This is a genomic window from Priestia abyssalis (assembly GCF_002019595.1).
Classification (GTDB): Bacteria; Bacillota; Bacilli; order Bacillales; family Bacillaceae_H; genus Bacillus_BA; species Bacillus_BA abyssalis.
This window is the reverse complement of sequence record NZ_KV917369.1, coordinates 2,225,272-2,686,644: the sequence shown is the minus strand read 5'-3', so window position 1 is coordinate 2,686,644 and position 461,373 is coordinate 2,225,272. Positions and strand designations below refer to the sequence as shown.

General features: G+C 39.7%; 469 protein-coding genes, 17 tRNA genes, 1 rRNA gene, 4 other RNA genes, 19 pseudogenes, 2 riboswitches and 3 other annotated features (1 of these 515 only partly in view). Of the genes and pseudogenes, 217 read left to right on the top strand and 293 right to left on the bottom strand.

Features of this window, described 5'->3' with window-relative positions:
• The first annotated feature begins 204 nt into the window (after positions 1-204).
• The gene (locus tag BK575_RS12730; protein ID WP_078410703.1) at positions 205-642 is read left to right on the top strand and encodes a VOC family protein; all 438 of its coding nucleotides are present in this window, start codon (positions 205-207) and stop codon (positions 640-642) included.
• 146 nt (positions 643-788) lie between these two features.
• Here the strand turns inward: BK575_RS12730 and BK575_RS28875 are convergent, their stop codons facing one another.
• Positions 789-1,088: a glycine zipper 2TM domain-containing protein gene (locus BK575_RS28875; RefSeq protein WP_078410702.1), complete on the bottom strand. Its 300-nt coding sequence runs from the start codon at positions 1,086-1,088 to the stop codon at positions 789-791.
• 1,002 nt (positions 1,089-2,090) lie between these two features.
• Between BK575_RS28875 and BK575_RS12715 the strand changes: the two genes are divergently transcribed.
• From BK575_RS12715 to BK575_RS12680, 9 genes and pseudogenes are all read left to right on the top strand, one after another.
• Entirely contained in the window at positions 2,091-3,074 is a 984-nt protein-coding gene (locus BK575_RS12715; protein WP_078410700.1) for an MraY family glycosyltransferase, read from the top strand.
• Between the two features lie 245 nt (positions 3,075-3,319).
• On the top strand, positions 3,320-4,537 hold the full coding sequence (locus tag BK575_RS12710) for a translocation protein TolB (protein ID WP_078410699.1): 1,218 nt from the start codon (positions 3,320-3,322) through the stop codon (positions 4,535-4,537).
• A 338-nt stretch (positions 4,538-4,875) separates the two neighbouring features.
• Positions 4,876-5,328, top strand: a complete 453-nt coding sequence (locus BK575_RS12705; protein ID WP_078410698.1) for a GNAT family N-acetyltransferase — start codon at positions 4,876-4,878, stop codon at positions 5,326-5,328.
• Positions 5,329-5,648: 320 nt separating this feature from the next.
• A pseudogene (locus tag BK575_RS12700) lies at positions 5,649-6,170 on the top strand (CbrC family protein).
• A 274-nt stretch (positions 6,171-6,444) separates the two neighbouring features.
• Positions 6,445-6,621, top strand: coding sequence for a hypothetical protein (locus BK575_RS28595; RefSeq protein WP_169907768.1), 177 nt, complete (start codon positions 6,445-6,447; stop codon positions 6,619-6,621).
• Positions 6,622-6,653: 32 nt separating this feature from the next.
• Complete coding sequence (locus tag BK575_RS12695) at positions 6,654-6,890, top strand: hypothetical protein (RefSeq protein WP_078410697.1); 237 nt, start codon at positions 6,654-6,656, stop codon at positions 6,888-6,890.
• 202 nt (positions 6,891-7,092) lie between these two features.
• Positions 7,093-7,884: a PhzF family phenazine biosynthesis protein gene (locus BK575_RS12690; protein WP_078410696.1), complete on the top strand. Its 792-nt coding sequence runs from the start codon at positions 7,093-7,095 to the stop codon at positions 7,882-7,884.
• Between the two features lie 341 nt (positions 7,885-8,225).
• Positions 8,226-8,432: a zinc ribbon domain-containing protein gene (locus BK575_RS12685; protein WP_078410695.1), complete on the top strand. Its 207-nt coding sequence runs from the start codon at positions 8,226-8,228 to the stop codon at positions 8,430-8,432.
• A 282-nt stretch (positions 8,433-8,714) separates the two neighbouring features.
• Positions 8,715-9,569: an alpha/beta hydrolase family protein gene (locus tag BK575_RS12680; RefSeq protein WP_078410694.1), complete on the top strand. Its 855-nt coding sequence runs from the start codon at positions 8,715-8,717 to the stop codon at positions 9,567-9,569.
• Here the strand turns inward: BK575_RS12680 and BK575_RS28590 are convergent, their stop codons facing one another.
• Positions 9,570-9,962 (bottom strand): hypothetical protein, encoded by a 393-nt coding sequence (locus tag BK575_RS28590; RefSeq protein WP_169907766.1) that lies wholly within the window; start codon positions 9,960-9,962, stop codon positions 9,570-9,572.
• A gap of 235 nt (positions 9,963-10,197) precedes the next feature.
• Here BK575_RS28590 and BK575_RS12670 point away from each other — a divergent pair, with 235 nt between their 5' ends.
• Positions 10,198-10,629 (top strand): VOC family protein, encoded by a 432-nt coding sequence (locus tag BK575_RS12670; protein ID WP_078410693.1) that lies wholly within the window; start codon positions 10,198-10,200, stop codon positions 10,627-10,629.
• A gap of 185 nt (positions 10,630-10,814) precedes the next feature.
• Here BK575_RS12670 and BK575_RS12665 read toward each other — a convergent pair whose 3' ends face one another.
• Complete coding sequence (locus BK575_RS12665) at positions 10,815-11,441, bottom strand: LysE family translocator (RefSeq protein ID WP_078410692.1); 627 nt, start codon at positions 11,439-11,441, stop codon at positions 10,815-10,817.
• Positions 11,442-11,654: 213 nt separating this feature from the next.
• Here BK575_RS12665 and BK575_RS12660 point away from each other — a divergent pair, with 213 nt between their 5' ends.
• The 5 genes from BK575_RS12660 to BK575_RS12640 all read left to right on the top strand — a co-directional run bounded on the left by BK575_RS12660 (position 11,655) and on the right by BK575_RS12640 (position 14,868).
• The gene (locus BK575_RS12660) at positions 11,655-11,984 is read left to right on the top strand and encodes a DoxX family protein (RefSeq protein WP_078410691.1); all 330 of its coding nucleotides are present in this window, start codon (positions 11,655-11,657) and stop codon (positions 11,982-11,984) included.
• A 406-nt stretch (positions 11,985-12,390) separates the two neighbouring features.
• Positions 12,391-12,990 carry a dienelactone hydrolase family protein gene (locus BK575_RS12655; RefSeq protein WP_078410690.1) on the top strand — a complete coding sequence of 200 codons (600 nt, stop codon included), beginning with the start codon at positions 12,391-12,393 and terminating at the stop codon, positions 12,988-12,990.
• A gap of 416 nt (positions 12,991-13,406) precedes the next feature.
• Positions 13,407-13,724 (top strand): hypothetical protein, encoded by a 318-nt coding sequence (locus BK575_RS12650; RefSeq protein WP_078410689.1) that lies wholly within the window; start codon positions 13,407-13,409, stop codon positions 13,722-13,724.
• A 19-nt stretch (positions 13,725-13,743) separates the two neighbouring features.
• Positions 13,744-14,088, top strand: a complete 345-nt coding sequence (locus tag BK575_RS12645) for a replication initiation and membrane attachment family protein (protein WP_078410688.1) — start codon at positions 13,744-13,746, stop codon at positions 14,086-14,088.
• 219 nt (positions 14,089-14,307) lie between these two features.
• The gene (locus BK575_RS12640; protein WP_078410687.1) at positions 14,308-14,868 is read left to right on the top strand and encodes an MOSC domain-containing protein; all 561 of its coding nucleotides are present in this window, start codon (positions 14,308-14,310) and stop codon (positions 14,866-14,868) included.
• 305 nt (positions 14,869-15,173) lie between these two features.
• Here BK575_RS12640 and BK575_RS12635 read toward each other — a convergent pair whose 3' ends face one another.
• Together BK575_RS12635 and BK575_RS12630 are read right to left on the bottom strand one after the other, a co-directional pair.
• On the bottom strand, positions 15,174-16,115 hold the full coding sequence (locus tag BK575_RS12635) for a sugar ABC transporter substrate-binding protein (protein ID WP_078410686.1): 942 nt from the start codon (positions 16,113-16,115) through the stop codon (positions 15,174-15,176).
• A gap of 698 nt (positions 16,116-16,813) precedes the next feature.
• Positions 16,814-18,061 carry an NADP-dependent malic enzyme gene (locus BK575_RS12630; protein WP_078410685.1) on the bottom strand — a complete coding sequence of 416 codons (1,248 nt, stop codon included), beginning with the start codon at positions 18,059-18,061 and terminating at the stop codon, positions 16,814-16,816.
• A gap of 1,240 nt (positions 18,062-19,301) precedes the next feature.
• Here BK575_RS12630 and BK575_RS12625 point away from each other — a divergent pair.
• Positions 19,302-20,258, top strand: coding sequence for an MBL fold metallo-hydrolase (locus BK575_RS12625; RefSeq protein ID WP_078410684.1), 957 nt, complete (start codon positions 19,302-19,304; stop codon positions 20,256-20,258).
• 247 nt (positions 20,259-20,505) lie between these two features.
• On the opposite strand, the gene BK575_RS12620 is transcribed toward BK575_RS12625, so the two are convergent.
• Positions 20,506-20,721 (bottom strand): hypothetical protein, encoded by a 216-nt coding sequence (locus tag BK575_RS12620; RefSeq protein WP_078410683.1) that lies wholly within the window; start codon positions 20,719-20,721, stop codon positions 20,506-20,508.
• Between the two features lie 322 nt (positions 20,722-21,043).
• Between BK575_RS12620 and BK575_RS12615 the strand changes: the two genes are divergently transcribed.
• On the top strand, positions 21,044-21,508 hold the full coding sequence (locus BK575_RS12615) for a RidA family protein (RefSeq protein WP_078410682.1): 465 nt from the start codon (positions 21,044-21,046) through the stop codon (positions 21,506-21,508).
• A gap of 1 nt (position 21,509) precedes the next feature.
• On the opposite strand, the gene BK575_RS12610 is transcribed toward BK575_RS12615, so the two are convergent.
• A complete protein-coding gene (locus BK575_RS12610) occupies positions 21,510-21,761 on the bottom strand; it encodes a hypothetical protein (protein ID WP_078410681.1) in 252 nt (83 codons plus the stop codon).
• Between the two features lie 136 nt (positions 21,762-21,897).
• On the opposite strand from BK575_RS12610, the gene BK575_RS12605 reads away from it, so the two are divergent.
• From BK575_RS12605 to BK575_RS12495, 21 genes are all read left to right on the top strand, one after another.
• Positions 21,898-22,260, top strand: coding sequence for a hypothetical protein (locus tag BK575_RS12605; protein WP_078410680.1), 363 nt, complete (start codon positions 21,898-21,900; stop codon positions 22,258-22,260).
• 198 nt (positions 22,261-22,458) lie between these two features.
• Positions 22,459-25,893, top strand: coding sequence for a DUF4132 domain-containing protein (locus tag BK575_RS12600; protein ID WP_078410679.1), 3,435 nt, complete (start codon positions 22,459-22,461; stop codon positions 25,891-25,893).
• A gap of 15 nt (positions 25,894-25,908) precedes the next feature.
• On the top strand, positions 25,909-27,015 hold the full coding sequence (locus BK575_RS12595) for an ATP-binding protein (protein ID WP_078410678.1): 1,107 nt from the start codon (positions 25,909-25,911) through the stop codon (positions 27,013-27,015).
• Entirely contained in the window at positions 26,976-29,279 is a 2,304-nt protein-coding gene (locus tag BK575_RS12590; protein ID WP_078410677.1) for a DUF5682 family protein, read from the top strand. The genes BK575_RS12595 and BK575_RS12590 overlap by 40 nt, the downstream gene beginning before the upstream one ends.
• Positions 29,269-30,375 (top strand): VWA domain-containing protein, encoded by a 1,107-nt coding sequence (locus BK575_RS12585; protein ID WP_078410676.1) that lies wholly within the window; start codon positions 29,269-29,271, stop codon positions 30,373-30,375. The genes BK575_RS12590 and BK575_RS12585 overlap by 11 nt, the downstream gene beginning before the upstream one ends.
• Complete coding sequence (locus BK575_RS12580) at positions 30,351-31,988, top strand: SWIM zinc finger family protein (RefSeq protein ID WP_078410675.1); 1,638 nt, start codon at positions 30,351-30,353, stop codon at positions 31,986-31,988. Before BK575_RS12585 ends, BK575_RS12580 begins: the two co-directional genes overlap by 25 nt.
• Positions 31,963-32,241 (top strand): hypothetical protein, encoded by a 279-nt coding sequence (locus BK575_RS12575; protein WP_078410674.1) that lies wholly within the window; start codon positions 31,963-31,965, stop codon positions 32,239-32,241. Before BK575_RS12580 ends, BK575_RS12575 begins: the two co-directional genes overlap by 26 nt.
• Positions 32,242-32,289: 48 nt before the next feature.
• On the top strand, positions 32,290-32,931 hold the full coding sequence (locus BK575_RS12570) for a DNA alkylation repair protein (protein WP_078414768.1): 642 nt from the start codon (positions 32,290-32,292) through the stop codon (positions 32,929-32,931).
• 248 nt (positions 32,932-33,179) lie between these two features.
• Positions 33,180-33,545, top strand: coding sequence for a VOC family protein (locus tag BK575_RS12565; RefSeq protein WP_078410673.1), 366 nt, complete (start codon positions 33,180-33,182; stop codon positions 33,543-33,545).
• Between the two features lie 517 nt (positions 33,546-34,062).
• A tRNA-Leu gene (locus tag BK575_RS12560) sits at positions 34,063-34,147 on the top strand.
• Positions 34,148-34,344: 197 nt separating this feature from the next.
• A tRNA-Arg gene (locus BK575_RS12555) sits at positions 34,345-34,418 on the top strand.
• 228 nt (positions 34,419-34,646) lie between these two features.
• An RNA gene (ffs, locus tag BK575_RS12545) (signal recognition particle sRNA large type) lies at positions 34,647-34,911 on the top strand.
• A gap of 28 nt (positions 34,912-34,939) precedes the next feature.
• Positions 34,940-35,013 (top strand) — tRNA-Met (locus BK575_RS12540).
• A 115-nt stretch (positions 35,014-35,128) separates the two neighbouring features.
• Positions 35,129-35,202: transfer RNA gene (locus tag BK575_RS12530), tRNA-Gly, on the top strand.
• A 174-nt stretch (positions 35,203-35,376) separates the two neighbouring features.
• Positions 35,377-35,467 (top strand) — tRNA-Ser (locus BK575_RS12525).
• A gap of 1 nt (position 35,468) precedes the next feature.
• Positions 35,469-35,540, top strand: a tRNA-Glu gene (locus tag BK575_RS12520).
• Between the two features lie 144 nt (positions 35,541-35,684).
• Positions 35,685-36,671 carry a DMT family transporter gene (locus BK575_RS12515; protein ID WP_078410672.1) on the top strand — a complete coding sequence of 329 codons (987 nt, stop codon included), beginning with the start codon at positions 35,685-35,687 and terminating at the stop codon, positions 36,669-36,671.
• 36 nt (positions 36,672-36,707) lie between these two features.
• The gene (locus tag BK575_RS12510; protein WP_139368026.1) at positions 36,708-36,974 is read left to right on the top strand and encodes a hypothetical protein; all 267 of its coding nucleotides are present in this window, start codon (positions 36,708-36,710) and stop codon (positions 36,972-36,974) included.
• Positions 36,975-37,097: 123 nt separating this feature from the next.
• Positions 37,098-37,385 (top strand): hypothetical protein, encoded by a 288-nt coding sequence (locus BK575_RS12505; protein WP_078410670.1) that lies wholly within the window; start codon positions 37,098-37,100, stop codon positions 37,383-37,385.
• Between the two features lie 138 nt (positions 37,386-37,523).
• Entirely contained in the window at positions 37,524-38,048 is a 525-nt protein-coding gene (locus BK575_RS12500) for a hypothetical protein (RefSeq protein ID WP_139368025.1), read from the top strand.
• A gap of 91 nt (positions 38,049-38,139) precedes the next feature.
• The gene (locus BK575_RS12495; RefSeq protein ID WP_078410669.1) at positions 38,140-38,568 is read left to right on the top strand and encodes a ferritin-like domain-containing protein; all 429 of its coding nucleotides are present in this window, start codon (positions 38,140-38,142) and stop codon (positions 38,566-38,568) included.
• Between the two features lie 101 nt (positions 38,569-38,669).
• Here BK575_RS12495 and BK575_RS12490 read toward each other — a convergent pair whose 3' ends face one another.
• The gene (locus BK575_RS12490; protein WP_078414766.1) at positions 38,670-40,769 is read right to left on the bottom strand and encodes a TerD family protein; all 2,100 of its coding nucleotides are present in this window, start codon (positions 40,767-40,769) and stop codon (positions 38,670-38,672) included.
• A gap of 628 nt (positions 40,770-41,397) precedes the next feature.
• On the opposite strand from BK575_RS12490, the gene BK575_RS12485 reads away from it, so the two are divergent.
• A complete protein-coding gene (locus tag BK575_RS12485; protein ID WP_078410668.1) occupies positions 41,398-41,673 on the top strand; it encodes a WGxxGxxG family protein in 276 nt (91 codons plus the stop codon).
• A gap of 130 nt (positions 41,674-41,803) precedes the next feature.
• Here the strand turns inward: BK575_RS12485 and BK575_RS12480 are convergent, their stop codons facing one another.
• From BK575_RS12480 to BK575_RS12470, 3 genes are all read right to left on the bottom strand, one after another.
• Positions 41,804-42,454 carry a TetR/AcrR family transcriptional regulator gene (locus BK575_RS12480; RefSeq protein WP_078410667.1) on the bottom strand — a complete coding sequence of 217 codons (651 nt, stop codon included), beginning with the start codon at positions 42,452-42,454 and terminating at the stop codon, positions 41,804-41,806.
• 89 nt (positions 42,455-42,543) lie between these two features.
• A complete protein-coding gene (locus BK575_RS12475) occupies positions 42,544-43,572 on the bottom strand; it encodes an ABC transporter permease (RefSeq protein ID WP_078414765.1) in 1,029 nt (342 codons plus the stop codon).
• Positions 43,572-44,300, bottom strand: coding sequence for an ABC transporter ATP-binding protein (locus BK575_RS12470; protein ID WP_078410666.1), 729 nt, complete (start codon positions 44,298-44,300; stop codon positions 43,572-43,574). Before BK575_RS12470 ends, BK575_RS12475 begins: the two co-directional genes overlap by 1 nt.
• Before the next feature lie 79 nt (positions 44,301-44,379).
• Here BK575_RS12470 and BK575_RS29595 point away from each other — a divergent pair.
• The 3 genes and pseudogenes from BK575_RS29595 to BK575_RS12455 form a co-directional block, all read left to right on the top strand.
• Positions 44,380-44,451, top strand: a pseudogene (locus tag BK575_RS29595) (DeoR family transcriptional regulator); the annotation flags it as partial.
• 54 nt (positions 44,452-44,505) lie between these two features.
• The gene (locus BK575_RS12460) at positions 44,506-45,069 is read left to right on the top strand and encodes a DeoR/GlpR family DNA-binding transcription regulator (protein WP_078410665.1); all 564 of its coding nucleotides are present in this window, start codon (positions 44,506-44,508) and stop codon (positions 45,067-45,069) included.
• Positions 45,053-45,316 carry a hypothetical protein gene (locus BK575_RS12455; RefSeq protein ID WP_139368024.1) on the top strand — a complete coding sequence of 88 codons (264 nt, stop codon included), beginning with the start codon at positions 45,053-45,055 and terminating at the stop codon, positions 45,314-45,316. Before BK575_RS12460 ends, BK575_RS12455 begins: the two co-directional genes overlap by 17 nt.
• Here BK575_RS12455 and BK575_RS12450 read toward each other — a convergent pair.
• Positions 45,311-45,751, bottom strand: a complete 441-nt coding sequence (locus BK575_RS12450; protein ID WP_078410663.1) for a hypothetical protein — start codon at positions 45,749-45,751, stop codon at positions 45,311-45,313. The genes BK575_RS12455 and BK575_RS12450 overlap by 6 nt on opposite strands.
• Positions 45,752-46,782: 1,031 nt before the next feature.
• Complete coding sequence (locus BK575_RS12445; RefSeq protein WP_204524862.1) at positions 46,783-47,613, bottom strand: MerR family transcriptional regulator; 831 nt, start codon at positions 47,611-47,613, stop codon at positions 46,783-46,785.
• A 125-nt stretch (positions 47,614-47,738) separates the two neighbouring features.
• Between BK575_RS12445 and BK575_RS12440 the strand changes: the two genes are divergently transcribed.
• From BK575_RS12440 to speB (BK575_RS12420), 5 genes are all read left to right on the top strand, one after another.
• The gene (locus tag BK575_RS12440; RefSeq protein ID WP_078410661.1) at positions 47,739-49,121 is read left to right on the top strand and encodes an APC family permease; all 1,383 of its coding nucleotides are present in this window, start codon (positions 47,739-47,741) and stop codon (positions 49,119-49,121) included.
• Positions 49,122-49,257: 136 nt separating this feature from the next.
• Positions 49,258-50,730 (top strand): aldehyde dehydrogenase family protein, encoded by a 1,473-nt coding sequence (locus tag BK575_RS12435; RefSeq protein ID WP_078410660.1) that lies wholly within the window; start codon positions 49,258-49,260, stop codon positions 50,728-50,730.
• A gap of 19 nt (positions 50,731-50,749) precedes the next feature.
• Positions 50,750-51,931, top strand: a complete 1,182-nt coding sequence (locus tag BK575_RS12430; protein ID WP_235867378.1) for an iron-containing alcohol dehydrogenase — start codon at positions 50,750-50,752, stop codon at positions 51,929-51,931.
• Positions 51,932-52,113: 182 nt separating this feature from the next.
• Positions 52,114-53,586 carry an aldehyde dehydrogenase family protein gene (locus BK575_RS12425; protein WP_078410658.1) on the top strand — a complete coding sequence of 491 codons (1,473 nt, stop codon included), beginning with the start codon at positions 52,114-52,116 and terminating at the stop codon, positions 53,584-53,586.
• A gap of 25 nt (positions 53,587-53,611) precedes the next feature.
• Positions 53,612-54,610 carry an agmatinase gene (gene speB / locus BK575_RS12420; protein WP_078410657.1) on the top strand — a complete coding sequence of 333 codons (999 nt, stop codon included), beginning with the start codon at positions 53,612-53,614 and terminating at the stop codon, positions 54,608-54,610.
• 346 nt (positions 54,611-54,956) lie between these two features.
• On the opposite strand, the gene BK575_RS12415 is transcribed toward speB (BK575_RS12420), so the two are convergent.
• The 4 genes from BK575_RS12415 to BK575_RS12400 form a co-directional block, all read right to left on the bottom strand.
• Positions 54,957-56,201 carry an NAD(P)/FAD-dependent oxidoreductase gene (locus BK575_RS12415; RefSeq protein ID WP_078410656.1) on the bottom strand — a complete coding sequence of 415 codons (1,245 nt, stop codon included), beginning with the start codon at positions 56,199-56,201 and terminating at the stop codon, positions 54,957-54,959.
• Positions 56,198-56,530 (bottom strand): (2Fe-2S)-binding protein, encoded by a 333-nt coding sequence (locus tag BK575_RS12410; protein WP_078410655.1) that lies wholly within the window; start codon positions 56,528-56,530, stop codon positions 56,198-56,200. The genes BK575_RS12415 and BK575_RS12410 overlap by 4 nt, the downstream gene beginning before the upstream one ends.
• Positions 56,527-56,799, bottom strand: coding sequence for a (2Fe-2S)-binding protein (locus BK575_RS12405; RefSeq protein WP_078410654.1), 273 nt, complete (start codon positions 56,797-56,799; stop codon positions 56,527-56,529). Before BK575_RS12405 ends, BK575_RS12410 begins: the two co-directional genes overlap by 4 nt.
• Before the next feature lie 231 nt (positions 56,800-57,030).
• Positions 57,031-58,704, bottom strand: a complete 1,674-nt coding sequence (locus BK575_RS12400) for a sigma-54 interaction domain-containing protein (protein WP_078410653.1) — start codon at positions 58,702-58,704, stop codon at positions 57,031-57,033.
• Between the two features lie 400 nt (positions 58,705-59,104).
• On the opposite strand from BK575_RS12400, the gene BK575_RS12395 reads away from it, so the two are divergent.
• From BK575_RS12395 to BK575_RS12310, 19 genes and pseudogenes are all read left to right on the top strand, one after another.
• A complete protein-coding gene (locus BK575_RS12395; protein ID WP_078414764.1) occupies positions 59,105-60,280 on the top strand; it encodes an NAD(P)/FAD-dependent oxidoreductase in 1,176 nt (391 codons plus the stop codon).
• Positions 60,277-61,314, top strand: a complete 1,038-nt coding sequence (locus tag BK575_RS12390) for a proline racemase family protein (RefSeq protein WP_078410652.1) — start codon at positions 60,277-60,279, stop codon at positions 61,312-61,314. The genes BK575_RS12395 and BK575_RS12390 overlap by 4 nt, the downstream gene beginning before the upstream one ends.
• On the top strand, positions 61,311-62,264 hold the full coding sequence (locus BK575_RS12385; RefSeq protein ID WP_078410651.1) for a proline racemase family protein: 954 nt from the start codon (positions 61,311-61,313) through the stop codon (positions 62,262-62,264). Before BK575_RS12390 ends, BK575_RS12385 begins: the two co-directional genes overlap by 4 nt.
• 124 nt (positions 62,265-62,388) lie before the next feature.
• The gene (gene dapA / locus BK575_RS12380; protein WP_078410650.1) at positions 62,389-63,282 is read left to right on the top strand and encodes a 4-hydroxy-tetrahydrodipicolinate synthase; all 894 of its coding nucleotides are present in this window, start codon (positions 62,389-62,391) and stop codon (positions 63,280-63,282) included.
• 20 nt (positions 63,283-63,302) lie between these two features.
• Positions 63,303-64,805: an aldehyde dehydrogenase family protein gene (locus BK575_RS12375; protein ID WP_078410649.1), complete on the top strand. Its 1,503-nt coding sequence runs from the start codon at positions 63,303-63,305 to the stop codon at positions 64,803-64,805.
• A gap of 83 nt (positions 64,806-64,888) precedes the next feature.
• Positions 64,889-64,987, top strand: a pseudogene (locus BK575_RS29590) (aldehyde dehydrogenase family protein); the annotation flags it as partial.
• 473 nt (positions 64,988-65,460) lie between these two features.
• Positions 65,461-66,936 (top strand): alanine/glycine:cation symporter family protein, encoded by a 1,476-nt coding sequence (locus tag BK575_RS12370; RefSeq protein ID WP_078410648.1) that lies wholly within the window; start codon positions 65,461-65,463, stop codon positions 66,934-66,936.
• A gap of 311 nt (positions 66,937-67,247) precedes the next feature.
• Positions 67,248-68,075 (top strand): polyamine aminopropyltransferase, encoded by an 828-nt coding sequence (gene speE / locus BK575_RS12365; protein WP_078410647.1) that lies wholly within the window; start codon positions 67,248-67,250, stop codon positions 68,073-68,075.
• Positions 68,076-68,335: 260 nt separating this feature from the next.
• Positions 68,336-68,438, top strand: a riboswitch (glycine riboswitch).
• 195 nt (positions 68,439-68,633) lie between these two features.
• On the top strand, positions 68,634-69,884 hold the full coding sequence (glyA, locus tag BK575_RS12360) for a serine hydroxymethyltransferase (RefSeq protein ID WP_078410646.1): 1,251 nt from the start codon (positions 68,634-68,636) through the stop codon (positions 69,882-69,884).
• 12 nt (positions 69,885-69,896) lie between these two features.
• A complete protein-coding gene (locus BK575_RS12355; protein ID WP_235867377.1) occupies positions 69,897-70,412 on the top strand; it encodes a serine dehydratase beta chain in 516 nt (171 codons plus the stop codon).
• Positions 70,412-71,293 carry an L-serine ammonia-lyase, iron-sulfur-dependent, subunit alpha gene (sdaAA, locus tag BK575_RS12350; protein ID WP_078410645.1) on the top strand — a complete coding sequence of 294 codons (882 nt, stop codon included), beginning with the start codon at positions 70,412-70,414 and terminating at the stop codon, positions 71,291-71,293. Before BK575_RS12355 ends, sdaAA begins: the two co-directional genes overlap by 1 nt.
• A gap of 14 nt (positions 71,294-71,307) precedes the next feature.
• On the top strand, positions 71,308-72,423 hold the full coding sequence (gcvT, locus tag BK575_RS12345) for a glycine cleavage system aminomethyltransferase GcvT (protein WP_078410644.1): 1,116 nt from the start codon (positions 71,308-71,310) through the stop codon (positions 72,421-72,423).
• Between the two features lie 155 nt (positions 72,424-72,578).
• Positions 72,579-72,974 carry a glycine cleavage system protein GcvH gene (gene gcvH / locus BK575_RS12340; RefSeq protein ID WP_078410643.1) on the top strand — a complete coding sequence of 132 codons (396 nt, stop codon included), beginning with the start codon at positions 72,579-72,581 and terminating at the stop codon, positions 72,972-72,974.
• Position 72,975: 1 nt separating this feature from the next.
• Complete coding sequence (gene gcvPA / locus BK575_RS12335) at positions 72,976-74,328, top strand: aminomethyl-transferring glycine dehydrogenase subunit GcvPA (protein WP_078410642.1); 1,353 nt, start codon at positions 72,976-72,978, stop codon at positions 74,326-74,328.
• Positions 74,321-75,817 (top strand): aminomethyl-transferring glycine dehydrogenase subunit GcvPB, encoded by a 1,497-nt coding sequence (gene gcvPB, locus BK575_RS12330; RefSeq protein WP_078410641.1) that lies wholly within the window; start codon positions 74,321-74,323, stop codon positions 75,815-75,817. Before gcvPA ends, gcvPB begins: the two co-directional genes overlap by 8 nt.
• Before the next feature lie 96 nt (positions 75,818-75,913).
• The gene (gene lipA, locus BK575_RS12325) at positions 75,914-76,792 is read left to right on the top strand and encodes a lipoyl synthase (RefSeq protein ID WP_078410640.1); all 879 of its coding nucleotides are present in this window, start codon (positions 75,914-75,916) and stop codon (positions 76,790-76,792) included.
• 39 nt (positions 76,793-76,831) lie between these two features.
• The gene (locus tag BK575_RS12320) at positions 76,832-77,137 is read left to right on the top strand and encodes a HesB/IscA family protein (protein WP_078410639.1); all 306 of its coding nucleotides are present in this window, start codon (positions 76,832-76,834) and stop codon (positions 77,135-77,137) included.
• Between the two features lie 149 nt (positions 77,138-77,286).
• Positions 77,287-78,156: a formyltetrahydrofolate deformylase gene (purU, locus tag BK575_RS12315; RefSeq protein ID WP_078410638.1), complete on the top strand. Its 870-nt coding sequence runs from the start codon at positions 77,287-77,289 to the stop codon at positions 78,154-78,156.
• Positions 78,157-78,250: 94 nt separating this feature from the next.
• On the top strand, positions 78,251-78,442 hold the full coding sequence (locus BK575_RS12310; protein WP_078410637.1) for a hypothetical protein: 192 nt from the start codon (positions 78,251-78,253) through the stop codon (positions 78,440-78,442).
• Between the two features lie 240 nt (positions 78,443-78,682).
• Here BK575_RS12310 and BK575_RS12305 read toward each other — a convergent pair.
• Positions 78,683-79,120: pseudogene (locus BK575_RS12305) on the bottom strand (GTP-binding protein); the annotation flags it as partial.
• A gap of 297 nt (positions 79,121-79,417) precedes the next feature.
• Between BK575_RS12305 and BK575_RS12300 the strand changes: the two are divergent.
• Entirely contained in the window at positions 79,418-80,182 is a 765-nt protein-coding gene (locus BK575_RS12300; protein ID WP_078410635.1) for a carbon-nitrogen hydrolase family protein, read from the top strand.
• A 37-nt stretch (positions 80,183-80,219) separates the two neighbouring features.
• Positions 80,220-80,717: a GNAT family N-acetyltransferase gene (locus BK575_RS12295; protein ID WP_078414762.1), complete on the top strand. Its 498-nt coding sequence runs from the start codon at positions 80,220-80,222 to the stop codon at positions 80,715-80,717.
• A gap of 138 nt (positions 80,718-80,855) precedes the next feature.
• On the opposite strand, the gene BK575_RS12290 is transcribed toward BK575_RS12295, so the two are convergent.
• Positions 80,856-81,479 carry an adaptor protein MecA gene (locus tag BK575_RS12290; protein WP_169907764.1) on the bottom strand — a complete coding sequence of 208 codons (624 nt, stop codon included), beginning with the start codon at positions 81,477-81,479 and terminating at the stop codon, positions 80,856-80,858.
• 383 nt (positions 81,480-81,862) lie between these two features.
• Here BK575_RS12290 and BK575_RS12285 point away from each other — a divergent pair, with 383 nt between their 5' ends.
• The 7 genes and pseudogenes from BK575_RS12285 to BK575_RS12250 form a co-directional block, all read left to right on the top strand.
• On the top strand, positions 81,863-83,608 hold the full coding sequence (locus BK575_RS12285; RefSeq protein WP_078410633.1) for a carbon starvation CstA family protein: 1,746 nt from the start codon (positions 81,863-81,865) through the stop codon (positions 83,606-83,608).
• A 77-nt stretch (positions 83,609-83,685) separates the two neighbouring features.
• Complete coding sequence (locus tag BK575_RS12280) at positions 83,686-83,949, top strand: cory-CC-star protein (RefSeq protein WP_078410632.1); 264 nt, start codon at positions 83,686-83,688, stop codon at positions 83,947-83,949.
• Between the two features lie 12 nt (positions 83,950-83,961).
• Positions 83,962-84,915: an ArsA family ATPase gene (locus BK575_RS12275; protein WP_078410631.1), complete on the top strand. Its 954-nt coding sequence runs from the start codon at positions 83,962-83,964 to the stop codon at positions 84,913-84,915.
• 14 nt (positions 84,916-84,929) lie between these two features.
• Complete coding sequence (locus tag BK575_RS12270; protein ID WP_078410630.1) at positions 84,930-85,481, top strand: CBO0543 family protein; 552 nt, start codon at positions 84,930-84,932, stop codon at positions 85,479-85,481.
• Between the two features lie 163 nt (positions 85,482-85,644).
• A complete protein-coding gene (locus BK575_RS29585) occupies positions 85,645-86,049 on the top strand; it encodes an ArsA-related P-loop ATPase (RefSeq protein ID WP_078410629.1) in 405 nt (134 codons plus the stop codon).
• Between the two features lie 307 nt (positions 86,050-86,356).
• The gene (locus tag BK575_RS12260) at positions 86,357-88,018 is read left to right on the top strand and encodes a catalase (RefSeq protein ID WP_407984379.1); all 1,662 of its coding nucleotides are present in this window, start codon (positions 86,357-86,359) and stop codon (positions 88,016-88,018) included.
• A 275-nt stretch (positions 88,019-88,293) separates the two neighbouring features.
• Positions 88,294-88,542, top strand: a pseudogene (locus tag BK575_RS12250) (methylated-DNA--[protein]-cysteine S-methyltransferase); the annotation flags it as partial.
• A gap of 695 nt (positions 88,543-89,237) precedes the next feature.
• On the opposite strand, the gene BK575_RS12240 reads toward BK575_RS12250, so the two are convergent.
• The gene (locus BK575_RS12240; RefSeq protein ID WP_078410625.1) at positions 89,238-89,996 is read right to left on the bottom strand and encodes an SDR family NAD(P)-dependent oxidoreductase; all 759 of its coding nucleotides are present in this window, start codon (positions 89,994-89,996) and stop codon (positions 89,238-89,240) included.
• Between the two features lie 116 nt (positions 89,997-90,112).
• Between BK575_RS12240 and BK575_RS12235 the strand changes: the two genes are divergently transcribed.
• The 15 genes and pseudogenes from BK575_RS12235 to BK575_RS12165 all read left to right on the top strand — a co-directional run bounded on the left by BK575_RS12235 (position 90,113) and on the right by BK575_RS12165 (position 102,602).
• Positions 90,113-90,514 (top strand): MerR family transcriptional regulator, encoded by a 402-nt coding sequence (locus tag BK575_RS12235; RefSeq protein ID WP_078410624.1) that lies wholly within the window; start codon positions 90,113-90,115, stop codon positions 90,512-90,514.
• Between the two features lie 638 nt (positions 90,515-91,152).
• Positions 91,153-91,605, top strand: coding sequence for a 2OG-Fe(II) oxygenase (locus tag BK575_RS12230; protein WP_235867375.1), 453 nt, complete (start codon positions 91,153-91,155; stop codon positions 91,603-91,605).
• A 164-nt stretch (positions 91,606-91,769) separates the two neighbouring features.
• Positions 91,770-92,390, top strand: a complete 621-nt coding sequence (locus BK575_RS12225) for a bifunctional transcriptional activator/DNA repair enzyme AdaA (protein WP_078410623.1) — start codon at positions 91,770-91,772, stop codon at positions 92,388-92,390.
• Between the two features lies 1 nt (position 92,391).
• Positions 92,392-92,925: a methylated-DNA--[protein]-cysteine S-methyltransferase gene (gene adaB, locus BK575_RS12220; protein ID WP_078410622.1), complete on the top strand. Its 534-nt coding sequence runs from the start codon at positions 92,392-92,394 to the stop codon at positions 92,923-92,925.
• Positions 92,926-93,211: 286 nt separating this feature from the next.
• Complete coding sequence (locus BK575_RS12215; protein WP_139368023.1) at positions 93,212-94,294, top strand: sensor histidine kinase; 1,083 nt, start codon at positions 93,212-93,214, stop codon at positions 94,292-94,294.
• Positions 94,291-94,866, top strand: a complete 576-nt coding sequence (locus BK575_RS12210) for an ANTAR domain-containing response regulator (protein WP_139368022.1) — start codon at positions 94,291-94,293, stop codon at positions 94,864-94,866. Before BK575_RS12215 ends, BK575_RS12210 begins: the two co-directional genes overlap by 4 nt.
• Before the next feature lie 94 nt (positions 94,867-94,960).
• Entirely contained in the window at positions 94,961-96,409 is a 1,449-nt protein-coding gene (locus BK575_RS12205) for an ethanolamine ammonia-lyase reactivating factor EutA (RefSeq protein WP_235867374.1), read from the top strand.
• Between the two features lie 18 nt (positions 96,410-96,427).
• Positions 96,428-97,798 (top strand): ethanolamine ammonia-lyase subunit EutB, encoded by a 1,371-nt coding sequence (locus tag BK575_RS12200; protein ID WP_078410619.1) that lies wholly within the window; start codon positions 96,428-96,430, stop codon positions 97,796-97,798.
• An 18-nt stretch (positions 97,799-97,816) separates the two neighbouring features.
• Positions 97,817-98,530: an ethanolamine ammonia-lyase subunit EutC gene (eutC, locus tag BK575_RS12195; protein WP_078410618.1), complete on the top strand. Its 714-nt coding sequence runs from the start codon at positions 97,817-97,819 to the stop codon at positions 98,528-98,530.
• Positions 98,531-98,544: 14 nt separating this feature from the next.
• Positions 98,545-99,954 carry an ethanolamine permease gene (gene eat, locus BK575_RS12190; RefSeq protein ID WP_078410617.1) on the top strand — a complete coding sequence of 470 codons (1,410 nt, stop codon included), beginning with the start codon at positions 98,545-98,547 and terminating at the stop codon, positions 99,952-99,954.
• Between the two features lie 886 nt (positions 99,955-100,840).
• Complete coding sequence (locus BK575_RS29355) at positions 100,841-100,963, top strand: hypothetical protein (RefSeq protein ID WP_268877722.1); 123 nt, start codon at positions 100,841-100,843, stop codon at positions 100,961-100,963.
• Between the two features lie 124 nt (positions 100,964-101,087).
• Positions 101,088-101,270 (top strand): annotated as a pseudogene (locus BK575_RS29045) (VOC family protein); the annotation flags it as partial.
• A 275-nt stretch (positions 101,271-101,545) separates the two neighbouring features.
• Positions 101,546-101,917, top strand: coding sequence for a DUF2089 domain-containing protein (locus BK575_RS12175; RefSeq protein ID WP_078410614.1), 372 nt, complete (start codon positions 101,546-101,548; stop codon positions 101,915-101,917).
• Between the two features lie 11 nt (positions 101,918-101,928).
• Positions 101,929-102,306 carry an SHOCT-like domain-containing protein gene (locus tag BK575_RS12170; protein WP_078410613.1) on the top strand — a complete coding sequence of 126 codons (378 nt, stop codon included), beginning with the start codon at positions 101,929-101,931 and terminating at the stop codon, positions 102,304-102,306.
• Positions 102,307-102,311: 5 nt separating this feature from the next.
• Entirely contained in the window at positions 102,312-102,602 is a 291-nt protein-coding gene (locus tag BK575_RS12165; RefSeq protein WP_078410612.1) for a hypothetical protein, read from the top strand.
• 75 nt (positions 102,603-102,677) lie between these two features.
• On the opposite strand, the gene BK575_RS12160 is transcribed toward BK575_RS12165, so the two are convergent.
• Entirely contained in the window at positions 102,678-103,487 is an 810-nt protein-coding gene (locus tag BK575_RS12160) for an HAD family hydrolase (protein WP_078410611.1), read from the bottom strand.
• A 175-nt stretch (positions 103,488-103,662) separates the two neighbouring features.
• Between BK575_RS12160 and BK575_RS12155 the strand changes: the two genes are divergently transcribed.
• The 8 genes and pseudogenes from BK575_RS12155 (at position 103,663) to BK575_RS12115 (ending at position 113,015) form a co-directional block, all read left to right on the top strand.
• Positions 103,663-105,336: a ribonuclease J gene (locus tag BK575_RS12155; RefSeq protein WP_078410610.1), complete on the top strand. Its 1,674-nt coding sequence runs from the start codon at positions 103,663-103,665 to the stop codon at positions 105,334-105,336.
• Positions 105,337-105,356: 20 nt separating this feature from the next.
• Entirely contained in the window at positions 105,357-105,893 is a 537-nt protein-coding gene (locus BK575_RS12150) for a D-glycero-alpha-D-manno-heptose-1,7-bisphosphate 7-phosphatase (RefSeq protein WP_078410609.1), read from the top strand.
• Between the two features lie 275 nt (positions 105,894-106,168).
• Complete coding sequence (locus BK575_RS12140; RefSeq protein WP_139368021.1) at positions 106,169-106,978, top strand: cytochrome c oxidase assembly protein; 810 nt, start codon at positions 106,169-106,171, stop codon at positions 106,976-106,978.
• A 156-nt stretch (positions 106,979-107,134) separates the two neighbouring features.
• Entirely contained in the window at positions 107,135-109,348 is a 2,214-nt protein-coding gene (locus tag BK575_RS12135; protein ID WP_078410607.1) for a heavy metal translocating P-type ATPase, read from the top strand.
• 321 nt (positions 109,349-109,669) lie between these two features.
• Positions 109,670-110,110: an RrF2 family transcriptional regulator gene (locus tag BK575_RS12130; RefSeq protein WP_078410606.1), complete on the top strand. Its 441-nt coding sequence runs from the start codon at positions 109,670-109,672 to the stop codon at positions 110,108-110,110.
• A gap of 102 nt (positions 110,111-110,212) precedes the next feature.
• Positions 110,213-110,920 (top strand): nitroreductase family protein, encoded by a 708-nt coding sequence (locus BK575_RS12125; protein ID WP_078410605.1) that lies wholly within the window; start codon positions 110,213-110,215, stop codon positions 110,918-110,920.
• 332 nt (positions 110,921-111,252) lie between these two features.
• Positions 111,253-111,534 (top strand): annotated as a pseudogene (locus BK575_RS29040) (anti-sigma factor); the annotation flags it as partial.
• Between the two features lie 131 nt (positions 111,535-111,665).
• Positions 111,666-113,015: an FAD-binding oxidoreductase gene (locus tag BK575_RS12115; protein WP_078410603.1), complete on the top strand. Its 1,350-nt coding sequence runs from the start codon at positions 111,666-111,668 to the stop codon at positions 113,013-113,015.
• Positions 113,016-113,149: 134 nt separating this feature from the next.
• Here BK575_RS12115 and BK575_RS12110 read toward each other — a convergent pair whose 3' ends face one another.
• A complete protein-coding gene (locus BK575_RS12110; protein ID WP_078410602.1) occupies positions 113,150-114,571 on the bottom strand; it encodes a DHA2 family efflux MFS transporter permease subunit in 1,422 nt (473 codons plus the stop codon).
• A 299-nt stretch (positions 114,572-114,870) separates the two neighbouring features.
• Between BK575_RS12110 and BK575_RS12105 the strand changes: the two genes are divergently transcribed.
• The 5 genes from BK575_RS12105 (at position 114,871) to BK575_RS12085 (ending at position 119,171) form a co-directional block, all read left to right on the top strand.
• Positions 114,871-116,235: a PepSY-associated TM helix domain-containing protein gene (locus BK575_RS12105; protein ID WP_078410601.1), complete on the top strand. Its 1,365-nt coding sequence runs from the start codon at positions 114,871-114,873 to the stop codon at positions 116,233-116,235.
• Between the two features lie 27 nt (positions 116,236-116,262).
• The gene (locus BK575_RS12100; RefSeq protein WP_078410600.1) at positions 116,263-116,733 is read left to right on the top strand and encodes a FixH family protein; all 471 of its coding nucleotides are present in this window, start codon (positions 116,263-116,265) and stop codon (positions 116,731-116,733) included.
• Between the two features lie 195 nt (positions 116,734-116,928).
• Positions 116,929-117,984, top strand: coding sequence for an LLM class flavin-dependent oxidoreductase (locus tag BK575_RS12095; protein ID WP_078410599.1), 1,056 nt, complete (start codon positions 116,929-116,931; stop codon positions 117,982-117,984).
• Positions 117,985-118,050: 66 nt separating this feature from the next.
• On the top strand, positions 118,051-118,788 hold the full coding sequence (locus BK575_RS12090; protein ID WP_078410598.1) for an NAD-dependent deacylase: 738 nt from the start codon (positions 118,051-118,053) through the stop codon (positions 118,786-118,788).
• 44 nt (positions 118,789-118,832) lie between these two features.
• Positions 118,833-119,171 carry a thioredoxin family protein gene (locus tag BK575_RS12085; protein WP_078410597.1) on the top strand — a complete coding sequence of 113 codons (339 nt, stop codon included), beginning with the start codon at positions 118,833-118,835 and terminating at the stop codon, positions 119,169-119,171.
• Between the two features lie 58 nt (positions 119,172-119,229).
• On the opposite strand, the gene BK575_RS12080 is transcribed toward BK575_RS12085, so the two are convergent.
• A complete protein-coding gene (locus BK575_RS12080) occupies positions 119,230-119,469 on the bottom strand; it encodes a hypothetical protein (protein ID WP_078410596.1) in 240 nt (79 codons plus the stop codon).
• Positions 119,470-119,885: 416 nt separating this feature from the next.
• Between BK575_RS12080 and BK575_RS12075 the strand changes: the two genes are divergently transcribed.
• From BK575_RS12075 to BK575_RS12065, 3 genes are all read left to right on the top strand, one after another.
• A complete protein-coding gene (locus tag BK575_RS12075) occupies positions 119,886-120,257 on the top strand; it encodes a DnaJ family domain-containing protein (protein WP_078410595.1) in 372 nt (123 codons plus the stop codon).
• 181 nt (positions 120,258-120,438) lie between these two features.
• Positions 120,439-122,829: a PAS domain S-box protein gene (locus BK575_RS12070; protein WP_169907762.1), complete on the top strand. Its 2,391-nt coding sequence runs from the start codon at positions 120,439-120,441 to the stop codon at positions 122,827-122,829.
• Positions 122,830-122,845: 16 nt separating this feature from the next.
• On the top strand, positions 122,846-123,865 hold the full coding sequence (locus BK575_RS12065) for a phosphotransferase (protein ID WP_078410593.1): 1,020 nt from the start codon (positions 122,846-122,848) through the stop codon (positions 123,863-123,865).
• A gap of 131 nt (positions 123,866-123,996) precedes the next feature.
• On the opposite strand, the gene BK575_RS12060 is transcribed toward BK575_RS12065, so the two are convergent.
• Complete coding sequence (locus BK575_RS12060) at positions 123,997-125,037, bottom strand: NAD(P)-dependent alcohol dehydrogenase (protein ID WP_078410592.1); 1,041 nt, start codon at positions 125,035-125,037, stop codon at positions 123,997-123,999.
• A 397-nt stretch (positions 125,038-125,434) separates the two neighbouring features.
• Here BK575_RS12060 and BK575_RS12055 point away from each other — a divergent pair, with 397 nt between their 5' ends.
• Positions 125,435-125,851, top strand: a complete 417-nt coding sequence (locus BK575_RS12055; protein ID WP_078410591.1) for a MerR family transcriptional regulator — start codon at positions 125,435-125,437, stop codon at positions 125,849-125,851.
• A gap of 109 nt (positions 125,852-125,960) precedes the next feature.
• Here BK575_RS12055 and BK575_RS12050 read toward each other — a convergent pair whose 3' ends face one another.
• Positions 125,961-126,506 (bottom strand): TetR/AcrR family transcriptional regulator, encoded by a 546-nt coding sequence (locus BK575_RS12050; protein WP_078410590.1) that lies wholly within the window; start codon positions 126,504-126,506, stop codon positions 125,961-125,963.
• A gap of 235 nt (positions 126,507-126,741) precedes the next feature.
• Between BK575_RS12050 and BK575_RS12045 the strand changes: the two genes are divergently transcribed.
• From BK575_RS12045 to BK575_RS12035, 3 genes are all read left to right on the top strand, one after another.
• Positions 126,742-127,827, top strand: coding sequence for an alpha/beta hydrolase (locus tag BK575_RS12045; RefSeq protein WP_078410589.1), 1,086 nt, complete (start codon positions 126,742-126,744; stop codon positions 127,825-127,827).
• A gap of 315 nt (positions 127,828-128,142) precedes the next feature.
• On the top strand, positions 128,143-128,904 hold the full coding sequence (locus BK575_RS12040; RefSeq protein WP_078410588.1) for a cytochrome P460 family protein: 762 nt from the start codon (positions 128,143-128,145) through the stop codon (positions 128,902-128,904).
• Between the two features lie 86 nt (positions 128,905-128,990).
• Positions 128,991-129,683, top strand: coding sequence for a DUF4405 domain-containing protein (locus tag BK575_RS12035; protein ID WP_235867373.1), 693 nt, complete (start codon positions 128,991-128,993; stop codon positions 129,681-129,683).
• 41 nt (positions 129,684-129,724) lie between these two features.
• Here BK575_RS12035 and BK575_RS29035 read toward each other — a convergent pair.
• Positions 129,725-129,799, bottom strand: a pseudogene (locus BK575_RS29035) (TetR/AcrR family transcriptional regulator); the annotation flags it as partial.
• A gap of 249 nt (positions 129,800-130,048) precedes the next feature.
• Here BK575_RS29035 and BK575_RS29030 point away from each other — a divergent pair.
• Together BK575_RS29030 and BK575_RS12025 are read left to right on the top strand one after the other, a co-directional pair.
• A complete protein-coding gene (locus BK575_RS29030) occupies positions 130,049-130,618 on the top strand; it encodes a cyclophilin-like fold protein (protein ID WP_078410587.1) in 570 nt (189 codons plus the stop codon).
• Between the two features lie 85 nt (positions 130,619-130,703).
• Positions 130,704-131,873: an MFS transporter gene (locus BK575_RS12025; RefSeq protein ID WP_078410586.1), complete on the top strand. Its 1,170-nt coding sequence runs from the start codon at positions 130,704-130,706 to the stop codon at positions 131,871-131,873.
• A 50-nt stretch (positions 131,874-131,923) separates the two neighbouring features.
• On the opposite strand, the gene BK575_RS12020 is transcribed toward BK575_RS12025, so the two are convergent.
• Entirely contained in the window at positions 131,924-132,700 is a 777-nt protein-coding gene (locus tag BK575_RS12020; protein WP_235867372.1) for a sulfite exporter TauE/SafE family protein, read from the bottom strand.
• Positions 132,701-132,790: 90 nt separating this feature from the next.
• Here BK575_RS12020 and BK575_RS12015 point away from each other — a divergent pair, with 90 nt between their 5' ends.
• From BK575_RS12015 to BK575_RS11995, 5 genes are all read left to right on the top strand, one after another.
• On the top strand, positions 132,791-133,678 hold the full coding sequence (locus BK575_RS12015; RefSeq protein WP_078410584.1) for a LysR family transcriptional regulator: 888 nt from the start codon (positions 132,791-132,793) through the stop codon (positions 133,676-133,678).
• A 364-nt stretch (positions 133,679-134,042) separates the two neighbouring features.
• Positions 134,043-134,507 carry a phosphate-starvation-inducible protein PsiE gene (psiE, locus tag BK575_RS12010; protein ID WP_078410583.1) on the top strand — a complete coding sequence of 155 codons (465 nt, stop codon included), beginning with the start codon at positions 134,043-134,045 and terminating at the stop codon, positions 134,505-134,507.
• 430 nt (positions 134,508-134,937) lie between these two features.
• Positions 134,938-135,720, top strand: coding sequence for an LAGLIDADG family homing endonuclease (locus tag BK575_RS12005; protein ID WP_078410582.1), 783 nt, complete (start codon positions 134,938-134,940; stop codon positions 135,718-135,720).
• 22 nt (positions 135,721-135,742) lie between these two features.
• Entirely contained in the window at positions 135,743-136,114 is a 372-nt protein-coding gene (locus BK575_RS12000) for an rRNA methyltransferase (RefSeq protein WP_078410581.1), read from the top strand.
• A gap of 1,011 nt (positions 136,115-137,125) precedes the next feature.
• Complete coding sequence (locus BK575_RS11995; protein ID WP_078410580.1) at positions 137,126-138,178, top strand: hypothetical protein; 1,053 nt, start codon at positions 137,126-137,128, stop codon at positions 138,176-138,178.
• Between the two features lie 130 nt (positions 138,179-138,308).
• On the opposite strand, the gene BK575_RS11990 is transcribed toward BK575_RS11995, so the two are convergent.
• Positions 138,309-138,608: a hypothetical protein gene (locus BK575_RS11990; protein WP_078410579.1), complete on the bottom strand. Its 300-nt coding sequence runs from the start codon at positions 138,606-138,608 to the stop codon at positions 138,309-138,311.
• 211 nt (positions 138,609-138,819) lie between these two features.
• Here BK575_RS11990 and BK575_RS11985 point away from each other — a divergent pair, with 211 nt between their 5' ends.
• A complete protein-coding gene (locus tag BK575_RS11985; protein ID WP_078410578.1) occupies positions 138,820-139,224 on the top strand; it encodes a hypothetical protein in 405 nt (134 codons plus the stop codon).
• A 105-nt stretch (positions 139,225-139,329) separates the two neighbouring features.
• Positions 139,330-139,581, top strand: a complete 252-nt coding sequence (locus BK575_RS11980; RefSeq protein ID WP_078410577.1) for a hypothetical protein — start codon at positions 139,330-139,332, stop codon at positions 139,579-139,581.
• 66 nt (positions 139,582-139,647) lie between these two features.
• Here BK575_RS11980 and BK575_RS11975 read toward each other — a convergent pair whose 3' ends face one another.
• The 4 genes from BK575_RS11975 to BK575_RS11960 all read right to left on the bottom strand — a co-directional run bounded on the left by BK575_RS11975 (position 139,648) and on the right by BK575_RS11960 (position 145,041).
• Positions 139,648-141,810 carry an SEC-C metal-binding domain-containing protein gene (locus BK575_RS11975; RefSeq protein ID WP_078410576.1) on the bottom strand — a complete coding sequence of 721 codons (2,163 nt, stop codon included), beginning with the start codon at positions 141,808-141,810 and terminating at the stop codon, positions 139,648-139,650.
• 171 nt (positions 141,811-141,981) lie between these two features.
• Positions 141,982-143,772 carry an oligoendopeptidase F gene (gene pepF, locus BK575_RS11970; protein WP_078410575.1) on the bottom strand — a complete coding sequence of 597 codons (1,791 nt, stop codon included), beginning with the start codon at positions 143,770-143,772 and terminating at the stop codon, positions 141,982-141,984.
• A 49-nt stretch (positions 143,773-143,821) separates the two neighbouring features.
• Entirely contained in the window at positions 143,822-144,208 is a 387-nt protein-coding gene (locus tag BK575_RS11965; RefSeq protein ID WP_407984378.1) for a DUF1284 domain-containing protein, read from the bottom strand.
• 74 nt (positions 144,209-144,282) lie between these two features.
• Entirely contained in the window at positions 144,283-145,041 is a 759-nt protein-coding gene (locus BK575_RS11960; RefSeq protein ID WP_078410573.1) for an exodeoxyribonuclease III, read from the bottom strand.
• Positions 145,042-145,245: 204 nt separating this feature from the next.
• On the opposite strand from BK575_RS11960, the gene BK575_RS11955 reads away from it, so the two are divergent.
• A complete protein-coding gene (locus BK575_RS11955) occupies positions 145,246-145,452 on the top strand; it encodes a DUF5316 family protein (RefSeq protein WP_078410572.1) in 207 nt (68 codons plus the stop codon).
• A gap of 104 nt (positions 145,453-145,556) precedes the next feature.
• On the opposite strand, the gene BK575_RS11950 is transcribed toward BK575_RS11955, so the two are convergent.
• Both BK575_RS11950 and BK575_RS11945 read right to left on the bottom strand, forming a co-directional pair.
• Positions 145,557-146,081, bottom strand: coding sequence for a type 1 glutamine amidotransferase domain-containing protein (locus tag BK575_RS11950; protein WP_078410571.1), 525 nt, complete (start codon positions 146,079-146,081; stop codon positions 145,557-145,559).
• A 147-nt stretch (positions 146,082-146,228) separates the two neighbouring features.
• Positions 146,229-146,852 carry a LysE family translocator gene (locus BK575_RS11945; protein WP_078410570.1) on the bottom strand — a complete coding sequence of 208 codons (624 nt, stop codon included), beginning with the start codon at positions 146,850-146,852 and terminating at the stop codon, positions 146,229-146,231.
• 147 nt (positions 146,853-146,999) lie between these two features.
• Here BK575_RS11945 and BK575_RS11940 point away from each other — a divergent pair, with 147 nt between their 5' ends.
• Positions 147,000-147,545: a cupin domain-containing protein gene (locus BK575_RS11940; RefSeq protein ID WP_078410569.1), complete on the top strand. Its 546-nt coding sequence runs from the start codon at positions 147,000-147,002 to the stop codon at positions 147,543-147,545.
• A gap of 139 nt (positions 147,546-147,684) precedes the next feature.
• Here the strand turns inward: BK575_RS11940 and BK575_RS11935 are convergent, their stop codons facing one another.
• Both BK575_RS11935 and BK575_RS11930 read right to left on the bottom strand, forming a co-directional pair.
• The gene (locus BK575_RS11935; RefSeq protein ID WP_078410568.1) at positions 147,685-148,470 is read right to left on the bottom strand and encodes an SDR family oxidoreductase; all 786 of its coding nucleotides are present in this window, start codon (positions 148,468-148,470) and stop codon (positions 147,685-147,687) included.
• Between the two features lie 236 nt (positions 148,471-148,706).
• A complete protein-coding gene (locus tag BK575_RS11930; protein WP_078410567.1) occupies positions 148,707-149,444 on the bottom strand; it encodes an SDR family NAD(P)-dependent oxidoreductase in 738 nt (245 codons plus the stop codon).
• Positions 149,445-149,633: 189 nt separating this feature from the next.
• Here BK575_RS11930 and BK575_RS11925 point away from each other — a divergent pair, with 189 nt between their 5' ends.
• Together BK575_RS11925 and BK575_RS11920 are read left to right on the top strand one after the other, a co-directional pair.
• Positions 149,634-150,239, top strand: a complete 606-nt coding sequence (locus tag BK575_RS11925; RefSeq protein ID WP_078410566.1) for a TetR/AcrR family transcriptional regulator — start codon at positions 149,634-149,636, stop codon at positions 150,237-150,239.
• A 464-nt stretch (positions 150,240-150,703) separates the two neighbouring features.
• Complete coding sequence (locus tag BK575_RS11920; protein WP_204524904.1) at positions 150,704-150,862, top strand: YjcZ family sporulation protein; 159 nt, start codon at positions 150,704-150,706, stop codon at positions 150,860-150,862.
• Positions 150,863-150,948: 86 nt separating this feature from the next.
• On the opposite strand, the gene BK575_RS11915 is transcribed toward BK575_RS11920, so the two are convergent.
• From BK575_RS11915 to BK575_RS11900, 4 genes are all read right to left on the bottom strand, one after another.
• On the bottom strand, positions 150,949-151,173 hold the full coding sequence (locus BK575_RS11915; RefSeq protein ID WP_078410564.1) for an RlpA-like double-psi beta-barrel domain-containing protein: 225 nt from the start codon (positions 151,171-151,173) through the stop codon (positions 150,949-150,951).
• Between the two features lie 38 nt (positions 151,174-151,211).
• Positions 151,212-151,943 (bottom strand): DsbA family oxidoreductase, encoded by a 732-nt coding sequence (locus BK575_RS11910; RefSeq protein WP_078410563.1) that lies wholly within the window; start codon positions 151,941-151,943, stop codon positions 151,212-151,214.
• Positions 151,944-152,055: 112 nt separating this feature from the next.
• The gene (locus tag BK575_RS11905; RefSeq protein ID WP_078410562.1) at positions 152,056-154,665 is read right to left on the bottom strand and encodes a helicase-related protein; all 2,610 of its coding nucleotides are present in this window, start codon (positions 154,663-154,665) and stop codon (positions 152,056-152,058) included.
• Positions 154,666-154,778: 113 nt separating this feature from the next.
• The gene (locus tag BK575_RS11900; protein ID WP_078410561.1) at positions 154,779-155,279 is read right to left on the bottom strand and encodes a hypothetical protein; all 501 of its coding nucleotides are present in this window, start codon (positions 155,277-155,279) and stop codon (positions 154,779-154,781) included.
• Positions 155,280-155,531: 252 nt separating this feature from the next.
• Here BK575_RS11900 and ndk point away from each other — a divergent pair, with 252 nt between their 5' ends.
• Positions 155,532-155,987 carry a nucleoside-diphosphate kinase gene (gene ndk, locus BK575_RS11895; RefSeq protein ID WP_078414759.1) on the top strand — a complete coding sequence of 152 codons (456 nt, stop codon included), beginning with the start codon at positions 155,532-155,534 and terminating at the stop codon, positions 155,985-155,987.
• A 57-nt stretch (positions 155,988-156,044) separates the two neighbouring features.
• On the opposite strand, the gene nhaC is transcribed toward ndk, so the two are convergent.
• The 4 genes from nhaC to BK575_RS11880 form a co-directional block, all read right to left on the bottom strand.
• Entirely contained in the window at positions 156,045-157,412 is a 1,368-nt protein-coding gene (nhaC, locus tag BK575_RS11890) for a Na+/H+ antiporter NhaC (RefSeq protein WP_235867477.1), read from the bottom strand.
• 686 nt (positions 157,413-158,098) lie between these two features.
• A complete protein-coding gene (locus BK575_RS11885) occupies positions 158,099-158,959 on the bottom strand; it encodes a DNA-3-methyladenine glycosylase family protein (protein WP_078410560.1) in 861 nt (286 codons plus the stop codon).
• A 280-nt stretch (positions 158,960-159,239) separates the two neighbouring features.
• A complete protein-coding gene (locus tag BK575_RS29580) occupies positions 159,240-159,326 on the bottom strand; it encodes a putative holin-like toxin (protein ID WP_407984376.1) in 87 nt (28 codons plus the stop codon).
• A 191-nt stretch (positions 159,327-159,517) separates the two neighbouring features.
• Positions 159,518-160,033 (bottom strand): mismatch-specific DNA-glycosylase, encoded by a 516-nt coding sequence (locus BK575_RS11880; RefSeq protein ID WP_078410559.1) that lies wholly within the window; start codon positions 160,031-160,033, stop codon positions 159,518-159,520.
• Between the two features lie 916 nt (positions 160,034-160,949).
• On the opposite strand from BK575_RS11880, the gene BK575_RS11875 reads away from it, so the two are divergent.
• A complete protein-coding gene (locus BK575_RS11875; protein ID WP_078410558.1) occupies positions 160,950-161,306 on the top strand; it encodes a winged helix-turn-helix transcriptional regulator in 357 nt (118 codons plus the stop codon).
• 70 nt (positions 161,307-161,376) lie between these two features.
• Here BK575_RS11875 and BK575_RS11870 read toward each other — a convergent pair whose 3' ends face one another.
• The gene (locus tag BK575_RS11870) at positions 161,377-161,865 is read right to left on the bottom strand and encodes a branched-chain amino acid aminotransferase (protein WP_078410557.1); all 489 of its coding nucleotides are present in this window, start codon (positions 161,863-161,865) and stop codon (positions 161,377-161,379) included.
• 179 nt (positions 161,866-162,044) lie between these two features.
• Here BK575_RS11870 and putP point away from each other — a divergent pair, with 179 nt between their 5' ends.
• Positions 162,045-163,496: a sodium/proline symporter PutP gene (gene putP, locus BK575_RS11865; protein ID WP_204524903.1), complete on the top strand. Its 1,452-nt coding sequence runs from the start codon at positions 162,045-162,047 to the stop codon at positions 163,494-163,496.
• 54 nt (positions 163,497-163,550) lie between these two features.
• Here the strand turns inward: putP and BK575_RS11860 are convergent, their stop codons facing one another.
• The 3 genes from BK575_RS11860 to fosM all read right to left on the bottom strand — a co-directional run bounded on the left by BK575_RS11860 (position 163,551) and on the right by fosM (position 165,041).
• The gene (locus tag BK575_RS11860; RefSeq protein WP_078410555.1) at positions 163,551-164,084 is read right to left on the bottom strand and encodes a GNAT family N-acetyltransferase; all 534 of its coding nucleotides are present in this window, start codon (positions 164,082-164,084) and stop codon (positions 163,551-163,553) included.
• A gap of 181 nt (positions 164,085-164,265) precedes the next feature.
• Positions 164,266-164,592, bottom strand: a complete 327-nt coding sequence (locus BK575_RS11855; RefSeq protein ID WP_078410554.1) for an antibiotic biosynthesis monooxygenase family protein — start codon at positions 164,590-164,592, stop codon at positions 164,266-164,268.
• A 29-nt stretch (positions 164,593-164,621) separates the two neighbouring features.
• Positions 164,622-165,041: a FosM family fosfomycin resistance protein gene (gene fosM / locus BK575_RS11850; RefSeq protein WP_078410553.1), complete on the bottom strand. Its 420-nt coding sequence runs from the start codon at positions 165,039-165,041 to the stop codon at positions 164,622-164,624.
• A 308-nt stretch (positions 165,042-165,349) separates the two neighbouring features.
• On the opposite strand from fosM, the gene BK575_RS11845 reads away from it, so the two are divergent.
• Entirely contained in the window at positions 165,350-166,015 is a 666-nt protein-coding gene (locus tag BK575_RS11845) for a cupin domain-containing protein (protein WP_078410552.1), read from the top strand.
• A 618-nt stretch (positions 166,016-166,633) separates the two neighbouring features.
• Here BK575_RS11845 and alr read toward each other — a convergent pair.
• Positions 166,634-167,788 (bottom strand): alanine racemase, encoded by a 1,155-nt coding sequence (alr, locus tag BK575_RS11840; protein ID WP_078410551.1) that lies wholly within the window; start codon positions 167,786-167,788, stop codon positions 166,634-166,636.
• 409 nt (positions 167,789-168,197) lie between these two features.
• Here alr and BK575_RS11835 point away from each other — a divergent pair, with 409 nt between their 5' ends.
• The 6 genes and pseudogenes from BK575_RS11835 (at position 168,198) to BK575_RS11810 (ending at position 174,695) form a co-directional block, all read left to right on the top strand.
• The gene (locus BK575_RS11835) at positions 168,198-169,385 is read left to right on the top strand and encodes an MFS transporter (protein ID WP_078410550.1); all 1,188 of its coding nucleotides are present in this window, start codon (positions 168,198-168,200) and stop codon (positions 169,383-169,385) included.
• A 70-nt stretch (positions 169,386-169,455) separates the two neighbouring features.
• Positions 169,456-170,163, top strand: a complete 708-nt coding sequence (gene deoD, locus BK575_RS11830; RefSeq protein WP_078410549.1) for a purine-nucleoside phosphorylase — start codon at positions 169,456-169,458, stop codon at positions 170,161-170,163.
• A 258-nt stretch (positions 170,164-170,421) separates the two neighbouring features.
• Positions 170,422-170,703 (top strand): AbrB/MazE/SpoVT family DNA-binding domain-containing protein, encoded by a 282-nt coding sequence (locus BK575_RS11825; protein WP_078410548.1) that lies wholly within the window; start codon positions 170,422-170,424, stop codon positions 170,701-170,703.
• Positions 170,704-171,368: 665 nt separating this feature from the next.
• Positions 171,369-172,340: pseudogene (locus BK575_RS11820) on the top strand (metallophosphoesterase family protein); the annotation flags it as partial.
• 7 nt (positions 172,341-172,347) lie between these two features.
• Positions 172,348-172,497, top strand: coding sequence for a twin-arginine translocase TatA/TatE family subunit (locus tag BK575_RS11815; protein ID WP_078414756.1), 150 nt, complete (start codon positions 172,348-172,350; stop codon positions 172,495-172,497).
• 71 nt (positions 172,498-172,568) lie between these two features.
• Positions 172,569-174,695, top strand: coding sequence for a LamG-like jellyroll fold domain-containing protein (locus tag BK575_RS11810; protein WP_169907760.1), 2,127 nt, complete (start codon positions 172,569-172,571; stop codon positions 174,693-174,695).
• Between the two features lie 287 nt (positions 174,696-174,982).
• Here BK575_RS11810 and BK575_RS28580 read toward each other — a convergent pair whose 3' ends face one another.
• From BK575_RS28580 to BK575_RS11800, 3 genes are all read right to left on the bottom strand, one after another.
• Positions 174,983-175,126, bottom strand: coding sequence for a hypothetical protein (locus tag BK575_RS28580; protein ID WP_169907446.1), 144 nt, complete (start codon positions 175,124-175,126; stop codon positions 174,983-174,985).
• Between the two features lie 293 nt (positions 175,127-175,419).
• Entirely contained in the window at positions 175,420-175,911 is a 492-nt protein-coding gene (locus BK575_RS11805; RefSeq protein ID WP_078410546.1) for a DUF6843 domain-containing protein, read from the bottom strand.
• 121 nt (positions 175,912-176,032) lie between these two features.
• Complete coding sequence (locus BK575_RS11800) at positions 176,033-176,233, bottom strand: hypothetical protein (RefSeq protein ID WP_078410545.1); 201 nt, start codon at positions 176,231-176,233, stop codon at positions 176,033-176,035.
• A 306-nt stretch (positions 176,234-176,539) separates the two neighbouring features.
• Here BK575_RS11800 and BK575_RS11795 point away from each other — a divergent pair, with 306 nt between their 5' ends.
• On the top strand, positions 176,540-176,740 hold the full coding sequence (locus BK575_RS11795; RefSeq protein WP_078410544.1) for a hypothetical protein: 201 nt from the start codon (positions 176,540-176,542) through the stop codon (positions 176,738-176,740).
• Positions 176,741-177,090: 350 nt separating this feature from the next.
• On the opposite strand, the gene BK575_RS11790 is transcribed toward BK575_RS11795, so the two are convergent.
• Positions 177,091-177,384, bottom strand: a complete 294-nt coding sequence (locus BK575_RS11790) for a hypothetical protein (RefSeq protein ID WP_078410543.1) — start codon at positions 177,382-177,384, stop codon at positions 177,091-177,093.
• A 283-nt stretch (positions 177,385-177,667) separates the two neighbouring features.
• Between BK575_RS11790 and BK575_RS28575 the strand changes: the two genes are divergently transcribed.
• Positions 177,668-177,826, top strand: a complete 159-nt coding sequence (locus BK575_RS28575) for a hypothetical protein (RefSeq protein ID WP_169907758.1) — start codon at positions 177,668-177,670, stop codon at positions 177,824-177,826.
• 91 nt (positions 177,827-177,917) lie between these two features.
• Here BK575_RS28575 and BK575_RS11780 read toward each other — a convergent pair whose 3' ends face one another.
• From BK575_RS11780 to pdxR (BK575_RS11755), 6 genes and pseudogenes are all read right to left on the bottom strand, one after another.
• Entirely contained in the window at positions 177,918-178,382 is a 465-nt protein-coding gene (locus BK575_RS11780; protein ID WP_078410541.1) for an NUDIX domain-containing protein, read from the bottom strand.
• A gap of 23 nt (positions 178,383-178,405) precedes the next feature.
• Positions 178,406-178,540: a hypothetical protein gene (locus BK575_RS29350; protein ID WP_268877721.1), complete on the bottom strand. Its 135-nt coding sequence runs from the start codon at positions 178,538-178,540 to the stop codon at positions 178,406-178,408.
• Positions 178,541-178,632: 92 nt separating this feature from the next.
• Positions 178,633-178,949: pseudogene (locus BK575_RS28865) on the bottom strand (hypothetical protein); the annotation flags it as partial.
• Between the two features lie 320 nt (positions 178,950-179,269).
• Positions 179,270-180,244 carry an oxygen-dependent tRNA uridine(34) hydroxylase TrhO gene (gene trhO, locus BK575_RS11765; RefSeq protein WP_078410540.1) on the bottom strand — a complete coding sequence of 325 codons (975 nt, stop codon included), beginning with the start codon at positions 180,242-180,244 and terminating at the stop codon, positions 179,270-179,272.
• A gap of 338 nt (positions 180,245-180,582) precedes the next feature.
• Complete coding sequence (locus tag BK575_RS11760) at positions 180,583-181,005, bottom strand: YfmQ family protein (protein WP_078410539.1); 423 nt, start codon at positions 181,003-181,005, stop codon at positions 180,583-180,585.
• Between the two features lie 380 nt (positions 181,006-181,385).
• Complete coding sequence (gene pdxR / locus BK575_RS11755) at positions 181,386-182,825, bottom strand: MocR-like pyridoxine biosynthesis transcription factor PdxR (RefSeq protein ID WP_078410538.1); 1,440 nt, start codon at positions 182,823-182,825, stop codon at positions 181,386-181,388.
• Positions 182,826-183,057: 232 nt separating this feature from the next.
• Here pdxR (BK575_RS11755) and BK575_RS11750 point away from each other — a divergent pair, with 232 nt between their 5' ends.
• A complete protein-coding gene (locus tag BK575_RS11750; RefSeq protein WP_235867371.1) occupies positions 183,058-183,207 on the top strand; it encodes a small, acid-soluble spore protein, H family in 150 nt (49 codons plus the stop codon).
• Between the two features lie 335 nt (positions 183,208-183,542).
• Here the strand turns inward: BK575_RS11750 and BK575_RS11745 are convergent, their stop codons facing one another.
• The 6 genes from BK575_RS11745 to BK575_RS11720 all read right to left on the bottom strand — a co-directional run bounded on the left by BK575_RS11745 (position 183,543) and on the right by BK575_RS11720 (position 190,359).
• The gene (locus tag BK575_RS11745; RefSeq protein WP_078410537.1) at positions 183,543-184,133 is read right to left on the bottom strand and encodes a TetR/AcrR family transcriptional regulator; all 591 of its coding nucleotides are present in this window, start codon (positions 184,131-184,133) and stop codon (positions 183,543-183,545) included.
• A gap of 193 nt (positions 184,134-184,326) precedes the next feature.
• Positions 184,327-185,961, bottom strand: a complete 1,635-nt coding sequence (locus BK575_RS11740; protein WP_078410536.1) for an amidohydrolase — start codon at positions 185,959-185,961, stop codon at positions 184,327-184,329.
• Between the two features lie 66 nt (positions 185,962-186,027).
• On the bottom strand, positions 186,028-187,389 hold the full coding sequence (locus BK575_RS11735; RefSeq protein ID WP_078410535.1) for an APC family permease: 1,362 nt from the start codon (positions 187,387-187,389) through the stop codon (positions 186,028-186,030).
• 104 nt (positions 187,390-187,493) lie between these two features.
• Positions 187,494-187,736: an aspartyl-phosphate phosphatase Spo0E family protein gene (locus BK575_RS11730; protein WP_078410534.1), complete on the bottom strand. Its 243-nt coding sequence runs from the start codon at positions 187,734-187,736 to the stop codon at positions 187,494-187,496.
• A gap of 135 nt (positions 187,737-187,871) precedes the next feature.
• Complete coding sequence (gene speB / locus BK575_RS11725) at positions 187,872-188,816, bottom strand: agmatinase (protein ID WP_078410533.1); 945 nt, start codon at positions 188,814-188,816, stop codon at positions 187,872-187,874.
• A 775-nt stretch (positions 188,817-189,591) separates the two neighbouring features.
• Positions 189,592-190,359 (bottom strand): TSUP family transporter, encoded by a 768-nt coding sequence (locus BK575_RS11720; protein WP_078410532.1) that lies wholly within the window; start codon positions 190,357-190,359, stop codon positions 189,592-189,594.
• Positions 190,360-190,502: 143 nt separating this feature from the next.
• Between BK575_RS11720 and BK575_RS11715 the strand changes: the two are divergent.
• Positions 190,503-190,813 (top strand): annotated as a pseudogene (locus tag BK575_RS11715) (TrmB family transcriptional regulator); the annotation flags it as partial.
• Between the two features lie 175 nt (positions 190,814-190,988).
• On the opposite strand, the gene BK575_RS11710 reads toward BK575_RS11715, so the two are convergent.
• Positions 190,989-191,558 carry a hypothetical protein gene (locus BK575_RS11710; protein ID WP_078410531.1) on the bottom strand — a complete coding sequence of 190 codons (570 nt, stop codon included), beginning with the start codon at positions 191,556-191,558 and terminating at the stop codon, positions 190,989-190,991.
• A gap of 204 nt (positions 191,559-191,762) precedes the next feature.
• Here BK575_RS11710 and BK575_RS11705 point away from each other — a divergent pair.
• A protein-coding gene (locus BK575_RS11705; RefSeq protein ID WP_139368020.1) for an IS3 family transposase occupies positions 191,763-192,988 on the top strand; the annotation gives its coding sequence in 2 pieces (ribosomal slippage) (positions 191,763-192,054 and positions 192,054-192,988; 1,227 coding nt in all).
• Positions 192,989-193,188: 200 nt separating this feature from the next.
• Here BK575_RS11705 and BK575_RS11700 read toward each other — a convergent pair.
• From BK575_RS11700 to BK575_RS11680, 7 genes are all read right to left on the bottom strand, one after another.
• Complete coding sequence (locus BK575_RS11700) at positions 193,189-193,461, bottom strand: Thoeris anti-defense Tad2 family protein (protein ID WP_078410530.1); 273 nt, start codon at positions 193,459-193,461, stop codon at positions 193,189-193,191.
• A 19-nt stretch (positions 193,462-193,480) separates the two neighbouring features.
• Positions 193,481-193,525 (bottom strand): hypothetical protein, encoded by a 45-nt coding sequence (locus BK575_RS29575; RefSeq protein WP_407984375.1) that lies wholly within the window; start codon positions 193,523-193,525, stop codon positions 193,481-193,483.
• A 692-nt stretch (positions 193,526-194,217) separates the two neighbouring features.
• A complete protein-coding gene (locus tag BK575_RS11695; protein WP_078410529.1) occupies positions 194,218-195,672 on the bottom strand; it encodes an Msr family ABC-F type ribosomal protection protein in 1,455 nt (484 codons plus the stop codon).
• A gap of 111 nt (positions 195,673-195,783) precedes the next feature.
• Positions 195,784-196,974, bottom strand: coding sequence for an MFS transporter (locus BK575_RS11690; protein WP_078410528.1), 1,191 nt, complete (start codon positions 196,972-196,974; stop codon positions 195,784-195,786).
• 391 nt (positions 196,975-197,365) lie between these two features.
• Positions 197,366-197,410, bottom strand: a complete 45-nt coding sequence (locus tag BK575_RS29570) for an erythromycin resistance leader peptide (protein ID WP_105980607.1) — start codon at positions 197,408-197,410, stop codon at positions 197,366-197,368.
• A gap of 1,147 nt (positions 197,411-198,557) precedes the next feature.
• Positions 198,558-199,817 carry a cytochrome P450 gene (locus BK575_RS11685; RefSeq protein ID WP_078410527.1) on the bottom strand — a complete coding sequence of 420 codons (1,260 nt, stop codon included), beginning with the start codon at positions 199,815-199,817 and terminating at the stop codon, positions 198,558-198,560.
• 229 nt (positions 199,818-200,046) lie between these two features.
• Positions 200,047-200,610: a CBO0543 family protein gene (locus tag BK575_RS11680; protein ID WP_078410526.1), complete on the bottom strand. Its 564-nt coding sequence runs from the start codon at positions 200,608-200,610 to the stop codon at positions 200,047-200,049.
• A gap of 323 nt (positions 200,611-200,933) precedes the next feature.
• Between BK575_RS11680 and BK575_RS11675 the strand changes: the two genes are divergently transcribed.
• Positions 200,934-202,034, top strand: a complete 1,101-nt coding sequence (locus BK575_RS11675) for a GerAB/ArcD/ProY family transporter (protein WP_078410525.1) — start codon at positions 200,934-200,936, stop codon at positions 202,032-202,034.
• Between the two features lie 143 nt (positions 202,035-202,177).
• Here BK575_RS11675 and BK575_RS11670 read toward each other — a convergent pair whose 3' ends face one another.
• Together BK575_RS11670 and BK575_RS11665 are read right to left on the bottom strand one after the other, a co-directional pair.
• Positions 202,178-203,881 (bottom strand): 2-isopropylmalate synthase, encoded by a 1,704-nt coding sequence (locus BK575_RS11670; RefSeq protein WP_078410524.1) that lies wholly within the window; start codon positions 203,879-203,881, stop codon positions 202,178-202,180.
• A 62-nt stretch (positions 203,882-203,943) separates the two neighbouring features.
• Positions 203,944-204,166, bottom strand: a binding site (T-box leader).
• 128 nt (positions 204,167-204,294) lie between these two features.
• Complete coding sequence (locus BK575_RS11665; protein WP_078414754.1) at positions 204,295-204,789, bottom strand: GNAT family N-acetyltransferase; 495 nt, start codon at positions 204,787-204,789, stop codon at positions 204,295-204,297.
• A 378-nt stretch (positions 204,790-205,167) separates the two neighbouring features.
• Between BK575_RS11665 and BK575_RS11660 the strand changes: the two genes are divergently transcribed.
• Complete coding sequence (locus tag BK575_RS11660) at positions 205,168-205,983, top strand: carbonic anhydrase (RefSeq protein ID WP_078410523.1); 816 nt, start codon at positions 205,168-205,170, stop codon at positions 205,981-205,983.
• Positions 205,984-206,103: 120 nt separating this feature from the next.
• Here the strand turns inward: BK575_RS11660 and BK575_RS11655 are convergent, their stop codons facing one another.
• Complete coding sequence (locus BK575_RS11655) at positions 206,104-206,868, bottom strand: MerR family transcriptional regulator (protein ID WP_078410522.1); 765 nt, start codon at positions 206,866-206,868, stop codon at positions 206,104-206,106.
• Between the two features lie 181 nt (positions 206,869-207,049).
• Complete coding sequence (locus tag BK575_RS11650; RefSeq protein WP_078410521.1) at positions 207,050-207,772, bottom strand: ABC transporter permease; 723 nt, start codon at positions 207,770-207,772, stop codon at positions 207,050-207,052.
• Positions 207,773-207,944: 172 nt separating this feature from the next.
• Here BK575_RS11650 and BK575_RS11645 point away from each other — a divergent pair, with 172 nt between their 5' ends.
• On the top strand, positions 207,945-208,415 hold the full coding sequence (locus tag BK575_RS11645) for a hypothetical protein (RefSeq protein WP_235867476.1): 471 nt from the start codon (positions 207,945-207,947) through the stop codon (positions 208,413-208,415).
• A gap of 46 nt (positions 208,416-208,461) precedes the next feature.
• Here the strand turns inward: BK575_RS11645 and BK575_RS11640 are convergent, their stop codons facing one another.
• The 5 genes from BK575_RS11640 to BK575_RS11620 all read right to left on the bottom strand — a co-directional run bounded on the left by BK575_RS11640 (position 208,462) and on the right by BK575_RS11620 (position 212,761).
• Complete coding sequence (locus BK575_RS11640; RefSeq protein WP_169907756.1) at positions 208,462-208,836, bottom strand: 2Fe-2S iron-sulfur cluster-binding protein; 375 nt, start codon at positions 208,834-208,836, stop codon at positions 208,462-208,464.
• Positions 208,837-208,849: 13 nt separating this feature from the next.
• Entirely contained in the window at positions 208,850-209,698 is an 849-nt protein-coding gene (locus BK575_RS11635) for a family 1 encapsulin nanocompartment shell protein (RefSeq protein WP_078410518.1), read from the bottom strand.
• A 28-nt stretch (positions 209,699-209,726) separates the two neighbouring features.
• Complete coding sequence (locus BK575_RS11630) at positions 209,727-210,287, bottom strand: IMEF encapsulin system ferritin-like cargo protein (RefSeq protein WP_078410517.1); 561 nt, start codon at positions 210,285-210,287, stop codon at positions 209,727-209,729.
• Positions 210,288-210,659: 372 nt separating this feature from the next.
• Positions 210,660-210,986, bottom strand: coding sequence for an ArsR/SmtB family transcription factor (locus BK575_RS11625; RefSeq protein WP_078410516.1), 327 nt, complete (start codon positions 210,984-210,986; stop codon positions 210,660-210,662).
• Between the two features lie 14 nt (positions 210,987-211,000).
• Entirely contained in the window at positions 211,001-212,761 is a 1,761-nt protein-coding gene (locus BK575_RS11620) for a SulP family inorganic anion transporter (RefSeq protein ID WP_078410515.1), read from the bottom strand.
• 191 nt (positions 212,762-212,952) lie between these two features.
• Here BK575_RS11620 and BK575_RS11615 point away from each other — a divergent pair, with 191 nt between their 5' ends.
• Both BK575_RS11615 and BK575_RS11610 read left to right on the top strand, forming a co-directional pair.
• Positions 212,953-213,258 (top strand): hypothetical protein, encoded by a 306-nt coding sequence (locus BK575_RS11615; protein WP_078410514.1) that lies wholly within the window; start codon positions 212,953-212,955, stop codon positions 213,256-213,258.
• Positions 213,259-213,304: 46 nt separating this feature from the next.
• Positions 213,305-213,700 carry a VOC family protein gene (locus tag BK575_RS11610; protein WP_078410513.1) on the top strand — a complete coding sequence of 132 codons (396 nt, stop codon included), beginning with the start codon at positions 213,305-213,307 and terminating at the stop codon, positions 213,698-213,700.
• 63 nt (positions 213,701-213,763) lie between these two features.
• Here the strand turns inward: BK575_RS11610 and BK575_RS11605 are convergent, their stop codons facing one another.
• Both BK575_RS11605 and BK575_RS11600 read right to left on the bottom strand, forming a co-directional pair.
• Positions 213,764-214,597, bottom strand: a complete 834-nt coding sequence (locus BK575_RS11605) for a Cof-type HAD-IIB family hydrolase (protein ID WP_078410512.1) — start codon at positions 214,595-214,597, stop codon at positions 213,764-213,766.
• Positions 214,598-214,724: 127 nt separating this feature from the next.
• Positions 214,725-215,600: a LysR family transcriptional regulator gene (locus tag BK575_RS11600; RefSeq protein ID WP_078410511.1), complete on the bottom strand. Its 876-nt coding sequence runs from the start codon at positions 215,598-215,600 to the stop codon at positions 214,725-214,727.
• Between the two features lie 133 nt (positions 215,601-215,733).
• Between BK575_RS11600 and BK575_RS11595 the strand changes: the two genes are divergently transcribed.
• Positions 215,734-216,312 carry a LysE family translocator gene (locus BK575_RS11595; RefSeq protein ID WP_078410510.1) on the top strand — a complete coding sequence of 193 codons (579 nt, stop codon included), beginning with the start codon at positions 215,734-215,736 and terminating at the stop codon, positions 216,310-216,312.
• Positions 216,313-216,841: 529 nt separating this feature from the next.
• Here BK575_RS11595 and BK575_RS11590 read toward each other — a convergent pair.
• From BK575_RS11590 to BK575_RS11560, 7 genes are all read right to left on the bottom strand, one after another.
• Complete coding sequence (locus BK575_RS11590; protein ID WP_078410509.1) at positions 216,842-217,489, bottom strand: class D sortase; 648 nt, start codon at positions 217,487-217,489, stop codon at positions 216,842-216,844.
• 1 nt (position 217,490) lies between these two features.
• On the bottom strand, positions 217,491-218,981 hold the full coding sequence (locus tag BK575_RS11585; RefSeq protein ID WP_078410508.1) for a processed acidic surface protein: 1,491 nt from the start codon (positions 218,979-218,981) through the stop codon (positions 217,491-217,493).
• A 405-nt stretch (positions 218,982-219,386) separates the two neighbouring features.
• Positions 219,387-219,848 carry a hypothetical protein gene (locus BK575_RS11580; RefSeq protein WP_078410507.1) on the bottom strand — a complete coding sequence of 154 codons (462 nt, stop codon included), beginning with the start codon at positions 219,846-219,848 and terminating at the stop codon, positions 219,387-219,389.
• A gap of 322 nt (positions 219,849-220,170) precedes the next feature.
• On the bottom strand, positions 220,171-220,764 hold the full coding sequence (locus BK575_RS11575; protein ID WP_078410506.1) for a hypothetical protein: 594 nt from the start codon (positions 220,762-220,764) through the stop codon (positions 220,171-220,173).
• 566 nt (positions 220,765-221,330) lie between these two features.
• The gene (locus BK575_RS11570) at positions 221,331-221,771 is read right to left on the bottom strand and encodes a hypothetical protein (protein WP_078410505.1); all 441 of its coding nucleotides are present in this window, start codon (positions 221,769-221,771) and stop codon (positions 221,331-221,333) included.
• A 142-nt stretch (positions 221,772-221,913) separates the two neighbouring features.
• Positions 221,914-222,567, bottom strand: coding sequence for a hypothetical protein (locus tag BK575_RS11565; protein WP_078410504.1), 654 nt, complete (start codon positions 222,565-222,567; stop codon positions 221,914-221,916).
• Positions 222,568-222,648: 81 nt separating this feature from the next.
• Complete coding sequence (locus tag BK575_RS11560) at positions 222,649-223,341, bottom strand: lysophospholipid acyltransferase family protein (protein ID WP_169907754.1); 693 nt, start codon at positions 223,339-223,341, stop codon at positions 222,649-222,651.
• Positions 223,342-223,517: 176 nt separating this feature from the next.
• Between BK575_RS11560 and BK575_RS11555 the strand changes: the two genes are divergently transcribed.
• Positions 223,518-223,772 carry a DUF1292 domain-containing protein gene (locus tag BK575_RS11555; RefSeq protein WP_078410502.1) on the top strand — a complete coding sequence of 85 codons (255 nt, stop codon included), beginning with the start codon at positions 223,518-223,520 and terminating at the stop codon, positions 223,770-223,772.
• 86 nt (positions 223,773-223,858) lie between these two features.
• Here BK575_RS11555 and BK575_RS28570 read toward each other — a convergent pair whose 3' ends face one another.
• A complete protein-coding gene (locus BK575_RS28570; protein WP_169907752.1) occupies positions 223,859-223,999 on the bottom strand; it encodes a hypothetical protein in 141 nt (46 codons plus the stop codon).
• A gap of 163 nt (positions 224,000-224,162) precedes the next feature.
• Here BK575_RS28570 and BK575_RS11550 point away from each other — a divergent pair, with 163 nt between their 5' ends.
• The 3 genes from BK575_RS11550 (at position 224,163) to BK575_RS11540 (ending at position 225,669) form a co-directional block, all read left to right on the top strand.
• The gene (locus tag BK575_RS11550) at positions 224,163-224,366 is read left to right on the top strand and encodes a DUF1657 domain-containing protein (RefSeq protein ID WP_028395669.1); all 204 of its coding nucleotides are present in this window, start codon (positions 224,163-224,165) and stop codon (positions 224,364-224,366) included.
• Positions 224,367-224,586: 220 nt separating this feature from the next.
• The gene (locus BK575_RS11545) at positions 224,587-224,793 is read left to right on the top strand and encodes a DUF1657 domain-containing protein (protein WP_078410501.1); all 207 of its coding nucleotides are present in this window, start codon (positions 224,587-224,589) and stop codon (positions 224,791-224,793) included.
• Between the two features lie 18 nt (positions 224,794-224,811).
• The gene (locus BK575_RS11540; protein ID WP_078410500.1) at positions 224,812-225,669 is read left to right on the top strand and encodes a DUF421 domain-containing protein; all 858 of its coding nucleotides are present in this window, start codon (positions 224,812-224,814) and stop codon (positions 225,667-225,669) included.
• Positions 225,670-225,837: 168 nt separating this feature from the next.
• Here BK575_RS11540 and BK575_RS11535 read toward each other — a convergent pair whose 3' ends face one another.
• From BK575_RS11535 to BK575_RS11525, 3 genes are all read right to left on the bottom strand, one after another.
• Positions 225,838-226,245 (bottom strand): hypothetical protein, encoded by a 408-nt coding sequence (locus tag BK575_RS11535; RefSeq protein ID WP_078410499.1) that lies wholly within the window; start codon positions 226,243-226,245, stop codon positions 225,838-225,840.
• A gap of 107 nt (positions 226,246-226,352) precedes the next feature.
• Entirely contained in the window at positions 226,353-227,339 is a 987-nt protein-coding gene (locus BK575_RS11530) for a class I SAM-dependent methyltransferase (RefSeq protein WP_078410498.1), read from the bottom strand.
• Complete coding sequence (locus BK575_RS11525) at positions 227,336-228,658, bottom strand: FAD-dependent oxidoreductase (RefSeq protein WP_078410497.1); 1,323 nt, start codon at positions 228,656-228,658, stop codon at positions 227,336-227,338. The genes BK575_RS11530 and BK575_RS11525 overlap by 4 nt, the downstream gene beginning before the upstream one ends.
• Before the next feature lie 278 nt (positions 228,659-228,936).
• On the opposite strand from BK575_RS11525, the gene BK575_RS11520 reads away from it, so the two are divergent.
• Positions 228,937-229,941, top strand: coding sequence for a DUF3231 family protein (locus tag BK575_RS11520; protein WP_078410496.1), 1,005 nt, complete (start codon positions 228,937-228,939; stop codon positions 229,939-229,941).
• Positions 229,942-230,140: 199 nt separating this feature from the next.
• Here the strand turns inward: BK575_RS11520 and BK575_RS11515 are convergent, their stop codons facing one another.
• The 3 genes from BK575_RS11515 to BK575_RS28040 all read right to left on the bottom strand — a co-directional run bounded on the left by BK575_RS11515 (position 230,141) and on the right by BK575_RS28040 (position 232,556).
• Entirely contained in the window at positions 230,141-230,476 is a 336-nt protein-coding gene (locus BK575_RS11515) for a hypothetical protein (protein WP_078410495.1), read from the bottom strand.
• 164 nt (positions 230,477-230,640) lie between these two features.
• Entirely contained in the window at positions 230,641-232,110 is a 1,470-nt protein-coding gene (locus tag BK575_RS11510) for an alkaline phosphatase family protein (protein WP_078410494.1), read from the bottom strand.
• A gap of 269 nt (positions 232,111-232,379) precedes the next feature.
• On the bottom strand, positions 232,380-232,556 hold the full coding sequence (locus BK575_RS28040) for a DUF3933 family protein (protein WP_139368019.1): 177 nt from the start codon (positions 232,554-232,556) through the stop codon (positions 232,380-232,382).
• A 230-nt stretch (positions 232,557-232,786) separates the two neighbouring features.
• On the opposite strand from BK575_RS28040, the gene BK575_RS11505 reads away from it, so the two are divergent.
• The gene (locus BK575_RS11505) at positions 232,787-233,479 is read left to right on the top strand and encodes an SDR family NAD(P)-dependent oxidoreductase (RefSeq protein WP_078410493.1); all 693 of its coding nucleotides are present in this window, start codon (positions 232,787-232,789) and stop codon (positions 233,477-233,479) included.
• 103 nt (positions 233,480-233,582) lie between these two features.
• Here BK575_RS11505 and BK575_RS11500 read toward each other — a convergent pair whose 3' ends face one another.
• On the bottom strand, positions 233,583-234,434 hold the full coding sequence (locus BK575_RS11500; RefSeq protein WP_078410492.1) for a patatin-like phospholipase family protein: 852 nt from the start codon (positions 234,432-234,434) through the stop codon (positions 233,583-233,585).
• Between the two features lie 56 nt (positions 234,435-234,490).
• Complete coding sequence (locus BK575_RS11495; RefSeq protein WP_078410491.1) at positions 234,491-235,333, bottom strand: oxidoreductase; 843 nt, start codon at positions 235,331-235,333, stop codon at positions 234,491-234,493.
• A 276-nt stretch (positions 235,334-235,609) separates the two neighbouring features.
• On the opposite strand from BK575_RS11495, the gene BK575_RS11490 reads away from it, so the two are divergent.
• Both BK575_RS11490 and BK575_RS11485 read left to right on the top strand, forming a co-directional pair.
• Complete coding sequence (locus BK575_RS11490) at positions 235,610-236,629, top strand: nuclease-related domain-containing protein (RefSeq protein WP_078410490.1); 1,020 nt, start codon at positions 235,610-235,612, stop codon at positions 236,627-236,629.
• A 288-nt stretch (positions 236,630-236,917) separates the two neighbouring features.
• Complete coding sequence (locus tag BK575_RS11485) at positions 236,918-237,313, top strand: C40 family peptidase (protein ID WP_169907750.1); 396 nt, start codon at positions 236,918-236,920, stop codon at positions 237,311-237,313.
• 101 nt (positions 237,314-237,414) lie between these two features.
• Here BK575_RS11485 and BK575_RS11480 read toward each other — a convergent pair whose 3' ends face one another.
• On the bottom strand, positions 237,415-238,119 hold the full coding sequence (locus BK575_RS11480) for a hypothetical protein (RefSeq protein ID WP_078410488.1): 705 nt from the start codon (positions 238,117-238,119) through the stop codon (positions 237,415-237,417).
• A gap of 239 nt (positions 238,120-238,358) precedes the next feature.
• Between BK575_RS11480 and BK575_RS11475 the strand changes: the two genes are divergently transcribed.
• Positions 238,359-238,673, top strand: coding sequence for a DUF5634 family protein (locus BK575_RS11475; RefSeq protein WP_078410487.1), 315 nt, complete (start codon positions 238,359-238,361; stop codon positions 238,671-238,673).
• A gap of 74 nt (positions 238,674-238,747) precedes the next feature.
• Positions 238,748-239,824, top strand: a complete 1,077-nt coding sequence (locus BK575_RS11470; RefSeq protein WP_078410486.1) for a PQQ-dependent sugar dehydrogenase — start codon at positions 238,748-238,750, stop codon at positions 239,822-239,824.
• A gap of 201 nt (positions 239,825-240,025) precedes the next feature.
• Here BK575_RS11470 and BK575_RS28565 read toward each other — a convergent pair whose 3' ends face one another.
• The 5 genes from BK575_RS28565 to BK575_RS11450 form a co-directional block, all read right to left on the bottom strand.
• Positions 240,026-240,169 (bottom strand): hypothetical protein, encoded by a 144-nt coding sequence (locus BK575_RS28565; RefSeq protein WP_169907748.1) that lies wholly within the window; start codon positions 240,167-240,169, stop codon positions 240,026-240,028.
• Positions 240,170-240,233: 64 nt separating this feature from the next.
• The gene (locus BK575_RS11465; RefSeq protein ID WP_078410485.1) at positions 240,234-240,602 is read right to left on the bottom strand and encodes a hypothetical protein; all 369 of its coding nucleotides are present in this window, start codon (positions 240,600-240,602) and stop codon (positions 240,234-240,236) included.
• Between the two features lie 93 nt (positions 240,603-240,695).
• Positions 240,696-240,866: a DUF1206 domain-containing protein gene (locus BK575_RS11460; protein WP_407984373.1), complete on the bottom strand. Its 171-nt coding sequence runs from the start codon at positions 240,864-240,866 to the stop codon at positions 240,696-240,698.
• Between the two features lie 113 nt (positions 240,867-240,979).
• Positions 240,980-241,444, bottom strand: coding sequence for a hypothetical protein (locus BK575_RS11455; protein ID WP_078410484.1), 465 nt, complete (start codon positions 241,442-241,444; stop codon positions 240,980-240,982).
• A 136-nt stretch (positions 241,445-241,580) separates the two neighbouring features.
• Positions 241,581-242,258 carry a DUF421 domain-containing protein gene (locus BK575_RS11450; protein WP_078410483.1) on the bottom strand — a complete coding sequence of 226 codons (678 nt, stop codon included), beginning with the start codon at positions 242,256-242,258 and terminating at the stop codon, positions 241,581-241,583.
• Between the two features lie 163 nt (positions 242,259-242,421).
• Here BK575_RS11450 and BK575_RS11445 point away from each other — a divergent pair, with 163 nt between their 5' ends.
• Complete coding sequence (locus BK575_RS11445; RefSeq protein WP_078410482.1) at positions 242,422-242,727, top strand: hypothetical protein; 306 nt, start codon at positions 242,422-242,424, stop codon at positions 242,725-242,727.
• Between the two features lie 315 nt (positions 242,728-243,042).
• On the opposite strand, the gene BK575_RS11440 is transcribed toward BK575_RS11445, so the two are convergent.
• Genes BK575_RS11440 through BK575_RS11430 form a run of 3 tightly spaced genes read right to left on the bottom strand, consistent with a single transcriptional unit; the run spans position 243,043 to position 244,679 of the window.
• Positions 243,043-243,660, bottom strand: coding sequence for an FMN-binding negative transcriptional regulator (locus BK575_RS11440; protein WP_078410481.1), 618 nt, complete (start codon positions 243,658-243,660; stop codon positions 243,043-243,045).
• Between the two features lie 22 nt (positions 243,661-243,682).
• Entirely contained in the window at positions 243,683-244,201 is a 519-nt protein-coding gene (locus BK575_RS11435; RefSeq protein WP_078410480.1) for a spermidine/spermine N(1)-acetyltransferase, read from the bottom strand.
• 25 nt (positions 244,202-244,226) lie between these two features.
• On the bottom strand, positions 244,227-244,679 hold the full coding sequence (locus BK575_RS11430) for a MarR family winged helix-turn-helix transcriptional regulator (protein WP_078410479.1): 453 nt from the start codon (positions 244,677-244,679) through the stop codon (positions 244,227-244,229).
• A gap of 114 nt (positions 244,680-244,793) precedes the next feature.
• Between BK575_RS11430 and BK575_RS11425 the strand changes: the two genes are divergently transcribed.
• Entirely contained in the window at positions 244,794-245,438 is a 645-nt protein-coding gene (locus BK575_RS11425) for a YczE/YyaS/YitT family protein (RefSeq protein WP_078410478.1), read from the top strand.
• 251 nt (positions 245,439-245,689) lie between these two features.
• Here BK575_RS11425 and BK575_RS11420 read toward each other — a convergent pair whose 3' ends face one another.
• The 3 genes from BK575_RS11420 to BK575_RS11410 all read right to left on the bottom strand — a co-directional run bounded on the left by BK575_RS11420 (position 245,690) and on the right by BK575_RS11410 (position 247,461).
• Positions 245,690-245,989, bottom strand: a complete 300-nt coding sequence (locus BK575_RS11420) for a YxcD family protein (RefSeq protein ID WP_078410477.1) — start codon at positions 245,987-245,989, stop codon at positions 245,690-245,692.
• On the bottom strand, positions 245,977-246,420 hold the full coding sequence (locus tag BK575_RS11415) for a hypothetical protein (protein ID WP_078410476.1): 444 nt from the start codon (positions 246,418-246,420) through the stop codon (positions 245,977-245,979). The genes BK575_RS11420 and BK575_RS11415 overlap by 13 nt, the downstream gene beginning before the upstream one ends.
• A 228-nt stretch (positions 246,421-246,648) precedes the next feature.
• Positions 246,649-247,461, bottom strand: a complete 813-nt coding sequence (locus BK575_RS11410) for a divergent polysaccharide deacetylase family protein (RefSeq protein WP_078410475.1) — start codon at positions 247,459-247,461, stop codon at positions 246,649-246,651.
• A gap of 135 nt (positions 247,462-247,596) precedes the next feature.
• On the opposite strand from BK575_RS11410, the gene trpB reads away from it, so the two are divergent.
• On the top strand, positions 247,597-248,766 hold the full coding sequence (gene trpB, locus BK575_RS11405; protein ID WP_078410474.1) for a tryptophan synthase subunit beta: 1,170 nt from the start codon (positions 247,597-247,599) through the stop codon (positions 248,764-248,766).
• Between the two features lie 62 nt (positions 248,767-248,828).
• Here trpB and zwf read toward each other — a convergent pair whose 3' ends face one another.
• Both zwf and BK575_RS11395 read right to left on the bottom strand, forming a co-directional pair.
• Positions 248,829-250,271, bottom strand: a complete 1,443-nt coding sequence (gene zwf / locus BK575_RS11400) for a glucose-6-phosphate dehydrogenase (protein ID WP_078410473.1) — start codon at positions 250,269-250,271, stop codon at positions 248,829-248,831.
• A gap of 116 nt (positions 250,272-250,387) precedes the next feature.
• Positions 250,388-250,582 (bottom strand): hypothetical protein, encoded by a 195-nt coding sequence (locus tag BK575_RS11395; RefSeq protein WP_078410472.1) that lies wholly within the window; start codon positions 250,580-250,582, stop codon positions 250,388-250,390.
• 162 nt (positions 250,583-250,744) lie between these two features.
• On the opposite strand from BK575_RS11395, the gene BK575_RS11390 reads away from it, so the two are divergent.
• Positions 250,745-250,864 (top strand): YjcZ family sporulation protein, encoded by a 120-nt coding sequence (locus BK575_RS11390; RefSeq protein WP_078410471.1) that lies wholly within the window; start codon positions 250,745-250,747, stop codon positions 250,862-250,864.
• 46 nt (positions 250,865-250,910) lie between these two features.
• Here BK575_RS11390 and BK575_RS11385 read toward each other — a convergent pair whose 3' ends face one another.
• From BK575_RS11385 to BK575_RS11360, 6 genes are all read right to left on the bottom strand, one after another.
• On the bottom strand, positions 250,911-252,374 hold the full coding sequence (locus BK575_RS11385; RefSeq protein ID WP_078410470.1) for a CoA-acylating methylmalonate-semialdehyde dehydrogenase: 1,464 nt from the start codon (positions 252,372-252,374) through the stop codon (positions 250,911-250,913).
• Between the two features lie 83 nt (positions 252,375-252,457).
• Positions 252,458-253,363 (bottom strand): NAD(P)-dependent oxidoreductase, encoded by a 906-nt coding sequence (locus BK575_RS11380; RefSeq protein ID WP_078410469.1) that lies wholly within the window; start codon positions 253,361-253,363, stop codon positions 252,458-252,460.
• Positions 253,364-253,400: 37 nt separating this feature from the next.
• A complete protein-coding gene (locus tag BK575_RS11375) occupies positions 253,401-254,744 on the bottom strand; it encodes a GntP family permease (RefSeq protein ID WP_078410468.1) in 1,344 nt (447 codons plus the stop codon).
• 245 nt (positions 254,745-254,989) lie between these two features.
• Complete coding sequence (locus BK575_RS11370) at positions 254,990-256,828, bottom strand: sigma-54-dependent Fis family transcriptional regulator (RefSeq protein ID WP_139368018.1); 1,839 nt, start codon at positions 256,826-256,828, stop codon at positions 254,990-254,992.
• A 624-nt stretch (positions 256,829-257,452) separates the two neighbouring features.
• Positions 257,453-257,644 carry a cold-inducible protein YdjO-related protein gene (locus BK575_RS11365; RefSeq protein ID WP_078410467.1) on the bottom strand — a complete coding sequence of 64 codons (192 nt, stop codon included), beginning with the start codon at positions 257,642-257,644 and terminating at the stop codon, positions 257,453-257,455.
• Between the two features lie 709 nt (positions 257,645-258,353).
• Positions 258,354-259,238: a diacylglycerol/lipid kinase family protein gene (locus tag BK575_RS11360; protein ID WP_078410466.1), complete on the bottom strand. Its 885-nt coding sequence runs from the start codon at positions 259,236-259,238 to the stop codon at positions 258,354-258,356.
• A 308-nt stretch (positions 259,239-259,546) separates the two neighbouring features.
• Here BK575_RS11360 and BK575_RS11355 point away from each other — a divergent pair, with 308 nt between their 5' ends.
• The gene (locus BK575_RS11355) at positions 259,547-260,317 is read left to right on the top strand and encodes a LysM peptidoglycan-binding and 3D domain-containing protein (protein WP_078410465.1); all 771 of its coding nucleotides are present in this window, start codon (positions 259,547-259,549) and stop codon (positions 260,315-260,317) included.
• 195 nt (positions 260,318-260,512) lie between these two features.
• Here the strand turns inward: BK575_RS11355 and BK575_RS11350 are convergent, their stop codons facing one another.
• From BK575_RS11350 to BK575_RS11335, 4 genes are all read right to left on the bottom strand, one after another.
• Positions 260,513-260,974 carry a hypothetical protein gene (locus BK575_RS11350; protein WP_078410464.1) on the bottom strand — a complete coding sequence of 154 codons (462 nt, stop codon included), beginning with the start codon at positions 260,972-260,974 and terminating at the stop codon, positions 260,513-260,515.
• A gap of 472 nt (positions 260,975-261,446) precedes the next feature.
• Positions 261,447-262,385 (bottom strand): FkbM family methyltransferase, encoded by a 939-nt coding sequence (locus BK575_RS11345; RefSeq protein ID WP_078410463.1) that lies wholly within the window; start codon positions 262,383-262,385, stop codon positions 261,447-261,449.
• Between the two features lie 588 nt (positions 262,386-262,973).
• Positions 262,974-264,353 (bottom strand): M48 family metallopeptidase, encoded by a 1,380-nt coding sequence (locus BK575_RS11340; RefSeq protein WP_078410462.1) that lies wholly within the window; start codon positions 264,351-264,353, stop codon positions 262,974-262,976.
• A gap of 231 nt (positions 264,354-264,584) precedes the next feature.
• The gene (locus BK575_RS11335; protein ID WP_078414752.1) at positions 264,585-265,052 is read right to left on the bottom strand and encodes a GNAT family N-acetyltransferase; all 468 of its coding nucleotides are present in this window, start codon (positions 265,050-265,052) and stop codon (positions 264,585-264,587) included.
• Positions 265,053-265,280: 228 nt separating this feature from the next.
• Between BK575_RS11335 and BK575_RS11330 the strand changes: the two genes are divergently transcribed.
• Positions 265,281-266,465 (top strand): aminotransferase class I/II-fold pyridoxal phosphate-dependent enzyme, encoded by a 1,185-nt coding sequence (locus BK575_RS11330; RefSeq protein ID WP_078410461.1) that lies wholly within the window; start codon positions 265,281-265,283, stop codon positions 266,463-266,465.
• 75 nt (positions 266,466-266,540) lie between these two features.
• Here BK575_RS11330 and BK575_RS11325 read toward each other — a convergent pair whose 3' ends face one another.
• Positions 266,541-267,458 carry a DMT family transporter gene (locus BK575_RS11325; protein ID WP_078410460.1) on the bottom strand — a complete coding sequence of 306 codons (918 nt, stop codon included), beginning with the start codon at positions 267,456-267,458 and terminating at the stop codon, positions 266,541-266,543.
• A gap of 294 nt (positions 267,459-267,752) precedes the next feature.
• Between BK575_RS11325 and pdxR (BK575_RS11320) the strand changes: the two genes are divergently transcribed.
• Entirely contained in the window at positions 267,753-269,198 is a 1,446-nt protein-coding gene (pdxR, locus tag BK575_RS11320; RefSeq protein WP_078410459.1) for a MocR-like pyridoxine biosynthesis transcription factor PdxR, read from the top strand.
• A gap of 97 nt (positions 269,199-269,295) precedes the next feature.
• Here pdxR (BK575_RS11320) and BK575_RS11315 read toward each other — a convergent pair whose 3' ends face one another.
• The 3 genes from BK575_RS11315 to BK575_RS11305 form a co-directional block, all read right to left on the bottom strand.
• Positions 269,296-270,630 carry an FAD-dependent oxidoreductase gene (locus BK575_RS11315; RefSeq protein ID WP_078410458.1) on the bottom strand — a complete coding sequence of 445 codons (1,335 nt, stop codon included), beginning with the start codon at positions 270,628-270,630 and terminating at the stop codon, positions 269,296-269,298.
• A gap of 869 nt (positions 270,631-271,499) precedes the next feature.
• Positions 271,500-272,423 carry a cysteine synthase A gene (cysK, locus tag BK575_RS11310; RefSeq protein ID WP_078410457.1) on the bottom strand — a complete coding sequence of 308 codons (924 nt, stop codon included), beginning with the start codon at positions 272,421-272,423 and terminating at the stop codon, positions 271,500-271,502.
• 48 nt (positions 272,424-272,471) lie between these two features.
• A complete protein-coding gene (locus tag BK575_RS11305; RefSeq protein ID WP_078410456.1) occupies positions 272,472-272,654 on the bottom strand; it encodes a hypothetical protein in 183 nt (60 codons plus the stop codon).
• A 396-nt stretch (positions 272,655-273,050) separates the two neighbouring features.
• On the opposite strand from BK575_RS11305, the gene BK575_RS11300 reads away from it, so the two are divergent.
• Entirely contained in the window at positions 273,051-273,869 is an 819-nt protein-coding gene (locus tag BK575_RS11300) for a HipA family kinase (protein WP_078410455.1), read from the top strand.
• A 129-nt stretch (positions 273,870-273,998) separates the two neighbouring features.
• Here BK575_RS11300 and BK575_RS11295 read toward each other — a convergent pair whose 3' ends face one another.
• The 4 genes from BK575_RS11295 to BK575_RS11280 form a co-directional block, all read right to left on the bottom strand.
• Positions 273,999-276,014, bottom strand: coding sequence for a DUF6449 domain-containing protein (locus BK575_RS11295; protein ID WP_078410454.1), 2,016 nt, complete (start codon positions 276,012-276,014; stop codon positions 273,999-274,001).
• Positions 275,989-276,888 carry an ABC transporter ATP-binding protein gene (locus BK575_RS11290; protein WP_078410453.1) on the bottom strand — a complete coding sequence of 300 codons (900 nt, stop codon included), beginning with the start codon at positions 276,886-276,888 and terminating at the stop codon, positions 275,989-275,991. Before BK575_RS11290 ends, BK575_RS11295 begins: the two co-directional genes overlap by 26 nt.
• Entirely contained in the window at positions 276,881-277,270 is a 390-nt protein-coding gene (locus BK575_RS11285; protein ID WP_078410452.1) for a GntR family transcriptional regulator, read from the bottom strand. The genes BK575_RS11290 and BK575_RS11285 overlap by 8 nt, the downstream gene beginning before the upstream one ends.
• Before the next feature lie 273 nt (positions 277,271-277,543).
• On the bottom strand, positions 277,544-278,443 hold the full coding sequence (locus tag BK575_RS11280) for an NAD(P)/FAD-dependent oxidoreductase (RefSeq protein ID WP_078414751.1): 900 nt from the start codon (positions 278,441-278,443) through the stop codon (positions 277,544-277,546).
• 364 nt (positions 278,444-278,807) lie between these two features.
• On the opposite strand from BK575_RS11280, the gene BK575_RS11275 reads away from it, so the two are divergent.
• Positions 278,808-279,284: a sigma-70 family RNA polymerase sigma factor gene (locus BK575_RS11275; RefSeq protein ID WP_235867370.1), complete on the top strand. Its 477-nt coding sequence runs from the start codon at positions 278,808-278,810 to the stop codon at positions 279,282-279,284.
• 54 nt (positions 279,285-279,338) lie between these two features.
• Here the strand turns inward: BK575_RS11275 and BK575_RS11270 are convergent, their stop codons facing one another.
• The 14 genes from BK575_RS11270 to BK575_RS11200 form a co-directional block, all read right to left on the bottom strand.
• On the bottom strand, positions 279,339-280,601 hold the full coding sequence (locus tag BK575_RS11270; RefSeq protein ID WP_328589502.1) for an Nramp family divalent metal transporter: 1,263 nt from the start codon (positions 280,599-280,601) through the stop codon (positions 279,339-279,341).
• 119 nt (positions 280,602-280,720) lie between these two features.
• The gene (locus BK575_RS11265) at positions 280,721-281,248 is read right to left on the bottom strand and encodes a chromate transporter (RefSeq protein WP_078414749.1); all 528 of its coding nucleotides are present in this window, start codon (positions 281,246-281,248) and stop codon (positions 280,721-280,723) included.
• On the bottom strand, positions 281,248-281,820 hold the full coding sequence (locus BK575_RS11260) for a chromate transporter (protein WP_078410450.1): 573 nt from the start codon (positions 281,818-281,820) through the stop codon (positions 281,248-281,250). The genes BK575_RS11265 and BK575_RS11260 overlap by 1 nt, the downstream gene beginning before the upstream one ends.
• 22 nt (positions 281,821-281,842) lie before the next feature.
• Positions 281,843-283,459 carry a gamma-glutamyltransferase gene (ggt, locus tag BK575_RS11255; RefSeq protein WP_078410449.1) on the bottom strand — a complete coding sequence of 539 codons (1,617 nt, stop codon included), beginning with the start codon at positions 283,457-283,459 and terminating at the stop codon, positions 281,843-281,845.
• 240 nt (positions 283,460-283,699) lie between these two features.
• Positions 283,700-284,149 (bottom strand): Lrp/AsnC family transcriptional regulator, encoded by a 450-nt coding sequence (locus BK575_RS11250; protein WP_078410448.1) that lies wholly within the window; start codon positions 284,147-284,149, stop codon positions 283,700-283,702.
• Between the two features lie 708 nt (positions 284,150-284,857).
• Entirely contained in the window at positions 284,858-285,547 is a 690-nt protein-coding gene (locus BK575_RS11240) for a DUF2848 domain-containing protein (RefSeq protein WP_078410447.1), read from the bottom strand.
• 22 nt (positions 285,548-285,569) lie between these two features.
• A complete protein-coding gene (locus BK575_RS11235; protein ID WP_328589501.1) occupies positions 285,570-286,361 on the bottom strand; it encodes a carbon-nitrogen family hydrolase in 792 nt (263 codons plus the stop codon).
• A 63-nt stretch (positions 286,362-286,424) separates the two neighbouring features.
• Positions 286,425-287,720 carry an MFS transporter gene (locus tag BK575_RS11230; protein WP_078410445.1) on the bottom strand — a complete coding sequence of 432 codons (1,296 nt, stop codon included), beginning with the start codon at positions 287,718-287,720 and terminating at the stop codon, positions 286,425-286,427.
• Positions 287,721-287,808: 88 nt separating this feature from the next.
• Positions 287,809-288,468: a GntR family transcriptional regulator gene (locus tag BK575_RS11225; RefSeq protein ID WP_078410444.1), complete on the bottom strand. Its 660-nt coding sequence runs from the start codon at positions 288,466-288,468 to the stop codon at positions 287,809-287,811.
• A gap of 285 nt (positions 288,469-288,753) precedes the next feature.
• On the bottom strand, positions 288,754-289,836 hold the full coding sequence (locus BK575_RS11220; protein ID WP_078410443.1) for a DNA alkylation repair protein: 1,083 nt from the start codon (positions 289,834-289,836) through the stop codon (positions 288,754-288,756).
• Positions 289,837-290,012: 176 nt separating this feature from the next.
• The gene (locus BK575_RS11215) at positions 290,013-290,576 is read right to left on the bottom strand and encodes a dihydrofolate reductase family protein (protein WP_078410442.1); all 564 of its coding nucleotides are present in this window, start codon (positions 290,574-290,576) and stop codon (positions 290,013-290,015) included.
• Positions 290,577-290,841: 265 nt separating this feature from the next.
• On the bottom strand, positions 290,842-291,618 hold the full coding sequence (locus BK575_RS11210) for an SDR family oxidoreductase (protein ID WP_078410441.1): 777 nt from the start codon (positions 291,616-291,618) through the stop codon (positions 290,842-290,844).
• 518 nt (positions 291,619-292,136) lie between these two features.
• Positions 292,137-293,015, bottom strand: coding sequence for an arylamine N-acetyltransferase family protein (locus BK575_RS11205; RefSeq protein WP_078410440.1), 879 nt, complete (start codon positions 293,013-293,015; stop codon positions 292,137-292,139).
• Between the two features lie 271 nt (positions 293,016-293,286).
• The gene (locus BK575_RS11200; protein WP_078410439.1) at positions 293,287-293,532 is read right to left on the bottom strand and encodes a hypothetical protein; all 246 of its coding nucleotides are present in this window, start codon (positions 293,530-293,532) and stop codon (positions 293,287-293,289) included.
• A gap of 259 nt (positions 293,533-293,791) precedes the next feature.
• Between BK575_RS11200 and BK575_RS11195 the strand changes: the two genes are divergently transcribed.
• Together BK575_RS11195 and BK575_RS28035 are read left to right on the top strand one after the other, a co-directional pair.
• Complete coding sequence (locus tag BK575_RS11195) at positions 293,792-294,892, top strand: GerAB/ArcD/ProY family transporter (protein ID WP_078410438.1); 1,101 nt, start codon at positions 293,792-293,794, stop codon at positions 294,890-294,892.
• Between the two features lie 150 nt (positions 294,893-295,042).
• Positions 295,043-295,243, top strand: coding sequence for a hypothetical protein (locus BK575_RS28035; RefSeq protein ID WP_139368017.1), 201 nt, complete (start codon positions 295,043-295,045; stop codon positions 295,241-295,243).
• Between the two features lie 1,255 nt (positions 295,244-296,498).
• On the opposite strand, the pseudogene BK575_RS11190 reads toward BK575_RS28035, so the two are convergent.
• A pseudogene (locus BK575_RS11190) lies at positions 296,499-296,844 on the bottom strand (DUF2200 domain-containing protein).
• A gap of 144 nt (positions 296,845-296,988) precedes the next feature.
• Here BK575_RS11190 and BK575_RS11185 point away from each other — a divergent pair.
• A pseudogene (locus BK575_RS11185) lies at positions 296,989-297,861 on the top strand (RNA polymerase sigma-70 factor); the annotation flags it as partial.
• A gap of 182 nt (positions 297,862-298,043) precedes the next feature.
• Here BK575_RS11185 and BK575_RS11180 read toward each other — a convergent pair.
• Positions 298,044-298,739 carry a CPBP family intramembrane glutamic endopeptidase gene (locus BK575_RS11180; RefSeq protein ID WP_235867368.1) on the bottom strand — a complete coding sequence of 232 codons (696 nt, stop codon included), beginning with the start codon at positions 298,737-298,739 and terminating at the stop codon, positions 298,044-298,046.
• 93 nt (positions 298,740-298,832) lie between these two features.
• Between BK575_RS11180 and BK575_RS11175 the strand changes: the two genes are divergently transcribed.
• Positions 298,833-299,585: a MerR family transcriptional regulator gene (locus BK575_RS11175; RefSeq protein WP_078410437.1), complete on the top strand. Its 753-nt coding sequence runs from the start codon at positions 298,833-298,835 to the stop codon at positions 299,583-299,585.
• 163 nt (positions 299,586-299,748) lie between these two features.
• Here BK575_RS11175 and BK575_RS11170 read toward each other — a convergent pair whose 3' ends face one another.
• The 7 genes and pseudogenes from BK575_RS11170 to BK575_RS11145 all read right to left on the bottom strand — a co-directional run bounded on the left by BK575_RS11170 (position 299,749) and on the right by BK575_RS11145 (position 304,353).
• Complete coding sequence (locus tag BK575_RS11170; protein ID WP_078410436.1) at positions 299,749-300,066, bottom strand: antibiotic biosynthesis monooxygenase family protein; 318 nt, start codon at positions 300,064-300,066, stop codon at positions 299,749-299,751.
• A gap of 272 nt (positions 300,067-300,338) precedes the next feature.
• Complete coding sequence (locus BK575_RS11165) at positions 300,339-300,554, bottom strand: zinc ribbon domain-containing protein (RefSeq protein WP_169907746.1); 216 nt, start codon at positions 300,552-300,554, stop codon at positions 300,339-300,341.
• A 121-nt stretch (positions 300,555-300,675) separates the two neighbouring features.
• Complete coding sequence (locus BK575_RS11160) at positions 300,676-300,978, bottom strand: nuclear transport factor 2 family protein (RefSeq protein WP_078410434.1); 303 nt, start codon at positions 300,976-300,978, stop codon at positions 300,676-300,678.
• Between the two features lie 147 nt (positions 300,979-301,125).
• Positions 301,126-301,941 (bottom strand): lipid II flippase Amj family protein, encoded by an 816-nt coding sequence (locus BK575_RS11155; protein WP_078410433.1) that lies wholly within the window; start codon positions 301,939-301,941, stop codon positions 301,126-301,128.
• A 209-nt stretch (positions 301,942-302,150) separates the two neighbouring features.
• Complete coding sequence (locus BK575_RS29485) at positions 302,151-302,288, bottom strand: GrpB family protein (RefSeq protein ID WP_328589549.1); 138 nt, start codon at positions 302,286-302,288, stop codon at positions 302,151-302,153.
• Positions 302,286-302,510: pseudogene (locus BK575_RS29020) on the bottom strand (alcohol dehydrogenase catalytic domain-containing protein); the annotation flags it as partial. The gene BK575_RS29485 and the pseudogene BK575_RS29020, both read right to left, overlap by 3 nt.
• Positions 302,511-303,087: 577 nt before the next feature.
• Positions 303,088-304,353, bottom strand: a complete 1,266-nt coding sequence (locus BK575_RS11145) for a DNA polymerase IV (protein ID WP_078410431.1) — start codon at positions 304,351-304,353, stop codon at positions 303,088-303,090.
• Positions 304,354-304,635: 282 nt separating this feature from the next.
• On the opposite strand from BK575_RS11145, the gene BK575_RS11140 reads away from it, so the two are divergent.
• Positions 304,636-305,244, top strand: coding sequence for a class I SAM-dependent methyltransferase (locus tag BK575_RS11140; protein ID WP_235867367.1), 609 nt, complete (start codon positions 304,636-304,638; stop codon positions 305,242-305,244).
• A 73-nt stretch (positions 305,245-305,317) separates the two neighbouring features.
• Here the strand turns inward: BK575_RS11140 and BK575_RS11135 are convergent, their stop codons facing one another.
• Positions 305,318-306,622 (bottom strand): ammonium transporter, encoded by a 1,305-nt coding sequence (locus tag BK575_RS11135; protein ID WP_078410430.1) that lies wholly within the window; start codon positions 306,620-306,622, stop codon positions 305,318-305,320.
• 5 nt (positions 306,623-306,627) lie between these two features.
• Positions 306,628-306,987 (bottom strand): P-II family nitrogen regulator, encoded by a 360-nt coding sequence (locus BK575_RS11130; protein ID WP_078410429.1) that lies wholly within the window; start codon positions 306,985-306,987, stop codon positions 306,628-306,630.
• Positions 306,988-307,188: 201 nt separating this feature from the next.
• On the opposite strand from BK575_RS11130, the gene BK575_RS11125 reads away from it, so the two are divergent.
• The 3 genes from BK575_RS11125 (at position 307,189) to BK575_RS11115 (ending at position 310,010) form a co-directional block, all read left to right on the top strand.
• A complete protein-coding gene (locus BK575_RS11125) occupies positions 307,189-308,358 on the top strand; it encodes an alanyl-tRNA editing protein (RefSeq protein WP_078410428.1) in 1,170 nt (389 codons plus the stop codon).
• A 238-nt stretch (positions 308,359-308,596) separates the two neighbouring features.
• Positions 308,597-309,040 (top strand): cupredoxin domain-containing protein, encoded by a 444-nt coding sequence (locus BK575_RS11120; RefSeq protein WP_078410427.1) that lies wholly within the window; start codon positions 308,597-308,599, stop codon positions 309,038-309,040.
• Between the two features lie 265 nt (positions 309,041-309,305).
• Positions 309,306-310,010 (top strand): hypothetical protein, encoded by a 705-nt coding sequence (locus BK575_RS11115; protein WP_078410426.1) that lies wholly within the window; start codon positions 309,306-309,308, stop codon positions 310,008-310,010.
• 41 nt (positions 310,011-310,051) lie between these two features.
• Here the strand turns inward: BK575_RS11115 and BK575_RS11110 are convergent, their stop codons facing one another.
• The 3 genes from BK575_RS11110 to ilvD all read right to left on the bottom strand — a co-directional run bounded on the left by BK575_RS11110 (position 310,052) and on the right by ilvD (position 313,863).
• Positions 310,052-310,738: a metallophosphoesterase gene (locus tag BK575_RS11110; protein ID WP_078410425.1), complete on the bottom strand. Its 687-nt coding sequence runs from the start codon at positions 310,736-310,738 to the stop codon at positions 310,052-310,054.
• Positions 310,739-311,160: 422 nt separating this feature from the next.
• Complete coding sequence (gene speD / locus BK575_RS11105; RefSeq protein ID WP_078410424.1) at positions 311,161-311,982, bottom strand: adenosylmethionine decarboxylase; 822 nt, start codon at positions 311,980-311,982, stop codon at positions 311,161-311,163.
• A gap of 204 nt (positions 311,983-312,186) precedes the next feature.
• On the bottom strand, positions 312,187-313,863 hold the full coding sequence (gene ilvD / locus BK575_RS11100; RefSeq protein ID WP_078410423.1) for a dihydroxy-acid dehydratase: 1,677 nt from the start codon (positions 313,861-313,863) through the stop codon (positions 312,187-312,189).
• 378 nt (positions 313,864-314,241) lie between these two features.
• On the opposite strand from ilvD, the gene BK575_RS11095 reads away from it, so the two are divergent.
• Both BK575_RS11095 and BK575_RS11090 read left to right on the top strand, forming a co-directional pair.
• Complete coding sequence (locus tag BK575_RS11095) at positions 314,242-315,174, top strand: alpha/beta hydrolase (RefSeq protein ID WP_078410422.1); 933 nt, start codon at positions 314,242-314,244, stop codon at positions 315,172-315,174.
• 373 nt (positions 315,175-315,547) lie between these two features.
• Positions 315,548-316,312 carry a GNAT family N-acetyltransferase gene (locus BK575_RS11090; RefSeq protein ID WP_078410421.1) on the top strand — a complete coding sequence of 255 codons (765 nt, stop codon included), beginning with the start codon at positions 315,548-315,550 and terminating at the stop codon, positions 316,310-316,312.
• 217 nt (positions 316,313-316,529) lie between these two features.
• Here the strand turns inward: BK575_RS11090 and recQ are convergent, their stop codons facing one another.
• On the bottom strand, positions 316,530-318,653 hold the full coding sequence (gene recQ, locus BK575_RS11085; RefSeq protein WP_078410420.1) for a DNA helicase RecQ: 2,124 nt from the start codon (positions 318,651-318,653) through the stop codon (positions 316,530-316,532).
• A gap of 545 nt (positions 318,654-319,198) precedes the next feature.
• Between recQ and BK575_RS11080 the strand changes: the two genes are divergently transcribed.
• Together BK575_RS11080 and BK575_RS11075 are read left to right on the top strand one after the other, a co-directional pair.
• Positions 319,199-320,335: a VanZ family protein gene (locus tag BK575_RS11080; protein WP_078410419.1), complete on the top strand. Its 1,137-nt coding sequence runs from the start codon at positions 319,199-319,201 to the stop codon at positions 320,333-320,335.
• A gap of 292 nt (positions 320,336-320,627) precedes the next feature.
• Entirely contained in the window at positions 320,628-321,821 is a 1,194-nt protein-coding gene (locus BK575_RS11075; RefSeq protein ID WP_078410418.1) for an LL-diaminopimelate aminotransferase, read from the top strand.
• A gap of 19 nt (positions 321,822-321,840) precedes the next feature.
• On the opposite strand, the gene BK575_RS28560 is transcribed toward BK575_RS11075, so the two are convergent.
• From BK575_RS28560 to BK575_RS11060, 4 genes are read right to left on the bottom strand one after another with little or no spacing between them, the layout of a single operon-like run.
• Entirely contained in the window at positions 321,841-321,996 is a 156-nt protein-coding gene (locus tag BK575_RS28560; protein WP_169907744.1) for a hypothetical protein, read from the bottom strand.
• A gap of 13 nt (positions 321,997-322,009) precedes the next feature.
• Complete coding sequence (locus BK575_RS11070) at positions 322,010-323,164, bottom strand: Ger(x)C family spore germination protein (protein ID WP_078410417.1); 1,155 nt, start codon at positions 323,162-323,164, stop codon at positions 322,010-322,012.
• On the bottom strand, positions 323,161-324,264 hold the full coding sequence (locus tag BK575_RS11065) for a GerAB/ArcD/ProY family transporter (RefSeq protein WP_078410416.1): 1,104 nt from the start codon (positions 324,262-324,264) through the stop codon (positions 323,161-323,163). The genes BK575_RS11070 and BK575_RS11065 overlap by 4 nt, the downstream gene beginning before the upstream one ends.
• A gap of 14 nt (positions 324,265-324,278) precedes the next feature.
• Positions 324,279-325,730, bottom strand: coding sequence for a spore germination protein (locus BK575_RS11060; protein ID WP_407984371.1), 1,452 nt, complete (start codon positions 325,728-325,730; stop codon positions 324,279-324,281).
• Between the two features lie 245 nt (positions 325,731-325,975).
• On the opposite strand from BK575_RS11060, the gene BK575_RS11055 reads away from it, so the two are divergent.
• Complete coding sequence (locus BK575_RS11055) at positions 325,976-326,341, top strand: hypothetical protein (protein ID WP_078410414.1); 366 nt, start codon at positions 325,976-325,978, stop codon at positions 326,339-326,341.
• A gap of 64 nt (positions 326,342-326,405) precedes the next feature.
• The gene (locus BK575_RS11050; RefSeq protein WP_078410413.1) at positions 326,406-326,615 is read left to right on the top strand and encodes a hypothetical protein; all 210 of its coding nucleotides are present in this window, start codon (positions 326,406-326,408) and stop codon (positions 326,613-326,615) included.
• On the opposite strand, the gene cspD is transcribed toward BK575_RS11050, so the two are convergent.
• Entirely contained in the window at positions 326,588-326,788 is a 201-nt protein-coding gene (gene cspD / locus BK575_RS11045; RefSeq protein WP_078410412.1) for a cold-shock protein CspD, read from the bottom strand. The two genes, BK575_RS11050 and cspD, sit on opposite strands and share 28 nt — an antisense overlap.
• 347 nt (positions 326,789-327,135) lie before the next feature.
• On the opposite strand from cspD, the gene BK575_RS11040 reads away from it, so the two are divergent.
• Positions 327,136-327,936: an alpha/beta hydrolase gene (locus tag BK575_RS11040; RefSeq protein ID WP_078410411.1), complete on the top strand. Its 801-nt coding sequence runs from the start codon at positions 327,136-327,138 to the stop codon at positions 327,934-327,936.
• Between the two features lie 75 nt (positions 327,937-328,011).
• On the opposite strand, the gene BK575_RS11035 is transcribed toward BK575_RS11040, so the two are convergent.
• Both BK575_RS11035 and BK575_RS11030 read right to left on the bottom strand, forming a co-directional pair.
• Positions 328,012-328,752: a polyphosphate kinase 2 family protein gene (locus tag BK575_RS11035; RefSeq protein WP_407984370.1), complete on the bottom strand. Its 741-nt coding sequence runs from the start codon at positions 328,750-328,752 to the stop codon at positions 328,012-328,014.
• A 199-nt stretch (positions 328,753-328,951) separates the two neighbouring features.
• Positions 328,952-330,169 carry an MFS transporter gene (locus BK575_RS11030; protein ID WP_078410409.1) on the bottom strand — a complete coding sequence of 406 codons (1,218 nt, stop codon included), beginning with the start codon at positions 330,167-330,169 and terminating at the stop codon, positions 328,952-328,954.
• 187 nt (positions 330,170-330,356) lie between these two features.
• Between BK575_RS11030 and BK575_RS11025 the strand changes: the two genes are divergently transcribed.
• Entirely contained in the window at positions 330,357-330,677 is a 321-nt protein-coding gene (locus BK575_RS11025) for a hypothetical protein (RefSeq protein ID WP_078410408.1), read from the top strand.
• 105 nt (positions 330,678-330,782) lie between these two features.
• On the opposite strand, the gene BK575_RS11020 is transcribed toward BK575_RS11025, so the two are convergent.
• Positions 330,783-331,871 carry a nitric oxide synthase oxygenase gene (locus tag BK575_RS11020; RefSeq protein ID WP_204524861.1) on the bottom strand — a complete coding sequence of 363 codons (1,089 nt, stop codon included), beginning with the start codon at positions 331,869-331,871 and terminating at the stop codon, positions 330,783-330,785.
• Between the two features lie 280 nt (positions 331,872-332,151).
• Between BK575_RS11020 and BK575_RS11015 the strand changes: the two genes are divergently transcribed.
• Positions 332,152-332,511: a potassium channel family protein gene (locus tag BK575_RS11015; RefSeq protein WP_078410407.1), complete on the top strand. Its 360-nt coding sequence runs from the start codon at positions 332,152-332,154 to the stop codon at positions 332,509-332,511.
• Between the two features lie 192 nt (positions 332,512-332,703).
• Here the strand turns inward: BK575_RS11015 and BK575_RS11010 are convergent, their stop codons facing one another.
• A complete protein-coding gene (locus BK575_RS11010; protein WP_078410406.1) occupies positions 332,704-333,276 on the bottom strand; it encodes an HAD-IA family hydrolase in 573 nt (190 codons plus the stop codon).
• A 197-nt stretch (positions 333,277-333,473) separates the two neighbouring features.
• Here BK575_RS11010 and BK575_RS11005 point away from each other — a divergent pair, with 197 nt between their 5' ends.
• Positions 333,474-333,848 (top strand): terminase gpP N-terminus-related DNA-binding protein, encoded by a 375-nt coding sequence (locus BK575_RS11005; RefSeq protein ID WP_169907742.1) that lies wholly within the window; start codon positions 333,474-333,476, stop codon positions 333,846-333,848.
• A 220-nt stretch (positions 333,849-334,068) separates the two neighbouring features.
• Here BK575_RS11005 and BK575_RS11000 read toward each other — a convergent pair whose 3' ends face one another.
• From BK575_RS11000 to BK575_RS10990, 3 genes are all read right to left on the bottom strand, one after another.
• Positions 334,069-335,652 (bottom strand): cation:proton antiporter, encoded by a 1,584-nt coding sequence (locus tag BK575_RS11000; RefSeq protein ID WP_078410404.1) that lies wholly within the window; start codon positions 335,650-335,652, stop codon positions 334,069-334,071.
• Between the two features lie 177 nt (positions 335,653-335,829).
• On the bottom strand, positions 335,830-336,198 hold the full coding sequence (locus BK575_RS29480) for an MBL fold metallo-hydrolase (RefSeq protein ID WP_328589548.1): 369 nt from the start codon (positions 336,196-336,198) through the stop codon (positions 335,830-335,832).
• A gap of 128 nt (positions 336,199-336,326) precedes the next feature.
• A complete protein-coding gene (locus tag BK575_RS10990) occupies positions 336,327-336,815 on the bottom strand; it encodes a GNAT family N-acetyltransferase (protein WP_078410402.1) in 489 nt (162 codons plus the stop codon).
• 192 nt (positions 336,816-337,007) lie between these two features.
• Here BK575_RS10990 and BK575_RS10985 point away from each other — a divergent pair, with 192 nt between their 5' ends.
• Positions 337,008-337,229 carry a hypothetical protein gene (locus BK575_RS10985; RefSeq protein ID WP_078410401.1) on the top strand — a complete coding sequence of 74 codons (222 nt, stop codon included), beginning with the start codon at positions 337,008-337,010 and terminating at the stop codon, positions 337,227-337,229.
• A gap of 129 nt (positions 337,230-337,358) precedes the next feature.
• Positions 337,359-337,538 (top strand): H-type small acid-soluble spore protein, encoded by a 180-nt coding sequence (locus BK575_RS10980; protein ID WP_078410400.1) that lies wholly within the window; start codon positions 337,359-337,361, stop codon positions 337,536-337,538.
• A gap of 267 nt (positions 337,539-337,805) precedes the next feature.
• Here the strand turns inward: BK575_RS10980 and BK575_RS10975 are convergent, their stop codons facing one another.
• The 18 genes and pseudogenes from BK575_RS10975 to BK575_RS10885 all read right to left on the bottom strand — a co-directional run bounded on the left by BK575_RS10975 (position 337,806) and on the right by BK575_RS10885 (position 353,184).
• Entirely contained in the window at positions 337,806-338,159 is a 354-nt protein-coding gene (locus BK575_RS10975; protein ID WP_078410399.1) for a DUF1033 family protein, read from the bottom strand.
• 145 nt (positions 338,160-338,304) lie between these two features.
• Entirely contained in the window at positions 338,305-338,904 is a 600-nt protein-coding gene (locus tag BK575_RS10970) for a response regulator transcription factor (protein ID WP_078410398.1), read from the bottom strand.
• An 11-nt stretch (positions 338,905-338,915) separates the two neighbouring features.
• A complete protein-coding gene (locus tag BK575_RS10965; protein ID WP_078410397.1) occupies positions 338,916-340,037 on the bottom strand; it encodes a sensor histidine kinase in 1,122 nt (373 codons plus the stop codon).
• Between the two features lie 266 nt (positions 340,038-340,303).
• Entirely contained in the window at positions 340,304-341,293 is a 990-nt protein-coding gene (locus BK575_RS10960) for a Delta(5) desaturase DesA (protein WP_078410396.1), read from the bottom strand.
• A gap of 136 nt (positions 341,294-341,429) precedes the next feature.
• Positions 341,430-342,500 carry a LysM peptidoglycan-binding domain-containing protein gene (locus tag BK575_RS10955; protein WP_169907740.1) on the bottom strand — a complete coding sequence of 357 codons (1,071 nt, stop codon included), beginning with the start codon at positions 342,498-342,500 and terminating at the stop codon, positions 341,430-341,432.
• 316 nt (positions 342,501-342,816) lie between these two features.
• Positions 342,817-343,920: an S-layer homology domain-containing protein gene (locus BK575_RS10945; protein ID WP_078410393.1), complete on the bottom strand. Its 1,104-nt coding sequence runs from the start codon at positions 343,918-343,920 to the stop codon at positions 342,817-342,819.
• 150 nt (positions 343,921-344,070) lie between these two features.
• On the bottom strand, positions 344,071-344,886 hold the full coding sequence (locus BK575_RS10940; protein ID WP_078410392.1) for a GNAT family N-acetyltransferase: 816 nt from the start codon (positions 344,884-344,886) through the stop codon (positions 344,071-344,073).
• 22 nt (positions 344,887-344,908) lie between these two features.
• Positions 344,909-346,534, bottom strand: a complete 1,626-nt coding sequence (locus BK575_RS10935; RefSeq protein WP_078410391.1) for a YndJ family protein — start codon at positions 346,532-346,534, stop codon at positions 344,909-344,911.
• On the bottom strand, positions 346,531-347,154 hold the full coding sequence (locus BK575_RS10930) for a DUF4166 domain-containing protein (RefSeq protein ID WP_078410390.1): 624 nt from the start codon (positions 347,152-347,154) through the stop codon (positions 346,531-346,533). Before BK575_RS10930 ends, BK575_RS10935 begins: the two co-directional genes overlap by 4 nt.
• Positions 347,155-347,159: 5 nt before the next feature.
• The gene (locus BK575_RS10925) at positions 347,160-348,065 is read right to left on the bottom strand and encodes a DoxX-like family protein (protein ID WP_078410389.1); all 906 of its coding nucleotides are present in this window, start codon (positions 348,063-348,065) and stop codon (positions 347,160-347,162) included.
• A 171-nt stretch (positions 348,066-348,236) separates the two neighbouring features.
• Positions 348,237-348,602 (bottom strand): inner-membrane translocator, encoded by a 366-nt coding sequence (locus BK575_RS10920; protein ID WP_235867366.1) that lies wholly within the window; start codon positions 348,600-348,602, stop codon positions 348,237-348,239.
• A gap of 614 nt (positions 348,603-349,216) precedes the next feature.
• Positions 349,217-349,663 (bottom strand): annotated as a pseudogene (locus BK575_RS10915) (transposase); the annotation flags it as partial.
• Positions 349,647-350,227, bottom strand: a pseudogene (locus BK575_RS10910) (LLM class flavin-dependent oxidoreductase); the annotation flags it as partial. The pseudogenes BK575_RS10915 and BK575_RS10910, both read right to left, overlap by 17 nt.
• A 406-nt stretch (positions 350,228-350,633) precedes the next feature.
• Positions 350,634-351,041, bottom strand: a complete 408-nt coding sequence (locus tag BK575_RS10905) for a DoxX family protein (RefSeq protein ID WP_078410387.1) — start codon at positions 351,039-351,041, stop codon at positions 350,634-350,636.
• 96 nt (positions 351,042-351,137) lie between these two features.
• Positions 351,138-351,332, bottom strand: coding sequence for a 2-hydroxymuconate tautomerase (locus BK575_RS10900; protein WP_078410386.1), 195 nt, complete (start codon positions 351,330-351,332; stop codon positions 351,138-351,140).
• An 18-nt stretch (positions 351,333-351,350) separates the two neighbouring features.
• Complete coding sequence (locus tag BK575_RS10895) at positions 351,351-351,728, bottom strand: fumarylacetoacetate hydrolase family protein (RefSeq protein WP_078410385.1); 378 nt, start codon at positions 351,726-351,728, stop codon at positions 351,351-351,353.
• A complete protein-coding gene (locus tag BK575_RS10890; RefSeq protein WP_078410384.1) occupies positions 351,721-352,500 on the bottom strand; it encodes a DODA-type extradiol aromatic ring-opening family dioxygenase in 780 nt (259 codons plus the stop codon). Before BK575_RS10890 ends, BK575_RS10895 begins: the two co-directional genes overlap by 8 nt.
• Positions 352,501-352,539: 39 nt before the next feature.
• Positions 352,540-353,184 (bottom strand): alpha/beta hydrolase, encoded by a 645-nt coding sequence (locus BK575_RS10885; RefSeq protein ID WP_078410383.1) that lies wholly within the window; start codon positions 353,182-353,184, stop codon positions 352,540-352,542.
• A gap of 186 nt (positions 353,185-353,370) precedes the next feature.
• Here BK575_RS10885 and BK575_RS10880 point away from each other — a divergent pair, with 186 nt between their 5' ends.
• Positions 353,371-353,907, top strand: coding sequence for a helix-turn-helix domain-containing protein (locus BK575_RS10880; RefSeq protein ID WP_078410382.1), 537 nt, complete (start codon positions 353,371-353,373; stop codon positions 353,905-353,907).
• A 119-nt stretch (positions 353,908-354,026) separates the two neighbouring features.
• On the opposite strand, the gene BK575_RS10875 is transcribed toward BK575_RS10880, so the two are convergent.
• Genes BK575_RS10875 through BK575_RS10865 form a run of 3 tightly spaced genes read right to left on the bottom strand, consistent with a single transcriptional unit; the run spans position 354,027 to position 356,451 of the window.
• Positions 354,027-354,596, bottom strand: coding sequence for a 5' nucleotidase, NT5C type (locus BK575_RS10875; RefSeq protein WP_078410381.1), 570 nt, complete (start codon positions 354,594-354,596; stop codon positions 354,027-354,029).
• 12 nt (positions 354,597-354,608) lie between these two features.
• Positions 354,609-355,703 carry a bifunctional diaminohydroxyphosphoribosylaminopyrimidine deaminase/5-amino-6-(5-phosphoribosylamino)uracil reductase RibD gene (gene ribD, locus BK575_RS10870; RefSeq protein ID WP_078410380.1) on the bottom strand — a complete coding sequence of 365 codons (1,095 nt, stop codon included), beginning with the start codon at positions 355,701-355,703 and terminating at the stop codon, positions 354,609-354,611.
• Complete coding sequence (locus BK575_RS10865; protein ID WP_078410379.1) at positions 355,696-356,451, bottom strand: GTP cyclohydrolase II; 756 nt, start codon at positions 356,449-356,451, stop codon at positions 355,696-355,698. The genes ribD and BK575_RS10865 overlap by 8 nt, the downstream gene beginning before the upstream one ends.
• A 215-nt stretch (positions 356,452-356,666) precedes the next feature.
• Between BK575_RS10865 and BK575_RS28030 the strand changes: the two are divergent.
• Positions 356,667-356,786: pseudogene (locus tag BK575_RS28030) on the top strand (IS6 family transposase); the annotation flags it as partial.
• A 4-nt stretch (positions 356,787-356,790) separates the two neighbouring features.
• Here the strand turns inward: BK575_RS28030 and BK575_RS28025 are convergent.
• A pseudogene (locus BK575_RS28025) lies at positions 356,791-356,862 on the bottom strand (IS6 family transposase); the annotation flags it as partial.
• Between the two features lie 262 nt (positions 356,863-357,124).
• On the opposite strand from BK575_RS28025, the gene BK575_RS10860 reads away from it, so the two are divergent.
• The 3 genes from BK575_RS10860 (at position 357,125) to BK575_RS10850 (ending at position 358,910) form a co-directional block, all read left to right on the top strand.
• Positions 357,125-357,754 (top strand): DUF2238 domain-containing protein, encoded by a 630-nt coding sequence (locus BK575_RS10860; protein WP_078410378.1) that lies wholly within the window; start codon positions 357,125-357,127, stop codon positions 357,752-357,754.
• Between the two features lie 331 nt (positions 357,755-358,085).
• Positions 358,086-358,394: a hypothetical protein gene (locus BK575_RS10855; protein WP_139368016.1), complete on the top strand. Its 309-nt coding sequence runs from the start codon at positions 358,086-358,088 to the stop codon at positions 358,392-358,394.
• A gap of 111 nt (positions 358,395-358,505) precedes the next feature.
• Positions 358,506-358,910, top strand: a complete 405-nt coding sequence (locus tag BK575_RS10850) for a four-helix bundle copper-binding protein (RefSeq protein WP_235867365.1) — start codon at positions 358,506-358,508, stop codon at positions 358,908-358,910.
• A gap of 646 nt (positions 358,911-359,556) precedes the next feature.
• Here BK575_RS10850 and BK575_RS10845 read toward each other — a convergent pair.
• The 3 genes and pseudogenes from BK575_RS10845 to BK575_RS10835 all read right to left on the bottom strand — a co-directional run.
• Positions 359,557-359,753 (bottom strand): annotated as a pseudogene (locus tag BK575_RS10845) (endonuclease/exonuclease/phosphatase family protein); the annotation flags it as partial.
• An 83-nt stretch (positions 359,754-359,836) separates the two neighbouring features.
• Entirely contained in the window at positions 359,837-360,151 is a 315-nt protein-coding gene (gene ppnP / locus BK575_RS10840; protein WP_078410377.1) for a pyrimidine/purine nucleoside phosphorylase, read from the bottom strand.
• Between the two features lie 284 nt (positions 360,152-360,435).
• A complete protein-coding gene (locus BK575_RS10835; protein WP_235867364.1) occupies positions 360,436-360,705 on the bottom strand; it encodes a hypothetical protein in 270 nt (89 codons plus the stop codon).
• 581 nt (positions 360,706-361,286) lie between these two features.
• Between BK575_RS10835 and BK575_RS10830 the strand changes: the two genes are divergently transcribed.
• Complete coding sequence (locus BK575_RS10830; RefSeq protein ID WP_078410375.1) at positions 361,287-361,526, top strand: hypothetical protein; 240 nt, start codon at positions 361,287-361,289, stop codon at positions 361,524-361,526.
• 90 nt (positions 361,527-361,616) lie between these two features.
• On the opposite strand, the gene BK575_RS10825 is transcribed toward BK575_RS10830, so the two are convergent.
• The 4 genes from BK575_RS10825 to BK575_RS10810 form a co-directional block, all read right to left on the bottom strand.
• Positions 361,617-363,194: a SagB family peptide dehydrogenase gene (locus BK575_RS10825; RefSeq protein WP_078410374.1), complete on the bottom strand. Its 1,578-nt coding sequence runs from the start codon at positions 363,192-363,194 to the stop codon at positions 361,617-361,619.
• A gap of 22 nt (positions 363,195-363,216) precedes the next feature.
• On the bottom strand, positions 363,217-365,160 hold the full coding sequence (locus BK575_RS10820; protein ID WP_078410373.1) for a TOMM precursor leader peptide-binding protein: 1,944 nt from the start codon (positions 365,158-365,160) through the stop codon (positions 363,217-363,219).
• On the bottom strand, positions 365,157-367,121 hold the full coding sequence (locus BK575_RS10815; protein WP_078410372.1) for a putative thiazole-containing bacteriocin maturation protein: 1,965 nt from the start codon (positions 367,119-367,121) through the stop codon (positions 365,157-365,159). The genes BK575_RS10820 and BK575_RS10815 overlap by 4 nt, the downstream gene beginning before the upstream one ends.
• 180 nt (positions 367,122-367,301) lie before the next feature.
• A complete protein-coding gene (locus BK575_RS10810) occupies positions 367,302-367,577 on the bottom strand; it encodes a hypothetical protein (RefSeq protein WP_235867475.1) in 276 nt (91 codons plus the stop codon).
• 379 nt (positions 367,578-367,956) lie between these two features.
• Between BK575_RS10810 and BK575_RS10805 the strand changes: the two genes are divergently transcribed.
• A complete protein-coding gene (locus BK575_RS10805) occupies positions 367,957-368,661 on the top strand; it encodes a vanadium-dependent haloperoxidase (RefSeq protein WP_169907738.1) in 705 nt (234 codons plus the stop codon).
• A 204-nt stretch (positions 368,662-368,865) separates the two neighbouring features.
• On the opposite strand, the gene BK575_RS10800 is transcribed toward BK575_RS10805, so the two are convergent.
• The 4 genes from BK575_RS10800 to BK575_RS10785 all read right to left on the bottom strand — a co-directional run bounded on the left by BK575_RS10800 (position 368,866) and on the right by BK575_RS10785 (position 372,404).
• Positions 368,866-369,315: a S1 domain-containing RNA-binding protein gene (locus BK575_RS10800; protein ID WP_078410370.1), complete on the bottom strand. Its 450-nt coding sequence runs from the start codon at positions 369,313-369,315 to the stop codon at positions 368,866-368,868.
• Positions 369,316-369,558: 243 nt separating this feature from the next.
• Positions 369,559-369,996: a ferritin-like domain-containing protein gene (locus tag BK575_RS10795; RefSeq protein ID WP_078410369.1), complete on the bottom strand. Its 438-nt coding sequence runs from the start codon at positions 369,994-369,996 to the stop codon at positions 369,559-369,561.
• Between the two features lie 203 nt (positions 369,997-370,199).
• On the bottom strand, positions 370,200-371,432 hold the full coding sequence (locus BK575_RS10790; protein ID WP_078410368.1) for an aminopeptidase: 1,233 nt from the start codon (positions 371,430-371,432) through the stop codon (positions 370,200-370,202).
• Between the two features lie 87 nt (positions 371,433-371,519).
• Entirely contained in the window at positions 371,520-372,404 is an 885-nt protein-coding gene (locus BK575_RS10785; protein ID WP_078410367.1) for a selenium metabolism-associated LysR family transcriptional regulator, read from the bottom strand.
• A gap of 111 nt (positions 372,405-372,515) precedes the next feature.
• On the opposite strand from BK575_RS10785, the gene BK575_RS10780 reads away from it, so the two are divergent.
• Positions 372,516-373,556 (top strand): YeiH family protein, encoded by a 1,041-nt coding sequence (locus BK575_RS10780; protein ID WP_078410366.1) that lies wholly within the window; start codon positions 372,516-372,518, stop codon positions 373,554-373,556.
• Positions 373,557-373,800: 244 nt separating this feature from the next.
• On the opposite strand, the gene brnQ is transcribed toward BK575_RS10780, so the two are convergent.
• Positions 373,801-375,123: a branched-chain amino acid transport system II carrier protein gene (brnQ, locus tag BK575_RS10775; protein ID WP_078410365.1), complete on the bottom strand. Its 1,323-nt coding sequence runs from the start codon at positions 375,121-375,123 to the stop codon at positions 373,801-373,803.
• A gap of 109 nt (positions 375,124-375,232) precedes the next feature.
• Positions 375,233-375,474: a binding site (T-box leader), on the bottom strand.
• 526 nt (positions 375,475-376,000) lie between these two features.
• On the opposite strand from brnQ, the gene BK575_RS10770 reads away from it, so the two are divergent.
• Both BK575_RS10770 and BK575_RS10765 read left to right on the top strand, forming a co-directional pair.
• Positions 376,001-376,990: a phosphotransferase gene (locus tag BK575_RS10770; RefSeq protein ID WP_078410364.1), complete on the top strand. Its 990-nt coding sequence runs from the start codon at positions 376,001-376,003 to the stop codon at positions 376,988-376,990.
• Positions 376,987-378,081 (top strand): glycosyltransferase, encoded by a 1,095-nt coding sequence (locus BK575_RS10765; protein WP_078410363.1) that lies wholly within the window; start codon positions 376,987-376,989, stop codon positions 378,079-378,081. The genes BK575_RS10770 and BK575_RS10765 overlap by 4 nt, the downstream gene beginning before the upstream one ends.
• A gap of 69 nt (positions 378,082-378,150) precedes the next feature.
• Here BK575_RS10765 and BK575_RS28555 read toward each other — a convergent pair whose 3' ends face one another.
• From BK575_RS28555 to BK575_RS28550, 4 genes are all read right to left on the bottom strand, one after another.
• On the bottom strand, positions 378,151-378,318 hold the full coding sequence (locus tag BK575_RS28555; RefSeq protein ID WP_169907736.1) for a hypothetical protein: 168 nt from the start codon (positions 378,316-378,318) through the stop codon (positions 378,151-378,153).
• Positions 378,318-378,443, bottom strand: coding sequence for a hypothetical protein (locus BK575_RS29345; protein ID WP_268877716.1), 126 nt, complete (start codon positions 378,441-378,443; stop codon positions 378,318-378,320). The genes BK575_RS28555 and BK575_RS29345 overlap by 1 nt, the downstream gene beginning before the upstream one ends.
• 171 nt (positions 378,444-378,614) lie before the next feature.
• On the bottom strand, positions 378,615-379,085 hold the full coding sequence (gene yiaA / locus BK575_RS10760; protein WP_078410362.1) for an inner membrane protein YiaA: 471 nt from the start codon (positions 379,083-379,085) through the stop codon (positions 378,615-378,617).
• 571 nt (positions 379,086-379,656) lie between these two features.
• Entirely contained in the window at positions 379,657-379,830 is a 174-nt protein-coding gene (locus tag BK575_RS28550; RefSeq protein ID WP_169907734.1) for a hypothetical protein, read from the bottom strand.
• Positions 379,831-380,141: 311 nt separating this feature from the next.
• On the opposite strand from BK575_RS28550, the gene BK575_RS10755 reads away from it, so the two are divergent.
• Positions 380,142-380,510, top strand: a complete 369-nt coding sequence (locus BK575_RS10755) for a hypothetical protein (RefSeq protein ID WP_078410361.1) — start codon at positions 380,142-380,144, stop codon at positions 380,508-380,510.
• 65 nt (positions 380,511-380,575) lie between these two features.
• On the opposite strand, the gene glsA is transcribed toward BK575_RS10755, so the two are convergent.
• From glsA to BK575_RS10670, 18 genes are all read right to left on the bottom strand, one after another.
• Positions 380,576-381,505: a glutaminase A gene (gene glsA / locus BK575_RS10750; protein WP_078410360.1), complete on the bottom strand. Its 930-nt coding sequence runs from the start codon at positions 381,503-381,505 to the stop codon at positions 380,576-380,578.
• A 392-nt stretch (positions 381,506-381,897) separates the two neighbouring features.
• A complete protein-coding gene (locus BK575_RS10745) occupies positions 381,898-382,749 on the bottom strand; it encodes a tyrosine-type recombinase/integrase (protein WP_235867363.1) in 852 nt (283 codons plus the stop codon).
• Positions 382,750-382,832: 83 nt separating this feature from the next.
• Positions 382,833-382,921, bottom strand: an RNA gene (gene ffs / locus BK575_RS10740) — signal recognition particle sRNA small type.
• Positions 382,921-382,992, bottom strand: a tRNA-Gln gene (locus tag BK575_RS10735). Before BK575_RS10735 ends, ffs (BK575_RS10740) begins: the two co-directional genes overlap by 1 nt.
• Before the next feature lie 149 nt (positions 382,993-383,141).
• Positions 383,142-383,528: RNase P RNA component class B (rnpB, locus tag BK575_RS10730), an RNA gene on the bottom strand.
• A gap of 21 nt (positions 383,529-383,549) precedes the next feature.
• Positions 383,550-383,622 (bottom strand) — tRNA-His (locus BK575_RS10725).
• 173 nt (positions 383,623-383,795) lie between these two features.
• A tRNA-Leu gene (locus BK575_RS10720) sits at positions 383,796-383,878 on the bottom strand.
• A 125-nt stretch (positions 383,879-384,003) separates the two neighbouring features.
• Positions 384,004-384,077, bottom strand: a tRNA-Gly gene (locus tag BK575_RS10715).
• A gap of 4 nt (positions 384,078-384,081) precedes the next feature.
• The gene (locus BK575_RS29340; protein WP_268877715.1) at positions 384,082-384,213 is read right to left on the bottom strand and encodes a hypothetical protein; all 132 of its coding nucleotides are present in this window, start codon (positions 384,211-384,213) and stop codon (positions 384,082-384,084) included.
• Positions 384,214-384,265: 52 nt separating this feature from the next.
• Positions 384,266-384,341, bottom strand: a tRNA-Ala gene (locus tag BK575_RS10710).
• 18 nt (positions 384,342-384,359) lie between these two features.
• Positions 384,360-384,436 (bottom strand) — tRNA-Pro (locus BK575_RS10705).
• 20 nt (positions 384,437-384,456) lie between these two features.
• A tRNA-Cys gene (locus tag BK575_RS10700) sits at positions 384,457-384,531 on the bottom strand.
• Between the two features lie 147 nt (positions 384,532-384,678).
• Positions 384,679-384,755 (bottom strand) — tRNA-Ile (locus tag BK575_RS10695).
• A gap of 33 nt (positions 384,756-384,788) precedes the next feature.
• A tRNA-Arg gene (locus BK575_RS10690) sits at positions 384,789-384,865 on the bottom strand.
• A gap of 256 nt (positions 384,866-385,121) precedes the next feature.
• Positions 385,122-385,197, bottom strand: a tRNA-Val gene (locus BK575_RS10685).
• Positions 385,198-385,225: 28 nt separating this feature from the next.
• Positions 385,226-385,297, bottom strand: a tRNA-Glu gene (locus BK575_RS10680).
• A gap of 5 nt (positions 385,298-385,302) precedes the next feature.
• Positions 385,303-385,418 (bottom strand): 5S ribosomal RNA (gene rrf, locus BK575_RS10675).
• Between the two features lie 373 nt (positions 385,419-385,791).
• The gene (locus tag BK575_RS10670; protein WP_078410359.1) at positions 385,792-385,992 is read right to left on the bottom strand and encodes a DUF6501 family protein; all 201 of its coding nucleotides are present in this window, start codon (positions 385,990-385,992) and stop codon (positions 385,792-385,794) included.
• A 137-nt stretch (positions 385,993-386,129) separates the two neighbouring features.
• Positions 386,130-386,331, top strand: a binding site (T-box leader).
• A gap of 83 nt (positions 386,332-386,414) precedes the next feature.
• Between BK575_RS10670 and proB the strand changes: the two genes are divergently transcribed.
• The gene (gene proB / locus BK575_RS10665; protein ID WP_078410358.1) at positions 386,415-387,539 is read left to right on the top strand and encodes a glutamate 5-kinase; all 1,125 of its coding nucleotides are present in this window, start codon (positions 386,415-386,417) and stop codon (positions 387,537-387,539) included.
• Complete coding sequence (locus BK575_RS10660; RefSeq protein WP_078410357.1) at positions 387,536-388,777, top strand: glutamate-5-semialdehyde dehydrogenase; 1,242 nt, start codon at positions 387,536-387,538, stop codon at positions 388,775-388,777. Before proB ends, BK575_RS10660 begins: the two co-directional genes overlap by 4 nt.
• A gap of 147 nt (positions 388,778-388,924) precedes the next feature.
• On the opposite strand, the gene BK575_RS10655 is transcribed toward BK575_RS10660, so the two are convergent.
• Entirely contained in the window at positions 388,925-390,400 is a 1,476-nt protein-coding gene (locus BK575_RS10655) for an ATP-binding protein (RefSeq protein WP_169907732.1), read from the bottom strand.
• 375 nt (positions 390,401-390,775) lie between these two features.
• On the opposite strand from BK575_RS10655, the gene BK575_RS28545 reads away from it, so the two are divergent.
• Positions 390,776-390,952 (top strand): hypothetical protein, encoded by a 177-nt coding sequence (locus BK575_RS28545; protein ID WP_169907730.1) that lies wholly within the window; start codon positions 390,776-390,778, stop codon positions 390,950-390,952.
• Between the two features lie 69 nt (positions 390,953-391,021).
• On the opposite strand, the gene BK575_RS10650 is transcribed toward BK575_RS28545, so the two are convergent.
• The 11 genes from BK575_RS10650 to BK575_RS10600 all read right to left on the bottom strand — a co-directional run bounded on the left by BK575_RS10650 (position 391,022) and on the right by BK575_RS10600 (position 399,096).
• Positions 391,022-392,251 (bottom strand): NAD(P)/FAD-dependent oxidoreductase, encoded by a 1,230-nt coding sequence (locus BK575_RS10650; RefSeq protein ID WP_169907729.1) that lies wholly within the window; start codon positions 392,249-392,251, stop codon positions 391,022-391,024.
• Complete coding sequence (locus BK575_RS10645) at positions 392,248-392,550, bottom strand: 2Fe-2S iron-sulfur cluster-binding protein (protein ID WP_078410354.1); 303 nt, start codon at positions 392,548-392,550, stop codon at positions 392,248-392,250. Before BK575_RS10645 ends, BK575_RS10650 begins: the two co-directional genes overlap by 4 nt.
• The gene (locus BK575_RS10640) at positions 392,547-392,825 is read right to left on the bottom strand and encodes a (2Fe-2S)-binding protein (RefSeq protein WP_078410353.1); all 279 of its coding nucleotides are present in this window, start codon (positions 392,823-392,825) and stop codon (positions 392,547-392,549) included. Before BK575_RS10640 ends, BK575_RS10645 begins: the two co-directional genes overlap by 4 nt.
• Positions 392,812-394,101, bottom strand: a complete 1,290-nt coding sequence (locus BK575_RS10635; protein WP_078410352.1) for an NAD(P)/FAD-dependent oxidoreductase — start codon at positions 394,099-394,101, stop codon at positions 392,812-392,814. The genes BK575_RS10640 and BK575_RS10635 overlap by 14 nt, the downstream gene beginning before the upstream one ends.
• 139 nt (positions 394,102-394,240) lie before the next feature.
• Positions 394,241-395,002, bottom strand: coding sequence for an amino acid ABC transporter ATP-binding protein (locus BK575_RS10630; protein WP_078410351.1), 762 nt, complete (start codon positions 395,000-395,002; stop codon positions 394,241-394,243).
• Between the two features lie 12 nt (positions 395,003-395,014).
• Positions 395,015-395,671 (bottom strand): amino acid ABC transporter permease, encoded by a 657-nt coding sequence (locus BK575_RS10625; RefSeq protein ID WP_139368015.1) that lies wholly within the window; start codon positions 395,669-395,671, stop codon positions 395,015-395,017.
• 11 nt (positions 395,672-395,682) lie between these two features.
• A complete protein-coding gene (locus BK575_RS10620; RefSeq protein WP_169907726.1) occupies positions 395,683-396,495 on the bottom strand; it encodes an ABC transporter substrate-binding protein in 813 nt (270 codons plus the stop codon).
• 738 nt (positions 396,496-397,233) lie between these two features.
• On the bottom strand, positions 397,234-397,632 hold the full coding sequence (locus tag BK575_RS10615; protein WP_078410349.1) for a GNAT family N-acetyltransferase: 399 nt from the start codon (positions 397,630-397,632) through the stop codon (positions 397,234-397,236).
• 93 nt (positions 397,633-397,725) lie between these two features.
• Positions 397,726-397,977 (bottom strand): hypothetical protein, encoded by a 252-nt coding sequence (locus tag BK575_RS10610; RefSeq protein ID WP_078410348.1) that lies wholly within the window; start codon positions 397,975-397,977, stop codon positions 397,726-397,728.
• A gap of 280 nt (positions 397,978-398,257) precedes the next feature.
• Entirely contained in the window at positions 398,258-398,719 is a 462-nt protein-coding gene (locus tag BK575_RS10605) for a 2-thiouracil desulfurase family protein (protein ID WP_078410347.1), read from the bottom strand.
• 92 nt (positions 398,720-398,811) lie between these two features.
• Positions 398,812-399,096, bottom strand: a complete 285-nt coding sequence (locus tag BK575_RS10600) for a hypothetical protein (protein WP_078410346.1) — start codon at positions 399,094-399,096, stop codon at positions 398,812-398,814.
• Positions 399,097-399,316: 220 nt separating this feature from the next.
• On the opposite strand from BK575_RS10600, the gene BK575_RS10595 reads away from it, so the two are divergent.
• A complete protein-coding gene (locus tag BK575_RS10595) occupies positions 399,317-400,126 on the top strand; it encodes a CAP domain-containing protein (protein WP_235867362.1) in 810 nt (269 codons plus the stop codon).
• Between the two features lie 26 nt (positions 400,127-400,152).
• On the opposite strand, the gene BK575_RS10590 is transcribed toward BK575_RS10595, so the two are convergent.
• From BK575_RS10590 to BK575_RS10570, 5 genes are all read right to left on the bottom strand, one after another.
• Positions 400,153-400,386, bottom strand: a complete 234-nt coding sequence (locus tag BK575_RS10590) for a DUF2187 family protein (RefSeq protein ID WP_078410345.1) — start codon at positions 400,384-400,386, stop codon at positions 400,153-400,155.
• Positions 400,387-400,536: 150 nt separating this feature from the next.
• Positions 400,537-402,453, bottom strand: coding sequence for a vWA domain-containing protein (locus BK575_RS10585; RefSeq protein WP_078410344.1), 1,917 nt, complete (start codon positions 402,451-402,453; stop codon positions 400,537-400,539).
• Between the two features lie 11 nt (positions 402,454-402,464).
• Positions 402,465-403,355 (bottom strand): ATP-binding protein, encoded by an 891-nt coding sequence (locus tag BK575_RS10580; protein WP_078410343.1) that lies wholly within the window; start codon positions 403,353-403,355, stop codon positions 402,465-402,467.
• Positions 403,356-403,606: 251 nt separating this feature from the next.
• A complete protein-coding gene (locus tag BK575_RS10575) occupies positions 403,607-404,704 on the bottom strand; it encodes a copper resistance D family protein (RefSeq protein ID WP_078410342.1) in 1,098 nt (365 codons plus the stop codon).
• A gap of 5 nt (positions 404,705-404,709) precedes the next feature.
• A complete protein-coding gene (locus tag BK575_RS10570; protein ID WP_078410341.1) occupies positions 404,710-405,264 on the bottom strand; it encodes a copper resistance CopC family protein in 555 nt (184 codons plus the stop codon).
• 193 nt (positions 405,265-405,457) lie between these two features.
• Between BK575_RS10570 and rpmG the strand changes: the two genes are divergently transcribed.
• Together rpmG and ssrS are read left to right on the top strand one after the other, a co-directional pair.
• Entirely contained in the window at positions 405,458-405,607 is a 150-nt protein-coding gene (gene rpmG, locus BK575_RS10565; RefSeq protein ID WP_028395497.1) for a 50S ribosomal protein L33, read from the top strand.
• Positions 405,608-405,814: 207 nt separating this feature from the next.
• A non-coding RNA gene (gene ssrS / locus BK575_RS10560) (6S RNA) lies at positions 405,815-405,994 on the top strand.
• A gap of 158 nt (positions 405,995-406,152) precedes the next feature.
• On the opposite strand, the gene BK575_RS10555 is transcribed toward ssrS, so the two are convergent.
• Entirely contained in the window at positions 406,153-407,082 is a 930-nt protein-coding gene (locus BK575_RS10555; protein WP_078410340.1) for a 3-hydroxyacyl-CoA dehydrogenase family protein, read from the bottom strand.
• A 152-nt stretch (positions 407,083-407,234) separates the two neighbouring features.
• Here BK575_RS10555 and BK575_RS10550 point away from each other — a divergent pair, with 152 nt between their 5' ends.
• Positions 407,235-407,825 (top strand): YdcF family protein, encoded by a 591-nt coding sequence (locus BK575_RS10550; protein WP_078410339.1) that lies wholly within the window; start codon positions 407,235-407,237, stop codon positions 407,823-407,825.
• Between the two features lie 84 nt (positions 407,826-407,909).
• Here the strand turns inward: BK575_RS10550 and BK575_RS10545 are convergent, their stop codons facing one another.
• Together BK575_RS10545 and pdxR (BK575_RS10540) are read right to left on the bottom strand one after the other, a co-directional pair.
• On the bottom strand, positions 407,910-408,866 hold the full coding sequence (locus BK575_RS10545; RefSeq protein WP_169907724.1) for an alpha/beta hydrolase: 957 nt from the start codon (positions 408,864-408,866) through the stop codon (positions 407,910-407,912).
• A 43-nt stretch (positions 408,867-408,909) separates the two neighbouring features.
• Positions 408,910-410,355 carry a MocR-like pyridoxine biosynthesis transcription factor PdxR gene (pdxR, locus tag BK575_RS10540; protein WP_078410337.1) on the bottom strand — a complete coding sequence of 482 codons (1,446 nt, stop codon included), beginning with the start codon at positions 410,353-410,355 and terminating at the stop codon, positions 408,910-408,912.
• Positions 410,356-410,466: 111 nt separating this feature from the next.
• On the opposite strand from pdxR (BK575_RS10540), the gene BK575_RS10535 reads away from it, so the two are divergent.
• Positions 410,467-411,375 (top strand): DMT family transporter, encoded by a 909-nt coding sequence (locus BK575_RS10535; protein ID WP_078410336.1) that lies wholly within the window; start codon positions 410,467-410,469, stop codon positions 411,373-411,375.
• Between the two features lie 77 nt (positions 411,376-411,452).
• Here the strand turns inward: BK575_RS10535 and BK575_RS28540 are convergent, their stop codons facing one another.
• Complete coding sequence (locus BK575_RS28540) at positions 411,453-411,611, bottom strand: hypothetical protein (protein WP_169907722.1); 159 nt, start codon at positions 411,609-411,611, stop codon at positions 411,453-411,455.
• 283 nt (positions 411,612-411,894) lie between these two features.
• On the opposite strand from BK575_RS28540, the gene BK575_RS10530 reads away from it, so the two are divergent.
• Entirely contained in the window at positions 411,895-412,017 is a 123-nt protein-coding gene (locus BK575_RS10530) for a GapA-binding peptide SR1P (protein ID WP_078410335.1), read from the top strand.
• Positions 412,018-412,129: 112 nt separating this feature from the next.
• Entirely contained in the window at positions 412,130-412,252 is a 123-nt protein-coding gene (locus BK575_RS10525) for a GapA-binding peptide SR1P (RefSeq protein ID WP_078410334.1), read from the top strand.
• A 371-nt stretch (positions 412,253-412,623) separates the two neighbouring features.
• Here BK575_RS10525 and BK575_RS28535 read toward each other — a convergent pair whose 3' ends face one another.
• From BK575_RS28535 to thiM, 4 genes are all read right to left on the bottom strand, one after another.
• A complete protein-coding gene (locus tag BK575_RS28535) occupies positions 412,624-412,761 on the bottom strand; it encodes a hypothetical protein (RefSeq protein ID WP_169907720.1) in 138 nt (45 codons plus the stop codon).
• Between the two features lie 234 nt (positions 412,762-412,995).
• Entirely contained in the window at positions 412,996-413,943 is a 948-nt protein-coding gene (locus BK575_RS10520; protein WP_078414739.1) for a S8 family peptidase, read from the bottom strand.
• 150 nt (positions 413,944-414,093) lie between these two features.
• The gene (locus tag BK575_RS29335) at positions 414,094-414,225 is read right to left on the bottom strand and encodes a hypothetical protein (RefSeq protein ID WP_268877714.1); all 132 of its coding nucleotides are present in this window, start codon (positions 414,223-414,225) and stop codon (positions 414,094-414,096) included.
• Between the two features lie 587 nt (positions 414,226-414,812).
• Positions 414,813-415,634 carry a hydroxyethylthiazole kinase gene (gene thiM / locus BK575_RS10515; RefSeq protein ID WP_078410333.1) on the bottom strand — a complete coding sequence of 274 codons (822 nt, stop codon included), beginning with the start codon at positions 415,632-415,634 and terminating at the stop codon, positions 414,813-414,815.
• Positions 415,635-415,695: 61 nt separating this feature from the next.
• A riboswitch (TPP riboswitch) is annotated at positions 415,696-415,800 on the bottom strand.
• Positions 415,801-415,855: 55 nt separating this feature from the next.
• On the opposite strand from thiM, the gene BK575_RS10510 reads away from it, so the two are divergent.
• A complete protein-coding gene (locus tag BK575_RS10510; protein ID WP_078410332.1) occupies positions 415,856-417,148 on the top strand; it encodes a MerR family transcriptional regulator in 1,293 nt (430 codons plus the stop codon).
• A gap of 210 nt (positions 417,149-417,358) precedes the next feature.
• On the opposite strand, the gene BK575_RS10505 is transcribed toward BK575_RS10510, so the two are convergent.
• On the bottom strand, positions 417,359-417,958 hold the full coding sequence (locus tag BK575_RS10505) for an HTH-type transcriptional regulator Hpr (RefSeq protein ID WP_078410331.1): 600 nt from the start codon (positions 417,956-417,958) through the stop codon (positions 417,359-417,361).
• Between the two features lie 643 nt (positions 417,959-418,601).
• On the opposite strand from BK575_RS10505, the gene BK575_RS10500 reads away from it, so the two are divergent.
• Complete coding sequence (locus BK575_RS10500) at positions 418,602-418,889, top strand: hypothetical protein (RefSeq protein WP_078410330.1); 288 nt, start codon at positions 418,602-418,604, stop codon at positions 418,887-418,889.
• A gap of 154 nt (positions 418,890-419,043) precedes the next feature.
• Here BK575_RS10500 and BK575_RS10495 read toward each other — a convergent pair whose 3' ends face one another.
• The 7 genes from BK575_RS10495 to BK575_RS10465 all read right to left on the bottom strand — a co-directional run bounded on the left by BK575_RS10495 (position 419,044) and on the right by BK575_RS10465 (position 426,805).
• Positions 419,044-420,678, bottom strand: a complete 1,635-nt coding sequence (locus BK575_RS10495) for a M20/M25/M40 family metallo-hydrolase (RefSeq protein ID WP_235867361.1) — start codon at positions 420,676-420,678, stop codon at positions 419,044-419,046.
• Positions 420,675-421,853 (bottom strand): aminotransferase A, encoded by a 1,179-nt coding sequence (locus BK575_RS10490; RefSeq protein WP_078410329.1) that lies wholly within the window; start codon positions 421,851-421,853, stop codon positions 420,675-420,677. The genes BK575_RS10495 and BK575_RS10490 overlap by 4 nt, the downstream gene beginning before the upstream one ends.
• 122 nt (positions 421,854-421,975) lie before the next feature.
• On the bottom strand, positions 421,976-423,259 hold the full coding sequence (locus BK575_RS10485) for a TRAP transporter large permease (RefSeq protein WP_078410328.1): 1,284 nt from the start codon (positions 423,257-423,259) through the stop codon (positions 421,976-421,978).
• Positions 423,260-423,261: 2 nt separating this feature from the next.
• Positions 423,262-423,765: a TRAP transporter small permease gene (locus BK575_RS10480; RefSeq protein ID WP_078410327.1), complete on the bottom strand. Its 504-nt coding sequence runs from the start codon at positions 423,763-423,765 to the stop codon at positions 423,262-423,264.
• Positions 423,766-423,873: 108 nt separating this feature from the next.
• Positions 423,874-424,908 carry a TRAP transporter substrate-binding protein gene (locus BK575_RS10475; protein WP_078410326.1) on the bottom strand — a complete coding sequence of 345 codons (1,035 nt, stop codon included), beginning with the start codon at positions 424,906-424,908 and terminating at the stop codon, positions 423,874-423,876.
• Positions 424,905-425,576 (bottom strand): GntR family transcriptional regulator, encoded by a 672-nt coding sequence (locus BK575_RS10470; protein ID WP_139368014.1) that lies wholly within the window; start codon positions 425,574-425,576, stop codon positions 424,905-424,907. Before BK575_RS10470 ends, BK575_RS10475 begins: the two co-directional genes overlap by 4 nt.
• Positions 425,577-425,782: 206 nt before the next feature.
• Positions 425,783-426,805, bottom strand: coding sequence for a TRAP transporter substrate-binding protein (locus BK575_RS10465; protein WP_078410324.1), 1,023 nt, complete (start codon positions 426,803-426,805; stop codon positions 425,783-425,785).
• A gap of 256 nt (positions 426,806-427,061) precedes the next feature.
• On the opposite strand from BK575_RS10465, the gene BK575_RS10460 reads away from it, so the two are divergent.
• Positions 427,062-428,444 carry an FAD-binding oxidoreductase gene (locus BK575_RS10460; RefSeq protein WP_078410323.1) on the top strand — a complete coding sequence of 461 codons (1,383 nt, stop codon included), beginning with the start codon at positions 427,062-427,064 and terminating at the stop codon, positions 428,442-428,444.
• 302 nt (positions 428,445-428,746) lie between these two features.
• On the opposite strand, the gene BK575_RS10455 is transcribed toward BK575_RS10460, so the two are convergent.
• The 5 genes from BK575_RS10455 to BK575_RS10435 all read right to left on the bottom strand — a co-directional run bounded on the left by BK575_RS10455 (position 428,747) and on the right by BK575_RS10435 (position 434,018).
• Positions 428,747-429,220, bottom strand: coding sequence for a DinB family protein (locus BK575_RS10455; RefSeq protein WP_078410322.1), 474 nt, complete (start codon positions 429,218-429,220; stop codon positions 428,747-428,749).
• A 114-nt stretch (positions 429,221-429,334) separates the two neighbouring features.
• The gene (locus BK575_RS10450; RefSeq protein ID WP_078410321.1) at positions 429,335-430,024 is read right to left on the bottom strand and encodes a copper homeostasis protein CutC; all 690 of its coding nucleotides are present in this window, start codon (positions 430,022-430,024) and stop codon (positions 429,335-429,337) included.
• A 122-nt stretch (positions 430,025-430,146) separates the two neighbouring features.
• Complete coding sequence (locus BK575_RS10445; protein WP_078410320.1) at positions 430,147-431,529, bottom strand: aspartate kinase; 1,383 nt, start codon at positions 431,527-431,529, stop codon at positions 430,147-430,149.
• A 758-nt stretch (positions 431,530-432,287) separates the two neighbouring features.
• Entirely contained in the window at positions 432,288-432,848 is a 561-nt protein-coding gene (locus BK575_RS10440) for a sugar O-acetyltransferase (RefSeq protein ID WP_078410319.1), read from the bottom strand.
• A 318-nt stretch (positions 432,849-433,166) separates the two neighbouring features.
• The gene (locus BK575_RS10435; protein WP_078410318.1) at positions 433,167-434,018 is read right to left on the bottom strand and encodes a hypothetical protein; all 852 of its coding nucleotides are present in this window, start codon (positions 434,016-434,018) and stop codon (positions 433,167-433,169) included.
• A gap of 373 nt (positions 434,019-434,391) precedes the next feature.
• On the opposite strand from BK575_RS10435, the gene BK575_RS10430 reads away from it, so the two are divergent.
• Positions 434,392-435,576: a D-alanyl-D-alanine carboxypeptidase family protein gene (locus BK575_RS10430; protein WP_078410317.1), complete on the top strand. Its 1,185-nt coding sequence runs from the start codon at positions 434,392-434,394 to the stop codon at positions 435,574-435,576.
• A 219-nt stretch (positions 435,577-435,795) separates the two neighbouring features.
• Here the strand turns inward: BK575_RS10430 and BK575_RS10425 are convergent, their stop codons facing one another.
• The 4 genes from BK575_RS10425 to BK575_RS10410 form a co-directional block, all read right to left on the bottom strand.
• Complete coding sequence (locus BK575_RS10425) at positions 435,796-436,557, bottom strand: alpha/beta fold hydrolase (protein WP_078410316.1); 762 nt, start codon at positions 436,555-436,557, stop codon at positions 435,796-435,798.
• Positions 436,558-436,611: 54 nt separating this feature from the next.
• Positions 436,612-437,844, bottom strand: a complete 1,233-nt coding sequence (locus tag BK575_RS10420; protein ID WP_235867360.1) for an MFS transporter — start codon at positions 437,842-437,844, stop codon at positions 436,612-436,614.
• Positions 437,845-438,058: 214 nt separating this feature from the next.
• The gene (locus tag BK575_RS10415) at positions 438,059-438,472 is read right to left on the bottom strand and encodes a type I restriction-modification system subunit M N-terminal domain-containing protein (protein WP_078410314.1); all 414 of its coding nucleotides are present in this window, start codon (positions 438,470-438,472) and stop codon (positions 438,059-438,061) included.
• A 10-nt stretch (positions 438,473-438,482) separates the two neighbouring features.
• The gene (locus BK575_RS10410; RefSeq protein ID WP_078410313.1) at positions 438,483-439,106 is read right to left on the bottom strand and encodes a LysE family translocator; all 624 of its coding nucleotides are present in this window, start codon (positions 439,104-439,106) and stop codon (positions 438,483-438,485) included.
• Between the two features lie 368 nt (positions 439,107-439,474).
• On the opposite strand from BK575_RS10410, the gene BK575_RS10405 reads away from it, so the two are divergent.
• A complete protein-coding gene (locus tag BK575_RS10405; RefSeq protein ID WP_078410312.1) occupies positions 439,475-439,930 on the top strand; it encodes a hypothetical protein in 456 nt (151 codons plus the stop codon).
• A gap of 40 nt (positions 439,931-439,970) precedes the next feature.
• Complete coding sequence (locus BK575_RS10400) at positions 439,971-440,381, top strand: VOC family protein (protein ID WP_078410311.1); 411 nt, start codon at positions 439,971-439,973, stop codon at positions 440,379-440,381.
• A 96-nt stretch (positions 440,382-440,477) separates the two neighbouring features.
• Here the strand turns inward: BK575_RS10400 and BK575_RS10395 are convergent, their stop codons facing one another.
• Entirely contained in the window at positions 440,478-440,972 is a 495-nt protein-coding gene (locus BK575_RS10395) for a TraR/DksA C4-type zinc finger protein (RefSeq protein ID WP_078410310.1), read from the bottom strand.
• Positions 440,973-441,311: 339 nt separating this feature from the next.
• Between BK575_RS10395 and BK575_RS10390 the strand changes: the two genes are divergently transcribed.
• Positions 441,312-441,461: a YjcZ family sporulation protein gene (locus BK575_RS10390; protein WP_034328549.1), complete on the top strand. Its 150-nt coding sequence runs from the start codon at positions 441,312-441,314 to the stop codon at positions 441,459-441,461.
• 116 nt (positions 441,462-441,577) lie between these two features.
• On the opposite strand, the gene BK575_RS28530 is transcribed toward BK575_RS10390, so the two are convergent.
• Entirely contained in the window at positions 441,578-441,754 is a 177-nt protein-coding gene (locus tag BK575_RS28530; protein ID WP_169907717.1) for a hypothetical protein, read from the bottom strand.
• 118 nt (positions 441,755-441,872) lie between these two features.
• On the opposite strand from BK575_RS28530, the gene BK575_RS28525 reads away from it, so the two are divergent.
• From BK575_RS28525 to BK575_RS10375, 4 genes are all read left to right on the top strand, one after another.
• A complete protein-coding gene (locus BK575_RS28525; RefSeq protein ID WP_162831905.1) occupies positions 441,873-442,049 on the top strand; it encodes a hypothetical protein in 177 nt (58 codons plus the stop codon).
• 515 nt (positions 442,050-442,564) lie between these two features.
• Positions 442,565-443,401, top strand: coding sequence for a helix-turn-helix domain-containing protein (locus BK575_RS10385; RefSeq protein WP_078410309.1), 837 nt, complete (start codon positions 442,565-442,567; stop codon positions 443,399-443,401).
• Between the two features lie 192 nt (positions 443,402-443,593).
• Positions 443,594-444,364: a stalk domain-containing protein gene (locus BK575_RS10380; protein WP_078410308.1), complete on the top strand. Its 771-nt coding sequence runs from the start codon at positions 443,594-443,596 to the stop codon at positions 444,362-444,364.
• A gap of 131 nt (positions 444,365-444,495) precedes the next feature.
• On the top strand, positions 444,496-444,840 hold the full coding sequence (locus tag BK575_RS10375) for a hypothetical protein (RefSeq protein ID WP_078410307.1): 345 nt from the start codon (positions 444,496-444,498) through the stop codon (positions 444,838-444,840).
• Between the two features lie 328 nt (positions 444,841-445,168).
• Here BK575_RS10375 and BK575_RS28520 read toward each other — a convergent pair whose 3' ends face one another.
• Positions 445,169-445,345 (bottom strand): hypothetical protein, encoded by a 177-nt coding sequence (locus BK575_RS28520; RefSeq protein WP_169907715.1) that lies wholly within the window; start codon positions 445,343-445,345, stop codon positions 445,169-445,171.
• 521 nt (positions 445,346-445,866) lie between these two features.
• Positions 445,867-446,877, bottom strand: a complete 1,011-nt coding sequence (locus BK575_RS10360) for a restriction endonuclease (RefSeq protein ID WP_078410304.1) — start codon at positions 446,875-446,877, stop codon at positions 445,867-445,869.
• A gap of 113 nt (positions 446,878-446,990) precedes the next feature.
• On the opposite strand from BK575_RS10360, the gene BK575_RS10355 reads away from it, so the two are divergent.
• Positions 446,991-447,461 (top strand): hypothetical protein, encoded by a 471-nt coding sequence (locus tag BK575_RS10355; protein WP_078410303.1) that lies wholly within the window; start codon positions 446,991-446,993, stop codon positions 447,459-447,461.
• Between the two features lie 143 nt (positions 447,462-447,604).
• Here the strand turns inward: BK575_RS10355 and BK575_RS10350 are convergent, their stop codons facing one another.
• The 18 genes from BK575_RS10350 to BK575_RS10265 all read right to left on the bottom strand — a co-directional run.
• Positions 447,605-448,297: an N-acetylmuramoyl-L-alanine amidase gene (locus tag BK575_RS10350; RefSeq protein WP_078410302.1), complete on the bottom strand. Its 693-nt coding sequence runs from the start codon at positions 448,295-448,297 to the stop codon at positions 447,605-447,607.
• 3 nt (positions 448,298-448,300) lie between these two features.
• Positions 448,301-448,540, bottom strand: coding sequence for a BhlA/UviB family holin-like peptide (locus BK575_RS10345; protein ID WP_078410301.1), 240 nt, complete (start codon positions 448,538-448,540; stop codon positions 448,301-448,303).
• 641 nt (positions 448,541-449,181) lie between these two features.
• Positions 449,182-449,325, bottom strand: coding sequence for a hypothetical protein (locus BK575_RS28515; RefSeq protein WP_169907714.1), 144 nt, complete (start codon positions 449,323-449,325; stop codon positions 449,182-449,184).
• A gap of 1 nt (position 449,326) precedes the next feature.
• A complete protein-coding gene (locus BK575_RS10335) occupies positions 449,327-449,704 on the bottom strand; it encodes a hypothetical protein (protein ID WP_078410299.1) in 378 nt (125 codons plus the stop codon).
• A 22-nt stretch (positions 449,705-449,726) separates the two neighbouring features.
• Complete coding sequence (locus tag BK575_RS10330) at positions 449,727-450,176, bottom strand: hypothetical protein (protein ID WP_078410298.1); 450 nt, start codon at positions 450,174-450,176, stop codon at positions 449,727-449,729.
• Positions 450,177-450,201: 25 nt separating this feature from the next.
• Entirely contained in the window at positions 450,202-451,821 is a 1,620-nt protein-coding gene (locus BK575_RS10325; RefSeq protein ID WP_078410297.1) for a pyocin knob domain-containing protein, read from the bottom strand.
• 15 nt (positions 451,822-451,836) lie between these two features.
• The gene (locus tag BK575_RS10320) at positions 451,837-452,439 is read right to left on the bottom strand and encodes a YmfQ family protein (protein ID WP_235867359.1); all 603 of its coding nucleotides are present in this window, start codon (positions 452,437-452,439) and stop codon (positions 451,837-451,839) included.
• Between the two features lie 3 nt (positions 452,440-452,442).
• Positions 452,443-453,030, bottom strand: a complete 588-nt coding sequence (locus tag BK575_RS29010) for a hyaluronate lyase N-terminal domain-containing protein (protein ID WP_235867358.1) — start codon at positions 453,028-453,030, stop codon at positions 452,443-452,445.
• A 12-nt stretch (positions 453,031-453,042) separates the two neighbouring features.
• Positions 453,043-454,044 (bottom strand): DUF2793 domain-containing protein, encoded by a 1,002-nt coding sequence (locus BK575_RS10310; RefSeq protein WP_078410296.1) that lies wholly within the window; start codon positions 454,042-454,044, stop codon positions 453,043-453,045.
• Positions 454,028-454,441, bottom strand: coding sequence for a phosphoglucomutase (locus BK575_RS10305; RefSeq protein ID WP_078410295.1), 414 nt, complete (start codon positions 454,439-454,441; stop codon positions 454,028-454,030). The genes BK575_RS10310 and BK575_RS10305 overlap by 17 nt, the downstream gene beginning before the upstream one ends.
• Before the next feature lie 3 nt (positions 454,442-454,444).
• Positions 454,445-455,491: a baseplate J/gp47 family protein gene (locus BK575_RS10300; protein WP_078410294.1), complete on the bottom strand. Its 1,047-nt coding sequence runs from the start codon at positions 455,489-455,491 to the stop codon at positions 454,445-454,447.
• Complete coding sequence (locus BK575_RS10295) at positions 455,484-455,921, bottom strand: DUF2634 domain-containing protein (protein WP_078410293.1); 438 nt, start codon at positions 455,919-455,921, stop codon at positions 455,484-455,486. Before BK575_RS10295 ends, BK575_RS10300 begins: the two co-directional genes overlap by 8 nt.
• Positions 455,918-456,208 carry a DUF2577 family protein gene (locus BK575_RS10290; protein WP_078410292.1) on the bottom strand — a complete coding sequence of 97 codons (291 nt, stop codon included), beginning with the start codon at positions 456,206-456,208 and terminating at the stop codon, positions 455,918-455,920. Before BK575_RS10290 ends, BK575_RS10295 begins: the two co-directional genes overlap by 4 nt.
• Entirely contained in the window at positions 456,205-457,173 is a 969-nt protein-coding gene (locus tag BK575_RS10285) for an XkdQ/YqbQ family protein (protein ID WP_078410291.1), read from the bottom strand. Before BK575_RS10285 ends, BK575_RS10290 begins: the two co-directional genes overlap by 4 nt.
• 2 nt (positions 457,174-457,175) lie before the next feature.
• Positions 457,176-457,601, bottom strand: coding sequence for a hypothetical protein (locus BK575_RS10280; protein WP_139368013.1), 426 nt, complete (start codon positions 457,599-457,601; stop codon positions 457,176-457,178).
• A 9-nt stretch (positions 457,602-457,610) separates the two neighbouring features.
• Entirely contained in the window at positions 457,611-460,289 is a 2,679-nt protein-coding gene (locus BK575_RS10275) for a phage tail tape measure protein (RefSeq protein ID WP_139368012.1), read from the bottom strand.
• A gap of 290 nt (positions 460,290-460,579) precedes the next feature.
• Positions 460,580-460,972: a phage tail assembly chaperone gene (locus tag BK575_RS10270; RefSeq protein WP_078410288.1), complete on the bottom strand. Its 393-nt coding sequence runs from the start codon at positions 460,970-460,972 to the stop codon at positions 460,580-460,582.
• 21 nt (positions 460,973-460,993) lie between these two features.
• On the bottom strand, positions 460,994-461,373 hold the 3' portion of the coding sequence (locus tag BK575_RS10265; protein ID WP_078410287.1) for a phage tail tube protein. Its footprint extends 55 nt past the window's final position; 380 of the gene's 435 nt are visible here — the last part of the coding sequence; its start codon lies beyond the right edge, outside the window — the gene reads right to left on this strand; it ends in the stop codon at positions 460,994-460,996.

The window sequence follows — 461,373 nt, the reverse complement described above, 5'->3', positions numbered from 1 at the left end:
CTCTAACGATTTCTATGGTAACCCTTATTAAGCTAACGGGGACTTGAGTTTAACAAAAGAGGTAGCTGCGCTACCTCTTTTTCTTATTCAACGGGGCAGGTTAGTTGAACAAGGATATTTTCTGTTTTAAGCGAATTAGAATTTCAAACAAACCTTACACGAATACAGGTATTGAAAATAACAGGAACATAGGAGGTATGAGATATGAAGATCAATAGAATAGATCATGTGAGTATAAACGTAAATGATCTTTCAGAGGCTAAAGCGTTTTTTCTTGATTTAGGACTTGAAGTGCAAGCGGAATGGGAATTGGATGGAGAACAGTTGGACAGAATAGTTGGGCTTAATGATGTTAAAACGGCATGTGTAGGATTGGGGATGCCAGATGGTCAGGCATGGATAGAGCTAGTCAAATTTTATACGCCCTCAGATGAAAAAGATATTCAGCAACCTTTTGCAAATACGCTGGGTATCCGACATATTTGCTTTGCTGTTGAAGATATTGAAGCTATTGTTGCAAAATTGAAAGAGAAGGGCATGGAAATCTTTAGTGAGATACAGCAATATGAAGAAAGTTATAAGTTATGCTACGTTCGTGGTCCAGAGGGAATTATTTTAGAGTTGGCGGAGAAAATCAGATAAATATTGAATGGGACTTTAAATGATTTAGATCTCCAACTTTAAATATTTCTCCTTAAACTATCGGGTGCTTTAGTGAAAAAAAGACTGTCTTTTTGACGGTCCTTTTTTGATGAGATTAACACAAATACATTTTTGTAAAGTGCCTGCTACTTATTTATAGAGTTATTATTGCTCTCATCATGATTTTTGGAAGCTGTTTTGTCATCGACTTCAGCCCCCTCTACAATCTTGTTACCAATAGCACCGCCTGAAACACCGCCTATTACAGTACCAATTAGTCCAAATTGAGCACCTATCATAGCACCCGTAACGGCTCCATTAAGAGTTCCTGCTGCTGCTGCTTCACCAAAGTCACTCGCACCTTGATTAGCATTACTACCAACTTGATTGTTGCCACTTGCTTCTACATTTCCACCAAAGTTATTGCGTTCGTTACTCTGATTCATCTATTCACTTCCTTGTTTATTAATGGGGAATATGCTAATGATGAAAGCACACCATCCTAAACATATACTACCCAGCTGAAGTAGTTTTACTCACTATATGTTGGTTCAAGATATGGTTGTCTTATCGGCAGCCGTTTTTTCTTGTTAAACTAACGGAGGCGTTAGTTTAATAAGGGATACATCAATTAAACATTGAAGGAACTATTTCGTAACCCATCTGATGAATTCTTAAAGTTTTTGATTAAAGACTTTACGAACACAAGGATTACGAATAACGTGTTAGATCGTTTCCGTCCAATCGTTAAAAAAACCATTAATCAAACTATGCTGAGTATTATTTCAGAGGGGCTTTCTAAGGGAGAGGACGCAGTTCTGGATGAGGAAATGCCGTCCTTAAACGTTATTCCCATTAGAAGATAGCGTGGAGGATCAAGATGATGCCGAAGAAAAAGAAACTAACATTATTACGACAGAGGAAGAGCTAAGGTCCTTTGAAATCATTAGAGATATTTAGCTAAAGAAAACCGAGATGTTTCAGAGGTAAAATATAAGGATACAGGTCGTTATTTTGGGATTATGAATCGTGTTGTAACGAAATGGTTTATCCGGATCAACTATAACTCAAGAAAACAGCATATTAATTTAAGGATTGATCCTAGCATATGTAATCAGTTAATGCTAAGCAGCATAGTCGAAGAACCAACTAAGAAAGAAGGGCCAAGTCGGGTGTATATAGATAAGCCTGAGGAGCTTTATAAATTTTCACCTTTAATCGTAGCTTCTTATGATACAGTGAAGGAATAGGTACGTGTAGAGCAGGAGAATGATGTCCTGCTCTTTTCATTTTTGATATGTTTATTAAGTGTTCTAGACTAACGGGGTAGATTAGTTGAAGAGCTTTCGGGGATTTTATGGTAAAATATAGGTGTTGATTTTGGGTGAGGGATGTAAATCAGGTTTAAAACAGTTAAAGAAAGTGTTATGAAAATAGGGGGACACCAAATGTTGTATGTGGCATTAGTAATTTGCTTTGCCAGTTCAATTCTTCTTACTTTTATAGTAAGGAAGTTTGCGATTGTTATTGGGACTACTGATAAAAGGGACTATAAAATTCACCAAGCGATTATTCCAAGTCTTGGCGGATTAGCAATTTTTATAAGTTTTATGGCAGGTATGTTTATTGTAAGTCCATCTTCTTATTACACAGTACCAATTATGGTTGGAGCAACGATTATTGTAATCACAGGTGTATTAGTTGAACAGTTCCAGTTACCTGTAAAGTGGAAATTAGTCGGACAAGTTGCTGCTGCTCTCGTAATTGTCATAGCGGGTGGAATCCAGATTAGCTTTATTGATAGCTCTCCAGGTCATTCCATTGAATTTGGTTTGTTGAGTATACCATTCACACTATTATGGATTATTGGTATCACCAATACAGTTAGCCTGATTAATGTATTAGACGGCTTAGCAGCAGGTGTATCATCTATTGTCTTGGCAACTATTTCACTTATGACGTTTACAATGGGAAATTCCTTTGTTGCCATCACAGGGGTATTGCTCCTTGCCTCTACACTAGGATTTCTGATTTGTAACTTTTCCACTCCTAAAATATTTATGGGTGATACTGGGGTCTTATTATTAGGCTTTATGATTGCTGTGCTTACACTAACTGGTTTTAAAAATACGGGAATGACTGCAGATATTCCAATTATTATTTTAGGTATTCCAATCGTTGATACGCTTTTTACTGTTATTAGACATTATGTCAATAAGCAGTCACTATCAACACCTGATACGTTACATTTACATCATCGTTTGCTTCAAATGGGTTTTACGTATAAACAAACGCTAATGATCAATTATGCAATTACCATTCTGTTCAGCTTAGCAGTTTTTAATTTCTCCATCTCTACACTGTGGGGAACTGTTTTTATCTTGGCGGTGATCTTGCTGTACACTCGAATTTTTCAAAAATTATCTATTTAACCAGTAAAAATATAAAATTTTCATCTTATTTATTGAATAATAAGTAGTCAATATGAAATACATACAATTCATCTCAGGACTTACATGCTTGTTTCACTAATGGGGGCACTACTTTAATAAGTGGTACCTCCTTTTTTATTGAACAAACGGGGCAGAATAGCTGAAGAAGGTTGTAAATTAAAAGGAGTGTCCGGATGAGAATCTTCATTAAATATCAGGACAGCCTATAAGCAGGAGGGATGTTCTTGAGATTTCGGATTTTATTATTTCTAATCTTAATCAGTTTTCATTTCTCAACGATGGTCAGAGCGGAAGCCCCACTCACTGCTGCATTTATCCGTGACCATCAGCTATGGATCAAAAAGGGTGATCGAGAAATACAAATCACAAAGGATCGATATGTGTATTCTCAGAAATGGTCATATGACGGTCGTTTTATTGGTTATATTGATGGTGATGAAAAGGGTGAAAAATCGGATTTATTCATTTACGATACAAAAGAAAAAGAAAGCTACCAGCCTTATGTCAGGGTCGAAACATCTAACTTTAAATGGTCACCGATCAAAAATCAATTGGCGTACAATGATCGAGGCATATTGAATGTTACGAAAACAAAGAATGGTCGCCCGCAGGGATTTGAGAACGTCGCTCTCGGTGCTGGGGATTTTGAATGGTTTCCGAATGGGAAAGAATTTATTGTCTCCTCACATTCTTGCTTACTTCCTACTGGATGGGGACCAGTGCCTCTTTACAAAATTCCTGTAGATGCAAATCTTGCTGCGGATAAAATGAAGCTTTTTTATACTATTCAAACAAAAGAACCTGATTTGTTTGCAATTTCTGCTGATGATTTTAAGTGGAGCGCTGATGGAAAATGGGTTAGTTTTCTAGCCGCTCCTACAGCTTCCTGGTCAAACGATAGTAACACATTATGTGTCTTATCATCACAAGGAGAACAATTCCAAGCGGTAGGAAAAATGCTGTGGTATAAAGATTGGATGAAGTGGGCTCCTTCAGCTAATCAACTAGCCTATATTTCGGGAGAAGGAAGATTTTTCGTTGAAAACAAGAAAACCACGATTGCCGACATTCCAATCGTTAAGCAACAAAAGGAATATACACCTGAAGGTTTTGTAGACCTTGATTTGGAATGGTTCTCGCCAGACAAAGTGATTGTGGCTCGTGCGAAAGAAAACAAGGAGTGGAAGGAAGGCCCTGTTCCAACGATGTTTACAGCACTTTATGCTATCAATATAAAGACAGAGGAACAAAAACAAATCTCATTCCCCAAAAAGAATGAACTTGATGAAAATCCTCAAGTAGTCGGAACTTATCTTACTTGGTATCGAAAGAAGGATAAGGAATATAAAGGGGATGTCTGGATAAAGGAAGGATTAAATGGTAAAGAGCAGATATGGCTTAAGAATGTTGATGACGCTCCAATCTTTTTTACTCTAAATTGAAGATTTTACATGACAGACGTTTTTCCTGTCACAACCTTATATCTTCAATTTTCAAAGAACAACCTGTACAGGAATATTATACCATAAGAGCAGTGTTTCTCTGCGCAAAAAGGCGATTCATCTCCCACTTATTTTTGGGCTGCGTCCTGCACAAAATGGAAGTGGGAGTCTTCTCGCCTAAAATAATAAAAAAGGCAAGGAAGAAGTTAGTCTTTCTACAGAAAGGGGAAGTTTTCATATTTCAGGAGAACGGTGATAGTAGCGAATCTTATTCAGCTATCCGGGCAGCATTAGTTGAACAAGAAATGGTAAAATAAAGTTATGTAAGGGAGAGTAATATGGTTATTCGTAAACTAAACATAGGTGAAGAGCCTCCAATCGATTTGTTGTTGTTAGCTGACCCTTCTAGGATCCTCGTTGAGGAATATGTGCAAAGGGGAGAATGTTTTGTAGCTGAAAATGATGGTCAAATCATTGGGGTTTATGTACTACTGCCGACAAGGCCTGAAACAGTGGAATTGGTGAATATTGCAGTTATAGAAGCCCAGAACGGCAAAGGTTTTGGGAAACAACTAATAATGAATGCAATTGAAGTAGCTAAGTTAAGAAGATATAGAACCATAGAAGTAGGAACTGGAAATTCAAGCATTGGACAATTAGCCCTTTACCAAAAATGTGGCTTTAGAATTACTGGTGTTGATATAGATTTTTTCATTAGGCACTATCCAGAAGAGATTTTCGAAAACGGTATACAGTGCAGGGATATGATTCGATTATCTCAAGATTTGTAGGTTTAAAAAGGATTAGTTTCTGATTTAGAAAATATGAAATTTGTTCTGAATGGTCCTTACAAACAAGAACTGGATCATTTAATTGTTACTTTAAGCGATAATAGAGTGTTTCAAGTGCATATTTGCAGGAGACTAATCTTCAATTACTGATAATCCTGACTTATATTAATTCCTCTTGATCGGTAAAAAGAGGAGTTTTTTGTGTAATATCTTACGGTACTAAGGAACAAGGAATTTTTAAAGGGAAAATTGAGTACCTGTGGAGATTTTGACATAATAAAAATATTAGCAAGTATATGTAAAAGGTGGATTGAAGGGCTATGGACTTACCAGTGTTTAAATACAATCCCAATGCATTAGAACTGGGAATTATTGAAGAAGATGAAACACATTGTCCTGTTTGTGAAAAGAAAAGGAATTATGTATATCGGGGATCATTCTATTCTGAAGAGGAAGTAGAAGGTATATGTCCTTGGTGTATAGCTGATGGATCGGCAGCTGCAAAATTCGATGGGTAATTCCAAGACGAAGATGCTTGTGAAAAAGTAGAAAATGAAGAATGTCTAAAAGAGCTGATTTATAGAACCCCAGGATATATGGGTTGGCAACAAGAACGCTGGTTAAGCCATTGTGGAGATTTTTGTGCTTTTGTAGATTATGTAGGATGAGAAGAAATTGAACATTTGGAGCAGGAATTACAAGGAGACATATCCCAAATTATAAGGGATTATGAATTTTCTTTAGAAGAATTCAAGGGCATATTAGACAATGGAAGTGTTCAAAGCTATCTTTTTAAATGTCTAAAATGCGGGAAACATCGTTTGTGCATTGATTTCACTTAAATTTTATAATTTAAAACTTGTATCAGCTTCTCATACAAGACTTTTCATTTATGGGCTATGATTTGTAAAACATCTGGTTTATTAATGGGATACATACAAGTAGCTATAAAGAAAGTTAAAAGAGCTGAATAAGCTATATACGAACGGCGATATTTGTTGAAGAATGGGATTGCACTGCAATTCCATTTTTTATTGCGCTAGCGGAGCAGATTAGTTTATGGAGTAAAAACAATTCCAATTATGTAATATAATGTAAGTTGAGGAGGTGACCTTGTTGATGTGGTTTATTGTTTTTATTCTTGGGGTTGTAACATTTGCTTTATTGATAGACTTAAGGAATAAGAAAATCAATAATAACCCTCATAAACCAACCGATCCAAACGTTAAGCCAGGGGACAGTTCAAACTATATGATAGGGGATAATAAATACACAAATGGACAATTGAAGTGAGGCTTCTTTTAATTTAGAAAGGAGAATTGCAGATGTGGGAAACTATTGCAAATATAGGTTTAGTAATCATTGTTTTTCTTGCTGTTTTTTTCTTTATAAAAAAAATTGTAAATAGTGATAAAAAAGACTTGCCAAATTCTCCCGGTTATACACCTTCAACTAATCTTGATGAAGGAAGAAATGAAGGACTAGATATTACTCAAGGTGCGAAAATACCTTTAGATACTAAGCAGGAAATACCATATGATGAACGAAGCGTTAAACATTGAACTACCCACCACTTAATTTTCTAACGAAAATTTGAAGTGGGAGTCTTCTCGCCTAAAATGATAAAATACAGATTTAGCGTTCTCTAGAAGGAAAAATGTAGATTAACTTTTTATTTAGCTAAAGGGCGTTTTACAAGTAAAGGATTGTTTTTTATGTTAGAGAGAATAAAGGTTGCTGATTTAATTTAGGGGTGGGGCGCATATGAATAGCGAATTTTATTTTATCAATGCTTTTACTAAAGAAAAATTTAAGGGAAATCCTGCAGCAATAGTTTTCTTGAGAGAGAACAGATCAGAAGATTGGATGAAATCCTTAGCAAAAGAATTCAATCAACCTATCACAACTTTTATTTCAATAAAAGATGGAAATAACTATCAGCTTAGATGGTTTACACCCACTCAAGAGATTAATTTATGTGGGCATGGTACATTAGGAGCTGCCCATATTCTATGGAGTGAGGGTTTTTCTTCATCAGAGTCAACAATTAATTTTTATACTCAATCAGGCCTCCTTCGAACTGAGCTATCAGAACAGCAAATAATTCTGAGATTTAATATAAAAGAATCAACTCAAACAGAAGTGACTGAGACATTAAAGCGTGTTACTGATTTCCCTATAAAAGGTGCTGCTTGGGCAGAAGATCGGTACATTTTAGAACTGGAAAATCAAGATATGGTTCATAACATAACACCTAATTTGGAAGCAATTAGAGAACTAGAGGGTCCTGGTATAATTATTACTAGTCGTGGATCAGATAAGTATGACTTTGTATCAAGGTATTTTGCTCCAAAAATAGGAATTAATGAAGATTACGTAACTGGTTCTGCACACTGCGCATTAGCTTCATATTGGACTAATCGCTTAAATAAAAAAGAATTTACAGCATATCAAGATTCAGAGCGCGGTGGTGAAATAAAACTAAAGATAAAAGGAGATAAAGTTGAGTTAATTGGAGGCTGTGTAACTTTACTGAAAGGATATCTATATAATTAGTTGATCTTCCGCAATCGAGCGCGTTAGTTCGTGCGAAATGTTCCTGACTCAAATGCAATAGATGTCATATAATTAAGAACAAAAAGGGAGAAAAATCCAATATAAAAAAGCATTTTTGGGGCATTCTCATTGCGGTTGTTATTCTGGCTATTGGTTTACCTAGAATAACAAGCAATGCCTTTTCGTCTTCAACGGATAGCGATTCTTCAATCAGAAGGATCGCTTTTTCTTACTAAAGTTAGTTCAAGAAAGACTATGGTGTAAAATTATCAACTGAAACCTTTTCGAGCCCCCTCCGTATTAAAGTATAAATACATCGGCTGTTGGAGAGGGGAACAAATATGTCTGAAAAAGGTTGTATAAAATGTGGAAGCAAAGATGCAGGGAAAAAGGAAGTTGCAATGACGGGAACAGGATTATCTAAAATGTTTGACATTCAACATAATACGTTTATTGTTGTTTATTGTAAGACCTGTGGTTATTCCGAGTTCTATAATAAGCAATCTTCTACGGCATCAAATATACTGGATTTATTCTTTGGTTCATAAAAATATAAGTGTAAATTACAACTGGGGCATTACTGAAAGAGCGGTAGTGCCTTTTTCTTATTCATTTTTTAACTGAAGATGAAAACTGCGTTCCTCTTCAACCAGCTAATTTAATAAGAAGGTGTCCTTTTTGATTTGGTCCATTTAATCGAATAAGGCATATTGAACGGGGAAGTAAAGTTAAATAAGTATATTAATATTTTATAAAACAAAAAAGGTAAATTGTGGTAATATAGATAAATATACTTAAACTTTTAAACGGTCCAAGGAGAGTGATATTAGTTGCTTGATTATGAACGTTCTTTGTCTTTAGATTTCGAGGAATCTTCGTGTATTGAAAAGGATGGTTATACGGTTAGAGATGTGTCTTATTTAAGTCCGTATGGCGGGAAAGTACCTGCATATCTAGTCGTGCCAGATACAGGCGGACCTTTCCCAGCAGTTGTTTTTATGCATCCAGGTCAAGGCAATCGAACAACGTTTTTATCTGAAGCTGAAGCTTTAGCTTTAAAAGGTATAGTTTCTCTTTTAATCACTGCACCTGCCATGCGAAGTCGTTCTCCAAAAGGTTTATCTGAGGAGCAGAAATTAAATCTTATGATAGAAACAATCACTAATATTAAACAATATACTCAGACAGTGGTCGATATCCAAAGGGGAGTTGACCTTCTTTGTAGTTTCGAAAATATTGATTTAAATCGTCTTGCCTATATTGGACATAGTTTAGGTGCTACTTGGGGAGGAGTTCTTGCTGGAATCGAAGAACGTATTAAATCATACGTTTTAATGGCTGGATTCTCTAGTGTGTCTGAGTGGCATAAAACTAGTGAGCATCCATTAGCGGTATTAATTCGTGCCAAACTATCAAGAGAGAAGTTTAATAAATTTATTTCTGAATTGGAACCATTGGATGCGATTCATTATATAAATAAAGCTACACCTGCATCACTGTTATTTCAATTTGTTCATGATGACGAATTTGTACCAAAACACCAAGCAGATACATTCTATTCTTTTGCAAGTTCACCAAAGGAAATTTCTTGGTATAAAACTGACCATCTTTTTACGAATTGCGATGCTGCCTATCAAGAGCGTACGCAATGGATTATCAAGCGATTAGGATTTAACGATAATTAATCATTTAGAGGCTTTTGAAGCCGTTTCAATGATCTGAGTAATGCCAGAATCGGGCGCTTTATTTTTAAATAAGGAGTAAAGCTTTTTTATTGCACTAACGGAGCATGCCGTAGTTTTTATTTGTACAATTAAGCTCAGAAATGAACTTAATTCGGAAAGAGGGAAAAGGGTGTAACATAATCGATTACTCTTTTTAGCTTTAGTAAGTAGCATTTTAGTTGTTTTATATAAACTTTTCGAATGGGAAATTGTTGAAATATTGACACCATTTCTTATACCTTTGCTATGGTTATTGGTATTTGGTTTTTTCTTTGTTATCACAGTACGAACTGTAATCATTCTGTTTAAAAATAAAGATTGGAAGCCATTGGTCATCCAAACCGTTACCATCATGTTATGGCTCTTCTTTCCTTTCACTCAAGTTTTATTAGATATAGATTTTAAAATGAATAAATCCGAAAGAGAAGAGGTCTCTTATTAAACTCTAACGGTGGCACTACTTCAATATAAAGTGGTTCCACAAACAGGTAATATATGGTAATATATTTAGGGATGTTTGTTCCTCGGTTCGTTGAAATATGATTATTTAACTACTATTAAACAAAATATTAAAAAAGAGGTGTATTTAATGATTTTAGGTATTAACCCTTATTTAGTTTTGAATGGTAATGGACAAGAAGCAGTTAAATTTTATGAAAATGCATTGGATGCAAAAGTTGAAATCATTCAAACTTTTGGAGAAATGCCTGAAAATCCCGAGTTCTCTATTCCTGTTGATGCAAAAGACCGTGTTTTACATGCACATTTAAAAGTTGGTAATACTGATCTTATGATTTCTGATACATTCCCAGGTCAACCACACCAAATCGGATCACAAGTGACCATAGCCATCAGGCTAAACGATGTAGAAAAATCAAAAGAGGTATTCGAAAAACTACAAGAAGGTGGTCAAATAGTAATGCCACTTCAAGAAACTTTCTGGAGCCCATCATATGGACAAGTAACGGACAAATTCGGAGTAGAGTGGCAAATTTCAACACTCGTTGCTGATAATAGTTGATTTTCTTTTTAAAAAGCACCATATTACTCAAAGTAAATTGGTGCTTTTTTGTATTGGTTAAATAAATAACTAGATCATCAAGCTTCCATGTTGCTTGCTCTACAGTCAGGTCAGTAAGTGCTAGTTTTATTGGTGAGTACCAGTCATCTTGATTGTAGGTAGGAGTGTTGTCATATCTTCTTGTATTACCGACTCTGAATCGCGACTTTTAATCCAAGACTAATATAGATTGCCCCTACGATTTTACCGCTCCAACGGCCAATCCAGGATATTCGCTTAACCAATCGTCCGAGCAGTTGTACACTCATCGCAATAAACGTTGTGTAGATGGCACTTAACAGCACAAAGATCAACCCTAGGATCAAAAATTGAAAAAAGGATTGCCCTTGCTCCGGGTGAACGAACTGCGGCAAAAATGCCAGAAAGAAAAGAGCTGTTTTCGGGTTTAGAACTTCAACTAAAATCGCTTGACTATAAGTACTTGAAGTCTTCACTGGAGAAGTCTTTGGCAATTGAGGATCTGCAGGCTTTTCTAAAATTGCCCGAACTCCTAAATATATCAAATACGCTGCTCCTGCAAACTTCACAAAATTAAAAGCAAGCGCAGACGTCATCAAAATAGCAGAAAGTCCTGCTGCTGCAAATAACGTATGGATCATATCGCCAGTCGCGATTCCAAGACCAGCCACAATGCCAGCTTTGCGCCCGTTTTGGATTGTACGAGTAGCGGTAAGAAAAACGGCTGGACCTGGTATCAGAAATAGGCTAATTACGATGACTACGAACGCACTTAGGGTAGAAAGAGTGAACATTTAATTTTCCTCCAATCACTTATTTTTGAATAATATGCTTATTTTATCAACAAAATCGTACATAGGTAAACTAACCTTAAAGGGACAAACGGAAATACTCCGCTGTTTATAGATTAAAAAATCTTTTTTGATAGAATATAATATGGAATATATATCTAGTAAATTATGGATGAAAGTGCTTCTAAACAAATTTTTTCAAAGGAGCAGGCTTAGATGATAACTATTATGCAAGTGATTTTAGCAGTTTTTATTTTAGTAGGAGGACTCATAAAACTTTTCCGTATACCGTTTCAGGTTGAACATTGGCGGCACTACCAATATCCATTGTGGTTCATGTCTGTAATTGGATTGATTGAAGTCATTGGAGCAATAGGAATGATCGGTGGTATCTGGAATCAATACTTGGTTTTGGGATCAGGGGTATTATTTATAATTCTCATGATGGGGGCTATACATGCTCATATTTTTCGGGCTCAACAACCTATTGTAATGATTATTCCTGCAATAATCTGTCTGATTTTGTCTATAATCGTGATGATCTAGCACTTGAGGGTGTTTTGCTAAACCTACCGACAATTATATTGCATTCGGCGAATCTTGAATTTAGCAGAATCTAAGGTGTTTTTGAGTACAGATAGAACGTTCGTTCCGTATTAATTAACAGGCAGTACAGACCCCCACTTCCGACGCACAGGATGTGCTAGCGAAGACGTAGAGATTGACGTCGTGCTTTTAGTCTTTGTTCTTTAGTCATCGCGGAAGGATAAGTGGGGGATAACTGCCCGTAAAAGCCCAATAAGTCATCTAACCATCAGTGGAGGAAGGAAGAAAACCTCCACTGATGGAAGTTTTCTTTATGTAAACTGCATATGAATAAGAAAATTAGCCTTTTTTTATGGGGATAGGCGGATAAAATAAATACAAATTAATTTAATAGGAGGGAAGCTGGATGGAGAAGCAAGATGTGGCTATTGTGTTAGTTCATGAAATATATGGGGTTAATAAACATATGAAATATATGCAAAAAAGGTTATCTAAGCTGGGGATACACGTAATATGTCCGAATTTATTACATAAAGAAAACCCTTATACGTATACTGAAGAAGCACTTGCTTATGAAAATTTCGTTCAAAATATCGGTTTTGAGTATGGGGTACAACAAGTTAATCAGGCCATAACTGAGCTGAAGCAAGAATATCAGAGAGTTGGAGTAGTCGGATTTAGTGTTGGAGCGACAATTGCGTGGTTATGCAGTGAAAATAAAATGGGTGACTTTGTAATAGGTTGTTATGGATCGCGAATTCGAAATCATGCAGATATTCAGCCTTCATGTCCGACACTTCTAATTTTCCCAACTGAAGAACAAGCATTTGATGTACATAATCTAGTTGAAACATTAAAGAAAAAGGAATATAGAGATTTGAAAATTAAGAGTTTTCCTGGAGTGCATGGATTTATAGATTCTTTTTCCAAAAATTATCACGAAGTATCTGCCGTTAAAGCATTACAATGTATGGATGAATTTGTACAAAATCAATTTAAATTATAATTTCTTCTAACATGTTTTATGTTATCAAAGTAATACAATGGCATTATTATCCTTTTTGTGGTAAATGGGGTTAATGAGAGACCCAATGGAAGACTAAAAGAACATAGAACAAAACTGAATAATAAATTTTTACCAAGTAATTTTCTATTTCTTAGAATCCGTACCTATGTAAACCTCTTTTGTATCAGGAGAGGTTTTTTTACGTTCTTGATTCTCCAACAAACACGTGGGGAAGAAAATAAAAAAAATTTTTCTTTTATTAAGAGAAGTTAACAGTTCATTTAAAGTTAGGTAAATATTGGTTTAATCGACATTTTTTAACAATAGCTTGTTTATAATGACTCTATCTTTGAAGGAAGGGAGTTGAAAAGCTACTTTCATTAAATACAACTAAAAAATAATGAGGAGGAATAGAAGTGATATTTAAAAACCTTTGGAAATTATCCATTCCTGTATTTGCCCTGATGATTGCTGCGGCCTGTAATGATGTTCAAGATATGACTCCTGAAGAAGAGCCAACTAATGGAGAAATGAATCCAGAAGAACCTGCTACACCTGCCGATGGAGAAGTGGATCCAGAAGAACCTGTTAGTGAAGAAGTAAATCCAGAAGAGCCTGCCAATAATGATATGAACACGGAAGAACCGACAGGTGGGGAGACAAATGCTGAAGAACCCGCTAATATTTTTAGTAGACTCTATTCAGAATTGACGGTATCGATTGAGAACAGTTGATAAGAAAGGAGAAAAGGAAATGCGTGATAATCCTAACATTCTTGAAGAAAAGGAGAGGAAATTAGTACAATATTTAGAATCATGTACAACAGAAGAAATTTTGAAAGAAGCTCAGGAATACACCCCATCTCTTCGTTCTCATTCAAGTCTTCTCCGTAAATTGAGCGAAATGAAACTGCCACAACCCGTTGTCAACACTCTCATTTATTATACTCTTGCTACGAACGATCAAAAGCCTGTGGCTTATAAGCTATTGACACTTGCTGCTTTATGCAGAAAACTTAACATAAAAAATGCCCAGACAGCGATTACCTTTTTTAAACTGTATTATTCACGCCATACCCAAATAAGCCAAGAAGGGTAAAACCAATTTTACCTTGAGAAAAAATAGATTGGCTCACTCCGATAATGAAAGAAGGATTGAGCTTTATGACGGAAAAGTTGTCACATATGGTTCTTAGAGGGGATTGTCCTTTTACCCGACGTAACAGCGGAAATAACTATAGATAAGCAGGATGGTAAAACGAAGGTTTGTAAAATGAATGGTAGACACTATTATAAAAAGTTGCTGGAGGGACAAAGAATGAGCAAAGGCATTGTTGAGAAAATCTTAATTGGAAAATCGAAAACAATGGGGGAGAAAAACGCTAATAATCCCATGGACAGAGAATGGACGAGCGGAATTTTTAAAGAACCGGTAAAAGGTCCTGTTTGGCTCAGTAAAACAAATTTAACAGGGGATGGACAAGCAGATTTACAACATCATGGTGGTCTAGAAAACGCGGTGTTTGTTTATCCGATTGAACACTATTCAAAATGGCTAACAGAACTCAAGTTGGCTGACCTTACCATTGGAGCGATGGGGGAAAATTTTGCGTTAAGCGGTCAATTAGAAGAAGACGTTTGCATAGGGGATATTTATAAAATGGGGGAAGCATTAACATTATCGGAGCGCCCCTATCCACAATGGACCATTGCAAGATGTAATGAAATTATGCATATAATGAAGAAAGATCTAAAGGCTGCTGCAGAATTGGCTTCTTGTAAACTCTTAGCAGAAAATTGGAAGAAAACATTACATACAAGAGTGGAGAAAGGGGAAAATCCGGATATCAACAAAAGGGTGTACGGCCCTAATATTTAATGTGTACAGCGCTGCCTGTTACACTTAAGCCCCTAATAATAAACTCGAACAAGTTAAAATCTGCTTGAGAGTTTTTATTCAATCGTTAGCAAATGCTCTTATTCTTTTTTAGAAAATCCTTTAAAGGGGTTAACCGGCTCTGGTGCAAAAATTTTAGTTGCTTAAAAATCGGCCTTTTAATCATGGACTTGCAACATAAAATACAATTTCGCCAGCAATATTTGCGATTTATTCTCTTTTATTTTCGCGCCAGAACCGTAGATCCAAAGCCCTTCACTTATCTTCAATTTTTGGCAGCAGAAACTTCATTTAAATACTATTTTTGCATAAAAGTCGATGTTCGCTTTTACGTTATCTTTTGTAATGATGTCAACTCCACTATCAATCCTTTTTTCTACGTGTTCTCCCTTAATGGTTTTTAATGCTTGTTCTACACTTAAGTATCCCGTATCAAAAGGATTCTGGGATAGGGCAACACTCAACTTCTCGTCTTCAACAGCCTTCAGCATTTCCCAGTTTTCGTACGTCCCGATAACAGGAATCTTTAATTCTTTTTCTTCTATTACTTTTAGTGCATTTAAAGCTATGTTGTCATTTGTGACAAACATCCCTTTAATGTTGGGAGAAGTCTGCAAAATGTTGCTTATTACTAATTTTTCATTGCCGGATTTTTCATCCGCTTGATCTTTAGTAATAATCCTTGCTCCAATATTATCGAGATTCTCTTTCGCTCCTTTAATCCAATCATTCTGAAATGAATGGTCTTGTGAATCGAAAATAAAGACCACTTGATCCCCTGGCTGCAGAGTGGAAGATAATACCTCTCCTGCTATTTTTCCTAATTTCAAATGATCCGTCCCGATAGAAGTCGTTTGGTCTGTCCAGCGAGTGTCTTGATTCAATATTAACACGGGGATATTTCTTTTTTGATATTCCTTCAAAGCGGTAATAACAGCTGATGATTGAGTTGGAGTGACAATTAGTACATCTGGTTTTTTCTTGAGAACATCTTTCAGCATCGTAACTTGTTTTGAAGTTGGGCCATGTAAATTAGGTGCCATTACTTTCCCGTCTATATCAAAATCAGCAAATCCTTTTTCTATTCCCGCCTTAACGATTTTCGAATGATCAGTGTTTAATTCTTGTAAAACAGCAACAACTTTAGGCTTTTCATTTCCCTTAAGAAAGCTTATTGAGATAATAATAAAACTCACAAAGATCAATGGAATTATCCATTTGTTTTTCATTATTCATCCTCTTCTCATGTGTAATAGATGAATTAAATTTAATATGATTTTACTTTACAGTAAGGACTACAAAATATAACTAAAAACTACAAAAGGTTACATAAAAGAACCGTACGCATCTCCAAACGTACGGTTCTTTTATGTATGTAGGATAAACAACTAAATCGCTTTGAAGATTGCACTGAATGGTTCATCACTCTGGTTACATTTATTATATATTAAATATAATAATCTGACAATATATAATTTTCTGATTATTTAAATATGTAACTAGAATAATTAATAACTGATAGGTTCTCAATTTTTTAAAAATGACATTAACACTATGACCCCAACTAGTATAATGGGTATTAAAGCTTTTAGTATTCCTTTCTTTGACGGCTCTATGTGTTCGTGGTCACCAAGCGAGCGTCCTACTCTTAAGTCTGTTTTAATTTTTGACTCTTCTCTTTCTTTATCCATTTATTCACACCTCATTCACTGATAATTATTAAACATTACATAAGTATATTCCTTGTTCAATGAATGGAAGCTTGAGTTTAAGAATAGGGGGGCTGCGGCAATCTCTTTTTTGTATGTATATTATAAGACGATCCCAATAGGAATAATCTAATTGGGATCGTCCATTTCCATTTTATTGCACTAAATAATGAATCTATCGCGTATGAGAGTCCAGCTTACTAAAGGTTAGAATTGGTTTAGACTAAAGCGGATGGATTTTCCTGCGCCAGAGCTAATAAGCGCTCTTTCACTTGTTCTGTATCGACATGCTTTTGTGCAACACCAGTATCCATTGCAGCTTGAGCTACCGCTGCCGCGACGTGCGCCGCCACTCTGCGGTCGAATGGATGCGGAATTACATAATCAGCATGAAGGTCTTCATCCGAAATTAATTTGGCAATGGCATGGACAGCTGCCAGTTTCATTTCTTCATTAATTTCTTTTGCATGAACATCCAAAGCACCACGGAAAATGCCAGGGAATGCTAATACGTTATTGACCTGGTTCGGGAAATCAGAGCGTCCTGTTCCGACTACCAATGCGCCAGCTTCTTTTGCATCTTGGGGCATGATTTCCGGTACAGGATTGGCCATTGCGAAAATAATCGGCTCATCATTCATGGAGCGCACCATTTCTTTTGTGATGGCACCTGCAGCTGATACTCCAACAAACACATCGGCTCCCTTAAGCGCATCTGCCAATGTACCTTGTTTTTGTTCTTTATTGGTCATGCGAGCCATTTCCTCTTTAAATGGATTCATCCCGACAGGACGACCTTCATAGATGATGCCTTTTGTATCACATAAAATCACATCTTTTACACCCATGTGCAAAAGCAGCTTGATAATGGCCACACCGGCAGCACCGGCACCGTTTGCCACAACGCGAATATCTTCTATTTTTTTATCAACTAGTTTGAGAGCATTGAGTAATCCAGCAGCAGTTACAATAGCTGTACCGTGCTGATCATCATGGAAAATCGGAATGTTGCAAGCTTTTCGTAATCGATCTTCGATTTCAAAGCATTGCGGTGCTGCAATGTCTTCTAAGTTCACTCCGCCAAATGTAGGCTCCAGCAATTTAACGACTTCTACGATTTTGTCTGGATCGGTTGTATCCAAGCAAATTGGAAATGCATCGACATCCGCAAACGATTTGAATAATAAGGCTTTCCCTTCCATGACTGGCATGGCTGCTTTCGGACCGATATTTCCAAGACCGAGGACAGCTGTTCCATCGGAAACAACGGCCACCAGATTTCCTTTCATGGTGTACTCATATGCCTTATTTTCATCTTCATGAATTTCCAAGCATGGCTCCGCTACACCTGGAGAATAGGCAAGACTTAAATCATTTGCATTGCGTACGGGAACTTTTGAATGAACCCCAAGCTTTCCTCGATTTTCCTTGTGCATCTTTAATGCTTCTTCACGTAAAGTTGACATTTTCTGGCTCTCCTTTTGCGCAATAATTTAATAGATATTAGTTAAGAAGATTGCTAACAAAACATATTATGAACAATGGAAAACAAAATGAAAAGCCTTTCTACAAAAATTATCAAAATATTACAAAATCCAACCATTCTTAATAGAACCCCTGGCTATGTTTAAAAAATTGGGATTTGAATTATGATTATGATGAATTTAAAGGAGGAGGGCGCAAATAGAGTGAATGAAAAATGTAAGTGGACGAAAAACCCGTATGCTAATCGCAGAGAGAGGAATTGTCGGTAGAATTTTAATGATTCAGTTCAGAAGGTGAGATTATTTCGATTGCTAATGGTTCATATGACTATTTTGACATGGCGGGAGTCAGAAACATGTTTTGATTATTATGTAAAAGCAGCATATAAATCTTATAGCAGAGCAAGGTTAGCCAATTAAAAATCAGAAAATACGACGCTAGAATGTAAGATGTTTCAGGCAGCCACTCAGATTCATATTGTGAATGGCAATCACATGCATGGAGGAAATGATAAGAAATTAAAATTCATACCTAGATTGTTTGGAGCAGCCGCCTAATGAGTGATTTGAACGTGAATGACATTTTGCTTCAGTTTGTCTTTATGCTTGTATCAAAGCAACATTCATTCTTAATAATGCTTGCATTCATGTATTAAAGAGTGGGCTAATTTTTCACTATCTGTGTACCCATATAGCTTCCAGCCTTGGATAAGATGCTCTGTTACCTCGTTGATATCTTGACAAATTCTTTCTTCTGTTTGGCTATACATAACGTAATACATATACAGATCCCTCCAATTATTTTTCATATTAGAGCATTACTAAAAGATATAGGTAAATATTGTAAAAATTTTGTTAGCGCTTTCATTAATATTTCTAATCAATGATTTTCGTAATCAGAACTGGCAATTTCATCTGCTTTAATACTTAATACCCAGTACGCTTAAGGTTAAAACATAAAATAGTTCAAAAGATTCTATATATTTATATAGAATTTTACATCAGCTCATTATATAAGTGAAATGAATAAAAGTTATGAACTCCATAAACAAAGGGAATGAATAGATAATCATTCGAGAAGATGAAAAAGTTTTTAGAGTTGGATGCAGGAAGTGAAGGGAAAGAGTTTCAATTCAAATATTCAGCATGGGAGCAGGAAGATAGATTTACCATTTTCAAAAATGTAAAATAAAAGAAATATATATAGTTAGAGGGGGATTTTATCATGAAACCAATTGATTTAGGTTTCGGCATTTCCTTGATCGATGTATGTGATTTAGGAAAGGAAAACCGAACGGGTACATACGTCCTTCATGAAGAAGAGCTCACACTCATTGAAACTAGTGCAAGCCCATCTATTCCTTATTTATTAAAAGGGTTAGAAGATTTGGAGATTGTCCCGGCAGAGATCAAATATATTATTGTCACCCATATCCATCTTGATCATGCGGGCGGGGCAGGGTTATTGCTCGAAAAATGTCCAAATGCACAAATTATTGTCCATCCGAAAGGAAAGCGGCATCTCGCGGATCCATCGAGACTGATTCAAGGGGCTCGTGCCGTATACGGCGAGCAGTTCGACGAGCTGTTCTATCCAATTTTGCCAATACCAGAAGACAGGCTCATTATCAAAGAAGACGGCGAGAACCTTCAAATCGGCCCAAACCGTATCTTGACTTTCCTTGATACGCCAGGACACGCCAATCACCATTTTTCGATTTATGATCCATACAGTGATGGAATGTTCACTGGAGATACAGTAGGCGTCTATTATACTGAATTGCTTTCACAAGGTTTGGAGTTTTACCTGCCTTCCACTTCACCAAACCAATTCAATCCTCATGCGATGCTTGCAGCTGCTGATCGCATGGAAAACTTGAACATTGAGCGGATTTATTTTGGGCATTATGGCATGTCCGAACATCCTGGCCTTGTATACAAGCAACTGCGATATTGGCTTCCTCTGTTCGTCAAAAAGGGTGAGAGCATTATAGCAGAGCAAAACAATACGTCTTTTGAAGAAAAAACGGATGCTATCTCAACAGCTCTATTTGAGATGGTAAATGACTATTTGACAGAACAAAATGTGGTCCTCAGTCGAGACTTTACCGAGACCATTCAGCTGGATTTGACTGTTTGTGCCATGGGAATTGTCGATTATTTTGAGAAGAGAAAGTGAAAAATTGGATACATGCCAAAAAGCAAACCGAGTGATGCGGTTTGCTTTTTGGTGTTGATATATTTCGCGCCTTACTCGGCTTAGTAGATTTTGTTAGAACAAGCCTTTGGTAGAATGGAACAGTTGATAGTTATATGATCGTTGAATCAAACTGTCTGTTGCAAAAATAGTGATTGCAATGTGGTTTTAGGAGCGAGGTACGCATCAAAACGGTCTTTCTCCGCTTTTGATAGAAGAGTAAACGAGTCTATTTTATAAGTGGGAACATATCGTCTATATTTTTCATTCCATTCCATTCCATACTATACATCTTAATAATATATTTCTGGTTTCTTTGTTCAGATAAAACAAGAACCGCTGAACCCTCAGAAATCATGTTGATGAGAACTTTTTCAACTTTCATCCCTTTGAAACGTTTTAAATCAATAGCAACAGTTGTTTCGTTTATGTTTTGATTATTCATGATTTCCCTCCATAAATTTCAATCTATCTCCTCTTAACTCCCTATTAATTTACATTTTTTTAAAACTCCATTTACAATTTTACGATAGCTTCATAAAATCAAAACCCGAAAGTGAATCTTCTTTTCTACTTTTATGAGACTTTCAGAAAAATATTTATTTAAAATACTCTTTTAAGAAGGAGTCACCGGTTAGGGTGAGAATATTAAATAATCAAAGTTGGTATTTGGTATCCCATCGAAAGTGAAGTTTTTATCAAAGTTACCGACAACAGCACCTAGGCCGAAGCATAGATTACAAACGGATAACAGGAGGATCGATAAATTGAAGACAATTGAACAGCGTTTACAAGAATTGGATTTACAGTTACCTGAAGCAACAGCGCCTCTGTATCACTATGTTCCGGTAGTCATTCACAATGGAGTTGCTTATATTAGCGGTCAAGTTCCCAGAGTAGAGGGACATGTCCCCTATACAGGTAAAGTAGGAGCAGAGGTTTCGATTGAACAGGCTCGGGAATTGGCAGAAATGTGTGTACTAAAGGGGCTTAGCTCCTTAAAAACAACAATTGGCAGCCTCGATCGAATTGAACAAGTATTAAAAGTAACAGGATATGTTCAGTCTGCTCCCGGTTTTTCAGGGCAGCCGAATGTCCTCGATGCCGCTTCCGAGCTGCTGGAGCGGATTTTAGGCAAAAAAGGCATTCATGCGCGTGCGGCAGTAGGGGTGGCAGAGCTTCCCAGCAACACTCCTGTTGAAATTGAATTCGTTATTGCCATTAATGACTAAGTCAATACGGCCTAAAACGATATGAAAAGGATGCTGCGTGGCTTTTTCCTAAAAAGCGGGCAGCATCCTTTCTTTTATAGCTTTGAACTGCAAATATCATAAGATAAGGGCGTATGTCTCTTATTCTGAAAAGCATGCTATCCCCGGCATGCCGCGCAACAAATAGCGGCACAAGGTCGGAGCCGCTTCTCGAAGCCAGTCCTAATACGATTGTCATGATGACAGTCACTAAATAAGTTAACTTCATCCCCATTTGTCTCTCCTTTTTTAGAAGAATATCATGATATGATAAAAGGTATAAGGATATTTACAGTAATAGGAAATGCCTTCTGTCATGATTACATAACGAAAAGCATATTTCAACTCAAGAATTTGAAGGAGTGGGAATAGTGAAGAATCGGTACCTTTATGTGGCTGTCTTAATATTTTTTCTTTTAGGAGCATGCGGTCAACAGTCCTTCTACAAGCCTTCATCCATCAATGCCGACTTTCCGGTTCCTGAAGACGCCCGATTGCAGGATGGTGAAGCGAAAAATCCTAAAATCGAGAAATACGCTTCTTATAAGTGGACAAAATCGAACGAGATACAGAGCATTCCAGAAGCCTATCTTAACGAGATTGAGAGAAACGGCTGGAAAGAACGAAAGGAAGAACAAATGGGAGCTTTACGAGTATTTGAGAAAAATGGAAATATTCTGTGGCTGACCACCCATGACGATTTCTTTACGCTCTCTCAACTTAAAACGGAGTAAATGATGGAATGAAAGGGAGAGAGTCCTAAACGTTTTTCCATTGTCTCCCTCTTACAGATCCACTGAGGGACTAATTATTCCATAATACAGGAGAATCTGAAAAATTTAACAGAAACATATGTTCGTGATAAAGGTAATATAGTATACTCATGATAGATAACATATGACATTGAATAGAGTAAAACTGGGGGGAAGAAAATGGCAGTCGGTACACATCAGCTGTTTCAGCATCTTAACATGACATTCGTCCAGGAGGAATGGGCGATTCGTTATTTAAATTCGGGAGAGGAAGAACTATTAAACCGGATTGAGCGAACGACAATCCGTGAAAATAGAAGACGTGATTTTGCCTGGCAGTTCGTCCATGATTTTGAGAAAACATATAAAAAAAGTCCTGTATTTTTCCGGTTATTTTATCATCTGCTTGAGGAACAATTATTAAATGCTGTTCTCGTTCGCTTTACATATATCAGTTTTCCCGAAATGAGGGTTTATCTTGAAAAGAGCGGCCTTCCGCTGCAGGTTCTTACGACTCTCGCTTGTAAACAGCTGACGAAGCTTTCGCGTTCCGTAAATGAAGCGGATGTGTTCCTTCGAAAGCTGATTGATGAGGACCCATCGTATATTGAGAACCAAGTGCAAACACTGACAGGCGAACCGAAGCTGCTTTTGCTTTTATTGATGTTTGAGACAGACAATAAAAAATTTCAATCCTACCTTTCTTTATTGGAAGAAGAACTTCAAGAGAACGCGGCATATATTCTCCGTCTGAGCGGGATGGAAGAGAAAATCGAAGCAGCGAAAAAATACGTTCGCAATGAATCCGCGAGTGAGATAAGCATTGGATCGTCTTTGCCTGATGTAACGTGGATGCTTCTGTTTCGTGTATATCCTTACTCAGATACGGCTAGGCGATATATGGATTTGCTGGTCAAAGGTTCCGCCAAAACGTTCATGAAGTATGCCGCAGACCATGTAGAAGGGAATCTTGACCACTCCGACTATTTTGGAAGAGTATGGAGTTTGAATGAGCAGAAGTATGAATCGCTTCAACAATTATGTGAACAGTTCGGTGTCTCGGAAGAAAGACTTTTCGCCTACAGTCTGATGCAGCACGACCTTGACTATTTAGATTTTGATCAAACATATGAATATCAGCGTCTGTTCCGTATGGTCGAAGAGCAGCCGGAATTCGCGCAGCGTGTGCTGAACTATTTGAGTAAAAGCCACTATATTTTTGCAGCGGTTCTATTGATGAAAAAAGGGTATGAACTGAATCGGAATAAAATCCGCGAAGAATTTGTGACGCTTGCGCTTCGGTCTAAGCCGTCCCGTATCCATAAAGCATACCGTGACTATTTAGCGGGCCGTTCGTCATTTGAAGAGATGAAAAACTTGCTGCAAAGCCGACAATATAAGAACACAAGCTGGCCCATTCCCGTTCTGGAAATTGCTCTTCTTTGGGATATAGACGAGGCAGCAAGACGGGAAGCCGCGATTGGCCTTCAGTTCGGTGGCGAATATGACCATAGGCTGTATGAACTTTTATCGAGGTTTTCAGCCGGTGGGAGCCCATCTGAAAGGATGTTAGAAGATCTTCTGTCCTTCGGATTAACAGCGGAGGAACTCGTTTCTTATGCGGTTTCACAAGCTGTTCAAGCGTCTATGTACGGTCAAAGGGAAAATAACACGGAAGCGGCCATCGTCAATCTCTTAGTGAAAGAACGGGTCTCTGTCATGAAGGACTTTGCACAGTACAGCGCAGATGAACGAGTCTTCATTTTGGAGAAACTGACGGAGCATGATGCGGTCCAAACACGCGCGCTACTCATTCAAAGTCTTGGTGATTCTTCCAAAAAAGTACGGGCCGCTGCAGTCGAGTTACTTACAAAGGATCAAGGAGCCGCAGAAGATGTGGCAAAGCAGCTGAGCAGCAAAAAGAAGTCCGTAAGAGAACAAGCGATGCGGGTGCTCCTTTACTATAAATCAGAGACATACACAGAGCTCGTACGGGAAGCGTTGCAGGAAAAGAAAAACGCTTCGTTGGCGGAAGGATTTGCGTCACTCCTCGGCAATATAGAGATTGGCGGAGAAACAGGAAGTATAGAAGCCCTTTGTGCGCGTATTTTAACACCGCAAAAAAGAAGCGTACTTGTTCAATGGCTCGGATTCGAGCCGCAAATCCGTCTTCGAGATTCCAGCGCCTTTGCGGATGCAGTCATCCCGCTTGCTTATTTCCAGCAATATATGTCAGATTCAACCATTGAAAAAAAGGAAGCGGCAGAAGCAATAGCTTTGGTTCTCAACGAACAGGACTTGAGAGAGAACGTGCAAGCCCTCTATCAGCTTTGGATTTCCCAGGGAGCGGATACAAAGAAGCGAGGTATTTTGGCGTTATACGGCATTCATAGTGATGATGAAATGACGCTTCTGCTTAAAAAGCAGATTGACGAATGGGCACTTGGCACACGGGGTGCCATTGCCGCTTCAGCTGTTCAGGCCCTGGCGCTGTCTCCATCACACCTTGCGCTGATGGCCATCAGCTCCATGGCTTTTAAATATAAACATAAGCAAGTTCGCAATGCGGCAAAAGAAGCATTGCGTCTTGCGGCCAAAACGCGCGGACTCACAGAAGAAGCGCTCGAAGATCAGCTTATCCCGGACCTCGGTTTCAACAAACGCGGTGAAAAGACGATCGATTACGGCAGCAGAACTTTTATTGCTTATTTGACTCCATGTTTAAAAATTGAACTGAAAACGATGGAGGGTAAACAAATCAAATCCCTTCCAAAACCAAATGCGAAAGATGATGGAGAAAAAGCAGAACGTGCAAAAAACGAGCTGTCTGCGGTCAAGAAACAGCTGCGAAGCATGGTCACGATGCAGACACAGCGATTGGAAATGGCTCTTTCACTCCACCGCTATTGGTCGCAGGCGACATGGACATCCCTGTTCGTCGAAAACCCGATCATGCAGCAGTTTGCCATCTCGCTCATTTGGGGAGAGTACAAGGAAGGAAAGCTGCTGGCAACGTTCCGCTACATGGAAGACGGCACATTTAATACAATAGAGGAAGAAGAGCACGAACTTACACCGAACACCGTCATAGGTTTAGTCCATCCGCTCGAGTTATCCGAAGAAGAACGGGAATCATGGAAGCAGCAGTTGGAAGATTATGAGGTGGTTCAGCCATTCGCGCAAATTGCCCGCCATGTATTCCAGGTAGAGGAAAATGAAACAGTGGCGGTAGAAAGGTTTGGCGGCATTCAGATCAACGGCCGTTCCTTGCTGGGCAAGATGACGAAATACGGATGGAGCCGGGGGTCCGTTCAAGACGGGGGCTTTTACGATACGTTCTATAAAGAAGACACTCGTACAGGACTTGGAGCAGAGCTTTCATTTGAAGGGGCGCCGGTCGGGTATGAGGAAGATGACGTATGCTTATTTGACATTCAATTTTACAAAGCTGGTACGGTAAAACGAGGTTCATACGAATACGATGAAATTGACGATGCAAGACGAATCGCTCCAAAACAGGTGCCTGAACGATTTTTCAGCGAAATTTTGTATGACGTAAGCCGGGCGTCCGAACCGAACCTTGGGTTTGATGAAAACTGGCGCAGCAAGCGATGAGAAAGGAATTGGGATATGCAGTCGATTAAACCATTGATGGAAGATTTATATGAAGGGGAGCTTAACGCCCTGGAAGCGAACGATTCGTTTCCCAAACCTCCAAACTGGCGATTATCGCCGCGAGCCGTCCGGGCATTTATCCTCGGGCAAGATGAGCCACTCCCTTGGCAAGGAAAAGAAGTAATCATCAGCCGTAAATTTTACGGAGATGATCCGCTTGTGGAACGAGCTATTGTCACATTGGCAGGAAACCGTGGACTCTTGTTGATTGGAGAGCCGGGGACGGCAAAAACGATGCTGAGTGAGCTGCTTTCTGCCGCCATTTGCAGGAACAGCCGCAACACGGTCCAAGGAACAGCCGCGACGACAGAAGATACGATTAAGTATTCCTGGAACTATGCGCTTCTTTTGGCAAAAGGACCCGTCAGAGAGGCTCTTGTACCCGGCCCGCTTTTTGTCGGCATGGAACAAGGCATTTTCACTCGGTTCGAGGAGCTGACGCGCTGCCCGCAGGAAGTGCAGGATTCTTTAATCAGTGTCCTAAGCGATAAGGTACTGAACATTCCGGAGTTTGGTGAGCAAGGAATTCTTCCAGCCCGACCTGGATTCAATATCATTGCCACCGCCAACACGCGCGACCGCGGGGTTAATGAAATGAGCAGTGCGTTAAAGCGCCGTTTTAATTTTGAAACGGTACAGCCAATCAAAGATGTAAAACTCGAAGCTGAAATCATCGAGTCGCAGGTCACTCGATTGCTGCAAGCTTCCGGCGTGACACCAGAAGTAGACAGAACAATCGTCGAACTGCTGGCTACCGCTTTTCATGAACTTCGGGAAGGAGCGACGGCAGAGGGAAAACGGATTGATCAGCCTTCTTCCGTTATGAGTACCGCAGAAGCAGTATCAGTATATTATCAAAGTGCCATGGATGCTTATTATTACGGGAACGGGTATGTAAAAATGGACGCACTTGTCCGGTACTTGACAGGAACGATTGCGAAAGAGAACAGAGATGATTTAGAAAAGCTGCGCAGTTACTTCAGAAGCATCGTCAAACAACGAAGCCAAACAGGAGGGGCTGCATGGCAGGCATTTTTCGAAGCGCGCAAACAGCTGAAGTAGAATCGTTGTTCCAAAAGGCTTACGATTTAAGCCGCAACATTGTGTATGTTCCCATTCGGCACCACAGTCCCGCATGCTCCTTTCATGTAAAGAAGACGATTGAACACTACAAACCAGATATCATTCTGATTGAGGGCCCGGCTGACTGCACTCCTTTTATCCCGCACATTGTAAGTGAGGACAGTCAGGCGCCTATTTGCCTCTATTGCAGCTATGACGATAAAAGCGATGTACTTGGGAAAGGAGGCAACGGAAAATACCGTGCGTATTATCCATTTCTCGACTATTCACCGGAATTGGTTGCGCTGCGAGAGGGAGCCGCCCGCTGCATACCTGCTGTGTTCATTGATCTTCCTTATAAAGACTACTTGTTTGTCACGAGAAAGACAGAACAGGTAGATCAGAGTGAGCAATACTTTCGGTACAGCCAATATGTGCGGATGCTTTCTGAACGAACAGGCTGCCGAAGCTTTCACGAATTTTGGGAGAAATATTTTGAACTGCAAGGCTTCCAGATGACAAGCGAGGAGTTTATTCGACAGCTTTTTGATTATTGCTATTACACACGCACGGACTATACAAAGGAGATGCTGGAGGAGGATGGGTGTACAGCGAGAGAAATGCATATGGCAAAGGAAATTGAAAAAGCGAGCAAAAAGTACAGAAGAGTGCTTGTGATTACAGGAGGCTTTCATGTGAAGGGGCTTCTTGAATTGGGAGAAGAAAAGAAAACACATTCTAAGGGCCCGTTATCTACGGCACATGCGAAAACCTATCTCATGCCCTACTCTTTTTCAGAAAGCGATCCGGCGAGCGGCTATGAGAGTGGAATACCGGCACCGGCTTTTTATCAATACATATGGGAGAACCGCAGCGGCATGGCAGCCGAACAATTTATGCTAAAAGTCGCCAGGCAGCTGAAAAAAGAAGGTATCTCCATGGCCGATGAGATTGAAGCGGCCAGAATGATCCGGGAACTTGCACGACTTCGAGGGAAAATGCAGCCGGGACTGTATGAGCTGACGGATGCGGTGCGCAACACATTTGTAAAAGGAGAGCTGTCACCTTCAGATAAATCGTTGACACAGCTGCACATAAGCCTTCAAGGAACGAAACGGGGCAAGCTTCCAGCAGAAGCGGATGTCCCGCCGCTCGTCCACGATTTTCGCGCGCTTGCTCGGTCTTTTCGCCTTCCTGTCCGCTCTACGGTCCCCCATGAAACGACTTTGGATATTTATAAGAAAGAACGGCATCAGCGATTAAGCCAATTCTTCCACCAGCTTGCTTTTTTAGAAATCCCGTTTTGTGAAAAGCTGCGCGGACCTAATCTCGTACGAAAGCAAAACATTCATCTAATGAGAGAGGCATGGAGATATCGTTTCTCGGCTCAAGTGGAAAGTGCGCTCATTGATTTATCTGTATATGGAGGAACGCTGGAAGAAGCCGTGCAGGAGCTGCTGCTGACCAAGCTGCATAAAGCGAAAGGCCATGCCGGAGAAATCGCTCTATCATTGGCAGAAGCCTATTGGAGCGGGGTAGTTTCCGATTATGCGATCTATGCCACTTTAGTGGATGAGGCGATTGGGGAGGATGGAGACTTCGTGTCGATGACGAACTGTGCATACTATTTGTCACAGATGGAGAAAGCCGCTCATCAGTCGGAGTATGCCCGGCATAAGGCACTTTCCTTGTTCTCTGTGTTGGATGGTGGAGAGCCGAATGTCATCATAGAAAAACTTATCCACTTGTACACTTTACAGCCTGCAGATGGGCATTTCATTGATGTACTGGAGCTTTACTTACAAAAAGAGAAACGGGACAGCCAGGTGGAAGGGGCGGTGTTAGGACTTCTGATTTCCGCTGAAAAGAGGAACATTGACGATATCATTCGAGCGGCAGAAGGATATTTTTACGGAAGCGGCGAAATGCAAAAGCAAGTTCCGTTATTCTTGACCGGATTATTTAGCGCCGCCAAAGATATCTTTCTTTACAACGAGTCGCTGCTGAACGGACTGTCTCATGTGCTGCAAGAGCTTGATGAAGAGACATTCCTGCAGATATTGCCGTATATGCGGCTTTTATTCAGTCAATTCACCCCGCTTGAGGTGGACAGAATGGCAAGACAGATTGCCCAAATGTATCACACAACCGAAAAAGCGATAAAAGAAGAAGCCGTTGCGGAAGAGGTGCTCACATATGCAATTCAACTGGATAGGAGAGCACAAGAGATTTTGGCGAGACGAGGATTGGAAAATGGACAGTAACATTTCATTAAATCGATGGCGCCTCATACTTGGAAAATATGCGGATGATCAAATAACGTTCGAGAAAGAAGACGCCGCATATCGGAAGATGGACGAGGTGTTGGAATTTTTATACGAACGGGAACGGGGAGAAGAGCGCGGCGGATCACTGGACCCTTCCCAATTGACAGTGCCTTCTTGGATTTCCAAAGTACGTGAGTTGTTTCCGAAAGAAACGATTGAACTCATGGAAAAACATGCGCTTGAAAAGTACGAGCTGACCGCTTTGCTGAAGGATAAACAAACACTTGAAAAGATGGAACCGAATATGAATTTGCTAAAGTGCATTTTACAGTTTAAAGGCCATATAAAGCCGGAGGTGCTGGCTACGGCCAAACGCATCGTTGCAACCGTAGCCGAGGAACTGCGTCACACGTTAGAACAAGAAATAAAACCGTTTTTAAATGGAAAGCCGGACCGCAATCGTTCCAGCCAGGTCCGCGTGATGCGCAATTTCGACTTTAAGAAAACGATTCATAAAAACATGAAGCATTTTGACAAAGAAGCCAACGTCCTTCGTATTGAGAAGCCTTATTTTTATGGGGCAACAAGATATGTCAATCCGTGGAGGGTCATTCTTGCAGTGGACGAGAGCGGAAGCATGCTGGATTCTGTCGTTCACAGTGCGGTTATGGCGGGTATTTTCGCGAGTTTGCCAACACTTAAGACAGATTTATTTATCTTTGATACATCGGTTGTCGATTTGACGGATCGCATCGATGATCCGGTTGAAACGCTTATGAGTGTACAGCTTGGAGGCGGAACCTATATCGCTCAGGCACTTCGCTATGCAGCGGACAAGACGGAAGCACCGCACCAAACCATTGTCATTCTTATCACGGATTTATACGAGGGAGGAAGTTATGCGGAAATGTACAAGGAGGCGCTAAACATTATCGAGTCGGGGGCAAAACTTATTGTGCTCACGTCTCTTGACCCAGAGGCACAGCCTTTTTATGATAAACAAGCTGCCCAAAAAATGGCGATGCTTGGCGCACATGTTGCAGCGCTGACACCGGGGAGGTTGGCGCAATGGATCGCATCCATCATTTCCTAGCAATTCTTCCTTCTATTGACGAAACCTATTTCGCGGCGATGTCGAACAAAGGCACATACAAGAGAGCGGTAAAAGATTTAATGGCGGCGCCAAACGTCCAGATCAATTTAGACGAGAGCGTGGCACGAATGCAACTTGCGGATGGAACGGTTGTCACATTTACAGGGGATATTCGCCGTTACTCCTGTACATGCGGCGCCCGCACCGTTTGCAAGCATGTCATCATGGCACTGTTAGCCGCTAAGGAGACGCTTGAAGGTGAAACACAAACGATCAAGCCTGACTTTTCCCTCTTATTGAATCTAGATGTGAGCAGTATCGTTTCAGAAAAAGTGTGGGGGGAAATCCTTTTTCGACAGCAATTCCAACTTAACCCCATTTTTGAAGAAGGGGCAGTCTTGATTGTTTCGTTTCCTGAAGAGAATACGACAGTCCGGTTTTTGGCAGCTAAATCGCCAGCGGATGCAATCTGTACGTGCAAAGCGAACGCAATATGCCGCCACAAAGCGGAAGCGGTCTATGTATACCAAAAGGAGAAAGGGATGTTGCACGAAATAGAAGAAAAACCGCCTCTCATAATTGCACCGAAAAAGCTGGCGTCTTTTAAAGAGGTGATTGAACGAATGGTTCACCTTGGATTATCCCGGATGACGGAAAGTACAGTACATGAATTGGAACAACTTTCTGTACAAGCAAAATCTTTGAGGTTGGCAAAATTAGAGAATTTATTCCGTAAGCTGGCGACGGACATTGCACTTTATAGGAAAAAGCATGCGTCTTTTCAATCGGCGTCCTACCGTCAAACCTTATCGGCTCTTTATGAACAGCTTTTGTTGCTGGAGCGACATCGTCTGCAAGAAAGAGCCTACCGTTCCGACTATTATGAAGTTCCGCCGCTTAAGTTGCATGGCTTCGGGGCATCCGGTTGGCAAACGAAGTCCGGTTATGTTGGTGTAACCTATTATTTTTATCATCAGGAGCAGGAGAAGTGGATCACGTATTCACAATCGCGCCCCCTGTTTTATGAAGGGAGCCAAACGACGCCTGAAATGCTTCATGAGAATCAGGCACCATGGGGAGCTATCGGGGACGGTTTCGAATTGTCCCGCTCTATCCTTCGCTTGAAGGATGCGAAACTAAATGTTGATTTTCAATTATCCTCGAGTTCTCACACAATAGGGCAAATAGAAGGGAAAACAAATGTAGGAAATTGGCCTTCTCTTTTTCTCAATTCGTGGATGGACTTGCTGGAAAAAATAAAGCAACATGAGACAGTGGCAAGCAAACAGGCTATATTTTGTATAGAGGCGGCGGAAACAGGAGAATGGTTTCTTCATGAACAGCAACAAAAATGGATTCTCCCGCTCATCGATAAATCCGGTAAAACGCTTCACCTTCAGTTGATGAAACGACCTGGAAACGAGCACATGGTCAGCCGTGTCAAAATGTATATGAATTCTCCAGGAGTAAAGCGTCTCCTCGTTCATCCTTATCAGGAGGGCGGAAAACTGGTTGTTACACCAATTGTATTATATACAGAAACTGGAGAAATATTGAACATTACCCTTAATGAAGGGGGAAGCATCTATGATCGAAATTCTGCGCGTTATTGATGAATTAGAAGAGGTTCTAGATGAGCTGTTGAGCTCCGGAGCAGGCGCTTTACCTCCGTCCTTCTTTCTGGAGATGAAGAGAGAATGCGAACGTTACGGCCTTTCTTATGCTGTCACACAGCTGCTTATCATGGAGGAAGAACGTAATAAAGCGCGTTTTTTACATAATGAAGAAAAGGGCAGATTGACAGAGGCATTTTGCAAGCTGCAGCAATATATTCAGATTGTCCGGATTGAAATGCTTCACTTATAGAAAAAACTAAAGGAGACAAAAAAATTGGACCAATTAAATCAACTAGAGATGTTATTTGAAGCGAGCCGTAACGAAGAACAAGCGATTCCGATGAAAAAGTATATGAAAGACCATTTCCCTTTTCTGGGCATCAAATCTCCGGTAAGAAGAGAAATACTAAATAAGTTCCTCGAAGAGAGTGAGCTGTTAAAACAGCCTTTTCAACCCGACTTTGTTTTGGCATTATGGGAAAAAAACGAGCGGGAGTATCAGTATGCTGCTCTGGACTATATCGAAAAATCTTTAAAGAAACTCGGGAAAGAACATCTCCCGCTTATGGAAACGTTAACTACAACAAAGTCATGGTGGGACACAGTCGACTTGTTAGCCTCAAAGTCTGTCGGGAAAATTGCAAAGGATTACCCTGAAGTGATTCTAGAAACAATAGAAGGATGGGCGTACGGAGACGAATTATGGCTCCAAAGGTCGGCCATCCTTTTTCAACTAAAATATAAAAAGGAAACAGAGGAAGCACGTTTGTATCGATATATAAAACAAAACGCCGACAGCAAGGAGTTTTTCATTCAAAAGGCGATAGGGTGGGCTTTAAGAGAATACTCGAAGACCAATCCAGCTTCGGTCAAACGGTTTATAGAAGAAAACGACCTGCCGAAACTAAGCATTCGTGAAGGAAGCAAATATTTGAACTGAAGAAACGTCGGGATTCAACATTATTCTTTGCCCATGCTGACTAATACAAGCTATATACTTATCTTAATAGGGTCCGATCGTAAAACAAATTAAAAATGTCGATTCCTTATCTTACAGGGGAATGACTTTTTTAGGTGGAAAATCTTCTCCAAAAGATAAAGAGGAAATTATTTCTGATTAACATCGAGTGAAAACGTTTGTTCTTTTATCATTTTTGTGTAAGAAAAAAATATTAGGAGGGCTTTAAAATGAGTAAAGTTATTAGATTTGAATTTCAAGTTCCAAATCCTGAAGAAGCTATCGAATTTTATTCAAGTAGTTTTGGTTGGAAATTTGAAAAAATGCCTGGTCCACAAGATTATTGGTTTATTATTACAGGTGAAAGCGATAAACCCGGTATCGATGGGGGATTAATGAAATCTCCTGATGGGGCTACCAGAACTACTAATTCTATTGAGGTACCTTCAGTCGACGAGTACATAAAAAAAGTTACTGAAAATGGCGGACAAGTAGTGATACCTAAAACTGCTGTTCCCAATATGGGTTACTTTGCCTATTGTTTAGATAATCAAGGACTTCTATTTGGAGTGTCTGAAGTTAATACAGAAGCATAAACAGCTAGAGGTTTTTATTCTGTTCAAATTCTCAACGATGTTTTTCAACTACCATATAAGAACGTAATTGTCTGACATTTTCTGTGGTGAAGCATGGCTTCATGATTGGTTAACGGATAGCTAAGCTTTAGATATTGTGGTAAAGTATTTTACATCAAAAATTAAACAACTTTATTTTAACCTCGTCTTAAAAAATTAGAACGGGGTTCTCTGTGTTGCAGTTTTAAAATAAAATGACTTTCTTGTTACTTTACATCAGGAAGATGAATCAAAAGAGTAAAGCAATTTTGTTGATTCATCCTTACAAAAAGAAAGGGTTCGTTGATGGTTACTTTCCGATAACAAAAATTTCTATATTCGCAGATGTTGATTTCTACGAAGTTATCGGGTAAGATAGTTTCTGTAGCCGGCAAAACAACCTTTATTGAAATTGCTGGTGCAGTTCAATAAAGAAAGCAGCGGACTTGTAATCAAAAGTCCAATGTTTAAGTTCTTTACGGATCATCATTTAAAACATGCCGGTGTGGCGGAATTGGCAGACGCGCACGACTCAAAATCGTGTTCCGTTAGGAGTGTCGGTTCGACCCCGACCACCGGTACCATCAAAGGAACGAAGACTAAGAACGGCAACGTCCTGTTGCAACGTCTTCATTTGTACATCCATGTACTTCAAGCGAAGGCGACTGTTCAATCTTGAGAGGCGTTGGAGCTTCTGACCGGGAAACCGTTCTTTGGTTTCATGGGCAGAAGGGAAACGACCGAAAGATTAGGAGCCGTAGCTAGACAATCACTGAAAAATGCGCCCGTAGCTCAATTGGATAGAGCGTCTGACTACGGATCAGAAGGTTATGGGTTCGACTCCTGTCGGGCGCGCTTGAAATGATTAATCACATATCCTGCGGTATACGTTATTCCTATTTGTTTTGAACCGTACTGTTTGATCGGGATTCTTATATTTGTGGACAGATGCCATGCCTCCCCATAAGCGAAGATCGCAGGAACGTCGACATGTGGAAACCCGCCTGCGAGATCGCGGGTTCACAAAACAGATTGGAAGGACGGCATAAGTGGGAGTTATGTTCTTAAACATGATGATACATACCGTGCTAGATGGGGAGATGGCGGTGCCCTGTAACCCGCAATCCGCCTTAGCGGGGTTGAATTCCCATCCGCGGTACGATTCATGTAAGGTCTGACTTGTGCAAGTAGTGTTGACAATCGGGTCCTGCGCAACAGAAACCCATGAACCTGGTCAGGTCCGGAAGGAAGCAGCCATAAGTGGATTCTTCTGTGTGCCGCAGACAAGCCTGATCGAGCTAACTGCACAAGTAACGCTTAGGTGGTCGTATCAACGATGGGTGCACGGTGTTTTTACTCTATAAAATACCATATACGGCGGCGTAGCTCAGCTGGCTAGAGCGTACGGTTCATACCCGTGAGGTCGTGGGTTCGATTCCCTCCGCCGCTACTTTAAATGATTCCATATAGAGAGCTGTCCGAGTGGCCGAAGGAGCACGATTGGAAATCGTGTAGGCGGTTAACGCTGCCTCAAGGGTTCAAATCCCTTGCTCTCCGCCATTACTGCGGGTGTAGTTTAATGGTAAAACCTCAGCCTTCCAAGCTGATGTCGTGGGTTCGATTCCCATCACCCGCTCCAAAAGAAATGCGAAGGCGACTGTTCATCTTCGAAAGACGTTAGCGCTTCGGGCCGGGAAACCGTTCTTTGGTTTCATGGATAGAAGTGAAACGACCGAGAAGATAGGAGCCGCAGCTAGACAACTAAGGAACGAAGACTAAGAACCGCAATATTCTCAATTAAATACATTCATACAGAGAAGTACCCAAGTGGCTCAAGGGGCTCCCCTGCTAAGGGAGTAGGTCGGGTAACCGGCTTGATGGTTCGAATCTCTTCTTCTCTGCCACGGCCCGTTGGTCAAGCGGTTAAGACACCGCCCTTTCACGGCGGTAACACGGGTTCGAATCCCGTACGGGTCATCCAATGAAAAAACACCAGCTGAATGTTTCGGACGGTGTTTTTTTGCGTTTTGTCAACAACTGAAGCTGATTCATTGTATTAAAAGGATGGTCATGTATAATGGTGAAGGATGGGAATAGATGAGAACTTTGGAGTTGACTAATATGAAACAACAAAAGAACGGTAATCGATTTTTAATAAATAAATATTGGGTCATCATCATCGCTGTATTTTGTTCCATTTTATGGGGGAGTGCTTTTCCTGTTTTAAAGGTTAGCTACAGCGAGCTTAGCATGTCAGAAAACGATTTGACCGCAAAAATTGTCTTTGCGGGGATACGTTTTATGATGGCATCTCTACTACTGCTTTCAATCATGTTCTTCGTTGATCGAAAGGCGCTGAAATTGAATTGGCGGCAATTGCCTGCCATTTTTAGTTTAGGACTATTGTCAACGAGCTTGCAGTACTTCTTTTTTTATAACGGACTCGCTCATACATCGGGAATGAAAGCAGCCATTTTAAGCTCAAGCGGCGCGTTTTTCGTGGTGTTCCTGGCACATTTCGTTTATTCCGATGACCGATTAGATTGGCGCAAAATCTTTGGTTTGATGACAGGATTCGGAGGAATTATAATTGCGAACTGGGGTCAGGATTCCTCACTAAGTTTCTCTTTCTTCGGAGAAGGATTTATGCTGCTTGCCGGCTTAGCCGGGGCATTTGGAACGTTTTTATCCAAACGTCTGTCTGCTCATATTCATCCATTTGCCTTAACTGGCTGGCAAATGTTCACCGGCTCGCTTTTCATGCTCATCATCGGGACACCATTTCTTGAAAAAAATGCGATGACGTTTACCCCAAAAGCTTGGGTATTACTCATTTATGCTGCATTTTTATCAGCAGCGGCATTCGCATTGTGGACTTCATTGCTCAAGTACAATAAGGCAGGAGAGGTTTCTCTTTACAAATTTGTCGTGCCAGTAGCCGGTACTTTCTTATCTGCCCTATTCATTCCCGGCGAACATTTAACGATCCATACTTTTAGTGCGCTTATCCTTGTTGCCGCAGGTATAGCCGTCGTTAATCAGAAAGGGCAGGGAGGCTCCTTCCTCTTTAAAAAAAAGAGGCATGCTTATGGGCAAGTATATAAATAATGTTACCTTCATGATGCTTGGACTGCAACCGTCACCGTGAAAGAAAACAAATATGAACTATATATGTTAACGGATATTTACCCGTCCTATTTAGTCGATAAAGAGGAGTATGAATCACTTCTTAAAGAGGTACGTCAATTAGCTGATGCTTTGCTTAAAAAACAAAAAAAGAAGCTATGCAAAATTCATTTCCATTGCAAAGGCATATCCGGCTTTATTGGGGAAAGTCCGCTGCCGACCTTTCTGAATTTAAGCGGGTTATCGTTAATCGATCCAGAATTTTTTGAAGAAATTGCTTTATAGAAATGGTCATGTTGAGACAATGGCATCTAAATAAAAAAACATCGGTCGACTTTATCGATCGGTGTTTTTTATTTTTTAACGAACTCTTCCATGTTATGCTAAAGGGGAATTTAGGGGGATAGGATGAGCAAAAAACAAAAGTTTCTTCTTAGAAGTTCTTTATTATTAAATGGGCTATTCATTATTTTGTTCGTTATTGGATACTTAAAAATGAATGTAGTGCACGAAGAACTGTTTTATTCTGAAGTACAGCAAAAGCTGGTTGAGCTAGATGGATTAATCGAACATCAGAAAAAAAATGATTGGTCTGAGCCAAATTTAGTGACAACTCAGCTAAGCGAAGTTTTAAACGGAATTCATGTTGCGACAAACAGCGGCAATTTGCTTAGCTTATTAATGTTGATAAGGTGACAGTAAATAACAAAAAAAGATTGTATTTCAAATGAAATCACTCCAATTATAGAGTAATTTTTTTATGAGATTTATTGGTATTTTATGTTAATGTTAGAAATAACCTACAACAATCATTTAAAAAAGGGGGAACGTTTTGTGAAAGTAAAAATATTTTTTACAGCATTTTTGTTGTGTCTATTTGTTATAAGCGGCTGCGGATCATCAAAGGTTCAAGAAGTTCCAAATACAGATAAATTCAGTTTGCCAAAAGATATTCCGAGCTTTGTAACGGAGAAAGATTTTGAAAAGATAGATTGGGATAGGACGGCTATCCAATTTGACACAGGCGAAAGAAACGATATATTCGGCAATAAAAATAAGCTTGGGATAATAGGACCAGAATTAAAGCCTAAAGAAGTAGAAAAGTGGTTGTGGCATTTTTGGGGGATTGATCAAGGTGAATTTACAGTCGTAGGTTATAACGAGGATACTTCAAAGATAAGTCCCGTTTTAAGCGATGGAGCTTGGTCAAGAAATGGTATCGGAGGCGGTAAAGTGAACAAAGCAGATGCGAGTATGCCTTCAAATGTTGTCTTGTACGAAGCAGGGAAGTGGGCGCTCTTAGTTTATATTGATGGTAAGCTATTTGATATATTAGTGATGGATATTAAGAGTGAATAAAGGAAACTCTCTCTTGTAGAAAGAACATCTTCCACTTCACACATAATTTTTTATTTGATCTGGAATGATAACGACAAAAAGGAGACGGCTAATGGAGAATAAACATGTTGTTCAAACATTAAATGAATTTTTAAAAGGGCAATATATGGGCATTCACGCTTATGAACACCACATCAAAAAGCTAAACGACCCCATCATAAAAGAAACGTTTCAAGCGATTCAACAAGATCATAAGCAGCATGCCTCACAAGTAGCCGAACGAATTCAAAATCTTGGCGGAACTCCTGTTGATGATGAAGGAGTAGTCGGTTCTGTTCAAGGCTTTATCGGCAAATTCATGATACCGGATGATACGGAGGGTTTAATAGAGAGTGCTTTAAAAGGAGAGAGCTATTACGGAATTGAAGTCTCTGAAGAAATTGTTAAGGGTGATTTAGATCCTGAAAGTAAACAGTTAATTGAGGAAATATTGGATAAAGATAGGGAGCACGTGACAACATTAAGACGTTTCCTTCAATAGTTTGCCATTATTAAAAGTCCCCGTTATCAAAATCAAGCAGCATCATGATTTCGTGACGGGGACTTCGTTCGTCCAGTTATCGAGATTGTAAAACGGGCTGTTTAGGCAATGTACTCAGCCAAAATCGCTTCAATGTCAAAAGGGGTCATCCCTTTATCCAATGAGAAAATAGTGTCCGCTTCATCCATGTTTTCAACCAGTTCACCCCGTGCTTCCATGTGCAGGCGGAATAGGTCATATAAGTTCGGCTTCACTAAAGTCGTCATTGATTTGCCGACTAGCACCATGCCTGTTTGGTTGGCCTCGATTGTATTGTCATATTCAAGATCTCTTGTAAGGGACAAGTCTGTCCAAATGACTTTTCGCTCTTGCAAATCTACAATGGCAGGGATGCACATTTGTGTGTCTGCCGTGATGTCCATTTTATTTTGCACAGTAGAAGCCTCAAAGATTTCACCTGAACGAGGGTGCTGACGAACCATCCAGCCGAAAAAGCATTCTGGTAAATCTTTATACGGCTGATGTGTGTAGGAATGCAGCGACATGATTACATAACGTCCGCCATTTTTCGATACAGCCTCGGTATCAAGATCAATAAATTCAGCCGCTCCGTTCGGCGCAGACGTAATGTCGCCGCTATGGTATGCCTTAAATTTTCTTGAGCGCATGTTCGTGAAGGAAATATGTTCTTTATAGTGCCAATTTTCATCGTATATGACAGCAGATAAATCAATATCGACACGGTCTGTATGCTCGCCGTTCACATATCCTTCCTTCCACCATAAAAAGAAACGGAGGACATCTCCTTCCGGCAAATCTACTTTGCTGCCTCTCACTAATGTGCGGAGCGCTTTACTTGCGGAACGTTGAGAGAAGGGGACGATATACTGTTTTAATTGTTCGGCCAAAAATACTTTTCCTAAGCCGGGAAGTTTCGCAAAACGAGTTTTTAACGCCTCTTCGCACATACTGACAACGGCTAAGCAACTATGTTCCGAAATAAGCGGGAGTGTATGTTCAATGCCGACCGCTTTGGCGACGTTTCCTTTAGGGAAAAAGGTTCGAAGCTCGCTGTGGTCATGCCGGTGTTTGAAGTGCGCCATCACTTGAAGCAGGACAGGGGTGGAAACCGTCCCCATTACACTTTGAAAGCCTTCGAGAATACTGGACACCTCATGTTCCTCAGTACCGCATAAGCGAAGCAAATGATCCAAGCGGCGGGCAAATTCTCCCGGCCGAGTCATTAAAAGCGTTTTCGCCGTCAGCACATCACGGTTCAGCAGGGCGGCTTCTACTTTTCCATTAAACGTTTCAAATGCAAGATTGTTGCGAATAATGTTAAATGCATGGTTCGCTTTTGGAAAACGGGTTTCATACTCCGCCGGGTGAAGAATTTCACCTAAGCGAATCCAGCGGTTTCTATAGCGAAGCATATCTTCGGTAATGTTTTCGCAGTTCTCCAATAATCCTAACAGAAAGCGTCTTTCTGCTCGTTTAAACTTTTTGAAGCGGGTCGAGGATGCCAAGCTTACATCTCCCTCAGACAAAGCAACCGCCAAACGCAGCACATCTGTCGCCGTTTTAAAATATGGAGAAACGGTATGTGCTGATGCTTTTTTATATTTTAACAGCGTGCCGACGACAAAAGACATATTTTCCTTATGAGGAATCGCATTAGGCAAGAAAAGGGATACATCTTCTATATTGGCAATCGCCCATTCTATATCTTCCTTGTCAATGAAGGAAATAGAGCTGTTTGCCCGAATCATATTAGAAATCATTTGATGGAAGTCTTCTTCACTGCCTAATTCAATGACCTTCAGATCAACGTTATCCAAAAGGGGAAAACGCTCTTTCGCTTCTGTTTCAGGTAAAAGCAGTGTTACATAATGAATGCTGGCATTTATATATAACTCGGCAGTACTCATATCCATCACTTGCTCCGGAAAGTTTGGATACATCGGAGAATATTGAACATGTGCTCCAATCATTTTTTTCAGCTCTGTTACAAGCTCTTTATAAAATGATGTGAAGGCCTCAACGGAGAGTGTTTGAACTTGTTCCATCAGTAAGGGCGAAAACGTAAAGCCTAAGCTTTCGATATTTTTCAAAGCAGTCGCTATATAAACATTGGGCAATTTACTTTCCCCATTTGTGACAAGTACTTTTAACTTTCTTCTTATGTAAATGGAATTTTTCATGAGAACGCCAGACAACAAACCCTCGTAAAGCAGAAGGGACATTGCCTGACTTCCTCCTTTCAATAGGAAATGAATGATTTATGTCCATGAAAAAAAATCAGGATTATGATTAAAAAGAAAAAATTTATCATCACCTGATTTATGTAGAAGTATGAAATCTTATAAACCTATTAATTAGGAAAGCGAAACCTCTAAATCATGAATCAATCAAATAGAGAAAGAAGGAAGAGGTTTCATAGCCTAATTATGTTTTGTTTACAGGAAAGCGGCATCCCTCATTTTCGCCTAAAACTATGAGTTCAGAAGGAAGGAATGTCATAGCCTGCTTTGTTAGTATAGTCGTTTGAGGAGGGGAATTCAAGTATTAGCTTAGTAGAATAAAGGGATTAATTGTATCTGCATACGGCAGCATTTACAAATTAAACAAAGCCGCATTAATAATCGAACTGTTATAAGAAGAAATACCTTCTTCACTTGAGCAAGTATTGCTGACAGATAAAGAACGCTACAACCTGCTGCAAAAATGGTTCGCTAACAAGGGTAAGTACCCAAGTGGCTTTATGTGCGGCTTCATGAATAGAGCTTAAGAAAGCTGGAGACATTACTTGTTAAGAAAGGAGGGAAAATCATGAAGAAAACATTATCCTCTATTTTGTGTGCTTTCGCTTTGGCTGCAATGGCTCTCGGTATGCCTGTCCATGCTGAAGATAATTACAATAATACGAACAGAGCGTATGACCATGATGCTACTAGAACTTATGACAATACTAGGGTTACACCTCGAAATGTCGCTACAACAACAGACATCAATGCCGATAACGATACCAATTGGGAATGGATTGGTTTATTGGGATTAGTAGGGCTGTTGGGTCTCCGCCGCAGAAGAGAAGGAGAAATCCGCTAATAAAGTAGGTCATCTAAAGATAATATTTTTTAGGAAGCAGTAGGTGAGCAGTTAAGTTTTCCGTCCCAAAACCTGAATCTATGCGATTGAGGTTTTTGGGAGGAAAATTAGAAACAACCTTATTGTCAATTCACAGATTCGGCGATAACCCATGCATTAAAAAATGTACGGTCCTTTCAATTTCTGCCTCATCGTCCCATTCAGCTTCAGGCACTAGCAAATATCGCGCGATTACATAGCCAAAAATCGTTGATGCTGTCATCCGGATCACGCTATAAGGCGGCATGTCAATGATTTGCCCCATGGCTTGGTAATGTTCAATGATTTTTTGAAACCGTTCAAATATTTTTGTAGCAATATGCTCTTTAAATTGTTCTTTCAATTCCGGCTGAAAAGGAATTTCTTGAATTAAGATTCGAAAAAGCTGCATGTTGTTAATGAGAAATTTTGTGCGATTCTCAATCATCGCTCTTACGAAATCTTCAAAGCGTTCATAATCTTGATTCAGCACTTTATTAAAATCTTTTATCACAAAGGGGGCAATTAGTTTTGCCATCATTGGGGCAACAATGGATAAAAGCAATTCCTTCTTCGTTTTATAATGCCTAAAAATCGTTCCTTCTGCTACGCCAGCTTTTTTGGCAATTTCACTTGTTGAGGTTGCAGCATAGCCTTTCTCTGCAAATGACTCAATCGCGGCAGCTATGATTTTTTTCTGCTTTTCTGTTAGTCCTTCTTCATGGTTAAACCATTCATCGATCATTTTATCTTGTTCAGACATATTGTGCTCCTTTGTACCTTGTCGATAAGTATATATTAAAGGATTTTTACCAGAAGGTGAAATTTAACACTTATTTAACCTCACATATTTCATATTTTTCGGTACTTTCTAAGCGCCAGGATGTTTAACATCATAAATAAAATGGAGAAGCCTGCTAATGCAAGAAGATCGATTTGAATCTCATCCCAGCCATAGCCTCTAACCATAACATCCCTTAAGGCATCTGCGGCATAGTACAGTGGTGTAAAAGGTCCGATCCAGCTAAGCCAGTCAGAAATCGTGTCCAAGTTAAACAAGCCTGAAAAGAAAATTTGCGGTACAACGATAATCGGTATAAATTGAATCATTTGCAGCTCATTATTTGCAAAAGCTGAAAGTGAAATTCCAAGAGTAAGAGCTGTCAGAGAAAGGAGTAAGGTAATAAAAAGCACATATCCAAATGCTCCTTCCATCAACATCCCTAGCACATAGATGGCATAGGCCGCAATAATTGAGGCCTGAACCATCGTAAAAATTCCAAAGCCAAGTACATATCCAATCACGATTTCCCACTTCCGCAACGGACTTGAAAGAAGTCGTTCCAGAGTGCCTGTTGTGCGTTCTCTTAAAAACGATACTCCAGCAATAAGAAACACAAAGAAGAAAACAAAAAATCCGAGAAGGACTGGACCAAAATAATCAAACTGTCCCATTTCATTGGAACCGTGTAAATAATCAGCTTCAAGTTCAAAAGCAGCTTCATTTCCTTGCAGGGGCTTTAGAGCCGTTTGTATCCATTTAACTGTAGCTCCATTAACACTTGGATCACTTCCTTCGAGAACGATGGAAGGAACGTTGCCTGCAAATCGTACATATCCATCAATCTCTTGGTTTGATAGGTCATCTTTCGCATCCTTTTCTTTGTCATATTCAGTGACCGTTGCATCGTCTAGATCCATTTTATCAAGTATAGTTTCAGGAACATTGACTAGACCTACCTTTGGGTTATAATCATCGCCATTAAAAACTAGGTGAAGCATCGTTAAGACGAGAATTGGAGCAAATATTAGCAATCCCATCGTTCTTTTATCACGAACGATTTGCCGCAGTATACGAATGATTAGAGCTTTAATTCGCATCATTCAGCACCTCCATAGATAAGAAATGCATCTTCAATTGTCGATGTATTTGTTTTATCTTTTAGTTCTTTAGGAGCCCCGATTGCAATAAGTCGGCCGTCTCGCATTAATCCTAATCGATCGCATTTTTCAGCTTCGTCCATGACATGGGTGGTAACAATAATCGTCGTGCCTTTTTTCTTTAGGTCATAGAATGCTTCCCAAATGCTTTTTCTCAAAACGGGATCAATCCCAACGGTTGGCTCATCAAGAATAAGAATGTCTGGCTCATGCAAAAGGGATATAGCTAATGAAAGTCTTCTTTTCATTCCGCCAGAGTAGTTAGAGACAAGCTTATTCATGTGATTAGTAAGCTGAACAACCTCCATCACGTCATTCATTCTCTGTTGCTGTTTTTTTCCTTTTAAACCGTAAAGGGCCGCAAAGAACTGAAGATTTTCTTTTGCGGATAATTCCCCGTATAGTGCATCAGACTGAGCCATATATCCAACTCGTTCCATTAACTGTAAGGATGGCATTTTTTCTTGAAAAAGAAAGTTTTCTCCTGATGTTGGCAAATCCAATCCAACCAGCTGTTTTACTAATGTCGTTTTACCCGCACCTGAAGGTCCAAGAAGTCCGAAGATTTCGCCCTCATGGATATCTAGACTAATATCTTTTAAGACTTGCTGTTTCCCAAATGCTTTTGAGATATGCTGAATGGAAACAATTTCTTTAGACTGTTTCATTCTTTTCACCTCTTATGATTAAAGTGAGTGATTACTCACTTTAATCATAAACCCTCTCATTCACCTTGTAAAGTGAGTAATTAGATCCAAAAGTACAGCCAGAAGAGACTTAATAAAACTAGAAGAGAAGGGAAAAATCATTCGAATACGCGATGGAGCGAAAACGGTTCTGCTTTCCAATGAAGTTTATAATTATGGTGAGCGTATGAACATGGCACTGGAAGCTAAAAGTAAGATTGGAAAATTTGCAGCTTCTTTGGTTAACAACGGGGATCGCCTTATCTTGGATGCCTCCACAACCGTTCAATTTCTAGCCAAGTATTTAACGAGCCGGAACCATACTGTGGTGACTAATTCGATTAACATTGCCAGTGTATTGAGCCAAAGGGAAGATATAAAAATTAATTTGTTAGGTGGAACGTTAAGCCATAGACACCAAGCTATTTATGGGTCAAGGGCCATCAGGGATATCCAAGATTATAAGGTGAATAAATGCATCATTAGTACTTGCGGCATCTCTTCTGAAGGACTGTCTACTTCCGTTGAGGAGGAGGGCCTCCTCGTTAACGAAATGATTAAGCGTTCTGACCAGGTTATTGTGCTTGCAGATTCAACGAAATTTAATAAAACATTTTTTCAAAAAATGTGTGACTTAGATGCCGTTGATATAGTGATTACAGACAAAGAATTATCGAAAAACATGCAGGAAATGCTAAATAAACATATGATCGAAGTGATTGTGGTTCCTGATCATGAAGGGGACTATTGAGATTTTGCTCGACAATGCGTTTGATAAGTATGGTATGGATTGGATACGGGTTTCCGATCACTTGAGAATGTCTTCACGGGATGTTGAAGGAAACCCGATTCTAGAGGGAACGATTCTGTTGTCACAAGGAATCATTCAATATCAAGCTCCGAAAATAAAAGAGTTGCAGGGGTGTTCTCGTCTATTTTTGGATAAAAATATTTTCAATTCACTTCATAAACCTTATTGTTTTTGTCCTTTTTTATAAGGTATCTAGGTTTCTTACCTTTTTTGTATCAAAATCTTCATTAAAAACAAGACTCTCTTGTTTCACTTCTTGTCCCATGAATTTACTTTTCAAAATTTTTGCAGTTAACAATAAGAAAATACACGCGACGCATATTAAAATTTCAAAACTTTGATTATATGTAATCAATTTTCGTGCTGTTGCCAAGATAAGAATATCTATTACAAAATAAATATCTTTTTTGACAATTAAAATAACAATTTCTACTCCAACAGCTAATAATAAAATTTCTGAAATAATTAATTTATAATGCTCCAACAAATCATTGTTTTGGATTTCATGAATCAAAAGAAAGACCAACTCTTTGAACGTAAAAATAATGGTGATTAAAAGCAATAAAACGACTGCCCACTCTACAGCTTGAAATACAAAATTCATCATTTTGTTTTCTTTCATTCAATTTTTCCTTTCTTTTTTGAGATTTCCAGTAGGATAAAATAAAATGACTTGCTATCGTCTTAAAACTGTTTTTGAACTGGAATAGTTCAATGATCACCAATCGATTTCCCTGTCAAATCCAATATAATGGTGCAACAGCAATAAAAGTGATTATGAATAATATAAAACAAAGTGAAAGTCCCTTCTATAAAAAGTATCTAAACATTACAAAAAATTAACATTCCATCGATGCTACAATTACTTTTCATGATTATTTATTCATTTAAGAAAAATCCACTGTGAGACGACTTTCATCTGTTCATCCTAATGAAAGAAGCAGCATCCTTTAGGAATGCTGCCTCTTCGTTATAGTTTTGCTTCAATATATGGAGGTATATCCAAAGGACGGTTCATCTCCGTATTGATTACGGCGTAGGCAAATATCCCAACCCCAATCGTCATACATATCACGGCGACTAGACGAAGAACATTCCGGAACCTTTTTTTTCTATGAAACTTCCGAAACTCAATAACCTTGTCCATCATATCCCTCACTTTTATTCCATTATACTAAATTTTCTGTGTTTTTAAATTGTAAAAATTTGAAACTTGTATGAACATGAAACAACGAGAAGCTTTAATTTCAGCTAAAAGGTCAATGGTTCGATTCCATTTAGGCCTATTTAGATATATGGTTACATGTATATGACCAACAAAAAAGCACATTGATTATTTCAGTGTGCTTTTTTGTCGCTTTTTGTGACGGCTGTTAAAAGTGAGCGCTAACACATAGAACTTCTTTTTCTTCGTTCTTAGCGTATCATATCTGTGTTATGTAGGTGAGGCAACGTTTTCACTTCAAACGAGAAATCGTGGATCCTATCTTACTGTTAACAAAATAATGTTAGGGCGATCAATTATGCTTTCATTTGAACAAATTTCGTTTTTCTATACCGCTTACACACCTTTTTAAATTAATAGTATCAGTATGTACAAGATTTAGAGATTAATTACAATTATCTTGAATTTTTTGCACCAGAACCAACAGATCAGATCTTTTGAACGGGAACTTGAATTTCAAATGTAATTTCGTTTGGTTTATCTGTGATCGTAATATCAACGTGCATAATTTGCAGCGCATCGCCGGTAATTTGATAACCAGCTTCATCAAGATAATCAAATATTTTACTTAAGCTTTCACTTCGATTCCATAATAATTCTCCGTTATAGCGGATACACGCAAATAACCCCGCCGGAACGATCTTTTGGTACTGTTTTGGTATTTTTTCTTTACTTTTTGCCACAACAAAAATAACGGATGGTTCTTCAAAACGCTTAGATTTAAGATCAGCTTCCTGAATGAGAATGCCTAGTCTGTTACTGGCCAGAATCGGTGTTTTCTCAGTAAGCATATTTTCCAGCCTTATAACACCATAACAAAGTTCCAAGTTATTATTGATTTTTTCATTCAATGTAATTAACTTTCTGCGTCCTATTTCGCGGAACATAACCGCTTGAAGTTCCTTTTCTTTTGCCACGTGATCCAAGTATACAATCTTTTCCCGAATATTTTCCTCCAAGTCAGTTAATTCGTTCAGCTTCGAAACAAGATCTGCGTGCTTGGCTTTAAGAATATCCAAAGACTTACTAAAATTACGTTCATTGAAATAATCCTTTATTTCGTCTGTACTCATTCCAAGTTGCCGCAGCTCTTTAATGGTCCCTAAAACCTCGTACTGGAAAATAGAATAGTAGCGATACCCCGAGTGCGGATCGATATATTGCGGCTTGAATAAGTCAATTCGGTCATAGTGGCGCAAGGTCTCCGCAGTCATCCCTCGTAATTTGGCCATCTCACCAATGGTTAGTTTTTCTTTCAATTTAACCACCCCCTTAAAAAATTATAATACAGCTATTGACCTTTGTGTAACAACAACCTTTACAATGAAAATACATAATATTCAAAATCATCTGAGTACTCTTTATAAATGGGAGGGAGCTGATTATGGAAAGGAAGAAGCTGGTTAGGACACTTACTTTGTCGCAGGTTGTTTTTTTAGGGATTGCATGGAATAACCCCATGGTATTTTTTAATACGTATGGAATAGCTGCCGAAACCTCACATGGTGTCATTACGGGTGCATACATGATTGCATTTCTAGCAATACTGTTTACAGCGCTCAGCTATGGAAAGATGGCAAAAGCATACCCTATTTCAGGTTCCGCTTATACATTTACTCAAAAATCTATTAATTCTGAAGTGGGGTTTCTTGTCGGCTGGACAATTATGCTTGATTATATCTTAACACCTATGGTGACGTGCTTGATGTCTGCGGTCTTTTTACATGCAGTGTTTCCGGGGGTTCCACACTATGTGTGGATTATCCTTTTGACTGCGATCATCGTGGTACCGAGCATACTAGGTGTATCGATATCAGCATCCGCAAGTAAAATTTTCGTTATTGCTCAAATCCTTTTCGTTTGTTTTTTCTGGATATTAACCGTGAAAAGTTTACTAGAAGGAGTAGGGGCGGGCACTTTTTTCTCAAGTAAACCATTTTTCAATTCAGATGTTCCCTTGTCAGTCATCTTAGCAGGAGCTTCAATTCTTTGTTTCAGTTTCCTTGGTTTTGACTCACTGACTACCTTGTCAGAGGAAACAATTGATCCCGAAAAAACGATCCCAAGAGCTATTATCATCATGCTGTTGTTTATAGGGGTTTTGTACATTGGCTCTTCCTACTTAGCACAATTGGTGCATCCTGGTTTTTCGTTCGAACACGCTGATTCCGCAGCCATGGAAATCGCGATACTTGTTGGAGGAAACTTATTCAAATCATTATTTATTACTGCAGTAATTGTTGGTAACTTTTCTTCAGGCGTTGCTGCCATTACAAGCGCATCACGTGTGTTATATGCAATGGGGCGGGATTCTGTATTGCCTAAAAATCTATTTGGTTATATTCACCCCAAATTTAAAACACCGTCACACGGCATTATCGTGATAGGTATCATTTCTTTACTAGGTATTTTGTTAACGCTGGGACAAGTCATCAAGTTTATCAACTTTGGAGCGCTCATTGCTTTTACATCCGTTAATCTATCTGTCATCGCCCATTATTTTATAAGAAATCAGAAACGCTCTTTTAACGACTGCATACGGTATCTATTGTTACCGCTCATAGGCGCAGCATTTACTATGTGGTTATGGTCATATTTAGAAATGGAGGCATTGATCCTTGGAGGCACCTGGGTCGCATGCGGCTTGGCATATCTTCTTTACATGACCAAATTTTTTCGAAAGCCCCTTCCGGAGTTTCATTTTGATGAAGAGATAATGGAAGATAGTGATGAAAAAATTCTTCCTCAAAAGGTAGAGGATTTATAATGAGTCTTTTCTATTGAAAGGCATATGTAACTGAAGGCGGTGTAAATATTTCGAACGCAAGGAAAAAATGAAAGCGCTATCTATTTTGGATGTAAGATCGTTCAAGTAACAATAATGAACTGGAGGTTATTTCAAATTGTTGAAGCTGAAAATGTTTATAAACGGTGAATGGATGGATTCTTTAAGTAAACAAACGAGTAATGTTGTAAACCCGGCAAACGGCAAGGTCATTGCAGAAGCACCCAATGGAAATATAGAAGATGCCCGGATGGCCATTGATGCGGCGCGAACCGCATTTGATTCCGGGATTTGGTCAGACTTACCGGCTTCAGAACGGGCTTCCTATTTATTTAAAATAGCAGAAAAAATTGAAGAACGTGCATCTGAGCTTAGCCAGCTCGAAACAGTCAATACCGGAAAACCTCTTAAAGAAGCAGAGTTTGATATTGCGGATGCAGCGGATTGTTTTCGTTATTATGCCGGTTTAGTCACTAAACCGGACGGTCAAACATATCCGGTTTCCGGCCCTGTACAGGCCATTGTTGTTCGGGAGCCTGCAGGGGTATGTGGATTGATTGCTCCATGGAATTTCCCTTTATTGACAGGAGCTTGGAAAATAGCGCCTGCTCTTGCTGCAGGAAATACGATTGTGTTTAAACCATCCGAGGTAACTCCGATTACGACTGCTAAATTATTTGAGATTATCCAAGAAGTCGGTATACCGGATGGCGTTGCAAATCTAGTTATAGGTGGTGGTGCAACAGTAGGAAATGAACTAGCGGAAAGCGATAAAGTCGATATGGTTTCGTTTACTGGCAGCACAGCAACAGGGAGAAGCATCATGAGAACAGCAGCTGGAAATATTAAAAACATTGCACTTGAATTAGGCGGTAAGTCACCTAACATTGTTTTTGCCGACGCAGATTTTGAGACAGCAGTGGATTATGCTTTATATGGAATTTTTGTCAACGCCGGCCAAGTTTGTAATGCAGGATCACGTTTGCTGCTTGAAGAGAGCATTCACGACAAGTTTATCGATAGACTGATAGAGAAAGCAAAAAAAATCCGGGTCGGCCCTGGTAATCACCCGTCAACACAAATGGGGGCCCTTGTCAGTGAAGACCATATGAATAAGGTGCTTAACTATATTCAACTTGGCATAGAAGAAGGGGCGACATTAGCCTGCGGCGGTAAGCGTATCACAAGCAATGGGCTTGAAAATGGTTATTTTGTGGAGCCGACGATATTTGTTGACACCAAAACTGACATGAGAATTGTTCAGGAAGAAATATTCGGGCCAGTACTGACTGTGCAAAAGTTTAAAGATGAGGCGGAAGCCATCCAGCTTGCCAATGATACCTCATATGGCCTGGCAGCAGGTGTATTTTCAGGGGATGGTGCGAAAGCTTTACGAGTGATTAAGAAAATAAGAGCTGGAATTACGTGGGTTAATGCTTACAATTTAGCCTTCAATGAAGCACCGTGGGGAGGCTACAAGCAGAGCGGAATTGGCCGTGGATTAGGTACTTTTGGTTTAGAAGAGTTTAGTGAGGTAAAACAAATCAACATTAATTTAGAAATTGAGCCAACTAAGTGGTTTGATCATTAAAAATTGAAAGGGGACATTAATGATGATCTGGGATTTTAATTTCAATATTCCTACATCTATAGAGTTTGGGAGCGGGAAAGTTGAAAATATTGGGGAAAGAGCAAAAGAACTAGGAGGAACAAAGGTTCTTCTTATTACCGATAAAGGACTAGCGCAAACTGGAATTTTACAAAAGGTGACAGATTCGTTAGACCAAGAAGGTGTCAATTATATGGTTTTTGATGAAATTACTCCTAATCCAAAAGATGTAGATTGCCAAAGAGCCTATGAACAATTTAAAGACGAGGAAATCGATCTTTTGATTGGTCTTGGCGGCGGAAGTTCAATGGATACGGCAAAAGCAATTGGTACACTTTTAACCCATGAAGGAGAGCTTAGAGAGCGTTACGGTGTAAATTTACTAGAGCGAGAAATCACTCCACTTATTTGTATTCCAACAACTTCAGGTACTGGAAGTGAAGTTACAACAGGTTCTGTCATTACAGATACAGTTACAAAACAGAAAGAGGCTATACTTGACATTAGATTGGCTCCGAAACTAGCAATTTTGGATCCTGAATTAACGCTAACTTTGCCTAAATCTATTACTGCTGCTACTGGAATGGATGCACTTACACATGCTATCGAAGCTTATACCAGCAATATTGCCGAACCAATTTCAGATGCTCTCAGTCTTTATTCAATTGAATTAATTGGTAAATATCTTCCTGCAGCTGTAGAAAATGGGAACGACTTAGAAGCAAGGAGAAATATGCTTATAGCCAGTTTAATTGCAGGTATGGCATTTAATCACGCAGATCTTGGTGCTGTGCATGCTATGGCTGAACCGCTTGGAGGTCTTTATGATACTCCGCATGGGGTAGCAAATTCAATATTCCTTCCGCATGTGTTTGAATTTAATATTCCTTCAAACCTTGAAAAACATGCCATTGTAGCTGAAAAGCTTGGAGTAAATAAAGAAGGGAAAACAAAAGAGGAAATTGCCTATGAAGGTGTTGTGCTGTTAAAAGAGCTTGCACGTAAAATTGGCATTCCTGATTTTCAAGATTTAAATAATGTCAATCCTAAAGATTTCCCATTCCTTGCTGAAGGCGCAGCAGTTCATTTATGTACACAGACGAATTCACGAAAAGTGACACGCGAAGATTATTTGGCATTATTCCAAAAGACTTATGAGGCGAAAAACACAACGTTAATTTAACTGGATTAATGTGGATCAAGAATTTTTGAATCGGCGGCTGACTTGATGAGAATTTTAATTGGGAAGCCGCCATGGTTTACAGAAAACATGCGTATGCCCACATTTGCTGCGGGTACATAATTAGCTATTTATGGATATGAGATTGCTATAAAGTAAGAATAACGAACAGGAGGTTTTTCAAATTGTTGAAGCTGAAATTGTTTATAAACGGTGAATGGATGGATTCTTTAAGTAAACAAAAGAGCAATGTTGTAAACTCTGCAAACGGCAAGGTCATTGCGGAGGCTCCCAAGGGAAATGCAGAAGATACCCGAATGGCTATTGATGCGGCCCGAACTGCATTTGATTCCGGGATTTGGTCAGATCTGCCGGCTTCGGAACGGGCTTCCTACTTATATAAAATAGCAGAGAAACTTGAAGAACGTGCATCTGAGCTTAGCCAGCTTGAAACAGCGAATACCGGAAAACCCCTTAGAGAAGCGGAATTTGACATTGCGGATGCAGTGGATTGTTTTCGATATTATGCCGGTTTAGTCACTAAACCCGACGGCCAAACGTACCCGGTTTCCGGTCCTGTACAGGCCATGGTTGTTCGGGAGCCGGTAGGGGTATGCGGACTAATCGCTCCGTGGAATTTCCCTTTACTGACAGGAGCCTGGAAAATAGCCCCTTCCCTTGCTGCAGGAAATACGATTGTGTTTAAACCAGCCGGGATCACTCCGATTACGTCGGTTAAATTATTTGAGATTATCCAAGAAGTCGGCATACCGAATGGCGTTGCCAACCTAGTTATGGGCGGCGGGGGAACAGTAGGAAATGAACTAGCGGAAAGCGATAAAGTCGATATGGTTTCGTTCACTGGCAGCACGGAAACAGGCAGAAACATCATGAAAACAGCAGCCGGAAATATTAAAAACATTGCACTTGAATTAGGCGGCAAGTCACCTAATATCGTTTTTGCCGATGCAGACTTTGAAACAGCCGTGGATTATGCTTTATATGGAATTTTTGTCAACGCCGGCCAAGTTTGTAATGCAGGATCTCGTTTGCTGCTTGAAGAGAGCATTCATGACAAGTTTATCGATAGACTGGTAGAGAAAGCGAAAAAGATCCGGGTCGGCCCTGGTGATCAATCGTCTACAGAAATGGGAGCGCTTGTCAGTGAAGACCATATGAATGAGGTACTCAAATATATTCAACTAGGCATAGAAGAAGGGGCGACATTAGCTTGCGGCGGCAAGCGTATCACAAGCGATGGGCTTGAAAATGGTTATTTTGTTGAGCCGACGATATTTGTTGATACTAAACCTGATATGAGAATTGTTCAAGAAGAAATTTTTGGGCCGGTACTGATTGTGCAAAAGTTTAAAGACGAAGAGGAAGCCATCCAGCTTGCCAATGATACCTCATATGGCCTGGCAGCAGGTGTATTTTCAGGGGACGGTGCGAAGGCTTTACGAGTGATTAAAAAAATTAGAGCCGGGATTACATGGATTAATGCCTATAATCTAGCCTTCAATGAAGCGCCGTGGGGAGGCTACAAGCAGAGCGGAATTGGCCGCGGGTTAGGAACGTTTGGATTAGATGAGTTTAGTGAGGTAAAACAAATCAACATTAATTTAGAAGTGGAGCCAACTAAGTGGTTTGATCATTAAAAATGGAGAAAAGGAGGTAATATTTATGTCTAATCGTGACGAAAAACAATTTCTAAATTTGCCTTTTACGGGCATCTGCACTTTTGGAAAATATCCGGTATGTGCGGATCTGGATCAGCTTGACGCGGATGTAGCTGTTATCGGCGTGCCCAATGACATGGGAACTCAATGGAAATCAGGAGCAAGAATGGGACCTAGAGGAATCCGTGAAGGTTCCACATTATATAGTTTCGGACTGGATGGCGCCTATGACATTGAAAACGATATGATGTACCTTGGACCTGAATGGAAAGTAGTAGACTGCGGCGATGTAGACATGGTTCATGGAGATATTATGCAATGCCATGAGAATACAGAAGAAGCGATTCGAAAAATTGTTTCTAAAGGCGCCATGCCGGTCGTATTAGGCGGGGATCATTCAATCACAGCAGCAGTTGGCAAAGGGATGGAAGAATTGGGGCCGTTTCATGTCATTCAAATTGATGCCCATTTAGATTGGGCCGATCACCGCTCGGGAATGCGTTATGGACACGGAAACTGTATCCGCCGCTTATCTGAATTGGATCATGTTCAGAGAATCTTTCAGTTCGGCATCCGAGGTATCAGCAGCAGTAAAAAAGAAGACGTTGATGCAGCAAGAGAATACGGCAGTGTGATCTTGTCGCCGCGCCAAATGAGAAAGATGGGACTCAAAGAAGTGTTGGAGCAAATCCCGGCAGGAGAAAAATATTATGTGACTATTGATATTGATGGACTAGATCCGTCGATCGCTCCAGGAACAGGTACACCTTCTCCAGGAGGCCTGCTTTACGATGAGGTTAATGAATTGCTCGAAGGGATTGCGAGAAGAGGAGAAGTCATCGGTTTTGACTTAGTCGAAGTAGCCCCTCCGTATGATCCTACTGGTATAACTGGACAAGTAGCGGCCCGTATTTTATTGGATTTGCTCAGCTATGTCTTAAAAGAAAAAGAGAAAAAAGGGAAAAAAGAAGACGGCAAAGAAAAAGAAGAAATTCTCTCGTAATCTATAAAAAACAGCGGGTATTTGAAGAGAAAGATTCATATCGAAATATGGATGTAAAAAATATTTAATCATTATTATCTTCCTTAGATAATTGATTACTACTATGTTTATTTATTTTCGAACCAAAGATCGAAGCAAACCAAAGACCAGCTGCGTTCTCAACAGCTGGTCTTTGGTTTCAATGAAATTTACAAAATGGAGCGCCATGTGAAGGAGGTGAAAAGAGGAACTGATTCCTTCTCAAAATAAAAGTTCTCACCTCCTATGGATAAAGGAAACTTCCATCAGTGGGGCTCTTACTGCCTGTTAATGCGGGATAAACGGTGTTAGTCGCCTCTTCTAATAACTACACAATCTTTTTTGGGGCCTTCCCGATGCTGTTAGTTGAATAGAGACTTTCCCAAAGCTCGTTCATTTTGCTTCTGCCACTATCAATCTCAGGATTAAATTGGATTGCGGCTTGCCTGCGGACAGCGCGGACATTTTGTATAGCTTGTTGCAGCTGCTGATCCATTGTGTCCAACCTTTTTCCGGCATGTTTGGCAATGGATAGGCCTGCAATAGTTCCTTGGGCCATAGCAATTTTGCCGCTTTCGATACCGGTGATATTACCAGCTACAAATAGTCCGGCAAGAGGGGTTTCCATCGTTTCTGAATGATGGGGCACATGACCGCCGAGTTCAGGGATGTATTGGAACGGGCAGCCAGCGACAGCGGCAAGCTCTGCCAGCGGATACAAGCCGCCTGCTATACAGACAAAATCTGCTTCGTAAATTGTTTCAGACCCGGCAACAATATTGCCATTAGCATCAATATCAGCGACGCGAACTCCTTCGACCTGATCGTTCCCGACAATTTCGAGCGCTGCTTTACGAAGCTGGAGAGAGGTACCGTTCACTTTTATGCCATTTTTCGGATAAAAGTTTAAACCGATTTTTCTGATCCAGTCATTTTTCATGAAACGGCCCCCGATACGTAATAGCGGCGATGGGGCAAGATGAGCAGCGTTTAAGAGCGATTCCATAACCTCCCCAGGTTCACCCGCTTTTTGGCTAAGAGCACTCTTTTCTGGAAGTACAATCCGATCAACCGTTATTCCAGCTAATTGTAACTCATTTAAAATAGCAAATGCTAAAATATTGGCTCCGATAATGATCCCTTTTTTGCCAACTTGGACACGGTGAACATTCGTCATTACTTGAGCTGCACCGACCGACATGACACCAGGAAGGGTCCAGCCGGGCAGTGGGATAGGGTACTCGGCGGCTCCGGTGGCCACTAGTACAAATGGTGCTGTTAGCGTACCTAAGTTCGTATGCACATTCCACAGGTGATCTTCTTTTTCTAAGTTGTAAACGGATACACCGAAACGGATATCGACTGATAATTTTTTCGCTTCTTGATGAAGGCGTTCTGATTCTTTCATTCCATTCCACCATTCACCAGAAGGTTCTTGATGAAGTTGTCCGAGCAATCTGCCGCCTGGCTTTATAAATTCATCAATGACGGTCACTTTGAGACCGAAGCCTGCACAGGCAATCGCTCCTGCTAGTCCAGCTGGGCCTCCTCCAATCACAATTACATCCATCATCGCTTTTCCACCATCCTTCTGACAATATTCGGATGCTGTTTGCCGCTTTCAACGATCATATCTTTTTCTACAACCGTTAAGCAGGCTCTTACGTTTGCTTGATCATTGACAGTGACACGGCACTCTAAGCAGTGGCCGATGTTGCAATAGATACCTCTAGGTGTCCCGCTATCTTCGTGAACACGCAGTTTTCTTATTCCATTTGCCAAAAGAGCCGCAGCAATCGTTTCATTTTCATACGCTTCATATTTAACTCCATCAAATTGAAAGGAAATACGTTCTCTATTATCTAAGTCCCCTAAAATAGGATGCTCCATTATTCGAGTCATTGATTTTCACCTACCGTTCCAAATGTCACCGGCCGAATGGGGGGCTGGTATTTTAACGGGATTTCACCAGGTGATACATTAGGGATGACACTTTCAATAATCCTGTCTAATGTCAGCCTGCATGTGCGGCCTCCACAAAAGCCCATTCCGGCCCTCGTTCTTAATTTTAGCTCTCTTGCTGTGCATTTATGTTCATCTGCTGTTGACTGAAGTTGCCCGTAAGTAACTTCTTCACAACGGCAAATAATCATGCTCTCTTTGTTAGCCATTTGAATTCCTCCTCCATGTTCTTTTATAGAAGTTGTTCAAAAAGTCCGGGAAAAATGACTGTCGAATTTCGGCGTCAGCTTGCTTTTCCGCTACTCACGTATTAACTTCATACGCTCCGTTGCTCAAAGCGGCGCTTCCTTGAACTTCTCGGTCCTTTTTGTCCTCCTTTTTGAACACACGCTTATAAAAATATTATGCAAAAAACGTGCCAACTTAGAGGAGGAAGAGGATTATTTTAAGCCAAGGCGCTTCAAGCGGTTGTATAAAGTGGTTCTTGTGACGCCAAGTTGTTTCGCGCATTCTAATTTATTTCCATCTAAAATCTGTAACGCTCTTTCAATTACTTTTTTCTCGTGTTGATCCATTTCTTCTTGCAGCGGTAAAATGGTGAAATCCCTTTCTTCAAGTACATTAGGTATAATCTTTAGGATGTTGTCATCGCTGATACTGTTTGGAATAAAGGGCAAATAGTCTTTTTTTATTACACCGTCTGTCGCGAATACGACAAGCCGTTCAACGATATTGCGAAGTTCGCGAATATTGCCGGGCCAATCATACCGAAGCAGTTCATGTATGACTTCTGGAGATAATTCATGAATCGGCCGCCGGTAGCTCGATGAAAAATCATTTAAAAAATGATGAGTTAATTCAATAATATCTTCTTTTCGCTCTCTTAAAGGAGGGATATGTAAACTGACTACGTTCAAGCGATAATATAAATCTTCACGAAACTTCCCTTCTTTTATTAGCTCTTGTAAATCACGATTTGTGGCAGCGATAATACGAAAGTCGATATTAATTTCTTTCTCTCCGCCGACACGATAATATTTTCGCTCCTGCAGTACGCGCAGAAGCTTTACCTGCATGTCGAGCGGCATTTCGCCTACTTCATCAAGAAATAATGTACCTCCTCTTGCCAGTTCTATTTTTCCCTTTTTTCCTTTACTGTCAGCACCAGAGAAAGCCCCTCGCTCATATCCGAATAATTCACTTTCAAATAAAGAAGCCGGTATCGCACCGCAGTTAATTGAAATAAATGGTGCGTCTAGTTTTTCACTCGCTTCATGAATAGCTTTAGCAAATACTTCTTTTCCGACACCGCTTTCGCCCAATATAAGAACTGTTGATTTAACAGAACATACTTTTCTAGCTAAATGCATGGTTCTTTGTAGGGAAGCACTCTTTCCTTTAATGGAATTAAAGGGATCAGATGAGTCCTTATACTTTGCTACTTCTTGTTCTAAACGGTGTACTTCGCTGGACATATTAAATAATTTTTCATTAAGCACGACTTGATTCGTGACATCTGTTTCTGAAACGACTGCACCGATAATCTGGCCATTAAAATAAACCGGGCTAGAGTTAATTAAGACAAATAAATCAGATCGAGCCTGATGGTGCTGGCCTACAATGCTTTTCCCTTCATGCAGTGATTGCAAGATTTCTAGTTTTTGATAGTCAAAAAAATCGGTAATCGGCCGGCCAATTATATCTGGATGGTTGACTGAGAAAATTTTTTCTGCGCCTTTTGTCCATGTGCAAACGTGCTCGTTATTGTCTATGACCGTGACTGAGGCATCTATTGTTTGGGTGACAGTTTCATAAAATGCCTTTAATTGATTGTAAGAGTTATAAAGAAAACTAATCATTTGTGCGGCTGTTATACAGCCTGCAGGATTTTTGTTTGTATCAAGAACAACAGCTGCGGAATGGTGATTAAACGCCTGAATCAAGGTGAAGAATGAATCCTCCTCATATATGACCTTGCATGGAAGCTCAGGTGTTTTGGCTGTTGAACGATAATAAAATTCATCGTTTTTCTGTTCAATGTGATATTTATCGAACGGTGTATCTACTAGAAGCTGTTTGATAATTTCTTTCACTGACGGTAATGAGAATGCCATGATACCCTCCCAGACTGTAAAAAATTATTAACACTGTAAAGAAAATTGTACACTTTTTCGTGAAGAATTCAAAAAATTTTTACAATTTATTTTACCTCACACTAAAGAAAAGTAAAACTTTTACTTCTAGAAATCGAGGGAGCTAATTAGGGGAACTATCCATAAATGCCTAATAATAGAAAAGTGATTAAAAAACGCCTGGTCCTCTAAAGGTTATCGTTTTTCCTTTGTGTAATTGCCTTTACTTCCAAAGCCTTCTTGTTCGTTTCAGCGTCTCGGCCACCTGGACTTAACCATTAGTGGGGATGAAATGATGCCCCATTTTGGAAGTTTTACTTTAGTTGGCACACTAATTGCAATATTAGAAGATGAAGCCATTTCACCAAGGGGGGAATGTTATGTGAAGCACTGTGACGTTTTAGTCATTGGCGGGGGAATTATTGGCTGTTCGATTGCCTATTATGCTTCTAAATACGGAAGAGGCGTAACGATTATTGAAAAAGGGGAATTTGTCAGTGGCACGTCTTCACGATGTGACGGAAATATTTTGGCGATTGATAAAGACCCGGGTTTTGACAGTCAGATGTCGTTGTTTAGTCAAAATTTAGTAGATCAATTAAGCAGGGACTTGGAGCATTCTTTTGAATATCGAGCTCCGGGAAGCATCCTTGTTTGTGAGTCGGATGAGGAGATGGAAGCGGCACAGAAATGGGTCGACCGTCAAAAAGCGGCGGGGTTACCATTTAGAATGCTTGACCGGCAGGATATCCGTCAGGAGTCTCCCTTTTTTGCAGATGACTTATTAGGCGGTTTGGAATGTGCCACTGATTCCACGGTCAATCCTTATCTCCTAGCTTTTTCACTTTTGGAGGAAGCAAAAAAACTAGGAACTAAGGCTTTCAAGCATACAGAAGTGAAACAAATGAAAAAAGAAAAAAGTGGTTCATTTACTGTAGAAACGACAAACGGGATTTTTACTGCGGATCATGTCGTCAATGCAGCTGGAGTATGGGCGCCTCGAATAGGAGAAATGCTTAATCTTTCAATACCAATTGAACCGAGAAAAGGGCATATTATCGTTGCCTCAAGGCAGCAGCATGTGGGCTCTCGAAAAGTAATGGAGTTTGGTTACTTAATTTCCAAGTTTGGTGGAAAGCGCCGCGTCGATCCGCTAACTGAAAAATACGGAGTAGCTCTTGTCTTTGAACCAACGGAAAGTCAAAATTTTTTAATCGGAAGCAGCAGGGAGTTTGTTGGCTTCAATACGAAAGTAAACAATGAAATCATTAAATGTATCGCTAACCGGGCAATCCGCTTTTATCCGAGAATGGCCGATATGATGGTGATTCGTTCGTATGCAGGATTGCGACCGTGGACGGAAGACCATTTGCCAATCGTTTCACGGGTGGATAAACTTCCAAACTATTATATTGCGGCTGGTCATGAAGGTGACGGGATCAGCCTCGCAGCCGTAACAGGGAAAATAGTAGAAGAACTCATTAATGAAAAAGAAACGTCTATTCCCATTGAACCGCTTAGTTTTAGCCGTTTTAAAGAAAGGGTGTTGAGCAGATGAGGGCACAAAGAGTCTTTACGACCATTGATACACACACAGGCGGGAATCCAACGAGAACGCTGATTAGCGGTCTCCCAAAACTCGTTGGAGAAACCATGTCAGAAAAAATGCTTCATATGAAAAAGGAGTATGACTGGATCCGCAAGCTTTTAATGAACGAACCGCGTGGTCATGATGTCATGTCTGGTGCTTTGTTAACAGATCCGTGCCATCCTGAAGCGGATATCGGCGTAATTTACATAGAGACGGGTGGATATTTGCCGATGTGCGGACATGACACCATTGGGGTCTGTACTGCTCTAGTTGAATCAGGATTGATTCCCATTCAGGAGCCGATTACTTCATTAAAATTGGATACACCTGCTGGACTCGTCGAAGTGGATATTTTTGTAGAAAATGGAAAAGCGAAAGAAGTATCTTTTTGCAATATCCCAGCGTTTCTCTTAAAAAGTGTTTCCGTTGATGTCGAGGGAATTGGGCGTGTAGATGCTGACATTGCGTATGGCGGCAATTTTTACGCAATCATAGACGCTAAATCGGTTGGATTGGATTTAATTCCAGAGAATGCTTCCAACATAATTGAAAAAGCGATTCACATCAGAAATACCATTAATGAAAAAACTGAAATCGTTCATCCGCAATATCCATTTATTCGAGGGTTAACTCATGTTGAGTTTTTTACTGAACCGACCCATAAAGAAGCAGATGTGAAAAATACAGTTATTGTTCCTCCAGGAGGAATCGACCGCTCTCCATGTGGAACGGGTACTTCTGCCAAATTAGCAGTACTATATGCTAATCAAGAAATTTCAATTGGAGAAGAATTTGTTCATGAAAGCATTGTCGGTTCTCTATTCAGAGGACGCGTGCTGGAAACAACGGATGTAGAAGGCGTCGAGGCTGTAGTAACTAAAATTACGGGATCAGCTTGGCTGATGGGGATGCATCGGTTCTTCTACCACGAAGAAGATCCGCTTAAAGAAGGGTTTCTGCTTATTCCCCCGATGGAGCATGAAACGGAGGACGTAAAATGAAAATTCAAAAGATATATTCAACAACGGATGTACACGTAGCAGGTGAGGCGTTCCGTATTATCAAAGATGTTCCATTCATTCATTATCAAAACTTGGAACAGTTAAATGAGCAGTTTCCGCATGTGTTTGCAGAAGAGATTAATCTTTTATTGAATGAACCGCGCGGGTTTGCAGGCTTAAATGGCTGTTTGGTTGTTCCGCCGATTAGTCAGGAAGCAGATGCGGCAGTGTTATTTTTCAATCATGAAGGGACGGTTCCTCTTCATTACGGCGGCATCGTTGCTGTGATGACAGCTTTACTAGAATGCGGCCAGTTACAGCCGAGGGCATCAAGTGAATACAAAGTCGAAACAGTCAGTGGTTTGATTTCGGTTACCGCTATTATGGAGAAGGAAGAAGTAGTTTCAGTGGTGCTAGAAAGTGAACCGTGTCAATTAGTCCAAACAAACGTCACATTGTCTCATCCGCATTTAAATACACCGTTCTCTCTCGTACAAGCGGATCAATTATATGCAGTGTTTGAAAAATGCAAAATTTCTGCAGAGATTCGTGTTGAGGAACTTTCTGAATTGAAGAGATGGGGGCAAACAGTGCTTCACGCTCTCAAGCCCGCACTTCCTGTAAAAGGTGCCATTTTAATGGATGATTCTCATCTAGAAGAGGGCCGAATGAAAACGGTCACTTTCCGTGAGGACCAGTATATTGTTCGTTCCCCTGGCTTTGGATCGACGATGGCATGTTATGCAAGCTTACTTTCTAAAGGTGAATTGCACATGGAACCGCCATTCATAAATGAAAGTATTTTTGACAGCAGTTTGACAGTACAAGCAGTCAAACAAACAGAGAGTGGATACCAGTTCACTGTGGCAAGCCGCGGCTTCATTACAGGAATGCAGACATTTGTATTAGATCCGACAGATCCTTTGTCTGCTGGGTTCTTATTAAAGTAATTGATTGTAGCTGTTTACCTATATTTATACATTACTAGTGATAGTAAAAAACAATCCTATAAAAAAGAGTAATATCTCTTTAAAATATATTGAAAATTCAAAAAATATCAAGGGGGAAATAAAAATGAAAACAATTAAAGGGGCTTATCCAGTATTAATTACACCGATGAATGAGGCACAGGAGATTGATTGGGGCGGTGTGAAAAATAATGTAAACTACTTCGTGGATCAAGGAGTCGCAGGTATTGTGATCAATGGAAGTACTGGAGAGTTTGTAAGTCTATCAAAAGAAGAAAAATTCCAAATGGTTGAAGTCGTAACGAAAGAAGTAAACGGCCGTATTCCTGTTATTGTTGGAACATCTGCAGAAACAACGAAAGAAACCATTGAATATACGAAGCAGGCGGAAGCACATGATGCGGATTGTGCTCTAATCATTAACCCTTATTACATGAAGCCGAAGGAAAATGAAATCTACCATCATTTCAAAGAAGTATCTAGTGCTGTTAATCTGCCAATCATGCTTTATAACAACCCATTTACTTCTGGCGTTAATATGAGCACAGATTTAATGATTCAGATTGGTAAGGATTGTGAAAATGTGACTCACATTAAGGAATCAAGCGGTGAAATTGGCAAGGTAAGAGATCTTGCAAGGAAAGGCAAAGGAGATTTTGAAGTATTCTGCGGCGCTGAAGAGCTTGTAATGGAGTCTTACTTAGTTGGAGCAACTGGATGGATTTCTGTTGCAGGAAATATCGTTCCAAAGCTTGTTACAGACATGTATAACCATTTCCAAAACGGTGAGTTAAAAGAAGCATGGGCAATCAATGATCGTATTTTACCGCTTTGTGCGTTTCTTGAAGGATCTGGAAAATATGTACAAATTGTGAAGAGAGCCATGGAATTAACTGGCCAAGCTGGAGGCCCTGCGCGTTACCCTCGTTTAGGTCTATCACCTGAGGAAGATCAAAAGCTAAAAGACCTTCTTGCAAGTTTAGAAACAGTAAATAACTAAAATAGTGAAGGAGAGAGAACATGCAAGCGACAAATTACACATTGAAACCAAAAGTGCAGGAATTTTTAGAAGGTGTAAAAGGACTATATATAAATGGTGAATATGTTCCATCGATTGGAGGTAAAACGTTTTTCGTCGTTAATCCTGCAAATGAAGAGGTCATTGCGGAAGTAAGTGAAGCGCAAGAGGAAGATATTAACGTTGCAGTAGCTGCTGCAAGAAAGGCATTTGATGAGGGTGAATGGACAAAAATAGATGCCGCTGACCGCTCTCAACTAATCTATAAATTTGCAGATCTCTTAGAAGAGAACCGTGAAGAACTTGCACAGCTAGAATCATTGGATAATGGAAAACCATATAAAGTCGCTCTGGCAGATGATATCGATGGAACCATTCAGCATTTCAGGTATTATGCAGGTTGGGCGACGAAACTATTAGGTAAGACAACTCCTATTTCAAAGGATTATGTAACCTATACTGTACATGAGCCAGTTGGGGTTGTAGGCCAAATTATTCCATGGAACTTCCCGCTTGCCATGGCTGCTTGGAAGCTCGGATCCGCACTTGCTGTTGGTTGTACGGTTGTTATTAAGCCGGCAAGTGAAACACCGCTATCTCTTCTATACGTAGGAAAGTTGTTTAAAGAAGCTGGTTTTCCAGACGGTGTTGTGAATATTGTGCCAGGATCGGGCAGGATTGCGGGAGAAGCAATCATCACGCATAAAGATGTCGATAAGGTAGCCTTCACTGGATCAACAGCTGTTGGAAAAGAAGTAATGAAAAAAGCTGCAGATCAAATTAAAGGTGTTACGCTAGAGCTTGGCGGAAAATCGCCAGCCATTATTTTAGAAGATGCTAATCTTGAACTAGCAATTGAAGGGGCATTTAACGGAACGATGTACAATCATGGGCAAAACTGCAGTGCTTGCACACGTGTATTTGTACAGCGAAAGCAATATGAACGTGTCGTTGAAGCTTTAGCAGAGCGAGCGAACGCAATGAAGCTAGGACCAGGAATGGATCCTGAAACGGAAATGGGGCCACTCGTTTCAGCTAAACAGCAACAAACTGTTCTTAATTATATTGAACAAGGGAAAAAAGAAGGGGCGCGCCTTGTGGCTGGTGGCGAAAAAGTATTTGAAAAAGGATATTTTGTACAGCCAACCATTTTCGCTGATGTAGAAGATCATATGGTTATTGCTTGTGAAGAAATCTTTGGTCCAGTCATGTCAATTTTCGTTTTCGACACGATTGAAGAGGTAATTAAACGGGCAAACGATAGTGACTATGGCTTAGCTGCAAGTATCTGGACAGAAAGTATGAAAAAGGGCCATTACATTGCAAGCAAGCTGCAATCAGGTACAGTCTGGATTAATGATTTTGGTCTTGAATGGGAAACAATGCCTTTCGGTGGCTACAAACAATCAGGAATCGGCCGCGAAATGGGTGGAGAGTATGGATTACAAAACTATACGGAAGTGAAAAGTGTATTTGTTAACATCAAGCAGGATGAGTTATTATAAGGAACAATGGGACAACCCCCGTGTACCAATCGGATGAGAGCGGGACAGCGGGTCTGTCCCATATCCCATTCCACACATAAGCATTTGGAGGTTACAAACAATCCGGGATTGGACGAGAAATGGGCTCCTAAGCACTCGACAACTACACAGAAGTGAAGAGCGTTTGGGTAAACTTGAAATAAAACTATATATATCCATCTAGAACATTCGACATGATCAAAGAGCAACCATGTCAAATGTTCTAGACCTAAGCGGCTGACACCCCCCTTGCGGGGTTGGCGCCATCCGCATAGGTGAACCCTTGTGAGCTTAATCGAGATGAAAGAACAGAAAAGCGCAGATAGGGTAAGGATCCATAACAAATATCGAAAAAATTAAGTAATGCTTATATATTTGATTTAGAAGATTTATGAATATAAAAAATGACAGAGAGGTTCTGGGACTGAAAATAAAATCGTCCTCTAAGCAGCATCTACAATTTTCGCAACAAATGGAAGCGCTATCAAATGACACTGTAAGGCTTGGTCATAAAAGAAAAATAGTACTAAGGGAGTATTATAATGATTTGGACTAATATTCCTGCATGTTAAAGGGGTTTTAAAGAGTTTAGTTTTCTCTTAATAAGGTAAGTATAAGCTTTCTTTGGGGGGATTAGATGGAGAAATTAGTAGAATGGTTAGTTGGACAAGTATGGAGTATCGGATTGGTTATCTTTGCCCTGGGAGCAGGGGTATTTTTCTCGATTGTCACTCGGTTTTTACAAATACGATATTTTAAAGAAATGATTAAATTGCTTTTCGAAAGTAAGAGTTCAGATTCAGGAGTATCATCTTTCCAGGCTTTTTGTATGGCTCTGGCAGGACGTGTGGGAATTGGGAATATAGCGGGTGTGGCTACGGCTATTGCCTTTGGAGGCCCAGGGGCGGTTTTCTGGATGTGGGTAATGGCCATATTAGGAGGAGCCAGTGCCTTTGTAGAATCTACTCTTGCCCAAGTGTATAAAAGTAAAGTGGGAAATGAATACAGGGGAGGGACACCTTACTTTATCGAAAAAGGATTAAAGATTAAGTGGTTCGCTACGTTAGTCGCGATTGTTGTTACCATTTCCTATGGACTATTATTGCCTGGTATACAATCGAACACGATTGCAGTCGGGTTTGAAAATACATCTGGCCTAAATAAGGGCATCACTGGAGTTTTATTAGTTGTCTTGCTTACCATGATTATTTTTGGCGGTGTAAAGCGAATTGCCAATGTCGCAGAAAAAATCGTTCCTTTTATGGCATTAGGATATGTGGTCGTTACATTCATCGTTTTATTTGCGAATATGACGGAAGTTCCTGCTATGTTCTCTCTTATTTTCTCAAGCGCATTCGGTGTGAATGAGGCCTTCGGGGGAATTGTCGGTGCAGCGATTGCCTGGGGGGTCAAGAGAGCGGTATTTTCAAACGTTGCTGGTGCTGGTGAAGGAACATATAGTTCGGCTGCAGCAGAAGTTTCTCATCCTGCCAAGCAAGGATTAGTCCAAGCTTTTTCAGTCTATATCGATACCATAGTTGTATGTACGGCCACAGCTCTCATGATTCTTGTAACGGGCATGTATAGCGTCACCCCAGAAGGAAAAGAACCAATTGTTGAAACAATGAAAAATATTGAAGCTGGACCTATCTATACACAGGAAGCAGTAGAAACCGTTTTACCGGGATTCGGTTCGATATTTGTTTCTATAGCCATTTTCTTCTTTGCATTTACCACCTTACTAGCCTATTACTATATTGCCGAAACGACTCTTGTTTATCTTGATAGAAAACTAAAGTTGCAATGGTTGAAAACAGTCCTGAAAATTGTATTTTTAGTAATGGTTTATATTGGAAGCGTCGAGTCGGCATCTTTATTATGGGCTCTAGGGGATTTGGGTATAGGAAGTATGGCTTGGCTTAATCTTGTTGCGATTTTACTTCTGACAAAACCGACCTTAAAAGTATTAAAGGATTATGAAAGCCAGAAAAAAGCAGGGAAAGACCCGATTTTCAATCCAAGCACAGTAGGCATAACCGGAGCTGATTTCTGGGAAGAAAAATGCAGAGAGACCGAAAGTGGTGCTTCTAAAGATAAAGTATCTATCAGTTAAGGTACAAAATTTGGTTTTGGTGAAAAAATTTCAAGATAATTTTAAGCTTTAAACCTTGGACATTATGATGCTGCTAAACTAAAAAGCTCCGTTAACTTAATAAGTAAAAGTGTTTCAATAGGGTACAAGCTAAAGTAAATTAATACCTTGAAACTGAAAAAGCGCTATCCTTTTTGTGTGTTAATCAGAAAGGATAGCGTATTTCTATGAATCTATCCATTTCAGAGGAACTCCCATTAATAAAGCTTGACCTTTGTGTAGCACAAAGATTTATATTCTATGTATCTCTCTACATAGAAAGGAAATTGAATATGGAATTATGGTTTAAGGAAAAACAAACCGAGTCTTTTGGTATTACAGCAAGAGTTAATAAAAGCCTCCATTCCGAGAAAACAGAGTATCAACAGTTGGACATGATTCAAACCGAAGAATTCGGCAATATGCTTCTACTTGACGGAATGGTTATGACCACGGAAAAGGATGAATTTGTCTATCATGAGATGATTGTTCATGTGCCATTATTTACTCATCCAAATCCACAAAAGGTGCTCGTTGTTGGTGGCGGTGATGGAGGAACGATTCGAGAGGTATTGAAACACCCAAGTGTTACCAATGTTGTTCAAGTTGAAATCGATGGGAAAGTAGTGGAGTATTCAAAGCAGCATTTACCCAATATCGCCTCTGAGTACAGCAACCCGCGCGTAGAGCTTATTATAGGTGATGGCTTTATGCATATTCTAAATAGTGAAGATGAATATGACGTCATTTTAGTCGATTCCACCGAGCCTGTAGGACCAGCTGCCAATTTATTTACGAAAGGCTTTTACGCGGGAATATCGAAGGCATTAAAGGAAAACGGCATTTTTGTGGCTCAGACGGATAATCCTTGGTTTAAAGGCGATCTGATACGAGATGCGATTCATGATACGAAAGAGATTTTCCCGATTGCTCGTCTTTATACTTGTAATATTCCAACATATCCGAGCGGGCTGTGGACATTTACGCTTGGAGCAAAGACGCATGATCCATTAGATGTAAATGTTTCTCGTTTCTTCGATCTTGACACAAAGTATTACACACCTGAATTACATAAAGCATCTTTTGTTCTCCCTAAATTTGTTCAGAATTTGTGTAAATAGTATTTTAGGATAAAAACGATTTGGTTGTGGATTCTCAAACAATAGAGATGAGCCAGAATCTAGATCAACAGTTGAATAAATCAGAATATAAACGTTAACAAGCCTCTTGACATTTTGATTTTTGGTGATTATTCTGAATATAACGAAAATGAATATGAGCGGATGACGGTTGTGGGAGAGTGCAATGCGACAAGCCACCGAAGGAGCAAGTTCCAAAAAGACCCTTGGAACAAATCTCTCAGGTAGAAGGAACCACAATGGGACGCACCTCTGGAGAGCGCGTATACAGTAGTACGCCACCAAAGGGGAAGGCTCTATGAATAATGGAGTTAAACTCTCAGGTAAAAGGACAGAGAAGGGTAGAGAACGCTACGCTACCCTTTTTCTGTCCTTTTTTGCGTGCAAAAAAAGGTAGTAAAGCGTCTTTTCTCCCTACAGCTTTCTTAGAAAAAAGGTCTGTAGTGAGAAAGAGATTTAGCATCTCCAGCTATGCTAATCTTCAAACTATTGTTTGATCCAACAAAAGGAAGTCTGAACAAAGTTAAGAGGAGGGTATGAATGAGTTTACAAAAAAATGATCTGACCATTTTTGAAGCAATCGAGAAAGAGAAGCAGCGCCAACATCAAACACTGGAGTTAATCGCATCAGAAAACTTTGTAAGCCAGGACGTATTAGAAGCAATGGGAAGCGTGATGACCAATAAATATGCAGAAGGTTATCCAGAGAAGCGTTACTATGGCGGATGTGAATTTGTTGATGTAGCAGAACAAGTAGCTATCGATCGCCTAACGAAGCTGTTTGGTGCCAAATATGCCAATGTTCAACCTCATTCAGGTGCACAAGCAAATCTCGCTGTTTTTTACGCACTGCTCCAACCAGGTGATAAAGTGATGGGAATGAACCTTTCGCATGGCGGCCACTTAACTCATGGAAGCCCTGTCAGCATTTCAGGAAAATGGTTTGAGATTGTGTCTTATGGCGTAAGGGAAGATACTCACTTGATTGACTATGATGAACTGGAAGCCATCGCGAAAAAAGAAAAGCCAAAATTGATGATTGCAGGAGCAAGCGCCTATCCAAGAACGATCGATTTTGCACGCTTTAAAGAAATTGCAGATCGAATTGGAGCCAAATTCATGGTAGACATGGCTCACATTGCAGGACTTGTAGCAGCGGGGCTCCATCCATCACCAATCCCCTATGCAGATGTGGTGACAAGCACTACTCATAAAACATTGAGAGGACCGCGAGGCGGTATCATTTTAACAAACGATGAAGAGATGATGAAAGCTATTAATAAAGCCGTATTCCCGGGAATTCAAGGCGGACCGTTGATGCACATCATTGCAGCCAAAGCAGTTTCTTTCCAAGAAGCATTACAGCCAAGCTTCAAGGTCTACGCCAAACAAATTATCGAAAATGCAGCGACACTTGGCGAAACATTAAAAAAAGAAGGAGCAGCTCTTGTCTCTGGCGGAACTGATAATCATATTGTCCTTTTAGACGTACGTCCGTGGAACTTAACAGGAAAAGAGGCAGAAAGATTACTAGAAGAAGCTGGCATTACCGTCAATAAAAACACCATTCCATTTGATCCTCAAAGCCCGTTTGTTACAAGCGGCATCCGCATGGGAACAGCAGCATTAACAACACGCGGGATGAAAAAGGAAGAAATGATGCAGATCGCGAAAGTCATCGCAGCTGTTTTAAAGAGCAAAGGGGAGCCGCGCGTTCTCGAACAAGCAAAAGAGACGACAAAAGCGATTTGTGATGGGTATCCATTATTTCAACAGCCAATCACTGTGTAAGGAAGGAGCCTCATGATGGAATTTCAAAGTTGTTTTGACATTATCGGTCCGATTATGGTAGGACCATCCAGTTCTCATACAGCGGGTGTTGTATCAATCGGGAAGTTCATTCATGAATTGGTAGGCGGGTGCCCGGAAGAAGCAACGATTATTTTCTATGATTCTTTTTCCGAAACACATCAAGGTCATGGGACAGATAAAGCCCTTCTTGGCGGATTGCTTGGAATGGATACAGATGATTCACGGATTAAACATTCGATCCAGCTGACCGCACAATATGGGATGGCCTATGAATTTCAGCTTGAAGATAGTTGTCCATATTTTGAACATCCGAACACAACGGTTGTTACGGTGAAACGCGGGGAATGTGCGGCAAAAGTAGGCGGTGCCTCACTTGGCGGTGGTTTATCTAAAATCTTTATGATTGATGAAGAGATGGTAGATATTCGTCTAAGCGCTGGCGATGACTTTGCAGCCCTTGCGAATCGTTATCAGCCTAGAAGGAAATTAATTGCGGGGGCCGTATGATGGAAATTCAGTCCATGAAAGAGCTTATTCAGGCTTGTGAGAGTGAACGAAAAACAATTGGTGAAATGATGCTGATGGTGGAAGCGAAAAAATCAGGAAGAGATGAAGAAACCATTATCGGTATGATGGAAGAGCGATTGATCAAAATGAAAGAAGCCGTTGATAGCGGGATAAAAGATGACTCCACTGCACCAAGCGGCATTTCCGGCGGCGATGCCGTGAAAATGTATGACTACATCAATCAAAGTAAAGCGCTTTCAGGTGATTATATAAGCAATGCGATGACTTTCTCATTAGCCACATCTGAAAGCAATGCGCGAATGGGTGTCATTGTGGCTACTCCAACAGCTGGAGCGGCCGGCATTTTACCCGGAGTATTGTTCTCTCTTCGCAAAAATGACGGCACTTCCCATAAAGAGTTAGTCATGGGTTTGTTTACGGCCAGTATGCTTGGTTATGTGATTGCGAACCGTTCCTTTATTTCAGGAGCGGCGGGAGGATGCCAGGCGGAGGTTGGTTCAGCAACCGCCATGGCAGCCGGGACAATCGTTGAATTAAAAGGCGGAACCCCAAAACAAGCAGTAAATGCGACAGCTATCGCTCTGAAATCCCTATTAGGCTTAGTATGTGATCCGGTCGCAGGGCTTGTTGAAGTGCCTTGCATTAAGCGAAATGTTATTGGCACATCGATTGCCTTTTCAGCTGCCGATTTAGCCCTTGCCGGTATAGAAAGTCGCATTCCATGTGATGAAGTTATTGAAGCGATGTATAAGGTCGGAAAAGAAATGCCGCGGACACTAAGGGAAACCGCACTTGGAGGTCTTGCGATGACCGAAACAGGTAAAAAGGTAAAAGAGCAGTTATTTCATAAGAAATCGTAATCGGAGGTGTATCAATGAGTACAGAAACAGTTTTAAAGCGAACACCGCTTTTTGAAACATATAAAAAATACGGTGCAAAGGTCATTGATTTTGGGGGCTGGGAACTTCCGGTACAGTTTTCCAGCATTTTAGAAGAACATGAGGCTGTTCGAAAGGAAGCGGGACTCTTTGACGTCTCCCATATGGGGGAGGTGCTCGTTACAGGGAAAGATGCAGAAAGCTATATTAACTACCTTGTCACAAACGATGTAACAAAGCTTAGTATCAATCAAGCTCAGTATACAGCCATGTGTTATCCAGACGGCGGTACGGTCGATGACTTGCTTGTTTACAAGTTAGCGAATGAAAAATATCTCCTCGTGATTAACGCAGCAAACATTGAAAAAGATGTCGAGTGGATGGAGCAGCATGTAAAAGGAGAAGTGACGCTTCAAAATATGTCAGGTGACATTGCGCAGCTCGCTCTTCAAGGTCCAAAGGCAGAAGGCATCTTACAGAAGTTAACAGAAACAGACTTAACCGAAATTGGTTTTTTCCATTTTGCTCAACATGTCAATCTGGCTGGGATTACAGACGTGCTTGTATCCCGTACAGGCTACACAGGCGAGGACGGCTTTGAACTTTATTTAGCAGCTGATAAGGCAGGAGTACTGTGGGAGAAGCTTCTAGAAGCCGGAAAAGAAGATGGCTTAAAACCATGCGGGCTTGGTGCGCGTGACACTCTTCGCTTTGAAGCACGCCTTGCCCTTTATGGCCAAGAACTCACAAATGAAATCAGCCCGCTTGAAGCTGGAATCGGTTTTGCTGTCAAAACGAATAAAGAAAGTCATTTTATCGGTAAAGACATCCTTACGGCCCAAAAAGAAGAAGGGTTGAAACGAAAATTAGTAGGGATTGAAGTAACAGGAAGAGGCATTCCTCGTCACGGTTACAAGGTGTTTTCAGCGGATGAAGAAGAAATCGGTTTTATTACATCCGGAACCCATTCCCCGTCTTTAAAGAAAAGCTTAGGTCTTGCGCTCGTATCAGCAGAAAATGCTGAAGTGGGAATAAAGCTAAAAGTTGAAATACGAAAAAAAATGATTGATGCCATTGTTGTAAAATCGCCATTCTATAAAAAAAAATTATGAAATCTTTACTAGAGTTATAGCGATGATCGTTTGAAGATAGGTAATTGTCAGTCCCTTCTTTAGAAAGACGGTAAATCGATAGGCACGTTACAGGCCATATTTTTTATGATTTTCAAAACTATAAAAATATTAAAAAGTGAAAGGAAGAAAAAACAATGACAAACGCGACAGCAAACTTATTATATAGCAAGGAACATGAGTGGGTATTACAATTGGACGGAAATCGAGTACGAATTGGAATCTCTGATTATGCACAAAAGCAGTTGGGAGATATCGTCTTTGTTGAAAATCCGGCAGTGGATGATGAAGTAACAGCTAATGAATCAATGGGAACAATCGAATCGGTTAAAGCCGTTTCTGAACTTTACGCTCCAGTATCAGGTACAATTGTTCGTGTAAATGAGGAGTTAAACGATACTCCTGAGACGATCAACGAACATCCATATGAAGCAGGTTGGTTAGTAGAAATAGAAATATCCAATCCAGAAGAGTTAGAATCGCTTCTAAATGAAGGTGAGTACCAAGCATTTATCAATGAAGGAGAGGAATAAGATGACAAATACTTATCGATACCTTCCTGATACGAAGCAGGATCAAGAGGAGATGCTCGCTTTTTTAAACATTTCTTCCATAGATGAGTTATTTGAAGACATTCCATCTGACATTCGTTTAGATGGTGAGCTAAACATTCCGAAAGCCGTTCCTGAACCGCTTCTTTTGAAAAAGATGCAGCAGCTTGCTTCACGAAATAAAAATGCTAACTACTACCCGACTTTTCTTGGTGCGGGTACATATGATCATTACATTCCAAGCGTGGTGAATCATATGATTTCACGCTCTGAATTTTACACGGCTTATACACCCTATCAACCGGAAATCAGCCAAGGTGAGTTACAAGCCATTTTTGAATTTCAAACGATGGTTTGTGAGCTGACAGGAATGGATGTGGCCAATTCCTCAATGTACGATGGTTTTACATCGCTTGCAGAAGCTGCATCACTTGCCGTTGCCTCAACAAGACGTTCAAAAGTGCTTGTATCAAGGGCCGTTCATCCTGAATCACGTGCCATCTTAAACACGGTAGCAGACGGACAAGGGTATACGGTGGAAGAAGTGAATCTTGCTGATGATGTGACAGACCTGGAAAAACTGCAAGAACAAATCGAAAAGGATACTGCCGCCGTTATTGTTCAATACCCAAACTTCTTTGGTTCTATTGAGGATTTAGCAGAGATAAAAAAAATCGCGGAGGCAAAAGGAGCACTGTTCATCGTCAGTGCCAACCCGCTGGCACTAGCGCTTCTGCAGGCACCAGGCAAACTCGGAGCGGATATTGTGGTCGGCGATATGCAGCCATTAGGAATACCGATGGCCTTTGGAGGTCCGCATTGCGGCTATTTTGCGGTTCATAAAAAATTTATGCGTAAAGTACCGGGACGCATTGTGGGGCAAACGACAGACGACCAAGGAAAACGCGGATTTGTGCTAACCCTGCAAGCGCGTGAGCAGCACATTCGCCGTGATAAAGCGTCATCCAATATTTGCTCCAATCAGGCATTAAACGCTCTTGCATCGGCTATCTGCATGACAGCACTTGGAAAGCAAGGAATTCGCCATATGGCACAGCTAAATGTTGAAAAAGCTGATTACATGGCAAGATGCCTTCAAAAGAAAGGCTTTATCGTTATGAATCAAGCACCATTCTTTAATGAATTTGTGGTAGAGCTTCCTTGTCCGGTGAAGGAGGTCAACACAAAATTGCTTGAGGCAGGAATCATCGGAGGGTTTGACTTAGGAAGTGATTACGGCTTTGACAATCAAATGCTCATTGCGGTGACCGAACAGCGAACAAAAGAAGAGATTGACCAATTTGCAGGAATATTGGAGGCGGTTGTACATGGTTGAATACAATGAGCTAATCTTTGAAATCAGCCGTCCAGGGCGTGTCGGTTCAAGCCTTCCGGAAAGTGATGTTGAAGGCATTGATTTACATGATAAATTTCCGAAGCATTTGATTCGTGATGTGCCAGCAGAGCTCCCGGAAGTATCAGAGCTTCAGCTTGTGCGCCATTACACAGCACTTTCAAATAAAAACCACGGGATTGATAATGGTTTCTATCCGCTTGGTTCTTGTACGATGAAATACAATCCGAAAATTAACGAAGATGTGGCACGTTTCGAAGGCTTTAGCCGCATTCATCCGTATCAGCCAGCTGAAACGGTACAGGGCGCATTAGAGCTTCTATATGAATTGCAGGAAGAATTGGCTGAGATCACAGGCATGGACGCAGTGACGTTACAGCCTTCTGCGGGGGCTCAAGGAGAATGGACCGGTTTAATGATGGTAAAGGCTTATCTTGAGCAAAAAGGAGAAAAAAGAACAAAGGTGCTTGTTCCGGACTCAGCGCACGGGACGAACCCTGCCAGTGCCACCGTTGCCGGTTTTAAAACGGTCACCATTCCCTCCAATGAAAATGGTTTGGTGGACTTAGAAGAATTAAAGAAGCATGTTGACGATGATACCGCTGCATTGATGCTAACAAACCCTAATACACTTGGGTTGTTTGAAAAAGAAATTGTAGAAATTGCTAAAGTTGTTCATGAAGCAGGCGGATTACTTTACTATGACGGAGCGAATGCCAATGCGATTTTAGGGAAAACAACACCAGGGAAAATGGGCTTTGACATCGTGCATTTAAATCTTCATAAGACGTTTACAACGCCTCATGGCGGAGGAGGTCCCGGAGCTGGTCCGGTCGGTGTAAAAAAGAAGCTCATTCCGTACTTGCCAGTGCCGCGCATTGAAAAAGACGGTGAGAACTACGTGTTGAACTCTAATCACCCGCTGTCTATCGGCCGTGTAAAAGGGTATTATGGGAACTTTGGTATTTTGGTTCGTGCATACACCTATATTCGCACAATGGGACCTGAAGGATTGCGCCAAGTATCTGAAGGGGCAGTGCTTCATGCGAATTACCTTCGTAAAAAGCTTGAGCCCTATTTTGATGCACCATATTCACAAATTTGCAAGCATGAATTCGTATTATCCGGATCCAGACAGAAAAAGCTGGGTGTGAGAACACTTGATATGGCCAAGCGTCTGCTTGATTTCGGCTACCATCCACCGACCATTTACTTTCCTTTAAATGTAGAGGAATGTTTAATGATTGAACCGACCGAAACCGAGTCAAAAGAAACAATGGATGCCTTTGCAGATGTAATGATTCAAATTGCTAAGGAAGTGGAAGAAAATCCAGGTATCGTATTAGAGGCACCACATACAACGGTCATTGGCCGATTGGATGAAGTACAAGCAGCAAGACAACCCATCTTGCGTTATACAAAAGAGGAAGCGGAAGAGAAAGAAAAAGAAAAAGAAACGGTAAAGGCATAAAGTGAAACTTCCATCAGTGTGGGGGAGCATTCCCCCGCTGATGACTAGTTGCAGCGGTTTAGTCCATTTTATGTTCCGTTCATAGGAGTGAATGATATGACCGTCGATTATGTCCGTAAACCGGAGTGGCTCAAAATTAAATTAAATACCAATGAACAGTATACAGGGCTAAAAAAAATGATGCGCGAAAAAAAGCTTCATACAGTCTGTGAAGAAGCGAAATGCCCCAATATTCATGAATGCTGGGCTATACGAAAAACGGCCACTTTTATGATTTTAGGAAGTATATGCACACGTGCCTGCCGGTTCTGTGCGGTTCAAACAGGGCTTCCGACAGAGCTTGATTGGGAAGAGCCGGAACGCGTGGCAGAATCAGTGGAACAAATGGGCTTAAAGCATGTCGTGATTACGGCCGTTGCCCGGGATGACCTAAAAGACGGCGGGGCTGGAGTTTTTGCCGAGACGGTACGGGCGGTGAGGCAGCGCAATCCATTTTGCAGCATTGAAGTCCTTCCATCCGATATGGGTGGGGAATATGACAACTTAAAAATATTAATGGATGCAAAGCCAGACATTTTAAATCATAACATTGAAACTGTCAGACGCTTATCGCCGAAAGTTCGTGCGCGTGCAACATATGAACGTTCGCTTGAGTTTTTGAGACGTGCAAAACAAATGAATTCCAATATTCCGACGAAATCAAGCATTATGATTGGTCTTGGAGAAACGAAAGAAGAAATCATCGAAACGATGGATGATCTTCGTGCGAATAATGTTGACATCATGACAATTGGTCAATATTTGCAGCCAACGAAACGACATTTGAAAGTACAGAAGTATTGGAGTCCACAGGAGTTTAATGAATTGAAGGAAATGGCATTGTCAAAAGGGTTCAGTCACTGTGAAGCAGGCCCGCTCGTTCGTTCTTCCTATCATGCAGATGAACAGGTACAAGCAGCAAAAGTGAATGTGTAATCATGAAAGACAGGACATTGGTGAGAGGGAGAGGATTTGATGGTTATTACATTAACAGAGGCAGCATTGAACAGGCTGAGAGCAATGGAGTTGAAGGAAGAGCAATCTCCTCGAATTGATGCCGATGTAGCTGGCGGATGCGGTTTGTCTGTCAAATTTACGCTTGTTTTTGATGAGCCGCGACGAAACGATACGCTTATTGAGTATGAGGAGATTCAGATTCGAATCGATCGTTTTACAAAGCGTTATTTAGATGTAGAGACACAAATTGATTATACAGCCGATCAAGGCTTTCTAGTTGGAGAAAGCTTTGCTTCAAGTGCATGTGCAATTCAACTAGATTAATAGCATAATAGCAGACTATATAAATCATTTGACATGGATAAAAAGCACCCATGTCAAATGATTTATGCATAAGCAATTTCTCTGGGATATTGATAGACCTCTCTTTTATCAAAAATATAGACACAGCCTTAAAGAACGGAGGAAGAACGTTGAATACACAAGTAAACGATAGCCGTGCAAGATTATTAATTTCTTGTCCAGAGAAGCCTGGTATTATCTCGACTGTCACTAACTTTTTGTTAGAACATAAAGCAAACATTGTACATTTTGACCAACATACAACGGATCCACAGTCGGGTATATTTTTTATGAGGATCGAGTTTGATTTGGAAAACTTTGACTCTTCATTTGAAAAACTTGAACAAGATTTACATATGTTAGCGCAGGATTATGCTTTAGATTGGAAATTGAGCAGCAAAAAACAAATAAAACGAATGGCCATCTTTGTTTCGAAAGCGGATCACGCTCTTATGGAACTGATTTGGCGTTGGAAATCGAAAGAAATTGAAGTGGAAATTCCTATGGTAATCAGTAATCATGCTGATTTAAAAGAAGCAGTTGAGAGTTATGGCATTCCGTTTTACCATATCCCAATGTCTAAAGAAACGAAAGAAAAATCCGAACAGAAAGCATTAGAGCTATTGAAAGGGAAAGTGGACTTTATCGTCCTGGCAAGGTATATGCAAATTCTTTCTCCTAGTTTTATATCCAAATATCCGAATCAAATTATTAATATCCACCATTCTTTCTTGCCGGCATTTGTTGGAGCGAATCCATATGTGAGAGCGTTTAACCGCGGAGTTAAGTTAATTGGAGCAACTGCACATTATGTTACCAATGATCTGGATGAGGGACCGATTATCGAACAAAATGTACAGCGAATTAATCATCGGTATACAGCAGAAGATTTAAAGATTGCCGGACGTCATGTGGAAAGAAGCGTTCTTGCCGAAGCCGTTTCCTGGCATGTTGAAGATAAAGTAATTGTTCATGGCAATAAAACGATTGTATTTGCATGAGGCGCTTTTATAAGGAGGGCTACTTTAAGGCTTCAGATTGCTAAATAAATGCTAGGTGGCGTTGAAACCATGAATATAATGAAGGGGATATGAGGTGAGGCTGTTGTCGGGAAGAGAGGTTGTATCTGAGGCAACTAATATCATGTTAGCTATTGGGTGGATATGGTTCTTCCTTCAAAATAAACGAGAGTGTACAGTGAATCTCATACATATTATGCTGCTTGTTGGTGCACTTGTTATATTGCCGATTTCACTGTATAAAGTGTTCAATAGTTGGTTGTTTTGATCGTATGATACATTGTAATTTGGAATTATCTGTTCGAGGTGATTTCTCACCGTATTCTTGAGACTTGATGCAATGGCATCAGCTCTTTTTTTGTGAATGTATGAGGTTACATAAGAACTTACATTCAGTAAATGGCAGCCAGAAAAAGCCAATGGTTCTTCTTAACTAACTGGTTAGTTGGGGAAAAGCGTTAAAGAGCTTAGGGAATACCCAAGCTCTTTTTCTGTTGTTAATTTGTACTTCAATAAACGTGATTCTCGTCCCGTTCTCATCATAGCGTACTTTATAAACACGCCCTGCAAACGGCTCTAGATTTTTATAAGCTGAAACAGTTAACAAATCGAGTTTTTCTAAAAAAGAAAGAACGCCGATATCTTGAAGGGCTGAGCCGCTGGCGCACGGAAAGAGTTTATTTGTTTGAATCTCAGGAGAAAAGTCTACATGTCCGGGAGTGTCAATCAAATGATAGATTGAACCGTTATATGTAATGATTCCTTGATCTGCAAATACGGTGATGCCTCGTTCTTTTTCAATGTCGTGGCTGTCTAAGAACGCATCTTTATGGTCCACCCGGCCTCTTTGTCTAATGCTATTGGTATGGTATAGAAGCTGCTCTGAAAATGTCGTTTTGCCTGCATCTACATGAGCTAATATCCCAATCGTCTTTGTTTGATTCATGTTACACCTCAATTATTTACATGGATGACCCATTGGAAACATCTTGATACTGGTTCTTCCTGGTGTCTGGCTAAAATAAAATCTACCTGCTTATATTTTTAAAATGATAAAATGTTTTGTATGCAGACAAGCAGACAGACTCTTCTTCGACATCCATTTTAAGGATTTAAGTGAAATCTGTCCATCCAACTATACTAAATTTGCAAAGTTGTGAAAATGATAGCTATAGCGAATAGACTTAGTGATATGATGGAAAGTGGAAAACAGTTGATTACTTAAAGAAGGGAGTGAGTGACGGTGAAGAAAGTAAAAATAGCTTTATTGCACTTATTGCCAATTGCAGGAGATATTAACTATAACCAAAACCTGATTGAAAAAGCAGTTAAGCTCGCTGCAACCAAAAATGTGGACTGGATCATAACACCGGAATTAGCTGTTAGTGGGCTGCAGTTTTCTCATAAGATTGGAACTGACTGGATTCAACAACAGCCTGATAAATGGATGACCCATTTTTTTAATCTGGTCAAGTCTACCAATGCAACGGTATTTCTTGGTTGTGCCGAGAGATCCAATGATCATGAGCTGTATAATTCAGTATTTGTTATTAATCGACATGGTGTTGTCATAGGGAAGCAAAGGAAAATCACGAGTGTTACGGATAATTGGTCAACATCCGGTAAATCTATTGAACCGATCGATTTGGGAGATGTGAAAGTGGGTGTTTTGATATGTGCCGATGCGTATACAAAAAGTATTGCAGACACCTTATTGTCTAAAGGAGCAGACATTCTGGTGGCTCCATCTTCTTGGGGACCAGGTTTGCACGGACCAAATGGGGAATGGGAACAAAGATCACTCGATACCGAGTTACCTTTAATTGTTTGTAATCGTACTGGAGAAGATGAAACCGTTACCTTTTGGGAAGCAGAAAGTCTAGTTATTAAAAGTGGTAAACGCCTCCTTTCACATAAATCTTTACAATCTGGAATTCTAACTTTTGATTGGGATTTGGAGGAGATGGACTTAATTTCGGCTGATTTTGACGTTGAATATATATCTTGAAGACATATCATTCGAGGTGATCGTGTTGGCTGTTAATATGAAAATCGAACAATTAAAATCAATTGAAGAACATATCAGTGAGCTTTCGGAACTTTTGGTACAGGTAGTGGAAGATGGGGCATCGATTGGCTTTTTACCCCCATTAAAGCATTCAGAAGCCGATAGCTATTGGGAAAACGTGTTGTCTCCAGAAGTGATTCTGTTTATTGCTAAAATAAACAATCGGATAGCCGGAACTGTACAATTGCATTTATGTACGAAGGAGAACGGCAATCATAGAGCAGAAATCGCCAAATTAATGACACATCCTCATTATCGATGTAACGGGATTGGCCGTTCACTCATGCAAAAAGCGGAAGAAAGAGCGAAGCAGGAGGGGAGATCGTTATTAGTTCTCGATACAAGAAAAGGAGACCCTTCCAATCATCTTTACAGTTCAATGGGTTATATTCAAGCTGGGGAGATCCCTCATTATGCAAAATCGGCAAATGGGGAGTTGCATCCAACCATTTTTTATTACAAATCTCTGAACTAACATTACTTCAAAAAGTGACTAAATTATTAGATGTGATAACTTCAGGACTGATCCAGAATTCTAATCTTATTTCAAGAGGGTGACTCTTAAGCAGAATAACCATGCTTTGGAGTCACCCTTTTTTTGGATATTAGATCCTTATGCAAAATATACAGCCATTTCTTCGAGTGCATTTCCAAAGGCAACTTTTTTGCCATAAGCTTCGATTAATGGCAAGGCTTTAGTTGTTTTCTCACCATATTCTTTCACTATACTTAAAAAATCCAGAATCCTTTCTCCATCGTTTGACGCATAACATCCTATATTTAAAAAATAGCGGCCTTCATAGTAATAAAGCTCATTAGGAATGGTTAGGCTATGAAAAGGCTGTATTCGTTTTGCTAGCTGGATGACATCTTCAAAATCTTCGAATTGAATTAACACACCACTCTTGGATCGTTGCGGTTCTTTTTCTGCCGGTTCAAAGTATTCGTCTGATGCCGTTAGAAACGGAAGAAACGAGTCGATGTCATCAAACAGCTGATTAGGAACTTGTTTTGAGATCATGATATTGATTCCATAAGAACAAGCCACAATTTGTACCATTAAAAGCCCGTTCCGTCTCATGACATGTGCACTTTCAAGTTTTTCAAATACCCATGTCATTAACTTTTCATATTCACTTTCAAAACATAAGTTCTGAAGTGCAATCCCTTTTTCTGACAATTCATGTGTTTCGATTTCTACCGTGACGGTTGAGTCGCTTATTATGCCTATTTTCATCTTCATTCCCCCAGTAAGATTAGTTTAAGAAAAACGAAACGGATTATGTCTGGATTTGTTTTCTAGTTTTTATATGATTTTTGGAAAAAGGGATGAAGAATGAACTTGATAATCGAAGTGAAGGTGTGTAGGTGCAGGCCTAAAATTCCCCCTTGTGGAACAGTGAATTACCTTATAGTGTTTGAAAAGTAATGCACCAACATGCTGCCCATTTTTATTGGCTGATTTTACTAGATTCATAGACTAATAATGAAATGTTAAAAGAGATATGAGCTTTCTTTTTTGATGATATGTAATTTCAAATAATATGAATGGTAACGTTTACATATAATTCATTAGGTTCATGTTTAGATATCATCACCAGGTCATAAGGAGGGATTTACATGAATGCTGTTTGGTTGGCGGTAATCGGAACGGTTGTTTTTATTTTAGGTTATCGTTTTTATTCAAAGTTTGTGGCAGAAAAGATTTATCGGCTTGATCCCAACTTTGTTACTCCTGCACATGAATTTAATGATGGAGTTGACTTCGTCCCGACAAAGAAAACGGTATTATGGGGCCATCATTTTACTTCTGTTGCGGGTGCCGCTCCCATTGTAGGGCCTGCCATTGCCGTTTATTGGGGATGGCTTCCGGCATTATTATGGGTGTTGTTAGGTACAGTTTTTGCGGCAGGTGTCCATGATTTTGGCACACTCGTTTTATCCGTCCGGAACAAAGGGCAATCAATCGGTACACTCGCGAACAAATTGATTGGAAAACGTGCCAAGTTATTATTCTTATTTATTATTTTGATTCTTGTATTGATGGTTAACGCCGTATTCGCGTGGGTCATCTCGAACTTATTTATTAAGTTCCCGGCAAGTGTCATTCCCGTATTTATTGAAATTCCTTTAGCGGTATGGATTGGATATGCCGTATACAAAAAACAGCAAAAAATGCTTGTTCCATCGCTTATTGCTCTTGTCGTCATGTATGGATCGGCCGTGTTGACGAGTAAAGTACCCGCACTTCAGATTGACTTGGTCAAATACTTTGGCGGGCCCGAAAGTACCACTTTATTTGGACTCAACGGTGTCTCCATGGCCTTCTTTGTATGGATTGTCATTCTCATGGTTTATTGTTATTTTGCTTCTACGCTTCCTGTATGGAAACTGCTGCAGCCGCGCGATTACATCAATTCCCATCAACTGGTCGTAGGTTTGGTCATCATGTATGCTGGATTAATTTTTCTAAATCCAGCAATCACAGCTCCTATGACGAATTCAGCTGCGACAGATAAATCGTGGTTCCCGCTATTGTTCATTACCATTGCATGTGGTGCCATATCAGGTTTTCATGGACTTGTATCATCCGGAACATCGTCGAAGCAGCTTGATAAGGAAACGGATGCCCGTTTTGTCGGATATCTTGGAGCGGTCGGGGAAGGGTTTCTTGCGCTCATTTCTATCATCGCCTGTGTGACCCTGTTTGCGAATGCCGGTGAATTTAAAGCGGCCTACAGCAGTTTCGCTGCGGCAAATGGAGGGGGACTCGGTAACTTCATCGCCGGAGGTGCTCAACTGGCAACCGGTGTGGGGATTCCCGCTGACATTGCCGGAACGATCATCGCCATTATTGTCGTTAGCTTTGCGGCGACAACATTAGATTCGTCTGTCCGGTTAATGAGATACATTATTGCAGAATTAGGCAGTGAGTATAAAGTGAATGCACTAGCAAAGCCTCATGTTGCGACATCGATCGCAGTCGTTTCGAGTGCTGCATTGGTTCTGTTACCAAAAGGTCCGAATGGATTCGGCTCAGGAGGGTATTTATTATGGCCATTGTTCGGAACATCGAATCAGCTGCTCGCCGGAATCAGTTTATTACTCATATCGATTTGGCTGAAACGCTTGGGACGGAATTACTTGGTTTCCTTTATCCCAATGGTCTTCTTGTTATTCATGACCATCTGGGCCATGATTCAACAGGTTATGTTTGAGTGGTCAGGGTTGGGAGCGACAGATGCAAATTTACTTCTCTTCATCTTTGGCAGCATCATTTTGGTCTTTGCCATTTGGATTGTCCTAACGGCGCTGAAAGAATTGACGAGAAAAGATGAACCCCCAACGATTGATACAACCATATGATTAGCAAGTCTTAGAAAAAGGGGCCCGGCTGCATCGGGTTTCCTTTTTCACTTTTTTCATAAGTAGGTGATATGTAAATGAAAGGAATTTCTGCTTTTAAAAAAATAATGGAGCTTTACGATGACATCCTATCGGTTAACCATCGCACGGAAATCGCCAGGGAACTGAGAGATGAAGATGATTTATTTTTGCTTCTTTGTTTATCCGAAACTCTCGGACTTCCAAACCCCGCTTTTTACTATACATTAGAACTTTATCCTTATATCATTGAAAAATTTCATGATTGGCATTTACGAATGGGAATGGAGAAATCCCCACTAGATGGAATACGCTGTTGTTAAAGGATGGTGCACATGATTGGAAATAAGAAAGTGTTGTTTGTGGGAGGAAAGGGCGGCGTCGGCAAATCGACGAGCGCAGCCGCAATTGCACTTCTGCATGCCAGGCAAAATCATCAAACATTATTGGTTTCGACGGACCCCGCTCATAACGTCGGAGATATTTTCCACAAGTCGTTGAACAATCAAGCAATGGAGGTTTATCCTCATTTAGATGCCATCGAGATTGATCCGACTCAGGAATCATATAACTATATCCAAACCGTCAAAGAAAATATTCGAGGCACAGTGAAGTCGCATATGCAGGATGAAGTGAACCGGCAAATCGATGCGGCAAGCTCCTCACCTGGTGCCGAAGAAGCTGCTTTGTTCGACCGAATCGTGTCCATTATTTTGGATGAAGGGGACAAGTACGACACAATCATCTTTGATACTGCTCCGACCGGACATACAATTAGATTGCTGACACTGCCTGAGTTAATGGGCGTATGGATAGACGGGATGCTGGAAAGACGGAAAAAAAGGAATGAAACTTATACTCAGTTATTAAACGATGGAGAGCCGGTGGAGGACCCGATCTATCAAGTGCTGCAAAAGCGAAAAGAACGTTTTTCGGCTGTTCGCACCATCCTTTTGAATAATGATTTAACAGGTTTTATTTTTATCTTGAACCCTGAACGGCTGCCGATTCTTGAAACGGCGAAAGCACTGAAGCTTCTTGAAAAACATCGATTACAAGTCAACACCCTTTTCATTAATAAAATGCTTCCTCTGAATATGGAAGGTGAATTTTGGAGAAGAAGAAAAGAGAACGAGAAGGAATATGTATCGTGGATTGAAAAAGAGTTTCCAAGACAACAGAAATGTTACATTCCACTATTTGAAACAGATATTTATTCGATACCATTGTTAGAAGAGTTTGCGAAGCATTTGAAAGAAAGCGTGATTACCTTGACTGAGCACTCATGAATCTGGAGGTATATATGGCAAAAGCTCCAACACATAGTGAAATACAGCAGAAAATCAAAGAAATGAACGAAATGATGGCGGAGCACTGGAGCGATCATTTTGTATTTTCAGCAAAATGGTGGTTTCTATTGATTTTAACCGTTGCTCCATGGTTTCTATGGTGGAAAGTGGTTGATAAAACCCGCATCATGGAAATATTGTTATATGGATTTTTGATCATCATTACGTCAACCTTTCTTGATATCCTAGGTTGGAATTATTCCTTTTGGGTTTACCCTAATAACCTGCTGGGATTATGCACTCCGCTCGTACCAATAGACTATACGTTATTTCCAATATTTTATATGTTGGTATATCAATACTTTTCCAGCTGGAAGTCTTTTTCTATCGTTCTCTTCATCATGTCAGCCTTGTTTGCCTTTGTTTTAGAGCCTTTCGCAGAATGGATGAGCTTTTATAAACCACTTAACTGGCACTCGATTTATTCGTTTCCTGGTTATTTTTTGATGGGAATGTTTTTGAAATGGCTGGTTTTAAGAATTATTAACATACAGAAAAAAGAATAACTTTTTGTCTAAATGATGATATACAAATATCCCAAAAAACCAAAAACTGCTCGAGTTCATGGGGGTATGGATAGACGGGATGCTGGAAAGACGAAAAAAAAGGAATGAAACCTATACTCAGTTATTAAACGATGGAGAGCCGGTGGAGGACCCGATCTATTAAGTGCTGCAAAAGCGAAAAGAACGGTTTGCTTCTGTACGAAACATCCTTTTAAATAAAGGTTTAACGGGTTTTATCTTTATATTAAATCCTGAACGCCTTCCGATTCTTGAGACAGCTAAAGCACTGAAGCTGCTGCAAAAGCATCAATTAGAAGTGAATACTCTTTTCATTAATAAAATGCTTCCTTCAAACATGGAAGAGACATTCTGGAAAAAAGAAAAGAGAATGAGAAAGAATATGTCGCATGGATTGAAAAAGAGTTTCAAAAGCAGCAGAAAGTTTACATTCCATTGCTTGATACAGATATTAACTATGTTGCTTTATTGGAAGAATTCTCGAAACATCTATATAGATCGATTTAGAACATTCGGCATGACCAAAGAACGGTTATGCCGAATGTTCTAAACTTTTAAGGGAAAATTCAAGTTGTCTAGACCGCCGATTGTGAATATATCTCGATAAAATGAAATCGTGTCGAGTTATTAAGCGGAATGCTATATAGAAGAAAGCATGACGATGTCAACTAGATTTAAAATGAACCATGACAAGACGGTGCCAAAGTCATGATTGAAGGATAATCGGACCCGTTTTTCAATTGACAGGGAGATCATCTAATTAGTAATAAAAGAATAAATATGATACTTTTATTAAATTCCAAAAAAGGTAATTTTTGTATAATTTTTCTAATCTATGGACAGTCTAACAGTTGAAAATGTTCATACGGAGGAGCGTCAAAATGGATAACCAAAATAAGAACGAAGATGGAACAGCCGTAACGGGTGTTGGAAGTTCAGGAGATACACGCTTTGGACAAGGCGAGAATGCAGATACCTTAACGAACCGTCAAGGTCATCCCGTTACCGATAATCAAAATGTAAGGACGGTTGGGAATAGAGGACCGACGACATTAGAGAACTATGATTTTCTGGAAAAAATATCTCATTTTGATCGCGAGCGGATTCCAGAACGTGTTGTTCATGCTCGCGGAGCGGGAGCGCATGGTTACTTTGAAGCATATGGAAAAGCGGGAGATGAACCCGTCTCCAAGTATACGAGAGCGAAACTGTTTCAGGAAGCGGGGAAAAGAACCCCTGTTTTTGTCCGTTTTTCAACGGTAACCGGCGGTGCCCATTCACCGGAAACGTTAAGGGATCCCCGTGGATTCGCCACAAAGTTTTATACGGAAGATGGAAATTGGGATTTGGTTGGAAATAATCTTAAGATTTTCTTTATCCGTGACCCGATCAAATTTCCGGATATGGTTCATTCGTTTAAGCCAGACCCTGTCACCAATCTTCCCGACCCAGAAAGAATGTTTGACTTTTTATCTCAGACACCGGAAGCAACCCATATGGTCACTTTCTTGTTCTCTCCATGGGGGATTCCGGCCAATTATCGACAGATGCAGGGATCAGGTGTAAATACATATAAATGGGTCAACAAAGACGGTGAAGCGGTGCTCGTTAAATATCATTGGGAGCCTCTAAAACAAGGGATTAAAAACTTATTGCAAAAGGAAGCCAATGAGATTCAAGCAACCAATTATAACCACGCCACCCAAGATCTATATGAAGCGATTGAGCAAGGAAAGTATCCGGAGTGGGAACTTTGTGTTCAAATCATGAGTGATGAAGAACATCCCGAACTTGATTTTGACCCGCTCGATCCAACGAAACTATGGGACCCTGAACAGTTTCCGTTTTTGCCTGTCGGTAAAATGCTCTTAAATAAAAACCCGGAAAATTATTTTGCGGAAGTAGAACAGGCTGCATTTGGTACAGGAGTGTTAGTGGACGGATTGGATTTTTCCGATGATAAACTGCTGCAGGGACGCACGTTCTCCTATTCAGATACGCAGCGCCATCGTGCAGGGACCAATTACTTGCAGTTACCGGTGAACGCACCGAAAAAACACGTAGCCACCAATCAGCGCGACGGCCAGATGGCGTATCGAGTGGACATGGCACCCGGACAAAATCCGCATGTAAATTATGAACCCTCTACTCTTGGAGGGTTAAAGGAAGCGCCAAAGAGCGGGAAAGACCATGAGCCGCATTATGATGCGAAACTCGTGCGTCAAAAAATTGACCGCACGAACGATTTTGCCCAAGCGGGTCAAACATATCGCGCCTTTGATGACGTCGAGCGCGACGAACTGATTTCCAATTTAGTGGATGCATTGAAAATATGCCAGCCGCAGATTCAAGATAAGATGATAGAGCATTTTACGAACGCGGACCCTGATTACGGAAAGCGCGTGCGGGAAGGATTGGAGAAGGCAAAGCAAGAAATGAACGAACATACCAGCTCTGCCGCGGCCGATATGGCAGTGGAAAAAGCGGAAAACATGGGACATGAATCGGATCGTTATTGACAAACGATGAAAAAATTACTCTTTACTGAAAGGATCTGCCGTGACAATTCAGTAAAATTAAGGAGTCTGTGACGGGTTCTTTCAGAAGGATGATTCAAATGGTATGTTTTTTATACCGTTTGAATCATCCTCTTATTTCGTTATCTTGCTATTACATTCTAAAAGCCTTATTTTTTTAATCTATGGGGTTATAGTGTTAGATATAAGGAGAGGTGAAGGAAATGTCGGACAGTATCGTCAGCTTCATCAAATGAGTAAAATGGGGGAAGTGTCAGATGGAATCAAAGAATAAACCAACACTTTATTGGTCTTTGCTAGCGTTTAAAGATTGGAATTTGTATATTGCTTCAACTACTAAGGGGCTGTGCTATGTTGGTTCACAGAACAAGCCATTCGAAAAATTGTCCGAATGGGCTAAGAAGCGCTTTCCGGGAAGTCTTCTTATTGAAGATAGTGAAAAGCTTGAACGTTATCAAGTTGAAATCATGGAGTATTTAGAGGGAAAACGGAAAACCTTTACCATTCTAATCGTTGATCTAGTGTCAGAAGTTCTTTTCCGCGCACGGTATCGGCACCCCTTGATTTTCATATTCTTTTACACGCCGATAAAAAGTATTTGGCTTTAGATCAAGACGTCTCATTCCTTCCGTTGCGGTGATTGATCCAGATTTCCACGCATCATACACTCGAATAAAATCCGCATCAATCTCATACTTAGGTCTCCCCAATACTCCTTCTGAAAAACTATTAAACTATGTCAAAAAGTATATCAGCAATTTGAAATGTTTCAAAACTAAAAATACATACTTTATGACACGTGAAATAATACATGTTTTCCAACGTGTCATAAAGTATGCTTTTTGACAATAGCCGTAACCTTTCATTACTGCTATTTAAAATCAATAGATGATAAAATACTTGAAAAGCCGTCTTAATTAGTGGAATATGGCATATTTTTTGAAAGGGAATCAAACACAATTTATATTCGAGAAGACAGATAAATAAAAAGTTACTACCTTTAATTTTTGAGAAGGATTTAGTTTTATAAAAAATAGAGGGGCTTCCGCCACTCTATTTTTTATGACTTACTCTTTAACCACTCAGAACGAACTATTACGTCTGCGTATTTGCCCCATTTAAAACTTAATGCCTTACTACTCATTAATAGGACGCGGTTATTTCCACATTTCTGATTGCCTACTGCTTTGAAAAACTGCAGTTATAGAGACATTCCACCCGACGCTTCGATTCGCTGCGCAGTGACCCATTTCATTTCATCTGTGCATAACGAGGCAATGACACCACTAATGTCATCGGCTTCTCCGACTCTGCCGAGTGCAGTAACTGAGCCAATGAAACCTCTCAAGTTCTCATTGTCTCTCATTATTCCTCCACCGAAATCTGTTGCCATCGGACCAGGTGCGACAGTATTAGCTCGGATTCCTCTGCTTCCCAACTCTTTGGCCAGAGAACGAGTGAACACCTCGATTGCGCCTTTTACCGCTGCATAAGCACTGTTTCCTTCAGTTGTAAAACGTGTCAATCCTGATGAAACGTTCACTATACCACCATTGTCAGCAAGTAGTGGAAGTAGCTTCTGCGTTAAGAAATAAACACCTTTGAAGTGTACGTTTACTAGGCTGTCGAATTGCTCTTCCGTTGTATTGGCGAATGGAGCACCAATGCCGACGCCTGCATTATTAACGAGATAATCGAACGTATCGCGATTCCATTTCTCTTTTAAAACATCACTAAGTGATGAGACGAATTCATCGAACGAGGATACGAGTCCAGTGTCAAGTTGCAAGGCAGCAGCTTGTCCTCCATTTTTTTCAATTTCGCTTATTACTTCGTCAGCCATTTCCTTTTGCGTACGATATGTGATGATAACTCCATAACCTTTTTGAGACAACGCAAGCGCTGAACTCTTACCGAGACCTCGGCTTCCGCCAGTTACAAGTGCAATTTTATTGGTCATTAGATACCATTCCTTTACTGTGTATTTACCTCTTGACCACAAGGTTCAATAAGGACTAAAATAAGCCTATCACTTTGAGTTAACTCTAAGTCAAGGGATAGGGGGGATTTTTTTTAATGAGCTATACAATTAACGAAGTCGCAAGCAAATTCGGACTCTCCGCGCATACAATTCGATACTATGATAAAGAGGGACTTCTTCCCTTCATTGCAAGAAACAAATCCGGCAATCGAATATTTACAGACGACGACCTGGATTGGCTCAAACTGATTTGTTGCCTGAAGGATTCCGGCATGCCAATCAAGGAAATCAAGACATACTGCGACTTATGCCTTGTAGGAAGCCGAACGAGCGAGGAGCGCAAAAACATATTATTGGAGCATCGTAAGGAAGTCGTTCGTCAATTAAAACGATTGAAGCAGAATATACAGCTTATTGATACAAAAATTGCATTCTATGACAATCCGGACAACGTGCGGCTTATGGAACAGCTTTCGGAAAGTGCAACGACAAAATAAAAAACTTGAGCACAGAGCTTATTCTCCTCATCGCTCGCCTATATTATTCCAAGAATAAATATAAGTCTATATTTCAATCGACCGTTTAAATATCGTACAGACAAGTTTTTCTTTTTCAAATAGAGTACATTGCTTTAATTGTGAAGGAACCCCTTTTCCTTTTCAAAAACGAAATTGTGAAAGGTGGTACTTAAACGGGTACTTTTCTTGAGTAACGAAAAATCCCAATTTCTCAATTTTAATGCTGAGAAATTGGGATTTTTTCTTTTGGAATCTCCTTAACGTTGTAAATTCGGTTTTGCTGGCGGTACCCCTAATAAAGATGTTTAAACCGTAAATAATGAAGGGATTAGGTTTTAAAGTTTATCCTCTTTTTATTGAGTACATTACGGTTTGAATTGTAATTCATCATTGACTTCATGCCATATCACTTTTTCATTCTCCTTACTTTTTACGATTTTCTATACTATTTACAAAATAACTTAGAAGAAAACTCACACTGATTGAAATTTTACTTTATCACATAATAATCTTTACTAATTTTGTTATCTTGCTATTACATTCTAAACACCTTATTTTTTTCTAATTATGAGGTTATAGTGTTAGTTATCAAGAATGCTGAATAGGAGGGGATAAAAATGGTCCAAGATATAAAAACACGTGTCAAAAGCTTAAATTGGGATTCAATTCAAAACAAATTAGATGAGCAAGGATTTGCAAAGCTTCCAGCAATATTAACAAAAGAGGAATGTGACTCCTTCATAGAACTTTATCGTGAGGAAGAATCATACAGAACGACAATCAATATGACGAGATATCGCTTTGGGAATGGGGAGTACAAATACTTTTCCTATCCATTACCCGAAATCATCCAAAGTTTAAGAGAATCCTTTTATCCAGAGTTGGCTAAAACAGCAAATCGATGGTTGGGTTATTTAAAGAAACCAGAACAGTTTCCAGATCATCTTCAAGATTTTTTGAAAACATGTGAAGAATATGAACAAACTAGACCGACACCCTTAATTTTAAATCTTGCTATTTTATTCCTAGAATTGTACATTCTGAATTTATCCCGCATTAACGGGCAGTAAGACCCCCACTTCAAGATTTGAGAGAAATCGAAGAAGTCTAAGTGGGAGATAACTGCCCGTAAAAGCCCGATAAGATCAACTAACCATTAGTGGAGGATGAGGGAAAACCCCCACTGATGGAAGTTTCCTTTATAGGGAGTATATTGTAAGGAGAGGTGAGATAAATGCCGGATAGCATCAATAATGAATTACAAGAGAGTCATGATCATAGAATTTTGAATGACGTGGACATGATGACAAATGAAAAGTGGCAAGCAATTATTGACAATGATGCTTCGTACAATAATCAATTTTTCTATGCTGTAAAAACCACGGGGATTTTCTGTAAACCGTCTTGCAAATCTCGCGTTCCCAAAAAAGAAAATGTACGTATTTTTCAAAATGCAGGACAAGCTCTCCATGCAAATTTTCGACCGTGTAAACGTTGCAAGCCTACTAATGAGAAATTGCCTGATAGTGAGTGGGTGGCTCTTATCACTGAATATATTGATAAAAATTTTACAGAAAAATTAAATCTAGAAACGTTAGCAGATATTGCTCATGGGAGTCCCTATCATTTGCATCGAACATTTAAAAAGATTAAAGGCATCACGCCGGTTGAGTATATACAACAGGTTAGAGTAAACGCAGCTAAAGAGTATTTGATTCAGACAAATAAAGCAATTGCGGATATCGCCATATGTGTGGGTATGGCTAACACGCCCTATTTTATTACCTTATTTAAAAAGAAAACCGGACAGACACCAGCACAATTTCGTCAAATGAGTAAAATGGAGGAAATGTAAAATGGAAACAAAGAATAAATCAACCCTTTATTGGTCTTTACTAAAGTTTAAGGATTGGAAATTTTATATTGCTTCAACCTCTAAGGGTCTATGCTATGTAGGTTCGCAGAACAAACCATTCGAAGAATTGTGTAAATGGGCTAAGAAACGCTTTCCAGGAAGTCTTCTTATTGAAGATGGTGAAAAGCTTGAACCCTACGCGCTTGAAATCACCCAGTATCTAGAAGGAAAACGGAAAACCTTTACCGTTCCATTTGATTATAATGGAACAGCATTCCAGCTTGCAGTCTGGAACGCACTTTGTGGAATTCCGTTCGGACAGACTAAATCCTATTCCGACATTGCAAATGATATAAATAAACCAGCAGCTGTCCGAGCTGTAGGGGCGGCGATTGGGGCCAATCCAGTATTAATCGCCGTACCATGTCATCGTGTAGTAGGAAAGAATGGATCATTAACCGGCTATCGTGGCGGATTAGATATGAAGACACAACTTTTGGAGCTTGAAAGGGGAGAATCATTAAGGATTAAGTAATATTACAAGATGTAAGAATTTTAATTTACAATAAAAATATTATGGTAACTAATATGATAAATGAGAATAATCATTCACCTCAAGCGAAAAATATGTCAGATAATCTAACATAAGGTTTGAAATCTAGTTCCTTTTTGATATAGTTAAGCCATATTACATAATACTTTTTGATTATTCTTAATATATTTAATATTTAGGGATGATGTTAAAAGGAATTTTGATCTCAATCTAGTAAATATATCAATAGTGAAATGCTTGAAGAAATAAAGAGAGGACGACTTGCATCATGGTGGACATTTTAAATTTGAATCAATTCACAAGTCTATCGAAGGAACAGTGCCAAATCATTTCGGATTTAGCCCATAACCTTCAAGTCATCTCGGATCTTTCTCAAGCAGATATATTCATTGATTGTCTCCTGCCAGAGGGCAATGCCGCTCTTGTGGTAGCAGAAGCAAACCCTGCGACCACACAGTCTTTGTATAAAAATAGTGTACTCGGACAAATTGCGTTCGAAGAAACGGAACCAGGGGTTTTGTTTAGCTTGAAGACCGGAAAGCCGATTATTGGTTCACGAGGAATCACACAAGAACATGTGGTGATGCAGCAAGACATTGTTCCTATTCATGACCAATCCGGAAAGACAATCGCGGTTTTAATAAAAGAACGGGATATTTCACAGGCGATTCAAAACGAGAAAAAAGTAAAAACACTGATGAAAACATCCCATAGTGAAGAAAAGCAACAGTTGATTCAATCCATTGTGATTCAAGAAATCCATCATCGGGTGAAAAATAACTTACAAGTCATTTCGAGCTTACTTCGTTTGCAAATGCGTCGTTCTTCCTCGGAAGAAGCAGTGGAAGTCTTTCGCGATAGTGTGTCTCGGATTTCAAGCATGGCCATGGTTCATGACTATTTAGCTCAAAACGGGATCGAACAAGCAGATGTCAAATTTGTAATGGAGCAAATTGCAGTGCTGCTTGTCTCATCATCCAGCATTCCTGGACAACATATTTTCGTTTCTGTTCAAGGAGAGTCATTGTTCTTGCCATCGGACAAGGCCACATCTGTTGCTCTCGTTGTGAATGAATTAGTCCAAAATAGTATTAAGCATGCTTTCTGTTCACGCGATGAAGGAAAGATCGAAATATGTGTCAATTGCCGAAAACAAATGGTCACGATTACCGTAATGGATGATGGCTGCGGAATGGGAGAGGCTGTTTCTGCCAAAAGGTCATCGTTAGGATTGCAGCTTGTCGAAATGTTAGTGGAAGAAAAATTACAAGGTGTCCTCTCATTCTTTCATTCTAATAGAGGGACAAAGGTTTCGATAACTTTTCCGATTATAGACGGGGTGATAGAGTGAATGCTTCCAAAATCATGATTGTGGATGATGAACCCTTTACAAGAATCGATCTGAAAGAAATGCTGGAGGAAAGCGGCTATAAGGTAGTGGGCGAAGGGAAAAATGGCGAAGAAGCCATTGAAAAAGCTCGTACCCTGCAGCCGGATCTGATCATCATGGATGTAAAAATGCCGGTGATGAATGGACTAAAGGCCTCGTCGATTATTAAAAGCTTTTCAAATTGTGCCATCTTGCTGCTTACCGCCTTTAGCCACCGGGAAGTGGTAGAAGATGCGAAGAAGGCCGATATTAACGCTTACCTCGTCAAACCAGTAAAGGAAAGAGAACTGCTTCCGGCAGTTGAAATTGCCTTAAGTCAGCGAAGACTATTTCTTAGCTTGCAGGATAAAGTTGGCCATCTGGAACAGAAAATAACAGATCGTAAAACGATTGAACGAGCAAAAGGCATCCTCATGCAACAATTAAACTGCACAGAGGAACAGGCATACCGGCGAATGCAGAAAGAAAGCATGACGCATCACATTCCGATGATCAAGCTGGCAGAAAAGGTCATACAACAAACAAGTGAATAAATAATAAAGCAATGGCGCTTTGTGACAATCCTGCAAATGCAGGGGTTGTTCAAGGCGTCTTTTTGTTTTCCAATTTTCAAAGATAAGGAGGAGAATGATGAAGGAGAACTGGATAAAGAGTATTGGTCTTGATATCGGCACAAGTACGACGAAGTTTATTGTCAGCCATTTGCTTGTGAGGGAAATAGGAGATCGCTTCAGCCTTCCGAGCTGTCGGATCGTCGACCGTAAAATAACGTATACGAGTCGTATTTATACGACGCCTTTAAAAAGTGACTATGAAATTGATATCGATCAATTAGCGGAACTCTTAGCCTATGAATACGAGCGGTCTCAAATTGGTTTACAAGATGTGAAAGCGGGAGCTGTCATCATTACAGGGGAAACAGCCCGAAAAGAAAATGCCCAAACCATCATTCACTATTTGGCAGAACGTGCAGGTGATTTTGTCGTGGCGACAGCTGGGGCCCGCTTAGAAGGTATTTTAGCTGGAAAAGGATCTGGAGCGATGAAACGTTCTTTTGAGGTGGAGGGGGTTGTTGCCAATGTAGACATTGGAGGCGGCACAGCCAATGTGGCCTTATTTCAACAAGGAAAAGCCATTCAGACGGTAACGTTCCATGTTGGAGGACGGCTTATTCGCTTAACGGAGCATGGTGAGATCGACTACATTTCAGAGCATCTTCAGCCTTGGCTTAAGGCAAATCACTTTGACCTGCAAGCAGGAGGAATCGTTACCTATGAACAGCTTGAAGAAATATGCCTTAGAATCAACGAAAGCATGGTGTCTTACCTTACCGGCTCGCTTAAATATGAAGCAGAATTACTGCTGCTTGAACCGCCTTCAAAGCCTATGCTGCCCATTCATGAACTGATTTTCTCAGGAGGTATCGGCCAGATGATGACAGACGTAAAACCGGCTCAACTGAAAGAAGTGGCAAAACACGGAGATATGGGACCATTGCTTGCTTCCACATTAAAGATCGTTTCTCCGCAATTTCCTGTTCCAATCAGCGATGCAGCAGAAACGACAAGAGCGACTGTCATTGGAGCCGGAATGCAAAACACGGAGGTGAGCGGCGCAACCGTTTATGTGAATGAGTCTCTTTTGCCAATAAAGAATATCCCGATTAAAACCATTCCTGTTGAAGATAATGGCCAATGGCACAAAGAGGCCTTCCATACACGTTTGCAGGATGCGATGCTTCAGGCAAAAGAACTGTTTGATGCAAAGCAAGACCCGCCGTTTGCAATTGCCTTATCAAAGATTCAGTACTGCACATATAGGATGCTGCAAGATTTGGCTTACGCCCTTTATGAACAGTTTACATATCACTTTCCAGAGTCACGCTGTATGGTAGTCATTTGTGAAAGTGATATGGCAAAAGCACTCGGGCAAGCCTTGACCAAACATTGCCGAAAACAGCCACACGTCATTTGTATTGACCAAGTCGATTTCACACATGGTGATTATATCGATTTAGGGTTGCCTGTTGCGGGAGAAGCCATTTCCATTTCGATTAAAACATTAGCATTTTCATGAAAAAATGGGGTGAGAAAAATGTATAAAAAAACAACCTTATTAGGAAAAACCTATCAATTCTATAGTTTAAAAGAAATCATGGCCAAGGCGAATGAAGAACGTTCCGGTGATCAGCTCGCAGGCATTGGTGCCGAAAACATGAAAGAGCGCATGGCGGCAAAGGTGGTGTTAGCTGATTTGACTTTGGCTGACATTCGAAACTATCCCTTGTTATCACCGGAAGAAGATGAAGTTTCAAAAGTGATTGAAGAAGGCGTGAATGAAAGCATTTATGATGTCATTAAAAATTGGACCCTTGCCGATTTGCGCGAGTATATCCTTGATGATCGCCATTTAGGCAGTGAATTATTGAGAATCAGCAAGGGGCTGACAAGTGAAATGATTGCAGCCGCAGCGAAAATTATGTCCAATCTTGATCTCATTCAAGCGGCATCTAAAATAAAAATTATTACGTATTGTCAAACAAAAGTGGGACAAACAGGAGTGTTAGCGGCGAGAGCGCAACCCAATCATCCTTCAGACAACCTGCAGGGAATGAGGGCCTCTTTATATGAAGCTTTGAGTTATGGAGTAGGCGACGCCATGATCGGGATTAATCCAGTTATTGATACAACGGATAATATTTATGGAATGCTGTGTGAAACAAAAGAGATTATGGAGCAGTTTTCGATTCCAACGCAAAACTGTGTGCTATCACATGTGACAAGCCAAATGCGAGCAATCGAAAAGGGAGCGCCTGCCGACTTGATTTTTCAAAGTTTGGCCGGTACACAAGCCGGGATCGAGTCTTTTGGCATTTCGGTTTCAATGCTTGATGAAGCAACAGCTCTTATTCACGAGAAGGGCACAGCTGTCGGTCCAAACAGGTGGTACCTCGAAACAGGACAGGGGTCAGAGTTATCAGCCGAAGCTCATTTTGATATCGACCAGGTGACGTTAGAAGCCAGATGCTACGGACTGGCCAAAAGATACAAGCCTTTCTTAGTGAACACAGTTGTCGGATTTATTGGACCAGAGTACTTATATGACAGCAAACAAGTGATACGAGCCGGGTTAGAAGATCATTTTATGGGGAAAATGCACGGTCTGCCAATGGGCGTTGATGTTTGCTACACGAATCATATGAAAGCTGATCAAAATGATATGGACACTCTCAGTACGTTGTTAGCCGCGGCTGGTGTGAATTTCGTGATTGGTGTTCCGATGGCAGATGATTGCATGCTGAATTATCAATCGTTGAGTTATCACGATATTGCCACATTGCGCAGTGTGCTGCGTTTAAGCCCCGCTCCACCGTTCGAACAATGGCTGGAAAAGCAAGGAATCATGGAAAATGGTAAATTAACGAGATTAGCAGGTGACCCAACTTTGTTTATGAGTAAAGCATAATACTGGGAGGTGTGTAACATGAATAAAACAGATGTGATGGATCCACTGGACATTTTAAAACAATATACGCCGGCACGAATTGGAGTCGGCCGTACGGGCACAAGGCCATTAACGAAAGATTTCTTATCATTTCGGATTGATCACGCTGCTGCGGTTGATACCGTATACGGGGAAGTATCAAAAGACTTATTGAAGCGATTGAATTTATTTTCAATTGACACATGTTTTGAAACGAAAGAACGGTACTTAACCCGGCCTGATCAAGGAAGGATTTTATCAGATGAAGGAAAAGCAATAATCATGGAACGCTGTATTCAACGTCCTCAAGTACAAATTGTTGTATCGGATGGATTGAGCGCGAACGCCATTGAAGAAAACATGATGGATGTATACCCTGCTTTGCTTGATTCCATGTCTGCTTATGGCTTAAAGGTCGGGACGCCATTCTTTGTAAGGGGCGGACGGGTTGGATGTATGGATGCAATAGGAGAAGTGTTGAAACCAGAAGCATTTGTGCTGCTAATTGGGGAACGTCCGGGACTTGTTTGTGCGCACTCCCTTAGTGCCTATATGTGTTACAAGCCCCGTAAAGGAACAAAAGAATCGAATCGCATGGTCATATCCAATATTCATCGAAGAGGTACACCGCCCATCGAGGCAGCTGCCCATATCGGGACAGTCATTAGTCAGATGCTCAAACAAAAAACAAGCGGCGTCAATCTTGTACTTTAAAGGAGGAAGCATGTATGAGCCAGACACATGAATTGAAGAAACATTTAAAACCGATCCATTTATGGGCGATTTCTGTCGGGATGGTCATTTCGGGCCAATATTTCGGCTGGAACTACGGATTTGAACAGGGCGGAATTATCGGCCTTGCGATTGCCGCTGTCATTGTGACCATTTTCTATACCACCTTTATTTTTAGCTACTCAGAGTTATCGACCTCTATTCCCCACGCCGGCGGACCCTCGGCCTACGCGAAACGGGCATTGGGGCCTTTCGGCGGGTTTATGGCAGGAGTTGCGTGTTTATTGGAATTTGTATTTGCCCCTCCGGCCATCGCAGTTTCTACAGGGGCGTACCTTCACTTTTTAATACCGGCTATTCACCCTGTCTATGCAACGGTTGGTGTGTTTATCTTTTTCATTCTCATTAACTTAATTGGAGTAAAAGAAGCGGCAATGATTGAATTGGTGGCAACGATTGTGGCCTTAATTGGTTTAGCCATTTATTATGCGGCAGGGTTACCGCACATTAAGATGGACAATATTTTAAATGAGTACTCATTCGTAAACGGCTGGACAGGCGTATTAGCTGCGATTCCATTTGGAGTTTGGTTTTATTTAGCTATTGAAGGCGGGGCCATGGCGGCAGAAGAAGTGGAAAATCCGCGCAAAGATATTCCTAAAGGGTTCATAGGCGGAATCTTAACGCTGGCAACGGCAACATTATTCACGTTACTTGTCACAGCAGGGCTTGGCGGCGGAAAAGGAGAATTAGCGGATTATCCGTTGCCGCAAGCATTAGCCTCAATCTATGGGGAAGGAAGTGCGATTCCGACCACTGTCGCTATTATTGGATTATTTGGATTAATTGCAAGCCTGCATGGCATTATTATGGGGTATTCACGTCAAACATACGCATTGGCACGGGAAGGGTATTTGCCTCGCGTACTAGCAAAAGTAAATAAAAAAGGCGCACCTGTTTGGGGTCTGTTAGTGCCGGGAGCGATTGCGGTTATTTGTGCAGGTTCTGCTACTTTTGCGAATGCGTTGATTATTTTATCAGTCTTTGGTGCCGTGACCATGTATTGCATCAGTATGGTTTCGCTCTTCATTTTGCGTAAAAAGGAGCCTAACCTTGAGCGGCCATTTAAAGTCGCGTATCCAATTGTTCCGGGCATTGCACTTACCCTTGGGTTATTATGTCTCTACAGCATCGTACGGTACAGCGTTTTAACGACGTCGCTTTCTGTTTTCGGAATGACCGTACCGCTCACATATGTGATTGGTTTCATTTTTATCAGCGCCATTTTGTATTATGTTTTATATGGAGCGAAACAAGTAAAGTCTGTTTCGCAAGAATCTAATCCTCCCATTGAGCTGTTAGCGGCAAGCGGTGATTCTCCAAAAAGAGAAACGACACCCATGTAGTACACCAGAATGGTATGAATGAAGCATTCCTTCTATTTCAATACGAACAGCTATGATTTCCGAGTCTATGTCATATGGCAAATGATCCAATATAATCGACATTCTACGCTAATATCCGCATATAAGAATAAGATGTATATACTTTAAATTAACTTCTTATTAGATCAATAAATTTCGAGAAAAGGTGGTTACGCGGAAACGTTTCTTATTGTACTTAAACTAACAGAGGCTTGAGTTTAATAAGAGGTCACCTAATTTATCGTCTTTACTAATAGAAAGTTATACTGCTTTCCATGTCATTAATTGGAGTAAAGGTTAAAATGCATAAGAGGAACGTGGATAAAGCATAAGTTACGGACCAATGTTTCAGGTTAATTAAATAACAGCTCCCCTTTTATTTCAAACCAAATATTCTCCAGTAACCCTATAAATAAAATTGCTAAAATGACAGCGGGTATAGAAAGTAAAATCTTATTGCGTAATCGAATAGATTTGAAAGGTTTATACAGCTTATTACTCAGAATAACAAGTAGTGTAACGATAAGGATATTTATGCATGTTGCTATTAAATCAACACGAGTAAATGGTTTGCTAATGTACTTATCTAAATAAAAATTGATAATAAAAAACGTGTTACAAAATATAAATTGATAAATTAAAAATCTAACGTGGCTCATAAATGATAGTCTCCGTTCTATGTGGTGCTATGTAAAGTATACATCCTTAGAGTAAAAATGAGTATATTTTTAAGCAGTGTAGTTCATTTTCCCAAAAACCCTTATATAAACCAGAATTATATGTGTAAATTTCAGTAATTTACTTCCTTAAATAAAAGTTGGATAATAATGTTAGAAAATTCAAATTAATTATAAGGGGAGAGAAGAATATGTCCTGTGCTGATTTTGACGATATTAAAACAATTTGTATAGAATCTTGTGAAGAAACAGAAGAACGTGATGTCGATACACTTTCTGATGAATTGCTGATTTTGCTCTACGATATTGCTTAAATAGCAAACTTGGATCTGTATCTAACACACACCGGAGTGAATACCGGTGTGTGTTTGTTATTGATGAACTGGAGGATTACTACGGTCCTGGAAAAGACAATATGTACAATAGAGTTCGAGAAAAAGTGATGACCTATGCTTTATTACGGACACTCCAATACCCGATGTGATTCATCACTTAAATGCTAGCGGGGTCAAAATTGACGAAGGGCCTATTGGGCGAACAGGGGCATTAGGACCGATAACTTCCGTTTATATTAGAGACCCTGACAGGAACCTAATCGAAATCTCTACCTACGACAAGTAAATCAACATAATCATACTTCATAAGGTGTCTTGTCCCATTTGAGGGATGAGACACCTTTTTGTTTATTAAGGAAACGAAGGGCCTTTGTTTTTTATTTATCAGGTAGAGCTTAGTAATTATTTTTATTTCTCTTCTTTACTTGTGTTGAAATAATTTAAAATAAAAATCAAAATAATTAACATTTAGTTTTTAATAATTAAAAATAATTAATTTCTATATTGATTTTATTAACACACAACCATATAATGTAACTAAATAAAAGAAAGGATTTTTCTATGAAATATTCTGTTCTGACTAGCTGTCCGGTTTGCAGCAATGCGCTAAATGTGACGAAATTACATTGCTCGCATTGCCACACCACAATTGAAAATGAATTTAAGTTATCGAAAATTGCCTCTTTATCTTCAGAGCAACTTCAGTTTGTCGAAACATTTCTGATTTGCAGAGGAAACATAAAAGAAGTGGAAAAAGAACTCGGTATTTCTTATCCGACTGTGCGTGGAAAGTTAAATGACATTGTTGCTGCACTCGGATACGATACGGAAACACCGAAAAAAAATGAACGAAATGAGAAGAAAATTGTCTCCATGTTGGAAAACGGCGAAATAACGCCTGAAGAAGCCATTAAGTTATTAAAAAATGAATAGGGGGATTTCAAATGAAAGAGGAAATTTCAAAAGTATTAACGATGGTACAAGATGGAAAAATAGATTCTGAAAAAGCGGCTGAGCTTATCCATGTGCTAAAAGAAAAAGAATCTTCGAAGGCATCACCTGGTGCTTACTTAGACAAAACATTAAAGATACGTGTCGTTTCTAAAGAACATGATAATGTGAATGTTAATTTACCCATTAAACTTGTGAAAGCGGTGTTAAAAGCAGGTCATGGTATCGCATCAAACGTACCTCAAGCAGAAAAGTACGTAAAAGATTTGGATATTGATTTGCTGATTGACGCGATCGAAAATGAATTAGACGGACAAATCGTTGATATCCAATCCGCTAATGGTGATACTGTATCTGTTATTATCGAATAGCGTTTATGATTAAAATTAACATTCAAACAGACAATAAACGAAAATTTACAATTCCTGTTCCGTACAGCTTTCTGCGCGTCTTCATTTCCTTGCTCTCTTCTAAATTTCTTTGGAGGCAGGCAAATAAATGGCTGAATCGTCAATCAGAAAAAACGGCTGCCTGGCCTGTGTCTTTAGATCCGAGTATGATAAAACACTATCTAAATCCCATCATCAAAGAGTTGCAGCATCAAAAAGGCCTTGTACTTGTAGATGTAAAATTACAAGATGGTACAAAAGTCACGATAAAATTATAGGATGAACGGCTGCCAAAACAAACTAAACGTAAAAAATCGGTTTCTATGAAGACCGATTTTTTTATGTTTAGCCCATTAAGTGAATAGATTATCCTTATTTTCCTCCTGGTCATGGATATCCAAATAATCGGAAGGTATGTCATCCCGAGATGGATTCTCTCCCATAATGTACTGGTGAATGGCATCAGGGACTTCAGACAGGGAGTTCAACGTAAGAAAAGCCCCTTTCGGCTCCACGTTCACTTCTACCACATTATATTTCCACTCTGTTTCAGCCGGAATGTAGATGGCGTGGATATTCATCTCCAGCGCGGGTACGATATCCGTTCTTAATGAATTTCCAATCATCCACGTGATGTTCGGATCGGCATCGATGGTTTTTAATATATCCGATAAGGCAGTCGTATCTTTATGTTCTGAAATGAAGATACGGTGTTCAAAATATGTAGCGAGTTCTAACTGAGCGATTTTTCTGCGTTGATTAGGCTCATCCCCGCCTGTATGCAAATACAACTCGTGTCCCGCGTCTTTTAAACGTTGCAGTGTTTCATTCATATAGGGGAGCGGCTCTACAGGAATTTGAAACACCTTAAAGCCCAGTTCCCTTAAAAACTCAATATCAGCATTGTTCTTCTTTTTTTCCATTAAGTCACAATAGTGTTCATAAGTATGAACAAAGGACTCAGGAAAACGTTGTGACGTTAAGCCGTGTTGATCCACGGACTTTAAATCAATTTCAAGTTGTTTTTGCTTGATTTCTTCTTTTGTCAACGAGTCAAACCATTTAGTCATGTGGTCGGCAAACTCTTCAATCACTTGGCTAAAATATTTATTGCAATAGGCGAGTGTATCGTCAAGGTTAAATAAAATGTTTTGTTTTCGCATCCCTTACTCCCTTTCCAGATGATTGACAAGCATTATTATTCTTCCACGGACTTTCATCAATATTACCCTTTTTCTGCACTATTCGTTATTTTTATACATAATGCCGCTCTTATTTCATAAAAGGATTTGAAAATGGAATGCTAAGAATACTTATTGAAAATGGGAGGGTATAAATTTGACCATACAAGAGAATACATTGTCCATTTTCGCTTTAGGCGGCGTGAATGAAGTCGGTAAAAATATGTATGCAATCCAATATTCAAACGATATTGTAATTATCGACTGTGGTGCTAAGTTTCCAGATGAAAGTTTATTGGGAATCGATTTGATTATCCCTGATATTACTTATTTATTAGAAAATAAAGATAAAATTCGGGCTTTAATCGTGACACATGGGCACGAAGACCATATTGGAGGCATTCCCTACTTCTTAAAGAAATTAAATGTTCCCATTTATGCCACACGCTTCACACTGGGTTTAATCGAATTGAAGTTACAAGAGCATAAGCTCCTCGCAGATACCGAACTGGTTCTTATAGACTCCGATTCAAATCTTAAATTTGAAGAAATAAGCGTATCCTTTTTCAAAACGAATCATAGCATTCCGGATTGTCTTGGCATTGTCTTTCATACACCAGAAGGAAATGTTGTGCATACGGGGGATTTCAAGTTTGATTTAACGCCTGCGAACAATGAACATTCAGATATTCATAAAATGGCTAAAATCGGAAGCAAGGGGGTCTTGCTCCTGTTGTCTGAAAGTACGAACGCAGAACGAGCGGGCTTTAGCCCATCAGAGCGAATGGTAGGTGACCATATCGAAGAGGCGTTTTTAAAAGCGAAACGGAAAGTGATTATTTCTACCTTCGCTTCCAATATCAATCGCGTTCAGCAAGTAGTGGATGCTGCACAAAAAACAAATCGAAAACTTGCCTTGCTTGGCCGCAGCATGGTTAATGTTGTCGAAGTTGCCATGGAACGCGGTTATTTAAGGGTTCCTGACGGGATGTTGATTGAGGCACATGAAATACATAAATTGGATCCTGAGAACGTGGCCATTCTATGTACGGGAAGTCAAGGGGAGCCTCTAGCCGCACTTGCCCGCTTAGCAAGTTCGAACTATCGGGATGCCGAGATTCTGCCTGAAGATACAGTCATTTTAGCGGCATCTCCGATCCCTGGGAATGAGCGAAACGTCTCGCGCATCATTGATAACTTATATACGCTTGGGGCCAAAGTGATTTATGGGTCAGGAAGTTCAACCAAAATGCATGTTTCCGGGCATGGTTATCAAGAAGATCTAAAACTTATGCTTACATTAATGAAACCGACCTATTTTATTCCGATTCACGGCGAATATAGAATGCTGCATCACCACCGTTTGTTAGCCGAATCCGTTGGTGTAGCAACAGAAAATACTTTTATCGTTCGTAATGGAGATGTCGTTGATATAGAGAACGCGGTTGCCCGTCAGACTCGAAAGATAACTGCAGGGGATGTTTATGTAGACGGAGTGGGAATCGGTGATGTTGGAGAGATTATTTTACGAGACCGTAAACAGCTGTCTGAAGATGGAATGTTAGTGATTGTCATCACCATCAGTAAAACGGAAAGACAGATGATCTCGGGACCCGATACCATTTCCCGCGGTTTCGTCTATGCCCGAGAATCCGAAGACCTCTTAAAATCAATAAACCGACTTGTAAAAACGACCGTACATGATTTACAGGAAGCAAATGTACACCAATGGAATGTGATGAAACAACATGTAAAAAAAACGGTAGGGCAATACGTATTTGCTCAAACGAGAAGAAAACCAATGATTCTTCCCATTATTATTGAAATTTAACAGCAAATTGGAGGGCTGATATGGGAAAAGCGGCTGTATTTTTGGACCGAGACGGCGTTATTAACGAAGTGCTTACCGAAAGGGTAAAATTCGTCAATAAGCCTCATCAACTCTATTTTTTACCTGGTGTACCGGAGGCGATCAAAAAATTGAATACCCAATTCGATTATGTATTCGTCGTGACCAATCAAGGCGGCGTTGGGCTGGGGTTTATGAGAGAAGAACAACTTAACAAAGTTCATGATCATATGATTGCGGAGTTAAAGAAAGAGGGAGCCGTTATTCACGATGTAGCTTATTGTCCTCACAAACCGAAAGCGGGCTGCGCTTGCCGCAAACCGGGAAGCAAAATGATTGAAGACCTTGCCGAGAAGTACGAGATTGATTTATCCAAATCTTATATGGTTGGAGATACGGATACCGACATACAAGCAGGGAAAAAAGCGGGGACGAAGGGCGTTTTCTTAGGTGAAAGCGACCCGCTTGCTGATGCGGTATTCCCTAATTTAAAGACGGCTGCCGATTGGATTCTTGAGGATGCAAAGGCAGCGCACTGAGCTCTTATAGGGCTCTTTTTTATTTTTAATTGGAAAAGAAATGGTAACACACAGCGTGTTGCAAGTGTTAAACATGCTCAAAAATCATAAGTTAGCTAAAGTCATTAGTGAAGTGAGTTGGTCACAATTCAGAACGATGCTGGAGTACAAAGCGAAATGGTATGGAGGCTGTACCCAAAACATTCGCAGGTTCTCAACTGTTATAAATCGAATACTCAAACATAAGTATATATACTATGACACGGGAGAGTCTTTATCGAATCAGGAGGGATTCCATGTTTACTATTCTGCGGCTTGAAGGACATCTTGTGTGGAATACTCCATTGTTGGCGGTCATTTTATGTACAGCCGCTTTATATGCATGGACAGTTAAATACTTTACAAATAAAAAAATTTTAGGTAAACAACCTCTTTTCTTTTTCCTCGGCTTAGGGATATTATACATAACCATAGGCAGCCCTTTATCTGCTATCAGTCATCTATCATTCAGTTTACATATGATTCAAATGAGTATTCTATTTTTTATTATCCCGCCAATTTTATTACTGGGAATTCCAGCGCTTTTGATTCAACAAATACGGGAAATTCCAGTGATGAAAGGAATAAGCAAACTCTTCTTTCCTCCTATGATGACTCTCATTGTTTTTGCGATACTGTTTTTTGTGTATCATTTGCCGATAGTCTTAAAAGTCTTATCTCAAAATCCCTTTATTCATCATGGATATATCATTTTGCTGTTTATATTGTCTTATCGTATGTGGTGGCCCATTGCGGCACTCGACCCGAAACGGCAGCTTTTGAAGGGGCAGAAAAAACGATATGCGTTTCTTAGCGGGATTATCTTAATGCCTGCATGTTTTCTATTCATTTTAAATGCTTTGACTGGCGGAATGAATAATCCTTTTCTTACCGAAATTTCCGCTAATCTTTGTATGCCCTCTCAATCTAGTCTTTTTGCTTTTCTTCCCTCCCCATTCAATACCAGGTTTGATCAATTAATGGCAGGAATCCTAATGGTCGGAATTCATAAATTAGGATTAATCCTCACATCTCGTCTTGGAAACAAAATGAAAGAAGGAGGCTGAAAAAATGGGGAGGGGAGTATTGTCCAGCTAATCCACAAGGTTGGACACTTCCATTGCAGTTGATAGGAATCCATTTATCACTCTTACAAATTTGTTATATATGAAGCTTGTCATTAATAGAATAAATCATAACAAATAAAGTGGTGAGATGAGGTCATGGTAGAGACGAACTATTTAGAGATAAAGGGAATGCATTGTGTCGCTTGTGCGGTGAGAATAGAGAAGGCAGTTTCGAAAATAGAAGGTGTGACTGACATCAATATAAGTCTAGCAACCGAAAAAGGGCGAGTTACCTTTCATAAAGACCGAACCGAACTAGCTGCAATCATAAATAAAATTAACAAAATCGGTTTTGAGGCAAATGAAATTCGCTCAAATAGCGACGGTTCAGAAAATGTTAAGCGCAAAGAAATAAGAGCTCTTCAATGGGAGCTTTTCATTTCGGCATTTCTTACGTTTCCATTGGCATGGGCGATGTTTGCTCATTTCAAGTGGGCTTCTTTTATTAAAGTACCAGAGCTGTTTATCAATCCCTGGTTCCAATTAGTCGTCACACTCCCGATTCAATTTGTCATTGGATTGCAATTTTATGAAAGAGCTTGGAAAGCAGTAAAGAATAAAAGTGCAAACATGGATGTGTTAGTCGTGTTAAGTACATCTGCAGCCTTTTTTTACAGTCATTATCTTACAGTTAACTCTCTAAACGCTCCAAATCGTACCCATTCAATTGCGTTGTTCTATGAAACTAGTGCGTTTATTATTACCTTTATTTTGTTGGGAAAGCTGCTCGAAGCAAAAACAAAGTTGAAAACGACAGATGCCATTAAGAAGTTGTACCAATTGCAAACAAAAACAGCGACCTTGTATAGGAACGGTAAAGAATTGACATCTCCGGTTGATAAAATTTCACCGGGAGATGTGATTATCCTCAAACCGGGTGAAAAGGTTCCAATTGATGGACAAGTTATCAATGGGTACTCCATGATTGATGAATCATTGTTAACGGGTGAAAGTATACCAGTTGAAAAAAGTACGGGGACTTTTGTATATGCAGGAACAATCAATTACAATGGCATATTAAAAATCAAAGTAACAAAAAGAGACTCAGAAACTACTTTGTCACAAATTATTCGTATTGTGGAGGAAGCACAAGCATCTAAGGCACCCATCCAACACCTGGCGGATAAAGTAACTGAAGTTTTTGTTCCCATTGTGATTGTCATTGCTTTCGTTACATTTTCAGCTTGGTATTTCTTGTTTCAGCCTGGTGATTTTTACGAAGCTTTGGAAAAACTTATTACGGTTTTGATTATCGCCTGTCCCTGCGCCCTCGGATTGGCGACCCCTACTTCTGTTATGGTAGGAAGCGGACGAGCTGCACAATTAGGAATCCTTTTTAAAGAAGGAAAGTTTCTTGAATTGCTTGCTAAAAATAAGATTGTCGTTTTTGATAAAACGGGAACCATTACGAAAGGAGAACCTAAAGTAACCAACATTTACGTTGAGAATTTTAGTGAAAATGCATTTTTAGAACTGATTGGCTCAGTTGAAAGCGCATCGGAGCATCCTGTAGGTAAAGCAATCGTAAAAATGGTAAAAAACAAAATAAGAAGCCTTCCTAATGTAACTGAAGTACTTGCTATGCCAGGGTACGGTGTCAAAGGATCTGTCAATGGAAAAAAAGTTGTGGTTGCCAATCCGAGTTACTACAGAAAAAACAATATACCCCTTCCCCTTAAAGCAACGAGAATGGTCACAGAGCTTGAAAAAGAAGGTAAAACCGTCATGGCAGCATTTATAGATTCACGTTTTTCGGGGATTATCGCAGTTGCTGATGAACTAAAACCTTCTTCCCAAACGGCGGTTTCCCGGTTAAAACAGATGGGAATTGAAGTGATGATGCTGACAGGGGATAATAGAAATATTGCCATGTCTGTAGCGGGAAAAATGGGCATCAAAAAATATCATGCCGAAGTTACGCCGAAAGATAAAGCAGAGATCATCCAACAATTACAGGAAGAAGGCAATAAAGTGATAATGGTTGGCGATGGGATTAATGATGCACCCGCATTAACAGTAGCTGATATCGGAATAGCCATCGGAACCGGTTCGGACGTTGCCATTGATTCAGGAGATGTGACGGTTATAACAGGTGATTTAAATCAGGTTGTTGATGCCATGATCATTAGTAAAAAAACGATGATAAATATAAAGCAAAATTTTCTTTGGGCATTTTTATACAATATTATTATGATTCCAGTAGCAATGCTGGGTTTTTTGGCCCCATGGCTCGCCGGGGCAGCAATGGCGTTCAGCTCAGTGTCCGTTGTGTTAAATGCACTTAGATTAAAACGGATGAATATTTATTAAGATTATTTAAAGGTGGAAGACTTACTTTGTTTTCCTGCAAAGTGTGTCTTTCTTTGCCTACTCTCCAGAGGATAAGAAAAAAGAAAGTAACTGCTCTGAACCGTTTTTTTTAGGGAGAAAAGGGGGTTCTTAGGTGAAAGCAACCCGCTCGTTGACGCGGTATTCCCTGATTTAAAGACGGCTGCCGATTGGATTCTTGAGGATGCAAAGGCAGCGTATTGAGCTCTAAAGGGGCTCTTTTTTTATTGGATGAATAACAAAGATGAGCGAGAGGTTGTCATTTCATGTCAATCGTTTACAATAATGATAGAGGTGAAATGAATGAATAAAAACGTTTCCTGCACAAAATGGTTTGGGCTTTCTGTCCAATGTTTATTGGTGTTGGCCGAATATGACGGGATATGTCCAAGTACCGTGCTCGCTGAAAGACTCCATACAAAATCTTCTTTTTTAAGAAAGATACTAACTCACTTAGTGAAAGCGGAACTCGTTGCAGCCAAGGAAGGTCGTAACGGGGGATACTCGCTTGGAAAGAGACCTGAGGATATTACACTTTCACATGTGTATGAATCCATAAAAGCAGATCCTTACGCAAAGGGTTTTCTTGATGTCGAAGGGACAGAATGCTTTGACTCCTTGACACATCGCGCATTATTGAATTTAAGGGATGAGATGGAACAATGGCTGTTGAATGGCCTTTCCAAAAAGACGCTGGCTGATTTACTCGCTGCCGAGTCATTGGAAGAAAACAATCGAATCTGAGTGAGTAAGTTGGATTTCCTGCAATAAACTGTTCTTGACGAAAGATCAGTTTATGTTCTATACTGTTCTTGTAATAAGTACAGTTAAAAGGAGAATGAAGACATGTCCTTAAAATCATCTGCAAAAGAAGAATATTTAAATAAAATCAATGAGATCAAGCTAAGCCAGAAAAAGCCGAAAGAACTTGAGAATACGGATTTCTTTACTGTAGCTGAAGAGCGCCGTTCTGTACGCCATTATGATCCGGAGTTCAAAATGAGCAAAGAAGAGATCGAAGAGCTTCTGAACATTGCCGTTCAAGCTCCATCTTCCTCTAACTTACAGCCTTGGAGATTTCTTGTGATTCAAGATCAAGAGCTGAAAGAGAAATTATTGCCGATTGCCAACAATCAAAAACAAATTGTAGACGCTTCAGCGGTCATCGCCGTTTTAGGGGATATTAACGCGTATCAGAATGCTGAAAAAATTTATGGGGCAGTCGTTGAAAAAGGAAGAATGACGGAAGAGACAAAAAATTTCTATATTCAATCCATCAACCAGCATTACGGAAATTTACCGGTTGATCAGGCGACAAATGTTGTGATGATTGACGGCGGCTTAGTCTCCATGCAGCTCATGTTAGCGGCGAAAGCAAAAGGCTATGATACCGTTCCGATGGGCGGGTTCGATCACAATAAGTTCATTGAGGCTTTCCAAGTGCCGGAAAATTTCAAGCCGGTCATGTTAATTTCTGTCGGAAAAGGAATTCAGGAAGGGTTTGATAAAGTCCGCCTGCCATTGCAAGATGTTTTAACATGGAATTCATTTTAAGTAAAACCTCAAAGAACTTCGTTTAGAATATCGCACCTTGGAAACAACGTTAATCGACCAAATGGCCCAACTGAAAAGAGATGTAATGGTTAAAAAGTAAAAATGCCTTGTCCTCATTGAGGGATAAGGCATTTTTACTTTTAATAATTACATTAGATTATAGGTTATTTCCTTACCTCGTAAATCGTATGCAGCAATTGAAATCCTCTATTATTTTCAAATAAAATTATTTTTTACTAGGAATGCAAACTTTTTTATCATCCTTTTTCGTCTATACTACGTAACCGTTGTTGAAATGCATTTCGTATAAAGGAGCTCTTTGAAGTAATGAACAAAAAAGATGTCGAAAAAAACGTACGTATATTTGGCCTGTCAGCGGGGCCGCGGCGGCTTTATTATTCACTGCAACAGTCAACTTCAGCCCCGATGCAGCACATGCTATGTCAAAGATTCCTGTGGTTAAGGAGATCACATTCAATGAGTTTAAAGAAGAAAGGAATCATTCTAGTATTCATGTTAAAACTCCGGCCATTGCAGGTCTTGATAATAAAACGCTTGAAGAAAACCTAAACAAACAGTATGTGGAAGAAAGCAAGAAATTATATGAAGCATTTACAAGTTTTTAGGTATAAAGGGATTTACCTAACTTTTAAGCGTACAAAAATGTAGATGGTCCATAAATTTTTTTGCTTTTTTTCATAGTATAAAATAACTTCTCTAAAAGGTGTGAGAAAGGGGTTATATTATGACAAAAGCGAAGCTTACCGGAAGAATCGTTACACCTGAAGATCCTGACTATGAGCAGGCGAGAATAAATAATAATTTAAGTGTACCCAAATTTCCAAAAATCATTGTATTTTGTCAGGATATTAACGATGTGACAAATGCATTGAGATGGGTGAGGGAACACCATATGCCATTTCGAGTGAGGAGCGGGCGGCATAGCTATGAGAACTTTTCATTAGTAAATGGCGGGCTGATCATTGATGTCAGCGAAATGAATAAAATTACGGTTAACCGTCAAGACATGACAGCGAAAATAGAAGCCGGCGCTAATCTAGGGAAAGTATATCATGAATTATGGAAATACGGCATGACGATTCCAGCCGGAACCGAAAGCAGTGTAGGTGTTGTCGGCCTTACGCTCGGCGGGGGAATTGGTATGTTATCACGTTGGTTTGGACTTACCTGTGATAATCTGTTGGAAATCGAAATGGTAAAAGCAAGCGGGCATATGGATGCTGAACTGATTAAAGCAAATAAAAATCACAATAGTGATCTATTTTGGGCTTGTTGCGGAGGCGGGGGCGGAAATTTTGGTGTTGTTACTTCCCTTACATTTAAGCTGCGCCCCATTTCAAAGGTGTCAGTATTCGCCATCACATGGGGATGGGAAGATTTCGAAGCAGCCTTTAATGCATGGCAAAAATGGGCCCCGAATACAGATGAACGCCTCACTTCAGAAATTGAATTAAAATCAAAGGAAGCTAACCAAATTATCGCGCAAGGTGAATTTGTCGGATCGGCACCTAAGTTAAAGGAACTTCTCCAGCCTTTAATCAATACCGGTTCACCAACGAAAATATGGGTAAAGGAAGTTCCCTATATTGAAGCCGTTCGATTCTTTGACGAGCCGAGTGGAAACCAGCCAGCCCTCCGAAAGAGATCAGGATCGTTTCTTTATAAACCTTTTCCAGAGAAAGCGATCAGGACGATGAAACATTTTTTAGCAAATGCCCCCAATGAAAATGCCGGCATTTGGCATCAATCCCTTGGAGGAGCGGTAAGCCGGATTTCTCCAAATGAAACGGCATTCTTTTACCGGGACGCCATGATCGCGCAGGAGTATCTTGCTGTTTGGAATGATCCTGCAGAAGAAAGGCTAAATATTCGCTGGATTGAAGAATTAAGGAGAGCCCTATCGCCATATACAACTGGTGACTATGTGAATTGGCCGGATCGCCTCATTAAAGATTGGCCAACAGCGTACTATGGAGAAAATTTTCAGCGACTTCGAGCAGTGAAAACTGCCTATGATCCTTTCAATCTATTTAAATTCCCTCAAAGTATTCCCCCTTTTATTCGGTGGTTTTAGAAAACTCCCATACAAAGTTAAATTCCCAATATTATGTATAGTTACTTGCCGAGAAAATCTTTAAATTCTCGATAAGTGAAAATAGCTTGGATTTCTCCAAGCTATTTTGTCTTTTCTTTATACAGTTATTACTCCTATTCAGTTACCCCTACATCTGCCAATTCTTTTTCCGTCGACCTGTCATCCTTAATGAACCAAGAAATAATCAGGCTTACCAGTGAGAGACCAGCGACGACCATACACGCTATATTGGCTCCATACATATCCGGATATGGGATGTCGGGACGCTGTGCTGAACTCTCGGCTGTCGTAGTCATGACAGTGACAAGAATGGCCGTTCCGACGGATGCTGCAATCATTTTCATTGTATTGTCCATCGCGGCTCCGTGAGGAATCAATCGTTTTGGCAGCTGGTTCAATGCTGCTGTTGAGACAGGCATCATCACCATCGCTAAACCAAGCATCCGCACGCTGTACATAATGGTGATATAGATAAATGATGTTGACGGGCCTAAATTTGTAAAGGCGAATGAAGAGGCTGTAATAATCGTTAAGCCGGTAATCACCAGCCATCTTGCACCCACTTTATCAAATATTCTTCCTGTAATAGGTGACATAAGGCCGGTAATGAGCGCACCCGGCAATATGGCCAGGCCGGCCTCAAACGCTGTGAAATCACGCATATTTTGCATGAATAACGGGATAATGGTTTCCATTCCGATTAATCCCATAAAGACGATCATTCCAATCATGATAGCCAGAGGAAAAATCGAATACTTAAATACCCGGAACTCAAGCATAGGGTGTTCCAGGCGCAATTGCCTTGTAATAAATAACACAAGTGTCAGCGCTCCGATTCCAAGAGACAGGAGTGTATTGAAGTCCGTCCATCCATAATTACCCGCACTTGTAAATCCGTATAGTAATCCTCCAAATCCAAATGAAGATAAAATAACCGAAAGGACATCGATTTTCGGTTTTGTTACTTCTGTCACATTTTTTAAAGCAATAAAAGCAACGAGGATGTCAATAAGAGCAATCGGCAGAATGATGAAAAACAAGACTCTCCAAGAGTAATGTTCGGTAACCCAGCCGGATAAAGCTGGACCGATTGCCGGTGCAAATGAAATGACCAATCCTACTAATCCCATGGCCGCGCCGCGCTTATTCACAGGGAAGATCATCAGAAATACCGTTTGCATAAGCGGAAGCATCACGCCGGCTCCGCTTGATTGGATAATCCTTCCGAGCAGCAGCATTTCAAAATTAGGAGCAAGTCCTGCCACTAATGTTCCAAAAGAAAAAATACCCATGGCCGATATAAAGAGCTGCCTCGTTGAAAACCGCTCCAATAAAAAGGCGCTGACAGGGATCATAATCCCATTCACAAGCATAAAAACGGTCGTAAGCCACTGTGCGCTATTCGCCGTAATATTCATTTCCTCCATTACAGGAGGGATCGCCGTAATCATCAGTGTTTGGTTTAATATGGCAATGAATGTTCCTGCAAGCAGAAGTGCCACAATCGTCGAGTGTTTATAATTCGATGTTTCCATTTTCCGTTCCCAATTCCTTTTTCTAGTTTTGTCTCTCCACAAAGAGTATTTAATTACAACCTCCTTCACAATTTCACAAAAATATATGTAAAAAATAGGTTATGGAAAGACGTACTTTTGTAGATTACACGATTTTGCAGGAATTATCTATCGATTTGCTTTCAAAAGGCCACACTTATTATGTTTTCTTTGGAGCGGATGAACAAAAAAACAAAAAACTTCATTTTTTGCTCACAACTATTTTATATCATCAAGCTAGTTGAATTTAATCATTCAGAAGAAAGAGGGGTCCTTTATAAGTGGAATCAGTCGATACGCTTCAAAGTCAAAAAACAACAAACAACTCTCTCTATAGAACCATATGGAGATGGCATTTTTATGCTGGAATGATTTTTGCACCGTTTCTTATCATTCTTGCAGTTACCGGTTCTATCTATTTATTTAAACCTCAAATTGAACAAGTGCTGTACCAAGATTACTATGAAGTTACTCCACAGGGAGATAAAATACCGGCATCCAAGCAAATGGAGGAAGTGACGAAGATATATCCTGGTGCAGTAGTGACAAAATATCGGCCTGGGGAAAATGACACGCGCTCCAGTGAAGTAAGCATTACGTTTAATAACGAATCTCTTACCATCTTCATCAATCCCTATACGGGCAAATCCATGGGAGAATTAAATAATGAAGACCGGATTATGGATAAAATTGAAGAATTTCATGGTGAACTAATGGCTGGTACGCTGGGAGATAGACTTGTAGAGTTAGCCGCGTGCTGGACAATCGTGCTCATTGTCACAGGTCTTTATTTATGGTTTCCCAAAAAGCGGCAAAGCCTGTCCGGGATTCTCTTTCCAAGGTTGAATAAAGGAAAAAGCGTTCTCAGAAGGGACCTTCATGCAGTGCCTGCATTTTGGCTGACAGCAGGAATGTTATTTTTAGTCTTGACCGGTTTGCCCTGGTCAGGTTTTTGGGGAAGCCACTTTCAAACGTTGGCTACTAATTCCGGAGCGGGATACCCTCCTTCTATTTGGTCAGGGAGTGCTCCAACATCGACCGTTAAAACAAAAGATATCGCAGATGTGCCTTGGGCCGCTGAAAATTTGGACGTACCCATCTCGGAAATCCAAGGATTTATCCCGATATCGATTGACGATGTAATGGCGATCGCGAATCGTGAAGGGATACATCCGAGTTATACAGTATACATTCCACAAGAAAAAGACGGTGTTTATACATTATCAGCCTATCCGCCGAAAGCACAGGATGAAGTAACGATGCATATCGATCAATATTCGGGCGCAGTGCTGGCTGATTACCGTTATGATCATTACGGTTTAATCGGAAAAATAGTCGCTTTAGGAATTACGTTGCACAAAGGAACTCAATTTGGTTTCATTAACCAATTAATCAGCCTTTTGATTTGTTTAGGAATTGTTTTTGTTGCAGTCAGCGGTTTTTATTTATGGTGGAAACGAAAGCCGAAAAAAGGATTGGGTGCACCAAAAGCTTCTCCTATAAGACAAATGAAGTTCTTTTTGCTACTGTTAATAGGTTTAGGCATTTTGTTTCCTTTAGTTGGTCTCTCGCTTATCATTGTAGGGCTAATCGATCGGTTCATGATTCGAAAAATATCGGTAGTTAAGAATTTCCTGAATGCATAACTTAATCTGGAAAAGGTGGATTTTGCCGTGAAAAAATATAGATGGATTTTTTTCATTTTTACTTCGAGCCTATTGCTCAGTGCATGTTCGCTTAAACAAGATGCAGCGAATCTATATAAACAAGAAACACCTCTTGAATCAGACATCATTATTCCTGCATCCTTTTCGGCCAATCAACAGGAGACGGTTAAGGTGTTGTTGACCCAAGGCGGCAAAAAAGTTGAAGACCCGGACTTTGTTCATTTTGAAATATGGAAACAAGATGGTTCTGTCAAATATCCTATGGAACAAGCCGAAGAAATCGGAAACGGCATGTATCGTTTAAGTAAAGAATTTGATCGTGAGGGCCTATATTATATAAAAGTCCATGCCAGCAGCGATGGATCGATCATTATGCCTCAAAAACAGTTTATCGTCGGAGAACTTTCTGAAAAAGAGTTAAAATTCTTGCAAGAGGGTTTGCAAATACAAGAAGCAAGTCATGAACATCATCATTAAGTCAAAGGCACCCATGTTTGAACATGGATGCCTTTTTAATACATGGCAAGAAAAATGAGAGATTGAAAAGCAAACTGAAAAAAGAACCTTATCTCCTAGTAAATAACATTAACTCGATATGAGCTAGTTAAGATGATGATGGACATGGTTTATGGTATGGTAGCAATATCAAGAATAAAGCAGGAGGTTTTTTTTGTGGAGATAGGTGTAAGTACGTTTGTAGAAACAACGCCGGATGTAAAGACCGGTAAGGTAATAAGTCATGCCCAGCGTTTGCGTGAGGTTGTAGAGGAAATCATCCTGGCAGACCAGGTAGGATTAGATGTCTTTGGTGTAGGTGAACATCATCGCGAAGACTTTGCAGCGTCTTCTCCGGCAGTCGTGCTGGCTGCGGCCGCCCCACAAACGAAACGGATACGGTTAACAAGTGCTGTGACAGTGCTTTCTTCTGCCGATCCGGTACGCGTGTTTCAGGATTTTGCTACTCTGGATGCAATCTCGAATGGACGTGCCGAAATTATGGCGGGCCGGGGTTCTTTTATTGAATCCTTTCCGCTGTTTGGGTATGAGTTAAAAGACTATGACGAATTGTTCGATGAGAAACTGGAATTATTATTGAAAATACGTGATTCCGAGAAAGTGACCTGGAAAGGCGGGCACAGGCCAGCGATTCAAAATTTAGGCGTGTATCCGCGTCCTGTTCAAGATCCATTGCCTGTATGGATTGGCAGCGGCGGAAATTCCGAATCTGTCGTACGTGCAGGACTCCTTGGGCTTCCACTTGTTTTGGCGATTATCGGCGGGCGTCCAGTGCAATTTGAACCGCTTGTAAAGCTCTATAAAAAGGCAGCCGCTCACGCCGGCCATGACGTATCAAAGCTGCCGGTCGCTTCGCATTCGCACGGCTTCATTGCAGAAGATACCGAAGCGGCAGCCGATAAATTTTTCCCTTCAACTCAGCAAGTCATGAACAAATTGGGACGAGAGCGCGGCTGGAGCCACTACGACCGATCCAGCTTCGATGCCGCTCGCAGCTTTGAAGGGGCATTATACGTAGGGGATTCGAAGACGGTTGCTGAGAAAATCATTTACCTTCGAAAGAATGTAGGCATTACCCGTTTTATGCTGCACGTACCGGTTGGCAGCATGCCGCATGATGATGTAATGAAAGCAATAGAGCTGTTAGGAAAAGAGGTAGCACCAATGGTTCGAAAAGAAGTAGCGAGATGGGAAGCGGAGATCGGTAATTAATCTAGATGGTCAGAATGAAGGAGCAGGCGATATAACAATAATGAATGATTGAAGGGAGTTTTTTGAATGCACAATCATGCGAAAAGGGAAACAATCATTCAGCTTGTTCAGTTTATGAAGGAATCTTCTCATACCGTCATTCTTACTGGGGCTGGTATGTCCACAGAAAGCGGGGTGCCTGATTTCCGCTCAAAATCCGGATGGTGGAAGAATATAGACCCGAGAAGTGTGGCAACAGTGGAGGCCTTAGAAGAAAACTATGACCTATTCCACGAGTTTTATAGTATGCGAATTCATGCACTTGCGAAATGTCTCCCACACAAAGGGCATCATCTATTAGCAAACTGGCAAAAGCAAGGGCTTATACATACGATAGCTACACAGAATGTTGACAACTTTCATCAAATGGCTGGCGCCTCTAATGTGCAAACCCTTCATGGATCTATAAGGTCTTTTCGTTGTCATCATTGCGGTGCTCCTTCAAAAGAAAATACATTTCTTCTGAAAGAACCCTGTACGAACTGCGGAGGTAACATACGTCCAGAGGTTGTCTTATTTGGCGAACCCCTTCCTGAAAAGACTTGGCAAAACGTATTACAACATATTCATAAAGCGGATTTGGTCATCGTTATTGGTACAAGTCTTGAGGTATATCCAGTAAATCAGCTTCCTGAAATGACAAACGGGCATACAGTTCTTCTAAATTTAGAAGAAGTAGAAGGAAAGTATGAATTTGATCTTATGATTAAAGGAAAGGCAAAAGACGTGCTCGAACGAGTAGACGAATTACTAAAGATTGTGTAACGGAAATGTAAAACTTCATTAAACATATAAATTGGAGGGAAAAAATGAGGGAAATGGAAGAACTGACCTCGTTGGAGATGGTCGATGACTTTATTAAAAAACATCATTTAAGCTTTCTGTACATATCCAGAACAAATTGCAGTGTGTGTCATGCATTATTACCGCAAGTGCGAGAGTTGATGGTTGATTTCCCGCTTATCCAATTAGGACATATTAATGCAGATGATATTGAGGAAATAGCGGGACATTTTTCAATTTTTACCGTTCCTGTCCTTCTTTTATTCGCAGATGGAAAAGAATTATGGAGGGAGGCTCGATTTGTTCATTTGCAGCCATTCAAAGATAAAATACAGAAATTATATGATGCTTACACCACCAATTAAAAAGAGTATATATAGGGCTATTTCTCAGCATATGGGAAATAGCCTTTTTAGGGTAGGATTACTTTAACTTTGCCGTATAAAGGATATCAATCATCATTGGGACAATTCCTTCTGATTCTTCTTTGTTTAGGTAATGGATCGTAAATTTGACCCATTTTCCATTGATTTCTTTCACGATAATATTGGTCTGTGTTTGACTATTGGATCCGTGCAGGAAAAAGGCTGCATCTCTATAAAATGGATGAGCACTATGACCTGTTTCGTATTCAGATACTTTGCTGCCCTTTAAATACTCCATTGAATTCTTTTTGACATCCTTGATATTCGCTGCTGCATCGAGGATTTCAATCCTTGAAAAATAGGAATCATTTTCAGTGTATTATTCCTTACCACTCACAATGTCCTCTATGACTCTCTCTATGTCGTTGGCGGTCGTTGCTATCAGTCAAAAATGTTTTTGGAATAGACAATAAGTAGTATGAAAAAGAAATTGAATAAGAACTAGACGACTAATGCTCGAGTATGGCAGTATTGGTCGTTTTTTCTGGAAATTTGTGAATAACAAGTGATTCCGCATAAATAAAATGAATTTATCAGTTAAAATGATACATAGAGTGTGTTGGTAATGAGAAAAGACTTTGTTGGAACAACATGGTTCTTATGTAAAAGTTTAAAAAAAACCTAAAATGATGCTTTAGATGGAGGGTTTTGAACATGGATATTATGACAAAGATTGCTGAAGATAAAATAAAAGAAGCAATTAAAAATGGGGAGATGGATAACATCCCAGGTATGGGAAAGCCGCTTCAACTGAAAGATGACCTTCCGGGTATGTCTCCTGAACTAAAGATGGGGTATCGTATGCTAAAGAACGCTGGCTTCGCAAACGAAGATTTAGAGTTAAAGAAAGAGATACTGAGTCTTGAAGACTTGATTGCCTGCTGTCACGATGATGCTGAAAGGGCTAGATTAGAGAAAAAACTAACAAAAAAAAGAATGTGCTTTGATGAAATCATGAAAGAAAGAAAACTTCACACAAATTCGAGATTTGGTTCGTATGCTGAAAAGATTTATAAGTTGTTTTAAGGAAATTCATCAACAATCACTTTAAAGAAAAGAAGTGTTGGAAAATCAATATTTTTGATATAATAGCCCTAATTTTAGTATAGGGACATATTTTTTTCATAATTACCGGTTTCAGGTATATGGGTGAAATTTTAAAAGGCTATTGGTTATAATGCTGACTTATGGTTATAGGGGGATTTTTATGAAAAGTCTTGGAGGAAAGTTAACGAATGACATCCCGCATGAACATTCCTTTTCAATAGATGAGATTGATTTGATATGGGATTTACATACATTTATGACACAAATGATTACTAGAGGAGATCCTCTAAGTACAATATTAGAAGCTCTAACATTAAGGATGCAAGGACAGTTTAAACGGAAAATATATTATTCCCTTTTACTGGCAGAAGGGGAAAACAGGCTGGTCCTGGGACACGCTCCTAACCTTCCTAAGGAATATAAGCAAGCCATTAGCCTGATAGAAGTGGGACCAAAAGCGGGAGCATACGGGATAGCTGCCTATCGAAAGGAAGCGGTGATTTCATCCGATATTGAGAACGATTCGAGGTGGGATGGCTGCCGCGATGTTGCCCTGAAGTTTGGATTGAGAGCCTGTTGGACCATCCCCATTTTACTAAGCGGACATGTGGTTGGCACCTTTGCTATCTATCATTTGGAAGTGTGTATACCTAATGTTCAAGAAAGCAAAATGCTGGAGGTTTGTGCAAGTCTTTTAGGATTTGCGATTGAGCGGGATCAACGGCTGCAATTGGAGAAGAAGCTCAAGGAGAGTGAGCAGCGTTTTAGATCACTGTTTGATTATTATCCTCATTCCATTTATATCTTTTCGCTGGAGGGGTATTTTTTAGGTTTTAATAAAGGATCGGCACCTCTATCCGGATATGGAGAGAAGGAACTCATAGGGAAAAGTTTTGTTCCGTTAATTGCTCCCGAGGATCAGGAAAAGGTGCTCCATCATTTTAACAGAGCAAAAGAGGGAATCACCCAGCATTATGAGTGTAAAATTTTGCATAAAGAGGGACATAAGCTCGTTTTAAGTCTGACACTCCTTCCCATCATGGTACATGATGAAGTGGTAGGGGTTTACGGAATCGCCCGTAATATCACTCGTGAAAAGCAGGTGGAACAGGATTTGCTTACCTATCACGAGGAACTTGACTATTTATTTAAAAACCATCAAGGAATGATTTTCAAATATAAAAAGGAAAATGGCCAGTTCATCCATACATTCGGGCAAGGTCAGTTAATTGGGAGAATCGGGTTACGGGCGGAAGAATGTGTTGGAAAATCCTTAGCAGACTTCATGCCGGAGGAAATCGCTTCCTGGAAGGAGAACTTTTACGAGCGGGCATGGAACGGGGAAGAGACGAGCTATGAAGGTGAACTGAACGGTGTTTATTACATTGCAACATCGAAGCCGGTCGTACGGAATGGACAAGTAGTAGAGGTCATTGTCTCTTGCAATGATATCACCATTCTTAAACAATCCCAGCAAGAGGCTCTGTCTTTAAAACAACAACTCAAACTTGTGCTCGATTCTGTGGGGGATGGCATTTACGCCATGGATACAGAACGGAAAATCACACTCGTCAACCCGGCGGCAGCCAGGATGCTTGGCTATAAAAGCAGTGAGCTCACCGGCTCCTCCCCAGGGGACACGTTCCGTCACTGTTACGAGCTTCAGTTTTGTATTCCATATCAAACTCTGCTAGATGGAAAGATTCGACATGTAAAAGATGAAGACTTTTTCCGGAAAGATGGAACGAGTTTTCCAACCGAATATGTTTGTGCCCCTATTTGGGAAAGCGGGAAAATATCAGGGGTTGTCGTAGCCTTTAAAGATATTTCTGAAAGAAAAATGGCCGAAGAATACCTCGTGAAATCCGAAAAACTGGAAATGGCTGGACAACTTGCGGCGGGGGTAGCCCATGAAATCCGCAATCCGCTTACGGCTATTCAAGGATTCATTCAGTTATTGGAGGAGGGAATGAGTAAACCCGAGTATTTCTCGCTCATAGAATCGGAATTTGAGAGAATTGAAGACATCATTGGTGAATTCTTAGCCCTCGCGAAACCGCAAGCGGTGAACTTTAAGAAGAATGATGTGAGGCTCCTTTTGGAACAGACCATCCAGTTAATGAGCACTCAGGCCATCATGCAAGGAATGGAGATTGTATCATTCATTGATCCTGATCTGCCTGCAATTCAATGTGATAAACATCAGTTGAAACAGGTCTTTATTAATATCATCAAAAATGCGATGGAAGCCACGCCATCCAAAGGGAAACTGCTTATTACTTGCGAACAGACTGAATCCCATCTTCACATCATGTTTAAAGATCAAGGAGTTGGGATTCCGAAGGAGAGGCTTAAGCGTCTATTTGAACCTTTCTACTCCACTAAGGAAAAGGGCACGGGTCTGGGGCTGATGATTAGCTACAAAATCATTGAGGAGCATAAGGGAAGCATATGGTTTGAAAGCGAAGAAGGAAAAGGCACCACCGTTCACCTCCTTTTGCCTCTGTCCAGTGGACGGAACCTAATAGCTTCAGAAACAATAAACATATAAAGGAATATAAGGTTATATGAAACGAGAGAAAGCATATGTAAATGAAGTTCTTGCTCATTTCTTTCCTCCTGGCAAATGGAAAATATGGGTTGGTCCGTCTGGATTCAACAATACAACTCGGTTTTTACAGGTAAATGATGAGCAATATGTCGTTCGGATTTATGAAACTCATCAAGATGAGCGTAAGGTAAGGTACGAACATGCCATATTACTCGCTTTAAAAAATTTGCCCCTCACATTTGGCATACCAGAACCTGTAACGACAAGAGAAGAAAATACGATTGTGAGAACAAAGGACGGGAAACTGGCAAGTGTATTCCATTTTTTAGATGGCGAGAACCCTCAGCTTACCGAACCGAATCAACTTTACTCTTTTGGAAAGATAACTGGTCAGTTAACAAAGGCTCTTGCAATGGTACAAATAAATGAGAGTCCAATTTATAGACCGTATTATGAGATTGAGCATGCGCATCCTCATTGTTCGTTGCACAAGGTGATAAGTTTTTGTGAGAATCCTTCGATAGAGTTTGCAGAACAAGACACGCAATTAATCCATATTGCCAAACAGATCGTTGCTTTTCAGAAGATCGCCCCAAGACTAAAGCTGTTGCCGCACCAGATGGTTCATGGTGACTTGAATGCATCTAACATTCTCATAAATCAAGAGGGTATGATCTCGGCGGTTTTAGACTTTGAGTTTGTCACAAATGATTTACGAGCGGTAGAACTAGCCGTTTGTTTAGCAGATTTCATTCGTCCCGATCAGGAGGACGCTGCGATTTGGACAAAGATTAATGCTTTTATTGCGGGGTATGGCAGCGTGATGAAGCTATCGGAAGATGAAATAGATATGATTCCAACTCTTGTACAACTTCGAGGACTGGATGTTTTTATCCACTTTTTAGGTCGATATTGGGATGAAGTGGATTCGGTAGATAATGTGAAAAAACAACTATATAAGAATGCGATGAGAGCGGGCTGGCTCAACTCTAGTAAAGAGAAATTGATTCGTACATGCAGGCAATATCTGTTATAGTATACAATCTTCAAAGCTCAAAAATTTAAATATGATGCCATATTTGAAGCAACGTATATAAAAGGATGTCCGAAAAGTCAGACTTTTTGGACATCCTTAAAATTACCATTAGAATTTATTAATTACGCAACTCACATTGTGCTGATGTCAATCACAAATCGATACTTCACATCTGAAGCTAGTACGCGTTCGTAGGCTTCGTCAATTTGGTCGGCCGATATCACTTCAATTTTAGGAGCAATGTTATGTTTGGCACAGAAATCCAACATCTCTTGAGTTTCACGAATGCCTCCAATCATTGAACCTGCAAATGAACGGCGATGAGGAATAAGGGAGAACACATTTAATGCCAATGGCTCTGCAGGTGCACCCACATTTACTAGAGTACCATCCAGCGCTAACAGTGAGAGGTAAGCATTAATGTCGATTTTTGCACTTACCGTGTTAATGATCAGGTCAAAAGTGCCAGCAAGTTTAGTAAATGTCTCAGGGTCACTAGTGGCATAGTAATGGTCTGCGCCGAATTGTAAGCCATCGTCCTTTTTCTTCAATGTTTGTGACAGAACGGTGACCTCGGCACCCATGGCATGTGCAATTTTGACAGCCATATGACCAAGACCGCCCATCCCAACAACCGCTACTTTCTTACCTGGACCAGCTCCCCAATGATTTAGCGGCGAATATGTCGTAATACCTGCGCAAAGTAATGGTGCTGCGACGTCAAGCTCAATGCTATCAGGAATTCTCACTACGAAGTCCTCCGTTACGACAATGTGGGTAGAATAGCCGCCTTGAGTAGGCTCGCCGTATTTGTCAACACCAGCGTAGGTAGGGACATTTCCTTTGAGACAGTATTGTTCTTCTCCTTTACGGCAGTTGTCGCATTCGCCGCAGGAGTCAACCATACATCCGACCCCTACACGGTCGCCGACCTTGTACTTTTTGACCTCTGCTCCAACATCCGTGACAATTCCCGCAATCTCGTGCCCAGGTACGAGTGGGTAGTTCACGGGACCCCATTCGCCGTGAGCGGTATGGATGTCAGAATGGCAGATTCCTGCATATTTGATTTCAATCAGAACATCATGCGAATCAAGATCGCGTCGTTTAATTTCAGCAGCTCGAAACGGTTTGTCTGGACCGTCAACGGCTCGTGCTTTAGCAGTTATCATAAAAAAACCTCCTAAAATTTATATTTTTCAAGAGAATGCGCTTGTACCGGGTATGAATGAAGAACTCAGGTTAAACTTCACTCTTCATTCATTTCTATCCATACTTTTTTCTCTTACAAAACAATGTTAATCCCTATAGTTAACTCTAGGTCAAGCGATTAATTTCTATTCTTTTTGAAGATCTCCCCACCCATACAGGTTTCATATCATCTATCAATATAGCCTATAGCTAGCTGCATTCCTTTTTAAAAGTAAGTATCCCTCCATTAAACTAAACAGAGCCAATTTCTACTTTCCCTATAAGGTGGCTTTGACATTCAGCAAATACCTTGATAAAATCGCCTCAAAATCATAGAGTTAACTCAAAGTCTATATTATTAAGAATAGGAGATACATGATGAAGACATATTCGATCAGCGAAGTTGCAAAAGAATTGAATCTTACAGTATATACCTTGCGTTACTATGACAAGGAGGGACTTATGCCCTTTGTAGAACGGACAGCAAGCGGAACCCGATTGTTTAAACAATCCGATATCGACGCTTTAAAAGTAATTGAATGTCTGAAATCCACCGGGATGCCTATTAAGGAAATTAAAAGTTTCATTGATTGGTGTTCTGGCGGGGATTCCACGCTGCAACAAAGATATGACATGTTTATGGAACGAAAAGCTAAGGTAGAAGCACAGATAGAAGAACTAAAAAAAACAATGGAAGTCATCGAACATAAATGCTTATATTACAAGACTGCTCTGGATGCCGGAACGGAAGATATTCATAAAAAAGATAAAATAGGGATTTCCATTACTAATTAACAGAAAAAGGGGGGGACATCCTATTATTTTTATTTGGACAGTTTACCATACATTCTTGAAAAGGCTAGGTATGTCCACTACCTAGCCTTTTTAAGCGATTCAGAAATGATTATACAATTCTCTCTAACAAATCCCCCACTTTTTCTGCCATGACACGAGGTGGATAAGGCATTCCATTCTTTAACCACCATTCCACTACCCCTACGTAAGCATTTGCCACAAATTGAACAATTACCTCTTCATTTTGACCGAAATTTTTTCCTTTTGTTATGTCCACATCTTTCTTGAACTCTTCGATATTAAACTTAAGGAACTGATTACGAAAATATGGAGCTCCTTCACTCGCTAACATCGTCGAAAAGAATAAATAATTACTCTCAAAGTATTCCATACAGTGTACAGTCGATTCTATAAAATCCATTTCAGTTGCCGACTCGCAAAAATTCCCCATATTGTTTATATGTTCTTCCATGATCTTATCTAATAGATCAAATTTATCTAAGTAATGAAGATAAATGGTTCCCCGGTTCACATTTGCTCTATCAGAAATATCCTGAATGGTAATATTATCAAAACTTTTTTCAGACATCAGTTCGATCAGAGCCTTTTTAATGGCTTCCTGGCTTTTGGTTATTCTTCTATCTACTTTCCGCATTATGTGGTCACCAGACTTTCCTAAAGATATTCAACAATTTTTATTGATTTGTTGAGTAATCAACGAATTGCGTTCATTTAACCATTGAGAGCATCGTATTTCTATTTATAATTATAAACAGATGTTGATTAATCAATCAATGATGCTTTTCTTTTTTGAACGAAGTCAATGTGCACCATGATAGTTGCAAAAAAATTATTTTCAAAACAAACATAAGAAAGGGTGTTATTTTAAAATGAAAAAAAAATCTATTATCACGCGTGTACTCACAGTGATAGCATTAGGCTTGCTTTTATCTGCGACCATCGTTGCAGCCAAGACCAGCGTTGGCGCTGCATACACGCCGGACATGTCCAATGGAGCAGACAATTTTTACAAGAGCAACAAGGTAACCATGAAGAAGGTTGAGTTTAAAAATCAATACAACATGAAAGTTGCAGGGAATCTTTTTATTCCCAAGGGTTTGAAGAAGAACACCAAAAATCCCGCGATCATTGTCGGGCATCCTATGGGCGCAGTAAAAGAACAAAGTTCAAATCTGTATGCCCAGAAAATGGCTGAACGGGGATTTGTTACTTTGTCCTTGGATTTGTCTTTCTGGGGAGAGAGTGAGGGTCAGCCTCGCAATGCTGTTTCACCGGATATCTATGCCGAGGATTTCAGTGCTGCGGTGGATTTCCTGGGCACCCGGTCGTTTGTTGACAGGGATCGGATTGGCGTTCTCGGGATTTGTGGAAGCGGGAGCTTTGCCATCAGCGCAGCCAAGATCGACCCGCGCATGAAAGCCATTGCGACAGTCAGTATGTACGACATGGGTGCCGCTAACCGTAATGGGCTTAAACATTCCCTGACACTAGAGCAGAGAAAGAAGATTCTCGAAGAGGCAGCGGAGCAACGCTATGTGGAGTTCACGGGTGGTGAAACCAAATACACCAGCGGGACAGTGCATGAGCTAAATGAAAACTCTACCGCGATTGAGCGTGAGTTTTATGACTTCTACCGCACTCCAAGGGGCGAATTCACTCCCAAGGGCTCGTCACCTGAACTCACGACACACCCGACGCTGACCAGTAACGTCAAGTTCATGAATTTCTACCCGTTCGAAGACATAGAGACGATTTCTCCTCGTCCAATGCTTTTCATCACGGGTGAGGACGCTCATTCCAGAGAGTTCAGCGAAGACGCCTACAAGCTAGCAGGCGAACAGAAGGAACTCTACATTGTTCCGGGCGCAGGTCATGTGGATCTGTACGACCGGGTGAATTTAATCCCTTTTGACAAGCTTGAGTCCTTCTTCAAAGAAAATCTGAAGAAAAAATAATGCTTATGTTGAAGATCTTAGAATGCTTTGCGTGCCAATGGTACTTTGAGTGAAATCGCTGTGTGAATCCTGCATATCTTGTCGGGATTCACATTTTTTGTCTGAATAGAATTCCATACGTTATGTAGATTTGAAGGGTGTTGTTAATCGTCACCATATATTGGAGTTTTCTATGCTTGGCAGATATAACGAATAGAGAAGAAATCAGTATGAAAGTAATTCCCTTATCATTTAAAGATAACGATATTCAACTTGGATTAGAAGCCAAGTCAAGATGAATTTATAATAAAACGAAATTTAGAGGAGGAAAACGGTATGAAAAAACGATTATTTCATTCATTTGCGTTGCTGCTAGCCCTCACCCTTACTGCTTGCAACAACGATACTAGTACAATGAACATTTCTCAACAAGAAGAGAATTCCTCTGGGGCTAAATCCGGGGAATACGCTGAGATTGGATCTGGAGCTAACCTTGTTAAATTCCCTGAAGACCTTGAAGAGGGAATTGTGTTTGCCACTTACGATCGAGGAGATATTCATGAAAACATTTATGTAAATAGTAGGGAAGCAATTGAAGCAGTGCAGAACAGAGAGGAGCTTCCGAGCGGCACCGTTATCACTCTCGAAGGATTTCGAGATGGAGAGCTTGAGCATTATTTAGTGATGGAAAAGCGTACCGGCTGGGGTTCCCAGTACTCGCCTGAGGAGCGTACTGGGGAATGGGAATTTCAGGCATTTACTCCTGACAGAGAAGTGATGGAAGATGGTATTGGTGGACGAGCTATTGGACGATGCTATACCTGCCACGCAAATCAGGAAAGGGATCAATATATGAATTCGTTAGATCAAATGCAAGAGTTTAATTTGGGAGAGATTTCACAATCAAAAAACAGCAGTACAGAAAACCCAATTGCTGCTATTCATACAGAGGACTGGAAGGTAAGTGAGATATCTGCCCATATGATTGATTCTAAGGATGCAAACAAAGGAGTAAGTAGTTTAATAGACGGGGAGGAAAAAACGAAAATAATTGAGGAGGTTCTTTTGAATATGTATTTACAGAAATTTAAAAGCTAATGGGTGTGTTCCCATTAAAAGATAGTTTACAGGTTCACTATTGGAACATAATCCAATGATAAATTAAATAGAAAGAGGAAAATACGTTGAATCGTAAAATGTTATTCTGGCTTGTTAATGACCTTGTTATGACCGTTCTCATGTTGATAGCAATGGCTTACTATATTACCGGAAATATGATCCATGAAGTCGTTGGAGTTGTGGTGCTTGTATTATTTATCGTCCATAATTTTTTAAATCGGCGTTGGTATAAAGTGATTTTAAAGGGAAAGCATAATTTTCAGCGTATTCTGCAAATCGGACTCAATCTGCTTTTTCTAGTAGCCATGGTTGTGATGATGATATGTGGAATATTAATATCCAGTGATTTATTTCCCTTTATTCCTATAAATAACGACATGATGCTACGGCAAATACATGTTCAGACTGCCTATTGGGGATTTATCATCATGGCAGTCCATATCGGATTATCATGGGGAATGATTATCAATTCAGTACGGAGGATGACAGGAATCACCGGTACTAGCCGTATTCGCACCATTGCGTTGCGTATTTTGGCGATATTAATCGTTGCCTACGGGGTGCATGCTTCCTTCGAGGGAGAAATGGGTTCTAAGCTATTTATTTACAACCCATTTGGTTGGTTCAATGATGATTCCACTATAAGGTTTTTAATTGACCACCTATCCATCATGGGAATCTATATTGCTGGGACACATTATACTTTGAAATTTATTCAGAGGCAGGAGAAAAAAGTAGTTCAAAAAAAACTGAAATAACTTTAAAAGTGAACGATATCAAATGGATTTTGGATTGGGTTTTCAGACATCAGTTCAATAAGAGCCTTTTTAATAGCTTCTTGGCTTTTAGGTATTCTTCTATCTATTTTCGACATTTTAGGTAACCCGACTTCCCTAAAGATAATCAACAATTTTAATTGGTTTGTTCAATAATCAACAAATCGTGTTTATTTAACCATTGTGAGCATCGTGTTTCTATTTATAATTATAAACAGATGTTGATTAATCAATTAATGATGATTTTCTTAAAATGCCTCATCGTTTTGAGGCATTTTTTACTAATAGTAAGTTCATGGTTATCTTTGTATATGTAACTTATATGCAAATACAATAGGGGGATTTTAATGAAGAAGACCGTTCAACGGATATTATTATCACTTACAGTATCTTCCATGTTTTTAACAGCTTGCAATAGCAGGACCAATGAAGAAAACACAAGCAACGAAGAAAATTTGACTATTCATCAAAGCAGCAAACAAGGGGTGACCGCTGATGAATCAAACAACAGGGATAGCCAAGATTCTACACTCGATCATGAAGGGTCAGATGCTATGGGAGGTATAAGAATAAAATTAACATTTAACAACGAAGAAGTCATTGTCAACATGTATGATAATCCAACAAGTAAGGATGTTTTATCATTACTCCCACTTACATTAACATTTGAAGATTATGCAGGAACGGAAAAAATTAGTTATCCATCAAATAAATTATCTACTGAAGAGGCACCATCAGGCAGCGACCCTTCAATTGGAGACCTCACTTATTACGCTCCTTGGGGGAATTTAGCTATATTTTATAAGGATTTTCGATATTCAAATGGGCTTATTAAACTCGGGAAAATTGAATCTGGCATAGAAAAGCTTGAAAATGTTAACGGCGATTTTACAGTTACAATTGAAAAAGTTGACTAATTGATAAAGGTAAGATAGCTCCTTAAATAACTCACCTTTACGCAACCAGAAAATGACACTTTCCTGAAAGAAGGGAATCTATTTTATGACTAAACGAAATAACTTGCTTATATTTATATTAACCATAGGAGTCTTCGGTATCTTAAATACCGAAATGGGGGTTATCGGGATATTGCCTGCCATTGCTGATCACTTTCATGTCAGTATATCAAAAGCGGGATTGCTGGTAAGTGTTTTTGCCTTTGTTGTTGCTGTATCCAGTCCAACAATGCCATTACTGTTTTCCGGTATAGATCGGAAAAAGGTCATGTTACTTGTATTAGGTGTTTTCGTTTTGGGGAACATCGTATCCATAATTACATCTAACTTTACCATTCTATTAATTGCTCGTATCATTCCAGCCTTTTTTCATCCAATTTACTGTTCTTTGGCATTTACAGTAGCTGCTGCCTCAGTAAGTAAAGAAGAAGCTCCAAAAGCTGTTTCTAAAGTATTTATAGGAGTATCTGCTGGTATGGTAGTCGGCGTACCAATCGCAAGTTTTATTGCAAATGTAACTTCTTTACAAATGGCAATGATATTCTTTGCTATTGTTAATGCTATTGCATTCATTGCTACCTTGATTTTCGTGCCATCTATGCCTGTTGAAGAAAGACTTTCTTATGGTACACAATTTTCCGTATTAAAAAAATCTATTATATGGCTTTCCATCGTGACGGTCATTTTATTAAACTCAGCCATATTTGGGGTTTATAGCTATCTTGCTGATTATCTGAAAACTGTTACGAATATGTCTTCAAACACAATTAGCTTAATATTATTTGTATACGGCGGAGCCAATATTATTGGAAATATTGTGGCAGGGAAACTACTAACTAAAAATGCGAATAAATTTGTGGCATCTTTTCCTTTTGTATTAGGAGTGGTTTACATCCTATTATTCTTATTTGGGCAGTTTACCTTACCTATGGCGTTCATTACTTTCATTTGGGGAGTCTTAGGTGGAGTAGGAGGTAATATTAACCAATATTGGCTTGCGTCTTCAGCTCCCGAAGCGCCTGATTTCGCCAATGGCTTATTTATATCGGCCTGTAACGTAGGAACAACATTGGGTGCAGCTGTAGGCGGGTTATTTATATCAGAAATGGGTACACAATACGTCGTATTGGTGGGAATCCTATCATTGATCCTAAGTTTGGTAACTATTTTACTTAGAAACTACATGTTTACTCCTGCACAACAACTTTCTAGATAAGGAATAAATTCAACGCTCCGAGAACAAAGCAAACCATCTTTATAAAATCACTAAAATAGCAAGTCAGCGATAACTTGAACAATTAATAATAAAGAGATAATTGGAAGCAAAAGCTGAATCCATTTTCCTTTTAAATAAGGGACGATTTTTAGTCCGATATGTGAGCCGACGATTGAACCAACTGTTACCGGAATGGCAATGCCCCAATCTACAATACCATAGAAGAAATAAAATAAAAACGCACTCATACAACTTGCAAACATCACAAAGCGGGTCATTTCAGCAGCTTTTAAATAGATAAATTGTTTTTTCAAAAAGTATGTAATGTTTAAAAGAGCTGATCCTGGCCCAAACCCACCATCATATATCCCGATAAAAAATGGAGCTAACAAAGTAGTTGGTTGTTCAGTGTCTTGTTGTTCACTAACTAGCCCAGTTTTATTACTTTTTAAAACAATGAAAAACATGGAAATTAACACGATACAAGCAACGATATTCATCGTCTGTTCCGACAATCTTGTTGCGAAAAATGCACCGCTTATTCCGCCAAGTCCAGCGACGAACATGAGTGGGAGCATTTGTTTGAGTTGTACTTTCTTTTTTACAGCAAGTACAAGGACCGTCGATAATGAAGATACGCCTGTCGCAAATTTATTGACTGCAACCGTCGCATGAATCGGTATGCCAACTAGCAGCAGGGCAGGTAGTAATACGAATCCTGCAGCTCCAAACATGCCACCAATAATAGCAGCAAGCACGCCAATAGCAAATAATAAAAGTCCATCGATTGATAGCCATGCCAATAGCAAGTTTTCCAAACAAATCACCCCTACACTTAAATTACTGCTATACTATTCATAAAACAAATATATATTTTTTGTTTATTCATAAGATAAAGTTATGAGTTGGGTGAAGAAATGAATTTACACACGTTACGTATTTTTACGAATGTTGCAAAATTAGGAAGTATAACCGAAGCGGCAAATTTACTACATATTAGTCAGCCCGCTGTCACAGCTCAGATTCGTAAACTAGAGCGGGAGATAGGGGTCAAATTAATTACAGGTAAAGGAAGAGGGATTCAACTCACATCTGAAGGTGAATTTCTTTATCAGCAAGGATTACGTTTGTTTCATTTAGAAGAACAGATTGATGAAAAACTCAAAACATTTTTAGAAAAAAAGGAGAGAGTACAAATTGCTTCGTCCTATATTTCAACGAATTATATCTTACCGCCAATAATTGCTGGTTATAAACTAGAAAATCCAGATGTCGATGTATATGTGTCTTTAGGGAATGTGCAGTCTGTTGAACATCGCGTCCTTAATTATGAAGTTGATTTTGGCTTTGTTGTGCAAAGTAACATCGGTCATGAAGATTTACACTTCGAGAAAATACTCGATATCCCATTTTGGTTTGTTGTGCATCCAACGCATCCTTTAGCGAATAAAGAGATGTCGATTTTTGATTTAAGTGAGCATGATTTTATTTACAGGGAACGAGGCAGTTCAACGCTTGATTTGTTAGAGGCAATTTTTTATACCCATAATTGTCCGTTACCGAAATTCGGCTTACAAATGCAAGGCGTACTTGAATCAATAAAGGTTGTTGAGGCAGGTTACGGAATGACACTCGCACCAGCCTGCAGCGTAAAGGAAAGATTAGCACAAGGAAAGCTTGCTCGAGTCTTTGTGGAGCAGGCAGAAATCAATCAAAGTTTGTTTATTTGTACGAGGAAAGTGGATGAGAGCGAGCATCCGTTCATTCACTATTTGAGAAAGAATTTAATCAAGTCAGAGACTTAACGCTCTGGCTCGATTTTTGCTGTTAGTCGATCCTTCTCCTTAAGTACAGTCCATTTCTTGCTATAAATAAAGAACGTACAGCCTGGCTGGTTTACCAATAAGAATCAGGGTCTTTTTATTTACGAAATATAAAACGAGAAAGGGCGCTTAAAGATGAACAAACAAGAACGCAGTTATAGATGGGTGATATTTATGGGATGCTTTCTTACATCTTTTTATTTTGTGTGTCAGAAGATGTTCCATTTTTTAACTAAACCTCTGTTTAGGATGTTAGCATAAAAGTATTAAAAAACATTTTTGCAAAGGACTGATGCAATAAATAGTGTAAGATTATTATATGCGAAGATAAAGGGGGTACTAATGAATGAGAGATACGTGGAAGATCACCTCACAAAAAGCGATTTTTGAATTTAGTAAACTTCCGGCTTTTCGTATAGCTTTCCCATCAATATTACAATTTATCTTAAATACATCATTAGTCATACTCGCGATGGTTTTATGTATTTTAATGACGAAAGAAGTTTTTCATTTTGCAACATTCATTATCACATCTAAAGCAACCGATTTTCAACATTTCCTCGAACAGATCCTTGTCTTTTTCCTCTATTTCGAATTTATCTCCATGATTGTAAAGTATTTCCGAGAGAACTACCATTTTCCGATGAGATACTTTCTCTACATTGGCATTACAGCCATGATCCGCATAATTATTGTTGATCACGACAACCCGTTTAATACATTATTACATGCTTTCGTTATCCTCATATTAATTTTGAGCTACTATATTATTAACAAAACACCTTCCAGAAAATCTCCCAATCATAATTAGCTGACTTTGATCATTGATCAGGGAAAGGACGAGATGGCGAATTTGACTGTGTAAGAAAAATTGAATGAACTTTTTTAGCAACGATGCTAGTTTGTTAATTATTTTGACAGCCATTCTTTGGACGAGAAGGTTTATAGCGAAATATGTTCACTTATCCATCATTCCTTGCTTCAATGCTTATAAGCCTAAGCGGGGGATGATGGATTTTTGTGAATCTGTTAAAAGTTAATGTTACTTTTCTTCAAACAGGGCAGGCAGGATAAGAAAAGTTAATTAGTAAATTGTTCATAAAAAAATATAAATAAAGAGTTGGAGATACATAATGGAATATAGGGACTTAATTATTCATTTAATATTGCACTCAAGAACGTATGTTTGTATAATTTAGGAGATGTAGGTAATTTATGGAATAAAAAAGGAGCGACGTAGAATGCCAAGAAAAGCAGGTATAACAGATGAAATCATTATTAAGTTGTACAAAAGCGGGATGCCATTTAAAGAGATGGTACCGATTATTGGCCTTTCTGGTCGGGCTATTCGTGATGTTGTGCATAAACACGGAGTGAAAATGAATAGAGAAAAATCTTCGGGGCGTCCGCGAAAACATAAAGTGAATGAAGACTTCTTTAAGGTCTGGACATATGAAATGGCGTGGGTATTAGGTTTATTTATAACAGACGGATGTGTTCACAATCAAAACCATAGTATTACCTTTTCTCAAAAGGATGAAACAGTTCTTCGCTTGGTTGCAAACTACATGGAAGCAGATTATGTAGTATCACGAGCCTATAAAACAAGATCCACACCAACTTTAATTATTAATTCAAAAGAAATAAAAAAGGATCTTAGTAATTTAGGCGTACATGCGAATAAGTCATTAACGGTTCCGTTCCCAGATGTGCCGGAAGAGTTTTTACCGTCATTTGTAAGAGGGGTAATTGATGGTGATGGCTGGGTTCAAAAAACAGGGTATGTTATGAATATAACAACTGGAAGTTTACAGTTTGCGGAAGGACTTCTATCTGTTTTTCATAGGTGGAACTTGCGTGCTGAGATAACGACTGAGATAAGCCAAGCAGGAAATTCTATATACCGGGTTTGGGTTAAAGGGAAAGATGACCTTCCAAAATTGGCAAACATACTATATAATGGCATTGCTGTCTCATATGATTCTTATAAGAAAGAGTATATGAGACAGCGCGCAACAGATTAGTAATACAGAGGAGAAATCGAATATGTTTAAAAAAACTGGTGCAGGATTAATTCAAATGACCGATCCTTCTAGAGTTAAGTTTAGAACCAATATTAGTCAATCCATAATTGACAAATTAAATGTTTTAGCGGCTGAATATGATACGTATCCCAACTACTTAATTGAAAGTGGATTGCAAACAGTATTGTCTCAAGGAGTCATTACTTTCAATAAAAAACTAAGACCTAAAGATCGTGTTCAATTTAAAACAACCTATGATGAACAACTATTAGAAAATGTTAAAGAGTTTGCAAAGAATCATCATTTATTTATTAATGATGTGTTAGAATACAGTGTTGATTTTATTGATTTTAAAAACATTAAAAATAAAAGCTATAAGCACCGAATAGAGTAGAAAGGAGAGTGCATATTTTTTTATTCAAAACAACGCCCCGAACATAATATATATTATAGGAATATAAATGAAGTGAGATTCATTCCATCTCAAAATATAAGTATACTTTAAAAAATGAGATATCAGAGAAAAATTAGAGCTAACGTAAATCTATTTGCTGCATGCCATATTTCGTATTAATTTAAGGAGTTCTTGAATTATCACAGCATTAACGATCATCTAAAGAAATCAACAAATCTGATTAACTATATAAAATTCATTTGAATTGATCCAAATTAAATTTAAATGAAATATTTGCTTATGTTTAAGTTGAACACATAAATTGACTTAAATATAGGCTGTATGTATGTATGACCGTGGTACTTCTTTTTTATTTTAGTTTACATAATATGGAGATATTCTTTTTTGCTGGTTTTCTTGAAACCTTTTTTAAATCATATTTTTCTCTTCCCTTATCGTTTTTCTATTTGAACACCTTATTTTTTATCTGATACCATTTCATTTAATTTACAGTCCAAAATTTGATGTTGCATGTTAAACATGTTTTAAGCTTGCTATTTTCATGCTATAACTCATAATGCGCTAAAATAAGGATTACTTCTCCTTCCATTTCTTCTCCATCACTTACCTATATGTATGGTTTTAAATGGAAATAACTGAATATATATCCAAAATAAGAAATATAAACCTCGTATATTTTGCAACAAAATTAATTTTAAAGTATAAATATTCACATTTGGAATTTTGGATCAATCCTTTACAAGGTTAAAAGTAAAATGAAACAGGTACTAGCCCTGCGCTCCTACTTGTTTATGCACCAGTGATTTGTTTTTCCGCTTCCTAACTTGATACACTTGTTAACCCTTCAATATTCACTCCGTTAAATATTGTCTCCTTCCCTTCTTTCTGTTGATTCTTTTAATCTACATTTCTCCCACCCGCTTCTGGAAAAATGAAACAAGCTTTATTTCATAGTCTCCATGATAAAATGATGAAGAGGATGTGATCATCATGGGGAAATTAACAAAAATGTACGTTGTGATTTGTCTTTTGGTATTTTTGCCTATTCTATCAAGTTTGGATTCTCCCGCTTATGATTCTAACTATTATGCTAAATATACATCGCCTGAAGGCATTTCGTTTTTAAGCTATACGGAAACATGGGATGAGGAAAAATTAAAAGGGCTTTATGAGGAATTACTGAAAAACAAGCATGGCAGCGAGATTTATTTGCTGCAGGAAGTGCAAGTCAAAGGCGGTTCGCATGCGAATGCTGGCGTTAAAGCTCACTTTCATGCGCTCACCAATACGATTACCTTATATAATGGCGATACGTATACAGAGCCAGCGTCATACAGGGAAACCCTCTCTCATGAATACGGGCATCATTTCGCGTATTATCATGTGAAATCACACCATTTCCCTTTTTCGAAATGGGCTGATGTGCGAGGTCTGGAAAATGAACCAGTTCGCTGGGATGCATTTTGGAACTATTCAGGGAAGCATCATCAATGGTTTCCGCAAGAAATCATGGCAGATGATTATGTGCTGTTGTACAGCGCTACCGAACCCACAGACGTGGAAGATGTTTATAGTAACGAGGCTTTTTATAGAAGAACGGAACACGAAAATCAGAAGATACAAAATGCATTGGATAATAAGGAACTGCATCGATATCTAGAGAAAGCGACAGGCTTGAAAATCGACAAAAACCGCTTACTCAAAACGCCAAAGCTTCACTCGTTAACAATGGATGCGCTCTCCTTTTCCATAACAGAGAAAGAAGATGTCGCCTATCGTTTAAATCTGTCTTTATATGAACAAGAAGGTGACTCTTATACAGAGGACGGATACCATGAAATCACCGCCATTTCATCCGCTTACGACGGAAATGAAATTACCTTTTCATTAGACAGCGTTTCCCTCCCTTCTGACGGATATATGAAAGTAAATGTCGATGTTTTGGACTTAACGACATCGCTCGGCTTTCAAACAGAGGCTTTCTACGTAAAGGTGCAGGATGACGAAGTGGACGGCCCATTCGCGCTGGATGAGCTAAACTAACAAACTCTTTTCTATGAGGCAGGATTTTGTTAGTCTTATAGTTTGTTATTATCTTTTTTTATGGAAAGAAGGACTTCTATGTATATTAGTTTCTAAAGCACCTCTATATAAGGTGCTTTTTTATTAGCTGTCATTTTTCAAACCGTTTAAGCTGCTCTAATAAATTCTCGGCTGCTAATATTTCCACTTGCCGTTTTCCTAATAAGTCAAAATGAGGATATTGTGAACGGTTGTCAATATAGCGTGAAGGAATGCCATACTTCTCTCCCCATTTGATTAACCGCTCAATATCGGCGCATCCTACTTTCGTGACGGTCTTCATACCAGGGAAGCGTTCATCGATCCAATAATGCGTGATAAAAGCAATCTTTCCGCTCCTTACTTTATCTTTCCATAACTGCAGTTCTTCTCGTTTAATACCAAAAGCCATATTCTCACCTCTTTCCCCTATCGTACCATATAAAAGATCAAGTCTGAAAACAGATGAATTGTCAAAAAGCGAAAGGTCGGAAAATGACTAAAACGTTAATCATATTAAAAGGCACAGCATAAGACACTGCAGGAAAATTAGCACAAATAGAGAAAAGAATAAGGATTAGGATAATGAAGTTGAAAAACGATTTTAAGGAGAAAAATCAATCGTGAAAAAACAAAAACCGGAACCATTAGAGAGAAAAATTGTGCAGCATTCTTTTAATAACCATCACTCACAAGAGTTAATAAGTGTTGGCATGAAGGGATTTGCCAGCAACGAAACCGAATTAAAGTTGAATGCTCTTAAGCTGTTAATAAGCTGTATGGACGTCGATGATGCGTGCGAAGGCGATTTAAGCGTTTTTGAAATGTTGATGGATCAACTCCTCTTAAGTACAGCGGAACAATTGGGTGCTGAAGGATGGTACGATTTGTTGCCGGAGGAGCTTTTGCCATACAATCCGGACACGAATGAAATGGAAATATCAGAACTTGTTAATTGGCTCCTTTTGAAACAATATGTAGACGGCAAAGTAGCACAGCTGCTCGAAAAGAAACCAACCGAGCATTAATCATCATCATAAAGTTGAACTTGGTATTATGTTATGAAACGTTTTATGATAAAATCGAAATAATCAAAAGCATAAAAGTATTTCAAATAGCGGAGGAATCGAGACATGACTATCCCAAAATATCCTGCAGATTTTCATGATTGCACGAGAGACAAGAGAGTGACGGAAGAAGAACTGAATTCGAAAATAAATGCAGAAATTCAAACGATGATCGAATTCATGAAGAAAAATGATACGGTCAATCATTCTAAATCATTTGACGATGTTTTGATTATCATTGACCGCATTTATGAATATGAAGAATACTATTATGAAATTTCTGTGGCCAAGCAGCATGCAAGAGCCATCGTAAGATAAAGGATGATATACATAACAAATGGGACATGAACAACAACGTTCATGTCCCATTTGTTATTGCGGCAATTATAGATACGCAATCGCTTGTTGCGGGTAGACACCGTCTAGATGTACCAACTCAAACATATTGATGTTGCTTTTTCCTATTTCTCCGCATAGAATCATTCCTTCTTCAACCACATTCATTTCTTTTGCTGATAAAGAAATGGTATATTGCTGATTTTGTGAAGCTCCAAGGGAGACGACACGAATGCTTTGATTGTTGAGTTTTATAATTTGAAAATATCCCTCAATTAGTTCGTCATAGCCCTTTACCGCTTTTTTGATGGTTTGAGCCATTTGGAAAAGAGGTTGGTGATAAGATGAATTCAATGTATAAGGTACATACGCATTCCAAAATTCAACGGATTGAATGATTTGCTGCTCCGTTTCTTGAATGACTGCGGCGACATGTTTTGCGATCTTTGTTTTCTGTTTTTGATCGACCCATTTTGTAAAGGCTTTAATCGTACTTAAAAAATCTTTGAGTCTCGATTTACTGACAACGCCGTTAAAATCAAAGAAATCTTTAGTCAAAAGCCGCTCCCAAAACGCATAACCGCACTCTTCCCAACTCGCTGGTGCATCATACTCCAATATTTCCCTTAAATCAAATAAGCTGTTTCGATACTTTCTGACCGTCCCTTCCCCTTTTCCTGCCGTCTTTTCTTTGTAAAAGGCAATCAGGTCCTTTGTGTAAAAATGATCGATCGTATCAGGTGTAAAGCCGAGGTCCTCGTAGTACGGGATATCTTCATTGTGTACTCGCGGAGGACGCGTATGCAGCGGCGGAATAGATTCGATAGACGATACCCTGCCCTCACCGCCTGTAACAAACGGCGATAAAGGAAGACCTAATTCTTTTCGGATCGTGTTAAAATCAGCCGTTACGTCCACTTTTCCAAACTGCTGCATCACAAGTCGGTATAAACTGCATTCGGTTTGCCGGAGCCATGTTTCTGCTTCTTTTCTTCCCATTTTAGCCAGCTCTCGTATCGTGTACTGATCAAATCTTGGAATTGGGACATCAATATCAAGAAGGCCGGCATTTTGAGCATACAAAGCAAAATAAGGAGGAGTGTCTTCATCAAGGTGAACCAGTGTATTGGTTATCTTGACATGAATTGGGCTTTCGATGGATGTAACGAATTCATCCAAATATGAAACAGCATCTCCCGCTCCTTTTATTTTCTCCTTCCATTGTTTTGCCTTTTCTTCCTCTATGCAGGTGACTTTCAAACGATCAGATTTCAATAACACACTAGCATCAACTTCCCCTAAATAAACGTTCCCGTTCATTTCATTGTCCGTGTAAGCCCGCCATTTTCCAATCCAGCTGACAATCTTTTCCGTCTCTTCCCACTTGTCAACGACGATATCCACTTGATCATATAAAAAATCGGTTAATCTTTCTTCGTCGTTCACTTTATACTCCAGCGTATATTCATGGACCATTTTAGATGGTTCTTCTTCATCGCTTCGTTTGTTTTCATTTGCCAGAAGTACCCCTAAAATCTCCGGATAATAATCCATCAGCACTTCCTCATGGCTTAAACCGGTTTCGTTTATAAATTCACGAATTTTTTCTTCCGCAAAATAAATCTCTTCCGGACCTTTAAAAACACTGACTCCATTAAAATAGAAATGATTCTCAAATGGTTCCAATAAGCCGAGCGTCCCGTACCATGGGAGAAATTCAGCTATATTTTCTTTTGAAAATGGAACCGTGAATCGTTCTTTTGTGAAAAGATCTTCAAACAGAACGTCTTTCTCTTGGATTTTAATCGCTTGTACGAGTTTTAACCGAAGCTTTGTCCAATTTTCGGCCATCGTTCTTTCCAGCGGCGACAACCGGGCTTTATTTTCCTCATAAAACCATTCAATCCCTCGAAGACCATTGTCGAATCGTTTGAAGAAATGAAGCCAAAATTGAAAAAATCCGGATCCAGACATGTTAACGATACTTTTAGATGATCGTTGATTAAATTCCGATTGTAATTGACAAAAATCATTGAAAGGGATGTTTTTGTCAAAAAAATAGCTCATTTTTTCGACAAGACTATACTTCTGCTGAATAAATCGTTCTTCTTTCACTTCATTTAGCTGAACGACCCCTTCTTTTTTCAAGCAGCATTTCTTATATTTTTTTCCACTGCCGCATGGGCATTGATCATTTCGATTTGCAATCATATGTTTTCTCCTCTCACGGGTCACCCTATTTGCTTTGTTTGTATCTTCGAAGACAGACTTAAATTCTCCTTCTTTTTACTGGAACATTTAAAAAGCCGTCTTTACAAAAAAAGAAGACGGCTTTTCTATCATTATAGACAGGAAAAGGCAAAACTACTCTTTGCATCTTCTTTACAGCTGTTTCGAAAAATCATCCACCAAGCCGGCAAAAATTGATAATGCATGCTCGATCGGCTCTCGTTTGGATAAATCGACACCCGCTTGTTTTAATAATTCAAGCGGATAATCAGAACTTCCGCTTTTTAAAAAGTTTAGATAGGCTTGCTGTGCGGCCGGATCCCCTTCAAGCAGCTTATCTGCAAGATGAATGGCTGAAGCAAAGCCTGTCGCATATTTATATACATAAAAAGGACGGTAAAAATGAGGAATTCTCGTCCAGCCGTATTTCACTTCATCGTCAAATACGATGTCCATTCCATTGTACTCTCTAAAAAGCTTTTCATATATGCGGTTGAATGCCTCGGCATTCAATGCTTCTCCATTCTCCGCTTTTTCATGGGTGATTTTCTCAAACTCTGCAAACATGACTTGCGTAAAGAACGTTCCTTTGAATTGGTCGATAAAATGGTTCAATAAATGTTTTTTCATTTGCGGGTCATCCGTGTTGTTCAATAAATAACGAATCAATAAAATTTCATTGACGGTAGAAGCGACTTCTGCGACGAAAATGGAGTAACCGGCTTTAATCTGCGGCTGATGTTTGCTTGAATAATAGCTGTGCATCGCGTGCCCCATTTCGTGTGTCAGCGTAAATAAACTGTCAAGATCGTCCTGGTGGTTTAATAATACGAAAGGATGAACCCCATAAAGCCCCAAGTTATAAGCACCTGAACGTTTTCCGGGTGTTTCTCTCACATCGATGTACCGCTTTTCTTTAAAACCCTTTAACGTTTCAACGTATTCCTCACCGAGCGGCTGCAGGCTTTTCAGCATGGTGTCATATGCGTCATCATAAGAAATCTCCTGCCTCATGCCGCTCACTAACGGAACACTTAAGTCATAGGCCCGGAGTTCCTCGACACCAAGCTGTTTTTTTCTGATTGTCATGTAGTCATGAAGCGGTTTGATATTTTGTTTCGTCGATTGAATTAAATTGTCATACACTTCTTTCGGAATCATATCAGAGAACAATGAGCGCTCCAAAGCGGATGGATATTCTCTCATTTCTGACAGCAGCACATTGTTTTTAATCGCCGATGACAGTGTAGATGCAATCGTATTCTGCAGCTGAACATACGGTTCATAGTACGCGTGATACGCTTCTTTCCGTTTATCGCGCTTTTCATCTTCGATTAATTTCGAATACATCCCTCTTGTCAGACGGATTTTATCTCCCTTTTCATCGGTTATCTCACCAAACCGAATATCCGCGTTATTAATCATGCCGAATGTTTGCTTTGGAGAGGAAAACGCTTCTCCCATTTTAGAGAGGACTTCTTCCTTTTCCTTGCTTAACACATGTTTCTTATATCGATATGCTTCCAATAAATCATCTTCGAAATAAGCGAGTTCTTTTACTTCCTCTATGTATGCTTTTAAAACGGTTTCCTCAAGACTCAATAAAAAAGGCATGAAAAAGGCGTTTGCACTGCTCATGTTCTGGCCGAGTCTAGTCGCTTTCTCGAGCAAGGCTTGAGAAGCGGAAACGCGCGTGTCCAAATCCATTTGCAAATGCGCGTACACGTATAATTTGCTGTAATTATACCGTGCGCTCTCTTTCATCTGCAAGTAGTCGCATAATGAGCGGGCATCCTTGATTGTTCCATCAAACATTTTTAACTGCTCGATCATTTCTACAATCTTGTTATAATCTGCTTCCCACGCTTCCATTGAGGCATAAATATCAGCTAAATCCCATGTTTCGTGGGCCGGTACATCTTTTCTTGATGAATAGTTTTTCATCTATAAAACTCCCTTCATGCATATATGGATAGTTTATTAGAAGAACCGCTTAAGTAGTATTTTCTTCTCGTTGCTTTTTCTCATAATGCGCTTTCAAGATCGAAATCCCTTCTTTGCACACCCCATAGCGGAGCCAGGAACATCCTTTGCAAAGGACATCCAAATCATCTGGATCAACATGACGGGCCACCATCGACACAAGCTCGCTCTTTTGATAGATTTCGCCGTGCTTGATGCCTAAATGCTGCGTCACATTCGTGTCCAACCCAATCACATGGGGTTCGGATTGATTGCACACCCCGTCTCCTTTATGTGGGCAAAAGGAACATGTTTCATCGAGCCCAACGACGACTTGAATGGGATAATCCAGTGTTTCATCCCGTATTTCCTCTACGATTTCGGTCATTTTCTCGACGAAATCCGGACTATATCCCATTCCCCTGAAGCCATGGACACACAGTAAATGATGGCCTCTCAGTACTCGACGTCTCACCCTTCATCCCCCTTCGTTTACTTTAAATCGATTTCCAACACGACCGGACAATGATCGCTCCCCATTACATGGGAGTGGATGTGAGTATCTTTTAATGAATCTTTCAATCTGTCAGAAACAATAAAATAATCGATTCTCCATCCAATGTTTCGCTCACGCACTTTATTCATGTACGACCACCACGTATAGGCGCCTTCCTTGTCCGGGTTAAAATAACGGAACGTATCCACAAAACCGGATTGCAAAAGCAGTGTCATCTTTTCACGTTCTTCTTCAGTGAATCCTGAATTTCCTTTATTCGGCTTTGGATTTTTCAAATCGATTTCCATATGGGCAACGTTTAAATCCCCGCAGTAAATAACCGGCTTGATGCTATCCAGCGTTTGGAGATGCACTAACATTCTCTCTTCCCATGCCAATCTGAAATCAAGCCTCGCCAAATCCCGCTGAGAATTGGGCGTGTAGACATTGACTAAATAAAATTCTTCAAATTCCAATGTAAGAATTCGCCCTTCTGCTTCTTCCGTTTCCATTCCGACACCGTACATCACCGACAATGGCTTTCTTTTCGTAAAAACAGCTGTTCCCGAATATCCTTTTTTCGTCGCATAATTCCAATACTGATAGTAGTTTTCTAAGTCCAGATCGATTTGTCCTTCTTGCAGTTTCGTTTCCTGTATACAAAAGATGTCCGCATCCATTTCGCTGAAATAATCCAAAAATCCTTTTCGTACACATGCCCTGATGCCATTCACATTCCAAGAAATAAGTTTCATAAAATAATCTGATTCTCCTTGCTCATTGATCTATTCGACTCTGTAAAGTTTATCGTAAAAGCGAGGATGCGCACAATAAAAATGGATTAGAGATTCTCAATTAGAACAAACTACCAGACTTAAAGATGTCTTATTCCAACTGATGAAACGAAATCAGTTATATAAACGTATAATTGTTAAGAAGCCGGAAAGGAGATGAGATGGATGTTACAGTTGTTGCTAACCACTGGCATAGTCGGTATTCTTATTTCAGGTATTTTCATTGGAGCTTGGACAGATGGACAACAGCAAAGAGCAAATTTTCATTCAGAAACAGACAAACATCGAAATTTCAGAACGAAAATCGCCTTGTATTCTGGTCTGGCAGGAGCATTATCATTGTGTATTGCCGGGTTAATATACTTTATATAACAGGACGTTAATAAAAAATACCACGACCATTTCAATGAATGGTTGTGGTATAAAGGAATAATAAAAATATCCGGTTTGTTCTTACTTAAAATTGTTTTTTTATCTTATTTTCCCGCCAATACACTAATGAACTCCCTCATATAATCTGGCAGATCAGGCGGACGGCGGCTTGAGACAAGATGTCCGTCCACTACGACCGGTTCGTCCAGCCACTCAGCACCAGCATTCATCATGTCATCTTTAATCCCCGGTGTACTTGTGACTTTTTTTCCTTCTAAGATTTTTGCTGAAATCAGCACCCAGCCCGCGTGACAAATTTGGCCGATTGGCTTTTCTTGCTCGTTCATGGTACGAATCATCGTTAAGATGTCTTCATAACGTCTTAGTTTATCGGGAGACCATCCGCCTGGTACCAAAATCGCATCATATTCATTTGGATCGATATCGTGAAAAGATACGTCCGAAACAATTGGGACACCATATTTTCCTATGTATTCCTCCCCTGCTTTGTTACCCGCGATATGGACAACAGCGCCTTCCTCTCTTAGCCTCAGTACCGGATACCAAAGCTCTAAATCTTCAAACTCATCGCTGACGAGCTGAATGATCTTTTTACCTTGTAATTTCAATGCTATTCCTCCTTTACCTCTTTTTCCCCTTTATTCTGAAGTATGAAAAACGGAAATGCAAATAAAAGAAATTGATAAGAACTATATGAATATGATTACCCGATAAACAAAAAAGATGGAGTCAGCTCACCCGCTCCATCTTTTTTGCTAACGATGTTTTTCTAATGCCAGCTTGAGGCCAAACCCTATAAGCACAAGACCTGTCGCTTTATCCATCCATTTTTGTACATTTGGAGATAACAACCATTCACGCATATAGTTAATGAAATACACATAAATAAAAAACCATGTGATGGAGAGAACAGTGTAAACGATTCCCATTATGATCAATTGCTGAGTAGTGCTTTCACCAGGGGTTACAAATTGCGGTAAGAATGTTAGGAAAAACATCGCGACCTTCGGATTTAGTACATTTGATAAAAGCCCTTGTTTGAACGGAGAGCCTTTTTTATTTAATTCAGGAAGATTTTCTCCCTCAATCGTTTGCTTTTTGTTGCTTGCCCAAAGGGAAGAAACACCCAGATATAACAAGTACACGGCACCTGCATATTTGACGATTTCAAATGCAGCAGCTGATTGTAATAGAATGGCTGAAAGCCCAAACGCAGCGGCAAACGTATGAACTAAAGATCCGGTCGAAATGCCTAATGCCATTTGAAAGCCTGTCTTTTTCCCCGTTGCAATCGTCGTTTTTGTAATTAAAGCCGTATCAATCCCTGGACTCATCACTACAAAAAGTGAAAGTACGAAAAACGTAAGAAATTCATTCATTTCCTTCCCCTCCCCATTTTCTTGTAACAACTGATGAGATAAAATATAATTTAATGAATGTAATTGTAGTTTAACACAATTTCTTTATTTTCAAATTATATTTAACTATTTTAACTAATATTTAAAAACTATAGAGGAGCATCAGGAATGGAAAATATTGATATCGGTAAAAAAGTGGAAAAACATCGGAAAACAAAGGGATTGAGCTTGAGGGAATTATCGGCATTAGTGGAAATTACACCTTCGATGTTAAGTCAAATTGAACGGGGATTGGCCAATCCTTCCATCCAAACACTCAAACTTCTGGCCAAGGCTCTAGATGTTCCCACCTTCAGCTTTTTGCTGGAAGAAACGAATACAGCTGATTTAGTGGTTCGGTCGAGCAGCCGTAAAAAAATGACCATTGATCATTTATCTTATGAGTTATTATCGCCTGATTTTACCGGAAATCTCGCTGCGGCAATCATGAATGTCCCTCCGAATACCCATTCATCCGAGAAGCTTTTGGAACATAAAGGAGAGGAAGTCGCGTTTATTTTAGAAGGGAAAATCAAAATCCATCTAAATGAAGAGGAATTTATATTGGAAGCTGGAGACAGTGTAAAAATACCAGCCTATATGAAGCATAAATGGGAAAATGAATTCGATCAGCAAGCCGTTGTGTTATTTGCGGTGACACCGCCGGCTTTTTAGTTCATATGGGAGAAAAAGGAACACACAGACTGCCTCTAACTTTGTTTATAGAGAATATTGCCTCATAAAAAATCTGCACCTCCAATTGTTAGTTGTGTCTAGTAATTGAAGGTGCAGTTCATAATAAGATGTCTTCTTTTTAATATTTATAAGATTGCCCGCCATCGATTGGAATAACGGTTGCGTTTATAAAGTTTGCTTGGTCAGACAATAAGAATGCAACTAAATAACCCACTTCTTCTGGTTTGCCGAATCGTTTCATTGGGTTTGGTTCAACAAATTGTCTCCCCACTTCTTCCCAGTTGTCTGGATCAATTTGTTTTAATGAACCTTCAACCATTGGTGTCATGATCGCGCCTGGTGCAATGGCTTTAATACTGATTCCATATTGACCGTATTCAATTCCAGAGTTTCTTGTTAATCCGACCACGCCGTGTTTACTCGCTGCATAACCAGATTGGTTTCCTACCCCGCGAATGCCACCAACAGAAGCAGTATTCACAATGGAACCAAAACCTTGTTCTCTCATGATTTTCAATACGTGTTTCAAACCATAAAACACACCATTTAAGTTGACATCAACTACTTTTTGGAATTCATCAATACCAAAATCCTCTGTTGGGTTTTGTTTTCCTTCGATTCCTGCATTGTTGAAGAAACCATCGATTTCCCCAAATTTCTCAACGGTTTCATTTACATAGTTTTCAACTGCTTTTTCATCTGCTACATTTGCAGTGATAAGCAACACTTCTGCGTTTGGTGCAACTTCTAACACTTTACTTTTTGTTTCTTCTAATGAAGCAGAATTTAAATCAACGAGTGAGAGTTTTGCTCCTTCTTTTGCTACTTGTAAGGCAGAAGCTTGACCTAAGCCAGATCCCGCACCTGTAATTAAGATTACTTTGTCATCAAAACGATTGCTCATGGAAAATGTCCTCCTTTATTTTTGTTTCTAGGTCTAAGGGAAGATCCGTAGGAAACAATAAATAACGTATGCTTAGATATCCTTAAATTGTTTTTAATTAAACTATCTCTCATTAAAGGTATATAGAGGTGAAAGTCATGGTTTCCTGCTTATCGCCCAATTGGTATAAGTAATCCTGCAAACAAGAACCATTCACTGTTTCAAACTTGAAACAAAAGATTCGTCCCCTTAATTTATTATTGTGCCGTATACCCACCATCAACGATTAAGCTATTGCCAGTCATGAATGAAGAATCATCTGAAGCCATGAATAATACTGCTTTTGCCATTTCCTCCGGTTTACCAAGACGTTTTAACGGTGTGGCTGCAGCTAAAGCTTGCTTGCTTTCTTCAGGTATAATCGGTGTATCAATAAAACCAGGGCATAATGCATTAATACGAATATTTTGTTCTGCGTATTCAAGTGCAAGTGAGCGAGTTAAGTTAACTACGCCGCCTTTTGCTGCGTTATAGGCTGCTGAACCAGGTGAGCCAACCCAACCGTACATAGATGCCGTATTCACAATCGTACCGCCGCCTGTTTTTAACATTTCGCGAATGGATTCACGCGCTACTAAGAAGACACCATCTAAGTCAACATTTACGGTATTGCGCCATTCTGAGTATTCTAATTCATGTGATGGATGAACACGACCGATCCCTGCATTGTTGAAGACAACGTCCACCTTGCCGAAAGTTTCAATTGTTTGTTTAAAGATATTTGCCACTTCTTCTTCACTTGTAATATTTGCTTTTATAAAAAAAGCTTCAGCATTAAGCGCTTTCAATTCTTTCTCAAAAGTTTTTCCTTTTTCCTCATTTAAATCAACAAGAACCACTTTGGCTCCTTCTGAAACGAATAAACGTGCAGTTGCTGCCCCAATACCAGATGCTCCTCCAGTAATCACGGCTACTTTATCTTGTAATTTTCCCATTCCCAAATCCTCCTCCTATTAGTAAAATTTCTTTAAGAGAAAAGTACTAGACCGATTTAATATCTGTACTATTTTGTTTACAATTTAATTGTACTACTTTGCCCTTATTTAACAATCATTAAGATATTAAGAAGTGTCTATTAACTAGACACTTCTGATGAATCTGTCTATTCTGGTGGAGGTTTTTTCATGAATAACGACCAACATACATCATCTCAACGACAAAATCGAACAAAAGAACATTTAAAGCAAGCATTGATTGAACTCATAAAAGAGAAGGGGTACCATTCCGTTACTGTAAAAAACATTGTCGATTATGCCGCCTATAATCGCAGTACTTTTTATATCCATTACACAGATAAAATTGAATTAGCTGAAGATTTACTTGTTTCCATGCTTCAAGGATTAGAAGCTTCAGTAGGAAAACCATATACACCTGGTCACAAAATATATACAGCCAAGCTAAATGCACCGTCTTTTAATATCGTTTCTTATATTTATCAAAATCGGGATTTTTTTGCACTCATTAACTACGATGATACGCTGCCCGGATTACATACACAATTCCCTCAAACGATCTTAAAAATCTATAAGGAACAATTTATTTTCGAAACCATCAACAATATTCCAGTCAATATGGATTACTTTAAACATTATACAGCCTATGGCTTTTACGGACTCCTTCAGAATTGGATCCAAAATGGCTTCAAAGTAACCCAAGAAGAATTCATCCAAGAAGTCATTGATCTAACCAAAACACATATTCACTCAATTAAGTATATTGGAAATTACTAAGTAAGGGTTAAAGCCATTCCCCTTTCTGGAGGCGGTCATTATTATGAATTTAGCGGTGTTATCACTGTAAACGGAACTAACCCTCATAGACACAGATATAGTGGAAGAACAAGTCCATAGCTTTATTTTCCTGCATCTTCACAAATGTTAATTACTTAGATATAAATTTGAAAACTCCTTGAATATCAAGGAGTTTCACTTGTTTTATGGATTGTTGGCCAATCTTTTAGATACCTAGCGCTCTTATCGTTAACATAATCAAGGATTATCTGTCGTTAGCAAATGGTAATTTAGGCTGCGAATAAGCTTCATATAAGGAAGTTGTAACATATTAATACTCTATAACGCTTGTGAAATGGCTAGTCACCATCACAGAGCTTTACAAACGAAGGGAGGATATGAAAATGAATAATAACGTAAATGCACCATTTCCTTCTGGAGAGAATGTTCCTTTCTCACCTATCATGTCTCACGGATATACAGCTCCTGTTTATGGATGCACAGCTCCTGTTTATGGGTATGGCGGACACCATCATGGATGTCATAGTTTCGCCATCATCGTAGTGTTGTTTATTTTATTAATCATCATTGGTGCATGTACTTTCTGCGGTTATAAGGGATGACTTGATCAAAGGCATCCGCCTAAAAAACTCCAGTACAGTTACTGGAGTTTTTTTATTGGTTAGTTAAGCAAAAAAGCTGATAATTTTTAATGTAAAACAGATGTAATCTCGATTTTAATCGTTCCAACACTTGTCTTAGAACCTAATGCTTCAAAAGCCTTTTCATGCAAATTTAGTTTGTTTTGAGGAAACCCCTTTACTTCGTCTACTACGACAACTAAAATTTCTTTAGGATTCGGGATTGATACATTTTTTATCTGTAAAACTTGTCCACACTTATACGGACTACCTTCTCCCACTGCTGCGGTCATACTATTGTTATATGTCCAGTGTCTTTTTTCTGTCGCTATTACTGTTTGTTAAAATCCGGAACTTCGCATCCATCTTCTGTACAAACGGCCCCTTGATCGTTTGTCGGTGATAGGGATTGTAATGCAGGTTTCTCATTTTCTTCTTCCCATACTTTTTGTAGTGCGCCCGCGAATACTTCAGACGGCTGCGCTCCGGATATCGCATATTTGTTGTTTAAGACGAAGAACGGTACGCCTTGCACACCGATTTGTTGAGCTTGGGCCTCTTCCCCTCGAACGGCTGCCTCGTAATCACTTCCTTGTAAGACGGCTTCCACTTCATTTCGGTCCAGTCCCGCTTCTACTGCAAGGTCTGTTAACGTCTCGTGGTCACCGAGATGCTTCGAATCCGTAAAATAAGCTTTCAGCAACCGCTCTGTCACTTCCGCATCTTTTCCTTTTGCTTCTGCAAACTTAGCTAAACGGTGCGCATCGAATGTATTTGTGCGGATCAGCGTCTCAAATTGAAAATCCAACCCGACCGCTGCGGCTTGCTGTGCGATGCCGTCGTTCATTTGTTTCGCCTGTTCAACCGGCATGCCGTACTTTTTCGCGATGATTTCATGGATGGAAAGGTCTATATCCCGGCTTGCATGAGGATCCAATTCAAAGCTTTTGAACACTACTTCTACTTGATCTCGATGCGGGAATTTCTCCAGTGCTTCCTCCAAACGACGTTTTCCAATATAACAAAATGGGCAGGCAAAATCTGACCATACTTCAATTTTCATCGTTACACCTCATTTTTCATTCATAATATGAAAAATATCATACCACATGTTCAGCAATAATCCTCTTTATCTGCTTATACTTTCAAGATAAGCAAGTATTCCTCATCGATTCCTATTCAACCATATCGTCATCGGAGTCATCTGCATGTTTTCTCCCATAACGCGAGGCGTGACAATCATGGCATAGATGAAACGGAAACTCCCATGGTAAGCCTTCTCCGCATTTTCTGCATATTCTCTGTAACGGTTTCACGCCAGTTTTTAAGATTTCATGGATATCGTCGCTGATTTCGTCCCGTATCCGTTCCCAGTAAAGAGCTTCGGTGCGTCTATCTAACCGGTATAAAAATAAAAGATGCAGACCAGCCGCTTTATAAGAAAGTTCCAGTTCCTCAAGACTGCCTTTTTTGATGAGCGGATCCGGCAATTCCTGTTTGCGGACAATCGCCATCATCGTATCTTGCCATTGCGCCACAAGACGCGGTTCATGGGCAGAAAACGGAAGATGCAAAAACCCGTAAAGATCGATCACGGAAAGGCGCGCTTCCATTTCGGTGCCGCGAATAAGATGATATAGTTCCTGTTCCTCTGTCAGAGCGGCTTTTTTTGTTCCGATTGGACTTTCAAATTTCTCCCAAAGTTCAAAAAACGTACCGAGCGTCCGGGCATATTTTTGAAAACGTTGAAGGACGGCGTTTGTCGGTGCAATCGTAAACGTCGAAATGGGTTCGTCTTCTTGCTGAAGCAGTCGGGTCATGAGGGCGATATCTCTTGAAAAAGCGACTTTTCCTACATTGTACAGTCCTTTTCGGCCGGCACGCCCCGCAATTTGCTTTACTTCCTGTGACGTTAACCGCCGTCTTGTCATCCCGTCAAATTTCTCATTTTCGAGGAAGACGATGCGGCGAATCGGTAAATTCAGCCCCATACCGATCGCATCAGTTGAAACAATGACGGTTGTTTCTCCGTTGATGAACCGCTGAATTTGTTTTTTTCTCGTTTCCGGCGGCATACTGCCGTAAATCATGCTGACAGATTGGCCGCTGCTTTGCAGACCCGATGCGACCTCCAATACACGTCTTCGCGAAAAGCATACGAGTGCATCCCCTTGTGCAGCCCCGCTCATCTCAAACGCTTTCGTTTCCACTTGAAGCGGGATGTCACGGCGATACTCACGGATGTCGACGCGGGAATGACCAAGCAGCTGAGTAATCATGTTTTTCGAATTTCGGCTGCCGATGATATGAACTTCCTGCGCATTCGCTTTTGTCATCGCTCGATACCATGAAAACCCCCGGTCTTTATCCGCGATCATTTGTGCTTCATCAATGACTACGACTTCATAAAAATCTTTTTCATGAAACATTTCAACCGTGCAGGAGATATGTGCCGCTCCCTCGACTGTTTTTTCTTCTTCCCCCGTTTTTAACGAACAGGGAATGCCTTCTGTATTCAACTTTTCATATACTTCAAGGGCCAGCAAGCGAAGCGGGGCTAAATACAATCCGCTCTTTGCTTCTTTCATTCTTTTGAGCGCCTCATACGTTTTTCCGGTATTCGTCTCGCCGATGTGAAGCACATACTGGATATTCCGACCTGCGGGAGGACTGTATTCGCGTCCGAACAGTTCCTCGATCATGCGGGCTTCCTCGGCTTTTTTTCGTTCAATTTCGGCTGATATCTCCGCCTTCTTCCGTTCTTGCTCGACAAGCTGACGTTCGTAAATCTCTTGATGCGCTGTCAAGTCAAACGGAATGTCCGCGAGCTGGATAAGATCCCGAACATACTCTAATTGGATGCGCGAGAAATACTCGTTTACAATCTCAAACAGCGGTTCAATCATGATGTCCGTTAGCTTCTCGACTGTTAAAGGCTCACCGTATGTTTGATGAAAATCGCTCAACAAAGGCTGAGGCAATTGGTGGATGGCCCATTTCGGCACAAATTCACATAAATAATAGGTAATGAGCCGTTCGTATTCATAATAATACGTTTCATATTCATAATGTCTGCGGTCCCAGTGAAGAGAGACTTTATCGGAAGTTCCGGGCAATTCCTGAAGAAACGCAGCGACAGTCGGATAAAGATAAGGGTTGGAGGAAGCTAAATCGAAATCCACTTCTCCCTTTAACATTTCCTCCAGCTTATGTATATCGATGACCGGGTTGTTTAATTTTTTCTTGACATCATTAGCTAATTGGCAGGCGACGTAATATCTGACATATAGATACAACGTGAGATGGTACCGCTTGATTGACTTCAAAGCGGATTTAATCAGTCTTTTCTTCACATCGGCCCTTTTTTCTAAAAGCTTTCTTTCTTTTTCCTGTTTCAGAAAATGCGCTCTTCGCTTTTCATACCGGTCCTGCCACTCGCTTTGATTACTGCTGAAGGTATCGTTTAACCACTGTATGGCATCAAAAGGCTGGTATGTTCTCATTTCATTTCGAAACAGCTGATTGATCAGTTTTCGGTCAACGCCTTCCACCTCATAGCCAGCTTCCTTTAAATACGCCTTTTTTCCGGCTTTTGATACATCGTTTGTGACCGCATTCAACCATACATTCATCCAAATTTGTTCAATATAATGCTTTCGGTCAGCCAAAAACTGTTCATATGAGGGTATCTTTTCTTTCTCTTCCAAATACCGATCCAGGTCTTCCGCCAGTTTCATTTTCGTCTGTTCCACCGCATGAGGATAAAGATTCATCCATTCAGTCATCAAAAATCTCCTTTGTTCTACATCCATCTATCTGTTTGTATGTTTAACTTACCCAAATAAAAAACATTCTCCCAGGCAGGAAAATGTTTTGGTTGTTTTCCGCTGTTTTGTTTTCATCGTCTGCGATAAATGACTTCCACTGTCATTTGGCTTTGAAGTTCCGGAGGCAAACATTGCAAAAAAGCGGCAATCGCAACAGGCTTACAAATTGCCAGAACAAGCTGAGGGTCTTGCCACATCCATGGTTCAATGACAACGTTAGCCGCCTTTGATGCTTGAAGGGCGCAAGCTTTCAGCAGCGGTTTCCACTCTTTTCCCATCGTATTCGGATACATCACAAGCAAAGAAATGCGATGCCTTCTTCTGCCGTAAAGATCGAGATAAGAGGCCAATATTTCTTCATAACTGATGTTATAAACCCATTCAGACATTTGGTCCACTTCCTTGCCGACATTCATGTTTATAGAAGAAACATCTCCTTGAAAAGGCTCCTGTCGGGAAGCAACAGTCATGATTTTTCTGTCACGAGCATATGGAAAACAACACCAGAGATATGAAATGGGCTGATAAAAGGGACATACTGTATGCAACATCCCGTACGATAAACCGTACATTTGGCCACTCTCCTTTCTCCATTTAAACATATGAACCTCAAGCTCGTCATGTGTATTGTACCGATCTTTGGTAAAAATGTCTTTTTTTCGCCGTTTTCATTGAACGTGTTATAAAAACGGAATAATTTTTCCATAATGGATACTGCAAAGCCGTTTCCTTTCATAACGGGTGAAGGATATTCGATTTGAATGAAAGCGGCTGTATCAAAAAGGGAAACATTAATGATGTTATGAAGAGGTGATTGTATGCCAATGCAGCGTACATTTATAATGGTAAAGCCTGATGGAGTAAAACGAGGATTGATTGGAGAAATCATCAGGCGCTTTGAACAAAAGGGTTTCAGTATGTTAAATGCGGAGCTTATGACGGTAGATCGGGCTAAAGCAGAATTTCACTACATGGAACATCAAGATAAACCGTTTTTCGGAGAATTAGTGGACTTCATTACATCCGGTCCTGTATTTGCGATGGTATGGGAAGGAGAAAATATTATTGAAGTATCGCGCCTGATGATTGGAAAAACGAGTCCGACTGAAGCAATGCCTGGAACCATTCGCGGTGATTTCGCTTGCTCCAAGGCGGAAAACGTCATTCATGGCTCCGATTCGCTATTAAGCGCCGAACGGGAAATCGAAAATTTCTTTGAGCCGCTGAAAAAACGTTTAGCGGACGATGATTATCCTTTTGAAGAACGCAGAAGTGTTTAATGAATTTAAACAAAAAACAGACTGTCGGGAAACCCGCGACCGTCTGTTTTTTCATTTTTAAATGGCGTCTTCCACACCTTTTTGAAGGCGCTTTGCTTCACTGTCAGACAGTTTGACAACCGAGAAACCAATCAGTGAGAAGATAATAGAAATAATCGGAACCGAAAAGTTTAAGATGGCATAAGGCGCATAAGCAAACGTAGAAACACCTAATGTCCCAAATATGAAGATAGCGCAGGTGTTCCATGGAACAAAGACGGATGTAATGGTTCCGCCGTCTTCTAAAGCACGGGAAAGGTTCTTTGGATGCAGTTTTCGATCTTGATACGCTTTTGAATACATACGGGATGGTACCACAATGGACAAATACTGGTCAGCTGATGCGACATTGGAAAAGAAAGATGTCACAACGGTAGAAGCCAATAATCCGCCGTCTGATTTGACGAGTTTTAAAATTTGTTTGACGATGGCTTCCAGCATTCCCGTGTTCTCCATCACACCGCCAAAAACGGCAGCAACTAGAATAAGAGAAATGGTATACATCATCCCGTCAATTCCGCCGCGATTGAGCAGCTGATCGACCATCTCATTGCCTGATTCGAGACTAAAGCCGCCTTGCAGTGTTGTAACGGCATCCGCCGCGGAACCTCCCTGTACAAATACATGTGCCAAGGAACCTAAAATAACGCCTATGATGAGGGCTGGAAGAGCCGGTACCTTACGGGAGACAAGAAAAATGACAAATGCCGGAATCAATAGAAGCCATGGCGAGACAATAAATTGATCCTGCAGCGTATTCAACACCTTGTCGATTTCTCCGGCATCAACCGTATCAGAAGTGAATCCTCTTCCTAGATACCAATAAACGCCGAGCGCAATAACCAGTCCTGGAAGGGTCGTATACACCATATGGCGAATATGGTCAAATAAGTTGGCACCCGATAACCCTGAAGCAAGAAGCGTCGTGTCGGATAACGGTGACATTTTGTCTCCGAAATAGGAACCGGATATGACGGCTCCGGCAATCATCGGTGCAGGAATACCCATGCTCATGCCAATTCCCATTCCAGCGACCCCAATTGTGGCCATCGTAGACCAAGAACTTCCGATTGCCAATGATACCACGGCACAAATCAATGCGATTGCTACCAAAAAGTACGTAGGAGATAATAGCTTTAATCCATAATAGGTCATGGATGCTATGACTCCGCCGCCAATCCATGAACCGATAATCATCCCAACAACGATCAGAATAAGAACAGCGGGTAAAACGAGGAGAATCCCTTTGTACATTCCATCTTCAATCGTTTTCCAATTATAGCCGAGCCTCCAGGCAATAAACGCAGCAATCAGCGATCCGAGGATGAGAGGAACGTGCGGGCTTCCTTCAAACACGATAATCGTGACTGCCATGGCTGTCATCATCCCTACTAAAGGCAGCAAGGCCAAACCAAAAGAAACGTCTTTTTTCGTCGTGTCCAATTCATCTTCCCCCTTTGAATTATTCCGTTTTTTCGTCAATATGTAGGAAACATGTGCCATAGCCATTTATGAATCCCTTTTTATCACCACCTTTCCAATGGGATACAGACTGGATCTTGTCTCACTGCCGACTACTGTATTTTAAAACATTAGAGCAGAAAAAAGCCGAGCAAAACAGGCATCGCGAAAAAGAATGAGGATAAAGCCATTCTTAATGCGTGCTCGTGTTTGCCCGGCTATAATGAGACCATGAAAAGAGGCCGTCTTTTCACTTCATTTCAGCCAAACATTTTGATTCGAGTGTTTCTTGGAATCTTTTAATTACCTAACATATTGGCAACGCTTTCATATTTTATTATAGTAATACCTTCTACCATCGTCAATAACGAAATTTAAATTTTCTAAAATTTCAAACGAGAAATGCCGTCTTTTCTTGTTGATGGCTACATCGACAGCTTTTCATCTATTCTTTAGCTGGTTAGCGGCAGGAAAATGAGGATGTACAACGTTAAGGATGCTGAATGATAAAAAGCCTAATTTCTCAGCATTTTTACCGAGAAATTAGGCTTACCAGCCCGCTGGATGAAGGGGCAACAAACACTTTGGACTGGCAGTTTGCTCTCCCTCTCCTACTCTATACTGCGCCATAGATACAAGGATGCATAGCTTTCATATGGTTCCCATTGTTGTTTCAGTTCTTCCAGCATGCGATAATCCGGTTTTTGCTTGAGTCCAAGCAGATTTTGCACGGCGCGCTGGAGACCGATATCTGCTTTCGGAAACATATTCGGTCTTCCGAGCGCGAACATTAAAAAGTTTTGCACTGTCCATGGTCCGATTCCGCGAATAGGTAATAGCTCCTTTTCTACTTCTTCATCCGTCAATGACTTGAGCCCGTCAAGGTCCAACTTGCCGCTGACAATGTGCTGTGCGAGACCGATTAAGTATTCGGCTTTTCTTTGGCTAAACTGCAGTGCGCGCAATTCTTCTATGTTAATGGCTGCGACAACATCCGGGGTTGGATAAAACCAGACACCTTCAATTTGTTTGCCGTATGTATGCACGAAGCGTTCTGTCAGTGTGAAAGCAAATTTCAAGTTTAACTGCTGGTGCACGATGCACCGGATGAGACAATCAAAATAGTTGAATTCCAGCACGAGCGGCGTGTAAGCGAATGTTTCAAACAAAGGCCTCAAGTTGGTCGTAAGAAAATGGGTATGGATGCTATGAATATCTATGTTCCATCCAAAAATTTCACCGATTCGTTCCACTGTTTTTTCTTCCGGACCATCTCCCGACAATAAAAACGCCGGTGCGTCAAAGCTGCCGGTTCCTTTGACGGAAACGACTGTTTCTTTTCCGTTCATTATTAGCGGTATTTTGATTTCTTTTTCGTCTATGTTTACTGTGTGCAGCGGGTCTAGTGCCAGGCGCTGTAATACTTGGTCGAAGTTATAGGGACTTTGCAGTTCAACCGTCGTTCTCCACATCTTGTTCACCCTTTTTCGTATTTGCCCCCATTATAACACAGCCTTTTAGGTATACCATGTATTATTAAAACGACCCTGCGAACAATTTGAGGAAATGAACTGTCAAAATACTTATCAAATACAGTGGAGTATGGTATGATGTAACTACAAACATGAATATACTAAAAAGACCGCAGTTAGCGGCTACTAACTACGGTCATACAATAGTCGTTCCTTCCAGGGATCGGCCTTAAAAGACGGATAGACCTTTCCTCATGAATGGCGAGTTCTCAAGGAAGGTCTATTTTTTATGGTTATGAAAAGCCAGAATCGCAATGATTAGCATACTAAATGAAATCATCAAACTAATGGATTCATAAACCGACATGGCATCACCCCCTCTCCATCTGGAAGAATAAATGGGGAGTTAGCCGACCGCCCTTGAAAACAAACTAATGTATACTATTATTATACTATAAGTTGGGTTAAAATGGTAGAACATAAGTTCTTTTTTTGAGCCGTTATTGTACGTATTATAAAGTTCTCCTATTCCTCTCTTACATATCCGAATTTCCTTTATTATCTTTTCATAGAAGCAATCAGTTTCGGCAATTCCCCGTAAATACCAACGATTTCATCCATTTTCATTCTGACGAGACCACTCGATGAAGGGGCAACAAACTCCAGTGTTCCTGGTACAACGGGCTCTTTTTGGAGACCCCATGGCAGGTTCTTCTTTTGGCTGTACTCCTGATAGACGCCTTTTCCGACAAAGCAGACGATTTTCGGTTTATAGTGAGCGATTTTTCTTTTCAATTCTTCCCTTCCTTCTTTGTACTCTTGTTTCGTGATGTCTTGGGCCGCTTTGGTCGGTCTGGCTACGATATTCGTCAGTCCATACCCCAACTGCAGCAAGTCACCGTCTTCTGTCGGGTGGTATTTTCTCGGTGTTAAGCCCGCTTTATGTAAAATGGTCCAAAAGCGATTATTCGGATTCGCAAAATGATGTCCCGTTTCTCCGGAACGGATACTGGGGTTAAAGCCGACAAATAAAACGTCTAAATGTTCCTTTATATGATCATTAATTGGCTGCATATCATGATCCCGCCTTTTTTAAACAGTTCTATTCATTTAATTTACCCGGAATTTATTAAACTTAAAATCCTGTAATATTCACCTCAGCAAAAAAACTGATATCCATAATGAACAACGAAACACAAGAAATAAAAAAGCAACCAATACCTTTTCAAAAAAAGACTTGGCTGCTGATCATTCTATACATATTGGTTATGTTTCCTTCTCTATGCTTTCTCTGATCTTCTCTCTTAAATAGATGCATTAATCCTTTTTCTCTCCAAAAGAAATATCATATAAAGCATATATTAATACAGATAGGAAAAAAGTCTGGATAATTAACATTTTTTTCTCCCCGTTCCGCTTAAAGTGGATTCGTTTTGCTTAAAGTTTTAGAAGTCGGTTGTTATACAACTGACTGCATTTGTTCCTTCTCTTTTTTGCTTAATGATTTTGATAATGTAGTGATTCATATAATCCTGCTACTAGATAATCTTCTTGTTTATGAATGATTCTCCATCCATGGCCCTTTATGAAGCCGCAAACTTCCATTTTTCCTTCCTTAATAAATCAGCAATATCCTCCGTATTACCTGATATACTTGCATACACAATCAGAACGTTAGCCATCCAATTACCCTCCCCCTAACTGAAAGCAATTATCAATTATATTAATAATAATGATAATCATTGTCAATTATATTTTGATATAAGTTCCACTAAACGTTTACTCACTCTATTCTTACGTTTTGAATTGAACAGCCTATAGTTACCAAAAAGTAATATAGGCACTTTTTAGTACCGTACTAGCGATAATGGAAAGTGAGTGCTATGATGGAATACATGAAACTTCGTGACCAATACGAGGTGTTAAATAAAATAAATATCAAAAGACAATCTATACATAACACGAATCATCGTTAAAGGAGGATGTACTCGTGAAGAAGTACAATATAGGAGTAGAAGCGGCATTGGAAGTAATCGGGGGAAAATGGAAGGTCGTCATTTTATGCCATTTGACGAAAGGAACGAGACGTACAAGCGAATTGAAAAAGCTGATGCCTGGCATCACCCAGAAAATGCTGACACAGCAATTACGCGAACTGGAAGAAGATGGAGTCATTTTAAGAACCGTCTATAATCAAGTTCCTCCGAAAGTGGAGTATTCTTTAACAGATTACGGCTGGTCGCTTGAGCAGATTCTCGATTTATTATGCGCCTGGGGAGAACATCATATCGAGCGGGTCTATCCAGATAAAGACGAGGTTCTGGGGCAGCCGGTCGAACTGGATTAAAGAATTCTGCTCTGTCATTTATACGAAAAAAGCCTTCATAAACAAGAAGGCTTTTTTCGTATAATGTCGTTTACTTCTCCTCTTGGACTGCTTCAACCAACTGAGATAAAAACTCATAAATCAATTGATAGGCATCTCCGATGGACATCTCTTCTTTGAACCCTTCGACATAATTCAAAGCAAAATTCAAATCCCATAAGCCATCCGCCTGATTGAACATCGCGCCAAATCTCAAATCAGGACCGTCCAGGTGTTCAGATAGATAAGTCTTTAATGCTTGGTCATACTTTTTTTGAAGCTTCAATCCAAGCATGACATTATAAAATCCAAACATGTCATCCAACTCCAATGAAATCGCATCGACACGTATAAGGTCAAACGCTGGGGACTCGAGATAAATAAATTCGCTTTTATGTTGTTTTAAAAAATGAATTGATTCCTTTAGAAAAGAAGCCGGTGCTTCTTCCGCAATCAACTCATCGGTTTCTTTATGTACTCGTTCAATATGGGCCTCGGCAAAATGCTCAGAAGCCTCTTGTTTCAGTTGATTTTCCAACATTTTTTAATCCTCCTGTAATATATACAATCACTATATCTTATCATATCCCAACGTAGTATTAAAAATATTCTTTTACTTTCATTCATGAATAAGATGATGCTTTAAATTTAAAGCCTGTTTTGAATTTTCTGTAAAGTGTGTTATAATGAACCAAATTTTCAAAAGGAGATGATGTGGTTATCAGTATTGCAACTTTGGTGACGTTTGGGGTTTATTTGGTGGGAATGTTGTTGATTGGAATTGTCTGTTATAAAAAGACAAACAATGTATCGGATTACTTGCTCGGGGGAAGGCAGCTGGGCGGTTGGGTTGCGGCGATGAGTGCCGGCGCTTCCGATATGAGCAGCTGGCTGCTTTTAGGTTTGCCTGGTGCCTTTTATGCAGGAGGCCTTGGAGAAATTTGGCTGCCGCTCGGTCTTGCGATTGGTGTCTTTCTCAACTGGCAGTTTGTTGCACCGCGACTTCGAAAATATACCGAAGTATCAGGTGATTCCATTACCATTTCAGAGTTTCTGGAGAACAGATTCCGGGATCGATCAAAATTGCTGCGTATTATTTCAGCGATTGTCATTTTGTTGTTTTTCGCCTTTTATACCTCTGCAGGATTGGTCGGCGGAGCGATTCTTTTTGAAAAGTCATTCGGGCTAACATACAGTACAGCACTTTTGATTGGTGCTGCCGTGATCATTGCGTACACGTTTCTAGGAGGTTTCCTAGCTGTTAGTTGGACTGACTTCTTTCAAGGGATTCTCATGTTTTTAGCCCTTGTAATTGTACCGATTGTGGCCATTTTTGAAATGGGTGGCCTTGCAAATACCTTCGAGGCCGTACAATCCATTGATTCTTCGTACTTAAATGTCTTTGAAGGCGCCACAACAATCGGTGTCATTTCCCTGTTGGCCTGGGGATTGGGATATTCAGGGCAGCCGCATATTATCACACGCTTTATGGCGGTGAAAAACATAAAAGAGGTAAAAAAAGGGAAAATCATTGGTGTTTCTTGGACGATTTTATCGATGATTGGGGCGATGTTTACAGGTCTAGTCGGGATCGCGTATTTGGCTTCAAACCCTTTATCTGATCCAGAAGCAGTATTTTTAACGTTTACCCAAGTTTTGTTTAATCCATGGGTTGCCGGATTCTTGCTGGCAGCTGTCTTATCTGCCATTATGAGTACGATCGATTCCCAGCTTTTAGTTTCCTCAAGTTCACTAGCGGAAGATTTTTATAAAGGACTAATCCGTCAAGACGCAAGTGAAAAAGAAGTATTATGGGTTAGCAGATTGGGAGTTTTAGGGATTGCGATTATTGCCATTTTACTTGCACAAAATCCGGAAAGCAGCATCCTTGATCTTGTAGGGTATGCTTGGGCCGGGCTTGGTGCGGCATTCGGTCCGGTTATCATTCTCTCATTATTTTGGAAGCAGATGACAAGAAACGGTGCTTTGGCCGGTATGATTGCCGGCGGATTAACGGTGATTATATGGGGCAATATAAGCGGCGGTTTGTTTGATCTATATGAACTGGCTCCAGGATTTCTATTCTCCGCAATAGCTATTTTCCTCACAAGCATGCTTGATCAAAAACCATCGCAGGAAATTGAAGAAGAATTTGAAAGAGCAACGGCTTAACATAACAAGGAGTGTACCGAATGTTCCGGTGCACTCCTTGTTTATATGTACATATTACTTTTCAGAGTTTCGTAAAACGGTTATAAAGCCATCCAATATATCATGACTAACGAAAAATCCTTTACGTTTATAAAATTCCAGGGCATTATGATTACCATTGGAAACAAAGATGAAATAATCTTCGACATCATCAAATTGCTTCAACCACATCATTGACATATCGAAAAGGATCGAACCAACCCCGTATTGCCTGTACTCTTCTTTAATATAAAATTGGGATAAACAGCCTGCATTTTTTTTGCTAACAGAAGAAGGGTCAAAAAAAGTGGCAAATTCATTTGAATAGGTTTCTTTAGGGGAGATATTTGAATATACATAACCTACTATTTTATCATCATCTTTAACTACTACCGTATAATTGTATAGTGCACGTTTTATTGAAGGAATCATCCGTGTGTCAAAATTCATGTTGTCAAACAATTCCGGTTTTATGTATGATTTTGACTTTTGAAAAGCCATGAGTTCATTGCATAAATCTCTGCAGCATTCGATGTTTTCATCATGTATCATTTCATATGTTAAATTCATATTGTTCACTCCTTTATTCAATTAAAATTCTAAGCCATCCATCATACGTTGTTTCCGCCTTCACTCTGCATAATCCTCCCTTTCATCATAAGTGTGACACGTCTCTGTATATCGGGTCTCTTTGCTTTTTGTTTATATTCAACTTCCATTAGTAAAGTCTTGTCAAGGTGTACAATGTTTGTCACATTTCAAAGAAGTTATGCCTCTCCACTTTGCAAACTCTAAGGGAGAAATTTTTATACCATTCTGCTTTCCCTCTGTCCTGTGCAGCCTTATGTGCTGAGTGTTCCTTCCAATTCTTTATGGCTTCTAACGATTCCCAATATGAAACAGTAATTCCTAATTCCTCGTCACGGGCACTTTCCACACCTAAAAATCCCTCCTGCAGAGAAGCTAACTCTACCATTTTATCCGCCATTAATCCGTAACCCCTGTCTCCTTCCGTTCTCTGTGAAGTAAAAATTACTGCGTAATACGGCGGTTCAGGAGTTTTTACCATTCCACTCATCTTTTATTTCTCCCCAATCATTTATCGATTTAGAAAAATTCCATATGTTTCTTTTCCTTTTTATAATAATCTAGTCTGTCTTGCAGTGTACCTGTATGAAATTCAAACTTATGACCATCCGGGTCTGTAAAGTAAATAGATTTTTTATCTTTGTCATCTCTTGGACGGCCTGAAAGGATGTTTACATTCAATTCCTTTAGTTTCTCGTACATTTTAACAAAGTCTGCTTCTTCTATTGAAAAAGCTATGTGTGTGTATGAATGGCTTATTTCATTACGAGGAATATTGTTTTCTACATTTAGGGCAAGCCACATACCATTCAAATCAAAATAAGCAGTGCTTCGCCCCTTAACTAACAGCTTTGCATCAAAAACATTTTGATAAAACTTAATGGAATTCTCTAAATTAGAAACTGAAAATAACAAGTGATTCAAACCTTTTACAGTCACTATATCACCTCGAAATTAGATTTCTTACAATCTCTATCATAGCAAAGGAAGGAAAAATGATGAAAGTATCCTGATTGTTTAGCTTAATAAAAAAATTGTTCTATCAGAGAAACTATTCTAATATTGCAACCATCGAACTGTAAAGCAAATATAAAACGATTGTTCATCCAACTGAATTGAACTCGACACTCATTTGCGCTTGCCCGATTCACATATTCCATGGTTCCACATATAAATATATGGTGTGCCCATCTATACACGTACCCCCAAAAATGTACATTATATTCTGGGCTATAGGAGGAAATTTCATGGCAAAGTCCGGCTTTGTTCCAGATAATACAAATATAAAGAAAACGAGTGGAACTCCAAATCTCTTTTTTGACTCAAGGGACAATGTTTTTTTCGAAAGAGACCCTGATAATATTGCTTACGAGGTCACATCGACCCAATTGCCTGCAATGGTAGGCGGAGCTTTTGTTGATCTTTATCTTACAAAGGGACATATTCGGGAACCTCATTGGCATCCGAATGCATGGGAATTAGATGTTGTTGTTTCGGGTGAAGCCATTATCTCCATTGTTGACCCGGATACAAAAAAGCTGCACAACTATAGAGCAAAACCCGGTCAAGTGGTTTTTATTCCAATGGCTTGGTGGCATTGGATCAGACCTGCAACAGAAAAATTGCATCTTCATCTCTTCTTTAACAATGATCAGTTTGAAACAGCAGAAGGTTCTGATACACTACGTTTAACACCGCCAGAGGTTTTCGAACTTTCTTACGGTATCGATTCTAAGAAAATAGCCGATGCATTATCTCCAATTAAAGAGTCGGTCGTAATCGGACCTCCTGCTCAAACTAGAAAACACTCCAATCCGAATACAAACCATTTAAAACAAGAAAGCGATCAAATGAAAAATTGGAAAAATGAAGGGATATCCATAAATATCAATGATAAACCTATCCTTTTTTAAAATGAATTCATTCGGTATGGGAAAACCATGCCTTTTTTACTTCACACAATAAAAAAGCCAGCATTGAATTTGCTGACATGTGGGTTCATGATTAAATTCTTATACGATATAAAAATTTCAGGTGCCAATCAGATCAAATAAAAATGTACCATTAAAAATAAAAAATTTATGCCTACTTTAGTAACCATTTTATTAAACCACCCTATTCTACATCGAATATTGTTGTCTTCATCGTTACAATTTAAAGTTATCATCATTTTATTTAGCTAATGTTAACGAATTATAAATATTTAATTAATTAAGCAAGTTCTCTGTTAAAGGGGGGCCTCCTTACCTGTTTTTCAATAAGAATTTTTTCTAGAAAAAACATTCATCCTAGCAGTGACCGTATTTACTCAAAAAAGTCTTAACTTGCTTAATATGAAACTTGTCATGCTCTACCATTGCACTCATATAAGACTGTAAGGATTGCTCTTTATCTTGAATCACATATATCTGGGTAAAGTCCTCTAGGGAAAATGATTCAAGGGATTGTATAAGATTAGTGCGACTTTCCTTTAACTGCTGGATTAGTTCCTCTTTAGCAACCCCTCCTTTGTTCTATATCCTGCTTACTCCTCAGTGATTACTCTCATTCTTTATAAATAAACGGGGGATGCGACGGCTCAATGTAGATACAACTTCATAGTTTATCGTACCGAGCATCTCAGCAACTTCATCAACGGAAATCTCAGCTTCGTTTTGCCGACCGTAAATAACAACTTCATCCCCTTGCTTTCCTTCCCCGTCCCCTAAACTAACCATTAGAAAATCCATTGTAACTCTTCCCACCACCGGTACCCGTCGTCCACGATGAAGTACAAACCCACGGTTGGAAAGTGCACGTGAATAACCGTCAGCATACCCGATTGGCAATGTCGCAATTACTTCTCCAATTTTTGCTATGTACGCAGCACCATAACTAATGCTCGGTGGTCCTGTCATCATATTTTTCACATAAGATATACGTGTCTTCAAGCTTAATACAGGTTCAAGCTTAACAAGTTTTAACTGTTTAATATGTGTTGATGGATATAATCCATATAGGCCTATACCTAAACGAATCATATCAGCGCTAAATTCTGGGAAAGCGATAGCAGCAGCCGTATTATTCATATGCACGGTAGGAAGTTCAAAGCCTTGACGTTCTAAAAAGCGAAGAAAACTTATGAACAGATTGTGCTGGAGTCTTGTTAGTCTAGTATCTGGTTCATCAGCTGTTGAAAAATGCGTATAGATTCCTGACCATCTGAGGAATTTACTAGTCGTTAGAGCTTCTACACTCGCTAAAAGCTCTTCTTTTGTACGTACACCTATCCGTCCCATCCCAGTATCCACATTAATATGAATAGCCAACTGGTTAGTCATCACTTCTTTTGTCAATATCCTGTTAGCTTCTTTAATCCAATCAGCCTGAAATGCTGTTAACTCTACATTCCAAACAGCTGCCTCTTTAACACACCCAACCGATGTAAAGCCAAGTACAAGGATAGGTTCTGTAATCCCCGCTTTTCTTAAGACGATTGCTTCCTTCAGCGAGGCAACAGCGAGCTCACTCGCCCCATTTTCCAGTGTATGGCGTGCTACTTCTACCGAACCATGACCATAAGCGTTCGCTTTTACGACAGCCATAATTTTGCTCTTTTTGGGAATATGCCGGCGAATCGCTCGCAAGTTGTTCTCAATCGCATCAAGATTTACTTCTATCCAAGTTTCTCGACAAAGATTTTCCATCAACGCTTCCTTCCCTTCTTGTAGAATTGTACAAACTGTATTCAGCCGTACGGTAAATTCCTTAAAAAACATTGATGGTTGACGCTTTCTATCTAATTTTTATTCAACTTTAACTGTAAAGATTCGGAAGTAAACCGTTGAGGTGCTTATCAACTCTTACAGTGACAAATAACCGACAGATATTTTCACCTTCTCTCCGTTTGAATCATCAAATAAACATTTAATATTCATTTTTAGATTGTGTAAGAAAAAACGTTTTCATTTGATGTCCATTTTTTATAAGCGAAAATTCAAATAAAAATTTGCTTGTCATTCAAATTCATTTAAGTTACCATATCGGTAGTAACCAAAAAAAGTTACTACCGATATGGTAACTTTTTGGATAGATTTTTGAAAGGAGAGACTCCATATGAACTTTAGAGTTTACATTTTAGCAATTGCTTCGTTTGTTGTAGGAATGGTAGAGCTTATCATCGGAGGAACGTTAGACCTAGTAGCCAATGATCTGCAAATCTCTATTAGCACCGCGGGGCAGCTAATCACCGTTTTTTCACTTGTCTTTGCGATTGCAGCTCCCATTCTTTTAACATTGACAGCAAAAATCGAACGGAAATCTTTATGCCTTTGGACATTGTTCATATTTTTTATTGGGAACGTAATGTCTTACATAAGCCCTAATTTTATGATACTGATGGTTTCAAGGGTATTATCAGCTGCAAGCGGTTCGCTCTTAGTCGTATTATGTATTACGATTGCATCCAGCATAGTGAAAGAAGGCTATCGGGCAAGAGCAATCGGAGTCATTTATATGGGAATCAGCGGTTCTCTAGTGTTGGGTGTTCCGATAGGTCTGGTTATTGGAAATCATTTTGGCTGGCGCGCCCCATTTCTATTAATTGCCATTTTCACTCTTATTTCAATGATCGGCGTTTATGCGTTTTTAGGAAAAATTGAGCCAAAACCGGTTATTCCGCTGCGTCAGCAATTCCAGACATTAAAAAACGCTAAACTTGTAACGGCGCAATTAACGTCTTTATTATTTTTAACAGGACATTTAACGCTGTATGCTTATCTAACGCCCTTTTTAAAAACTGCTTTACATTTAAACGCAGCGTGGGTAAGTATTTTTTATTTCATCTTTGGTATTGCGGCCGTATTTGGCGGCGGGATAGGAGGATGGGCGGCGGACAAATGGGGTTCTAAAACAAGTATCCTATCCATTATTTCTTTATTCACCGTTGTCTTATTTGGATTAAACAAGGTAACATTTTCGATTCCGCTATTTGTAACAATGATGATCATATGGAGTATGTTAAGTTGGGCCATTACCCCCGCTCAACAAAACTATTTAATTGAATCAGCCCCTGAATCATCTGATATCCAGCAAAGCTTGAATAATTCAGCATTGCATTTTGGAATTGCTTTTGGGTCAATGGTGGGCGGGATTGTCATTGATCAATATTCGGTCCTGTACAATGCATCAATCGGCGGCATATTCATTTTACTGGCTCTTATATGTGCCCTGTTTTCAGTCACAAGACCAGCGATTCATCAAACAGCGATTGTAGAAGAAAAGACAAAAGCTGCAGGAGTGTAAAACTAAACATTTTAAGGAGGTGTAAATGGTTATAATTTGGTAGAAATAACCTTATTATAACCATGACATTATGAGTGTTCATATTAATGCGAAGCAAGGAGATATTGCAGAAAACATCCTTTTACCGGGAGATCCATTACGCGCAAAATATATTGCGGAAACTTTTTTAGAGGACGTTACTTGCTACAACAATGTGCGAGGAATGTTAGGTTTTACGGGAACATATAAAGGAAAGCCTGTTTCTGTGCAAGGTACGGGAATGGGAATTCCATCTATTTCTATTTATGTGAATGAGTTAATTCGTGATTATGGTGTGAAAAACTTAATTCGTGTTGGTACTTGCGGTGCAATCCAAAAGGATGTAAAAGTTCGTGATGTGATTCTTGCGATGACTACGTGCACAGATTCCAACATAAACCGTGCCACATTCCCTGGATTTGATTTCGCTCCATGCGCCGATTTCCCGTTATTGCAGAAAGCTTATCATGCCGGGGTGGAAAAAGGAATTGATATTCGCGTTGGCAATGTGTTAACAGCGGATGTATTCTACCGTGACAGCATGGAAATGGTTGAGAAATTAGGAAATTACGGAGTTCTGGCGGTAGAGATGGAAACAACCGCGTTATATACGTTAGCTGCCAAATACGGTGCTCATGCCTTAACGGTCCTAACTGTCAGTGATCACATTTTCACAGGCGAAGAAACAACCGCAGAAGAGCGTCAAACGACTTTTAATGATATGATTATCATGGCATTAGAAGCACTGATTACCAAATAGATTGATTCAGAGAATGTTCCTTATATGAAAAGGGCGGTGATATTATATCACTGCCCTTTTATTTTAATTGATGGCCGTTCTTTGGTCATGTCGAATTTTCTACATCGATCTATATAGTATCGCGACGAAAAAATAGAAAAAAAGTTATATTTATCCCCCGTAAATTTTATTGATAAATCGAAGTTTTATAAATGACCGATCATAGTACATTTTTCAACTCTAAAAATAATATCAGAAATTACACAATGGAGGAAACAAATGAAATCAACAGGTATTGTTCGCAAAATAGATGAATTAGGACGTATTGTTGTACCAGTCGAATTAAGAAAGGCTATGGATCTTAAAATAAAAGATCCTGTCGAAATCTTTGTTGACGGAGAAAAAATTGTTCTTAAAAAATATACAGCCCATAATGCATGTATGGTAACAGGGAAGGTTTCAAATAACAATATCATACTTGCTAACGGAAAAGTCGTGTTGAGTCGTGAAGAAACAATGAAACTAATAAAAGAATTAGAAGCTAAACTGCAACTCGCGTAAAAGTAAATCTAAGAGATTGGCATTATAGTTAACCGAACCATTCTTATCCGCAATCAAAAAATCATCAGACTCTATTAATCTGATGATTTTTTGATACCCATTTCTTTTGATTAATCCTCAGCTATTGCTCCGTTTGTTCAATATGATAAGGAGCAGCGCTTGTTGCTTTACTGAAGAATTGCAGCCTTCTGTTTAAAAAGCTTTATTCCTTTAGTTCCCTCCCTTTTTTGTCATTCTCAACATAACTTTATTTATTCGAAAAAAAATACAAAGGAAATAAACCATATATCACAAACTCTTCTCCTGATTTTATTTCCCTTTTTAGTGAAACAACAAGGTCATTTATGTGGGGATTACTCTTCATTCTTTGCTTTTTATCGCTAATGCGATCATTTTCCATGATAGAAATAAAACTGCTAATATATGAATTAAAAAATTACTATTTGTTTGTTTTTATTTTTGTGTCAGGGGGAATTGTTTTTGTTTATATTTTTTGTCTGTGTTTTGTTTACTTTATTTTAAAGAAACACAAAATTTCCATTAACATTCTCTTTCTATACTAATAGTTGAACAAAAAATTATTAGAGAGAGGGAAAATAATGAAAGACGAACAAGCTAAAGAGAAAAAGGAAAACTTACTGCATATCGATATTTTTAATGAAGGGATGGGTCGCCGAAGTTTTATACGACGAACTACTAAATTTGCTGGAGCAACACTTGGATTAACATTCATCAACTCATTAAATCTATTACCTGCTCTGCCAATAGTTTCAGCTTCCTCTTCCACGTCAAGCTTAAGAGCAGAGCCTAATTTAGTGTTTCCGGTAATCAGTGATGTTCATATTAAAAAAAGCGGAACTGCTGACATGAATAAGTTTGCAGCAGCATTAGACCAGTTAAACCAATTAGCTCCAAGACAAGATGCTTTTCTTGTTGTTGGTGATCTAACAGATTATGGTTTAGTTGAAGAATATGATCGTTTTATGTCTCTTTATAATGAGAAAGTTAATCCACAAGCTGTATCGATGATGACAATGGGAAATCATGATTATTGGAACGGCTTATCAACGATTGATGCTCAAAAACGTTTTCGAGAGAAAACAGGAATGGAAGCTCTTTACTACCATAAAGTGGTGAATGGTTATCACTTTATCGTTCTTGGTACTGAAGATGGTACAACACATGGCTACTTCTCAGAACAACAAATTCATTGGCTAGGAGAACAATTGAAATTAGCACAGCAAGACGACCCTAAGAAACCAATCTTTGTTTTATTGCATCAACATATTACCGGAACCGTTTATGGAAGCGATTTGTGGGGGACAAAAATTAATATAGAATTACTTTATAGTACGTTAAAAGAATATCCGCAAGTTATTACATTCTCGGGTCACTCTCATTATCCGTTGGATGATCCTAGATCTATCCACCAAAAAGACTTTACTTCTGTAGGAACTTCTTCTGTCAGCTACATGGAAGTTGAGGGTGGAAAAATACAAGGAAACCTTCCTCCAGGTTATAAGGAGCTTAGTCAAGGTTTAATTGTAGAAGTATACAATCATAAAGTGATTTTAAAGCGACGTGATTTCCATAATAACGATTGGACAGGAAAAGATTGGGAAGTAATCCTTCCTTCTTAAGTTAATAATCTTAATCATTGCTTTAGTTATCTTCGGGCCTTCAAAACTCCCGGAAATCGGACGGGCTGTCGGCTCTACATTGCGTGAATTTAAAAAATCGGCAACTGACTTAGTTTCTTCTAACGAAAAAGAAGAAAAAACACAATCTAAATAATGTTAAACCTTATAATATTCCCTATCTATAATACTCTTAAATGACAAATGTTTATAAAGGAGGAAGTTAAAATGAAAGCTATTGGTCTAATGAACGCCAAAAAGAGCATTTCTATTATTGCTCTGATCTTTTTATTAGTATCTACCCTATCATTGCATGCTTTTGCTTCATCCGATTCAAGCGGTATGAAAGATTTGTTCACGTACACAGAAAATCGTGATAGTGAAAAACCTTATTTTCCCGATGATGCCAAATTGACAGTTAAAGATGTTAACGAGTACTCTGCAACCATCACTTTTGACCAAGCGAAAGATAATGAATTAGTGCATTCATATCGTATAGCAGCTCGTGATAAAGCGACTAACAAAGTGAAAAAAGAACTATTAGCGTTTTCTGAGTTTTATCGCGATCCAGTTCCTAATCAATTAACATTATCTGTATCCGGATTAGATCAAAAAACACAATATGAAATTACAGTATACGCGATTGATTCATTTAATAACGAAAGTGAGAAACCCCTCTCCATAAGTGTAGAAACAAAAGAAGAAGTGATTGATCCAAACGTTGAAGTTCCAAAAGCGGATGTTTTTGATTTTAGTTTCTTGGACAAAACGATGAAAGACTTTTCCCCTTCTAACCTTGAAGGTTCACTTAAAGGTAATGCAAATATTCAGTATGATGAAACATTAAAAAAGGAAGTTCTGCAGCTAAAAGGTGAAAACGATAACTTTGGGTATATACCATTTGGGAATGTGGAAAAAGCAAAAGCAGCAAATTCATTTACGTTAGAAACTGTGTTTTCCATGAACAAAATCCGTAACCAAGGCATATTGATGAACACGCAGGGCGGCGGTATCGGATTTGAATCAACTAACTCAGGATATGTTGAACTTTGGGCTCATATCGGAGGAAGCTACCAAAAAGTCGGTGTTCAGATGGAAGCTAATAAAACGTATCATTTATTAGCGACGTATGACGGAGAAAAAGTAACGCTTTATTTAGATGGAAAACGTGTAAATTCTAAAGCAGCAAGCGGAAAAGTGAATCACCCTGATATTCATTTTGCTATTGGAGCTGACCCTGGTTCAAACGGTTCAGGCGGAATTGTGTTGGATGGACAAGTTGCTTTAGCGAGATTATACAGCAAACCGTTAACGGCATCAGAAGTTTTAGCTGCTTATAATGAATTTTATAACAGAACACAAATTGAAGAAGTTAATTCGTTACACAATGAATTAGTCCAAGTTAATGAAACCCTTTCTTCTGATATTTCCATTGGAAATGACATCGGTCAGTACCCGCAGCATACGTATGACGTTCTTTTAACTGCTCAAAAAGAAGCGAAAAAAATATATAAAAAAATGAATATCACAAAAGAAGAAGCTGTAAATGCATACAATCAATTAAAAGAAGCACACGAATTATTTATTAAATCAAAAATTCAAATCGACAAGGACAAAGAGGCTCTAATCAAAGCTATTAAAGAGGCTAAAGAGCTTGTTTCGTCCGCAGTGGTTGGTTCTGAAACAGGTCAATTTTCTCAAGCTTCCATTGACCGTTTAAGCCGTACGATAAAGCTTGCCGAAACACTGCTTGAATCAGAGGCATTAACTCAAGAACAACTAGACCTTACTGAACAAGTTGTAAAAGACGTCATTGAAATCTTTGCAGAAAGCGTAACGAAAAAAGTGATGGAAGAAGGTTCATACAAAGCAGTATATAATCCAGTCAATGGTGACATTGTTGTTTATAAAAACGATGTAAAACTGTTCCAAGTTGATCATCAAGAAGATTACGGAAAACTGCGTTCGTTATTTATCGTTGATGATATGCCTTTTGTTGTTATTGAACATAAAACACACGACTTTGCTGTAATTGGACAAGTAAAAAAAGATGAGAAAGCGGTTGAAATGGCAGGATACTTCAAAAAAGATGCTGTATATGAGGCGGAAACATTAAATAAACAGTATGTTGCCAGACATGACCAAAAGAAGAAACATATTTATGTATATGATCAAAATAATAAACTAGTCTTGCATGCAAATGGCGGCAGTAAAGAAAATCTTAAAGGCATTATGAGTACAGATGAAAACGTGTATGTGTTTGTGGAAGATAACAAAAAAGGGTTAATCGTTTTAGGGAAAAAGCATCCGAAACAAACTCATGCAAAAGAATTGACAACCATTGAATTTAAATAAAAGTTTATAAATCAAACAAAGACTTCAGGCATTGAGCCGGGGTCTTTTTTGTAATCTCGACTAGTAACGATTCTCAGTATAGTCTTGGATATATGAATCTCCATTACTGAATATTTTTATCCTTCTATCTTCCGATAACTTTATAATGACTACTACTACTCAAATTATAACTTATTTTCTTAAAATCCTTTTCTAATTACATGGCGTTATTTATTCAATAGGCTCTTTTCTCAAAGGTTCTTCTCCAAATCTCGGATCGGTTCTACATCGCTTTGTCCCATTCCTCGTCAATTCTTATCCAGCTTTTGATTGATTTGCTGCAGCAACTCCAGCATTTGCTCATTTTGTTTTACTTGTGTTCCTATGTCCTTATAGATGCTGTATACCCAAAAAATCAGGAGAACTGACAACCCCAGCCCGATAAATTCCATGTCCATTTCCTCCCTGGTTCTGAAACTGAACCACCCCTTATTATTTTGCATTCCATTCCATGCAATAACTAACTTCAACATGTTGTATTGAGAACCCTTCCGAAGTCTAAGAAAAACAAAAGCTCCTTGTCTATCAAGGAGCTAGGCTGGTATGACGGTGTTTGTATGAAAGCAACATTGTATTTATTACCTACTATAGTCAAAAAAAAGCCCGTCCACAAAAGAACGAGCCCAAAAGGGGAATTATGAAAAACTACAGAATCATCTGCTCAATTTGCTAGAGTTAGTCTTGCTTACTTTTCATTTAGTCTTCTTAAAACATCATCATAATTAAGACAACCAAGGCCATTAGATGCATCTTCAAATTTTTTGAATTCATCTTCGGAGCCTAAATAAAAGCTCCTAAAAGTAAGTTCTTCCGTACCTTCCTTTGAAGTAGATCCGTTTCCTTCAGATTGGATGTTGTCCAAGGATATTTCTTTTTTAGCGCCATTTTTGCTGACATAATAATAATGTCGATCAAGATTGGGAGAGGACTTTTCGTTATCCCATCCGAAATGTTGAGGAGAGGATGTAGCAAGTACACCATGTTCGTTGAGTTTATATATTATGGTATCGTCTTTCATCTCTAATTTTGGCGTATTGCTTATATCATAAACGATATAGGAACAGCCACGGTATCCATCGGGTAATAATACTTCCTCTTTGATTTTTTTATCTCTCATGTTAAAACAAGCTCCAGCCACTAATAATAAGACGAAAAAAGAGACAGCTATTTTTTTCATATGATTCCCTCCCCGTTCAACAAAAAAGACAATCCTTTATTAAAGGTCGTCTGCACTTGTTATATAAAAGGTTCTGGACAGACTGAATGCAACAAAACAAGTGATTTTGCTGTATTCAGCTTTAAAATGGATTATTTTCTCCTGCCTCTTTTCTCGCTTGATCCAAATATTGCTCCGTATAGATTTGTTCAGAATCGGAGGCGTTTTTTATTCCTTCTTCCAGTTCGATTCTTATATTCTTTTTCTTGGCCTTGAAATCAATAAAAGCGCCTAAACCTAGTAACCCACTGCAAATCGTTATAATAAACAACCATAAAGGCATCGTTCCAGCCCCCTTTTGATTACAATTATATTCAGCTATATTTCTATATATTATATGTCTTTCCTTGACTATCCTGCTTCACTAAAGAAGAAAAAAGATACCGCAGCAATCCCCTTTCTTAAGCTCACCCCCCGTTTACTTCTATAAGATAGCGTTTCAATATTAATCATCTCTTAAGAAAAAACTGTAATTTTCCATTTTATTGTAAATAAAATCTCATTTTTTAGTATGATAGATAATAGTAATGTGACTGTAAATATGGAGGATTAAAAGTGAGTAAAATTAAAAGGAGGTCGTTCAGTTCCTATGAAATTAGATGATAAAAAGAAAAAGATACAATTACAATATAGACAAAAAATAAAGGAACAAAGGGAAGATGATAAAAATTACACTAAGCAAGCATTTATTGTTGCGACTATCCTCGTGTTAATTTTAGTAATCATTTATTTCTTCGGTGACATTTTTTTTAAATCAGACAATCTTATAAATATAAAAAAGGTAGGATAAGAATTGTCTAATGAACTAACTTACCCAAATTCATAATAAAAAATGGCTCCTTACAACGAAGCCGCCTGCTAGTATGTATTCTCTTATCAATGTAACGTTCTCGTGCTAATTCCTGCAAGTCTGCCCAGCTTTTGCATTATGTACTCACCTCTTGACGACATAGCTGTATATCTTTACGTAATGTCAAAGTCCATTCTTTTTATAAGAAAGGCTGTGTTAAACAACAATGTTGATTTGCGCTGGTTTTGACTCATTCGTGCAAAATGACCATTTTGCACGCTTTCAGCGGACGCTGAAAGTGACTAAAACGAAAAGAAAACCTCTTGAGAGTTCATTCTACTCACTAGAAGTTAACCGGTGTTCATTTCTTTTTTGTGCAGCTTCATCGTTGCAATAAGCAATGGAACTGTAATCATTAACATAAGAATCACCATGACAGCACTTATATAGTAGTGAATGTTCGGCTTATATCCGTATGTCACGAATAGATAAGCAGATACGATGAACAAAATAGATATAAACAACTCAAAGATTAATACCATGATGAAAAATAGAATATACGGAATAACAATCTCTTTGTGAGAAATGTGTTTTAAAGTTAATCCTTCCCAACATAGATCTGCTAATTTACCTAGTTTTCTCATTTCTACCACTCCAGGGAACATACTTTATACATAGTATGCCCATAAAGCAGCCTTTTTCCTTTTTTATCCTCCATTTTACCATTCTGCGTTTATCCGGATTAACTGCACAGAAATAAAGGGTATAAAAAAATTTAGATATCCATTTAAACGTCCCTAATGCTCTACCCGGAATATACAAATTTGTTGTATCCCCTTCATGTATTGAGGTTTTACATAAGATAAAACTCTTAAAATAGGTATGAAACCCCTGTCGATGCCACATTCTATGCATGGAGGGATGTATATGAATATTAATATTAATTTGCCTGTTGTCACATGCCCAAATTGTCAATCACAAAAAGAAATCCACTTAGTATTGACTGCGCAATCCAATCAAAATGTGATTTACGATTGCCCTGATTGCGGCTATGAACTGCGGAATATAGAAACAAGCAAAGGATAATGGGGAGGCTACACTTTAACATAGCCTAATCCTAATAAAGAAAGACTGCTCTTAATTGGGCAGTCTTCTTTATTTTTTGACTATGGTGAGATTAAATGATATCACCCAGATAGATTGGAATTGGATTACCCTTTAAATAGTCCATTATATATGGAATCATCTCTTTAGGATAAAAATGAGATTGAACTAAATTCTTCAATGGTATCCATTCCACTCCCATTTGCCCCTCATCAGGGTTTATTCCTACTTCTATCTCTTGTTGAGGGTCTTTTAACTTGCAAGCAAATATACATTCAACTTGATGAATAGGGGCATCGTATTGAGAAAAATCATGATTTTTTCCAATGTACTCACGGACGAAAAGCAGATCGCCTACTTCCACTTCCGCTCCTATTTCTTCTATACATTCCCGTTGAACAGTATCCCTAAGATTTTCCCCGTGTTGTTGACCGCCACCCGGCAAAAACCAACATTCCCCATAAGGTTCTTTTACTTTCACAACTAAAATCTTATGATCTTGAATAAGTAAAGCTCTTGCTGAGTTTCTAACTAGCATTTCCTCGTCTCCTTTATGAGAACTTATTTTTTATCTTGATTTTTCTCCAACAAATCAATTATTCTTTCATTCTGCTTAACTATTTTTCTTAATTCCAGCTCAATTGAAAATACTGTCACGACAATCATAACAACCCCTATTATTTCTATAATTTCCATTAGGCCACCCTTCCTTTAAATTCCATTCTACCAAAAAGGACAATACCTATTCTATACACCTTTAGTTATTTGTGGTGTATGCCGTAAGCTTGTTCAATACCAAATTTAGCGGCAGCCCGTTTGGCATGAAGCGCAAAGCCTGAATATACCCCTGCATACCCAAGGACTAAGCTGTCTCGCGTAATTTCCTGGAGGGTTGTAAAATAGGGGCGACAATCTCTTCAGCCAAATCCATCATCTTATAAAGATCAACACCCGTTTGAATGCCCATTCGATCAAGCACTGCGACCAGCACTTCTGTTTGTGTGTTACCGGCACCCGCTCCCTCCTCCTCGATAAAGATTGTCACTTTATTGCCCTTGAAAATTGGATTCGTCCGCAAGCGATAGCCTGGTACATACGATTGAACGGTTTCAGCCATTTCTTGAATCGACTTTCCAATCAGTTCATCGTTCCTTTTCTAATTGTGAACCAAGGTTTACTGGTGGAACGACTAGCGGTCTCACAGCAACCAGAGTCATATCCATTCCTTTTTTCTCCGCTTCTTTTAACAATTTAGCATGACGAATATAGGCTTTTGCTGAGGTTGCATCATACACAATATCAGCTAATTCAGACTGCTCAAGAAACCGTTTCTAAAGCAGCTCATCCCCCTCAATCATCCGGTTATATCCAAAAAGCGCCCAAAATAAAGAGGCTGCGTTTCAGCAACCTCTTGGGCCAGTCTCTTTATCCTAACCTTACTGCATCTTCCTTCTCTATCTGTTTTAGCTTCGCAGCAACCTGTTCATCAGTTAAACCATGTTCTTTCACATATAAATTCCTTGGATGTACTCTGCACTCATGTGTGCACCCGCGTAAATACTTGTGTTCATTCTCTTCTGAGCATAAAATCTGTTTATTACACTCTGGGTTGGCACAGTTTACATAGCGTTCACATGGTTCACCTGTAAAGTAATCTTTTCCGACAATGACATATTCTGTCTGATTAACAGGAACGCTAATCCGTTCATCAAATACATAGCATTGTCCATTCCACAACTTCCCTTGTACTTCGGGATCTTTCCCGTATGTTACAATTCCCCCATGAAGCTGACCAACATCTTCAAACCCTTCTTTCAGCAGCCATCCCGAAAATTTCTCGCAGCGGATACCGCCCGTACAATAGGTTAGAATTTTTTTCCCTTCTAGCATCTCTTTATTTTCCCGTACCCATTGGGGAAGTTCACGAAAAGCTTCAATATCAGGTCTGATGGCACCTTTAAAGTGGCCTAAATCATATTCATAGTCATTTCTGGCATCAATTACGATGGTTTCTTCCTCTTGCAATGCCTCAAAAAATTCTTTTGGACTCAAATATTTACCCGTCACTTCGTTTGGATTAACATCATCTTCTAATTGAAGTGTTACTAGTTCTGGTCGAGGACGAACATGCATCTTCTTAAAAGCATGGGTGTCTGCTTCATCTACCTTAAATACCATTTCGGAAAAGCGCGGATCTTCCTTCATAATTTTCATATATTCATCTGATTGTTCAATCGTTCCAGATACTGTTCCATTGATTCCTTCTTTCGCCACAAGAATTCGGCCTTTAAGGCCCAGTTCCTTGCAAAATTCTAGATGTTGCGCTGCGAATTCTTCCGGGTTCTCAATCGGAACATACATATAATATAATAATACTCTATATGGTTTTGTAGTCTTCATGTTATTTCTGCCACCTATCTATTTATATTTACAAGATATAAATTCAAGCAGGTCCGTTTAATCGGTAAACTTTTCATACCGTCATTACATCTTTATTCATGTAATTAATTGAAATTATTTAGAAAACCTTCAATAGCATAATAATACTATAGAAAGAAGTAATTTATTTTTCAATAAAAATGCATTTAACATTTTCTACTATCTTATACATGATAAATAAGACTGGATAGTTTTATCTATGTTCTTATGCAATCATATTTTCTTCTAACGGCTTCAACTGACAAAAATTAAATAGACATTTAATGACTTAAAAAAGGACCGTCTCTTTGACGATCCTTCTAAGCTAACTCCCCTCTTATTACCATAGAACCTTTTTGAAGGCTATCGGAACGCAGACGATATGCGACCACTTTCTTCTTGTACCTTTTGACTACATCAACGCGATTGTTGTAAATGTACACAAAAAAACTAATATTATTTTTGCCCCTCTTAGTGTCAATGACCAATGGAGTTCCCCTGTTCTCTGGATGTATATCATATTTTTCTAAAAAAAGCGCTTCATTAAAATCATTAATAATTTCGTTTTTTTCTTCACCTTCTAAGCGTTTTCCGTCGATGGTGACAGTGGTATTCTCATCATTAAGTGTTGGATGCAATTCAAATTTGCTGATCATCCATTCCACAACACCGGTTGGAAGGCAGGTCAATACTACCTTAGCAAGAGCCGCAAGAATCAACAAAATCACAAAAGACCATGTCATATTTTATCATCTCCGTTACATTTTAAATGAACATCATTACCTAACTTAGGCTATCCTGGGACAGACAGCGGATTTTTGTATATTACATAGCACCTTTCCTTCTATGATAAGGAATTTGAAAAAAAACGAACCATCCAATCTACAGGTATTTTAGCCATCCACTTTACAAATATAATCGCGATTCAAACTCTCCATGGACATAGATCTGACCTATTAGCATAAAACTAAACAGAATAGCAAAATATTTGTGATTGCCTAAAAATAAACAAATAATCCATGAAAAAATCATGAATCATTTACAGGCAAGTTTATTCGTCATTTTTTCATTGAATTTTGTGAGAACCTTTATGAAGGATATTTTATTGCATGGCTAATGATTATTAATTGAATTGAATGATTTTTAAGGCATCCGCGAACCTCAAAACGCCATCCCGGATTAAGTGTGTCTCCCCCCGGCCAAAAGTAAAGCGTACATACCCTTTTTTCGAACCAAAAATGCTTCCTGGAACGAAGGCTACCCCTTTTTTCATGGACTCCTCCAATAGATGATATTCAGGAATCGGAGCGTTTAGCTTGCACCACATATGGATTCCCCCTTCTGGAACAAAAAACTCCATTTGGTCACCTAACAACTCTTCAAGGCTGGAGACCATCTCATTCCTTTGACGCTTCAGTTCTTTTCGAAGCATTAAAATATGGTTACTAAAGCGTTTTGAACCTAAAAATTCGCTTGCAATCCATTGCGGAAAAATACTATGTCCAAAATCCACTTGTTGTTTCGCATCCGCCAAGCGTTGAATAACCTGCGGGGGGCCAATCACCCAGCCAATTCGCAATCCTGATGCGACGATTTTCGATAAGGAACTAATATACAATACATTTCCGTTATCATCCATTGATTTTAAGGTTGAATTTACGCTTCCATCGAAGGAGGTGAGACTATAAGGATCATCTTCAATAATCGGAATGCCAAATTCGGCCGACAACTCTAAAATTCGTTTTCTACGCGCCAAAGAAAGCACGGTTCCGGTAGGGTTTTGATAGTCAGGATTTAAAAAAACCATTCGGATTCGATGCTTTTTGTGCATAGAGATAAGATCATCAGGATTGATACCATGCTCGTCTACAGGTAAAGGGAAAGTCCTTAAGCCGGCAGACTGGAAGATCGGCAGGGAAAAACAATAAGACGGGTCCTCGATTGCAACTGCATCTCCCGGCTTTAGCAGGCATTGAACAATAAGGTGAAGAGCCTGCTGGGCACCGGACGTAATCAGAATGGAAGAAGGATTCGTATCTATATTTTTGTATTCTTTTACATGCAAAGAAATCGTTTCTCTTAAAGCTTCATTTCCTTGCGGGTGGTCATATCCAAGATGCCCCATAAATGGCTGATCGGAAAGAATCGCCCTAAATTGATCTGTTAGAAACAGCTGTGGTGCCAATTCACCACTGGCTAAATTAATTAGATCATTTTTCTGAATTTCGGTACGGATGCGCTGAACTAAAGGGAGATTGGGTAAAAAAGAACCATCTTCTACATATCGGCCCCAATTTGGGATACGCTTATGCGATATTCCCCATATATCCGTACTAATACGTGTTCCGCTTCCTTTTTTCCGTTCCACTATTCCAAGCGACTGTAACTCTTCATAGGCAGCTACTACCGTGCTTCGATTTACCTGCAATTCGTTTGCAAGAACGCGTTCTGATGGCAGTACGCTATCAGGTGAGAAAATTCCCGAAGAAATCCCCTGCTCGATATAGTCTGCAATCTGTTTGTAAATAGGTTTCTTATCCGCGCGATTCGGCTTCCAATCCATTTAACTCCCTCCCTTGCCATCGTTTCTTTATTGCCTATTATAATTAAAGAAGGCTCCTCTAACAAAATCACCTTTAAAATCTTTACTCCTATAATAAAGAACATCTCAAAAATATTACCAGCCAATTTTGTGTTTTTTGACCATCCACTTCACAAGAAGATGATTATTCTTACATTATTAGGGACGCTAATAATATAATTGTGTTTGGAAAAGATAATATTGAGGTGTTGATATGAATGTAGAGCGGGCTATAGAAATTTTGTCTTCCGATCAAGAAATAGCCGTACACTTTCATGGTATTCCTGTGTGGATCGAAAGCGTTGTTGCAACGTCAAATATGGCCGTTGTTTCAGAGCGGGGGCCCATAGTAAAAGGCAGCTAGTGTCGATTGATTTTTTGGAGGAAACGGGAATTTATTATACGTAAACGAAGGTAATCATCCTGGTCATTGCTCCTTTTTAACATTTTTCTTTTATGATGGCGGAATAGTTAGAGAAAAATGCGGATTTACACCGGAAAGCAATGCTCGTTATAAAAAGCCCAATTTCACTTTATGGTCAAAGAGAAATCGGGCTTTACTCATTAAGATTAATCATAAAACGTCTGGTTATCAAGCCAGTTAGAAATGTTTTGACTTGTATCGGATTGACAGAAAGCGTTTTGTACCTAATCGTTAAATACTGCTTTCTAATCAAAATCATTAAAGTCTCCATTTTTTTAGGACACTCCGTCACTTTTTACACCAAACCAAAAGTTATCCCATATATTTTGAATTCTCGGTTCCATCTTTTCTTTTCCATAGTAGGATAGTTCAATAAATATCCCGTCAATCAAACAGTAATAAGAAATGACTAAGTCCTCAATATTCTTATCACACAATTCTCCATTTTCAATTCCTTTAATGAATATGATGCGTAAAATAGTAGATAAAGCTTCTTCAGATAAGAGAAATTTATCGCTAATAAGTTCTTTCAATGGTTCAGGAGGAAAAATCATCGACCTTTTTAGAAAAGCCGATTTTTCTTCGTTATCTATATAATACTGAAAAGTAGCATATAGCATATGATAAAGCTTTTTTTCAGCCGATAAGCCTTCCATTTCCTCTATAAGTTGTTCCATATACCGCACATGTTCCCATAGAATCGTTTCAAAGATAGACAGAAATAATTCTTCTTTACTTTTAAAGTGGTTATATATGGACGGTTTTTGTATTCCTACTCCTTTTGCAATTTCCGCTAAGGATGTTCCTTCATATCCGTTTTTGGCAAAAAGGGATAAAGCGATAGCCTTAATTTTGTCTTTTGTCATGATAAACCTCCATACTATGTAACGCTCGTTAATAAAATTATAAACCTATTTCCTTTTTTAGTCTAAACACTACACCTACATATCTATAAGTTCATATAAATCCTCATAAAACTCCTTAAATAAAAAAGCCCCATTTTATATGTAGCAGCTCAAAACGGGACTTTTCTGTTCACAAAATAGTTATATACGAATACTAGCTTAACGACGGTACTTCTTGTTCTGTAAAAGCAACCTTACCATCACTTATGGTGAGTTTCACTTTTGTCTCGAGAATTTCTTGTACAGGAACATCAAAAAAATTTCTATCCAAGATAACGATATCAGCAAGTTTTCCCGCTTCAAGTGTACCTAATTCATGATCTCTGAATGTTCCGAACGCAGAGCCGTACGTATAGGCACGTAAAGCTTCACATAATGTAATGCGTTCTTTGGCATTCCATACGTCTTTTCCGCTGCTGTCAACTCTAGTAATCGCACGGTATATCTGACGCATAGGATTTAAAGAGTCAATAGGGAAGTCAGTCCCAAAAGCCAACTTCGCACCCTTATTTTTTAATGTGTTTATAGCAAACACGTAGTTTTCCCGTTCTTTACCGATTCGGTCGGTGTATACTCCTCTTTCGGATAAGGCAAAATGATTAGGCTGCATAGAAGCAATAACCCCAAGTGAAGAAAATCTAGAAATATCATCAGGATGAATCACTTCTACATGCTCTATGGAATGGCGTGAATCTCGTTTACCATTCGCCTTTTGTGCTTCCTCATAGGCATCTAAAGCAAGACGAATCGCTCCATCTCCAATAGCATGAAAACGTATGCTGAACCCTTCTTTATCCGCTGCAATCACTCGTTCATTGATGGTCTCGCGAGAAAAGGCAGCATGCCCCCGAGTTCCCGGCTGATCTGCATATGGTTCGAGCAAATAAGCCGTACGGCTGGTGATAACGCCATCAATGAATTGTTTTAGTCCGGACACCCGCAATTTATCAGATTGATACTTCTCTCGCAACTGTTTTGCCGATTCTACATCGCCATCAAGAGCCGGAAAGAGATGCATCCGTACGGTTAGGTCCCCATTCTCTTCAAACTCTTGAAACAGCTCGAAATCATCCAATTTACTCAAAGTTTCTGTGCCGAACAGGTTGTTTACAGAAGTTACGCCAAGACGTCCCGCTTCTTTAAGGAAGCTTTTTAGTAGTACAGCCTTTTTAGATTTTGATAGGTCATATGCATACTTGGTAATAAATGAAGATGCGTCCTCAATCAAAATACCTGTCGGCTCTCCATACTCATCTTTTTCAATCGTGCCATATGATGGATTGCCAGTATCCCGACTGATTCCTGCAATCTCTAATGCTTTGCTGTTTACCCATGTATAATGTCCTTCGGCATGAAACAACAACACAGGTCTGTCGGGAAACACACGGTCCAAGGAAGAACGGTACGGCAACCTTTTATCCTCCCAGTAGCTGGAATCCCACATAAATCCAATAATCCATGCCTCCTCCGGCTTTGACTCGGCATACTCTCGCACCATCTCGACCGCCTCTTTTTCAGATCGTGCGTCGAAAAGATTAACACTTTCCAAAGCAAGACCGCCCATCATCGCATGAACATGAAAATCATGAAAGCCAGGTATAATCAATTGATTTCCATAATTATATACTTTCGTTTCATTTCCAATAAATGATTTTATGTCTTCTTTAGAACCCACAGCTTCAATCCTATTACCGGTAACAGCAATTGCTCCAGGCACTGGGTAATCTGTTAGCCCCGTAAATATGGCATCACTTGAAATAACAATATCCGCTTTTTTTCGTTGATTCATTTAAAGTCCTCGCTTTCTATCAATCTCAAAAGTAATAGGGTTGCAATATGAATTAATACCAGTGACTTACCTTACTATTTTCATCTCACCTTCGCCTTCCTCAAAATATAGTTCCGGGGGGCGATTTTTGAACATTTTGGTTGAGTACAAAAGATATATAAACCCTACAATCAACCAAGTGCCTCCAAGTACCACTGAGCGGATATCCAATTTCATCCAAAAGAGGGCGGTGATAGAAGCACCGATTAACGGAATCACCAAATATAGAAATATCCCTTTTATAGATCGCTGTTTTTTCCTGATAAAGTAATGAACAATAACAGAAAGATTAACGAACGTAAAAGCAAATAAAGCACCAAAATTAATAAAAGCTGTCGCTGTCGTTAAATCCAAAAACACAGCGCTCATAGCGATACAAGCAATAATCAATATATTATAGATGGGCGTGTGAAATTTGGGTGAAATATAGCCACACACTTTGTTGGGAAGGATATGTTCCCGTCCCATGGCATACAAAATCCTTGCTCCACTTCCACCAGATGCTACAGCCGAAGCAATCGATGCTGTCACGGTTACAGAAAGAAAAAGCGCATTTAGAAAATTGCCGCCTGCATACATCAAAATATCTACTGCAGCCGATTCAGGATCCCGGAAAGCATTAAAGTTTGGAAAGATTGACTGGGCGAAGTAAGTAGATGCAACAAATAGTATCCCTCCAATAAATGTAATAGCGTAAATAGCTTTAGGTAGTACGTTTTTTGGATCTTTTGTTTCTTCAGCTAAAGTAGTTACCGCATCAAATCCTAAGAAGCTAAAACACAAGAGCGGGACAATCGATAATAAATCAGAAAACTTCACATTTGGACTAAAAAAAGGAGTGGAAGCGAGCAGCTCCCCTGTTCCCTTTCCTTCCAAAAGCCCCTTGATACAGAGGATGCAGAACACCATGATAAAGAGAATTTGGAAAAGAACCAAAAGTGTATTAACGTTTGCCGCAATTTTAATCCCAAAGATATTGATAGCGGTTACAATTATAATGAAAGTGGTAATACAGACGGTGATAGGGATACTTGGCAGATAAGCATTCACAAAGATTCCAAAAAGTAACGCACTAATCATCGGACTAAACAAGTAATCCAGCAAAATAACCCATCCCACAAGAAAACCTAAATACGGATTCATTCCTTTTTGCACAAAAGTATAGGCTGATCCAGCTATGGGATATTCTTGAACCATTTTCCCATAACTGTAAGCGGTAAACAGCATGACAGCCAGAGCAATGATATACGCTGTAGGAATCATGCCATGCGTACTGTCGATAGCAATGCCGTATGTGGTGAAAACTGTGATGGGCGCCATAAAAGAAAGACCGAATAAAATAACGTCCCGTAAAGTAAGCGAACGTTTAAGTTCAGAAGTTCCATTCATTGCTAAAACTCTACCTCCCTATAAGTCAATATCATCAAACTCACTTAATAGAATATTTATTTTTAAGGATCTTGTTAAAGTTTGCTGTTAATTTTACAGTCAAACTATTTACTATGAATAATGTTTGCATGCTCAATCTGGTTTTCATCAGGATAAAGAGACTTTGCTGTTGAAGAAGGTTGAAGATGGTACATGATCTTTTGTAACATGATGATTTTTCTATCTAATTTCTGACTAATTTTTATCACATGCGGATCAGAAATGCCCTTCTTCTTTGCTAATTCGTACATACTCTGGCGATATTCATCTATAGTCTCCCTTAAAGCTGATACAATCCCCAAAATCATTGATTTTATTTCCTCTCTACCGTTTACTAAGTATTGTCAATATATGAAAACCAATCTATATAAAATCTACACTAGCCCTTTAACAAAGCTGTTTTTTAAATACCCTTGTCCATAATAATTTTATATTAGATTTAATTATTTGCCTTTTTCCCCTTTAATTTTTAATGCAGCAAGACTGGCAAACTCGTGTACTAGTGTTGCCGCCAAGAGTGAAGTAATCTGGGTAGGATCATATGGAGGCAATACCTCTACCAAATCAAACCCGATATAATTGAATCCTGTCAAGGAGCGGACCATTTCCAGCGTTTCAAGACTACTAAAACCCCCTACCTCGAGCGTACCGGTTCCCGGCGCACATGAAGGATCCACAAAATCGATATCAAAGGTTAAAAAGCATGGGGTGCTGCCAATCGTCTCTCTTACTTGCTGGAGAACGTCCTTAAAACCACGACGACGAACTTCAGGAGTCGAAATCACATTATAACCTAGATCATAGCTTGCCTGTAGGTCTCCAGGATGATTTAACGTACCGCGAATCCCAATTTGAAAGACCTTTTCCGGTTGCAAGAGCCCTTCTTCATGCGCACGAATAAAAGGTGAACCATGCCAGTACTTCTCGTCATAATATGTATCCCATGTGTCTGTGTGGGAGTCGAAATGAATCATGGCTATAGGGCCATATACCTTTGCGGCTGCACGCAAGCTCGCCAAGGTTACAGAATGATCTCCCCCCAGCCCAATGGGGATCATCCCGTTTTTCATAAGCTTAAACACCGACTCTTCCATCAAGTCATAACTGCGATGAATATTATGAGGAATGACAGGAATGTCACCAATGTCTATCGCATTCGTCTCATCAAATGGATATACTCCATGAATGGGATGATAAGGGAACAAGGTCATAGATGCTTGTCGAATGGCCTGTGGTGCAAATCTAGCGCCCACACGGAAAGAGGCGGCTGTATCAAAAGGCATTCCCAAGATGGCCAGTTTTGCATCACTATGTTCAGAAGGCAATCTCATAAACGTACCTGTCGTACAAAATTCAGGCTTTACATCAGGTGAAAGAGGATATTTCATTTCAATCAGCTCCTAATCTTAATTCGTAATAATAGTTTGAACCATGAACACTATCTTCATAAATCAATCATGTATTCATCATGTTTTCGAACAAACCTATATTAACTACCGGTAGTTAGTCTAATTTTAGGGTGAATATTCAGAAAAGTCAAATGAATTTTAGCATTTTTATCCCACAATGAAAAATATAAAGTACATAGTGTTCATGTATGGGATTTTATAGGAAGAGACGCATTTCATTTGCATTATAAAAATATGATTGCAGAACGGAGAAGCAGCACTACGCTTAGTCCCATAGGAAAAGCCCACACCGACGTGGTATGAGCCTTTCCTGTTATTTCTATTTAAAAGTAAACTTACATGGGTAGATATGGCACCGCTTATGTTCGGTTCTTACGTGGAATATACCTGTTCCTCACAAGAGTGCCCTTCGTGATCCATATAAATCGTTTCTTCGATTGGAACAATACTTCCATTGAATTTGCTGTTAAGACATTCATGCTTACCAGTCCTTCCCTTTTAGTATTGTCCGTCTGCAAATCTTTGAAATAAAGGTTGTCTCTGCTCTATAAGCAGCCTTTCGTTATGCCCAACGATTGGTGACTGTTGTGCCTTTCATCCGCCAAACAAATGTGATGATGCCATTAGTAATTTAATAAAACCGGTAAATACTGAGGTACTTTCTCTGGTGCATGCTATTTTACCTGTTTCCTTCTTCACCATGCTCCCAGAAATGTGAACAGTTTTTTTAAAACATAGATATGATTCGTATTTTTTAATGGAGATAATCGTATGTGTTTTTTGCTAGCAATAAAAAGGTGACTGCGATGAACAGTACACGGACATAGCTGCTTCCTTGTTTAATTGCAAATTTTGAGCCGCAAATGGCACCAGCGATTTGGGCAAGTCCCATAGGCAAACCATAGGCATAATGGATTTGCCCTAAATACATGAACATAAGAAGTGCAGCAATATTACTGCCAAAGTTTAAAAACTTCGCATTCCCTGCCGCCTTTAAGAAATCAAATCCAATCATTAAAAAGGCAAACATTAAAAATGAACCTGTGCCGGGACCTAGAAATCCATCATAGAAACCAATCGCAAAAATTAGAATCATAAAAATAATATAATGGCGGATTGATAATTTTTTATAGGTTGAACTACTGCCCCAATCTTTCTTGAAAATGGTATAAATGGCGACAGCTGCGAGCATGACAAGCATTAAGGGCTTCAACACTTCAGGATTCATTAAATGGACGGTCCAAGCACCAATCATCGAGCCAACAAAGACAAGTGGAAACAACTTATAAACAGATGTTAGATCAAGCTTGCCTGAACGATAAAAGATTATGGTGCTTGTTAAAGAGCCTATTGTCCCTGCTAATTTATTGGTTGCAACAGCTGCCGCTGGTGTCAGACCTGTAAATAGCAAGGCCGGCAATGCAATTAGCCCGCCGCCGCCGACAACTGAATCGATAAATGCTGCTAAAAAGCCAAAAACAATTAAATTAATTAATAACGACGGATCTAAATCAACTAACATCTAATTAACCTCTTTCTTAGTCACTACTGAAATGGCGTCTAAAATATTTATGATTGTAAATAGTCATGACAAGTTTGGTATGATAAGGATAGTTGATTTGGGGCGGAAGAAAAGTGGAGAATTTGGTGCAATAGCTAAAAAAACTGGGGTTTAATGAATACGAAGCTAAATCGTATGTTTCTCTCGTTAAACAAGGAGTGGTTACGGCCTACCAGGTTAGTAAGGACTCGGGATTCCACGTGCACGAATTTATGATGTATTAAACAATCTGGTTGAAAAGGGAATTGTTTTGAAGGAAGAAATAGATGATAGCGCTCAATATTCGCCCCTGCCTGTTGATATATTTCTACAAAAAGCTCAATCAAATTGGCAATCGAATTATAAAGTGATAAGCGAATCGTTAAAGCGGCTTGAAATGACTGAGAATAAGCCCGACAATCGTGTAAGGACATTATTTGTTCTTATTTATAAAAATTGGTATTTATAACCATTTTTTGAATTTTTCCTGACATGATGCATAAAGTAATATAGAGAAATCACTCCCACACCTACCCCAAGGTGCACTTTTAAAAAGCTAAAGGTCATATAGACTTTTAGCTTTTTTTAAATTTTCCGATAGAGTAATATCTTTAAGCCGTACTTTCACTTACATTAGGTTTGGACCAAACCGACCACCCGAGTCCAATGTAGATAAGGCCCCAGACTGCTGCAAGATAATCGCCTAAGAATGATATAAAAGGTAAGATAACAAAGAGAATCATCAATCCCCCGGCCCAACTTGGTAGCATTTTAGCTTGCAGTGTAACATAGCCTAATAGAATATAACCGAGACTCATACCGATCATCATAACCATTCGGATAAAGCCTATAGGTCCTGGTAAGTCTTGCTCTAATAGTTGTGGCTGGATTAAGGCAGTGTTGACAAAAAGAGAAACCGATACCATACTACATACAATCACATTCCCTAAACAAGTCATCAGAAATCCGACAAAACCTAGTATACCGGTTTTTTCCGCTTGATAAAGATAAATTCCGACCGTGCCAAGAATGATAAAAATAGACCCTGTTATTCCACCGATAAGAAGAGCGACTGTATTGTCCACTCCCCATATTAACTCTAACGGGGTCATTATGGCCCTGCATATTCCCCCCAATACAGCACACAACCCAAGCCAACGAATCACATTAGATAGCAGCATGTTCTTTCACCCCCTGTCAAAATCCCCCCCAATAAGTTTATTCTTCTAATAAGGAATCATTCAAAAAATACCTCGTGTTAGAGATATAAATATCATGAAGTTCTGTTTGGTTCGAGCTTATTTCTATTTAGCCCCCTAATGAATTTGGACACCTGCTAAGAGTAGTTTTATACTTGAGGTAGCCAAAATAAGGGGGATTTTTTGATGCAAAGACGAAAACATTCTGCTGAATTTAAACAACAGGTGGTACAAGAAGCCATTGAAACTGGCAATAAAGCTTTGGTCGCGAGACGTCATGAACTCAGTCCCAATCTCGTAAATAAATGGGTAAAAGCTTTTCAGGAACAAGGCAATCTAGATTATTCCGTCCAAGAAATCGTTTCTCCCTTAGAGATCAAACAGTTGGAGGATGAGAATGACCAGCTTAAAAAGCTGTTAGGCGAAAAGGATTTAGAAATCGCCATTCTCCGTGACGTACTAAAAAAGAAGAACCCTCACTTACTGAAACGCTTGAAGTAGCGAATGAGTGGATTGCGAAAGGGTATGCCGTCCGCAAAGTCCTGAAGATTTTAGAGATTTCTCCTTCTACGTATTATTATCAACATAAGAAAGAGGAGAAGTCAGTAAGTGAGGGCCGGCCGATTCCGGGCTATTCACTCACTAAGAACGGCAAGAAGATACCGGATGAACAAATACAGGAATGGCTGATGGAACTCATCTCAGGCGAAGCCGGTGTCTATGGCTATCGAAAGTTGTGCCTCCGTCTTCGAAGCGAGTATGCGCTACAGATTAACAAAAAGAAAGTGTACCGGTTATGTAAGGAGCTCGATATCCTACAGCCACAGCGAGAAGTGAAGTTCCACTATCCAAGAAAATTAGCAAGGAACCGGATCATCACTGAATCGAATCAGCTGTGGGAAGCAGATATTAAATACGGCTACATCGAAGGCGAAGAGCGTTTCTTCTTTATTCTGTCGCTCATTGATGTATATGACCGTTCCATCATTGATTATCATATCGGTTTACATTGTACCGGATACGATGCTGGCCAACTCGTGCAGCGTGCCTTGTTTAAACGTCAGCAATTTGAAAGGGAAACAAAGCCAGTCATCCGAACGGATAATGGCCCACAATTTATTTCTCTGGCATTTCAGAAAGCCTGTGAAACGTTCCACATCGAACATGAACGCATTCCGCCGAGAACACCGAATATGAATGCCCATATCGAGTCGTTTCACCGATTACTAGAGTATGAATGTTTGAGGCGGTTCGCTTTTCATTCCTACGCAGATGCGTATCATGAGGTGGCTGAATACATGGATTTCTACAATAATCGAAGAATCCATTCGAGTATTTTAGATTTAGCACCAAATGAATTTTATCAACGAAACCAAACAGAAGAGCTAACGATTAAAGAAGTGAGAGTATGAGGCAGGATGAGTTTCTTGCCTCACCTAAAATAAAGAGCAATTCTATGAAATAATGAGCTAAGAGTAGTATGTGTCCAAAATTAGGGGGTTAACCCGATTTCAGTAAAAACACCGTTCGTTACATACTGCTTTTAATAATTAAAAACACCAAAAACCGCCTTTACATTTACGGTAAAGACGTAACCTAGATAAGGAGTATTTCATTCAACTACACGCCAATCAGTAGCTAACATATCTTCTAAAAAAGGAGTGGCAGGAATAAGGCCATCCATACTCTTGGATACTGCGACGATGACACCTTTCATTTCCCACGCTCTAACATAGCCATCCTCTTTAGGCTTGGCGAACGATGGATTTTCCTCATAAAACCAATATCCTCCCCATATAGAACGAGAGATTTTCTTTCCCTCATGGATACATTTATCAATGGCCTGTCCATAAGTAAGACTTTCTTCTACAACTGTAGTAAACATACTTCATGACTCCCCTTTTCTAATAAAGTTGTTCCTGCAGCATGTATCCTTTTAGCATCCACACTCTGTCTTCAATCCGTTTTTTGCAGATTTCTGTTCATCATTCTTCACCGGATCCATACATGCAGATGATTCTACAATTATAAAGCCATTCGGTAGCTTGGGAGTTACAACTGTCACCTTGTCTTACATACTTTTTATCTGAAACAGCTTACATAGTAGAACATTCCTATACAAATTAATCTGGGATAGTACCTGTTCGATGTCCACCTGGCAACACCAGCCGCACTAGAGATGTTAACCATACTCACTACTTGATCATTGTAGGTAGCTCGCATGTTGCCAGCGATGCTTGATTCGACAGCGATTATCGCAGTGGTTTTTACAAAGCCAAAGTCCACTTTAAAAATCAAAAGGAGCAAGTTTTGTATACCTGCCCCTTTTTCTTTTGGAAATTTAATTGACTATTATTTCTGTTTTTAGCGATTAAAGCCCTATCGGTAAATGCGTACAAGCTTCTTTTTTAATCCACTGTTAATTTTAAGAAGAATATGGAACTGGATAAGGTTTTCAAAAACTAAAAAATTAAAAAGTCGGTCAACCATATAAATGGCTTTTTGACCATTTTCAAGTGTATACATTTTTTGATTATCCTTAATAACTAAGGGTGACTGAAAACGCAAAAATTAAAACAGACAGATGGAAGGATAAGTTACTGAGAATATCTTGGCGGCTTATCCTAGTATTAATTTGAAATCACTCTCGAATCAATTTTTTCTCCAGAATGTTATACTTTACGTCTGCAATATTTTTAATGAACGATTGGTCATGCGATACAAATATGATAGTTCCTTCATATACAGCTATAAAACGTTCTAATGCTTCAATGGCATGGATATCTAAAAAATTGGTCGGTTCGTCTAACAATAAAATGTTATATTCCCCTAAGAACAGCTGACAAAGTTGGAGGCGAATAGCTTCTCCACCACTTAATGACTTTACACTTTTTAGTATATCTGTACCGACAAACTGCATCGAGTGTAAAACGCTTCGTAAAAATCCTTCATCGTATTCTGAGCGATTTTTCACAAATTGCAGTACCGTTTCATCACTCGTAAATTGATAGCTCATTTGACGGAAGTAACCCATTTTTGCTTTGGGTGAAATGGTTAATTCAGCACCATGATTCGCTATATGGTAAAGCAATGTACTTTTACCACTACCATTTGCACCGGTAATCGCTATTTTTTTGCCAAGTGGCAGCTGGAAACTCACTTCATCCAACAATATTTTATCCTTCACTTGAAGGGTTAGTCTGTCTGCCATAATCGGGAACTTATTATGCAATTCCACTGCCTTCGACTGACGGAACACGATTTGCCTTTCCTCTTGTACAGCTTCGACTTCGTGCAATTTCTTCATTCGCTGTTCAATCGCTTTTGCTGCGCGATGCACTGCTTTTTGACTCGTGCCTTTAGATTTCGACTCAAACATACGGTTCGCTTTTGACTTTGATTCTTTTTTTGACATACTTCCAGCTTGAGCGATTTTTTCAGCCTTTTTTATTTTTTCTTGCGCAGCTTTTTCAAGTCGACTCTTTTCTTTTATGAATTGGTCATGAGCTTGACTCTGTTGTTCACGTTCTAACTGCTTTTGAGCCATGTATTCGCTATAATTTCCTGAATAGACGTTTACCTTGCCTTCATGTACTTCCCAAATCGTTGTGACGAGTTTGTCTAGTACAGCACGGTCATGACTAATTAATATAAGCGCTCCATAGTAAAACATAAGTTCATCAAGTAAAAACGAAATGCCATCTTGATCCAAGTGTGTTGTCGGCTCATCGATTAGTAACGCTTCGTAATAATGAGTAAACATTTGTGCAAGCTTCAGCCTTGTTTGCTCCCCGCCACTTAGCTGATCAGAATTTTGTGGAACATTTAATTTTCCGAGTAACGCTGGATCAGCTTCTGCGGCTGTTGGAGCTTCAACTTGCTCAAAATAACCACATTCTACGTGACGATTCGCTTTCCCACTTGATGGTTGAACAATACCTGCAAGCAACTTTAATAACGTACTTTTCCCTGCTCCATTTTTTCCGACGATACCGATGCGGTCAAATTGATGGACAGCTAATCGTTCAATCTTTAATACCTCTTTATCTAAATAGGTCACTTCGACATTTTCTAATTCAAAACAAATTTGTTCCATCTTTGCTACCTCCCGAAATGTTATGATTTCGTATCGATAGCTAGAATCGATACGAGCTTCTAATTCAAGCTCGTATTAATAAAATAATAAGAATTGCACGGCTTTCCCCTCCTACTTCGTCTTCATTGCCGCAACTGCATTTAGAATAATTAAAACACCTGTTATAGAAAATAGTGCGGCTACACTCGCTAATTCAATCAATACTCCAGCCAGCGCGTACCCAATAGGTGTCGCTAGTAACGATAGACTTGTAACCAAACTAAATACTCTCCCCAGTAAGTGTGGTTCGATTTCTGTTTGGATATAGGCATAGAATGGCGCTGAAAACAATGGACCGGATAAACCCACTAAACCACTCAGCACCATAAAGATATAGAAAAATGACGATGAGAGCATACCAGAAATGAATAATGCAACGCCCATCAACATCATCCCTGAGACAAGAGTTTTGACTTTATCAAAACGATCTCCTAGTACACCTAGTATTGAACCTCCTGCTATTAAGCCAACGGCAAAGGCGATCTCGACTATTCCTGCTTCTACGACACCTTTTTCAAAATGATTACGTGTCATAAGTGGAAAGTACGTGCCCAGAGGAATGTAAAGAAGAGCTACAACGGTCATGATGATTGTTAACTTCAACAAGGCGGGATGCTTCACAAGAGCGTCATATCCCTCTTTCATTTCAACCATAAAGCTGCTAGAACCCTTTTCTTCTGTTCTTGGTACTCTTGGAATGCGAATAAATAATAAAACGCTGCTGGCTATAACAGCACCTAAAACATCTAGCAATAACACCCATTCAAGCGAACTAACGGCAAGTAATGACATACCTACTGCTGGTCCTGCAATATTTGACACTGAACTTACCGTCTGTCCCCAACCCGCAACCTTTGTAAGGTGCTCTTCAGGTGCAAGCAATGGTACAGTAGCTTGCATTGCCGGCATATGAAAAGCAGTTGCAAGTGAACGGACGACTAAAACGAGTACGACTAGGGTAATACTTGGCTCACTAAAATACATCGATGTAAATAAGAGTAAACTCCCTAGCGCAACAGTCATATCTGCCAGAATCATCATCATTTTACGAGAGTAACGATCTGTCAATGTTCCAGCCAATGGTCCAACCAATGCTTGCGGCAAAAATCCAGCCAACCCTGCCAGTGTTAATACAAGTGGAGAACCTGTTGTTTCTGTTAACCACCAAATAATACTAAATTGAACAGCCGCACTACTTAGTAATGAAAAGAACTGCCCTGTATATATTGCAATAAATTTACGTTTCCAATTTTTATTTTCCATTATAATCGATACCTCCTAAAATTTTTACGTATCGATTCTTCACCGATACGAGCTGAAAACGAAAGCTCGTATTAATAGAAAAGTAACATCATCATATAAAATGCCTCCAATCATTTTAAAAAGAAAATAAAAAATCACAGACAATATGTCTGTGATTCAGAGTAAAGGGAATACACCCCATCCTTTTTGAATAGAGCTAAGCTAGTAGTGCTGTCTCCAAATAACCCCTTTTGCTAAAATAAAAAAGGGGAATTACACAAAAATAAAGAAAGGCAACACGATCCGCCTTTCTTCACATTTCATGTTTATATTTGAAATGAAGATTATTAAAAAAGGACAGACTAATCCCGTTTACTCTGCATACACAAACAGAGCCTTTGACCATATTCAATTACTGGTTCAAAGTTGGGAAACGTAGTCTCATAGAATGTGTCATTTTTTAATAATCCTCCTTAAGTGTAAAAGTACAGTGCTCATTATATACTTTTTTTTAGAAAAAGTCAAAGGTTAATAGTATTTCTTTCATTAGATGGCCCAATACAAAAGGACACCTTATTACTATACAGATAGGTAAGGGTTTGAAGTTATCGCTCCCTTTTCCCCCTGTTCACACCGTACATGAGACTTTCACCTCATACGGCGTTCCAACTAATCCAATTCAATTTAATCATCAACACTTTATGTGTCTCAACTCTTTCGTTTCAATAAGTCGGTGCCTCCCGTGGGAGGTAAACCTCTTTTAGTCTTACGAGAACCTTATTAACCGATAAAGACTTGCCTTACATGATTAACTGATTCTTCATTAGTCTAGTGGCTATCCCTCCATGTGGATTAGACATTTCATTGGTACTGTGCCACCACTTTCACTGATATGAAGAAAAGTTATACAATCGCTATTCTCACGACTATTTTCCTTTCCAACGCTTCACCGAGAGTAAGCTCTCCACGTTATCAGCTTACAACGTTGAGTTACATCTATTATGGAACAAACTTAGGTGCTTCCTATGAGCCTGTTAGCCTTGCATGTGCCTGTAACACAAGATAGATTTTCATATTCTTCATTCTTACTCATCCACAGCTAACCCTACATTTAGTAGTAAATACATTTCTATATAATGCGCGTCTAGACCCGTACATTCAGAAGTTCGTCAGCAATACCGTATCTTATTGTATTTACATTGCATTCTCACCCTATCTGTTCAACCCAAGCACCATGATTTACACCACCCCATCGGGTAGGCTTTCGTCAGCCAGACTGTTACGGTAAATTCTCATGCCTATTAGTCGAGCTTATAACACGCCTTTCCTTACTGATTAGCGTGCTATTCGACGCAGGGGAAGCCTTTCAGAGCGTTACCTCCTCATTCGACTCCTCGACATAACCCTTCAGTTTTAGAAATCTAAAACTGCCTGACCTTTACCGAAAATGTGTGACCACATTTCATTTGAGCCAGGAACATTTCGCACAAAGAAAGGCGCCCGATTGTTGAAGAGCAAATGCCGTGTTGAAGCCGTTTCTCACTTATTGAACTTTAGCACTCATTTTATAAGCTAATTACTCACAATCATTGAGTAGAAATAAATTATATCCTCTGTTTAACATTTTTGATTACTACTTTACTATGGGGAATACTTGGCATGCTAATCATGCTGAAACTTAAATCCTGGTCAGGAACTTCATAATCCATTCGATTCGCTAGATAATCAAGACTCACTTTCATGACTTCAATGGTGACCAACTCCCCAGCACAACGATGTCCCATAAAGTAATCACCACCCCCATGTGGAATGAAGCTAAAAGGGCTTCCTTCCCATTTTGCAAACCGTTCAGGAATGAACAAACCAGGAGCTTTCCAAATTTTAGGGTCATGATTTGTGCCATAAAGATCCAGCAAGGTTAACGTTCCTTCTTCAAATTTATAGCCTTTCCAGGTGAAATCTTTTTTTACCAGCGCCACGACAAACGGAAAAAATGGATAAAAACGGCGAACTTCCTGTACAAACATCTGAGCATACTTTTCATCGCCAGATTTAAGTTTCTCCCTTTCTTCCGGATAATGGTGCACTGCCAGCGCAATGAAATTGATGAATATAGCAATCGCTACAATCGGTCTCAAAATATTGATCACTTCTACAGCAGCGGTCTCGATATCGAGAAGATTCCCTTCCAAATCGCGATACCAGGCAAATCTGTGTAATATGGTATTATCAGGGGGATTCACTTTCCCTTTACGAACCCTTTCAATAAGTTCTTCAATCCATATTTCTTCGTAATTCCGTGCATGTCTTCCTAGCCAATGATTTAGGCCAACTGTAGCTGCCGACTCGAACATCGCCCCCAAATTTTTTGTCAGCCTCTTAACTTCGTTTTCTTGTACCGGTACACCTGCCCACTGGCAGGCTGTCCTGCACATAATTTCCTTCGCTTCTTCATAAAGAATAACCTTATCCATCTGTTCCCATTTACCCACTGCTATCTCCCACTGTTTTTTTGTAATGTCGGTTAGCTTTTCAATTTCGTCAGGAGACATAATCGACATGAACATTTCCTTGCGATGTCTATGGGCCTGTCCATCTAACGCCTGAACACCATTCTTGCCAAATAATGTTTGCACAATCCGGTTTGGTGCTGCACCTTTCCTTTTGAATTTCTCAGTGTCATAAAAAACTTCCGCAGCTTCCTTTCCTCCCATGCAGATTGCTTTCTTTCCAAGCAAACGAGTCTCGAAAATATCAGAATTAAAACGGTGACGTCTGTTCAAAATGTACTTGTATCCTTCTTCCATAAGATTTAAGGTAGAACCTATTCCTTCTTCCCGAGGCATTTGATCTGTATTTGACATATAATACATCTCCATTTTTCATAGTAATGGCCTTATTCTTTGTAAATTTTCCCCTGTTTAGTCGCAAAAAGACTTGGACCCCCAAACAAATTTCAATCTTTAATTTTTTCATTTTGGGAAATGCATAAAATACACATCTCCAGTCGAATAAAGCTTAATTTTGTTCGATTCACGTCCTGGGCTACAATCTTTACCGCAAAACATGAACGCTGCCTTACTTATGAATACTTCATTTTTTGTTTAGCTTCTCAAAGTTCTCGCTTGTAACAAGGGAGTAGCCAATTAGAAATATTAAAAAATGAATAGGTAATGAAAAAAAGGGATTCCAGTTTATTACTTTATAAAACCCTAACCATTCAAAAAAAGGTTCTCCTATAAGTGTGCTAAAAGTGGAATAGAAGATGGCTTTTGAAATGGGAGAAAGATTGGGTTTTATTTGCACGAGAACAAGAAAAGACACTGGGAGAAGACTTAAATCCCAAGGTAAAAAAGATGGCAAAAATGGAATAGGTTCATATCTATAATCCCAAAAGCCCAATTCCGTTCCAAAAGAATCTAGAAACATCGAGATTATTATGATAAAAAATGCTCCGTACAATAATCGACTTGTGCTCTCTTTTTTTCTAAATTTCCACCAAAAAGCCCAAGGAACCATCGTAAGCATAACCCCAAGCCACCATGGCCAGGATAGAAATACATAGTCAAACCAAATTTTATGATCTTTTTTATCAGCCAAAGCTAATATCTTATAGATATCATCTATTTTCTTGGCAGCTTCTTCTGGAATAACCATTCTCTCATTCCTTTGTATATGAAATCTGCAAAGTATCGTCCCTTCATTAAAAATATATTTTCATCCTCTTTCCCTTTTCTTATTCAAATGATATGTGAGATATCAAGAAAGGTTTAAGCGGAACAGTAATAGGTTTGTGTAAATTCTTACTTAAACTGCTAAAAAAACAGAATTCCTCACATTAGGAATTCTGTTTTTTTAGGCAGGGGATTTATACATTGCACCAATAATGACTCAGGTATAACCTCTCGCCATTCAAAGAATAATAATGATTGCATGATATGGAAAATTACAGCCGAACTCAAAGGGGATTTTAAGAGGAGATGCCAAATCAAATTAGACCAAGCTTTCAAGTGAACTCTTTCTTTTTATTTTTCATCATTCATTCCGCTCAAATTGGGGTTGGAATATTAACTTTTCAACGGATGATTGTAAAGGAAGCGGGTTATGATAGTTGGATAGGTGTAATCGTAGCTAGTTTGATGGCTCATATTTGCCTTTTTTTTATTTTTCGTATGTTGAAGTATGAACATCAGGATATCCTTCAAATACACCTATTCGTGTTTGGGAAATGGCTAGGAAGGTTATTTACGTTTTTATTTATCATTCAGTTTGTATGGGTAGGTTTAATTGTTTTACGTGATTATGTGACAATCATGCAAGTATGGCTTTTTCCATCCCTTCCAACATGGCTTCCAACCTTAATCATTTTGGTGCTCCTTTATTACACCATTGCAGGTGGTTTTCATGTCATGGTGGGAATGTGTTTTTTTAAAGTGATTTTTACTTTTCTCATTATTATTCCAGTGTTTTATACACTGAGCTATGCTCAATTTGGAAATCTTTCTTTTCTTCCTTCCCATACTATTTCAGAGTTTTGGAGTGTTTCAAAATCTATGTCATTGAACTTCAGCGGCTTTGAAACCGTGTTAGTTTATTATCCATTTATTAAAGAAGGGCAAAAATCGAAAAGTTATGCTTATCTAGGAAATGCCGTTACAGCTTTCTTATATTTGTTTGCCGCATTCATGTGCTTTCTCTTTTACAGCGAAAAGCAATTGTCTACGCTCATTTGGCCATTTTTAACGATGGCCTCCAATCTTGAGTTTAGTACCATACAGCGTTTTGAAATTGTCATTGTTTCTTCGTGGGTTCTCGTCATTATACCAAGCGTGATTCAGTATTTATGGTGCGCAAGCCGCTTAGTAAAAGATATCTTTACGGTGAAACAAAAATATCCGCTCATTTTCTTTATGATTCTTATTGTAGTGCTTTCTCATTTTATAGATGATAGTCAAGAGTTTGATTTGCTGAGAAATTGGAATGGAACATTCACTTTTTATTTGAACTATGTCTATATTCCCTTGCTGTTTCTAATGTATATGTTCATGCGAAAAATAAGGACTTCTTCTCAGTCATCCTAAAAGATGCGTGTTCTTTAACAGTCATCAAAAAGGTCGGATATCCAAACATATCCGACCTTTTTTGAATACAGAGAATTTGTGATAAACCGATGAATATTTTTTGACCTAGAATCAACTATTCTTAGCTTCATACACTTTGCCGTTTATTTCTTTATTAAAGAATACTCTTTGTCAATCGGAAGCTGTAAACTGACGATCATTTTGTTCATGGCACTAAACAATGCTTTTACAGAAGAAGTTGTAATGTCCGAGTCAATCCCGCAGCCCCAATAAACCGTATCATCGTGAGCGGTTAAACCAATGTACGATACAGCATTTGATTTCGATCCTGTTTCTAAGGCATGCTGCTTATACACCAAATCTTTATAAGTGATGCCAAACTTACTTTGAAGAGCGTTGCTGACGGCATCCAGTCTTCCGTTTCCTTCTCCTGTAATTTCTTGCATCTCTTCATTAATTCGAATGGAGACGACAGTTCGGTAATCATCATTTTGAGTCGATCTGTAATTGATAAATTCAACCGGAGTTTTAATATTCACATAATCTTTCATGAAAATATCATATATTTCATTTGGCATAAGCTCCTTATGCAAGTGATCCGATACATTTTTAACCGCATATCCGAAGCTCTCTCGCATTTGAGGAGGAAACTCGAGTCCGTACTGCTGTTCAAGCACATAACTGATTCCTCCTTTTCCGGATTGGCTGTTAATACGGATGACATCTGCTTCATACTCTCTGCCAATATCCTGCGGATCAATCAATAAATAAGGAACCGTCCACTGCTCAACATCCTTTTCTTCTCTCCATTTCATACCCTTGGCAATCGCATCTTGGTGGGAACCTGAAAAGGCAGCAAATACAAGCTTTCCGGCATATGGCTGTCTTTCATTTACTTTCATTCTTGTCATGCGCTCGTATACAGCAACAATTTCCGGAAGATTTTCAAAATGAAGCCCAGGATCTACACCGTGAGAAAACATGTTCAATGCCAGCGTAACAATGTCCACATTTCCTGTTCTTTCTCCGTTTCCAAACAGTGTTCCTTCAACTCTTTGCGCTCCGGCAAGCATTCCCAACTCTGCATCTGCAACGCCGCTTCCTCTGTCATTGTGAGGATGCAGTGACAAGATGACATTCTCTCTGTAGTTCAAATGATCACTCATATACTCAATCTGACTCGCATAAACGTGCGGCATCGACATCGAAACAGTAGCTGGCAAGTTTATGATGACTTTATTATCCGCTGTAGGCTGCCATATCTCGAGCACCGCGTTACATATCTCAAGTGAAAAGTCCGGTTCTGTACCGGTAAAGCTTTCAGGAGAATATTGGAATTGGAAGTTCCCCTCCGTTTCAGCAGCATATTTCTTAAGTAATTTTGCACCGGTCACCGCTATGTCAATAATTTCTTCTTTGGATTTTTTGAATACTTGCTCACGTTGTGCCACCGATGTTGAATTATACAGATGCACCACCGCTTTTTTCGCACCTTTAAGCGATTCAAACGTTTTTTCGATAATATGTTCCCTTGATTGTGTTAACACTTGAATGGTCACATCATCAGGAATTAAATCTTGTTCGATTAACGTACGCAAAAAAGCATATTCTGTTTCAGATGCAGCGGGAAAACCAACTTCAATTTCCTTAAATCCTACTTTCAAAAGCAGTTGAAAATACTCCAACTTTTCCTCCAGGCTCATCGGGACGACCAAAGCCTGATTTCCGTCTCGAAGATCTACACTGCACCACATAGGAGCTTCAGTAATATACTCTTTTTGTGTCCACTTCAAGCTTGTGACCGGGGGCATAAAATAACCTCTAGAATACTTTTTAACATTTTTCATTTGATAACCATCCTTTCATAGATCATACTGATTTTATTTAAAATAAAAAAGCCCGTCATCTCATAAGAGACGACAGGCTTTACCTGCGTGGTACCACTCTTTTTGATTCGTTTAATCACACTTAACGAACCCGCTTTATGACTTGATGACGGTCGTCAACCGTTAAGACCTACATATCAGCCTTACCACTCATGGGCGAGTTGGGGAATTTATTGACTGTCTTTCACCAACCGACAGCTCTCTAAACAATAAATATTCCTTAATACTCCCAATCACTGTGTTTTCGTAATCTTTTAAATTTTCCTTATCTTATTATATATTTTTATATTAGTCAATTATATTTTCATTATTTTTTATAAATTCGCTCAATTTTATAGGCATTTTGTATTTCTTTTATCATCTTACGTCTCTAATTACATCGAATGTAATGTTTTACTCATGTTGTACCAAGTGACTCCACCATGCGCAGAACTTGAAACGCCGTTGTTGAGATATCCATGGTTTTCATAGAAGCCAATTAAATTCTCTTTACAAGTGAGTGTAATCGTTTCACGATTGTTTTCTCTTGCCTTTTTTTCAAGATGTGAAAGTAACGCCGATGCCACACCTTGTCTTTGAAAATAAGGGGACACCGCTAATCCTAAAACACTCTGATGACCGCCAGACGCTGGATTTTCCTTTATATCACTAAATAAGTCATCTGTAATAAAGGCTGTTTCAATGACCGGCCCATTGACTAACCCCATGATCACACCATCCTCTTCAGCCACAAAAAAACTATCCGGAATTATTTGAATGCGTTTTTCAAACGCTTCTTTCGTTGCAGCTTCTTCTTTCGTAAAACACCGATGTTCAATGGCTACAAGTTCAGGTAAATCACTCATTTTTACGTTTCGTATTTTCAACATATCCATCATTCCTCCAAAGTTAAACCGTATTTCTAATCTAGCTTATATTCCACTTAATAGCTCGACACATCTTCATTCAATCGAGAGGTATCACAACCGGTGACTCGGACAACTGGAATTTGCTCTCAGGGGCTTCGAAAATTTGGTATGGCGGCTCTTTAGCCATGTCGGATTTTCTAAATCGATCTATATAGTTATTAAGTATGAAGAATTTGTCACATATTCATTCTTTTTGCCGATGAACCTCTAGTATATTCTCACTAAATTATCGAATACGATCGTTTTTTAGTAAAGAATGCTTTGTAATTTTTTCGAATTTTTAGTATTGTGTTTTATGTGAAAAATAAAGAAAAAAATGGAAGGAGAAAATGACTAGTAATGAAAAAGAAGCTTGTTTATCCGTTTTTAGCCGTATCTTTAAGTTTTTCATTAGGGGCTTGTTCACAACAAACGAAGGAAACAGCAGCACCTAAAGAAGAACAAGCAATAGAGGCAAATGGTACACATACTGCCCATTGGTCTTACACAGGGGAAACCGGTCCTGAACATTGGGGTGAATTGGATCGCTCCTACTCAGCTTGTGTCAATGGAAGTGAACAATCCCCTATCAATATCGAATTCTCTCAAGTGAAAGCAAGTGAAAAACTAGAAAACATTCAAATTCAGTATAAGCCGACACCTTTTTCACTAGCCAACAATGGGCATACCGTACAAGCCAATGCCTCAACACCAACGAACAGCATTGTCGTGGAAGGAACTGAATACAAACTCGCTCAATTTCACTTTCATACTCCGAGCGAGCATCAATTTAATGGCCAGCATTATGATATGGAACTGCATCTTGTACACCAAGATGCGAATGGGAAGCTTGCTGTCCTCGGCGTCATGATTAAAGAAGGAAAAGAAAGCGAAAAACTGGCCTCGGTTTGGGAGGCATTACCGAAGGAAGAAACAGAAAAAGATATTTCTATAAAAGAGCCGGTTGATTTACAAGCTCTACTTCCTCAAAATCAAACATCTTTCCATTACAATGGTTCGTTAACGACGCCTCCTTGTACGGAAGAAGTAAAATGGATTGTTTTTGAACAGCCAATGGAGATGTCAAAAGAACAAATTCAAGCGTTCCAACAAATTTTCCCTGATAACCATCGTCCCGTTCAACCTATAAACGAACGTGAAATTATCAAGAACTAGATTAATTTATACATTAATTAACTAAAAGAAGAGGATGATTCAAAGAGAAAAAGCTTTTTGAATCATCCTCCTGAAAGTCCCCTTCATAAAAACGTAAAAATAAGGGATTGCGTGTATGATTTATTTTCTCATTCCTGTATAAATATGGATGGCATCTCTTAAAAAGGCAGCGGTTCCAGGTTGTTTCTCATCGTAATATGCGGTAAACCTTTCGTCGTCTACATACATTTGCGCAAGACCTGCATGGGCCTCCTTGCTGTATTCAGCCCAGTAAAATGTAAGCCATTGCTTGTGCAAATCCGCTGCTTTTTGTGCAATGTTACTTGTCGGGTCACCGGTTTCCAAAGCCTGTGCTAATGTTTCCTTAATTTGCTTTTCGAGACTTGTCACTTTTTCATAGTCTTCTTGCGTCATATTCATTAGCTTCGCATTGGATTTTTCAACCGTATCATTTCCATATTTTTCTCTGATTTCTTCTCCATACTTCTCCTCGTTTTCCTCAATGATTTTTCGTTTAAACCCTTCAAATTTCTCTTTATTTGTCATTGTCTTTCTCCCTTCCTTTACAGCTATTGTTTTATCGAGATTGGCAATGAGCACATCCAATTGTTCTCGTTTTGCCAAAAGTTTTTCACGATGTTCTCTCAGTGCATTTGTGGCGTCAAAAGAGGGCGCCGTTACGATATTCTTAATGTTTTCTAAACTGACACCGAGTTCTCTGTAAAAAAGAATTTGCTGCAGCCTGTCGATCTCTGCCTGACCGTAAATTCGATAACCTGATGAATTCACTCGTGCCGGTTTAAGAAGTCCGATTTCATCGTAATACCGCAGTGTCCTGGTACTGATACCCGCCAACTTCCCTAGTTTTTGCACGGTATATTCCATCATCTCACCTCCTGACAACATCACTATACACTTTTACGCAACGTCAATGTAAATAGGTTTTTGAGAAAATATTTTAAAGGAAGGATTTAAAATCAAGTTTATTCATCCTCCACCTGGCAGCATTGAAATCCCCCGCTTATTTCGTTGAAGCGGGGGGATTCTTTCGGAAAATGATAAACGATTAAACAGTTTTCTTAACCAATTCATTAGATGTATGAACTTCTTTAATAATATATTTATAGTTCAATAAACACACCATAATGGCTGCCAAGGATGATACAACTAATAACGTAAAAATAATAAAAATTTGATACTTTACTGAACCAAACGGATCTGCACCAGCCAGAATCATGCCGGTCATGGTCCCCGGTATTTGAATGAGCCCGACTGTTTTTAACATATCCACTGTTGGAATCATCGCTATTTTGATCGCTCTGTTTTTTAGAAATTCTTCTTCCAATTCAACATCGTTTTTCATTGTTTCCAAAACCACTGCCCCGGCAATCATTGCATTTCCAATAAGCATTCCGCATACCGGAATCAAATACTGTGCTTCTAAAGGAATGATACCAAAGAGCAGCCACACACTGATACATATGATAACGGATAATGTAATCCCTCCTAAAAGAATAAAAAAAGATCTTTTCCGGTTTATCCCTCTCTTCGATGCATTGAAAGAAGCAATAATCATCATGAGAAATATGTAGCCAAATACAACAAAAATATTTTCTAGCGAAAATAAAAAAGAGATAAAAAAACCTAATAATAATAGCTGAAAAAACCCTCTTATTGAAGAAAATAATATATCCTTGCCCATTCCTAGTTTTTGATTCATCGAAATGATGATGGGTATGAAAACAAACAAAAGAATGACAAATAAAGCGAGATTACTAATTTGTTCCATAAATTAACACCTCCTTTTTTATTTTACTCTTTAACAGCGAGATAATATATATCGATTTATAAAATTCGATATAATCAAAGAATTATCAAATTTCAATTGACAATGATTATCATTTTCTATACAATAATATCAAAATAGGATATTGATCGGGGAGGGAAATGATTTGTTGAACATGTTACATGGGCTGAAGGATATTCATACGGTGATTTCAAATCACCGTAAAATAGGCGGAGCGGCAGAAGCAGATATGATTCGTTTATCATCTGGAGAACTTTACCATAACCCGGTGTTTACGAATATTGACATCTCAAAAGGTCAGTATATTTCCCTTTGTTTTATCGATGAAAGCGGAACGAATATTATGACACATGTGGATGAAATTGCTATGATAAAAGGACTGCAGCATAAGCTGATTTGCCAGCTGAATAATATTCATGTCAAAGAATTATTATTACGGGATACTCTTCAATACTTGCGAAAGTTATGTGAAATCAATGATGGATTCGTCACGCACTCTTTTAAAAAGGAAGCACTAAAACTTGTTCGGGATATCAGTATAAACGAACTTAAAAAACGCGCCGTTTCGCTTCCATTCCCTATTGAAGAAAACCTCATTCATTTAAATGAACGCTTATTTGCATAATATTGAAAACGAGGCCCTCATAAGGAGCCTCGTTTTTTTATCATTATTAAAGAACTTCTGCCTGGCATGCTAATCGATATCCGACATCTAATGCGCTCTTTAATTTTTTTTGCTCTTTTTCATTAGGGAGAGACAAATAGGAAGCCCCCTCTGCCACTTTAACCGTGCATACTCCACAAGTTCCTTTTTGGCATTTGTACTGTAATGTTTGCCCTTGATCCAGAGCAATATCCAATAAATTCCCTTGCACGGGTTGGATTTCGAATCTCATTTCATTTTGAGACAAAGTAATCTTATTGTTAAGTTTTTGACCCTCGGTATGGTTAATATCCTCCATATAAGAGGAATGTGGCCTAAAAACTTTATCAGCTACTAAGTTTTTTGGAATAAGAGATCCAACTGTTAATGTTCTTTTATTCATCGACATTCATTCCTTAATCTTTTGGATCTTCCAGTGTGCAAATGGCAGCAGGGCGTTTGATTCGCAAAACAACGGTTTCATACACACGAAACGGATGATTCATTCCTTCTTCTCCTAAGTGCGCTGTATCAAAGTCTTCTGAAACGGCAAGATCTAAATTATTTCTTCCTGTATTAACTAAAACACCCGTCTTCCCTTTTAAAGCGGGGGATTGGAACACCCCGTCCGTCACAAGTTCACGAACATGTTCAATTTCTAAAACATTGGTGTCTTTATGTACGCGGTGCAGCAGTGAGTATAATTCAGGTGATAATACAAGAGCAAACGGTCCATTATGATTCATTTCAAGCAACTGGTTTCTTGCTTCCACTACATCTTGAAAAGCGCTCCCTGATTCATACCAACTTCCGATCAAGTGTGTTGAGCGGCCTTTGACATTCATTAGCCCGGGGATATCAAATTCTTTTGATCCGTGAAAAATCATCTGGTCTTCTAATATGGCCACATCACGGGCAGCATTGGCCGCTGCAGAAAAATCGATAGGAATGTCTAACACTTTTGCCTGTTCCAAATCGCGCCAATATAGAACAAAATCTTTGTAAAGTAATGGGATGGTATAGTTTACCCGTTTACCAACCTCGATGTCTGTATCAAATGCTCCTTGGAAATCCATTTTCGCTTCGTAATTTTCCGTGAAAATATCATTGAAAATACTCTGTACTCCCCTTCCAAGCGGGCCGTACAATTCGATGAAACGGCGTCCAACCAACTGTCTTCGGGCAGCCTCGATGACGGTTTGATCTAATTGTAAGAAATCTTGATCTGTTAATGGTGAATCTGGGAAAATTTGAGATTTATTCATAGTTTTTGTCTTCCTCCTACATCTTTGCTTATCTTAAACTTCCAACTGTAAACCCTTTTCTCTTTTGCGGCGATTTGATGACGGGTGCAGAATTGGCTGAAGCTAAATGATCATGGTGTTCATCATGATGTGCATGCGGATCAACATAGTTATGGTCAAATCGCTCATTGATTTCATTTAACATTTTTTTCACTTGTTGATAATCTTGATAGGAATCATTCCTCATTTGGTTTAACAAGGTGCTGCGTTCCTCGTCTGTAAATTGAAATAGTGCTAAATCCAAATGTTCTACAAAATTATGCAATCCGAATTTCTCAAGGTTTAATTCTTGTAAAAGGCGATTAAATTCATTATTGGTCGGGGAAAAAACATTCCCTTCTTTTTCTTTTTCAAATTTACTAATAAGCGGAATAAGTTCAGCGAGACGCGACAACCTCTGTTCTTCCTCTTCATAAATATGGTGATAATAAAGACGTTCATGATCATCCTTGGCATTTTGAATGACAGGATCCAGCATATTCATAAATTTTTCGATGGCATCCTTCGTAGTGGTAAAAATTCGATAAAAAGTGTTGAGTTCTTCCTTCATTCATCGCACCTCTTACTTTTAAGATAATGGCCATTATCTCCATTTAATTTCTTTTTTATTCCATATGGATTGTTTTTTTCATTTCATTCATGTCAGTAAGGTCGTGGCATAAATAACCATGGCTAGTATGTCACAACCTTTTACTTTTGGCTATTTGGGCAAATTTTAAATTAACGGAGTTTCAAAAAACATTATGAAAAATTGTAGGAGTCCCGTTTTATATAAGTTAATTGGCTTATATAAAGCAGTTAATGGCGAAGAAAATAATAGGGATTAATTTTAGGAGCGGGCATTTTTGTATACATCAATGAAATTCTACAAAAAAACACAGAGGGGGAAATTCATCCCCCTCTGTGTTTTAGCGGCAATGATTTATTCATCGCCTAATTTATCGAGCATACTTACGGTATCAATAAGATGGTTATTAAAGATTTGACGGGCAATGGCTAGTAAATCGATGATCATAGGATCCCTCAATGAATACACGACACGATTCCCTTCTTTTGTGCCAAAGACGATGTTTTTATTACGCAGTACACTCAGTTGCTGTGAAACGGAAGAGCCTTCAGCCCCAATGATGGTTTGAAGTTCGTTCACGTTTTTATCTCCTTCAGCTAATAACTCTAATATCCGGATTCTTAATGGATGGGCAAGCGCTTTGAAAAAATCGGCTTTAAATCGTTGCAGTTCTAAATTCATTCATTTTCTCCATTCTATGATTTCGCTAAAATGATATCTTCTAAACCTTTTTCTTTTATGTTCTCCCCGCTTGGGATAGACAACGACGTACATTCTTGGAAAGCATAGTGCTTACAACCAATGCATTTGTTTTGCTCTAAATTTAGCAGGGCGAAATCAATCGCTTCCCCGGTATGTTCAAAGAAATGTCCTCTTCCTATCTCGTCGTATAGTCCTGTTCGTTGGATCACCTCTTTCGGTTGATGCTGAATACCTGAAATGACAATGGTACCGCCATGTCTTTGAAAATGACGAACAATGCTTGTTAAATTGGATTCTCCTGTTATATCCATGTATGGAACTTTTCCCATTCTTAATATTAATACATTTGGGCGATGATGGATGGTGTCCATAATCGATTTCTCGAACAGCTGCGCCGCTCCAAAGAAAAGCGGTCCTTCAATCGTATAGAGGCTTACTTGGGGACAGTCACGTCCTTCACTCACCATATACGGGCGCACTTTTTGGTCTGAAGGATCAGGAAGTGCTTTTACGACAGTAAGCGTATCACTCATCCGTTTGACAAACAGGAGAACAGCCAATAATAACCCTGCCTCTACCGCTATCGTTAAGTTCGTAAAAACGGTAAGTAAAAATGTAACAACTAGAATCACCGAATCGCTTGTTTTCGTCATTAAAACATGAGCGAATTCTTTTCGCTCACTCATGTTCCAGGCCACTACCATCAAAATAGGTGCCATGCTGGCCAAAGGGATATGGGATGCATAAGGAGCAAAAAGCAACAGCACCAACAAAACCACTACTCCGTGAATCACTCCTGACATCCGCGAAACAGCGCCGTTTTTAATATTGGTCGCCGTTCTTGCGATTGCCCCTGTTGCTGCAATCCCGCCAAACAAAGGAGTTACCATATTTGCAATCCCCTGTCCTATCAACTCGCGATTGCTGTTATGCCTGCTTCCTGTCATGCCATCCGCTACAACTGCCGACAATAACGATTCTATCCCCCCCAATACAGCAATAACCAAAGCTGGACGAAGTAAATATTGGATCTTTTCCAATGTGATTTCAGGAAAGTGAAAGTGAGGCATTGTATTAGGAATTTGACCAAATGTAGAAGCGATGGTCGCTACTTTGCCAGGGAATAATAGACTGGCAATAATGCTTGAGATCATCAACCCCATTAGTGGACCTGGTATTTTCGGAAAATATTTTGTTGTAAGTAAAATAAATAAAAAACAAATAATCGCCGTTATCATGCTATAAAAGTTAATCGTATCCAAGTGGATAACAATTTCGTTAAGATTTGCGATAAAACCTTCATGCTTTTCAATTCCGGTGATTCCTAGAAAGTTGGCGATTTGTCCAGTGAAAATAATGACGGCAATGCCTGAAGTAAAACCGATCGTCACGGGGCGCGGAATAAATTTAATTAAAGAACCGAGTTTGAATACTCCCATTAAAATTAACAAGATTCCAGCCAAAAAGCCAGCAATCAGCAAATTCTCATACCCATAAGTCATGACAATCCCTAAAAGAATGGGGACAAAGGCTCCTGTTGGACCGCCAATTTGAAACTTAGAACCGCCAAAGACAGAAATGAGGATGCCGGCAATGACGGTCGTATAAATTCCATACTCAGGTTTGACACCCGATGCAATCGCAAAAGCCATGCCGAGAGGAAGAGCGATGACGCCGACAATGAGCCCTGACAGCAGGTCTTTACGAAAATGCTGCGTCGTATACCCGTTAAATCGTTCCCTTAACTTGCTCACAAATATCCCTTCTTTTCAAATGAATTACTAACGTATATTCAAATATTTGAATATACAAATATTATATAGTATGGTGATGGAATTGTAATTCCCCAATTGAAAATAAAGGGTATCATTTCTAAAACTAGGCCTCTTACATAACAGCATGTTATGATTTGAATGGTATACTTTTCAACAAAAGGAGAATTTTGATGAATCCAAAAGAGATGCAGGACCAGATTATTCAAAACTATCAGCGGGACGAGCACATGATGATCCTTGTCTTTGCCCAGTGGTGCGTCAATCACGATCTCGACCCAGCCGAGCTATATACGCGCGCCTACCCGCAGCAAGGAGCGAACCATGCACTTCAGCACGCGATTGATTTGACGGTTCCTAAACATGAATCGGAAGACATCCCAGATGAAATGCTGCTTGGAGTGTTATCCTTATTCGGCAACGAGGACCTTGCTTTTGTTGTCCACGAGGAAATCATGAAGAATAAAAAGAGCAAATGATAGTGAACGGAATACGTACATATTTTATACGGAAGGAGATGGCCTTTTGATCAAGTATAAAGAACTTCATCATGTCAGCCTCACCGTTACAAACTTGGAGCAGGCAAAACGCTTTTACACGGACATCTTATGTCTTACCGAAATCACACGGCCTGATTTCGATTTTCCGGGGGCGTGGTATGAAATCGGTCAGCAGCAGCTGCATTTAATTGAATATCCAAGTTCACAAACGATTCGGCCGGACAAGCATTTAAGCAGCCGTGAAGGACACTTTGCCCTCAGAGTCGAAGACTACGCGGAAACGTTAAAATGGCTGAAAAAGAACAACGTGGAAATTCTCGAAAAACCGAACAGCAAAAGCGGATTTGCCCAAATCTTTTGTGCAGACCCTGATGGGAATTTAATTGAATTGAATGTCGACCAGAAAGATTTAACCTCTTGATACTATTAAGGTACAAAGAAAGAACCCATGCACATCCATCATTCAGATGTACATGGGTTCTTTTTATGATCCAATCAAAGAAACAGTCTCTTCTGTTTCCAGCAATTTCAACAGATGGCGCACCGCGTAGGCGAAACCATCTTCATCATTTGTCTTTGTGATGAGATCGGCTTGTTGCTGAATCGCCAAAGGGGCATTTCCCATTGCGACAGAAGTGGTTGCCACTTCAAATTGCGCAAGGTCGTTGCCTCCATCGCCAAATGCGAAAATTTCTTCAAAAGATACGTTCATCATTTGTTGATAGCGTAATAAAGCCTTTCCTTTATGCGCCTCGCTTGAAGTGATTTCAACGTTATTCGAAAAAGAAGAAGCCATAGAAATGTCTGTTTGATCAGCTAAAGCTGTTTTTACTTCTTCAACTTTCTCTAGTTGATCATGATGCACTAAAGCAATAAGTTTATAGATTTTAAGATTGTCTTTCTTTAAGATACCATCGTAATCGTATTCTTGAAAAAGAGTGTCCAACTCTTCTTTGCTTTTATGGTGCAAGGGAGGCAGTGTCGAAGGAAAGCCGCCGTAATTCGTGTACACAAGAATGCCTACTCCCATTTCTTTTAAAGCAGCGAATATTTCTTTGTACGTATCAATTGAGATTGTCGCCTCGTACAACAGCTCTCCTGTTTCAGAGTATAATACAGAACCGTTCACACAAAAAATCGGACATTCGAGATGTTGGACAGATTTGACGCTCACAACATCACCATAAGCCCGGCCTGTGTTTAAAATGATTTGATGCCCTTTGGCCTGTAACTCTTGTAAAACGTTCATATTTTCTTCTGATATTTCATGCTGAGAATTCAATAACGTACCATCTAAATCAATGGATAGACATTTCATCGTTTCGTCCCCACTCCCGTTTTTCTATTATTCCGCTCTAACGGCTATACCTTCATCAATTGAAGGATTGCTTTATGGTGAAGTATACTGCATTTAGCCAAATATGAAAAGTGGAAAAGACATGAACCTACTCTGCATAATTAAAGACTAGTTCAACAAAAGCCTCTACTGCTGGAGACAACCACTTTTTCTTTTTTATGAGCATATGAGAATAAATGGGATCGAATTTTTCAGAATGACTTAGGATTTTTAGCTTGCCGCTTTCTACTTCTTCTTTAACTGTAATATAAGGCAAAACAGAAAATCCAAGTCCACTCATAACAATTTGTTTAATTGCTTCTATACTCCATAGCTCCATTGTTTGAAAGTTATGAATGTCGTGCTTTAAAAGATATCTTTCAAACATTGTCCGATAACTACAGCCTTCTTCATTTGTAATGAAAAAATGGTTGGTGTTATTTTTTTTATATTCATCAAAATGATCCGGACCGTCATTACTGCTCACAAGGACGATCTCCTCCTCAACTAAAGAATAATGAATGCATTTTTCTAGTTTTATTTCTGGATAGACCATGAATGCAACATCTACCCGCCCGCTTATTAAGTCAATTTGGTTTTGCCCGCATGTACCGTTGGTTAATATTATTTTGACATGAGGATATTTCAAGGAATATTCCCTTATTATCGGACCTAATCTAGAGATTGTTAAAGACTCTGGTGCAGCCACTTTTAATACTCCCTTAACTTCGTGGATGCTTCGCATGTTCTTAATCTGTTCATGAGTAGAAAGTAAATCTTCCGCTAAAGGTATTAATTCTCTACCTAAATGAGTAAGCTGTAAATTTCTTTTTACATAAGTAAAAAGCTCCCCGCCAATCTCATGTTCAAGTGCCTGTATATGCGAAGTTATAGTGGATTGAGTATAACCTAACTTCGAAGCAGCTCCTGTATAACTTCCTATTTCTACAATAGTCTGAAACGTAATAAGGTGTCTAATTTCCATATCGTTTCCCCTTAAGTTGTAAGATGTATCGAAAAAAATGATAATGATTTTTTTAATTTCAATTTTATTTATAGTTAGGTTCATCATACAATAAAGGCTATCCGATAGTAAATTAGTAAATGAAGGTGAATCTATGAGTATAGCAGCGTTTCTTTCGTATGTGATTATTACATCCATTACGCCTGGTCCAAGTAACATCTTAATGATGAATGAAGCGAGGAGGTTTGGTTTTGCAGGGTCCTGGAGGTTCATTAGCGGGATTTTGGCAGGGTTTGCGGTACTTGGGATTATGGGTGGAGTATTTACCGCAGGTTTATACAATTTCATCCCTTTTGTAGAGCCATATTTTAAAATTGCGGGTGCAGCATATCTGCTCTACTTGGCATGGCAAGTGGGGGTTCACAAAAGTTCAGAGAAAGATTCTAGTGATGTACAATCCTCTTTTTTATCAGGTTTTATCATTCAGATTCTAAATGTCAAAAGCATTTTGTTCTTTTTAACAGTGATGAGCGTTTTTATTTTGCCGTTTAATCATTCTCTTAAATCTATCGCTTTTTATTTAACTTTAGCCATTTTTTTAGGATGGTTAGCGTTGCTTTTATGGTCAGGGTTCGGCTCGATTTTCAAGAATTTTTTTGCCAAACATGACAAGTCATTTCGAGTAATTATGAGTTTCTTGTTGATTTACTCTGCGGTAACTATTTTTCTTTAAAACTAAAGAGATGAAAAGTCGAATCTCTTATTTTGAAAAGATTATGGCTTTTCTTGCTTTTTTGTTATTATACTAAATGTGGTCATTTGTAGCACAAGAAAGGATAGATAGAGCATTATGGCTTATCAAGACCTAAATTATAAAAAGCCTTAAAAATAAAGGAGAACACATATTATATATGACTAATATGTGTTCTCCTTCTGTCTTTTATTAAACAAAAACGCTCTATAATGGAATAATGAAAATAGAAACACGGATGTAAATTAGCTTATTTTCTTCAACATTAAAGAGTCGCTACCCGTTGAAGAAGAAAAGGAATTGCCTTAGCATCTCTGGTCACCTTTTTTCTTATTCCACGAGAAAGATTGTAAAATATTGTACTTAAACTAACGCGGGCGTTAGCTCAATCGATTAAGCAGGTACTAACAGACAAGCTCTAATTTATAGTATCTCAATGGTTTTATATATCTTTAATGTATCAAGGTACTTTCAAAAATAACCTAGTAACGATTCAGAAGTCTCTTTTTTATTAACTTAATGTTTTGGAAGCCAGATAAGCGACTAGTATATAGCGTTCAGGTGCTGATCCGATATATTCAAAAGGATAACATGTACTGACTGTTAACGTTGCACGTGGTTTTGGAACGATAACGGTTCGATCATCCTCATCAACAACCCGCACTTTGTTGACTTTGTATTTGAATTCTCCTGCCGAAGTTCGAACGACTAACCAGTCTCCTTCTCCTATTTCCCCAAGTTTTCGGAATACTGTATCTCGGTGACCTGAGAGAACGGAATTGTCATTTTCACCAGGTAGCACACTTCCTGCAAAGTGACCAACTCCTTTTTCCAACTCATCCTCGTTTGTTCCGTGATAAATAGGGAGTGTTGCGTCTAATTTTGGTATATACAGTTCTCCTATTTCTTCCCCAATTTTAGGACGGACAGGATATAGCTCTTTTTCCGTTTCTTCTTTATTAGGTTGTATCTCGATTAGCTTTGCGGTTTCTTTTATTTGACTATTTGAAGAATGAGTTTTATAAGCAAAGTAGCCTTTTGCAAACTTATAGATATTGGTAGTAGAAAACCAAAAACCAAACAAGATGCTAGCAATTGTAAACGAAAGAAGAATCAACCGCTTTTTGCGGTTGATTCCCTTATTTTTTAGTGTTCCCATCTTACGCATTCCTTACCTTTCGGTATGCTAAGATTCCGGCTAAAGTGATGAAAAGTCCAAACAGTGCATTTGGAATATAATCGGAAGCTGTTTCTGGTAGTTTCGCGCCTTTTACAGTCTTATATTCTGTTTTACTTTGAGCAATAGATTTTCCGTGTTTTGCTTTAAGTGGTAATGCAGGTTTTTCTGTTTTAATTGTTGGCTTTTCTGCACTAAGTATTGGCTTTTGTTTTTCCGGTTTAGCTATCTGTGGTTGTTCGACTGTCTCAATCACCTCTTCGGCAGACTCCTCGATTTGCTCACCTGTTTCAATAACTGTTTCAGAATCGACCATTTCACTTGTAATAATAATATCTGCTAAGAACTGACCATCTGTACTGGATAAGTTTACCTTCAAATTAGCACCCTTCAGTTCTTCTAATGCCATTAAGTCCGCAAGGGATAATGGTGTTTCTGAACCGCCCTTGACAAGGCTATAGGATGCCTTCAACTTAAAAATAGATAGTAGCTCTTCGTAGATGGATGCTATTTCTGCAATTTGCTCGGATGTAAGCTCGGTAGCCACATCAAAGTACTCGAAAGCCATCATGCGGTTACCCAATTCATCAAGGCTCGTTATGATTTCAGGATTGGAGAGGTGCTCCTCTAAGGACATTAAATGGTCTTCGATACGTTTAAGTTCCTCTTCTGTAAGGTCGATTTCTTCAAAAATAGGAAGAAGTTCTTCTGCTATTTCTTCACCCATTCCAGGAAGACTCCCTTCAGAATAGTTCCAAATATCTTCCTCTAGGTCATCAATATAAATGTAATCATTAATGTCCTTGCCATTTTCCTCTAACAATTGGAGTAAGGATTGTTTATCCAATTCATAATTTTCATTAAAATAATCTAAGTTGCTTAGGTCGGCTTTAATTACTTCGCCTAAGAAATCGCTTAAATCTTCGACAGTTTCAAAGTCAGCATTGGTCATCTCATATAAAGCAAGAGATGCTTCAATATCTCCTTTCGTCACTTCGAAGCCTCTTTCCTGGCTAACTCTAGCTAAATAATCAACAAGATCTTGGTCGAAGTTTGGATCACGTTCAAAAACCTCATTATCTGTATAGAACCAAACGGCTGTGTCCAAATCATCAATATAAATGTAATCGTTGATTTCTTCACCGTTTTCTTCTAGCAAATGGGTGAGGCTTGCCTCATCCAATTCATACTCTTCATAAATATAATCTAAGTTACTTAGATCGGCTTTAATCACTTCACCTAAGAAGTCACTTAAATCTTCGACAGTATCGAAGTCTTTGATGTTCGCCTCATAAGTGGAAAGAGATACTTCTATATCATCTTTCGTTACTTCAAAACCTCTTTCTTTACTAATCTCGGTTAAATACTCCGTAAGTTCTTTCTCAAAACTTGGTTCCTGAGTAGCTAGTGTTGCTTTTGGGAATAATCCGATTAATAATGAAAATGATAGTAAAATTGCCCCCAGTTTTTTCATTTTATTCTCCTTTTCTGAACCCTTCTTTCTATGATTCTAGAAAATTATAAGATATTAACATTAGTTTAACAATGAATGCTATATTACCAATTTGAGGTAGTGTTGTTATGTCTTGGATGTTCGTTGTTTGAGTAGATTGGATAGGGAACAATCTTTATTTCTTTATTACTTTGTAAAGATACAAACTCAGATAACCTCTAGCCAATGCTATTAGTACAACAAGATCGCGACTGGAATGCCCGTCCTGGAACCAATCACTTTTAAAATCTAGGTTGTTATTTATATATAGGGTTGTACTTACAATTCTTGCTTTTATTTTAGGAACTATTTATTCTTCCTCTACTTTTGGACATTTCGCCTTATTAGTCGGAGCAAAAGTGGGAAGTTACATACTATGATAAGCTTTTATCTTTCAGCTTTAACCGAATCTGCTATTTGTACAAGTTCTTTTTTAGGTAACTTCTCTTCTCCAATATATTCAAGCCTCAATTCTAATCCCTCTTTTTCTTCCCGCCAGAATAACAGTTGTTTTTCACCTTTCTTTTGGTAGTAATACTTTGTTCCAGGTATAATTGTATTCCTATTCCACCTAGGATCATCAGCCCAACTAACATGGTTCGTTGCAGTAATAACTAGACTTTCCTTTGAACCCTTATAAAACACTTTAATATAGCTACAATTTCTTCCACAATTACGTATAGTCGCATAACTATTTTTATATTTTATAGGAATGTAATTTGTCTCTACTCTCATATTGACTAAATTTTGCGCCCAATTAACTGGAAATTTAATAAAGTGAGTATTAAAAAACAACACAGTTAAGAGAATAAGTCCTCCTAAAAGAAGAAGTTTCCATAACTTTTTCATAACAAACCTCCCAACATAATGATGTTCATGAACAGTGCAACGTAGAAACCATGAAAAAGATACAGATTCTTTTTAAGTTCATTCTCTCATTCATGCTTCTGATTTATCCCATACATGTATGTATATTCTATACAAATCTAGGTTACATAAAACTTCTTCAGGAACCAAACTATAACACCCCCCCTTGGTGCCCAAGGGGGGTGTTATAGTTTATGCAAAATTTTATGCATCGTTGATAAATCAATGTTTAAGGCTTCTGAAGAAACCCGGCATCTGCATGAAAAAGTGGGGTTTTATGCAGTCTCTTGTTGAACGCCCCCGTTTAATAAGAAGCTACCCAATACCAATGTTCATCTAATTTTTCTATTTCTTTAAAGTCTCCATCAAAATCATTTCTGGAAGGCCTTTGGTCAGTTGGTGAATATACAAATCCTGAAAAACCATCTAAAATACCTCGAAAAGTAAAGAATAGAATGGAAGAGCTATCGCCATTTTTCTCTACAACAATCTCCCCGCCGCCTTTAGATAATTGGTCATATTCTTCAGGTAAATGAATAAGAGAAGAATTGTATGAAACGTTCGGTTTAAATGTTCCATTTTCTACCTTGCTTACAACCTCTTCTCTTTCGGATTTATTCATTTTAAAATCTATATCCAATAAAACCTGAGTGAAAGGAAAGAAGAGCCATAAGAGGATGGTAACGAGCTGGATAACGAATGGTTTCCAATTTTTATTTTTGAGCAGAGTGATTACGGTTCGAATTGTGATAACAAAGAAAAAGCCAAATACCAATAACCATAGCAAAGGCATAAGAAATGGTGTCAATATTTCAACGATTTGCCATTCGAAAAACTTATATAAAACAACTAAAATGCTGCTTACTAAAGCTAAAAAGAATAATTGATTATGTTGCACCCTTTTCCCTCTTTCCGAATTAAGTTCATATCTGAGCTTAATTGTACAAAGAAAAACTATGGCATAGTAGTCATTTATTTTGGTAAAATCTTCTTATACTAATCTAATCTCCCTCTAAAAAAATGACCATGTTATGATGACGGCGCCTGAATCGTTAACGCTTCAACGATTCGATTGATTTCGTTCATCGTCTTTTGGGCCATTTCCCACTTCAAGCAAGAAAGAATAGTTACTTTGTGATAAGAATATTTCCTGTTGAGGATAATAATGGTTTGAGTTATAATAAATTATACGTGTGATAAGGACATTATACATATTGAATGATTCCTATATTAAAGGAGCGATAAATTCATGAATATCACCATTTATTATGGAAACCACGAAGATAAAACGATTCATACAATGGATTGTCATATAGAAATCGATGAAGAAGAAATGACTGTAAGCACAGATATTCAATAAAACGAAGGAAAAGGACGCCGTTCGAAAGATTCGATCGCGTCCTTTTTATTCTGCGTTCACTTTTATTGCTAAATTTGTTTCCCCGTCCATAGGATATGAACCATTTAACTGAGGGAATGGTTCATGCTTTTGTCCATTCCTCTTTCCCTTAAAATATCTTGAATGATTTCGATGTGAACAGCTGCCCAGGCTTTTTCTTGGAAATGAACGATTACACTCACTGTCAGAGCCGTTAAATACAACAATACGAAAGCGGCCCACAGCAGGCTCCCCTCTTTGAATAGAAATCGCTGTAACTGTTTTGAAAAAATGAATAACAGCCACGGACCGGCAGATATAAAAATAGGAATGATTCCTGATCCGTTCTTCTCTTTTACCATTCGATATTGAATTTTATTCAGTGTATGACTGTCGATTTCCGTATAAAAGGTTTGAATTTCCTCAATTTCCGCAAGCTCCTTGCATTGTTCAATCCATTGCTGATTCACTCTCTTTCTTCTTAATCTAAGATAAAATTTATGAGCATCCCCGCGTAATGAAAACATATTTATACCTCCATTTTCCTAGTGTGTGATGAAGGATATTGTTTCAACCATCAAAATGGGGTGGATATTGGCTAGTGAACAAAAAGAACACATAGCGGTTAAACGCAAATGTGTTCTTTTTTGGTGCGGGCTGCCTGGCAGCTTAATAATCGTTATAATCAAACTCCTTTAAGGAATCCATATGGCTGGCAATCATGGCAATGATGGTGCTTGCTTCCTCTTTGCTGAATATGAAATGGGACTCGTCTTCTATTAAGTCATCATTGGCTGCGACTATTCGATTCACTCTTCGTAATACACCGTCCCCTGTTTCTTGGACAATTCCAAACTGATAGGTGACCTCTACTTCGTCTTCATGAGCATATGCTGTTACTTCCGGAGTAGTCCAATCCACATCGATTTCTTCGAAGATTTCCTCTTCCGGCTCATCTTCCACCAAGAAATATTCATCTTCATCATCTATTTCGTCAGTCTCATCACCGTTCATGTAATCGTGGAATGTATCATGAACAGCATCGACGATGTCTTCTATATCAGAAAGGATGATTCTTGATGTTTGTTCAAGATCAAAGTCGAACGTTTCCATATAAAATTCTTCATTATAGGGATCGAAAAAAAGTGTACAAAAGTACTCCCTGCTATTTTCATCCATTCCCGTTTCAATGAAAAACTCCATACGAGGGTGCTTGGCCCCTCTATCAATAGAAATATGACCAATTTGATCATATTTATCACAAATGGACTCCAAATGGTCTTGGAGCTCCCCGCTCACTCGATCGAACCATTCTAATGACATCGTGCATCCCTTCTTTCCAATGTTCTCCTTTCTAGTATTCCTTGCTTCATCCATTTTAGACCATGTTTAAGAGGGAATCATTCACGCTTCCTTAATAATCTTCTCTACATGTGAGGAAAGCTCATGCGTATGTTCCCATTTGCCTTTTTCAGTTTCGATTTTTGGGTGGATGATCACGTCAATCGTAGTAGGTTTAATCATATAGCGCTGCTGTTCCAATCCTTTCGCCGATCCTCTTATTGTAATCGGAACAATACTGCTTTCAGTATCCAGCGCCGCTTTGAAACTTCCGGGTTTGAAAGGCAAGTCCCTTTCCCCTTTCGTGATCGTTCCTTCAGGAAAAATGAGAATATCTTTTCCTTCTTCTAAATATCTTTTCATTTTCCTCAATACTTCAACTGCACTTTTTCGGTCCCCTCGCTTTAAAGCAATATGGCCGATTTCTTGCATCCAAACGCGAAACACTGGAATATCTTCAATTTCTGCTTTCATTACAAAGTATGGAACTCTGGTTAAACAAACGTACATGAGAAGAGGGTCCAGATGACTTTCGTGGTTGGCGGCAAACAGCACGGGTTCTTGTTTCGGGATATTTTCCTTTCCTGTTATCTTTACACGGACACCTGCGATTTTAAAAAGCCGTAGGATGAGCGCTCGTAACTTGGCATTCAATATATCTTCTTTATAAGCACGCTTTTTCGCTAAGTGAACATATGGGATGTGAAACACGAACCAAAAGGATACATATAGCACAATACATAGAAGTCTCAACACATAAATTCCCCTATCCTTCCATTGTTTCTTTTTACTATTTTACGTTTTTTTTCAATGAATGCTACTTTTATCCCTCATTAACGGGCAGTAAAACCCGAACCGATAGAAGTTTCCTAATATAGGAATACACCGAACGGGACAAAGTAACGATGAGCATTCTATGGAGGTGTGAAAGGATGAATCATGTGGAAAAGAGAGATTTTTTAACGATTGAGGATGAACACGGTATTGAAAAGCAGTATGCCGTCGAAGCCTTGTTTGAGATGGAAGGAAATGCTTACGTCCTTTTAAGAGCACATGGCGAAACCATCCTGATGCGTGTGGAGGATGACGGGGGTGAGCAATATCTTGCAGGGCTATCCAATCCCGAGGAAAGAGAATCCATCTTGGAGGCCTATCAAATTGCAGTGGAAGCGGCCCCTGCAGATTAAAAGAAGTTGTAAAGAGAACGTCATAAATATGGAGAAAAAGGGCACATGAAGCTGTCGCGTTCCTATATGCCCTTCTTCTCGATCAATCATCTTGTGGATTGTTGTTGTGTGGATTTTTCCGGTTCCTTTCCCGTATTGAACAATTGGGAAAATCCTCTAAATCCGAAAAGGCCGACAAACAATAATCCAAGAACCATTCCGCCGTATAAAGCGACTCCTTCTCTCATAAATCTTATCACCTCGACCATATTTTTCCCATCTTTCCACTAATCATGAGAAAAATGTGCTGAAAATCTGGAAAAAAACCACTAGTCTTCTCTTCACATAAAGAGACAGAAAACAGAAATAATATTTTTGTGAGTTAAATTAAGCAGAAAGAGGGAGTTACACATGACAGTTGCAGCTCAAGTAAAACAGACGATTGCAGGCCTAAAAAGCGCTCAAGCAAGCTTTGAAACATTCGCTTTAGGTACAGAAAACCAAAATGCGAAGCAGTTATATCAAAATGCAGCCCAGCAAACTCAAACGATTATTGACAGCATTACACCGCGTTTACAGGAAATCGAGCAAGAAGAGCCTCAATACAAACAATAATCGTCATACAGGGATCATCTGAAAGGACTGTTTTCCTTCCTTTTGGATGATTCCCGCAAAATGAACCGTCACAATCATAACTAGGTTCAGTCCCTCTTTTTCATTTACATAAAAATGGAAATGGTTTCTTTCGTTATCTATCCTCATCAATAAACTATTTTCGTTTGATGCTCAAGTTTAAAGAAATACGTTAACTATAAGAAGATAGGAAGATGTAAACATGACGATTGCCGCGAATGTGAATCAATGCCTTTCCACCATCAAGGGAATCCAATCACAATTATCAAGTTTGGCGTTAAACTCCATGGATGAAGAGGCACAACGAATTTTCCACAAAAATATGTTATTGATGGATGAAATTAAACAAGACCTTCAGGCACGTGTATATGAACTGGAAATCGAAGAGCCGCAATATAAACAACCATAATCGCTGAGGTGAAGAAACATGCCGGAATGGATGGATGTCATTGTTCGTTCGCTACTTTTTTTTGTCGTCCTCTTTTTAACGACGAAGATATTAGGAAAAAAGCAAATTTCAGAACTGACTTTCTTTGAATATGTATCAGGCATCACCATCGGCAGTATCGCCGGTGAGGTCATCATGGGATTGGAAAAAAATATCCTAGTAGGAATACTCGGTATTGTGTCATTTGGTCTCATTACCTTTTTCGTTGATTTCTTCGCCATCAAAAGCAAGAAATTTCGTGATGTGGTCGAAGGAACAAGCACGGTGTTCATCAAAGATGGAAAAATATTAGAAGATAATTTGAAGAAAGAACGTTATACAATCGACGAATTATCGGCTTTGCTTCGCCAAAAGAACGTATTTAAAGCGGCTGATGTGGAATTTGCCGTCTTAGAACCAAGAGGTGATTTGAGCGTTTTCTTGAAAAAGGAAAACCAACCGTTGACCCCGAAAGATTTACAAATGAATGTACCGCAAGAGAAAGAACCCCATACAGTCATTATGGATGGTCACATTATGGATGATGCTTTGGCAGCGGCGAACAAATCCCGCAGGTGGCTGAATTTGGAACTCGATAAACAAGGTGTCATGCTCAACAATGTGTTTCTGGGACAAGTGGATTCCTACGGGGAATTGACGATTGACATTTATAATGATCAACTGAACGTCCCATCCCCCCAACAACGTCCTATGCTGCTTGCCATGATAAAAAAATGCCAGGCCGATTTAGAAATTTTTTCTTTAGGGACAGACGCTACATCCGCAAAAGAAATGTATAACAAAAATGCGAAAAAGCTGCAAAAAGCACTCGATGAGCTGACTCCTTATTTAAGATGATTAAATCTATTCGAATCAAGGAGAGAAACAATAATGTTCGAAAATATAGAAACGGTAGTGTTTGAGACGAAAGAGGACGAAAATCAAATCCTTGTAAGCGGAAAAATTACGGGTGTATCAGAAGAATACCAACAAAGAGGAGCTGTATGTACAAAGCTCCTTTTTCTTTTAATGCAGATAGTTTTTCGTATATCGGTTTCGGTAAACGAATCTTTTAAAGTCCGACTCCTTCATGTTTCCATCATAATAGTGAAACAGCAAGGATTGATACTGAGGATAATGGCTCATTACATATAAAGCAAACTCTTTTCGTTCCGCTTGCAATTTCTCGAGGAATTCTTTTTCATGAACGATATCATTAATTTGTTGTTGAACATATTCCTTTGTATCTTCCCACTTTTTCTTTCTGTTTTCCAGGATATCTCTAGCGAATACCGGCAGTTTCTCAATGACGGAATCAATATAGCCTTCCGACCACATGGCCATTTTTTCTTTTTCCGTTAATTCAATCACCATGTTCATAAGTTGAATATCATCTATTTTATCAGAACTTGCATATTTACCCGCTCTGTTCATATGATCCACACCTCGCTTTCTTCATTTTCCCCTAATCTCCAACCCTTTATGAGTTCATAGAAAACAAATGGCGACAGTTCTTCTAATGAAGAGCCTTTACTTATTTTTCATTTTTGCATGACAATCCGGTACCATCCGCCTTCTTTAACCACCGGTTTGAATTCCTTAATATTCAGTCCTGTATCAGCGGCGATATCATACAGATCTTTTTCCGTTGGGACAGGGTGAAGATTGTCAAATGCACTGAAAAAACTGTTAAATACACTTGAGAATTGCTTTCCATGCTTCGAGTTATGAATGGGAGTCATCACCGAGATACTTCCTTTTTCCCCCAGCCAACCATTGAGCTGTTGAAACAACGGTTGTCGCTCTTCTGGAGAAATATAGTGTAAAAGGTTATTAACCATGATCAAATCTGCTTGTCCATCAGGTTTCCATAACTTGGCGTCCTGGCATTCGATGGTGATATTGGTATGTGACTCACAGCGATGAGCGGCTTCTTTGGCTACTTCCTTATTCAACTCGATTCCTGTCATGCGAATGGTCGGATATTCTTGAGAAAGCCGCTGTAAATATCCGGCATGGCCGCATCCGACATCCACAATGGATTGGATGTTATGTTTTTTGATGAAACGTGAAAGTGCAGGCAGGGCGAGCTGCTCCAGAAGAGAGGATGTTTGAGCGACGAGCGTTCCATGTATTTGGTGATCGAACACCTTTTTCTCTTTCGTCTTCATCATGTCTGGATAACTTAGTAAAGTAGGAATATGAAGTTCCATCATTTCTTTTAAGATGACACCTGTGGAACGGGGATTTTTTTTACTGGAAGGCAGCATAAAGCTTTTGATCGTTTTAAAATGCCCTTTTGATGTTTGTTTAATATAACGAATGGCCATCCCGACTTCTACCCACCTTTTTAACATATCTTCCTTCAATGAACGGGCGCTCGCCACCTCTTCAATGGTTGCCGGCTTTTTAAATGCATCGTACAAATCCAATTCGTATCCCACGTACGCATGCCAACTGTATAAAAATGACATGTTTCGCTTCATCCATCCCCTTGCTTTTAACACGCGAATATATTCCTTGATCATTTCTTTTTTCCTCCTTCATGTTTCCATGGATAGTCATCTTCATTCGCAAATGTATACCGGTCCACATTTAAAGCGGTCGCCATTGTTGGCCTTGCAGGCAATAAACCAATCTGTATGAGACGATCCCACGGTGTTTCCTTCCACATGCCGAGCCCCGAGATATTTAACATTTGTTTTGTATGTAGTTTCGGGTCGACTGTCATTTGTTTCATCACTTTATGGCGCCATTTTGCAAAAGACTTCCACGGATTAGAATAAGCCATGGCGGATAGGTGACTGATTTTCAATATTTCATCTACCCTCGGTTTTCTCACTTTTTCATACCATCTTAAATGCTGCGGGGATATCTGTTGGGTGTTGTACATCCAGCAAAGCAATTCACCCAGTACATCTCCGTCTTGGATGGCAAGATTCATCCCTTCTCCGGCCATCGGGTGAACACTATGGGCAGCATCTCCCAAAATCGCGATGTTATCTTGCACATAGCGGTTGGCATGAAAATGGACCGGAATCATGAGCTGAATTTCTCTCCAATCCTTTATTTGCGTCACATAGCCTTCAAGTTCAGGCAAGAGTTCCATGTATTTCTTGTGAAAAAGAGCAATGTCTTGTTCCTTCATCTTTCTGTATTCACCGGCCGGAATTAAATAGACTGTTCGTACAAGCCTGTCCGGTAAAGGGAAAAGACCTAAAAAGGTGTCCGTTGTCGATACCATTTTACCTTGCTCCAAGGAATCTGGCCGTGGAAACGACACGGTTAGAAAATGATGGTCATAAGCATGTTCATGAAGTTTTACCCCCATTGTCTTTCTGACTTTCGAGGCTCTTCCCTCTGCACCAATGTAAAAACGAGCCTCTATTTCTTTTTCCTGCCCCTCTATAAGAACAATCGCTTTTCCCTCTTTAAATTCCTTGAACTTCGCAGGTTGTATGTAGCGGAACGACGAATAGTTTACAGCTTCATCCAGCAATACTTTTTTTAATTGTTCATGCGGAATCATGAGTGCATAATTGAATTCGCTGTTGATGACACTGTAGTTCATCATGGCCGCACCCCATTTCTCCTTTCCTTCTTCCCCTTCCCTCATCTCAATCAAGTCAATGGAATCGATTCGATGACTGATGGGTTCAATTTCATCCAGTATGTCCATGCGCTGGAAAATTTCGAGGCTCTTCGGCTGAAGCAGCTCCCCTTTATATAAATGAGTACTGCCTTTTGATTGTTCGATGATACAAACATCAATTCCGCATTTCGCCAGCTTCAAGGCAACGGTTAACCCTCCGATGCCGCCGCCGATAATTAAAATTTCCGTTTTCAAAATATCACCGCCTTTGCCATTTAGTTCCCGCGTTTGTTCCCCTTCAAACGTTACAATGCCTCAATGGATTTCTAAAAGACTCTTTGTCATTTTGAAATGTTTTTGTCGTTTTTTTTAGATGCTTGGATAATATGAAGAATTTCTGAAAGCAAACTCTTAAAGGGAGTAAGAAGGAAGCTTTTTTCTTTTCAATCGTTCATACGAGTATATATAGAGGTGAAATTAAACACTATAAATAGAAAATATGTAGAAATCCGTTATATACCGGGAGGGTTCAAATGAATCATTCAAAACACATACCACTCACTTCTTCAGAGTTAGCAACGTTATGGACGACTTATCAAGAAAAAACCATGGTCATGAGATTTTTAGAGCACTTTCTTGAGCATAACGAAAATGAGCAGCAAATTCTTCAGCTTCATTACGATCGTGCGGTCAAGGGTGTAGAATTCATCAAAAACATTTTTCATCGTGAAGGGGCAGTTGTTCCCATCGGATTCACTGAAAAGGATATAAATAAAGGAACTCCGAAATTATACGACTTTATGTTTGATATGATGTATTTGCGATTGATGTCCCAAATAGAAACGGGGCTCTTTGCTCTTTATTCCACGATGTCCTACCGTGAAGATATTAGACAGTTTTTCAAACGTGTAACAGCAGAAGCACAAGAGACGTACGATCAGTCGACTCATGTTTTATTAGAGGCAGGAATCATTGCTCGCCCTCCTTATGTCTCGATGCCAACAGAAGTTCATTTTGTTCAAGATACAAATTATTTGGATGGGTTTCGTTTATTTGGTGAGAAAAGGTCCCTCAATACCATTGAAGTTTCCCTTATTCAACATGCCATTGATACAAATCTTACGGGGATGCAATTAATGATTGGCTTTGCGCAAGTAGCAAATGAGAAGGAGGTACAAAAACACTTCGTTAAAGGGATGGAATTGTCAAAGAAGCTTGAAACTGAATTAGGCGATATATTACGGCACAGTTATATTGAGCCGCCCGCAACCCATGCTGGAAAAGCGACAAATTCAACAGTAGCTCCTTTTTCTGATAAATTGATGATGTATAATACCAGCCTATTAAGTACATTTGGCCTTGGCAGTAATGCACTTGGGGGCGCATTTAGCTTACGCAATGATTTACCGATGAAAATGGTGCAGCTTGGACAAGACATTTACAGTTTTGCGAAAGAGGGCGGAAAAATCATGATCAAAAACGGATGGCTGGAAGAACCGCCGCAAATTGAGGATCGAAACCAATTAACGAAAGGCTGATCCATGAATATCCCTTATAAAAGATGCTGCGAAAATAAAGCTTAAGCCTTGAAGGAATTCGATAATATATTTAAAGGCTATCCTAATTGTAAGGATAACCTTTTACATAGCCATTCTAATAATCATTTCATTGCTCCTGCCAAACCTTAAGAATGGACAGGAGCGATTTTGACTGTATGATAAGCGTGTTCCAAGCACGTTAGTCAAAATTTGATTGATTGACGTCTTCAATAGGTGATTGATTTTGATTAGGACTCATTTCTTCGGCAAACTCCGCATATGCACGTTTATTTGGCATCGGAACAACTCGTTGTAAATTATTTAACCCGCTATTTTTAACTGCATTTTGTATGGCATTTCCCATACCATTATTGCTGCGGTTTCTTCCTAATCCATAAGCGGCCGCACTAGCAGCGACTCCTAATAAGGAAGTCCACATCATACCTCTATTGTTTCTTCTTCTGCCAAACATGTTTAAAAGTTGACGAGTTCTTCTTTTATTAAAAAACTTTGTCATCCATCGGAAATTGTTCAACTTCCAGCACTCCTTTCAAATAAAAATGGAAGGATAGGCCCTGTTTACGCCTTCCAACTCTCTTATTTTTACTTTACTGATGTTTAATATGCCTGCCAATTTCTTATCCTTTATGATTCACCAATTTGCCCAAGGGAGCTTCTTATCATGATAAAATACCTGTACTAGTCGATAAGTGTTAAAACCCAATCCTTTAAGTCCACGATTCGTAAATGTTTTGGAGACGAATCTGTCCCGGTTACAATCATTGGTACGATCGACTCTTGTTTATGCAGCCCTCCGTGACTGGCTCCTCCCACATGGGTCGGAGAGCTTTCCCCTATAAACTCAAATCCCGGTTTTGCATTGATAACAAGATAGTTTCCTTCATGAGAAGCGAGGGAGCTTTGCAGCCGGCTTAATACATCAGGATAGGTATCATACACCATTTCATTATTTTTTAATGTAAGATCTAAAATCTCAAGATCTCCCCTTACAGACCAAGATTGCCCGTATGGATCCACATAGTCGCCGTTGGATTGAAAGATGAGTTCTCCGGCTTTTTCACCGGAAATCACATGAATCGCTTCTTTTTCCTTCCATGCAATTACATCAATCCTCTCGTCGTTTTGTAACGTTTTAGCGATGGTTGAGAGCGGCAGTTGCTTCGAGTCTAATGAATAAACAAACGTCATTCGCTCATTTATGCCAAGGACAATTTGATCATCGTCCTTTATTCCTTCTTTTAATTTCATCATGCGGTATGAACGAAGCAACTGCTTTAAATCGATTAATGCCTTTTTTCGAACGGTATCAATGGGTGCCTGTCCGCTGTCGCCCATCACAATCCAATGATTGTCTTGTAACGCTTCATCCCAAGAACCGTATGCATTAAGTATCTTTTGAAGTTGCCTGTCCACCTCTTTAATCCCCTTTGTATTTTGTGGTCCTTTTCGATGAACACTGTGATCCAGATCGGGAAAATAAACAAGTGTAAAATCGGGAAGCTTGTTATTTTGAATAAGATAGATTAATTCCCGAGCAGAAAACTTATCATTAAAGCCATACTTTTGCCAAAAATGGTTATTACGCTTTGATGGGTTAAGCCTATACAAGGCTCCATAGCTAAACAGTTTGGGCCCGTATATTGTCGGATTATGATCGAGCGATGTGAAATGTGTTAATAATTTGGGCAGTTTTAAATAATGTTGGGTCCTTCCACGATAAACGTATGCATTAATCGAAGCGGACGTTTTTCCGTTCTCAGCCAGTTCTTCATGAATGGTCTTAATATCTTTGCTTAAATGATCATCGTTTAAATGATAAAGGATATCTTTCATCCATTTTATAAAACCTGTCTTTCTTAGTTCCTTAATGTGGGTGCCGTAATTAATAAGACGTTTTTCTTTCTCGCTAAACCATACTAGTCCAGGGAGCTTGTGAATATCCGAATACGTACCGGTCAGGAGGGTGCTGTCGATTGTGACGGACATCGTAGGAAAGGAACTTACGACATTGGGAAAATGCTTTCCGTGTTCCATAAAAAAACGAAGTGCAGGAGCCTTTCCCGTTTTTACAGCCTCTTGTAAAGGCGCATTCATTAAGGAGTCCACAACAAGCATAATGACACGTTTCTTTTTGGCGTTTGTTCCCATGTTTTATCCATCCTTTTTAGTTGTTTATTTAAATAGAATTTGTTATTTTTTGTTAAAATAATCTCAAATTCCTTTTGATTCTTGTCAGCTCTAAATCAAACGACGCTCATAGAACAGGTGTTGCTTACGAAATGCTCCAAAAAAAAAGCGCTCAAACACTTTGAAGTCGTTGTGTTTGAACGCTTTTCTCTTTTTTTATTATTATGTAGCACAAAAATTCAGGTCTCCTCATTAAGCAAACAAGTGAAAGCCTTTTAAGCAATTGATATCTACTTTTTCTCACATTTCATTTTTTCTGCTAATTCTTCTTCAGGCATTACAATGTATCGTTTTCCTGTACGAATTCCGCATTCTTCCGCTTTGCGGATCGCTTCTTCAAACGTTTCCCCGTATGCTACAATCAAGTTTCGCTGTTTTTCAATTTGACAAACGGCATATCTATTCATGTGCTGTTTCCCCTTTCTATTTGCGGTACATTTAGTTTGCTATTGTCCATTCATGTATTCTCATCCTCTCATATTGAACAATGCAGAAAGAAAAATCAATACATTCTCTTCTGATTATCAGGTTTTATTTACAAAAACAGATAATTAAAATTGAATATTCAAAAAATATTGACATTTATCTATTTTTGTCATGTAATGAATATAATCATAAAGGTACGAGGAGGAAGAAGATGGGGGAACTTAAAGGTAAAGTGGTGATTGTGACAGGTGGAGGAAGCGGACTCGGAAAGGAAACGGCTCTTGCTTTTGCAAAAGAAGGAGCCAATGTGATTATATGCGGACGTCGGTTTGCAAAATTGGAGGCGGTTGAGCGTTTGATTTCAAACACGGCTCACGGCACAATTCTTCCTATTCGTGCGGATGTTTCCATCGAATCGGATGTCAAAATGCTCGTTCAAGCCGCAAATGCCAAATTTGGCCGGATTGATTTACTCATTAATAATGCCGCTGTGTTTGAACAATACGATGTAGCGGATATGTCTTTGGACTCGTGGGAATATCAAATGAACAACAATGTGACAAGTGCTTTTTTGATGATGCGGGAATGTTTGTCCATCATGAAGAAACAACGCTCAGGGAAAATCATTAATATTACATCCGGATTAACGAAAGAAGGGGCAGCCGGTTTTGGCGCCTATTGCGCCAGCAAAGCAGCCCTGGAAGCTTTAACCTATTCGTTAGATGATGAGGAACATAGGCATGGGATTACAGCGTATGTATTTAACCCCGGTTTTATGAAAACGGAATTACAGGCATTGGGAGAAGAACCCGCTGCGGTTGCGCCCTACTTAATTCGCCTGGCAACAGGTACGAACTATCCAGAAAAGAGGGTCATTCAAATCAGCGATCTAGTGGCGCACTAGACTCGTCCCTTTCTGATGATGTTTCTTTAAGTTCAAAAAATGACCTTCTTTATGCAAAGTGGGCCGTCAATCTTTTATAGATTGGCGGCCCGTTTCCTTTTCCCTATTGACTCATCCATTGATTTAATGACTTAAATTGTTGTTTCGCATCATGATAGCCAAGTTCATATAAATTCGTTAATCTTTGCTGGTTTCGTTCGATTCCGCTCATCGGCATCTCAGCACTTGGCTGGATAATGAACACATTCCCTTTTTGTTCTTCTGACAGCACATATGATAATGTGTCGTTATAAATTTCATTATGATTTTCCAGTATAGGAGCTAAGCTGGAATTTCTTCGATATAACCATTTCGTGATCGGTGACAGTCTGCTTTGCCGTTTTTGATAGCCCTTAGGTTTCGTCATAATGATCACATTTTTCAAAAAAGCATCCTGCTGCGCTTTTTTGAGGGGAATCGGGTCGGAAATTCCTCCATCAAGCAGCCTTTTCCCCCCATATTCAACAGCGGGAGCGATAAAAGGAACGGAACTGGAGGCACGAATGATTTTCAAAATATCCTTTCCGTGTTCATGCTTATTATAATAAACGGCTTCCCCTGTTTCGCAATCGGTTGTGCCGATGATAAATTGTTCCTTGCCGTTCCATAGTGTTTCAAAATCAAATGGAACAATTTTATTGGGAATTTCATCAAATAAAAAATCCATTCCGAATAACTCACGTTTACGAATGAAATTTCGAAACGATAAATAGCGGGGATCACTCGTAAGACCGATGTTCACCTTTTTATTTCTTCCTTTTTGGCGGGATAAATAAGAAGCTGCCATGCACGCCCCTGCGGAAACCCCGATCACATAAGGGAAAAAGATATCCTTTTCCATAAAAAACTCCAGTACACCAGCAGTATAAAGGCCTTTCATGCCCCCGCCTTCCAACACTAATCCAATATTATCCACTAAAAAATCCCTCTTTATCATTCTTTGAAGATTTTGACAATGTTACCATAATCAAACTATTTATTTAAACGCTTCAAGACGAGCTGTTCCCACCGCTCCCAGGAAAGTAAACTTTTTAAAGCGATAGACAATTTTACTCCTTTTCCGATTGGATAACGAAAAGATGGATGTTGCTGCTCCGCGATATCCGCAAGCTTTTTTGCCACCTCTTCCGGTTCTCCATAGGCATCTTGCCCTCTCTTCAGATAGGTTTCGATATTCGTCATATATGTATAATAAGGAGAAGCTGGATCTAAAGAAGCTTTCGCTATTTGTTTTCCCGTTGACCAGATGTTGGTCCTATATGACCCCGGTTCGACCAATACGACATGGATTCCAAATGGTTGAACCTCTAAACGAAGACTTTCACTCCACCCCTCCAGCGCATGCTTGGATGCAGCATAAGGAGATAGGCCCGGAAATCCTATTCGGCCGCTGATGCTGCTCATGTTGATAATGGTGCCGCTCCCCTGTTTTCTCATGATGGGTAGCACCACCTTTGTGACGGCAATGGCTCCGAATACATTGGTCTCGAATTGCTGGCGGTAAGCATCAAGGGAGACTTCTTCGGCAAAACCGCCGGCAGCATAACCGGCATTGTTGATCAATACATCCACCTTCTCTATTTCGTTCAACCGTTGTTCCAATGATTGAATGGAAGCTTCATCTGTCACATCCAACTGAAAAATTTCTATATTTTCCTGTATGCCAAGCGCTGCCGCTTGCTTTTGGAGCGGCAATCCTTTTGCTTCATTTCTCATTGTCGCTATCACATAAAATCCTCGTTTGGTCAGCTCCAAAGAAGCCAGCATTCCAAATCCGCTGGAAGCTCCCGTGATGACGGCTGTTCCTTTTGACATCTTCTCGCCCCTTATTTTCAATATGCTAAGCGTTGTTCTCCTTGCATTTTATCTTAATCTTTCATTTTTCGAAACCCGCTGCAACGAATTTTCTGCTTTTATCCCGCATTCACTGGCAGTAGATTCCCATTGATGGGAGTTTCCTTTATCTAATCTCCTAAAAATTCTATACGAAAATATACAGGGATAAAGTCTTAATTCCAGCATTTTCTCTTTTAAACAACCATTAACATTGTATAATGAAAGAAAGATGGCAAGAAAGGGAGATGTTGGTAAGTGATACAGATTGTCATTATTGTTGTGCTTGCGATTGCTTTAGCAGGTACTGGTTATATCATTTATCGCCAAGCGAAAACGCTCGGATTACAGAAGCAAGTGATGCTTCAACGTCATGAACTGGAAATCGCGGCAGCTGTCGAAGAGTTTGAAGAAAAACAAGCAGCTATTGAAGAACACCATCAACATGAATTATGGAACTTACAAGAACATCATGCCCATGAAAAATCAATCTTGAACGAATCAATTCACCAATTAAACGAATACATATACGAGCTTCAATCCTATTCACGAAACATCGGAGAAGTAAAAACCCATCAGCTTTTACATGAAATCAAAAAACGTTGGATGGAACAAGAAATCCTCACCGATTCAACCATGCTGATTGTTCCGAACGTTTTCATCCCTTTTTCTTCCGAATATGGAATGAAGACCCGAAAAATTGATCATATCGTACTGCTGCCAACAGGCATTTATATTGTCCAGACAAAATATTGGAAAGGAAAAATTGTCCACGGGCTAACGAAAAAAAATGCCGGGAAGTTTTCTTTTTTGTTAGATCTGATTAATGCGAAGTCTTACGTGGAAGCGAGCGAGCAAACTTTTTCATTCGTCTCCCAGCATTCAACTGATGAAGATGACAGCTTCACACCTGTCATTCAAGTGAAAGCACACGGAGAGCTGACGAAACAAATTAACAAGACGACAGAGATTTTATTCGAGTTTTTGAACAACAAAGTGGAAACAACCCTCGATTTCATTACACCGGTTTTATATTTTGGCTATCAGCATAACGACTACAAAACCAATGGTGTGATGGATCTATCGGAAAATGAGCAAGTCATTCGGCTTTCAAGCGACAAAGAGCTGTCAACATTCTTGGAGGAAGAACGTCAAAAACCTGTTATATACAGTGAACGTGACTTACAAGAAATTCAATTTATCCTGGAGCATATCGACTATGCCGCCGCTTCCCTCCCTCTCTACAATCGAACAGTAGTCGATAAGAATCTTCAATAAAGAGGTTGACTCAAAAGGTCTAAGAGAAGACCGTTTGAGTCAACCTCCTGAAAGGACCCTTGATGAGAATACAGGAAAATCAAGGATTTAGTGACGGGTCCTTTCATTAAAAAATTATTTTCGTGGCCTATTTATGATATGGGACAACCACATTCATTTATGTAGATATCCTCCTTTTTTCTGTCGATAGATGACAAGTTGAAAAATATATGATCGCTAGATTCCTGTCCAATCAAATGAACCGATTCAGGCATGTTATATAGTAAAAAAACGAAAGCGAGGATTAGCGTGCTTGCAGATCAAATCATTTCGACAGGATTAGAATATTTAGGAACCCCTTATGTATTTAATTCTCCTTCTTACCAGACAGATACATTCGATTGCAGCTCCTTTATACAGTATATTTTTGGAGTAAATGGCATTCCTCTTCCCAGAACCTCTCGTGAACAAGCCAAGGCGGGAATCCGGATTTCTTTCGATCAGATTCAGAAAGGAGATTTGCTTTTTTTCACAACGAAAACGCGAAAAAATGGTAAAAGTCTCTCTAAAATTGGACATGTAGGTCTTTATATAGGAAACGGCCAAATGCTTCATACGTATCGGCAAGGTAAAAAAGTAAGGATCTCCGAATTAAACTCGTATTGGAAGACAGCATTCGTTGCAGCTAAAAGAGTGCTATCATAGATAGACTTTTAGAAGAAGGCTTTGTTAAAGAGCAATGTTGATTTTAGCTTGATTAGCTTATAGATTTCTAACAGTCAACACGAGACTTTAACAAAGCTGTATTAAAAGAAATGAACATCTTTCCATTTAAATCCTTTCATCATACTGTCATTTCGGACTTTCGCTATTTTACTCCTTCTGGCTGTTTGGCATTGCTGGGCCGTAATGATCGGATGAACCAAAGGGGATATAGGAAACATCAAGTTATTCCGATCATTATTATGGGCGGTATCCCTTCTTCTTGTGGAGGGATGAATATAAGGACCAGATGGATCGTCGTGAGTGAACGCATTTTGTGCCGTATTGTAACGTTTGAATAAAATGTGACCAAATTCGTGTGCAAGTGTATAACGGCCAGCAGCTCCGTCAGTCAATAAAATACGTCCAAACAACTCATAATCTGCACCGCTGTTAAAATAGACCAATTCTGTTCCGCCAACTCCCACTACCCTTTTACCTCTGCCTTCAGCTAAAGAATCCCCGCTTATATAAAGGACGTATATCGCTGTTTTATGACCGGCCGCTTTTCGCGCAGCCTTGATTAAAGAATCAATTTTCTCGTTTTTAAAAACATGTTTCGACGGAATGGTATGAGCATGTACGATTAGATTCTTTTTACTAAAATAGATCTCTTTTAGAACGAATTTTATACAACCTTTCCATGCCTCATTAGCACGACTGATATCTTGTTTTACTCTGCTGATATTTATGTTGGGATGGGCACCATTGACAAAAAAAACATACACATCAACTGTATAGGCTGCCACTTCTTATAACCCCTTTGCATTTCCTTAAATTTGCTGTTGATACAGTTTATTAATAAGCAAGACAGGCTGTGTAGGCATAAGCAATAGATTTAAAAAGAAATCCATTTGAATGAATTTGAAAATACAAGAAACCTATTGTTAAAAACATTCGTTTAATCTATATATCGGCTGTTAAAAAAAGGTTTGTTTTTTATATAATTGGAAAATACTACATAAAAAAAGAAAAAGGTGTGATACATATGCTATTTTTAAGCTGGGATACAGTGTATAACGATAAAAAGCGTTTAATCAAACTATTTGAAAAAGAGTATGGAATTGAATCCATCGAGATGTATTCAGAAGAAACACAACCGGATTTGCATTATATCGGCTATCGTTTTAAAAAAGATGGAAAACAAGTTGTAGTGAAAATCCCGCTTGTAAAAGATCAGGCAGACCGCTTTGCAGCCCAGCAAAACCGCTGGGAGATGCTCATTGATGAAAAAAAGAAAGGAACTTATAAAAATATTCGGGAGGCCTTTCATGTGCTGCAGCACGATGAACATGTCGGTTAGTCTTCGAATGGGGATTTTAATCGTTTATTCATGATATGATGTAAAAAAATCCCCTTAGATAGGAGGTTTCGGCAATGAAGATGTTATATGCGGGGGTGACGGTGATGCTGCTTGCCGGATGCTCACTTTCAAGCGCCCCCCCTTCCCATGAACAAGAACCGGCCCAAGAAACATCCAGCGTCATGACAATAGAACCTCAAACATGGCTGGAGAATCTCGATATCCCTTGGTCCATGACGAAAACAGGCAACATGATGTATATCAGTGAAAGAAAAGGGAATGTCGTTAAATTCGACGAAGCAGAACAAACGATAGAGAGGCAAAATCTATCGCTTACGAAAAAGCTTCATCTTGAAGGCGAAGGCGGATTTTTAGGTTTCGTTCTCTCGCCGGATTTCCCTGAAAAGCCACATGCCTATGCTTATTATACATTCAAGGAAAACGGAACGATTTATAACCGTGTCATTCGAATGGAGCAAACGGGGAGTCGATGGGTGGAAAAAAATGTTCTTCTCGATCGCATTCCAGGAGCAAAGTTTCATAACGGCGGCCGTTTGAAAATCGGACCGGACGGCATGCTCTATGTCACAACTGGCGATGCCCTCTCACCTGAAATTGCTCAAGATCACAAAAGCCTGGGCGGGAAAATTTTAAGGATGACTCAAGAAGGTTTGATTCCAAAAGATAATCCTTTTTCGAATTCGTATGTATACTCGTATGGACATCGGAACCCCCAGGGTCTCGCTTGGGATGAAAAAGGAACATTATACAGCTCGGAACATGGGCAAAGTGCTCACGATGAAATCAACCGTATTCAACCCGGACAAAATTATGGGTGGCCGGTCATTCAAGGTGATGAACAAGCAAAAGGAATGGTGACTCCATTGTTTCAGTCTGGCACAGATACATGGGCCCCTTCCGGCATCAGCTATCATCAAGGCAAGTTATATGCAGCTGCACTTGCAGGTTCTCGTATCCTTGCTTTCGACCTTGAAAAAAGGAAAGTGTCCACTATTTTTGATAACGGCGGCCGCATGAGAGACACGTTGATTGAAAACGACGATCTATATTTCATCAGCAATAACCGGGACGGCCGGGGATTCCCCGCTGAGAATGATGATCGGCTCTATGGCTTATCTCTCAAAGAATGATAGAGGTTGCATCGTGTTTTTGATTAGAAAAGCTTGTTTGAATTGTGAAACTGATGTCTACATTCTTTCAAAAGGAAGATCAAATTTAGTTTTATATAAAATGGAGCATCACATAAAAACCTCGTGTTTACTGGATTTTCATGATGCTCCATTTTATAAGTTGTCATTCCAATGGAGTGTTTTACCCATTGGAATGACAACTTAATATTCTATTTCTTCATAGTCTTTTGGCTGCGGGGTTGGTTGCTCGGTTTGCTCGTCCGTAACGTTCTGATAAACGGACGTCTTTTCATCGGTTGAAGCAGCGTTCATTTTTGGCTTCTGTTGAGTCGTCTCTTTTTTCATTTAATCGGCCTCCTTGTCGTTGTCTCCCTCATAATATGCACTTTTTGCCTAGTCATCATTCTTTTTATAATCCAATCTTAATCCAAAGCTTTCCCTTTTTGATCTCAACATGTTGAATATGTCCAATAGGAACTGTTCTCACTTGGTCAATCTCATTTAGGTCTAAAATCATATTTCGGTTTTGATAACTCATGAAAGGCGAGTGATTCAGAGCCTTATTTTTAATCCACTCTTGATTGAAAGGCTTCATATGGATAACTTCAAAGAAGAGCGTTCGCTTTTCTGCCTTCACCGGTCTGACATCCAATTCAAAAGGAATCGCCAGCCAAAATTTCTTAATGGTTCCCTCAAATCGAATAGCATCTTCCTGAAACGAAACGCTCAGCGTATGCAAGTGGTCTTGTTCATGCACTTGTTTTTGCAAAACGCGCATCAGCATATCTGCCGTTAATGGGATGGATATGCCTTTGTCCGCTAACTTTTCCTTTGCTTTTGCCAGAGAGTGACAATCGACTACACTCCTATATTAATAGTCTCCTAATCCCATATGCTGATATTTTCCTTTCATGATTTCAAACACGCCGTATAACGTAAGACCGAAAGCTTTCAATCCAAGTAACCATTGTCCAAAGGGCTGCTGCGCCAACTTGGATAATGCTTCGTCCAATCCAATGGTCTTATTCGGATCAAACGTGATGGCGGTTTAAAGGAGAAAATAACCTATCATGCATAAATTTCCCGCTTCAGTCCTCGTCCAAACCTGCTTGAAAGGAAAAAGGAAGACCCAATAATTGGATCTTCCTCGAAGTTTTAGTACAGCGGATCATTTTCCCGAATCAAATATAAGCAAATGGCATAGGCAATCCCGCCTGTCAAAAATGACAAAACCGTGTATAGGACGGCTTTCTCCGTAAAGCGCTGAAACAGCCAATAGGTAATGCAAATGCTGAAAACAAAAAGAGCGATACTGGCTACAATGTTGACGATAGGAATAAGGTTTAAAATGATGGCTGCCGCATAGGCAATCAAAAGCTTTACTCCCCCGTTTCCACCAAGTTTAGCAGAAACCAGTTCGCCGTATAAATATATGTTCAAAATGGGAATAAAGGCAAACCAGCCATTTTCAATCCCGGCATTCTTCGCCAGTTTCATGATGGAATAAGAAGATACCACATAAATGATCAGTCCGATAATTACGAAAAATAAAGAGAAAATTCCTAATGCCGCAACCAGTGCATAAGCGGTTTGATCATCCATATTTTCATAAGTCACCATCTTCTCGCTTCACTCCTCTTAGATGCTATGGTCTTTATATGATTATTTCTCTACATCGCTTCTCATGACCATAAAATGCAAAAGGAGGTAAAAACTCAATAAAATATCTCTTCATCTTCTGAGACGGCTATACGGCTTATGAGTAAGGCTGAACAAACATTCCGTCCTCTTCAAGCCATTCTGCCAAAAACACTTCATGATATTCTTTTACTCCTTTAGCGGTAAGCTGGCCGTGTAACCATGGCTCATCGAACCCCAAATCGTTTATCTCATCCCACAACACTTCTCCGTCTCTAATGATGGTTACAGGAGGATGGACTGCTTTACTTGGCAAGTTAAAATCCTCCTGGGTCGTTTTTTGATATTTCGTCTTTTTAAGGATGCTGAGTGAGCCATTAGCTTCTAAATAGCAGTAAGCAACTTCTCTGACGGAAAAGGTTTCACTTTGTCTCAACAGGCTTTGAAGCTGGTTGAGAGTCATTCGATTTTCTTTGAGCGCTTCCCTGTTGACTACCCCATTTTTAATGAGGGCAGAGGGCTTGCCTTCAAAAATGCCGCGAAAGAATAAATATTTTTGTCCGAGATACTCAACAAGAAAAAGTAACAGCCCCCACACCGTCATAGAATAGAGGATATAAAATACGCCAATTTCATGATCATATAAGGCATTTCCCAACAATTCACCCAATACGACAGCTGAAATAAAAGTAAACGGGGTAATTTGATTAATGACTTTCTTTCCAACAAATTTGATTAATAGAAAAAGATAGAGAAATCCTATTAGAAGCTCGATGGTTAAATAGATGATTTTCATCCGTTATATACTCCGTTCTACATGAATATAGGAATCGTTATTCTATTTATTGACGAGCCTCTTGGATTTTATTACCTTTGAAGCTTCTAATTACCTGTAAATTTTACTCATCCCACTCAAACCATTGCTTTTCATGGTGACATTGGCGGGGAGGATGCTGGGAATGGCAAGGGTCACACTTTTTAGGGCAGCAACAGCAGACACAACAACAGCAACGATCTACACAACAGGAATGATGATCGATAAAAATGATGGTTGGTTCACATTTACAAGGGTATTTATGACATTTGCGGCATTTATGATGCTTATGCTTACGTTTATGATGTTTGTCTTTACAATCATCATATCCCCCAATAATGATTTGTCCGCGGCACTTTATCCGGCAATACTCTTTCATTTTATTGCAGCACTCATCACACATTCTTTTTTCACCTCGCATGAAAGTTGTCTTATAGTATCTTATGGTTGATTTGGCAGATGGTTAGAAAAGAAGAGTGCTGTCAATTAAAATGAGTAAAAAGCGGAAAAATCCGCTCATTTTCTTATAAAACATAAAAAAACGAGAGACATCGTAAATATATAGTAACATCTATACCAGAATACAACTGAGCCATGATATTACTGGTTTAAGGTTTTCGTATATGTACCAAAACATATACGAAATCTTATTAATAAAAGGCTTTGTTGAACAATAGTATTGATTTTTTATCAAATAAAAAAGCCGGTTTTTATACCGGCTTTTTAACTTCCTTCTTCAATGCACCCGTTCAACAAAGAATAACCTTTATTTACATTTTTGTAGATTTTTCTTCATAAGAGATGCCACTTGTAGATTATCTTGATTAGTAGTATTTTCTAGACGCTTAATAATTAATTCTTGACGTTCCACAGGGTGATTTTGGCTTAATTTAGCTTTCGCTTCAATTTTTGTGATTTTTATTTTAAATGCTACAATCCCTTTATTCATTCCTTCGAAAAATCTGGAATCTACATCCTTTAAATTGTATGAGCTATCTGGACTTTCATATTTGTTTACCATGTCATTTAAGGAATCGAATATGACTTTTTGATCTTCGACAATCTCCATCTTTCCATATAAATGGATAGACACATAATTCCAAGTAGGGACTGCCATCGTTGTTTCATACCAAGACGGAGATATATAACAGTGGGGACCTTGGAAAACCACAAGGACTTGCTGGGTTTCCATATCCTTCCACTGTTCGTTCGGGCGAGCAAAATGACCATATAAAGCACTTTCACCTTTATTTAATATGAGTGGAAGGTGGGTTGCGTAAGGTTCTCCATTGTGCTGAGAAAATAAAGTGGCAAAGCTGTACTTTTCGATAAAATCATAAATTACTTCTTCATTATCAATTTTAAAATGTTTAGGTATATACATAATAATCCACCTTTCAAAAAAATTATATGAGTGTTTTGGTCATGATAAAGTCCATTTGTTCTTCATCACCCATATAAAAAGAGTGGGCTCCAGTTTGAACAAACCCCATTTTCTTATAAAAAGCAATAGCATTTTCATTTTTTTCCCATACGCCTAGCCAGATTTTCTTTTTATTACGTTCCATTGCAATTTCCATAGCTTTATTTAGCAGATATTTACCAAGCCCATGTTTTTGAAATTTGTTCTTTATATAAACCCTCTCGATTTCAAGTGATTCATCACCCATTTCTTCAGACTGAGCATCATTGGTATTGACCTTTAAATATCCAGCGACTTCATTATTAAAATAAACAAAAAAGAATTGCGAAGAAATATTGGATAATTCTTTTTCTAATTGTTTTAAGCTAAATGCCCGTTCCAAATAGGCATTCATATTTTCGGGTGAATTCTGATGCTTAAATGTCTCATTAAATGTTTCATAACTAATCTCTTGAAGTTTGTATAAATCGTCAAGGGTACACTTTTTTATGGTTATAGTCATTTCAATACGTCGCTCCTTTATATCATCAATAATTTCTCTTGTTTCCCTTTTTTACAAATTCCCAGTCTGTTTCTACATTTTTTCTTATTCTTTGAAGAAGATGGAAAGCGGTTTCTATTTCTCTTTTGGAAAATCCCTCTAATGCAACGGTATTGGAATAATCATTTTCTCTTTTTATAAAAGGATAAACATTTTTCCCTTTCTCTGTTGGAAAGAGTTTTTTAATTTTTTTGTTATGTTTATCTTCTTTCTTTTCAATAAATCCATTAATTTCAAGTTTTTTTATAGCACGAGCTGCTGTTGTTCGATCTACTTTTATCATCTCAGCTAACTTTTCTTGAATGATTCCTGAGTTTTCACATATTCGCACAAGGTACAAATACTGCCCTTTTGTAAGGTCATATTCTTTAAATTCTATATTACTTATAGAATCTAATGCCCTTGCGATCATTCCAATTTCACGAAGAATTTCCTTCATAATTAACTCCTTAGTACATATTTTTGTTGTAAATGCAATAAAAATGGTATATATTAAATTTAACCTAATTTTGTTGTATTTGCAACAAAATTAATGATGAAGAGGTCGAGTAAAGTGAAATATGTTTTTTATGTATTAGGAATTTTACTATTAACCCTTGGTATTTCTTTCACTATACAATCAGATCTTGGAACTTCACCTTTTGATGCACTTTTGGTAGGACTGTCCATAAATGTGGGGCTTACTGTGGGAAGTTGGGAAATCATAATAGCTTTAATATTGATAGGTTGTAATTCATTTTTAAAAAGACAAAGACCAGAAGTTTTGGGGCTGTTAACAGCATTTATAACGGGTATTGGTATTGATATGTGGCTTTTTTTATTGCACAATTTGATAACACCTGAACTATGGTACAGCAAAGTTGTTTGTTTTGGAATCGGCTTAGTCGTTATAGGATTAGGAACCGCAACATATTTACACACAAATTTTGCACCGATTCCAGTTGACCGATTAACATTAATCATACAAGAATTAACTAGAACAAATATACTTTTTTCGAGAACATTCATTTACCTCGTATTCTTGATAATGGCAAAGATTTTAAATGGACCAATTGGCGTTGGAACTTTATTAACCGTTTGTTTAGGGGGGCTAATACTTAATTACTTTATGCCATTTACTGAAAAAGTATTAGACCGCATATTAACACACTCTAGTACATCACCAAATTACGATAAAGATAGAAACCATTCAATATAGAATGCCTTTCAACTCCCCGTAGTTGAACAAAAAAATCAACAGCAGCGTTTAACAGAGCCTAATAAAAAGGCGAGGTTTATTATTCAAATCATATAACAAATAATAATCGTATTTCGTATATATTTTGCTCTATATTTCATTTATTGATGGAATAAAAAACAGTTCCTTTTAATGCTAAAAGGAACTGTTTTAGTTAAATATTATGAAGTTTTAGTATAAATATTTACTATATATACGATGTCTCCCGTTTTTTATCGTTTAACCCGCGCGTAAGCGATAATACCTTCATGATCATCCAAAACTAGCTCCAGTCCCGCTCCAAACGGGTCGATTCCCAGTTGGACATCCAGCCAAAGACGAAGAGCTTCAATCATGTTGGCCGTAATCAATATTTGTGATCGCCCGTTAACATGTGACTCCGCCGAAAACCCGTAATCATCGTCATACATTAATTCAATTTCCACTTCTTGCGGCGATACTTGTTTTTTATCGGCTACGTATAAACAAAGTGCATTAATGATGTCTTGCTCTAAAATTTTTAGCTTCTCCATGGATTCATCTTTTCTTCTTCACGTTTCTTTTTAAAATGAGTAAAAATTTTACGAATGACTGAAATCAACACGACTACGGCCAATACGTTGATAAGCAAGCCAATAATGGCACCTAACCCGCCAAGATTCGCTAATAGTCCGCCAAGCATTAGTCCTGCAAGACCACCAAAAAGAAGACCTTTCATGATGCCGCCTGTTTTCGGTTTAGCAGCCGTTTTCGTTGAATCTTTTGTTGTTTTTTTACTGAAACTATTTGTTTGCGTATCTTTTTGCTGATTAGTGGATGAGCTGTTATTGTTTAGATTAAAAGATTTTTTACCTGATTTGTATGATTTAGCACTTACCACGCTTGCTTCTTCATGGAAAACGACTCCGCCTACTGGTGTAAAGGCAATAGCCGCCGCCAAAACTGCTGTCATTAATTTTTTCATTTTTTAAAATTCCTCCTTAAAAGCTATATGATTTAGTGTGTTTAGTTTGGTATTCTTATCCGTTGAAGAGGACATTCTGTTTCTTCTTTTACTATTACGTTTGTCCTAATTAAAAGGTTTCATTTTTTTTCACAACTATTTCAAACGATCTCTATCCTTTTGTTTTCCTATTTCAATCGCTCTGAAACCTGCAAAATCATTATGTGTAACAAGCAAAAAAGCATGCTGTTACGGCATGCTTTTGTTGATCATTTTATACTCGGGAATCAGTTCTGAAAGCGGGACGATATCGGCTTCGTGCTTATAGACCGGAATATATTGTTTTAAAACACTTACTACTTTCAGACCCGTAACACCTACATGGCCGATCGCGATCATTTGCTCATCCTCTTCAAGCTTCTTTGCCAGTATATTCGCTTGTTTGACAATATGCTGGGTCGTATAAATGTCATCAAAAAACAATTCGTTTTCCAAATAAGGGACGCCTAACTCTTTTGCCAGCTTCGGAATGACACTTTTTCCTGTCGTTTTGCTGTCTAAGTAAAACAGACCGCGCTCCTTGCAAACTTCGAGCACAATGCGCATGACACGTTCATCAGCCGTTGCCTTCGATCCCATATGATGGTTCATTCCCACAGCATGCGGAACCGCTTCAATCGCAGCTATGACTCGCTTGCGAATTTCTTGATTGCTCAAATCGGTCGTAATGGCACCCGGTCCAAGCCAGCTTTTCTTCCCTTTTACCGGTTCCATCGGTAAGTGAACAATGATTTCATGACCATATTGATGGGCTTGTTCGGCATCCTCTTTGGTGGTGGAAAGAAAGGGCATGATCGCTACCGTTAATGTTGCAGGCAGTTTTAACATTTCCTCCGTTCCGGCCATATCGTTGCCAAAATCATCAATGACAATCGCTAACTCTTTATGGGGAACAGACGATGATGATGGATTTTGTCCAAAAACAGACGTACTAAAGGTAAACATGAGCAAGACGAAAATAAACGATGTTTTCAAATCAATCTCTCCTTTTTCTATTATCATGCCCGCTTTTCCTCACAATCCTCCTTATTTTGTCCTCTATTTTCCCCTTCACATAAGAAGGAATATTCAGAATATTTATGGTACTATATATGGGGTAGATGTTCTAACAAACATATAATTAAGGAGTGATGGAAAATGAGTATGAACAAGGTAGAAAAAGGGTTTTACGGGGAGTTTGGCGGATGTTTTGTTAACGAAGACTTACAGCACGTGTTAAATATATTAGATGAAAACTTCGAACGTTATAAAGATGATCCCGAATTTATAGAAGAACTTCGTTTTTATTTACGAGAATATATCGGGCGTGAAAACCCTCTTACTTATGCCAAAAATATTACGGCTAAAGCGGGCGGAGCGAAAATCTACTTAAAGCGGGAAGATTTAAACCATACAGGCGCCCATAAAATCAATAATGCCATCGGTCAAATTTTGCTTGCTAAGCGGATGGGAGCGCATCGGATTATCGCTGAAACCGGAGCGGGCCAGCATGGTGTGGCAACCGCTACAGCCTGCGCCATTTTTGGGATGGATTGCACGATTTACATGGGGAAACTGGATACAGAGCGACAGGCGCTCAATGTGTTCCGCATGGAATTGCTTGGAGCGAAAGTCGTACCGGTCGCAAGTGGACAAGGCCGCTTAAAAGATGCGGTCGATGCGGCACTGAATGATTTAGTGGAAAACTATAAGGATACATTCTATCTATTAGGTTCAGCAGTCGGACCGCATCCATTCCCGACCATGGTCAAGCATTTCCAGGCTATCATCAGTGAGGAATCGAAGCGGCAAATATTAGAAAAGGAAGGAAAACTGCCTTCTGCCGTTGTGTCTTGCGTTGGAGGCGGGAGCAATGCAATCGGAGCATTTGCCCATTATATTGACGAACCATCTGTTCAATTGATTGGAGTAGAGCCATCTGAAGCCCCGACATTAACAGAGGGTTCACCGGCTGTCATTCATGGGTTTAAATGTTACACGTTATTGGACGAAGAAGGAAACCCTAAACCAACCTACTCCATTGCCGCCGGTTTAGATTACCCGGGAGTTGGACCTGAGCACAGCTATTTAAAGAAAACAGGCAGGAGCGAATATGTGACGGTATCGGGGCAAGAAGCATTGGAAGCATTCCAAACATTATCAAAATTAGAAGGCATCATCCCGGCGCTCGAAAGCTCACACGCTGTCGCTTATGCCATGAAGCTTGCAGGGACGATGGGGAAAGATGAGAGCATCATTGTTAACTTATCGGGCAGAGGAGACAAAGATGTCGAGCAAGTATTTAATATGCTGAAATCGGCACGATAAAGGAACTTCTTTCATTTAATCGGCACCAAAAGCCAGCGCCTATTAAGGTACTGGCTTTTTCCTTACCACCATCTAAACCCATCCTCTTGAAGCAGTTGGCGAGAAGCTTTCGGTCCTCTTGAACCTGCAGGATACTCATATAAGGAGAGGTCTTCTGCCATCGAATCCAATAGAGGCTGAACGAATTTCCATGCCGCCTCTACTTCCCCCCACCGGGCAAAAAAGGTGGAGTTTCCTTTAAAGGCATCAAAAAGCAGTCGTTCATACGCTTCCTGCACATGTTTAGAGCGTTCTTTATACTTCATGTTTACTTGTTCTACTCGGTCTTCTCTTTCTAAATCATTGCTGTTGATTCGAAAGGAAACAGCGGTATCAGGACCAATGGAAATCTCCAGCAAATTAGGTGGAAATCCGGCATCCTTTTCATCCGCCGAACGTTTGAATTCAATAATAATTTTAGTCGACTTCATGTTCATGCGTTTTCCCGTTTGAATATAGAAAGGAACACCCGACCAACGAGCGTTGTCCACATATAAACGGGCCGCGATGAACGTGTCAGTTTTGGAAAGCGGATCAACCCCCGGTTCCTGCCGATATCCAATGACCTTATGTCCATCCGTTTCCCCTCGACCGTATTGGCCGAAGATGATATGCTTGGCTGCATCTTCCTTTTGAATAGGACGTAACGAGGCTAATACGTTCTTTTTCTTTTCGTGAACATCTTCTTCCCTTGCCAGTTCCTCCGGTTCCATGGCAACTAGCATGAACAGCTGCAGCAAATGGTTCTGGAACATGTCCCGGAGAGCCCCTGATTTCTCGTAATAATCAGCCCTCCCTTCCACTCCCACAACTTCAGTCGCAGTAATCTGAACGTTGGCGATATGCTCCTTATTCCAGAGGGGTTCAAAAATAGAGTTTCCAAACCGCAGCATTCGAAGGTTTTGAACCATTCCTTTTCCAAGGTAATGGTCAATTCGATATATTTCTTTTTCGTCAAATGCCTGATTCAATTTTTCATTTAAAAGGCGGGCCGTATCTAAGTCTCTTCCAAATGGTTTTTCAATGATGAGACGTTTCCAACCCTTCGTGTCCCCTAATCCTGCTTCTTTTATATGTAACGCAATTGTATCAAAAAATTCAGGAGAGACCGAAAGATAAAAGAGACGGTTCTCAGGAATCCCATATTCTCTTTCATGATGCTGAACCAGTTCCAGCAGCTTTTTGTAGTCGTCCCCATTGCGGGCATCCAATGCACAATAATGAAACATCTCAAGAAAATCATCAAAGTTCGGATCCAGTTCATCCACTTGTTTCGAAAAGGTTTCTAATGAATCATGAACATGGGCACGAAATTGTTCATCTGTCTTTTCCCCTTTTCCCGTCCCGACCACGATCATCTCTTGCGGAAGCTTTTGATCAAGGAATAAGCGGTATAGAGCAGGGAACAGTTTCCGTCTCGCGAGATCTCCGGTTGCTCCAAATAATACAAATGCCATCGGTTCCATGCTATCACTCCGTTTTCAACTCTTTTTTTCTTCTATACCCCGTTTCAAAAAATGATAACAGTACACTTCAATCAACAGTAACTCTCCCGGAAATAGGCTTTAAAGCTGTCGTTTATTCAATATGGAGAAAACCATCGTAAATCATCATAAGAATCAAATCGAATCGCATCATCCTCTTCCGTGTAAATGGCAGACCGTTTTTTAAAAGGATAATGCTCCCCGATTTTCTCTTCATTCCCATACTGAACTTTAAATCCATGCTTTTTCAATATGTTTTGTACTTCCGTCATATTTATCCATTCATTTCTCACAATTCAAGCCCCAAACACTGCCCAGCAGATTCAGATTGAATACGGGGCATGAACCCATTTTTTAGTGAGACTGGCTCGCGAAGGCTCTTTCAACGTATGATAAAGAGAATCCAGAGTCTTTAGTGATTCAAACAGAACGTAAATGTAAAAGGAGGAATTACAATGGGTGCTCCTGTTGCAGGTGCTGGCTTCGGTCATGGCGGAGGTTTCGCTTTATTAGTCGTATTGTTCATTTTGTTAATTATCATCGGTGCTAGCTGCTTCTGCGGTTACGGATACTAATAAGAAAAAAAGCCTTGTCCTGTGACAAGGCTTTTTTTCTTATTACTTAAAACCAGCGGGTTGTGACCACTTTTTTTCGTGTATAAAATTGCATGCCATCCTTGGCGTTTGTTCCTAAGTCTCCAAAGAAGGAATGTTTATTTCCGGCAAACGGAAAGATTGCCATCGGGGCTGGAACATTCACATTTACGCCAATCATTCCTGCATCCACATTTTCTCTAAAATGACGAACGGATTTGCCATTGGACGTATAAATGACGGCTCCATTGGCAAATTTGGACTTGTTTACAAGCTGAATGCCTTCATCTAAATTTTTAATACGCACAATGCTTAAAACAGGACCAAAGATTTCATCTTGCCAAATACTCATGTCTTCTTTTACATGATCGAAAATCGTTGCTCCGAGGAAATAACCATTTTCTTTTTTGCTGGCCGGTTCACGTCCATCCACTAACAAGGAGGCATTCTCTTCTTCGCCTTTTTCGATATAACGAGCGACACGATCACGATGGGAATCGCGAATAAGCGGTCCAATGAAGTTTTCTTCTTCTAACCCGTCCCCGATTTTCAGACTTTTTGCTTCTTCAACCAGGCGGTCAATGAGCTCATCTGCGATTTCATCCACGACCGCTACAACCGAACACGCCATGCACCGTTCACCTGCACTTCCGAATGCCGCATTGATGATTCCGTGCACTGTTTTTTCCAGATGGCAGTCTTCTAAAACAATCGCATGATTTTTCGCTCCTGCCAGCGCTTGTACCCGTTTTCCGTTTGCGGTACCTGTCTTGTATACATATTCTGCCACTGGTGTGGAGCCGACAAATGATACCGCTTGAATATCCGGATGCTCCAAAATGCCATTTACGACATCATGGGCACCATGTACGACATTCAACACCCCTTTTGGCAGCCCCGCTTCCATAAATAAATCGACTAATCGCTCCGCCAGTAACGGCGTACGCTCTGATGGCTTAAGAACAAATGTATTTCCGTAAGCAATCGCCACAGGGAACATCCAGCAAGGGACCATCATCGGGAAATTAAATGGCGTAATCCCTGCTGTAACTCCTAAAGGATAACGATAAACCGCCCCTTCAATTTCAGCGGCAATTTCAGGCAGCGCTTCTCCCATCATAAGAGTCGGAGCTGCACAAGCCACTTCCACGACTTCGATTCCGCGTTGTACTTCACCTCGGGCATCAGTCAATGTCTTTCCGTTTTCCTTTGTGATAAGAACAGCCAATTCTTCTTTATGTTCCTCTAATAGCTGACGATATTTAAATAAGAGACGTGCTCGGTTTGGAACCGGTGTTTTGCTCCAGGATTCAAAGGCCTTACTTGCCGCTTTAACCGCCTCTGTCACTTCGTTTTTGGTCGATAATGGGACGGTTGCGATGATTTCTCCCGTGGCGGGATTTGGAATCTGATCACGTTGCGATGATTCCGACCGCACCCATTCCCCATTAATAAAATTTTTGATTTCCTTTACTGCTGTCGTTGTATTCATCTTTATTTTTCCTCCTTATTTTTCAATGATTTCTTTTAATTAGTAAAACTCCTGTTCTAACGATCTATCAAACCTTCACTTTATTAGACGTTCTCTTTTTTTCGCGCAACGTTATTCTTTAACATTAAATACACTGATGCCATATCATCTTCTCCATATCCTTGATCCACTGCAGTTTCGTAAAGCTCAATCAACTTGTCTCCAATCGGCAGTTCTCCCTTGCACTGAACGGCCATTTCTTTTGCAAGTTTCAAATCTTTCAGTAAAAGATTCGTCGCAAATCCTGGCTTATAGTGGTTTTGAGCAATAAACTGTTTGTAGTTTCGTTCATAGATACGGCTTTGGCCATAACTTACATTTAAAATATCGAACAGTGTCTCCGAATCCACTCCCATTTTCTCGGCTAAGGAAACGGATTCAGCCACGGCTTGTGTGTAAAAGCCAACCATTAAATTATTTAGCAGTTTAATGATCGTTCCCGAGCTTGGATTATCGCCGACATGAAAGAGGCCGCTCCCCATTTTTTCTAAGAGTGGGACAGCTCTTTCAAATGCTTCCTTTTGCCCTCCTGCCATAATCGTCAGAGTTGCTTCTTCTGCACCAATCACCCCGCCGCTGACAGGAGCTCCTAAATAGGCTGCATTCTTATGTCGGCAAGCTTCAGCGATCTTTTCATTCAATCTTGGCGATACGGTACTAAAATCGATGAAGAGCTGAGAAGGATGAGCGTGGTGGATGATCCCTTCCTCACCGAAGTAAACGCTTTTAATTATTTGAGGGGTGGGCAAGCTTGTCATAATGACGTCGACTTTGTTCATGATGAACTCCAATGGAATCCCGGTCTCTCCCCCTAATGAGGCAAAACGCTCCTCCGCTTGCGGGTTAGCGTCCACTCCATATACCGTATATCCTGCTTTTAACAACTGAGAAGCCATCGGTAATCCCATATTCCCAAGCCCGATAAACAAAATATTTTTTGTGTTTTCCATTCTTCTTCCTCCTTCTATCAACTGATATAGTTATCTCTTATAGGAATGTATAAAGGATGACGGCCAATATTACAGCTATCATCGGAACCACAACACTTAAAACGAAAATAGGTTTGTACGCTCTTTTATGTGTTTCGTTACATACAGCTCGCACGGTTGTCACAATGTAACCATTGTGCGGAAGGGAATCTAACCCTCCTGAGGCAAGCGCTGAAATACGATGCATCGCACCTGGATCCAGTCCTTGTGTCATATAAAGCGGTGCTAAAATCGGAAGGGCGATTCCAAGACCTCCTGAAGCGGATCCAGTGATGCCGGCAATGACTGTGACAGCTATCGCAAGTCCGGCATACTCCATTCCAGGTGTGTTGACGAGAGTTTCGATCAATGCCTTAAAAGATGGGACTTCTTTTGCTACCGATCCGAATCCCACCACAGCGCATGTATTTGCTGTGGCTAGAAGAGCATTTTCACTGCCTTTTCCAAAAATCTTCCCGTACTCTCGTGTGTATGTATTCATGAGGACTAATGCAACGGCAATTCCGATAAATAATGCGATCACAATGGCCCATGTTGCTGACACGTATGTAGACATTACGTTTAAAATGACCACGACCAACACTAAAGGAAGAATGGCAATTAAAATAGATGGTAATTTTTTCGTTTCTTCTAACGCTGTACTGATTTCTCCCAGCACTTGTCTGCTCGATGGATGATCAGGCATCTCCTCCTCGCCTGGCAGTTGAAATATCTCTCCGGCTTGTACTGCTTTTGTGACCATTCTTTTTAAGAAAAAGCCCCCTGAAACCATAATGAGCAAGGCCATTAAGACCCCGACCAAACCGCCGGCTGTTGGAGTTGTGTTAAAAAATTCAGTAGGAATGAGGTTTTGTACTTCTGGTGAACCGGGAGAAGTCATAGTAAACGAAATGGATCCAAACGCCATGGCTGCGGGAATGAAACGATGCGGAAGATTGGCGCTTTTAAACAAAGCAACCGCAATTGGATAAACGGAAAACGCAACAATAAAGACGCTTACTCCGCCATATGTCATGACAGCGCATGCTGCAACGACGGCAAAGACAGCCCGGTTCGCTCCTATCCGTCTCTTTACCCAATCTGCAATGGCAGAAGCCGCTTCCGTTTCCTCCATGGCTTTGCCGAACACAGCTCCCAATAAAAAGACGAGAAACCAAGATGCAAAAAAACCTGTAAATCCACTCATATAATAGTCTGTGAGTGCCTTCTCCAATGAAAGGCCTCCTGTTATGGCCACAATAGACGAACAAACAATAGCGGCAATAATAATGTTCACTCCGCGCATTGTCAAGACCATTAACAAAGCTAAACCTGCCAATAAACCAATCGAGCTGAGCAACATAAAATCTCCCCCTAATTCTTTCTATCATTCTCTTTACAGGCGATGCATGAGAAGATATCAGAAACAAGAATCACCTAAATAAAAGCGCTTTCATTCATCCCTTCGCCATATAAATATTGCAAGTTTCATGCCAGTATGAAAAATCTCCTTCTTTATGTATTTTTATTGAATTTTCAAAAAATAAAACAAAAAAACTGTCTTATAAACTAGACAGTTTTTAGACAACTGTATAATAGTTGTCTACATCATGACCAACCATTGTTAAAATTTTTTAGCTTATTGTATAACGTGGCCCTGGACATGCCTAACCGTTTTGCAGCACGGGATTTATTTCCTCCTTCTTTTATTAATGCTTGTGATATTAAAGCTTTTTCTTCTTGAAGGCCGCTTTCTTTAGCTCTTTGAAATAAGTTTTTTTCTTGCGGCAAGAGAAGAGGTTCATCAATTTTTTTTACACTGTCTTTCTTTTTATTGTGATGGAAATAATCCGGTAAATCCATCAGTCGGATTCTCTTTCCTTCTGATAATGTGACCAGCCTTTCTACAATATTGACTAACTCCCGGATATTGCCGGGCCACCGGTAATGAATCATGACCTTCATCGCTTCTCCATCCATTTCTTTTGGAGAAATTTGATTTTTGACACACATTTTCTGCAGTAAATGAGAAACAAGGACTGGAATATCCTCTCTTCTTTCCCTAAGCGGCGGAATGGTAATGGGAATGACATTCAAACGATAAAAGAGATCTTCACGGAAGGTTTTTTCTTTGATCATTTCTTCAAGGTTTCGGTTTGTCGCTGCAATTACTCGGAAATCAACAGGAATCGGTTTCGTTCCCCCTACGCGTTCCACTTCCTTTTCTTGCAGAACTCGCAAGATTTTCGCTTGCATATGAAGGGGCATATCACCGATTTCATCCAAAAAGATCGTACCTTTATGAGCCAGCTCAAATTTTCCGGGCTTGCCATTTTTTCTCGATCCGGTAAAGGCGCCTTCTGCATAGCCAAAAAGCTCAGACTCCAGCAAATTTTCAGGTATAGAAGCACAATTTATGCTTACAAACGGTCCTGCCCTGTAATGGCTTAAATCATGGATTGCTTTAGTAAACAGCTCTTTTCCGACACCGCTTTCCCCCATTATTAAAACAGATGCCGATGTTTGGGCTGCCCGCCGGGCCATTTTTTTTGCGTCGGCAATGCTAATGCTTTCACCGATAATTTGATCGAATGTTACTTTTTCTACTTTTTTCTTTTTTTCTTCTATTTTAATGAAAGCATGGGGTGTTTTATGCTGGAGGGTCTGCACTCGCTCGAGAATGTTATAAAGCTCTGAAACTCCTTCAAAAATAAGCATTCCGACGGCCCCGATGATGCTGTCGCCTTTCCATATCGGAATGCGGTGAACAATCATTTCCTGCCCTTGCAGTACATGTGCTTGATTGCGTTCTGGAATACCTGTTTGGAGAACAATTGGAAGCCGTGAATTTTCGATAACTTCTTCGGCATACTTTCCGATGGCGTCTTCTTTTTTCACACCGACAAATCGACTGTACGCTTCATTAAACATGCGAATAATTCCATTTTCATCCACAACGGCGATACCTTCATAAGCGGTGTCAAAACAAACTTCAAACCATTCAATCATCTTTTCCATCGTATCGATTTTCTTTATATTTTCGGCATACTGACTCATGAAATCTTTTTGTGATACGATACCGAGTAAAAATCCCTTTTCATCAACCACAGGCAGTTCAGAGCGTTTAAAAGGGAAAATGTTTGTTAGTTCATCATGGGGATGGAGGATTGGAGTATCTCTTTGGTAAAAGCCTCCCACAGTATGCTGAAGACTTTTCCCTTCCAGCACGTTTTGCATAATATCAGCTATGGAAAGGATACCGAGGAAGCGATGGTTCGTATCTTTGACGGGTGCTTCCTGCCGTTCATTTTCGATTAAAAAATAAGCTGCTTCATTTAACGTCATCGTATGCGTTAAAGACGGAACATGCGAGTTCATCCAGCGCCATACCGCCCATTCATCTTTTTTGTAGGGCGAATGGTTATGAAAGGTGGTGTGTCGGTTCATATAATATCTCCCCTTTATTCGAAGATAACCTTAGCGAAATTTGGAGTGAATATCCCATCATTTGATTTCTACTAACCATCATTAAATCCTTCATAAAAGTAAAGCTTTATGAAGAATCTCCAGAAAATCAGGTTGTATCGTTTGTTTTGAGCGAAGGTTAATATTCTTGCTCTATCCGTCAGAGCCGTTCGTCCAAATGTTTTTTCTCTTTCCCCCTTTTTGCTCCTATTTCTCTATATAGTAAATGGAACAAGAAATATTATTGGTTGAATGAATAATGGAATATACTATTTATCTACAATAATTTAATTATGTTGACTAAAAATGAGAACTTTTTGTAGGATTGAGTGTTTTTGTCTTGTAGACTTTTTAATTGTTTATTATTATCATTTAGCACATAGTTTAATTTATTAATGTGAGCGAGAATTCTGAAAAAGTCTCTTGAATGACTGAATCATGGTGTCAATAAAAAAGGACAGCCGCTAAGCACCGCCCTTAAATTTTTTATTTTATAACGACAAAACCACCGGCTATATTGCCGGTGGTTTTGTTTTTGTATGAAAACATACTCTTATTTAAATGTGCTTAACTGTAAATCGTACCTTTAGCCAAAGTAAAGATCCATCAATCCACTTTTATTTTCGGCAGACCACGTACTTCTGCTTTCATGCTGCTACCGCAGATTGGACAAGAACAGTCTGCGGTAGAAAATTCTTCTCTCATCCAGCCGTTGCAGGAGTCGGATTCGCAGGCATATACATTCGTGTCCTCAATCGTATTAACAACCTCTTCTTTCCCTTTCTTCGCAAAGTACATGGGCAAAACTCCTTTTTTTATTAGTATGCTCATTTCCCTTTCTTTTATCCCGTATTCAAAGACAGCGAGCTGCGCTTTAAACGAAAATCATGACTAGTTGAAGCTTTCTTCCCCGCCGATTTTCTCAGGTCGCTTTTAGGTCATAAAGCGGGATTTGCCTCTTTTATGAATGAAAAGGCACACTAATCTATTTATATATTCGACATGAATGACAACAATTCCTCTCTTTTACATATTCTTCCCCATCTGTTCGATTTTTAAGGCATCGACCACTGGTTTTCTTTCCGCTATAAGATTAGATATTCTCTCCCCCCATTCCTCTACTTACTAAAAAAAATCAGTCAACAAGTCGGGAAGTTTGAATGGAGAATGCTGCCCTGGATATTGGTTGATTGGATTTCTTCCTACACTATACTATATGTATAAAAAGGAAAGAAATGTAGCAATACGCTGGTTTTTTCGATTGTCCAATGCAATGGTGATCTTCAACTAAAAACCTCCCTGCTGACTCCTCTGATTGATGGCCGCACGAAGGAAATTTGCATTCTTTCTTTATCATTTTAGGCAAGAAGACTCCTACACCTATTTTGTGAAGGGCAACGCCCCAAAATAGGTGGGAGATAAATCGCTTTTTTGCGCACTGAAACGCTTGTTTGTATAGTGTAATATTTCTGTACAAGTTTTCGTTAGAAAAGTAAGTATAGGTAGTTCAAGGAACGAACACGTTTAAATGCTCTTTTAACACATCAATGGTTAATGGAAGCGCGGGGCCTTCATCTCCATCAATATTAGCGGTTAATTCATCACCGGCCGATACATGGAGATGGGATGTGTGGATATATTCGATCGCCGGGTCCTCTACGTGCTCTCCTTTTAAAAGGGCTAAAACCAATGCTCCAAATTTCGTTAAGGGGACGTCATGAACGACTACACAACGCATAAGTCCGTCATTGATTTTTGCATCGGGAGCCATCTTTTTAAACCCGCCCCCTGAGTTTGTCAATGTCACTAACACAAGTAACGCATCCCCTTCCCACTTTCCGTTATCGTGCTCCAGATGGACATGAAACGATTTTTTATGAACAAGCGTTTTAATTCCCTCCACCAAATAAGCAATAGGACCGAGAAGAGTTTTTTTCTGGACGGAAACGGAAGAAGTGGCTTCTGCGATTTCTCCGACGGCAATGATGTTAGAAAAGTGAGCATCATTGACTTTACCGACATCGACCGTCCTTATGTTGTGATGTTTTAACATGTCAATCGCTTGCTCACAATCTAGCGGTATATTCAAAGCACGTGCAAAATCATTAACCGTACCGAGAGGAATGACTCCCAATGCCGGCCGATGCTCTTGTTCAGCCAACCCGTTAATGGTTTCATTCAACGTTCCATCCCCTCCCACTGAGATGACTGCATCATACCGTTCTTCGCAAGCGATTTTTGCATATGCGGTTGCATCATTTTCCTTTTCTGTTACACGTGCATCCACTTTGTAGCCCAACTCCTGGAGTGCTTCAGCAATACGTACCTCATTTTCTTTTGCTTTCTCTTTTCCTGAAGACGGATTAAGAATAATCATTGCTTTTTTCAACATGGTTCACGCACCTTTTCTTTATTATTGTCTAAAGTCAGCCGTCTCTTAAAAAGACTGTTGTTGACCTCTTTTCATGTCCTTAACCTTCTATACCCAAATATGAAAAGATTGAGTCCACCCTTTAATGAAATACTTTTTGGAAAAGAAAAGCCTTTCCTCCATTATTTCTAGTAATCTTACAAAGATATGTTACAACAGGAAAATTCTTTGTCTTGATTTTGTAATCCAATTAATAATCGTTTGTAATCGTTCTGTTTTCTTAGATTGCTAGAATGAGAATCAGAAATAGACAAAGGAGCGGATACATTATGAAAAAATTAGCATTAACACTAGGAGCAGCAACCATGCTGTCAGCGGGATTTTCTGGACAAGCTTTTGCGGCAGATACGCATCAAGTCCAAAAAGGAGATACATTATGGGGTATTGCGTCTCAACATAAAGTAACTGTCGATGCGATAAAAGATTGGAATGACTTGAGTTCTGATATGATCTATCCGAAGCAAATCTTAAATGTTTCTCCTGAAGAAACAGTTTACACGGTTCAAAAAGGAGATACATTGTTTAAAATTGCCGGAGCCCACGGTATTTCAGTTCAAGATTTAATGAGATGGAACGGGCTGTCTTCAGACTTGATTCATCCTAATGATGCATTAACAATCAAATCGCCTGGTACAAAGGCCGTTACGTCCGAACGAAAGGTAGAGTCCGTCACAAATGTACCGGAGCCGGCTCCGACACCGCAGCCGACCGCACAACAATCAAGTCCACAACCGGCAGAACAAGCTTCCGGTAAGGAAATCACCATGACCGCTACCGCTTATACAGCAAATTGTGAAGGCTGTTCAGGCATCACAGCAACAGGAATTAACCTAAAAGAAAATCCGGATACGAAAGTCATCTCCGTTGATCCTTCCGTTATTCCATTAGGTTCAAAAGTATTTGTAGAAGGCTATGGGGAGGCAATAGCCGGGGATACCGGTTCTGCGATTCAAGGGAATAAAATTGACATTTTCTTCTCCTCACACGAACAAGCTGTTCAATGGGGCGTCAAAACAGTGAATGTAAAAGTAATAAAATAATAACAAGGAAATGGCTGCAAAGGGTGCTTTTTCACCCTTTGCAGCCATTTCCCTGAAAGGCCCCGTCATTAGAATCCAGTAAAATTTAGGATTTTATGGCGAGGCCTTTTAGTATTCTGGTATACTCGAGATTTATGAGATTGCCAATTTTTATTTATGTCCTTCCAGCGGTCCCGCTTTTTATTGCAAGACCAGTTATTTTAAGCGAATCGAGTGCATTTTTTCCAAATCCTCTCTCATTTTCTCCTGATCATATCCCAACAGTTCCGCATAAGCTAAAATGCTTCCTTGCATGCGGGCAAAATTCACTTCCGCACCATTTGTCTTTACACATAAAGAGTAGCACCTGAGAAGCTCCCTTAGTTTCCTTTCCACTGAATCCCTGCTGATGTTTTGATCGACCAAAATAATTCTTTTGTTTTGTTCGATTTCATTTTTCAGTAAAAACTTAAATTGAATAGCGTCTTCGGATTTATTCCAACAATTAATGGCTGCTTTTGTGAATTCCACATGATCGACATGATAAAACCTCGAATATTGCTGATAAAGACTTGCTGCCGCTTGCAAAGAATAATCGTTTACATTTTGTATTTCATCTCCAAACTCGCTTAAAAATTGCTTGAGCGGCATTGGTAATATGTATTGATTTAAATCCATCTAGCCCTCTCCCCTTATTTTGGACTGCTTCTTTTCTATAATAATCAAAAGTAAAGTCTGATAGAGGTTACTTTATCATTACAGATATGTGACAAGCGGTAACATACATGTTTGCCGTTATGCTTTTCGGTTATACAAACGGTAAAACCTTTAAGGGAGTGAAATGAAAATGCAAAACAGGAGACGCTTCTTCACGCTCTCCTGCTTTGCTCCTTTATTTTTCCTCATCTTTTTTCCACATTAAGTAATACGTAAATCCAAGACAAACAACACCCATCCCTGTAAACAAATATTGAATGACTCTCATTGTTTCCATGATTTAACCTCCAAATTTTTCTAATCCTAGTTTTTCACCTTTTGTCTCTTTCATACGAAAAAAGCGTGAGCTTCTAGTCGAGTCATTTTCAGTTTTGGAGGCTTTATTTCTTTTCTTCTATCTACTTCATTCTTTCGGGACAGACATTCATCCTTCTCACCCCATATCCAAACCGAGGCAATCTTTCAAGGCTGCGTCTGTCACCAGCAGAAAATCGGTATGAACGTACTCCGACTTAAATAAATTTTTAAGCCTTGCATATGTAAGAGCTGATGCCGGGATCATCCGGTTGCTTGCGTCGTAAATATATATGGTAAAATGACTCTGTAAAAAAAGTAAAAATTCATCGATATCGATGCCTGAATTTTGGATATAATGGCTGTTGAACTCTATCAACCCAACGGCGGTGCGACAGTTTGTCAATAGCTTCTCCATTCCTTTTAAAACAAAACCTTCAAATCCTTCTACATCCACTTTAAAAAGAAGATCATGAGTACAAACCTCTTCTTGCTCAAACAACGAATCGACTGTAACCGTCGGAACAACGGTTTCTTCGACCATTTGATGTGACGGCATATAAGAAGCGGAAGATGTGCCCGACCAGTGTGTATCAATATAAAATAATTGCTCTTCATCTTCCCGGTCAGAAGCAAAAGCATGGACAAGATGAATTTGTTCTTTATTCGGATGTTCTTCTCTAGATTGCATAATATATTTAAACAAATGTTTATTCGCTTCGATTCCATACACTATTGTACCCGAAGGATAGGAAACGGAAAAAAGACATTCCCCGTAATTGACCCCTACATCCAAGACAAGAGATGGCTTATACTGCCGTACCGCCCGGCTCCAAAACACAGCAAGGCGATCTTGCGTCACCCCATCTTTAATCAATAATGCTCTTCCGCGATTTTCATTTGGATTCACATAAATAACATGGCATGACGGAAGTTTGATTTGATTTGGAAGCCTGTTAATATTCAACGTTTTATACTTTAGTAGAATTCCTGCATCAATTAGCAGCTTCCATATTTTTGGGTGTTTTTCCCACATTTTCATAAATATCGGTTTTCGAAGGAGTGCCTTTGCTTCCATGACTAAACGTTCCTTTCCATTTTTAATAGAATGAGCATAAGGAGTAAGGAATTCCTTACGGATGGGAATTTATCATTTTAGGCGTGAAGACTCCCATTTCCATTTTGTGCAGGGCGTAGCCCAAAAATAAGTGGGGGGTAGTTCAATTCTCTCACATTTTCCTTACCAAAAAGCGAAATTCCTTTCCTCTGACAAATAATTTACAATTCTTTAACATGAAGCGAAATTCCATTTCCAATATATTAATGGATTCTTCGTTTTAAGAGTGCCTGTCCCTGCTCTAATTCATTTTTTCATGGTTATTTTATACTAATAATTAAACGATTTGATACCAATGCGGCCTCATCTCTATTTTTTTCTTGCTCAAACAAAAAAGCTCTTGCCAACCAGGCAGAGCTTTTTTGTTGTGTAGGAAATTATAAAATCTGGGCTTGTGGATAAGCGCTTCGGCATCTAGCTCCAGCGCCTAGCCCCTCGAGGTCATAAGCCACTCCAGAATTGAAGGTAAAAAGCACCTTCTATTCTGGATCGTCTTATGCTTGTCGGGGCTGATCAAGGCGCTTGCGCTTTTGTTCTTTGTAATTATTATTATTTCTTTTTATATTCTTTTAGTACTTTTTCTATTTTTGGATAACCGTCCTCTTTTGCAATTTGAAGAGCAGTTCTATCCCCTGCATCCTTTATATTAGGATCGGCCCCTGCTTCTAACAGCAGCTTTACCGTTTCAGGATTATCGCTGTATACAGCGCTTATAAGAAGAGAATCCCCATAGCCGTTTACTGCATTGACGTCAATTCCTTTTTTAAGAATCATTGTTAATAATTCATTTTCACCATTAGAAGCGATTATATGGGCCGGGGTATCACCTTCACTATCTTCCTGCATTGGATTGGCTCCGTGCTGAAGCAGCAATGTAAGCATATCCTTGTTCAATTCCTCTTCATTATACGAGTAGACAGAATAATGAAAGGCTGTCCAGCCAGAAGCATCCGCAACATTTACATCTGTCCCTTCTTTCAGCAACTCTTCCGCCTTTTCTACATCTCCTTCAGATGCAGCGAGCATAAGCAGGGTCGTCTCTTCAGATGCAAGCACAAAATCGCTGTATAAACTGGAGTCCTTGAACAACTTTCCTCCGCTGTACACTCCCGCTGCTACTAATACGAACATAAGTGGAAGAAAAGCGAGAACCGCTTTTGTTTGCCTGCTCATTTTGAACAAGACATTCGTTTCTCCTCCGCTGAAAATGGAAAGATGGTGAATTCGCTTTGGTGTTGCAGGGTGTGTCGATACTTTTTCGGCAAACCAAACGAAGAAGTTCGCTTCCTGGCTGCTTTCTTTGAGATGCTGCTCGATGTCGACATGTTGATACAGAGATTTTCCGACTGTCAAAATTGTAAGGGCATTGGCCGCTGCTTGACGATTTTCCGTATAATGCAAGGCCATTTGATCACATGTATATTCACAGGCACGAGAATAAGCCTCTCCTAAGAACGGAATCCAGTTTCCCGGAAGGATGAGCATATGTTTAACAATATGATTTCGTTTAATATGTGCCAGCTCATGTGCGATAATATATTCTAACTCAGGCTTGGCATTTTCACGAATCAATTCGAATACTTCTGCGTACAGCACAATCATGTTTTTTCGAAAAAATCTTGTTGCGAAGGCATTTAAAAAGCCTCCTGACTGAATGATATAAATATCAGGAACGGAAGCAATCCCCATTTTTCCGCAAAGCTGAACGGCTCGCTCATACGCGTCAGGAAATTGTTGCGCCGTTACTTTCACGCCATTTCCTCGAATCATTCCCATGCTGATCCAGTGAAACAAAAGAGGAATAATTCCAAGTAAAAGCAAAATAAGAATGCCAATACCGGAAAAAGCAAGTACAGCATATGTTGGAATACTGATAGCAAGCAACAGCTTGAAATAAAAGCTTTCTTTTCGGTGAATCAATTCTCGCATAATGACCTCCTATTACATAATTAGATCGCACAATCTATGCATTCAACAAAAAAAGAGCCGCAAACAGAACCGAGCTCGGTTACCTCGTTCGAGCTCGGTTCATGAAAGCATTTTTCGTTTGTCTGAAGTGAATAAAAGCAATCTAGTAATTTACTCATTTAAATTTAGTGGAAGATTAACGAAAAAGCAATAATAATATTTTGGGATTATGAGACACCATTATCCGCTTTCTCATTCAGTTTGCAACGTTTTCTCAAAGCAATCCACCTGATTTTTGCCAAGCGGCTTTGTTGTATAATATTGAAAGCCTGCCCGTTCCCAAAAAGCACGTGCTTTCGGGTTTTGCTGGAGCACCCCTAAGCGTACGGCAGACACATCGTGTTCAATCATCCATTGTTCAAACTGAAAATATGCTTGTGTCCCGTATCCGTATCCGTGGTAATCACGGTGGATAATGAAAGAACCGATCCATGGATAGCCGTCCTTTTCATTTTTATCCATAAAATCAATCAGTCCAATATAAGTATCATCGGCTTTAATAAACAAACTGATGGTTTTTTTATTCATATATTCTGCCCGCACCTCTTCTTCAGTACGTGTTGCCTGTCCATTTTCCAAACGATTGTATTCTTCATTAGAATTCAACAGCTCCAGGGCTATGTATAATGTTTCTTCTGTAATCAGTTCAAATGAAATCATGTCATTTATCCTCTCGTTTTTTGTATATTTTCCACTCTTCATTATAGTTGATTCTCTCCATGAATGAAAAATACTCGTTTATCACACTTAATTTACACTGATGGATAGATTAAGTGATTGCGGGTAAAGAAGAATGGGTGTATATTTATAAAAATAAACCCCTTTTTCAGACTATTTCCGTATGCTTTTTACATTCTATTATTTTTTGAAGTTAGAGAGGTATATACAATGAAACACATCTTGAATCCCCAAGTTCAGCAAATTGAGATTTCGGGAATCCGTCAATTTGCCGAAAAAATCAATACGTATCAAAACGTCATTTCCTTAACGATTGGCCAGCCCGATTTTCCGACGCCTGACCACATTAAGGAGGCCGGAAAGCGTGCCATCGATCAAAATATGACATCCTATGCCCATACAGCAGGGTTGCTGGAGCTGCGTGAAGCGGCCTCCGATTATTTTTCATCTAAATACGGACTAAACTATAGTGCGAAAGATGAAATTTTAGTCACAAATGGGGCAACAGAAGCCATTTTTATTGCTTTGAGAACCATTTTAAACGAAGGCGATGAAGTATTGCTTCCGACTCCTGCCTATTCCGGATATGAGCCGGTCATCACATTATGTGGCGGAAAAACTGTTTGTGTGGATACGACAGACACGGCCTTTAAATTAACGAAAGAACAAGTGCTTCAGCATCTAACATCTAAAACAAAGGCGGTCATTCTCGGTTACCCTTCCAATCCGACAGGTGCCATCATGACAAAAGAAGAATTGGAAGACTTGAGCACTGTACTGAAAGAGCTCAATATTTACGTGGTGGCGGATGAAATATACAGTGAGCTCATTTACGGCCAGCAGCACGCTTCGATCGCTTCAATCGAAGGCATGCGGGATAAAACAATCGTCCTGAACGGTCTTTCGAAGTCACATGCGATGACAGGCTGGCGTATTGGCTTCACGCTTGCACCGGAACATTTGACGAAAGAAATGATTAAAGTTCATCAATATACCATTACAAGCATTAATACAATTGCTCAAGCAGCCGCTGTCGCTGCGTTAACGGACGGAAAAGATGACGCCCTTGTGATGAAAAAAGAATACGAAGCCCGCCGCGATTATTTATGCAGGGAATTGACGGCCCTCGGCTTTGAACTGTTCATTCCGGAAGGTGCCTTTTATATTTTTCCGTCCATCAAAAACTTCCATCACGATTCATATGAATTCAGTGTTCAACTACTGGAAGAAGCGGGGATCGGAGTTCTTCCGAGTACCGTGTTTACAAACGGCGGGAAAGAACATATCCGCATTTCATATGCTTACTCAATGGAAAAATTGGAAGAAGCTATCAAACGCTTAAAAGCTTTCCTTGGCTCTTACGAAAAGCAAACAAAAGCTGGTTCCCTTGTTTAATTTTTAAATAAAAGGATCGAATGGAAGCAGATATTTGTCTGTCTCCATTCGATCCTTTTTTCATCCTTATCCAAATCATACGGCTTTTTTGAACAGTTTCCCCTGCTTCCAATACGACTGGAGAGTCGCTCGGTTTGCCAAAAACACCCCGCCTAAAATGAAAGCGGCCCCGAGGCCCATAATTGGTTTGACCGGCTCATCCAAAAATATATATCCTGCCGCGACAGCAATCAATGGGGAGATGTACAGCCATGTAGACGGAAAAACCGGATTCGTTTTCGAAATGAGCCAGTAGTATAGCCCGTGTCCTCCGATGGATCCGATGAAAATCAAATAAACGATCGGTCCCCATATATCCCATGTTGTAAGGACGGCTGGATTCGGCTGCTCCATAATAATCGAAAAAATTAAGAGCATCGAACCGCCATACAGCATTTGAACACCATTGATCAAAAATGGCGATACATCCTTTTCGGTCGTTAAAATCTCTTTTGAGTTCAGTGTCCCTATTGCATAAAACACTTCCCCTCCCAAGATGACAGCACATGCGATTACCCACAAGTAAGATAATTCTTGATGAAAGCCCGGTAATGAAATGCAGATCACTCCGGCAAGGGCAATCATAAGCGCAATAAACTGCTCTCTTTTAATGATGGTCTTATTCCGCTTCGCCTGAACAAATAAAATCATCATCGGCCCGGTCGCGGACAAAACAGCAGCTAAACCTGAGGTGATATATTGTTCTGCCCAATACAACGTGGCAAACGTCATGAATGTGAGGCAAAAGCCGGCAAACGCTACTTTTTTTGATAAGAGAAACAATGTAACAGGATGGCGTTTTACCGCAAAATATAAGACAACGAGAAGGCCCGCGGCAAAAAAACGGATACCCGCCGAAAAAAGAGGAGGTGCCCCTGCCTCAATCCCCATTTTAATTGTTAAAAATGTCGTTCCAAAAATGAGACAAATGAAAAAATAATTGATGATTACCATATGTTTTCCCCCTTCTAACAGATGAGATGATTATAGGGGATAACATATATAACAGTACAACACAGTCTATAACAGTTGAATCATATTTTTGTTGATAATGAGTTTATAATGCGATTAACTTAACTATATAGATTGATTTAGAAAATGGGACATGACCCAAGAACGGCCATGCCCCATTTTCTATACCTTTGAGAGCAAATTCAAGTTGCCTGAATCACAGATGATGATGCTTTTCGATTAAATAAAGATGTGTCGAGTTATTAAGTGGAATATATAAAGAATTGGGGTGAAATGATGAAATTCACATTGCACAAACATTCGAGTACACCGCTCTATCAGCAAATCTGCATGCAAATGGTGCAGCGGATTCAAAATGGGATGCTGGCAGACGGGGAGCAGCTTCCTTCTTTACGCACGTTCGCAGACGATCTCGGTGTTAGTTTATTAACTGTCCGCAAGGCGTACAAATGGCTGGAAACGAAAGGATATGTGTCCGTCCAGCGCGGCAAGGGCGTATATGTAAAAGGGCAAAAAACAATTCCTATTCCACAGCCAAACCTTCCATATGAGTGGCAGCGCTCTTTATCGTACAATATCATTCGCTCCCAATATTTACTCAATCGCAAAAAGCAATATTATGATTTTTCCCAGGCAGTCGTCTACCCGCGCCTCCTGCCGACACAGTTTTTGGCAGACGAAATGCAAAAAATCCTCGACAAAAACCGAATGATTCTGGCGACATACGGCCCTGTCCAAGGAGATGAAGAACTTCGATTCGCCGTTTCCGCCTATTTGGAAGAACAGCAAGGACTAACCGCCCTCCCTTCCAATCTTATCATTACAAGCGGTGTCCAGCAAGGAATCGATCTTATCGCCCAAACATTATTAAAACCCGGGGATACGGTTGTAGTCGAAAGCCCGTGTTACGGTGCGGCCATTGATGTTTTTATGAATAAAGGGATCAATGTCCTTCCCATCGATGTTGATGAAAAAGGTCTCCGGATCGATCGATTAGAAGAAGTTTGTCAGAAACGGAAACCGGTTTTGGTGTATGTCAATCCGACGTTCCACAATCCTACCGGTACGTTGATGAGCGAACAAAGAAGACGGGAACTCGTCGAACTTGCCGAACTTTATCACTTTTTTATTATAGAAGATGACTCGTTCAGTGAGATTTACTTTGATGACTTTCCCCTTCCCCGTCCCATCAAATATTTTGACCGGAACGGACATGTCTTGTATATAAAAGGGTTCAGCAAAACGATGGCACCGGGGATTCGGATCGCTGCCCTGCTCGCTGAAGGACCTGTATACGATTGGCTTTATGCCACAAAAGCTTCCATGGACATCGGAAGCCCGTTGCTTACCCAAAAAGGCATTCTTCCTTTTTTGCGTACAGAAAGGATGCGAAATCATTTACAAAAGCTGCGGATCGCTTTACAAATACGGCGCGATACATCGGCAAACATCCTTTCTTCATTAGGGGATTCGGTTCAATTTCATCTCCCTCAAGGCGGGTTGAATTTATGGGTAGCCTTACCTGAAAATGTTGATGCTATGTCCTTGCTTGCGAGGGCAAACGACGCTTCAGTTTCCTTTTTGCCAGGATCCTCTTGTTTTGTGCATGAACCGAAACACCACTACATCCGTCTAAGCTATTCATTATTAAGTGATCATGATCTAACAGTAGGGCTGGAAAAGCTCTGTGAAATCCTTTCAACAGAATTGGCCGGGCTATGAGATGAAACTCTAAAGAAACGGCCGCTTCACAACAAGATAGATAGTCATTTGCAGCCAAATAGAAAGAGGTAAGCCTTTAAAGACTTACCTCTTTCTATTAAGAGCCAATTGCCTGCAGACCGGCTTGGTTCAAAAAGTTCCACGGTTTATTGTAATGCGGCTGGAAGAAAAAGTCGATAAAGCTTAGTTCATCAACGGTCATCTCATTTTGAATACAAACGGATATCGTATTCACTGCCTGGGTCACGTCTGCCTTGGACATGATTTGAGCACCGACGATTCTTCGGGATGCTTCTTCATACACGACCTTGAACAAGATCGTTTCATACGTCGGCATAAACTCTGGACGATCATGCTCTTTGATTGTGATATTTTTCACATTCATATCTAAAAATGAAGCGGCTGTTTCAGTTACACCAGTTGAAGCGATATTTAGATCATATAATCGTAATCCTGACGTACCTTGTGTTCCCATGTACTTTACGGTTGGTTCCATGATATTTTTAGCAACCAGCGTTCCCATTCGAACAGCATTCGTTGCAAGCGGGATATACATATGCTTTTTCGTCGGGTTATAGAAGACCGCACAGCTGTCACCTGCTGCATACACATCTTCTTTACTTGTACGCATATACTCATCTACAATGATGGCCCCGTTCTCAAGCATGTCAACTTGCCCTTCCAACAACTTTGTATTAGGACGGAAACCCACACATAAAATCACTAAATCGGTTTCGTATTCTCCGTTTGTCGTCACAACTTTAGAAACTTTTCCATTCTCCCCCTCGAATCGCGTTACAGACTGATTAAGAGCAAGATGGACGTTTCGATTCGTTAATTCTTGCTCAATTAATTTCGTATATTCCGAATCGAGGTATTTATTTAAAATGCGGTCGGCTCCATCAATCAGTGTTACTTCCGAGCCATATTTCTCAAACGCTTCGACCAACTCGACACCGATATAGCCGGCACCAATGACCGTAATTTTTTTCGCTTCTTTTGCTTTTTCGATAATGTCATTTGCATGAGCAAAGTTTTTCGATAAAACGATATTCTCAAGATTGATTCCTTCAATCGTTGGAATGACAGGCCATGAACCAGTTGTCATAATTAACTTATCAAATGTATCTTCAAATACTTCACCGTCCATCAAGTTTTTCACTTTCAACGTTTTTTCAGTAGTGTCAATGGAAATGACTTCGTGCTTCATGTTCATCTTCACCCCCATTGATTCAAGTTCTTCTGGTGAAGAATAAAATAATCGATTTGGATCTTTTGCTACACCTCCAACATATAACGCAATCCCGCAAGATAAAAAGGAAACATTAGCATTCTTCTCATACACGGTCACTTCCGCATTAGAATAAAGAGACGCTATATTTTTAACAGCTGCCGTTCCAGCATGTGTACACCCTATTACTGCAATTTTCATAAAATTTCCTCCTCGGAACATTCTTTTTGTGAAACATTTCACAAAAAAGAATGTGAATTGTTTTACATGTTCTATGATTTTATTATAAATGAACGATGAAGAAACGGCAAGTTTTATTTGTGATTTTTTTCACAAATATTTGTTTTCTTTCTGCCTATTCAATCATTCCGCACTTTCCGCTTAACTGCTCTGATGACTCTAGGCGTTGATGCTGGGGACTTACTCCAGTTAATATAGGGAAAATTGAATGTTGCAAGCCATTTTTTGAAAGATAGCCAGGCAGGTATGAAGAACGTATACCTGCCTGGCTATCTTTCTTTAAAAATATTCTTCAACTTGATTAATATAGTCTCGGTTTGTCCGGCGACGATGACTCCAATTTCTCCATTTATGCAAATCGCCACGGTTAATACCCCATTTATATCAGAAAGAATATGATAGCTTGCATTTACCTCTACTGTCACCACATCCTTTGTAGAAGAAAAGGTATAAACAAAAGCACTGCTTATCTCTTTTGTTTATACCTTCGCATGATTATTTTTTCCTTTACACAATATATTGAAGAAGGCATGCAAACATGTCCATTTTTAACACGTCGATCAGAATGGGCATGAATCCCCCGATCCTTCTGCGTTTTGATGCTTTCACGTTTCAACAACTGTTAACATCGTTCTCGTTTCTCTAAAATGTATTATAAACATTTTTACACTCTGCACCTGTCGGCTGATAAATTATTTCTCACCATAGTTATATATATTTCCAAGAAGCAGATGTGGGAACAAAACCGAGCATTTTTCCTATAGAAATATCAGGATTGTTCTTTGTAAGAACCAACAAAAAAAGGACAGCTGTCCTTCTTTTGTTGGTTTTTATTCAGGAAACAAATCTGAAGACAAATAACGTTCACCTGTGTCAGGTGCCATACAAAGCACTCTTGCACCTGCCGGAAGCTTTTTGGCGGTTTCAACCGCAAAGTGAGCAGATGCCGCACCGGATGCCCCGACAAAAATTCCTTCTTCTGCCGCCAAACGTCTAGCCATCGTTTGAGCGTCTTCGTCTTTAATGAGTAAAATCTCGTCGTAAACTTCACGATTCAAGATCGTTGGCACGAATCCCGGCCCAGTTCCCGGAATTTTGTGGGGTCCTGGTTCGCCTCCTGAAAGGACTGGGGATCCGTATGGTTCAACAACATAAATTTTTAAGCCGGGAATTTTTTTCTTGAGCTCTTCGCCCGTTCCTGTCACGGTTCCCCCTGTTCCTGCGGTCAATACAAGCGCATCAAGCTTACCGTCGAACGCCTCCATAATCTCCACAGCCGTCGTTGTGCGATGAGCATCAGGGTTTGCCGCATTTTCGAACTGCATCGGAATAAAGCTTCCAGGGACATTGGCCGCAAGACGTTCCGCTTCATCGATGGCTCCTTGCATACGGAGGCTTGCTGGCGTTAAATAAACCTCTGCTCCATAAGCTTTTAAAATTTTGACACGCTCAACCGTCGCATTATCAGGCATCGTAATCATACAGCGATATCCTTTTGCCGCACATACCATTGCAATACCGATGCCTGTATTGCCGGAAGTCGGCTCAATGATCGTACTTTTTCCGGGTGCGATAAGTCCTTCTGATTCGGCCCGTTCAATCATGCTCATGGCTGCACGGTCTTTGACGCTGCCTCCCGGATTAAACGATTCCAGCTTAATATAAACATCGGCCCCATTACGATCGGGAATATTATTTAATTTTACAATCGGTGTGTTTCCTACTAGATCAAGAATGGAATTATATAGTTTCATCTGTAATCCAACCTTTATTGTATTATTCCTATAAGATTATACAGGAATTTATACGACGAACCAAATAATTAAGGCTGAAAAAATTTTTACACAGCAATCTTCACCGAGTTGAAAAACCGCACCTTGACTTCCTTTTCCAATTAATTTTAATGAGGTTGGATTATGAATAAGAAGCTCCTTTTCACCATTGGTCTTAATTCTTTCTATTTTAATCAATTTAAAATCATCCATCTCCCTATCACCTTCTTCTGGACTATCTCAATTTATAATATGAAACAAATATTTTTTTGGCTCTAGGTTATTACCTTTTCCAACAAATTGCCATACCCTATTTACTTTTGTAAAAAAGTTAAAAACAGCTAGATTTCATGATTTTTTCGGTATTTTATTTACATTTGATCACCATAAAAAACTTTTTCAAAAATATGCTTTTGACCGTTTCGAATCTTGCCCATTCTGAATTTAATAAAAAAAGAACTCTATTTAATTGTTTAATAAGGAGCTAATCATCAAGAAAGGATAATGAGATGAGCTATATTCAAGAAATACGAGACCTTGTTGGTACAAGACCATTCATCTTAACTGGGGTCACCGCTTTGGTAATTAATCAGCAAAGGAGCGAATGTTATGGCAAAGGAAAAAAAGAAGATGAAACAGCCCATATACGCTGTTAAATATGTCCAGGCGTTAAGAGGCGGAACAGCTCATGTAATTGAATACAGTGATGGAAAAAGGTATGTTACGAAGTTTTACGGTGTTAGAAAAAAAAGAATAAAAGAAGTGGTTAATGAATATGTAATTGCAAAATTGGCACAGCTTCTTTCACTCCCCATTATTCCATTTACTCTTGTTTATGTACCAGAGGAATTTATCAAGAATACTCCGGAATTACAACAGAAAAAACGAAGCTATAATCCTGGTACCCATTATGGATGCGTTTATATTGAAAACTGTATGTCATTCGAAGATGTAAGAGAAGCTCCTCCTTCTAAAGCGGAAGTTAAGAATGGGAATATGCTTGCAGGAATAACTGTATTCGACCAATGGGTAAACAACTCTGACCGGGGTACGATGAATGTCATTTTGGAGCGGCTAAGTGACGGCAACTATTATGTCCACATGATTGATCATGGAAGATGTTTTCCGGGGCGCTATGAATGGAATGCACAAACACTTCGTGAGGGGCAGCCTGAATATAACTTCAAATGGCCTTTTTATCAATGGGCAAACTCTCTTCTAGATGATTCCAACGAGTTGGCTTCATTTATCGATAAAATTGAAAAGTTGCCAAATGAATCAATATATGAAGTGATCCATTCCATCCCTGCTGAGTGGAATGTAAGCTCCGAGGAACGAGAAGCTCTCTACCAGTTTCTTTTAAATCAGAAAAAAGCATTGCCTAACATCGTAAATAATATCATCAAGTATTATAGCGCAAAAAAATAACGTTGGCATCATATGCACATACCAACGCTGAAAAATAATCCACCATAAAAAACTGCACCTTCCATTGTTAGTTGATCTAACAATGGAAGGTGCAGCCTAAAAACAATCATGTTCGTTTTTCTAAATCAATTATTGAGCAAAATGCTGCTTAACAAAATCAGGCGCACTCTTTTCATCAAATACTTGAAACTCTGGATACGGATTTCCGATGAAATAGAAGGCAATTACATAGGTGCCAAGCTCCTGTTGCTTAGCTGCAAGCAAAGCTTGTTCCAGCTGTTTTTTATCTTTGATGCGCAATCCGTCCTCGCGGTCTTTAAATTTCTTCTCGATTTCGTCGGAGCGAATATATTCGTATCGATCTTTTCCTTCTTCATTCTTGATCACGACGGCATATGCCAAATCCTCCGGCATCACACGTGCTTGTTCAAGAAGTTTATTCTCCTTTAGCCATTCCTCTACTTTTTTATAAGACTTTTTCCATGGCACATTCATTTGTTTGTTATTGCTGTATAAAAATTCGATATACGCCCAGCTTGAGCTATCATCAAAAATTTGTTCAGATGTTTCGGATTTCAGTTCTTCTTTTACAATCGCAGTGAACTCTTTAATTCTTTCAGGATCTGTAATGGCCGCACGTTTACCCATAGGTCCATCCGGTTGAATCGTAATTTTGTCGATCACATCATTTTTCTTGGATTCACGAAGAAGCGAGTAACGATTTTCTTTGTATTCATTTGATTCGACAATCGGTTTATAAAGCGGTTTGTATGATTCAAACGGAATGTCATAATAGCGCACGATCCTCTTGCCGTTATTCAATTCATATCCAATGGCAACGGAACGTGTATCACGCGGATGAACCCGTTCAGGCCGCTCCTTAATAATTTGCTGATGAAGCTCATAGATATGTTCAATATTTCTTGGGTCCTTAAAATAATATTCTTCTTCATCCGTGATGTAAACCTGGTTTGAGTCTTCCAGCTCTGTTTCTCTCTGTTTTTGATAGGCATCCGTTAAAGGGTAGATTGATTCTGCAAAATATACACGATTGACATCCGCCAACTCCGGCTGCTTCTTTTCATAACCTGTTATATCCATTTGAAGCAATATACCGGCTATAAACATGGTTAAAGCGAAAATTAAAAACCCTTTCCATTGGCCGAATACGCGCCACGTTTTTTGAAGAATCATCCCTGCCACAAAATAGCCGATTAAAGAGGCAGCTGCAAAACCAAATAAAATCCAGCCGAAGTCGTTTTGCGTTTCACCGAAGTACAATCCGCCGACTAGCATTGTACAAAAAGTCATACCGTATTTGAATACCGGCTGCAGGGGCCTGAACGCAATCGCCTGGGTTGCTACTTCAATATGGCGCTTTTTATATACAATTAGTGACAATGTATAGAAGATAACGATCAATAAGCCATACACGGCCCATTCTGTTCCGATTAAAGGATGGCGCGTCATTTCGAATGCCCGAACAAACGGAATGAGCTGTTGCACTTGTTGATTTAAATAATAATCGACCGAAAAGCCGAATAAAAAGTACTTCGCATTCATGAACGTCAGGATAATAAGCCCTGCCGGCAAGAACAATAAAATGTAAGTGAGAGCTCCTTGGAGCACGGACATCCCTGTGAAAACGGCCACGAATACACCTGCAAAAAAGACGAATAAATTCCATAAGCATGTTGCCATCACCCAATGGCCGATTTCACTTTTCGAATAGAACTCTGACAAATCCAGGGCGCCGTGAAGCAGCCAAAGAATAACCCCCGTCAAAATTACCGGAACAACCAACAGCAGTGAACCAAGCAATGCTTGCTGATGATACAGCGTCTCCCGGCGTATTGGCAAACTATGAATATAGTCGGTCGATAGCTTAACCTGCATATAGCGGAATAAAAAAACCGCCAGCAGGACGGGCAAAACGAAAACAAGGAGGATTTGGAATTCTCCCATCACGTTAAAAAGCCCTTTTGCTTCATAATAATAAGCTCGCTCTTTATTGGAATAAATCATGAGCAGCTGCAATGGCAGCGCAAACGTTAAACATAGAAAATAAACGAGTCCGATCCAGCCGACATTCCGGACGTTTTGCTTCCAAATCCCCCGATTAAACGATGATGTTTTCGATGGCATAACCGACATCCCCCATTTCATATATAAAAATTTCCTCCAATGTGAGTGGGAGCATATCTAAGATGACTGGCCGATGTGATTGAATATAAGAGGTAATCCGCGCTTCCTTTCCTCTAACAATACAAAGCAAGACGCTTCCTCGCTGTTCTTTGTATAAAATGTCCAGATCTTGCAGGAACGCTTGCGGAACATCTCCCGTGAATGCCACTTGGATTTTATGGACATCCGACTTCAAATCATCGAGTTCTTTTTCGATTATTAGTTCCCCGTGATGCAAAATACCGATATGATCACATAAATCCTCTACTTCACGTAAATTGTGAGAAGAAATCAAAATGGTCATTTCCCGTTCCGCCACATCTTGTACAAGCAAGTTTTTCACCTTTTGTCTCATGACCGCATCTAATCCGTCTAACGGTTCATCTAAAATCAACACATCCGGCATAGCCGATAACGCAAGCCAAAACGCCACTTGCCGCTGCATTCCTTTCGACAGACGATGGATTTTTTTCGTCACCGGAATCGGAAACACCTCACCAAGCTTTTGAAATCGCTCTTCATTCCATGATGCATACATGCTTTCGTAAAACTGAGCCATTTGTTTAATCGTCGTTTGCGGAAAGAAATATAAAGAGTCCGGCAAAAAAATGGCTTTTTGCTTTATGCCAACATTTTCAAAAACAGGCTCACCTTCAATGAGCACTTGCCCTTCATCTTGCTTATAAATGCCTGCAATCATTTTTAAAAGAGTCGTTTTCCCTGCCCCGTTCGATCCGAGCAGTCCATAAATGGATCCTTTTTCGATATGTAAGTTCACTTTTTTGACCGCTTCAATATCTTCAAATTCTTTTCTTACCTGTTTGACTTCAATCATCCTTTTCTCCTCCCTTCACCGACTGCTCCGCTTTTTCTACAAGAGATAAAATCTCTTCTTTTTTCAGCCCTAAATACATCGCTTCTGAAATCAGCTTGATTAAGTCTTGTTTCATTTTTTCCACCTTCTCATTATTTTTCGTTTCAGATTGGGGTGAAACAAAGCTGCCTTTACCTGGAATAGAATAAATATAGCCTTGGTGTTCCAATTCACGGTAAGCTTTTTGAATGGTATTCGGATTAATCGTCAGTTCTTTCGCAAGCAAGCGAACGGACGGCAGCTGTTCATCTGCTTTGAACATTTCATGGATGATGAATTCTTTTAATTTATCAACAAGCTGTTCGTAAATGGGCTTACGACTCCGAAGATCGAGATTGAACATGGTGTTCCTCCTTTCTATTTGAAACTGTTCTAACTGTATATAGTGTATTAACTGTATTACTTATCGTATTACAGTTATTATTATAAAGAGGTTTGAAATTTTTACAAGCCATTTTTTGAATTTCTGCAAAAAAAAATCCAACAGCGAAGATCTCTGCCGGATTGACGTCCTATCATTTATTCAAAAGCACATTTTGTTGACCTGAGTATATGGTTGAATACAGTCGTGGTACATAATATGTCTCGGTTAGGTAAAAGAGAATATCGCTTTTACTTACTTCTGACCCAAAAGCCTTTTGTGAATCCAGATGGCTGCTTGTGCCCCTTCTCCCATCGCAATCGTGGATTGTTCCGAGTGAGCGACAATATCACCGGATGCCCACACATTAGAAACCGATGTTTCTTTTGTTCTCGGGTCGACCTGAACATGGCGGTTTTCCATCAGCTTTACGCCGAGCTGTTCAGCTAGATCGCTGTACACTTTGTTTCCGCCAAATGCGATAAAACCACGGTCCGCATACAACATTTCACCGTTTTTCAATTTCACGCCTTTAAAGGTTGAATCGTTTTCCGTAATGACTTCGCTGATGGTTTCATGCTTGTAAGCGATGTTGGATTCCGTCAATTTTCCCTTAAGTGAATCCTCTATATCCGATTCCTCATGATTGATGTAAACAATGTCTTTTGTCCAATATGTTAACGTCAACGCCATATTTGCTCCCGCTTTTCCTGCCCCTAAAACGAGAACACTCTTATCGGACACTTCATATCCATCACAGTCGGGACAAACATACACGGTAAGTCCAAGGCAGGATTTAATGTTTGGAATATCCGGAAGCCGATCCATCACTCCCGTCGCCAAAAGTATCGTTTTTGTATGATAGATTTTCCCCGTTTCCGTTTCAATCTTTATGGAACCATCTTGCTTCATGCACTGTATGACTTTGTCTTTTGAAAAGTGAACACCATATTTCTCTGCATGCCGTCTTCCCAACTCCCTCAACGTTTCACCGCTCACTCCGTCGGGCCACCCTAAAATGTTATGGTAGTTTTTGCATAATGTGGAACGTCCATAATTTGAATCGATTACTAGAATATCATGTTTGTACCTTCCAAGCTGAATGGCTGCCTGAAGACCCGCAATTCCTCCACCGATGATGATGCTTCCATACACATTTTCCACTATTTTCCACCTCTAGTTTAACAATTTGACGCACACAACCTAACTGGCAAGTATTTACTAATATAAACAACCACCTCCTATGTTATTTGCTATTTGAGCTGAAAACATAGAATGATGTTACGACTGTCCTCCTTCCATATACAATTCACGAAAAGCCTCCTTTTCAAACCAGGAACATGAAAATAGATCATGAAGAAGAATCCTTGTTTTCCTTATGACTATTCTGCCCAGCAGCAAAAAAAGCAACCTTTTTAAGGCTGTTTTTTCGCCGATTCCAAGCCTTTCATATATTCCTCAATCTACAAATCGTATAAACTAGAAGAGAAACATATATAGAAAATAGGTGAAGCAAGTGATGGAGTTGGATACATTATATAAGACATATCAACCGTTTCTTTTTTCCATTGCATACCGGATGCTTGGATCAGTTACCGACGCAGAAGATATCGTTCATGATTTATTCCTGCAGCTTAAGCTTGACACCGATCAAATTAAGGACTTGAAGGCATATCTTGCGAAAGTGACGACGAATCGCTGTCTAAACTTTTTAAAATCAGCCCGTAAGAGAAGAGAAATTTATACAGGACCTTGGTTGCCTGAACCTCGGGTACACCAAACAGATCAGCCTTTAGATAAGGTTGTAGCAGACGAAACAGTTTCTTATGCCTTTCTCGTTTTGCTGGATCAACTGTCACCTGTCGAAAGAGCAGTGTTCGTTCTTAGAGAAGCATTTGCTTATGACTATGGGGATATCGCCGGGATGCTGGAAAAGACTGAAGTGAATTGCAGAAAAATTTTGAAGTTTTTGCACCAGAACCAAACATCCCAATAGAGATTACACTCCATTGGGATGATAATTTTTGTTATTTGTGTAGGTTCTGTAGGTTTAAAACATATTAGATAATTGGGTGTAAGCTAAGAAGATAAATAATGCTATACATAAAGCGAATACAGAGTTACTAACCCAGTTGTTTCTATAATCCTTATCTACTTTTTTAGAGTTTAACAGGACCAATAGGGAGATTACTAAAAATGGCATAAATGTAGATCCAAGTACTCCATACGCAATGATAAGGCCGATAGGTTGTCCGATGAAAAGAAGAACCATTGGCGGGAATGTTAGTAAGAATAAATAGAACTTATAAGCTCCTGTTTTTTCTAATGAAACATTGGATTGTTTATCTTTCTTTACAGTGCGAACGAAATCAGCAAATAAGTACGGCAACCCGTTCCAAGGGCCTAATAGAGATGTAAAGGAGGCAGACCAAAATCCAATTAAAAACAACCAACGAGCGGCTTCGCCAAATCGTTCTCCCAGCAAATTAGAAAGTTGGATAAGACCTTCTTCTCCACTAAGTTTGATGCCTGTTCCATATAAGAATTCTGCACCTATAACTAACACGGATAAACAAAAGAAAGCGGTTACAGAATAAGCTATTTTAGAATCGAATCTCATGATTGGGATCCATGACTTTCCGCTCCAACCTTTTTCTTTTAACCAATAGCCATAAGATACCATGGAAATAGAACCTCCAACCCCGCCAATTAATCCAAGAACATTGAATAATGAACCCTCTGGAACACGAGGAACTATACCGCTGAAAATATCGATAAGATTTGGTGTTGTAAGGGCTGCTGTACCAACAACCGTTACAAACATAACTCCGACTAGTACAGTCATGAGGCGTTCAAAGAAGGAATAGCGACCAAACAAAACTAAAACATAGCCAACGATAGAATGAATGGCTGCCCAAGCCCAAAGAGGAAGAATAGGAAACATTGCTGTCATAGCTAACGCACAAGAAGAAGCAATGGCAGCACCATACACAAATCCAAAAATTACAGAATATGCTCCGAAATAGCCTGTTATCCAGCGGCCAAGAGAATGCCATCCTTCTAAAATCGTCTTTCCTGTAGCTAATTGAAAACGACCCATACTTTCATTTATAAAGTATTTAAAAATTGCCCCTAACACAATTGCCCAAACAAATGTCATTCCTAATGATGCTCCAGCAACAAGGGCTGCTATAAGATCACCTGCTCCAACCCCTGTAGCTGCAGTAATTAACCCCGGTCCTACCCTTGATAACTTACTCCTTAATGATGGGGAAGTAGCCGTTTCCATCTCCAATTGTAATTCTTCTCTCAATGGTTTTCCCTCCTTTTATTTTTACAATCCGCTGAAAGTACCTCTAGAGATGGTATAAGTTTATGAGCACCCTATTGTGTAATCGGTAGAGCCTCTAAATAGAGACTCTACCGATTACACTACAAATTGATTGCACCGTATATAAGTGAAGCAAATACTACTAATCCGGGGTGTACTTTCACTTTTTCCATTAATAAATAACTGCCTATTCCTAAGAATAGAATGTGTCCTAAACCTACTTGAAAGTAAGATTCATAGAATGATTGAAATGCCATCACTCCAAGTAGTACCGCAATTGTCGGTTTGACGTAAAGCGTCATGCGTTTGACTTGCGGAGACGTTCTAAATTTATACAGAAGACCCATTAGCGTAAGCATGAGTATAAGAGACGGAGCAACTGTTGCAAACACTGCCAGGAATGAGCCAAGGTATCCTCCTTCTTGAAATCCGATGTAGCCTGCCATCTTTGTTGCAATCGGACCGGGCAGGGCGTTCGCCATCGCTAAAGCTTCATTAAATTCTTGCGTAGTCATCCATTTATAGTGTTCTACTACTTCTTTTTGAATGAGAGGGATAGTTGCTGGTCCTCCGCCATATCCCAAAATATTAGCGATGAAAAAGGCCCAAAAGATATGAAAATAAATAATCATGCTGATAGTCCCTTCTGCTTTTTCTTTTTCTCAGTCGTATTGGTAGGTTTTACTACAGCAATTACTAAAAGAACTCCTATTAAAAAGCCTGGATGAATACCGAAGTATTCGATAAGTACTAATGCGACAATGATGTGCAATGTGGTAAAAAACCACTTGAGTCCCTTAATAGAACTTTGTACGAATTCCCAAGTTAAGACTCCAAGCATCACTGCTACTACCGGTACAACTGCCTTTGTCATGCCTTGAACCCATCTCAAATCTTTAAACACAATTAATGTACTGAGTAATATAACCATTAAAATGATAGTAGGTAAAATGGTGGCAATGATGGCGTTTATCATTCCAAGTACACCACCAATGCGAAATCCGATATAGCCTGCCATCTTTGTTGCGATAGGACCGGGTAATGTGTTTCCAATCGCTAACACATCTCCAAATTCCTCATTGTTCATCCATTTAAACCGTTCTACTACCTCTTTTTGAACGAGAGGAATCGTTGTAGGTCCCCCTCCATATCCAAGCATACTGCTGCGAAAAAACGCGATAAAAATGTCTAGTTGTTTCATAGACTCAATCCTTTACTATGGATTACCAACTGGCAATTGCCCCATCTGTCCTTGATTCTGTGCCACCCATCAGTACACCTGTTTCAGGATTCCGCCATATAATTTGACCGCGGCCAAACGAACCTGAATCTACCGCCACTTTAATGTCATGTCCTTTTCGTACTAATTCTTCTGCAATGTGGGATGGGAATGTTTTTTCTACTTCTACTGTTTTTTCATTCTTCCACTGCCACCTTGGTGCATCTAAAGCTGCTTGAGGATGTAAGTGAAAATCTATTGTATTCATAATGACTTGAACATGCCCTTGCGGCTGCATATATCCTCCCATTACACCGAATGGTCCAACAGGTTGATCATCCTTCGTTAAAAATCCTGGAATAATCGTATGGTACGTTTTCTTACCGCCCTTAAGGCAATTGTAATGAGTAGGGTCGAGGCTGAAATCATGTCCTCGGTTTTGTAAGGCAATTCCTGTTCCTGGTACTACAACTGCAGAACCGAAGCCCATGTAATTACTTTGGATAAACGATACCATGTTGCCCTCTCCGTCCGCTGTTGCAAGGTACACTGTTCCTCCGCGTGGCGGTACACCTGGAGCTGGCGTGCATGCTTCACTTCTAATCAGTGCTTGACGCTGCTGGCCATACGAAGTACTTAATAGCTCTTCTGTAGTTACACCCATATGCTTAGGGTCTGTAATGTATTGCTTGCCGCAAGTATAAGCAAGCTTCATTGCTTCGATTTGTTTGTGGTATGTGTCTGTTGTTTCTTTTGCTGCAAAATCAAATCCTTTTAATATGTTTAGAGCCATAAGAGCTACGATACCTTGCCCGTTTGGCGGGATTTCCCAAACATCATAGCCGCGATAGTTTACCTTAATAGGATCAACCCACTCTGGTTTAAAGGCTGCTAAATCATCTTTTGTTAAATAGCCTCCGTAAGTCGCAGAAGCTGCTGCAATTTTTTCTGCGAGTGCCCCGTTGTAAAAACTTTCCCCGTTTGTTCTTGCGATTTCTTCTAGTGTGTTAGCGTGGTCAAGAGACGACCATATTTCTCCGACTTCAGGTGCTCGTTCCTTAGGAGCAAAGGTCTCAAACCAAGCTTCGAATTCTGCTCCTGTACATTCTTGTTTGTATTGTTCAAATGCTTTTTTCCAAAAGCGACCTAACGTAGGTGAAACAGGAAAGCCGTTTGCGGCATATTCAATTGCTGGCTTCATAACTTCTAGTAGCGGTAGACGGCCAAAACGGTTTGATAATTCTACCCATGCTGCCGGAGCACCTGGTACAGTTACCGGCAGCCAGCCGTACTTTGGCATACTTTCGTGTCCATCTTCTTTTACCTTGTCGATGGAGATATTCATAGGTGCTGGACCGCTTGCATTTAGTCCGTGTAATTGTCCTTTTGTCCAAACAAGTGCAAAAGCGTCCCCGCCAATTCCATTTGAGGTAGGCTCTACTACTGTCAAACAAGCAGCTGTTGCAATGGCTGCATCAATCGCATTTCCGCCTTTTTTCAAAATATCTAACCCTGCCTGTGCAGCTAAAGGCTGAGACGTAGCGACCATTCCATTCTTGGCATATACTACATTTCGTTGTGATGTATAAGGTGAATAATGTAGATTTAGCTGTAAAGCCATAATAAAACCTCTCCCTTTAAATGTAATATGTACTCATTTTCAAACAACAAAACAAACAAACGAACTGAAAATATGTTATTTTTTAACGATTGTTATTTAAAATTTATTAATTAAATGACAATCGCACAATTCCATATGATTATATACTATTTTTTGGAAAAATAAAATGCTTTTTAATAAATTTTTAAAATTTTCGAAAAAATATATAAAAAAATAAACTCCCCGATTAAGAGGAGTTTATTATAGCTTTAATCCTGATCTGCTTTTGAAACGGCGTAGTAAAATATGACTTTCCACTCGCGAAATACCTTCTATCCCGTATAGTTCATTATTGATGAACGATTCCAAGGAAGCAAAGTCCTCAACTAACACGTGCATATGTAATGTACTAGGCCCTGTCATTTGATAACAGCTTGCAACGCTTGGATTATTAGCTAGTTTTTCTGCTACTTTCACTAAGTATGCAGGATCGCAATCTACTTCAAAAAAGGCTGAGACGTTTTTACCTACAGCTTCAGAGTTGATAACAACGCTGAATTTTTCAATCACACCCTTTTCCATTAGCTGTTGTACACGATCACGTACAACATTGCGAGATAGGTTTAGTTCTTTTCCTATATCCGCATACGAAGTTCGACCATTTTGCATTAATATCTCTAATATTTTTTTATCTGTATCGTTAATTTTCATCTGTTTCACACCTTGCCTTGTAATCGGGATTCCTATTAGAAAAACTATAACTTTTAAGAGTTTAGCCTTTAGTAGGTGTTATCTTAATAATAAACCTTCTATTCTATACTGAAAAGCGGGTTCTGGTACAAATCTCGAATGTTGTCAAAATATACATAAAAATATAACGAAAATACCGAACGTTATAGATGGTTTTTATCATAAAATCACACAATAAAGGATTTAATTAAGAATAAGACGGACGAATTTATTAATTAATGTTCATTTAGATTTTGCTATCTAATTCTTTTTGCACCAGAACCGATTAATTAGGGTGATTTACATCATTTCTTATGTTCTGCAAAGATTGTTCCATATAGATTTGTTGGACATCAGATGCGTTTTTTATTCCTTCCTCAGGACCGATTTCTTTAGCTATCTTGTCAATTAATGCCCCGGGACCAAGTGAGCCACTAACTATTCCAACAGCCCATAACTACAAAGGTATAAGCTCAATCCTTTCTTTTCGGTAATCAACCTAAGATAAAATAATTATACCACTTATAATCCATTATTTAGAATTTTAAGGTATTGGTCTGCACCTCTAGTCACCATAACACCGATTTTAGGCAATCAAAAAACCCCTCGGACTCTATTAAATCCAAGGGTTCTTGAACGTAACGTATTTGAAAAAAGAGAGCCCTAAATAATTAGGGACTCTCCATCTTCTTACCCAATCTCTTTTGGCAAAAACTCCAGTTTATATTGATGTGTAATCACTCGGTTTAGTACAGGATCCTTCATTTGGATTACATATTCATCTCCGTAAGCCAAAGAACTTCCAACTGTTCCGATTGTTCCCGAGTAAAAAACATGTCCATCCTGATTAATTTTCATTTTTTCAAAGTTCTCAATTAAATCTTTTGGCGACATGAGATGACCGCAAGTGCCTTTTTGATAAAGCTCTTCTTTGCCGTTTGATCGCATCCAACAAGTTAATTCAATTTGATCCCAGTGATCCTTTACTTCTTCAAATTTCCAAACTTCTCTTGCCAAAATATTTGGGCATGCTTGCTTAGACATGGGGACACTGAAGGCTTCTAGTTTACGATCTGTATGGTCACTGCCCACTGTGACGTACATTTCGTTATCAGACCAAATTAATACATATTCGATTTCACCGCTTGTTTCATTATGCTGCACTTGAAAAGAATCAGAATACGTAGCCAACTGATTAGCTACAGGATATAAAGTTGGAGTCGTCGCAGGCGTTTCAACACCTAATTTCGCCAGTTCATCAATATGCTCTTGTACTTTTTCCTGATCCACTCCCGCATAACCCGCATTAAATATTCTTTTTACACAAAATTCTAGTTTTTGACCGCTACCTTGAATATCCATTATCAATTTATTTTCCATTTCTCTTCACACCTCTATCAATTTAATATAATTCTGGTACTCTACTTGAAAAAACAGGGACATCTTTGCGCACTTTTGCAGTTAACTCCAACGAAACATTATTTACTACAGTTTCTTCATTTTGATCTGATCCGATTGACAGTTCATTTCCCCATGGATCAATAATCATAGACATTCCGGCAAATTCGACATTGTCGTAACACCCGACACGATTACATGAAACTACAAACATTTGATTTTCAATGGCTCTCGCTTTTTGCAATGCACACCAGTGCTCTCGTCTGGCTGATGGCCATTCTGCGACAACATGAAGCACTTCAGCCCCTTTAAGTGCCAGTGCTCTGGAAAGCTCCGGAAATCGCAAATCGTAACAAATAATTAGGCCCATTTTGATGCCATCCAGTTCAAATACGCTTGCTTTTTCCTTTCCACCTTCTAAGTAAAGGTGTTCATCCAACATAGGAACAAGGTGGATTTTATCGTATTCATATATCATTTCACCCATTCGATTCACCACAAAAGAAGAGTTAAAAATGCCTCCATTTTTTTTATTTGCAACCGACCCGCCAATAATATTCACACTGAAACGCTCTGCAAGATCAGTCAGAAAAGGAACGGTATCCTGTCCCTCATTCTCGGCCAATTCCTCTAAAGCAGATAATGTATAGCCTGTAGTCCACATTTCAGGAAGAACAAGGATATCAGGAGACGATGCCGCCATTGTTTTTTCAACCCAATCCTTTACTTTTTTTCTGTTTTCAGATGGTTTCCCAGCTATAATATCCATTTGATAAATTGCATAATTCAATTTCATGTACTCCTCTCTAAACTTGCATATCGTGGCATGTGGCATGCCACATAAATTAAAAATAAATGATTATGTTAATGATCGATCTGGACGAACACCAAACCAGAGGAGAATAGCAAACAAAATGGGAACAATACTTACTAACAAAGTGGCTTCCCAACCGATATTCTCTGCCAACCAGCCGCATAATATCGGTGATAAAAATGCGCCAAGATTTCCCCAAAGATTCATCCACCCAGACACAGAACCTGAATATTCATTTCCTAAATCTGTCACTGCTGCCCATGAAGTCACTACTGGAAATCCTAATGCACCTAAAGAAATTGTCAGCCATAATACATTCATCCATGGACTCGAGGCATATGCCGCTAAATACATAGTTCCGGCAAAAATGACCAATCCTGATATTGCCAACGAACCTCGAGCAACCATTTTTGATTTCCCTTTTTTCACTAACCAATCTGAAATCGTTCCGCCAGTCATAACCGTGATAAATATACATAACCATGGAAAACTAGCTGCGAACCCCATGCCACTCAACGAAAAACTTCTTGCTTCCAATAAATAAGTTGGCAGCCACACAAGAAAAAAAGTAATGATATACAAAACAACAAAATATTGAAGACCCAGCGCCCAAAAGCGGCCACTTTTCAAAAATTGTTTCCATGGAGCCAATGCCTTTTTCTCTTTTTTAACCGTTCTATTCTCCATTATCACTTTTAATTCTTGTTTGTTTACAAAAGGATGATCTTCCGGTTTATCCCGGCCAAGCACATACCAGAGCAATGCAGCTACTAAGCCCAGTCCACCAAAGATGTAAAAAACGGCTTCCCATCCCCATGCTTGAAAAATAGACACTGTTAATACGGGCGCAATCACCGGTCCAAAATAAGATCCCGCCAACAGCGCACTGGCGGCACGACCTTTTTCTTGTTTTGGAAACCAATACGTGTTAAACACTGCATTCCCGGGATACATTGGTCCTTCTCCTACCCCAAATAAAAAACGTACAAGCCCCATTAATCCATGAGATTTTACAACCGCTGTTAACCCTGTGAAAATCGACCACCAAATTAATGCGAATAATACAATCTTCCTCGCGCCAATTCGCTCCGCAATAATCCCCGCAGGAATTTGAGCGAGCGCATATCCCAAAGAGAATAACGATGCCAGCATACCGAATTGAACCTTACTCATATTTAAATCTTCCATCATTGGCTTCGCAATAATGGAGATGTTGGACCGATCCATATAAGCGATTAATCCAATAAGGAAAAAGAGAAAAGCTAACCACCATCGGACACGTGATGGTTTTTCTAATTCTTCACTTTCTGTATTCAAATTCTTCGATAAAGCTTCGGACATATATATCCCTCCTTTTTGAATGTAAAGGCTTACATCGCATTCAACTCTTATCCTTATTGCAGAAGACAATAAGAATAAAGCCTACTATTTAATCACCTAGGCTGAGACTCGATAAAATGGCCACTCGAGTGTGCTCGATATGCTCTAACACAGCTTCTTTCGCTTTTTCCACTTCTTTATTTTTTAAACATTCAATTAACCAAGCATGCTCTTTTAATGTTTGTTCCGTCCGATTCGGCAAATTTAATGCACTGACGCCAAACCATCTAATTTGATCACTTATAGTGCCCATTAAATTTATCAGGCGGCGATTTCCACTCAATTGAGCCAAATAACTATGGAAATCTTTATCTGCTGAGATGAATTGTCCACTATCTTCTACATATTCAAGCTGTTTTACATAAATTTCATTGAGCTGCTCAATATCTCTTTCTGTAATTTTAGGGATAAGTAGTTCGATAACCAAAACCTCAAGCGCTCTTCGAATTTGAATCACTTCTTCAACGTCTACGGCTGTTATTTGACTAACAAATGTCCCTTTTCTCGGTATGGATTTCACCCATCCTTCCAACTCTAATAGTGGAATCGCTTCTCTCACAGGAGTTCGACTAATTCCTAAACTTTCGCTTAAATCTCTTTCAAACAAAGTACCACCAGGAGGAATCTTATGTAAAATAATAGCATTTTTGATTCCTTCATAAGCCTGCTGTTTCAGAGACAGAGACTGCTGAACTTTGAATAGACTCATCCTTTATTCACCCTCCTTATCCATTGGCATGTGGCATGCCAGTTAGTTGTTATTTTCAGTATATTCACTCTTCTCTTCTTTGTCAATACTGTTTTAATCGATGCTCACCTAATATAGCTGTCAGTATAACAAGATGCAGTATAAAAAAACTCCTCTTGCTGCTGTTCAAAAGGAGTTGACATAAGTGCTCTTAGCTACAATCAAAAAAGCCCCACATTCCTAAAATTTGAGAATTTTCACGTAAGATATTGTTCGGTTCTTCCGGTTAAAATGCCAGTATAACTTCTAATCAAGCATAAAATCCAGAGAAGATGTTTCTGTACCGTTAATGATGATTGATAATGTATGAGTCCCATTATAGTGTTTTCTGGTGGACAAATCTTTAAAAGAATGCATTTTTGAATAAAACCTGGTTTCCCCTTTTTTTAGTGTTGTTTCTGATATTTTAAATATCTTTCGGCTCCTATGTCCTTTTGCTTTGACGTAATTTACGGAATATTCAATCCTTGCTTTCGTGTCTTTTTCTGCATGGATCTCAAAGGAAAAGTTCATTTCTTCTCCAATGGATATGTGATCACTGTTCAAGATAAAGTTGTTCAATTGAATGGATTGATCATCTTTATATCCAAATATAGATAATACTTCCTTTTCCCCTTTCTTCAATAATGTGCGGCACGCATGTTTAACAATCCAATCTGTATGCTCTTTTGTCCCATACCATTCTTTGGCGATCCGTATAACCAAGTCGGGATGAGTTTTTGAAATATCGTTTAAATTATTGGCGACACTTTTACGGACATAAAGAGAAGAATCCGCCTTTAATTGCTCTAGTACTGGAAGGATAGGCGACGGGTCTTCCTTAAAAATCCGCAGTGCTTGTCCCCAGGGAAGCTGAGGACGGCATCCCTCACTGGACAGCCTCCTGACATGTTCATCTGGATGTTTTGACCAAGCATACATTTGCTCCATCATACGCTTGGGATTGCGAATGATAAACGGTCTTACCGCGAATTCGGATGAAGACCTCATAGTGAATCGTTGTAAAGCTTTCATAGAAAGCTCCCAGTCTTTCTCATCTTGTCCATTCACTTCGACAAAGTCAGGAAAAAACATATAGGGAAATCCAATGCACTCCTCATCAATCAAAAAAAGGATTCCAAGTGCCTCTTCATACTTCATAGGCAGATATTTTCCTAATGAGATAGTAATCCGACACATTCTGGCTTTCAGTTCCAAACTGTTCCAATTACCGCCCATTACATCAGCAACAAAACCATTGATATCAAAAGCATTGTAAACCCTTCTCACTTTTCTTCCAAATTGGTAAAGAAAATCTTCATTATACATAGATTTAAGTGGTTCTGCCACGTGTTTTCATCCTTTCTTACTATACTGGCATTTTCAATAAGCCTTATTCAACATTATGGTCAAAAAGAGCGCCTTCTTATTTAAGAATGGCGCCCGACTGTTGAAAAAGTGACAATTACCATCGAGTATTTCCTAATGATATTTATTGTGTTTTATCTTTGAAATGTGCAATATTATTAATTCCCATTCAAATGATAGATTAGTTGCACAACGCCAGAGGAGAACGTTTTTGTATTAACCATTTTTAAATTCAACCTCTGTTTTATATCAATAAACAACGGTTTTCCTTCTCCCAAAACAACAGGGTGAACAGATAATCTAAATTCATCAACTAGCCCTAAATTGATAAAAGTTGTAATAAGACTGGCTCCACCATATAGCCAGATGTCTTTACCAGGCTTATTCTTTAATTTATTTACTTCTTCAAGAATATTATCATTTATGAATATTGCTTTATTATCCGTCCCTTTTTGCGTTCTGGAAAACACATACTTTTCTTTACTATGAACTAATTCCCAAATTTCCTTTTCAGTATCTTCAATTTCTGGAGTAAATTGTCCCCATAAGTCGTAGCTTTTTCTTCCATATAAAATAGTATCAATTTGATTTAAGAAATTAATAAACCCCATCTCAGAGTCCATGATGCACCAATCAACTTCCCCATTTTTCCCTTCAATAAAACCATCTAAAGTAACTGCTAAATCTAAAATTATTCTTCTTGGCCTTACGTTATTGGACATAATTCTTCCTCCTTTTAATCATTTAGATATTGTTTCTCCCGCCAAGTTTTTTATATTTTCATTATTTACAGCATTGATTTCTGAATAAAGTTACTGATGTTATTAAACTGCCCTTAACTTAATAACAATCATCTCAAATTGCCATTATTTCCGCAATTAGTTATTCAAGAATATGGTCCTAAAATGAAAAATGAGCACCATTCCTCAAGAATGGCGCCCTATTCTGGAATTATTCAGGCAGTTGAAAAATACTTATTGAACATCATCACCAGAATCCTCCATCTGAATGGATAATTTGTCCCGTAATCCATTCAGATTCTTCACTTGCTAAAAAGACGACTAGCTTTGCAGCATCTCTAGGTTCACCGACTCGACCCATCGGGAATTTCGGTAATAAATATTCCTTCAACTCACTGCTCATCCATCCACTGTCAGTTGGTCCAGGATCTACGGCATTAACTGTGATTTTAAGCGGTGCTAATTCAAGAGCGACTGATTTAGTAAAAGTAGAAACAGCACCTTTTGTTGCAACATAAGCCAAATTTCCAGGCTGAGGTGATTTGTCTTGACCTGACACCATGTTAATAATTCGGCCACCATGTTTGCCTTCAATTTCACGAGCAAACTCAACAGTCAAAAGACACGTTCCTCTAACATTCACGCTATAATGAGCATCAAGAATGTCCGCATTTATGGAACGAAAATCCACGTCAATGGAATGTGTTGCATTATTCACAAGAATTGATGGAGAACCTAGTCTCTCATAAACTTCATTAAGCAGTTTCTTTGGTGCATCTGGTTGGGACAGATCCAATTCCATTGATTCGCATCGTACTCCAAAGCTGCGAATCTCCTCCATCAAATGTTTCGACCAATTAGAATCATCATCAATAAAATACTTCATCAGACGATCATACTTTGACCAATGAGTGAAAAAAATATCTGCGCCTTCTCTGGCTAATTCTCGACATATTGCAGTACCGATGCCCTTTACTCGACTGGTACCAGTAACAATTGCAATCTTATTCATTAATCGTTTCATAAAAGCCTCTCCTCATGGAAACCCTGAACAAAGTGCTATTGGAGATGTATGCTCACCAAATAAAAAACGAATACCCTAAAATAGGCATTCGCTCGGTGTGTTTATAGCACATGAACCCAGCGATCCTATAATGGTGTAAATGAAAATGGAAAATTGACCCTTCAATGAAAAGGGAATCAACAAGTCCATTCAATTACTTAGCCATTAAAGGATATCTCCCATTAAAGTCCATGCTCCTTTCGTACATCTCCATGCTTATATGATATCGTAATTACCAATTTTAGTAAAGTGTTCGAAAAGAACTATCTTGCATATTACTTCCCGTTTGCTCAATAAGCCTGCCTTCATTAAATGGTCCTTATACGAAAAAGAGCACTACTCTTTTTCAAGGATAGCACCCTTTCGGAACACTATAGCTGGAATTTAAATGTCAAAAGAAAAATCCTGGGATAAATTAATACAGGATTTTGATCAAACTTTTTCAATCTACAAAACCGCTTAGCCTTTGAGTTCACGATTTAAGTCAAGTGGCTTTCCCCCTGCTTTGATTTTTTCCAGTCCTCATGTATTTTTTGTACTCTCTTCCATAACTCGTCTTGTTCCTGGTTACTATAGTTAACTAGATGCTCGTTAAAAATATCTCCTAAAACTTCAAGCCATTGGGATTTTGTTTGAAGCTCTATCTTCTCAACACCGTCAATCTCTCGCTTACTCCATATACAACCTCTGAGTTCATTACTGCCTGTAGCGTGCCGATGCCGAATAAGAAATAAATTAATCCAAGGTGATTTCGCCGATAGACTGTAAAAATCATGTTTGGGCTTAAATTCTTCTATATCATGCACAACCTCAGGGGCAAAATCCACTCCAACGAATGAAGTAGGAGGGTCGTGTTCTAAGCGCCATCCATTTTTAACTACATTGGACTCCCGAACTTTATATTTAAAGGGGCCTTGCTCAAATATGCCTACTTGAAGAGGAATCGGCTCATATGGCATATCCCCTAGTCCAACATCAATGATCCATTTTTCTTCCTCTTGCTGTTCATTCGCTAAGCTGACAGTTAATCCAAGGTGAAAAGAATTTACTCGTGGCTCTTCACCAAGGGGCTGAACTCCAGCCCTGTGCCAAGATACCCTGTAGCCCAATGAACGAAGAAGGCTGCTAAACGCACCGTTCAAATGAAAACAATAACCACTTCTATGGTTTAGAATAAGTTGTACGGATTCACTTACATCAATTGAAGCTGGATTTCCGGCAAAAATATCGATGGTTTGCCATGGAATATTTTTTACATGAGCCTTATGAAGTTCAAATAAATAGGACTTGGTAGGAGACTGAATTTCTGGAATTCCAATTCGATTTATATATGCCTGTATCTCTTCCTTTGTCATCATATTTCTTCATCCTCCCCTTTTTCTCCAAATATAAAATTAATTCTGATTTTTATATTAACAACTAATTCAAATACCTGCCACATTATTGAATCTGTCTTGTTAATGGAAGTAGCAACTTTCACAGTCTCTCCTTAACAAAATAGCCGTTTTCTTCAAAGGTGTTGTTCAACGTGTAAGTTCTTATGTAAATTCATACATTCGATGAAACAAAAATATAGCCGCTTAAATAGGCAGCTATATTTTTGTTTCTTGTTGTATTGGTTCAGTAAAATTAAAAAAACATAGCCACGATAAAGAAGACAGGGATTCCAATACCAATTAAGGTGAAAACTAAACCCCAAAAAGCACCAGATAGATTAGTTAAGGTTCCAGCTTCTAGTAATATAAGAAACCATGTTCTTTCACCTTTAGGCTCTTTTTTTATCAGTTCTATAAGATCCTTAATATTGTGGAAATTAAAATAAAAAAGGGCTACTCCACCAAAAAAGAAAAATAACGCTGCTAAAACATATATCATGGCTTACCTCTTCGATGATTTGATACTCACAATTATAAATCAGTTCTTGAAAATGTTGCATACAAACATCGATTCCAATTTATTACACGATGATCATTCCAATAATTTTGTTAACATAAAATTCGATCTAGGAAGTTAACTCCTTGTCCATGATTTAACCAATATTGGTCTATGCATAGATTCTTATCCTCCAAAAGATAATAATGACTACATGATATGGAAATTTTTATCGAAGTCTTAAAGGAGATTTTAAGAAGACATGTCAACTCAAATCAAGCCGAGCTTTCAAGTGAGACCTTTTTTGATGTTTTTTATGATTCATTCCAGTCAAGTAGGAGTGGGTATTTTAGCTTTTTCACGATCGATTGCACAAGAGGCAGGTTATGATGGTTGGATTGGTGTGATAATAGCTGGTCTGATCACTCACCTTTCTCTCTTTTTTATGTTCCGATTGTTGAATTATGAACATCAGGATCTTTCCCACATCCATCAATTCGTTTACGGAAAATGGCTGGGAAGATTATTCACGTTTTTATTTATTATTCAATTTTTATGGTCAGGTTTAGTCATTTTACGTGAGTATGTAAGAGTGATTCAAGTATGGATGTTTCCTTCTCTTCCAACATGGCTTCCAACCGTAATCATTTTGACACTTCTTTATTACACCATTTCAGGCGGCTTTCGCGTCATGGCTGGAATGTGTTTCTTTAAGTTTATTTTTGCTTCTATCATTACTCTTCCAGTGTTTTTGATACTAGGTGATGCTCATTGGGGAACTCTTTCGTTGATTCCTACCCATACGATGAAAGAACTTTGGGATGCCACAAAAACAATGTCTTTTAGCTATGTTGGATTTGAAACAGTGTTAGTGTATTATCCGTTTATCCAAGAAGGACAAAAGTCGAAAAAGTATGCTTATCTAGGAAATGCTGCTACCACCTTGTTATATTTGTCTGTTGCATTCATGTGTTTCCTCTTTTATAGCGAAAAGCAATTGAATAAGGTTATTTGGCCGTATTTAAAAATGTCTTCCAGTCTAGAGTTTAGTGTCATCCAGCGGTTTGAATATGTATTTGTTTCTGTCTGGGTGCTCGTGATTATTCCAGCTGTGATTCAGTATTTATGGTCTGCGAGCCGTTTAGCAAAAGATGTCTTTAAAGTGAAACAAAAATATCCACTCCTCTTTTTCATGATGGTTTTTATAGTGATTTCCCATTTTGTAGATAATAGTGACGAATTGGAGATGTTAGGAAGTTGGAACGGAAAAGTGGGATTTTATCTAAACTATGGTTATATCCCTGCCCTGTTTTTAGTGTATATGTTGATGCGAAAAATCAAGCGTCCTTCTTCGGCATCCTAACGTCTGTTATAGGTAGTAAAAAAGTGACGTTAGCCGCCTTATCCTTATATATTCATAACCAATATGATGAGAAATAAAAAATATGAAAGATACTAATTTGTCAAAGCGAAATGCCCTATTGAGGGTCAAACTATAAAAAGGAGAATATATTTGAAACAATTAGTCAAAGTCAATGTTTATCTTTGTTGGATGATAGCCATGTTCTTTTTTGTTCGGTTGATATTAACAAGAGAAATATACGTTACTATCTGTGGAGTCAATTGTCCTTCTGTATTGATTATTCTTTCAAGTGTATTTGTTGCTTTATTTCATCCAATCTTCATCGACACTCTTTTAAGAGAGAAAAATTAGGGCAGCTATTACCTGATAATATTGTGCATAGCTCTAGTTAATTTTTTATATAAATTAATTACATTTTAAATTGTATACCCTATGCATTTTTAGTTTACATAACCATTCTTTTAAGAAATTGGCCATTGTGAAACCTAGTGTCGCCCAAGGGGTTTCACAATGGCTGTTTTTATTGTTTATGCACGATTTTATACATCGTTGAACAAAAGAGTAAAAACCGTTCAGTCCATCAATAATTATCTTAATCCATTAAACGGTCTTAAATATAAAGAAAGAGCACAATTCTTACTATACAGATAGGTAAGGGTTTGAAGTTATCGCTCCCTTTTCCCCCTGTTCACACCGTACATGAGACTTTCACCTCATACGGCGTTCCAACTAATCCAATTCAATTTAATCATCAACACTTTATGTGTCTCAACTCTTTCGTTTCAATAAGTCGGTGCCTCCCGTGGGAGGTAAACCTCTTTTAGTCTTACGAGAACCTTATTAACCGATAAAGACTTGCCTTACATGATTAACTGATTCTTCATTAGTCTAGTGGCTATCCCTCCATGTGGATTAGACATTTCATTGGTACTGTGCCACCACTTTCACTGATATGAAGAAAAGTTATACAATCGCTATTCTCACGACTATTTTCCTTTCCAACGCTTCACCGAGAGTAAGCTCTCCACGTTATCAGCTTACAACGTTGAGTTACATCTATTATGGAACAAACTTAGGTGCTTCCTATGAGCCTGTTAGCCTTGCATGTGCCTGTAACACAAGATAGATTTTCATATTCTTCATTCTTACTCATCCACAGCTAACCCTACATTTAGTAGTAAATACATTTCTATATAATGCGCGTCTAGACCCGTACATTCAGAAGTTCGTCAGCAATACCGTATCTTATTGTATTTACATTGCATTCTCACCCTATCTGTTCAACCCAAGCACCATGATTTACACCACCCCATCGGGTAGGCTTTCGTCAGCCAGACTGTTACGGTAAATTCTCATGCCTATTAGTCGAGCTTATAACACGCCTTTCCTTACTGATTAGCGTGCTATTCGACGCAGGGGAAGCCTTTCAGAGCGTTACCTCCTCATTCGACTCCTCGACATAACCCTTCAGTTTTAGAAATCTAAAACTGCCTGACCTTTACCGAAAATGTGTGACCACATTTCATTTGAGCCAGGAACATTTCGCACGAAGAATTGCGCCCGATAATTTAAGACAGCTATTTTCGGGTAGTCGGAATTTTAATTATTATTTCCGCAAAATCTTCTCCATCGCTTTTCCCTTTGCTAACTCATCGATCAGCTTATCCAAATAGCGAATTTCCTGCATAGTTGGTTCTTCAATGTCTTCCACTCGGACACCGCAAACCACACCTTTGATCAAAGTCCGTGAAGGATTCAGTTGGGGAGCTTCCGCAAAGAAGGTCTCAAAGTCTGTCTGTTTTTCCAGTTGCGATTCTAACCCTTCCTGGCTATACCCTTTCAACCAACGGATGATTTCATGGACTTCTGTTTTCGTACGTCCTCTCCGCCTTCGTAACATAATCGGGATAGACACTTGCGACACTCATTGTATAGATCTTATGTTTGATCATGATACATCCTCCTTCGTTTTCTCAAGTTTATCACATATGACCGCTAAGATTTTCTTCTCGATTGTCCTCTTCTTATTTAATTAAATGCCCTAAAATGTAAAATGAGCGCCCATTCCTCAAGGGTGGCGCCATATAATGGAATAACTTTATCAAACCTATCAACCTCTGCTTTTTTCCTTAGCCTATCGCATGTCAGGGAGTGTGATGGATTCAGAAGATATTGTCCAAGAAGCATTTATAACCTTTAACCAGCTCCCTAACCGCGAACATATTGAAAACAAAAAAGCATATCTGTGTAAGATTGTCACCAATCGCTGTCTGGATTTGATACGGTCATCTGCAAAAAAACGTGAGGTATATGTCGGCCCTTGGCTTCCAGAACCACTGCTGGAAATACAGAATTCACCAACCGATCCTTCACAAGCCTTTTTGCAACAAGAATCCATATCTACCGCATACTTGCTATTATTACAACAACTAAATGCAATGGAACGAGCCGTCTTTTTGCTTCGTGAAGTCTTCCAATACTCGTATGATGAAATAGCTGAAATTCTTGGAAAAAGCAATGCAAATTGTCGGCAAATATATCACCGTGCGAAAAAAAGTATGGAATATAACCCTAAGAAACAACCTTCGATTTCAATGGCGAAATCAACAGTAAAAGAGTTTGTACAGTCCATTTTAAATGGCAATGTAAATCAATTATTAGAGCTTGTTAGCGAAGATGTTGCAATGTACTCGGATGGCGGCGGCAAAGTAAAAGCTGCACAAATACCTATTTTCGGTGCTGCAAGAGTGATCCAATTCCTCCAAAACCTAACGAAAATGTATGCAGGAAAGGTCGCCATCAAATATACATCTGTTAACGCTCTTCCAGGACTGATTTTAACAATTGATGATCACTTACAATATGTGTACTCCTTTGCCTTTAGCGGTAACCGAATTCAGACAATCTACACGGTTGCTAATCCTGACAAACTACGGCATTTGCAGCAGAAGACTCCATACAAGCACTAAATCGCAGTTCTCACTCTATCAATCAGACAAAAGAAAACAGCTGGCTCATCCATCTAAGCCAGCTGTTTTTTACTCTTTATCGATTACTACTTCCTTCTTGAACAGTATAATATCAGTACGGTAAGAAAATAGCTTTATACTAGTTCAATCCGGAGGAAATATAATTTTTGAATAACAATATTTTATGTTAAGGCCGTAAGAATAACCGCAATACCATTAAACGTTCCATGAATAATCATTCCAGGTAAAATGGAACCCGACTTTTCATATGTCCAAGCAAATATTACTCCAGAAATAAAATTTACAGGCAGGGTATTGTAAGTTGGAATGTGAACAATTGTAAAAATAAGAGAGCTAAGTGATATCCCGGCACCTACTCCCCATTTTATTCTGATCCATTTATAGAGGAAGCCACGGTAAAAGATTTCCTCATAAATCGGAGAAATTATAGCTGCTGATATAAATCCAATGCTAAATGTGAACCACGTCATATTTTCCTTCAATGACTCTGTTTTCTTGTTCTCCACTCCGATCTGGAGGAGGTCCATCAATGTTAATATCAGTAAACTTGATGCTATTAAAACAACCGTCCAAACTATCATCCACTTCCAATAGTTTCTAGAAAAAGATTGCAGCCCTACTACATTCCACTCCAAACGATGCGGTCTTAAGGAAATAAAATATACTCCTAGCGTAAACACAGTTGCCATCACAAAGCCTGTAATAGTTCCAGAATAAAGACTATTCTGAAATACTTGGTACAGAAAATCATGCAATAAAAACTCAATCCCTATAGGAACAATAACGAGTGTGAGCAAGAGTAATAGACTAATCTCCCTATACGTCCATTCCATCGATGAAAATATATCTTTCTTCAAACTAAGCTTCCCCCTAAACTTTAAGTATGATACATTTAGCATAAATGGTGACGTAACGTAACCTGCAAGCATTTTTTAGGAGGAATTGTTCCCATGACTTATTTTTCAACAGGAGAGGTTTCAAAAAAACTAAATCTTTCACTACGAACCCTTCGCTATTATGACCAAATCGGGCTGGTGGAACCTGCAATGAAAGAGGATAACGGAAAGCGATATTATACCCCTGAAAATATGTTGCTGCTAGAAAAGGTTCTACTACTAAAAGCTACTTCCATGTCGTTAGAGGATATCAAAAAAATTATTAGCCGGATCACCATTCAAAAAACTCTTGCCGTACATAAAGATCAGCTTGAACATGATATCAAACTGTTACAACAATCACTAGATTATACCAATACACTTTTGAACACGATAAAACTGGAAGGTGATATTCATTGGGATCAGTTATTGCCACTCCTCTCAGAAGAAGATCAATCCTTGAAACAGCAAAGAAAGCAGAAGGTAATGGAAAAATTATTCAACGAAGAGGAGCGAGCAGCGTTAGCCGAACAACTTCCAAAAATGGAGAGCGACCCAGATCAAATGGCGAAGTGGATTAATTTGATTAAGCGAATCGAGATATGCTTAGAGGAAAGGAAAAAACCTGACTCTCGAGAAGGTCGATTGATTGCACAGGATACACTGCTTTTATCCAATGAAACTTTTATGGGAAATACAGCATTAGTCAACAAGTTCTGGGAAGCGCGTAAATCAGAAGAAATTTCTGCTAATTTGAATTTGTATCCAGTTAACAAAGAAGTAATACTTTTCATGGAAGAAGCCATTCTTCATTATGAAAAAGAATAACCCCAAAAAGAATTTCGTCGAGTAATTGCTCAGAAGTCCACTGGAAAATGTAGTCGTCTATTAATAAAGACGCCTTCTTTAAGAAGAGCGCCCGATTACATAATAAGTAAAGTAATATTTCTTTATCCGCCTATTTAAAACAAAAGATTATAATTTAGGTGATTTATAAGTTTTCAATGTTTTCCACCAACGTGTAGTACCCACCTTCTGCTCCTTCAATTAGATGTTTAATCCTGTTTAGGTGTTCCGAGAAGTCAGTTTTTTCTAACCAACTTTTATGAAATTCAATACTCTCAAAGGTAGTTATCATAATTGCCTTGTTACTATCGACAGAACGATGCCAGCGACTACTAATCCAACCAGGAACACCTTTACCCTTAAAGTTAAGTAATTCTTCAGCTTGGATAGTAACCAATTCATCTAGTTTGCCTGGTTTCGCAGTAAATACATTAATCCACACTATTGATTTACTAGATTTCATTTAAATAACCTCCTTGAATATGAACCTCCCCCATCTATCGCTTCTCGCTTGAGGTGGGGGTTTCTTGTCGATCCCCTCGAAATTAGAGGCTGGACGATGTCCATAGGTGTACACGACACCCTCGTCTTTCTCAAGGACTGACGCTCCCATACGGAAGCAGTGGTCTTGACGCAAGGAGTCTCCCGACTGCTTGCTGCCACCGGAAGCAACAGGGGGAGAGCTCCGAATTAGGAGGCACCTCTCCCCGGGGCGATTCTACCCGTCTACTATGCCTATACAGGCTGTAGATACGTGATGCTGGTCACCATCACTTTTAGGAACTTCCCGTGCAGATACTGGGATAAGGTATTCCCCGCACCATGGACGTCCCGATACTGTTCATACCCGCAGACACAGCGATAGTTTCGTGAACGGACTTTGTTCCGTTTCCCGCAAGCAGGGCATGCTTGCGGGGTATAAGGATCGCTGCCGCAACCCCTTTTTTCCAACTCTTGCCACCATTTAAGTACAATTCTTTACATTCTAACGCCTGTGTTTTATTTTTGAAGGAAATTTACTATTTTGTAGTTGGAGTTCCCTGATGGAATACCATTTTCCATTTACCATCGGTTAATTTCCAAATGGAACTTCGTAATGCAAGTTTACTATCGTTTGTCTAAATGTTCGATACGTCGCAAATAGAACATCGGGTGCTAATAATTTAATATTAAAATCTGTTACTGTGAATCGTATGGAACTAGTGGTAGCTATATTTCTAACTGCATCAAGCTGTGCTTTTTTACTATATGTATTTCCAGAGCTTCCAAATTCCAAAAAATCATATGCAAGATGCTCGTCTAATTCTTTATAATCATAACTCATTAATTGCTTTTCAAGATGAAGGATATGTTCTTCAAGTGATGAATGTTCCATCAAACTCTCCCCCTGTATAAAGTCTTTTTTCCCTTATTCTTCAAGAAAGAGCTATTATCCTTGTTAATCCAACCTACCTTCGTTTGTTCAATAAAAAGGCGGCACCCTTTATCGAAGAAATGCCCCTATTAGTCGAACAAGAACTCATTAAATCCACTTAGCAAACCAAGCTACATAATATGCCGCAGGGATAAACAGTAATTGAGCCATAATTGTACCTAAAAATTTAGAACTAATCATCGTCAACGAGTAACTTTTTAAGTAAATATAATCCGTTTGTTTTTTCATTACTCTATCAGCTAATACGGAAGCTTTAGGGTCAATAAATAATGTCAATAAAATAGTTGCGATACCATTTATAATCCCAGATGACATTAATGCCGCCTGAGCATAATCTTTAGGCACTAACATTGATGCGTAAATGGAAGATAGTACCCCAATGGTAAATACAGCAGAAATAATGACATTAATCACAAAGAGTCGCTTTGGAATGGTTTTTAACGCAATTCCCTTTAGATATGTAAATCTTGGTAGCGTAAAACACATAAATATCTTTCTGATACTATTTCGATTCATTTGATTAACAAAAAGTGCAATGATTGAACCACGTTGGTTTGAAAGTTGAACAATGGCTCTTGAAAAGATATTGATGAACGTCGGGAAAAAAAGTATTCCCAATAGTACTCCAATAGAAGTTACCCCAATTAAAATCCTATATTGTTCCTCTATGTAGTGTAATTTGTTTAAGTCAGGTGCTTCTGCAATAAGTTTTGCTGTTAGAGGTTGTTGAATCATCGTAGAAAACCTTGAAATAATTACCAGTGTACTAAACAATGATAATGCAGTTGCAATTAATTTTACTCTTGCTCCTGAAATTCTTATTGAATACGCCAATGTTTCAATCATAGTAATGATCACTAAAAATAGAGATATTATTATAACCTTACCTGTAATTAACTCCATAAAAATCCCCTTAGAAATAATAATAGATGTATTATAATCTAAATCATTTCATTTTGGAATTATTTAGGAAGCACAAGTGTTTTTATTTGCCATTCCTTGTTAAACTCACCTTCCATTTAATTGATTAGTGGCCAAGAAAAATGGACTGCTAAAACAGTTCATCGTTGTTCAATTCTTTCGCCCGTTTGTTGAAGAACAGAAATTTATAATTAGATTTTATTTTTTTGCTTCTCAACTGCTCTTTGTTCTAATTTTTTCACAAAATCATTTTTACCATTACTGTACTCTTCTATATCTTTAGGGAATTGATGAGCAAGGTGCTCCTTCAATTTTCCATATTCAATCACGTCTTCTACAATGCCAACTCCTTCATAACCAGGAACATTTGGTAAAGAAATCCGATGGGAATAAGAACCTCTAATCGGTATTAAATCAGAGGGATTAATCGGCCGAGCTAACATACGCACAAGGACTTCATTATCCTTAGGTGGTTGAATACTTCTATATTCAATCTTTAACACATCTTGGGGATTACCGAATTCATTGAATTTAATACATTTTGCATCCAAAGCAATAAATCTCCTTAAATAAAATTAGATTTATTTAATAATATCATCAATTAACCTGCCTTCGTTAACCTACTCTATTAAATGGCTCGATTGCTGAACAAGAAAAATCCTGCATTTTATACAAGATTTTTAATCAACCTTCTTTCAAATTCACAGTAGCGCTTAGCTTAAATGGTGTTAGGAAGATGCGTAGGGAGTTTATATGATTTTTTACATATAATTTATTTTAGCTGTAGATTTAAGATGGGCTTAATAAAAATAAGTCACTTAGCTTGGAGATCTCTATATTCCCTTTTTTAACTCCATTAAAATAATTATTGACATATTTAATAACTAGCTCGCAATCGTTATTTTCAAAGATATCTGAGACATTCTTGAATGTATATTGAAGAGAGTCAATACCCCTTTTAATTCTTTTTGCGAGCTATATTTTAGCATCGGGAACAATTCAGCCTTAATACGTGAACAATCTTCATACAATTTCATCGTAGCTACTAAATACTAGATAATCATACAAAACACTAATTGCTGCCTTTACTTTCTCACCATCACATATTGTTATTTTTACTTGCTTCACTTAATTTTTAGCATCAAACCTTGATTTAAACTTCTCTGCAATACTTTTTTCTTGTTTTTGAGCTAACTCAGCTCCACTCTGAATAATGCTTTCGCCATATCTTAACTTTAATGTGTCTAATGCTTTATGCAGCGGCGCCTTCTTTTCAACTTCTTTTGCTTCTTCCTCATAACCAAACAAATCCAATTGCTTTGTTGACTCCTTTTGATCCATAACATGATGGGCTGAAATCCCTAGTAACCGAACACTATCCCCTTCCCAATGTTTCTTGAACAGGTGTACGGCACTGTTTAAAAGGTCAGCTGCATCGGAAACAGGATTTAGAAGGGTTCGGCTCCTCGTAATCGTTGTAAAATCACTGTAGCGAATCGTAATTTGAATGTTATAAGTCACAACTTTTTTTGACTTCATTCTCCTGCTTACCGATTCAGCCAGTTTTTCTAACGTCCCTATTAGAATTCGTTCCTCTGAAGTATTTCTTTCAAGAGTTGTACTATTACCTATCGTTTTGAATTCGAGAACTGAATTGGGGTCAACAGGACGATGATCAATCCCATTTGCCCACTCCCTTAAAATGGCACCATGCTTTCCAAGTAAATCCTTTATTCTCTTTTCATTTGCCTTTGCTAAATCGCCAATGGTCATGATCCCGATTTCATTCAACTTCTCTGCTGTCTTTTTGCCGCAGCCATGTAATCCTTGTACGGGCATAGGCCATAAAATTTTAGGAATGTCTCTTTTTCTGAATACTGTAATTCCTTTCGGTTTCTTATAATCGCTCGCCATTTTACTAAGGACTTTGGAAGTCGAGATTCCTAGAGAAACAGGAATTTTAAAAAGAGTCAATATCTCCTTTTGTATCAACTCAGCAATTTCCAAAGGTGTCCCAAGTCCTCTTTTCCAAGCATCACTAATATCTAAATATGCCTCATCAATGCTAGTTGGCTCAACTAGGGGAGTAATTTGAGCTAAGTAGTCAAAGATTTTAGCAGATGTTTCCCTATAAAGGGCAAAATTAGGCTCTCTCACAATTAAGTCAGGACATTTTTGACGAGCTTTCCACAACGGCATGGTAGTGTAAATTCCAAAGTTTTCACGAGCCACATAATTAGCTGCTACAATCAGTCCGCTTCTTTTCAAGTTTCCCGCCACTACCACAGGTTTCCCTTCCAAGCTGGGGTCCTGAGCGATTTCACAGCTTGCAAAATAACTATTACAATCGACATGTAAAATGACCCTTCCCTTCCGGGGATACATTGATTTCATCTTATCACCTTAAATCAAATAAGTTTCTTTATTTAATAGTACATATGTTTCACTTTCTTCGCAATGAAACGATTTTGCAAGGTTTGATCATGAAAACAAATTAGAAGAACATAAAAACGCTCTGCCCCATCACAATGAACTAATTAATGCCCCTCGGCCATAATGAACTGCAGGTTTACTTCCCATTAGAGCAGGATAAATAAAAATGAAAAGAACTATTTGAGCAGATATGGTTTAATCAACTCGCGGTTGCTTCATTAATGAAAAAAGGAGGCGGCAACTTTGTTTAAGGCATTCAAAAAGAATTTCAGTAAACCAGAGGGAATTTACGGCGTCATTACCGGTAAAATCATGGCGTGGGAAAATAAAGAGATTAACGAATGGACCCTCGCTCACTTAAACATTCAATCCGGCGACCATGTGTTAGAGGTCGGATTCGGACCGGGCTACAGCATTGAACATATGATGAAAAACTATCTATCTTTGAATGTAGATGGAGTGGATGTTTCTGAAACGATGAAAACCCAAGCGGAAAAGCGCCTTGAAAAACAGAGCAGGGAGGGAAATGTCCAATTGTTTCTAGGAGATATTGAAAAAGTTCATTTACCGAGCGGGACATATGATAAAGTGTTGTCTGTCAATAATTACACCATTTGGAATAAACCAAGAAAAGGTCTTCAAAACTTGTATGATGCGATGAAGCCCGGCGGAAAAATCGCGATTACAATGCAGCCACGTGAAGACGATGCAAGCGCTAATAAAACCCGGATGTTCGGTAAACAAATCCACGATGATTTGCAAGCATGCGACTTCAACAATATTAATCTATACTTTAAAGATATCCATCCGGAACTGACCGTTTGTGTAACGGCCTTCAAACCAAGGAGATAAGTAAAAGGAGGGGAAGTGGACCACTCATCCACCTCCCCTCCTTTATGACGATTTGCCCTGCATTAATAAATCCTTATACGACCATCTCTTTTCTTTCTGCCGGAGCGACCGAAATGCCGGTTGTTTCCTCAAAATCGTAGAGATTTGTCGGCAAATCCGTAAAGCGTTCAAGCTCGTTATAAGCCGGAATACCGTGGTAAGACATATCAAGCCCTTCTTCTTCTTCGCGTTCACTTACACGCAGCCCTACTGTTTTTTCCGCTACCTTTGCCATAAATAATCCGCCTAATAATCCCCATACGGCGACCACAGCCGCTCCGAGCACTTGAACGGCTAATAGGGAAACAGATCCAGTCGTAAAAAGCCCTTCTGAAACATCGAATAATCCAACCGCAATCGTGCCAAATACGCCATTGAATCCATGAACCGCCACTGCTCCTACCGGGTCATCAATTCTAATGTTATCGATTAATACGGTCGCATATATGACAATGATACCAGCGACAGCACCGATGATAAGAGCACTCCATTGTGAGACGAACGCACACCCCGCTGTAATGGCGACCAATCCGGACAATACACCATTAATCGTCATACTCGGGTCGGCTTTTCCGAACTTTTTCATACTGATTAATAAGGCCGCCATTCCCCCGCTTGCCGCCGCGAGCATCGTGTTAAGGGCAACAGGAGCGAGCGATGCACTTGACGCATCCAATGTGCTTCCAGCGTTAAAACCAAACCAGCCAAACCATAAAATGAATGCTCCCGAAGAAGCGAGAGGAATATTACTCGGTGCAAATACATTGGCACTGCCGTCAGAGTTAAATCTGCCTTTGCGCGGACCAAGCACTTTTGCCATCGCAAGAGCGGCAAATCCTCCCATGGCATGAATGACGGCAGAACCGGCAAAATCCTTCATACCCATTTTGGCGAGCCACCCGTCCGCATTCCAAATCCAGTGTCCCGATAAAGGATAAATAACCATGGTAATAAGAGCAGCTGTTAACATATAAGCTTTAAAATTCATCCGTTCCGCGACCGCTCCTGAAATAATGGAAATACAAGCAATGGCGAAGCCCATTTGAAACAGTACGAATGCGGCACTCGGAAGCGGTATGCCAAGGTCAATTTTTTCCGGGTTCCCAAATAAAGTAGTACCGATTAATCCAAATGAGTCACTTCCAAACATAACCCCAAATCCCACGAGCCAAAATGCCAATGCCCCAATTGTCAAGTCAACAAAAATTTTCATCGTCACATTGACTGCGTTTTTCGTACGGACAAGCCCTGCCTCCAGTAAGCTGAATCCGCCTTCCATAAATAATACCATCGCAGCTGCGATCACAATCCATACCGTATTTAAATAGATTAGTTCCATCAGTTTCACCTCGCTGTGTTTGTTAAATCATCAATACTTTCATCCGGTAAACCAGTGCGAATATTATAAGCTTCCAAAATCGGATACACATAAATTTTGCCGTCACCATCTTCTCCGGTTTGGGCCGATGCAATCAGCGTTTTGATCGTTTGGTCCACCATATGGTCAGAAAGAACAATTTCCAGCTTCACTTTCGGATGCAGCGTCACTTTGTAATTCCGCCCCCGGTACACTCCTTCAGCATCTCTTTGTTTTCCCCTTCCCACGACTTGCGATACCGTAAAACCAGTGATCCCTATACTTTTTAACCCTTTGATTGTATCTGTTAACCGTTGTGGTCTAATAATCGCTTCAATTTTTTTCATTATCTATAACCCACCTTTAATGTTAGGTTTTCTAACATGATATGTTATTTATTATATCCATATATGTGATATTGTCAATTTATTTTCTGAATATTTATGATAAATTTTTTCGCCATTCTTTTCATTTATGGCAGCAACAAGGTATGATAAAGAACGAAGTGTTCATAAGGAAGAATGTTATCGAGAGGAGAAAAAACTATCATGACTGAAAAATGGTATGAAACGAAACCATATACGACCGCATGGTCAACAGAAATCACATCCATCAAAGAACAGGAGGATTATGTTCTCGTCACATTGAGAGAAACCGCTTTTTATCCGGAAGGAGGAGGACAGCCTTCTGACTACGGAACCATTAACGGTATGAACGTGTTGGACGTCTTCGAACAAGATGATGAAGTATACCACAAACTGCAGCATGCTCCTGATCAAAAAGAAGCAACCTGCCAAATAGACTGGGCACGGAGGCTCGACCATATGCAGCACCATACCGGACAACATTTGTTATCGGCGGTCTGTATCGAGTTGTATGACGCACATACAGTAAGCTTTCATTTAGGAACAGATACGGTGACGATTGATTTAGCCGTCCCTTCTTTATCAGATGAACAACTGGCTCATATCGAGCAGCGGGTGAATGAATGCGTTTATCAAAACAAAGAAATTCGCACGTACTATGTAACAAAAGAAAACGTACATACTATACCGCTCCGGAAACTTCCGGATGTCGGGGATCATATTCGCATTGTCGAAATCAGCGGCATCGATTATTCCGCTTGCTGTGGAACCCATGTCAGTCGTACAGGAGAAATTGGAATCATCAAGTTGTTGAAAACGGAAAAGCAGCGCGGAAACACAAGGCTTCATTTTAAATGCGGGCTTCGAGCCCTTATGGATTATCAATTGGCACACACTACCCTTTCGACTCTTGCCGGCAAATTCAGTACAGGCCGTCACCAACTAATTGAACGAATCGAAAAGCTTGAGCAGGAACAAAAGCAGCTTCAAAAAGAAATCGACCTGCTGCAGACAGAAAAGGCCGCCTATGTCGCAAATGAATTGATTGCAAACAGCAATAAAGGGATCGTGACCTACGTTTCAGACGATCAGCCGACGAAAGCCTTACAGCTGGTGATTAAATCCATCACAGAAAAAGGCGACTATATCGTTCTATTCGCTAGTATGATTGAAAACAAAATCATACTGGCACATAACGGCTTCTCTTCTGTTCACTGCGGACAGCTGTTTAAGGAACAACTGGCCGCTTTCAACGGAAAAGGCGGCGGAAATGCAAATCAGGCTCAAGCTGGCTTTTCCACAAAAGAAGAGATGGAGAATTTCTTATCCTTTTTACAACGAACAATCAACTAAAGCGCTGCGGCTAAAAAAGTGGATATCACCACCATGACTGCCTGATTTTTTAAAGGAAACTTCCATCAGCGGAGGTGTTCCTTCATCCTCCACTGATAGTTAGTTAAGCCCGCACGATGCGGGATAAACGATTAATAAAACAAAAAATTAGCACCGACTCAAAATAATAGACAAATACCCAAACCCCTCCAGCATACATATAAACAAGACAAGCTTATGTATGATGGAGGGGTTTATGATGAAAATTGTGTATATCCAAAAGAAATGGTTCATCTTATTTGCCGTCTGTATCGGTCTTTCGGCAGGCGCCTGGTATATGGCGAAACCATCTGCCGTTCAAACCGTCACACCAACCACTGCAAACGAGTTCGTCATTAATATGGTGACAGGCGAATTTAAATCCACAACTGAAGACGGAAAAGAAATTGAAGCATACCGCTGGGACCCGGGAACCATTTACATCCCAAAAGATCAGCCGGTAAAATTGAGCATTTATGGAGTAAACGGAAAAGAACACCCTTTTCATATTGAAGGCACAAATATTAAAGGTACTGTCAAAAAGGGCACAGAAACAGTCCTTGACCTGCGCTTTTCGAAAGAAGGCATTTACCGATTGATTTGCGATATCCATACAGATATCGCGCATAATGGTCCGATGATTGCTTATATCGTTGTTGATTAAATGATTTGGGATAAATAACTGGACAATAACCAAATAGTCGCTTTATAACAAACAAGCATTGCCATGATACAGATGGCAATGCTTGTTTGTTATAAAGCCCTCTCCGCTTATAGGCTTTGTCTACAGAGGCTGTCTCATAAGCCTCTAAATAAATCACAAAAATTGATTTTTACTGCTCATTTTTTCCATTTTTTATTTACATACATGTGCTGGAAGAAATCCGGGTATGATAAAATGCAGCAAAATGATACGAGGAGGAAAAAATATGAGCTTAGAATGGTTTTATCGGATGGAAAATGCGGTTCGCTTAAGCCTTCCCGACCTTTGTGAGGAGTTTGATGATTTTCAAATATTGTTTGATACAGACACGACGCTCAATCATCCCGCTTTTATTTTTTCCGTTGAAACGGTCGATACAGAAGATCAATTTTGCATTATCCATTTTGATTCTATTCATCAGGAATTTTACGCGTTTCATTACGATGAGGAATCCGACCTTGAATCAAAGCTTCTGTTTGCTAATTTAGATCAAATGCTTATATTCATTCATACTTCTTTCCATGAGTTCATCGGAGATTATGACGATGACATAGACTATGACGACGATGTCGATGAGATGGATGAAACAGAGTGTGACGACGAGATAGAGGAATACGATTCTGAGGCAGACGATGAATACGAGGAAATGGAGTTCATCGGCGGCGATATGGAAGAAGATCTGGAAAATATCGAGTGGCTTACAAACGATAAACACCTTCACATCGAAGACCATACAGTCAATCAAGAAGCACAATATATGATTCACTTGAAACTTGGACGCACTCTCGATACAGGAGAAGGCGTTTTATTCCGAAATACGATTACGAAGCAGGACGGGGAAGAAGCGGAAGAATCCATTCTCTTTTATTTCAAAGAAGAGGAAGCTTCTTATATTGTAGATTTAGTAAACGAGTATTTAAACCATTCATAGAAGGATGAAAGAGCGGAGAACTTTTCCGCTCTTTCATCCTTCTACTTTTTGCTGATTTTTGATACTCGAATTCTTTCAGAACCAAAATCATACACATAAGACACCCATTCTTCTAACTCTACAAGTGCAAGCTTCGGCCCTGACGTCACTTGGGCCCCCAGATCGATTCCCATCCGCGCCCCATCAAATATCACCGTATTGGCCGGCGTGTGGCCGTGCACGGTGATTTTCCCTTCCGTTTCGCTTAAAAGAGCTTCTTTTTGAATTGAATAGAATACTTTACGTTGCAGCCATAGATGTTCTCGATTTTGTCGTTCCGTTTTATACGGAAGCAAAAAGCCGGCATGGGCATACACAAATTTTTCATCTTCAAATGTGAGCGGCAATCGATGGACCCATTGAACGGCTTTCCCCGCTCCTTCTTCATAAAACGCCTCATTGATGCTGTCAGCCGCTTGTTTTCCTCCAAAATGAACCCACATATCGTCTACTCCAGCCAAATACCACAACATCATCTCTTCATGATTTCCGATGGTAACGTGTATGTGTTTATAGGTTTCTTGTAATTCCTTTAACTCTTTTACTACCTTTCCGCTTTCAGGACCCCGATTGATCATATCACCCACGACGACAAGCTGATCTTGACCCGGATGAAACTTTACATACTCCAGCAGCTTCATCATTTCATAATAGCTGCCGTGTATATCGCTAATTGCAAATCTCCTCAACTAAAACGCCCTCTTTTTCAACTATTAATTTCTTTGACTCCAAAAAGGAAATTTCCTAAAAACCGTTCAATTTATTTCCTTGGCAAGCGCAAAAGACGATAAATACTTACAAAACCCGCTCTTCTCGTTTCGTCAAGCGCCGTCGAATATTCCGCTTTTTCATATGAATGAATATGCGCTATAGAAATATAACGGAAATTGGTTCTTTTTTATTTTACCTTCCCTCTAACATTCATGCCAATTTTGAGGAAATGAATAGTACTTGCATTTGTGGAAATATTGATTCATACTCACACGAAAAAAGACCAGCCAAAACGGCCAGTCTTTCCCTTCTTCCTTTGTACCATCATTATTTATGCAGTATCCGGATGTTTTAAACAAACGTTTGTTTAAAATTTCGTGTTAACTTATCAAGGCTTTTTTCAATTGATAGACCCATGATTCATATTTCTTCCGTAGAAGATTTCATCCATTTCCATTTTTAATCTTTCCGTAATTTCTGCTACTTCTCCTGAATTCAGTTTCTCTTTCGTATAGCCAAATAGATAATTATTTAAATCAAATTCTTTCAGCTTGCATTTCGTATGAAAAATGTTTTCGGGATAAACATTTACATCAATCATGTCAAACATGTTTTTTATATCCTCTGGAATGTAATTTTGGATGGAGCTAATGTCATGATCGATAAATAGCTTATGACCGTTTATATCTCTTGTAAATCCTCGAACTCGGTAATCAATCGTCATAATGTCCGTATCAAACGAATGAATCAAATAATTCAGCGCCTTCAGCGGCGAAATTTCCCCGCATGTAGACACATCAATATCGGCTCGGAACGTACTGATCCCTTCATCAGGGTGATATTCCGGATATGTATGAACCGTTATATGACTCTTATCCAGCTGCATAACAACCGATCCAGGAAGAGGTCCCGGCGATTCTTCGAACGATTCGGTCGGGACTTCGACAACCGGCCCCTCTGAAACAAGCATCGTCACACTTGCTCCTTGGGGGACATAATCTTGTTTAGCTATATTCAATACATGCGCTCCGATAATATCAGACACCGTTTTTAAGATTTTGGTCAATCTCTCTGCACTATACTGTTCATCGATATATTCGATATACGCTTCGCGTTCTTCTTTTGTTTTTGTATAACAAACATCATACATATTAAAACTTAATGATTTTGTAAGGTTATTAAAGCCATGCAAAGTGATACGCTGTTCTGGCGTCAGTTTCATGATTTCTTTCCCCTCTTTCTTTTATGTTCAACGTCTTGTGATATTTGATCCTACCAAAGTTAACTTCCATTTGACATCGACCGATTCCCACTAAAGCATCATCTCATGCTTTCTTAAATATTTTTATAATACCCATTTTTACCGATAAAAAACATTCATAAAAAAACATGGGGTCTCCCTCAAAGGAGACCCCATGTTTTTTATTTAGATTTTCATGATTCCGCCTGTGCTTGCAGAAGTCACAAGCTTAGAATAGCGAGCAAGATACCCTTTTTTCACTTTCGGTTCGAAGCCTTTCCAATTCGCTTTACGCTTCTCCCACTCTTCTTCTGATAGTTGAACGTCCATTGAACGCGTTTCGATATCGATGACGATATGGTCGCCGTTTTCCACAAATGCAAGCGGTCCGCCCTCTGCCGCTTCAGGCGATGCATGGCCGATGGATAATCCGCGGGAAGCACCAGAGAAACGTCCGTCTGTTAATAGAGCAACCTTCGCTCCAAGACCCATTCCCATGATTTGAGAAGTTGGCGCAAGCATTTCGGGCATACCCGGTCCGCCTTTTGGCCCTTCATAACGGATGACAACGACATGTCCTTCTTTTACTTTTCCACCTGCGATTCCTTCCAATGCTTCTTCTTGTGAATCAAATACGATAGCCGGTCCTTCATGGCGAGTGATGCCGCCTTGAACCCCTCCCGTTTTAATGATCGCACCGTCTGGAGCAAGGTTACCGAACAATACGGCCAGTCCGCCTTTTTCAGAGAATGGATTGTCGATGGAGTGGATGACATTGTAATCTTTTACTTCGCAGCCGGCAATGTTTTCACCGAGCGTTTGTCCCGTTACCGTCATCGCATCAAGGTGAAGCGTTCCTTCTTTCTTCGACAACTCATTCAATGCCGCCGATACGCCGCCTGCTTCATGTAAATCTTCAATGTGAACATCGGAAGCCGGAGCCAATTTGGATAAATGCGGTACACGTGCCGCCACTTCATTGATGCGCTCAATCGGGTAATCAATTTCTGCTTCGTGAGCTAATGCCAATGTGTGTAACACTGTGTTTGTCGACCCGCCAAGTGCCATATCCAGCGCGAATGCATTATCAATCGCTTTTTCTGTCACGATATCACGAGGCTTTAAATCCATTTCAATCAATTTCATTAATTGTTTTGCTGACTTTTTCACAAATTCTTTACGCTCAGGTGCAACAGCTAAAATCGTTCCATTACCAGGAAGAGCAATACCAAGAGCTTCTGCTAAACAGTTCATCGAGTTTGCCGTGAACATTCCAGAACAAGATCCGCATGTTGGACAGCCGAACTGCTCTAACTCCTGAAGCCCTTTTTCATCAATTTTACCTGCTTGGTAAGCGCCGACCCCTTCAAATACAGAAGAAAGAGAAATTTTACGTCCATCGCTCGTCACGCCGGCTTTCATTGGACCTCCGCTCACGAAGATAGTTGGAATGTTTAAGCGCATTGCTGCCATCATCATACCAGGCGTGATTTTATCACAGTTCGGAATACAAACCATTCCGTCAAACCAGTGTGCCGAGACAACCGTTTCAACAGAGTCTGCAATGATCTCACGACTTGGCAATGAGTAACGCATACCGATATGCCCCATCGCAATTCCGTCATCGACTCCGATGGTATTCATTTCAAACGGCACGCCGCCCGCTTCGCGAATCGCTTCTTTTACGATTTTTCCAAACTCTTGTAAGTGAACATGGCCTGGTACAATATCAATATATGAATTGACAACCGCAATGAACGGTTTATCAAAATCTTCTTCTTTTACACCGGCAGCACGCAATAAACTGCGATGAGGCGCTCGGTCAAACCCTTTTTTGATCATGTTGCTTCGTAGTTCTGCCACAATGAATCCCTCCGTATTCGTACAAATCAAACTTTCAATTTTTAAAATTGTTGAACTATTTTTAATATAATTATAAATTTAACAAATTTACTATGTGTTTGTAAAGTGATTGATTTAGAAAATGGGAGATGGCTAAAAAGCATCCATCTCCCATTTTCTAAACCTAAGCGGGTACCAACCGCTTAGGTAAACCATTGAGAGCGGATTCAAAAGGTGAACCGTCTATTGCGAAAAATTCTTGATTAAAATGAAGCATTGTTATCAAGTAGAAGAGCATAGAGTAAAAAGAGCATACGAATAGTAAAATGAATAATATAATAATATACAAGATTACTAGTTAACATATGGTTATAACTAAAATGTTAAAGGAGAAAGATGATGAACGATACATCCTTTTATTACAAATCGAATAATGGTATAGAAATATATGCACGAAAATGGATGCCTGAAGATGCAAAGCCGAAAGCGTTTGTGCAAATTGCCCACGGTATGGGGGAGCACATTGGGCGATATCATGATTTTGCCCAGGCTTTGATTGAAAAAGGCTATGCCGTATATGGAAACGACCATCGCGGCCATGGACTGACAGCGAAAGACGAACGAGATAAACGGTATTTTGCAGACGAAAATGGCTTTGGGGAAGTTGTCCAAGATATGTATGCCTTAACAAATCTAATAAAATGCAAACAAGAGAACATCCCCATTTTTTTATTTGGGCACAGCATGGGCTCCTTTTTATCAAGGCGGTACATACAGCTTTATGGCAATCAACTGCATGGTGTTATATTATCCGGAACCGGCCAAGTCCCTTCTCTTCTAGGCGAAGCGGGAAGAATGGCAGCGAAAATGGAAATGAAGCTAAAAGGAAAACGGACACCAAGCCCTTTACTCGACCGTTTGTCTTTCGGACAGTACAATCGCCCGTTTAGACCGAACCGTACCGATTTTGATTGGTTGAGCCGGGATGAACAGGCTGTGGACCGTTATATAAACGATCCGTTATGCGGAGGTATTTTCTCCTCAGGCTTTTTCTACGACTTGCTGTCTGGTATCAAACAAGCAGGCATGAATAACCTTATACAACAGGTTCCCTCTGATCTTCCCATTTTTTTAGTATCTGGAGATGAAGATCCTGTAGGCGGACATACAAAAGGAGTACTGAAAACCTATACAGGACTAAAAGAAGCGGGAATAAAAGATGTCACATATAAGTTTTACCCAAAAGGACGACATGAGATGCTGCATGAGATAAATCGAGATGAGGTAATCGAGGATATCATTAACTGGCTGGAAAATCATGTTTCGAGTTGATGGAGTGGTAAAGGAACGTGGTAGTTTTAAACACCACTTTTTAGTTTAACTTCTAAAATTTGGTAAATATAATCAGAAGAAATGAGGAAACCCTGTCGATAAAGGGTCAGGGCGGCGCGTACCACACGGATTAAATAAGAGCCTTGATTCCTGTATAGTAAGACAACTTAGTTCCTCCCCTGATGCGATACCTTTACGTTTCTTTATATTTCTAACCTCTTTTTAATATTAGTAACGGCTCTTGTGAACATCAAGAAAAGGTCAAAAATTCTTTGTAAAAATTAGTTGCTTGTTGCAATCGTTCAATAACTTATTGCTAAACAGTAGAAAAAGGAGTATATTTTTGCATAAAAACTGATTTGGAGGACTAATAATGGAAACAGAGAATGACCTCATAAATCTAATAGAATACTTGGCTGCGAATGCTTGGCCATGCCATACTCAAGAAAAGCTGGAAAATTGGCGAATGAGAGCAACATTTGGAGTAACCGAGAGAGCTAATAGCGTACATACTATTGGATTGATGCCCCAAGACCCAATGTGGCTGCAAAAAATTGAAAAATTTTACGCTGATAGATCTATCCCTCCGTGCTTTTACATAAGTGATCTATCTCCAAGAGATTTAGATCCTATATTAGAGTCAAGAGGGTACCAAAAATTAGATGAATGCTTTATTATGACTGCATCTTGCATAGACATTCTAGAAAATAACGAAGAAAACATCCTATGGAAAATAGATTGCTTACCAGAAGCAGATACTAAATGGATTGAGGAATTTATTGAGTTAGAAGGATTTTCTACAGAAAGACATAAAGCATATTCTCATATTTTTTCGTCTATTAAACCTATAAAAAATTTCTTGCGTGTCTCAGAAAAAAATGAAACAGTTGGTCTAGGTACAGTTGTCGTAGAAGAAGGCTGGGGATGTATTAGCAATGTTGTGGTAAATCCAAAACACCGCAGGAAAGGTATAGCCAATAACATTATTAAATCTCTTTCTAAATGGGCTTATGAAAATGGCGCCCATCACATGTATTTACAAGTTATTCAAACAAATTATCCTGCCGTAAAACTCTATGAAAAAATAGGGTTCGTCTCAATATCTAAACATCATTATCGAATTTTAACACCAAATTGATTATGTATATTTACATGACCATTCCTATAGGAAACGGGCCAATCTGAACCCCCTTTGAGTGGCAGGGGGTTCAGATTGGCCCATTTTATCATTTTTTCTATAAATCGATTACTAAAAATAACCCGCCAGCGTTGTTCTGCCGGCGGGTTATTTGAAATGAAATAGAATCTCACTTATAGATTATAGGCTAACTCTTTTGGGGCTCCATCTGACTTCATCACTGATTAACCTTTTTCACCATATACGCTTTGATCATAAAATAACTAATCTCATCAGGAAGCTGTTCTTTAATCGGCTTCAGCTTCTCCGCCCCCACTGCTTCAATGGCCTGTTCGATAAGCGGTTCATATTGCGAAGGTAACAATTCCTCCCAATTGACTTCCATCCCGTCATTGATACAGCGGAACAAGTGATTTTCGATCGTTTGCGGCGACAGCTCCCGCTCCTTCGCAATGTCTTGAATGGAGCGGCCTTGTTTATACATCTCATATGAAACGATGTGTGAGGCATCTGTTTCTTGTGTTGGCTTTTTCTTTGTTGATACTTCCATCGTTTTTCTTTCCCGGTCAGGATGTTCTTCACAAAAACGGGAGATGGCCTCAATAAATACATTTCCATACCGCTCTTGCTTTTGCGCTCCGACCCCTTTTACCGTTAAAAATTCTTCTGCTGTTTGCGGCAGCTTTGCGCACATGTCCTGCAATGTTTGGTCAGAAAAAATAACGAACGGAGGCACATTTTCACTTGCGGCGATTTGTTTGCGGAGTTCGCGTAAATGATTGAACAATTCATCATCCTGAACAACTTGAGCCGCTTGCATTCGCTCTTTCCGCTGTACCGTTTCATTGCCCCGGAGCACCTCTTTTCCTCTGCTTGTCACATTCAATACTGGATAAGGGCCCGGCGTGACCCCTATGTAATCATTCGAGGTAAGAAAATCGATGAATTCACTGATATCCTTCGTCGTCTGTTGTTTTAAAATTCCATAAGTTGAAAGCTCATGGAATCCCATTTCCCGTACCTTTTTATTATTGGAACCCGTCAGCACTTGAGCGATGACCGTTTTTCCGAACCTCTCCCCCATTCGAATCATGCAGGAAAGCACCATTTGCGCTTCTCTTGTCACATCGACGGATTTCCGGTCATCCGTACAGTTGCTGCAGCGTCCGCAAGGGACCGTTTCACTTTCTCCGAAGTAATGCAAAATTGCCGCTTGCAGGCAGTCTTCCGTATGAACATAGTCGACCATTTGCCGCAGTCTGAGAAGTTCTTGGCGCTGCCGTTCGGCATGAAGATGCTGCTGTTCGATTAAGAATCGCTGTATTTGGACATCTTGTGCCGAAAACAAAAGCAAACATTCACTGTCGAGCCCGTCTCGTCCTGCCCGCCCCGCTTCTTGATAGTAGCTTTCCATATTTTTGGGCAGCTGATAATGAATGACATACCGCACATTGGATTTATTGATTCCCATCCCAAAAGCGTTTGTCGCCACCATGACCGATACGTCATCTTGCAAAAAGCGCTCTTGTTGCTCAGAACGTTCACGATCACTCATCCCTGCATGATAGCGGCCCGCATTTACGCCTTTTTTCTGCAGGCGCTCGTACAATTGATCTACATCTTTTCGTGTCGCCGCATAAATGATTCCAGACTCCGTTTTGTTTTTCTCTGCGTATTGGGCAATAAACGAAGAACGATCTTCGCCTTTTAAAACTTTAAACGCAAGATTGTCCCGGGCAAATCCTGTAATGACCGTATTTTCGGCAGGAATATCGAGCGATTCGCAAATGTCCTTCCTCACTTCCGGTGTGGCCGTCGCCGTTAATGCTAAAATCGTCGGATTACCTTCAAGCTGGCCAATCATCGATTGAATGCGTAAATAGCTCGGACGGAAGTCATGACCCCATTGAGAAATACAATGTGCCTCATCAATCGCCACAAGCGGAACCGGCAGTTCTTTCAATTCTTCTAAAAAAGAAAAAGACTCCAATCGTTCAGGGGCAATATACAAGAGTTTATATTCTCCCTCCCTTGCTTCTGCCATCGTCTGCTGAATCTCTCCATGGGACATCGAACTGTTAATATACGCAGCAGGTATGCCCACTTGTTTAAGGGCATCCACTTGATCTTTCATCAATGAAATGAGCGGAGAGATAACCAGCGTAATCCCCGGCAGAACCATCGCCGGAATTTGATAACAAATGGATTTCCCTCCCCCTGTCGGCATAATCCCGGCTGTGTCTTTCCCTTCTAATACAAGCTGGATAATCTCTTCCTGTCCCTTGCGAAATGTATCATAGCCAAAATAGCGGCGTAAATCATCGGTTGCTTTTGCTAACACGGTATAAAAATCCTCCTGTTCCCTATCCTATTTCTCGATATTTCATCTTTTCTCCTTGTATAGGTTACCATCTTCCCGCCGGACAATCTACCGGTGACTTCATAGTTTTGGATCGTTTTCATCTTTAGCACTTTCATAACGTTTTAGTAATAGATACCTATTTGGATAAATTAAGTTATCTCGGATTAATATTCAAATATCTGAATATCACTAAAGGGATAAATAGGTTATAAAATTGAAACACAATATCCTCTGCTAGGATGAGGAATGGTTGTTCTAGTTCACGGCTTTTCTGCCTTCGGAAGTAACATGTTTTTCGGGGATGATTAGGAGGAAATAAATTATAATTATTCTAATATCACTACTTCACCCTTGTGATTGAATAATTATTTGTATAAGGATTACTATAATTATTCAACCTTACATCATATTAATGGCAACCTTACAAAAACTTAAATATGCTAACGACATGGAGATTTCGAATTTTTCCTTGTAAAGTAGATATAGTAAATATAAATGAACTTAATAATTAGGAGAGAAATGAATTGATTACATATACAACCCCAATTATTACTGCAAGTATAGTTTTTGTATTTTTAGCGATTGCACTTTTCGTGCCATGGCTCATTTACACGCATCATAAATACGGATATTTGACTATTTCTACAACGATCATCGCTTTTTCATTTATTTTTTATTTTTTATCCGCATTATTTCTTGTGTTACTGCCGCTTCCGGAGGTGCGTGACACGTGTTCTATGCAGTCACTGGACACGAAGCACTATTCACTAGTTCCATTTACGTTCATAAAAAATACATTTGAAAACAGTGGAATAGTATTTTCACAACCAGGAACCTACGCACTTATTTTGAAACAACCATCATTTTTTCAAGCACTCTTTAACTTTTTATTGCTTCTGCCGTTTGGTGTTTATTTGCGTTATTTCTTCGAATCGAAACGTTATTGGAAAAAAGCCTTTATCTATGGCTTTGCACTAACCCTTTTCTATGAGATTACACAGGTGACAGGAATTTATGGAATTTATAATTGTCCATACCGAATATTCGATGTGGACGATTTACTGTTAAATAGCGTGGGGTCGCTTGTCGGATTTTTCGCAGCACCGATTTTCTTATCAATGTTCCCGTCGCAAAAAAGTGTTCAGGCGAAATCCAAACAATTAATTGAAAAGGATGAGACTCGTCCATTGACGCAGTTGTTTGCAATTATGTTAGACATATTCATCATCAACCTAAGTTGGTCCTTTACATTGGGGCTGATAACAACAAATGGTATTTACGAATTTTTATATAAATCGGTTCTTCTATTTGTTGTATTGTTTGTACTTCCTTCTATTTGGAATGGTAATACGCCAGGCACTAAATTTATGCGTTTCCGAATTGCGAGTGAGGGCAGAATGAAACAAGGTTTGTTGAAGCGATTTATCGCAATATATTTAACCTATTTCGCGTATACTTTATTCGCTGTTCTGAATAGAGTAAACTTAGAAATGGATTCACCGTATTATATTTTTAAAGTGTTTATTAGCCTAGGATCATTTATGCTGACGCTTGGACTTACCTTCGTGTTAATCATTCATGCCATAATAGTTATCTTGGGTAAAGGAAAGCGTCGATTCTACTTTGACGAAGTAGCAGACGTATATACGACCAGAAAATAATAGGAGTTAAAGCTGTAGAAAGGGAAACTTTTCTGCAGTTTTTTTACGGAAACGAAGTATAGGTTACCCCTTCCGACCAGACAATCTCCTGTTATCGGCCAATGATTATATGGTTTTCTCCTTCTTTCATCATTTAAGCCCCCTTAATTGTATACAGTATTCTAAAAAGTGTGATAAACTGACTAATAGTATAAAGAGTCCTTATGAACATTGAACGATTCTATGTCCTTGGACTTTTTTGAATATCTTTCTATATACGACGCGATGCAAGGATGTTGGAGGTTTGAAAGAAATGAACATACAGTTATCAAAGCGGATGGAAGCGTTTGGCCCATCCATTTTCAGTGATTTAGCCAATTGCAAACAAAAGAAAATCGCAGAAGGCGCACAGATGATCGACTTAAGTATCGGAAGTCCCGACCTTCCTCCGCCCCCTTTTGTGATGGAGGCTCTGACTCAAGCTGCTGAAGATAAAAGCAATTATGGATATACATTAAAAGGAACGGCAGAATTTCATGAAGCCGTTGCCCATTATTATGAGCAACACAATGACGTTACTTTAGATCCGAAAAAAGAAGTTATGCTTATGATGGGATCACAGGACGGTCTTGTTCATTTGCCGATGGCGTTTGCGGACCCCGGCGATCTCATTCTCGTACCGGATCCCGGTTACACCGCTTACGCGACAGGGATTGCAATGGCAGGAGCCAAGATGCATTTAATGCCGCTCCTTCCTGATCATCAGTTCTTGTCTGATTTAGACAGCATTCCAGAAGAAACAGCAAAACAAGCTAAAATGATGATTTTGAATTTTCCAGGCAATCCTGTCCCCGCTATGGCAAATGAAGCTTTTTTTGCGAAAGTCATTTCGTTCGCGGAAAAATATAATATTCTTGTGATTCATGATTTCGCTTACTCTGAACTTTACTATGACGGCAACAAACCTATCAGCTTTCTATCCGTTCCAGGAGCGAAGGAAGTGGGCATTGAAATGAACTCCCTTTCAAAAAGCTTTAATATGGCTGGATGCCGCATCGGCTACGCGATAGGAAATGAGCATGCGATTGGAGCATTGACCCGTTTTAAATCCAACCTCGATTATGGTGTCTTTTTGCCTGTTCAAAAAGCCGCGATTGCAGCATTAAGAAACGGCGCTGATTTTTGCAAAGAAAGCCGCGACATCTATCAAAAACGGCGGGATATGTTAGTGGATGGACTGGGAGCGCTTGGCTGGCATGTCGAGAAACCGGCAGGAAGCATGTTTGTGTGGGCTAAAATCCCTGCAGGCTGGAATTCACTTGATTTCGCTTATGCCCTCATGGATCAGGCAAATGTGGTCGTCACACCAGGACACGCTTTTGGCCCGACAGGTGAAGGATATGTCCGTATAGCCCTTGTCCAGCCGGAAGAAATCATTCAAAAAGCGCTTCGAAACATTGAAAAAAGCGGGATTTTGTCCAGTCCAGTCCAAAAAGCAGAGGTTTAAATCTCTGCTTTTTGACATATTATGTTTGATTGGATTCATTCTCATGATGAGGATCTGCCCATTTTTTTAAAATACCATACACTCTTCCTATGGCGACAGGAACGAGCACCGATAACAGCATGCAAACAAAAGCCAGTTTCGAAGGCAGTAAAAAGATGATATCGTCAAACTTCATATGGATAACCTCCTTATTGTTTTTCTTTTGTCAATGAACCCGGGTGAGCGATATAGGTGCGAACGTTTATGTCTGTCTCTACATCTTTAAATAATTCTCTTCCTTCCGTCCAATCATTCTGTATTTTCTTCCATGTTTTATGCTCACGATTATTGAGGTAATCGGAAAAACCGAGAATATCGGCATGAAATTCATTTTGTGATTTTTCGATGACCTTTTTGATATCTGATGTTATTTTTTTTGCAAATGCTTTTTCCAGTTTTTCGGTGTCCTTCGGCGTTTTAAGAGGGTTCCCAAAAACCTCCTCAAGAGAACCTTCAATTTGGACATCCAGATTCAATTTAATTTGATCGGTATCTCTCACTTTTACAGATAGACTGCTTCGTACTTTTTTAGCTTCAATAGAAACAAGCTTCTCCTTAAACTTCACTTTAAAAACGCCGCTTTTGTATTTATTAAGGATGATGTTTAAGCATTCCGTTTCTTCTTCGTTAAGTTCTCCCACCATTTTATGCCCGTCTCTACTAAAAACAGCGACCCCTCCGTTATGCAGTTCTTTTTTACTGACATATCGAATGATAGGAATGACAAAATCTTCTTTATCCACAATGTTTTCATGAAGGTCTCCCATTCGTTTTGATTCAAAAATTTTCGCTGTTTTTGAATGGTTTTCACCTAACAATTCAATGTACCTGGAAGGTGTCGGTTCGTTAATCGGCACCACTTCCAGCATCTTTTTCGCACTGCCTTTCGCTATAAACACTTTCACATTTCTCCTTGCATCATCATCCCGTAAAGCCACCTCTGTGACTTCCGATAAAAGGTAAGGAGTTTTCGCCACCTGTTCTGAAATTAACCAAAGTCGACTATGAGGAAAATACAAACCCCTTCCGCTGTTTTCAGACATGTTCCTTACTTGCTCGAAAATGGAGTCTCCGATCATGCTCATATTTTCAAACGGTTTTGGGCTTCTGCTTTCTGGTGACAATTTACTTGGAATCACGATTTGAACCGTTGTTTCTACGGGATCATTGTACATTTGCTCCTGCGGTTCTTCTTCCGGCTTGTCTAATGCCAATCCCACAACAAATCCTCTTTCTTCAATTTCCACACGATCCCAGCACCCTGACAAACATACAATAATCACAAGCAAAATTAGCCTTTTCATCGTTTGGCTAATCCCCTTATTTTAGCAATAAGAAAGATGGATGGTATGACAATCAACGTATATACCAAACCGGCATAACTAACAAAATCGCCGACCTTATCAAGGGCATTCAAGTTTTTTGGAAATATACCGATTAAATAGATGATGGGAGAAATGATCAAAATGACGTTTTTTTTGTTTAACCGCTTAAACAGTGAAGTAAAAGCAAGTAACGAAATATCCATGGACATCGACGTTGTATTGAAAATCGTCATAATCCAGATGGTAAAAAAGATGGATTCAAACCTTTCAAAAAATCCCCCGGGCAGCTCTACTTCTTTTCCGAGTTCAATGGTAGGCGTGTAAATATTAGCTGTTACATTGTTGGAAAAAACACTAATGCAAGTGATATGCACCATCACATATAAAAGAATAGGAATGACCATTCCCTTTGCCGCTTCTGAAGATGTGTTCTCAGGGTCTTTGATTAAATAGGAATAAAAGACGATCACCGAAAAGCCGATAAAGGAAAAATAACTATCAAGTGCCGCTTTTGCATACCCCGAAACATCGGTTGTCAATATGGGGAGTATATTCTTAAGTTCCATCAATTTAATATTTAAAATGGGAAGCAATAAGGAGATAGCTAACACAATCGGCAAAAAAATCGTGTTCAGCCGTATCAGCGAAACTCTAGATCCGAACACAGCATATTGAATCACAAATAAAAACAGTAATGACAGCGCTTCAACCGGGGTCGTCGGCAGCAAGTAATTTCTTGTTACTTGGGCAATCGCCCTTACTTCATAGGCAGTCAATATCATAAAATGAATACCCAAAAGCAAGGTTAAAAGCCACGCCGCAGGTTTTGTGATAATGGTTTTCGTGAAATCATAAAATTGGGTGTTGGGAAAATATTTCACGAATCGGCCCATAACCCATGCCGCCATGATCGTAGCCGTCCCAGAGATCAGAATGGAAATGACTCCATCGGCTGAGTTTGTACTTTGGGCCAAAAAGGCAGGCAGCCTCAAAATACCGGCTCCAATCACCATGTTAGCTACGACAAACATTAGTTCCTTCGAAGTAATTTCTTCCTTATTGAACTCAAATCGATACATAAATTTCTCCCCTTTTAATCTGCACGCTGCTTATCTTTTGTGGATAAATATTTCGGCCTTTTCGTCAAGCCGGAAACAGGAGAACGGATGATAATATCTCTCCAATCCGAAAAAATGAGCGGTGCAACAGGTGCCATATAGGGAATACCGAGACTCGTTAAGTTAGACATATGAATAAACAGTATAATAAAACCGAGCGCAATGCCATACAGGCCCATAAAACTCGCTGCCATCATAAATCCGAACAATAAAATCCGATATGTAATCGCAATACTGTAAGCGGGAAGCGCAAACGACGAAATAGCGGTAATGGCAACGACGATAACCATGATTGTACTAACAACCCCTGCCTGTACCGCCGCTTCTCCAATAACCAATCCCCCCACAATCCCGATCGTTTGTCCAATCGGTTTTGGCAAGCGAATCCCCGCTTCTCTTAATAATTCCATCGTTACACCCATCGTAGTTGCTTCCACAAATGCGGGAAAAGGTACTCCCTCCCTTGAAGCCGCGATCGAAAAGGCCAATTTAGACGGAATCAATCCTTGGTGATACGAAACAAGCGCCACATAAAAAGAAGGCAGCAAAACGGAAATTAAAACAGCGATACTGCGGATCAGCCTTAAAAGGGAGCTGATAAACCACCGCTCATAATAATCTTCCGGCGAATAGATGGCATCACCTATATTAACTGGTGCAATCAATGCAAAAGGAGTGCCGTCGGTCAAAATCGCGATTCTTCCTTCCAACAAGGCAACGCTTACTTTATCCGGCCTTTCTGTATTTAAAAATTGCGGAAAGGGAGACAGCGGGTTGTCTTCAATCCACTGTTCAATAATACCTGACTCGAGCGGGATATCAATGTCGATCCGATTGAGCCTTTTTTCGACTTCATCGATTAAGTAAGGATTCGTCACATCTTCTAAATACGCAACCTTCACTGTTTTTGTTGATCTTCTTCCAATCTGAAATGTTTTGAATCGCAAGTTCTGATCATTCAATTGTTGCCGTATCAACGCAACATTTATAGATACATCTTCCAAAAAACCAACTCTAGGTCCTCTAATGAGTGCTTCTGTCGTTGGCTCTTCCAGATTCCTTCTTTCTCCCCCTTTATTATCAACTGCGACCCCTGCCGCATGATGATCAAAAAGAAAGACGGTTTGTCCCTCTAAAACACTCTTTACGATAGCCTCTAGATCAGTAATAATCGAACAATTAGAAATATTGGCAACGTGGTCCATGAATTGTTCCGTCAGCTCTTCTTCGCTTATATCCTCTTGATAATTTTGCAAAGAATTGATTAATTGCTCCAGCGTAAATTCATTTACCAAACCACATATATAAATGAAATATCCAGGAGTTTTACGAAAGAAAAACGGCTTAATGATTAAATCCTCCGGATATCCGAGGGATTGCTGTATAAAAATTTTGTTGATATGCAAATCTGTTTCAAGCTTAATCAACTGGTTTCCATCATTGCTGAAGCTCATTGCTTTTCCTCCATTACATAGAGCTTAAATTCATCATCCCCTATTTCTTCCTTTTTATGTATAAGATTCTTCCTTGATTTTCTAGAAACTGAGTATTTGCAATATTATGGCTGTTTTGCCGGCTGAAACAGCGGGAGTCCTGTATATGCTTCACTCATGGAAATTTTATTTTCTGGGCACAATACATGTCATAATGATGAAAAAGTTAGGTGAGATTCATGAATACATTAAAATCGATTTACGAAGATATTAGACAATCAATCGAACATGGCACACAAGCGGTAAAAGAAAGAGTTTCTTCATTTTTTCAAGAGGACAAGATGACCGTCGAACAAGCAGCAGCGCTCATCCACCATCATCCAAACACGATCAAGACGCAGCAAACCCTTTTAGGCATCCCCTATCACTTTTATCGCCTGCATACGTCACAAGCGACCCTTTATGCAGAAGCAAAAGGATGGCACGGTGAGCATCTTTTATATATGACTGCCTTCAATGAACAGCATGTTCTCTTCACCTATCGATCATATGATCCAACGATGTCCATTAAACAGCCGGTCACTCTCCAAAACATCCTTTCATAATCGATTATTCTTTTCAATTTTGTTCATATTAAGTAAGGAATGAACCATATTTGGAAGGATGAATATGTCAAAGCAAGGAAAAATGAACAAACAACAAAGCAATCAGCAAATCGCGAAACAAGCGAGTGATTTTGATGCGGAGCTGGCTTCCGAATTTCAAGGTAACACTAAAAGTCAAAGCCAAAAGAAAAGCGGCAAGCAAATGAACAAAAAAAGAGAAGGGTCACCCCTTCTCTCGAATAATCATTATTTTTTTACAACGTTAGCAGCTTGAGGTCCACGGTTGCCTTCTACGATTTCGAAAGAAACTTCTTGACCTTCTTCTAAAGATTTGAAGCCTTCACCTTGAATAGCAGAAAAATGTACGAATACATCGTCTCCGCCTTCAACTTCGATAAATCCAAAACCTTTTTCAGCGTTAAACCATTTTACTTTACCGTTTTGCATGAAAAAATCCTCCTAAAATGTACCTTTTTTGCACATATCTATTTTTCACCACTTTACAACTAATAAACAGATTAAAAAAACTGCAACCTCTCAGGAGATTTAACATTGCCTTCTCCCTTGAAGTTACAGCTTATTTAAATCTCTATCATATTAAAAGTAAAATGGTTTAAATTCACTATATCATTTTATACCCCTAAAAGCAAACCATAGATTTGAAAATGAGGCGATTTTCTTCCCCTTTAACGGGCAGTAAAATTGCACTTTTAAGGGATACTAAAGAAGAAAAACATCGACTCTATCTTGTTCATAAAACGCACAACCTTAATACAGTAAAGGAGTTGCAAAAAATGGAATTGAAGGCACCAGAACCATTTACATTTGAAAAAGGAGAGCGAGCCGTTCTTCTCCTCCACGGCTTCACCGGCAATACGGCGGATGTTCGAATGCTGGGCCGCTTTTTGGAGGAAAAAGGCTATTCCTCCCATGCACCCTTATATAAAGGGCATGGAAATGTTTCCCCTGAAGAGTTTATTAAAACAGGCCCCAGTGATTGGTGGAGCAGTGTACAAGAAGGATATCAGCTGTTAAAGGCGAAAGGATATGAAAAGATTGCTGCAGCAGGGATTTCCCTCGGGGGCGTTTTTTCATTGAAACTCGCCATGGAAGTTCCTGTCGTCGGGGTTGTTCCCATGTGTGCACCGATGGGCTTTAAAGAAAAAGATACGCTGGAGAAGATGGTGAGGCACTATACGGCAGAATATAAAAAGTTAGAAGGAAAAACAGAACCGGAGATTACCTGTGAAGTAGAGGGTCTTCAATTGAAAGAAACGAACGCCGTTCATGGGTTGACAGAGCTAGTGGGTAAAGTAGCCGGCCAGCTCCATAATGTAAAAGCTCCTGCATACATTATTCAGGGAAGGCACGATGACATCATTGATATGAAAAGCCCCGACATGATTTATGAGCATATCCAATCCGAGAAAAAAGAACTGAATTGGTACGAACAATCCGGTCATGTCATCACCCTTGATCAAGAACGAAACCGTGTAGAAGAAGATGTTTTCCAATTTTTAGAGAAATTGGATTGGGAAAAAGACGAGCCGTTTATCCCGCTGCAAGAAACCGAATCACCACAAATATGGTGGTAAATATCGAGAGGTCTCCTGCTTCCAGTGGAAGAGAGACCTTTCGCACACATTTCACCTTGTTTTCTACCTCCCGGGTTATTCCAAAAATCCTTTTTCTTTCAAATGGTGTTCCAGCCATTCGTTTATAACTTTTAATGTTTTGACCCGGGCAAACGGCTTGTCATTTCCTTCAATAATTGTCCACGGTGCATAAGAAGTATCCGTTTGTTCAAACATGTCATTCGCCGCCTGTTCATACATCTCCCACTTTTCACGGTTACGCCAATCTTCATCCGTGATTTTCCATCGTTTGAACGGGTTTTCTTCTCTCGCTTTAAATCGTGTCAGTTGTTCGTCTTTGCTGATATGGAACCAAAGCTTTCCGACAATATAACCGTCATCGTGAAGCATTTTTTCAAACTGGTTGATTTCTTCAAAGGCACGTTTCCATTCCGCTTCTGAAGCAAAACCTTCGACCCGCTCTACAAGCACCCTCCCGTACCAGGATCGATCAAATAAAGCCAGCTGTCCGTATGCGGGAAGCTTCTTCCAAAACCGATAAAGATAGTGATGTTTTTGCTCCTCTTGTGAAGGAGCTGAGATTGGATGAACTTGAAAGCCGCGGGGATCCAGACGTTGTGAAATCCGCTTAATGGCTCCCCCTTTACCAGCTGCATCCCATCCTTCCAGTACAAATAAGGCCGGGATATGATGTTGATAGAGCAATTGCTGAAAACGAAGCAATTGCAGCTGCTGCTGTTTCAGCTGTTTTTTATAGTCTTTTTCTAATTCGATGGCTTGCGTCAAGTCTACTTCTTCTAATCGTTTTTTCATTATTACACCTCGTTTATGTCAGTTTGCGTTAACTACCCATTCGCCATTTTCATGGGGGTTCCTTCCATGAACAGGCTGCTATCGTGTCTCATACCACTTCTTTTTGCGTGATAAACTACAAAAAGCTGCCGTTTCCGACAGCTCTTTTCATAAATAGAAGGCTATTCACCATCAAAAATTTAGTTTAATCGACCAAGCGATATTACCGTGTCAGCTCCCTTACCTTCTGGTCGCTTGGTAAAAGCCATGTCAAAACACCAAGGACCGGCAGCATGCTGCATACGATCATGATCAGACGCAAACTGTATATATCCGCCAGCTTCCCGAGCGCCACTGCCCCTACGGCTCCCATTCCAAAGGCGAATCCGACGATTAATCCGGATACCATCCCTACTTTTCCAGGCATCAGTTCCTGGGCGTATACCACTGTGACACTAAAGCTTGTTGACATGATAAAGCCAATGATAAAAAAGAGTGGAATGACGAAAGCAAGATGAACATATGGCAGCAGTATGGTTAACGGAGCGGAGCCAAGCATCGAGAGAAAAATGATATTTCGCTTGCCGAAACGATCTGCCAGCGGCCCTCCGAAAAATGTTCCCAATACACCCGCGATCATGAAAATGAAGATATAAAATTGCGCATGCTTAATCGTGAGGCCGTAATGGTCAATTAAATAAAACTGATAGTAGTTGGATATCCCTGCGCTATACCAGGAACGGGCAAACGTAAGAAACACAAGAATCACAATTGCGAGTTTAATAGACTTGTTTAACGGGCTTTCCGTTCCCGCTGTCTTCTTCACTTTCTTTGATTGGCGCCCAAGCTCAAGCTGTTGTTTGTACCAGATTGACACGGACAGCAGCACCACAATGGCCAATCCTGCAATGGCCGTAAACCAGATGGCACCGAATTGTCCGAGCGGAACAAAAATAAACGCCGCAAAAAGCGGAGCCATGGCATTTCCAGTGTTCCCTCCCACTTGATAGATGGACTGGGCCAATCCTCTTTTCGCTCCTGCCGCCATGTACGCTACACGGGCACCCTCCGGATGAAAAACGGCCGAACCGAACCCGATAAATAAAACCGAAAGTAAAATGAAATAAAAATTAGGCGAAAAAGCCAGACCGATCATTCCAATCATGCTTAAAAACATTCCGAATGGCAGTAAAAACGGAGATGGTTTTTTATCCGCATAATACCCGAACATCGGCTGCATGACAGAAGACGTCATGTTCAGTGCAAACGCAATCCAGCCGATTTGTGTATACGTTAGATTCATCGCTTTCGCCAAAGTCGGAAACATGGCGATCACGACCGCTTGCATCGAATCGTTCAAAAAATGCCCAAGGCTAATGGCGAACAAAATCCGATACATCGTTTGGGCCGGAATGCTGTTTGTCTTCACAGCAGCTTGCATAAAAACCCCTTCTTTCCATTGCATTCCAAATAGTAAATTCTATTCCATCTTACACCAAAGATAACTATTTCGGATACTGAAATAATTTCATTTTTAAAACTTTTTTGCAAAAAAAGTTTAACGGATAAAAACTCGTGGTATATAACTACTAACCAATACGAAAAAATGATAAAGGAGTTGGGAAACGATGTTAAATCAAGGTACCATGGATGCAAGGCAAGCAGTAAATTCACAAGGCAAGTTTATGTGGAGCATGAAAGAAGGTAAGGAATTATTAAAAGGATTGCCAAAAGAAGTCATTGACAAAGCGATTGAATTGACAGAATATCCTTCTCATGCTTTAAGTGAGGATATCATCGAAAACTATACAAGCACGTTAAGAATTTTAAACTTCGTTAAATATAAACAAGTCAGTTTTGCCTCTGTATTATTCGGTGCGGCCAATGCCGCCGTTAAACTGAATGTCTTACATAAAATTGAATCTGCGATTGATGAACTTCATAAATGATTGTCCCGCACCTAAAAATCAAATAGAATACCAAATCATTTTCAAAGAAAAGACCCGTCACTGAATCCTGATCCACTGGATTTTCATGACGGGTCTTTTACTTTTTTAATACATTTTTTCTTGATAAAAGTAATTCGGCGATACGATTTCATTCTCATATGCTTTATGAAAAATATGAGTTGTCGCCGGCGAAACAGGCGGGATAAGCCATGTCCAGTCTCCCGTCACCCGACGGCCGCACGTCGTTTCTTTTTCTTCAAACAATCTTAATTGCTGGGCAGCCGTATGATGATCGACAATGCTCACGCCTGCTTCTTTGAATGAATGGAGAACAGCGATATTGAGTTCGACCAGTGCTTTGTCTTTCCAAAGGGTTGCATTCGTATCCGTGTTCAACTTCATAATGGAGGCGACTTTCGGAAGCAGATTATATCGATTCGTGTCTGCGAGGTTTCTCGCCCCGATTTCCGTCTCCATATACCAGCCGTTGAAAGGTGCCGCAACATAATCGATCCCCCCAATTTCAAGCCTCATATCAGAAATGAGCGGAACCGCATACCACCGGACATGAAGGTCTTCAAATGACGGGTATTCAGGATGTCTGATCGGGACTTCCAACACAATATCCTTTGGAATCTCAAACCATTTTGGCATGTTCTCTCCTATCTGAATCACGAGTGGGAGTACATCAAAATGAGTGCCTTCTCCTTTCCAGCCGAGCTTTTGGCAAGCCTTTGTAAACGCAGCTGAATGAGGGTCGCCGAGTATCCCCCATTCGGTTTCATACCCTGCGTAACGAATAAGCTGATGGTTCCAAATGCGGACTTGTGCTTCATCTGGACTTTTTTGCTTGAAAATCGTAATGGCCGGGCGAATTTTCCCTTCATTTGTCGCATATTGAATATGACGGCAAAGAGCCTCGAATATTTCTTCCTCACTTGTCAAATGCCGCTCATCAAACACTGTAAGCGAATTCCAAAATAAGCGGCCAATGCAACGGTTACTGTTGCGCCAAGCAAGCTTCGCACCGTATTCCAGCTCCTCATATGTATGTTGGTATGTTCCTGTTTTTTCAATTTCTTGTTTAATTTCCTCCAGACGTCTATTCATGTTTTCTTCGGTTTTTCCGAGTTCTTTATAGGAAAGACTGATAAATTGTTCTGCTTGTTGAATAAGTTCGTTTTGCGTCAGCATATTTTCTCTCCTTGCGGAAGCGTCCAATCGTTGTTTTTAGTTCATACATTTTGCTTGTACAACGCCTTATTATAATGAAGCAGATGCCATGTATCAATGAACAGTCTTTGAACTTTTGTTTTTCTCATGAAACAGACGGTCTTGCAAATGGAAAAAGGGCATCCTATTGATCTCAAAAATTACTTTTATCCGTTTGAGTTATCCTTTTATTCGTATTATTCCGCCGCCTCTCCCCATATACTGAAATTAAAACAAGCTTTACAGAAGGCAGGTTTTCTTTATGATGGAATATGTGCATAAGCGAAAATCACTCTATAAAATGATGGTATTTATTATTCTATATATGAATGTTCTTCTTACTTTCGCTGTGATCTACATTTTATTGGACGTGACCGATTTGGGTTATTTAAAAGATCATTATGCTTCAAATGCCCATCAAGAACAGCCGCTTGACTATTTGACGCGCTCCTTATATTTCAGCACCATTACGCTGCTTTCTGTGGGATACGGGGATGTCACGCCATTCGGTCTCGCACGAGCCTTTGCCATGATCGAAGCGATTATCGGCTACTTACTTCCAGCTGTGATTGTCATCCAGTTTATTCCTTTTAACAAATCTGAAAATATGAGAGACTATTAACAATTGCCACTCCCTTCAGCCGCTGTTTACCTCTTCTTGATGCGGACGTTTTTTTACAAACATATACATCAAAAACAGCAAAGGAGTTTAGGTGTAATAGATATTTATGATTCATCCTGCCGCCAATTCTTTTTTCTAGTATTTTTTAAATAAATGGCAGGTATACATATGAATGGAAAAGGCCTGGTAGGTTTATTGATTATCAATCACGCTCAAAAAATCTTTATAAGAGGCAAGATGATAATCTGCCTGCAGCTCGGGATTTTGAAACGCGCAGGTGGCAATCCTCAACTCCCTTGCCGGCTGTAAATCCAATTCGCGATCCCCGATTACCATATCAATTCCATATTTATCATGCAAATATGCATATGCCCCAGTATCCGGTTTACGCTTATAGCCATCGTCTTTCGTGATGATTTCTGCGAAGTATTTTCCCATACCATAAAATGCCAATATTTCCATTGTCGATTCCTTTGATTTGTGGGTGACAATCACATTCAGTTCTGCCCATTGCAATACGGCCTCCAAATATGGAAACGGAGGCTTGTCTTTCGGATGAAGTGTCTTTTCCAAAGCATGAAACCTCTCATCAAATAATTTCTTTTCGATTCCAAAATGCCGGATTGCTTCTTCAGAAGAAATTTTCATCTTCTTTAATACATCTTCATCGGCTACTTCCTGATGTGTCATCAATTCTTTAAAAGACCGAACTATGGTCGGATATGTATCAAACATCGTGCCGTCAAAATCCCATAATAGCTTCATATAATCACCTCGTTTTAATTCTTTTTCGATTTTATCATACTAAAACAGATTCAATGTTATCGTTTTCGATTTACAATAAAAAACGATTCTTCATAGACTATTACCTCTTCGTTTTTGTTGATTTTAACACCTATCATCGGCTACACTACAAGTAGAATATATTAAACAGTATTCCACTTACTCAAGGAGGGATGAAGTTGAATATAAAAAACGAAGAAAAACAGAAAGCACAAGAACTCTTAATGCAAGGCCTTAAACCAAAAGACGTCTCCTCTCTTCTAGGCGTTCACATCTCTACGATCTACAGCTGGAAAAAAGAATTACCTCTACCGCCAACAAACACCATAGAACGAACCATCTCAAAAACTGAAAAAAGTTCTCTTATTAAAAACGAAAAAATGAATGCTTCCAAAAACGAAAAAGAGTATATCGAAATCAGCAAAGTAGAAAAAGAGAACCAAATACTTAAAAAGGAAAACGACGTGTTAAAAACGAAAATTAAAGAATTAGAAGAAATCATCACAGATCTTATTGTTAAGTTGAAGAAAACCAGTGAGAATTGGTTAGATTGACTTCGTTTAATGTACCTTAGACAGGAACTCAAAAACGAAAAACGAAACTTCTTTTTTCGTTTTTGAGTTCTTTTCCCATCTCCACCCCATCATTCTTTTGAAAGGCGGCATTCACTCCCCTTTCCTAAAACGATGTCGTTTCAAACTTAATTAAATCTTACTTTCGTTTTATTGTTTACATAATAAAATTACAAACAATACCTGGTAGAGAGATCTTTTATCAATCATGTTGTTTTTCTTCTATTTTCACAATCAAGTCGGTTACTTGTTCATGTTCTTTTTCGGCTACTGCGGTTGAGATCATATCTTCTCTCATTAGTTGATTAACCGCTTCATGTTCAGCATATAATACATGCTTACGCAATGTCTCCAGCTGTTTTTCTTTTAATTCTGGCATTTTCTTAAAAAGCTCTTCTAACTTCTTATTCACGTCTTCGATTTGTGTGTTATATTGCGAGATCAGCTCACTTGAAACGGGTGCTGTTACAAACAGCTTATTTTTGGCTCGGTGGACTTCCCTTACTGCCGCTTCATAACGATACAAACGCGAAATCAGTTGTTCATATTCATCAAATCCATTATTTTTCGTCACAACACCTAACCATGAAATAAACGGCTTAATACTCAAACTTTGAAAAACAAGAGAAAACAAGACGACGCTAAATGTCAGAAGCAGCACCTCTTCCCTTCCTTCAAAATCTCTCGGTAAGCTTAACACAAGGGCAATAGACAACGAGCCTTTCAGCCCTCCCCAATTAAGAACATGCTTCCAGGAGGATGGAAAGCTGTTAATGAATGCCATACTCGTATAGACGGCCAAGCTGCGACCGACAAGAACAATAAGAATGGCGGCCGCTACGTATCCCCACTTGTCTCCCACATCAATCCTTGTTATTTCAAGCCCCACCATTAAAAACACAAGGGCGTTCGCCAAAAGGGCTCCTACGTCCCAAAAATTACGAATGTTCAATTTCGTAGTGGGACTCATCCCAATGCTCGCTCCGTAATTTCCAAAAATCAATGCAGCTACCACGACAGCAATTACTCCTGAGGCATGAACGCTTTCGGCCATCAAAAAAGAGCCGTAGAATAAAATGACACTAAAGATAATTTCCATTGGATAATCGTCAAAATAGCGGGTCAATTTGGAAAACCCGTATCCTAGGGCTCCTCCAATGATCATACCAAGAAAGATGACTTTCACAAATTCCCATAATCCATAGCCAAACCCCGCCCATCCCGCATCGATATAAGCGAGAAGCGAAAAAGCAGAAATCTTGAATAAGACGACTGCCAAGCCGTCATTAAACAAGCTCTCTCCTTCGATGACAACCGATAACCGTTTATGAACCCCGACGCTCTTGAAAATGGAAAGCACGCTTATCGGGTCGGTTGCACTCATTAAAGCTGCAAAGACGAATGACGTTGTTAAAGGAAAATCAAATAAATAATAGATCGAAAAACCGATGATCAAAAATGACAATAATGTCCCGCCAAACGCCAAAGCTAGAATCGGCTTTTTATTTTCCCGCAAATGGGCAAATGGGAGCTTCAGAGCCGCCTCTCCTAATAATGCGGGCAAAAATAGCGTAATGACAACAAAATTAAAGACCTCCCCTTCCGTAATAAAGAGTTTGAGCGCATGCAGCTGCGGAATATCAAGTAATCCAATTAGAGCCCCTACTACCACTAACACGATGGAATAGGGTTGATTGAATTTTTTGGCGACCGCTGTGACGCCTGCCGCCAAGATGACCAACAGGAATCCCAGCTCAAATACATGATGAAGATCTAATTCCTCCATCCAAATACCTCCCTTCTACCATGATACTCTTCCTATTTCCCATATATCTTTTATATAATCGGCACTCAATTACATTGAATCGATTTGAACATTCCACACGTATATGTATATTACGTATGCGGGAATTTGATTGTTTACTTCGATTTTTAGTTATAAATTTTCCATCCCTTCCTCTTTTTATGTACATAGGTCCCACGAATGTGTAACCCCATGTTTACATGTGGAATATATACAGAAGTGTACTGTTGGATAGCAGCTTAAAAAGAATTCCGCAGCCACGTGATGCTTCCCTATACGAAGAAAAAAGATGGAGGAATGCCGGATATCCTTGGCTTTCCTCCATCTTTTCTGTATGCAACGATTCTGGTTCGTTTCTATTAGCTTCTTTATGGAACCATAATCTAAATGGTCGTAATGATCATGAGAAAGAAAAACTGCATCGATTGTCGGAAGTTCTTCCAGGTTCAGCGGTAAATCATCACTATAGCGTTTACCTCCAAATATGGGAACGGGAGATGGTGATCGGCCAAACATTGGATCGAACAACAAGCTTTTTCCATCTAATTCCAACAAGGGAGCGGAGTGTCCAAACCATGTAATTTTCGCTTGCTGATTCTCTTCAATAAAAAGGGACTCCTTCTATTTAAATAATGAAATAGAACCATTGTATTCTGTTACAAAAATAGTTGATAAAACAAGACATCCTGCCAGCTGCCAAACTTGAATCCTACCTCTTTCATCTCGCCGCATTTGACAAAACCAAATTGTTTATGGAGTTTGACGCTTACGTCATTTCCGCTTGTGATACCCGCTATGATCACATGATAGTCTAATGCTCGAGCCATTTCGATAATGTGAGTGAGCAGCTGCTTCCCAAGCCCTTTTCCTTGATGCTGTTCATCTATGTAGACCGAAACCTCTACCGTTCGACTATACGCCGGTTTTGAACGATAAGTAGATAATGAGGCATAGCCCATAACCGTGCTGCCTTCTTCCGCTACAATCAACGGAAAGCGGTCATCCATATGCTCATCAAACCAGGCTTGGCGCGAGTCAATTGAAACGGGGTCCAGATCAAAGGTCGCTGTTGTATTTAGTACTGCTTGATTGTAAATGGACACAAGAATAGGTAGATCCTCTTGTTTGGCTTTTCGAATATACATGTTGGTTCTCCTCTCTTCAATTAACACATTCTATTTTTTCCATACCTTCAATTTATCTTATTTTTTCAAAGCCGTAAATCTTTTTGACTATATAGATCGAGATAGAAAAAGGCCACATTGTTGAACAAAGCCATTGTTTAAGAAGAATAGATTTTTTCCATAATGATGATAAAACGAAAAGGAGATGTGGCCATGACTCCGCAACAAACAGAGGGTGTATTCGATTTGTTTGGATTGACCAGTTTATACCATCGAATTCGCTATCCACTGGAATTATCTGGGATATTGGAAGGAACGGATGAAGAGATGATGGAACGCTTCATGGAAATGTTTGAAATTCATGAGCATATGTCGTTCGAAGAATTTTCTCATTGGTTTGACTGGTTTTCGGTTGTTTCTAAACAAATATACTGATTAATATATGAAAACCGCCATGAGAATCCTTCCTTTCAAAGGATGTATCACAGTATTTTTTTGGAGGAATATTTAAATAATTTAAAGGGAACAATTATACATGTTGTAAATCAAAAGGAGGTGATGATGATGGACGTACAACGCGCAAAAGAAATTGCTGCTTCTCCAGTAATGGCACATGTAACTTGCAATGGAGCCCAAGTCTACATTAAAGCTGTGAATGAACAGGATGGAACAGCAAATATTTATCATCTCGAACAACCAGAAGTTCAACAAGAAGTTCCTGTACATAGTTTAGAAGAGCAATAATTTTCTGAGCAGTTCACTTATAAAGGAAACTTCCACCAGTGGGGATTTTACTGCCCGTTAATGCGGGATAAAACAACTCGCGATAAAAACACTACCGTTTTAGGGTAGTGTTTTTATTTTTATCAAATACGTTTTTTCTGTTATTTAATGAAACGAAAGCCACCTGTCAAGCAGATTGTGATAGATGACTAAACAAAAGAGAAATTATCTTTATGGACGCATCTCAGAGTCATTCACCATGCTTGCATAGGAGAAATTTTAAATAAATCATCTGTCATTTAAAAAGTTTAATAAGTACTTGGCTGCCTGTTCATCTTCTGCCAGCCTATATACCTCTCCACCTTTCATGAACACAATTCCATAAAATAATTGAAGATCATCATCACACGCTTCGCAATAGTGCATCTCCCCTTCATTCCAAAAACTGAAAAGGGATAAGTTTGTTTCTTTGACCGATTCGAAGCTTCGTTTATATTCTTTTATCCATTGGGCATACGTTCGGAGCGCTTCATCCTGATCATGAAAAGACAAACGCTCTGTAATCTCCTCCTGCCAGCCATCCAAAAACAGCCACGGCTCACAGTCTCCTTTTGTTTTACATACACTCCATTGTTCGTTCATCCTAAACTCTCCTCGTTGTATGTTTGTCAACATTATAAGAGAAAAACAATGTAAAACAAAATGAAACGGCCTGGCCACAATGGAAAAAGAAAAGGAAGAACCAAATGATAAAAAACATACCTTTTGATTCTTCCTCCTGAATATCTTACTTAAACCAACCTTTTTCTTTCGATTGAGTAATCGCTTCTATCCGGTTTTTCACTTCCAATTTGTCTAATATAGCCGAAATGTAGTTGCGCACCGTACCTGTTTTAATGCTGAGCTGATCGGCGATTTCTTTTGTGTTTTTTCCATCGGCGACAAGCTCTAACACTTCTTTCTCCCGTTCTGTAAGAGGATTTTCCTCGCTATATACATCATCCATCAGTTCTGGCGCATACACTCGCCTTCCTGCCATCACGCTGCGAATCGAGCTTGCCAATTCTTCACTCGGGCTGTCTTTTAATAAATACCCTTTTACACCGGCTTTTAACGCCCGCTGAAAATACCCTGTGCGGGCGAACGTCGTTAAAATAATGACTTTACAATCGAGCCCCTTTAACTCTTCCGCTGCCTCAAGCCCGCTTTTACCCGGCATTTCAATATCCATGATGCAAATATCCGGTTTCAATTGCTGCACAAGAGCGACCGCTTCTTCTCCGTTGCTCGCTTTTCCGACGACTTCCATATCCTCTTCCAAGTTGACTAAGGAACCTAAGGCTCCCAACAGCATCCGCTGGTCTTCAGCGATGACGATTGTAATCATTTTCTTCCCTCCTAATCTGTCTGCTTCACGTCATTCGGCACTTTGATGATTAAAGTAGTTCCATCTTCCGTTATAATATCGAGACTTCCATTTACAAACTCCAGACGTTCCTTCATTCCATTCAATCCGCTTCCTCTTGCGAAGCAGTCTTCTAACCCGCAAAAAGCACCATTATCCCGAACGATAAGCACCGTTTCCTGCGATGATTGCTCGACAGAAATCGTACAGGTCGAAGCCCCGCTATGCTTCACGACATTATTCACCGCTTCTTTCAAACACATGCTTAAAATGTTCTCCGTTAGAAGGGAGACATTTGTCAGTGTAAACTCCTGATTGCTCACAAAGTCAATGCCAGCTGCTTTCAACATTTGTTTGACGCGAACAATTTCGTCTTTTACTCTAATACCCCGCATGGATGAAACCATCTTTCTCACCTCGTTCAGCGCCGTTCTAGCTGTTTGCTGAACGTCTTTCAATTCGTTTCGCGCCTGTTCCGGATCCTTTGTAATCAATTTTCGGGCTAAATCGCTCTTTAAGCCAATAAGAGAGAGCTTTTGACCCAATGTATCATGAAGGTCACGGGCGATCCGCTGCCGCTCCTCAAGCTTGACCAATTCAGCAATCCGCTTATTGGCATCTTCCAGCTTTTCCTCAAGCTGTCCCCGTTCTTTCCGATTGCGAATGCTGAATGGAAGCAGGATGACACTAATCCAAATAATAATGACAAAAGGCAATTGTTTCAAAAACAGCGGCTGTTGAAGAACGATGCTGTAATTGATGGAAGCGGACGTGCTGATTAGATGAACAAAATACAAGGTCATAAATGTAATACGATCTTGTATATTACCTATAAAGTGAGCGAGAAAAAAAGCAAAATACACATAGCTGAAAAGGTTTGTTGATGTAATCGAAATGCCAATGAGCAGTAAGGTCCATAAATAAACGGGCCATCCCTTAGAAGTAAAAGCAATTCGGTACAAGATGAAAAATAAGATTGTCAATAACGATCCGACAATAATTTTAATCGTTGAGGCTGATTGAAAAATAAAATAAAACGGTAAAATGCAAAGAATGGTCCAAATATAAGGAGAAATCCCTGTATTTCCTTGAAATGCTATCAATCTTTTAAGCATGAATGAGTCCTCTTTTTCGACTTTCCAAATTTAATATATCTCGATGTTTTACCACAAAGTCATGAATTCCTTACTCTATCCTTCATTTTACCATTGTACGGCTCATTCATGTACGCAAAACGATTATTTAGTCCATTTATTCCCAGAAAACGTTCAGTCGAGGATCAAAGTAATCCCCGACTGAACATAGTTTCACTTTATGGATAATTTCGCTTGATTCCAACAGGAAATCACTTGAAGACAGTGAACTGAATAGTGCGAAATGATCAAGCCTTAATATCTTTAAATGTGACAAATTTTTTGTTTTGTTCGTCCCATAGGCGGAATTTTAGTGAACTCAAGCTCGTGGCGAGAGTGATCGTCGGGACATGTTGTAAAGGAAGCGTATTGTTGTGTACGGCTTCCAATCTATAATTAGGTACTCTTGGACTTAAATGGTGAACATGGTGAAAACCGATGTTTCCTGTCAGCCATTGCAAAAATTTCGGAAGCTTATAATAAGAACTTCCTTCGACAGCTGCTTTCACGTATTCCCATGTCTTATCCTCTTCGAAATAAGAGTCTTCAAATGTGTGCTGCACATAAAAAAGCCAAATGCCGACAACCCCTGCAATGAAAAAGATCGGACCGTGCACTAAAAGAAACGCTTCCCATCCGATTGCCCAGCAAAGCAACCCAACCAAAGCGACAATGCATACGTTCGTAATATACGTATTGATTCGTTCTTTCCACCTTGCCCCTTTTCGGTTAAATCGATTCGTAATAAGGAAAACGTAGATGGGACCTAAACCGAACATAACGAGCGGATTTCGATATAAACGGTACGATAAGCGAACCCAAAACGAAGCTGCTACATATTCATCGACCGTAAGCATCCACAGATCGCCTGTCCCCCGTTTATCTAAATTGCCGCTCGTTGCATGATGAACAGAATGACTGTGCTGCCATTGGCTATATGGAAACATCGTTAAAACACCTGTTATGGTGCCGATTATTTTATTGGCAAGCCGATTTTTAAAGAAAGAATGGTGGCAGCAATCATGAAAAATGATGAAGATTCGTGTTAAAAATCCGGCTGCTACAACGGTTAAAGCGAACGTAAGTAAATAAGAAACCGATAAGCTTTGATAAGCAAGAATCCATAATAGTATAAAAGGAACAATCGTGTTTATGAGCTGCCTTACACTATCCTGCGTATCGGATTTTTCATAAGGGGCAACTTGCTTTCTCAATTGTTTCACGTTTTGTTTTTCCATGTTTATTTTTCCCTTCCTTATTTGCTATTGCTAATTATAAAGAAGAGGAAACAACCTTTGCAGTAGCAACCGTCATGTACAAGGTATGACAAATGTCATGTACAAATAATGAGGGAAGCCTTTAAGGCTCCCCTCATTATTTGTACTGAACGAGTTTCCCTACCCCTTCGTGATGCTCGATATAGGTCACATTGATTTTCTTTCCTCTAAGCAGCTGAAACTCCCATTCTTTGCCGTAGGGGATTTGAAGAATTAATTCTTTTCCGTTTTCCTGTGTTAAATAAACCGTCGTTGGATCTCCGATATCGGTCATTTTAGCGGTCACGCTTTTGAAATTCTCGTGCTTGATAACAAGCTTTTGATTAATTTTCAGTTTCGTTGACGTCAGCTGATTATCTTTCATGATCTTTTCGACCGTTGTCTGGTGGGCCCTGGCGATTTTCCACAAATTATCGCCCTTTTTCACGCTATACGTTTTCTCGCTTTGAATAGCCGGCTTTTCTCCTGCGCTTTGTTCCATATTTGAAGAGTCAAGATTCGGATTTTTTCCGGCTTGATCGACTTGTTTTGGATGATGAATGATGATTTTTTGTCCAGGCTTTAGCGTTGTGGAAGTGAATTCATTATATTGCATGATGGATTCTACCGTTGTTTGATAGTTTTTCGCAATGTTCCACAGGCTGTCGCCTTTTTGAACAATATGAACTTGTGCCGATGACACCGGCTTTTGGGAATTGTCGTTTTTCTCTTTGGATGGTTGGCCATTTTCCTTGGAAACGGACGGATGTTTGATCAAAATAGAAGGGTTTGGCGTTCCGCCTGCTGCCACATCCGCCAGATATTCCTCCATATCCGGTAAAACGACGGTTTCACCCGCCTTTAAAAAGTCAGTTTCTTTTCCGTTAATCTGTTTTAAGTACTCGACCGTAAAACCAGTGCGGTTGGAGAGCTTGCTCCAGCTGTCTCCCGCTTGTATTTGATATTCCTCGCAAGCAAAGGCTTGTGTGGCAAATAATCCATTGGCAAGGATGACCGCAACCAATACAACTTTTCGCAGCTTTCCTTTCACCCATTGCGTTGTCACATTAATGATTTTCACAATTTTTGATTCCATATTTCGTTTCTTCAATTCTTCGACGATTTTTCGATACTCTTCTCTCGTCATTCCAATCTTATTTGGACTTTCAAATGTCATAGCTGCTTTCATGTTCATTGACCCCCATATTGCTTCATCTTTTGCTATATCTATTAGATAAATTGAACCATGCCATATCCTCCATGCCCCTTATACCAGGTCGTCAAGGAGTAAAATATGGCAACCTTCATAATATTTCGCTCTATTGGTAACTTTTATGGGGGATAAACAAAACTTTTTTCATATTGATTCGTTAGTAATAGGAGAAAATGGAGTCAATCAATCTTTTTACGCAAAAAAACCACGTCCTTTGTGGGAACGTGGTTATAAGTTTATGGCTTATTATGGGAATGAAACAACACTTGCCAACAGCCCGGACGAAGCGATGTTAAAATTTCACTAATTCCATGATTTTTTTAGATGGTTTCTGTGTCGCATCCACCGTCAAAATATGCCCTAATCCTTGAGTATAATAATAGTAGTAGCCATCGTAATTCTTGATTTCGATTACATCATAAAAGGTACCGGCCGGAGTGGTAATGGTTTTGGCCATATTGGTGACGACATAGTTCGATGGCATGCCTTCCTGATGGACGGTCCATTTTTTGTTAAACGTTAACGGATAGGGAATGTGCAATCCGGAATCAGCTTGATAAAATCCAACTGTCACACCTTTTGCATTCTCTGTATAACTGTAATACTGCGCGGACTGTCCTTGATTGTTCTCATATACCGCTTTCCAAATATCCTGACTGCCTTCTCTGCCTTTATAAGCCCATGTTACTTTTTTGGCTTCCCCCGTATAGTCAAAATAGTTATATACATATGTTCTTTGAGAATCTAGCTTTAATCCAAGCGTCACCACCCGATCTTCTGGACGTGGCTTGAACGACTTATCCAATGAACGGGCAACAAATGCTGAAAACTGGGCGCGTGTGACCTTATTTTTCGGTTTAAAGCTGCCGTCGCTGTATCCGGTTGTTACATCATTGACAGCAATCTTCATGATGTACGGGTAGGCCCAGTATGAAGTCGGAACATCCGTAAAATAAATGCCGCCGCTTCCTTGCAGTTTGAACGCATTCGCAAGAGCTCTTGCCATCGCTTCCCTTGAGATGGGTGCATTCGGATTAAATGTTTTTCCTTTAGGGAAAATGCCTTCATCGATGACCGTCGCAATTTCTTTATACGCGTGATATGCAGGAGTCACATCTGTCAAATTCGGATTGGGTCGGTTGTTTGTGTTTAACTTTAGGGCCCTTACCAGCATTAAAGCGACCTGGGCATTCGTCACCTCATGATTCGGTTTAAACGTACCATCCTGATAGCCTTTAATGATGCCGTTCGCTGCTGCATAATCAATTTCTTTCTTCGCCCAGTGGCTGTTCGGTACATCTTTAAATCCGACGGCCGCTTGAACATGAGTAAAACTCGGAATCATCAAGCCTACTAAAAACATGCACGTTAAGACTAGTAAACTAATTTTCTTCATTTTCGACCTCCATTTGTAAAATGAAACACCCTTTTCAACTTATAGAACGCAGCCAATTGTCAAAATGTTGCATGTGATGGAAATAGAGGTCAATAGTAACAGTTTCAAACAAGAAATCCACATACTCCGTCACTTTTCTCCCGGGCTTTATTACCTTTCAGAATGGTCATCTTTATATAAATAGACTTGAAACTTACTGTATGATTGAAAGCCTAATTTTTCGTAAGTCGGTTTCCCCGCTTCTGTCGCATGGAGAATGCAGTGTGAAGCTCCTTGCGCACAGGCTTCATCAAGAAGATTTTGTAAATAAGCAGCAGCCAAACCCTTTCTTCTCATGTCTGGCGCGGTCGCAATACAGTACAAACCTGCAATATCACCATCCAAAAATAGCGTACCAACTACAGCGGGCTCCCCCTTATAAAAGCCCAAATATAATTTATATTCATCAGGCATCTTTTTAATAATTTGTTCAAATCGCTTGAAGATGGCCTCTTTCCCTGATGCCGGTTTTTCATATCCGTCGATATACACATCCACCCATTTGTTCAAATCCTTAGCGTTTGTCACTTGGTTGAACTGGAAATCATCCCGATCACTCGGTTTACATAACCCGTCAGTTAGGCTCATAGCCATTCCCGTCCAGTTTTGGTGATGTTCAAGTCCCATTGCCGTTAAAGTCCGATTGATATCACTTGGCTTTGTCGAAGGACCGATAATCCACATAAGAGGATCTCCCTCTCTGTCATATTGTTCTAGCAATCGATTGATTTCCACTTTTTGATCTTTTATCCCTCGATTAAGCCAATCTGCATATAGTACACGGTTATACGGACGGGCGGCAATATATTTAAAATCGGCTTCATCGACATAAACGCTTCCTTCCGTCTGCTTCAAATACATCCAATGTTTCATCAAATTCTCTTCAATAATATTGGAAAAATCATACTTTTCTACTGATTTGGTCATTCTATCACTCGCCCCCTTAAATTCATTCCATTCGTTTTTTTATGTTGTAATCAATTTCGAGAAATTTCTTCCCAAATATCCACATTTGATGATGTGCAGTCAAAAGCCCTTCTTCTTCCTTGATGAAAAACGTTTCCGACAAAGGCAAACGAATCGTAAATAATGGGGTATGCAAATAGATTCCTTCATCTCCTGCCCCCTGCTTTCTTAAAATACTTGTTAATATAAGGTGATTTCGATCGTTGTATGGCTTTAAAATACCGGTCATATTCGAGTAAGGAAGCGGCAGAGCAATGTTCATATATGTTTCGTTTTCATATTGGTGCTGGGAGTAAAGAGCGGCAAAAATGGTTTCCCCATCTTCATTTTTTCGAACCCAAGCCCTTACATCACTTCTTCCATCCATTTCTGACCTCACCCCGATGATCTCTGCATCCATTCGCTCCAACATACCGCCCATTCCTAAATGAATTTGCCCGATGCGGCGACTTATATGCTGATAAGCGAGAGCAAGAGGCTTAAACCAAGATGACCAGCGAATATTGGCCTCCAATTCATAGTTCTCCGTCTGTTCATAAAAATCGGCGATGCCAGGTGAAAGCCGATTTACATCAAACTCACTCGAGGAGAAATCCTTCATTCGCTCGATAAGACCGGTATATACCTTGTCATCTATCAATTGCTTTTGCGATAAAAAATCACTTCCGATGGTCCTTGTACCAAACACTCGGCTCAGCGGCTTTCCGTAATAAGAATGGGCAGGACAATTCGGACCTTCAATGAGCCATCCGAGCAAAGCCGGCAACACGACTCCAAACGCATTAACAACCCCATGGATGAAAATCATCTCCGAAATTGTGAGCGTCACACTTTCCTGAACTCTTCCATATGCGTATATGAAGGAAAAGAAAATCGTGACAAGAAGAATCGCTGCCGAAAATGAAAGTAAGATTTTGGCTGCCTTTTTCCGAAAATCCGTTCGAAAAATAAAAAAGCCATATGCATAAAGGGCGGCAACATAGATAAGCACCGCCAAAAACTCGATTACCCGTGAATAGGTAATGCCAATGGCTACTGTTAATGGAGACAGAACGACAACGAGCGTCATGGCAGTATACCCATTACGATTGCTTAACGCCTTTCGTCCTAAAAAACCGACCAGAATGGGTATAATGAAAGCCGAATAGTGAAAATGAATGGCCGTCAATAAAATGGTTATCTTTGTGAAATGCATCACTTGCATATCCGCCGCATAGGCAAAGAACCAAAATCCACCCAAACTTAAATAGATAAGGCCGCTGTCAATGGATAATTCCCCGAGCGGTTTTGTTCCTCTCTCCAACAAACGTTTCACTCCGAATAAAGCGATCAATCCTGTATAAATAAACCAAACCGCCGCAAACACGGCCATATCCGTCAAAAAAGTAAGCATCGCACCGAGCGCAGCATACGGGTACAATCGAGAAATGAATCGGGCTACCGGCATAATCGCTCCATCTCTCATATTCTTATCAATCATCATGAGAATTAAAGGAACGAACACAAGAACGGATAATAAAACAAGTGCCTCCACGATGTGAAGCTGCGACCAACCAATTATTAGATAGAAAAGATAAAAAATAATTCCGATTACCACGTTTCGTTTCATATTGAATCACGTTCCATTTCAGTAAAAGTTCCATTATACGAAAAAAGCGCACCAGCTAAAGGATTTCGGACCTCAACCTTAATCCGGAAACAGTTTTGTTCGTCATCAAATGATTCCATAATCATCGCTTTCCCGTATAAAGATCTGGGCAGAGGAATGTTCTTTCCGAATATGTACAGCCATTGCTTCTTTGATGAAATATTCATGCCCCCTTGATCATCCACATGAAAGGAAAGAGTCGATACAAGAAGCGGCGGCTCGCCGAAATAATCAATGATTTCATCTTGTTGCTCATTCAAAGACATCACCGCATCGAAAAAACGGCGTTTTTCTCCAAAGACAAAGGTACGATTCCACTTCACCAGTGTTTTTCCCTCTTCGTTTACTGATGCCTCATTATAAATAGTAAACGGAATATCTTTGCCCCGTTCCGGAAAAAATAAACGGCGCTTGGTCCCCAATCGGAAAAATGGTCTGATCCAAAGAGAGCCCCCCGTGATTTCATCCATCTTTCCAACGCCATGAAAATCTCTTTGTTCGGTTATGTCATAACGCTGCTGGAGCTTCGGATGCAGTTTTTCGTAAGAATCGCCGAGGATGGTTCGATAAATGGATGACAATGTTCTCACCCCCTTTTTCTTTTGCAATACTTGGCTGCAGGTAAATCGCTGCAATTTATATATCCGATGAACGATAATAGAATCAGTACCATATTGAATGTAACTGGGTTAAACGGATGAACAGCGCTTCGAATATTAGCGAGCAGGGCAGAAATAGTCAATAAGCTTAGTAGAATCATATGTCCAATAAACAGCTTGCGTTTTAAAAATGGCAGCAGCCACACAAAGCCAAACAGCATTTCCATGAAGCCGATCCATTGAACGGCGATATATGGATTGACTGGCAAGCTGACTAAAGACGACAGCATCTCCACTTCCTCAGGATGAACAGCAAGTACTTTCGGAACGAGCCCTTGATAGATCCAAACAAAAGCCAACAGAAAACAAACAAGCCAGTACGTCAGTGTCTTCTGCAAAGTTAACCGGGGATGATACCCTTTTTCCAGCCATAATTTAAGCGAGCCAAAGCTCCATGCCGTTGCCCACCCCAACATCGGACGGAATACATATGAATCGATCACCTTTCCCAATTTCCCGAAGTTTGTTTCATAATCGTACTGGGTCTCAAACTCAATTCGATCGCCTTTCGGGGTATATTTCCAATATCCTCTTCCTGTTCGAATGAGAGACAACGGATGATCTGTCCAGAATTTTAATGAAGAAACTCGTTCTCCCGTCTCTTTCTGTATTTGTCCAGCCGTTTCCCCCTTTCCTGCGATCACAAGCCCAAACCCTATCTTCGTTTTATATAAAAAACGCTGCGGTTCATTTTCCTGTCGCTCAAGATACGAGATTTCCGTAAAGCGAACATCCCACTCCGTATGTAAATCGGGATTTTGCGTATGCTCCCAAATTTCCTCCATCGAAGTCCCGATTTCTGTCTGAACATAAATCGGTTCTTGTTTTTTCATATTCATCCCTCCTCGTACATTATCAAGCATACAAGAATTCCCTGTAAAGGGCCATTGAAAGCTAGAAGAATCAAACCTTGATCCGTATAAGAATGATATGTAAGAAAGACCTAATCATGGAATCTTTGGATTTCAATGACTAGGCCTTTTTAGTTTTATCCTGTATTCGAATTAAGCCCCCTTGCTTTTGGATGAAAAGGCTCTCAATGCCCATAAAGCGAATCCAACCATAATCAACAAAAAACCATTTAGTAAAACGCCCAATCCAATGATGGCGCCCCCGTAAGCAGCCCCCTCACCGCTTCCGCCTGAACTCCAATCATAGAAGCGATAAAACAAGGATCCGCTTGAAAAACCAAGTACCGGGGCAAGTATCGACATGATGATCCCTGAGAACATCAAACTGAATCTTTTCTTTTTGTAAAGAGTGACGAAACCGATGTTCAAAGCTATAACAATAAGAACAAACAAAACTAAAATAATGATGTCGATTGTTATTCCCTCCCGCTCAAAAATGATTGAACAGCTTCCTTTCATCACTTATTACCTAACAGTTTCACTTAAATGATAAAGCCGTTACATTCATTCTTATTCTCTCACTCTATCATATCTGTATTTTTTTGAAATTAATACCATTATAACCAGAAATATGCATATTGACTATTTTCTTCTACTTAATTAGGAGATATCTGTTTCCTGCTAATGAAAAAGAAGTTCCAACATGCAAATGGAACTTCTTTTTCATTCATAAATTTTTATTTTTTAGAACATATTTTTTTTAGAACAAATTAATGAGCGATACATTACTAATTAAGATTTTGTTGGTACGATGTTGGTTATATAAAAACAAAATACTATAAATCAGAGATTGCAAGTGCGTGGGATAAAGTAGAAACTCTTCAAAATGAAGTAGCGTTTGGTAAAGTTTTATTCCCTTATTTTTATTTGTTATCAATTGTAGGAGTAACTATGATTTGCGGAATTATAATATTTTCTTATAAAAAAATATTCAATTAAACCAGCTAATAGTTTGTCAACATTTTTCAATAAAAACTTAAAATACTTCATGTTATACTAAAAATGCGCATGCCAAATAACCTTCCACTAACTAATGATTGGAAGGTTTTGTCTTATTTAGTTGAAAATCTTAATTAGACTATATCTTGGAAAGTGGTTCTGTTTTTTAATATGGCATAAATCCAATGTAAGAGCTTATTTACACAAGCAATAACGGCTACTTTATAAAGTTTGCCTTCCTCACGTTTCTTATCGTAAAACGCTCTTAATCTCTTGTTTTTAGGGATAATTTCATCAGTTGTTTTCTGTTTACGACAATCACGAATACCAGAACGAACAGCCATATATAAGGCGTGTCGCAACCTACTTGATCCACGTTTTGTAATACGAACGAGAGTAGCTTTAAATTTACCTGATTCAAATACTTCTCGATCAACTCCTGCGAATGCGACAAGTTTCTTTGAGTGATTGAACCGGTCTATCTCCCCAATTTCAGAAATGATCGTAGCAGCGATTTTTTCTCCGATACCAGGGATAGATTGGATCATCTTATATTCTTCAATTTCCTTTGCGAGAGTATCCAGCGCGGGTTGCAATCTCTGGTGTTCCTCCAACACCTACCCATATCGGTATGTCCTTTTGCAAAGGTCTTGGTGCAATTTCAGCATTCCTCAATGGCGGGCGAAAATGACCATCCCATGTAATTGTTTCGAGAACAAGGCATCATAGTCATTTAAGTCATACCCGAAAAGAGGGAAGGATTCCACAAACGCTCCACGACCTGCGATTATTTCTGCCCTTCCTTCTGAAAGTACATCTAATGTAGCAAAATCTTCGAAGAGACGCACAGGATCAACAGTGCTTAACACGGTGGGTGCGCTTGTTAATCTAATTCGTTTGGTTATTTGAGCAATAGCAGCCAAAACAACCGGGGGTGCGGAAGTAGCATAGTCTAATCGATGATGTTCTCCCACACCAAACACATCTAGTCCAGCTTCATCAGCGAGTTTTGCCGCTTCAATTATTTCCTTCATTCTTTGCTGGGCACTAATTATCCTGCCAGTATGGGGATCTGGACCTATATCCCCAAGTGTATAGAGCCCGAGTTCTATTCCTGTATTTTTAACTCCATCTTCTTTACGCATAGCAGTATATTCCTTCCAGCAAAGGTTTAAAATTAGCAAAATTTAAAAATTAGACTTTCAAACGAATGCGATTACCGGAAGGATCTGAAGTAACGAATGAACCATTTTCTTCCGTGACAGATGCACCAACTTTCTTCAACTGAGTAATAACTTTATTTCTCTTTTCCTCATTTGCAAGCATTAGAGTAAATGATTCAAGTCCCACACTATTAATTGGCGGTTGTGGAGCACCTTCACCATTCCATATGTTTAAACCAATATGATGATGGTATTTACCATTATCTTAAAGCCGATTATTTCTTTATAAAATTTTAATGAACGTTCTAAGTTTTGTACCTTCAGGTTAACTTGACCTACGAAGGTAATAGGTTCGCGATGAAAATTCATTTTAGTTGCCCCCTTATTATTAAGCTTTCTCAGAACGAAACAGTACATTATCTACAGCTAAAAAAGATTTGTTTGCTATAGCAAGATATACTGCCATTGCCAGAAAAGCCAGATCTAACTCATATCCTGCCATCTGTCCATTCCCCAATAAACCAACGGAAAGTTTTACTTTTAGTATTGCTCCAATCATTAATAGTGCATACAAAACAGATACAATCCTAGTTGCAAATCCAATGATTAAAGCGATACCTCCGATGATTTCAAGCAATGCAACTCCATAAGCCATAAATCCTGGTAGTCCTATACTGCTGAACCAGCCTACGATATTTTCAATTCCACCCTGAAACTTTACAATCCCATGAATTAAAAACAATGCGCCTAATGTTACTCGTAAAATAAATACCCCGATTTCGTTTTTTAATTTCATTGTTATTCTCTCCTCATTTATGGTTTTATTGATAAATCTCAAAACTAATTATTATTAATTCGAGATAAATAAGAAAAATAAATATATAATGGTTACTTAATTCTCTTGTCTATTACTCACTGGAAAACCAGCTGCACCCCAATTTTCATGTGGCACGTCATGTAACAATACTCTGATTGTTTCAGGTGAATTACCTAACGTCCGGCTAACTGCTGCCGTAATCTCTGAAATCAATTGCTGTTTTAATTCTTTTGATCTGCCCTCAAGCAAGTGGACATGTACAATCGGCATTTTAGTTCCTCCCAATCATTATTTGACAGGTAAATCAATTGTCCACAGCTTATCAAATTCAACCTCAATGGAATCTCCACTAAAAACATGAATAGCTTCCGTTATGCCACCGGTTAGTACAATCATCCTGGGTTCAATACAAAGCCCAGAGGAATGTAACATTTTAACCAATTCAACCACCGAACGAACAGGATTTCCCATAACAGCTGAACCTGTTCCTTCTTGAACTACTTTATCATTCAACTTCATTCGGACCTTCGCTTTTTCCCATTGAAACTTATTTGGTACATATATTTGTTCCGAAAGAAAATATTTTGCACTGGAAGCATTATCTGCAACGACATTTAAATTGATGCTCACATCCTCATTTTTATAAATTTCTTTGACATTATCCAAATTGCCAAACGCTGTGACTTAAGTTTCCATATCTAAACTCTCGATGGAGTAAAGACGCTTTTGGATTATTATCAGCTGCACCCATAGCATAAAAGATCGGAATAAAATGCTCACTCCCGTATGGAGGTACTGCTAATGACGCATTAGACGCAAGTGAATCATAGTTAAAGAGGGATTGTAAATCCCAGTTGTCAAGCTGTTTTTCCAACCACTCATCAAATTCAAGTGCCCAAGAATCAACCTCTCCATCGTCAGCCCACTTTAAGGCTCTTAAATTATGAACGGTTCCCCCGCTGCCGATGATTAAAATACCCTTTCCTCTTAACTCCGATAGCGATTTACCGATTTTATATTGCTCATCAGGAGTAAGATTTGGGTTCACAGACATAGCAATTACGGGAACATCTGCATTCGGATAAAGCATACGTAGAACTATCCATGCTCCGTGATCTAGGCCGCGAGTTGTGTCATTTTCAAAAGAAATGCTATTTTTAGTAAATAGGTCTTCTATTTCTTTTGCAATGTCGTGATTCCCGTGAGCAGGATACTGGATAGTGTATAGGTGCGGGTCAAATCCGCCGAAATCATACATCGTATTATACTGATCGACCCGGCTTACCTGTTGAACCTTGGATTCCCAATGGGCTGAAAACAAAACAACAGCTTTTGGGCGAGGAAGGTTTTGACCTAATTGATTTAAAAATTTTGTATAATTGTTATTTTCAATCGCAAGTAATGGTGCACCATGAGCAATAAATAATGATGGCATCATTTTTTATTTCCCTCCCTATTTTTTTGTATTTTGGATTTATTATCTTCGTAAATCATTTGAAATCCAAGATTGAAAATCCTGAAGATTTTTTTCAGATACTGTGTGCCCTTCCGGATAAGATTTAAAAGTCACGGGAACCCCAAGCTTAGTAAAATAATCGACATTTTCTTTCCCCCACTCATATGGCAGGACCTGATCATATTCTCCGTGTGATATAAACACTGATAAATGCTTCCCTTGGTTGATCATGTATTCTTCCTTTACAAATTGAGGAATATAACCACTTAGCGCTACTACACCCTTAATTTTGTTTCCAAGGGTGAGTGCTAATGTCATTGAAACAATGGCTCCTTGGCTAAAGCCCAACAAGTATAACTGTTCCGGGTCTATTTCATAGTTTATTGATGCATAATCAATAAACTTAGCTAATTTACTAATTCCGTCATCGAATACTTCTCGATGTGGTTTTCCATAGCCCTGGATTGTAAAGTAGGCAAATCCCGGTCCTTGAGTCAAATGTCCCCTTACACTAAAAATAAAGAAGGAATCCTCTAGACCGTTAACGAGTGAAAGCATATTTTGTTCATTGCTTCCTATACCATGCATAACAAACAATGCGGGATACTTTTTCCCAGAAATAATCTTCTTAGGACGGCGAAGTTCATAAATCATTTCAGTTTCCATTTGCAAAACCTCCTAGTATATAACATGGCATGATAAAAAACATAATAAAATGTTTGTCTTTTTGAAGTTTCCTTATATGAATTTTTGTTCTCTTATAAAATACCAAACACAAATATGGATTGTCAATGGATTTTTTGCTAATATGAAATAAAGTTTACTATTAGAAAACTACTCGAGGTGATAAACATGGATATCGGCTCTAAAATACGTGCCATTAGAAATAGAAAAAAAATAACTATTGCACAAATGTGTGAGGAAACTGGTCTTTCGAAGGGATTTATAAGTAATGTTGAAAACAATAACACTTCTCCGTCAATCAGCACCTTACAAACAATCGCAGCTTTCTTAAAAGTTCCTTTACCCTATCTTCTTTTAGAAAAAGATGAACACATGACGGTTATACGAAAAAATGAACGAGAAGTAACAACTTCTAAGGAGTCAAACTTAAAAGTAGAGCATTTAGCTTCAAGAGGTGGATTAAGCATTAGATTGGTGGAATTCCCCCCAGGTGCTTCTACTGGGGGGGAAAATGCACATGAAGGGGAAGAGTGCCACTTAGTCCTTAAGGGAAAAATTCTCGCAGAACAAGGAGAAGACTCCTATTTTTTAGAACAAGGAGACACGTTCAGCTGGTGCGCAAGTGTCCCTCACTACGTTAAAAATATTGGAGATGACATTGCCAAAGTTTTAATCGCAATCTATACCGAAGGCTCAGTACTTTAAAAAAATTTAACCTAAAGCCAGGATTTACTTTATAATCCTGGCTTTTTATTTTGTCATCAAAAAATGTACGAATACTTATTAACAAAACCATTTTCAACAATTGAAATTATAGGTTTAAATTATAGATCCTTAATGACCTTTTTTAGGTCTGTCCAATCTAATATCCTTGGGAACTTCAAATGCCGATTATAAGATTGGTCCCTTACAACTACTTTTGTTTTTTCTTCATTTAACAGGGTGTTTAGAACTTCCGGCTTATCGTCAAAGTAGTAATCGAGTTTTAGTTTTTTTATAATTTGTACCTTTTCATAGTCTTGCATGCCATAGAAGAACCGTTCATCCTGTACCGGAAAGCCTTGGCTTTTTAGCCATTCCTTTGTCCGTTCACCATGTTCTTTCGGTCTTGATGTAATATAATAAATTTCATGACCTTTCTTGTCTAATTCTTGTAATGTTTCTATCGCATTTGGAAAGGGTGGGCAAGAAGTATAGTATATTTCCTCCAAAGAAGAATTCCACATTTCTCTACCTTGTTCTTCTGTTAATCCAAAGGGTTCATGTATTTCTACCCTTTCTAGCCTTTGAAAAACATCGATTGGAACTTTTTGCTCCAGTTTTTTATTATAAATATGAAAGGCATGTTCTCTTAAATCTATCAGTGTATCATCAATGTCGAATCCAAGTCTCATCGCTAAACTTCCTCATTTACTGTATATTGGATATCCAATAAATTTAAAATCTTTCCCGATCTTTATAATCTCTGTATCGGATAATTCAATTGCATCTCTCATTTTACTGATACCTACGCCTTCCAAAAAGGTCGGAGCATCTTTCCCTCCAATTAATTTTGGGGCAAAATATAAGACCGCTTTATCGATCAAATGATTTTCTAAGAAAGATGCGCTTATGGTGCCCCCACCTTCAAGTAGTAAGGATGAAATAAGATTCTCTCCCAATATTTCTACTACATCGTTTACATCAACATTTTTTAATCCACTTGTCCGAATGACCTTTATTCCATTTGCTAAGAGTGTTTTTTCTTTATCTAAGTCAACATTTTGACTGGTAAAAATCCAAGTTTTAGCTTGTTTATCGACTACAACCTTCGAACTTAAAGGAATTTTCAAATTGGAATCCAGTATAACGCGAATTGGGTTACGCCCGTTTGGTATTCTTGCAGTCAGTTCAGGATCATCTTTAACCACTGTATTAACTCCAACAAGAATAGCCATATTTTCATTTCTTAGTTGATGTACGTCCAGCCTGGATTCTTCAGATGTAATCCATTTACTGTCAGAAGAGTGAGTGGCGATTTTTCCGTCTAATGTAATACCAGCTTTTAATGTAACAAATGGCTTTTTTTGAACAATAAATTTATTAAAAACCTCGTTCATTTGTCTTGATTCTTCTTGTCGAACACCAATAATCACTTCAATTCCTGCATCCTCAAGTATTTTAACGCCATTCCCCGAAACAACAGGATTAGGGTCGAGGGTTGCAATGACCACTTTTTTTAACCCAGCTTCTCTGATTGCAACAGCACATGGTCCGGTTCTTCCATGATGTGAGCAAGGTTCCAGGGTAACATAAATAGTTCCGCCTCTGGCTTTTTCACCTGCCATACGAAGAGCATGAATTTCAGCGTGTGGTTCTCCTGCCTTCAAATGCGTACCGATCCCCACAATTCGGTTCTCATTTACAATGACAGAACCAACTAAGGGATTGGGGTCTGTCTGACCTTTCATTGCCTGTGCATTTTGTAAGGCTAAGTCCATATAGAATTCATGGCTAGTCATTGCAACAGGTATCCTCATCTCTCATATGACCGGATCGATTTATTTTTGTTTCAAGGTATTTTTCATTATACTCTGATACATCACCCCATAACGGTTCTCTTCCTGATACAGTTAAGCCAGAGTTTTTTAGAGCGTCTAATTTTTTAGGGTTGTTGGTTATGAGGGTAACAGGTTTGCTTCTTAATGCTTTTAAAACCTGTATAGCATCACTATAATTTCTTGAATCATCGACAAAACCAAGCGCTTGATTTGCTTCCACAGTGTCATAGCCGTTTTCCTGAAGGATATAAGCCATTGCCTTACTGAATAAGCCAATGCCTCTTCCTTCATGATTGGCTAAATAAAATAATGCACCGGTTCCATGTTCAACAATCATTTTCATCGATTGTTTTAACTGAAATCCACAATCGCACCGTTTGCTTCCAAAAATGTCACCTGTATGACAAATCGAATGCATACGAATAATTGCATCATCGCCATATTCAAAGTCGCCATAGGAGAGGACACTCGATTGTTGAAATTCAGCTAAATTGACAGAGGATAACTTGTCAATAATTCTTTCAAAATTCTCTGTTACTTCATCACAATTTAGCCAGCAATACCAGTTGAATTCAACAGTTTCTCCATACAAATTAACTGGGAGCCGAATTGGACCTACTAAATAAATAGCCCCCTTTGCAGTTTTAATCAGTTGAATTTTATCTTCTAAGACAGAAAGAACTTTCGAATCAAATTTAGTCTCAGCCATTTAAATCACTCCTTTGTTTTTATTTTGTTCAATTTGAGTTTTTTCATTAGAATGGATGCATTAATTACTCAATGTTCCAATTTCATACATTTGATTGATGACTAATGATTTCTTGATTTGGTCTCCACTACCTATTGCAAGAAACAGTAGGACGAAACCTTGAAATATCAAGCTTTCCATCTTGGGAAAGCATCCTTTTTTGAAACTCGTATCGTTTTTTGAAAAAAGCCTTGGCTTTTTTACATGTATCCACTCCTCGTGTCATTACTGTAGATAAGAATCCAGCTTATCCAGTAGCAATTAAAGAGTTAGAAGAAGCAAAAAAGATACCAGAACCCTATATTGATAAACCCAACGCATAATGGTCGTGTGAGCCATCGATAATCCTCGTTCCTCCATCATTTCCACAAGATATAGACACAAAAAAACTCCTTGTCGCCCAAGGAGTTTTTTGCCCCATACTTTTCAAATTTAAATCATGCTCTTTTCCTCAGTTAATGCTAGTACGACAACAAGATCAGCGAAACGAGTTTACTCTCCTCGAAAATCTGTCCTTAAGTGTACAAAATCCAATATTCGGAGCAACTAAGGCAACCAGTTCCAAGTATCCTGCATAGGAAACTGCGCATTTTCAAATACTGTAAGCAAAAAACCTTACTATAGGAGTGAAAAAGTGATAAAAGGTAAAAGTACAACGATTCATCTATATTTACTATTAGTTGTTATCTCAGTTTTTATATGGTCGGTTATTAAGCCGGCAAGATACTCGACATGGGCATTGGAGGTTGGCCCTGCCATTATCGGGTTGATCATCGTAATAGCAGCATACAATAAATTTCGCCTCACTACTCTCTCTTATGTCATTATTACAATTTTAGCCGTTAGTATGTTTGTCGGTGGTCATTACATCTATTCAAAAGTTCCTCTTTTTGATTGGATAAAGGATGTATACGATTTGAAACGAAATCATTACGACCGATTTGGACATTTGCTGAAGGGATTATTTGCGATTGTATTGAGAGAAATCTTATTACGGAAAACCGAATTAACGAAAGGCCCCTGGCTATTTACCATTGTCATAAGTATGTCATTGGCAATCTCTGCGTTGTACGAGATTATCGAATGGTTAGTTTCTAAAATAACAAAAGGAGGAAGAGCCTCTAAAGACTTTCTAGGAACGCAGGGCGATATTTGGGATACACAATGGGATATGTTGTGGACCTTAATTGGTTCGATTGTTGCGTTACTGCTCCTCTCCAGACTGCATGACAGACTGTTAAAAAAAGAAGGCTTAAAAGAATAAACAAAGGTGATAAATAAAGAATTAGTACAATAACAGCGAAAATAATGAGCTTTTTTTCCTTTTTATTTTGGATTGAACCCACTCTCTTTACACCTCGAGGAATTTCTTTTTAAAGGCTCTATAAACAATCATGCTAAACACAAATAAGGCAAAACCACTGGAAATCTTACTTATAAAGTTCGCAAATCTGAGGAAATTATTCCCTTATAAAATAAAACCTAAAATAAGCCATGCACGATTCGGCGTATATAGGCATATGCTTAGTTCCTGGGACATTCGTGGAACATAGTATATTACTAAATGCAATCAATAACAGGAAAGGGAGTTAAAAATGAATCCTTTATACCCTTACGATATGTCTTATTATCAACCTCAACATATTAGGCAGTTTCCGCAATACCCTCAGTCTGAGATGTGGGCAGATCAACAAATCAAACAACCGTTATACCCTCACTTGAAATCACAAACTTTAACGACCATCGCTCCTTTTGTGAAATATGGCTTAAAGGAGGCAAAAGCAACTTCATATAAGCATGCATTACAAGAAGTTGCTGCGATGACCTATTTAATCGGGAAAGGCATGGATCCGCATACTGCCTATTTAACCGTCGAATCTTGGGAGATGAATGAAATGTTTTAAAAACTAAAAGCTGAAATTGTCCCTGCTTTTAGTTGAGGGGTTCGTTTGAATATGAAAGAACATGTACTCGTGAAGTGTCCATTAAAAAAGAAAGGAGGATCATTAAAATAAATGTACCGAACTAATATGATGACTTATCCGATGATCGTTCATCATCCTATGGCGGTTTATCAAAACACTTACCGCTTTCCTCAGTACCAAACTTTACAGATGGTTCAAAACTGTGAAGCCACATGCGAATATACAAGAAATGAAATACTTAAAATGGAGGATATACAATCTAGACAAAAACAACTAAAACTACTATCTGATTGCGCTAATATTTGCACATTGACCGCTCAGTATGTTGCAAGTCAAAGCCAATTTGCCAAATCGCTTGCTTCTTTATGCGCTCAAGTATGCGAGGCCTGCGGAAACCATTGTTTAAATCATTCTGATAAAGTATCAGAGGCTTGCGGTCAAATTTGCTTAAACTGTGCTCACGAGTGTCGAGAGTTTGCCGGAGCGAGATTTTAATTGATCATTTGTTTAACAATAATTAAGTAAAGAAAAAACGAAAGGATCCGTCATGAGAATCCAGTAAAATCAAGGATTCATTGACGGGTCCCTTCAGTAAAAAATAGTTTTTTTGAGGCTTGCTTATGACTTATGGAACAGTCTCTTTATTCCGTGATCTTTACAGGTAATGTTAGAGTAAACATTTTTATAAGGAAAATTAAAAAAGCTAAGGTAATAAAACCTTAACCACCCTTGGGTGCTGTGTCTAGGTCCACACTGTCAGCATCCATGTATGCGATTAGTACAAGACCCAGTTGTTCCTCGAACTGCTGAATCTGCTGTTGTTGTTCCTGTGTTAAATTGGCTATCATCCAGCTGTTTCCATTACTTACAGGCTTGTGCATTTCCATCGTCTCACCTACCTAAATATTGTTTCTTTTATTATGGACAAAACCTTCCATTCTCACCATTAAACAGACAAACTTTGTTTTAAAGCTGTACTATATATCTTTTTGTAAGAGAAGGAATGATTGGTCGTTTTCTTGAAAAACTATGGGCAAAAGGAAGAAGGAAATCACCATGGCAAAAAATAAATCATTTCAACAAAATTTGGACGAAGCATCGGCCTCAATCCCGCCGGAAGTTCGTGAAAAAATAATCGAGGCGGACTGAAGGCGTGGTGCATGTTTAATTGTTTGGCAAGCCAACTAATCTGATCTTCATAGTTACTGCGCTTGGAAAAGTGTTTATCAACCTCGTTAAGCCCGATAATGTCTGCATCGCTTTTTTCGATAACTTCAGCGATTCTGTACAAACCTCCTTGCCATGGTGAATGTTATAGGTCATGACCTTTATTTGCAATTTTCATCCTTAAATTTTATCAAAGAATGGAATTGCTCTTTTCTCCCAGCAAAAAAGAGCAGCCATATGACTGCTCTTTTGTACTACTCAGCAAGATACGAACAACAATAATCAGCAACTGTATGTACCTTTAATTGGAATTTTTCATTTGCTGGAACATAGAAGACACCACTTCCATCAATTGTTTGCCAATCCTGCCCGTCTAATTTATATTCCAAATTTCCCGCTGCAATCTCCATTTCTTCTTTCAATGAAGTAGAAAACTCATATTCGCCTGGAAGCATGATTCCTAACGTCTTCTTAGTACCATCTGGAAATAAAACCGTTCTGCTCGTTACTTTTCCATCAAAATAAACATTCGCTTTCTTGATGATCGTAACATTTTCAATTTGTGACATCTCTATTCATCCTTTCGGGTTATTTTCTTAATTTACCATAGAATATTGTCGAATTAAACAGAAATTTTTAAAATTTTAGATAGATGTGGATGCGTGTTATTTCTTAACACTTCAATATGTATGATTGGCTTTTATTTAGATACTATTTTACAATGTTGCTGCAGAAAAAAAGGTAAGCTGATGTCCAAGGGAACAGAATATCTTCTAAACCAAATCATTCTAAGAAAATATTGCCGCTTTCTGTTACATAGGAATCAGGAAGCGGCTGATTTATTTTAGATAATTTAGCTTTGAGGATAATATGGGACTGGATATGGATAAGGGTATGGATAAGGGTATGGATAAGGTGGATAAACAGGCACAGGGTATGGAGCCGGCGGAGATGCTGCGGCTCCAACTGCTAAACCTGTAACAGTACCTGCTGCAAATCCTGGATGATAGCCCCAACCATGATATCCCACAGGTGTTCCGTGCCCCCACGTCGCATGACCTTGGCCATGTCCCCAACTTGCGTGTCCCCATCCGCCATGTATCGGCCTATAGTGTCTATTCATACTTATCACCTTTCTTTAATAATTAGATAGATGCTTTATCATATGGAGAAATGTTAGGAAAGGTCTAACTTTTTATTAGTTTTTATTTAGTGTACAGGCTCAAATCCACACGGTTATGGAATTCAATCACGATTTAGTTAACTAAAGGATTGTATTGCTCAAAGAAAAAACTGGTAGAAAAAAGGTTACATATTCTTTTTTCTTAAAGTCGATGATAAAAGCAGAAACTTCGATTCGAAGGGAGCACAAACACTTTGAAGAAAAGAAAATATTTATTTGTTCTTATGTCTACAGTATTATCTCTGGGATTTCTCTTCGGCTGCAATGGTGTCGATGAAGACGAGCCAGATCCAAGCGAAGAACCTTCCGAACAAATGGAAGACGATTCACAGTAATCATCAAGAAAAAAGCCAAGGCATCGGTACCTTGGCTTTTTCTTGATGATTACTATCCTGTCATAAAACTCGCTAAATATGCTAAATAGCGTAATTTTTCTCAGTATATATCCGTAAAGTCATCAAAAACTAGAGATGATGGAAGATGATTTTCTTCCAACCAAATATCAAAGAGGGATTCGTAAAATGAACAACTTACGTTGGTTAACGTCCTTGTTTAATTTTGACCGCAGTAATAGGTGGATGTTCGGGAAGAAACGTAATAACACAGGCATGATCATTTCATTATTAAGTCTGGTGATTGGGGCTATTGCCACTTATGGAATGACAAGAGGGCGTGGAAATGAGAGATTACAGGCGGCCGAACAACCAATTACAAGTAGGATCATGAGTAGACAAATGAAAACCGTTCTACCTAAACAATAGAAGATCAGCATCATGTTCTCGCGTAAATAAGTTGGATTAGAATCATTAAAGAAGGCAAGCTGGTCTATGCAGGCTTGCCTTTATCTATACTTAACTACGCAAACTTCCTCTCAACCAGGGACGCGGTCGATAGGGACCGATCGGGATTTGAATCAGGCTCGTTTTTCCTTGCGGCTCCATCTTGTAAATCTCATCACACACGTTCACATCAAACCCTAAGAGCGGGTGTCCCCCCATCCCGATAGCTGACGCCGCTAACAGTAATCGCTGTACAAGCATACCTGCTTCCATCTGCTGGATGCGATATCCTCTGTATCCAAAAGCGGTTATGAAGTGATCCTTATCCCCTGCTACATGCAGGCAAAGCGGGACTTGAAACAAATTCACATTATCCAGAGACATTCCGTATTGCAGCCGGAGCCGATGATCTCCGGGATGTATCTGTTGCAGTGCATGTGCATCACTGTCATAATGATAGGCCCCATCCGGAATGCCTTCAGCATTGTGCAAACAGCCGTACAAGGAGACGCGGGAATCATGCTTCTTGTGTGCTGCATCTAGATCGTTTCGATATGAAAAGGAAGCCGTCGCCTCCTTCAGCAGTGCGGCCAGCTGCTGTTGACTTACCTTCCCTAAAACGAAATCCATGTCCGCTGAATACCGTTTTCGGCAAACATCCGCAAAATCATACGACAACCGCTTCATGTGAGGCAGAGCTACCGATTGAGTCTCACCATTCACCCTCTCCTTCTCCTTGATTTGCCGAAACGATCGCGTTGATTCCAGCATGGATGCTTCATTCATTTTGGTTAACATCGGATACTCTATGTCCCTTCTTGATCGGACGTAGTGATCGTGCCTAATCTCCGTCAACTCTCGGCACAATTCGGACGCAGAGACCGTTCTATCTATGTCTCGCCCGTTAGCAGACCAGATTGTAGGTTCCACCGAAAGTGGGATAACCGCATACACGCTCTCCTCTAGTTCAGATAACCCAAGCAGATGGTTGATGGCCCGATCGAGAAATTGGAAGTACACCCCCGATGCAAAGCCAAACCGTTTCGCCACTTCCAGTAACTGTCCAATCACTACACCGGCATCCAATCCTTGCAGGCGGTAAGCAAAATTATGGTATTTAAAAAAATTTTTCCAAAACATTGTTGACACAAAAACAGTACCAAAACAAGCAGACATATCACAGCGATTCCCGAGAGCCTTCGCTATATATGAATCGAAATTTCCTTCACGCAGCAACACCAAGCGATGGTGTGCTACATCATAATGGTACACCCCTGCAGGCAAATCCTCCATCTTCAAATACACGTACAATTCGTTTGGATACAATGCCCCGCCGGAAGGAGCAAACCGCCGATAGGACTGCATTAGGTCGGCCGCTTGCTCTGTGGAATCTAAAGGAAAGACTGACTGGCAAAATTGAGTAAGACCGAATACATACCAGAGAAAATGACCGATTCTGCGAAGGTCAGGCTTTGCGGGTTCTTCCTGTCCTTCAAGGGCCAGCGGAACTTCCGAAGAAAGCGGAACAACAGGCAAGCCACGGTAGAGCTTATACACAAGTGGTGCATCTTCCCAATCCACTTCCCGGTCCGGCGGGCTTGCCTTGTCAATGTCAAAATGTAGATTGTGCAGAAATGTCTCTAGACCCATCCTCCTACCCCCTAGTCACCGCTTATGGAAACGGATGCGGATGCGGATTGAGCTGTTCGAGTGTCAGCGGATGTTTCGCATATCCGAGTTCCATTGGTACCCGGAGCACCCTCTCCAGTCCTGTTAGGCGAGTAAGGTGGTGTCCGAATGTCATTGGCAGCATCCCCGGAATCAATACCTTCACGCAATGCAGTCCGTTTCGCATCGTTTCCGGTGTCGTCTGATCCACCACAATCACATCGAGGTTCAATCGGCGAAACACCTGAAGGATCTCCTTCAAATCATCGGTCAAGTCTGCATGCCCCGCCTTCCACTTGAATTCCTCAGCAAACGTTCGCAGCGGACGATTATCTTCCAGCAAAAACTGCAGCCGCTCCTCTGCTTGCGGCAAACCGTACAGCATGCCATGATCATCCATCTTCTGCACGAGAGAAGAATCTCGCAGCATTTTCATATACTCCTTCCGGTTCGCCTCAAGTTTTCCGTCAAGTGTCAGCATCATGCCGGCCAGCTCGTGAACCGCGCTTTTCACCGCCCGTACCGGATCCGGATGAGCTCCGGCCGCACAAATAATATTCAATCCTTTTTGCTTCCTGTTTTTCGCCAATGCCAAAACGCTTGGAACTCCGTGCTCCATCGTCGAGTTAAACAAATGCAGATCATATCCGGCCACCGCCCGCACGCGTTCGACCATCAACTGCAATTCTTGGTCATTAGCCGAAGAGGGATCAAGACGCGGAAGAGTCAGCTGCGCGTACCAGGTCATCAAGAACGAATCACGCTCCACCACTTCCAAAATACCGTAGAAAATGGCCTCCTCCAAGCTTCCGCCTAATGCGCATCCGTTGGAAGTTTCATAGACAAATCCCTTCCCGCAGCCTAAGCTGTAATAGGCAAGTAATTCTGGAACCAGAATCGGTCGCTCTTGCAAAAACGAATAGCCCCATACCCAATTAATCGGGCGATCCGGATCGAACGGTTTGAATGGGAAACTTGGCTTCGCATACTGTTCCATCGCGTGCACGCCTACCTTAATAGGATTGAGCGCCTGCTCTTCCAGATTGAGGAAACTGTCATGGACCACTGTCCGTTTGCCGCGGGGGGCCAGACCGCAATACCGCTCCACCCCCTCCAAAATGGCAGTCAACTCGCTTACCGCGTAGGAATGGGTCCGTCCTGCCGCTCCCTCGTCCCCCCCTAACAATGGCAGATTAACACTTACATCGGCAAATGGCGGCACAAGGTCATACATTTTACCATTCAAAAAGCCAGTCCGATGATCCAAATAGTCTTTGACTAGAACTTTATTCAAATCATCCATTGACCGGGAGCGATAACTGTCAGGGCTTATTTTCAGACTTGGCTGCAGCGAAATTCGGGCCGCATCCGGTGAATCGTCAGGCAGTTGACTGCAAACTGGACACAATGGATCGGGCAGAAAGAAATGCCGTGAACTCTTCAATGTTCTTAAATTGATTAAAAATATCCGTCCTTCCAAGTGAGACTGATTACCTTGCAATACCCTCTGTACCTCTGCCCCGAGCAGACGAGCCATCTGTAAAAGCCCCATGCGCGATGCCCACGCGTCACTTGGCATTCTTTCTTTTTCCGCAAACCTCTGCTGTAACTCCCACATCTCTTTCCGGTCGCGCCCTGCCATGAGACGTCTTATTTCCGCACACTGGGAGCACCCCTGTGTATCCGAACGAACAAGCGGCCCAATCACACCTTCTCCAAATGAAACAAAGCCTCGCAGCCAAGGGATGGCGGTTGGACGTAACGCCTCTTCCGCTTTTTGATGAACGGAGGGATTCCAGGCATCGTGCAATACCAGAACCAGATCAGTTGATTCCGGTACTCCTTCCCCAAAATCGGTATGACGAATGACCTGGTATGCGGCGGACAGTTCCCCGCAAACAAAGTCCGCCAGCAATCCTTCTCCGACAATCACCACGACAGCACTCACCGGGATTCCTCCTCTCGTATTAGCACACCAAATACTCCTGCCAGTTCCTCGTTCAAAAATGGCTCCGCTGCTGGTTCAAAGACCAAAAGCCGTTTGCGGTTTCGTTCCAAGACTTGTATAGCAGACCGCAAAGTCTCGGGTTGTGCCGTCTCTTCACACGCGGGGATCACAAGTTTTAACGGTACTGTTTCTTCCAGATGCACCGTTGAAACCTCGAGCGCTTGCTTCGTGAGGAAAATAGTTTCGTTTTGGGCCTCCATAAGCGCCTGTTGTAACGCATTTCGCAACGCCATTGTTAGATTTAAACCTACAGTGGCATACCAGCGGCCGTTCGTACCTACCCATACTACAGGGAAGCCGGACACTTCCTCTCCTAAGCCAATTATTGGTGTTCCCTGCATCGTAGTCAGCGCCTGTAAATAAAATCGGCAGCGTTCATCTTCTATCGCCCCTAACTGAATCCGAGTAACAAGATTCTGCTGATTGACCTGTTGCTTGCTCAACTCCTCGGCTAAACACTTTTGCAACCCGCGGCAAACACCTTCCGCAAACGTTTCGCCCGCTCCGACACCTATAATTTCATCTGCTTCTATCATCCTTCCCTTTGCTTCCTGATAAGGAGGCAGAGTCGTCACGAACAGACCGGCCATTCGCGATACATACGCTTCAATCCCGGCCAATCCTGCCTCTCTCCGTGCCTCCTCATGCGTCAAACTTGTACAGACAATGTCAGGCAGCAACTCAGCCGGCCCCTCCGACAACGGGTCGACTGCCTGAACGCGGCATTGAGCCAGCGGCAGCTGCTTTAAGTCCCCCTCCTCCCAAATATGGAAAATCCCTGATACCTCTGATGTCAACTGGTTGAAGTAAAGAAGCAATTTACCCGGTTCACCTCTGCGCAAGCCTTGTTCAATTCGCATATCGAAATCTTCAATCCATTCAGCCGATGTACATCCGGTCACAAGCGGATGAGGCTTGAATGAATGCCAGTTTCCTTCCAATGTATCCAGATCAAGCAGGAAAAATCGATTCTTCTGTTCCGATTCGGTCACTCCTGTCATCTCTTTAAACAATTCAAACACGATCACATTGGCCAACATCGCTCCCGCCGTAGAAGAGAAAGTGGATAATTGCTGGTCATTGCAAAGTCCAGATTGATGTATGCGGCGCCACAAAGACTCCCAGCAGTTTTCAGAGTCCGGATGCACTAGCGGACCCGCCAGTCCTGCCTGCTGCAGACATATAGCAGGCAGGAACAATTTCTTCTCCTCTCTGCAAACCGCATGAAGAGCCCGCAGTTCTTCTACATCCCCTTCCTGCGACACATACAAAATCGAATCAAATGGCTGCACAATTTCACACCAGGAACCCACACCCTCCTTCTTTACGGCAATCTCCTTAACCATTACATCATGGTCTGTTTTACGAGCGTGTGCTGCGAGTTCCATTAATCGTTGTCTATTGGTGGATGCTGAGTCCGTGATTATGGCATGGAACTTGGGCAATCCTGATTCAATCAACGCAGAAACCAACGAAACAAAAATAGGACCAGAGCCAGCCGCCAACACTCTTGCCTGACGAAAAGCTTGAAAACGATACGCCCCCGAATCGCTGAGACTGTCCAAAAACTCAATTTGAGAAGCATACTTTTTAAGAACCTGATCCGCCAATTCATGCGGACGATCTTGGCTCACATCCCGAACAAACCCGTTTCGATACAGCACATCTGCAATTTCATACACCCGATTCCGGTATGGCCCCGGCAATCCAGCTGTCAAATCTTCTAATGTGTACTCCCCATTGAACATCGGCATCAGCTTTTCAACCCACTGATCAATTCCATTACCTTCCATATGAAACGAGCTTATGTTGTTCCGAAAATATACACCACTGTTTGGATCAGGGAGAAAAAATGTGTCCCTTTTCACTTTCAGACGCATAGAAGGAATCAAATTTGTCATTCCGCTCCTCCTTACCCTTGAGCTGTTCTCAAATCTGCATCATCTCTTCCACTATCATCCTATGTATCGCAATTTGTCTCATATGTCTAATCCAACGGAGAAAGCCCCTGCTCCAACTCATGCAGGGGGCTTTCCCTTCTCCTTAGAAGACCATGGTTTTCATTAAAAAAATTAGAACGATTAACCGCCGCAGCGATTGCCGCCACCACAACGACCACCACCGCCGCAACGGCCACCGCAACTAGAGCAACTAAAACAACTAAAGCACCGAAAACAATTAAAGCAGTTAAAGCAATTAAAGCAGCTAAAGCAGCTAAAACAACGAAAGCAACTAAAACAACTAGAGCAACGAAAAGAACCGCCAAAACCACTGATTTGCCGTACCGAATCATCATAATACTGGTTTTGGTCCCAAGGAACTGCCTCGCTCGCCTGGAAATCGCCAACATTCAACATTTGAAGTTCATTTTGGAAATTATTCATTTTCATAGCCTCCGTAAATTAAGTTAATAAGGGGTACCCCCAACATTATAAGAGGGGCACAGAACGACCACTATCAGACAACAACCGTGTAACAATGAATCCATCGATACTTCGAATGCTCTCTCCATCAAAATATGAGCAAGGGTTGGGCATTGTCACTGATTCAAATGCCTATTTTCCAGCTAAATTTATCTTTTCTTGCTGCGAAAGGTTGAAGGTTGAGTAATGGTAAAAAGGGCACACTGCCCCCACTCGAAAGGAGTATTCTTTTAGATATACGTAAATATGGGGTTATATTTTACAGCTTCTTATCATAAGGAAGAAGGAGAACGTTCCATAAGGGGCTGGGGTTATGCGAACAATTTACAGAAAGTGGTCAGAACATCCTTACCCAGGAGAGCAAAATCCTCCTAAAGGTTCTCCAGAAGCAAGATATTGGCCGATGTTTTTTATTGCAAGGGGACAAGACAATGATTTCTTAGACCCCTTTCATCAGCGAATCAATTGGAGAATTAAACATCCAAATGATATTGATTGGGAAACAGAGCTATTCATTGTAGAGCAAACATTAACATCATTAACCCCTCAACAAATACGTCTTGCACAATATTGGGGAACAGGTGAAGCAACCGCCAAAATTACTACTATGATTTTTGGTTTAGCTCAAAAGTATAGGCTGGGATCACCCCATGTTGCCCGAGTACTGGGGTATTTCCACGCTGCTGTAAATGATACCTTTGTGATGGCTTGGTTTTTTAAATACCTGTGGGATGCGGCACGGCCAAACCAATATGACAGAAACCTGCCTATGGTGTTGTCTACCCCTCGCTTTCCATCCTATCCCTCTGCACACGCTACTGTGGCTGGATGTGCAGAAGTCATGTTAAGTTATTTCTTTCCGCGGGATTCATCCAGAATAAAGGAAGTAATGGCAGAATGTGCGGAATCTCGTTTGTACGCCGGGGTCCATTTTAAAGTAGATAATGACGAAGGATTAAGGTTGGGCAGGCAAATCGGAGAAATGGTTGTAAAGCTAATAAGGGCACAAACACTTTGAAGAAAAAAGTATCTACTGGTTCTTATGTCCACAGTTTTATCTCTCGGATTCCTCTTTGGCCGCACTGGTGTCGATGAAGACGAGCCAGCTCCAAGCAAAGAACCTTCTGAACAAATGGAGGAAGATTCACAGTAATGATGAAGAAAGGCAAGCCAGTCTATGCTGGCTTGCCTTTTATCTATGGAAGTATGAAAACGCAGCCGGTTATCCTCGTCTACCGCCTCTACCGCCTCGTTTTGTTTCCGTGTTACGTTTGAGGGAAGATAAATTCTCTTCGCTGGTCTTTAAAAAACGAGCCATTTTGTCTTCAAAACTTTCTTTTTTCTGGAAATTGTTTTTTGGACGGAAGTCTTTGGAACGGCCATCTTCTCTTCTTTGGCGCGGTGGGCGCTGGGAATAAGAATCAGTTTGTCCTACAGGTCTATCTATCGCTTTTTTGATGGACAAAGCAATTTTTCCGTCTTTCTCGCTCATCACTTTCACTTCAACCTCGTCGCCTACTTTGAGATGATCATTCACATCTTTTACATAGCTATCCGCTACCTCACTAATATGGACAAGACCCGTTAAGCCTCCCGGCAATTCTACGAATGCTCCAAAATTAGTGATGCCTGTTACTTTACCTTTTACCTTGCTGCCTACTTCGATCGACATAACAAAATGTTCCCCCTCAATAATGTTAAAAACAATTTATTATAACAAATGGAGGGAAATAATATCAAATCTAGTTCTCCCTTTCTTTACTCAGTTGATCCTAAAATAGCTGCATACTGATTCTTCAAAACAAATCTATTCTCTTTCCATCCTGGATAAGAAGGGTATGAGTAAAATAAATAAAAAAGACCTTTCGAAAAATCGCATGAATCATGCCAGACAATCAATTCCCAATTGCTTTAGCTATTTCACTTTAACAAAATAATATAAAAACCAAACGGCATGATTTTGTTCATCGGCCGCTGCTCTGCGAAAAGCCTCTTTAATACTTGGGTTAGTTGCTTCATCTGCAATGTCCAAATAAAAATCGACTGTTTTCTGTTCATCATTCAAAGCGAATTCCAATCCGTCTTTATACTGGTTTGGACACTCTTCAGTGACTTTGGGTTTCGGCTGCTTCCTGGTTAAATCTGTATATATACGGCCAAATGTTTGGAGATGATTTATTTCATCTTGACGAATTTCAAGAATTTGTTTTCTTATTTCCTCATTTGGAGCCACCTTAGCCAATTGAGCGTAACACTTGATGGCACTATACTCTCCATTAATGGCTTTTTCAATGTCGGCAACCAGTTTATTAGTTTGTCTAGTCAAATTATAATAATCATAAAAATAAGACATATCTCTGCCTTCCCCATTTATTCGTATTATCGTACGAAAATGGAAAAGGCAAGGTGCATGTATATAACGTTAGCCATTCCATCTTATTCTGCAGCCATACGAGAAAAGCAATAATGTTGGCAAACACATGAGAATATATCGTACATATATAGAAAAAAGAGCCCGGAACAAAAGATACCCGGCTCTCTTTGTTATAGATTACATCAAAACGCCCAATTCCCGTTCCGGAAAATCGGCTCCTTCGTTCCGTCTGCTAATTCTCCGTCGATGTCCATATCAGCAGAGCCAATCATGAAGTCAACGTGAGTGATGCTTGTGTTGGCACCGTGCTGTTCGAGTTCTTCTTTCGACATTTGCTTGCCGCCTTCTAATGAAAACGCGTAGGCGCTGCCGATGGCCAAGTGGTTAGAAGCGTTTTCATCAAATAATGTGTTATAGAAGATAATATTGGATTGTGAAATCGGTGAATCGTGCGGTACAAGAGCGATTTCTCCCAAGTAGTGTGATCCTTCGTCCGTTTCCACCAAACGCTTCAATGTTTCAAAGCCGGATTCCGCTTTAATTTCGACAATGCGGCCGTTTTCGAATGTTAAGGTGAAGTTTTCGATTAAGTTTCCGCCGTAACTTAACGGTTTTGTGCTCGTGACCGTGCCGTTGACTCCCTCTTTCAATGGAAGAGTGAACACTTCTTCTGTCGGCATATTGGCCATGAAAGCCTGGCCGTTTTCACTGACGCTTCCGGCTCCGATCCAAATGTGTTTTTCTGGAAGTTCGACTATTAAGTCCGTTCCCGGCGCTTTGTAATGAAGTTTTTTGTAGTGTTTGCTGTTTAAGTAGTCTGCTTTTGTATGTAAGTTTTGATCATGTTCTTTCCATGCTTGGACGGGATCTTCCAAATTGATTCTTGTCGCGTTAAAGATGGCCTCCCATAAAAGCTGGACTGCTTCTTCTTCACCGGCTTGGGGGAACACTTTCTTCGCCCATTCTTTTGATGGAACAGCAATAACCGACCAGCTCACTTTATCTGCCTGAATGTATTGACGGAATGTCGCCATGGCAGATCCAGACGCTTTATTGGCTGCAGAAATGCGATTTGGATCGATTCCTTTCAACAAATCCGGATTGGAAGCGGTAATAGAAAGAAAAGCGGCTCCGTTTTCGGCCATCTCTTCATATCCTTTTGCTTTCCAGAGAGGAAATTCATGAAAAGCTTCATCTGGTGCGAGCTCGTACTTCATTCTTGTCACTTCGTCATCGTTCCACTCCACATGAACGTTTTTTGCTCCCGCTTCATACGCTTTCTTCACAGCTTGACGAACGAATTCTGCCGCAGCAAGCGGTGCGTTGATGACTAATGTTTGCCCCTTTTGAATATTGACGCCGACCCGAATGGCCAAATCTGCATATTTTTCAAGATTTTGCTGAAAATTTTCCATTTCTTCTCTTCCCTTCCTGTTATTTCTTTCATTTTAGCACGAACATAGTGGACATTCTAGCAAACAGTCAGGTCTGAAATATGTTCTTTATTCGCTTTCTTCTTTAATGTGATGTAAAAAGACTTCTGCCGTTTTTTTCAACTGGATTCTCTCCGAATACACGGCTGAAAATCTGCGCGTTAATGTGTTTTCCCTCATGTGGATGATGTTGATTTCTTCTAACTCTACCGCTCGTTTGACGACAGATGAAGAGAGAAGGGAAATGCCCAATCCACTCGCCACCGCCTCTTTTACTCCTTGGTTGCTGCTGATGGTAATCAAACCTTTCACGCGAATCCCATGAGACCGTAGAAAATGATCCATGTACTCTCTTGTTCCTGAACCCTTTTCCCTTGCAATCCAATTTTGGTCTTGCAAATGATGAAAAGAAGAGTTTTCAATGCTGATAAGCGGATGATTTTTGGGAGCCACCACAACCATTTCATCTTCCATAAACGGTTCAATCGCTAATTCCTCATTTCTCGCCTGTCCCTCAATCAATCCGATATCCACTTGAAACAAACGAACCATTTCGTTGATCTGATTCGTGTTACCGATGGTTACTTCAAAGTCAACATGCGGATATATTGATCGAAACTGTGCCATTAACCAGGGAAGAACATATTCGCCGATCGTAAAGCTGGCACCGATTTTCAGCGTCCCCTTCATTTGATGATGATACTCCAAAAGGTCCTGCTTCGTCTTTTCGTACAGCTCCACGATTTGCTTGGCACGGTCATACAGCAGTTGTCCTGACGGTGTAATATGCAAATGCTTCGGAGAACGATCAAACAGCTTCGTTTGAAACTCGGCCTCCAGATTTTTAATATGCAAACTCACGCTAGGCTGGGATAATCTAAGCTTTTCCCCCGCTTTTGTAAAGTTCTTCTCTTCTACTACCGTAACAAAGGTACGCAATGCGTCCTGATTCATGAGAACACCCCTATTATTAAAATATCTAATGATAAATATCATCAATCTATATTTTACTTAATGATTAAGCTGGAATAAAGTGAAAGGAGAGAGAAAAAAGGATGTGAAAAGATGGAGACTCAACTAACAAAGTTACCGAAAGAAGAAAAGAGAGATTATCCCTTCATAAAAGGAATAGGGCTGACACTTCTCATTGCCCTGTTTGCTTATACAATCGCCAAAATGCCGTATATGTCCATACTTGGCCCATTAGTTTTAGCCATTTTGATTGGGATGCTTTGGCGGGCCGTTTTCTCGGTTCCGCTCGTTTACTCTGGCGGCACGACGTTTTCCAGCAAGGTTCTTTTACGGGGTGGGATCGTTCTCCTTGGGATGAGACTGAACTACCTGGATATTTATCATGCGGGATCAAGCATGATCATCATGGCTGCCATTGTCATTACATTTACCTTATTTGTCGTGTACGGACTATCAAAATTATTGAAAGTTCCACCTAATATCGGCATTTTAACGGCTTGCGGCACGGCTATTTGCGGAGCAGCGGCAATTGCGGCCATTTCATCCCAAATTAAATCGGATGAAGATGAAACAGCGGTGAGTATCACGATCATTGCACTTGCAGGCACGTTTTTCACCATTATCTATACACTACTTTATCCGCTTCTCCCCTTTACTCCCGAAAAATACGGGTTGTTTGCCGGAGGCACGCTGCATGAAATTGCCCATGTCATAGCGGCAGCGGCTCCAGGCGGGCAAGCGGCATTGGATATGGCGGTCATCATGAAATTGACACGCGTTCTTATGCTCGTTCCCGTTGCATTTGCGATCAGCATTTGGCAACTGAGCCGTTTTAATAATGAAACAGCACGTTCCAAAAAAGAATTTCTTTTACAATCCCTGTCCATACCGTGGTTCATTGTTGGTTTTTTCATGATGAGCGGATTGAACACACTCGGAGTGATCAATGAACAAATGACTTCTTGGATGATCAATGCAGCTTACATTTTGATGGCAATGGCTATGGCGGGACTAGGGCTGAATGTAGAGTTGAAAACATTCAAAACGATTGGAAAGCAAGCTATGTTAGGAACGCTGATCGGCTCTGTCTTACTATCGGTCCTTGCTTTTGGGATGACTGTATTTCTTATGTAGGCTCTGTTCGATCGTTCTCTTCTTTCCTTCTATAACCTTTCTATCAAAGAATATTTATCTCCCCCTCTCAAGTACCAAATAATGTATAATCATCAAGGAGGAGTGGTGCTATTTTGTCGGTAAATATAAGAGAAGCTTTCATCAGGAGAATTTTACCCAGATAAAAAAGAAGGAAATCACCATACTTCGTGATCTCCCTCTTTTTTATTAAAACAACAAAATTATCTAAATATATTATCTGACTTTAATTTGTCACCTTTTTGCCAAAGACATGTTTCAGAATCCACTCTCCTGTATAACCGACGATTCCTCCTGCAAGTGCCGGAATGAACCAGCCAAGCCCAACTCCATATAAAGGAATTTTTTCAAATAAGGAGATGGCCATTTCCGCTGCCATTCCAAACATTTTCAATCCGTCAAATAAACTGACAATTCCTGCGCCTAACAACGCTCCTGCATACACAAGACGAGAGCCGCCGAATGCTTTATGGAAAAATGACATTCCAACCAGTACAATCGTGATCGGATAAATGATGATTAAAACCGGTACCGATAAAGCGATAATTTGATTTAACCCAAGGTTCGCGATTAAAAAGCTGACTGCCGTAATGACCGTAACTAACGTTTTGTACGAAACTGCCGGAACCAGCTTTTCAAAATATTGGCTCGTTGCCACAATAAGACCTACACATGTAGTGAAACACGCCAGCATAACAATAAGGCCCAGCAGCATGACCCCAAACTGGCCGTATAATGCTTTCGCGGCTGTTGTTAAAATGGCCCCTCCATTATCAAACGTTCCATTCATTTTAGCTCCGAGCAAACCGACGACTACATATACAGCCGCCAATCCAATTCCAGCAACCAAACCGGCCTTCACTACCGCTTTTACCACAAGACTTTGCTCGGTTACACCTTTTGATTGGATCGATGTGACGACCACGATCCCAAAGGCGAGAGCAGCAATGGTATCCATCGTCAAATACCCTTCCATAAAGCCTGAAAACACAGGAGATGCTACATATTTTGCCGTTGTATCACCGAGCGGGCCATTATACTTCATCAGACTTCCTGCTCCAATAAAAGCGATGGCGGCCAATAACACCGGTGTTAATAGACTTCCAATTCGATCCACAAGCTTGGAAGGATTTAAACTCACCCAGTACACAAGCGCAAAAAACAATATGGTGAAAATCAATAGAGCTATGCCGGAACGCTCACCTGATAAAAATGGCTTAATTCCCATTTCAAACGCTACGTTCGCTCCGCGCGGAATCCCCATAAACGGCCCGATCGATAAATAAACCGCTGTGGCAAAAATAAGGCCAAATACTGGATGCACGCGGTTCCCAAGGGTTTTCACCCCATCTTTCGCCAACGCAATGGCAATAACGGTAAGAAACGGCAGCCCTACACCAGTGATGATAAATCCAAATATTGCCGGCCAGAAATTTTTCCCCGCTTCCTGCCCTAAAAATGGAGGAAAAATGAGGTTGCCGGCTCCAAAAAACAATGCAAATAACATAAGTCCAACAAACATCGTGTCTTTTCTTGATAGTGATGTCATGTTTTGACGCCCCTTTTTAAAAATTCAGATAATAATGACCGACTGATACCAATCCTTATAGAACCGGTATTTTCCTTTTTTAACCACATAAAAAACCCGCCCCCTAAACAATAGGGGCGAGTATATTCGCGTTACCACCCTAATTCCGCCAAAAAACATGCAGCACTCAGCTCAACGTACTATCATACGTGTTCCCTTTAACGGCGGACAACCCGGCAAAAGCTTACTGTTATGTTCGGCTTTGCATCTCCGAGATGATATTCAGCTGCATCCTGAACGTTGACTCCCAGCAATATGTCAACTCTCTGTAGAACAGAAGGGCAGCGTACTCGTTCTCTTCAGCGATTTTATCGGTCAAATCAATAGTTATTATAGTAAACTCGTTCATTTTGTTTGTCAATATAATTTTCTCACTTTTTCAAAAAGTAATTTTTTAGGGAAAGGCCATAATCTTTTAGAAAAAAGCCTTTCAAAAACTACCTCCTCTCTCGTTCTTTCTCTTCACAAAAAGTTCATGGATCATTGAAACCAGCTTTTATAAAGGGATTGCACGAATTAAAAACTAGAATTTGCTCATTTTTTCACAAATAAGTGACGTTTATCACATTTATTCTCTTTCATCTGTCGCCAAGTGCCTTACACCTATGCGATGGACAGAATTTCCAACACCTTCTCCATCGTACCGAAAGCATTAGGAAAAGATGAAGATACACAGATACATTATTTGCTGTTTGCCCAGACGTTTATGATTTCGATGCATATAATAAATTGGTTTCCGTTTGCCCAAGCGTCCGTTTCTTCGGCGCATATATTAAAAATATAAAATAAAAATAGTAATATACTAGACGAAAAACAGGTTCATAGAAAGGAGAAAATAGTGGAACCCAAAAATAGCAAGACGTTAATGGAAGTTCTTCAAGAATATGATTTATCAAAAGAAGATGTTACTTTTATCAAAGAGGCAAAGGAAGGTAAGGTCTGGATTATAAACGATACGAAAAATAAGCAATGGCTTGTTTTAAAATCCTTAAATAAGAAGAAGACCCTTTTTCCTATTATGCTTCACTCTCAATTGTCTGAAGCTGGTTTTGCTGTTCCGAAAGTATTAAAGACTACATCAGGTCAAGCGTATATCCAAAAAAAGAAAGACTATTATTATTTATGTGAATATATTAACCATCTGGAAAAAATTAATGAACTGCAGCGGATTGAAGCATTGGCCTATTTTCATGTCCATGCTAAGTCTGCAGAGCTTATGAGCTTTAACGAAAAAATCCAATTCCCAACGAAAGAAAATTTTCTAGCAAGCTATTCATCTAAACTGGATGAACTAGAAAAATGGGCATCTGCTGTCTCCTCCTCTCTCTTAAAAGACGCGATGAAGGAAATGAAACAACTAGGATTCACCGCCTATACTCTTATCCAAAATTGTGATATAGAGGCATATCTGCAGCATACATCCAATCGTTATACTATTTGCCATGGGGACTTTAACTCTAACAATGCGCTTATAACAGAAAAGGGAGATTATTATATAATCGATTTTGATCGAGCATACTTCGGTCCGCCATTGGAGGATTTTCGTTTCCTTATGATGTCTTTGACCCGCAATTTCAAACATGACCCTAATCCGAGATTAGCCCTGATGTTTGAACATTATTTCAACATTTATACTGAGGATTTGAACTATAAAGAAATCTATCGAATTGATTCGATGTTTCCACATGAATTTTATAAACAAGTGAACGAAAAGATGGAACAAGGAAAAGGAAAAAAGCTGGCTAAACACGAAGAAGTTTTACTTCAAGTAGCGGAACGTGAGAAACGAAAATACGACTGGCTGATAGAAGGAAGTGAACGACCGTGAAAAAAACAATCGCTCACTTTATCGAAGAGAAAATAAAAACACACCAACGTTTTATTTATGACCAAATCGTGAAAATCGATCAATATCGTTCAATCGTAATTGGACCATTCGATAATGACAATAATACGGAATTTCCTTTTGATTGTTACTACAATTTAAATAACATCAAAGATTTACAGCGTTTTTTTGCGGAACAAAATGTCATGGCCATCCATGTCCATCATGGAAAACATGTAAAAAGTATCTTACCTGCCTGTATTGAATATAACATCCCCATCATCGTTAGCATAAGAGGGCGCGATGGATCTTCTAAATTCAAAAGTTATGCAAGAAATACTAAACGATATTCATCATTAGTCAAGCACGGTGCAATGTACCTTCCCGTTTGCCATTTTCTTGCCGAAGAATTGAAAACGTTAGGATTTCCTGACGAGAAAATACATGTATTATATGGGGGAATCGATTTAAACCTATTCCCTTATACGGAACGTACCCTTCCGGAAAATGGCGAAATCCGGATTTTATCTGTTGGCAGGCTTGTTGAGAAAAAAGGATTCCCTACACTTATACAAGCATTCAAACAAGTTCATGCAAAATTTCCAAATACAAAGCTTCATATCATCGGAACAGGCAAAGATGAACAAAAGATCCAATCGCTCATCTCAGAGTGTGAATTGCAAGATGCTGTTGTTCTGAAAGGTGCTCTTGATTTACGTCAAATTTCCAATGAATTGAAAAAAGCACACCTCTTTTGCCTTGCAAGTCAAACAGGTTCAGACGGCGATATCGAAGGAATCCCAAATGCGTTAAAAGAAGCGATGGCGAGCGGTCTGCCCGTCATCTCCACGCAACACGCAGGCATCCCGGAATTGATTGAACATAAAGTAACGGGATACCTTGTTCCCGAGAGCGATGACAGTGAACTCGCCAAAGGCATCCAATTCTTTTTGAAACACCCCGAAATTTGGAAAAAATATACACAAGGAGCACGGAAAGTCATTGAAAAAAATTTTGATTTAAATAAACAAATTCAAGAACAGCAAAAGTTATATGACTTACTCGATGATGACTCGCAGCGATTTGAAACATAAAAAGACACTGCGCCTTTTTATGTAACGAGCCCTCCATAAAAAACTAAACTCACCTGCTGCCAGGTGAGTTTAGTTTGAATCTACCGTATCCAGTTTTCCTCCTGAAACATGCATGACAATTTCAGCCTTTTCACAGTACTTCGTTTGACACCAACAATCCCATATCTGTACCTTTTCATTTTCTAAAAATACTCCGCATTGGTGACAATACGCTCCGCGTTTTAACACTTTTTCCATTATTCAGGTTCTCCAACTTCAAAGCTGCTATTGATCACTTCTTTCGCCTGTTCAAGTGTAATATTAAAATTGGCCGCTACCATTTTCACAATCTTCTCACTTAATTCAACCGCTAAATTAGACAATATAATCACTCCTTTTATGATTCCTGTTAAATATATATTATCAGAAAATTTAAATAATAAAAGGGGGTTGTCAGAAATTCTATCAAACTATTTAGCGAGAATCTCTAAGATGCTAATATTGGTAAACCTTATCTCCCATTAATAGATTGAGAAAAATAGGAATTACATAACTCAATCTCTTTCTCTTGCCCTCTGTGTATCTCTTATATTCTTTTGAATCGTTATGGCCGCAAATAAACTAAGAACAAATGCCATACCATAAAATCCCTTTTCGCTTAAAACCATACTTCCTGCATTGTATAAACCGATAGTCATTAATAAAATAGATACAATAAGTGCAAACCAACTAATACCATAATAAATATTAGTAACTGGTATTCCCTCATCTTTATCTCTAACTGCTTTTTGTAAAGATACCGCTGAATAGAGTCCGAACACTAAAACTGCAAAATAATATCCTTTTTCGTTCAGTTCCATCGTTGCGTTATACAAACCAATGAGATAAGCGGTAACACCTACTAACAGTGCTGCCCAAGATGCTCCTTTGAAGGCTGAAGTTGGTTCTCCCTCTTTTCTTTCTACTTTCACTTTTGGTTCATTTTGTTTTCCTTTATCTAATAAAACCTCATTATCACTAGACATTGAATGTTTCACCTCCATCTATTTATCTAATAATGGAGCACCAGAGATACACTGGAGCACCTCAATATACAACCATTATATAGAAATTTCTTGAAAAAAATATATAATTTTACTTAATTTTCATTTTTAATTTCTATACTCACGACTTATTAGACTAACCCCATTCAATAAGAACCGTTCCTCGTGCTGCTCCAATCCACGCTTACAAGAATGACTCGTAATTGTCAATATGCTACACCCAATCAAATAGTTAATTAGTATTCTAAATTCAAACAAATTCATTAGAAAACGAAAGCAGCCATCGTTAATTGAACTCCCTCCACTTAGCCTACGCTCGCTCGCGCATTACTTCGGTTTGAAGATGGGGGTCTTCTCGCTGGTAATGATAAAAAAAGACTCCTGAAATCAGGAATCTTTTTACTTTTTACAAATTTTATAAATCGCTAAATGGCAAAATAACGATTGGGTCTTCTTTTAATTTTGATGATTTGAAACCTTTTTCTGTAATAAAATGTTAATAATGATTCCTGACGATTCTGCTGGAAAAGCTGAGATACATGTAGAGGCAAGACTATTTTACTGGTGTAATTTCTTCTTCAAAGTAAAATGTTTGAGGACGTTCTTTGATGGTATAGGAGTATCGTTTCATATTAGCTACGTAAGTAAACTTATTAATGGTCACCATCTCACCTGTCGCTTTTAAAATTACTTTCTCGTCATCCTGAAATTTATTTTTATGTTTCATTTAGATTCCTTCTTTCTCATCAAATCGGCTGGTTCTTTATCCTACCTATATTCATTATCTCATATCTTATTCGATTTTTGTTTTTTTTAAATATTCCCTCTATTACACCCATATCTCGATATTCTTTCCTTCCACTTGATTGTTTCATTCTGACTTATCCAAATGAAGACATTTGTTAATCTTATATTGAATGAGTATCCTATAGTGGAAAAAAGAGGTATACTAGTAAAGAAGAAATTGGACCCTTTGGTCTTCTGGTGTGTAAACTCACCGGCAGAAGGCGTGAGACCAACACAGAAAGGATGACCAATATGACAGTAACGTTATACCAAGCCAAAGCTGGCGATGGCCTAAAAAAAGCAGGGATGAAAAGAGCAAACACTTTCTTTCAGACACCGAAAGAAGCCGTTTCTGAAGCCCTGGCTTTAAAAGAAAGAATGGATGCAAGGTACAAAAATGCAATCCAATGGGAATATGACGGACTTATTACAGGTTCCGCAAAGAAATTGAAAATTTTAAAGGGGTACTTAGATGGAGATCGTAACTCTTCCCCTTTTTATCTTGAGATTTCGGAAGTTCCATCAGCAAAGGAAACTCGTCATACCCCACCGATACAACCTAAGAAAATGACATTGAAAGATCAAGCGGTTATAGACAAAGTTGAACAATTTTTAAATTGATTCAGGATTTTTGTAAGGGGTTGATCATAAATGGATTTTTTCATTTATGATCAACCCCCTTTTATTTAAAACATATTTAACGAATATTCCACTGACAACATTTCCAACAACTTCAAACCAGCAATACTGTTTCCTTTTTCATCAAGAGCAGCACCAAATATCCCGATTCCAAACCGATTTGGGACCGCCCCCATGATTCCTCCTGAGACACCGCTCTTTGCAGGAATGCCCACCCTTATAGCGAATTCGCCGGAAGCATTATACATGCCGCATGTCACCATGAATGTTTTACATATTCGTGCAACATAGGCTGGCAGTAATCTCTTCTCTGTTTTCGGTTCCACTCCATCCATCGCAAAGACGAGCCCAATTCTGGCAAGATCTAAACAATCCATCTCAATCGCGCATTGTTTCGTATAAAGATCCATCAATCCTTCTACTTCCTCATTAATCACTCCGTGCTGCTTCATAAAATAGCAAAGGGACCGATTTAAATGAGAGGTTTCAAATTCAGACACGGCTACTTCTTTGGAATAGGAAATGCCTGAATTACCTGTTAATTCACGGATAAACGTTAAAAGACGTCCAAACCGCTCCTCAATGGATTTACCTTTAATCATATGGGTCACGGCTAAGGCACCTGCATTGATCATCGGATTAAGCGGCTTAGATACCTTGTTCGTTTCAAGCTTTACGATTGAATTGAACGGATCTCCTGTCGGCTCATAACCAACCCTCTTGAAGACTTCCGCTTCACCGCAATCCGTCAAGGCTAAGGCGAGGGTAAGAACTTTTGAAATACTTTGCAGCGTAATCTTTTGCTGGATATCACCGGCAGAGATACATGTTCCATCTGGATGATAAATCGCGATGGATAATTCGTCACGGTTCGCTTTTTTTAAAGCGGGGATATAATCCGCTACCTTTCCCTGTTTTGTGAATTTTTTTGCTTTTAACACTAATTCATTTAGCTGTTCACTTGATTGACAGGGCATGCTGAATCACCAACTTCTGTTTGAACTAGACTGCCTTCTTCTATAGTGTGAACCAAAATAAAAAGGAGTAATCCGCTGTTTTCAACTATCGGATTATTCCTTTCTTTTATTATGTATGAACCAGCTAGAAATTTAAACGAGAACTGAATTCCCCTTCTAACAGCAGCTCTTTCTGCTTTTCCTTTCTCTTTTTAGACATCAGCATGGATACTTGAAGCCTCGTAATCGGCAGTGATGCCTGCTTTCTATTTTTTATTGTTGCTTGAGACAAAAGATTTAGGGGCTACTTGGATTCAGCAGTTCAATTTGAGCTTTTCGATCCATTAATCAACACTAAACGGTCAAAACATAGTTTGCATAAAAACAAGGAGAGCCTCAGGCTCTCCTTGTTTTTATGCAAACACACGGCTAATCGCTTCTTCGAGTGCATTGGAATTCATTTGAATATAACGTTTCGTTACATTAATATCTGAATGTCCTGCCAGTTGGGCAACCGTAGCCAGGTCCACCCCTTTTTGAATGAGCTCATAGCAAAATGTATGACGCAGTTTGTGGGGATTTACTCCATATTTTTTTAGCATATACTGGACAGCCCGTGTGGATATACGCTGCCCGACACTCGATATAAATAAAGCTTCTTTTTGAACCTTTTCTTTAGAACGGTAACGATTCAAATGCTCGCTTGCATCTGTCGAAAGAGGAATCATTCTTTTGATTTTCCCGTTCGATTCTCGAATGACCAATGCGTTGCCCGTCTTGCGCTGAATAACATCATCATGATTTAATTGGCAAAGCTCAGAAACACGTATACCTGTATGGAGCAATACATAGACAATCGCGATATCTCGAAGATTTCCTTCTTTTTTTACTGCCTGAAGCAACCGGTCCCGCTCTTCTCTTTTTAAACCATCCGGAACATTGTCTTCAGCAGACGTGACCGCAAGAGAATGCACATCTTGGACAAGATATGGCTTCCCCATAAAACGAACGAATATACTCAATGCAGCTAAAACTTTTCCAATCGTGGCTGCGCTTTTTCCCTCCGCTTCCATCTCATGGAGATACGCTTCAATATGGTCTTTTGTCAGCTCTTCAATCGATATGTCTCGTGAAGACATCCACTTATAGAAAGCATGCAGCACTCCGCTGTATGTCTTAATTGTATTTTCAGTTTTTTGTTGCTTTTTCAACCAACCACAAAATGGCTCTATAATGGAGGCACTTCCTCCGTCACTATTTTCCACTGTATATTCCCCCATTCTTCCATTCATTCTATATTCACTATATCAGTACTATTCACAGAAATCAAAAACAGCGAAATAGATGCTAATAAAAATAGCCCACACGGATCAACTACTGATGGCTGCTGCATTCCTGCCCTGACCCTTTCGTAGTTTTACCGTTGGACTATTTGACTGGGCTAGCTGGATTCGAACCAACGCATGACGGAGTCAAAGTCCGTTGCCTTACCGCTTGGCTATAGCCCAATAATTATGAAGATGACATTTACTATTATAACTGTAAACATCAATTTTATTCATATGGCGGAACAGGAGAGATTACCATCAAGCCGATTACCCGACCTACTCCCTTAGCAGTGGAGCCCCTTACGTACTGTTTCATTGGATATACAAAACCTCATAAGCCGCGTTTTGTTCACCATGTACTGCAAACGAAGCGCACTTCTCGTACAAGGTGGAGAATCATCTATCTCACCGCATGAAAGCGATGGTGTCTGTATCGGTTGTATTCCCTCAAGACACTTCCCCTACCATTGTTTGGGTTTCTCGCTCGTGGGGTTTACCTCGTTCCACCTTCAAGGTTTCCCTCGAAGCTCCGTCACTGTGGCACTTTCAAGGTATTCACACCATATCCAGCGGACTTAGGTGCTTTCCCTGCCGTCAGCCTGATGTACAAGCTGCCCTGACTTATCATTTCGCCAGGCACGAACACTACAGACATCTCAGTCTGTGCGAGCACGGACTTTCCTCACAGATCGAAATCTGCGCGATTCTCTCCGGTTTTGTATAGAGTAGTAAAAAAGGGCGATTGATGGGAATCGAACCCACGAATGCCAGAGCCACAATCTGGTGCGTTAACCACTTCGCCACAACCGCCATCATTTAAGTTATAAAACTTATAGCGCACTTTGTCCACTTTTCTTGGTGGCTAGCTACGGCTCCTAATCTTTCGGTCGTTTCACTTCTTCTTGCGGAGTCAAAAAGCGACTCCTTCTCAGAAGCTCCAACATCCTATCGGTTTAAGCGGGCTTTCTCCGCTTTCCTTAAAGTGCAGCCGAGAGGACTTGAACCTCCACGGGATTGCTCCCACTAGGCCCTCAACCTAGCGCGTCTGCCATTCCGCCACGACTGCGTATAATATCTGTGGCTTACATGAATTATTTTATCACATTTATTCTCAGAAATAAATTTCTGCGAAGTTTTTATTGTAAAAAAAGTTCATGTAAAATCTCCCATAAACTGATTAAATACGGTAAATGGAGCGGGTGATGGGAATCGAACCCACGACATCAGCTTGGAAGGCTGAGGTTTTACCATTAAACTACACCCGCTTTTTTATTGTCCAGCTACGAAAGCCAAACCGTACGGCTGTTTCGCTTCTTCTGTTGAGACTATCGTCTCTTCCGCCAGAAGCTCCAACATCCTATCGGTAAGAGTCAGGATGACAAGGATTTCGATGTTAGCCACAGGACGTGGCTTGTCCTTAATCGAAATACGGCTTTCTCCGCTCTTCTTAAAATGGTGGAGCCTAGCGGGATCGAACCGCTGACCTCCTGCGTGCAAGGCAGGCGCTCTCCCAGCTGAGCTAAGGCCCCATTACTCTATATGCATTCTGGTCGGGAAGACAGGATTCGAACCTGCGACCCCTTGGTCCCAAACCAAGTGCTCTACCAAGCTGAGCTACTCCCCGTTATGATAACTTTTATTTTTTGGAGGCGGCAACCGGATTCGAACCGGTGAATAAAGGTTTTGCAGACCTTGGCCTTACCACTTGGCTATGCCGCCTTAATATATATCCAGCGTCAGATGACCTTCATCATTGACATTTATACTATAACATATTCATTCCTAGAAGTAAAGTTCTGCGAAGTATTTAATAAATTAAAAACCTAATTTTTATCTATCCTACACTATATGTGATTAATTCGCAAATGGTGGGCCTAAACGGACTCGAACCATCGACCTCACGCTTATCAGGCGTGCGCTCTAACCAGCTGAGCTATAGGCCCATAGAAATAAATTGTGTTTCTTATTTTCTTAAATGGCGCGCCCGACAGGAGTCGAACCCATAACCTTCTGATCCGTAGTCAGACGCTCTATCCAATTGAGCTACGGGCGCATATTCAGTAATTGTCTAGCTGCGGCTCCTAATCTTTCGGTCGTTTCACTTCTGTCCATGAAACCAAAGAGCGGTTTCCCGGTCAGAAGCTCCAACGCTTCTCAAGATTGAACAGTCGCCTTCGCTTTTCTTGATTGTCCAGCTGCGAAAACCAAACCGTACGGTCGTTTCACTTCTTCTGTTGAGACTATCGTCTCTTCCGCCAGAAGTTACAACATCCTATCGGTTTAAGCGGCTTTCTCCGCTTTTCTTTTAATGGTGGAGGATGACGGGATCGAACCGCCGACCCCCTGCTTGTAAGGCAGGTGCTCTCCCAGCTGAGCTAATCCTCCGCATTACAGGTTTAACACCTGTAAATGATGACCCGTACGGGATTCGAACCCGTGTTACCGCCGTGAAAGGGCGGTGTCTTAACCGCTTGACCAACGGGCCATAACGACTGGCAATGACCTACTCTCGCGGAGGGAATCCCTCAACTACCATCGGCGCTAGAGAGCTTAACTTCCGTGTTCGGCATGGGAACGGGTGTGACCTCTTTGCCATTATCACCAGACAAGATTATTGCTAAAAATGATAACTCTATGTGAACATTCCAAGAAGAATGATATTTTCAATCACTTCAGAATTTTCTATCAAGCATTAAAAGCAACTTTTATATATTATCATTTATTTAATTTGAAAGTCAATTATTTTTTTATCAAATCAATCTCATTGACTTTCGTTTGAAACAACATTGACTATCATATCGAATCATTTCGCAGAAGTCAATATCTATGAATATTTTTTTCGACAAAAATTGACGAAATTAGATAAATGAAAAACAGCTTTTTCATCATAATCCATTTACATCACTTTGTGAAGTCTTTTTTCAACGGATTTTTTTGCCATAAAAAATAACCCGCTTATTCAGCGGGTTATCTCGCGTTTCACACTTCAAAGTAATCTTTGTAATAGCCGCCTACATGGCCGGTATTGTCTACAACAAAATAAAATTCTTCTGTTTCATTTTTTACTTCATATGTTTTACCAGCAGTTAATGCATTGTTAACCATGTATTTTTCTGCATTTGTATGTACGCATTTCACGGTCTTAACTGTTTCGCGGTCTTTCCATGTAAGATGAATCATTCCTCTTACCTCCTTATTATATCGTTATATCTATATATTAACGAAAAATAAAGGAAAATCCAGTTTTAATTTTCAAATAATTCATTCTTGACATTTTCTCTTTTTCCACGCATAATATCAACAAATAAATGATAACGAAAATAGTGCGGGATTAGTAAATTTGTGGAATGTGATAGAGAGTGGAACTCATCGGCTGGAAGGTTCCTCACAGAAAACAGATTGAACCTACCCTCTTCAACTGCTTATGCAAACATAGGCCGTTTTTCCACGTTACGGATTGAGGTGGATGCCCAGGCATCAACAAAGGTGGTACCGCGGAGCGTTGTTTCCGTCCTTTTTAAGGACGGAAACAGCGCTTTTTTTATTTTCACCCATCCAACGGACAGCATTATTGTCACTTTATAAAGAAAGGTTCGAAAAAAATGAAAAAACAACGAATAGTCGTGAAAATCGGAAGCAGTTCGCTAACAAACGATAAAGGCATGTTAAGTGAAGAAAAAATGCGCGACCATGTCGAAGCACTTGCACACCTGAAGCAGCAGGGGCATGATGTGATTTTGATTTCCTCTGGAGCTGTGGCTGCAGGATTCCGATCTTTAGGCTACCCGACCCGACCTAAAACGGTGGCAGGCAAACAAGCAGCCGCGGCAGTAGGTCAAGGACTGCTTATGAAAGGATATATTTCCCATTTTAGCGAATTTAATATCGTGCCAGCCCAAATGTTATTAACAAGAGAAGATTTTTATAGTCAGGAACGATTCCGAAATTTATATTCAGCCATGAACGAACTGTTGGAATGCGGTGTCCTTCCGATTATCAATGAAAACGATTCAGTTTCGATTGAAGAGCTGACTTTTGGAGATAACGATATGCTTTCAGCACTTGTCAGCGGCTTTTTGCATGCAAATGCCCTCATCATACTCACAGATGTAAACGGTTTGTATGACGGGAATCCGAACACTTCAAAAGATGCAAAAAAATATCATTTCATTCCTGAAATCACCGAAGAATTATTGCATGTTGCAGGCGGCAGCGTTTCCTCGGTCGGTACGGGAGGAATGAAGTCGAAACTGCTTGCTGCCCAAAAAGCTCTTTCCCTTGGTGTAAGTGCCTTTGTCGGTAAAGGAGCGGGCAAAGAAAAGCTAACTGATATTTTAGCGGGCAAAGGGGATGGCACATACATCGGAGGACCATTTCAGACTCAAATGCAAATGAAAAAGCAGTGGATTGCCCATCATTCCCAAGTAGCCGGAACGATCGAGATCGATGAAGGAGCGGAAAATGCCCTTCTTCAAAACGGAAAAAGCCTTCTTCCTGCTGGTGTCATCAATGCCGAGGGCTCATTTAAAGCACTTGATGTTGTTGAAGTAATCAATCAAAAAGGGCAAGTAATTGGCAAAGGACAAATTTATTACTCCGCTGAGGATTTACAAAAAATCAAAGGGTGTTCAAGTGAGCAAGCAAAAAGCTACTCGATCAACCAGCGAGCTGAAGTCATCCACCGGGATAATTGGGTATGCAATCGAAAGGAGCGAACAATTAAATGAGTGAATTAATCGAAAAAGCAAAAAAACTAAAAAAAGCAGCAAAAACAACAGCGATGCTGTCAACAGAAGAGAAGAACCGTGCTCTTGCCAAAGTGGCAGAAGCCCTTTTACTTGAAAAAGACTGGATCATCCAAGAAAACGAAAAAGACATTCAGCAAGGAAAAGAAAGCGGCTTCTCCTCTGCCCTTCTTGACCGTTTATTATTAACAGAAGAGCGAATCAGCCAAATTGTAGATGGCATTCATCAGCTCATCGACCTAGAGGATCCAATCGGAGAAATCATTGAACAATGGGAAAGACCGAACGGATTGCGCATCCAATCTGTTCGTGTGCCTCTTGGAGTGATTGGCATGGTGTATGAAGCGCGTCCAAACGTAACCGTTGATGCAGCAAGTCTATGTTTAAAGGCTGGAAATGCAGTTCTGTTAAGAGGAAGCTCATCAGCGCTTCATTCGAACAAAGCCCTCGTTTCCATTATGCGCAAGGCTCTTGAAAGCTCTCCTATTCCGGCTGATGCCGTTCAGCTTCTTGAAGATACGAGCCGTGAGACAGCGTCGGAGATGTTCAAGCTTAATGACTACTTAGACGTTCTTATTCCCCGCGGAGGCGCAGGTCTTATTCAATCAGTTATTCAAAACGCAACCGTTCCCGTATTAGAAACCGGTGTAGGAAACTGTCATGTTTTCATTGACGAATCAGCTGACAAACAGATGGCCATCGATATTGTCTTGAATGCCAAAACACAGCGTCCTTCCGTTTGCAATGCAATCGAAACAGTGTTAATTCATAAAAGTTGGCCATATACAGAAGACCTTCTAACGGCTTTACAAACAAAAGAAGTGGAACTTCGAGGAGACGATACTCTTTCTGCCGCGCACTCATTCGTAAAGCAAGCGACTGAGGAAGACTGGCACACAGAATTTTTAGCGCCGATTTTAGCTATTAAACTTGTAAATGGAGTAAAAGAGGCTGTCAATCATATTGATGAATACGGAACAAAACATTCAGAAGCGATTATCACCGAAAACGAAGATCATGTTCAACTCTTCTTCCAGGCTGTGGATGCTGCTGCTCTTTACCATAACGCCTCCACCCGTTTTACAGATGGGGAACAATTCGGCTATGGTGCCGAAATCGGTATCAGCACACAAAAGCTCCATGCTCGCGGCCCTATGGGATTGCGCGCGATTACAACAACAAAAGCCATCATACGCGGCACCGGACAAATCCGTGCATAAAAGATGACTCCGAAGGGGAAAAACACCCTTCGGAGTCATCTTTTCAAAAAGCCCTGTCATAGCAATCCATTAAAATCAGGATGCTATGACAGGGCTTTTTATTTAACCTCATTTTTACAAATAGACTAGAGACTTATTAGATAGCCCTTACCTCTGAAAAGATAGGCATGCCGGCAATCGGATTTCCACGGTCGTGCCTTTCCCGATTTCGCTCGCAATAACCAGATCGCCTTCATGCTCTTCAATGATTTTGCGGCTGATCATTAACCCAAGACCTGTCCCTTTTTCCTTTGTACTGTAAAAAGGTTCCCCCATATGCTTCAGACGGCTTGCTTCGATCCCTGTGCCATTATCAGTGATAAAAATGCTGACACTATCTTCTTTCATCACTGTAGAAATACTAACGATCCCTTTCTCGTCAACGGCTTCAATAGAATTTTTCATAATATTCGAAAATACTTGTTTTAATTTATTCATATCACCGTAAATGATGGGCCTGCATGAATCGAAAGCAGTATCAATTGTTACATTCGCCAAGCCGCCTTCAATTTCTCCCAATTTCACGACTTGTTGGAGGATGTCATTAATGAAATGATACTCGAATTTTGTCACATGTGGTTTGGCAAGAGACAAAAATTCATCTGTAATCATTTCAATTCGATCGATCTCGCCAAGCATGACTTGCAGAATATCTTTATTTGTCATTCGCATTTCATGAAAGAGCTGTAAAAACCCTTTTAACGATGTAAGAGGATTTCGAATCTCATGAGCTACACCTGCTGCCAACTGTCCGATAATGGCTAGTTTCTCCGATTTTCTTAACAATTCTTCCGTATTTTTTTGATCCGTAATATCACGAATAATGGAAGAAATCCCGTATATGGCCCCTTCTCCATTTTTGATGGGGCTTGCCGTAATACTTACATTCAGGGGCGTCCCATTAGCATGATATCGTATGGTCTCCACATTCTTGAAGCTTTCTCCATTTCTAACGCCGTTAAACAACATCGCAACTTCATCTTTATAGTCATGAAAAACGGTAATGATATCATTTCCAATCACCGCCTCTTTTTTCCATCCGTATAAATTTTCAAATGCTTGATTAACACGGAGAATACATCCGCTGTCATCCACAAGCATAATGGCGTCTGATGTGTCTTCGATAAAAGACTCCAATAAGTTTTTAACCGCAACCAATTCTTGTTTCATTTCGTCTTGAAGAACGTTATGATAGGGTTTCGGTGATTCCTTTTTTAATGTGAGTGATTTCCTTTTCCTCTTATGAACCATCATTCCAATCATCACTTCGTTATGTATAGGATAAGGCGTAATGCTGACCTTATATGTTTTTAATGGATCGAAAAAAAAGGACAATTTTATCTCCATGGTTTTCAATGAATGGACAGCTTCCTCTACTTTCTCCTCCCACTTCCTTTGATAGCCAGGCTCTACTAGAGACGAAATATGCTTTAGTTTTCGTTGCTTTTGCAGCGGTTGGTAAAATCGTTTTGCACGTTCATTCATGTAAATAATTTCACCGTTTCTCCCTACTAACAACATCGGGTATGGAACCACTGATAAAATGTCATACTGAAACGAGTTTCCTAAGATGTTGGCAAGCATGAAAACACCTCTTCCTACTCCTAGATAGTCTTTTTGTCCCCTCATCAACAGGCAGTAAGACCTCTGATGGAAGTTTCCTTTTATAACTATAATCATACAATTTTTCTGAATATTTTCTCTACATTTTTTTTGAAAAAATTTGAAGATATTTAAGTGATTTATCGTTTTTTCTGTCGAGAATCCGCAAATTTCTGCGTCAGCTATGAAAATTTAAAACATGGTTGTGTTAAAGTTCGCCATTGATTAAATAAAGTCTAGAGCATTAAAAAATCTGCCATGCGGTTTACTAAAATAATCTTTTTTCTCCATAAATGAAATGTTTTACGCCATTTGACGCAAACTAAGATTTATCCTGATTCATAAGGAGGCTTAGTAATGGATAAAAAAGAATCGGCGCGCCAATTTCAAGATGACCTGGAACAATATAAGATGGACAATGTCGTAAACACGCCTAAAAATTACGTGTATCGAGTCGGATATGAAACAACGACTGGAAATGCGACGACTCCAGAACATACTGTTGTGAAAAAAACAAGGGAATTAAACGAGTAGAACCTTCAATCACAGAATTTCCCCGGATTGAAGGTTCCATTTTAAGAGGCTGGCTGATAAGCATAGTTTCTATGTTTTCAAGACAGCCTCCTGCCATAGTTTTTGCAATTCGTCTCTCGCTTCAGAAATGAAGGGATGAAATTGAATGTCCGCTTCACGCCTCGCTCTTTTTACGTCATCAATAGCCTTTATTATTTCTTGTTCCTGGACACGACCGATGCCTACTTTTCGGCAAATCGTTTTTCCTGCAACTACGCCTTGGGCCATCGCCACTTTTGCCCCTTCAATACCGGTGATGTTTCCTGCAACAAATAAACCGGCCGCGTTCGTTTCCATCGTTTCATCATGGAGGGGGACCATACCATTTAATCCGTCAAGGTATGCAAATGAACAGTCCGTATTAACCGCCAGCTCATAAAGAGGTGACAGTCCTCCCGATATACAAACAACATCAACTGATTCTTTATAAGGAAGACCGACAGCATCTCCTTTAAAATCAATTTTTGTCAAAACTGCTTGCTCCACCTCATTCTTCCCTTCAATCCCAATAAGGGAGCGGCGGAAATGAACCGGAATTCCCCATACTTTAAACCCCCATGGCGGATAAAGAACGGAGGCTATCTTGCGTCCGTTTTCTGTTTTCAATAAGTGTCCTCCCATACGAAGCAGCGGGGAAGGGGCATGATGAGTGAAGGATTTAAGTGAATCCATCAATTGATAAGGAACAGCCGCTTCTTTGGTAAACTCATTTTTCGAAAGCATAAACAATCCAATTACATCCACTCCCGCTAGTTTCATCGCTCTTGCTATGCTGAGTGATAAAATATCAATCCCCGCAATCGCCGCTTTTTGACCAGGTTTGATCCGATATACATTCGTCAATACTTGTGCCGCACCGATGGACATAACTCCAGGCAGCGTCCATCCAGGTATCGGCACCGGCTTTTCCACAGCACCGGTGGCGAGTAAAACTGCTTCCGCTTCAATCACGAATCCGTTGGAATACTGTTGGTGAACGTCCGATACAAATACATTCCATCCTTTTTCCAATGCCCACACTTGTTTGCCGGAAAGGATTTTTACATTCGCAGCTAATGCTCGCTGCACTAGCTGTTCTGCTTGTTCATAGCCTTTCCGCCATGTCCCGCTTACTAGTTCTTCATGCAGCTGACCAAGCAGTTTTCCTCCTGGTTTAGGATGATCATCGATGACAACGGCCGATCCCCCTCTTTCTCCGATTTCCCTTGCAGCCGTCAATCCTGCGGGACCGCCTCCTATAATTGCAACCTCTACTTTCAATGCTTTCCCTCTCCTTCTTCTGAAAAGAAACAGGCTCCTTGTTTAATTGGGGTCACACATGCCCGGACCATCCCGAATGTTTTTTCATAGATGCGGCAATCGTAACAATGCCCGATGCCGCAGTAAATCCCCCGGCCGCCCCCTCCTTTTTCGGTGGTTCGCAATGTCTTGATCCCGTTTGCCCATAGTGCGGAGGAGATAGTGTCACCTTCCATTCCTTTAATGACTTGTCCGTTAAATTCAAAGGTGATTTCTTTACCTGAAACAGAGGGAAGAATGGGGTGCTGAAATATTCTCATTTCCCTCCCCCCTTTCCTGTTACCATGGACAATGGCAATGGACGTACGGGAGCATGAATCGTCAGCTTGCTTGGTATCTGTTGGATCCCTGCATTCCGTTCCCGTACCATTGTTTCAAGCAGGGTACGGCATACGCGCCCTTGACACATACCCATCCCTGCTCTTGTGGCCATTTTTAGTTCCTGAGATGTACAGGCTCCGTTTGCTATCGCTTCTTTCAATTGACCATAATTAACCTCTTCACACCGGCAAATAATGACATCATTGCGGCTCATACGGCACTCCCCCAATCACTTTCATTGTTTGCAGCCGTTTTGGAGAAATGAATGACAGCAACTCTTCAATGTCATCGACTTGAACGTTTCCTGTCTCGTGGTCAGTAATCAGACACGAAAGCAGTTTTCCCATCACCGCTGACATTCCGTAACCATGCCCATTATAGCCGGCTGATATATAGCTGTTTTCATACTTACCTATCCTTCCAAAAAACGGAAGGTGATCAAGCGTAATTTCAACTGTTCCCGCAAATGCCCGCAATAACTGCTTTGAATGATAAGATGGGAACAACTCTAAAAATCGCTCTGTTAATAACTGAATAGCAAACGTTGTATTTGCTGTTTCAAAACCCGTTTGTTCCCAGGCACCGCCCCCGCCGTACAGTAAATTTCCGGCATGGCTTTGCTTTAAATAAAGCCCGTTTCCTGATACAAAGGGTTGGATTCTTCTTTGTTTGACGATTTCGGTCACCATGATTTGCGAGCGTCGCGGTGTAATGGTTATATCCATATGTAGATATTTCGCCACCTCGCTCGTCCATGGCCCCGTGCAAAGAACAACGGTATCACAGCCAATGTTCCCTTTATCGGTCTTCACTTTTCTGATGCGTGAGCCTATCGTTTCAAACCCCGTCACATCCGTATGACTTAACAGGGCCACACTGTCTCTATTCAAGACCTTGAGAAGGCTTGCCACAGTAGTGAAAGGATAGCTCTGACTGTCAATGGAGCTGAAGATTCCCCCGACCATTTGTGCTCTGATATCAGGAAGCACCTCCTGTACTTCCTCCTGAGATAACACATTTGTCTTCAAACCGCTTAACGTATATAGCTGGGCTGCCTTCTTGAGCTTCTCCAATTCATAGTCGTTTCTCGCCACCATCAAATGACCATTTTGTTCAAACTTTGTGTCGATTCCAAATGAAGAAAGCGCTTCCCATAATTCAATGGACAAACGGGCAAACGGAATTTCTGCCAATTCCCGTCCCATTGCCAGCACTCCGCCCCCATTTCTCCCGGAAGCGCCTCCTCCAAATGACTTCTTTTCGATCACAGTCACTTGAAAACCTTGACGCCGCATATAAAACGCACACATTAGTCCAACAATCCCTCCGCCAACGATGACGATATGATGTTTCCGCTCATGAGAATAACGATTGCAATCCATGTATTGCTTTAATATTTCATATCGTTTCTTTGCCTCGATCGCCTCTCTTTGCGATTCCTTTTTCATATCCAAACTGAGCAATGTTAACCGGTCTCGTTCTTCCGCCACCTTCGCTTATCCCCCTTAGACCTTTTCTCCATGACAGAAGCGTTCATCGCAGAGGTGAACGCTTCTATTACAGAGTCATTTCTTAATCATTTAGTACATCGCTTCTTCTCATCCTATTATGGAAAACCAGCATAATTCTCTATTTAACGATACGCAAAAAGGAGGATAACCGTTCGCTTGTCGGATTCGATAAAATGACTTTAGGGTCTCCTTGTTCTTCAATTTTTCCATTATGCATAAATACGACCCGGTCTGCCACTTCTTGTGCGAAGCCCATTTCATGAGTCACGACGACCATCGTCATCCCTTCTTGTGCCAGCTGTTTCATCACTTGCAGCACCTCTCCCACAAGCTCCGGATCAAGGGCGGATGTCGGTTCGTCAAACAACATGATTTTCGGTTTCATGGCAAGCGCCCTTGCAATAGCTACACGCTGTTGCTGACCGCCTGACAGCTTCTTCGGGTAAACATCTTTTTTATCAGCAAGGCCGACTTTTTCCAGTAAGGCAATCGCTTCTTGTTCCACTTCTTCCTTCTTCCTTTTCAATACTTGAATCGGAGCGACCATCACGTTTTGCAATACGGTCATATGGGGGAATAAATTGAACTGTTGAAACACCATGCCTACCTCTTGCCTGATTTTACTGATGTTTTTGACCGAATCATCCATCACAATTTGATCAATGATAACTTTTCCGTCCGATATCGTTTCAAGGCGATTCAAACAGCGAAGCAGCGTACTTTTCCCTGAACCGCTGGCACCGATCAGGGCCACTACCTCTCCTTTGTTGACCGTCAAATCGATTCCTTTTAACACTTCTAATTTGTCGAAGCTTTTGTGAAGATTTTCAATTTGAATAATGGTCTCTGCCTTTTCTGCTTTAATGGCTTGAACTTCCATCACAGCCACCTCCTACTGCTCGCTTACAGATAAACGAAGTTCGATTTTATTTAGGATAAACGTAAAGATCGTTGTTAAGAACAGGTACAGCACAGCTGCCGCGATGTAAAATTCAATGAAAGCATAGTTTGTCGAAGCATAACGCTGCGAGACCATCATTAACTCGGAAACCGTCACCAGAGATGCCAAAGATGAATCCTTTAACATCATGACAGCCTGATTTCCAAGGGCCGGAACGCTTACTCGAAACGCCTGCGGCAGTACAATTAATTTCATGATGCCTGTATAACGCATTCCTAATGATTGGGCAGCTTCAATCTGCCCTTTCGGAATGGACATGATGCCGCCGCGGTAAATTTCTGCAATATATGCAGCGGCATTCATTCCAAGAGCAATGACAGAAGAAACAAACGGCGACAGTTCAATGCCGAATTGCGGCAATCCAAAATACACAAGAAATAATTGAACTAGCATCGGCGTTCCGCGTATGATCCAAATATAAAAGTCCGCCATCCATTCGAGCGGTTTAATATTGGAAATTTTCATTAGTGCGATAAATAATCCTAACACCAACCCGACAATAATGGAGACGACAGAAAGTTCGAGCGTGACGATTGTCGCCTTTAACATAAAAGGAACAAAATCAGTAACTAAGGAAAAATCCAGCATCGTATCACCTCTTAACGAATGTCTTCACCAAACCATTTCATACTGATTTCTTTGTATGTGCCGTCCTCTTTCATTTCTTTTAAATGTTTGTTGATTTCTTCTCTCAGCTCATCTTCGCCTTTATTAAGAGAAATTCCCGCCGCTTCTTCAAAAAGGACATCTCCAACCGGCTTAAATGGATATCCATTTTCTTTAATGATACGAGCCCCTACCGCTTTATCTGTAATAACACCTTCCACCCGGTTTGCCGCAAGGTCCTGGAACGTGAGCAAATCACTCTTATAGTTTGACACTTGAGCACCAAGCTCTGTCGCTTTCGCTTCAAACGTCGTACCGATCGCTACGGCTATTTTTTTCCCTTTTATATCTTTTTCGGGATCTTTTATTCCGTCATACCCTTCGTTCACAAATACTTGTGCTCCTGTATGAAAATACGGATCTGTAAAATCTACTTTTTGCTGGCGTTCAGGCGTAATGGCCATGCTAGAAAGGATAATGTCATATTTTTTAGAAAGCAATCCGCCGATAATCGTATCCCATGGTGTTTCGACGAAGTTCGGCTTGACTCCCATTCTCGATGCAAGCTCGTTTGCGATATCAACATCAAAACCTACTAATTTATCTTCTTCATCATGATAGTTAAACGGAGGATATACCCCTTCAATCCCGATATTGATGGCTTTTTCTTCTTGAATGCGGGCTAGTACATTATCACCTTTCGTTCCTTCTTTGGATTCCCCTCCGCTGGCTGTTTCTTTGCTTCCACATGCCGTCAGCATTATGACCACCACAATTGCCATAAAGATACTCATCCATTTTCTCATTCTCATCCCTCTTTTCACTTTTTGACCATGCTTTTTCAAACAAAACCCATTCTATCTTTTTCTTTTTTCGGCCATCCACCTTTACGTGAGTGACCCTCCTTCTTTGAGCCCCATGATTTCACGTTAAATATGTAGAAGTCATATGATGTTCCCATCACCACCTGCTTTTACAAGAACCCCCTTCACCTTTTCTCCCTATTCATCACCACCTCTACGGTTATATGAGCACGTTACTTTTGTTTTCTACTATATACTTAATTAAATATAGAGCTTTTAATTCTCCATCCTTCTTTTAGCCGCTCCCTTACAATTATCAAAACTATTTTCACATAGTTTAATACGTATAAAAAAAGCCGAGCAAAATCATGCATCACCAAATAGAATGTTCGCTTAAACATTCTTAAATCGTGTTCATGTTTGCCCGGCTTTAATGAGACCATGGGAAGAGGTTGTCTTCCCACTTCATTTTAACCAAACGTTCTTGTGGGTGTTTTCTTCTTAATTATTTAACAAGTAATCTCATTCTTCAAAATGAATCTTCAGACCTGTTTTGGGATATTTTTCATAATTAATTATATTTTTCTATTTTTATATAGTCAACATAAAATTTAAAATATTTAGAATATTTTAAATTGATTCGTTATAAATCCTCTTTTTCCCATTTATACCCTCATATTATCCAGCTCGTTTCATCCGATTAAAAGAATCATTTTCCTTACACCACGTGCAACTGAAAAATCATTGCTTTCTCGGAACGATAAATGCCCGCTCACATTTTTCCAAGCCGATGCGAGGATAATAACTCATCGCTCCTTCAGCAGAAATTAAAATGAGTGTTACCGCATCGCCGATTTCACGTTGAATGAACGCTGTCAACTCTTTACCAATTCCTTGTTTTTGATAACTCTTGTCTACGGCTAAATCCGATAAATAACAGCAGTACACAGAATCCGTCAATGCCCTGGCAACTCCAACCACTTTATCGCCATCCCATGCTGTTACAAGCAAATCCGCTTTCTCCAGCATTTGCTCCAGACGGGGCAAATCATCTACAGGGCGTCGTATTCCGGAGTTTTGGAACACCTCTGCCAATTGTTCAGGTGCAATCCTTTGATTGATTTTATACACGATACTCATTGTTCTCTCTCCCTTTTCCATTTTTTTCAGTATACACTTTACTCAATGAACGAAAAAGAGGATATTCCCATAAAGGAAACATCCTCTTTTGATTCATCTATAATACTGTCGATATGACTGTAAAAGATGATCGGCTTCATGCTGATGAACATGGACAAAATAATGTTCATGACCGTCTCCCCTTAACTCCATGACCGTATCATGCTCAGGCCCCGTTAAAATTGCATATTTTTTCCCGTTTATTTCATACATATCATGCACGGAATATCTCATCTCTTGTCCATCATCATTGATGAAGGTCAATGCCGCTCCTAAAACATCGCCATCTAAATAGTTCGCATCCATTCATCTCACCTCATTATGATGTATATGATTAGCGTATCCGATTTTATCCATCATTATGAAAAGCTCTGTTATGGAAAACTTGCAAACCTCTATAACTTTTTAACGGATTGTACTTTTGATGACTGATTGAAAATTTAGGAAAGCCTCCTTATTTTCTTCGCTGATATTGAATTGCTTCATTTCGTTCCCCGCCATCAGCCAGTTCCTCCGAAAATTCGTGCTCTTTATGCGTGGTTTTTGAAACAAGTTTTGATGAACGGATAGTGGAAGCAGGCATATTTTATGATGAAGAGGTTAGCTTATACGTTTCCTCTGACGATACATGAATTCCGTTCCGCTTCAACAATGCAGCAGTCACTCCATTCCCCGTCACTTTACAGGCCGAAAAAGTTCCATCATATATTTTCGCCGATCCGCATGATGGACTGGACTCTTTCAAAATCGCTTCTTTTATCCCGGCAAGCTTTGCTGCTCGCAATGCCTCATAGGCTCCTTTTATAAACTTGCTTGTCACATCTTCTCCTGTGTTTGTGATTACTTTCGCTTTTCCGTCCAATACATCCTCTCCGTCTCCCCCTACAATTTCAGCAGGAGGCCGCGGAGTGGATAAACCGCCGATTTGTTCAGGGCAAATGAAGACAGCTTCCCCTTGCTCTACCATTTCCACAAAGCTCTGTACTGTATTGGATTTACCGTCATATCGGCATTCACAGCCTGTCAAACAAGCGCTTATTAATTTCATTTTTCCTCGTTCTCCCCTTTAGAAATTCTTCTTTTACTTTAAGTATAGCGAGGGAATAGAAAAAAGCCCAGCTTATTGGCTGGGCTTTTTTCTTACATATTTATACGGCCTTCCGCCTGTTCACAAGCGCGGACAGCTTCTTCATAAGAACTATGGACAGCTTGAATATTCTCGGGCTGCTTCGCCGCATTGCACGCATTATGTACAGCATTATAGGCATTTTGAAGCATGATAGCCTTATCTCCTTGTGTCATACCGATACAATCTTGGAGATTTTGAGCTACTTGCTGCAGTTGTTCCTGTGCCAGCTGCGGGTTTTGCAGCGCCTGTTGAAGCGCTTGTTTCGCCTGCTCTAACACTCGTTGTGCGTTTTGCATCCGCGTTTCCTCCTTGAGAAATAAAATGGCAACCAAAATTAACCTGCTCCAATCCAGCGCCATTTATGTGGAAAATCTTTTTGAAAGTCTTAATACCAAACTCCATCACAAAAGAAAGTGACATAGTATGTGCAATTTTCCAAGGGTGCCTTATTGATTAAAAGGAACACTATAATTGTCGAAAGATGACAACTACAGAAAATATAAAGGGGTAAAAATAATGAAGAATTCATATATGGCGAAAACAGCGATGACTTTCGCTCTTGCTTTATCTGTCATAAGCGGATGTAACAATGCAGCGAACGAAAATCAAATGACACAAACACCTGATACGAAAAAGGTTATCAATACGAAGAATGGCTACATTACCGGAGAACCTGTTGCTTATCGAACAGAAAATAATCGTGTAAATAATGGCATAACAGGAGAACCAGTCGGTTATTACGGAAATCAGAATTATTATCGGCCTCAAAGGGGTTTCACTAATGTTCCAGATAATAATCGGATGGATAGAACTCCAAATTTCGATCAAAATACCGGCATGTTGGATAGAAATGCCGATTTCAATCAAGCAGCTCCTTCTCCTGCAGCACCGCCAACACCAGAAACGGCTCAGCCTTCACCTCCTAAACAAACGCCATCCACATTTGCAGGTGATGGGATGATCCAGCAAGTCGTTCAGCTTACAAACGAACAGCGCCGAAAAAATGGAGCCCCTGATTTGCAAATAGATACGACATTAGCAAATATGGCTCAAGAGAAAGCGCAAGATATGCTAGAGAATAACTATTTTTCTCATACAAGTCCGACTTACGGTTCTCCTTTTGATATGATGAAAACATTTGGCATCTCTTATAGAACTGCTGGTGAAAATATTGCAAAAGGGCAGCAATCCGCCCAGCAAGTGGTAACTGATTGGATGAACAGTCCCGGCCACCGTGCCAACATTTTAAACGGCAGCTTTACTCACATCGGAGTAGGCCATACAACAAGTGAAGGCTATTGGACTCAAGAATTCATTGCTAAATAAAAGAGCGTGGGATATCCCACGCCTTTTCATTTTACTCTTTTATAATTTTTGTGATTGACTACAGTACGGATTGGTTCACCCGTATTGGGATTTTTTCCAACTTCAACGATAACCGAGTTTTCACGGACAACGATGACTTTCGCTTTTTCGCCTTTTCGTTCTCCTTGTTTAAACTGAATCGTGTCGCCAACTTGCGCTGCCTTCACTTTTTTCGGTTCTTTTTCCTGTGTTGTTTCTTCCTGCAGAAGCTCTTGTGCCATATATCATCTCTCCTTCGTTGGTTCCTTGTTAGTTTTGTTATCTCAGCCTTCATTCATTCGATTTTGTGTAGTTTCTGTCCATCCTTATATTGACATATAAGGAAGCAAGATAGCCAATACAAAGGAACATAAAAAAGCCGGCCATTTTCGCTAAATACTCTTTTGAAGCAACTTCCTTAATAGCGGGAATAATACATCCGGCAGTTCATCCACATTGGGGACAAGAATGCTGTATTTTCCGTAAATATTTTGAATCGTTTTTTGCTGGCCCTCATCAATATAACCGTTGGATAAAAAGACATTGATGACTTCAATCCCTTTTTTTCTCGCATCTAATACCGCTTCATGCGTATCGATGATCCCATTTTGTTCATAATCCATTGCAGCGGGCTCTCCGTCGGAAAAGACGAGTAAAAATTTTTGGGTTTCCGAACGCTTCAGCAATCGATTCGTCATATGACGGATCGCATACCCATCCCGATTGTCTTCTTCCGGTTCAAGCTGCATAATTTCAGGACCGCTTTTTCGTTTTAAAGAAGACGTAAAATCAATGACCGTCTTAAAGTAGTTCGGCTGCTTTGTTTCTGTTGCCTCGTTCGTATCTTCCCAAAAGCCGACGACTTCATGCGGGACACGTACAGAAGATAACGCTTCATGGAATAACGTGATCCCTAATTTCGTTTCATCCATTTTATCGAACATCGAGCCGGAACAATCGACAAGCAGCGAAAAGACAGCATCAATTTCAATAGATGGCTGGTGCTTTTTAAAAAACAGCCTTGGATTTTCATCCGTAAAAAGACGAAGAAGTTTTTTATTCAAACGGCCGAAATGCAAGTCTGTTCGCGGCAAGGTCTTTTTATGTTCTAACGTTTTTTCAATCATTTGTTTCAATTTCTTTTGATATGGAGCGATCGCTTTTTTATTTTCTTCATAACCGCGAACATGCTCAGGACCCGGCACGTCCGGTGTTTGAAAAACAGGGTAGGCATATTTATTGTCTTTCCCGAACTCGCTCTCGCCCCCGCCCTGTTCCTCATCACGGTTGCTTTCCATCGCTTCCATGTGAGAATAGTCATTTTGTTTACTTTTCCTTGCAGCTCCTTGGACCATTCCAAGAGCCTGGTCACCGTCTTCTCCTTCACGTCCGCCTTCACCCATTAAATCGGTTTTGGAGCCGTGCTCAATATCAAATTGTAAAAAGCTCTTGGTGGCTCTGCTCGTTTCACGGTGATGCGTTGGCATATCATTTTCATGAATGTCTTCATCGCCTTTCTGGATTTTTCCGAGCGAATCATCATTCTCAAGCTTCGCTTGACGCTTAAGGTCATCAAACGTCAGCCCCTCTTCCCACTCATCATAATCAAGTTCGGGCAAATGAAAATACATATTGAGCATATCACGTTCCAGCACTTCATCTAACACATCTGCAATCTCCATGACCATTTTCGTCAAATCCTGTGTCGCTTTCGCTTCATACACCTTTGTCAATTGATTGCGTACATATGGCAAGACCCGGTCAATCGGATCAGAAATCGATGGAATTTCCTCAAACGGATTATCGGTTGTCAACAAAAGGTACAAACCGTTAAAAAAGGCATCGGTCTGAACACTTTTGACAAGGTTCACATTCAACTGATCGTGAAAATATTTCCGGTACACATCTCTCCGCAAGGCAAACGCTTTTTTCGTACCTGGACGCTCTCGTTTGCAAAGCTCTTCAAGACGCAAATCTTCACACACCATCAGAAGCTGTTTGGCAAAGCTTGATACAGACAGCTTTCCTGCCTGCTTTAAAAAAGAGCCGATTTCTTTAAAATGAGTATGCCGATAACTCCCGATGCTGCGAAGAAACACATCTGTCTTCAAACCGGCGATCATTTCATGTGCGGGCCGGTTATCCCAAAAATGGCTCACAAATACTTTGCCTGCAAAGGGATCATAGTACGATTTAAAGGCATACTCCACCTGGATTTCATCTTGCTTTGTCAGCGTTTTAGCCAAATCGGCAAGCTCCATAAATAAAAAGGAGTCGATATTTTTATCGTTAAATTTAATAAATCTCATTGTTTACAACCTCACTCAAACAGCGTTTCCGCAATGTTTCGAATGGCTGCCTTTTCCCTTTCATCTTCTAGCTTTTCAATAATTCCGCGCTGGATTGCACGCATTGGCGGCAAGTAAACAGCCAGGTCGCACGTATCAATAAGAGCACGGATCGATGCCGCCTCCTCCGAAATTTGCCCGTTTTGTACTTGAATAATCAAGTCAGAAGAAAGATTCACAAATTTCTCTATTAACGCCTCGTCTTTCAATTGTGATTGGGAAGTTAATACGCTTTTTAAACTTTCCCCTTGAATATACGGAACTTCAATGACGACAAATCGGTTTTTCAGCGCTTCGTTTAACGGGACGGTTCCGACATATCCTTCGTTGATGGCTGCGACGACGCCAAATCCGGCGGAAGCTTTCACCACTTCTCCTGTAAATGGGTTCGTAATCATTTTGCGATAATCGAGCACCCCGTTAAGAACCGGAAGTGTCTCAGGTTTTGCCATGTTGATTTCATCAATATATAGGAGATGGCCCTTTTTCATCGCTTGAACGACAGGACCTGCGACAAATTCAATGGTCGTGTTTCCATCACGTTCACCAATCGTTTTAAAACCGAGCAGGGCTTCTGTATCCAAGTCCACGGAACAGTTGATGGAATGCATCGGCTGCTGAAAAATCGCCGACAATGTCTCTGCCAATTTCGTTTTCCCCGAACCGGTCGGGCCTTTCAGCAAGACATTTTTCCCTAGAGCCAATGCGATGACCGCATCGGTCAAAACCTCTTCCTCAGCTGCCTTATAGCCGCCTTTTCCAATTAGCATTTCATCTGCAGCAGACAGCTGAGCGCCCGCTCTATTTGAAAGTAATGATTTAATTTCCTCCGGTAATGATAATGCGTTTAAATCGAATGCCATAAAAACAATCCTTTCTTTCTCTCTCTCTCGTTGTCCAATTAGTCCACTTATGTATTCTACTATATAAATCCACATAAATCATTCGACATGGGATAAAAAACAGATTTACGCATAAGCGGCTGGCAAGCTCCCTTACGGGTTCTTGCCAGCCGCTTATACAATATAAAAGAACAGAAAATCATAGATAGGATAAAAAATCAAGAACATTGTTAAAAACGCGGGAAGCTTATTATAGAAAGCCAAAATACTCTTTACTGCACACTATACATGAGACTCGCGTAGCAAGCCACCACTAATAAGAGACTAAATAGAAAGGCCGCGGCCGCTGAAGCTCTTTTTAAAAAGAACACCATCATCAAACATGCGAAGACGACTGCCGTCATTCCAAAGGCGAGAGATAGTGCATTTCCATCCAACTCAACGTTCATGTCCGTGGGAATCGTCCCGCTGTAGAGGCCATCAAAAATTGGAGAGGCTCCTTCCATTCTTAACGCTGTTTCCAAGTCATGCGGCGGAGACTGCTGTCCCAACAAGCCTGTTAGTGCAAAAATAATCAGTAACAGTAAAGCCTCTGCTTTTAGCCATGGCAATGGCTTGAATCCTTCCCCTTCTCTCACCGCTTTTTTGGCCAATATGCCATTCATGACGGCAAAGAGCAGAATCGGTATGAAAAATAAATGTTTAAACAGCAAGGTTTGCCCATAAGACACAAGCCATATGTCCGCGTATTGCTCGTATGGAACAATCGTGTCCATAATGATAAATCCTGAAATCGACAGAATGATGACACATCCAACGGCAAGCGGGGTAAACCATTTCAGAAATGCCGCCCAGTTTGTAGAGTCTTTCGCAAAAAAGGCAACATTCAATAAAATGCCGGTCCAAATGATAACCGCTAAAAAGTGAAGCGTGTGCCCGACAAACCCTTTCCAAAATGAAAGTGAGCTTGCATGACTCGACCATCCGACCGCAAGAACTAGACATATCATACAAATAATAGAGATGTAAAATAATTTCGTTCTATTTTGCTTGACAGCAATGAATGTAAACATGAGCAGCAAAAGAGTGAGCAAAGCTGTCAGCAGCCAAGCTTGCCCGATTTCAAATGTCCCCAAAACAGATCCCAGCGTGGACGAAAACCCTATTTGTTCACTTAAAAATAGAGCAATGCGCAAAATCGGAAAAAAGGACAAAACCGGAATCCCGACGATTGCCAGATACAAAAAAGCAGGCGGCATCGAAATGTCCGGCCGCTGCTGTACCGGCCTTGTTTGCAAAATGAAATAACCCATTAAAATCGAAAAGAAAAAATATAAAAGTGCTTCGCTAACCACTGTGGCATAAAACATTGTATTTAACCCTTTCTTTTTCGTAAAAAGAAGAGGCTGCCAATGGCAATGGCCGCTAAAATCGCAACAAGAACGATTGGAAAGGATGATGTTGATTCATCTGCTGTTTGTTCTTCAACGACTTCATTTTCCTCCGTCGCCGGCGCTTGATCCACGTTGCTTTCTTTCGCTTGTTTCATTTCTTCCTTTGCAGGCTCTTCAGCTGCTTGATCAGACACATCAACTTGAAATGCGATTGATCCTTTAATCGGATGGCCGTCTGCTCCGATAATGTTCCAATCCAATGTATACTGGTCATTTGGAAGAGGTTCAGCTGTTACCCCTTTTAGGACGTCGTTTTCGATGGTGATATTTACATCAACAACTTCATTTGTGGAATTCTTTAGTTCAAACGTGCTTCCATTTTCAATTTTTGTTGCATATGTCAATACGATTTCCTGCATTGATTCTTGAATAATGTCTCCATCTTTTGGTATAGAAGTTTCCAAAGCAGTATGGGCAAATGCCTGGTTAGTTAGGATGAAGAAAAAGACGGTAATGAGTGCTATCATTTTTTTCATATATTAAGCTCCTTTCAATCATAATTAAGTTATGTATTTTCTCCACATTTACCAAATATATCATGAAAATGTGTGAAAAGTGTGAAACGAAAAAGAGTTGGAGTTTTCTTATAATTTTATTCCCTATTGACTTCCCATTTAATCTAACATACAATCAAATCGTAACAATTACGATTTGAGAGGAGACCTACATATGCGCGTAAATATTACTTTGCAATGCACAGAATCAGGTGATCGCAATTATATCACAACAAAAAATAAACGAAACAACCCTGACCGAATTGAACTAAAAAAGTATTGCCCTCGTTTAAAGAAACATACCATTCATCGTGAAACAAAGTAATCCAGCTTCATGACAAGGCCTGTTAGAGCTTATTTTCCAGCTTTAACAGGCTGATGTTGTTATGGATTAGACAATCATCAAATTCCTTAAAATGGAATTTTCCGCCTCTTGCCAAATGGCTTTGCTTTCGATATGATAATTATACAAGCGATATATACAATAGCTCTTCACTCTAAGTAAACTTTACGGATGGTGAAGACATGCCGTACATACCTGCGATGCTCGTATGCTCGCTGTTGTCTCAAACCGATGTGATAAATAAGGGAGTCCAATATTCAACTGCCGATAACATGCCCTTGGATTTAGGGACGTTAAAAGCGGTTGTGCGAACGCCCACCTGCGAGTGCGGGTTTTGAGACACTTTGAGTTACGACAGAGCGGGGTGTTTTCATTTAACTTATGAGACGACCAATAAAATACCCATAATATACTATACCCTTAAACACCCCGTTTCGATGATGAAACAGGGTGTTTTTTATAGCAATACATACTAAGAATTTGTGTAATGACGAAAAAAGAGAAAAATCCCACTCTCTGTTTCGTTCCTATTGATTTCGTTGTTTTAACAAGCGGATAAAATTTTCATCCCGCTCCTGAATTTGCTGTTGGACGGATTGGTCATCATATGAATAAAAACCTTCTCCCGTTTTTACTCCGAGCTTCCCTTCTTCAACCAGTTTGCCTAAAAATGACGGAGTGGAGTCCGCGTTGGATAGCAGTGGAAACAGATGATCAAAGACACGTTTTAATGTGTCTAAGCCTCCAAAGTCATTGGTTTTTAGCGGACCGATAAATGCCCAGCGGAATCCTAATCCATCTTTCATGGCAGTATCTATATCTTCCGGAGACGCCACACCGTTCTCAAGAAGCCAGTACACTTCCCTTGCTACTGCAGCTTGCAGACGGTTCGCCACAAAACCCGGTACTTCTTTTTGCAGCACGATCGGTGATTTTTTGATAGACTCTATGTATTGCTTTGTTGCTTCCACCACTGTTGAAGCGGTTTTGGCATCCTGAATAATTTCAACAAGCGGAACAAGCTGTGCCGGATTAAAAAAGTGGGTAATGACAAAACGTTCTGGATGCTGCGCATGCTGACGCAGTGTCGATAGCGGAAAAGCGGATGTATTCGATGCAATGATGACTTCTTTCTCCACTATCTCTTCAATTTGACGGAAAATATCCCATTTCAATTCAATGACTTCAGGCACTACTTCAATCACCATTCCAACATCTGTGACGGCTTCTGCTAGACTGGTTGTATAGGAAAGGTTTCGTAAAGCCTGTTCTCTTGTCTCTTGCGTGATCAGTCCTTCTCTCACAAACAAGGCCATGCTATTTTCGATCAATTCTTTTGCTTTTTCCAGGCCTTGTTCCGCTACATCATATAGACGAACATCATAACCTTCTTGTGCATATAGTTGGGCGATGCCGTGACCCATCACTCCCGCTCCTAATACAGCAATTCTTTTCATCGTTGTTCTCCCCTTTTGTCGATTGAAAATCATTCATCTCCTGATATTTCGACAAATAAAGCGTTTTCTCCTCTCGAAATGGATACATGTTAATAACTCTTGAAAATGAAACAATACTTTCTCTATGAAGTCAAAAAGAAAGGAGCTTAAATATGAAGAAACGAAAATGGATTCTCATCTTTCTCTTCGTTTTAATAGGGACATTTTTATATACAGCCGGGAGCATTATTTCTGTCAGCTTCCAAAATGAACAGGTGAAAACGGATGCTGCCGTTGTTCTTGGTGCGGCCGTCATAAATGACAAGCCCTCTCCGGTTTTAAAAGAGCGGATCAATCATGCCGTTCTGCTCTATCGTAAAGGAATGGTTGAAAAAATCATTTTTACAGGTGGAAAATCAGAAGAAGATACATTGGCAGAATCAGAGGCAGGAAAACAATATGCACTTTCAAAGGGAGTCCATCAAGAAGACATGTTCATTGAAACACATTCTGCCATCACCGAAGAAAATTTGCAGCAAGCGAAGGAGATAGGAGAAAAACAGCAGCTTCGTACATACACCATCGTAAGTGACCCCCTTCATATGAAGCGGGCCATGGTCATGGCACACGACTTCGGAATGGCTGCTTACCCTTCTCCTACCGGCACATCTGCCTATCAAAGCTGGAAAACAAAGCTGCCTTTTCTGGCCAGGGAAGTCTTTTTTTATACAGGCTATATGCTCACCAAGCCTTTTAGAGGATAAAGAGAAAACGGCTGTCCCCCAAGACTGTAGAAATCATATTTTCCTGAAAGGCCCAATCACAGAATCCTTGATTTTACTGGAGTTTCACGACGGGCACTTTCGGTCATCCTCCTTCTTCTTTGTTAAATAATCATGAATCAACGTAAAGACATCTTGTCTAATTTCATCACGTTCGTTCAACAAATGATGTTTTCCTTCTTCTACAAGACGAACAGATGCAAATGGAAACTTTTTCAGCAGAAATACAACATTATGCTGCCAATCCACGGTTGTGTCATCTTTTCCTTGAATGATGAACACATCTGCCCCGCTCGGAGTGGCTTTTTTTATATCATCATTCCATCTCATTAATGCTTCGGCCCAACTAAGCGGGACTTTATCATGCTGTAAGGGATCGTTTTTTATAAATCTTAAAAACGCTTCATTCGATGAATTTGTTCGAACGACTCTCTTCAATTCGGAAACAAGCGGCTTAAGCAATTTGATACCGATGGTCGATGCATTCCAACGATAAGAACGAACAAGAGGACAAATGAACACCGCTTTTTGTATGACGGAAGCTTCTTTATCATACAAAAGATAATGCATCGCCGCTGCCGCCCCTGTACTGTGGGCAATGAAATAGACAGGAGAATCCGTTTTGGCCAAATGTCTCCGCACGATTTCCTTTACGCTTTCTGCATAGTAGGAGAATTCCAAAATGGACGCCCTCTCCCCTGTCGACAACCCGTGACCGGGAAAATCGATGGTCCACACATGAAATCCTTTGTCAACGAAATAACGAATCGTTTCATTTAACACTCCTGCATGATCGTAATAGCCATGCAGAAGGAGGATATGGCCTTTGACATCTTCTGGGCGAAAAGATTGAACGAACAACCTCTCATCCCCGACTCGTTCGTATCCATAACGGTATAAAACTTGTTTAATTGGAAGCCTATAATAGGCAGCATACCGTTGGACATTTTCATTCAGTTCCGATGGTGCATCAGTAAAGAGCATGTGGTGATTGTTGCGGATGCTATCCATGATTTGTTTCATAATCCATCTACCTTTTATGAAAATAATTGATATTCTACAGCGCCTATTTTCTCCCGCACTGTTCAATAATGCGAGCCAGTTTTTTAATGCCGCTTCGTAAGTTTTCCGGTGATTCATATCCGTATGAGAGACGGATATGAGTGGAATCCGCCTGATTATACAGGCTGCCCGGGTTGATTAATAAATGCTGTTTGAACGCCTCTTCAAACAGCATGGACAAAGGAATGGTTTGATGAAGCTTGACCCAAATGAAAAACCCTCCTGTCGGTTTTCTCCACGTCCCTAGATGAGGCATATATTGCTGTAACGCTTTTAGTGCGGCATCTCTTCTAATTTTTAACGATTCCCTCATCTTTTGCAAATGTTCTTCATACAAGCCGCTTTCCAACAGCTCAGCCACTGCCCATTGCGAAAGAGAGCTCGTTCCATAATCGATTTGCATTTTCAGATCGGCCAATCGGTTGATCACCGATTCAGGACCCGCGATCCATCCGATACGCAAACCGGCTCCGAAACTTTTGGACATGCTGTTTAAATAAAGAACAAGACCATTTTTGTCCATTGCTTTCAAAGGAAGCGGTGCCTCTTCATCAAGCCAAACATCACGGTAAATATCATCTTCTACAATAGGAAGGCGCTTTTGTTCACATATATTCAGCAACTCTTTCCTTCTCTTCGCTGACATCGTAATACTTGTTGGGTTATGGAAGCAAGGAATCGTATAAAGCAGGGAGGGGGTAGCTATCGCTTCGATGCTGGAAGGTTTCACACCTTCTTCATCAAGAGGAATGGCCGCCATCTTCATACCTGCCGACTGAAAAATGGGCAGTGATTGTAAGTAAGAAGGATTTTCCAATAAAATCGTCGATCCTTTTTTCAACAACCCGATAGAGATGAGCTGCAGCGCTTGGAGAGCACCCGATACAATCAGGATACTCCCTGGTGACACATTGATTCCCCTTTTTCCTAAATGAATGCTGATTTGTTCTCTTAGCGGCAATAGTCCCTTCGGCTCCTCATAACCGATTGAACGTATTTTAGCAGGGATACGCGTAAGAATGGTTTCTATCGTTTTCGCTGAAAATAGTTCAGGGGGCGGCCCTCCCAGGCTAAGACGAATAAAATCCGCTTTCGATTCTGCTTGATTGATGGCCTGCATCATGGAAAAGTTAGGACGATAAATTCCCGTCTTAACATACTCATCCCAATCTGGAGGGGCCTCATTCGACATAAGTGACCACGTATTGTTCACGACTCTTGTGCCGCTCCCCATCTTGGCTTCAATTAACCCTTCTGCTTTCAGTTCGTCATATGCTGTTCCGATTGTGCTTCGGTTTACCTGGAGCGCTGCGGCCAGCGCCCTTTCTGTCGGTAATTTACTGCCGATCGGCCACTCCCCGTTTCCGATTTTCCCTTTAATCCAATCGACGATTTGTTTATAGATGGGAACATCGCTATTTTTGGCCGGTTGCCAATCCAAACTAATCATCCTTTTCCACCTTTCAAATTGGTTGGTTTTTATTATCATCCAATTGGTTGTGTACATCATACCATTTCAAATCCATAATGAAAACAAATAATGGGAATGGGGGAAATTTTCATGACACCAATGTATTGGGCTGTTTTAATGATTTTAAGTCTTATTTGGGGTGGATCCTTTTATTTCATTAAAGTGTTACTGAATGCATTTGAACCATGGACCATCACTTTTTTCCGCTGTCTATTTGGCCTGGTGACGATTATTATCATAATGATGATATTGAAAATTCCATTCAAAGCTGGAAAATTCCCGTTAAAATCGATGATAGCCGTCAGTCTGTTCAATACGGCCATCCCTTGGATGTTCATCGCTTACAGCGAACAGCAGATTTCCTCAGGTCTTGCCTCCATTTTGAATGCGACTACCCCCATTTGGACCATTTTAGTGGGACTGATTTTCTTTAAAGCCGCAACGACAAAGCAGCAATGGATCGGCATTTTAGTTGCATTCATTGGTTTGATTATCCTGTTGAACGTTGATACAGGTTCTATGATGGAAGGGAATCTCCAAGCTTTCGGAGCGATGATGCTGGCAGCCATCAGCTATGCGTTTGCTTCACAAATCTCAAAACATGGTTTAGGTGATTTATCTGTGTATCACATTGCGCTTGGAACATTATTAGGTGGAATGATGGGGAGCGGCATCATGGCCTTTTTGTTTGAAGAGGTATCTGTTTTACCTCTTGCGAATAAAGAGATTTTACGTTCTTTAATCGGTATTGGGGTATTTGGTTCCGGAATTGCCAACATCTTATTCTATTACTTAATTAAACACGGAAAACCTGAAACGGCCGAAATGGTCACATACTTAATTCCAGCCAGTGCCCTCATATGGGGAGCATTACTTCTGGACGAACATATTACAGTTCGATTAATAACTGGCCTATTATTCATTCTGGCAGGGATTTTGGTCTCTGAAAGTAAGCTATCTTTAAAAAAGCAAAAAACAGCTGAAGAACTGCAACAATAACAAGAAGTCTTCCATAGTGATGGAAGACTTCTTGTTATTGTTAATGATTATTCTTTTTATTTCATAAAGATAGCAACTTAAATACCTGCTGCAGTAAAACAAGGATCATTAAAGTAAACCACTTCTGAAAGAATCTTAGAACCCTTGATTCCCTTGAAAGCTTCTCTCGCTTCCGTCTCCGTATCAAATTCAAACATTTGAATACGTTCCTTTTCATGAACAGTGATTACCCACATGCATAAATCCTCCTTAATAAAATAGTTTTCACTCTTTTCTCCCAATACATTGTAGCCAGTTGATGAAATCCATTAAGATAGTTTTTCTAATAAGGATGATTATAGCATGTCAGTTACACTTTAGTTACAAGAACCTCTCGACATTTTCCTCACAAATGTGACATACAAATTATGTTTGACAATCCAATTGTGACATACTATTATAGTGTTAAAGATTTAAAAAAAACGTTTACACCTTAAAAATTATGAATCTTCTACATTCAAAAAGAAGGGAGCCTTACTAATGGGAACTATCATTTGCCAAAACTGCAGCAAAACAATCGATCAATTTGAACATGAAAAGGTGTCTACTTTATATGGGCAATGCACTTGCTGTGACAAAGAAAAAGAAAAGGGCTCCAAATAATTATAATATGAATCTATATTGTGACATACTATTATAGTGTTAAAGAATAAAAAAGCACTTACATTTTAAAAATTGTGAATCTTTTACATTTAAAAAGAAGGGAGCCTTACTAATGGGAACTATCATTTGCCAAAACTGCAGCGAAACAATCGATCAATTCGAAACAGAAAAGGTGTCTACTTTATACGGTCAATGTAATTGCTGCAATCAAGAAAAAGAAAAAGGCTCCAAATAATGAACATATGAATCTATTATGACAAAGAGGATGGCGCATAAGGGAAAACTACCCTTTGAGCCATCCTCTTATTCATTTAATACCAGCGGGTTTTCGTATAAGTTTGATGAAAATGTTTTTGTATCCCTCTTCCCAATATGTGGAACGATATGATTGCAAACAACAAAAAACATAATGGAATAAGGAGCATGTATTTCTCACCCCAATATAAGTACGGGCGTGCCTGTCCAATTAAACCGGCCTACTCTTTTGTAATCGAAATATATAGTTTGAAATCCGGCTGATAAAAAGTCTTCCCGATGTTTTTGCATGCAGCGTGCCTCGAAAAAGGTCTTTTTTCGAGACACGCTGATAACAATGACAAGTCGCTTTTACCCTTGATGAGGGCGAGATTTTTCCGTTTGTTTCGCTTGTTTGCTTGCCGGGTTGGCAGCAAACTCGCTTGCAAATTCAGTAATGGCTTTTGGACTTTGCGCCCCGGCTTTTGTTTTACGGTTACGTTTTGTCATGATAAAACCCTCCATGCTGAAGTCATTGTAGGATGGCCTACATGGTTAATATGCCCGGCTTGTTTTTGTCTGTTACATGGTTAAAATCTCCTCTTGTCGACTTATTATCAAAATTTTTATTTTTCTTTTAGAACATAGTTTAATTAATAATATGGAGATTAAGTTCTAAAATGTAGTGAATGTAATGACAAACACAAAGAAGTCAGCCATTTCATTAGCTAACTTCTTTTTATCTTAAACAACCGTGTGCTTTGCGCTGGAAGAATACAGCTTCAATATCCCATTCCCCTGCTCGTTTCGATTGTATTCAACCGGTACCGTTCTTTTGATCAAAGCGTCATATAGCTCGGGTTCCGTCATCTTTTTTCCTGTCGTTTTTTCGTATTGGCCGAGCAAAAGAGCTGCTGCGCCGGACACATGGGGTGTAGCCATCGAAGTACCTGACAACTTGGCATATTCTCCGTTCAAATAGGTCGAGAGGATGTCTTCTCCTGGTGCAACCAAATCCACTTCATGATTAGAGTTGCTAAAAGGAGAAATTTCCCCTTGTAAATTCACTGACCCGACTTGTACTACTTCTGGATAGGAACCTGGATATTCATATTCGTTTGTTCCATGTTCTCCGTCCCCTGCATTCCCTGCCGCACAAACAACAAGGACATTTTGCCGGACCGCTTTTTGAACAGCTCTATGAAGCCTTTTGTCATCGACACTGCTGCCAAGCGACATGGAAATGATCCGAACTTGCTCTTGATTTGGACCGCGCCAGCAAACGGCATACTCGATTGCGGCCGTTACCGCTTCAAGCGTGCCTGCTCCTGTACCCGTTAACACTTTCAAGACAAGAAGCTTTACTTTCGGTGCCACCCCGATGACACCTTGATTATTTTCGATCGCTCCAATCGTTCCGCATACATGAGTACCATGTCCATTGTTATCCGAAAAATTATCGATATCTCCATCATAATCTGTCGTAAAATTACAGCCGCCTATGATTTGAGATTTGAAATCCGGATGATGAACATCACAGCCTGTATCGATGACGGCTACCACCACCCCGTCACCTCTGCCCCCTTGTTCCCAAATCATCGGCGCTTCGATGAATTGCACACCTTGTGGTATTTCTATCGTCTGCCTCACTAAAGCTTGTACCTTGTACGGAATTAAATGAACGTTACCCATCTGCCATTCCCCTTCCTTCATTAAAAATGACATATATTCCGCCTTTACCCTTTTCACGAAAATGTCATAAAGCAACGGCAAATAACGGTATCTTTTAGTGAGAACTCGATTATAATAGACGTATAGTATAGAAATATGTCGGCGTTTTCATTACAGGAAACGTCTTTTTCTTTTTGGCTTTTTCTTGATTTCTTTTATATTTTTAACTCCTATTGTGATGGTCGTAAAGATGGTGGCGGTTAAAGCAAACAATTGCAACAACTGTTCAAGCCACCCCAGCACACTATCTCCTCCTTTCTATACAAAAAGGTCCTATTCAGTTATGCGCAAAAACTGGATAGGACCTTTACTCGCTCTGTAAAAAGTATTATAGGATAAATTTGGAATATATGTCTTGAATTGATTGTAGCATGTCCAATATATGGATACAAGCCTTTATAATAAGAATGGGAAAAAGGATGTGTATTTCTCATTTCATTCAAAACTATTTTCCTGGCATAATTATAATTATACGAAAAAGGTACTTAGATGGAACAGTCTCATGAACGTTTTATAGTGAAACGCACGATATGATTCCCGTTCATCGATGGCCCCATTCCTACAGTTCCGGAAAATACAAAATGTTAATTCCGTATGTTTTCGACACATTTTTCCCATTCCCGTCAAATAGGGGTTCGATAATATGTTTCATGTTTAAAAGCAGACTTTAACCACTACATTAATTATTTAGAACATATATTAATTAAATCAATTAGTCTTCTCTTCTAGAAATTATAGGTTTTTAAAAGACGGTCCAGCTGTTTTCCAATAAAAAATGCATGTGCATCAAATCAGCACATGCATTTTTCGGTCCGCCTTGAAATCGTTGATTATTGGGCCGTTTCTTCTGCTACATTCACTTTCCCACTCTTCGCCATATCTTCAACATCCACATTCGCCAGCTGATCCAAAAACTCTACCTGAAAGCTGCCTGGTCCAAGATCTGCCGTTTTTTCCGCTGCCTTTTCCGCTGCCACCCCATAATAGACGAGGGCCGATACTGCAGCAGCCATCAAATCGACGGAAACAGCAGCAAAAGCACCAATGACAGATGTTAACAAACAACCCGTTCCGGTCACTTTCGTTAAAATAGGATGGCCATTTTGAATGAGTACAGTATTGCCTCCAGTGGAAACGATATCTTCTTTTCCTGTTATCACGACAAGGCAGTCAAGCTGTTTTGCGGCTTTTTTCGCTAATTCGATTATATCTCCCGCTCCTTCTCCTGCATCTACGCCTTTTACTTGCCATTCTTCTCCAATAACATTGGCGATTTCACCTGCATTTCCACGTAAAATAGAAATGTTGACTTCCTTTAAAAGCTTTCGCGCTGTTTGTGTACGATACAGCGTTGCCCCTGCACCAACAGGATCTAGCACAACTGGAACACCGTGTTCATTTGCTGATTGTCCCGCGATGATCATTGCTTCTACTTCTGTTTCATTTAAAGTCCCGATATTTAACACAAGTGCACCGGCGATTTTTGCCATATCCGCCACCTCTTCCTTCGCATAGGCCATGACCGGAGATGCACCAAGTGCCAGCAAACCATTCGCTGTAAAATTCGTGACGACCAAATTCGTAATATTATGTACGAGCGGATTTTTTTCTCTTACTTCTTTTAATAACTGCTCATATAACTTGTTTTCCATTTAAATTTCCCCCTTTAAATAAAAAAAGCCACTCCAACTGGAGCGACTTTAAATGAAGTATTTAAAACCTGCTCCACTTTCCTCCGCTGGCATCACCCAGATCAGGTTCAAAGGGTCCGGAATTTTATACTTCCGTCTCAGCCTTACGGCTCCCCTAGTGGTATTATGGTTATTCATTTTCTTTTACTATACTATGAATTCTGTAAAGTGACAATGTCGTTATGAATGCAAAATCAACACTAATTCCGTCTATTTTTGATAACCTTTGTCGCCTTGCAGGAAAAAAGAGGAAGTCATGCGGAATAAAAATCATTAACAAATTATTCATTGATGCTGAAGGGGTGGAGCGTTTAATGGTGCAAACGAATACAGTAGGAAAATTAGCTAAAAAATTGAAAGTAGAAAAGCGGATGATTTTACAATGGGAGGAAGAATTTCGCGATTTCCTTGAAGTGAAGCGTGGCGCCAATAACACGCGCATTTTTTCGGAAAATGATGTGCAGCTGTTACGTGAAATTAAACAATTGACACTCCAAAATATGGAGAGTAATAAAATAAAAGAACATCTGCTTCAAAAAACAGCTCCTGTCGAACCAGAGACACCCGCTACAGAACAATCGCTGACCGCTCCAAGCAAACACGTTGAAAATGTCGAAGCAGAACTGGTTCAGGTTATTCAGAACTATAAAGATGTATTTGAGGCACTTGAGAGTTTTAAGCAAGATTTACTTCAAGAAGTGCGGGAGGGAATACGAAATGAAGTACGGGCAGAAGTGTTACAAGAAGTGAAACGGGAGATTTCAAAAGGCGTCCAGCAAACAGCGGAAACCGTTGAAACCTTTGCCTCTTTTATGACACAATCCTCTGAACAAACGGCAAAAGAATTGCATCAAATTGCAAAAGGGAACGAGCAAACCGTAAAAACCGTCGAAAACGTTGCTTCTGCCGTTAAAAAGTCATCCGCCCAAACAGCGAAAGAACTAAGCCAACTGGCAAAAGGGAGCGAACAAACCGTGAAAACGGTTGAAAGCGTTGCTTCCGCCATCAAAAAATCATCCGAACAAACCGTGAAAGAGCTGAACCAACTTTCAAAAGAAGCAGAACATACTACTAAAACCGTCGAAGAGTTCACATCTTTCATGATTAGATCATCCGAACAAACAACAAACGAACTTCAAGAAATTTCAAAAGACACCCAGCAAACATTTGAGACGATAGATGTGTTATCCTCCTTTTTGGCCAAATCGTCCGAACAGACAGCCAAAGGCATCCATCAAATTTCAAATCGACTCAATCAAAATCATTCGACCGCTTCGAGTGAAATTAAAGAATTGCTCGAAACGATGAATCAGGAAAGAGACTACTATTTGAAAACACTTGAACAAGAACGCCAATTTTATCGCCAGGATATTACAGAGCGTGAAACGATTTTTCGAGATTTTGTCCAAACGTTCCGTGAGGCAGCCGCTGCCGAACAACCGAAACAAAAGAAATGGTGGAAATCTTGGCTTTAATCATCACTAAGAAAAGAGATGCTGTCTCATAAGACTATAATAAATTACAAGAACTGATTTTTACTGAAAGGCCCTGTTACGAAATCCTTAATTTTGCTGTATTTTTATAACTGGACCTTTTAGGGGGATGTGCCAAAAGGATTGCTTTTTGCCCTTTTGGCACATCCTTTTTCATTTATTTAACGATTTACAAAACGGCTGAAATGACCATTACTTCATTAAAGCGGAATAACCGACTTCATCGGAATCAGCCTTTCTTCTTTGAAGTGTTCCGTGTTCGTCCACAAATTCATTTTCGATATTTTTAAGAGTTCTTTCAAAAATATCCATAAAATCATGCCCATATATATGACGGACAACACTCATCAGTTCTATCATATCAGGAAACCTTCCATATACCTTTTTTAATGGCAGCGCTCCGTTAAATACGGTATTTTGTATTGGAGCGTAGTCCTGGAAAATTTCTAAAAGTAATTCTTCCCCTTTTTCTGTTAACTGAATATATGTGTTTCTCCTATCATTTTCTTTTTTGGAGAACCGTAAGTACCCTTGCTTCTCTAATTTTCGCGAGAAATTAAAGGCTGTTGATATGTGCATGACTGCGAATTTCGCAATCTCCGAAATGGAAGCCCCCTTTAACTGATAGGCAGTCAATAAAATATGATGTTCATTAATTGTTAGGTTATACGGCTTGATCCATTGCTCCCAATCTTTTTCAATCGATCTCCAAAGTGCTTTACTTAAATACATAACCTTTTGATTAAATAATAATGCTTCTTTTGCTGTGTATTCCCCCAACATCCTTTCCATATGATTCCCCCGCCTTCAACTATTAAATTATTATCTCTATTATTAAATTATTATCTCTATTATGCCAATAAAATTACTATTAATAAAGGTATAAATATAAAAAAAAATAAATAAATTTTCAAAACACCTATAAAAACATACGAATTAAAATATTATTTTCTACTAAACAAATTATCCTACTGTTTTTTAATTTACCTTTAATTATTTCATTTTTATTCTATTTTTGAAAAGTTATTTATAAAAATACATTGTATGTTTCTTTTTGTCAGAAAATTTATATACATACATTTATGTATACTTTATACATTTTTTAGTTAACATAACAAACTATATAGATCGATTTAAGTTTTTAACCTCATCTTGGCTGTGATTCCTCTTTAGGATTTTGGGGCCTCTGCATCTTGAATAGGCTCTCAAAGGTTCTCGTATAAGCGGCTGACAAGAGCCCTTAATGTCGCTTGGCAGCCGCTTATGCGTAAATAATATGACATGGGCGCTTTTTGCCCATGTTAAATTATTTATGTGGATTTATCTATTATAGTTGAGTACGCTTGTATAAATTATCTTAGATTTGCAAAGTTTAATTAACGCTAAGTTTCATTTCAAATACTTACCAACATTTATACTTAGGGGGTTATTATTTATGACACAACAAAATCAACAACTACAACAATCCATTCAAGCGGCTCAACAAGCTATCCAACAAGCTCAAGCAAATACAACTCCACAACAACTTCAATATGCACAACAACAACTTCAATACGCGCAGCAAGAGCTTCAACGCGCTCAACAACAAGCAGGAGCTCAAGCTCAAGCTGCTGCTCAACAACAGCAACAATTACAACAAGCTCAACAACAGCTTCAGCAGGCCCAACATCAAGTTCAGCAAGCCCAAGCCACAACTCAAGTACAACAAAACAACTTTCAATAAACGAAACTTCCATCAGTGGACGCTTACTCCCATAAAAATAAAGTGTTGTGTTCATTTACATCATGTTTAGCTTCCCCTTACTGCGGGATAAACACAAGGAGCGGCTTGTGCGTAAAGAATATGGCATGGGCGCTTTTCACCCATGCCATATTCTTTACGTCGTTTTAAATACTGTATACAGTAAATGTTCAAGCATATCTTTTAGTTTCACGAATGCATAATCAACATGAAGGCGCTCCGTTTGTTGATGGGCGTCTCGTCCAACCGGACCAAAATTCAATACGGGTACATCAAACTTTTTCAGCTCTTCAAATGGAATGCTGTAGGTAATATCCCAAACCGGTACATTTCCGGTATAAGCAGCAATTCCGCTTAACTCTTCTTTTAATCCAACATAGCTTAAATCTGAAATGCCGTTAAAATATTGAAGAGATGTAAAGGATATTTCGTGTGTACGCTCGGCATAATTCGTCATTTCCTTCGTCAGCCCCTGAATGATTGGATAATGGCTTGTTTCCACTGCCGGATAAAAAGGAGGAGCGAAAAATAAGACAATCATCGGCCCCAGCTCATTGCACAATACCGCATATTCATCAACTAGTTGAATGGAAAGCTCCCTGTTCCCTAATTCTCCTTTTCTCATCCAAACTCTCCCTTCCAGCGCCTGGACATGTTCCTTTCCAAATGTTGAAATCGCATAGTTTCTCAACTGATCAAATGTATATACGCTCACGCTGACTTTTTTGCTGATATCCTCTTTTCCGTGCAATTGTGCATATTGCTCTGCCCGTAGAGCGTAAAATTCTTCAATTTTTCTGGCAGCCGTGCCCGCTGTCTCCAATAACATGTCTACCGTTTTTTCAACAGAGCGTTCCATTAGCAGCAAGTTATATAAACTTACCGACCTGTGAGGAATTTGGACAGAGTAGTCTGTTTTTAAATCTCTTTGAAACTGGGCTGTCGGCGGTGGACTTTCCTGTGATGGAGCCATTTCACAGAAGCTCGTGTTCAACTCCATTTCCATTGCCACCATTGCACTCATTAAAGTTGCATTCAATCCCGAAAACGGCTCTCCTACATGTGTTTCTTGGCCATAGCACAAAAAACCTGGTAAAAGCTTTCCAATCGATCCCGTATACATATAATGATTTTCATCTCCCGGATAAAGGGAAAAGATTGGTTCGGAGTTCAGTACAAGTTCATATTCCAAATCATATGTTTCAGCCATTTTCACTAAAGCCGGCACCGCCGCACGCATTCCGACTGAATTAACTTCTTCATCCGGTACAGTTAATAATAGAAGGTTTCCGTCAAATTGCCCCGAGCACGCTCGCTCTATAAGCGACATATGAACCGTCAAACCGCATTTCATATCCATCGTTCCCCGTCCGAACAGCCATTCACCTGACTCCAAATCAGCCTGAACGCGGGGATCATACTCGTCTTTCCGCTGTTTCATCAATTCCGTTAAAGCTTTTGGATTAAAAGCATATTCCTTTAACGGTCCGTAATCTTCGACATCCACCACATCAAAATGGCTAATGAGAATAACCGTCTTTTTTACATTTTCTTTTTTATGCAGCGCAGTGACAAAAAAGCGTCCATCCTCCGTCGGATGAAGCTGCAGCATATCGGGGTTCTGCTTAAAATAATCGAGCTGCCCCAACTTCTCCTTTACTTTTTGGGCTATATCAATTTCTTCATGCGTGCCTGTGATGCTTTTCACTTCCACTAGCTCGCACAACAGGTCCACTAACTGCTCTTTTGTCTGCATGATAGGTTGTGTCATAGAAAATCTCCTTTCACCACATGAGATGTTTCAATGAATTGCTCCATGCGGTTCAGCCCTTCTCGTAGAACAGAAACGGAATACGCATAGGAAAGACGCACATAGCCTTCACCATAGATTGAAAAAGCACTTCCCGGTACGACGGCAACCCCTCCCTTTGACAGCAGTTCAAAGGCGAAATCATAGGACTTCCTGCCAAGAGATTGAATGGATGGAAAAATATAAAAAGCCCCCTCCGGTTTAACTACATCGAGTCCCATCTGTAAAAGGCGGTGCTCAACATAATCACGGCGTGCCATGTATTGTTCGTTCATCATCGCCGGATCAAGGCGTCCGTTCGTTAACGCTTCTATAGCTGCATATTGACTCATGGTCGGAGCACAGACTGTATTATATAAATGCACCTTGACCATTTCTTCTGTGATATCACTAGGGGCAAACGTAAAACCAATGCGCCATCCTGTCATCGAATGGGATTTGGACAATCCATTGATAATAATCGTCTTTTCTCTCATCCCTGGAAACGAGGCAATCGAAACATGCTTCTTTCCATAAATGTTTTCGCTGTAGATTTCATCTGACACAACGAACACATCTTTTGATTGCAAAAACCAGGCCAGCTCCCGGAGTTCTTGTTCCGGCATGACAACCCCTGTCGGATTGGAAGGAAAGTTCATGACCACACACTTTGTTTTAGCGGTCCAATTCTCCTTTAACAAATCGACCGAAAGTTTGAAATCATGTTTTGTCGTATCCATGTAAACGGTTTTTCCCCCGCACAATTCAATGAGCGGTTCATATCCAGGATAGATAGGAGCTGGAATAAGAACTTCATCTCCTTCTTGCAAAATGGTTCGAAAAGCTGCATCCAGTGCCTCACTCGCTCCGACCGTCACCAACACTTCCTTTTCGGGATCGTATTCCAATCCGTATGTATCACCAATGAAGTCGCTGGCTGCTTTTCGCAGCTCCAACAAGCCGGCATTATGGGTATAAGCTGTATGATTTTGTGAAATGGCTTTTGTGCCTGCTTGTTTGACATGTTCAGGCGTTGGGAAATCCGGCTGTCCGATGGTTAAATTCACTGCACTTGGATATTGGCTGACTAGATTAGAAAACTGGCGAATGCCAGGAACTTGCAACTTTCTTACTCTCGGATTCAATAACTCTTTCATTTTTAATCGTCTCGCTCTCTCTTTAGTTTTAATCATTCTTAAAGCCGGTTTGACCTTTTAACAGGATTGGCTCATTGTCTATGACGAACGCCACAGGCAATGAGCCAATCAATATCAAACGACTATTTTGTAAAGCCAGGCAGCCATGTAGACAGCTCCGGTACGTACGTAATAACAAGTAAAGAAAAAATCATTACGAGTAAGAATGGAATGATGCCTACTATAATTCGTTCAAGCGGAATCTTACTGACGCTGGAAGCCACGAATAAGTTGACTCCAAGCGGCGGTGTAATAAATCCGATCGCAAGGTTGGCTACTAAAATCACTCCAAAGTGAACCGGATCTACACCTACTGCCGTCACAATCGGCAGCAAGATTGGCGCCAGTACGACTAGGGCTGAAATCGTATCGATAAACATACCCACCACAAGCAATAAAATATTGATGACAAGTAAAATCACAAATTTATTGTCCGATAAAGAGGTAATGAATTCAGCAATGCTTGCAGGAATCTGTTCCAATGTCATGATGTACGCAAATGAAATAGACAAGCCAATGATAATCATCGTGGAAGCGTTAATGAGCACCGCTTCGACCAAACTGTTGTATATATCTTTCCACGTCAATTCTTTATAAACGAACACTCCGATGACCGTCGCATAAACAACCGCCACAACCGCTGCTTCTGTCGGTGAGAATACACCTCCGTAAATGCCGCCTAAAATGATAACCGGAATCAAAAGCGCCCATTTCGCATCATACGTCGCTTTGGCCACATCTTTGAAACGGAATCTTTCAGTGGTCGCTGCCGTATAATTATTCTTTTTCGCTATAAAAAACGATACGACCATTAATAAAAAGCCAATTAACAGCCCCGGAATAATCCCGGCCAAAAACATGCTTCCTACAGAAACACCCGCTACAACCCCATATAAAACAAATGGAATACTCGGCGGAATGATAACTCCGATCGAACCGGCCGCTGCCGAAACCGCACCGGCAAAACCTTCTCCGTAATTTTTCGCTTTCATGGCTGGAATCATGAAAGAGCCAATGGCTGCTACCGTCGCGGGACCCGATCCCGAAATAGCCGCAAAGAACATACATGATACAACGGTTACCATTGCCAAGCCGCCCATCATCCAACCAACAAGAGCTGTTGCTAAGTTCAACAGCCTTTTTGACACCCCGCCTTTTCCCATTAAAATACCGGCCAGCATAAAGAATGGGATAGCCATTAATGGAAAGGAATCCAGTGACGTAAATGCTTTTTGGGTAATAATATTAAGGGGAAGCGTTGTAAAATAATAAATCGTAAAAAGTGCTGAAACGCCTAATGCAATCGCTATCGGCACCCCAAGCAGCAAACAGAGAAAAAGTGTTCCGAATAAAGCTGCAACTGTCATGTTTATGCCCCCTTGCTGATGGCTGAATCAATTGTATTAGGTGTTTTCCAGATGATCACAACCTGCTGAATCAGACGAATAGACATACCGATACCGCCTAATGGAATGGCCGCAAACGGCAGCCACATTGGCAGCTGCATGGCCGGTGAAGTTTGTCCATTTTGGAAACTCATTAGTACAAGGTCTGTTCCATAAATGGCTAAAAAAATCGATAACACAAACCAAATAGCGATAGAAAGAGTATCCATAATCTTTCGGCCTAATTGATTGAATAAATTTCGAAATGCTTCGATGCGAATATGTTCCCCTTTTTTCACTGCGAAGCTCGCTCCCACCCAAACTTGCCAAACGTGGATATAGCGGGCCAGTTCTTCTGTCCAACTTGGTGCAGCCCCAAATATATATCTTCCGATGATCTGCATGAAAATCAATAGTACCATCGCGACTAAAGTGAAAACTAAAAATACTTCTTCTGCCTTTTCATCGACTATCTTTGCTGCTTTCATCGTCGTTGTCCCTCCTTTAAAAACGTTTCACTTTATACAGGCAGCTTGATGCGGCTTTCAATCAATGAAATCCCATCAACTGCCTGTGAAATGAGATGGTGTAAATCCTTACTCGTTTGCTTTTTTAGCCATCTCGATTAAGTCTTCTCCGATTTCAGATGCATATTTATCGTAGATAGGAAGGGCCGCTTGGCGGAATGCTTCCTTTTGTTCAGGTGTTAATTCGTTGACTTCCATGCCGTTTTTCTTTAATTCATTTAAAAACTTCGCATCTTGCTCTGCGGACAACTGACGCTGGTACTCGCGAAACTCGATACTTGCTTCATCCATTATTTTCTTTAAGTCATCCGGAAGAGAATTATAGAAATCGAGATTCGTTAAAAACATCGTAGATGCATACACATGGCCGCTTAGCGTCAAGTATTTTTGAACTTCATAAAATTTATTCGTGTAGTATAAGGAAACAGGACATTCCATGGCATCAAACGTATTTTGCTGCAAAGCTGTGTACAGTTCTCCAAAAGCGAACGGCGAAGCATTCGCGCCAAATGCATTGAATGTATCGGTATGTACAGGAGTTTCCAGCGTTCTCATCTTTAATCCTTTTAAATCAGCAGGCTGTGTAATAGGCTGCTTGTTATTGGACATGTGACGGAATCCATTTTCTGCAAAAACAAGTCCTTTGAATCCATTTCCTTCTAAATCTTTCAACAGCTCCTGACCAAGCTCTCCATCAAGTGCTTTAAAGGCGCTTTCTCTTGAATTGAACAAAAACGGCAAATCTAGTACCATAAACTTTTTATTGAATCCTGAAAGAGCTGCGACTGCTGGAATCGTCGCTTCGACATTTCCTAATTGAACAGCTTCAACCGCCTCACGATCAGATCCGTATAAAGATCCATTCGGATATAATTCCACTTTGATGCGGCCATCCGATTTCGTTTCGATCGTTTCTTTCATTTTTAAGGCTGCAACATGGGATGAATGTTCTTCAGGTACTAAGTGGGCGATACGCAATGTATAGGTTTCTTGCTTTTCTGCCTCTCCACCTTCGCTCTTTTCTGATAAAGCCCCTCTTTTCCCGCATGCCGTCATTGCCAGCAGCAAGACACATGCTGTTATCACCATCATCCATTTTTTCATTCTATTTCCTCCTTTATTTGATAGAGCTTAACTCTCTCCTCCACTTGTGTAATATGATGAATCATTCTTTCTTTAGCCGCTTCCTGATTTCTCTCTTTCAATGCTTCTAAGATGGAAAGATGTTCAGAGTAAGCTTCATGAGCACTGGACTCAAGTGATCCTGACAAAATGAGAAACCGGCGATTCAAATTGGTATTCAGCTGCTCAATGAATTCACCAAGTTTGTGATTTTCACTGCCTTTTGTCAGCAGCAAATGAAATTCCATATCTTTGTCAATAAAAGCATAAAGGTTTTTCTCTTGGATAGCTTGAAGCTGTTCTAGGAGGTTATGTTCCAGTTCACGAATGGTATCCGATGAAATATTTGCTGCGAGTTTCCAAACGTTGTGGGGTTCAAGAAGTTGTCTTAATTCCAAAAAGTTTTCATGATCATGCTCTGTAAAAGCGGCGACTCTCGCTTTTTTGCCTTTTTCTATCTCTAGCAGCCCTTCATATGCGAGGCGATTCATCGCTTCCCTAATCGGGGTGCGGCTAATTCCGAGGATAGAAGCGATATGTTCCTCCGCCAGCTGTTCGTGTGGTGAAAACGTTCCTTGAATGATTGCTTTTTTTATAGATCGATAAGCTTGGTTAGCGAGTGTATCAGGTTGTTTCAATTTTCGAAGCAAATCAAGCACCTCCTGTTCTGTATGTATATACTATATTCTGTATACAGTAGATTATAGAAGAGATTACATATAATGTAAACAATATTCTAAATATTTAATATATTAGAACGACAGATAGAGTAAATCCATGGCCATCCACTTAAGTCTAGACACTTCGACATGGTGAAAGAACGACCATATCGAAGTGTCTAGATGGAATCTATCTCTTATTCGTTTGCTTTTTTCGCTTGCTCCACTAAGTCTTCCCCGATTTCCGGCACGAACTTATCATAGATTGGTTGAGCAGCTTCACGGAATTTTGCTTTTTGCTCTGGTGTCAATTCATTGATTTGCATGCCTTTTTCTTTTAAACCTTCCAAGAACTCAGCATCTTGCTCAGCAGATAGTTTACGCTGATCATCGCGGAACTGTACAGATGCTTCATCCAATACCTTTTGTAAATCTTCAGGGAGAGAATTATAGAAGTCTAAGTTGGCTAATAAAATAGTTGCAGAATATACATGCCCTGTTAAAGTCAAATATTTTTGCACTTCATAAAACTTGTTTGTTTCATAGATCGAGATTGGGCAATCCATTGCATCAAATGTATTTTGTTGCAGCGCTGTGTATAATTCACCAAAAGCGAATGGCGATGCATTTGCACCGAATGCATTGAACGTTTCTGTATGAAGCGGATTTTCCAATGTACGCATTTTTAATCCCTTCATATCTTCCGGTTTTGTAATTGGTCCTCTATTATTGGAAACATGACGGTAGCCGTTTTCAGCAAATGTTAATCCTTTAAAACCATTGCTTTCTAAATCCTTCATCAAACCTTGTCCAAGCTCGCCATCCATCGCTTTGAAGGCATTTTCTCTTGTATCGAATAAGAATGGCAAGTCAAACACCATAAACTTTTTATTGAATCCAACGACTGCCGGTGCTGCCGGAATAGTTGCTTCGACATTCCCTAATTGAACAGCTTCGATTGCTTCACGGTCTGATGCAAATAGGGTAGCATTGGGATATAGTTGTACTTCAATGCGCCCGTTTGAATTTTTCTCTACAGTTTCTTTAAATTTTTCCGCTGCAATATGGGTCGATTGCTGCTCAGGCGGCAAATAAGCAATCCGCATTGTATATGTATCTCCTTCTTCTTTAGAACCTCCATTTGATGCGGCGTCTCTCTTTCCGCAAGCTGTTGCCAGCATCAACATACAGGTCACAAGGACCAGCAGCCACTTTTTCATCACATATTCCCCCTACTTTTTCTTTACGCTTTTCTCTCTTTGTCTGAACTCCATTTGATAACGCTTCCAAAATAAACTTATTTACTATATTTCCCATCTTGTCCATTTGGTTTTTCTATGACTGTTACTTCACCTCCGACGCATCCATCTTATAATTCTGTATGCATTATTTTGTATACAGTTGATTATATGTTATGGTAATATTTATGTAAATATAATTTTCTAAAAATTTTATATTTTTCGAAAGGTGGTCATTATGAATCTAGTAAACGATTTAATCTCATTACTTGGGAAAGAACAAGTCTCCACAAATGAAACAATCCTTCTGCAGCACAGCAAAGATGAGTCTCATCATGAGCCGGTTTTACCTGATGTCGTCGTGTTTCCAACATGTAAGGAAGATGTTCAGGCCCTTGTAAAATATGCCGATGAACAAAGCATTCCCGTCGTACCATTCGGGGTAGGATCCAGTCTTGAAGGACATTCCATCCCCATACATAAAGGTATTTCCATCGATTTTCAAAATATGAATAGAATCGTGGACATCCGTCCTCAAGATTTAATTGTGAAAGTTCAACCAGGTGTGACAAGGCTCCAGCTAAATCAGGAGTTGAAAAAACACGGATTATTTTTTCCGGTCGATCCAGGGGCAGATGCTACGATCGGCGGGATGGCGGCTACGAATGCCAGCGGCACGACATCGGTTCGATACGGGGTCATGCGTGATCAAGTGCTTGATTTAGAAGTGGTTCTAGCAGACGGACGAATCATTCATACAGGGAGCCTCGCAAAAAAATCATCATCCGGCTACCATTTAAACGGATTATTTGTCGGTTCAGAAGGAACGCTTGGAATTTTTACGGAAATTACATTAAAACTCCATGGAATCCCTGAATCCATTACAGCAGCGAGAGCTTGCTTTCCTGATGTGACCAGCTGTGTCGAAGGAGCGGTTTCCATTTTAACAGCGGGCATTCCCATTGCACGCATGGAATTGGTTGATGCCCGTTCAATTGCTCAAGTAAACGGTTACAGCGGAACCGATTATCCTGTTCTCCCTTCTTTGTTCTTAGAGTTTCACGGAAATGAAGCAGGTAATGAAGAGGATGCACAATTCGTAAGGGAATTGTTGAAGGAACATGGCTGCTCGGAATTTATATTCGAGTCTGATTCCAACAAGCGCGCGCTCTTATGGAAAGCCCGTCATGAACTTTCTTTTGCATTCCGTCACAGCGATCCGAAATTACAGGCGATGGGAACAGACGTATGTGTCCCTATCTCTACACTTCCAGATATTGTCGACTATACGAGAACGAGAATCGATTACTATGGATTGGATGGTGCCATCTTAGGGCATATCGGAGACGGGAATTTTCATACGCTCGTCATGTACGACCCGGAAAATGCCGAGCACCTTGAGCAAATAGACAAGTTAAATGAAGAAATCGTCAAATATGCCTTTCAGCTTGACGGCACCTGCACGGGTGAACACGGTGTGGGAATCGGAAAAATGAAGTACCAGCAAGAAGAGCACGGAGAGGCTCTCCAACTTATGGTGAATATGAAAAAAATGCTCGATCCAAACAACATTCTGAACCCTGGAAAACTTCTTCCTTCCGCTGCAGTTCAAGTTAAGTAAAAAACTCATAGTTTGAACGGTTTCAGTTGAAAGGAAAAAACGTTAAAAAGATAATGGAGCAAGCAAGAGTGAAAAACGATATTCGATGGTACAGCAGCCAATTTTGTGAAAGAAAAGCCGACATTTGAACTTTTGTTAAAAGAACCAATCACCGCTCATTATATGTATGGATTTGAAAAAGGGCGATCGCTTTTTCTGAAGATAGATGAATCTGATACCTTTTATCATACGCTAACATCTCAGTTGAACCATATTTAAAACATCCGCCCCTCCTTGTCGGAGAGACGGATGTTTTTCGATGATTATAACTGCTTTTTCACAAACATCGGAAGGTTTTCCAATCCAATCATGCGGGCATATACAAACAGTTGGCCTTTATGATGAATTTCGTGATCGCGCATCACATGAAGTACCGATTTTCCAGGCATTTGAGTCCCGAACAGTTTTGTTAAATCGACTAAACTGGAAAATTGATCTTCAGATAAACTTTCCATTGTCTCTCTTGTTTTTGCCGTTACTTCATGCACAAGCTGCTTTAGTTCTTCCGCCGTGTTTACTTCCGGTTGAGATCCTGCTGGGGGTACAAATGCCCCTTGTTTGACTGCTTCTGTAAACATATCGGCAGAAAACAGCATATGTAACACTAGTTCCTTCAATGTCATCGCCTTATCCCATGGACGAAAATTCAAATGTTCATCTGACACCATATCAACAATCTCATTTCCTACCAATCGATGGCGAAGCCAGCTGTTTGTAAAGTTTTGTGCTGCACTCATGTTTTTTCCTCCCTTTTTCACTTACCAAATATATCTATATTATTATAAAGAATTCGGCTTCTAACTTGCAAAAGATTTGATTGATCACACTCATGCTAAATTCTTTATGTTCATTCAAATACCTCGGCATATTTGTTTGATTTCTTGAATTTTATGCTCATCAATTGGAAGCCGATAGTCGTGACTCTCCCTTACGCCTCTTCCGAAATGAATTTCGTTTACCTGTGTTTCTTTCAAAAATGTTTCCAGTATCCCGGCTGTTAATCCAGCACCCGCCATAATGGCCAAGTGACTTACTTCCGTTTGCTTAACGAGCGCGCTATAACGTTCAAGGGCATCCATTGCTTCCCCTTGACCGCCGGATGTTAACACCCGTTGAACCTGGGGGAATGTTTTCAACATCGCCAAGGCTCCCAATTGATCCGTCACCTCATCAAAAGCACGGTGAAACGTAATGCCCAATCCGTCTGCATGCTTCGTCACGATATGTAAAAATTCCTCGTCAACCTCTCCTCTTTCATTAAGAGCTCCTGTTACGATTCCAGAGGCTCCCAACTGTTTGGCAATATGAATATCTTCCATCATCGTTTTCACATCGGCTTCTGTGTAAATAAACGAGCTGCTATGAGGCCTAATCATGACATATACAGGAATTTCTACTGCTTTCAATACTTCTTTCATCAAGCCATAGCTTGGCGTCAACCCGCCTTCGCTTATAGCAGAAACAAGTTCTAAGCGGTCTGCTCCCCCTTTCTCAGCTTTGATGGCATCCATTACACTCGTAGCAATGACTTCAACTATCATCGTAAATTTGCTCCTTTTTACTAGGTAAATATAACATTTTTTTATCGTTATTCTATATTCTATTTAAAACACAAAAGACCCTAAAAGCAAATCTTTCGCTGCTTTTAGGGTCTTTTGTTTTCTTAAATGTTTGAATAAGAGATGGTCATGAGCTCATTAAAATACACATTGTAAAGGGCTTTAACCGCTTTTTCAACACCATCTGCTTTTACTCCGAACATCATGCTCACTTCTGAAGAGCCCTGGTTAATCATCTCCAAGTTGACATTCGCCCGCGCAAAGGCCTCTGTTGCTTTAGCCGCGATCCCGACTGATTGATTCATTCCTTCTCCTACCACCATGACAAGGGCTAAACCACGCTCAACGTAAACGTTATCGACTTCCAATTCTTTTTGAATGCGGTCAAATACACGCTGTTCGACCTCTTGATCAAACTGGTTTTCACGGATGATAACGGAAATATTATCGATTCCTGAAGGAGTATGTTCATAAGAAATGCCTTCATCTTCCAGGATATGGAGCAGCTTGCGTCCAAATCCGATTTCACGGTTCATCAAGTATTTATCGACATGGATGTTGCAGAAACCATCATCACTTGCAATCCCGACTACAGGCGAATCATGATAGTTGCGTTTGGCTACAATATATGTTCCTGCCGCTTGCGGGTTATTCGTATTTTTTACACAAACAGGAATACCCAATTTATATACCGGCTCCAGCGCTTCATCATGGAAAACGGAAAATCCGGCATATGAAAGCTCACGCATTTCGCGGTATGTCAACTCTTTAATTTCATTCGGATTTGGAACGATCATCGGATTGACGCTGTAGATGGAATCTACATCCGTAAAGTTTTCATATAGCTCTGCTTTTACACCTGCTGCTAAAATAGAACCTGTAATATCCGATCCGCCCCGTGAAAACGTGACGATTTTCCCTTCCAATGAATAACCGAAAAATCCAGGAACGACCAGAACGCCCGTGCGTTCGCGAAGCTTCCAAATTTTCTTGTAGGATTCAGGCAGTACACGCGCATTGCCCGGCTCGTCCGTAACAAATATCCCCGCTTCTTTCGGATTTACATAATGAGCTTCAATTCCAAGCTGATTTAAATATGCCGCCATTAGTTTCGCGTTATTATCTTCACCGCTTGCTTTAATCGCATCAAGCAAACGAGTTGGTTCTTCATTATGTAAAGAACGAATCAATTCCTTTACATCATGCTCAATCCGATCAAGAATAGACGAATCTAGTCCTAACTCGTTCGCAATGGAAGCATATCGGTCAACAACACGACGCAACGGCTCCGTTATATCCCCGCCTGTTTTTACTTCCTCTGCCAATGAAATCAGCATATCGGTCATTTTAATGTCTTCTTTAAAACGTTTTCCCGGTGCGGAAACGACAATTACTTTACGCTCCGCATCCTCCATAACAATTTTTGCTACTTTTTCAAACTGCGCAGCACTTGCTACAGAGCTGCCTCCAAATTTTGCTACTTTCATGATAGACACACCTTCTTTTTGAAAATCATTCCATTGATTCTCTTATAATAGCACAATTTCAGCGGTTTTAAAGGGAAAATATCGAACTTTTCTAAAAATTAATGCTTGAAAATAGCATTAATTTGTGCTTCAGTGAAGAACATTTGTGTTTCAGGCGAGAACATTCACGGAAGAATTATTGTTTTTTTATCTTTTTATTTTGTCCAGTCCTCCCTCATATTGTGCATGTAAAAAGACAATACGGTTCTTAAGGCTCGCTTAAATTGATGCTGATTTCTATGTTCCAGTCGTGTTATTGAATCATCTTTTATCCAACTCGTTTCACGGTCTATATTTATTAATTACACATAACTTATAAGGCTAAGCTTACAATTCGTTCTCTAGACATCCGGGATCCGCTTGCGAGTCCATAAATTTCGACACAACCTTCTTTCATCATGTCGAAGTTTCTAGATGGATATAAAAAGGATTCTCCCTATAGAATCTCGAATCTACTACAAAAGTTTCCAAACGCGGTTAAGGGGGTATCGGTCATGAACTGTTTATTATTCGTAAGCGTCTTATTTGTTATTTTAGTTTCTTTATTGAAAATGAATACGAAAACACCCCATAACGAATAAGCATCGTTGTTGATTAAACATAAGGCTTTGTTAAACATTAATGTTGATAAATCGAATAAAAATATCGGGAAACCTGAACTCAAAAGGTTTCCCGATATTTTTTATAATAACGTACCGTTAACATAATAAAAAGATAACTTACACTTCAATTTGTTTCATTACTTTAGCTGGATTACCACCCACTACAACGCTATCTGGCACATCTTTAGTAACTACTGCACCTGATGCAATAACAACATTGTCACCTATCGTGACTCCTGGATTGATTATTGTACTGCCGCCAATCCATACATTGTTTCCAATGATAATGGGTTTTGCGTACTCTTTTCCAGAGTTCCGTTCAGTTGGATTAAGAGGGTGAGTTGCTGTATAGATATGTACGCCAGGCCCAAGCATACAATTATCTCCAAATCGAACTTCACAAACATCTAGGATAGTGCAGTCAAAGTTTGCAAAAAAGTTTTCTCCTACATATGTGTTATAGCCATAATCAAACCTTATATTTGGTTCCATATATACGTTTTCTCCAGTCGAACCCAATAACTCTTTTAATAATTTAACTCGTTTGTCACCTTCGTCTTCTAAAGTTTGATTATAAATTCTAACCAGGCTTCTAGCATTTTTTCGATCCTTTGATAATTCGGGGTCGGCAGGATTATACATTTCTCCTGCTAACATTTTTTCTTTTTCAGTTTTCATTCAACTACCTGCTTTCATTAAGGTTGATAACATATAAATCAACCTTACATGTATATACAAGTTTCTTCAAGCTTTTCTCCTGTTAACCTGCTCCGTTCATGAAAAAATTACATTGAATTTTGACAAACGCAAACTATCGAAGTAATAAATAATCAAAAATCAACAATTTTATCATTAATTCATGAAACAAGTCGCAAAACTATTTTTTTACTGAAAGGCCCCGTCACTGAATCCTTAATTTTACTGGATTCTCATGGCGGGGCCTTTCAGGAGGATGACTCAAAATGTGTGTGTTTTACACCTTTTGAGTCATCCTCTCTATTTTAATTGTCCATATAAGGACTGGCTGTCTATCGTCCAGCGGTCTGTCATTCCATCTTTCCTAAGAATAAAGCGAATCGTTGTGCGTTCTTTTCCGGCGTTCTTTCTATACATCTCCGCTTTCACCGGCATTTCCACCACAAGGATACCCTCACCATTTTTCAACGGATTCACCGTTGTATCGCCAAGTGCAATATGTTCAATCTTTTTTATGGCTTTTTCTAACCGCGTTTGCCCGTTACCGGAAGTCGTAAATCTGAATAACGCCGAATCCCCTTGATTGATACTTTCTGCAAATACCTCGATTACTTCGTCTGGTCCAGCCCCGTTTATATACTCATCCAGCTTTCCTGCTGCTTTTAAAATCATCAGTTCATGGGAGAAATCAGGATTTTTCGAGCGATGTGTTGTACTTCCAGAAAAATGAATGCAAAAATGGCCCGGGAAACCGTTTTGCAGTGCCCCCGCCCCATGCGGCATTCCATGCATCGATCCAGCAATAAGCTGATCATCAATCAATACGAGGGCAGCTCTTCTTTTCCAGCTCCATTTTCCGTTATAAACCTCTTTCATAATTTGAGTATCTTCATTTGTGAGCGGCTGTACATCCGCATGCTTGCTGCCCGCTCTTCGCTGAACGTTAAATTGTTTCCCTGTTTCCACGTCAATAACCGTAAATTTTGTTTTGTTTGGAATAATCTCATCAACTTTTTCCCAAGACAGCATTTCCAGGTTAAAGCTGATGGGTGAATCATCATCATCCAATTTATGGGCATAAGTGAAAGGAGGATCGGCAACCATCCCAAATAGAAGAAATAATACTAGTATGTATAGGTGTTTCGTTGTCATATGAATTCTCCTTATTTTTTTCTTATTTTTCCAAATGAGGCCCCTTCACATGACAACCAATATATGGTGTTATAGAACTCAGCATTTCGTGTTATACAATTTTTTTCTATTCGGTGTTACCATGATTTTTCGATTCTTTTTGCTTCTCTTAAATGGTTGAAGTGCTTCATATTCTCTTTTTGGAAATAAACAGAGGATCACACCCCTTATAAAGTTATTTCAAGAAAGAAAATTAAGGTTGTTAATCAAAATATTCCCAAGATTATTAAAGGTTAATTACTGTTTTATTACAATTCCAACAAAACATCTCTAAACATTCAGATTTATTTTATTATGACTGTATAGGATTTGACTATCATTTAAGGAGAAGTGTATGAAAAAGTTTTTCTTTATCTTCATTTTGGCTTTACTCCCCTTCGCCTCTACGACTGTAAGTGCCGAATCCGACTTACCTCTTATTAGTGAAGCCGGGATCATTATTGATGCGAAAAGCGGGATCGTATTATATGGAAAAAACGCAAACGAAAAAATGTATCCAGCCAGTCTAACGAAAGTCGCTACTGCTATATATGCTATAGAACACGGGGATATGAACGAGCTAGTGACTGTGAGCAAAAAAGCGGCTGAGGCAGACGGCTCTTCGGTATTTATTGAACCCGGGGAGAAAATAGAGCTTTCCAAATTGATTGCAGGAATGCTAATCAACTCCGGAAATGATGCAGCTATCGCAATTGCCGAGCATATGTCTGGCAGTGAAAAACGGTTCATGGAAAATTTGAATGAGTTTTTACGAAAAGAAGTAAACGTTACTAACACTCATTTTACGAACCCCCATGGATTGTTTGACGAAAACCATGTCACCACGGCCAGTGACCTTGCAAAAATTACCCAATATGCGATGAAAAATGAAATTTTCCGTGAGTATTTTGGAAAGAAGGATTTACCATGGCAAGTGGAAACATGGGATACTACTCTAGTTACCCATCATAAAATTCTAAAAGGCGAACTTCCCTATGAGGGAATCACCGGCGGAAAAACCGGTTTCGTTAGTAAATCCGGCTACACCCTGATTTCTACTGCTGCTAGAGGGGAACAGGACTTGATTGTCATCACTCTTAAAGCGCCTACAAATAAGGATGCCTACTCTGATATTGAGCTTCTATTCAACTATGGCTTTAAAAACTTTAAATCAGCCAAAATTGATAAAAAGAGCATACTTTATTCAGCAGATCATTCTCATTCCTACACGCTGAACGAAGACTTATACTATACTCATTTAATTAGTGATGAACCTAGTCTAAAAACCAGTAATAAGGGTATCCTCTCCATCACAAACCAAGAAGGGGCCGCCATCAAATCGTTTGACCTTAAAATGGTCGCTGATGTCAGGAACACAGAAGTGCTTCCTTCGATTAAAGAAGAAACAATCAATGAGGAAGCTACTACATTTTCTGTCTCATCTCTAGGATGGATAACCTGTGTCATTTTTATTATTGTGATAACGGTTTTTCTAAAAAAAAGCAGAAAAAAACGAAATGATGTTAGAACTCGTTACTAAAGGACCAAAACGGATGGATTCGTATGATAAGGTCAACCAGTAAAATTTGATTGGCCTTATCATACGAACCTCCACGTTTGTTTAAGAAGAAAAGGAGATGCCCTCTTTTTTTCGAGCAAAAAAGAGGGCGCCAGTAAGTCTTCTTTCGTGTATTTTTCTTTATCCGGCAGTGCCCTAATAGGAGAAGCAGATGTGCACAGATTCCTTTGATCCAGCTTCTTACAATCGTGACACAAAAGCTTTCACCATCTCATTAAATTCCTGCCATCTTCTTGTCGGAACTTGATGGGTAACACGCGGGACAATATGGTACTGCACGTCTTGTACATATTTTTGATAAATGGAAATGTATTTATTGATATAATCGGAACGGCTTCCGTAAATTAACAGAAACGGACATTGGAGCGATGGCAAATGAACACGCCCGTCATATTGATAAGATATCTTGTAGAACTGTTTCCAAACCGATGGATTCGCTTTGTTCATATGCTCTTTCAACTGTTCGCGAAAAAACGGATCTTTCGTATGGCTCGTTGAAATGACATTGGCGAGGAAGTAAGAGCGTTTCGGTAAAAGCTTTATTCCAGATACATGTTCCATCTTTAAAACAGCCGTGCTTACCATTGGAAACCCGCCTGATAAAATCAATGCCTTTGTTCTCTTAGGATACGTAAAAGCAAATTGCTGAGCAATGATGCCTCCCGCTGAATAACCGCATATGACGGCTTCTTCAATCTCCAATTCATTTAATAATTGTCTCACTTCTTCCACATACATTGGAACGCTCACTTTTTCTGTTCGTGTATCGCTGTCGCCGTGCCCGCTTAAATCCATGGTGATAATTTGAAAATCGTCACATAATTGTTTTTGCTCCCGAAACACCATTCTTCCCATTCCGGGAGGATGAATGAATATAATGGGTGTGCCCTTTCCGTGTTTTTCATAAGCGATTTTTTTGTCGTTCATCCACATTTCCAGCATATCATTCTCCTTTCTGCCGCTTTGACAAACAATCAACCACCCACAAGTTCAATTTTATACGTGTTGCAGATGCCTCTTTTTTTTCGGATCAATAGCAAAAAAAGAACATAATAGAGCAGGTACACAAATAAGAGCTGCGGTAAAAAAAAGCCATTGGGCAGACTTGTCCATTAATACTGAAAATAATGGCGGTCCGGCCGCCACACCAATAAATCGCATTGAACTGTAAAGTGAGGTAATCGTACCTCGCTCTTCTTGTTCCGTCCCTTCTGTAATAAGAGCATCTAATGCCGGCAAACACGCTCCAATGCCTATTCCGCTGACAAACATGATCGCTAATAATCCCCAAATATTCTTGATAAAGGCTGCTGAACATAATGTAACGGCTAAGACAGCAAGACCAGTGACAATAATCCATTTCATCAACACTTTGTTTTTCTCAATTTTTTCTCCTGTCACATACGAGGCTAAACAAAGACTGACAAGAGGAATCGCCAAAAACAACCCTTTTTTCACTCCGGTAACAGCCTGCTCTTTTTCCAATGTACTGGATAAATAAAACAGAACACCAAATAAAACAAGCATCACAATACCCCCGATGGCAAAAATGGCATACAACCACCGGCCATCTTTTTTGAAAACCGCTCTTAGTGAATGGATAAACTCACCAAATGGTATGGGTTTCTGGTTTGTCTTGGGCGCTTTCACAAAAAACAAGATCAACAAAATGGAAAGACCGGATAAAACGGGAATTGCATAAAAAGGTAAATACCAAAACACCCCGGCTAAAAAAGCACCTAATATAGGACTTAATACTTTTCCAAATGTATTGGCTGTTTCAATTTTCCCAAGGCTGCTGCTTACCTTTTTTTCATCTTCGCCAAATAAATCTCCCACTAACGGCAAAACAATTGGAGCTGCCCCCGCAGCGCCTATCCCTTGAAGAGCCCTGCCTATCATGATGAACATATAAGCTTTCCCTCCCATTCCGGCTGCGAATCCGCATATGATTCCGCCAACCCCTGCTAAAATCAGGCTCGGAATAATAACCTTTCGTCTGCCAATACGATCTGATAAATATCCGGCAATCGGAATGCAGAATATGGCAAAGATAGAATAAATCGTAATAATTAGACTCGATTGAAACGAAGAAATGCTCATTTTTTTCTCCATCGTAGGCAACACAGGAATAAGCATTGAATTGCCAAGTGTCATCACAAGAGGGATTGAAGAAAGAGAAATGACAGCCAATGTACCGCTGCCTCTCTTTGCGTCTGTACTCTTCATCGCAATACTCCTTTTATTTTCCATTAATGCAATCTTCTTTATTGTTTCCACTACCTTAAAATATTCTCTTGGAAAAAAGAACAAAAAAAGAAGGTTTTCCTGCAAGTCGCTCAAGATAAAAATGAACTTTGCAAGAAAACCCTTTCGTGCCCCGCTATTTTTTCTAAATGGCTAAGGGCATGAAAATTAGATTCTACTGTTATATTTTTGGTGGCTAATTACTTTTAGTCAAAATGGATTTTAGTTCTTCGATCGAGCCCAAAAAACTCCCTTCATGAACCATCCGAATACATTCCATGATCTTTGAGCCGCTTATGTTGTCCGGAATCACGGCAAATTTTTGACTCTTTGCTTCCTTCATCATAGCTGTTAATAACTTTTGTACATTGCTTTCATTTGTGGCCAAAAGGTTCTCCCACCGAAGGTCAGGAGAAATGTAATACGTTTTATACAGTCCCTCATCTTCGAGCAACCCATCTACTTCCTTTACACAAATGCCCCTCACTAAAAAATCCGTGCGAATAGTCTTTCGTTCGGCTTCAAATAACTCGTTCATCTTCTTCAAAAGGAGCAAATTAATAAGGAGAGGCGCCTCATTTTCTTGAAGCAGGACTTGCCATTCTTCCATTGTATACTCCTCACTTTTCGGCAAGGGCGATGCGGATACCAATCAGTGCAAAAAGCCCCGCTTTTCCTTTATTTATGTAACCATTCATCTTTGGATATCGAAGAAGTCTTTGGCCGATACTCCCTGCAAACATGGCAACGAGTGAGAAAATGACAACCGCTTGAATCATGAATACGAGCCCTAAAACAATCATTTGCAGCACAGGACTTCCCGCTTTTGTTGATACAAATTGAGGCAGAAGCGCTAAAAAGAACAGCGATACTTTCGGATTTAAAATATTCATTAAAATCCCTTTTCGATAAAGTGACGGCAAACTCCGTTTCTCCACTCCATCGGCCGCTAAAGGCGCATTCCCTTCTTTAAACGCCTGCCACGCCATATATAGCAAATAAACAGCACCTGCATATTTAACGATTTGAAACGCCGTATTTGACTGGTATAAAACGGCTGAAATGCCTAATGCGGCTGCCATCGTATGTACCGTAATCCCCGAACAAAGACCAAGAGCCGTCGCTACCCCCGCTCTTTTTCCGTTCGACATGCTTTGTGCCATCACAAACAAAATATCCGGTCCCGGCGCTAATGTCAGGACAATGGCGACCATGAGAAAAGAACCGATTAACGAATAATCCACCTGTATCCCCCGCTTTCATTTGATACATCATCCATCATATTAATCATACTATAATCTATTTACAATTTCTCCTTTCCCCCATCAAATAACATAATATTTTGAATTTAACAATAAAAATTTCAAACGAAAGAGAAGGATTTTGAATAAACCATTATCAAATGAGAACGTTTAGAAAGTGGAACCATTTCACAATGGAAGACCCTTTCCTGCTCTAGGAATGAATGATTCCTCCAATCAGTGAGAAACTATTTTTCAGTACCTCTGTGAAGAAAAATCGTACAAAGAACGTCTTTTCTTTTGTTGACAAAACAGAACGTTTGTTTGTATTATAATAGAGTAATCATAAATACAAAAAGAGGAGGAATTGGATGAAAAGCTGGACAGAGGAAGTACAAATCAGCACCCCGATTGAACATGTATTTTCATATTTCAATGGGTCGCTGGATCAATTGCGAAAAGTGATGCCTCAAGTAATTGAGAACAGGCCAATTAAAGAAACCGATGAGGTTATTGGAAGCATTTATCGCCAAAAATATAAGGAAGGCGAAGAAATACAAGAGTATGATGTAGAGACACTTGACTATGTAAATACACCCGATTATAAAACATTAAAAATTGGGTTCGTCCTTGCTGACATGTTCGATATTACCGCTACATACGATTTGAAAAAACTCGATGAACAGCACACATTATTTACATATACAGCTACGAATGCAGCGTTAAACGAACAGGCTGAATCATTCTTGAAATTCGCTACGAACCAAGTCGTGATTGATTTTGTCAATCGAGTAAAAACGATTGCGGAATCTGAATATAATAGATAATTTTTTGTACATTCAAAAAACATTACAAGGAGTGTTGAACATGAAACAGCAAGCAACCCCCTATCTTACATTCAACGGCAATGCAAGAGAAGCATTAGAATATTATAAGGACGTATTCGAGGGAGAAATACTCGGAATCCAGACTTTTGGTGAAGCAGACTTTCCGACCCCTCCAGAAGTAGATGATCGAATCATGCATGCGCAATTCAAAAAAGATGGTTTATTCCTCATGGTATCTGATGCATTTTTGGGCCAGTCGATCGAAGCCGGCAACCATATTTCATTAGCGCTTGAAATGGAAAGCGAAGAAGAAATCCAAAAATTATATGGTGCATTGAGTGAGAAAGGTTCTGTATTAATGGAGTTGCAGGATACATTTTGGGGCGCGAAATTCGCCAAAGTGAAGGACTGCTTCGGAGTCATCTGGGATTTAAATTATACAAAATCTTAAACTATAAAATCAGCTGATGCGTATAAACAAATACGCATCAGCTGATTTTATATTACTTAACATAATTTTATTATCGTTTATAGGTTCTCATTACATCTAAAATGCATCCTGCTCTCTTTCTAAACTTGATGTTGTGAGTGTATTTTTTCGTTGAATCGTATCGTTATCCAACAACTTTTGCATATTTTCCGCGTATGTTTGTTCGTTCGTTAATCCATCCATTTGGGCTTGTTCATACTCCTCCTGCGCTTTAGCAGTACGTTTTGCATATGGCAATGCCTCTAAACGCTCAAATGGGATTTTCTCCCCCGTATCGACACACACTCCATACGTTCCTTCTACCATTCGCTCCAGGGCTTCCTTAATTTCATTTAATCGCTCTTCATCGGCCGCTTCAAGTGTTTGTTCTTTTTGACGTTCATATAATTCGGTTGATGAATCAGCCATGTGATTATCTATACCAGTGTTCAATTCCCCTGTCGCTTCGTCCATTGATGACAAGCTTATCTCTTCCCGCCTGTATGTTAATTCATGCTTCATCTCTATCAATCTATTTTTCAACTGTTTCATTTCAATTTCTGTTAGTGTCATGTAAATCCTCTCCTTTTCGTATATCGCTATCATTCCCCCTCTCGATTATTCTGAAACATCGGGTAGATGATTACACTCAAAGTTCTTTACCGTGCTTTTGTATAAATTATAGATTGTCAAATATTTACGTGTAGATAGGAGCATATGAAAGAGAATCTGAATACACTAATTAGCGTAACCGCAAATCTTTTAGATATCCCAAATCCACATCCCATGGCATTTACCCCCTTGTCCCCTACTATTCATTATTAGGGGATTTGTCTATTTTTTTGACATAACCTTAACAAATTCTTATTTTTTACATACCTTGTTATTAGTAATCAGAAAGGGGGATTCAATATGTTTGGATTTGGAGGCGGCTATGGCGGCTATGGTGGCGGATGCGGTTATGGTGGTAGTTATGGCGGATGCGGTTACGGTGGCGGATTTGCCTTAATCGTTGTATTATTTATTCTTCTCATCATCATTGGAGCAGTTTGTTGGAATTAAAGATAAAACGCAACTCGAGAAGAAAATCTGAAAGACGATGAATCTTGTAGATAAAACAGACAATCCGTATTAAATTCATAAAAGAGCCCCTCTCAAAGAAAGGGGCTCTTCTTATGTCAAATCCTCTTCTTCATACCACATTGCCGGCACTCCCGAATAAATTCAAAGTTCTTTGCCGTACTGTTAAACAGTGCATGATTACAGTTGTCACAGCGCCCGCCGATGCGATCTGGTAAATCTTTATAATCATAAACCTTTGCTAAATCAATGTTTGCGTACTTATCCTCACTCATGATCTACACCTCGTTTTAATTCTGCTTTTCTATAATAGCAGAAACCTTAACCAAAGATTATTTGTATTTTTTTCCCGCTAAGTGGCAAGTATAGAAATGAACCAAAAGGAGGAAACAAATGGAAACTAGTATGAGTGTTGATGAAGTTGTGAACCAAATTTCTGAATTAGTACAAAAGGAAGGTAAGTCCCCTCGGAAGAAGGAGGTGAAAAAATCCAATCCAGAGCTAATGAAAAACGCATTGTATTATTTTCCTAACTGGGAAGCTGCAATAGAGCAAAGTATTAATGCTTAACCTTAGATAATACATAATAGGCCCTCACTCCATATAGGAGCAAGGGCTATTTTTAGTGCGCCCAGCATGGGCGCACTAAAAAAGCCCCGATACCAGAGGTACCAAGGCTTTGAATGATTAGAATTTATTTTGATAGTTTACTAATTCCCACGTATGAACCGCTGTACGATTTTCATTCATCAACATAAACAGCACTCAAAGCTCTTGGAAAACCCGCTTAATATCACGATTTAACAAATGTCATCATTGAAATAAATCAAGATGAATCATGTAAAATCGGGCAAATTTCGGGCGATTTACCTCCTGCGTATCGGGCAGTTTTTAAACTGCAAACAAAAGAGCACAGCGTGTATAAGTAGTGTTGGTAGCACTCTTATACCGTCCGCCTACTCACGATAGGCAAACACTTGCTGTACCCTTATGCATAATTTTACATTATGTGTTTGGACAAAGCAACGGTTTGCTATCACTGGTGAATCGTTGCTTTTTTGTTTCCAAGAGGAGACGAAATACAAATGAAGAAACGCATCGACGTAATTGCGAGTAAAGAAGCGTTCGCCAATCTATCATCCTTTAAAAATATTGAAGAAATGAACAAGACTGTAAGAGCGTACAAAGAGGTTATCTGTGCGTCTATTAAGCGTGCTGACGTACAAGCTAGACTTGTTACTCTATTAGAACTTTTAAAGCGTCACAGCTGCAAGCAAATCGGTGTGAGCTATATGTGTAAGAATACGATTGCTAAAAAGATGGAGATTTCTTATAAAACAGTTCAGCGCCTTATGAAAAAGTTAGAGGACCTCGGTATGATCCGCCAGGTGGCGATGAAGCGCAAAAGTGACATGCTGCAGACAGCAAATGCCATTATCATTCAGCCTGTAGAAGATATGTCCGGCAAGACTCCTGCTCAAAAGTCCGAGAAGTGTCCGGCCATTAAGACAACTACTTCTTCTTTAAAACAAAATATTAATAATAAACGTAATAGCGCTCCAACTACATCTCATGTGGATAAATCTATTGATTACCAAGAACTGAATTTTGTTGCACACTGGGTTCCAGAGCGTTTTACCGGTTTAGTTAGCTGCTTCTACAAAAAAGCTGAAACTATTCAGGAGTTTTGGAAAGTCGTTAGACAATGCAATAAAGTCGTAAACCATGTGGATGGAGAAAGAGCCTTTTCTAATGACCAAGAACTAAATATTGCTATCATAGCATTTAAAGAGTTTGTGATGAAAGTTAAATCTGGCAAAAAGATGCACAAAGGTATCTTTGCTTATTTCAATGGAATTGTGAATAAATTGATGGATAAGTTTTATTTTGATGCAGACTTCATGGGGGATTCAATTCATTAAAACGATGATTTATGGGGTATGTAAAGAACCTCTTGAGTGAGAAGGGCTTTATTTATAGTTCGCACAACAAATATTTCACCGAGCAGCTGAACTCCAATCTTAGGTAAAAACATAAATCTAAAAGGTATTCCCTCTAACAAAGGAGAATTATGTAAATTATAAGGACATTTTACCTATATAGGGGGATACAGAATGAAAAAGAAATTAATAGCTGGTATTGCAGGAATCTCATTATTATCCGGTGGCATAGGCGTGTATGCTGGGGAAGTTATTAAGTCATATAAGACGCCCCGGGGAAATATCGCTACCGTGGAACAAGAAAACATACATAAAAATCGTATTGGACTTACGGTGAATGGAGAAGAAATTAAGCAACCAACATGGTATCATGATCAAGAAAAGACATATGTTCCATTGCGCGCCGTCAGTGAGGCTCTTGGTGCTAAGGTGAACTATAATCAAGAAACCATGTCGGCTGATATAACATTAAAAACTACCAATGATTTAAAAGCATATGGCAATTTTTTAGCTTTGTATGGAGATTATCGCACAGTAACTCGTGATATTCATAATTTGCATGATAATTTATTGAATGCTGCGATTCGTCTAAATAATGGTGACTCCGCTCAATATATCGTCACATCTTCCGACTTCAAATCCATTAAAACTCAATTAGATAACCTAATGATTAACATCAATGCTGTCGTTAAATCAAGCTCTGTTAATGGATTTTACACAGTTAATGAAGAAAATCAGATATCACTAATCTTAGATAACATCGATAACGCCATGTCGGAATACGAAAAGGTATTTAGCATGTTAGATAACTTTGCTCAAACTGGCAACATAGACACACAATCTTACATAACTAAAAATGATTATGCTGTGTCGTTCGCTCGGAAAGCTGCCGATTTAGCTGAACAAAATTTTAGCAGAGTGGAGAACATGATTAATTCTTATTAAGTTCTAAAAATCCCCTCTCGGCTGAGAAGGGATTTTTCCATTTTTCACATAAACAGTGACATGTCTTTAAAGTTTAGGGAATATAATTCCTAAGGTGGTAATCTATTCTGGGATAAAGGATGGATTTTATCATGAATGAGTACGTACAACACATTATTGAAAGACTTAATGAATTACCAAATTTGCTTTTCGACAAAAGAATGGAGTATCAAAAGTACTGCCGCAGAATACAGGAAATAAAACTTGAAATTTCAAAGATTGAAGTAGACCTATACAATAACGATCAAATCGAGGTTAGAAATGAGTTAACAAGAACAGCTTCCATTCTCCCCCACACTCAAGAACTTCACGAACATTTAATCTCAATCGAGTATTCAGCACAAAAAAAGAAACACGAGTACGATCTGTTGAAACATGAAATGGAAAACTTAAGGTGCATTGGCCAATTACTTATATCAAGAGGTGAATCTATATGAGGGAAAGAAAACAAATAAACGGTCTTCTTGAAATGTGCAAAGATTTACAGTATAAGGTCCATATGGGTGATTATGACTGCAGCGAGAGCTCAATACGCTTTTCGTGTGATTTACTTTTAAGAAATATGATTATGATTTTAGAGTTAGAAGAAAACGGAGAGAACTTTACTAAAGAATTAAAGTATCTAAAATCAAATATAGTTGGGACCTATAGACATATAACTAAAGATTATAGCGAAACTACACTTAGCAAATACAACTTAACTCATTCCTAACTATAAATAAACAGAAAGAACCCTTCTCAGGTGAGAGAGGGGCTCTTCTTATGTCAAATCCTCTTCTTCATTCCACAATTACGGCACTCACGAACAAATTCGAAATTCTTTACCGTACTTTTGAATAGCGCATGATTGCAATTGTCACAACGGCCGCCGACTTTGTCCGGCAGCTCATTGTAATCGTAAATTTTACTTAAATCGATATCTGTGTACTTATCTTCATTCATGATCTACACCTCATTTGAATTCTGCTTTTCTATAATAGCAGAAACAACGAGGCTTTGAATCACTACTTTTTCTAAATAAAAAAGCCCATCTCGAACAAGAAGGATTTTTCTTACCTGACAAATTAGAGTCGGGAACAGATAGGTACCTAGCATTAAAAAAAGTTGTGGATATTTTTTATTAAGACTATAATGACTTTAATGTTATTTTGCAGGAATCTAGAGTATAAATACCGTATATCTCAATAAGATTTACTAAAGAAAGGAGTGAAATTTGTAATGTTTAAGGGGGTATTAAATATTAATCCTATGTTAAAAAAAGTTTTACACTATGTCTCTATGTGCGGAACCTATATGATGTTGTTTGGGATAATATTTCTACTTCAAAAATATACAATAGGTATCATTTTTTCTTTAAACCATAGAAGTTTTCTTAATGTTCCCTTAGATATACTCTTTTTCACTCCATCTACCCTACTCTTAATTAAACGCTTTTTTAAAATTTCCTCACCATATTCTAATGATTAATCTTCTCGGATTTTTTCTTCGAGAAGATTTTTTAATTCTGGCGGTAGGTCAGCCTTTACTTTCGCTAAAGTTTCGATATGGCTATTTTTCAACTTTTCATAATCATCTATCTGCTCTAAGAGCTTGTCCTCAAATAGACCTTTAAAATGAGCTTCATGCTCCTCGTTTGATTTTGATACACCTTTAAATTTGCTTCCGGTAAGGAACACAATTAGCAAGCCGATACCCAAGATTAGATTTGGAGCATTTGAGAAGAATTCAGTAAAACCTGGTGATTGAACGTTTAATTTTAAATCTAAGTCCTTTTTATCATATTCCTCTTCTATCCCTGCGATTTTATTAACCATAGGAACTAAATCAACAATACTGTTCACAAAATTAACCAAGTCGTAAGCTGGAATATCTCCTTCTTTTTCAACAGGTAACACTAAATACGCTTTACCATTCTTAATAAAGAAGGAATGTAATGTCCTGTCAATAAAATGGGCGTAATCATTAGCATTACTGATGGTTTGGTGAGATTGCATCATTCTAAATAGATAGGGATCCAAGTCCAGTCTATTTACAGTTTTAATCCACTCAACAGTTCTTGCTTTGACATAAGGGCAGGCACCCTCGTCGATTTTTGTTTCGCTCACTTCTCTAATCTTTGGTCCACTTTGAATAACTCCAAATCGAATCAATGTTGAACTTTCACTTGGAATCATTACTACATCGCCTATTTGCATTTCATACAAAAACCGGTGAATTTGTCCATAAATTCTTCCAGGTTGTTCCTCTGGATAAGCTACTTCAATCTCTTTAGCGATGGTATCATTTTTTCTTTTTTCCTTGAACTTGCTAAAATCCGTAAATTCATCCCAACCAATGGCGATATAATTGCCAATAAAGAATTCATCAAAATAAGCTCCAGCTTTTGTCCGAACTAACCAATAATTTCGATCATCATCAATTTCGACTACAGGTAAATTGTACTTTTGTATAAATTCTCGACTTTGTGCTTCCATATAATTGTAATCCCCCTATTTTAATATTTTTTTATTATAAAAGAATAATGCAAATAATGACAATGCCTGGAAATGTGGTAAACTTTATATTATTTAAAGTTTGGTGGGATATTATGAGAAAATATACAAATGAAATCGTTATGTTTTTAGGCATTTCTATAGCCATCGGAGGATTATTTCCTGACTTTAGGAATAATCAACAATTAGTTGTTTCAATCACCTTTTCTGCAGTAATTTTTGCAATTTTTGACCTTGTAGTCAGCTTACATAAAGAGTCATATAAACTTCAACAGTTTTTATTATTCATTGGTATATTCTCAGTTGTTGTAGTTCCATACCTAGGATCTTTAGCACCATTTTTAATAGAACAAAATAATTACTTCACTTTATTTGGACTGGCAGTAGTAATTTTTTTAATCGGCTTTAGACAAAATGAACAGGAGAGAGAAGATTATCGTTCTTTAAGTGATAAATTCAATCGACAAACCGACATTATTGAAGAGCAAAATAAAGTCATCAAACAGCAAGTTGAAATAATACGTTTATTAAACGAGAAGAAAGACGCGGAGAATAATCCAGAATAAAATATTTTTACTATTTGCTCACTGTTCGGTACAATACAAAATTGACTTGCCCACAAATCCACATTTTATTAGTAGTCCTCTTTAGAAAATCCTTTCTTCACAGACAAAAAGCCCTCACTCCATATATAGGAGCAAGGGCTTTTTTATGCTTCTTCGATATAGACAGTCCATCCGTATTTTTGTTTTAATTCAGCTACCATACGTTCAGCTGTAGTATAATCATTAAAGGTGCCAGTACGCAAACGATATTTCTTGCCGTTCACAACGTTTTGGACCTGTGTTTTCGGCTTTAATCCCAAGAATTTAGCAAGTCCACAAGCATATGCCTCTGACATGTCACGTAAAAACTGATTATTCTTTAAAAGAGCAGTATCTTTCGAATCAATGTAAGCTGTCTCCATCAAAATGGCTGGCATAGCTGTTTCGCGAAGAACAGAATAGTTTGCTCGTTTATTTGCTACGCCACCATGAACACCTAAACCGTATTTCTTCGCCGTAGCCAACGCTGCTTGATTTACTACATTCTGCAAAGCAACAGAAGCTTGGGAAGGCTGGCTATAAACAAATGATTCAAACCCGGTACCGCCCCCGGCGTTGATGTGAAGGCTCATAAATACATCAGCTTCCCAGGCATTAGCACGACGGGCACGCCCCTGCAACGTTTCAAATACATCCTTTGTACGTGTAGCTTCTATAAGAAAACCTTCGTAATGAATTCTTAAATAATCAATCATATAGCCTTGCATTTTGAGTACTAATTCTTTTTCTAATAAGCCATTAGCAACTGCGCCCGGATCTTTGCCTCCGTGGCCCGCATCTAGCCAAATTTTTTTCATCAGTTACACCTCCCGTAATTTCGCGCGAACATCTTTCATTTCTGCTTCCAATCCGTTCAAGCTGCGTTCAATTTGCTGTAAGGTAATAGTGTTCTTTTCAAGCTGATCCGCCATTTTGTCATTATGAGCCATCAATTTATCTTCCCGTTCTTTACCTTCTTTTCGGGTAGACATGAATAACCAAATGAACAAAATAGCGAATATTCCTTGTTGCACAGCCTCTTTAAATATTGTTTCTTCCATTATTTCCAACTCCTCTCCCAAATAAAAAGACGAGCCGAAGCCCGCCTTTTGAACTTTATCACCTTAGACTATGTTTGACTCAACATAATCAAATCCAACATACGACGGTGAAGATAAGGTGTTTTTCACAACCTCGTATATTGACTGCTTAGTAGAAGAAAAGCAGCGAACATCTCTGCCTTTTTCCCTAACGTGAATAATGCGCCTATTTAACCAGCTAGCACTCGACATAGGACCTTGTACATTAATTTGTTTTAGGTCGTCGTCGACTACCACTACATAAAAGCTTTTAGAAGCCATAATATAGCCTCCTCTCCTAGAATGATATTACTAGTATAGGAAACTTATAAAATAATCTAACGCTTCTTGGTAAAAATCATAAAAAAATACACCTACTGTTTAATGGTGTTTGTTGCGCATTTATTAAGACATAAAAACTTGCCTTTTTCCTGCTATTATTTTGGTTGCAAAACAATATAACCATGCTCTTCTTATAGCAATTTTCCCGTATTCACACGAAGTTGCAATGCTGATTCATCTGTGTAACCACCTTGCCATGCTCTTAAACAATATTCACCATATGCTGAAAGTCCCATATTATAGTCCTCCTTTTTTATTTTATAAAAAAGAAAATAATATGACTAATTTGATGTAGATTCATCTGTAGGTTTTGAAATAATTACAGTACCATCGGTTACAGTAATAAGAAGTTTATCTTTTGATAACTCTTCCTGCTGTTTTGCTTCCTTACGTTCTCTAATAATATCTGCTAGTGTTTTTGACATTCTAGTACCCTCCTAGACCTGAAATTCGTCCGAATGCTCCTGTTGTTTGCTCGGTAAACTTAAGAAATACATCGGCGACAGTTATCCCATTAAATATAATGTCGACGTTTACCAATCCAGTCAAATCAGGAGCGAGGGTGAACGTATTAAGGATATTCCCATTCACGATAAAATCCACGCTGTTTTGGATGGGTGTAGCGGTACCGTCGTACTTTTCCTTGTAAATAAATCCCGAAACGTATACATCAGTATTCACCTGTTCAAATGTTAATTCGCTTTTTAAGGAGTATTCAGCTCCCATTGCCGATTTCGATGTCATAGAACCATCTTCGATGATGCGGTATACTATGCCGTTTTCGATTTCAATACGTTCTATCATGCCTTTTATGCCTCCTTAACTATTATATTTCTGATGCGTATGTGACGAATCCACGAATGTAATCAGAACCAGTATCTGATTCCCTTGCCCTAATCTCAAAACTAGTCTGTATCGGTAAATTTAGCTCCCACTGGACATATACAGTATAATTGTAGGAATAATTACCAGTATCGTCCCTAAACGCAGTAAAATGCTTGGTTTGTTGGACAGGTAATAAAGTTGCTCCATTAGTCCCGCTTATATAACCAGAACCTGACCCCCTATTAATAAAATCCATACCCATACGGGATACGAAATCATTCATCGTAGTACTAATAACTACTACCCCGTCAATAACAATATCAATGTACATCAAGTATTCTGCGTAAAAAGTGACTGTCTTAATGATTCCTTTTCCTGTAATGCTTACAACCGATTGTGTCAATGAATTCAACGTTAGGTCAAAATTTGTCATTTTTCCTTTTAGCGCCATTAAAATCCCCCCCTTTTTTGATTACCTATAATCCCATCATCAGCAAATAGGATATATTAGTAGTTATACCGCTTATGATTCCATCACTTGAAGCATCCACTGCTTTTTGCTCCGCTGATACAGCTTTATCATACGCTAATTTTACTGCACTTGACGTAGATGCAGTCGTCGTGCTTGTACTGGATACAGACGTTGATAACTGTACAACACCTTGTGCAGATGTACTGGCACTTGGTAAATCGGTGGCGGTATGTGTATGCGTTGCTTTTGCAAACTCTGAAGCATGGTATCCATCAACCGTATCAGCATCAAGACCCGCGCCTGTGCCTTCGTCTGCTGTTGTTAGTACACGGGAACCACCTACGGTCAAGCTTCCTGTGATAGCCCCACCTGCTGTACTGAGCTTTCCATCCAAAGTTGCCTGCAGTCCATCAATGTTACTGATAACGTGATTATGGCTACCATCTACAACCGTAGCCGTAAGTGTCACGTTTGCAGAACCGTCAAAGGATACAGAACCCATAAGGTCGCCGCCTAATGTGAACGTTCTAGCTGTTGCCAGCTTGGAAGCTGAAGCCGCGTTTGCTGTCGTACCCAGCTTCCCGTCAAGAGCAGCTTGCAAACCGTCGATGTTAGAAATGACGTGAGCGTGGCTGTCATCTGCAACTGTTGCAATAATGGTGAGGTTGGCTGAGCCGTCAAAAGACGCGGAACCTGATAAGTCCCCGCCCAACGCTATGGTTCTAGGCGTTGCCAGCTTCGAAGCCGAAGCTACTTTATCAGAGGTTGAAGCTATTGGCGTCCATTCTGTCCAAACGCCACCATAACGGCTTCGTATACACAGCGATGTACCGTTATTGTACTGAACAGCTATTTGTGCTCTGTTATCGGTCTTTGTACTATAGAACAGCGTCAAGATATGCCAATAGTTGCCCCCACCAGGACTGTTTGCATGATTGGTCAGAATGTATGCTTCTTGTGTAGTGTTTGGGTCAGATGATGAGCCCGTTGCTACCATATTCATGGCGTATGCTTTCGCATTTACTTCCGCTTGATCCGCTTTCGCTTGAGATCCGACCGTAGTTTCTAGACCTGACACTGTAGCGATTGTCACCTTATCGTTTGCTGTGTCTAATGTAAGTGCAATATTGCTTCCGGCGACAAGCTCTAGTGTGTCTGTCGTGCTATCCGCCGATACCGTTGTTGTTCCCACCTTTACATTAGAAAAAGCATTTTGGTTTACTTGCGCTCCTGCTGCAATGTTATTCAATTTATCCTTGTCGGCCGCACTCATTAAACCGTTTGCAGAGGGTGTCGCAACGGCTGTAGAAGCTTTTCCATTCCAGGTCGCTTTTTCTGTATCTGTTACAAAACGATGACTAGAATCTTCGGTAATCATGGCAGCTGGATGAGATGTTGGATGAGTGTAATTATTTGCATTCTCTGCAATCCCAGCTAATTTATTTTTTTCGGTTGTGGTGTAATCGTTGGTGGATAGACCTTTACCAGGCACGACTGTTACTTTAGTGTCATTCAAACTTTTCAACTGGGTATCAATTATGTCAGCATTATCATTAAAATCTTGAATATTGACAACGTCTGTGCCTTCAGGCTTTTTCAGATTATAGTTTCCCGTATATTGCATATCCCAATCTCCTTTCTAGTAAACTCTTAAATCATTCCACGTTTTAGGACGAGCATCTTCCCACGTTAATTCCTTTAATTTCTCCCACCATGTATATGTGTACTCAAAATGGTAAAGCAGGTGAGCAGGCTTAATATTTTCAATCGTTTCCATTAATCCCGCCATGTTGGGAGGGATACCCTTTATACCGATGAATTTGATAGTAAAAGAATATTCAGAGGGATGCTCAATCACGTCAACTTCGGCATTGGCGAATGACTCTGCCGTATTCTTGATTAATTTTTTGGTGACAGTGCCTCGTCCTCGTAATTTCGCTTTGATGATTTCTCGCCTGAATACATCGGGCTTAGACAAATCTGTTTTGATTCCTAAATCTCTTTCCCACCATATTAATCCCCGTGTAGCTGTATCAATAGATTGCTGCAACTTAACATTGTTTATGGTATAGCGCACCTTGGCTATTTCCTTCGCATTCGATTCTTGTATGGCTTTCATTAATCGGCTGCGGTAATAATAAGGCGGTAAGTACGGCATTAGAGTAGGGATAAACTGGTTAAGATCCTCGTCTGTTGGAGTGTCACTGTAGGCTAAAGTTCCGTATAAATAGTTACCGTACAACGTTTACACCCCTTTCAGATCGTTCCAGGTGATTGCTTTTTTATCGGTGAGTATGGCTTCCCAAGTTCCCCATGAAGTTGCATCTAAACTTGCTCGCCTAATAAATAAACCATCAGAACTTGCAAATATTTGGGTAGCATGGCCGCCAGAGCCATCGCTCCATGGAGCTAAGGTGATTAAACCACCATAAGTCGCAGTACCTGGAGCACTAATAGTCGAACGATATTTAAATTCAACTTTAAGCTCTTTATCATAATCAGCAGGGGCAGTATTAGCACTTCTTGTATCAGTAACAGCTAACCTATCATGCGTATGAGTGCTCGGAGGAAATGTACTGGGCTTCCCTGTAACACCGACCCATGCAACGCTATCTGCACTTTCTGCTACATCAACTTTTCCGTTATTACTAGTGTCGTAGATACTCTTTAGCATATCCCCTACCGTCTGTGCAGCGACCAACAGGACATTTCCACTTGTAGTACCAATATAAAGTTTTTGCGTATCCGTACAAAAGCCAAGCTCCCCTACAGCAAGCGTATTAATGTTCGCTTCCGGTCCGCGCCTTACTTGTATTAAAGCCTTTCGCGGCATAAGTCACACCTCCTAGAACGAGCCTCCATCAACGGCGCCGACCATCAGCCGATTCCCATTTGCAGAATCATACACAATGCTTACCCCGTCAATGTTTGATTCAATTCCGGTTGAATTGACAACGATTCCTTTCCCCGCTTTGGCACTTACACTAGTGGAAGCCACAGTGATGCCGTTCCCAGCACCTACTGTCAAAGTGACAGAGTCCCCTTGCCCGCCTCCAGTCAATCCATTGCCGGCAATGATGTTCTGATTCGCTTCTCCGCTCCGTACCCATGCTGATCCGTTGTAGACATAGTTCTTATTCTCACTATCAATATAAACGCTCCAGCCTTTTGCTGGCGAGTAGTATTCCCAGGCTGATCCATTATAATGGGCAATCTGATCAGCTTTTCCGGACCATGCCCCCGTTGCATTGGATGGGATTAAATAACGATCATTGGCCACAGGAGACGTTGGAGGTACCGATGTTGTTTTTGATATAACACTGTCTTGCCACTCTAACCCTCTGATAGCATTATAGATCTCTGTATTTATTTTTTGCGCGGACCATAAATCAGTTGTACTTGTGGAAGAGTCGTTGATTTTCCTGTGTTGTGTAACATCATCAATGTGATCCTTTATTTCTTTTGCCGTCTTAGTATTGGTACCGTCAGAAACCTTATTGACGCTTCCATTTGATAAATCTGCTTTTTTTACTCGGCCATATGTTGCACCATCCGGTAAATCATCTAGGGTTAAGACATTCATCTTTTTCCACGCCGTACCATCATCTAAAAAGATATAACCGGCTTCTGAGCCGCTTGTCACATAATATATCCGTCCCTGTACACTTGCTGTTGGTCGAGCTGCCAATGTGCCCGACATCACTCTTCCTACGAGAGTATTTAAGGAACCATCTCCTATAAAGATTTCTTTTGTATCCGTACAAAAGCCCATTTCTCCTTGCAGTAAAGGGCCATATGCATCCAGTTGCGCCTTTGTGCCGCGTTTGATTTTAATCGTTTGAGGCATGTACAAAAGTCCCTCCATCTATAATTCCATGTTTTTTGTATCGTTCAACCTCTGCCTGGGTTGCCACAACACTTTCTTGTAATAGGTTAATATCCTCCGCTTCAACTTGATCGCCATAACTTTCGTAAGTGACATATAACTTTTCAGCATTTGAAAAAATCTTGATTGACCTTTTCCAGTCCGTATTAGCCGGTATGGACAAGATAAAATTATCAATCTTTTCGCCCGTCAACTTACTTCCCGTATACACCCGGACACTCGAATCGATAATGTTATCGTGAATAAGCATGCCCTCATATATCCCGTTAACCAGTGTAACTTCTTCCTCGATGACATACGGAACATCACTCTTATTTAATTTTTCGTTAAACTTATCTATTTCGTCTGGATAAGGCATTTATTACACCCCCAATGTTACGGTGTTTAAGACAGGGATTTCTTCGTCACCCAATAAAATATTGGCTATGCCATTATTCAAAAGAAGATCAGAATAATCACCAACACCAGGGGTATCTAATAGGAGATTCCCTATTTTTGCATAGGACGCGTATGTTTCTTTAAAGGCGATATCGGCAAACTGCTTAATTAATGACTGTTCAAAGGCTGCCTGAACTTGACCAATTGTAAAGGTGTTAGCCAGGACGATGTTCGCAGACACATCAATCGGCTTTTCTGTAGCGCTTATAACGGTTACGGACGCTCCAATCGGCCTGCTTTCTTCGATGTGATTGTAAACGGCTGTTATCAATTCTTCGGATGCCGCCCGTTTATTAGCATCAATGATAACAACTTTGACAGTCCCTCCACCGCTCCATGTAGGAAATACCTTAGCATCCCCCACGCCGACTACTTCTTTCGCCCAAATACGATAGTGCGCTTTATTTCCACTGGTGGCCGGCGCTTGTAGATATTCGTAGTAACGATTGAGTAAGGCTTCATCAGTTTCAGCGTTATATCCATTTGTAGCATCCTCTAGATTCGTAACAGACGTCAAACCCTGCAGTGTAACGGGGAAGCTCGTAATGGTATGGGCCGGTGTATTCCCGATAGTCCCCGGTATATCGCATTCAACCAAGACAGTAGCCTGTCCCGTACTATCAATCACTTTCGATTCTACGAAACTATAATAAACAGATCCGGCCGCAACTTTATCACCTATATTAATAGGTGCCCCGACTTGCCCTTTGACGATGACAGGAGTAGTTGTTCGAGTGGCTTGATGCCTTCTTTGCCCTGTCCGCTCGTATACCCGTTGTTCCAGTTCATCACCCGACAAGTTTTCAATATCCTGTTTGGCTTCAACAGTACTAATTTCTTCGTACACCTTTTCCAATTCAACCGCCGAGGCTTTGGTTGTATCATACACAAAGCTTCCTGGTAGTTTCTCGTAATCGTCCGATACATCGTTCAACATATCACTATGGATTTCTTCTTTTGTTTTAGGCAACTAAGTTCACCCCCTGATCAAAGGCCCCATCAACGGTGATGACTTGGAATTTCACGCTCATCCGTTTACCATTCCTTACAAATTGCCAATTTGTAATGTCTTGTATATAGGGATGAGTTTCAAGTGATGACGTAACCTCTCTTTTAATCTCTGCTTCAATAAAGGCCCTCGGTAAATTGGACCCGATTAAATCCTCAATCGTTACCCCATAATCGATTCCCTCATAAATTTCAAATCGGAATTTTTCTGTTTGAATCACTTTTTCAATCCACATTTTCAAGGCATCAATTCCATGCAGCTCAACCATTTTTCCATTTTCCAAAACAAACTCGCCTTTTTCAAAATCAAATAAAAAAGACTTACCTATTTTCGGTACAGTCTCAGTTTGTTCGATATTAAATTCCAATTCTGTTATCTTAGGTAGCATCATACCATCCTCCTAGCCTTGTCCAACATAAAATACAGTTGTTCATCGACTGTGGGTATAATTATGACTTCATCTCCGATATTAAGCCATCTCAAAGGATTTTGATGCTCATAGTGACTATAAATATGCTCTGCAACAATGATATTATTTTTATACAACGTAATGAAATCATTCAATTTCACTATAATATCTGGAAGTGGAGATAATACAATCCCCGTTGTAACGGAAGGTATCCCAGGATTGTCTCTTTCTTTGAACAGTAACGCTAATTCAGTTATAGAGTCACTCATCCTGCCACCTCCAATCCCACTGTCATTTTGTGAATCCCTTTAAAAACGGTGTGATTCACATCTTTGATTAAGTAAGTACCTTTTAATCCGGTAGTGGGTTCAGCAATCTCAAATAACCTCCCTGCCCGAAAATTATCGTCACCAAGCAATTCCACACTGCTCTCTTCCAGTACCTTTGCTAAATTCTTCAAATGGTTTTGAGCAATGTTTTTCGCTTTAGAAACTTCATTTTCATCAATAGATATAACCTCTTGCAATCTCCCGTATTGATTAACCAGAACATCATTAGAAACTTGTGTAATCAATTTGTCCCCAGATACAATCTGAATGATATTTTTCATGTCAACAATGCTTCTTCTCCGACTCGGATCGGACACGACCCTTGTCACATCTTCAATGGTGTAAGGAGGGAGTTGAAAAGAACCCTTCACGATTAAATCCCTCTGCTTTTCAATAAACAGCTTTCCTCGTCTCATTTCCATGAGGTATTTTTGTCCCTGATCTTGTTCCACCAATGTTTGGATGTCCTTAATAATTTCACTTACTTTTTTACTGTTGTAAATCTTATTGATTATAGTAGGCATTGAAGTAACATTTCCAACAGGGACATTAAAATCAGATGCTATTTTCTTAATCGCCTGATCAGCCCTCATTTTATTAAATTGATAAATGGCATTCGATTTGTTTAGATAAAAGGCATAATCAAAAGCTGCATACTGAATAGGACTTCTTCCATTTCTGTTTTCCTCTACAAGAATACACCTTGTAATTTCTTCTTTATTTTTCAAGACCACTACGTCTCCTAATTTACATGGGTTTACAGGAAAATACTCATCATTAATGGCGATATTAAAAGAAACCTCATCCCCCAGCTCATCTTTATTGCTTCTCCAACTAAGTGAACCAACTAAAGGCGTAATATTGGTCATGGTACTATTTTTCACTACCCACAACTCATGAGCCATCCTTACACCTTCTTTGTCTCCAAATTGATGAATCTAAATTCGGATAAAGAAAGAGAGTAGTAAACATCACCTGAACCATCACCATCTTTTGGACCATACTCAAAGTTTTCAATCGTCATTGGTAAATTAATGGGAGTGTTGGTAATAATCAATCGAATAGGACGACGAAGGTCCCTCCACGCCTCAATGATTTCGACATATTCCCATCCTTTATGTGTCCGATCTCGTAAAAACGGATAATCTTTAGCAGGAAAGTATGATTCTAGCGTAACGGCTTTTAGGCCCCTTTGACCGATTAATTTGATATCGCCCTGATTAATCGTAGAATAAACTTCATTATTCATCGGACTCGGTATTTTAAATGCAGGTACAACGGGAAGTTGAATGACTTGTTCCCGGTTATTAAAGCTTAAAAAGATATCCATCATCCAACCTCCTTATATGTTTGCTAACCGTTTTTTCAATTCCGGAATAAGTTCATTAAGTATTTCATTTACTGATTTATTGCCGTTAATGTTAATAGTAAAGTAGTTTACAGTTCCATTACCATTAGTCATTCTCATGCTATTTCGGTGATTATGCACTCTCGAACCACCCGGCAATTCTACAAGCTCCGGGCCTTCTTCACCAACCCATGCGGTTTGGGTAGAAGGAACAAAACCTCCCTTTCGGTAGCCTCTATAAGCCCCGCCGCGCATCATGGACTTGATGCCAGGAGTGTTAAATACTGTTCCGTATCGGTCCTTAATATAACGAATGGCAGCTACCGCGTTATGGACGGGATTCCAAATATCATTCATGCCCTTCATTTTATAAGCGTTGAATGTCGGATCAATAGTCTGAAATAGTCCTTTAGATGGCGTCCCCCTTTTGGCATTGATATCCCATAAGTTAATGGCTCTCGGGTTAAATCCAGACTCTTTTTGTGCCTTGATCAACATGGCAGGCATCCAACTCATCGGTGTACCTGTGATGGCTAAAGCTTGAGAAATCCACGCTTTCACTTGCGAAGGAGCAGCTATTCCGCTTTTAAAATTTCCAAGCGAACCAAAATCGGACATTTTCTTCTTTACGAATCCAATTGCTTTCTCTTTAATCATGCTGATTGATCCGGAAAGTATGTCACCGAATACGCCATTTATAGACGGCATCTCAGGGATGAACTTTTCGTACACTTTTCCCATTAAAGCAGACGGATTGGAAAGGTACGACCATACATCTAAGGTCATATCTTTCACTTTGTCTACAGCTCCATTTACAAAGGAACTTGCCTTATGCAACAATCCATCCTTATCCGTACCGTTTTTGTAGGCTGGCAACATACCGGAAGCTAACAGCATTTGAGTTTCTCTATGAGGCAAAACCTCCGTCCCACTTGGTAGGTTTACTAATGTATCGGTAGATGGAGATAAGCCAATTTGACCGTTCGGTGTGCGAATCAACTCAGGTCCGCCTCCGTCACCAACAATCGCCAATCCGCCGGGATGATAGTTCGTTCCTTTTGCATATTTTTTCGGTTTCCATTCAGGGATTTTCTTTTCTACTCCAATTTTCCCTAAAACCCAATTGATCCCGCCAGTTACACCATTGATTCCTCGTGCTAATCCACCAATCATCATATTTCCGAGATAATCAATTCCGGCAATCGCAAACTTCGCTGTCCCTTTAATACCACTTCCGATTTTGCCTGGCAACGCTTTGGCGCCCTCTACAATTTCATTAAATTTCTTGGTTCCGCTATTTTTCATTTCGCCAAACCAATTGACCACGTTATTTTTTAAATCACCAAATTTTCCTTTGACATTGGACCATAGGGCAGAACCTTTAGCTGAAATGGTGTCCCAATTACGATATAAAACAACACCTATGGCAATCAAAGCAGATATGCCCGTCACAACCCAAAATGTAGGGTTTGCGGCCATCGCTGCATTCCACAGCCATTGTGCACCTGCCACTAACGCTACACCTGTTTTGACAGCACCTAATACACCAACAAATGTCCCCAATCCAATGGCAACATTCTGGATAACATCGCCATTTTCACGAACTGCTTTAGAAAATCCCATCGCCGCATCGGCTAGATCACTTAGAAATTCTTTTCCGCCATTATCGGTAAAAACTTCTGCTATGCCTAATTTGAGTTCACGCCATGCTTTGAGCATTTTTGTACCGAAGTTGTCTTGCATTGACGCGGTAGCCTCTGCCGTTGCTCCTTTAAAATTACCGACTGCATCCGTACCGTCACTCATTGCTAACACAACAGTTTCCCGCAAATCTTCCCACTGTGTTCCAAATAAAGCGACCCCTGCAGCATTTTGTTTAACAGGATCTTTCATGGTGGCCAATCCTGCCATCGTTGCAGCAAATGCTTGTTGTGCTGTTTCCACACCGGTTGCAAAGTTATTTGTCATTTTTTCTGCATCTAACCCAATTAACTTGAATCCGTCGGCGGTTGTTTCACTTGCATCGATGCTCCGAATTCCAAATTCCTTAATGGCATCCGCTGCCTTATCCATCGTGAATGCTCCGGCCTCTGCACCTTTAACAAGGACATTCGTAAATCCTTTTGCATCAAAGCCTAATTTCTCAAAATAAACCGAGTATTCGTTGAAAGTATCTAATAAATCATCCGAATAATCTCCAGTTTTTTTGAACGCGGTCGTTACTAGGTCCATAGCATCCGTTTCAGATAAACCTTTAAACGTTGCTGTCATGGTTTTTACGGTTTTTCCAACCTCTTTGACTTCTGCCCCCCACAAATCGCTGATTGTGTAAGCACCTTCAGCTAAAGTTTTCATTTGAGACTTATTCAAGTCACTAAACATAGAATTCAAAGTTGCTATATCACCACTGACCTGGCCTACACTCTCGCCAAATCCGCCGGCAAAGACCTCTTTTACCGTGGACTGCAGTCCTTTTAATTCCTTGCCTGTTGCGCCTGTCTTTGCCTGCAAACGACTAAAAGCACTCTCCATCTGAACAACCTCTGAAGCTACCGCTGTACCAAATCCAGCAATCCCCACTGCAGCTAAGCCTGCCGCACTAGCAGCTACTGCGTTAAAACTTGCTACAGAGCTATTTTTAAAATCATTGATATCATTTTTAGTCTTTTGCACTTTTCTTTGAAAATCACTTACCCCGCCGGAAGCTCGCTTTAGGTTTGAAGAAAAGTCACGGTCTTTTAAGGTTAAAACAGCAGATATGACCCTACTCGCTATTTTTCTCACCGCCTTTCAAATAAAAAAAGGCTATTTCACGGAGAATTTAGCCTTTTCTTCCTCGAGATATTTTTGCATGCTTGCCTTCATAAAAAGTTTTTCATCCACTCTTAAATTCAATAAATCCTCAAGAGTACGCCCTCTTTGTACATAGTGATGAAGAAAATAAAATTCGTCATCACTATCTATTAGTTTTTTAAATCTTTAACTCTATTGATACCTTTTTTGTAGCCCGCCAATTCAAGTCCTGCCTGGGCAATTGAAGCAATTTCACCAGCTTCAAAAATCTTTTCGACAATATCAACCGGCTCCACGCAGCCAAATTCCTTTTGTAACTTGATATCTTTCAAATCAGGTTCAATCACAGTGTTATAAACCATGAACGGATCTGCTTTTCCGTCTTGGCTTTCATCATTTGCCATTTGGAACGCTTCAAGACACAATGATCTTTCCGGCTTCCTAATGATGATGCTTGCGTCCAATCGGTGAATATACAACTCTTCCGTTACATCAGCCCTTACTTCATATTTCTCTTTATCTTTCATCAAGTCTGTTAATGTTAATTTTTTAATGTGGCTCATATCCTTATATCCTCCTTATATTTAGGCGCTAATCAAATCAATTGGGTCATAATCTGCAAAGTTAAACGGTAATTCCTCTGTTCCAAGCGTTTTTTGTTCAAATTTCATGAGCATAAATTCATTAAATGTCACTTTATTTATCGCTACGCGTTCGGCTCCAAATGCGTCCGGATCAGCAAGCTTTCCGACCAATGAAATATCCGGTAATTGACCGATTTTAACAGCATTAGCCATTAGGGATGCGCCTCGGCTATATACTTTTTTTACAGTCAGTGAACCTTCACCAGACCATCCTGTCATTTTTTTATGTGTGGCCAAGTCTTCCGGCATGTTCACATCTTCATAGTTAACCGTCACTTTCGCTTCAAAACTTTCAACATCCATCCATTTTTCACCATTCA

Bases quoted from the DNA above. Each gene is read 5' to 3' on its own strand.
- BK575_RS12730 (WP_078410703.1), top strand. From the start codon at position 205: ATGAAGATCAATAGAATAGATCATGTGAGTATAAACGTAAATGATCTT.
- BK575_RS28875 (WP_078410702.1), bottom strand. From the start codon at position 1,088: ATGAATCAGAGTAACGAACGCAATAACTTTGGTGGAAATGTAGAAGCA.
- BK575_RS12715 (WP_078410700.1), top strand. From the start codon at position 2,091: ATGTTGTATGTGGCATTAGTAATTTGCTTTGCCAGTTCAATTCTTCTT.
- BK575_RS12705 (WP_078410698.1), top strand. From the start codon at position 4,876: ATGGTTATTCGTAAACTAAACATAGGTGAAGAGCCTCCAATCGATTTG.
- BK575_RS12695 (WP_078410697.1), top strand. From the start codon at position 6,654: ATGTGGGAAACTATTGCAAATATAGGTTTAGTAATCATTGTTTTTCTT.
- BK575_RS12690 (WP_078410696.1), top strand. From the start codon at position 7,093: ATGAATAGCGAATTTTATTTTATCAATGCTTTTACTAAAGAAAAATTT.
- BK575_RS12685 (WP_078410695.1), top strand. From the start codon at position 8,226: ATGTCTGAAAAAGGTTGTATAAAATGTGGAAGCAAAGATGCAGGGAAA.
- BK575_RS28590 (WP_169907766.1), bottom strand. From the start codon at position 9,962: ATGATGGTAACGGTTTGGATGACCAATGGCTTCCAATCTTTATTTTTA.
- BK575_RS12670 (WP_078410693.1), top strand. From the start codon at position 10,198: ATGATTTTAGGTATTAACCCTTATTTAGTTTTGAATGGTAATGGACAA.
- BK575_RS12665 (WP_078410692.1), bottom strand. From the start codon at position 11,441: ATGTTCACTCTTTCTACCCTAAGTGCGTTCGTAGTCATCGTAATTAGC.
- BK575_RS12660 (WP_078410691.1), top strand. From the start codon at position 11,655: ATGATAACTATTATGCAAGTGATTTTAGCAGTTTTTATTTTAGTAGGA.
- BK575_RS12655 (WP_078410690.1), top strand. From the start codon at position 12,391: ATGGAGAAGCAAGATGTGGCTATTGTGTTAGTTCATGAAATATATGGG.
- BK575_RS12645 (WP_078410688.1), top strand. From the start codon at position 13,744: ATGCGTGATAATCCTAACATTCTTGAAGAAAAGGAGAGGAAATTAGTA.
- BK575_RS12640 (WP_078410687.1), top strand. From the start codon at position 14,308: ATGAGCAAAGGCATTGTTGAGAAAATCTTAATTGGAAAATCGAAAACA.
- BK575_RS12635 (WP_078410686.1), bottom strand. From the start codon at position 16,115: ATGAAAAACAAATGGATAATTCCATTGATCTTTGTGAGTTTTATTATT.
- BK575_RS12630 (WP_078410685.1), bottom strand. From the start codon at position 18,061: ATGTCAACTTTACGTGAAGAAGCATTAAAGATGCACAAGGAAAATCGA.
- BK575_RS12620 (WP_078410683.1), bottom strand. From the start codon at position 20,721: ATGAATAATCAAAACATAAACGAAACAACTGTTGCTATTGATTTAAAA.
- BK575_RS12610 (WP_078410681.1), bottom strand. From the start codon at position 21,761: ATGGGGATGAAGTTAACTTATTTAGTGACTGTCATCATGACAATCGTA.
- BK575_RS12600 (WP_078410679.1), top strand. From the start codon at position 22,459: ATGGCAGTCGGTACACATCAGCTGTTTCAGCATCTTAACATGACATTC.
- BK575_RS12595 (WP_078410678.1), top strand. From the start codon at position 25,909: ATGCAGTCGATTAAACCATTGATGGAAGATTTATATGAAGGGGAGCTT.
- BK575_RS12590 (WP_078410677.1), top strand. From the start codon at position 26,976: ATGGCAGGCATTTTTCGAAGCGCGCAAACAGCTGAAGTAGAATCGTTG.
- BK575_RS12585 (WP_078410676.1), top strand. From the start codon at position 29,269: ATGGACAGTAACATTTCATTAAATCGATGGCGCCTCATACTTGGAAAA.
- BK575_RS12580 (WP_078410675.1), top strand. From the start codon at position 30,351: ATGGATCGCATCCATCATTTCCTAGCAATTCTTCCTTCTATTGACGAA.
- BK575_RS12575 (WP_078410674.1), top strand. From the start codon at position 31,963: ATGATCGAAATTCTGCGCGTTATTGATGAATTAGAAGAGGTTCTAGAT.
- BK575_RS12570 (WP_078414768.1), top strand. From the start codon at position 32,290: ATGTTATTTGAAGCGAGCCGTAACGAAGAACAAGCGATTCCGATGAAA.
- BK575_RS12565 (WP_078410673.1), top strand. From the start codon at position 33,180: ATGAGTAAAGTTATTAGATTTGAATTTCAAGTTCCAAATCCTGAAGAA.
- BK575_RS12515 (WP_078410672.1), top strand. From the start codon at position 35,685: ATGAAACAACAAAAGAACGGTAATCGATTTTTAATAAATAAATATTGG.
- BK575_RS12505 (WP_078410670.1), top strand. From the start codon at position 37,098: ATGAGCAAAAAACAAAAGTTTCTTCTTAGAAGTTCTTTATTATTAAAT.
- BK575_RS12495 (WP_078410669.1), top strand. From the start codon at position 38,140: ATGGAGAATAAACATGTTGTTCAAACATTAAATGAATTTTTAAAAGGG.
- BK575_RS12490 (WP_078414766.1), bottom strand. From the start codon at position 40,769: ATGAAAAATTCCATTTACATAAGAAGAAAGTTAAAAGTACTTGTCACA.
- BK575_RS12485 (WP_078410668.1), top strand. From the start codon at position 41,398: ATGAAGAAAACATTATCCTCTATTTTGTGTGCTTTCGCTTTGGCTGCA.
- BK575_RS12480 (WP_078410667.1), bottom strand. From the start codon at position 42,454: ATGTCTGAACAAGATAAAATGATCGATGAATGGTTTAACCATGAAGAA.
- BK575_RS12475 (WP_078414765.1), bottom strand. From the start codon at position 43,572: ATGCGAATTAAAGCTCTAATCATTCGTATACTGCGGCAAATCGTTCGT.
- BK575_RS12470 (WP_078410666.1), bottom strand. From the start codon at position 44,300: ATGAAACAGTCTAAAGAAATTGTTTCCATTCAGCATATCTCAAAAGCA.
- BK575_RS12460 (WP_078410665.1), top strand. From the start codon at position 44,506: ATGAACATGGCACTGGAAGCTAAAAGTAAGATTGGAAAATTTGCAGCT.
- BK575_RS12455 (WP_139368024.1), top strand. From the start codon at position 45,053: ATGAAGGGGACTATTGAGATTTTGCTCGACAATGCGTTTGATAAGTAT.
- BK575_RS12450 (WP_078410663.1), bottom strand. From the start codon at position 45,751: ATGAAAGAAAACAAAATGATGAATTTTGTATTTCAAGCTGTAGAGTGG.
- BK575_RS12440 (WP_078410661.1), top strand. From the start codon at position 47,739: ATGGAAAGGAAGAAGCTGGTTAGGACACTTACTTTGTCGCAGGTTGTT.
- BK575_RS12430 (WP_235867378.1), top strand. From the start codon at position 50,750: ATGATGATCTGGGATTTTAATTTCAATATTCCTACATCTATAGAGTTT.
- speB (WP_078410657.1), top strand. From the start codon at position 53,612: ATGTCTAATCGTGACGAAAAACAATTTCTAAATTTGCCTTTTACGGGC.
- BK575_RS12415 (WP_078410656.1), bottom strand. From the start codon at position 56,201: ATGATGGATGTAATTGTGATTGGAGGAGGCCCAGCTGGACTAGCAGGA.
- BK575_RS12410 (WP_078410655.1), bottom strand. From the start codon at position 56,530: ATGACTCGAATAATGGAGCATCCTATTTTAGGGGACTTAGATAATAGA.
- BK575_RS12405 (WP_078410654.1), bottom strand. From the start codon at position 56,799: ATGGCTAACAAAGAGAGCATGATTATTTGCCGTTGTGAAGAAGTTACT.
- BK575_RS12400 (WP_078410653.1), bottom strand. From the start codon at position 58,704: ATGGCATTCTCATTACCGTCAGTGAAAGAAATTATCAAACAGCTTCTA.
- BK575_RS12390 (WP_078410652.1), top strand. From the start codon at position 60,277: ATGAGGGCACAAAGAGTCTTTACGACCATTGATACACACACAGGCGGG.
- BK575_RS12385 (WP_078410651.1), top strand. From the start codon at position 61,311: ATGAAAATTCAAAAGATATATTCAACAACGGATGTACACGTAGCAGGT.
- dapA (WP_078410650.1), top strand. From the start codon at position 62,389: ATGAAAACAATTAAAGGGGCTTATCCAGTATTAATTACACCGATGAAT.
- BK575_RS12375 (WP_078410649.1), top strand. From the start codon at position 63,303: ATGCAAGCGACAAATTACACATTGAAACCAAAAGTGCAGGAATTTTTA.
- BK575_RS12370 (WP_078410648.1), top strand. From the start codon at position 65,461: ATGGAGAAATTAGTAGAATGGTTAGTTGGACAAGTATGGAGTATCGGA.
- speE (WP_078410647.1), top strand. From the start codon at position 67,248: ATGGAATTATGGTTTAAGGAAAAACAAACCGAGTCTTTTGGTATTACA.
- glyA (WP_078410646.1), top strand. From the start codon at position 68,634: ATGAGTTTACAAAAAAATGATCTGACCATTTTTGAAGCAATCGAGAAA.
- BK575_RS12355 (WP_235867377.1), top strand. From the start codon at position 69,897: ATGATGGAATTTCAAAGTTGTTTTGACATTATCGGTCCGATTATGGTA.
- sdaAA (WP_078410645.1), top strand. From the start codon at position 70,412: ATGGAAATTCAGTCCATGAAAGAGCTTATTCAGGCTTGTGAGAGTGAA.
- gcvT (WP_078410644.1), top strand. From the start codon at position 71,308: ATGAGTACAGAAACAGTTTTAAAGCGAACACCGCTTTTTGAAACATAT.
- gcvH (WP_078410643.1), top strand. From the start codon at position 72,579: ATGACAAACGCGACAGCAAACTTATTATATAGCAAGGAACATGAGTGG.
- gcvPA (WP_078410642.1), top strand. From the start codon at position 72,976: ATGACAAATACTTATCGATACCTTCCTGATACGAAGCAGGATCAAGAG.
- gcvPB (WP_078410641.1), top strand. From the start codon at position 74,321: ATGGTTGAATACAATGAGCTAATCTTTGAAATCAGCCGTCCAGGGCGT.
- lipA (WP_078410640.1), top strand. From the start codon at position 75,914: ATGACCGTCGATTATGTCCGTAAACCGGAGTGGCTCAAAATTAAATTA.
- BK575_RS12320 (WP_078410639.1), top strand. From the start codon at position 76,832: ATGGTTATTACATTAACAGAGGCAGCATTGAACAGGCTGAGAGCAATG.
- BK575_RS12295 (WP_078414762.1), top strand. From the start codon at position 80,220: ATGAAAATCGAACAATTAAAATCAATTGAAGAACATATCAGTGAGCTT.
- BK575_RS12290 (WP_169907764.1), bottom strand. From the start codon at position 81,479: ATGAAAATAGGCATAATAAGCGACTCAACCGTCACGGTAGAAATCGAA.
- BK575_RS12285 (WP_078410633.1), top strand. From the start codon at position 81,863: ATGAATGCTGTTTGGTTGGCGGTAATCGGAACGGTTGTTTTTATTTTA.
- BK575_RS12280 (WP_078410632.1), top strand. From the start codon at position 83,686: ATGAAAGGAATTTCTGCTTTTAAAAAAATAATGGAGCTTTACGATGAC.
- BK575_RS12275 (WP_078410631.1), top strand. From the start codon at position 83,962: ATGATTGGAAATAAGAAAGTGTTGTTTGTGGGAGGAAAGGGCGGCGTC.
- BK575_RS12270 (WP_078410630.1), top strand. From the start codon at position 84,930: ATGGCAAAAGCTCCAACACATAGTGAAATACAGCAGAAAATCAAAGAA.
- BK575_RS12260 (WP_407984379.1), top strand. From the start codon at position 86,357: ATGTTCATACGGAGGAGCGTCAAAATGGATAACCAAAATAAGAACGAA.
- BK575_RS12240 (WP_078410625.1), bottom strand. From the start codon at position 89,996: ATGACCAATAAAATTGCACTTGTAACTGGCGGAAGCCGAGGTCTCGGT.
- BK575_RS12235 (WP_078410624.1), top strand. From the start codon at position 90,113: ATGAGCTATACAATTAACGAAGTCGCAAGCAAATTCGGACTCTCCGCG.
- BK575_RS12230 (WP_235867375.1), top strand. From the start codon at position 91,153: ATGGTCCAAGATATAAAAACACGTGTCAAAAGCTTAAATTGGGATTCA.
- BK575_RS12225 (WP_078410623.1), top strand. From the start codon at position 91,770: ATGCCGGATAGCATCAATAATGAATTACAAGAGAGTCATGATCATAGA.
- adaB (WP_078410622.1), top strand. From the start codon at position 92,392: ATGGAAACAAAGAATAAATCAACCCTTTATTGGTCTTTACTAAAGTTT.
- BK575_RS12215 (WP_139368023.1), top strand. From the start codon at position 93,212: ATGGTGGACATTTTAAATTTGAATCAATTCACAAGTCTATCGAAGGAA.
- BK575_RS12205 (WP_235867374.1), top strand. From the start codon at position 94,961: ATGATGAAGGAGAACTGGATAAAGAGTATTGGTCTTGATATCGGCACA.
- BK575_RS12200 (WP_078410619.1), top strand. From the start codon at position 96,428: ATGTATAAAAAAACAACCTTATTAGGAAAAACCTATCAATTCTATAGT.
- eutC (WP_078410618.1), top strand. From the start codon at position 97,817: ATGAATAAAACAGATGTGATGGATCCACTGGACATTTTAAAACAATAT.
- eat (WP_078410617.1), top strand. From the start codon at position 98,545: ATGAGCCAGACACATGAATTGAAGAAACATTTAAAACCGATCCATTTA.
- BK575_RS29355 (WP_268877722.1), top strand. From the start codon at position 100,841: ATGTCCTGTGCTGATTTTGACGATATTAAAACAATTTGTATAGAATCT.
- BK575_RS12175 (WP_078410614.1), top strand. From the start codon at position 101,546: ATGAAATATTCTGTTCTGACTAGCTGTCCGGTTTGCAGCAATGCGCTA.
- BK575_RS12170 (WP_078410613.1), top strand. From the start codon at position 101,929: ATGAAAGAGGAAATTTCAAAAGTATTAACGATGGTACAAGATGGAAAA.
- BK575_RS12165 (WP_078410612.1), top strand. From the start codon at position 102,312: ATGATTAAAATTAACATTCAAACAGACAATAAACGAAAATTTACAATT.
- BK575_RS12160 (WP_078410611.1), bottom strand. From the start codon at position 103,487: ATGCGAAAACAAAACATTTTATTTAACCTTGACGATACACTCGCCTAT.
- BK575_RS12150 (WP_078410609.1), top strand. From the start codon at position 105,357: ATGGGAAAAGCGGCTGTATTTTTGGACCGAGACGGCGTTATTAACGAA.
- BK575_RS12140 (WP_139368021.1), top strand. From the start codon at position 106,169: ATGTTTACTATTCTGCGGCTTGAAGGACATCTTGTGTGGAATACTCCA.
- BK575_RS12135 (WP_078410607.1), top strand. From the start codon at position 107,135: ATGGTAGAGACGAACTATTTAGAGATAAAGGGAATGCATTGTGTCGCT.
- BK575_RS12130 (WP_078410606.1), top strand. From the start codon at position 109,670: ATGAATAAAAACGTTTCCTGCACAAAATGGTTTGGGCTTTCTGTCCAA.
- BK575_RS12125 (WP_078410605.1), top strand. From the start codon at position 110,213: ATGTCCTTAAAATCATCTGCAAAAGAAGAATATTTAAATAAAATCAAT.
- BK575_RS12115 (WP_078410603.1), top strand. From the start codon at position 111,666: ATGACAAAAGCGAAGCTTACCGGAAGAATCGTTACACCTGAAGATCCT.
- BK575_RS12110 (WP_078410602.1), bottom strand. From the start codon at position 114,571: ATGGAAACATCGAATTATAAACACTCGACGATTGTGGCACTTCTGCTT.
- BK575_RS12090 (WP_078410598.1), top strand. From the start codon at position 118,051: ATGCACAATCATGCGAAAAGGGAAACAATCATTCAGCTTGTTCAGTTT.
- BK575_RS12085 (WP_078410597.1), top strand. From the start codon at position 118,833: ATGAGGGAAATGGAAGAACTGACCTCGTTGGAGATGGTCGATGACTTT.
- BK575_RS12080 (WP_078410596.1), bottom strand. From the start codon at position 119,469: ATGGAGTATTTAAAGGGCAGCAAAGTATCTGAATACGAAACAGGTCAT.
- BK575_RS12075 (WP_078410595.1), top strand. From the start codon at position 119,886: ATGGATATTATGACAAAGATTGCTGAAGATAAAATAAAAGAAGCAATT.
- BK575_RS12070 (WP_169907762.1), top strand. From the start codon at position 120,439: ATGAAAAGTCTTGGAGGAAAGTTAACGAATGACATCCCGCATGAACAT.
- BK575_RS12065 (WP_078410593.1), top strand. From the start codon at position 122,846: ATGAAACGAGAGAAAGCATATGTAAATGAAGTTCTTGCTCATTTCTTT.
- BK575_RS12060 (WP_078410592.1), bottom strand. From the start codon at position 125,037: ATGATAACTGCTAAAGCACGAGCCGTTGACGGTCCAGACAAACCGTTT.
- BK575_RS12055 (WP_078410591.1), top strand. From the start codon at position 125,435: ATGAAGACATATTCGATCAGCGAAGTTGCAAAAGAATTGAATCTTACA.
- BK575_RS12050 (WP_078410590.1), bottom strand. From the start codon at position 126,506: ATGCGGAAAGTAGATAGAAGAATAACCAAAAGCCAGGAAGCCATTAAA.
- BK575_RS12045 (WP_078410589.1), top strand. From the start codon at position 126,742: ATGAAAAAAAAATCTATTATCACGCGTGTACTCACAGTGATAGCATTA.
- BK575_RS12040 (WP_078410588.1), top strand. From the start codon at position 128,143: ATGAAAAAACGATTATTTCATTCATTTGCGTTGCTGCTAGCCCTCACC.
- BK575_RS29030 (WP_078410587.1), top strand. From the start codon at position 130,049: ATGAAGAAGACCGTTCAACGGATATTATTATCACTTACAGTATCTTCC.
- BK575_RS12025 (WP_078410586.1), top strand. From the start codon at position 130,704: ATGACTAAACGAAATAACTTGCTTATATTTATATTAACCATAGGAGTC.
- BK575_RS12015 (WP_078410584.1), top strand. From the start codon at position 132,791: ATGAATTTACACACGTTACGTATTTTTACGAATGTTGCAAAATTAGGA.
- psiE (WP_078410583.1), top strand. From the start codon at position 134,043: ATGAGAGATACGTGGAAGATCACCTCACAAAAAGCGATTTTTGAATTT.
- BK575_RS12005 (WP_078410582.1), top strand. From the start codon at position 134,938: ATGCCAAGAAAAGCAGGTATAACAGATGAAATCATTATTAAGTTGTAC.
- BK575_RS12000 (WP_078410581.1), top strand. From the start codon at position 135,743: ATGTTTAAAAAAACTGGTGCAGGATTAATTCAAATGACCGATCCTTCT.
- BK575_RS11995 (WP_078410580.1), top strand. From the start codon at position 137,126: ATGGGGAAATTAACAAAAATGTACGTTGTGATTTGTCTTTTGGTATTT.
- BK575_RS11990 (WP_078410579.1), bottom strand. From the start codon at position 138,608: ATGGCTTTTGGTATTAAACGAGAAGAACTGCAGTTATGGAAAGATAAA.
- BK575_RS11980 (WP_078410577.1), top strand. From the start codon at position 139,330: ATGACTATCCCAAAATATCCTGCAGATTTTCATGATTGCACGAGAGAC.
- BK575_RS11975 (WP_078410576.1), bottom strand. From the start codon at position 141,810: ATGATTGCAAATCGAAATGATCAATGCCCATGCGGCAGTGGAAAAAAA.
- pepF (WP_078410575.1), bottom strand. From the start codon at position 143,772: ATGAAAAACTATTCATCAAGAAAAGATGTACCGGCCCACGAAACATGG.
- BK575_RS11965 (WP_407984378.1), bottom strand. From the start codon at position 144,208: ATGGGATATAGTCCGGATTTCGTCGAGAAAATGACCGAAATCGTAGAG.
- BK575_RS11960 (WP_078410573.1), bottom strand. From the start codon at position 145,041: ATGAAACTTATTTCTTGGAATGTGAATGGCATCAGGGCATGTGTACGA.
- BK575_RS11955 (WP_078410572.1), top strand. From the start codon at position 145,246: ATGTTACAGTTGTTGCTAACCACTGGCATAGTCGGTATTCTTATTTCA.
- BK575_RS11945 (WP_078410570.1), bottom strand. From the start codon at position 146,852: ATGAATGAATTTCTTACGTTTTTCGTACTTTCACTTTTTGTAGTGATG.
- BK575_RS11940 (WP_078410569.1), top strand. From the start codon at position 147,000: ATGGAAAATATTGATATCGGTAAAAAAGTGGAAAAACATCGGAAAACA.
- BK575_RS11935 (WP_078410568.1), bottom strand. From the start codon at position 148,470: ATGAGCAATCGTTTTGATGACAAAGTAATCTTAATTACAGGTGCGGGA.
- BK575_RS11930 (WP_078410567.1), bottom strand. From the start codon at position 149,444: ATGGGAAAATTACAAGATAAAGTAGCCGTGATTACTGGAGGAGCATCT.
- BK575_RS11925 (WP_078410566.1), top strand. From the start codon at position 149,634: ATGAATAACGACCAACATACATCATCTCAACGACAAAATCGAACAAAA.
- BK575_RS11920 (WP_204524904.1), top strand. From the start codon at position 150,704: ATGTCTCACGGATATACAGCTCCTGTTTATGGATGCACAGCTCCTGTT.
- BK575_RS11915 (WP_078410564.1), bottom strand. From the start codon at position 151,173: ATGACCGCAGCAGTGGGAGAAGGTAGTCCGTATAAGTGTGGACAAGTT.
- BK575_RS11910 (WP_078410563.1), bottom strand. From the start codon at position 151,943: ATGAAAATTGAAGTATGGTCAGATTTTGCCTGCCCATTTTGTTATATT.
- BK575_RS11905 (WP_078410562.1), bottom strand. From the start codon at position 154,665: ATGACTGAATGGATGAATCTTTATCCTCATGCGGTGGAACAGACGAAA.
- BK575_RS11900 (WP_078410561.1), bottom strand. From the start codon at position 155,279: ATGTACGGTTTATCGTACGGGATGTTGCATACAGTATGTCCCTTTTAT.
- ndk (WP_078414759.1), top strand. From the start codon at position 155,532: ATGCAGCGTACATTTATAATGGTAAAGCCTGATGGAGTAAAACGAGGA.
- nhaC (WP_235867477.1), bottom strand. From the start codon at position 157,412: ATGATGACAGCCATGGCAGTCACGATTATCGTGTTTGAAGGAAGCCCG.
- BK575_RS11885 (WP_078410560.1), bottom strand. From the start codon at position 158,959: ATGTGGAGAACGACGGTTGAACTGCAAAGTCCCTATAACTTCGACCAA.
- BK575_RS29580 (WP_407984376.1), bottom strand. From the start codon at position 159,326: ATGTCGGTTTATGAATCCATTAGTTTGATGATTTCATTTAGTATGCTA.
- BK575_RS11880 (WP_078410559.1), bottom strand. From the start codon at position 160,033: ATGCAGCCAATTAATGATCATATAAAGGAACATTTAGACGTTTTATTT.
- BK575_RS11870 (WP_078410557.1), bottom strand. From the start codon at position 161,865: ATGTTGGAAAATCAACTGAAACAAGAGGCTTCTGAGCATTTTGCCGAG.
- BK575_RS11860 (WP_078410555.1), bottom strand. From the start codon at position 164,084: ATGAATTTAACATATGAAATGATACATGATGAAAACATCGAATGCTGC.
- BK575_RS11855 (WP_078410554.1), bottom strand. From the start codon at position 164,592: ATGAGTGGAATGGTAAAAACTCCTGAACCGCCGTATTACGCAGTAATT.
- BK575_RS11845 (WP_078410552.1), top strand. From the start codon at position 165,350: ATGGCAAAGTCCGGCTTTGTTCCAGATAATACAAATATAAAGAAAACG.
- alr (WP_078410551.1), bottom strand. From the start codon at position 167,788: ATGGAAAATCTTTGTCGAGAAACTTGGATAGAAGTAAATCTTGATGCG.
- BK575_RS11835 (WP_078410550.1), top strand. From the start codon at position 168,198: ATGAACTTTAGAGTTTACATTTTAGCAATTGCTTCGTTTGTTGTAGGA.
- deoD (WP_078410549.1), top strand. From the start codon at position 169,456: ATGAGTGTTCATATTAATGCGAAGCAAGGAGATATTGCAGAAAACATC.
- BK575_RS11825 (WP_078410548.1), top strand. From the start codon at position 170,422: ATGAAATCAACAGGTATTGTTCGCAAAATAGATGAATTAGGACGTATT.
- BK575_RS11810 (WP_169907760.1), top strand. From the start codon at position 172,569: ATGAAAGCTATTGGTCTAATGAACGCCAAAAAGAGCATTTCTATTATT.
- BK575_RS28580 (WP_169907446.1), bottom strand. From the start codon at position 175,126: ATGGAATTTATCGGGCTGGGGTTGTCAGTTCTCCTGATTTTTTGGGTA.
- BK575_RS11805 (WP_078410546.1), bottom strand. From the start codon at position 175,911: ATGAAAAAAATAGCTGTCTCTTTTTTCGTCTTATTATTAGTGGCTGGA.
- BK575_RS11800 (WP_078410545.1), bottom strand. From the start codon at position 176,233: ATGCCTTTATGGTTGTTTATTATAACGATTTGCAGTGGGTTACTAGGT.
- BK575_RS11795 (WP_078410544.1), top strand. From the start codon at position 176,540: ATGAAATTAGATGATAAAAAGAAAAAGATACAATTACAATATAGACAA.
- BK575_RS11790 (WP_078410543.1), bottom strand. From the start codon at position 177,384: ATGAGAAAACTAGGTAAATTAGCAGATCTATGTTGGGAAGGATTAACT.
- BK575_RS28575 (WP_169907758.1), top strand. From the start codon at position 177,668: ATGAATATTAATATTAATTTGCCTGTTGTCACATGCCCAAATTGTCAA.
- BK575_RS11780 (WP_078410541.1), bottom strand. From the start codon at position 178,382: ATGCTAGTTAGAAACTCAGCAAGAGCTTTACTTATTCAAGATCATAAG.
- BK575_RS29350 (WP_268877721.1), bottom strand. From the start codon at position 178,540: ATGGAAATTATAGAAATAATAGGGGTTGTTATGATTGTCGTGACAGTA.
- trhO (WP_078410540.1), bottom strand. From the start codon at position 180,244: ATGAAGACTACAAAACCATATAGAGTATTATTATATTATATGTATGTT.
- BK575_RS11760 (WP_078410539.1), bottom strand. From the start codon at position 181,005: ATGACATGGTCTTTTGTGATTTTGTTGATTCTTGCGGCTCTTGCTAAG.
- pdxR (WP_078410538.1), bottom strand. From the start codon at position 182,825: ATGGATTGGAAGCCGAATCGCGCGGATAAGAAACCTATTTACAAACAG.
- BK575_RS11750 (WP_235867371.1), top strand. From the start codon at position 183,058: ATGAATGTAGAGCGGGCTATAGAAATTTTGTCTTCCGATCAAGAAATA.
- BK575_RS11745 (WP_078410537.1), bottom strand. From the start codon at position 184,133: ATGACAAAAGACAAAATTAAGGCTATCGCTTTATCCCTTTTTGCCAAA.
- BK575_RS11740 (WP_078410536.1), bottom strand. From the start codon at position 185,961: ATGAATCAACGAAAAAAAGCGGATATTGTTATTTCAAGTGATGCCATA.
- BK575_RS11735 (WP_078410535.1), bottom strand. From the start codon at position 187,389: ATGAATGGAACTTCTGAACTTAAACGTTCGCTTACTTTACGGGACGTT.
- BK575_RS11730 (WP_078410534.1), bottom strand. From the start codon at position 187,736: ATGATTTTGGGGATTGTATCAGCTTTAAGGGAGACTATAGATGAATAT.
- speB (WP_078410533.1), bottom strand. From the start codon at position 188,816: ATGAAATATCCTCTTTCACCTGATGTAAAGCCTGAATTTTGTACGACA.
- BK575_RS11720 (WP_078410532.1), bottom strand. From the start codon at position 190,359: ATGTTAGTTGATTTAGATCCGTCGTTATTAATTAATTTAATTGTTTTT.
- BK575_RS11710 (WP_078410531.1), bottom strand. From the start codon at position 191,558: ATGCTGCTATCTAATGTGATTCGTTGGCTTGGGTTGTGTGCTGTATTG.
- BK575_RS11700 (WP_078410530.1), bottom strand. From the start codon at position 193,461: ATGTTTACTACAGTTGTAGAAGAAAGTCTTACTTATGGACAGGCCATT.
- BK575_RS11695 (WP_078410529.1), bottom strand. From the start codon at position 195,672: ATGGAACAAATTTGTTTTGAATTAGAAAATGTCGAAGTGACCTATTTA.
- BK575_RS11690 (WP_078410528.1), bottom strand. From the start codon at position 196,974: ATGGAAAATAAAAATTGGAAACGTAAATTTATTGCAATATATACAGGG.
- BK575_RS11685 (WP_078410527.1), bottom strand. From the start codon at position 199,817: ATGTCAAATACAGATCAAATGCCTCGGGAAGAAGGAATAGGTTCTACC.
- BK575_RS11680 (WP_078410526.1), bottom strand. From the start codon at position 200,610: ATGGTTATTCCAGAAGAAGCTGCCAAGAAAATAGATGATATCTATAAG.
- BK575_RS11675 (WP_078410525.1), top strand. From the start codon at position 200,934: ATGCCAAATCAAATTAGACCAAGCTTTCAAGTGAACTCTTTCTTTTTA.
- BK575_RS11670 (WP_078410524.1), bottom strand. From the start codon at position 203,881: ATGAAAAATGTTAAAAAGTATTCTAGAGGTTATTTTATGCCCCCGGTC.
- BK575_RS11665 (WP_078414754.1), bottom strand. From the start codon at position 204,789: ATGTTGAAAATACGAAACGTAAAAATGAGTGATTTACCTGAACTTGTA.
- BK575_RS11660 (WP_078410523.1), top strand. From the start codon at position 205,168: ATGAAAAAGAAGCTTGTTTATCCGTTTTTAGCCGTATCTTTAAGTTTT.
- BK575_RS11655 (WP_078410522.1), bottom strand. From the start codon at position 206,868: ATGGAATATACCGTGCAAAAACTAGGGAAGTTGGCGGGTATCAGTACC.
- BK575_RS11650 (WP_078410521.1), bottom strand. From the start codon at position 207,772: ATGGAACAAATTAGTAATCTCGCTTTATTTGTCATTCTTTTGTTTGTT.
- BK575_RS11645 (WP_235867476.1), top strand. From the start codon at position 207,945: ATGTTACATGGGCTGAAGGATATTCATACGGTGATTTCAAATCACCGT.
- BK575_RS11640 (WP_169907756.1), bottom strand. From the start codon at position 208,836: ATGAATAAAAGAACATTAACAGTTGGATCTCTTATTCCAAAAAACTTA.
- BK575_RS11635 (WP_078410518.1), bottom strand. From the start codon at position 209,698: ATGAATAAATCTCAAATTTTCCCAGATTCACCATTAACAGATCAAGAT.
- BK575_RS11630 (WP_078410517.1), bottom strand. From the start codon at position 210,287: ATGAAGGAAGAACTCAACACTTTTTATCGAATTTTTACCACTACGAAG.
- BK575_RS11625 (WP_078410516.1), bottom strand. From the start codon at position 210,986: ATGAATTTAGAACTGCAACGATTTAAAGCCGATTTTTTCAAAGCGCTT.
- BK575_RS11615 (WP_078410514.1), top strand. From the start codon at position 212,953: ATGAATCCAAAAGAGATGCAGGACCAGATTATTCAAAACTATCAGCGG.
- BK575_RS11605 (WP_078410512.1), bottom strand. From the start codon at position 214,597: ATGAAATGTCTATCCATTGATTTAGATGGTACGTTATTGAATTCTCAG.
- BK575_RS11600 (WP_078410511.1), bottom strand. From the start codon at position 215,600: ATGGAAATTAGACACCTTATTACGTTTCAGACTATTGTAGAAATAGGA.
- BK575_RS11595 (WP_078410510.1), top strand. From the start codon at position 215,734: ATGAGTATAGCAGCGTTTCTTTCGTATGTGATTATTACATCCATTACG.
- BK575_RS11590 (WP_078410509.1), bottom strand. From the start codon at position 217,489: ATGGGAACACTAAAAAATAAGGGAATCAACCGCAAAAAGCGGTTGATT.
- BK575_RS11585 (WP_078410508.1), bottom strand. From the start codon at position 218,981: ATGAAAAAACTGGGGGCAATTTTACTATCATTTTCATTATTAATCGGA.
- BK575_RS11580 (WP_078410507.1), bottom strand. From the start codon at position 219,848: ATGAAAAAGTTATGGAAACTTCTTCTTTTAGGAGGACTTATTCTCTTA.
- BK575_RS11570 (WP_078410505.1), bottom strand. From the start codon at position 221,771: ATGTTTTCATTACGCGGGGATGCTCATAAATTTTATCTTAGATTAAGA.
- BK575_RS11565 (WP_078410504.1), bottom strand. From the start codon at position 222,567: ATGTCATTAGAATGGTTCGATCGAGTGAGCGGGGAGCTCCAAGACCAT.
- BK575_RS11555 (WP_078410502.1), top strand. From the start codon at position 223,518: ATGAATCATGTGGAAAAGAGAGATTTTTTAACGATTGAGGATGAACAC.
- BK575_RS28570 (WP_169907752.1), bottom strand. From the start codon at position 223,999: ATGAGAGAAGGAGTCGCTTTATACGGCGGAATGGTTCTTGGATTATTG.
- BK575_RS11550 (WP_028395669.1), top strand. From the start codon at position 224,163: ATGACAGTTGCAGCTCAAGTAAAACAGACGATTGCAGGCCTAAAAAGC.
- BK575_RS11545 (WP_078410501.1), top strand. From the start codon at position 224,587: ATGACGATTGCCGCGAATGTGAATCAATGCCTTTCCACCATCAAGGGA.
- BK575_RS11540 (WP_078410500.1), top strand. From the start codon at position 224,812: ATGCCGGAATGGATGGATGTCATTGTTCGTTCGCTACTTTTTTTTGTC.
- BK575_RS11535 (WP_078410499.1), bottom strand. From the start codon at position 226,245: ATGAACAGAGCGGGTAAATATGCAAGTTCTGATAAAATAGATGATATT.
- BK575_RS11530 (WP_078410498.1), bottom strand. From the start codon at position 227,339: ATGATCAAGGAATATATTCGCGTGTTAAAAGCAAGGGGATGGATGAAG.
- BK575_RS11520 (WP_078410496.1), top strand. From the start codon at position 228,937: ATGAATCATTCAAAACACATACCACTCACTTCTTCAGAGTTAGCAACG.
- BK575_RS11510 (WP_078410494.1), bottom strand. From the start codon at position 232,110: ATGGGAACAAACGCCAAAAAGAAACGTGTCATTATGCTTGTTGTGGAC.
- BK575_RS28040 (WP_139368019.1), bottom strand. From the start codon at position 232,556: ATGAATAGATATGCCGTTTGTCAAATTGAAAAACAGCGAAACTTGATT.
- BK575_RS11505 (WP_078410493.1), top strand. From the start codon at position 232,787: ATGGGGGAACTTAAAGGTAAAGTGGTGATTGTGACAGGTGGAGGAAGC.
- BK575_RS11495 (WP_078410491.1), bottom strand. From the start codon at position 235,333: ATGTCAAAAGGAACAGCCGTCATCACGGGAGCTTCCAGCGGATTTGGA.
- BK575_RS11475 (WP_078410487.1), top strand. From the start codon at position 238,359: ATGCTATTTTTAAGCTGGGATACAGTGTATAACGATAAAAAGCGTTTA.
- BK575_RS11470 (WP_078410486.1), top strand. From the start codon at position 238,748: ATGAAGATGTTATATGCGGGGGTGACGGTGATGCTGCTTGCCGGATGC.
- BK575_RS28565 (WP_169907748.1), bottom strand. From the start codon at position 240,169: ATGAAAAAAGAGACGACTCAACAGAAGCCAAAAATGAACGCTGCTTCA.
- BK575_RS11465 (WP_078410485.1), bottom strand. From the start codon at position 240,602: ATGCGCGTTTTGCAAAAACAAGTGCATGAACAAGACCACTTGCATACG.
- BK575_RS11455 (WP_078410484.1), bottom strand. From the start codon at position 241,444: ATGGTGACTTATGAAAATATGGATGATCAAACCGCTTATGCACTGGTT.
- BK575_RS11450 (WP_078410483.1), bottom strand. From the start codon at position 242,258: ATGAAAATCATCTATTTAACCATCGAGCTTCTAATAGGATTTCTCTAT.
- BK575_RS11445 (WP_078410482.1), top strand. From the start codon at position 242,422: ATGGCAAGGGTCACACTTTTTAGGGCAGCAACAGCAGACACAACAACA.
- BK575_RS11440 (WP_078410481.1), bottom strand. From the start codon at position 243,660: ATGTATATACCTAAACATTTTAAAATTGATAATGAAGAAGTAATTTAT.
- BK575_RS11435 (WP_078410480.1), bottom strand. From the start codon at position 244,201: ATGACTATAACCATAAAAAAGTGTACCCTTGACGATTTATACAAACTT.
- BK575_RS11430 (WP_078410479.1), bottom strand. From the start codon at position 244,679: ATGAAGGAAATTCTTCGTGAAATTGGAATGATCGCAAGGGCATTAGAT.
- BK575_RS11420 (WP_078410477.1), bottom strand. From the start codon at position 245,989: ATGGAGAAGCTAAAAATTTTAGAGCAAGACATCATTAATGCACTTTGT.
- BK575_RS11415 (WP_078410476.1), bottom strand. From the start codon at position 246,420: ATGAAAAAATTAATGACAGCAGTTTTGGCGGCGGCTATTGCCTTTACA.
- BK575_RS11410 (WP_078410475.1), bottom strand. From the start codon at position 247,461: ATGATAATAGAAAAAGGAGAGATTGATTTGAAAACATCGTTTATTTTC.
- trpB (WP_078410474.1), top strand. From the start codon at position 247,597: ATGAGTATGAACAAGGTAGAAAAAGGGTTTTACGGGGAGTTTGGCGGA.
- zwf (WP_078410473.1), bottom strand. From the start codon at position 250,271: ATGGAACCGATGGCATTTGTATTATTTGGAGCAACCGGAGATCTCGCG.
- BK575_RS11390 (WP_078410471.1), top strand. From the start codon at position 250,745: ATGGGTGCTCCTGTTGCAGGTGCTGGCTTCGGTCATGGCGGAGGTTTC.
- BK575_RS11385 (WP_078410470.1), bottom strand. From the start codon at position 252,374: ATGAATACAACGACAGCAGTAAAGGAAATCAAAAATTTTATTAATGGG.
- BK575_RS11380 (WP_078410469.1), bottom strand. From the start codon at position 253,363: ATGGAAAACACAAAAAATATTTTGTTTATCGGGCTTGGGAATATGGGA.
- BK575_RS11375 (WP_078410468.1), bottom strand. From the start codon at position 254,744: ATGTTGCTCAGCTCGATTGGTTTATTGGCAGGTTTAGCTTTGTTAATG.
- BK575_RS11370 (WP_139368018.1), bottom strand. From the start codon at position 256,828: ATGAACCGACACACCACCTTTCATAACCATTCGCCCTACAAAAAAGAT.
- BK575_RS11365 (WP_078410467.1), bottom strand. From the start codon at position 257,644: ATGTACTTTGCGAAGAAAGGGAAAGAAGAGGTTGTTAATACGATTGAG.
- BK575_RS11360 (WP_078410466.1), bottom strand. From the start codon at position 259,238: ATGTTGAAAAAAGCAATGATTATTCTTAATCCGTCTTCAGGAAAAGAG.
- BK575_RS11355 (WP_078410465.1), top strand. From the start codon at position 259,547: ATGAAAAAATTAGCATTAACACTAGGAGCAGCAACCATGCTGTCAGCG.
- BK575_RS11350 (WP_078410464.1), bottom strand. From the start codon at position 260,974: ATGGATTTAAATCAATACATATTACCAATGCCGCTCAAGCAATTTTTA.
- BK575_RS11345 (WP_078410463.1), bottom strand. From the start codon at position 262,385: ATGGAAGCAAAGGCACTCCTTCGAAAACCGATATTTATGAAAATGTGG.
- BK575_RS11340 (WP_078410462.1), bottom strand. From the start codon at position 264,353: ATGCGAGAATTGATTCACCGAAAAGAAAGCTTTTATTTCAAGCTGTTG.
- BK575_RS11335 (WP_078414752.1), bottom strand. From the start codon at position 265,052: ATGATTTCATTTGAACTGATTACAGAAGAAACATTATACATAGCCCTG.
- BK575_RS11330 (WP_078410461.1), top strand. From the start codon at position 265,281: ATGAAACACATCTTGAATCCCCAAGTTCAGCAAATTGAGATTTCGGGA.
- BK575_RS11325 (WP_078410460.1), bottom strand. From the start codon at position 267,458: ATGGTAATCATCAATTATTTTTTCATTTGTCTCATTTTTGGAACGACA.
- pdxR (WP_078410459.1), top strand. From the start codon at position 267,753: ATGAAATTCACATTGCACAAACATTCGAGTACACCGCTCTATCAGCAA.
- BK575_RS11315 (WP_078410458.1), bottom strand. From the start codon at position 270,630: ATGAAAATTGCAGTAATAGGGTGTACACATGCTGGAACGGCAGCTGTT.
- cysK (WP_078410457.1), bottom strand. From the start codon at position 272,423: ATGAAACTATATAATTCCATTCTTGATCTAGTAGGAAACACACCGATT.
- BK575_RS11305 (WP_078410456.1), bottom strand. From the start codon at position 272,654: ATGGATGATTTTAAATTGATTAAAATAGAAAGAATTAAGACCAATGGT.
- BK575_RS11300 (WP_078410455.1), top strand. From the start codon at position 273,051: ATGGCAAAGGAAAAAAAGAAGATGAAACAGCCCATATACGCTGTTAAA.
- BK575_RS11295 (WP_078410454.1), bottom strand. From the start codon at position 276,014: ATGCCATCGAAAACATCATCGTTTAATCGGGGGATTTGGAAGCAAAAC.
- BK575_RS11290 (WP_078410453.1), bottom strand. From the start codon at position 276,888: ATGATTGAAGTCAAACAGGTAAGAAAAGAATTTGAAGATATTGAAGCG.
- BK575_RS11285 (WP_078410452.1), bottom strand. From the start codon at position 277,270: ATGTTCAATCTCGATCTTCGGAGTCGTAAGCCCATTTACGAACAGCTT.
- BK575_RS11275 (WP_235867370.1), top strand. From the start codon at position 278,808: ATGGAGTTGGATACATTATATAAGACATATCAACCGTTTCTTTTTTCC.
- BK575_RS11260 (WP_078410450.1), bottom strand. From the start codon at position 281,820: ATGAAACAACTAGACATTTTTATCGCGTTTTTTCGCAGCAGTATGCTT.
- ggt (WP_078410449.1), bottom strand. From the start codon at position 283,459: ATGGCTTTACAGCTAAATCTACATTATTCACCTTATACATCACAACGA.
- BK575_RS11250 (WP_078410448.1), bottom strand. From the start codon at position 284,149: ATGAAAATTAACGATACAGATAAAAAAATATTAGAGATATTAATGCAA.
- BK575_RS11240 (WP_078410447.1), bottom strand. From the start codon at position 285,547: ATGGAAAATAAATTGATAATGGATATTCAAGGTAGCGGTCAAAAACTA.
- BK575_RS11235 (WP_328589501.1), bottom strand. From the start codon at position 286,361: ATGAAATTGAATTATGCAATTTATCAAATGGATATTATAGCTGGGAAA.
- BK575_RS11230 (WP_078410445.1), bottom strand. From the start codon at position 287,720: ATGTCCGAAGCTTTATCGAAGAATTTGAATACAGAAAGTGAAGAATTA.
- BK575_RS11225 (WP_078410444.1), bottom strand. From the start codon at position 288,468: ATGAGTCTATTCAAAGTTCAGCAGTCTCTGTCTCTGAAACAGCAGGCT.
- BK575_RS11215 (WP_078410442.1), bottom strand. From the start codon at position 290,576: ATGTCCAATAACGTAAGGCCAAGAAGAATAATTTTAGATTTAGCAGTT.
- BK575_RS11210 (WP_078410441.1), bottom strand. From the start codon at position 291,618: ATGAAACGATTAATGAATAAGATTGCAATTGTTACTGGTACCAGTCGA.
- BK575_RS11205 (WP_078410440.1), bottom strand. From the start codon at position 293,015: ATGATGACAAAGGAAGAGATACAGGCATATATAAATCGAATTGGAATT.
- BK575_RS11200 (WP_078410439.1), bottom strand. From the start codon at position 293,532: ATGATATATGTTTTAGCAGCGTTATTTTTCTTTTTTGGTGGAGTAGCC.
- BK575_RS11195 (WP_078410438.1), top strand. From the start codon at position 293,792: ATGTCAACTCAAATCAAGCCGAGCTTTCAAGTGAGACCTTTTTTGATG.
- BK575_RS11175 (WP_078410437.1), top strand. From the start codon at position 298,833: ATGACTTATTTTTCAACAGGAGAGGTTTCAAAAAAACTAAATCTTTCA.
- BK575_RS11170 (WP_078410436.1), bottom strand. From the start codon at position 300,066: ATGAAATCTAGTAAATCAATAGTGTGGATTAATGTATTTACTGCGAAA.
- BK575_RS11160 (WP_078410434.1), bottom strand. From the start codon at position 300,978: ATGGAACATTCATCACTTGAAGAACATATCCTTCATCTTGAAAAGCAA.
- BK575_RS11155 (WP_078410433.1), bottom strand. From the start codon at position 301,941: ATGGAGTTAATTACAGGTAAGGTTATAATAATATCTCTATTTTTAGTG.
- BK575_RS11145 (WP_078410431.1), bottom strand. From the start codon at position 304,353: ATGAAATCAATGTATCCCCGGAAGGGAAGGGTCATTTTACATGTCGAT.
- BK575_RS11135 (WP_078410430.1), bottom strand. From the start codon at position 306,622: ATGGAACTAATCTATTTAAATACGGTATGGATTGTGATCGCAGCTGCG.
- BK575_RS11130 (WP_078410429.1), bottom strand. From the start codon at position 306,987: ATGAAAAAAATTGAAGCGATTATTAGACCACAACGGTTAACAGATACA.
- BK575_RS11125 (WP_078410428.1), top strand. From the start codon at position 307,189: ATGACTGAAAAATGGTATGAAACGAAACCATATACGACCGCATGGTCA.
- BK575_RS11120 (WP_078410427.1), top strand. From the start codon at position 308,597: ATGAAAATTGTGTATATCCAAAAGAAATGGTTCATCTTATTTGCCGTC.
- BK575_RS11115 (WP_078410426.1), top strand. From the start codon at position 309,306: ATGAGCTTAGAATGGTTTTATCGGATGGAAAATGCGGTTCGCTTAAGC.
- speD (WP_078410424.1), bottom strand. From the start codon at position 311,982: ATGAAACTGACGCCAGAACAGCGTATCACTTTGCATGGCTTTAATAAC.
- BK575_RS11095 (WP_078410422.1), top strand. From the start codon at position 314,242: ATGAACGATACATCCTTTTATTACAAATCGAATAATGGTATAGAAATA.
- BK575_RS11090 (WP_078410421.1), top strand. From the start codon at position 315,548: ATGGAAACAGAGAATGACCTCATAAATCTAATAGAATACTTGGCTGCG.
- BK575_RS11075 (WP_078410418.1), top strand. From the start codon at position 320,628: ATGAACATACAGTTATCAAAGCGGATGGAAGCGTTTGGCCCATCCATT.
- BK575_RS28560 (WP_169907744.1), bottom strand. From the start codon at position 321,996: ATGAAGTTTGACGATATCATCTTTTTACTGCCTTCGAAACTGGCTTTT.
- BK575_RS11070 (WP_078410417.1), bottom strand. From the start codon at position 323,164: ATGAAAAGGCTAATTTTGCTTGTGATTATTGTATGTTTGTCAGGGTGC.
- BK575_RS11065 (WP_078410416.1), bottom strand. From the start codon at position 324,264: ATGTATCGATTTGAGTTCAATAAGGAAGAAATTACTTCGAAGGAACTA.
- BK575_RS11055 (WP_078410414.1), top strand. From the start codon at position 325,976: ATGAATACATTAAAATCGATTTACGAAGATATTAGACAATCAATCGAA.
- BK575_RS11050 (WP_078410413.1), top strand. From the start codon at position 326,406: ATGTCAAAGCAAGGAAAAATGAACAAACAACAAAGCAATCAGCAAATC.
- cspD (WP_078410412.1), bottom strand. From the start codon at position 326,788: ATGCAAAACGGTAAAGTAAAATGGTTTAACGCTGAAAAAGGTTTTGGA.
- BK575_RS11040 (WP_078410411.1), top strand. From the start codon at position 327,136: ATGGAATTGAAGGCACCAGAACCATTTACATTTGAAAAAGGAGAGCGA.
- BK575_RS11030 (WP_078410409.1), bottom strand. From the start codon at position 330,169: ATGCAAGCTGCTGTGAAGACAAACAGCATTCCGGCCCAAACGATGTAT.
- BK575_RS11025 (WP_078410408.1), top strand. From the start codon at position 330,357: ATGTTAAATCAAGGTACCATGGATGCAAGGCAAGCAGTAAATTCACAA.
- BK575_RS11020 (WP_204524861.1), bottom strand. From the start codon at position 331,871: ATGCTGACGCAAAACGAACTTATTCAACAAGCAGAACAATTTATCAGT.
- BK575_RS11015 (WP_078410407.1), top strand. From the start codon at position 332,152: ATGATGGAATATGTGCATAAGCGAAAATCACTCTATAAAATGATGGTA.
- BK575_RS11010 (WP_078410406.1), bottom strand. From the start codon at position 333,276: ATGAAGCTATTATGGGATTTTGACGGCACGATGTTTGATACATATCCG.
- BK575_RS11000 (WP_078410404.1), bottom strand. From the start codon at position 335,652: ATGGAGGAATTAGATCTTCATCATGTATTTGAGCTGGGATTCCTGTTG.
- BK575_RS10990 (WP_078410402.1), bottom strand. From the start codon at position 336,815: ATGTATATTCGAAAAGCCAAACAAGAGGATCTACCTATTCTTGTGTCC.
- BK575_RS10985 (WP_078410401.1), top strand. From the start codon at position 337,008: ATGACTCCGCAACAAACAGAGGGTGTATTCGATTTGTTTGGATTGACC.
- BK575_RS10980 (WP_078410400.1), top strand. From the start codon at position 337,359: ATGGACGTACAACGCGCAAAAGAAATTGCTGCTTCTCCAGTAATGGCA.
- BK575_RS10975 (WP_078410399.1), bottom strand. From the start codon at position 338,159: ATGAACGAACAATGGAGTGTATGTAAAACAAAAGGAGACTGTGAGCCG.
- BK575_RS10970 (WP_078410398.1), bottom strand. From the start codon at position 338,904: ATGATTACAATCGTCATCGCTGAAGACCAGCGGATGCTGTTGGGAGCC.
- BK575_RS10965 (WP_078410397.1), bottom strand. From the start codon at position 340,037: ATGCTTAAAAGATTGATAGCATTTCAAGGAAATACAGGGATTTCTCCT.
- BK575_RS10960 (WP_078410396.1), bottom strand. From the start codon at position 341,293: ATGGAAAAACAAAACGTGAAACAATTGAGAAAGCAAGTTGCCCCTTAT.
- BK575_RS10955 (WP_169907740.1), bottom strand. From the start codon at position 342,500: ATGAAAGCAGCTATGACATTTGAAAGTCCAAATAAGATTGGAATGACG.
- BK575_RS10945 (WP_078410393.1), bottom strand. From the start codon at position 343,920: ATGAAGAAAATTAGTTTACTAGTCTTAACGTGCATGTTTTTAGTAGGC.
- BK575_RS10940 (WP_078410392.1), bottom strand. From the start codon at position 344,886: ATGACCAAATCAGTAGAAAAGTATGATTTTTCCAATATTATTGAAGAG.
- BK575_RS10935 (WP_078410391.1), bottom strand. From the start codon at position 346,534: ATGAAACGAAACGTGGTAATCGGAATTATTTTTTATCTTTTCTATCTA.
- BK575_RS10925 (WP_078410389.1), bottom strand. From the start codon at position 348,065: ATGAAAAAACAAGAACCGATTTATGTTCAGACAGAAATCGGGACTTCG.
- BK575_RS10920 (WP_235867366.1), bottom strand. From the start codon at position 348,602: ATGAAAGGAAGCTGTTCAATCATTTTTGAGCGGGAGGGAATAACAATC.
- BK575_RS10905 (WP_078410387.1), bottom strand. From the start codon at position 351,041: ATGAAATTAAAAAACGAAATCGGGGTATTTATTTTACGAGTAACATTA.
- BK575_RS10900 (WP_078410386.1), bottom strand. From the start codon at position 351,332: ATGCCGATTGTACATGTCCACTTGCTTGAGGGCAGATCAAAAGAATTA.
- BK575_RS10890 (WP_078410384.1), bottom strand. From the start codon at position 352,500: ATGATGCCATCATTATTTATTGCTCATGGTGCACCATTACTTGCGATT.
- BK575_RS10885 (WP_078410383.1), bottom strand. From the start codon at position 353,184: ATGGAAACTGAAATGATTTATGAACTTCGCCGTCCTAAGAAGATTATT.
- BK575_RS10880 (WP_078410382.1), top strand. From the start codon at position 353,371: ATGGATATCGGCTCTAAAATACGTGCCATTAGAAATAGAAAAAAAATA.
- BK575_RS10875 (WP_078410381.1), bottom strand. From the start codon at position 354,596: ATGAGACTTGGATTCGACATTGATGATACACTGATAGATTTAAGAGAA.
- ribD (WP_078410380.1), bottom strand. From the start codon at position 355,703: ATGACTAGCCATGAATTCTATATGGACTTAGCCTTACAAAATGCACAG.
- BK575_RS10865 (WP_078410379.1), bottom strand. From the start codon at position 356,451: ATGGCTGAGACTAAATTTGATTCGAAAGTTCTTTCTGTCTTAGAAGAT.
- BK575_RS10855 (WP_139368016.1), top strand. From the start codon at position 358,086: ATGAATCCTTTATACCCTTACGATATGTCTTATTATCAACCTCAACAT.
- BK575_RS10850 (WP_235867365.1), top strand. From the start codon at position 358,506: ATGTACCGAACTAATATGATGACTTATCCGATGATCGTTCATCATCCT.
- ppnP (WP_078410377.1), bottom strand. From the start codon at position 360,151: ATGTCACAAATTGAAAATGTTACGATCATCAAGAAAGCGAATGTTTAT.
- BK575_RS10835 (WP_235867364.1), bottom strand. From the start codon at position 360,705: ATGAATAGACACTATAGGCCGATACATGGCGGATGGGGACACGCAAGT.
- BK575_RS10830 (WP_078410375.1), top strand. From the start codon at position 361,287: ATGAACAACTTACGTTGGTTAACGTCCTTGTTTAATTTTGACCGCAGT.
- BK575_RS10825 (WP_078410374.1), bottom strand. From the start codon at position 363,194: ATGGGTCTAGAGACATTTCTGCACAATCTACATTTTGACATTGACAAG.
- BK575_RS10815 (WP_078410372.1), bottom strand. From the start codon at position 367,121: ATGACAAATTTGATTCCTTCTATGCGTCTGAAAGTGAAAAGGGACACA.
- BK575_RS10810 (WP_235867475.1), bottom strand. From the start codon at position 367,577: ATGTTGAATGTTGGCGATTTCCAGGCGAGCGAGGCAGTTCCTTGGGAC.
- BK575_RS10805 (WP_169907738.1), top strand. From the start codon at position 367,957: ATGCGAACAATTTACAGAAAGTGGTCAGAACATCCTTACCCAGGAGAG.
- BK575_RS10800 (WP_078410370.1), bottom strand. From the start codon at position 369,315: ATGTCGATCGAAGTAGGCAGCAAGGTAAAAGGTAAAGTAACAGGCATC.
- BK575_RS10795 (WP_078410369.1), bottom strand. From the start codon at position 369,996: ATGTCTTATTTTTATGATTATTATAATTTGACTAGACAAACTAATAAA.
- BK575_RS10790 (WP_078410368.1), bottom strand. From the start codon at position 371,432: ATGGAAAATTTTCAGCAAAATCTTGAAAAATATGCAGATTTGGCCATT.
- BK575_RS10785 (WP_078410367.1), bottom strand. From the start codon at position 372,404: ATGAATCAGGACGCATTGCGTACCTTTGTTACGGTAGTAGAAGAGAAG.
- BK575_RS10780 (WP_078410366.1), top strand. From the start codon at position 372,516: ATGGAGACTCAACTAACAAAGTTACCGAAAGAAGAAAAGAGAGATTAT.
- brnQ (WP_078410365.1), bottom strand. From the start codon at position 375,123: ATGACATCACTATCAAGAAAAGACACGATGTTTGTTGGACTTATGTTA.
- BK575_RS28555 (WP_169907736.1), bottom strand. From the start codon at position 378,318: ATGGAAAAAGTGTTAAAACGCGGAGCGTATTGTCACCAATGCGGAGTA.
- yiaA (WP_078410362.1), bottom strand. From the start codon at position 379,085: ATGTCTAGTGATAATGAGGTTTTATTAGATAAAGGAAAACAAAATGAA.
- BK575_RS28550 (WP_169907734.1), bottom strand. From the start codon at position 379,830: ATGAAACATAAAAATAAATTTCAGGATGACGAGAAAGTAATTTTAAAA.
- BK575_RS10755 (WP_078410361.1), top strand. From the start codon at position 380,142: ATGACAGTAACGTTATACCAAGCCAAAGCTGGCGATGGCCTAAAAAAA.
- glsA (WP_078410360.1), bottom strand. From the start codon at position 381,505: ATGCCCTGTCAATCAAGTGAACAGCTAAATGAATTAGTGTTAAAAGCA.
- BK575_RS10670 (WP_078410359.1), bottom strand. From the start codon at position 385,992: ATGATTCATCTTACATGGAAAGACCGCGAAACAGTTAAGACCGTGAAA.
- proB (WP_078410358.1), top strand. From the start codon at position 386,415: ATGAAAAAACAACGAATAGTCGTGAAAATCGGAAGCAGTTCGCTAACA.
- BK575_RS10660 (WP_078410357.1), top strand. From the start codon at position 387,536: ATGAGTGAATTAATCGAAAAAGCAAAAAAACTAAAAAAAGCAGCAAAA.
- BK575_RS10655 (WP_169907732.1), bottom strand. From the start codon at position 390,400: ATGCTTGCCAACATCTTAGGAAACTCGTTTCAGTATGACATTTTATCA.
- BK575_RS28545 (WP_169907730.1), top strand. From the start codon at position 390,776: ATGGATAAAAAAGAATCGGCGCGCCAATTTCAAGATGACCTGGAACAA.
- BK575_RS10645 (WP_078410354.1), bottom strand. From the start codon at position 392,550: ATGAGAATATTTCAGCACCCCATTCTTCCCTCTGTTTCAGGTAAAGAA.
- BK575_RS10640 (WP_078410353.1), bottom strand. From the start codon at position 392,825: ATGAGCCGCAATGATGTCATTATTTGCCGGTGTGAAGAGGTTAATTAT.
- BK575_RS10630 (WP_078410351.1), bottom strand. From the start codon at position 395,002: ATGGAAGTTCAAGCCATTAAAGCAGAAAAGGCAGAGACCATTATTCAA.
- BK575_RS10625 (WP_139368015.1), bottom strand. From the start codon at position 395,671: ATGCTGGATTTTTCCTTAGTTACTGATTTTGTTCCTTTTATGTTAAAG.
- BK575_RS10620 (WP_169907726.1), bottom strand. From the start codon at position 396,495: ATGAGAAAATGGATGAGTATCTTTATGGCAATTGTGGTGGTCATAATG.
- BK575_RS10615 (WP_078410349.1), bottom strand. From the start codon at position 397,632: ATGAGTATCGTGTATAAAATCAATCAAAGGATTGCACCTGAACAATTG.
- BK575_RS10610 (WP_078410348.1), bottom strand. From the start codon at position 397,977: ATGGATGCGAACTATTTAGATGGCGATGTTTTAGGAGCGGCATTGACC.
- BK575_RS10605 (WP_078410347.1), bottom strand. From the start codon at position 398,719: ATGAAATTAATAAGCGCTTGTTTGACAGGCTGTGAATGCCGATATGAC.
- BK575_RS10600 (WP_078410346.1), bottom strand. From the start codon at position 399,096: ATGCAAAACGCACAACGAGTGTTAGAGCAGGCGAAACAAGCGCTTCAA.
- BK575_RS10595 (WP_235867362.1), top strand. From the start codon at position 399,317: ATGAAGAATTCATATATGGCGAAAACAGCGATGACTTTCGCTCTTGCT.
- BK575_RS10590 (WP_078410345.1), bottom strand. From the start codon at position 400,386: ATGGCACAAGAGCTTCTGCAGGAAGAAACAACACAGGAAAAAGAACCG.
- BK575_RS10585 (WP_078410344.1), bottom strand. From the start codon at position 402,453: ATGAGATTTATTAAATTTAACGATAAAAATATCGACTCCTTTTTATTT.
- BK575_RS10580 (WP_078410343.1), bottom strand. From the start codon at position 403,355: ATGGCATTCGATTTAAACGCATTATCATTACCGGAGGAAATTAAATCA.
- BK575_RS10575 (WP_078410342.1), bottom strand. From the start codon at position 404,704: ATGTTTTATGCCACAGTGGTTAGCGAAGCACTTTTATATTTTTTCTTT.
- BK575_RS10570 (WP_078410341.1), bottom strand. From the start codon at position 405,264: ATGAAAAAAATGATAGCACTCATTACCGTCTTTTTCTTCATCCTAACT.
- rpmG (WP_028395497.1), top strand. From the start codon at position 405,458: ATGCGCGTAAATATTACTTTGCAATGCACAGAATCAGGTGATCGCAAT.
- BK575_RS10555 (WP_078410340.1), bottom strand. From the start codon at position 407,082: ATGAAAAGAATTGCTGTATTAGGAGCGGGAGTGATGGGTCACGGCATC.
- BK575_RS10550 (WP_078410339.1), top strand. From the start codon at position 407,235: ATGAAGAAACGAAAATGGATTCTCATCTTTCTCTTCGTTTTAATAGGG.
- BK575_RS10545 (WP_169907724.1), bottom strand. From the start codon at position 408,866: ATGAAACAAATCATGGATAGCATCCGCAACAATCACCACATGCTCTTT.
- pdxR (WP_078410337.1), bottom strand. From the start codon at position 410,355: ATGATTAGTTTGGATTGGCAACCGGCCAAAAATAGCGATGTTCCCATC.
- BK575_RS10535 (WP_078410336.1), top strand. From the start codon at position 410,467: ATGACACCAATGTATTGGGCTGTTTTAATGATTTTAAGTCTTATTTGG.
- BK575_RS28540 (WP_169907722.1), bottom strand. From the start codon at position 411,611: ATGTGGGTAATCACTGTTCATGAAAAGGAACGTATTCAAATGTTTGAA.
- BK575_RS10530 (WP_078410335.1), top strand. From the start codon at position 411,895: ATGGGAACTATCATTTGCCAAAACTGCAGCAAAACAATCGATCAATTT.
- BK575_RS10525 (WP_078410334.1), top strand. From the start codon at position 412,130: ATGGGAACTATCATTTGCCAAAACTGCAGCGAAACAATCGATCAATTC.
- BK575_RS28535 (WP_169907720.1), bottom strand. From the start codon at position 412,761: ATGACAAAACGTAACCGTAAAACAAAAGCCGGGGCGCAAAGTCCAAAA.
- BK575_RS10520 (WP_078414739.1), bottom strand. From the start codon at position 413,943: ATGGGTAACGTTCATTTAATTCCGTACAAGGTACAAGCTTTAGTGAGG.
- thiM (WP_078410333.1), bottom strand. From the start codon at position 415,634: ATGGAAAACAAGTTATATGAGCAGTTATTAAAAGAAGTAAGAGAAAAA.
- BK575_RS10510 (WP_078410332.1), top strand. From the start codon at position 415,856: ATGAATGCAAAATCAACACTAATTCCGTCTATTTTTGATAACCTTTGT.
- BK575_RS10505 (WP_078410331.1), bottom strand. From the start codon at position 417,958: ATGGAAAGGATGTTGGGGGAATACACAGCAAAAGAAGCATTATTATTT.
- BK575_RS10500 (WP_078410330.1), top strand. From the start codon at position 418,602: ATGACACAACAAAATCAACAACTACAACAATCCATTCAAGCGGCTCAA.
- BK575_RS10495 (WP_235867361.1), bottom strand. From the start codon at position 420,678: ATGACACAACCTATCATGCAGACAAAAGAGCAGTTAGTGGACCTGTTG.
- BK575_RS10490 (WP_078410329.1), bottom strand. From the start codon at position 421,853: ATGAAAGAGTTATTGAATCCGAGAGTAAGAAAGTTGCAAGTTCCTGGC.
- BK575_RS10485 (WP_078410328.1), bottom strand. From the start codon at position 423,259: ATGACAGTTGCAGCTTTATTCGGAACACTTTTTCTCTGTTTGCTGCTT.
- BK575_RS10480 (WP_078410327.1), bottom strand. From the start codon at position 423,765: ATGAAAGCAGCAAAGATAGTCGATGAAAAGGCAGAAGAAGTATTTTTA.
- BK575_RS10475 (WP_078410326.1), bottom strand. From the start codon at position 424,908: ATGAAAAAATGGATGATGGTGATAACAGCATGTGTCTTGCTGCTGGCA.
- BK575_RS10465 (WP_078410324.1), bottom strand. From the start codon at position 426,805: ATGAAAAAGTGGCTGCTGGTCCTTGTGACCTGTATGTTGATGCTGGCA.
- BK575_RS10460 (WP_078410323.1), top strand. From the start codon at position 427,062: ATGAATCTAGTAAACGATTTAATCTCATTACTTGGGAAAGAACAAGTC.
- BK575_RS10455 (WP_078410322.1), bottom strand. From the start codon at position 429,220: ATGAGTGCAGCACAAAACTTTACAAACAGCTGGCTTCGCCATCGATTG.
- BK575_RS10450 (WP_078410321.1), bottom strand. From the start codon at position 430,024: ATGATAGTTGAAGTCATTGCTACGAGTGTAATGGATGCCATCAAAGCT.
- BK575_RS10445 (WP_078410320.1), bottom strand. From the start codon at position 431,529: ATGAAAGTAGCAAAATTTGGAGGCAGCTCTGTAGCAAGTGCTGCGCAG.
- BK575_RS10440 (WP_078410319.1), bottom strand. From the start codon at position 432,848: ATGAAAACTGAAAAAGAAAAAATGTTAGCAGGAGAAATGTATAATCCT.
- BK575_RS10435 (WP_078410318.1), bottom strand. From the start codon at position 434,018: ATGACAACGAAACACCTATACATACTAGTATTATTTCTTCTATTTGGG.
- BK575_RS10430 (WP_078410317.1), top strand. From the start codon at position 434,392: ATGAAAAAGTTTTTCTTTATCTTCATTTTGGCTTTACTCCCCTTCGCC.
- BK575_RS10425 (WP_078410316.1), bottom strand. From the start codon at position 436,557: ATGCTGGAAATGTGGATGAACGACAAAAAAATCGCTTATGAAAAACAC.
- BK575_RS10420 (WP_235867360.1), bottom strand. From the start codon at position 437,844: ATGAAGAGTACAGACGCAAAGAGAGGCAGCGGTACATTGGCTGTCATT.
- BK575_RS10415 (WP_078410314.1), bottom strand. From the start codon at position 438,472: ATGGAAGAATGGCAAGTCCTGCTTCAAGAAAATGAGGCGCCTCTCCTT.
- BK575_RS10405 (WP_078410312.1), top strand. From the start codon at position 439,475: ATGAAAAGCTGGACAGAGGAAGTACAAATCAGCACCCCGATTGAACAT.
- BK575_RS10400 (WP_078410311.1), top strand. From the start codon at position 439,971: ATGAAACAGCAAGCAACCCCCTATCTTACATTCAACGGCAATGCAAGA.
- BK575_RS10395 (WP_078410310.1), bottom strand. From the start codon at position 440,972: ATGACACTAACAGAAATTGAAATGAAACAGTTGAAAAATAGATTGATA.
- BK575_RS10390 (WP_034328549.1), top strand. From the start codon at position 441,312: ATGTTTGGATTTGGAGGCGGCTATGGCGGCTATGGTGGCGGATGCGGT.
- BK575_RS28530 (WP_169907717.1), bottom strand. From the start codon at position 441,754: ATGAGTGAGGATAAGTACGCAAACATTGATTTAGCAAAGGTTTATGAT.
- BK575_RS28525 (WP_162831905.1), top strand. From the start codon at position 441,873: ATGGAAACTAGTATGAGTGTTGATGAAGTTGTGAACCAAATTTCTGAA.
- BK575_RS10385 (WP_078410309.1), top strand. From the start codon at position 442,565: ATGAAGAAACGCATCGACGTAATTGCGAGTAAAGAAGCGTTCGCCAAT.
- BK575_RS10380 (WP_078410308.1), top strand. From the start codon at position 443,594: ATGAAAAAGAAATTAATAGCTGGTATTGCAGGAATCTCATTATTATCC.
- BK575_RS10375 (WP_078410307.1), top strand. From the start codon at position 444,496: ATGAATGAGTACGTACAACACATTATTGAAAGACTTAATGAATTACCA.
- BK575_RS28520 (WP_169907715.1), bottom strand. From the start codon at position 445,345: ATGAATGAAGATAAGTACACAGATATCGATTTAAGTAAAATTTACGAT.
- BK575_RS10360 (WP_078410304.1), bottom strand. From the start codon at position 446,877: ATGGAAGCACAAAGTCGAGAATTTATACAAAAGTACAATTTACCTGTA.
- BK575_RS10355 (WP_078410303.1), top strand. From the start codon at position 446,991: ATGAGAAAATATACAAATGAAATCGTTATGTTTTTAGGCATTTCTATA.
- BK575_RS10350 (WP_078410302.1), bottom strand. From the start codon at position 448,297: ATGAAAAAAATTTGGCTAGATGCGGGCCACGGAGGCAAAGATCCGGGC.
- BK575_RS10345 (WP_078410301.1), bottom strand. From the start codon at position 448,540: ATGGAAGAAACAATATTTAAAGAGGCTGTGCAACAAGGAATATTCGCT.
- BK575_RS28515 (WP_169907714.1), bottom strand. From the start codon at position 449,325: ATGTCAAAAACACTAGCAGATATTATTAGAGAACGTAAGGAAGCAAAA.
- BK575_RS10335 (WP_078410299.1), bottom strand. From the start codon at position 449,704: ATGATAGAACGTATTGAAATCGAAAACGGCATAGTATACCGCATCATC.
- BK575_RS10330 (WP_078410298.1), bottom strand. From the start codon at position 450,176: ATGGCGCTAAAAGGAAAAATGACAAATTTTGACCTAACGTTGAATTCA.
- BK575_RS10325 (WP_078410297.1), bottom strand. From the start codon at position 451,821: ATGCAATATACGGGAAACTATAATCTGAAAAAGCCTGAAGGCACAGAC.
- BK575_RS29010 (WP_235867358.1), bottom strand. From the start codon at position 453,030: ATGCCGCGAAAGGCTTTAATACAAGTAAGGCGCGGACCGGAAGCGAAC.
- BK575_RS10310 (WP_078410296.1), bottom strand. From the start codon at position 454,044: ATGCCTCAAACGATTAAAATCAAACGCGGCACAAAGGCGCAACTGGAT.
- BK575_RS10305 (WP_078410295.1), bottom strand. From the start codon at position 454,441: ATGCCTTATCCAGACGAAATAGATAAGTTTAACGAAAAATTAAATAAG.
- BK575_RS10295 (WP_078410293.1), bottom strand. From the start codon at position 455,921: ATGATGCTACCTAAGATAACAGAATTGGAATTTAATATCGAACAAACT.
- BK575_RS10290 (WP_078410292.1), bottom strand. From the start codon at position 456,208: ATGAGTGACTCTATAACTGAATTAGCGTTACTGTTCAAAGAAAGAGAC.
- BK575_RS10285 (WP_078410291.1), bottom strand. From the start codon at position 457,173: ATGGCTCATGAGTTGTGGGTAGTGAAAAATAGTACCATGACCAATATT.
- BK575_RS10280 (WP_139368013.1), bottom strand. From the start codon at position 457,601: ATGATGGATATCTTTTTAAGCTTTAATAACCGGGAACAAGTCATTCAA.
- BK575_RS10270 (WP_078410288.1), bottom strand. From the start codon at position 460,972: ATGAGCCACATTAAAAAATTAACATTAACAGACTTGATGAAAGATAAA.